Origin of the sequence: Rhizobium sp. NFR12 (genome assembly GCF_900108545.1) — a bacterium.
Lineage (GTDB): Bacteria > Pseudomonadota > Alphaproteobacteria > Rhizobiales > Rhizobiaceae > Neorhizobium > Neorhizobium soli.
In genome coordinates this window covers 790869-1252241 of the sequence record NZ_FNWM01000002.1, presented here as the reverse complement: position 1 = coordinate 1252241, position 461373 = coordinate 790869, and the positions used below count along the sequence as shown (strand labels likewise).

At 59.8% G+C, this 461373-nt stretch carries 442 protein-coding genes, 19 tRNA genes, 1 pseudogene and 2 riboswitches (1 of these 464 cut by a window edge); of the genes and pseudogenes, 179 read left to right on the top strand and 283 right to left on the bottom strand.

Annotated features, from left to right (window positions below; all coding sequences use genetic code 11):
* Positions 1-57 precede the first annotated feature (57 nt).
* Complete coding sequence (locus BLW69_RS13440; protein WP_092662394.1) at positions 58-381, top strand: FAD assembly factor SdhE; 324 nt, start codon at positions 58-60, stop codon at positions 379-381.
* Positions 378-3908: a transcription-repair coupling factor gene (mfd, locus tag BLW69_RS13435; RefSeq protein ID WP_092662392.1), complete on the top strand. Its 3531-nt coding sequence runs from the start codon at positions 378-380 to the stop codon at positions 3906-3908. The genes BLW69_RS13440 and mfd overlap by 4 nt, the downstream gene beginning before the upstream one ends.
* A gap of 82 nt (positions 3909-3990) precedes the next feature.
* Here the strand turns inward: mfd and BLW69_RS13430 are convergent, their stop codons facing one another.
* The 3 genes from BLW69_RS13430 to BLW69_RS13420 are packed head-to-tail and all read right to left on the bottom strand — an operon-like array spanning position 3991 to position 7447.
* Entirely contained in the window at positions 3991-4932 is a 942-nt protein-coding gene (locus BLW69_RS13430) for a DMT family transporter (protein WP_092662390.1), read from the bottom strand.
* 20 nt (positions 4933-4952) lie between these two features.
* A complete protein-coding gene (locus BLW69_RS13425) occupies positions 4953-5624 on the bottom strand; it encodes a DsbA family oxidoreductase (RefSeq protein WP_062580750.1) in 672 nt (223 codons plus the stop codon).
* A gap of 53 nt (positions 5625-5677) precedes the next feature.
* Positions 5678-7447 (bottom strand): extracellular solute-binding protein, encoded by a 1770-nt coding sequence (locus tag BLW69_RS13420; RefSeq protein WP_244508831.1) that lies wholly within the window; start codon positions 7445-7447, stop codon positions 5678-5680.
* A gap of 333 nt (positions 7448-7780) precedes the next feature.
* On the opposite strand from BLW69_RS13420, the gene BLW69_RS13415 reads away from it, so the two are divergent.
* A complete protein-coding gene (locus BLW69_RS13415; protein ID WP_062456811.1) occupies positions 7781-8437 on the top strand; it encodes an invasion associated locus B family protein in 657 nt (218 codons plus the stop codon).
* An 87-nt stretch (positions 8438-8524) separates the two neighbouring features.
* Here BLW69_RS13415 and hspQ read toward each other — a convergent pair whose 3' ends face one another.
* From hspQ to BLW69_RS13395, 4 genes are all read right to left on the bottom strand, one after another.
* A complete protein-coding gene (hspQ, locus tag BLW69_RS13410) occupies positions 8525-8854 on the bottom strand; it encodes a heat shock protein HspQ (protein WP_062456814.1) in 330 nt (109 codons plus the stop codon).
* 92 nt (positions 8855-8946) lie between these two features.
* Complete coding sequence (locus BLW69_RS13405; RefSeq protein ID WP_092662386.1) at positions 8947-9870, bottom strand: DMT family transporter; 924 nt, start codon at positions 9868-9870, stop codon at positions 8947-8949.
* Between the two features lie 132 nt (positions 9871-10002).
* Positions 10003-11412: a type I glutamate--ammonia ligase gene (gene glnA, locus BLW69_RS13400; protein ID WP_062456819.1), complete on the bottom strand. Its 1410-nt coding sequence runs from the start codon at positions 11410-11412 to the stop codon at positions 10003-10005.
* A 71-nt stretch (positions 11413-11483) separates the two neighbouring features.
* Positions 11484-11822 carry a P-II family nitrogen regulator gene (locus tag BLW69_RS13395; protein ID WP_007753933.1) on the bottom strand — a complete coding sequence of 113 codons (339 nt, stop codon included), beginning with the start codon at positions 11820-11822 and terminating at the stop codon, positions 11484-11486.
* A 331-nt stretch (positions 11823-12153) separates the two neighbouring features.
* Between BLW69_RS13395 and BLW69_RS13390 the strand changes: the two genes are divergently transcribed.
* A complete protein-coding gene (locus BLW69_RS13390; RefSeq protein WP_092662384.1) occupies positions 12154-13641 on the top strand; it encodes an NAD(P)H-hydrate dehydratase in 1488 nt (495 codons plus the stop codon).
* Here the strand turns inward: BLW69_RS13390 and BLW69_RS13385 are convergent.
* Positions 13638-14450: a DUF72 domain-containing protein gene (locus BLW69_RS13385; protein ID WP_092662382.1), complete on the bottom strand. Its 813-nt coding sequence runs from the start codon at positions 14448-14450 to the stop codon at positions 13638-13640. The two genes, BLW69_RS13390 and BLW69_RS13385, sit on opposite strands and share 4 nt — an antisense overlap.
* A gap of 36 nt (positions 14451-14486) precedes the next feature.
* Positions 14487-17408, bottom strand: a complete 2922-nt coding sequence (gene uvrA / locus BLW69_RS13380) for an excinuclease ABC subunit UvrA (protein ID WP_062580741.1) — start codon at positions 17406-17408, stop codon at positions 14487-14489.
* A gap of 245 nt (positions 17409-17653) precedes the next feature.
* Here uvrA and BLW69_RS13375 point away from each other — a divergent pair, with 245 nt between their 5' ends.
* A complete protein-coding gene (locus tag BLW69_RS13375; RefSeq protein WP_062456831.1) occupies positions 17654-18238 on the top strand; it encodes a single-stranded DNA-binding protein in 585 nt (194 codons plus the stop codon).
* 17 nt (positions 18239-18255) lie between these two features.
* Here BLW69_RS13375 and BLW69_RS13370 read toward each other — a convergent pair whose 3' ends face one another.
* Positions 18256-19431 carry an HPP family protein gene (locus BLW69_RS13370; protein ID WP_092662380.1) on the bottom strand — a complete coding sequence of 392 codons (1176 nt, stop codon included), beginning with the start codon at positions 19429-19431 and terminating at the stop codon, positions 18256-18258.
* 34 nt (positions 19432-19465) lie between these two features.
* The gene (locus BLW69_RS13365; RefSeq protein WP_062456837.1) at positions 19466-20098 is read right to left on the bottom strand and encodes a MarC family protein; all 633 of its coding nucleotides are present in this window, start codon (positions 20096-20098) and stop codon (positions 19466-19468) included.
* A gap of 228 nt (positions 20099-20326) precedes the next feature.
* Here BLW69_RS13365 and gyrA point away from each other — a divergent pair, with 228 nt between their 5' ends.
* Positions 20327-23188, top strand: coding sequence for a DNA gyrase subunit A (gene gyrA, locus BLW69_RS13360; RefSeq protein WP_092662378.1), 2862 nt, complete (start codon positions 20327-20329; stop codon positions 23186-23188).
* A gap of 451 nt (positions 23189-23639) precedes the next feature.
* Here the strand turns inward: gyrA and BLW69_RS13355 are convergent, their stop codons facing one another.
* Positions 23640-23822 carry a hypothetical protein gene (locus tag BLW69_RS13355; RefSeq protein WP_062456843.1) on the bottom strand — a complete coding sequence of 61 codons (183 nt, stop codon included), beginning with the start codon at positions 23820-23822 and terminating at the stop codon, positions 23640-23642.
* 420 nt (positions 23823-24242) lie between these two features.
* Here BLW69_RS13355 and coaD point away from each other — a divergent pair, with 420 nt between their 5' ends.
* The 5 genes from coaD (at position 24243) to tgt (ending at position 28221) form a co-directional block, all read left to right on the top strand.
* A complete protein-coding gene (coaD, locus tag BLW69_RS13350) occupies positions 24243-24737 on the top strand; it encodes a pantetheine-phosphate adenylyltransferase (RefSeq protein ID WP_062580735.1) in 495 nt (164 codons plus the stop codon).
* A 31-nt stretch (positions 24738-24768) separates the two neighbouring features.
* Positions 24769-25341 (top strand): peptidylprolyl isomerase, encoded by a 573-nt coding sequence (locus tag BLW69_RS13345; protein ID WP_062456848.1) that lies wholly within the window; start codon positions 24769-24771, stop codon positions 25339-25341.
* 77 nt (positions 25342-25418) lie between these two features.
* Positions 25419-25928: a peptidylprolyl isomerase gene (locus BLW69_RS13340; protein WP_062456851.1), complete on the top strand. Its 510-nt coding sequence runs from the start codon at positions 25419-25421 to the stop codon at positions 25926-25928.
* Between the two features lie 74 nt (positions 25929-26002).
* Positions 26003-27091 (top strand): tRNA preQ1(34) S-adenosylmethionine ribosyltransferase-isomerase QueA, encoded by a 1089-nt coding sequence (gene queA, locus BLW69_RS13335; protein ID WP_092662376.1) that lies wholly within the window; start codon positions 26003-26005, stop codon positions 27089-27091.
* Positions 27088-28221 (top strand): tRNA guanosine(34) transglycosylase Tgt, encoded by a 1134-nt coding sequence (gene tgt, locus BLW69_RS13330; RefSeq protein ID WP_092662374.1) that lies wholly within the window; start codon positions 27088-27090, stop codon positions 28219-28221. Before queA ends, tgt begins: the two co-directional genes overlap by 4 nt.
* Positions 28222-28268: 47 nt before the next feature.
* On the opposite strand, the gene BLW69_RS13325 is transcribed toward tgt, so the two are convergent.
* Positions 28269-28694 (bottom strand): DUF4864 domain-containing protein, encoded by a 426-nt coding sequence (locus BLW69_RS13325; RefSeq protein WP_092662372.1) that lies wholly within the window; start codon positions 28692-28694, stop codon positions 28269-28271.
* A gap of 206 nt (positions 28695-28900) precedes the next feature.
* Here BLW69_RS13325 and BLW69_RS13320 point away from each other — a divergent pair, with 206 nt between their 5' ends.
* From BLW69_RS13320 to BLW69_RS13310, 3 genes are all read left to right on the top strand, one after another.
* On the top strand, positions 28901-30046 hold the full coding sequence (locus BLW69_RS13320; protein WP_092662370.1) for an MFS transporter: 1146 nt from the start codon (positions 28901-28903) through the stop codon (positions 30044-30046).
* Between the two features lie 165 nt (positions 30047-30211).
* Positions 30212-30796: a J domain-containing protein gene (locus BLW69_RS13315; protein ID WP_062456866.1), complete on the top strand. Its 585-nt coding sequence runs from the start codon at positions 30212-30214 to the stop codon at positions 30794-30796.
* 67 nt (positions 30797-30863) lie between these two features.
* On the top strand, positions 30864-31343 hold the full coding sequence (locus tag BLW69_RS13310) for a GNAT family N-acetyltransferase (RefSeq protein WP_062580728.1): 480 nt from the start codon (positions 30864-30866) through the stop codon (positions 31341-31343).
* 14 nt (positions 31344-31357) lie between these two features.
* On the opposite strand, the gene BLW69_RS13305 is transcribed toward BLW69_RS13310, so the two are convergent.
* Entirely contained in the window at positions 31358-32521 is a 1164-nt protein-coding gene (locus tag BLW69_RS13305; RefSeq protein ID WP_092662368.1) for an MFS transporter, read from the bottom strand.
* A 127-nt stretch (positions 32522-32648) separates the two neighbouring features.
* Here BLW69_RS13305 and BLW69_RS13300 point away from each other — a divergent pair, with 127 nt between their 5' ends.
* Both BLW69_RS13300 and BLW69_RS13295 read left to right on the top strand, forming a co-directional pair.
* Positions 32649-33422: a DeoR/GlpR family DNA-binding transcription regulator gene (locus tag BLW69_RS13300; RefSeq protein WP_092662366.1), complete on the top strand. Its 774-nt coding sequence runs from the start codon at positions 32649-32651 to the stop codon at positions 33420-33422.
* Between the two features lie 69 nt (positions 33423-33491).
* The gene (locus BLW69_RS13295; RefSeq protein WP_062456878.1) at positions 33492-33872 is read left to right on the top strand and encodes a glyoxalase/bleomycin resistance/extradiol dioxygenase family protein; all 381 of its coding nucleotides are present in this window, start codon (positions 33492-33494) and stop codon (positions 33870-33872) included.
* Between the two features lie 307 nt (positions 33873-34179).
* Here the strand turns inward: BLW69_RS13295 and BLW69_RS13290 are convergent, their stop codons facing one another.
* The 7 genes from BLW69_RS13290 to BLW69_RS13260 form a co-directional block, all read right to left on the bottom strand.
* Positions 34180-35031: an MBL fold metallo-hydrolase gene (locus BLW69_RS13290; RefSeq protein ID WP_092662364.1), complete on the bottom strand. Its 852-nt coding sequence runs from the start codon at positions 35029-35031 to the stop codon at positions 34180-34182.
* 4 nt (positions 35032-35035) lie between these two features.
* Positions 35036-35818, bottom strand: a complete 783-nt coding sequence (locus BLW69_RS13285) for a TatD family hydrolase (RefSeq protein WP_092662362.1) — start codon at positions 35816-35818, stop codon at positions 35036-35038.
* 8 nt (positions 35819-35826) lie between these two features.
* Complete coding sequence (gene metG / locus BLW69_RS13280; protein ID WP_092662360.1) at positions 35827-37383, bottom strand: methionine--tRNA ligase; 1557 nt, start codon at positions 37381-37383, stop codon at positions 35827-35829.
* 94 nt (positions 37384-37477) lie between these two features.
* Positions 37478-38509, bottom strand: coding sequence for a DNA polymerase III subunit delta' (locus BLW69_RS13275; RefSeq protein WP_092662358.1), 1032 nt, complete (start codon positions 38507-38509; stop codon positions 37478-37480).
* Positions 38506-39186: a dTMP kinase gene (tmk, locus tag BLW69_RS13270; protein WP_092662587.1), complete on the bottom strand. Its 681-nt coding sequence runs from the start codon at positions 39184-39186 to the stop codon at positions 38506-38508. Before tmk ends, BLW69_RS13275 begins: the two co-directional genes overlap by 4 nt.
* Before the next feature lie 63 nt (positions 39187-39249).
* Positions 39250-40419, bottom strand: coding sequence for a D-alanyl-D-alanine carboxypeptidase family protein (locus tag BLW69_RS13265; protein WP_244508818.1), 1170 nt, complete (start codon positions 40417-40419; stop codon positions 39250-39252).
* Positions 40420-40574: 155 nt separating this feature from the next.
* Complete coding sequence (locus tag BLW69_RS13260; RefSeq protein WP_062456898.1) at positions 40575-41663, bottom strand: septal ring lytic transglycosylase RlpA family protein; 1089 nt, start codon at positions 41661-41663, stop codon at positions 40575-40577.
* Between the two features lie 372 nt (positions 41664-42035).
* Here BLW69_RS13260 and BLW69_RS13255 point away from each other — a divergent pair.
* Together BLW69_RS13255 and BLW69_RS13250 are read left to right on the top strand one after the other, a co-directional pair.
* Positions 42036-42125: transfer RNA gene (locus BLW69_RS13255), tRNA-Ser, on the top strand.
* A gap of 133 nt (positions 42126-42258) precedes the next feature.
* Positions 42259-42678, top strand: a complete 420-nt coding sequence (locus BLW69_RS13250) for a response regulator (RefSeq protein WP_092662356.1) — start codon at positions 42259-42261, stop codon at positions 42676-42678.
* Between the two features lie 82 nt (positions 42679-42760).
* Here the strand turns inward: BLW69_RS13250 and BLW69_RS13245 are convergent, their stop codons facing one another.
* From BLW69_RS13245 to BLW69_RS13235, 3 genes are read right to left on the bottom strand one after another with little or no spacing between them, the layout of a single operon-like run.
* On the bottom strand, positions 42761-43768 hold the full coding sequence (locus BLW69_RS13245; RefSeq protein WP_244508817.1) for a sensor histidine kinase: 1008 nt from the start codon (positions 43766-43768) through the stop codon (positions 42761-42763).
* Positions 43769-43772: 4 nt separating this feature from the next.
* Positions 43773-44231, bottom strand: coding sequence for a response regulator (locus BLW69_RS13240; RefSeq protein ID WP_062456905.1), 459 nt, complete (start codon positions 44229-44231; stop codon positions 43773-43775).
* Positions 44224-46419, bottom strand: coding sequence for an ATP-binding protein (locus tag BLW69_RS13235; protein WP_092662352.1), 2196 nt, complete (start codon positions 46417-46419; stop codon positions 44224-44226). The genes BLW69_RS13240 and BLW69_RS13235 overlap by 8 nt, the downstream gene beginning before the upstream one ends.
* Positions 46420-46770: 351 nt before the next feature.
* Between BLW69_RS13235 and BLW69_RS22795 the strand changes: the two genes are divergently transcribed.
* From BLW69_RS22795 to BLW69_RS13200, 7 genes are all read left to right on the top strand, one after another.
* Positions 46771-46932, top strand: coding sequence for a hypothetical protein (locus tag BLW69_RS22795; RefSeq protein ID WP_092662350.1), 162 nt, complete (start codon positions 46771-46773; stop codon positions 46930-46932).
* Positions 46933-47257: 325 nt separating this feature from the next.
* Positions 47258-49150 (top strand): peptidylprolyl isomerase, encoded by a 1893-nt coding sequence (locus BLW69_RS13225; protein WP_062456911.1) that lies wholly within the window; start codon positions 47258-47260, stop codon positions 49148-49150.
* Positions 49151-49169: 19 nt separating this feature from the next.
* Entirely contained in the window at positions 49170-50186 is a 1017-nt protein-coding gene (trpD, locus tag BLW69_RS13220) for an anthranilate phosphoribosyltransferase (RefSeq protein WP_062456914.1), read from the top strand.
* 4 nt (positions 50187-50190) lie between these two features.
* Positions 50191-51006, top strand: coding sequence for an indole-3-glycerol phosphate synthase TrpC (gene trpC / locus BLW69_RS13215; protein ID WP_092662348.1), 816 nt, complete (start codon positions 50191-50193; stop codon positions 51004-51006).
* Complete coding sequence (gene moaC / locus BLW69_RS13210) at positions 51006-51485, top strand: cyclic pyranopterin monophosphate synthase MoaC (RefSeq protein WP_062456920.1); 480 nt, start codon at positions 51006-51008, stop codon at positions 51483-51485. Before trpC ends, moaC begins: the two co-directional genes overlap by 1 nt.
* Positions 51485-52702 (top strand): molybdopterin molybdotransferase MoeA, encoded by a 1218-nt coding sequence (gene glp / locus BLW69_RS13205; RefSeq protein ID WP_092662346.1) that lies wholly within the window; start codon positions 51485-51487, stop codon positions 52700-52702. The genes moaC and glp overlap by 1 nt, the downstream gene beginning before the upstream one ends.
* A gap of 45 nt (positions 52703-52747) precedes the next feature.
* Positions 52748-54193 (top strand): cryptochrome/photolyase family protein, encoded by a 1446-nt coding sequence (locus BLW69_RS13200; protein WP_244508816.1) that lies wholly within the window; start codon positions 52748-52750, stop codon positions 54191-54193.
* A gap of 46 nt (positions 54194-54239) precedes the next feature.
* Here the strand turns inward: BLW69_RS13200 and BLW69_RS13195 are convergent, their stop codons facing one another.
* From BLW69_RS13195 to BLW69_RS13180, 4 genes are all read right to left on the bottom strand, one after another.
* Entirely contained in the window at positions 54240-55868 is a 1629-nt protein-coding gene (locus BLW69_RS13195) for a CTP synthase (protein WP_092662342.1), read from the bottom strand.
* 135 nt (positions 55869-56003) lie between these two features.
* Positions 56004-56477: a preprotein translocase subunit SecG gene (gene secG / locus BLW69_RS13190; protein WP_092662341.1), complete on the bottom strand. Its 474-nt coding sequence runs from the start codon at positions 56475-56477 to the stop codon at positions 56004-56006.
* Positions 56478-56571: 94 nt separating this feature from the next.
* A complete protein-coding gene (gene tpiA / locus BLW69_RS13185; RefSeq protein ID WP_092662339.1) occupies positions 56572-57342 on the bottom strand; it encodes a triose-phosphate isomerase in 771 nt (256 codons plus the stop codon).
* Positions 57343-57586: 244 nt separating this feature from the next.
* Positions 57587-58474, bottom strand: coding sequence for an alpha/beta hydrolase (locus BLW69_RS13180; protein ID WP_092662583.1), 888 nt, complete (start codon positions 58472-58474; stop codon positions 57587-57589).
* 195 nt (positions 58475-58669) lie between these two features.
* Here BLW69_RS13180 and parE point away from each other — a divergent pair, with 195 nt between their 5' ends.
* Entirely contained in the window at positions 58670-60721 is a 2052-nt protein-coding gene (parE, locus tag BLW69_RS13175) for a DNA topoisomerase IV subunit B (RefSeq protein WP_092662337.1), read from the top strand.
* Between the two features lie 37 nt (positions 60722-60758).
* On the opposite strand, the gene BLW69_RS13170 is transcribed toward parE, so the two are convergent.
* A complete protein-coding gene (locus tag BLW69_RS13170) occupies positions 60759-63302 on the bottom strand; it encodes an HWE histidine kinase domain-containing protein (RefSeq protein ID WP_062458046.1) in 2544 nt (847 codons plus the stop codon).
* A gap of 292 nt (positions 63303-63594) precedes the next feature.
* Between BLW69_RS13170 and BLW69_RS13165 the strand changes: the two genes are divergently transcribed.
* Positions 63595-64779, top strand: coding sequence for an AI-2E family transporter (locus BLW69_RS13165; protein WP_244474068.1), 1185 nt, complete (start codon positions 63595-63597; stop codon positions 64777-64779).
* Between the two features lie 84 nt (positions 64780-64863).
* Positions 64864-65301 carry a hypothetical protein gene (locus tag BLW69_RS13160; protein ID WP_092662334.1) on the top strand — a complete coding sequence of 146 codons (438 nt, stop codon included), beginning with the start codon at positions 64864-64866 and terminating at the stop codon, positions 65299-65301.
* A gap of 2 nt (positions 65302-65303) precedes the next feature.
* On the opposite strand, the gene BLW69_RS13155 is transcribed toward BLW69_RS13160, so the two are convergent.
* The 3 genes from BLW69_RS13155 to BLW69_RS13145 form a co-directional block, all read right to left on the bottom strand.
* The gene (locus BLW69_RS13155) at positions 65304-66431 is read right to left on the bottom strand and encodes a DUF2336 domain-containing protein (protein ID WP_092662581.1); all 1128 of its coding nucleotides are present in this window, start codon (positions 66429-66431) and stop codon (positions 65304-65306) included.
* Positions 66432-66580: 149 nt separating this feature from the next.
* The gene (locus BLW69_RS13150; RefSeq protein ID WP_092662332.1) at positions 66581-67183 is read right to left on the bottom strand and encodes a flavin reductase family protein; all 603 of its coding nucleotides are present in this window, start codon (positions 67181-67183) and stop codon (positions 66581-66583) included.
* Between the two features lie 4 nt (positions 67184-67187).
* Positions 67188-67763: a nitroreductase family protein gene (locus BLW69_RS13145; RefSeq protein ID WP_092662579.1), complete on the bottom strand. Its 576-nt coding sequence runs from the start codon at positions 67761-67763 to the stop codon at positions 67188-67190.
* Positions 67764-67871: 108 nt separating this feature from the next.
* On the opposite strand from BLW69_RS13145, the gene BLW69_RS13140 reads away from it, so the two are divergent.
* On the top strand, positions 67872-68861 hold the full coding sequence (locus BLW69_RS13140; RefSeq protein WP_175487267.1) for a hypothetical protein: 990 nt from the start codon (positions 67872-67874) through the stop codon (positions 68859-68861).
* Between the two features lie 15 nt (positions 68862-68876).
* Here the strand turns inward: BLW69_RS13140 and BLW69_RS13135 are convergent, their stop codons facing one another.
* The 4 genes from BLW69_RS13135 to BLW69_RS13120 form a co-directional block, all read right to left on the bottom strand.
* Positions 68877-69719 (bottom strand): lysophospholipid acyltransferase family protein, encoded by an 843-nt coding sequence (locus BLW69_RS13135; protein ID WP_062580687.1) that lies wholly within the window; start codon positions 69717-69719, stop codon positions 68877-68879.
* A 106-nt stretch (positions 69720-69825) separates the two neighbouring features.
* Positions 69826-71826 carry a threonine--tRNA ligase gene (gene thrS, locus BLW69_RS13130; protein ID WP_092662330.1) on the bottom strand — a complete coding sequence of 667 codons (2001 nt, stop codon included), beginning with the start codon at positions 71824-71826 and terminating at the stop codon, positions 69826-69828.
* Between the two features lie 210 nt (positions 71827-72036).
* The gene (yidD, locus tag BLW69_RS13125) at positions 72037-72393 is read right to left on the bottom strand and encodes a membrane protein insertion efficiency factor YidD (RefSeq protein WP_092662328.1); all 357 of its coding nucleotides are present in this window, start codon (positions 72391-72393) and stop codon (positions 72037-72039) included.
* Positions 72393-72842: an iron-sulfur cluster assembly scaffold protein gene (locus tag BLW69_RS13120; RefSeq protein ID WP_062456964.1), complete on the bottom strand. Its 450-nt coding sequence runs from the start codon at positions 72840-72842 to the stop codon at positions 72393-72395. Before BLW69_RS13120 ends, yidD begins: the two co-directional genes overlap by 1 nt.
* Positions 72843-73131: 289 nt before the next feature.
* Between BLW69_RS13120 and folE the strand changes: the two genes are divergently transcribed.
* From folE to BLW69_RS13105, 3 genes are all read left to right on the top strand, one after another.
* Positions 73132-73746, top strand: a complete 615-nt coding sequence (gene folE / locus BLW69_RS13115) for a GTP cyclohydrolase I FolE (protein WP_062458053.1) — start codon at positions 73132-73134, stop codon at positions 73744-73746.
* Between the two features lie 8 nt (positions 73747-73754).
* Entirely contained in the window at positions 73755-74225 is a 471-nt protein-coding gene (gene hisI, locus BLW69_RS13110) for a phosphoribosyl-AMP cyclohydrolase (protein WP_092662326.1), read from the top strand.
* Between the two features lie 104 nt (positions 74226-74329).
* Complete coding sequence (locus tag BLW69_RS13105) at positions 74330-75292, top strand: patatin-like phospholipase family protein (protein ID WP_062458055.1); 963 nt, start codon at positions 74330-74332, stop codon at positions 75290-75292.
* A 33-nt stretch (positions 75293-75325) separates the two neighbouring features.
* On the opposite strand, the gene BLW69_RS13100 is transcribed toward BLW69_RS13105, so the two are convergent.
* Complete coding sequence (locus tag BLW69_RS13100; RefSeq protein WP_062456971.1) at positions 75326-75760, bottom strand: CBS domain-containing protein; 435 nt, start codon at positions 75758-75760, stop codon at positions 75326-75328.
* 100 nt (positions 75761-75860) lie between these two features.
* Positions 75861-76634 carry a rhomboid family intramembrane serine protease gene (locus BLW69_RS13095; RefSeq protein ID WP_092662324.1) on the bottom strand — a complete coding sequence of 258 codons (774 nt, stop codon included), beginning with the start codon at positions 76632-76634 and terminating at the stop codon, positions 75861-75863.
* 226 nt (positions 76635-76860) lie between these two features.
* Here BLW69_RS13095 and BLW69_RS13090 point away from each other — a divergent pair, with 226 nt between their 5' ends.
* The 6 genes from BLW69_RS13090 to BLW69_RS13065 all read left to right on the top strand — a co-directional run bounded on the left by BLW69_RS13090 (position 76861) and on the right by BLW69_RS13065 (position 82279).
* Positions 76861-77448: a PAS domain-containing protein gene (locus BLW69_RS13090; RefSeq protein WP_092662322.1), complete on the top strand. Its 588-nt coding sequence runs from the start codon at positions 76861-76863 to the stop codon at positions 77446-77448.
* Between the two features lie 73 nt (positions 77449-77521).
* Positions 77522-78133 (top strand): PilZ domain-containing protein, encoded by a 612-nt coding sequence (locus tag BLW69_RS13085; protein WP_062456977.1) that lies wholly within the window; start codon positions 77522-77524, stop codon positions 78131-78133.
* A gap of 573 nt (positions 78134-78706) precedes the next feature.
* On the top strand, positions 78707-79273 hold the full coding sequence (locus tag BLW69_RS13080; RefSeq protein ID WP_092662577.1) for a transglutaminase-like cysteine peptidase: 567 nt from the start codon (positions 78707-78709) through the stop codon (positions 79271-79273).
* A gap of 227 nt (positions 79274-79500) precedes the next feature.
* Positions 79501-80256, top strand: coding sequence for a hypothetical protein (locus BLW69_RS13075; RefSeq protein WP_092662320.1), 756 nt, complete (start codon positions 79501-79503; stop codon positions 80254-80256).
* A 118-nt stretch (positions 80257-80374) separates the two neighbouring features.
* Positions 80375-81892: a D-alanyl-D-alanine carboxypeptidase gene (locus BLW69_RS13070; protein ID WP_062456988.1), complete on the top strand. Its 1518-nt coding sequence runs from the start codon at positions 80375-80377 to the stop codon at positions 81890-81892.
* Between the two features lie 102 nt (positions 81893-81994).
* Positions 81995-82279, top strand: coding sequence for a hypothetical protein (locus tag BLW69_RS13065; RefSeq protein WP_062456991.1), 285 nt, complete (start codon positions 81995-81997; stop codon positions 82277-82279).
* Positions 82280-82298: 19 nt separating this feature from the next.
* Here BLW69_RS13065 and BLW69_RS13060 read toward each other — a convergent pair whose 3' ends face one another.
* Together BLW69_RS13060 and BLW69_RS13055 are read right to left on the bottom strand one after the other, a co-directional pair.
* Complete coding sequence (locus BLW69_RS13060; RefSeq protein ID WP_092662318.1) at positions 82299-82736, bottom strand: DUF1489 family protein; 438 nt, start codon at positions 82734-82736, stop codon at positions 82299-82301.
* 75 nt (positions 82737-82811) lie between these two features.
* Positions 82812-84212 carry an L-serine ammonia-lyase gene (locus BLW69_RS13055; RefSeq protein WP_092662316.1) on the bottom strand — a complete coding sequence of 467 codons (1401 nt, stop codon included), beginning with the start codon at positions 84210-84212 and terminating at the stop codon, positions 82812-82814.
* A gap of 218 nt (positions 84213-84430) precedes the next feature.
* Between BLW69_RS13055 and BLW69_RS13050 the strand changes: the two genes are divergently transcribed.
* Together BLW69_RS13050 and BLW69_RS13045 are read left to right on the top strand one after the other, a co-directional pair.
* The gene (locus tag BLW69_RS13050; RefSeq protein WP_062457000.1) at positions 84431-85162 is read left to right on the top strand and encodes a DUF599 domain-containing protein; all 732 of its coding nucleotides are present in this window, start codon (positions 84431-84433) and stop codon (positions 85160-85162) included.
* Positions 85159-86148, top strand: coding sequence for an acetyltransferase domain-containing protein (locus tag BLW69_RS13045; RefSeq protein WP_092662314.1), 990 nt, complete (start codon positions 85159-85161; stop codon positions 86146-86148). Before BLW69_RS13050 ends, BLW69_RS13045 begins: the two co-directional genes overlap by 4 nt.
* 4 nt (positions 86149-86152) lie before the next feature.
* Here BLW69_RS13045 and BLW69_RS13040 read toward each other — a convergent pair whose 3' ends face one another.
* On the bottom strand, positions 86153-86539 hold the full coding sequence (locus BLW69_RS13040; RefSeq protein ID WP_092662576.1) for a MerR family transcriptional regulator: 387 nt from the start codon (positions 86537-86539) through the stop codon (positions 86153-86155).
* A gap of 77 nt (positions 86540-86616) precedes the next feature.
* Positions 86617-88035, bottom strand: coding sequence for a magnesium transporter (gene mgtE / locus BLW69_RS13035; RefSeq protein ID WP_092662312.1), 1419 nt, complete (start codon positions 88033-88035; stop codon positions 86617-86619).
* 214 nt (positions 88036-88249) lie between these two features.
* Here mgtE and BLW69_RS13030 point away from each other — a divergent pair, with 214 nt between their 5' ends.
* Both BLW69_RS13030 and BLW69_RS13025 read left to right on the top strand, forming a co-directional pair.
* Positions 88250-88741 carry a peptide deformylase gene (locus BLW69_RS13030; RefSeq protein WP_092662310.1) on the top strand — a complete coding sequence of 164 codons (492 nt, stop codon included), beginning with the start codon at positions 88250-88252 and terminating at the stop codon, positions 88739-88741.
* Positions 88742-88815: 74 nt separating this feature from the next.
* Positions 88816-89313 carry a BON domain-containing protein gene (locus BLW69_RS13025; RefSeq protein WP_092662308.1) on the top strand — a complete coding sequence of 166 codons (498 nt, stop codon included), beginning with the start codon at positions 88816-88818 and terminating at the stop codon, positions 89311-89313.
* A gap of 56 nt (positions 89314-89369) precedes the next feature.
* On the opposite strand, the gene lipB is transcribed toward BLW69_RS13025, so the two are convergent.
* Entirely contained in the window at positions 89370-90107 is a 738-nt protein-coding gene (lipB, locus tag BLW69_RS13020) for a lipoyl(octanoyl) transferase LipB (protein WP_092662575.1), read from the bottom strand.
* A gap of 176 nt (positions 90108-90283) precedes the next feature.
* Between lipB and BLW69_RS13015 the strand changes: the two genes are divergently transcribed.
* The 9 genes from BLW69_RS13015 to fghA all read left to right on the top strand — a co-directional run bounded on the left by BLW69_RS13015 (position 90284) and on the right by fghA (position 96180).
* Positions 90284-90368: transfer RNA gene (locus tag BLW69_RS13015), tRNA-Leu, on the top strand.
* Between the two features lie 145 nt (positions 90369-90513).
* Positions 90514-90750, top strand: a complete 237-nt coding sequence (locus BLW69_RS13010; RefSeq protein WP_062580664.1) for a hypothetical protein — start codon at positions 90514-90516, stop codon at positions 90748-90750.
* Between the two features lie 141 nt (positions 90751-90891).
* Complete coding sequence (locus BLW69_RS13005; protein ID WP_092662306.1) at positions 90892-91812, top strand: DMT family transporter; 921 nt, start codon at positions 90892-90894, stop codon at positions 91810-91812.
* A gap of 41 nt (positions 91813-91853) precedes the next feature.
* Positions 91854-92483, top strand: coding sequence for a GNAT family N-acetyltransferase (locus tag BLW69_RS13000; RefSeq protein WP_244508815.1), 630 nt, complete (start codon positions 91854-91856; stop codon positions 92481-92483).
* A gap of 105 nt (positions 92484-92588) precedes the next feature.
* Complete coding sequence (locus tag BLW69_RS12995) at positions 92589-93716, top strand: S-(hydroxymethyl)glutathione dehydrogenase/class III alcohol dehydrogenase (protein WP_062580660.1); 1128 nt, start codon at positions 92589-92591, stop codon at positions 93714-93716.
* On the top strand, positions 93713-94174 hold the full coding sequence (locus BLW69_RS12990; protein WP_244508814.1) for a GNAT family N-acetyltransferase: 462 nt from the start codon (positions 93713-93715) through the stop codon (positions 94172-94174). The genes BLW69_RS12995 and BLW69_RS12990 overlap by 4 nt, the downstream gene beginning before the upstream one ends.
* Positions 94171-94617, top strand: coding sequence for a YaiI/YqxD family protein (locus tag BLW69_RS12985; RefSeq protein ID WP_062457036.1), 447 nt, complete (start codon positions 94171-94173; stop codon positions 94615-94617). The genes BLW69_RS12990 and BLW69_RS12985 overlap by 4 nt, the downstream gene beginning before the upstream one ends.
* 31 nt (positions 94618-94648) lie before the next feature.
* The gene (locus tag BLW69_RS12980) at positions 94649-95320 is read left to right on the top strand and encodes a DUF1345 domain-containing protein (protein ID WP_092662304.1); all 672 of its coding nucleotides are present in this window, start codon (positions 94649-94651) and stop codon (positions 95318-95320) included.
* 26 nt (positions 95321-95346) lie between these two features.
* A complete protein-coding gene (gene fghA / locus BLW69_RS12975) occupies positions 95347-96180 on the top strand; it encodes an S-formylglutathione hydrolase (protein WP_092662302.1) in 834 nt (277 codons plus the stop codon).
* 54 nt (positions 96181-96234) lie between these two features.
* Here fghA and BLW69_RS12970 read toward each other — a convergent pair whose 3' ends face one another.
* The 6 genes from BLW69_RS12970 to crcB form a co-directional block, all read right to left on the bottom strand.
* A complete protein-coding gene (locus tag BLW69_RS12970) occupies positions 96235-96618 on the bottom strand; it encodes a DoxX family protein (RefSeq protein WP_092662300.1) in 384 nt (127 codons plus the stop codon).
* A gap of 93 nt (positions 96619-96711) precedes the next feature.
* Entirely contained in the window at positions 96712-97203 is a 492-nt protein-coding gene (locus BLW69_RS12965; protein ID WP_062457054.1) for a hypothetical protein, read from the bottom strand.
* Between the two features lie 56 nt (positions 97204-97259).
* Positions 97260-98051 carry an ATP12 family chaperone protein gene (locus BLW69_RS12960; protein ID WP_092662298.1) on the bottom strand — a complete coding sequence of 264 codons (792 nt, stop codon included), beginning with the start codon at positions 98049-98051 and terminating at the stop codon, positions 97260-97262.
* A gap of 9 nt (positions 98052-98060) precedes the next feature.
* A complete protein-coding gene (locus tag BLW69_RS12955; RefSeq protein ID WP_092662296.1) occupies positions 98061-98714 on the bottom strand; it encodes an HAD-IA family hydrolase in 654 nt (217 codons plus the stop codon).
* Positions 98711-99703 (bottom strand): RluA family pseudouridine synthase, encoded by a 993-nt coding sequence (locus tag BLW69_RS12950; protein WP_062457061.1) that lies wholly within the window; start codon positions 99701-99703, stop codon positions 98711-98713. Before BLW69_RS12950 ends, BLW69_RS12955 begins: the two co-directional genes overlap by 4 nt.
* Positions 99704-99741: 38 nt before the next feature.
* Complete coding sequence (crcB, locus tag BLW69_RS12945) at positions 99742-100119, bottom strand: fluoride efflux transporter CrcB (RefSeq protein WP_092662294.1); 378 nt, start codon at positions 100117-100119, stop codon at positions 99742-99744.
* A 117-nt stretch (positions 100120-100236) separates the two neighbouring features.
* Here crcB and BLW69_RS12940 point away from each other — a divergent pair, with 117 nt between their 5' ends.
* A complete protein-coding gene (locus tag BLW69_RS12940) occupies positions 100237-100518 on the top strand; it encodes a hypothetical protein (RefSeq protein ID WP_062457067.1) in 282 nt (93 codons plus the stop codon).
* A gap of 3 nt (positions 100519-100521) precedes the next feature.
* Here the strand turns inward: BLW69_RS12940 and BLW69_RS12935 are convergent, their stop codons facing one another.
* Positions 100522-101709: a GNAT family N-acetyltransferase gene (locus BLW69_RS12935; protein ID WP_139283856.1), complete on the bottom strand. Its 1188-nt coding sequence runs from the start codon at positions 101707-101709 to the stop codon at positions 100522-100524.
* A gap of 87 nt (positions 101710-101796) precedes the next feature.
* On the bottom strand, positions 101797-102342 hold the full coding sequence (locus tag BLW69_RS12930; RefSeq protein ID WP_092662569.1) for a copper chaperone PCu(A)C: 546 nt from the start codon (positions 102340-102342) through the stop codon (positions 101797-101799).
* A gap of 173 nt (positions 102343-102515) precedes the next feature.
* A riboswitch (glycine riboswitch) is annotated at positions 102516-102602 on the top strand.
* Positions 102603-102687, top strand: a riboswitch (glycine riboswitch). It begins immediately after the preceding riboswitch.
* 84 nt (positions 102688-102771) lie between these two features.
* Between BLW69_RS12930 and gcvT the strand changes: the two genes are divergently transcribed.
* The 7 genes from gcvT (at position 102772) to BLW69_RS12895 (ending at position 108934) form a co-directional block, all read left to right on the top strand.
* A complete protein-coding gene (gene gcvT, locus BLW69_RS12925) occupies positions 102772-103908 on the top strand; it encodes a glycine cleavage system aminomethyltransferase GcvT (protein ID WP_092662290.1) in 1137 nt (378 codons plus the stop codon).
* 81 nt (positions 103909-103989) lie between these two features.
* Complete coding sequence (gcvH, locus tag BLW69_RS12920) at positions 103990-104352, top strand: glycine cleavage system protein GcvH (RefSeq protein WP_092662288.1); 363 nt, start codon at positions 103990-103992, stop codon at positions 104350-104352.
* Positions 104349-107222, top strand: coding sequence for an aminomethyl-transferring glycine dehydrogenase (gene gcvP / locus BLW69_RS12915; protein WP_092662286.1), 2874 nt, complete (start codon positions 104349-104351; stop codon positions 107220-107222). Before gcvH ends, gcvP begins: the two co-directional genes overlap by 4 nt.
* 227 nt (positions 107223-107449) lie before the next feature.
* The gene (locus tag BLW69_RS12910; protein ID WP_062457081.1) at positions 107450-107659 is read left to right on the top strand and encodes a cold-shock protein; all 210 of its coding nucleotides are present in this window, start codon (positions 107450-107452) and stop codon (positions 107657-107659) included.
* Between the two features lie 233 nt (positions 107660-107892).
* Positions 107893-108138 carry a 30S ribosomal protein S21 gene (gene rpsU, locus BLW69_RS12905; protein ID WP_062457083.1) on the top strand — a complete coding sequence of 82 codons (246 nt, stop codon included), beginning with the start codon at positions 107893-107895 and terminating at the stop codon, positions 108136-108138.
* Positions 108139-108255: 117 nt separating this feature from the next.
* Positions 108256-108480 carry a hypothetical protein gene (locus tag BLW69_RS12900; RefSeq protein WP_062458069.1) on the top strand — a complete coding sequence of 75 codons (225 nt, stop codon included), beginning with the start codon at positions 108256-108258 and terminating at the stop codon, positions 108478-108480.
* A 196-nt stretch (positions 108481-108676) separates the two neighbouring features.
* Positions 108677-108934 (top strand): hypothetical protein, encoded by a 258-nt coding sequence (locus BLW69_RS12895; RefSeq protein WP_062457086.1) that lies wholly within the window; start codon positions 108677-108679, stop codon positions 108932-108934.
* Positions 108935-108975: 41 nt separating this feature from the next.
* On the opposite strand, the gene BLW69_RS12890 is transcribed toward BLW69_RS12895, so the two are convergent.
* The gene (locus BLW69_RS12890; RefSeq protein WP_092662284.1) at positions 108976-109365 is read right to left on the bottom strand and encodes a RidA family protein; all 390 of its coding nucleotides are present in this window, start codon (positions 109363-109365) and stop codon (positions 108976-108978) included.
* A 148-nt stretch (positions 109366-109513) separates the two neighbouring features.
* Here BLW69_RS12890 and BLW69_RS12885 point away from each other — a divergent pair, with 148 nt between their 5' ends.
* Positions 109514-110116, top strand: a complete 603-nt coding sequence (locus BLW69_RS12885) for a TetR/AcrR family transcriptional regulator (RefSeq protein ID WP_175487266.1) — start codon at positions 109514-109516, stop codon at positions 110114-110116.
* 9 nt (positions 110117-110125) lie between these two features.
* On the opposite strand, the gene BLW69_RS12880 is transcribed toward BLW69_RS12885, so the two are convergent.
* Together BLW69_RS12880 and dusA are read right to left on the bottom strand one after the other, a co-directional pair.
* Positions 110126-112483 carry a bifunctional diguanylate cyclase/phosphodiesterase gene (locus BLW69_RS12880; protein WP_092662282.1) on the bottom strand — a complete coding sequence of 786 codons (2358 nt, stop codon included), beginning with the start codon at positions 112481-112483 and terminating at the stop codon, positions 110126-110128.
* 148 nt (positions 112484-112631) lie between these two features.
* Positions 112632-113597 carry a tRNA dihydrouridine(20/20a) synthase DusA gene (dusA, locus tag BLW69_RS12875; protein ID WP_244508813.1) on the bottom strand — a complete coding sequence of 322 codons (966 nt, stop codon included), beginning with the start codon at positions 113595-113597 and terminating at the stop codon, positions 112632-112634.
* Between dusA and BLW69_RS12870 the strand changes: the two genes are divergently transcribed.
* Complete coding sequence (locus BLW69_RS12870) at positions 113574-114782, top strand: AraC family transcriptional regulator (protein WP_244508812.1); 1209 nt, start codon at positions 113574-113576, stop codon at positions 114780-114782. The genes dusA and BLW69_RS12870 overlap by 24 nt on opposite strands.
* 21 nt (positions 114783-114803) lie before the next feature.
* Positions 114804-117383, top strand: a complete 2580-nt coding sequence (locus BLW69_RS12865) for an HWE histidine kinase domain-containing protein (protein WP_092662276.1) — start codon at positions 114804-114806, stop codon at positions 117381-117383.
* 104 nt (positions 117384-117487) lie between these two features.
* Here BLW69_RS12865 and BLW69_RS12860 read toward each other — a convergent pair whose 3' ends face one another.
* A complete protein-coding gene (locus tag BLW69_RS12860; RefSeq protein WP_062457099.1) occupies positions 117488-117751 on the bottom strand; it encodes a hypothetical protein in 264 nt (87 codons plus the stop codon).
* Positions 117752-117970: 219 nt separating this feature from the next.
* On the opposite strand from BLW69_RS12860, the gene BLW69_RS12855 reads away from it, so the two are divergent.
* Positions 117971-118657, top strand: a complete 687-nt coding sequence (locus tag BLW69_RS12855; RefSeq protein ID WP_092662274.1) for a fumarylacetoacetate hydrolase family protein — start codon at positions 117971-117973, stop codon at positions 118655-118657.
* Positions 118658-118679: 22 nt separating this feature from the next.
* Positions 118680-119207 (top strand): gamma carbonic anhydrase family protein, encoded by a 528-nt coding sequence (locus tag BLW69_RS12850; RefSeq protein ID WP_092662272.1) that lies wholly within the window; start codon positions 118680-118682, stop codon positions 119205-119207.
* A gap of 9 nt (positions 119208-119216) precedes the next feature.
* Here the strand turns inward: BLW69_RS12850 and BLW69_RS12845 are convergent, their stop codons facing one another.
* The 3 genes from BLW69_RS12845 to BLW69_RS12835 are packed head-to-tail and all read right to left on the bottom strand — an operon-like array spanning position 119217 to position 121373.
* A complete protein-coding gene (locus BLW69_RS12845) occupies positions 119217-119639 on the bottom strand; it encodes a Fur family transcriptional regulator (RefSeq protein ID WP_092662270.1) in 423 nt (140 codons plus the stop codon).
* Entirely contained in the window at positions 119636-120463 is an 828-nt protein-coding gene (gene znuB / locus BLW69_RS12840) for a zinc ABC transporter permease subunit ZnuB (RefSeq protein WP_092662268.1), read from the bottom strand. The genes BLW69_RS12845 and znuB overlap by 4 nt, the downstream gene beginning before the upstream one ends.
* Positions 120456-121373 carry an ATP-binding cassette domain-containing protein gene (locus tag BLW69_RS12835; RefSeq protein WP_092662266.1) on the bottom strand — a complete coding sequence of 306 codons (918 nt, stop codon included), beginning with the start codon at positions 121371-121373 and terminating at the stop codon, positions 120456-120458. The genes znuB and BLW69_RS12835 overlap by 8 nt, the downstream gene beginning before the upstream one ends.
* Positions 121374-121524: 151 nt before the next feature.
* On the opposite strand from BLW69_RS12835, the gene BLW69_RS12830 reads away from it, so the two are divergent.
* Positions 121525-122466 carry a zinc ABC transporter substrate-binding protein gene (locus BLW69_RS12830; protein WP_244508830.1) on the top strand — a complete coding sequence of 314 codons (942 nt, stop codon included), beginning with the start codon at positions 121525-121527 and terminating at the stop codon, positions 122464-122466.
* A gap of 87 nt (positions 122467-122553) precedes the next feature.
* Here the strand turns inward: BLW69_RS12830 and BLW69_RS12825 are convergent, their stop codons facing one another.
* From BLW69_RS12825 to BLW69_RS12785, 9 genes are all read right to left on the bottom strand, one after another.
* Positions 122554-122895 (bottom strand): RcnB family protein, encoded by a 342-nt coding sequence (locus BLW69_RS12825; RefSeq protein ID WP_092662262.1) that lies wholly within the window; start codon positions 122893-122895, stop codon positions 122554-122556.
* A gap of 142 nt (positions 122896-123037) precedes the next feature.
* Complete coding sequence (locus BLW69_RS12820) at positions 123038-124648, bottom strand: glycoside hydrolase family 43 protein (RefSeq protein WP_092662260.1); 1611 nt, start codon at positions 124646-124648, stop codon at positions 123038-123040.
* An 84-nt stretch (positions 124649-124732) separates the two neighbouring features.
* Entirely contained in the window at positions 124733-125779 is a 1047-nt protein-coding gene (gene mgrA, locus BLW69_RS12815; protein WP_092662565.1) for an L-glyceraldehyde 3-phosphate reductase, read from the bottom strand.
* A 68-nt stretch (positions 125780-125847) separates the two neighbouring features.
* Positions 125848-126984 (bottom strand): Gfo/Idh/MocA family protein, encoded by a 1137-nt coding sequence (locus BLW69_RS12810; RefSeq protein ID WP_092662258.1) that lies wholly within the window; start codon positions 126982-126984, stop codon positions 125848-125850.
* Positions 126985-127010: 26 nt separating this feature from the next.
* Positions 127011-127772 (bottom strand): sugar phosphate isomerase/epimerase family protein, encoded by a 762-nt coding sequence (locus tag BLW69_RS12805; protein WP_092662256.1) that lies wholly within the window; start codon positions 127770-127772, stop codon positions 127011-127013.
* 103 nt (positions 127773-127875) lie between these two features.
* Complete coding sequence (locus BLW69_RS12800) at positions 127876-129048, bottom strand: ABC transporter ATP-binding protein (RefSeq protein ID WP_092662254.1); 1173 nt, start codon at positions 129046-129048, stop codon at positions 127876-127878.
* A 4-nt stretch (positions 129049-129052) separates the two neighbouring features.
* Complete coding sequence (locus BLW69_RS12795) at positions 129053-129961, bottom strand: carbohydrate ABC transporter permease (RefSeq protein WP_162759450.1); 909 nt, start codon at positions 129959-129961, stop codon at positions 129053-129055.
* A 46-nt stretch (positions 129962-130007) separates the two neighbouring features.
* Complete coding sequence (locus tag BLW69_RS12790; protein ID WP_062457134.1) at positions 130008-130910, bottom strand: carbohydrate ABC transporter permease; 903 nt, start codon at positions 130908-130910, stop codon at positions 130008-130010.
* A gap of 97 nt (positions 130911-131007) precedes the next feature.
* Entirely contained in the window at positions 131008-132237 is a 1230-nt protein-coding gene (locus tag BLW69_RS12785) for an ABC transporter substrate-binding protein (protein ID WP_092662250.1), read from the bottom strand.
* Between the two features lie 353 nt (positions 132238-132590).
* Here BLW69_RS12785 and BLW69_RS12780 point away from each other — a divergent pair, with 353 nt between their 5' ends.
* Positions 132591-133634 carry a LacI family transcriptional regulator gene (locus BLW69_RS12780; protein ID WP_092662248.1) on the top strand — a complete coding sequence of 348 codons (1044 nt, stop codon included), beginning with the start codon at positions 132591-132593 and terminating at the stop codon, positions 133632-133634.
* Positions 133635-133688: 54 nt separating this feature from the next.
* On the opposite strand, the gene gndA is transcribed toward BLW69_RS12780, so the two are convergent.
* On the bottom strand, positions 133689-135122 hold the full coding sequence (gene gndA / locus BLW69_RS12775; RefSeq protein WP_092662246.1) for an NADP-dependent phosphogluconate dehydrogenase: 1434 nt from the start codon (positions 135120-135122) through the stop codon (positions 133689-133691).
* Between the two features lie 163 nt (positions 135123-135285).
* Between gndA and BLW69_RS12770 the strand changes: the two genes are divergently transcribed.
* The gene (locus BLW69_RS12770; RefSeq protein ID WP_244508811.1) at positions 135286-135759 is read left to right on the top strand and encodes an SRPBCC family protein; all 474 of its coding nucleotides are present in this window, start codon (positions 135286-135288) and stop codon (positions 135757-135759) included.
* Here the strand turns inward: BLW69_RS12770 and BLW69_RS12765 are convergent.
* From BLW69_RS12765 to BLW69_RS12730, 8 genes are all read right to left on the bottom strand, one after another.
* On the bottom strand, positions 135691-136404 hold the full coding sequence (locus BLW69_RS12765) for a PAS domain-containing protein (protein WP_162759449.1): 714 nt from the start codon (positions 136402-136404) through the stop codon (positions 135691-135693). The genes BLW69_RS12770 and BLW69_RS12765 overlap by 69 nt on opposite strands.
* 171 nt (positions 136405-136575) lie before the next feature.
* Positions 136576-137511, bottom strand: a complete 936-nt coding sequence (locus tag BLW69_RS12760) for a lipid A biosynthesis lauroyl acyltransferase (protein WP_062457157.1) — start codon at positions 137509-137511, stop codon at positions 136576-136578.
* A gap of 6 nt (positions 137512-137517) precedes the next feature.
* Entirely contained in the window at positions 137518-138546 is a 1029-nt protein-coding gene (locus tag BLW69_RS12755) for a zinc-binding dehydrogenase (RefSeq protein ID WP_092662242.1), read from the bottom strand.
* Between the two features lie 62 nt (positions 138547-138608).
* The gene (locus BLW69_RS12750) at positions 138609-139895 is read right to left on the bottom strand and encodes a beta-ketoacyl-ACP synthase (protein ID WP_092662240.1); all 1287 of its coding nucleotides are present in this window, start codon (positions 139893-139895) and stop codon (positions 138609-138611) included.
* An 11-nt stretch (positions 139896-139906) separates the two neighbouring features.
* Positions 139907-141103, bottom strand: coding sequence for a beta-ketoacyl-ACP synthase (locus BLW69_RS12745; RefSeq protein ID WP_092662238.1), 1197 nt, complete (start codon positions 141101-141103; stop codon positions 139907-139909).
* Positions 141104-141205: 102 nt separating this feature from the next.
* Complete coding sequence (locus BLW69_RS12740; RefSeq protein ID WP_092662236.1) at positions 141206-141679, bottom strand: 3-hydroxyacyl-ACP dehydratase FabZ family protein; 474 nt, start codon at positions 141677-141679, stop codon at positions 141206-141208.
* Between the two features lie 22 nt (positions 141680-141701).
* Positions 141702-141986, bottom strand: a complete 285-nt coding sequence (locus BLW69_RS12735) for an acyl carrier protein (protein WP_092662234.1) — start codon at positions 141984-141986, stop codon at positions 141702-141704.
* Between the two features lie 159 nt (positions 141987-142145).
* Positions 142146-143111, bottom strand: coding sequence for a nucleoside hydrolase (locus BLW69_RS12730; protein ID WP_092662233.1), 966 nt, complete (start codon positions 143109-143111; stop codon positions 142146-142148).
* 199 nt (positions 143112-143310) lie between these two features.
* Here BLW69_RS12730 and BLW69_RS12725 point away from each other — a divergent pair, with 199 nt between their 5' ends.
* Complete coding sequence (locus BLW69_RS12725) at positions 143311-144096, top strand: TSUP family transporter (protein WP_062457174.1); 786 nt, start codon at positions 143311-143313, stop codon at positions 144094-144096.
* A gap of 31 nt (positions 144097-144127) precedes the next feature.
* Here the strand turns inward: BLW69_RS12725 and cobU are convergent, their stop codons facing one another.
* The gene (cobU, locus tag BLW69_RS12720; protein ID WP_092662563.1) at positions 144128-144649 is read right to left on the bottom strand and encodes a bifunctional adenosylcobinamide kinase/adenosylcobinamide-phosphate guanylyltransferase; all 522 of its coding nucleotides are present in this window, start codon (positions 144647-144649) and stop codon (positions 144128-144130) included.
* Between the two features lie 262 nt (positions 144650-144911).
* On the opposite strand from cobU, the gene BLW69_RS12715 reads away from it, so the two are divergent.
* The 5 genes from BLW69_RS12715 to BLW69_RS12695 all read left to right on the top strand — a co-directional run bounded on the left by BLW69_RS12715 (position 144912) and on the right by BLW69_RS12695 (position 149422).
* The gene (locus BLW69_RS12715; protein WP_113469042.1) at positions 144912-145091 is read left to right on the top strand and encodes a hypothetical protein; all 180 of its coding nucleotides are present in this window, start codon (positions 144912-144914) and stop codon (positions 145089-145091) included.
* Positions 145092-145752: 661 nt separating this feature from the next.
* A complete protein-coding gene (locus BLW69_RS12710; RefSeq protein WP_092662231.1) occupies positions 145753-146748 on the top strand; it encodes an ABC transporter substrate-binding protein in 996 nt (331 codons plus the stop codon).
* A gap of 204 nt (positions 146749-146952) precedes the next feature.
* On the top strand, positions 146953-147861 hold the full coding sequence (locus BLW69_RS12705) for an ABC transporter permease (protein WP_062457186.1): 909 nt from the start codon (positions 146953-146955) through the stop codon (positions 147859-147861).
* Positions 147854-148906 (top strand): quaternary amine ABC transporter ATP-binding protein, encoded by a 1053-nt coding sequence (locus BLW69_RS12700; protein WP_062580606.1) that lies wholly within the window; start codon positions 147854-147856, stop codon positions 148904-148906. The genes BLW69_RS12705 and BLW69_RS12700 overlap by 8 nt, the downstream gene beginning before the upstream one ends.
* A 183-nt stretch (positions 148907-149089) precedes the next feature.
* Positions 149090-149422 (top strand): hypothetical protein, encoded by a 333-nt coding sequence (locus tag BLW69_RS12695; RefSeq protein WP_244476163.1) that lies wholly within the window; start codon positions 149090-149092, stop codon positions 149420-149422.
* Between the two features lie 132 nt (positions 149423-149554).
* Here the strand turns inward: BLW69_RS12695 and BLW69_RS12690 are convergent, their stop codons facing one another.
* Positions 149555-149713 carry an entericidin domain-containing protein gene (locus BLW69_RS12690; protein ID WP_062457192.1) on the bottom strand — a complete coding sequence of 53 codons (159 nt, stop codon included), beginning with the start codon at positions 149711-149713 and terminating at the stop codon, positions 149555-149557.
* A 295-nt stretch (positions 149714-150008) separates the two neighbouring features.
* Between BLW69_RS12690 and BLW69_RS12685 the strand changes: the two genes are divergently transcribed.
* Positions 150009-150785 (top strand): formyl transferase, encoded by a 777-nt coding sequence (locus BLW69_RS12685; protein ID WP_092662229.1) that lies wholly within the window; start codon positions 150009-150011, stop codon positions 150783-150785.
* 21 nt (positions 150786-150806) lie between these two features.
* Here the strand turns inward: BLW69_RS12685 and BLW69_RS12680 are convergent, their stop codons facing one another.
* Positions 150807-151700 carry a LysR family transcriptional regulator gene (locus BLW69_RS12680; RefSeq protein ID WP_062458089.1) on the bottom strand — a complete coding sequence of 298 codons (894 nt, stop codon included), beginning with the start codon at positions 151698-151700 and terminating at the stop codon, positions 150807-150809.
* 214 nt (positions 151701-151914) lie between these two features.
* Here BLW69_RS12680 and BLW69_RS12675 point away from each other — a divergent pair, with 214 nt between their 5' ends.
* Both BLW69_RS12675 and BLW69_RS12670 read left to right on the top strand, forming a co-directional pair.
* Positions 151915-152124 (top strand): hypothetical protein, encoded by a 210-nt coding sequence (locus BLW69_RS12675; protein ID WP_092662227.1) that lies wholly within the window; start codon positions 151915-151917, stop codon positions 152122-152124.
* A 219-nt stretch (positions 152125-152343) separates the two neighbouring features.
* A complete protein-coding gene (locus BLW69_RS12670; protein ID WP_062458093.1) occupies positions 152344-153372 on the top strand; it encodes a GlxA family transcriptional regulator in 1029 nt (342 codons plus the stop codon).
* Between the two features lie 72 nt (positions 153373-153444).
* Here the strand turns inward: BLW69_RS12670 and BLW69_RS12665 are convergent, their stop codons facing one another.
* Positions 153445-154293, bottom strand: a complete 849-nt coding sequence (locus BLW69_RS12665; protein WP_092662225.1) for a response regulator — start codon at positions 154291-154293, stop codon at positions 153445-153447.
* 173 nt (positions 154294-154466) lie between these two features.
* Positions 154467-157070: a mechanosensitive ion channel family protein gene (locus tag BLW69_RS12660; RefSeq protein ID WP_244508810.1), complete on the bottom strand. Its 2604-nt coding sequence runs from the start codon at positions 157068-157070 to the stop codon at positions 154467-154469.
* A gap of 157 nt (positions 157071-157227) precedes the next feature.
* Here BLW69_RS12660 and BLW69_RS12655 point away from each other — a divergent pair, with 157 nt between their 5' ends.
* A complete protein-coding gene (locus tag BLW69_RS12655) occupies positions 157228-157479 on the top strand; it encodes a GlsB/YeaQ/YmgE family stress response membrane protein (protein ID WP_062457205.1) in 252 nt (83 codons plus the stop codon).
* A 22-nt stretch (positions 157480-157501) separates the two neighbouring features.
* On the opposite strand, the gene BLW69_RS12650 is transcribed toward BLW69_RS12655, so the two are convergent.
* Positions 157502-158059, bottom strand: coding sequence for a DUF924 family protein (locus BLW69_RS12650; RefSeq protein WP_092662223.1), 558 nt, complete (start codon positions 158057-158059; stop codon positions 157502-157504).
* Positions 158059-158556 carry a heme-degrading domain-containing protein gene (locus BLW69_RS12645; protein WP_092662221.1) on the bottom strand — a complete coding sequence of 166 codons (498 nt, stop codon included), beginning with the start codon at positions 158554-158556 and terminating at the stop codon, positions 158059-158061. The genes BLW69_RS12650 and BLW69_RS12645 overlap by 1 nt, the downstream gene beginning before the upstream one ends.
* 202 nt (positions 158557-158758) lie before the next feature.
* Between BLW69_RS12645 and BLW69_RS12640 the strand changes: the two genes are divergently transcribed.
* The 5 genes from BLW69_RS12640 to BLW69_RS12620 all read left to right on the top strand — a co-directional run bounded on the left by BLW69_RS12640 (position 158759) and on the right by BLW69_RS12620 (position 164694).
* On the top strand, positions 158759-159379 hold the full coding sequence (locus tag BLW69_RS12640; protein WP_092662219.1) for a TerC family protein: 621 nt from the start codon (positions 158759-158761) through the stop codon (positions 159377-159379).
* A 345-nt stretch (positions 159380-159724) separates the two neighbouring features.
* Positions 159725-160132: a hypothetical protein gene (locus BLW69_RS12635; RefSeq protein ID WP_092662217.1), complete on the top strand. Its 408-nt coding sequence runs from the start codon at positions 159725-159727 to the stop codon at positions 160130-160132.
* 77 nt (positions 160133-160209) lie between these two features.
* Positions 160210-162744, top strand: coding sequence for a protein translocase subunit SecD (gene secD / locus BLW69_RS12630; RefSeq protein WP_092662215.1), 2535 nt, complete (start codon positions 160210-160212; stop codon positions 162742-162744).
* Positions 162745-162820: 76 nt separating this feature from the next.
* Positions 162821-163261, top strand: a complete 441-nt coding sequence (locus tag BLW69_RS12625; RefSeq protein ID WP_062457227.1) for a YqaA family protein — start codon at positions 162821-162823, stop codon at positions 163259-163261.
* 74 nt (positions 163262-163335) lie between these two features.
* Positions 163336-164694, top strand: a complete 1359-nt coding sequence (locus BLW69_RS12620; RefSeq protein WP_092662213.1) for an APC family permease — start codon at positions 163336-163338, stop codon at positions 164692-164694.
* A gap of 28 nt (positions 164695-164722) precedes the next feature.
* Here BLW69_RS12620 and BLW69_RS12615 read toward each other — a convergent pair whose 3' ends face one another.
* A complete protein-coding gene (locus BLW69_RS12615; RefSeq protein WP_092662212.1) occupies positions 164723-165403 on the bottom strand; it encodes an HAD-IA family hydrolase in 681 nt (226 codons plus the stop codon).
* Positions 165404-165539: 136 nt separating this feature from the next.
* On the opposite strand from BLW69_RS12615, the gene BLW69_RS12610 reads away from it, so the two are divergent.
* Positions 165540-166310 (top strand): SDR family NAD(P)-dependent oxidoreductase, encoded by a 771-nt coding sequence (locus BLW69_RS12610; RefSeq protein WP_092662210.1) that lies wholly within the window; start codon positions 165540-165542, stop codon positions 166308-166310.
* A 13-nt stretch (positions 166311-166323) separates the two neighbouring features.
* Here the strand turns inward: BLW69_RS12610 and BLW69_RS12605 are convergent.
* From BLW69_RS12605 to BLW69_RS12590, 4 genes are all read right to left on the bottom strand, one after another.
* A tRNA-Thr gene (locus tag BLW69_RS12605) sits at positions 166324-166399 on the bottom strand.
* A 155-nt stretch (positions 166400-166554) separates the two neighbouring features.
* Complete coding sequence (locus BLW69_RS12600; RefSeq protein WP_092662208.1) at positions 166555-169737, bottom strand: efflux RND transporter permease subunit; 3183 nt, start codon at positions 169735-169737, stop codon at positions 166555-166557.
* 146 nt (positions 169738-169883) lie between these two features.
* Entirely contained in the window at positions 169884-171056 is a 1173-nt protein-coding gene (locus BLW69_RS12595) for an efflux RND transporter periplasmic adaptor subunit (protein WP_175487270.1), read from the bottom strand.
* A gap of 72 nt (positions 171057-171128) precedes the next feature.
* A complete protein-coding gene (locus BLW69_RS12590) occupies positions 171129-171923 on the bottom strand; it encodes an alpha/beta hydrolase fold domain-containing protein (RefSeq protein ID WP_092662558.1) in 795 nt (264 codons plus the stop codon).
* Between the two features lie 163 nt (positions 171924-172086).
* Between BLW69_RS12590 and BLW69_RS12585 the strand changes: the two genes are divergently transcribed.
* Entirely contained in the window at positions 172087-173025 is a 939-nt protein-coding gene (locus BLW69_RS12585) for a LysR family transcriptional regulator (protein ID WP_062580582.1), read from the top strand.
* 8 nt (positions 173026-173033) lie between these two features.
* Here BLW69_RS12585 and BLW69_RS22790 read toward each other — a convergent pair whose 3' ends face one another.
* The gene (locus tag BLW69_RS22790; protein WP_162759420.1) at positions 173034-173795 is read right to left on the bottom strand and encodes a BA14K family protein; all 762 of its coding nucleotides are present in this window, start codon (positions 173793-173795) and stop codon (positions 173034-173036) included.
* 188 nt (positions 173796-173983) lie between these two features.
* Here BLW69_RS22790 and BLW69_RS12575 point away from each other — a divergent pair, with 188 nt between their 5' ends.
* Positions 173984-174223 (top strand): hypothetical protein, encoded by a 240-nt coding sequence (locus tag BLW69_RS12575; RefSeq protein WP_092662202.1) that lies wholly within the window; start codon positions 173984-173986, stop codon positions 174221-174223.
* A gap of 82 nt (positions 174224-174305) precedes the next feature.
* Here BLW69_RS12575 and BLW69_RS12570 read toward each other — a convergent pair.
* The 6 genes from BLW69_RS12570 to BLW69_RS12545 form a co-directional block, all read right to left on the bottom strand.
* Positions 174306-174381: transfer RNA gene (locus BLW69_RS12570), tRNA-Lys, on the bottom strand.
* Between the two features lie 183 nt (positions 174382-174564).
* Positions 174565-175479 (bottom strand): PhzF family phenazine biosynthesis protein, encoded by a 915-nt coding sequence (locus BLW69_RS12565; protein WP_092662201.1) that lies wholly within the window; start codon positions 175477-175479, stop codon positions 174565-174567.
* Positions 175480-175730: 251 nt separating this feature from the next.
* Positions 175731-176975, bottom strand: coding sequence for an aminotransferase-like domain-containing protein (locus BLW69_RS12560; protein ID WP_092662199.1), 1245 nt, complete (start codon positions 176973-176975; stop codon positions 175731-175733).
* 170 nt (positions 176976-177145) lie between these two features.
* Positions 177146-178420, bottom strand: a complete 1275-nt coding sequence (eno, locus tag BLW69_RS12555; RefSeq protein ID WP_062457265.1) for a phosphopyruvate hydratase — start codon at positions 178418-178420, stop codon at positions 177146-177148.
* A gap of 128 nt (positions 178421-178548) precedes the next feature.
* Positions 178549-179394 (bottom strand): 3-deoxy-8-phosphooctulonate synthase, encoded by an 846-nt coding sequence (gene kdsA / locus BLW69_RS12550; RefSeq protein WP_092662197.1) that lies wholly within the window; start codon positions 179392-179394, stop codon positions 178549-178551.
* A 4-nt stretch (positions 179395-179398) separates the two neighbouring features.
* The gene (locus tag BLW69_RS12545) at positions 179399-180274 is read right to left on the bottom strand and encodes a VOC family protein (protein ID WP_092662195.1); all 876 of its coding nucleotides are present in this window, start codon (positions 180272-180274) and stop codon (positions 179399-179401) included.
* A gap of 192 nt (positions 180275-180466) precedes the next feature.
* Between BLW69_RS12545 and lexA the strand changes: the two genes are divergently transcribed.
* Positions 180467-181186: a transcriptional repressor LexA gene (lexA, locus tag BLW69_RS12540; protein ID WP_062457274.1), complete on the top strand. Its 720-nt coding sequence runs from the start codon at positions 180467-180469 to the stop codon at positions 181184-181186.
* Here the strand turns inward: lexA and BLW69_RS12535 are convergent.
* A complete protein-coding gene (locus tag BLW69_RS12535; protein WP_092662193.1) occupies positions 181167-183671 on the bottom strand; it encodes a ComEC/Rec2 family competence protein in 2505 nt (834 codons plus the stop codon). The genes lexA and BLW69_RS12535 overlap by 20 nt on opposite strands.
* A gap of 337 nt (positions 183672-184008) precedes the next feature.
* On the opposite strand from BLW69_RS12535, the gene gltA reads away from it, so the two are divergent.
* Positions 184009-185298 (top strand): citrate synthase, encoded by a 1290-nt coding sequence (gene gltA, locus BLW69_RS12530; protein ID WP_062457278.1) that lies wholly within the window; start codon positions 184009-184011, stop codon positions 185296-185298.
* 35 nt (positions 185299-185333) lie between these two features.
* Here gltA and lpxB read toward each other — a convergent pair whose 3' ends face one another.
* The 15 genes from lpxB to BLW69_RS12455 all read right to left on the bottom strand — a co-directional run bounded on the left by lpxB (position 185334) and on the right by BLW69_RS12455 (position 200417).
* Positions 185334-186512: a lipid-A-disaccharide synthase gene (gene lpxB, locus BLW69_RS12525; RefSeq protein WP_092662191.1), complete on the bottom strand. Its 1179-nt coding sequence runs from the start codon at positions 186510-186512 to the stop codon at positions 185334-185336.
* Positions 186512-187399, bottom strand: coding sequence for an LpxI family protein (locus BLW69_RS12520; RefSeq protein ID WP_092662189.1), 888 nt, complete (start codon positions 187397-187399; stop codon positions 186512-186514). Before BLW69_RS12520 ends, lpxB begins: the two co-directional genes overlap by 1 nt.
* Positions 187399-188214, bottom strand: a complete 816-nt coding sequence (gene lpxA / locus BLW69_RS12515; protein ID WP_092662187.1) for an acyl-ACP--UDP-N-acetylglucosamine O-acyltransferase — start codon at positions 188212-188214, stop codon at positions 187399-187401. Before lpxA ends, BLW69_RS12520 begins: the two co-directional genes overlap by 1 nt.
* A complete protein-coding gene (fabZ, locus tag BLW69_RS12510) occupies positions 188211-188675 on the bottom strand; it encodes a 3-hydroxyacyl-ACP dehydratase FabZ (RefSeq protein WP_062457291.1) in 465 nt (154 codons plus the stop codon). Before fabZ ends, lpxA begins: the two co-directional genes overlap by 4 nt.
* The gene (lpxD, locus tag BLW69_RS12505; RefSeq protein ID WP_092662185.1) at positions 188665-189732 is read right to left on the bottom strand and encodes a UDP-3-O-(3-hydroxymyristoyl)glucosamine N-acyltransferase; all 1068 of its coding nucleotides are present in this window, start codon (positions 189730-189732) and stop codon (positions 188665-188667) included. The genes fabZ and lpxD overlap by 11 nt, the downstream gene beginning before the upstream one ends.
* A 51-nt stretch (positions 189733-189783) precedes the next feature.
* The gene (gene bamA, locus BLW69_RS12500; RefSeq protein ID WP_062580420.1) at positions 189784-192147 is read right to left on the bottom strand and encodes an outer membrane protein assembly factor BamA; all 2364 of its coding nucleotides are present in this window, start codon (positions 192145-192147) and stop codon (positions 189784-189786) included.
* A gap of 196 nt (positions 192148-192343) precedes the next feature.
* Positions 192344-193465 (bottom strand): RIP metalloprotease RseP, encoded by a 1122-nt coding sequence (gene rseP, locus BLW69_RS12495; RefSeq protein ID WP_062457300.1) that lies wholly within the window; start codon positions 193463-193465, stop codon positions 192344-192346.
* Positions 193466-193506: 41 nt separating this feature from the next.
* The gene (locus tag BLW69_RS12490) at positions 193507-194340 is read right to left on the bottom strand and encodes a phosphatidate cytidylyltransferase (protein WP_062457303.1); all 834 of its coding nucleotides are present in this window, start codon (positions 194338-194340) and stop codon (positions 193507-193509) included.
* Positions 194340-195083, bottom strand: coding sequence for an isoprenyl transferase (locus BLW69_RS12485; RefSeq protein WP_092662183.1), 744 nt, complete (start codon positions 195081-195083; stop codon positions 194340-194342). The genes BLW69_RS12490 and BLW69_RS12485 overlap by 1 nt, the downstream gene beginning before the upstream one ends.
* Positions 195084-195134: 51 nt before the next feature.
* Positions 195135-195692 (bottom strand): ribosome recycling factor, encoded by a 558-nt coding sequence (gene frr, locus BLW69_RS12480; protein WP_062457309.1) that lies wholly within the window; start codon positions 195690-195692, stop codon positions 195135-195137.
* A gap of 54 nt (positions 195693-195746) precedes the next feature.
* The gene (pyrH, locus tag BLW69_RS12475; RefSeq protein ID WP_062580417.1) at positions 195747-196466 is read right to left on the bottom strand and encodes a UMP kinase; all 720 of its coding nucleotides are present in this window, start codon (positions 196464-196466) and stop codon (positions 195747-195749) included.
* A gap of 132 nt (positions 196467-196598) precedes the next feature.
* Positions 196599-197525, bottom strand: coding sequence for a translation elongation factor Ts (gene tsf / locus BLW69_RS12470; RefSeq protein ID WP_062580415.1), 927 nt, complete (start codon positions 197523-197525; stop codon positions 196599-196601).
* Positions 197526-197771: 246 nt separating this feature from the next.
* Positions 197772-198557 (bottom strand): 30S ribosomal protein S2, encoded by a 786-nt coding sequence (rpsB, locus tag BLW69_RS12465; protein WP_062457320.1) that lies wholly within the window; start codon positions 198555-198557, stop codon positions 197772-197774.
* Between the two features lie 204 nt (positions 198558-198761).
* Complete coding sequence (locus BLW69_RS12460; protein WP_092662179.1) at positions 198762-199475, bottom strand: pentapeptide repeat-containing protein; 714 nt, start codon at positions 199473-199475, stop codon at positions 198762-198764.
* An 87-nt stretch (positions 199476-199562) separates the two neighbouring features.
* Complete coding sequence (locus BLW69_RS12455) at positions 199563-200417, bottom strand: cell envelope integrity EipB family protein (RefSeq protein WP_092662177.1); 855 nt, start codon at positions 200415-200417, stop codon at positions 199563-199565.
* A 110-nt stretch (positions 200418-200527) separates the two neighbouring features.
* Between BLW69_RS12455 and BLW69_RS12450 the strand changes: the two genes are divergently transcribed.
* The 4 genes from BLW69_RS12450 to BLW69_RS12435 are packed head-to-tail and all read left to right on the top strand — an operon-like array spanning position 200528 to position 203396.
* On the top strand, positions 200528-200998 hold the full coding sequence (locus tag BLW69_RS12450; RefSeq protein ID WP_062457326.1) for a RidA family protein: 471 nt from the start codon (positions 200528-200530) through the stop codon (positions 200996-200998).
* Positions 200995-201723 (top strand): glycerophosphodiester phosphodiesterase, encoded by a 729-nt coding sequence (locus BLW69_RS12445; protein ID WP_092662175.1) that lies wholly within the window; start codon positions 200995-200997, stop codon positions 201721-201723. Before BLW69_RS12450 ends, BLW69_RS12445 begins: the two co-directional genes overlap by 4 nt.
* Before the next feature lie 9 nt (positions 201724-201732).
* Positions 201733-202938 carry a GNAT family N-acetyltransferase gene (locus BLW69_RS12440; protein ID WP_092662173.1) on the top strand — a complete coding sequence of 402 codons (1206 nt, stop codon included), beginning with the start codon at positions 201733-201735 and terminating at the stop codon, positions 202936-202938.
* A 26-nt stretch (positions 202939-202964) separates the two neighbouring features.
* Complete coding sequence (locus BLW69_RS12435; RefSeq protein WP_092662171.1) at positions 202965-203396, top strand: HIT family protein; 432 nt, start codon at positions 202965-202967, stop codon at positions 203394-203396.
* Here BLW69_RS12435 and BLW69_RS12430 read toward each other — a convergent pair whose 3' ends face one another.
* The 7 genes from BLW69_RS12430 to BLW69_RS12400 form a co-directional block, all read right to left on the bottom strand.
* Entirely contained in the window at positions 203397-203738 is a 342-nt protein-coding gene (locus BLW69_RS12430; protein ID WP_062457341.1) for an AzlD domain-containing protein, read from the bottom strand.
* The gene (locus tag BLW69_RS12425) at positions 203735-204478 is read right to left on the bottom strand and encodes an AzlC family ABC transporter permease (RefSeq protein WP_092662170.1); all 744 of its coding nucleotides are present in this window, start codon (positions 204476-204478) and stop codon (positions 203735-203737) included. The genes BLW69_RS12430 and BLW69_RS12425 overlap by 4 nt, the downstream gene beginning before the upstream one ends.
* 92 nt (positions 204479-204570) lie before the next feature.
* Complete coding sequence (gene clpA / locus BLW69_RS12420) at positions 204571-207108, bottom strand: ATP-dependent Clp protease ATP-binding subunit ClpA (protein WP_062580404.1); 2538 nt, start codon at positions 207106-207108, stop codon at positions 204571-204573.
* Between the two features lie 10 nt (positions 207109-207118).
* Positions 207119-207472 carry an ATP-dependent Clp protease adapter ClpS gene (clpS, locus tag BLW69_RS12415; RefSeq protein WP_062457349.1) on the bottom strand — a complete coding sequence of 118 codons (354 nt, stop codon included), beginning with the start codon at positions 207470-207472 and terminating at the stop codon, positions 207119-207121.
* Positions 207473-207881: 409 nt separating this feature from the next.
* Positions 207882-208085, bottom strand: coding sequence for a DUF3126 family protein (locus BLW69_RS12410; RefSeq protein WP_062457352.1), 204 nt, complete (start codon positions 208083-208085; stop codon positions 207882-207884).
* 134 nt (positions 208086-208219) lie between these two features.
* The gene (gene cysE / locus BLW69_RS12405; RefSeq protein ID WP_092662168.1) at positions 208220-209062 is read right to left on the bottom strand and encodes a serine O-acetyltransferase; all 843 of its coding nucleotides are present in this window, start codon (positions 209060-209062) and stop codon (positions 208220-208222) included.
* 134 nt (positions 209063-209196) lie between these two features.
* Positions 209197-209976 carry an alpha/beta fold hydrolase gene (locus BLW69_RS12400; RefSeq protein WP_092662166.1) on the bottom strand — a complete coding sequence of 260 codons (780 nt, stop codon included), beginning with the start codon at positions 209974-209976 and terminating at the stop codon, positions 209197-209199.
* A gap of 162 nt (positions 209977-210138) precedes the next feature.
* Between BLW69_RS12400 and BLW69_RS12395 the strand changes: the two genes are divergently transcribed.
* Together BLW69_RS12395 and BLW69_RS12390 are read left to right on the top strand one after the other, a co-directional pair.
* Positions 210139-210384: a zinc-finger domain-containing protein gene (locus BLW69_RS12395; RefSeq protein WP_062580399.1), complete on the top strand. Its 246-nt coding sequence runs from the start codon at positions 210139-210141 to the stop codon at positions 210382-210384.
* A gap of 13 nt (positions 210385-210397) precedes the next feature.
* Entirely contained in the window at positions 210398-211561 is a 1164-nt protein-coding gene (locus BLW69_RS12390) for an FAD-dependent monooxygenase (RefSeq protein WP_092662164.1), read from the top strand.
* A gap of 8 nt (positions 211562-211569) precedes the next feature.
* Here the strand turns inward: BLW69_RS12390 and BLW69_RS12385 are convergent, their stop codons facing one another.
* Positions 211570-212763, bottom strand: a complete 1194-nt coding sequence (locus BLW69_RS12385; protein WP_092662162.1) for a cystathionine beta-lyase — start codon at positions 212761-212763, stop codon at positions 211570-211572.
* A gap of 350 nt (positions 212764-213113) precedes the next feature.
* Between BLW69_RS12385 and BLW69_RS12380 the strand changes: the two genes are divergently transcribed.
* From BLW69_RS12380 to BLW69_RS12365, 4 genes are all read left to right on the top strand, one after another.
* On the top strand, positions 213114-214136 hold the full coding sequence (locus BLW69_RS12380) for an amino acid ABC transporter substrate-binding protein (RefSeq protein ID WP_062457371.1): 1023 nt from the start codon (positions 213114-213116) through the stop codon (positions 214134-214136).
* A gap of 119 nt (positions 214137-214255) precedes the next feature.
* Positions 214256-215449, top strand: a complete 1194-nt coding sequence (locus tag BLW69_RS12375; protein WP_092662160.1) for an amino acid ABC transporter permease — start codon at positions 214256-214258, stop codon at positions 215447-215449.
* Between the two features lie 3 nt (positions 215450-215452).
* Complete coding sequence (locus BLW69_RS12370) at positions 215453-216610, top strand: amino acid ABC transporter permease (protein ID WP_062580393.1); 1158 nt, start codon at positions 215453-215455, stop codon at positions 216608-216610.
* A gap of 14 nt (positions 216611-216624) precedes the next feature.
* Complete coding sequence (locus BLW69_RS12365; RefSeq protein ID WP_062457380.1) at positions 216625-217398, top strand: amino acid ABC transporter ATP-binding protein; 774 nt, start codon at positions 216625-216627, stop codon at positions 217396-217398.
* A gap of 93 nt (positions 217399-217491) precedes the next feature.
* Here BLW69_RS12365 and BLW69_RS12360 read toward each other — a convergent pair whose 3' ends face one another.
* A complete protein-coding gene (locus BLW69_RS12360) occupies positions 217492-218160 on the bottom strand; it encodes a hypothetical protein (protein WP_139283854.1) in 669 nt (222 codons plus the stop codon).
* Between the two features lie 607 nt (positions 218161-218767).
* On the opposite strand from BLW69_RS12360, the gene BLW69_RS12355 reads away from it, so the two are divergent.
* Positions 218768-218953 carry a Flp family type IVb pilin gene (locus tag BLW69_RS12355; protein WP_062457386.1) on the top strand — a complete coding sequence of 62 codons (186 nt, stop codon included), beginning with the start codon at positions 218768-218770 and terminating at the stop codon, positions 218951-218953.
* 682 nt (positions 218954-219635) lie between these two features.
* On the opposite strand, the gene BLW69_RS12350 is transcribed toward BLW69_RS12355, so the two are convergent.
* The 5 genes from BLW69_RS12350 to BLW69_RS12330 all read right to left on the bottom strand — a co-directional run bounded on the left by BLW69_RS12350 (position 219636) and on the right by BLW69_RS12330 (position 221390).
* Positions 219636-219712: transfer RNA gene (locus BLW69_RS12350), tRNA-Arg, on the bottom strand.
* 35 nt (positions 219713-219747) lie between these two features.
* A complete protein-coding gene (locus BLW69_RS12345; RefSeq protein WP_062458113.1) occupies positions 219748-220053 on the bottom strand; it encodes an ETC complex I subunit in 306 nt (101 codons plus the stop codon).
* 72 nt (positions 220054-220125) lie between these two features.
* Positions 220126-220202, bottom strand: a tRNA-Pro gene (locus BLW69_RS12340).
* A 115-nt stretch (positions 220203-220317) separates the two neighbouring features.
* Positions 220318-220803, bottom strand: a complete 486-nt coding sequence (locus BLW69_RS12335; RefSeq protein WP_062457420.1) for a DUF192 domain-containing protein — start codon at positions 220801-220803, stop codon at positions 220318-220320.
* Positions 220804-220811: 8 nt separating this feature from the next.
* Positions 220812-221390 (bottom strand): cold-shock protein, encoded by a 579-nt coding sequence (locus tag BLW69_RS12330; RefSeq protein WP_062457423.1) that lies wholly within the window; start codon positions 221388-221390, stop codon positions 220812-220814.
* A gap of 214 nt (positions 221391-221604) precedes the next feature.
* Here BLW69_RS12330 and BLW69_RS12325 point away from each other — a divergent pair, with 214 nt between their 5' ends.
* The 5 genes from BLW69_RS12325 to BLW69_RS12305 all read left to right on the top strand — a co-directional run bounded on the left by BLW69_RS12325 (position 221605) and on the right by BLW69_RS12305 (position 223423).
* Entirely contained in the window at positions 221605-222045 is a 441-nt protein-coding gene (locus tag BLW69_RS12325) for a VOC family protein (protein WP_092662156.1), read from the top strand.
* A 211-nt stretch (positions 222046-222256) separates the two neighbouring features.
* A complete protein-coding gene (locus BLW69_RS12320) occupies positions 222257-222721 on the top strand; it encodes a hypothetical protein (protein ID WP_092662154.1) in 465 nt (154 codons plus the stop codon).
* Positions 222722-222898: 177 nt separating this feature from the next.
* Positions 222899-222973: transfer RNA gene (locus tag BLW69_RS12315), tRNA-Glu, on the top strand.
* Positions 222974-223122: 149 nt separating this feature from the next.
* Positions 223123-223197 (top strand) — tRNA-Glu (locus BLW69_RS12310).
* 151 nt (positions 223198-223348) lie between these two features.
* Positions 223349-223423: transfer RNA gene (locus tag BLW69_RS12305), tRNA-Glu, on the top strand.
* Positions 223424-223463: 40 nt separating this feature from the next.
* On the opposite strand, the gene recJ is transcribed toward BLW69_RS12305, so the two are convergent.
* The 4 genes from recJ to BLW69_RS12285 form a co-directional block, all read right to left on the bottom strand.
* Positions 223464-225269 (bottom strand): single-stranded-DNA-specific exonuclease RecJ, encoded by a 1806-nt coding sequence (recJ, locus tag BLW69_RS12300; RefSeq protein WP_092662554.1) that lies wholly within the window; start codon positions 225267-225269, stop codon positions 223464-223466.
* A gap of 153 nt (positions 225270-225422) precedes the next feature.
* Positions 225423-226742 carry a homoserine dehydrogenase gene (locus tag BLW69_RS12295; RefSeq protein WP_092662152.1) on the bottom strand — a complete coding sequence of 440 codons (1320 nt, stop codon included), beginning with the start codon at positions 226740-226742 and terminating at the stop codon, positions 225423-225425.
* Between the two features lie 95 nt (positions 226743-226837).
* Positions 226838-228058: an LL-diaminopimelate aminotransferase gene (locus BLW69_RS12290; protein ID WP_062457440.1), complete on the bottom strand. Its 1221-nt coding sequence runs from the start codon at positions 228056-228058 to the stop codon at positions 226838-226840.
* 129 nt (positions 228059-228187) lie between these two features.
* A complete protein-coding gene (locus tag BLW69_RS12285) occupies positions 228188-228592 on the bottom strand; it encodes a hypothetical protein (RefSeq protein ID WP_092662150.1) in 405 nt (134 codons plus the stop codon).
* A gap of 121 nt (positions 228593-228713) precedes the next feature.
* On the opposite strand from BLW69_RS12285, the gene phaC reads away from it, so the two are divergent.
* Genes phaC through radC form a run of 4 tightly spaced genes read left to right on the top strand, consistent with a single transcriptional unit; the run spans position 228714 to position 233001 of the window.
* Complete coding sequence (phaC, locus tag BLW69_RS12280; protein WP_244508809.1) at positions 228714-230561, top strand: PHA/PHB synthase family protein; 1848 nt, start codon at positions 228714-228716, stop codon at positions 230559-230561.
* A gap of 27 nt (positions 230562-230588) precedes the next feature.
* Positions 230589-231308: a DNA/RNA nuclease SfsA gene (gene sfsA / locus BLW69_RS12275; protein ID WP_092662146.1), complete on the top strand. Its 720-nt coding sequence runs from the start codon at positions 230589-230591 to the stop codon at positions 231306-231308.
* A gap of 26 nt (positions 231309-231334) precedes the next feature.
* Positions 231335-232174, top strand: coding sequence for a type I methionyl aminopeptidase (map, locus tag BLW69_RS12270; protein ID WP_062457453.1), 840 nt, complete (start codon positions 231335-231337; stop codon positions 232172-232174).
* 35 nt (positions 232175-232209) lie between these two features.
* Positions 232210-233001 (top strand): RadC family protein, encoded by a 792-nt coding sequence (radC, locus tag BLW69_RS12265; RefSeq protein ID WP_244508828.1) that lies wholly within the window; start codon positions 232210-232212, stop codon positions 232999-233001.
* A 17-nt stretch (positions 233002-233018) separates the two neighbouring features.
* Here radC and BLW69_RS12260 read toward each other — a convergent pair whose 3' ends face one another.
* The 7 genes from BLW69_RS12260 to BLW69_RS12230 form a co-directional block, all read right to left on the bottom strand.
* Complete coding sequence (locus BLW69_RS12260; protein WP_092662142.1) at positions 233019-234845, bottom strand: ABC transporter ATP-binding protein; 1827 nt, start codon at positions 234843-234845, stop codon at positions 233019-233021.
* Positions 234846-234855: 10 nt separating this feature from the next.
* Positions 234856-235620, bottom strand: coding sequence for a DUF1028 domain-containing protein (locus tag BLW69_RS12255; RefSeq protein WP_092662140.1), 765 nt, complete (start codon positions 235618-235620; stop codon positions 234856-234858).
* Between the two features lie 3 nt (positions 235621-235623).
* Positions 235624-237408 (bottom strand): gamma-glutamyltransferase family protein, encoded by a 1785-nt coding sequence (locus tag BLW69_RS12250; RefSeq protein ID WP_092662138.1) that lies wholly within the window; start codon positions 237406-237408, stop codon positions 235624-235626.
* Positions 237409-237447: 39 nt separating this feature from the next.
* Positions 237448-238320: an ABC transporter permease gene (locus BLW69_RS12245; protein ID WP_162759419.1), complete on the bottom strand. Its 873-nt coding sequence runs from the start codon at positions 238318-238320 to the stop codon at positions 237448-237450.
* A complete protein-coding gene (locus BLW69_RS12240; protein ID WP_092662136.1) occupies positions 238317-239264 on the bottom strand; it encodes an ABC transporter permease in 948 nt (315 codons plus the stop codon). Before BLW69_RS12240 ends, BLW69_RS12245 begins: the two co-directional genes overlap by 4 nt.
* Positions 239265-239328: 64 nt before the next feature.
* Positions 239329-240837, bottom strand: coding sequence for an ABC transporter substrate-binding protein (locus tag BLW69_RS12235; RefSeq protein WP_092662134.1), 1509 nt, complete (start codon positions 240835-240837; stop codon positions 239329-239331).
* Positions 240838-240915: 78 nt separating this feature from the next.
* Positions 240916-241683 carry a FadR/GntR family transcriptional regulator gene (locus BLW69_RS12230; protein WP_092662132.1) on the bottom strand — a complete coding sequence of 256 codons (768 nt, stop codon included), beginning with the start codon at positions 241681-241683 and terminating at the stop codon, positions 240916-240918.
* Between the two features lie 235 nt (positions 241684-241918).
* On the opposite strand from BLW69_RS12230, the gene sthA reads away from it, so the two are divergent.
* Positions 241919-243418, top strand: a complete 1500-nt coding sequence (sthA, locus tag BLW69_RS12225; RefSeq protein WP_244508808.1) for a Si-specific NAD(P)(+) transhydrogenase — start codon at positions 241919-241921, stop codon at positions 243416-243418.
* A gap of 123 nt (positions 243419-243541) precedes the next feature.
* Here sthA and rpsD read toward each other — a convergent pair whose 3' ends face one another.
* The 6 genes from rpsD to BLW69_RS12195 form a co-directional block, all read right to left on the bottom strand.
* Positions 243542-244159, bottom strand: coding sequence for a 30S ribosomal protein S4 (gene rpsD, locus BLW69_RS12220; RefSeq protein WP_062457482.1), 618 nt, complete (start codon positions 244157-244159; stop codon positions 243542-243544).
* 223 nt (positions 244160-244382) lie between these two features.
* Positions 244383-245906: a helicase HerA domain-containing protein gene (locus BLW69_RS12215; protein WP_062457485.1), complete on the bottom strand. Its 1524-nt coding sequence runs from the start codon at positions 245904-245906 to the stop codon at positions 244383-244385.
* Positions 245907-246018: 112 nt separating this feature from the next.
* The gene (locus tag BLW69_RS12210; RefSeq protein ID WP_092662130.1) at positions 246019-246657 is read right to left on the bottom strand and encodes a LysE family translocator; all 639 of its coding nucleotides are present in this window, start codon (positions 246655-246657) and stop codon (positions 246019-246021) included.
* 61 nt (positions 246658-246718) lie between these two features.
* On the bottom strand, positions 246719-247516 hold the full coding sequence (gene murI, locus BLW69_RS12205) for a glutamate racemase (RefSeq protein WP_092662128.1): 798 nt from the start codon (positions 247514-247516) through the stop codon (positions 246719-246721).
* Positions 247500-248339: an RNA methyltransferase gene (locus BLW69_RS12200; RefSeq protein WP_062580361.1), complete on the bottom strand. Its 840-nt coding sequence runs from the start codon at positions 248337-248339 to the stop codon at positions 247500-247502. Before BLW69_RS12200 ends, murI begins: the two co-directional genes overlap by 17 nt.
* Before the next feature lie 81 nt (positions 248340-248420).
* Positions 248421-248951, bottom strand: a complete 531-nt coding sequence (locus BLW69_RS12195) for a hypothetical protein (protein WP_062457497.1) — start codon at positions 248949-248951, stop codon at positions 248421-248423.
* A 242-nt stretch (positions 248952-249193) separates the two neighbouring features.
* Between BLW69_RS12195 and BLW69_RS12190 the strand changes: the two genes are divergently transcribed.
* The 3 genes from BLW69_RS12190 (at position 249194) to BLW69_RS12180 (ending at position 251495) form a co-directional block, all read left to right on the top strand.
* Positions 249194-250408, top strand: a complete 1215-nt coding sequence (locus tag BLW69_RS12190) for an NADP-dependent isocitrate dehydrogenase (RefSeq protein ID WP_062457500.1) — start codon at positions 249194-249196, stop codon at positions 250406-250408.
* 79 nt (positions 250409-250487) lie between these two features.
* Positions 250488-250931 (top strand): GNAT family N-acetyltransferase, encoded by a 444-nt coding sequence (locus BLW69_RS12185; protein WP_244508807.1) that lies wholly within the window; start codon positions 250488-250490, stop codon positions 250929-250931.
* 225 nt (positions 250932-251156) lie between these two features.
* Positions 251157-251495: a hypothetical protein gene (locus BLW69_RS12180; protein ID WP_092662126.1), complete on the top strand. Its 339-nt coding sequence runs from the start codon at positions 251157-251159 to the stop codon at positions 251493-251495.
* Positions 251496-251570: 75 nt separating this feature from the next.
* Here the strand turns inward: BLW69_RS12180 and BLW69_RS12175 are convergent, their stop codons facing one another.
* The 3 genes from BLW69_RS12175 to BLW69_RS12165 form a co-directional block, all read right to left on the bottom strand.
* The gene (locus tag BLW69_RS12175; RefSeq protein WP_092662124.1) at positions 251571-253193 is read right to left on the bottom strand and encodes an ABC-F family ATP-binding cassette domain-containing protein; all 1623 of its coding nucleotides are present in this window, start codon (positions 253191-253193) and stop codon (positions 251571-251573) included.
* A 186-nt stretch (positions 253194-253379) separates the two neighbouring features.
* The gene (tig, locus tag BLW69_RS12170; protein WP_092662122.1) at positions 253380-254864 is read right to left on the bottom strand and encodes a trigger factor; all 1485 of its coding nucleotides are present in this window, start codon (positions 254862-254864) and stop codon (positions 253380-253382) included.
* A 146-nt stretch (positions 254865-255010) separates the two neighbouring features.
* Positions 255011-255095: transfer RNA gene (locus tag BLW69_RS12165), tRNA-Leu, on the bottom strand.
* 394 nt (positions 255096-255489) lie between these two features.
* Here BLW69_RS12165 and BLW69_RS12160 point away from each other — a divergent pair.
* The 3 genes from BLW69_RS12160 (at position 255490) to trmFO (ending at position 257626) form a co-directional block, all read left to right on the top strand.
* Positions 255490-255636 carry a DUF1127 domain-containing protein gene (locus tag BLW69_RS12160; RefSeq protein WP_082471897.1) on the top strand — a complete coding sequence of 49 codons (147 nt, stop codon included), beginning with the start codon at positions 255490-255492 and terminating at the stop codon, positions 255634-255636.
* A gap of 259 nt (positions 255637-255895) precedes the next feature.
* Positions 255896-256039, top strand: coding sequence for a DUF1127 domain-containing protein (locus BLW69_RS12155; protein ID WP_082471896.1), 144 nt, complete (start codon positions 255896-255898; stop codon positions 256037-256039).
* Positions 256040-256204: 165 nt separating this feature from the next.
* Complete coding sequence (gene trmFO / locus BLW69_RS12150) at positions 256205-257626, top strand: methylenetetrahydrofolate--tRNA-(uracil(54)-C(5))-methyltransferase (FADH(2)-oxidizing) TrmFO (protein WP_062580357.1); 1422 nt, start codon at positions 256205-256207, stop codon at positions 257624-257626.
* 4 nt (positions 257627-257630) lie between these two features.
* Here trmFO and BLW69_RS12145 read toward each other — a convergent pair whose 3' ends face one another.
* From BLW69_RS12145 to yajC, 4 genes are all read right to left on the bottom strand, one after another.
* The gene (locus tag BLW69_RS12145) at positions 257631-258110 is read right to left on the bottom strand and encodes a hypothetical protein (protein WP_244476153.1); all 480 of its coding nucleotides are present in this window, start codon (positions 258108-258110) and stop codon (positions 257631-257633) included.
* Between the two features lie 90 nt (positions 258111-258200).
* Positions 258201-259067 (bottom strand): phytoene/squalene synthase family protein, encoded by an 867-nt coding sequence (locus BLW69_RS12140; protein ID WP_092662120.1) that lies wholly within the window; start codon positions 259065-259067, stop codon positions 258201-258203.
* Positions 259068-259070: 3 nt separating this feature from the next.
* Positions 259071-259457: an Mth938-like domain-containing protein gene (locus tag BLW69_RS12135; protein WP_092662118.1), complete on the bottom strand. Its 387-nt coding sequence runs from the start codon at positions 259455-259457 to the stop codon at positions 259071-259073.
* Positions 259458-259516: 59 nt separating this feature from the next.
* Positions 259517-259870: a preprotein translocase subunit YajC gene (gene yajC / locus BLW69_RS12130; protein ID WP_062457522.1), complete on the bottom strand. Its 354-nt coding sequence runs from the start codon at positions 259868-259870 to the stop codon at positions 259517-259519.
* 212 nt (positions 259871-260082) lie between these two features.
* Here yajC and BLW69_RS12125 point away from each other — a divergent pair, with 212 nt between their 5' ends.
* Positions 260083-260952: an ATP-binding protein gene (locus tag BLW69_RS12125; RefSeq protein ID WP_092662544.1), complete on the top strand. Its 870-nt coding sequence runs from the start codon at positions 260083-260085 to the stop codon at positions 260950-260952.
* A 78-nt stretch (positions 260953-261030) separates the two neighbouring features.
* Here BLW69_RS12125 and BLW69_RS12120 read toward each other — a convergent pair whose 3' ends face one another.
* The 13 genes from BLW69_RS12120 to BLW69_RS12060 all read right to left on the bottom strand — a co-directional run bounded on the left by BLW69_RS12120 (position 261031) and on the right by BLW69_RS12060 (position 276281).
* Entirely contained in the window at positions 261031-262620 is a 1590-nt protein-coding gene (locus tag BLW69_RS12120) for a peptidoglycan DD-metalloendopeptidase family protein (protein ID WP_092662116.1), read from the bottom strand.
* A 156-nt stretch (positions 262621-262776) separates the two neighbouring features.
* Positions 262777-263430, bottom strand: coding sequence for a protein-L-isoaspartate(D-aspartate) O-methyltransferase (locus BLW69_RS12115; RefSeq protein ID WP_062457531.1), 654 nt, complete (start codon positions 263428-263430; stop codon positions 262777-262779).
* 31 nt (positions 263431-263461) lie between these two features.
* Positions 263462-264217 (bottom strand): 5'/3'-nucleotidase SurE, encoded by a 756-nt coding sequence (gene surE / locus BLW69_RS12110; RefSeq protein WP_062457534.1) that lies wholly within the window; start codon positions 264215-264217, stop codon positions 263462-263464.
* An 11-nt stretch (positions 264218-264228) separates the two neighbouring features.
* Positions 264229-265509, bottom strand: coding sequence for a serine--tRNA ligase (gene serS, locus BLW69_RS12105; protein WP_062457537.1), 1281 nt, complete (start codon positions 265507-265509; stop codon positions 264229-264231).
* Positions 265510-265563: 54 nt separating this feature from the next.
* The gene (gene tatC, locus BLW69_RS12100) at positions 265564-266388 is read right to left on the bottom strand and encodes a twin-arginine translocase subunit TatC (protein WP_062457539.1); all 825 of its coding nucleotides are present in this window, start codon (positions 266386-266388) and stop codon (positions 265564-265566) included.
* Positions 266388-267143: a Sec-independent protein translocase protein TatB gene (tatB, locus tag BLW69_RS12095; RefSeq protein ID WP_092662114.1), complete on the bottom strand. Its 756-nt coding sequence runs from the start codon at positions 267141-267143 to the stop codon at positions 266388-266390. The genes tatC and tatB overlap by 1 nt, the downstream gene beginning before the upstream one ends.
* 31 nt (positions 267144-267174) lie before the next feature.
* Positions 267175-267405 carry a twin-arginine translocase TatA/TatE family subunit gene (locus BLW69_RS12090; protein ID WP_062457545.1) on the bottom strand — a complete coding sequence of 77 codons (231 nt, stop codon included), beginning with the start codon at positions 267403-267405 and terminating at the stop codon, positions 267175-267177.
* A gap of 195 nt (positions 267406-267600) precedes the next feature.
* The gene (gene scpB / locus BLW69_RS12085) at positions 267601-268296 is read right to left on the bottom strand and encodes an SMC-Scp complex subunit ScpB (RefSeq protein WP_244508827.1); all 696 of its coding nucleotides are present in this window, start codon (positions 268294-268296) and stop codon (positions 267601-267603) included.
* 17 nt (positions 268297-268313) lie between these two features.
* A complete protein-coding gene (locus tag BLW69_RS12080) occupies positions 268314-269162 on the bottom strand; it encodes a segregation and condensation protein A (RefSeq protein ID WP_062457551.1) in 849 nt (282 codons plus the stop codon).
* Between the two features lie 25 nt (positions 269163-269187).
* Positions 269188-270204, bottom strand: a complete 1017-nt coding sequence (gene nagZ / locus BLW69_RS12075; protein ID WP_092662110.1) for a beta-N-acetylhexosaminidase — start codon at positions 270202-270204, stop codon at positions 269188-269190.
* 78 nt (positions 270205-270282) lie between these two features.
* Entirely contained in the window at positions 270283-273027 is a 2745-nt protein-coding gene (locus BLW69_RS12070) for an SPOR domain-containing protein (RefSeq protein WP_244508806.1), read from the bottom strand.
* Positions 273028-273239: 212 nt separating this feature from the next.
* On the bottom strand, positions 273240-274997 hold the full coding sequence (gene argS / locus BLW69_RS12065; RefSeq protein ID WP_092662106.1) for an arginine--tRNA ligase: 1758 nt from the start codon (positions 274995-274997) through the stop codon (positions 273240-273242).
* A gap of 63 nt (positions 274998-275060) precedes the next feature.
* Positions 275061-276281, bottom strand: a complete 1221-nt coding sequence (locus BLW69_RS12060; RefSeq protein ID WP_062580339.1) for a deoxyguanosinetriphosphate triphosphohydrolase — start codon at positions 276279-276281, stop codon at positions 275061-275063.
* A gap of 186 nt (positions 276282-276467) precedes the next feature.
* On the opposite strand from BLW69_RS12060, the gene erpA reads away from it, so the two are divergent.
* Together erpA and xth are read left to right on the top strand one after the other, a co-directional pair.
* Positions 276468-276797, top strand: a complete 330-nt coding sequence (erpA, locus tag BLW69_RS12055) for an iron-sulfur cluster insertion protein ErpA (RefSeq protein ID WP_062580337.1) — start codon at positions 276468-276470, stop codon at positions 276795-276797.
* Positions 276798-276892: 95 nt separating this feature from the next.
* Positions 276893-277702 carry an exodeoxyribonuclease III gene (gene xth, locus BLW69_RS12050; protein WP_092662104.1) on the top strand — a complete coding sequence of 270 codons (810 nt, stop codon included), beginning with the start codon at positions 276893-276895 and terminating at the stop codon, positions 277700-277702.
* Between the two features lie 55 nt (positions 277703-277757).
* Here xth and exoR read toward each other — a convergent pair whose 3' ends face one another.
* From exoR to BLW69_RS12020, 6 genes are all read right to left on the bottom strand, one after another.
* Entirely contained in the window at positions 277758-278552 is a 795-nt protein-coding gene (gene exoR, locus BLW69_RS12045; RefSeq protein WP_062457569.1) for an exopolysaccharide production regulator ExoR, read from the bottom strand.
* Positions 278553-279027: 475 nt separating this feature from the next.
* Positions 279028-280263: an OmpP1/FadL family transporter gene (locus BLW69_RS12040; protein WP_092662102.1), complete on the bottom strand. Its 1236-nt coding sequence runs from the start codon at positions 280261-280263 to the stop codon at positions 279028-279030.
* A 376-nt stretch (positions 280264-280639) separates the two neighbouring features.
* Entirely contained in the window at positions 280640-283555 is a 2916-nt protein-coding gene (locus BLW69_RS12035) for a valine--tRNA ligase (protein ID WP_092662100.1), read from the bottom strand.
* A 119-nt stretch (positions 283556-283674) separates the two neighbouring features.
* Positions 283675-284625: a DUF2497 domain-containing protein gene (locus BLW69_RS12030; protein WP_092662542.1), complete on the bottom strand. Its 951-nt coding sequence runs from the start codon at positions 284623-284625 to the stop codon at positions 283675-283677.
* Positions 284626-284866: 241 nt separating this feature from the next.
* Positions 284867-285514 (bottom strand): protein-L-isoaspartate O-methyltransferase family protein, encoded by a 648-nt coding sequence (locus BLW69_RS12025; protein WP_092662098.1) that lies wholly within the window; start codon positions 285512-285514, stop codon positions 284867-284869.
* 132 nt (positions 285515-285646) lie between these two features.
* Entirely contained in the window at positions 285647-285844 is a 198-nt protein-coding gene (locus tag BLW69_RS12020) for a hypothetical protein (protein WP_062457584.1), read from the bottom strand.
* Positions 285845-286152: 308 nt separating this feature from the next.
* Here BLW69_RS12020 and BLW69_RS12015 point away from each other — a divergent pair.
* Positions 286153-286226: transfer RNA gene (locus tag BLW69_RS12015), tRNA-Cys, on the top strand.
* 194 nt (positions 286227-286420) lie between these two features.
* Here BLW69_RS12015 and BLW69_RS12010 read toward each other — a convergent pair.
* Positions 286421-286609, bottom strand: coding sequence for a hypothetical protein (locus tag BLW69_RS12010; protein ID WP_062580327.1), 189 nt, complete (start codon positions 286607-286609; stop codon positions 286421-286423).
* Positions 286610-286748: 139 nt separating this feature from the next.
* Positions 286749-287444, bottom strand: a complete 696-nt coding sequence (locus tag BLW69_RS12005) for a hypothetical protein (RefSeq protein WP_139283852.1) — start codon at positions 287442-287444, stop codon at positions 286749-286751.
* Positions 287445-287752: 308 nt separating this feature from the next.
* Between BLW69_RS12005 and BLW69_RS22785 the strand changes: the two genes are divergently transcribed.
* The gene (locus tag BLW69_RS22785; protein WP_162759417.1) at positions 287753-287929 is read left to right on the top strand and encodes a hypothetical protein; all 177 of its coding nucleotides are present in this window, start codon (positions 287753-287755) and stop codon (positions 287927-287929) included.
* 799 nt (positions 287930-288728) lie between these two features.
* Positions 288729-289370, top strand: a complete 642-nt coding sequence (locus BLW69_RS12000; RefSeq protein ID WP_092662096.1) for an exopolysaccharide biosynthesis protein — start codon at positions 288729-288731, stop codon at positions 289368-289370.
* Between the two features lie 63 nt (positions 289371-289433).
* Here BLW69_RS12000 and BLW69_RS11995 read toward each other — a convergent pair whose 3' ends face one another.
* Positions 289434-289697: a PGPGW domain-containing protein gene (locus BLW69_RS11995; RefSeq protein ID WP_062457597.1), complete on the bottom strand. Its 264-nt coding sequence runs from the start codon at positions 289695-289697 to the stop codon at positions 289434-289436.
* A 181-nt stretch (positions 289698-289878) separates the two neighbouring features.
* On the opposite strand from BLW69_RS11995, the gene BLW69_RS11990 reads away from it, so the two are divergent.
* Positions 289879-289953 (top strand) — tRNA-Asn (locus BLW69_RS11990).
* Between the two features lie 232 nt (positions 289954-290185).
* On the opposite strand, the gene BLW69_RS11985 is transcribed toward BLW69_RS11990, so the two are convergent.
* A complete protein-coding gene (locus BLW69_RS11985; RefSeq protein ID WP_139283850.1) occupies positions 290186-290470 on the bottom strand; it encodes a hypothetical protein in 285 nt (94 codons plus the stop codon).
* 330 nt (positions 290471-290800) lie between these two features.
* Here BLW69_RS11985 and BLW69_RS11980 point away from each other — a divergent pair, with 330 nt between their 5' ends.
* On the top strand, positions 290801-291043 hold the full coding sequence (locus BLW69_RS11980; RefSeq protein ID WP_092662090.1) for a DUF982 domain-containing protein: 243 nt from the start codon (positions 290801-290803) through the stop codon (positions 291041-291043).
* Positions 291044-291126: 83 nt separating this feature from the next.
* Here BLW69_RS11980 and BLW69_RS11975 read toward each other — a convergent pair whose 3' ends face one another.
* Positions 291127-291678, bottom strand: a complete 552-nt coding sequence (locus tag BLW69_RS11975; protein ID WP_244508805.1) for a cupin domain-containing protein — start codon at positions 291676-291678, stop codon at positions 291127-291129.
* A 399-nt stretch (positions 291679-292077) separates the two neighbouring features.
* On the opposite strand from BLW69_RS11975, the gene BLW69_RS11970 reads away from it, so the two are divergent.
* The 5 genes from BLW69_RS11970 (at position 292078) to BLW69_RS11950 (ending at position 295920) form a co-directional block, all read left to right on the top strand.
* The gene (locus BLW69_RS11970) at positions 292078-293115 is read left to right on the top strand and encodes a cysteine synthase A (RefSeq protein WP_092662086.1); all 1038 of its coding nucleotides are present in this window, start codon (positions 292078-292080) and stop codon (positions 293113-293115) included.
* A 24-nt stretch (positions 293116-293139) separates the two neighbouring features.
* On the top strand, positions 293140-293877 hold the full coding sequence (locus BLW69_RS11965; protein ID WP_092662084.1) for an alanyl-tRNA editing protein: 738 nt from the start codon (positions 293140-293142) through the stop codon (positions 293875-293877).
* Between the two features lie 66 nt (positions 293878-293943).
* Positions 293944-294825, top strand: a complete 882-nt coding sequence (gene sseA / locus BLW69_RS11960) for a 3-mercaptopyruvate sulfurtransferase (RefSeq protein WP_092662082.1) — start codon at positions 293944-293946, stop codon at positions 294823-294825.
* Positions 294826-294827: 2 nt separating this feature from the next.
* Positions 294828-295385 carry a GNAT family N-acetyltransferase gene (locus BLW69_RS11955; RefSeq protein ID WP_062457620.1) on the top strand — a complete coding sequence of 186 codons (558 nt, stop codon included), beginning with the start codon at positions 294828-294830 and terminating at the stop codon, positions 295383-295385.
* Positions 295386-295455: 70 nt separating this feature from the next.
* Positions 295456-295920: a DUF1203 domain-containing protein gene (locus BLW69_RS11950; protein WP_092662080.1), complete on the top strand. Its 465-nt coding sequence runs from the start codon at positions 295456-295458 to the stop codon at positions 295918-295920.
* Positions 295921-295930: 10 nt separating this feature from the next.
* On the opposite strand, the gene BLW69_RS11945 is transcribed toward BLW69_RS11950, so the two are convergent.
* Entirely contained in the window at positions 295931-296632 is a 702-nt protein-coding gene (locus tag BLW69_RS11945) for a PadR family transcriptional regulator (protein ID WP_092662078.1), read from the bottom strand.
* Between the two features lie 272 nt (positions 296633-296904).
* On the opposite strand from BLW69_RS11945, the gene BLW69_RS11940 reads away from it, so the two are divergent.
* A complete protein-coding gene (locus tag BLW69_RS11940) occupies positions 296905-298905 on the top strand; it encodes a bifunctional 2',3'-cyclic-nucleotide 2'-phosphodiesterase/3'-nucleotidase (protein WP_092662076.1) in 2001 nt (666 codons plus the stop codon).
* Positions 298906-298940: 35 nt separating this feature from the next.
* Here BLW69_RS11940 and BLW69_RS11935 read toward each other — a convergent pair whose 3' ends face one another.
* The gene (locus tag BLW69_RS11935) at positions 298941-299909 is read right to left on the bottom strand and encodes a LysR family transcriptional regulator (RefSeq protein WP_092662074.1); all 969 of its coding nucleotides are present in this window, start codon (positions 299907-299909) and stop codon (positions 298941-298943) included.
* Between the two features lie 134 nt (positions 299910-300043).
* On the opposite strand from BLW69_RS11935, the gene BLW69_RS11930 reads away from it, so the two are divergent.
* Complete coding sequence (locus tag BLW69_RS11930; RefSeq protein WP_062458121.1) at positions 300044-300661, top strand: FMN-dependent NADH-azoreductase; 618 nt, start codon at positions 300044-300046, stop codon at positions 300659-300661.
* Positions 300662-300663: 2 nt separating this feature from the next.
* Here BLW69_RS11930 and BLW69_RS11925 read toward each other — a convergent pair whose 3' ends face one another.
* From BLW69_RS11925 to wrbA, 6 genes are all read right to left on the bottom strand, one after another.
* The gene (locus BLW69_RS11925) at positions 300664-301950 is read right to left on the bottom strand and encodes a GGDEF domain-containing protein (RefSeq protein ID WP_174196768.1); all 1287 of its coding nucleotides are present in this window, start codon (positions 301948-301950) and stop codon (positions 300664-300666) included.
* Between the two features lie 129 nt (positions 301951-302079).
* Positions 302080-302400: an HlyU family transcriptional regulator gene (locus BLW69_RS11920; RefSeq protein ID WP_092662072.1), complete on the bottom strand. Its 321-nt coding sequence runs from the start codon at positions 302398-302400 to the stop codon at positions 302080-302082.
* Between the two features lie 68 nt (positions 302401-302468).
* Positions 302469-303728, bottom strand: coding sequence for a threonine ammonia-lyase (ilvA, locus tag BLW69_RS11915; RefSeq protein WP_092662070.1), 1260 nt, complete (start codon positions 303726-303728; stop codon positions 302469-302471).
* Between the two features lie 150 nt (positions 303729-303878).
* Positions 303879-304778: an alpha/beta hydrolase gene (locus BLW69_RS11910; protein WP_092662068.1), complete on the bottom strand. Its 900-nt coding sequence runs from the start codon at positions 304776-304778 to the stop codon at positions 303879-303881.
* 74 nt (positions 304779-304852) lie between these two features.
* A tRNA-Leu gene (locus BLW69_RS11905) sits at positions 304853-304938 on the bottom strand.
* A gap of 121 nt (positions 304939-305059) precedes the next feature.
* The gene (gene wrbA, locus BLW69_RS11900) at positions 305060-305659 is read right to left on the bottom strand and encodes an NAD(P)H:quinone oxidoreductase type IV (protein ID WP_062457641.1); all 600 of its coding nucleotides are present in this window, start codon (positions 305657-305659) and stop codon (positions 305060-305062) included.
* A 284-nt stretch (positions 305660-305943) separates the two neighbouring features.
* Between wrbA and BLW69_RS11895 the strand changes: the two genes are divergently transcribed.
* From BLW69_RS11895 to gpt, 3 genes are all read left to right on the top strand, one after another.
* Positions 305944-306732, top strand: a complete 789-nt coding sequence (locus BLW69_RS11895; protein WP_092662066.1) for a competence/damage-inducible protein A — start codon at positions 305944-305946, stop codon at positions 306730-306732.
* A gap of 120 nt (positions 306733-306852) precedes the next feature.
* Positions 306853-307692: a universal stress protein gene (locus BLW69_RS11890; protein WP_092662064.1), complete on the top strand. Its 840-nt coding sequence runs from the start codon at positions 306853-306855 to the stop codon at positions 307690-307692.
* A 94-nt stretch (positions 307693-307786) separates the two neighbouring features.
* Positions 307787-308284, top strand: coding sequence for a xanthine phosphoribosyltransferase (gene gpt, locus BLW69_RS11885; RefSeq protein WP_092662062.1), 498 nt, complete (start codon positions 307787-307789; stop codon positions 308282-308284).
* A gap of 59 nt (positions 308285-308343) precedes the next feature.
* On the opposite strand, the gene BLW69_RS11880 is transcribed toward gpt, so the two are convergent.
* Positions 308344-309984 (bottom strand): M10 family metallopeptidase C-terminal domain-containing protein, encoded by a 1641-nt coding sequence (locus BLW69_RS11880; protein ID WP_092662060.1) that lies wholly within the window; start codon positions 309982-309984, stop codon positions 308344-308346.
* Positions 309985-310014: 30 nt separating this feature from the next.
* A complete protein-coding gene (locus tag BLW69_RS22930) occupies positions 310015-310161 on the bottom strand; it encodes a hypothetical protein (RefSeq protein WP_162238148.1) in 147 nt (48 codons plus the stop codon).
* A gap of 1071 nt (positions 310162-311232) precedes the next feature.
* On the opposite strand from BLW69_RS22930, the gene BLW69_RS11870 reads away from it, so the two are divergent.
* Together BLW69_RS11870 and BLW69_RS11865 are read left to right on the top strand one after the other, a co-directional pair.
* Positions 311233-315057, top strand: a complete 3825-nt coding sequence (locus BLW69_RS11870; protein ID WP_092662058.1) for a vitamin B12-dependent ribonucleotide reductase — start codon at positions 311233-311235, stop codon at positions 315055-315057.
* 401 nt (positions 315058-315458) lie between these two features.
* A complete protein-coding gene (locus BLW69_RS11865; protein ID WP_244474035.1) occupies positions 315459-316859 on the top strand; it encodes a peptidoglycan L,D-endopeptidase MepK in 1401 nt (466 codons plus the stop codon).
* 223 nt (positions 316860-317082) lie between these two features.
* Here BLW69_RS11865 and BLW69_RS11860 read toward each other — a convergent pair whose 3' ends face one another.
* On the bottom strand, positions 317083-317709 hold the full coding sequence (locus BLW69_RS11860; RefSeq protein WP_062457663.1) for an outer membrane protein: 627 nt from the start codon (positions 317707-317709) through the stop codon (positions 317083-317085).
* A 302-nt stretch (positions 317710-318011) separates the two neighbouring features.
* Here BLW69_RS11860 and BLW69_RS11855 point away from each other — a divergent pair, with 302 nt between their 5' ends.
* The 3 genes from BLW69_RS11855 to BLW69_RS11845 all read left to right on the top strand — a co-directional run bounded on the left by BLW69_RS11855 (position 318012) and on the right by BLW69_RS11845 (position 319951).
* Entirely contained in the window at positions 318012-318230 is a 219-nt protein-coding gene (locus BLW69_RS11855) for a hypothetical protein (RefSeq protein WP_062457666.1), read from the top strand.
* A gap of 82 nt (positions 318231-318312) precedes the next feature.
* A complete protein-coding gene (locus tag BLW69_RS11850) occupies positions 318313-319317 on the top strand; it encodes a ketopantoate reductase family protein (protein WP_092662056.1) in 1005 nt (334 codons plus the stop codon).
* Between the two features lie 313 nt (positions 319318-319630).
* Complete coding sequence (locus BLW69_RS11845) at positions 319631-319951, top strand: DUF1883 domain-containing protein (protein WP_062457672.1); 321 nt, start codon at positions 319631-319633, stop codon at positions 319949-319951.
* A 3-nt stretch (positions 319952-319954) separates the two neighbouring features.
* On the opposite strand, the gene BLW69_RS11840 is transcribed toward BLW69_RS11845, so the two are convergent.
* Together BLW69_RS11840 and BLW69_RS11835 are read right to left on the bottom strand one after the other, a co-directional pair.
* Positions 319955-321271 carry a replication-associated recombination protein A gene (locus BLW69_RS11840; RefSeq protein WP_062580286.1) on the bottom strand — a complete coding sequence of 439 codons (1317 nt, stop codon included), beginning with the start codon at positions 321269-321271 and terminating at the stop codon, positions 319955-319957.
* Positions 321272-321284: 13 nt separating this feature from the next.
* Positions 321285-322712, bottom strand: a complete 1428-nt coding sequence (locus BLW69_RS11835) for a DegQ family serine endoprotease (RefSeq protein WP_092662054.1) — start codon at positions 322710-322712, stop codon at positions 321285-321287.
* 313 nt (positions 322713-323025) lie between these two features.
* On the opposite strand from BLW69_RS11835, the gene BLW69_RS11830 reads away from it, so the two are divergent.
* Complete coding sequence (locus BLW69_RS11830) at positions 323026-323391, top strand: lysozyme inhibitor LprI family protein (RefSeq protein ID WP_092662052.1); 366 nt, start codon at positions 323026-323028, stop codon at positions 323389-323391.
* 110 nt (positions 323392-323501) lie between these two features.
* On the opposite strand, the gene ilvD is transcribed toward BLW69_RS11830, so the two are convergent.
* Positions 323502-325337, bottom strand: a complete 1836-nt coding sequence (gene ilvD, locus BLW69_RS11825; protein ID WP_092662050.1) for a dihydroxy-acid dehydratase — start codon at positions 325335-325337, stop codon at positions 323502-323504.
* Positions 325338-325606: 269 nt separating this feature from the next.
* Positions 325607-326029, bottom strand: coding sequence for a DUF4112 domain-containing protein (locus BLW69_RS11820; protein WP_092662047.1), 423 nt, complete (start codon positions 326027-326029; stop codon positions 325607-325609).
* Positions 326030-326219: 190 nt separating this feature from the next.
* On the opposite strand from BLW69_RS11820, the gene msrP reads away from it, so the two are divergent.
* Entirely contained in the window at positions 326220-327167 is a 948-nt protein-coding gene (gene msrP / locus BLW69_RS11815; RefSeq protein WP_092662045.1) for a protein-methionine-sulfoxide reductase catalytic subunit MsrP, read from the top strand.
* A 2-nt stretch (positions 327168-327169) separates the two neighbouring features.
* The gene (gene msrQ, locus BLW69_RS11810) at positions 327170-327817 is read left to right on the top strand and encodes a protein-methionine-sulfoxide reductase heme-binding subunit MsrQ (protein WP_062457694.1); all 648 of its coding nucleotides are present in this window, start codon (positions 327170-327172) and stop codon (positions 327815-327817) included.
* Between the two features lie 9 nt (positions 327818-327826).
* Here the strand turns inward: msrQ and BLW69_RS11805 are convergent, their stop codons facing one another.
* The 3 genes from BLW69_RS11805 to BLW69_RS11795 all read right to left on the bottom strand — a co-directional run bounded on the left by BLW69_RS11805 (position 327827) and on the right by BLW69_RS11795 (position 330882).
* A complete protein-coding gene (locus BLW69_RS11805; protein ID WP_062457697.1) occupies positions 327827-328207 on the bottom strand; it encodes a DUF779 domain-containing protein in 381 nt (126 codons plus the stop codon).
* A gap of 80 nt (positions 328208-328287) precedes the next feature.
* Positions 328288-329796 carry an aldehyde dehydrogenase gene (adh, locus tag BLW69_RS11800; RefSeq protein WP_092662043.1) on the bottom strand — a complete coding sequence of 503 codons (1509 nt, stop codon included), beginning with the start codon at positions 329794-329796 and terminating at the stop codon, positions 328288-328290.
* A 132-nt stretch (positions 329797-329928) separates the two neighbouring features.
* The gene (locus tag BLW69_RS11795) at positions 329929-330882 is read right to left on the bottom strand and encodes a helix-turn-helix domain-containing protein (RefSeq protein WP_092662041.1); all 954 of its coding nucleotides are present in this window, start codon (positions 330880-330882) and stop codon (positions 329929-329931) included.
* Between the two features lie 170 nt (positions 330883-331052).
* On the opposite strand from BLW69_RS11795, the gene BLW69_RS11790 reads away from it, so the two are divergent.
* Positions 331053-331925, top strand: coding sequence for a DUF817 domain-containing protein (locus BLW69_RS11790; RefSeq protein ID WP_092662039.1), 873 nt, complete (start codon positions 331053-331055; stop codon positions 331923-331925).
* Here BLW69_RS11790 and BLW69_RS11785 read toward each other — a convergent pair.
* The 32 genes and pseudogenes from BLW69_RS11785 to BLW69_RS11635 form a co-directional block, all read right to left on the bottom strand.
* Positions 331897-332172, bottom strand: a pseudogene (locus BLW69_RS11785) (DUF2809 domain-containing protein); the annotation flags it as partial. The gene BLW69_RS11790 and the pseudogene BLW69_RS11785 overlap by 29 nt on opposite strands.
* 15 nt (positions 332173-332187) lie before the next feature.
* Positions 332188-332310: a hypothetical protein gene (locus BLW69_RS23195; protein WP_348271846.1), complete on the bottom strand. Its 123-nt coding sequence runs from the start codon at positions 332308-332310 to the stop codon at positions 332188-332190.
* 85 nt (positions 332311-332395) lie between these two features.
* Positions 332396-332821, bottom strand: coding sequence for a 50S ribosomal protein L17 (gene rplQ, locus BLW69_RS11780; RefSeq protein WP_062457711.1), 426 nt, complete (start codon positions 332819-332821; stop codon positions 332396-332398).
* 46 nt (positions 332822-332867) lie between these two features.
* On the bottom strand, positions 332868-333878 hold the full coding sequence (locus BLW69_RS11775) for a DNA-directed RNA polymerase subunit alpha (protein WP_062457714.1): 1011 nt from the start codon (positions 333876-333878) through the stop codon (positions 332868-332870).
* A 174-nt stretch (positions 333879-334052) separates the two neighbouring features.
* Positions 334053-334442, bottom strand: coding sequence for a 30S ribosomal protein S11 (gene rpsK / locus BLW69_RS11770; RefSeq protein WP_007766864.1), 390 nt, complete (start codon positions 334440-334442; stop codon positions 334053-334055).
* 115 nt (positions 334443-334557) lie between these two features.
* Positions 334558-334926: a 30S ribosomal protein S13 gene (rpsM, locus tag BLW69_RS11765; RefSeq protein WP_062457717.1), complete on the bottom strand. Its 369-nt coding sequence runs from the start codon at positions 334924-334926 to the stop codon at positions 334558-334560.
* Between the two features lie 243 nt (positions 334927-335169).
* Positions 335170-335820, bottom strand: a complete 651-nt coding sequence (locus BLW69_RS11760; protein ID WP_062580269.1) for an adenylate kinase — start codon at positions 335818-335820, stop codon at positions 335170-335172.
* The gene (secY, locus tag BLW69_RS11755) at positions 335817-337157 is read right to left on the bottom strand and encodes a preprotein translocase subunit SecY (protein ID WP_062457722.1); all 1341 of its coding nucleotides are present in this window, start codon (positions 337155-337157) and stop codon (positions 335817-335819) included. Before secY ends, BLW69_RS11760 begins: the two co-directional genes overlap by 4 nt.
* Before the next feature lie 230 nt (positions 337158-337387).
* The gene (rplO, locus tag BLW69_RS11750) at positions 337388-337867 is read right to left on the bottom strand and encodes a 50S ribosomal protein L15 (protein ID WP_062457725.1); all 480 of its coding nucleotides are present in this window, start codon (positions 337865-337867) and stop codon (positions 337388-337390) included.
* A gap of 16 nt (positions 337868-337883) precedes the next feature.
* Positions 337884-338093: a 50S ribosomal protein L30 gene (rpmD, locus tag BLW69_RS11745; protein WP_062457727.1), complete on the bottom strand. Its 210-nt coding sequence runs from the start codon at positions 338091-338093 to the stop codon at positions 337884-337886.
* Positions 338094-338107: 14 nt separating this feature from the next.
* A complete protein-coding gene (gene rpsE / locus BLW69_RS11740; protein ID WP_062457730.1) occupies positions 338108-338677 on the bottom strand; it encodes a 30S ribosomal protein S5 in 570 nt (189 codons plus the stop codon).
* A 125-nt stretch (positions 338678-338802) separates the two neighbouring features.
* Positions 338803-339165: a 50S ribosomal protein L18 gene (gene rplR, locus BLW69_RS11735; RefSeq protein WP_062457734.1), complete on the bottom strand. Its 363-nt coding sequence runs from the start codon at positions 339163-339165 to the stop codon at positions 338803-338805.
* A gap of 12 nt (positions 339166-339177) precedes the next feature.
* Positions 339178-339711 carry a 50S ribosomal protein L6 gene (gene rplF / locus BLW69_RS11730; protein WP_062457738.1) on the bottom strand — a complete coding sequence of 178 codons (534 nt, stop codon included), beginning with the start codon at positions 339709-339711 and terminating at the stop codon, positions 339178-339180.
* Between the two features lie 42 nt (positions 339712-339753).
* Positions 339754-340152 (bottom strand): 30S ribosomal protein S8, encoded by a 399-nt coding sequence (gene rpsH, locus BLW69_RS11725; RefSeq protein WP_062457741.1) that lies wholly within the window; start codon positions 340150-340152, stop codon positions 339754-339756.
* Between the two features lie 12 nt (positions 340153-340164).
* Positions 340165-340470, bottom strand: coding sequence for a 30S ribosomal protein S14 (gene rpsN, locus BLW69_RS11720; protein ID WP_062457744.1), 306 nt, complete (start codon positions 340468-340470; stop codon positions 340165-340167).
* Positions 340471-340503: 33 nt separating this feature from the next.
* Positions 340504-341061 (bottom strand): 50S ribosomal protein L5, encoded by a 558-nt coding sequence (gene rplE / locus BLW69_RS11715; protein WP_062457747.1) that lies wholly within the window; start codon positions 341059-341061, stop codon positions 340504-340506.
* On the bottom strand, positions 341054-341362 hold the full coding sequence (rplX, locus tag BLW69_RS11710) for a 50S ribosomal protein L24 (protein ID WP_062457750.1): 309 nt from the start codon (positions 341360-341362) through the stop codon (positions 341054-341056). The genes rplE and rplX overlap by 8 nt, the downstream gene beginning before the upstream one ends.
* 12 nt (positions 341363-341374) lie before the next feature.
* Positions 341375-341743: a 50S ribosomal protein L14 gene (rplN, locus tag BLW69_RS11705; protein ID WP_052638136.1), complete on the bottom strand. Its 369-nt coding sequence runs from the start codon at positions 341741-341743 to the stop codon at positions 341375-341377.
* A 236-nt stretch (positions 341744-341979) separates the two neighbouring features.
* Positions 341980-342216, bottom strand: a complete 237-nt coding sequence (gene rpsQ / locus BLW69_RS11700) for a 30S ribosomal protein S17 (protein WP_062457753.1) — start codon at positions 342214-342216, stop codon at positions 341980-341982.
* A 12-nt stretch (positions 342217-342228) separates the two neighbouring features.
* Entirely contained in the window at positions 342229-342429 is a 201-nt protein-coding gene (gene rpmC / locus BLW69_RS11695; protein WP_007770142.1) for a 50S ribosomal protein L29, read from the bottom strand.
* A 12-nt stretch (positions 342430-342441) separates the two neighbouring features.
* The gene (gene rplP / locus BLW69_RS11690) at positions 342442-342855 is read right to left on the bottom strand and encodes a 50S ribosomal protein L16 (protein WP_062457756.1); all 414 of its coding nucleotides are present in this window, start codon (positions 342853-342855) and stop codon (positions 342442-342444) included.
* Positions 342856-342893: 38 nt separating this feature from the next.
* Complete coding sequence (gene rpsC, locus BLW69_RS11685; RefSeq protein WP_062457759.1) at positions 342894-343631, bottom strand: 30S ribosomal protein S3; 738 nt, start codon at positions 343629-343631, stop codon at positions 342894-342896.
* The gene (gene rplV / locus BLW69_RS11680; RefSeq protein ID WP_062457763.1) at positions 343631-344020 is read right to left on the bottom strand and encodes a 50S ribosomal protein L22; all 390 of its coding nucleotides are present in this window, start codon (positions 344018-344020) and stop codon (positions 343631-343633) included. The genes rpsC and rplV overlap by 1 nt, the downstream gene beginning before the upstream one ends.
* 2 nt (positions 344021-344022) lie before the next feature.
* Complete coding sequence (gene rpsS, locus BLW69_RS11675) at positions 344023-344301, bottom strand: 30S ribosomal protein S19 (RefSeq protein ID WP_062457765.1); 279 nt, start codon at positions 344299-344301, stop codon at positions 344023-344025.
* A 16-nt stretch (positions 344302-344317) separates the two neighbouring features.
* Positions 344318-345151, bottom strand: a complete 834-nt coding sequence (gene rplB, locus BLW69_RS11670) for a 50S ribosomal protein L2 (RefSeq protein WP_062457768.1) — start codon at positions 345149-345151, stop codon at positions 344318-344320.
* An 11-nt stretch (positions 345152-345162) separates the two neighbouring features.
* The gene (locus BLW69_RS11665; protein WP_062457771.1) at positions 345163-345456 is read right to left on the bottom strand and encodes a 50S ribosomal protein L23; all 294 of its coding nucleotides are present in this window, start codon (positions 345454-345456) and stop codon (positions 345163-345165) included.
* Complete coding sequence (gene rplD, locus BLW69_RS11660; RefSeq protein WP_062457774.1) at positions 345453-346073, bottom strand: 50S ribosomal protein L4; 621 nt, start codon at positions 346071-346073, stop codon at positions 345453-345455. The genes BLW69_RS11665 and rplD overlap by 4 nt, the downstream gene beginning before the upstream one ends.
* Positions 346074-346087: 14 nt before the next feature.
* Positions 346088-346729: a 50S ribosomal protein L3 gene (gene rplC, locus BLW69_RS11655; protein ID WP_062457777.1), complete on the bottom strand. Its 642-nt coding sequence runs from the start codon at positions 346727-346729 to the stop codon at positions 346088-346090.
* 37 nt (positions 346730-346766) lie between these two features.
* On the bottom strand, positions 346767-347075 hold the full coding sequence (gene rpsJ / locus BLW69_RS11650; protein WP_003547547.1) for a 30S ribosomal protein S10: 309 nt from the start codon (positions 347073-347075) through the stop codon (positions 346767-346769).
* A 312-nt stretch (positions 347076-347387) separates the two neighbouring features.
* A complete protein-coding gene (gene tuf / locus BLW69_RS11645; RefSeq protein WP_092662037.1) occupies positions 347388-348563 on the bottom strand; it encodes an elongation factor Tu in 1176 nt (391 codons plus the stop codon).
* A gap of 342 nt (positions 348564-348905) precedes the next feature.
* Positions 348906-348979: transfer RNA gene (locus BLW69_RS11640), tRNA-Gly, on the bottom strand.
* Between the two features lie 26 nt (positions 348980-349005).
* Positions 349006-349090: transfer RNA gene (locus BLW69_RS11635), tRNA-Tyr, on the bottom strand.
* 202 nt (positions 349091-349292) lie between these two features.
* Between BLW69_RS11635 and BLW69_RS11630 the strand changes: the two genes are divergently transcribed.
* The 3 genes from BLW69_RS11630 (at position 349293) to cysQ (ending at position 351844) form a co-directional block, all read left to right on the top strand.
* Positions 349293-350180 carry a TrmH family RNA methyltransferase gene (locus tag BLW69_RS11630; RefSeq protein ID WP_092662035.1) on the top strand — a complete coding sequence of 296 codons (888 nt, stop codon included), beginning with the start codon at positions 349293-349295 and terminating at the stop codon, positions 350178-350180.
* 102 nt (positions 350181-350282) lie between these two features.
* Positions 350283-350984: a DUF982 domain-containing protein gene (locus tag BLW69_RS11625; protein WP_092662033.1), complete on the top strand. Its 702-nt coding sequence runs from the start codon at positions 350283-350285 to the stop codon at positions 350982-350984.
* A 62-nt stretch (positions 350985-351046) separates the two neighbouring features.
* On the top strand, positions 351047-351844 hold the full coding sequence (cysQ, locus tag BLW69_RS11620) for a 3'(2'),5'-bisphosphate nucleotidase CysQ (RefSeq protein WP_092662031.1): 798 nt from the start codon (positions 351047-351049) through the stop codon (positions 351842-351844).
* A 71-nt stretch (positions 351845-351915) separates the two neighbouring features.
* Here the strand turns inward: cysQ and BLW69_RS11615 are convergent, their stop codons facing one another.
* Positions 351916-352953: a calcium-binding protein gene (locus tag BLW69_RS11615; protein WP_062580084.1), complete on the bottom strand. Its 1038-nt coding sequence runs from the start codon at positions 352951-352953 to the stop codon at positions 351916-351918.
* Between the two features lie 249 nt (positions 352954-353202).
* On the opposite strand from BLW69_RS11615, the gene BLW69_RS11610 reads away from it, so the two are divergent.
* Entirely contained in the window at positions 353203-353730 is a 528-nt protein-coding gene (locus BLW69_RS11610; RefSeq protein WP_062453178.1) for a DUF4142 domain-containing protein, read from the top strand.
* A gap of 192 nt (positions 353731-353922) precedes the next feature.
* Here the strand turns inward: BLW69_RS11610 and BLW69_RS11605 are convergent, their stop codons facing one another.
* Both BLW69_RS11605 and BLW69_RS11600 read right to left on the bottom strand, forming a co-directional pair.
* Positions 353923-354207, bottom strand: a complete 285-nt coding sequence (locus tag BLW69_RS11605; protein ID WP_139283848.1) for a hypothetical protein — start codon at positions 354205-354207, stop codon at positions 353923-353925.
* 168 nt (positions 354208-354375) lie between these two features.
* Positions 354376-354451, bottom strand: a tRNA-Thr gene (locus tag BLW69_RS11600).
* A gap of 261 nt (positions 354452-354712) precedes the next feature.
* Between BLW69_RS11600 and BLW69_RS11595 the strand changes: the two genes are divergently transcribed.
* Positions 354713-355486, top strand: coding sequence for an NAD kinase (locus BLW69_RS11595; RefSeq protein ID WP_062580078.1), 774 nt, complete (start codon positions 354713-354715; stop codon positions 355484-355486).
* A 72-nt stretch (positions 355487-355558) separates the two neighbouring features.
* On the opposite strand, the gene prfB is transcribed toward BLW69_RS11595, so the two are convergent.
* The 3 genes from prfB to BLW69_RS11580 form a co-directional block, all read right to left on the bottom strand.
* A protein-coding gene (gene prfB / locus BLW69_RS11590) for a peptide chain release factor 2 (protein WP_113469309.1) occupies positions 355559-356687 on the bottom strand; the annotation gives its coding sequence in 2 pieces (ribosomal slippage) (positions 355559-356617 and positions 356619-356687; 1128 coding nt in all).
* Positions 356688-356808: 121 nt separating this feature from the next.
* Complete coding sequence (locus BLW69_RS11585) at positions 356809-359286, bottom strand: penicillin-binding protein 1A (RefSeq protein ID WP_062453182.1); 2478 nt, start codon at positions 359284-359286, stop codon at positions 356809-356811.
* Positions 359287-359552: 266 nt separating this feature from the next.
* A complete protein-coding gene (locus BLW69_RS11580; protein ID WP_092662029.1) occupies positions 359553-360716 on the bottom strand; it encodes an N-acetylmuramoyl-L-alanine amidase in 1164 nt (387 codons plus the stop codon).
* A gap of 760 nt (positions 360717-361476) precedes the next feature.
* On the opposite strand from BLW69_RS11580, the gene BLW69_RS11575 reads away from it, so the two are divergent.
* The 6 genes from BLW69_RS11575 (at position 361477) to aat (ending at position 368780) form a co-directional block, all read left to right on the top strand.
* Entirely contained in the window at positions 361477-364554 is a 3078-nt protein-coding gene (locus tag BLW69_RS11575; RefSeq protein WP_092662027.1) for a ribonuclease E/G, read from the top strand.
* Between the two features lie 353 nt (positions 364555-364907).
* Positions 364908-365630: a DsbA family protein gene (locus BLW69_RS11570; protein WP_244474034.1), complete on the top strand. Its 723-nt coding sequence runs from the start codon at positions 364908-364910 to the stop codon at positions 365628-365630.
* A 144-nt stretch (positions 365631-365774) separates the two neighbouring features.
* Entirely contained in the window at positions 365775-366212 is a 438-nt protein-coding gene (gene aroQ / locus BLW69_RS11565; RefSeq protein ID WP_062580067.1) for a type II 3-dehydroquinate dehydratase, read from the top strand.
* A 27-nt stretch (positions 366213-366239) separates the two neighbouring features.
* Positions 366240-366701, top strand: a complete 462-nt coding sequence (gene accB / locus BLW69_RS11560; RefSeq protein ID WP_062453187.1) for an acetyl-CoA carboxylase biotin carboxyl carrier protein — start codon at positions 366240-366242, stop codon at positions 366699-366701.
* A gap of 9 nt (positions 366702-366710) precedes the next feature.
* The gene (gene accC, locus BLW69_RS11555) at positions 366711-368057 is read left to right on the top strand and encodes an acetyl-CoA carboxylase biotin carboxylase subunit (protein ID WP_092662025.1); all 1347 of its coding nucleotides are present in this window, start codon (positions 366711-366713) and stop codon (positions 368055-368057) included.
* Positions 368058-368162: 105 nt separating this feature from the next.
* Positions 368163-368780 carry a leucyl/phenylalanyl-tRNA--protein transferase gene (aat, locus tag BLW69_RS11550; RefSeq protein ID WP_092662023.1) on the top strand — a complete coding sequence of 206 codons (618 nt, stop codon included), beginning with the start codon at positions 368163-368165 and terminating at the stop codon, positions 368778-368780.
* Between the two features lie 20 nt (positions 368781-368800).
* Here the strand turns inward: aat and BLW69_RS11545 are convergent, their stop codons facing one another.
* From BLW69_RS11545 to gatB, 5 genes are all read right to left on the bottom strand, one after another.
* A complete protein-coding gene (locus BLW69_RS11545; RefSeq protein ID WP_062453190.1) occupies positions 368801-369232 on the bottom strand; it encodes a DUF2155 domain-containing protein in 432 nt (143 codons plus the stop codon).
* Between the two features lie 86 nt (positions 369233-369318).
* Positions 369319-369717: an NADH:ubiquinone oxidoreductase subunit NDUFA12 gene (locus tag BLW69_RS11540; RefSeq protein WP_062454718.1), complete on the bottom strand. Its 399-nt coding sequence runs from the start codon at positions 369715-369717 to the stop codon at positions 369319-369321.
* Positions 369718-369819: 102 nt separating this feature from the next.
* Positions 369820-370281 carry a GNAT family N-acetyltransferase gene (locus BLW69_RS11535; protein WP_062580061.1) on the bottom strand — a complete coding sequence of 154 codons (462 nt, stop codon included), beginning with the start codon at positions 370279-370281 and terminating at the stop codon, positions 369820-369822.
* 24 nt (positions 370282-370305) lie between these two features.
* On the bottom strand, positions 370306-370812 hold the full coding sequence (locus BLW69_RS11530; protein ID WP_062453192.1) for a GNAT family N-acetyltransferase: 507 nt from the start codon (positions 370810-370812) through the stop codon (positions 370306-370308).
* 4 nt (positions 370813-370816) lie between these two features.
* Positions 370817-372319, bottom strand: coding sequence for an Asp-tRNA(Asn)/Glu-tRNA(Gln) amidotransferase subunit GatB (gatB, locus tag BLW69_RS11525; protein WP_062453193.1), 1503 nt, complete (start codon positions 372317-372319; stop codon positions 370817-370819).
* A 145-nt stretch (positions 372320-372464) separates the two neighbouring features.
* Here gatB and BLW69_RS11520 point away from each other — a divergent pair, with 145 nt between their 5' ends.
* Positions 372465-372788 carry a DUF1294 domain-containing protein gene (locus BLW69_RS11520; RefSeq protein ID WP_092662021.1) on the top strand — a complete coding sequence of 108 codons (324 nt, stop codon included), beginning with the start codon at positions 372465-372467 and terminating at the stop codon, positions 372786-372788.
* Here the strand turns inward: BLW69_RS11520 and BLW69_RS11515 are convergent.
* The 4 genes from BLW69_RS11515 to BLW69_RS11500 form a co-directional block, all read right to left on the bottom strand.
* Positions 372785-373294: a GNAT family N-acetyltransferase gene (locus BLW69_RS11515; protein ID WP_092662019.1), complete on the bottom strand. Its 510-nt coding sequence runs from the start codon at positions 373292-373294 to the stop codon at positions 372785-372787. The two genes, BLW69_RS11520 and BLW69_RS11515, sit on opposite strands and share 4 nt — an antisense overlap.
* Before the next feature lie 85 nt (positions 373295-373379).
* Positions 373380-374861, bottom strand: coding sequence for an Asp-tRNA(Asn)/Glu-tRNA(Gln) amidotransferase subunit GatA (gene gatA / locus BLW69_RS11510; RefSeq protein ID WP_062453196.1), 1482 nt, complete (start codon positions 374859-374861; stop codon positions 373380-373382).
* Between the two features lie 57 nt (positions 374862-374918).
* Positions 374919-375206 carry an Asp-tRNA(Asn)/Glu-tRNA(Gln) amidotransferase subunit GatC gene (gene gatC / locus BLW69_RS11505; RefSeq protein WP_062580050.1) on the bottom strand — a complete coding sequence of 96 codons (288 nt, stop codon included), beginning with the start codon at positions 375204-375206 and terminating at the stop codon, positions 374919-374921.
* A gap of 105 nt (positions 375207-375311) precedes the next feature.
* Positions 375312-376016, bottom strand: a complete 705-nt coding sequence (locus BLW69_RS11500; protein ID WP_092662017.1) for a metal-dependent hydrolase — start codon at positions 376014-376016, stop codon at positions 375312-375314.
* A gap of 330 nt (positions 376017-376346) precedes the next feature.
* On the opposite strand from BLW69_RS11500, the gene BLW69_RS11495 reads away from it, so the two are divergent.
* Both BLW69_RS11495 and ruvX read left to right on the top strand, forming a co-directional pair.
* Positions 376347-376646, top strand: a complete 300-nt coding sequence (locus BLW69_RS11495; protein ID WP_062453199.1) for an alkylphosphonate utilization protein — start codon at positions 376347-376349, stop codon at positions 376644-376646.
* 9 nt (positions 376647-376655) lie between these two features.
* Positions 376656-377150: a Holliday junction resolvase RuvX gene (gene ruvX / locus BLW69_RS11490; protein WP_092662016.1), complete on the top strand. Its 495-nt coding sequence runs from the start codon at positions 376656-376658 to the stop codon at positions 377148-377150.
* Here ruvX and BLW69_RS11485 read toward each other — a convergent pair.
* Both BLW69_RS11485 and BLW69_RS23145 read right to left on the bottom strand, forming a co-directional pair.
* Positions 377087-377419, bottom strand: coding sequence for a DUF6105 family protein (locus BLW69_RS11485; RefSeq protein WP_062453201.1), 333 nt, complete (start codon positions 377417-377419; stop codon positions 377087-377089). The two genes, ruvX and BLW69_RS11485, sit on opposite strands and share 64 nt — an antisense overlap.
* A complete protein-coding gene (locus BLW69_RS23145; RefSeq protein WP_256413734.1) occupies positions 377416-377547 on the bottom strand; it encodes a hypothetical protein in 132 nt (43 codons plus the stop codon). The genes BLW69_RS11485 and BLW69_RS23145 overlap by 4 nt, the downstream gene beginning before the upstream one ends.
* Here BLW69_RS23145 and BLW69_RS22770 point away from each other — a divergent pair.
* A complete protein-coding gene (locus tag BLW69_RS22770) occupies positions 377546-377683 on the top strand; it encodes a hypothetical protein (RefSeq protein WP_156461817.1) in 138 nt (45 codons plus the stop codon). The genes BLW69_RS23145 and BLW69_RS22770 overlap by 2 nt on opposite strands.
* A gap of 34 nt (positions 377684-377717) precedes the next feature.
* On the opposite strand, the gene BLW69_RS11475 is transcribed toward BLW69_RS22770, so the two are convergent.
* Together BLW69_RS11475 and BLW69_RS11470 are read right to left on the bottom strand one after the other, a co-directional pair.
* Complete coding sequence (locus tag BLW69_RS11475) at positions 377718-378374, bottom strand: TetR/AcrR family transcriptional regulator (protein ID WP_092662014.1); 657 nt, start codon at positions 378372-378374, stop codon at positions 377718-377720.
* A 202-nt stretch (positions 378375-378576) separates the two neighbouring features.
* A complete protein-coding gene (locus tag BLW69_RS11470; RefSeq protein WP_092662012.1) occupies positions 378577-380229 on the bottom strand; it encodes an acyl-CoA dehydrogenase family protein in 1653 nt (550 codons plus the stop codon).
* A 191-nt stretch (positions 380230-380420) separates the two neighbouring features.
* Here BLW69_RS11470 and BLW69_RS11465 point away from each other — a divergent pair, with 191 nt between their 5' ends.
* The 4 genes from BLW69_RS11465 to dprA all read left to right on the top strand — a co-directional run bounded on the left by BLW69_RS11465 (position 380421) and on the right by dprA (position 384526).
* Complete coding sequence (locus BLW69_RS11465) at positions 380421-381359, top strand: aspartate carbamoyltransferase catalytic subunit (protein WP_062453206.1); 939 nt, start codon at positions 380421-380423, stop codon at positions 381357-381359.
* An 8-nt stretch (positions 381360-381367) separates the two neighbouring features.
* A complete protein-coding gene (locus BLW69_RS11460; protein WP_092662540.1) occupies positions 381368-382660 on the top strand; it encodes a dihydroorotase in 1293 nt (430 codons plus the stop codon).
* Positions 382661-382744: 84 nt separating this feature from the next.
* The gene (gene plsY / locus BLW69_RS11455; RefSeq protein ID WP_092662010.1) at positions 382745-383365 is read left to right on the top strand and encodes a glycerol-3-phosphate 1-O-acyltransferase PlsY; all 621 of its coding nucleotides are present in this window, start codon (positions 382745-382747) and stop codon (positions 383363-383365) included.
* Positions 383366-383383: 18 nt separating this feature from the next.
* Positions 383384-384526, top strand: coding sequence for a DNA-processing protein DprA (gene dprA / locus BLW69_RS11450; protein WP_062580034.1), 1143 nt, complete (start codon positions 383384-383386; stop codon positions 384524-384526).
* Here the strand turns inward: dprA and BLW69_RS11445 are convergent.
* A complete protein-coding gene (locus BLW69_RS11445; protein ID WP_062453210.1) occupies positions 384506-384709 on the bottom strand; it encodes a hypothetical protein in 204 nt (67 codons plus the stop codon). The two genes, dprA and BLW69_RS11445, sit on opposite strands and share 21 nt — an antisense overlap.
* 245 nt (positions 384710-384954) lie before the next feature.
* Here BLW69_RS11445 and topA point away from each other — a divergent pair, with 245 nt between their 5' ends.
* The 5 genes from topA to rpmG all read left to right on the top strand — a co-directional run bounded on the left by topA (position 384955) and on the right by rpmG (position 392030).
* Positions 384955-387684 carry a type I DNA topoisomerase gene (topA, locus tag BLW69_RS11440; RefSeq protein WP_092662008.1) on the top strand — a complete coding sequence of 910 codons (2730 nt, stop codon included), beginning with the start codon at positions 384955-384957 and terminating at the stop codon, positions 387682-387684.
* Positions 387681-390044, top strand: coding sequence for a ribonuclease R (gene rnr, locus BLW69_RS11435; RefSeq protein WP_092662006.1), 2364 nt, complete (start codon positions 387681-387683; stop codon positions 390042-390044). Before topA ends, rnr begins: the two co-directional genes overlap by 4 nt.
* Before the next feature lie 2 nt (positions 390045-390046).
* Positions 390047-390502 carry a DUF983 domain-containing protein gene (locus BLW69_RS11430; protein WP_062453212.1) on the top strand — a complete coding sequence of 152 codons (456 nt, stop codon included), beginning with the start codon at positions 390047-390049 and terminating at the stop codon, positions 390500-390502.
* A gap of 86 nt (positions 390503-390588) precedes the next feature.
* Positions 390589-391773 (top strand): MFS transporter, encoded by a 1185-nt coding sequence (locus BLW69_RS11425; RefSeq protein WP_062453213.1) that lies wholly within the window; start codon positions 390589-390591, stop codon positions 391771-391773.
* Positions 391774-391862: 89 nt separating this feature from the next.
* Positions 391863-392030, top strand: coding sequence for a 50S ribosomal protein L33 (rpmG, locus tag BLW69_RS11420; protein ID WP_007626161.1), 168 nt, complete (start codon positions 391863-391865; stop codon positions 392028-392030).
* 756 nt (positions 392031-392786) lie between these two features.
* On the opposite strand, the gene BLW69_RS11415 is transcribed toward rpmG, so the two are convergent.
* Both BLW69_RS11415 and BLW69_RS11410 read right to left on the bottom strand, forming a co-directional pair.
* Complete coding sequence (locus tag BLW69_RS11415; RefSeq protein WP_062453214.1) at positions 392787-394166, bottom strand: PleD family two-component system response regulator; 1380 nt, start codon at positions 394164-394166, stop codon at positions 392787-392789.
* A 14-nt stretch (positions 394167-394180) separates the two neighbouring features.
* The gene (locus BLW69_RS11410; protein WP_062453215.1) at positions 394181-394552 is read right to left on the bottom strand and encodes a response regulator; all 372 of its coding nucleotides are present in this window, start codon (positions 394550-394552) and stop codon (positions 394181-394183) included.
* Between the two features lie 133 nt (positions 394553-394685).
* On the opposite strand from BLW69_RS11410, the gene BLW69_RS11405 reads away from it, so the two are divergent.
* From BLW69_RS11405 to BLW69_RS11390, 4 genes are all read left to right on the top strand, one after another.
* Positions 394686-394994, top strand: coding sequence for a DUF3572 domain-containing protein (locus BLW69_RS11405; RefSeq protein ID WP_062453216.1), 309 nt, complete (start codon positions 394686-394688; stop codon positions 394992-394994).
* A gap of 1 nt (position 394995) precedes the next feature.
* A complete protein-coding gene (locus BLW69_RS11400) occupies positions 394996-395676 on the top strand; it encodes a hypothetical protein (protein WP_092662004.1) in 681 nt (226 codons plus the stop codon).
* Between the two features lie 80 nt (positions 395677-395756).
* Positions 395757-397049, top strand: a complete 1293-nt coding sequence (locus BLW69_RS11395; protein WP_092662002.1) for a DNA polymerase IV — start codon at positions 395757-395759, stop codon at positions 397047-397049.
* 118 nt (positions 397050-397167) lie between these two features.
* Positions 397168-398532, top strand: a complete 1365-nt coding sequence (locus BLW69_RS11390) for a L,D-transpeptidase family protein (protein ID WP_092662000.1) — start codon at positions 397168-397170, stop codon at positions 398530-398532.
* A gap of 22 nt (positions 398533-398554) precedes the next feature.
* Here the strand turns inward: BLW69_RS11390 and dnaE are convergent, their stop codons facing one another.
* The 24 genes from dnaE to BLW69_RS11270 all read right to left on the bottom strand — a co-directional run bounded on the left by dnaE (position 398555) and on the right by BLW69_RS11270 (position 425592).
* Positions 398555-402046: a DNA polymerase III subunit alpha gene (gene dnaE / locus BLW69_RS11385; RefSeq protein WP_092661998.1), complete on the bottom strand. Its 3492-nt coding sequence runs from the start codon at positions 402044-402046 to the stop codon at positions 398555-398557.
* Positions 402047-402561: 515 nt separating this feature from the next.
* Entirely contained in the window at positions 402562-403251 is a 690-nt protein-coding gene (locus tag BLW69_RS11380) for an ABC transporter ATP-binding protein (RefSeq protein ID WP_062453220.1), read from the bottom strand.
* A 6-nt stretch (positions 403252-403257) separates the two neighbouring features.
* Positions 403258-404565, bottom strand: coding sequence for a lipoprotein-releasing ABC transporter permease subunit (locus BLW69_RS11375; RefSeq protein WP_062453221.1), 1308 nt, complete (start codon positions 404563-404565; stop codon positions 403258-403260).
* A gap of 109 nt (positions 404566-404674) precedes the next feature.
* Positions 404675-405997: a proline--tRNA ligase gene (gene proS / locus BLW69_RS11370; protein WP_062580021.1), complete on the bottom strand. Its 1323-nt coding sequence runs from the start codon at positions 405995-405997 to the stop codon at positions 404675-404677.
* A gap of 531 nt (positions 405998-406528) precedes the next feature.
* Positions 406529-406798 (bottom strand): DUF1467 family protein, encoded by a 270-nt coding sequence (locus BLW69_RS11365; protein WP_092661996.1) that lies wholly within the window; start codon positions 406796-406798, stop codon positions 406529-406531.
* Between the two features lie 218 nt (positions 406799-407016).
* Complete coding sequence (locus BLW69_RS11360; protein WP_062580016.1) at positions 407017-408684, bottom strand: ribonuclease J; 1668 nt, start codon at positions 408682-408684, stop codon at positions 407017-407019.
* Positions 408685-408692: 8 nt separating this feature from the next.
* On the bottom strand, positions 408693-409463 hold the full coding sequence (locus BLW69_RS11355) for a biotin--[acetyl-CoA-carboxylase] ligase (RefSeq protein ID WP_092661994.1): 771 nt from the start codon (positions 409461-409463) through the stop codon (positions 408693-408695).
* A gap of 2 nt (positions 409464-409465) precedes the next feature.
* Complete coding sequence (gene nuoN / locus BLW69_RS11350; RefSeq protein WP_092661992.1) at positions 409466-410908, bottom strand: NADH-quinone oxidoreductase subunit NuoN; 1443 nt, start codon at positions 410906-410908, stop codon at positions 409466-409468.
* A gap of 18 nt (positions 410909-410926) precedes the next feature.
* Complete coding sequence (locus BLW69_RS11345) at positions 410927-412438, bottom strand: NADH-quinone oxidoreductase subunit M (RefSeq protein ID WP_062580009.1); 1512 nt, start codon at positions 412436-412438, stop codon at positions 410927-410929.
* A complete protein-coding gene (gene nuoL / locus BLW69_RS11340) occupies positions 412438-414438 on the bottom strand; it encodes an NADH-quinone oxidoreductase subunit L (protein ID WP_092661990.1) in 2001 nt (666 codons plus the stop codon). Before nuoL ends, BLW69_RS11345 begins: the two co-directional genes overlap by 1 nt.
* Positions 414439-414445: 7 nt before the next feature.
* Complete coding sequence (gene nuoK / locus BLW69_RS11335; RefSeq protein ID WP_062453229.1) at positions 414446-414754, bottom strand: NADH-quinone oxidoreductase subunit NuoK; 309 nt, start codon at positions 414752-414754, stop codon at positions 414446-414448.
* 27 nt (positions 414755-414781) lie between these two features.
* Positions 414782-415396 (bottom strand): NADH-quinone oxidoreductase subunit J, encoded by a 615-nt coding sequence (locus tag BLW69_RS11330; RefSeq protein ID WP_092661988.1) that lies wholly within the window; start codon positions 415394-415396, stop codon positions 414782-414784.
* Between the two features lie 139 nt (positions 415397-415535).
* Complete coding sequence (nuoI, locus tag BLW69_RS11325; RefSeq protein WP_062580005.1) at positions 415536-416024, bottom strand: NADH-quinone oxidoreductase subunit NuoI; 489 nt, start codon at positions 416022-416024, stop codon at positions 415536-415538.
* A gap of 39 nt (positions 416025-416063) precedes the next feature.
* Positions 416064-417107, bottom strand: coding sequence for an NADH-quinone oxidoreductase subunit NuoH (gene nuoH, locus BLW69_RS11320; RefSeq protein ID WP_062454722.1), 1044 nt, complete (start codon positions 417105-417107; stop codon positions 416064-416066).
* Between the two features lie 7 nt (positions 417108-417114).
* A complete protein-coding gene (nuoG, locus tag BLW69_RS11315) occupies positions 417115-419196 on the bottom strand; it encodes an NADH-quinone oxidoreductase subunit NuoG (RefSeq protein ID WP_092661986.1) in 2082 nt (693 codons plus the stop codon).
* Positions 419197-419429: 233 nt separating this feature from the next.
* Positions 419430-420734, bottom strand: a complete 1305-nt coding sequence (nuoF, locus tag BLW69_RS11310) for an NADH-quinone oxidoreductase subunit NuoF (protein WP_092661984.1) — start codon at positions 420732-420734, stop codon at positions 419430-419432.
* Between the two features lie 91 nt (positions 420735-420825).
* On the bottom strand, positions 420826-421758 hold the full coding sequence (gene nuoE / locus BLW69_RS11305) for an NADH-quinone oxidoreductase subunit NuoE (RefSeq protein WP_082476136.1): 933 nt from the start codon (positions 421756-421758) through the stop codon (positions 420826-420828).
* Between the two features lie 15 nt (positions 421759-421773).
* On the bottom strand, positions 421774-422019 hold the full coding sequence (locus tag BLW69_RS11300) for a hypothetical protein (protein ID WP_092662538.1): 246 nt from the start codon (positions 422017-422019) through the stop codon (positions 421774-421776).
* A 2-nt stretch (positions 422020-422021) separates the two neighbouring features.
* A complete protein-coding gene (locus BLW69_RS11295; protein ID WP_062453235.1) occupies positions 422022-423212 on the bottom strand; it encodes an NADH-quinone oxidoreductase subunit D in 1191 nt (396 codons plus the stop codon).
* A gap of 234 nt (positions 423213-423446) precedes the next feature.
* Complete coding sequence (locus BLW69_RS11290) at positions 423447-424049, bottom strand: NADH-quinone oxidoreductase subunit C (RefSeq protein ID WP_092662536.1); 603 nt, start codon at positions 424047-424049, stop codon at positions 423447-423449.
* A gap of 18 nt (positions 424050-424067) precedes the next feature.
* Complete coding sequence (locus BLW69_RS11285) at positions 424068-424649, bottom strand: NuoB/complex I 20 kDa subunit family protein (RefSeq protein ID WP_062453236.1); 582 nt, start codon at positions 424647-424649, stop codon at positions 424068-424070.
* Positions 424640-425005, bottom strand: coding sequence for an NADH-quinone oxidoreductase subunit A (locus BLW69_RS11280; protein WP_062453237.1), 366 nt, complete (start codon positions 425003-425005; stop codon positions 424640-424642). The genes BLW69_RS11285 and BLW69_RS11280 overlap by 10 nt, the downstream gene beginning before the upstream one ends.
* A 375-nt stretch (positions 425006-425380) precedes the next feature.
* A tRNA-Asp gene (locus tag BLW69_RS11275) sits at positions 425381-425457 on the bottom strand.
* A 58-nt stretch (positions 425458-425515) separates the two neighbouring features.
* A tRNA-Asp gene (locus tag BLW69_RS11270) sits at positions 425516-425592 on the bottom strand.
* A gap of 279 nt (positions 425593-425871) precedes the next feature.
* Here BLW69_RS11270 and BLW69_RS11265 point away from each other — a divergent pair.
* A tRNA-Val gene (locus BLW69_RS11265) sits at positions 425872-425947 on the top strand.
* Between the two features lie 582 nt (positions 425948-426529).
* Here the strand turns inward: BLW69_RS11265 and BLW69_RS22925 are convergent.
* Positions 426530-426682, bottom strand: coding sequence for a hypothetical protein (locus BLW69_RS22925; protein WP_210184910.1), 153 nt, complete (start codon positions 426680-426682; stop codon positions 426530-426532).
* A gap of 263 nt (positions 426683-426945) precedes the next feature.
* Here BLW69_RS22925 and BLW69_RS11260 point away from each other — a divergent pair, with 263 nt between their 5' ends.
* Positions 426946-427737 carry a metallophosphoesterase family protein gene (locus BLW69_RS11260; RefSeq protein WP_062453238.1) on the top strand — a complete coding sequence of 264 codons (792 nt, stop codon included), beginning with the start codon at positions 426946-426948 and terminating at the stop codon, positions 427735-427737.
* On the opposite strand, the gene BLW69_RS11255 is transcribed toward BLW69_RS11260, so the two are convergent.
* From BLW69_RS11255 to BLW69_RS11245, 3 genes are read right to left on the bottom strand one after another with little or no spacing between them, the layout of a single operon-like run.
* Positions 427734-428507: an SDR family oxidoreductase gene (locus tag BLW69_RS11255; protein ID WP_092661982.1), complete on the bottom strand. Its 774-nt coding sequence runs from the start codon at positions 428505-428507 to the stop codon at positions 427734-427736. The genes BLW69_RS11260 and BLW69_RS11255 overlap by 4 nt on opposite strands.
* A gap of 16 nt (positions 428508-428523) precedes the next feature.
* Complete coding sequence (locus tag BLW69_RS11250) at positions 428524-429957, bottom strand: aminotransferase class I/II-fold pyridoxal phosphate-dependent enzyme (RefSeq protein ID WP_062453239.1); 1434 nt, start codon at positions 429955-429957, stop codon at positions 428524-428526.
* Complete coding sequence (locus BLW69_RS11245; protein ID WP_092661980.1) at positions 429954-437390, bottom strand: type I polyketide synthase; 7437 nt, start codon at positions 437388-437390, stop codon at positions 429954-429956. The genes BLW69_RS11250 and BLW69_RS11245 overlap by 4 nt, the downstream gene beginning before the upstream one ends.
* A 441-nt stretch (positions 437391-437831) precedes the next feature.
* Between BLW69_RS11245 and BLW69_RS11240 the strand changes: the two genes are divergently transcribed.
* Complete coding sequence (locus BLW69_RS11240; protein ID WP_092661978.1) at positions 437832-438680, top strand: DUF6030 family protein; 849 nt, start codon at positions 437832-437834, stop codon at positions 438678-438680.
* A gap of 26 nt (positions 438681-438706) precedes the next feature.
* On the opposite strand, the gene BLW69_RS11235 is transcribed toward BLW69_RS11240, so the two are convergent.
* From BLW69_RS11235 to clpP, 7 genes are all read right to left on the bottom strand, one after another.
* Positions 438707-442150, bottom strand: coding sequence for an ATP-binding protein (locus BLW69_RS11235; protein ID WP_092661976.1), 3444 nt, complete (start codon positions 442148-442150; stop codon positions 438707-438709).
* A gap of 4 nt (positions 442151-442154) precedes the next feature.
* Positions 442155-443390 (bottom strand): metallophosphoesterase family protein, encoded by a 1236-nt coding sequence (locus tag BLW69_RS11230; protein ID WP_092661974.1) that lies wholly within the window; start codon positions 443388-443390, stop codon positions 442155-442157.
* Positions 443391-443496: 106 nt separating this feature from the next.
* A complete protein-coding gene (locus BLW69_RS11225) occupies positions 443497-445686 on the bottom strand; it encodes an esterase-like activity of phytase family protein (protein ID WP_092661972.1) in 2190 nt (729 codons plus the stop codon).
* A gap of 191 nt (positions 445687-445877) precedes the next feature.
* Positions 445878-446153 carry a DNA-binding protein HupB gene (gene hupB, locus BLW69_RS11220; RefSeq protein ID WP_062453245.1) on the bottom strand — a complete coding sequence of 92 codons (276 nt, stop codon included), beginning with the start codon at positions 446151-446153 and terminating at the stop codon, positions 445878-445880.
* Between the two features lie 186 nt (positions 446154-446339).
* Positions 446340-448760 carry an endopeptidase La gene (gene lon / locus BLW69_RS11215; RefSeq protein ID WP_062453246.1) on the bottom strand — a complete coding sequence of 807 codons (2421 nt, stop codon included), beginning with the start codon at positions 448758-448760 and terminating at the stop codon, positions 446340-446342.
* Between the two features lie 441 nt (positions 448761-449201).
* Positions 449202-450479 carry an ATP-dependent Clp protease ATP-binding subunit ClpX gene (clpX, locus tag BLW69_RS11210; protein ID WP_062453247.1) on the bottom strand — a complete coding sequence of 426 codons (1278 nt, stop codon included), beginning with the start codon at positions 450477-450479 and terminating at the stop codon, positions 449202-449204.
* A 298-nt stretch (positions 450480-450777) separates the two neighbouring features.
* Positions 450778-451410: an ATP-dependent Clp endopeptidase proteolytic subunit ClpP gene (clpP, locus tag BLW69_RS11205; protein WP_062453248.1), complete on the bottom strand. Its 633-nt coding sequence runs from the start codon at positions 451408-451410 to the stop codon at positions 450778-450780.
* A gap of 346 nt (positions 451411-451756) precedes the next feature.
* Here clpP and BLW69_RS11200 point away from each other — a divergent pair, with 346 nt between their 5' ends.
* The 3 genes from BLW69_RS11200 to BLW69_RS11190 all read left to right on the top strand — a co-directional run bounded on the left by BLW69_RS11200 (position 451757) and on the right by BLW69_RS11190 (position 456154).
* On the top strand, positions 451757-453016 hold the full coding sequence (locus tag BLW69_RS11200) for a GGDEF domain-containing protein (RefSeq protein WP_162759523.1): 1260 nt from the start codon (positions 451757-451759) through the stop codon (positions 453014-453016).
* A gap of 92 nt (positions 453017-453108) precedes the next feature.
* Positions 453109-454863 (top strand): gamma-glutamyltransferase, encoded by a 1755-nt coding sequence (gene ggt / locus BLW69_RS11195; protein ID WP_092661968.1) that lies wholly within the window; start codon positions 453109-453111, stop codon positions 454861-454863.
* A gap of 40 nt (positions 454864-454903) precedes the next feature.
* Positions 454904-456154, top strand: a complete 1251-nt coding sequence (locus BLW69_RS11190; RefSeq protein WP_092661966.1) for a cytochrome P450 — start codon at positions 454904-454906, stop codon at positions 456152-456154.
* A 27-nt stretch (positions 456155-456181) separates the two neighbouring features.
* On the opposite strand, the gene BLW69_RS11185 is transcribed toward BLW69_RS11190, so the two are convergent.
* The 3 genes from BLW69_RS11185 to BLW69_RS11175 all read right to left on the bottom strand — a co-directional run bounded on the left by BLW69_RS11185 (position 456182) and on the right by BLW69_RS11175 (position 458400).
* Positions 456182-456526, bottom strand: coding sequence for a cupin domain-containing protein (locus BLW69_RS11185; protein ID WP_092661964.1), 345 nt, complete (start codon positions 456524-456526; stop codon positions 456182-456184).
* Between the two features lie 7 nt (positions 456527-456533).
* The gene (locus BLW69_RS11180; RefSeq protein WP_092661962.1) at positions 456534-457835 is read right to left on the bottom strand and encodes an O-acetylhomoserine aminocarboxypropyltransferase; all 1302 of its coding nucleotides are present in this window, start codon (positions 457833-457835) and stop codon (positions 456534-456536) included.
* Between the two features lie 127 nt (positions 457836-457962).
* Positions 457963-458400, bottom strand: coding sequence for a CoA-binding protein (locus BLW69_RS11175; RefSeq protein ID WP_092661961.1), 438 nt, complete (start codon positions 458398-458400; stop codon positions 457963-457965).
* Positions 458401-458806: 406 nt separating this feature from the next.
* On the opposite strand from BLW69_RS11175, the gene rplM reads away from it, so the two are divergent.
* From rplM to argC, 4 genes are all read left to right on the top strand, one after another.
* Positions 458807-459271 carry a 50S ribosomal protein L13 gene (rplM, locus tag BLW69_RS11170; RefSeq protein WP_062453255.1) on the top strand — a complete coding sequence of 155 codons (465 nt, stop codon included), beginning with the start codon at positions 458807-458809 and terminating at the stop codon, positions 459269-459271.
* Positions 459272-459273: 2 nt separating this feature from the next.
* Positions 459274-459738, top strand: coding sequence for a 30S ribosomal protein S9 (gene rpsI / locus BLW69_RS11165; protein WP_062453256.1), 465 nt, complete (start codon positions 459274-459276; stop codon positions 459736-459738).
* 129 nt (positions 459739-459867) lie between these two features.
* Positions 459868-460836: an agmatinase gene (speB, locus tag BLW69_RS11160; RefSeq protein ID WP_092661959.1), complete on the top strand. Its 969-nt coding sequence runs from the start codon at positions 459868-459870 to the stop codon at positions 460834-460836.
* A 74-nt stretch (positions 460837-460910) separates the two neighbouring features.
* Positions 460911-461373, top strand: partial view of an N-acetyl-gamma-glutamyl-phosphate reductase gene (gene argC / locus BLW69_RS11155; RefSeq protein WP_092661957.1) — the start only. It continues 470 nt past the right edge of the window; the window shows 463 of its 933 coding nt (coding positions 1-463); it begins with the start codon at positions 460911-460913; its stop codon lies beyond the right edge, outside the window.

The following is a 461373-nucleotide window of genomic DNA, read 5'->3' as shown; positions in this document are numbered from 1 at the left end:
CAAGGTGACGCGAGCCGAAAACAATCCTATATGAACCGCAAAACAGGGACTTGGCTTATGACTGGATTGGCACGCACCAGCGCGGATCTCGACCCCCGTCGCCGACGTATTCTCTATCGCTGCTGGCATCGCGGTATTCGCGAGATGGATCTCGTGTTCGGCAGCTTCGCCGAGGCGGAGATTTCCAACCTCTCCGATACGGAACTGGACGAGTTTGAAGTGATCATGGATGAGCAGGACCACGACCTGCACGCCTGGATCACCGGCGCTATGGCACTGCCCGAGGAGCGCAATACGGCTCTGTTTGCGCGTATCGCCGCCTACAAGCCGGACTTCGATCCCGTGACCAGAGAGTCGTTGCAAGAGAAACTCGGCCAATGATTTCCGGATTTAACGCGAAGAAGATCGCGGCGGCCTCAACACCGCTGACCATCGGCAGTGTGCCGGCCGGCACCGAACCGCTTGTTCTGGCGGAACTGGCGCGGGCCGGACAGTCGGTTGCCTACGTTCTCTCCGACGGCCAGAGGATGCCGGATCTCGAGCAGATGCTGTCCTTCGTCGCGCCGGAAATCCCGGTTCTGTCGCTGCCGGCCTGGGACTGTCTGCCCTATGACCGTGTGTCGCCGAGTGCCGATGTCTCCGCGAGGAGACTGGCCGCCCTGTCGGGGCTGATCGCGCATGCCAAGAAGCCGCATCCGGCGATCGTACTGGTCACCGTCAACGCGATGTTGCAAAAGATCGCGCCTGCTTCGGTCATCGAAAGCCTCGCGTTTTCGGCCAAGCCCGGCAACGTGATCCGGATGGACGATATTGCCGCGCGGCTTGAGCGCAACGGCTTCGACCGCGTCTCGACCGTGCGCGAAGTCGGCGAATTCGCGGTGCGCGGCGGTATTCTCGATGTGTTCGTGCCGGGTTCGGAAGAACCGGTGCGGCTGGATTTCTTCGGCGATACGCTGGAAACGATCCGGTCCTTCGATCCGGCAAGCCAGCGCACGACGGGTCAGGCCCGCTCGCTCGATCTCAACCCGATGAGCGAAGTGACGCTGACGCCTGATACGATCAGCCGCTTCCGCACGAATTACCTTTCGCTGTTCGGGGCTGCCAACCGTGACGACGCGCTTTATCAGGCCGTGTCCGAAGGGCGCCGCTACGCCGGCATGGAACACTGGCTGCCGCTGTTTTACGAGAAGCTCGAGACCGCGTTCGACTATCTGAGCGGCTTCCGGATCGTCACGGATCACAATGCGCGCGAAGCGGCAACGGAGCGCTCCAAGCTCGTCACAGACTATTTCGAGGCACGCCGCGATCAAGCGAGCCTGGGCAAGGGAGCGGCCGCGCAGGCAACGCCCTACAAGCCGGTATCGCCGGGCCAGCTCTATCTCGACGGCAAGTCGTTTGCCGAAACGCTCGATCAGCTCGCGGCCATCCGGCTCACGCCCTTCAACGAGATGGATTCGGCCGGCCGTCCGGTTCTGACGCTGGATGCCCATACCGGGCCGCGCTGGGCGAAAAGCCAGGCGGAGACCGGGTCCGAGACCCAGGAACACGATTCCGATAGCGAGGTTCGTGTCAATATTTTCGATCTCGTCGTCAAGCACATCGCCGACAAGCGCGCTGAAGGCACGAAGGTTCTGATAACGGGTTGGTCCGCCGGCTCGCTCGACCGCCTGCTGCAGGTGCTGGACGAACGCGGCCTGAAGCGCATCAAGCCGATCGAAAAGCTGTCGGACCTTCAGAAGCTTGAAAAAGGCGAGGCGGCGTCGGCCGTGATGAGCCTGGAAGCGGGGTTCGAGACCGGCGATATCGCAGTGATCGGCGAGCAGGATATTCTCGGCGACCGTATGGTTCGTCGCGGCAAGCGCCGCAAGCGCGGAGCCGATTTCCTCACCGAAGTTGCGGGTCTCGATGAAGGGTCGCTTGTCGTCCACGCCGAACACGGTATCGGCAAGTTTGTCGGCCTGATCACGATCGAGGCCGCCGGCGCGCCGCGGGCCTGTTTGGAACTGCATTATGCGGATCAGGCGAAGCTTTTCCTGCCGGTCGAAAACATCGACCTTCTCTCCCGCTACGGGTCGGATGCAGCGGAAGCCAATCTCGACAAGCTCGGTGGCGGCGCCTGGCAGGCTCGCAAGGCCAAGCTGAAGAAGCGCCTGCTCGATATGGCCGGCGATCTCATCCGCATCGCTGCGACGCGTATGGTGCGGCGTGCACCGGTTCTGGCAACGCCTGAGGGCCTCTACGACGAGTTCGCTGCCCGCTTCCCCTATGACGAGACGGAAGACCAGGCAACCGCGATCGAGGCCGTGCGGGACGATCTGGCCGCGGGACGGCCGATGGATCGCCTCGTCTGCGGCGACGTTGGTTTCGGCAAGACCGAGGTGGCGCTGCGCGCGGCCTTCTTTGCCGCGATGAACGGCGCCCAGGTTGCAGTCGTCGTTCCGACGACCCTGCTCGCACGCCAACATTTCAAGACGTTTACCAACCGCTTCCGCGGGCTGCCGATCCGGATTGCCCAGGCCTCGCGTCTTGTGCCGGCCAAGGAGCTGGCGCTGACGAAGAAGGAATTGTCCGAGGGCAAGGTCGATATCGTTGTCGGGACCCATGCGCTGCTGGGCAACAGCATCCAGTTCGCGAACTTGAGCCTGCTGATCATCGACGAGGAGCAGCATTTCGGGGTCAAGCACAAGGAACGGCTTAAGGACATGAAGACCGACGTGCATGTGCTGACGCTGTCTGCGACGCCAATCCCGCGCACGCTGCAGCTGGCCATGACGGGCGTTCGCGAACTGTCGCTGATCACCACGCCGCCGGTCGACCGCATGGCTGTGCGAACCTTTATCTCGCCGTTTGATCCCTTGGTCATCCGCGAGACGCTGATGCGTGAGCATTACCGCGGCGGTCAGAGCTTCTACGTCTGCCCGCGGCTGGCCGATCTTGCCGATATCCAGGCGTTTCTGCAGTCGGACGTGCCGGAACTCAAGGTAGCCGTTGCGCATGGACAGATGGCTGCGGGAGAGCTGGAAGACATCATGAATGCCTTCTACGACGGCAAGTATGACGTGCTTCTCTCGACCACGATCGTCGAATCCGGTCTCGACGTGCCGACCGCCAACACGCTGATCGTGCACCGGGCCGACATGTTCGGGTTGGCGCAGCTCTATCAGCTGCGTGGCCGCGTTGGTCGCTCGAAGGTTCGGGCATTTGCGCTGTTCACGCTGCCAGTCAACAAGACGCTCACCCAGATGGCGGACCGTCGCCTCAAGGTGCTGCAGTCGCTCGATACGTTGGGCGCCGGTTTCCAGCTGGCAAGCCACGACCTCGACATCCGCGGCGCCGGCAATCTTCTCGGCGAGGAGCAGTCTGGTCACATCAAGGAAGTCGGTTTCGAGCTTTACCAGCAGATGCTGGAAGAGGCGGTTGCGGAGGTGAAGGGTGAGGACGACGTCGTCGATACGGGCTGGTCGCCACAGATCTCCGTCGGCATCACCACGATGATCCCGGAGAACTACGTGCCGGATCTGCATCTGCGCATGGGTCTCTATCGCCGCCTTGGCGAAGTGCAGGAACTGTCGGAGATCGATGGCTTCGGTGCGGAAATGATCGATCGCTTCGGGCCGATGCCGCCCGAGGTGCAGAACCTGCTCAAGGTCGTCTATATCAAGACGCTCTGCCGCAAGGCGAATGTCGAGAAGGTCGATGCCGGTCCGAAGGGCGTGGTCATCGTCTTCCGTGACAAGCAGTTCCCCAACCCGGCGGCGCTGGTCGGCTATATCGCCAAGCAGGGTTCGCTTGCGAAGATCAGGCCGGACCAGAGCATCTTCCTCAACCGCGACCTGCCGACGCCGACAAAGCGGCTGACGGCTGCAGCCCAGGTGATGACGCAGTTTGCGGAACTGGCGAAGACCTGAAGCGTCTCGTCGCTTCGACAACAAACAAAAGGCCGGTGAGCAGAGCTCGCCGGCCTTTTTCGTTCAATCGATACTGTGGCTTTCAGGGCTTCGTGTCTGGCGCTTCCGGCGCCATCACCGCGGCGGCCTGCGTATCCGAGCCAAGGGCCGGCGGAAGCGGCGTGCCGCGAACGCGTTCGCGAATGAGGGTCAGCATGCCCGAGCCGATGATCAGGATGATGCCGATCACCATCGGCAGGTCGATATGGTCGCCGAAGACCAGGTAGCCGAACAGTACCGCCCAGAGCATCTGGCTGTATTGCGTCGGGCCGATCAGGGTCGCGGGTGCATAGGCGGCAGCGTACATGACCAGGATCGCGCCGAGCGCTGCCAGAAGCCCGTAGCCGGCCAGCCAGAGCCACTGGATTGCCGTTGGCGCCTGGAAGCCCGGCAGGGCAAGCGCGCCGCAGACGACGAGCGTTCCAAGCACGCCGGCACCGTAGAGCGATATGTTCTTCTCCGACGGTCCCATGGCCCGGAAGACGACGATCGAGATGGCTCCGCTCAAGCCGCCGAAGACGGCGCCTAGATGGCCGATCGAAAGTTCGCGAAATCCGGGGCGGAGCACGATCATGACGCCGACAAAGCCGATGACGACCGCGGCCCAGCGCCTGTATCCGACCTGCTCCTTCAGGAAGAGGACGGACATGATGGTGACGAAGGACGGAAGGAGAAAGATCAGCGCGAATGCTTCGGCCATCGACAGATGGGTGAAGGCAGTGACGCTGCCGATCGTGCCGCCGGCTTGGGCCACAAATCGCAGGATCCAGAGCGGTCTGTTGGTGGTGTTGAAGATATCCGTCCAGCGGTCGCCCTTCTTCATGAGGAAGGGCAGGCCGACGAGGCAGAAGACCGCGCCGAGAAACGAGGATTGATAGGGGCTCAGCTGGCCCTCGATCAATTTCACGCTGGCATCGCTCCATGCATAGGCGGCGAAGGCCGCAAAGGCGATGAGGACACCCTTGAGGGTCTGGTCTTTCTGCACCGGGTAAACTTTCCGAAAAGCTAGATCATGCCCTTGCGAGCTTCGGCCTTGAGCTGGGCGATTTCGCGGAAGGCGTTGGCGAGAACATCCGGCATCTGGGCGCCGCTCACCGCATACTGTCCGTCGACAATGAAGAACGGCACGCCGTTGACGCCCATCTTTTGCGCAGCGTCGATCTCGGCAAGGACCGTATCCTTATCGGCGTCACCTGCCAGAAGGTTCTCGACGACCGTACGATCCATGCCCGCTTCGACGGCGATGTCTGCGAGAACCGCATGGTCCCCGACAACGCGCCCTTGCTCGAAATTCGCCTTGAAGAGTGCGGTCACAACGCGATCCTGAACCTCGCGGCCCTCCACCATCGCCCACTGAAGCAGACGGTGGGCATCGAGCGTGTTCGAGCCGACCGTGATCGCGTCGAAATTGAACGCGATGCCGACTTCCTGGCCCAGCTGGGTCAGCGCCCCATGAGCGCGGGCGACCGTTTCGCTGCCGCCGAGCTTTGCTTCGAGGAAAGCCTTGTGGTCCACCCCCTCAGGCGGAATGTCCGGGTTGAGGCGATAGGGACGCCAGTTCAAGTCGACGCCGATCTCGTCCTGGACTTCGGCGATTGCCAGCTCGAGCCGCGCCTTGCCCAGATAGCACCAGGGGCACACGACGTCGGAGACAATATCTACGGTGATGCGCTCCATCGGCGTTCTCTTTCCAATCAGGTTTGGCTTGCGATCGGGAGGTGGCGAGCTGTCTACTGCGCCCGCTCATCCCACCAAGTGTTGAGCTGATAGCCGTATAGCGGCAAGGTTTCCGGATAGCGTATCTGCTTGCGCCGCGCCACCCACTGGTCGGCAATATGGTAGAGCGGCACCATGTAATGGCCTGAAATCAGCAGGCGGTCATAGGCGCGAACCGTTGCTTCGAAATCTTCCTTGCTACGGACGGCTGTCATGGTCCCGATCAACCGGTCGATATCGGGATCCGCTGTTCCTGCAAAATTGAAGCTGCCGGACGTGTCGCGGGAGGTGGAGCCCCAGCGTCCCATCTGTTCGATCCCGGGAGACAGCGACGACGGGTAGGATTTGACGATCATGTCGTAGTCGAAGCTGCCCGACCGCGCCTGGTACTGCGAATCGTCGACTGTGCGGATCGCCATGTCGACGCCGATCATCCGAAGGGCTCGCTGGTAGGCGATGGCGAGCTTTTCCTGATCGACGGTCTGGGTCATGACCTCGAACGACAACTGGCGCCCGCTGGCATTTGTCATGCGGCCGTTCTTGATCGTGTAGCCGCCCTTGTTCAGAAGGTCGACGGCCTTTCGCAACACTCTGCGGTCGGCACCGGACGCGTTGGTCTTTTCGATACGGTAGGTACCATCGAGTACGTCGGGCTCGATTCGGTTCTTGGTGTCACCGAGGATTTCTAGCTCGCGCTGGTCCGCCGGTTTGCCGAGAGAAGTCAGCGGCGAGCCCTGCCAGAAGCTTTCTGTGCGGGTATAGGCGTTCTCGAACAGGTTCCGGTTGGCCCACTCGAAATCGAAGGCCAGCGAAAGGCCGGCGCGCACATTGACGTCTGCAAAGATCGACCGGCGCGTGTTGAACACGAAGCCCAGCATGCCCGTCGGCAGTTGCGGCGTGAAGGCTTCCTTGACCGCGTCTCCAGTCCGGATGGCCGGGAAATTATACGCGCGCGCCCAGTGGGTCGGGCTGCCATCGGGATAGATGTCGATCTCGCCCTTCTTGAAGGCTTCGAACAGGGTGTTGTCTTCCAAAAAGTATTCGACGCTGATTCGGTCGTAATTGTCGAAACCGACTTTGGCCGGAATATCCTTGCCCCAGTACTTCTCATCGCGCTCGTAGACGATGCGCTGGCCGGGCGAGACGGATTTGATAAGATAGGGTCCCGAGCCCAGCGGCACCTTCAGGGTCGACTGATCGAATGTCTCCGGGTCGATCGCGTGTTTCGGCAGGATCGGGGTGGAGGCGGCGATGATCAGCGGGAATTCCCGGTCGACCGTGTCGTTGAAGGTAAAGCGGACACTGCGCTCGCCGACCTTTTCCATCTTCTCCACAGGGGCGAGACGCCTGGAGAACGGCACCCGACCCTTGTCGCGCAGCACCTCGAAGGAAAAGATCACGTCCTCAGGTGTCACCGGCTGGCCGTCGGACCATTTTGCCTTGGGATTGATGTTGAACTGGATGAACGTGCGCTCATCATTCCACTCGACGCTTTCGGCCAGAAGACCATAGAGCGTGAAGGGCTCGTCGGCGGAGCGGGTCATCAGCGTTTCATAGATCAGGTTGCCGAAGGCCGGATCCCAGACGCCGCGGGCGGTGGTGCGGATGCTCTTGAGGTTGAACGGGTTGAGGCTGTCGAACGTGCCGACGACGCCGTAGCGGACGCTGCCCCCCTTCTTCACTTGCGGATTGACGTAGCTCAGATGCTGGTAATCGGCGGGCAGGGCAGGTTCGCCATGCATGGAGATCGCGTGCACAGGCTGCGCCCGCGCCCCGGATGCCATGACAGGCACAAACAGCGTCGCTGCGATCAAGAAGGATATACTGCGCTTCATGAAAGCATTCCGTTTCTCTCAATACTGCTGATTCGGGCAGAAAATAGCGGATAGGTGACAATGCACCAAGCACAGGCTCTTCAAACTTGCGTTGCAACGGTGAGGTTTGTCAAAATAGCAAAAGAAAGGCTGGATATCGCCGTCGCGTCGATGTAACAGATTGGCAACACCCGCCGAGTCATTCAATTGCCTCATTTGAGCGACAGGTGACAGGCAGTAGGACATCTCGACGGGGTGGACGGCGCATGCTGCGCCCGCGGATTTCAGGAGACGGATTTCGTTATGATGCTCAAGGCAACCAAAGTTATGCGGACGGCCATGTCTGCTCTTGCTGTTTCGGTCGGCGTGGCTGCGCTGCCGGTTGCAGCCTTCGCCCAGCAGGCAGCTCCCGCACAGGGCGGCGCCGGTGCCGGCGGTCCGCCGCTTGGCTGGTTCAAGACCTGCACCAAGCAGGACGATGCTGATCTCTGCGTTGTGCAGAACATCATTCTGGCCCAGAACGGCCAGCTGATCACGGCAATCGGCCTCATCAGCGTCGAAGGCAAGGTCAACCGCAAGATCCTTCAGGTTTCGGTTCCGACCGCACGTATGGTGCAGCCGGGCATCATCATGCAGATCGACGGTGCGAAGGGTCAGAAGCTCGACTACGCCGTCTGCCTGCCTGACAAGTGCACTGCCGAAGTGCCGCTGACAGATGCGATGATCGCCAGCCTCAAGAAGGGCACCGACGTCGTCTTCACGTCGATGAACTTCCGCCGCGCGCCGAACCCGATCAAGGTTTCGTTGACCGGCTTTACCGGTGCCTACGACGGTGCAGCAATCACGCAGTCGCAGCTTGCCGAAAGCCAGCGTAGCCTGGAAGAAGGCATGCAGAAGAAGGCTGAGGAAGCGCGCAAGAAGCTTGAAGAAGCTCAGAACGCTGCCAAGCAGGGCCAGTAAGTTCAAATCTCAAAGCAACAAAAAAGCCCGGTCGAAAGACTGGGCTTTTTTCGTTTTGACGATTTATCTCGACAAGGCTGGCCCCGATCAATGGGCGAGGATAACCTTCGGCTTTAGATTGCCGGAGGGGCCGGCGTCGAAGATCTGGTAGACCTGCGGGTTGCGCAGGGGTTGGTCGCTCTCGTCATGGACCAGGTTCTGTTCCGAGACATAAGCGACGTATTCTGTTTCGTCGTTCTCGGCCAGAAGGTGGTAGAAGGGCTGATCCTTGCTCGGGCGGATCTCGGCCGGAATCGCGTTCCACCATTCCTCGGTATTGTCATATTCGGGGTCCACATCGAACACGACGCCGCGGAACGGGAACACCTTGTGGCGAACGACTTCCCCGATCGTAAACTTGGCATTTCGCTGTTTCATGGTGCGACATCCTTTCGCAACATAATGTGGGTGTAAATCCGTTGCTGCTCAAGTGGCAAATGCGGTGTGGTAAGGATAGTTCCACTTTGTTCTCATCCCGTTCCGGCTCGTCTTCCCTTCAACGTTGCAAGAATGACGCCTCCGAGGACGCAAACGATGCCGACAGCATGGTAGGCCTCGAAGGTTTCGCCGAGAAACGCCACGGCCATGACGATCGAAACCGGGGGCATGAGGTAGAGCGTGGTCCCGGCCGTGACCGAACCGAAGATCCGCACCACCTGCTGGAAGCAGAAGAAGGCGGCGAGCGAGGCGAAGAGAATGATGCCGGCAAGCTTCATCCAGGCGGACTGGCTGGTGGGAAGAAGACCGCCGTGAAACAGTTCCCAGATCGCCGGCACGATCAGGATGAGCGAGCCGGAGAAGGCAATCAGTCCGAACAGCGTGAGCGGACGAACGGCTTGAGCTGCCGGGCGCCGTAACAGAATTGAATAAAAGGCAAACGCGATCGCAGCGATCAGAATGCCGAGATCGCCGAGATTGAAGCGCATGTGAAGAACGGCAGCCAGATCTCCGCGCAACACGATGACAGCGACGCCCGCGAAGGCGAGCGCCATGCCGCAGATCTCCTTGATGCTGATGCGTCGGCTGGCGAACAGCCATTCCAGCAGAATGATGAAGAGCGACGACGTGCTGTAGATCAGCGTGGCATTCGAGGCCGTCGTCATGGTGAGCGCCCAGTAGACGAAGCCGCCGCAAATGCCCATGCCGAGGAAGCCGAGCCAGAGCCACAACCACGTATGGGCCCGCACAAAGGCCGCAGCAGCGCGACGATCCATATAGAGCAGCGGCAGCATGATGAGCGTCGAGCCTGCCCAGCGGATAAACGCGGTCATATAGGGACCGATCTCGCCGACAATGCCGCGACCGAAAACGAGATTGCTGGAAAAGAAGACCGGGACAAGAAGGAAGATCAGCCAGTCGAGGGGACGGGGCGTGCTGCCGGTATCGGTGCGCATGAGGCAATCCAGGGGGCGGTGAAGCAGGCACGGGCCTGTGACCGCAGGTTAGGAGCCTGCTGCTCCGATGAAGCACGAATGAAAAACGGCGGGTAAGCCCCGCCGTTTCTGGTTTTCAGGTTGGTCCGCGGATCAGGCGGAATAGTACATGTCGAATTCGACTGGATGCGGCGTCATCTCGAAGCGCATGACTTCCACCATCTTCAGTTCGATATAGGCGTCGATCTGATCGTCGTCGAAAACGCCGCCGGCGGTGAGGAACTTGCGATCCTTGTCGAGGCTGTCGAGCGCTTCGCGCAAGCTACCGCAGACCGTCGGGATCTTGCGCAGTTCCTTCGGCGGCAGGTCGTAGAGATCCTTGTCCATGGCCTTGCCGGGATGAATCTTGTTCTTGATGCCGTCGAGGCCGGCCATCAGCATGGCGGCAAAACCGAGATAGGGGTTCTGGGCCGGATCGGGGAAGCGGACTTCGACGCGCTTTGCCTTCGGGTTCGACCCGAACGGAATGCGGCAGGAGGCAGAGCGGTTGCGGGCCGAGTAGGCAAGCAGAACCGGTGCTTCGTAACCCGGCACGAGACGCTTGTAGGAATTCGTCGTCGGGTTCGTGAAGGCGTTGATCGCCTTGGCGTGCTTGATTATGCCGCCGATGTAGTAAAGGCAGCTTTCCGACAGGCCTGCATACTCGTCACCAGCAAAGGTCGGCTTGCCGTCCTTCCAGATCGACTGGTGAACGTGCATGCCCGAGCCGTTGTCGCCGAAGATCGGCTTCGGCATGAAGGTGGCCGTCTTGCCATAGGCATTGGCGACCTGATGCACGACGTATTTGTAGATCTGCATCTTGTCGGCGTTGCGCACCAGCGTATCGAACTTCACACCGAGTTCGTGCTGGGCAGCGGCCACTTCATGGTGATGCTTTTCGACGACCACGCCCATCTCGGTGAGGACGGTGAGCATTTCCGAGCGCATGTCCTGAAGGCTATCGACCGGCGGAACCGGGAAGTAGCCGCCCTTGACGCGCGGACGGTGGCCAAGGTTGCCGGTCTCGTAATCGGTGTCGTCGTTGGACGGCAGTTCCGAACTGTCCAGCTTGAAGCCCGTATTGTAGGGATCGGCCTTGTACTTGACGTCGTCGAAGACGAAGAATTCAGGCTCGGGGCCGACGAAAATCGTATCGCCGATGCCCGATGCCTTGAGATAGGCCTCGGCCTTCTTGGCCGTGCCGCGCGGATCGCGGTTGTAGGCTTCACCGGAAATCGGATCGAGAATATCGCAAACGATGACCATGGTGGATTGCGCGAAAAACGGGTCCATGTGCACGGTCTGCGGATCGGGCATCAGCACCATGTCCGACTCGTTGATGGCCTTCCATCCGCCGATCGAGGAGCCGTCGAACATGACGCCATCGGCGAACATATCCTCGTCGACGGCCGAGACGTCCATCGTCACGTGCTGCAGCTTGCCGCGCGGGTCCGTAAAGCGCAGGTCCACGAACTTGACGTCGTTTTCCTTGATCTGTTTCATGATTTCGCTTGCGCTCGTCATATGACCTTTTCCTCGCCTGTATGATTGTTATGAACTGTCCGCGCGGCTTCTTCTCAGCCTTCAAAGTGCGGTCAGATAGCGTCCACACCCGTTTCGCCGGTGCGAATACGAATGACTTCCTCCACGTTGGAAACGAATATCTTGCCGTCTCCAATTCGTCCAGTCTGTGCCGCGTTGCGGATGGCCTCAATGACCGCGTCTGCATTCTCGTCGGCCAGCACAACTTCAACCTTCACCTTCGGGAGAAAGTCGACGACGTATTCCGCGCCACGATAAAGCTCGGTATGTCCTTTTTGGCGTCCAAAGCCCTTGGCCTCGGTCACCGTAATCCCTTGCAAGCCGACTTCCTGAAGGGCTTCCTTCACTTCATCCAGCTTGAACGGTTTAATGATCGCTTCGATCTTCTTCATGAGAAACCAACTCTCCGCTTCTCCCAGTCGCAGGCCCATGCCCGCCAAACAGGCCGATGCACTATTCGTGCCAAACTCTTTCACGTTTTTCAGAAAATAACACGGGTTTGCGTCAAAACTTTCCATTTTTCGGTGGATTGCCTGCTGAACGCGGTCGGCCACGTCCGGGTTTGTGCGCCTGACGCCGTATCCTTGCCGAAATCGCTTCCGCCCGCCGCACCGAGCGCATGCCTGTCCACCTACTAAATAAGCATGTTTTCTGTGCATTTGATGATGTTTTGATCACTAAGATCGCGCTTGTATTTCCCCTGTTTTGCCTTTGAATAGACAAATGACCAATTCATTCGCTCATTTGCTCCTGACGCCTAACGATATGGCAGCCGTCGACACGGCCGCGGCAGCATCAGGCATGTCCTCGATAGGGCTGATGGACCGCGCGGGCCGGGCTGTCGCGGCGTCGGCTCTTCGACACTTTCCCGGCGCGTTGCGCTTTGTCGTCCTGTGTGGACCCGGCAACAATGGCGGTGACGGCTATGTCGCAGCGGCGGCCTTGAACGAGGCCGGCACACGCTGCGTGGTCTACAGTCTCGGGGATCCCGCACAACTGCGCGGCGATGCGCTTGAGGCCCGTTCACGCTGCCCGCTCGATACCCAGCCGTTGGACAATTATGTGCCATTGCCTGGTGATGTCGTCATCGATGCGCTCTTCGGGGCAGGGCTCTCCAGAAACGTCTCCGATAGCGTGGCGGCACTCGCTGATCGTCTGGCAGCCACCAATACACCCGTGCTTGCCGTCGATCTGCCGTCTGGACTATGCGGCCGGCGCGGTGTGGCGCTTGGCGCGGCGTTGCGTGCAGATCGGACGGTGACATTCGTTGCGCGCAAGCCTGGCCACGTCCTCATGCCGGGACGCGAGCTCTGCGGTGGACTTGAGGTTTTCGATATCGGCATCCCCCGTCGAATCGTTTTGAGCAAGGCCGGCAGTCTTGCCGAGAACGCGCCGTCGATCTGGAGCTCAGCTGTGCCGTCACCATTGGGTGACAGCCACAAGTATACGCGTGGACATCTGGTCGTGTTCAGCGGTCCCGCGGACAAGACGGGCGCAGCCCGGCTTTCGGCGACGGCGGGTCTGAAGCGCGGGGCAGGGCTCGTTACCGTTGCAAGCCCAACGGACGCACTTTCCGTCAATGCCGCCTCGCTGACAGCAATCATGCTTCATGCAATCGACGATGTCGCAGACCTCGCCGACTGGCTGGGTTCGGCAAAACTCTCCGCCTTCGTGCTCGGCCCGGGGTTCGGCGTCGGGGAGAAAGCCCGCGAGTTCGTGCTGGCACTGAAGGGCAAGCAGCTGGTGCTGGACGCGGACGGCATTTCCTCGTTCAAGGACGATCCTGATACGCTGTTTTCAGCCTTCTCGGAGGGCGAGACGCGCCTGGTACTGACCCCACATGAGGGGGAGTTTGCCCGGCTGTTTCCGGATTTGGCTAAGGACAAAGAACTCAGCAAGCCCGAGAAGGCGCTGAAAGCCTCGGCGCTGGCCAGCGCCGTCATCGTCTACAAGGGTGCAGACACGGTGATCGCTTCACCCGATGGCCGCGCCCTGATCAACACGAATGCGCCGCCCTGGCTTGCCACCGCAGGCTCCGGAGATGTGCTCGCCGGAATGATCGGAGCGCTGCTCGCCCAGGGCATGCCCGCCTTCGAGGCCGCGGCGGCAGGCGTCTACCTACACGGCGAAGCGGCCAATAGCCTGACCCCAGACATGACCGCGGAAGATCTGGCCAAGAGAGCAGGGATCCTGCCGAATAAAGAGCCCTAGTTCCTGGCGTCGAGCATCTCCTGCATGGCCATTGCGCCGCCGGGGGCGTTGACCTTGCCCTCGTGGATGAAGAAGGCGTAGACGTCGCGCGGCTTTTTGGCGGGATTTCGCGATTCGTCGATCAAAGGTAGATCGTCGGGGACGCTACCGGCAGACCAGGTTTTCAACCTTTTCGCCCAATCTTTCATATCCGGCTTCGTGTAACAGGTTTCGATCTCGTCCGACCCTTTTTGCAGCCGCGCATAGACGAAATCAGCGGTAACGTCGGCGATCATCGGATAGTCGAAATGATCGGCGCAGACGGGCGCGACATTGTATTTCGCGATAAGTTCGACGAATTCCGGAACCTTGAAGCTGTCGTGGCGGACCTCGACGACGTGGCGCAAAGGCAGCCCTTCCAGCGCGTCCGGCAGCAGCTTCAGAAACGCTTCGAAATCGTCAGGCTCGAATTTCTTGGTCGGCGCGAACTGCCACAGCAACGGCCCAAGATGGTCGCCGAGTTCGACGAGCCCCTGCTGCAGGAAGCGTTCGATCGATTCGCCCGCCTCGGCCAGGACCTTGCGGTTGGTAGTGTAGCGGCTGGCTTTGAGCGAGAAGATGAATCCGTCAGGCACTTCGGACGCCCATTTCGCAAAAGTCTCGGGCTTTTGCGACCCGTAATAGGTGCCGTTGACCTCGATGACCTTGAGCTTGGACGCCGCATATTCAAGCTGGCGTTTCTTCGCCAGCTTGTCCGGATAGAACGTGCCCTCCCAAGGCGCGAAGGTCCAGCCGCCGATACCTGTTCGAATTATGCCTGGTGTCATCACTCATCTCCCCGGAACAGGTATTGGCGGCGGTAAAAACTATTCTGCCGCTTGGACTTTCTTGACCGGACGCCGTTCCAGAAGCTCCTTAAGGAACTGGCCGGTATAGGAGCGCTTCTCCTTGACGACCTGTTCCGGCGTGCCGCAGGCAACAATCTCCCCACCACCCGTGCCGCCTTCGGGGCCAATGTCGATAACCCAATCGGCGGTCTTGATGACTTCGAGATTGTGCTCGATGACCACGACCGAATTGCCCTGGTTGACCAGCTCGTGCAGCATTTCCAGAAGTTTCGCGACGTCGTGGAAATGCAGGCCCGTGGTTGGCTCATCGAGAATATAGAGGGTGCGGCCGGTGGCACGCTTCGACAGCTCCTTGGCGAGCTTGACGCGCTGCGCTTCGCCGCCTGAGAGCGTGTTTGCCTGTTGACCGACCTTGATATAGCCGAGACCGACATCGAACAGCGATTGCAGCTTGTCGCGCACGGCCGGAACCGCGGCAAAGAACTCGACACCTTCCTCGACCGTCATGTCCAGGACATCGGCGATCGACTTGCCCTTGAAATGCACGTCGAGCGTTTCGCGGTTGTAGCGTTTGCCGTGGCAGACATCACAGGTGACATAGACATCCGGAAGGAAGTGCATCTCGATCTTGATGACGCCGTCGCCCTGGCAGGCCTCGCAACGGCCGCCCTTGACGTTGAAGGAGAAGCGGCCGGGTGCGTAACCGCGGGCCTTGGCTTCCGGCAGGCCGGCAAACCAGTCGCGGATGGGGGTGAAGGCACCGGTATAAGTGGCCGGGTTGGAGCGCGGTGTGCGACCGATCGGCGACTGGTCGATATCGATCACCTTGTCGATATGCTCGAACCCGTCGATCCGATCGTGCTCGGCCGGGATTTCTCTCGCGCCCATGACGCGGCGTGCGGCCGACTTGTAGAGCGTTTCGATCAGGAAGGTCGACTTGCCGCCACCCGATACGCCGGTCACGGCGGTAAAAACGCCGAGCGGTACCGCCGCGGTAACGTTCTTGAGGTTGTTGCCGCGGGCTCCGAAAACCTTGAGTTCCTTGCCTTTTTTGACCTTGCGCCGCTCAGTGGGAACTGCGACGCCGAGTTCGCCCGACAGGTATTTACCGGTCAGTGACTTGGGGTTTGCCATGACCTGCTGCGGCGTGCCTTCGGCGACGACCGTGCCGCCGTGAATGCCGGCGGCAGGGCCGATATCGACGACGTAATCGGCGGTCATAATGGCATCCTCGTCATGTTCCACGACGATGACGGTATTGCCGATGTCACGCAGATGCTTCAGCGTTTCGAGCAGGCGGGCATTGTCGCGCTGGTGGAGGCCGATGGATGGCTCGTCCAGCACGTAGAGAACGCCGGTAAGGCCCGAGCCGATCTGCGATGCCAAACGGATGCGCTGGCTCTCGCCACCGGACAGCGTGCCGGAATTTCGCGAAAGGCTGAGATAGTCGAGCCCGACGTCGTTCAGGAACTGAAGGCGCTCGCGGATCTCCTTGAGGATACGGACAGCGATCTCGTTCTGCTTCGCGTTCAGGTGCTCGGGGAGCGCCGCAAACCAGTCGCGTGCCAGCCGGATCGACATTTCTGTCGTCTGGCCGATATGCAGCTTATTGATCTTGACCGCCAGCGCTTCCGGCTTCAGGCGATAGCCGGCACAGGACGGGCATGGAGCGGCCGACATGTAGCGCTCGATTTCCTCGCGCGCCCAGGCACTGTCGGTTTCCTTCCAGCGCCGTTCGAGATTGGGGACGATGCCTTCGAACGTCTTGGTCGTCTTGTAGGACCGTGCGCCGTCGGCATAATTGAACTCGATCTTTTCCTCGGTGCCCTCAAGGATCGCCGAGCGGGCGCTATCCGACAGCTTGTCCCAGCGGTCCGTCAGCTTGAAACCAAAGACCTTGCCGAGACCCTCGAGCGTCTGGTTGTAATAGGGCGAGGTGGACTTCGCCCAGGGCGCGATCGCGCCATCCTTCAGGGTCCGGCCGGGTTCCGGCACGATCATGTTCCGGTCCACCTTCTGCTGTGATCCGAGACCATCGCAGGTGGGGCAGGCACCGAAGGGATTGTTGAAGGAGAACAGCCGCGGCTCGATCTCCGGAATGGTGAATCCGGACACAGGGCAGGCGAATTTTTCCGAAAACAGAACCCGTTCATGGGTTTCGTTCAGCGATTTGTTGGCAGATCCACCTGCGGAGGTTTCCTTCTCCGGCAGAGGCTTGTCGGCGAACTCCGCAACGGCCAGGCCATCCGCCAGTTTCAGCGATGTCTCAAGGCTGTCGGCCAGACGCGCGGCAATGTCGGAACGCACCACAAGGCGGTCGACGACGACGTCGATGTCGTGTTTGTATTTCTTGTCGAGCGCTGGAACGTCGGCGATCTCATAGAACTGGCCATCCACCTTGACGCGCTGAAAACCCTTTTTCATCAGCTCGGCGAGTTCCTTCTTGTACTCGCCTTTGCGCCCGCGGATCATTGGTGCGAGAATATAAAGACGGGTGCCTTCTTCGAAAGCAAGGACCCTGTCGACCATTTGGCTGACGGTCTGGCTTTCGATCGGAAGCCCGGTCGCTGGCGAATATGGAACGCCGACGCGCGCAAACAACAGGCGCATGTAGTCGTAGATTTCCGTGACTGTGCCGACCGTCGAGCGGGGATTTCGCGAGGTCGTCTTCTGCTCGATCGAGATCGCCGGAGACAGGCCTTCGATCTGGTCGACGTCGGGCTTCTGCATCATCTCCAGAAACTGGCGTGCATAGGCCGACAGGCTCTCGACATAGCGCCGCTGGCCCTCGGCGTAGATCGTGTCGAACGCAAGCGACGACTTGCCGGAGCCGGACAGGCCGGTCATCACGATCAGCGAGTTACGGGGCAGATCGAGATCGATACCCTTCAGATTGTGCTCGCGCGCACCACGGATGGAAATGGTTTTGAGTTCGCTCATCGTTATGCCTTCGGGGAGGATCGAAGGTCCTTATGTAGTTATCGAAAGCCGCCTGTCGAGACGAAACTGTTGCAACGCAACCCGGTTCCGAATGCTTGACAGAACTATACGGAGAAAATAGAACAAAGAAAGAACAAAATTCACTGTGGATTAAACCTCGGCATTGCCCAATCCGGGCGGTCGATGGTTTAAGGTGGGGTAATTGGTTTTCAAAGCCGCGCTTGGCGGCAAACGAGGTGAATACAATGGCGGGCAGCGTGAACAAAGTCATTCTGGTGGGCAATGTCGGTGCCGACCCGGAAATCCGCCGGACGCAGGATGGCCGCCCGATCGCAAACCTGCGCATCGCCACGTCGGAAAGCTGGCGCGATCGCACGTCGGGCGAGCGTCGCGAAAAGACGGAATGGCATACGGTCGTCGTGTTCAACGAAGGCCTCTGCAAGGTCGTCGAGCAGTATGTCAAAAAGGGTGCCAAGCTTTATATCGAAGGCGCGCTGCAGACCCGCAAATGGCAGGACCAGACCGGCAACGATCGTTATTCAACCGAAATCGTGCTGCAGGGCTTTAACTCGACCCTGACAATGCTCGACGGTCGTGGCGAAGGCGGCGGTGAGCGCGGCGGCGCACGTGGTGGCGCAAGCGACTTCGGCGGCGGTGGCGGCGGTGATTTCGGCGGCAACTACGGTGGCGGCGGCGATGACTATGATCGTCCGCGTTCCGGGGGTGGAGCACCGGCAGGGCGCGGTGCTCAGGGCAGCCAGGGTGGCCAGTCCTCCGGTGGTGGCGGCGGGAACTTCTCCCGCGACCTCGACGACGACATCCCATTCTGATCAAAAAAAGGCGCCGCTCAGGCGCCTTTTTCATGTTCGGTTGGAGCATGAGTGGCACGGTCCGAAAGCATCGCTACAAGCACGTCGGACTGCGAGAGTATCCCGGCGAGTTTGCCGTTCTCGCCGACGATCGGCAGGTAGTGCAGGCCTTCCTCCGCAAACATGACGACCGCGTCGTTGAGCGGTGCCGACGGCTCGATCGTCCGGACCGGCGCAGTCATGATATCCCTTACGATATGGTTTGGCGCTGTTGCGCCTTGCATCATCAGCCGCAAACGCTGGCGCGGGCCGATCGTCGGGCGACCGCCGGTCCAGATTGGCTTGTCCAGAAAATCCGTCTGCGTAACGATGCCAACCACCTCAGCCTTTTCGTTGGTGACGGGCAGGGCCTTCAGACGGTGGTTGCGCATGGACTGATGCGCCTTTCCCAGGGGATCATCCGGTGACACCGCGATCACGTCGCGGGACATGACGTCGGCGCAGGTGAGGTGGCTGGCGCGCTGGCGGTAGGAGCGCAGTTCGGTCAGGCGAATAATTGTTTCGAGGTCGCTGCGATCGATATCGAGGACCTGATCATAGTCCCTGAGGACGGCGTCGAGATCCTCCCGGCGGAACCCGATACGGCCGCTCGGCGGCGGATCCTTGGTGCCGTGCGAAGGGGCAGGTGTAGCGGGCGCATGCGGATAGCGCCGGCCTGCCAGATTGTTGAGAATGATCGCAAGCAGCAGCAAAGCCAGCGAGTTGCCCAGAACCGGCCAGAGGACGAATCCGTATCCCATCGCGTGAATGGACGGGCCGCCAAGCACTGCGGTCAGGGCAATCGCACCGCTTGGCGGGTGCAGGCAGCGCAGCGCCATCATCGCCGCGATCGCTATGCCAATGGCGAGGCCCGAGGCGAGGGCAGGGTCTGGCACGAGCGCAGCGACTGTGACGCCGACAGTGGCCGAGAGAATATTGCCGCCCAAGATGGACCAGGGTTGTGCGAGCGGGCTCGACGGGACGGCAAAAAGCAGCACGGCCGAGGCACCCATCGGGGCGATCAGTGCCGGCAATGACGGTTCGAAGCCGGCGACGAGACTGCCGCCCAGTCCCGTCAGGGAAATGCCGAGCAAGGCGCCGCCCGCAGAGCGAAGCCGTTCCCTCATGCTGATCGGGTTCGGTGCCTGTCCGATGAGACGGTTTAGAATGTGCATGGATTGAGCTTTCGGCCGTCCGTCTCAGGAACGATCAGGGTATCGCGAATGCCGACCGGATGCCGTCGACCACGAACTGAACGGACAAGGCAGCGAGGATGACCCCGAGAAGCCGGGTGAGGATCGCGCGCCCTGTCACACCCAGGAAACGGTCGAGCTTTTCCGCGATCAGAAGCGTTGCGTAGAGCACCACCATGATCAGCGCGAGGACACCGATAAGAAGGGCTCGGTCGAGAGCGCTGGTGAATGTTCCGGACAAAAGGACGGTCGCGGAAATCGCTCCGGGGCCGGCAATCAGCGGCAGGGCGAGCGGAAACACGGCGATATCGTGGATATGGTCGATCGTGATCGCCTTTTGCGACGTCTTTTCCTTTCGCTCCTGGCGCTTCTCGAAAACCATTTCGAACGAGATCCAGAACAGAAGCAGGCCGCCCGCGATGCGGAAGGCGCCGATCGAGATGCCGAGCAGGCCGAGAACGCTCGATCCGAACAGGGCAAACACCGCGAGGATCCCGAACGCGATCAGCGCACCGCGAAAAGCGACAAAGCGCCGTTGTGCCGTCGTCATGCCGACCGTCAGGCCCAGAAAGACCGGCGCCAGACCCGGCGGGTCGAGCGTGACCAACAAAGTGGTCAACGCGTTGATGAGAGCATCGGGTGAGGCCATGGATACTCCTAGAGGACGCTCGGCTTGCCGTTCAATGATAAGATTGTTAGGACAGCCGGGCGCTTTAGGGAAGTCTTGCAACGAATGTATCCAACGATCGTGGCAAACACCTTCCAAATGCCGCAAAACCTGTTCACAACTACAAAGCAAATTCAGTGGAAATTGGCGCCCGGAGCCGCTTTCCGCTATAAAAATTCAAATGATTCCGAACAGAGATCGTGATCCGATTTGACTGAGCAAAGCACACCCGGCGGCGGAAAGCTGCCTCCAGGCATCGAACCCATTTCCATTATGGAAGAGATGCAGCGGTCCTATCTCGATTATGCGATGAGCGTGATCGTCAGCCGCGCACTTCCCGACGTTCGTGACGGACTGAAGCCGGTTCACCGGCGCATCATGTTCGGCATGTCCGAGCTCGGGATCGACTGGAACAAGAAATACGTCAAGTGCGCCCGCGTAACCGGTGACGTGATGGGTAAATTCCATCCGCACGGCAACTCCGCGATCTATGATGCGCTGGCACGTATGGCGCAGGATTGGTCGCTGCGATTGCCGCTGATCGACGGACAGGGCAATTTCGGATCGATCGACGGGGATCCGCCGGCGGCCGAGCGCTATACAGAGTGCAGGCTTGAAAAGTCGGCCCATGCGCTGCTCGATGATCTCGACAAGGAAACCGTCGACTTCCGCGACAACTATGACGGCACGCTGTCGGAACCGGTGGTTCTGCCGGCGAAATTCCCGAACCTGCTCGTCAATGGCGCAGGCGGCATCGCCGTCGGCATGGCGACCAACATCCCGCCGCACAATCTGTCGGAAGTGATCGACGGCTGCATCGCGATGATGGACAATCCGGCGATCGAACTGCCCGAGCTGATGCAGATCATTCCCGGTCCGGACTTTCCGACAGGTGCAATGATCCTTGGCCGTGCCGGCATTCGGCTGGCTTACGAGACGGGCCGCGGCTCCGTCATGATGCGCGGTCGTGCGACGATCGAACCTCTGCGCGGCGACCGTGAGCAGATCATCATCACCGAAGTTCCCTACCAGGTGAACAAGGCCTCGATGGTCGAAAAGATTGGCGAACTCGTCCGCGAAAAGCGGATCGAAGGGATTTCCGATCTGCGCGACGAGTCCGACAGACAGGGTTACCGCGTCGTCGTCGAGCTGAAGCGCGATGCGAATGCCGACGTCATTTTGAACCAGCTCTATCGCTACACGCCGCTACAGACGTCGTTCGGCTGCAACATGGTGGCGCTCAATGGCGGCAAGCCGGAGCAGCTGGCGCTGATCGACATGCTGAAGGCCTTTGTGTCCTTCCGCGAGGAAGTCGTCAGCCGCCGCACGAAGTACCTGTTGCGCAAGGCGCGCGAGCGCGCTCACGTGTTGGTGGGTCTGGCGATCGCCGTTGCCAATATCGATGAAGTCATTGCGCTCATTCGCCGTGCACCGGATCCTGCGACGGCGCGCGAGCAGTTGATGACGCGCCGCTGGCCGGCCCATGACGTCGAGGCTCTTATCCGGCTCATCGACGATCCGCGTCACAAGATCAACGAGGATCTGACCTACAACCTCTCCGAGGAACAGGCCCGCGCGATCCTCGAACTGCGTCTTGCCCGCCTGACGGCGCTCGGCCGCGATGAAATTGGCGACGAGCTGAACAAGATCGGCGCCGAGATCTCCGACTATCTCGACATCCTGTCGTCACGGGTTCGCATCCAGCAGATCGTCAAGGACGAACTCATCGCCGTTCGCGACGAATTCGGTACACCACGCCGCACCGAGATCCTCGAAGGCGGTCTCGAGATGGACGACGAGGACCTGATTGCCCGCGAGGACATGGTCGTTACCGTTTCGCATCTCGGCTATATCAAGCGTGTTCCGCTGGCGACCTACCGCGCGCAGCGTCGTGGCGGCAAGGGTCGCTCCGGCATGGCCACACGTGACGAGGACTTCGTTACCCGGCTATTCGTGGTCAATACTCATACGCCGGTGCTGTTCTTCTCCTCGCGTGGCATCGTCTACAAGGAAAAGGTCTGGCGCCTGCCGATCGGCACGCCGCAATCGCGCGGCAAGGCCCTGATCAACATGCTGCCGCTGGAAGCTGGCGAGCGCATCACCACAATCATGCCGTTGCCCGAAGACGAAACGTCCTGGGATAACCTCGACGTGATGTTCTCGACGACACGCGGCACGGTTCGCCGCAACAAGCTGTCGGACTTCGTGCAGGTCAACCGCAACGGCAAGATCGCCATGAAGCTCGAAGAAGAGGGTGACGAAATCCTCTCCGTCGAGACCTGCAGCGGTCCGAACCTCGACCTCAACGAGCCCGGCGATGACGTGTTGCTGACAACCGCGCTTGGACAGGCGATCCGCTTCCCGGTCGAAGAGGTCCGCGTCTTTGCCGGCCGTAATTCCATCGGTGTCCGCGGTATCAATCTGGCCGAAGGCGACCGCATCATCTCGATGACGATTGTCGGGCATGTCGATGCCGAGCCGTGGGAACGTGCAGCTTACCTCAAGCGCTCGGCGATCGAGCGCCGTGCTGCCGGAGTGGACGAAGAGGATATCGCTCTGGTTGGTGAGGAAGTCACCGAAGAGGGACAGCTCTCCGATGAGCGCTACGAATACCTGAAGCAACACGAACAGTTCGTGCTGACGGTTTCGGAAAAAGGCTACGGCAAGCGCTCGTCTTCCTATGACTTCCGCACCTCGGGCCGTGGCGGCAAGGGTATCCGTGCCACCGATACCTCGAAGACTGCGGAAATCGGCGAACTCGTTGCCGCCTTCCCGATCGACGAGGGTGACCAGATCATGCTCGTTTCGAATGGCGGCGTTCTGATCCGTGTTCCGGTTGGCGGCATTCGCATTGCCAGCCGTGCGACGAAGGGCGTCACGATCTTCTCGACCCACAAGGATGAGAAGGTGGTCTCCGTCGAGCGCATCAGCGAGCCAGAGAACGAAGACGAGAACGGCGAGTTGCCGGGTGAGATCTCGGCGGAAACCGGTGACCTCGGGATTGCTCCCGATACCGACACCGACGCGCCCGAAGCCGATACGCCTGATGCTGACGGGGATGCGACCGAATAGGTCGCGTCCACCCGGACGGCAAAAGACGAGAAAAACGAAAAAAGCCGGAGGATGGGAAACCATCCTCCGGCTTTTGTTTGAGTAGCTCCACGGGGTTGGGCATCTCGCCAGTATTTGGCACCGGCGATCAAACTAGTGGCGCGGTGTTCGATCATTGGATTGGGATGCGACCGAGTAGGTCGCGTCCTTCCGGAGGGCAGAGGACATCAACAACGAAAAAGCCGGAGGATGGAAAACCATCCTCCGGCTTTGTTTGAGCCGCTTGGCGCGGAAAGGGCATCGCGCCCTGTTCGCTACCGTTCACGAAAATAATGGTGTGGCTTGTCGCTCTAGATCTTCCCGACAACGTGCCCAAAGAGCAGGGGGCACGATTGCGGTTTCTGTGATCGCGGATGTTTCAGAGGAGCGGCCAAAGGGATGAGGTCCCAGTCCAGCTCCTCGCGGCAGGCGATCAATAGTAGGAGATGTCGCTGTAACGACCCGTAACCTGCGGGTAGTTGGAGCCGTCGACATCCGAGCGGTCCTGGTAAAGAGTGACCGTCGCCGTCAACATGACAGCAATCATGGCGCTCCATACGAGGTTAATCATGGTGATCTTGTCGGGCATAGCCATCTTTTTGTTTGCGATCATCATATCCGATTATCCTTTTAATTGCCTGAGCGCGTGAACTGCGCGCAGCGACACCACATTATGGGAGTGACCTATCTGAACGGCTCTGAAGCATGCTTGAATGGCGTGTTCATCTGGCGTTCAGATTCCGGATCGCGTTTCCACTTCTCAGAGGTCTGCCGATCCGAATACGTAAATCGCGGCGTCCAATAAAAGCGCTGCAACGATTGCAGCGAAAATCATCAAAGCCAGCATTTCCGTGTCTCTCAACTCAGCGGGACGATGATCTCGCCCCGTCATGTTTGTCAGTTAAACATGAGCCGGCTGAAACGGCCTTGAACGACGCATTCATCTTTCGTTCAGTTTTTGGGAAAGCCTTGCAGCGGGCGGCCTTCCATGACAAAAGGCCGTTGAAATTCAGCTGGAACAGGCTCCGACTTCAGTATGACGATCGCTCTTTATCCCGGCTCATTCGACCCGATGACAAACGGCCATCTCGATATTCTCGTGCAGGCGCTGAACATCGCTGAACGGGTCGTCGTGGCAATCGGCGTTCATCCGGGCAAGGTGCCGGTATTCAGCTTCGAGGAGCGCGCGGCATTGATCGCAGCAGCACTTTCGGAGGCTCTGCCCGAGCGCGAGGACAGTCTTTCGGTGGTTTCATTTGAAGGATTGGTGATCGACGCTGCCCGGGAGCAGGGGGCGACAATCCTTGTGCGCGGCCTGCGCGACGGGACCGATTTTGATTACGAGATGCAGATGGCCAGCATGAACCGGACAATGGCGCCAGACCTTCAGACGGTATTCCTGCCGTCGGCGGCGGCCTCCCGGCCCATAACGGCCACATTGGTCCGCCAGATCGCTGCCATGGGCGGCAATGTCGGCGAATTCGTGCCGGCTGTGGTACTGCGCGCCCTGAACGAAAAGCACAAACGCTGATTCTGCGACAAAAGATAACAGGAGTCTTCTGATGAAACTGCTTCGCCTCGCCATAGCCGGCGCCCTCGCGCTCGCTGCCACGGTCGGAACAGCCGTTGCGGCGGCAGACGATTTTCTGACCATCCAGTTGAAGGATGGCCCGGTCGTGATCCAGCTGATGCCTGAGTCGGCACCGAAGCACGTTGCGCAGGTGAAGGCGCTGGCTGCCAAGGGTGCCTATGACAACGTCATATTCCACCGCGTCATCGATGGTTTCATGGCCCAGACCGGCGACGTCAAGTTCGGCAAGCAGGGCGGCCCGAGCTTCAACGCTTCGCGCGCCGGCACCGGCGGCTCGGATCTTGCCGATCTTCCTGCAGAATTTTCCAAGACGCCATTCGAGCGCGGCACTGTCGGCATGGCCCGTTCGCAGAGCCCGAATTCTGCCAACTCGCAGTTCTTCATCATGTTCGACGAAGGTCCGTTCCTGAACGGTCAGTACACCGTAATCGGCAAGGTCGTGTCCGGCATGGAAGCCGTGGACAAGATCAAGCGCGGCGATGGCAGCAATGGCGAAGTCACCAATCCCGACAAGATGGTCAAGGTGACCGTCGGCAAGAAATGATCGACCCACAGTCGATTGAAACGGCAACGGCCCACAGGGCTGATGTCCTGAGACAGAGATAATCAAGGAGAAATACCATGGCCGAGATCAAGGATCCCGAAAACACCCTCATCATGGAAACCACCAAGGGCAAGGTCGTCATCTCGCTCCTGCCGGATCTGGCACCTGAGCATGTTGCGCGCATCAAGGAACTTGCCCGCGAAACCGCCTATGACGGCGTTGTATTCCACCGCGTCATTCCGGATTTCATGGCGCAGACCGGCGACGTCAAGTTCGGCAAGCAGGGTGGAGCGGACTTCAACCCTTCGCGCGCCGGCATGGGCGGCTCCGACAAGCCGGACCTGAAGGCTGAATTTTCGGCTGTATCGCATATCCGCGGCACATGCTCGATGGCCCGTTCGCAGAGCCCGAACTCCGCAAACTCGCAGTTCTTCATCTGCTTTACCGACGCGCCTTGGCTGAACAAGCAGTACACGGTCTGGGGCCAGGTCATCGAAGGCATGGACATCATCGACCTGATCAAGAAGGGCGAGCCGGTCAAGGATCCGGACTCGATCGTTTCCGTCCGCGTCGCCGCAGACGTCTGATCTGATCCGCCATTTCTGGCCCGCTCCGTCTTCTCGACGGGGCGGGCCTTGCCTATTCTGGAAGCTCATCCATCATGCGTGTCGATCTATTCGATTTCGATCTGCCCGAGGAAAACATTGCGCTGCGGCCGGCAAACCCGCGCGACAGCGCACGGCTGCTTGTCGTTGACGCAGGCGCCCATCCTGTCCTCTCCGACCAGCGGGTCAGCGATCTGGTGGCATTCCTGAAGCCGGGCGACGCACTGGTCTTCAACGACACGAAAGTCATTCCCGCGCAGCTCGAAGGCGTCCGTCATCGTGAGGGCGCCGGCGGTCAGCAGGTTTCCGCGACGCTGCATATGCGCACCGAGCCGGATGTCTGGAAGGCGTTTGCAAGGCCAGGCAAGCGGATCAAGATCGGCGACCGGATCGAGTTTGGCCATTCCGGTGACAATACCTGCTTGTCCGGGTCGCTTGTCGCGACAGTCGAAGACAAGGGTGAGGGCGGCGAGGTGACGCTGCGCTTTGATCTATCCGGTCCGGCTCTCGATGAAGCGATCCTGTCGGTCGGCCATATTCCGCTGCCGCCCTATATCGCCGCCAAGCGGCCTGAGGATGCGCAGGATGCCAAGGATTACCAGACGATCTACGCACGCGAGCAGGGCGCCGTTGCAGCACCGACAGCCGGGCTGCATTTCACGCCCGACCTGTTTGCCAGGCTGGACGCGGCAGGCGTCGAGCGCCATTTTGTGACGCTGCATGTGGGGGCCGGAACGTTTCTGCCGATGAAGGTGGACGATACCGAAGACCACAAGATGCATCAGGAAATCGGTTACGTGAGCGCCGAGACCGCGCAGCATCTCAACGCGATCAGGGCGAGGGGCGGGCGGATCGTCTGCGTCGGCACGACGTCGCTGCGACTGATCGAGAGTGCTGCGGCCGACGACGGCACGATACTGCCCTGGAGCGGTGCGACCGGCATCTTCATTACACCGGGCTATCGGTTCAAGGCCGTCGATATGCTGATGACCAATTTCCATTTGCCGAAATCGACGCTGTTCATGCTGGTCTCGGCCTTCTGCGGGCTTGAGACCATGCGCTCAGCCTACGACCATGCCATCTCTTCCGGCTACCGCTTCTATTCCTATGGCGACTCAAGCCTGCTTTTCAGGAACGACCGATGACCACCGAAAATTTCCAGTTCACCCTGAAGGCAACAGACGGCGCCGCCCGTCTCGGCGAAGTCTCCATGCCGCGCGGAACGATCCGCACGCCGGCCTTCATGCCGGTCGGTACCGTCGGGACCGTCAAGGCGATGTATCTCGACCAGGTGCGCGATACCGGCGCCGATATCATTCTTGGCAATACCTATCACCTGATGCTGCGGCCGGGGGCCGAACGGGTCGCGCGGCTTGGCGGGCTGCACAAGCTGATCCGCTGGGATCATCCGATCCTGACCGATTCGGGTGGCTTTCAGGTCATGTCGCTTTCGGCGCTCAGAAAGCTCGACGAGAAGGGTGTGACCTTCAAGAGCCATATCGACGGCTCCAGGCACCACATGTCGCCGGAGCGTTCGATCGAGATCCAGGGCCTGCTTGGCTCGGATATCCAGATGCAGCTCGACGAATGCGTGGCGCTTCCGGCCGAGGCCAAGGAAATCGAGCGCGCGATGGAGTTGTCGCTTCGCTGGGCCGAGCGCTGCCGGGTGGCCTTCGGGGAACAGCCAGGCAAGGCGATGTTCGGCATCGTCCAGGGTGGCGACATTCCGGCGCTTCGCGTGCGGTCTGCCGAAGGGCTGAAACAGCTCGACCTCAAGGGATATGCGGTGGGTGGCCTTGCGGTCGGCGAGCCGCAGGACGTGATGCTGCGCATGCTGGAGGAAACGCTCCCGGTTCTGCCGTCCGAAAAGCCGCGCTATCTGATGGGCGTCGGAACGCCTGATGATATCCTCAAATCGGTGGCGCGCGGTATCGACATGTTCGACTGCGTGATGCCGACGCGGGCCGGCCGTCACGGTCTCGCCTTCACCCGTCGCGGCAAGGTGAACCTTCGCAACGCACGCCATGCCGAGGATATGCGACCGCTCGACGACGAGTCCGGCTGCCCGGCGACACGCGATTACTCCCGCGCCTATCTGCACCATCTGATCCGCGCAGACGAATCGCTGGGCGGGATGCTGCTCTCGTGGAACAACCTCAATTACTATCAGGATCTGATGAAGGGTATTCGCGAGGCGATCGCGAATGGTCGTTTCGAGGATTTCTGTGCAGAGACCCAAGCGGAATGGGCCAAGGGCGATATCGACCCGGTCTGACAATATTCGAGCGGGCAGGGGCGGTGCCCCTGCCGACCATATTTTGGCTAGATGCCCTGGCTCGCCGTATTGCGGATCATCCGGACGCCGTTGACCTTGTAGGATCCGTCGTCCATCAGCCGCATGTCGTAGATTGCGGTCCAGTCCTTGCCCTGCTTGGCGCTGATCATCACCTCCTGCAGCACGACTTCGCCGCCGCCCACTAGTTTGGAGCGGCCGAAGGCATAGGTTCCGGCCTGATAGACAGCCTCATAGTTGTCGCGGACCATGGCGAAGAAGACTTTTTTATCCGGATAAAGACTGCGGATCCCCGGCGACGCGAGAGAATAGGCCTTATCCGCATCGTCGTTCATCAAGGCGGAGATCTGGGCGGAGATGACGGCGCGGGCGTCGGCGACCGGATCTTCGGCGTGGACGACGCCTGCAGGTGACAGAAAGAGGAATGCGGCAAGAGAGGCTATTCGAAAGCGCATCTGACATTCTCCAGCATCGGCTTCCATAAAGTTTAGAGCATACTCACCAAAGGGAAAGGTGGCGTTGCGGATATTTTCAGCATCACCGCGATCTGCCCAGTCGGACGGCAAACCATAACGCAGGGCAGGGTCCCACGTTCATGTCTTGTCGTCGTCAAAGTCGCGGTGCACCAGTGTGTCTGATGTGATTGCTTCGGAATTCCGTAATGACCCTACTAGCGCCGGCTCTGCTCTATTTCAGCAATGCTCTTCTGTTCGTTTCCCTGTTCACGCGGCTTCCAGCCATTCAGGAATCAATGGGAATCGACAAGGCAGTGCTCGGGATGGCGCTGCTCAGCGCACCGGTCGGCACGTTTCTTGCGCTGCCTCTGGCGGGGAGGATCACCGACAGGCTCACACCTCGGATGACCGCAGTCATCACCTTGCCGATTGTCGCGCTTCTGAGCCCGATCGTGGCGGCCGCGCCGTTGCCTCTCTTCGTCTTCGGTTTTTTCCTGTTCGGCTTCTTTCGCACGATCTTCGACGTGTCCGCCAACATGATCTCCGCCGGTATTGAGCAGCGGACCGGCACAAAGGTTCTGGCGAAAAGCCACGGGTTCTGGTCGGTCGGGCTTCTGTTCGGATCGCTGGCGTCCGGTTTCCTCGCAGCGCAGGGCGTGACGCCCTTTGTGCAGCAGAGCGTGGCGGCGTTTCTTGTCCTCACGGCCTGCTTTGCCGTCTTCCGGGTCACGGCCGCCGACCCGGCGCCAGCTGCGCCGACGACGAAAAGAAAATCCGCATACGTCATGCCGGACAAGACCATCATCCTCATCTGCATCATGGTGTTCGGGCTCTGCATCGTGGAAGGCGCTGTCTATGACTGGGCGATCTTTTATCTGCGCGAGGAAATGGGGGCCGATCCGGCGATGGCCGGCGTCCTCTACGCCGTCTTCACCGTCGGCATGGGACTGACGCGGCTGTCGGGCGACAAGCTGCGGGAAGTCGCAGGACCGATCTCGCTGATCCGGGGATCCGCTATCGCCGTCGCGTTCGGTATCGTGCTGCTGGTGACCGCCGCAAACCTCGTCGTTGCCGGCGTGGCGCTGTTTCTGATCGGCTGCGGGATAGCGCTGGCCTTTCCCCTGGCAGTCTCGACCACGATCGCGCGCGGCAAGGGACAGCCGTCCGACAATCTTGCAGCGCTCGCGCTGACACTGATGCTTTCCACGATCGGCGTGCCGCCGCTTCTCGGCTTCATTGCCGAGCATGTGAGCCTGGTTGCCACGTTCGTCGTTCTTCTGCCGACCGTTCTCATCAGCTTCCTGATGGCGCCCGTGGCCGATGGGCGCCGGCCGTTCCGTCTCAGGCGTTGATCGCTTGCATGTGGAAAACCGGTCGGTTTTGGGGCAGGGGCAAGACTTGCCGGCTGATGGCCCCTAATTGGCCACATGAATGGATAATGGCTTGAGCCGACTGGACTTCGTCGCTACGACTGGATTGGCGTTTTCTGATATGACTTTCCGAAAACAGGTGGCACTGTGATCGATCCCTATGAAATTCTTGGTGTTTCGCGCGAGGCGGATGTGACGGCGATTAAGCTTGCCTACCGCAAACGGGTGAAATCCGCCCATCCCGATACCGGCGGCGATGCGGAAACGTTCGGGCAGCTGAAGGCATCCTTCGAGCTCCTGAACGACCCGATCCGCAGAAAAGTCTATGACGACACCGGTTACGATCCCGAGCTTGCCGACAAGAAGGACCTGCAGGGTCTCGTCATTCTGGAGATGCTCGTCAACGAGATGATCCTCGACGAGCGCGAGCCGGGCAGCTTTGATCCGGTTTCCTCGATGCGGCGCAAGCTCACCGACCGGATCGTCAATGCGCGCTTCCATATTCTCGAAATGGAGCGCCACCGCGCCCGCATCCGCAATCACATCAACCGGATCGGCCGCAAGCCGGAAACGGATGTTCTGGGTCGCATGCTGAAATCCCGCTGCGAAACGATTGCCGATGCGATCAGCAAGGCCGATTCCGAGATCCAGACCATTGAGCAGGCCTATGGCATGCTGGATGGATACAGTTACGAGATCGAAATTGTCGAGGTGAAGGACGCGGCCGAATAGGCCGCGGACCCTCACTCGGCCATCGGGCGATCACATTTGGCGTTGCCGAAACTTCACGGATCATTTCATGACACTTGCCATCCGAGACGCCACCCGTGCCGATGCCGGAACGCTCCTGTCTTTCATCCGCGAACTCGCGATCTTCGAAAAGGCCGAGCATGAGGTTGCGGCGACCGTCGAGACGATTGAGACATCGATGTTCGGCCCGACATCTGTCACGCGCGGCCTGATCTGCGAAAGCGATGGCAAACCGGTCGGCATGGCCATCTGGTTCTTCAATTATTCGACATGGCAGGCACGGAACGGACTTTATCTCGAGGATCTCTACGTGACGCCGAACGCTCGGGGGCTCGGGGCTGGGAAGGCGCTGTTGCGGCATCTCGCGAAGATCGCTGTCGAGAGCGGGTGCGGACGGTTCGAGTGGAGCGTGCTCGACTGGAACGAACCGGCGATCGGTGTCTACGATGCGATCGGTGCCGAACCGCAGAAGGAGTGGATCCGCTACCGGATGGCTGGTGAGAAGCTCAGGGACTTTGCTGACGGCTAGGCCGGATCAGCCCGTTACCGTCGCGCGGTCAAAGGCCAGGTGAGCGCGACGAACGCCATGCCGCCAGCAACCAGAACGAAGGCCACACCCAGACTATAGTGATGGGCAACGAAACCGATGGCGGCCGGACCCATGAGAATTCCGGCGTAGCCCATCGTCGTGATGGCAGCGATCGCATGGCTGGGTGGCATTTGGGTCTGCTTGCCGGCTGCTGTGAACAGAACCGGCACGATATTGGAAGCCCCGAGCCCTACCAGAAGGAAGCCCGCAAACGCCAGGGGCTGGTTAGGAGCCAGGACTGTCAGCAGGAAACCCAGTGCTGCGAGCGTGCCGCCACCGACCACGACTTTCATGCCGCCGAGCGTCTTGACGATCCAGTCGCCTGTCAGCCGACCAACGGTCATCGCGATGGCGAACATCGTGTAGCCAAAGCCTGCCTGAGCTGGATCGACAAGGTGCGCGCCGATGAGGAACAGAGCGCTCCAGTCGAGCACCGCGCCCTCGCCAAGGAAAACCAGAAAGCACAGCAGTCCGATGAAGGCCACGATGCCGCGCGGGATGGTGAACAACGGCGCATCTCCGGTCTCCTGGTTTCCGTAGGGCAGGAGGCCTCGAAAGGATTGCGCCAGCAGACCAAGCAGCAGCGCACTGAACATCAAGGTCGCGGTCAGGGGTGAAACGCCGGCACCAAGCAGAAGGCTCATGCCGCCCGCGCCGACAATGCCGCCGACGCTGAACAGCCCATGGAAGCCGGACATCATGTTGCGGCCGCTGTCCTTCTCGACCATGACGGCCTGAATATTGATCGCGACGTCCACCGCGCCAACGCTTGCCCCGAACAGCGCCAGCGAGATCGCCATGCCGGGAAGCGTATCGGCGACCGCCAGCAGCGGGAGCACGACGGCGAGGGCGAGGGTGCTTGCCACGATGACGGCCCGGCATCCGAATCGGCTCGCGAGAATGCCGACCATTGGCATGGTCACGATAGAGCCCAGGCCAAGGCACAGGAGCAGCAGGCCAAGCGTGCCGTCATCCACGCCGATTCGAGCCTTGGCGACAGGAACCAGCGGTGCCCAGGCCGCCATGGCCGAGCCGGCAATGAGAAAGCTGGAGCGCGTGGCCCATTGGTGTCGGCCTCCGGTGCGGGGGCGTCCTGTGAGGATCTGGGCGTTCGGCATCTCGGTAGCTCCTGGATTACAGCGTTGGACCTCGGCAGAGATCGTCGCCGTCCTTGATGGTGCCCTGTTTACAGAATGCGTAATAATGTGCAAGATCGTGCAGAAACTTTGATGAGGGACCCGGCACGTGCTGACAGAAGAGAGGCTCGACCGCATCCGCGAGCAGTTGACCATCCGCGGCAAGGTCGTGGCTAGCGAGCTGGCGACGCAGTTCGACGTTTCCGAAGACACGGTTCGCAGAGACCTGCGCGAACTCGCCAAGCTGGGCTTCTGCCGTCGTGTCTATGGCGGCGCGCTGCTGCCGACGCCGGATTTCGGCACGCTGGCCACCAGAACTGCATTGGATAAGGATCGAAAGTCGAGCCTTGCACGGGCGGCGGCGCGGCTTGTCGAGGACGGCCAGACCGTGTTCATCGACGCCGGATCCACCAATCTTGCGGTCGCGAACGCGCTCGATCCGAGCCAGACGCTGACGATCATCACGAACGCGCCGGTGATTGCGACGGCGCTATCAGACCGACCGAACTTCACGGTCATTGTACTCGGCGGTCTGTACGATCAGGCGAAAGGCGCGTGCCTCGGGCCGCAGGCGATACGTGAAGCCATGCAGGTCTATGCGGACATGTTCATCATCGGCGTATGCGGCGTGGACAGCATCGCCGGCGTCACTGCGCTCGATCCGAGCGAAGCCGAAATCAAGCGGACCATGGTGAACCAGAGCAGCATTCTCGTTGTCGCCGCGACGGCCGAGAAGCTCGGCACAGTCGCGCCGTTCAAGGTCGCGGACACGTCGATGATCGATCATCTCATCGTGGAGGATGGCGAATTCGACCGCGGAGACTTCGCGCGGTGCGATGTCCAGGTGCATGTCGCACTAGATGGCGGTTCTCCGTCGACGTGAAGCATGTGGCGGCAACGTCCGCATCTTTCGTAGCTTCGCACGTTCGTCAAACGAGGAATTCAACGACCCATGCGCATCGCCCACACAGCACTTTGGACCCGCGACCTCGACGCCGCTGCCGGGTTTTTCGAGACCTATTTCGGCGCAACGGTGGGAGAACCTTACCACAGCAAGAACAGGGTAGGGTTCACATCGAGGTTCGCCAACCTGCCCGGTGCAGAGGACCAGATCGAGCTCATGTCCGGGCCATGGGTGACGGACGCCACAGAAGAAAGCGTTGGCTGGGATCATATCGCCATCGCCCTTGGCAGCGAGAGTGCAGTCGATGCTTTGGCGGAACGTTGCCGACTGGCCGGCTGTCTGCGGTCAGGACCCAGATGGACCGGTGACGGGTTCTACGAGGCCGTCATCGTGATGCCGGATGGTAGCGCCGTCGAGATCACCGTTTGAACGCGATGCCGACGGCGCACAAAGTTGTTGCGTTCGATCATCAATGTTCTGGGTACTGAAACGTATGGGATGTGATCCGGCGGATCCGGCGCTCGCTCAGGTCAAGACCATGCGCCAGTGACACTATTGTCATCAAGCAAGATCCGGCCTTGGACGAAACTTCGATCCGCCGCAGATAGCGCTCGCTACTCACATGCGGGGAGTGTGACAGTCCAGCTTTGCAGCAACATCCAAAGATCAGATAAGATAGATTATGGAACTAAAGGATGTGGCTGGAAGCGCAATACCTTGGCCTTCTCCCTTAGAGCTACAGATCATCCGCCGTCACATCGACTTCGAACGCCAAACCGTCATAGGCCGGTTCGACATGGCCCGGCGTTTCAGCCATGACGCGATCGTAGTCCAGTGGAATATGCATGTGGGTCAGCAACGCGCGCTTTGGCGCCAGATGGCTGATCCAGTCGAGTGCCTGCTGAAGTGAAAGATGGCTCGGATGCGTGCGGTACTGGAGCGCGTCGATGATGAGCGTATCAAGTCCGATGAGCTTCGGCACCGTTTCCGGCGGAAAGTCGCTGACATCGCTGCAGTACGCGACGTTGCCGATCCGGAAGCCCAGCGAATGGATATCGCCGTGGACCTGCCTGTGCGGCTGGAACCGGATGGCGCCGCCCGGACCGTCGATGACGATCGGCGCGTCCATCGTCTCGATCAGCACCGGCTTGACGATTGGCGGATAGCTGCCACCGGCCGGTGTTTCCAGGCAATAGCCGAAGCCCTGGCGGATGCGGTCCATCGTGGACGGATCGGCATGTATCGGAATGCGGTGCTTCTGGAGGATGAAATAGCCGCGTAGATCGTCGATGCCGTGCAGATGATCGGCGTGTGGATGGGTGTACAGGACGGCATCGATGCGCTGGACGCTTGCGGCGATCATCTGCTCGCGAAAGTCCGGGCCGGTATCGATCACGACAACAGTTTTGCCGCCATCCGGCGCGATCTGCTCCACCATGAACGAGGCGCGCGTGCGCCGGTTCTTCGGGTTTTCCGGGTCACAATCGCCCCAGTCGCCGTTCAGCCGCGGTACGCCCGGCGAAGACGCGCAGCCGAGAACGGTAAAGCGCCGCCGATATCCGGTGCTCGTTCCGACCCGGGCCGCCATCACCTCAAAGCCTCGGCATCTTGGAGAAGCAGCGGAACGCGTTTTCCGTCGTGATCGCAGCCATCTCTTCGTAAGTCAGGCCGTGAACATCGGCCAGCACCTCTGCGGTATTGACCACGTAGGACGGTTCGTTGCGCTTTCCGCGCCAGCGTTTTGGCGCCAGATAAGGTGCATCGGTCTCAACCAGCAGCCGGTCAGTCGGCAGCGTTTTGGCGATGGCCCGGATTTCCTCGGATTTCGGGAATGTCAGGATGCCCGAGAAGGATACGTAGCCACCAAGCTCGATACCGGCACGGGCGAGGTCGGGTCCGGCCGAAAAGCAATGCAGAATGAAGGGGAAAGCCCCCTTCCCGCTTTCAGCTGTCAGGATCTCGATCATGTCTTCGTCAGCACTGCGGCTATGGATCACCAGCGGCAGCCCGGTCTCGCGTGCAGCCTCGATATGTCTGATAAAACCGGTCTTCTGATCGGCCGGCGTTTGCGTATCGTAGAAATAATCGAGACCCGCTTCGCCGATCGCGACTATCTTGTCATGTGTATTGGCGAGCCGGATGAGGTCTTCCGCCTGGATATCCAGCTCTTCGCTGGCATTGTTGGGATGCGTTCCGACCGAGCAGAATACGGAAGGGTATTTGTCCGCGATCGCCAGCAGGCTGTCGAGCTTTCTGACGCGTGTCGAAATCGTCACCATCTGCCGGACACCGGCTTCGTGGGCGCGCTCGATCAGTTCGTCGCGTTCGGAGTCGAAATCCGCAAAATCCAGATGGCAATGGGTATCGATCAGCATGACTTGCCCTATGCCGCCGGCTGCGGCGCAACGTAGCGCGGGAAGACCGGGCTTGGAGCTTCCAGCACCGTTCCGGGCGTCAGGCGGCCAACTTCGCCGAGTGACGCGAAATCACGCGATCCGGCAGGTGCAGCCACCAGATCGAGAAGCTTTGACGACGAGTCCGGCATGAACGGCTGCAGCAGGATGGCGATCTGGCGCACCACTTCTGCGGCCACGTAAAGGACCGTCTCCATCCGGGCGGGATCAGTTTTCTTCAGAACCCACGGCGCCTGGGCTGCGAAATACCGGTCGGTTTCCGACACGACGGCGATGATTGCTGCCAGAGCGCGGTGAACGAGCTGCTTTTCCATGTCTTCGCGGCAGATCGGCAGGAGCGCATCGACGGATGCCAGCATTTGCCGGTCTGCGTCGGTGAGTTCGCCGGGTGCCGGGATCTTCGCATCGCAGTTCTTGACGATCATCGACAGCGAGCGGCTGGCAAGATTGCCGATACCGTTTGCGAGATCGGCGTTGATGCGCGTGCCGATCGCATCCTCGCTGCAGGTGCCGTCCTGGCCGAAGGAGATTTCGCGCAGCAGGTAATAGCGGATCGCATCGAGGCCGAAATGGCCGATCAGTTCGAACGGATCGAGGACGTTGCCGAGCGACTTCGACATTTTCTCGCCGCCCTTCGCAAGAACGAAGCCATGGGCATAGACGCGCTTGGGCAGCGGCAGACCTGCCGACATCAGGAAAGCGGGCCAGTAGACGGCGTGGAAGCGGATAATGTCCTTGCCGATGATATGCGCATCCGCCGGCCAGTATTTGGCGCGCGGACCGTTCGGGTCGTCGAGATAGCCGGTCGCGGTCAGGTAGTTCGTGAGCGCGTCGACCCAGACATACATGACGTGTGCCGGATCGTCGGGAACCTTGATGCCCCAGTCGAACGTGGTGCGCGATACGGAGAGATCGCGCAGACCGGATTTCACGAAGGAGATCACTTCGTTGCGACGCTCGGCCGGGCCGATGAAGTCTGGGTGGTCCTCGTAGTGCTTGAGCAGCTTGTCGCCATATTCGGACAACTTGAAAAAGTAGCTCGACTCTTCAACCCATTCGACAGGCGTGCCCTGCGGGCCATAGCGGGTGCCGTCACGCAGCTGCGTTTCGTCTTCCGCATAGTAGGCCTCGTCGCGGACCGAATACCAGCCCGCATAGGTATCCTTGTAGATATCGCCGGCAGCCGACATCCGGTTCCAGATGTCCTTGCTCGCCTGATGGTGGCGCGGTTCCGTCGTGCGGATGAAATCGTCGTTAGAGGCATTGAGCAGCTTGCCCATTTCCCGGAACTGCTCGGTATTGCGCTCGGCCAGCTCTTCCGGCGAAATGCCTTCGTTGCGGGCCGTCTGCTGCATCTTCTGGCCGTGTTCATCCGTGCCGGTCAGGAAGAAGACGTCCTTGCCGTCGAGGCGCTGGAAGCGCGCCATCGCATCCGTCGCGATCAGTTCGTAGGCATGGCCGATATGTGGCTTGCCGTTCGGATAGGAAATCGCTGTGGTGATGTAGAAAGGTGTCTTGTTCGGCATGGGCTGTACTCGGACAGATGTTAAGTCACGCCGCTCTTAGCGCATGTTGCACACAAGCGAAACCCAAACTTCCGGCCATGGTCCGGATCGGCGATCAGGCGAGCCTGGCGGTCTCAAGAATGGACATCAGCGTCTGCTTGCGATCGAGGTTATAGGCCTGGGCGACCTTCAATTTCTCGGTCATATCGGACACAAGCTTCGCCCTGCGATCCGCCGTCGCGAGATCGCCTGACAATGCTGCCTCCCTCGCCCGTTTGACGAGATGGTCCGACAGATGCTCGAGAAAGAAGCCGAAGATGACGTCGCTGTCCTTGCCGGCGAGAACGTCGGCCAGCCGGTGCATGGCTTTGCGCGCAGCCGGTCCATCCGCCGAGACGGCATCGTCGAATGCCGAGATGATATCGGCGCCGCCGTAATTCAAAAGTTTCAGCGCCTGCGCGACGCTTCCCTTGGATTGCGACAGCACCATTTCCTCGGTCTTGCCGCCATCGAGTGGGCTGCCGAGGGCTGCGAGCGCGCTTGCAAGATCCGCATCACTGAGCGGTGACAGCCTGAGCGGCTGGCATCTGGACCGGATGGTCGGCAAAAGACGCCCGGGCGCATGCGACAGGACAAGGAAAAGCGCGCGACGCGGCGGCTCTTCGAGGATCTTGAGGATCGCGTTGGCTGCATTGCGGTTGAGGTCGTCGGCCGCATCGATAATGACGATGCGCCAGTTGCCGGTCCCGGATGTCTGGGAAAAGAAGTGCCCGGCTTTCCGCACTTCATCGACGGTGATGGCCGTCTTCATCTTTCCCGTCTTCTCGTCCACCGGACGAGATAGATGCAGGAGATTGTGCGAGGCGCCGGAGGCGATCTGGCGGCTGACGGCGCTGTCTGGATCCGGATCGGCGATGTGATCAGGCGCGCTTTCCGGCTCCGGATTGGAGAGGACATGATTGGCGAAACGAAAGGCCAGCGTCGCCTTGCCGATCCCTTCCGGCCCCTCGATCAGGATGGCGTGATGGCCCTTGCCCGTTTTGTAGCTGGCACTCAGAAAATCCTCCGCCGCACGATGGCCGAACAGGTGCGGATTTCTGGCGGGCGAAATGGCGCCGTCCAGAATATGCGGATCCTGGTCGCTCATTCCGATGAACCCGTGACGCCGGCCTGATCAGCGCCGAGGCTCAAAGCCATGGGCTCGATCAGCGCTGCGATCTCCTTGGCGATGATCTCCTCATCGCGGTCGGCATCGATAACGTGACAGCGGCCGGAATCGGCGGCAGCAATCGCGAGATAAGCCTGGCGGCGCGTTTCGTGGGTCTCGATCTCTTCCCGCTCGAAACGGTCGGGGGCTTCGTCCGGCGCACGTTTGCGGGCACGGCCAAGGCCGATTTCTGCGGGCAGATCGAGGATCACGGTACAATCCGGTTTGACGCCGTCGATCGCGACACGCTGCAAGGCCTCGATAAGATCGGACTCCAGATTGCCGGTGGCGCCCTGGTAGACGCGGGAGGAATCGATGAAGCGGTCGCAGAGAACGATTGCGCCGCTTGCGAGCGCCGGCCGGATGACCTCCTCGACGTGGTCGTTGCGGGCAGCCGCAAACAGGATCGCTTCGAGCCTAGTCCCGAACTCCTGCGCTGCACCCGAAAGCAGGACGTGGCGAACCGCTTCGGCGCCCGGCGAACCGCCAGGCTCGCGCGTCATCAGAACGTCGTAACCACGCCTGCGCAGAAGATCGGCAAGCCTGCGGATCTGGGTGGATTTCCCCGCCCCTTCCCCGCCTTCGAATGTCACGAATAGCCCGGATTGTTGTGTCACACCTAGTCCCGTATTGCGCCTGTCGATCGGTTCATAGCCCATATTGGCGCGTCACGGAACATGTCAAAGCCAGAACAACATCAGTTCCAGAACCGCGTCCGTCGCCTTGTTGAAGAGTGTCCCGTCTTCGATGGCATCCGCCGTCATCAGCGGCACTTCCCGGACCAGCCGATCTCCGGACGAGATCCTGAGAACGCCGATTTCCTGTCCTTTCGTGACAGGTGCACGGAGCGGCCAGCGGTAGACGATCTGGCCCGAAAGGCGATCGGGGCTATTGGTCGGCAGGTAGAGATCGACCGGCTCCTGCGCGACGAGATCGACGTGGCGGCTGGTGCCGCCATAGACGCTTGCCTGGCTGATCACCTCGCCTTGCGCGAAGATCACCTTGGTCTGAAACGAGGACAGCCCCCACTCCATCACCCGGCGCGCCTCTTCCACCCGTTCCTTGTCACTGGCAAGTCCCCCCATGGCGAGGAAAAGCCGCGTTCCTTCGCGCTGTGCCGAAGCGACGAACGAGAAACCTGCGCCTTCCGCATAGCCGGCTCCAAGCCCGTCTATGCCGAGATTGAGCGCAAGCAGCGGGTTTTTGTTGCGCTGAAAGATCTTGTTCCAGGTGAAGTCCGGCTGGGCATAGAGCGGGTAGTATTGCGGATATGTCTTTTGAAGATGCCGCGCGAGTTCCACCATGTCACGGGTGGTGGTCCGGCTTTCGGCAGACGGTAGGCCCGTCGAATTGCCGAATGCAGAGCGCGTAAGCCCCAGATCCCTGGCGCGCGCGTTCATGCGCGTCGCGAATTCGGCCTCGGAGCGGGACAGTCCTTCTGCCAGAATGATGCAGGCGTCGTTGGCATTCTGGATGATCACGCCCCGGATCAGGTCGTCGACCTTCATCTGCGATTTCAGCGCCGCAAACATGGTCGTAGTGCCGGAAGGCGCGCCACCGGTGCGCCAGGCGAACTCGGTTACGGGATAGCTGGTTTCGGGCGTGATCTCGCCGCGCTGGAGCGCGCTGAACACCACTTCCATGGTCATCAGCTTGGCGAGCGAGGCAGCAGGAAGAGACTGGTTTTCGTTTGCCGAAAGCAGCACCGTGCCGGTCTTTTCCTCGACCATATAGACCTGTCTGGCCTTGGTCGCGAAGGCTGGTGCGGCGTCCTGCGCAGACACGGTCTGTGTCGCGGAAAAGGCTGCCGTGACGCACAGGCAGGCCGAAAACAGAAAGCGTCGCATCATGCCCCCAGAAACGTTTCGACCTATGCCTACAGCATCGATCCGCGAACAGGAATCAATTTTCGGAGATAGGATGTTTTGTGGAAGACAGCGCGAACAACGCGCTGCCGATCGGGACGTCAGACGCGTCGCCTCAGGGTCGGGCCGTGCCGGGCCGCTTAGTCCTGCAGCAGGACGTTGCCGAACATGACCTGCTGCTTGTGGCCCTTAGGCGGCTCGACATAGGCAGTTTCGGAGGTCCAGGCCTGCTGTGCCCGGTTTGCGACCGGGCGGATCTGCTGTTCTGCCCGCGCCGGAGCGACTGGCTGAACGTAACGCTGCTGGCTTGCAACCTGCTGCTGAGCCGGGGCTGCGATCGCCTTCTGGGTCGGAGCCTGAACTGGTGCCGGCTTTGGCGCAACTGCCGCGACCTGTCGCTGCGGTGCTTGGGCACGAACCGTCTCAGCCGTCGAACGCTCGACCGGGCGCGGCGACGCCGCATACTGCTCGGCCTGCTGGAAGCCCCTCTTCGAGGATGCGTTGCTCTGCGCACGGCTCGGATAGGCGGCAGGCGTCGGTACGGACGAACCGAAGCTCTGCATCTGGTCACGCAATGGCTGGTTCGACGCGACCATCACGCCGCTTGAACTCTGACCGCCACCCGGATTGAAGGACGGCAGTCGATCGCCCTTGCGGATGTAGGACGCCATCAGGAACGGTGTATCCTCACCATCCATACGAGCGCGGCCGACATACTGGACATTGACCTTGGCAGTGCCCGAACGCTTCATATCGAGGAGCTCGGCCGTCTTGCTGGACACGTCGAGGATGCGGCCGGCGTGATACGGGCCGCGGTCGTTGACGCGGACGATGACCGACGAGCCATTTTCGACATTGGTGACGCGGGCATAGCTCGGCAGCGGAAACGTCGGATGGGCTGCCGTGAGGCTGGCAGAATCATAGACCTCGCCATTGGCGGTATAACGGCCATGGAAGGCCGAACCATACCACGATGCGAGACCACTCTTGTTATACTGCGGATCTTCCTTGGGAACGTAGGTCTTGCCCCTCACCTGGTAAGGCTGGCCGACCATAAAGCGACCGCCGCCTTTCGGTACCGGCTGTCCGTCCTTGACGACGCGCGGACTGGCTTTGACGCCATACTCCTTCTCGGAGAAGTATTCTTTGCTGCGCACCTGCTTCTGCGCAGGTTCAGGCGTCGGCTTTGTCGTGGCACAGGATGCCATCGCCGCGAAAACCACCGTCATGCCAAGCCACTTCGCACTTAGCGAAACAATACCGCCACTCAAACGCAAAACCTGTCCGCCCCATAATTTCTTGCCACAACGAGCGCTTGAGCCTCGAAGATCGATTCGTCGTTCCGACCAATGAACCAAGCGAGACCCGTCCGGCCCCGTCTTTGATGGATGCCTAGATTTGCTTTTTTCGTGGCTAAAATGCGAACGAAAACTGTTGAGTAATTAAAATTGTATCCAGTATGGTTAACGGATACTTAAAGTAATATTCTATTAATACTTTGATTGCCGCCTTCCCCGCCAAAGACTAGGGTACCAGTGCAGCAATCGAAGCGCATCTCCAGTTGACGACGGCAGTTCTGCGATTATAAAGCCTGACAGCGAGGAAGAGTGTCCGAGTGGTTTAAGGAACCGGTCTTGAAAACCGGCGTGCGGGAGACCGTACCGTGGGTTCGAATCCCACCTCTTCCGCCATCAGCCGATCGCATCGAAAAGAGTGGCAGCGTTCCATACACGTCATGTCTGTAATGCCTGCGGGCTTTTTGCCCTTGAAAAAAGCGTACCGCTCGCCATTTCGCAACTTCCTGTTTTAACCATGCGTGAAATGATGTCCGATAGCACAGCCTATACCGAATCCGCGAAAATCCTCCTGTTGGAGGATGATCTCCTTCTTGCCATGGACATGGAGGATTACCTCCTCGACCGTGGACACGAAGTCGTCGGACCGTTTGGACGTCTGGTCGATGCGCTCGATGCCATCCCTCGCAACGAGCTCGCCGGCGCGGTGGTCGATCTCAACCTGCACGGCGAGTTGTCCTTTCCGGTGATCGAGGAACTGCAGGCACGTTCTGTTCCCATCATCGTCTGCACCGGTTACGCCGAGCTGCCGGAAGTCAAGACGAGGCTGAAGGGATTGCCGCTGCTTCCCAAGCCCTGGACGGCCCACAAGCTTTCCTCGCTGATGGAAGAGACATTCGGGGCCACTCAGGAACCACGTCACGCGCCTTCGTCGAAGATCCGGAACTAGGCGCTCGGGCGCTCATCAAAGTTCGTTCTAACACAGTTTCGACGCGGCGCCTAAAGGGGCAGCCGCGCCGGAGTTCCGAACTTCAGTCGAATGACGGTATCGGGAAGGTGATCCGGCAAGCGAGGCCTGTCTCGGCATAGTCTATTTCGACGTTCCCTCGGAGTTCATACTGGATGCTTCGCTCCACCAGCGTCGTACCAAAACCCTGTTGCTCGGGTGGCGTGACGGTCGGGCCGCCAATTTCCTGCCAGGTGAGCGTAATGGTTGCCTTTCCCTCCTTCACGGCGTCGCGCACCCAGCTGATCGCGATATGACCGCCATCCTGTGACAGTCCGCCGTATTTCACCGCATTGGTCGTCAGTTCGTTGAAGACCAGGCTGAGCGCCAGCGCGGACTTCGGGTCGAGATGAACGGTCGGACCGGGATCGATCACGAACCGGTTGCCGCGGCCCTCCATATACGGTGCCAGGGTTCGACGTACGACGTCGGCAAGCTCCGCCTTGCTCCAGTTCGTTTCGAACAGGAGCGCATGTGCGTCAGCCATCGCCCGAAGCCTGCCAAGCAGGTTCGACGCGTAGTCATCGACCGTGTGACTGCTCTTTGCAGTCCGGCGTACGAGCGACATGACCATGGCCATGGTATTTTTCACCCGATGGCTCAGTTCGCGGACGAGCAGTTCCTTCTGGTTCTGCGCACGCCGGTGCTCGGCTTTCTCGTGAGCCTCCGCCAGTGCCCGCTCGACGGCAGCGGGCAAGCGTATCAACCGTTGCTTCAGAACGTAGTCCGTCGCGCCACGCCGAAACGATTCGATTGCGGCCTCCTCCCCGAGGATACCGGAGACAAAGATGAATGGTATCTCCGGCACCTCGCGGCTTGCCATGTCCAGCGCCGCCATACCGTCGAAATCGGGCAGCGAAAAATCCGAAAGGATGAGGTCGAAATCGTGCGCTTCCAGCGCTTTCACAAATTCACCGCGGTTGCTGACGAGACGGATCTCCGGCTTTTTCGTCAAAAGTTCAAGCTGCTCGCGGATCAATTCGGCATCGAGCGGGCTGTCCTCCAGCATGAGTAGGCGTGGATTGTGCTGCACTCTGTTAGCCTCCGTCTTTGGCGCGGTATCCAGGAGGTGGTTCATTCAAGAGAGCCCAAAATACCCCGAGATCCTGAATGGCCTTGAAGAACTGCTTGAACTCGACAGGCTTCACGACGAAGGCGTTGACGCCGAGCTCGTAGCTTCGCACCAGATCCTGCTCTTCCCTCGACGACGTCAGCATGACGATCGGAATGTGGTGCAGTCTCTCGTCTTTCTTGACACGCTCGAGGACTTCGAGACCATCGATCTTGGGCAGTTTCAGATCAAGCAGCACGACGGTCGGATCGCCGGACGGGCGACCTTCATGAATCCCGGTTCCGAAGAGATAATCGATCGCCTCGGCGCCATCGCGAGCAACGACAATCTCGTTGGCAAGCTGGCACTTTTCCAACGCGGCGAGCGTGAGTTCCAGGTCGCGTGGGCTGTCTTCAACAAGCAGTATCGGGCGTAGTTCAGGCATGGGCGCGGCCTTTCTTCTCAGGGCCTGGCAGGGCAAAGACAAAGGTTGCGCCCTTGTCCACTTCCCCATGGGCGGTAATGCTTCCGTTATGGCGTTCGACGATCCTGCGCACAAGAGCAAGGCCGATACCGGTCCCCTCGAAGTCTTCGGCGCGCTGGAGCCGCTGGAAGACCCCGAACAGTTTGCCGACATAAGCCATGTCGAACCCGACGCCGTTGTCGCTGACGCTGTAGGTGGTCACATCGCCTTTGACGGAGCCCCGGACGCGGATTTCTGCGGGGTTGCGGTGCCTGCTGTACTTTACCGCGTTTTCGATAATGTTGAACCAGACCTGCCGCAACAGCGTGGCATCGCCCCAGGCGGTCGGCAACGGCTCGATCGACCACGAGATGGCTCGGTCGTCCTGGTTCAGAATCACGCTCTTCACAACCTCGGCGACAAGCTTGTTCATGTCGACATGCTTATGGGTGATCGAGGCACGCCCCAGCTGCGAAAAATTGAGCAGGCCATCCACGAGCCTGCCCGCTGCCAGCGCCGAATCGGAGATGGTCCGAAGGTAGTGGCGCGATTTTTCGTCGAGACTGTTTTCCCGGTCTGTCAGCAACTGAGCGAAGCCGACGATGTGCCGGAACGGCGCCCTCAGATCGTGCGACACCGAATAGGAGAAAGCTTCAAGCTCCTTGTTGGAGCGCTGCAGTTCGCTGGTGAGTTCACCCAGCTCTTCGGCCTTTCGCAAGACGATCCCGACGATCGCGTTGCGAAGGTCGCGTGCAGCAGAAAGTTCTGCTTCGCTCCAGGCCTGAGAATGGAGCCGGACATTTTCGCTCCAGGCCTGAAAGGATTTCCGCGGATGGATACGTCCTTTTTCCTGGACAATCTTATGCGGGTCTCCAGCCCACTGGACCGTGCGGATCACCTCGGGCCGGAACCAGATCAGCCAGTTCTCGTAAAGCTCGGACAAACGAATGGCGATGATGCCGCTTGCCTCGCCGGCAAACGCTTCAGCCGATGGAAAGTCCGCAGCAAGCGATGTGGTGGCGAAGATGTCGTCGTCCGCTCTGCCGGAAAGCCAGCCGACGATGGAGCGAACTTCGTCGTCCGTCGGGGTGATCCCCACCTTGTGGCACTCTCCCTGTGCAATAATGGCGGCTCCCGAGGCCCCAACCTGCGCGACCAGATCTTTCGGCAAGGTCTCCAATCCCTCGCTCCAGGACGAAGCAGATGTCATTGCCCGCAGAAGATCACCGGAGATGCGCGCCAGCTCGACGCGGCGGGTGGCGTCCTGGGAGTGAACTTGCGCTGCGATCCGCATGGCGAGCGACTGGACGATAAAGTCGCAGGCATCGCGCACCCTGACCGGAACCATGTGAGGCTCGGCGCTATGGCAAGCGACAAGCCCCCAAAGGCGTCCGTCGATAATGATCGACATGGACATGGATGCGGCCGTGCCCATGTTGTGCATGTATTCGAGATGCACCGGCGAAACGCTGCGCAGCTGCGAGAAGCTCAGATCAAGCGGACTGCCTGTGGTCCCGATCTCGCGACCAGCGTCTATCGGCACAGGTTCATAGGATGCGTCGGGAATGACCCGCAAGCGATTGGCGGCGTAGAGCGCACGTGCCTGTGCCGGTATGTCGCCCGCCGGGAAACGCAGGTCGAGATACGATGGCAACCTGCCATTGCCTGCTTCCGCGACAACGTGTCCGTTCCAGTCGTCGTCGAACTTGTAGACGAGGACGCGATCGAACCCTGTCAGGTCGTGAACAAAGCGAGCGGCCGCCGCAAGCGAACCCGCCACATCGGCCTGCGTCGACAGAACCTGCGCAAAACCGCGCAGGCGCGCAAACAGGCTGCCGAGTGTCTGCGTTCCCGAACGCTCGACTTCCAGGATGACAAGTCCACCAGATCGATGCGCCGTCAGTGTTGCATCGGAGATATCTGTCTGGAAAACGGCTTCGCTCGACTCATGCCAATTTCTAATGTCGTCATTCAGTGGATCAAGGATCACCGGCGCGGGACCGCCGAGGCGCAGATCGGCACCAAAAAACGCGCCGGCATTGCGGCTTGCCTGCAGGACCGTGAGATCAGCCGGCCGCAGAACGATCAGCGCACCATGCGGCTGGATCGCACCCGGTATATGGATCGGCTCCTGCGCGCAGGATTCCAGGTTGATTTCCGATCGATCCAAAATGCTTTTTCTCCCTCATCTCCGCCCGCATTCCACCGCGGTTCAGAGCCAAACAGGCTTCTAAATTAGTCCTGTCGTTTCACAAGCCAAAATACAAACTGGACGATTCATGTAAACCGAGCCGCTACCCATCGGCTCGGAATCGAGGGAACTTCGCCGTCCCAACTTCATTATTCGCTGACAAACACGAGCAAGATTCGGATGAATGCCAATGGTCCTCAAACAGTGATTGCTCACCTTTACGATTGTCGGCGCCGCGTCTCTTCGCGCCAGAAGAACTCCAGTTCCACGCAAGCGCGATTATCTAGCCTGCCCTTGTCGGAATCAATCGCGACAGTTAGGGGACAATGAATGTCTAAAGAAACCGAACACACGAGCCAGCCATCCGAACAGGCCATTGGCCTTTTCCTGCAGGACGGCGATGGCGACAGCCTTACCGACGTGCTCGTCGAAGCGCTTTACGAAGCATTTCGCATCATGGACGACGACGTCTCTACCGAAACCTACCACTAACGCGCTAAAACGTACACTGGCGGCGAATGAGCGGACGCGACGCCGGGCCTGAGACGGCTCGCCCGTGGAGATGCTGAGCAGCGTTCGGCGAAACGGGTCGTTTCGACCAATAGCGGGGATAGAATGCCCACCGGGGCCGGCTGTCATGACTGTCGTGGTCATATAATCCCTGCCGTTACCTTCACGAAATAGTCAGTGGGGCGGACATTGGTGATGCCTGCGCGCTTTTGCGCGTCAACGCCTTCATTTCCGTTGCAGATTGTTCTAGAGACATTCGCTCAAACCGCCGGAAAGGCGGCACTACGACTGATAGGTAATATCGCCGATGCTCAATTCGCTCAGAAACGCAGCCCGCTCCTGGGTCGCAAAACTCCTGCTCCTGGTTCTTGCCGCATCCTTCGGCATCTGGGGCATTTCGCACTCCCTGATCGGATCGAACAGCAATACCGTCCTGACGGTGGGCGATCAGCAGATCTCGTCTGAAGAGTTCAGGCTGGCCTATCAGCGGCAGGTCGCCAATATCGGTCGTCAGTTCGGCGCACCGCTGACCGCGGAACAGGCACGTGCATTCGGCGTCGAGAACGAGGTGTTCGCACAGCTCGCCGCAGGCGCTGCACTCGATCAGCTTTCCGACGACATGAATCTCGGTCTTTCAGAAGACAAGCTCGGTATCCTGATCAGCGAAGACCCTGCATTCCAGGGCGTCAACGGTCAGTTCGACCGTGCCTTGTTCACATCCCGCCTGCGCAATGCCGGCCTTCGCGAGGACGATTACATCAAGGAGCGCAGCAAGGTTGCTGTCCGCAGCCAGATCGTCGAATCGGTGTCCGACGGGTTCAAACCGCCGCAGGTTCTGATCGATGCATTGAAGCAGTATCGGGACGAAAGCCGCACGGTCGAATATCTGCTTTTGTCGAACGCCAATATCGATCCCGTAAAAGCACCGACGGATGATATTCTGGCGCAATGGTTCGAAGGTGCGAAGAGCCGCTATCGTGCCCCGGAATACCGCACGTTTGCCTATGTGAAGCTGCAGCCATCCGACATCGCGGATGCGTCTTCGATCACCGACGAGCAGGCGCGGGCCGAATACGACAAGCGGATCGCCAGCTTCAAGACGAGCGAGACGCGCACCATCGAGCAGCTGCCCTTCCCCAACATGGAAATGGCAGAAGCTGCGGCGACGCAGTTGCGCGCCGGAACGACGACGTTCGACCAGGTCATGGCGGACCAGGGCAAAACCGCAGCCGACGTTCGCCTCGGCGACTTTACCCGCGACGCTGTTCCGGATGAGGCAATTGCAGAAGCGGCCTTCAAGCTTGGCGCGAATGGCGGCATCACGCCAGCCGTTCAAGGTACATTCGGTCCCGTCATTTTGCGGGTCTCCAACGTTCGCCCGGAAACCACCCGCGCCTTCGACGAGGTCAAGGGCGAGTTGCGCCAGCAGATGGCGGTCGCGGCCGCCTCGCAGGAACTCAACACGGCACATGACCGCTTCGAGGAGTTGCGCAGCAACGGGACGACGCTTGAAGACGCAGCAAAGGATCTGAACCTCAAGCTCGTCACGGTCACGGCCAATGCATCCGGTCTTGATCCGCAGGACAAGCGCATTGCGGATCTCCCGAGTGGTACCACGCTTTTGACCGACGTCTTCCGCACCGATCCCGGCGCCGATACGCTGCCGCTGACGGTTGGCACCGACGGCTTCGTCTGGTTCGAGGTCCGCAATGTCACGCCGGAACGGGAACGTCCGCTTAGCGAAGTCCGCGACCGGGCCGTTGCCGACTGGACGGCTGATCAGCAGCGTCAGGCGCTTTCGGCACGCACGGCCGACCTCAAGGGTCGCCTCGACAAGGGCGAGACGCTGGCAGTGATCGCTGAGGATCTCGGCGTCGCCATCGAAACGAAGTCCGGCCTGCGCCGCAACGGCGAGGACGCCATCTTCGGCAACGAGGCGATTGCGGCAGCCTTTGCAGGTCCGGTCGGTGTGACTGGAACAGCGCTCGGATCGGACGGCGAGAGCCGCCTTCTTCTGAAGGTGACGGCGGTCGATCAGGCCACGAGCGATGCGCTTGCCGGCGACGAGCAACTCCAGCGCATGGCCGATTCTGCCGGCGATGACATGCTCGATCAGATGGTCAACAGCCTCAAGAACACCTACGGTGTTTCGATCAACCAGGCCGCCGTCAATCAGTCGGCTGCGCCCGCGCAATACTAAGCGACTTGAGAGCCAAAGAATGCCTGAGCTGAAACCCTTCATTGCCAAAGTTGCTGCCGGGGAGAGCCTCACGCTGGATGAGGCGCGTCAGGCGTTCGACATTCTGATGTCCGGCGAGGCGACGCCCTCGCAGATAGGCGGGTTTCTGATTGCGCTGCGCGTACGAGGAGAAACGGTGGCGGAAATTTCCGGCGCCGTAACGACCATGCGCGAGAAAATGCTGCGGGTCGACGCACCAGCCGATGCCGTTGATATCGTCGGCACGGGTGGGGATGGTGCCGGCACCTACAACATCTCGACACTGGCATCGATCATCGTGGCTGGTACGGGCGTTCCCGTCGCCAAGCATGGCAACCGGGCGTTGAGTTCCAAATCGGGGACGGCGGACGCTCTGTCGGCTCTCGGCGTCAACCTGGAAATCGGTCCGGACCGCATTGCCCGTTGTATCCGCGAGGCCGGGATCGGTTTCATGTTTGCGTCTATGCACCATGCCGCGATGCGCCATGTGGGGCCTAGCCGCGTCGAACTGGGCACGCGGACGATCTTCAACATTCTAGGTCCTCTCTCGAACCCTGCAGGCGCCAAGCGTCAGTTGCTCGGCGTTTTCGATCCGAAATGGCTGCAGCCGATCGCAGAGGTGCTGCGCGGTCTTGGCTCCGAGACTGTCTGGGTCGTGCATGGCCAGGGTTTGGACGAGATCACCACGACAGGCGTTACGCAGGTCTGCGCTCTGGAGGGTGGCAGTATCCGCTCCTTTGAGCTGACCCCAGCCGATTTTGGCGTGCCGCAGGCAACGCTTGCCGACCTCAAGGGTGGTGACGGCATCCACAATGCGAAGGCGTTGCGGGCGGTTCTCGGCGGGGCGAAGAATGCATACCGGGACATTTCACTCTGCAACGCGGCGGCAGCGCTTGTCGTCGCCGGAAAGGCCGAAACGCTGAAGGATGGCATGACGATCGCCACGAACGCGCTCGAAAGCGGCAATGCCGCTGCAGCGCTTGACCGGCTTGTGGCCGTATCGAACGAGAAGGATTGAGCGAATGGCGGATATTCTCAAGAAGATCGAAGCCTATAAGCGCGAGGAAATCGCAGCGGCCAAGGCGAGTGTACCGCTCACTGAGCTAAAGGCTCGTTCCGCCGACCAGCCTGCTCCGCGCGGTTTTCTGCGTGCGTTGCAGGCCAAGAAGGATGCCGGCATTTTTGGTCTCATTGCCGAAATCAAGAAGGCGAGCCCTTCGAAAGGGTTGATCCGTCCAGATTTCGATCCGCCGTCGCTCGCCGCAGCCTATGAGGCCGGCGGTGCAGCCTGCCTGTCTGTTCTAACAGATACGCCGAGCTTTCAAGGTGCGCCGGAATTCATGGTCGCAGCAAAGGCTGCCTGCGCCCTGCCCGTTCTGCGCAAGGATTTCATGTTCGAGACCTACCAGGTGCACGAAGCGCGCGCCTGGGGAGCCGACTGCATCCTGATCATCATGGCGGCGCTGTCGGATGACGACGCGCTTGCGATCTACGAGGTCGCCGGCGAGCTTGGCATGGATGCGCTGATCGAAGTGCACGACGCCCCTGAAATGGAGCGGGCGCTGAAGCTCGAGGCACCGCTGGTGGGGATCAACAACCGCAATCTGCGCACGTTCGAGCTCGATCTCGCCATCAGTGAGACACTTGCACCGATGGTGCCAGCCGATCGACTCCTCGTCGGCGAAAGCGGCATCTTCACCTACGCCGACTGCCAGCGGCTTCAGAAGGCTGATATCGAGACCTTCCTCGTCGGTGAAAGCCTGATGCGTCAGGACGACGTTGCTGCGGCGACGCGGCTGCTGCTGTCCGGCGAGCTCTCCGCACAGGCGGCCGAATAATGGCAACACTCACTCATATCGATGCGGCCGGCGAAGCGCATATGGTCGATGTCGGCGACAAGACTGAAACCGTACGCTCGGCGACGGCCGAGGGTCATGTCAGGATGCTTCCCGAGACGCTGGCGCTGATTCTGGATGGCAATGCCAAGAAGGGTGACGTCATTGGAACAGCGCGGCTCGCCGGGATCATGGCGGCGAAGAAGACCAGCGATCTCATTCCTCTTTGCCATCCGCTGATGCTGACCAAGGTCTCGGTCGAGATTACCGAAGACGCCGCCCTGCCCGGTCTGCGTGTCACGGCGACCGCCAAGCTGACCGGCAAGACCGGCGTCGAGATGGAAGCGCTGACGGCGGTGTCCGTTGCCTGCCTTACGATCTACGATATGGCGAAAGCCGCAGACAAAGGCATGCAGATCGGCGGCATCCAGCTTCTCGAGAAGACCGGCGGCAAGTCCGGAACATACCGCCTGGAGGGCTGATGAAGGCACTACTCCCCGTGGCGGATGCCAGGAGCCGGCTGCTCTCTGCAGCGCGTCCGATCGACGATATCGTGAATGTCCCGCTCGGCGAGGCCGACGGTCGCGTGCTGGCTGCCGATCTGGCCGCGAGGCTGACACAGCCACCGTTCGACGCGTCCGCCATGGACGGCTACGCAGTACGGGCAGAGGACGCGTCTACGATCGGCACGGAACTGTCGGTCATCGGGACGGCGTCTGCGGGCCATGCCTTCGAGGGCATTGTCGGCCCGGGCGAGACGGTGCGGATCTTCACGGGTGCACCTCTGCCGCAGGGCGCTGATTCCGTCCTCATCCAGGAAGACGCCGAGCGAATAGCGGACGACCGGATCCGCACTGCATTTGCCGTCGTCGAAGGACGGCATGTGCGGCCCCGCGGCCAGGATTTCGCGGAGGGCGAGATCGTCCTCAAGCGCGGCACAGTGCTCGACTTCACGCATCTAACCGTCGCCGCCGCGATGAACCATCCCACGCTTGGGATCTATCGGCGACCAAGGGTCGCGATCCTTGCGACCGGTGACGAGCTTGTAGTTCCTGGCGGTGTGCCGGCGACCGCGCAGATCATTGCCTCCAATACGTTCGGCGTCGCCGCACTGGTGCGGTCCAACGGCGGTGAGGTTCTCGACCTTGGCATCGTCAAGGACAACCAGGCGGATATCGCTGCAGCTGTCGCACGGGCGCAGCTCGAAAAGGCCGACGTGCTGGTCACGCTCGGTGGAGCTTCTGTCGGCGATCACGACCTCGTCCAGTCGACGCTGAAGGGCGCCGGTATGGAACTCGATTTCTGGCGGATCGCGATGCGTCCCGGCAAACCGCTGATGGTCGGTTCGCTCGACGGCATGCATGTGCTGGGCCTGCCCGGCAACCCGGTCGCAAGCCTTGTGACCAGTCTCCTGTTCCTCGAGCCTCTGCTGCGAAAGCTCGCGCGTCTCAGCGAGAGGAACCGCGAGGTCATGGGTGTCACAGCGGAGCATATGAAGGCGAACGACCAGCGGCAGGACTATGTTCGCGCGAGCGTGACGCGTGACGCGGCGGGAAATCTTGTTGCCAAGGCTTTCGGAAAGCAGGATTCGTCGATGATGAAGATATTTTCGCGATCCGACGGCCTTATCGTGCGTCCGCCGCACGCTCCGGAGCTGGCTGCCGGTGCACCCTGCCCTATATTGCTCATTCGTTCCTAAGGCGCTTTCCAGGCGTCCTTTGCGATGCCTCGAACGGAGAAGCGCGTGCCTGCCGATCATTCAACTGACAAAGACATTCCGACCATCCTGTGGTTTCGCAAGGATCTCCGTCTCGATGACAATGCGGCGCTGAATGCCGCGATCGATGCCGGCGGCTCGGTCATCCCCGTCTATATCCGCGAACCCGACGAACTGAACATCGGGCCTCTCGGTGGCGCGCAGGAATGGTGGCTGCATCATTCGCTGACGGCACTCAAGGGCGCGCTGAAAGCGCTCGGCAGTGACCTCGTCCTCGTTAGGGGAAAGGCCGAGGATGTTCTGTCCGACATCGCCCACAAGACCGGCGCCCGCTCCGTCTTCGTCAACCGCGCCTATGAACGCACGGACTACGACCGTGAAATCGCGGTCGCCCTCAAAGACAAGGGCATCGCCATCAGCGCCTTTCATGGCCAGCTTCTCCACGAGCCGGACCGGATCCGCACGGGGGCGGGCAAGCCATTCAAGGTTTTTACACCGTTCTGGAACGCGATGCAGAAGCTCGGCGAACCGCACGAGCCGATGGATACCCCAAAGTCCATCCCTGCCCCGAAGCAATTTCCCCGTTCGGAAAGCCTGGACGGCTGGGACCTGCTGCCGGCAAAGCCGGACTGGGCTTCGGGTTTTTCCGAAATGTGGACACCGGGCGAACAGGGCGCGCGGGAGAAGTTAAAGGACATCATCGACAGGGACCTGCACGACTACAAGCGCGGTCGGGACTTTCCGGCGATCGACGCCACGTCTTCGCTGTCTGCCCACCTCACCCATGGCGAGATTTCCCCTGCCCGCATCTGGTACGAGACGAGAGGTCTTCCGGCGAAGACATCGGAAGACGTGTCGCACTTCCGCCGCGAGCTTGCCTGGCGCGATTTCTGCTACGGTCTGCTGATCGAATTTCCCGGCCTCGATCGCGAAAACTGGGACGACAAGTTCGACGCATTCGAATGGCAATACGATGCCAAGCAATTTACGGCTTGGACCAAGGGGATGACGGGTTATCCGATCGTCGATGCCGGTATGCGGCAGTTGTGGAAACACGGCTATATGCACAACCGGGTGCGGATGATCACGGCGTCGTTCATGATCAAGGATCTGATGATCGACTGGCGCAAGGGCGAGCAGTGGTTCCGCGATGCGCTTGTCGATGCGGATCCTGCCAACAATTCCGCCAACTGGCAGTGGGTGGCCGGCAGCGGCGCCGATGCCTCACCGTTCTTCCGGATCTTCAACCCTATCCTGCAGGGCGAGAAATTCGATCCAGACGGCGATTACGTTCGCGAGCATGTGCCCGAACTGGCAAAGCTCGACCGCAAATACATCCACAAGCCGTTCGAGGCGCCTGCGGCCGTGCTGGAGAAGGCAGGGATCGAGCTGGGGAAGACCTATCCAAAGCCCATCGTCGATCACGGCTTTGCCCGCGACCGGGCGCTCGCCGCATACAAGGCGCTCAAGTAGAAAAGCGGGCAAAGAAAAACCCGGCCGAAGCCGGGTTTTTCTTGTCTTAGACGAGACGGCTCTGTTCGAGCGCTGCCTCGACGAAACTCGCAAACAGCGGGTGCGGATCGAGCGGTCGGCTCTTCAGTTCCGGATGGTACTGAACGCCGATGAACCACGGATGGTCAGGGTATTCGACCGTTTCCGGCAGAAGGCCGTCCGGCGACATTCCCGAAAAAACGAGGCCGCAGTTTTCCAGGCGTTCCTTGTATTGGACGTTCACTTCGTAACGGTGACGATGGCGCTCGGAGATATCCGTCGATCCGTAGATCTCGGCGATCTTGGTGCCCTTCTTCAGAGCTGCCTGATAGGCGCCGAGACGCATCGTGCCGCCGAGGTTGCCGGCGGTAGACCGCTTCTCGAGCTCGTTGCCCTTCAGCCATTCCGTCATCAAACCGACGACCGGTTCCTTTGCAGGACCAAACTCCGTCGAGGATGCGTCTTCGATGCCGGCGAGATGACGGGCGGCTTCTACCACCGCCATCTGCATGCCGAAGCAGATGCCGAAATACGGAACCTTGCGTTCGCGGGCAAACTGGGCTGCGAGGATCTTGCCTTCGGAACCGCGCTCGCCGAAACCGCCGGGGACCAGAATGCCGTGAACCTTTTCAAGCCACGGAGCCGGGTCTTCCTTTTCGAAGACTTCCGATTCGATCCACTCGAGATTGACCTTGACGTGATTGGCGATGCCGCCGTGATGCAGGGCCTCGATCAACGACTTGTAGGCGTCCTTGAGGCCTGTGTACTTGCCGACGATCGCGATCGTCACTTCGCCTTCCGGTGTGTGGATGCGGTTGCAAACCTCTTCCCAGGCGTCCAGACGGGGCTTGGGAGCCGGTTCGATGCCGAACGCAGCCAGCACCTCCGAATCGAGGCCTTCCTTGTGGTAGGCCATCGGGACGTCGTAGATATTGGCGACGTCGAGCGCCTGGATGACCGCGGATGGGCGAACGTTGCAGAACAGCGAAAGCTTGCGGCGCTCGGCCTCCGGGATTTCCCGGTCTGCGCGCACCAGCAGGATGTCCGGCGCGATACCCAGCGCCTGCAGTTCCTTGACGGAATGCTGGGTCGGCTTGGTCTTCAGCTCGCCGGCTGCCGCAATGAACGGCATCAGTGTCAGATGCAGATAGATCGTTGTTCCGCGCGGCAGGTCGTTCTTGACCTGGCGGATCGCCTCCATGAACGGCATCGCTTCGATGTCGCCGACCGTACCGCCAACTTCGCAGAGAACGAAATCGTAGTCCTCATTGCCCTCGGTAACGAAATCCTTGATCTCGTTGGTGACATGCGGAATGACCTGAACGGTCGCGCCGAGGTAGTCGCCGCGGCGTTCCTTGTCGATGATGTTCTTGTAGATGCGGCCGGTGGTGATGTTGTCGGTCTTGGTCGCCGAACGGCTGGTGAACCGCTCGTAGTGACCGAGATCCAGATCGGTCTCAGCGCCGTCGTCGGTCACGAAGACCTCGCCGTGCTGCGTCGGGCTCATAGTTCCCGGATCAACGTTGAGATAAGGATCGAGCTTCCTCAGCCGAACCCGGTAACCCCTCGCCTGGAGCAGTGCTCCGAGGGCCGCGGCCGCAATTCCTTTTCCGAGGGAAGAAACCACGCCGCCTGTGATGAATACATATCGCGCCATGGGAGCCACCGAATACCTTCTGATTTCTGATTCCGCCAGCGGAATTTTCTTTTTCCGAAAAAAGTCTGTGGAATCTCCACAAACGAAAACCGGCAGGCTTTTGGCCCGCCGGAGTTTGTTGCCTTCAACCGTGCCTTACTGGCCGGTTGGAACGCTGTTCGTCGGAGCGGGCGTTGCCGGGGCCGGTGTCGCAGGCGCAGCAGGAGCCGGTGCGGAAGGCGCTGCTCCCGTTGCCGGTGCTGCCGGAGCAGGCGCTGAACTCGCGCCATCCGATGGGACGCCGTTGCTTGCCGGCGGAGCGGTCGGTGCCGGGCCGAGCTGGTTCAAGATACCATTGCCTGAACCCTGCTGGCTCTGCGGAATGCGGTCGAGAATATCCGTCGGACGCGATTCGTAGCGTGCCAGAATACCGAGCGCCAATGACGTGACGAAAAACAGCGTCGCCAGGATCGCCGTCGTGCGGGTCAGGGCGTTTGCCGTGCCGCGCGCCGACATGAAGCCGGAACCGCCGCCGATGCCAAGCCCTCCGCCTTCGGAGCGCTGGATCAGCACGACGCCGACAAGCGCCAGCACGATCATGAGATGAATGACGATCAGAACAGTCTGCATGAATAAGATCCCTGCCCCGTTGGCGAGGCAATAGAAGAAGTTTGGCGGCTCTTTACATGAGGCCCGCCCGCTTTCCAAGCCCCTATTGAATGGCTCAGGCGGTCAAGGCCTCATAGACGCCGTAGATGGCGAGAAAATCGTCGGCTTTCAAGCTGGCGCCACCGATCAATGCGCCATCGACATTTTCGATCGCCATCAGCTCCGCCGCATTGCCCGGCTTGACCGAGCCGCCGTAGAGGAGACGCATCCCCTTGCCGTCGTCGCCGAACCGCTTCACAAGTTCTGCGCGCATGAAAGCATGCGCGGCTTCCACATCGCTTGCGGTCGGCGTCACGCCGGATCCGATCGCCCATACGGGCTCGTAGGCAATGACCGTGTTTGCGGCCGTCGCATCATCTGGCAGGGAGCCATCGAGCTGACGCTTCAGAATATCCAGTGTCTGACCGGTGTCGCGTTCCTCCGCCGTTTCGCCGACGCAGACGATCGCGATCAATCCGGCTGCATGGGCAGCCTCGGCCTTGGCGCGAACCGTCGCGTCCGTTTCACGATGATCGACGCGCCGTTCGGAATGGCCGACGATCACATGCGTGCCGAAGCAGTCGGCGATCATGTTTGCTGAAATATCACCGGTATGCGCGCCGCAATCCTTCCGATGACAATCCTGGGCGCCGATCATCAGCGGGCTGTCTGTCGAAAGCGCCGTCGCCACATAGAGAAGCGTGGCCGGCGGGCATATCAGGGTTTCGACCTTGTCCGAGAGAGGTCCCATCACGCCCTGCGCGATTGCCTTGATCTCGGGAAGGCTGTCCCTCGTGCCGTTCATCTTCCAGTTTCCGGCAATAAGCGGGCGAATTTCTGGTGTCATGTCGATCCCTGTTCCTCTCCTCCAGCAGACGCCGTTGAGCGCTGCCACCTAGACGTGCAGGACAGGCCTCCCGACATGTCCTTTCACACTTCGTACGCTGAATAATGAACGCATTTCAAGTGCTTGGATGGATCCCAGATGGCGCGTCATGAGCCAGAGGTCGACGCATTCCAGGTGGGAAGCGATCTGCGCCGCGATTCAATCGGTTGAGAACCATTTAAACGCGCGATTGCAGCCAAACCGGTTATTTGTGGGCAATAAGCACGAAATTGAGGGCTTTGCGCCAGTCGATCATCCGAATGGGTGTTCCGTGCCCGCCTGTATTGAAAACGGACATACGGACCGGGTATCCGGAACTCTGCAATTTACGGTAGATCTCGGTCTGTCCGCTGGCTGCGTAGACGCTGTCGGCGCTGCCGTGAGCGATATAGATCGGCAGTTTTGCCTTGGCGAACGGCGTCGACAGCAGACCCGGATCGGGTGGACCGCCAAGCAGAACCATACCCTTCAGAGACCGGATCGTCGCCGCATCTCGGCTCACGGCCTGACAGATCAAGCCACCCATGGAGGCGCAGGCGAGGATGACAGGACGTCCTGCCGATTTCTCCGACGCATAGCGAATAAGGGCAGAGATATCGGCAGTACCTTTGTCGTCGAAGGATCTGACGCTTGGCGAATAGTAGGTCCCGCCCGACGCGGTGACGAGGTTCTTCAGCCGGTTGAAATTGCCGCCGAACGTGAAGTCGTTGACGCCGAGCCGCCTGTCGCCGCCCCTGCCGTGGATGAAGATCACCGTGAAGGCGCCACCTTGCGAAGGTCCCACCCTGGTGACATCAAGGGTCCGTCCGGAGAAGGCCAGGGTTTCATTTTCCTGGACACGGCGCGGTCCAAGCGCCACATAGGCATTCTTGACCCGCCGCTCAGGCTCACTGTCACGACCGTTGATGTCGCGCAGTTCCTGGTAGTCTATCATCTCGTAAGCGCCGCCGTCCTTAGTCTCCAGCACTTCGAACCTGGAGAAAAGCTCGTCTTTGAACGGCTTGATGGGGCCTTCCTGCGCGAGGCTTGCTGAAGCGCTGAACGCGACCACTACAGCAAGAAGCGTGCCGAAAAAGAAATGAACTGTGGACATGCGGGCTTTCATTCGGAACCTTCTGTCTTCCAACTTGCCATGCTAAAGCCGAGGCAGCATTGCTGGCAGAGCCGCCGTGTGCGTACGGCATCGCGAGAAAGCCGGTTTTCTGGCAAAATCGCATGTGATTCGAAACAGCACGAGATGGGTATGGCTATCTCCTCCGCACCCCGACAGGTAGTACCGACACCGCCAATGGATGACAATAACGACCTTTTTGCCGATACGCCCGCTCTCCCCAGATCAGCGCCAGCGGAACCTGTACCCGCGCTCAAGGCAGCGCCTTCGCCGCGACGTCCGGCTACAATCGCCGCCGACGGCGACGACTACGGCGCATCGTCGATCCGCGTGCTGGAGGGTCTGGAACCGGTGCGTATGCGCCCCGGCATGTATATCGGCGGCACGGACGAAAAGGCTCTCCACCATCTGTTCGCCGAAGTCATCGACAACTCGATGGACGAAGCCGTGGCCGGCCATGCCAATTTCATCGAGGTGTATCTTGATACCGAAGGCTGCCTGACGGTTACCGACAACGGTCGTGGGATTCCTGTGGAAAACCATCCGCAAGTGCCCGGCAAGTCGACGCTCGAAGTCATCATGACCAAGCTTCACGCCGGCGGTAAGTTTGACGGAAAGGCTTACGAGACCTCGGGCGGTCTGCATGGGGTTGGCGTTTCCGTGGTCAATGCGTTGTCCGACATGCTGGAAGTCGAGGTTGCGCGCAACAAGAAGCTCTATCGCCAACGTTTTTCCCGCGGCGTTCCGCAAGGTGGGCTCGAAGAACTCGGTGACGTACACAATCGTCGCGGCACCCGCGTCCGCTTCCATCCGGATCCGCAGATCTTCGGCGATCACGCGAAGTTCGATGCCGGTCGCATTTTCCGCATGGCGCGCTCGAAGGCTTATCTGTTCGGCGGCGTCGAAATCCGCTGGAGCTGCGATCCGTCACTGGTTCAGGCCGGTGGCGACGTGCCGGACAAGGCGGTCTTCCATTTTCCCGGCGGTCTGAAAGACTATCTTTCGGCCACGCTCGGCAAGGATTTCACCGTCACTCGCGAAATCTTCGCGGGCCGCACCGAAAAGACCGGTGGTCACGGCGCCATGGAATGGGCCATCACGTGGTATGGTGGCGACCCGCAGGTTCACTCCTACTGCAACACCATCCCGACGACCGAAGGCGGCACCCATGAAGCCGGGTTGCGCATTGCGCTGACCAAAGGCCTGAAGAATTACGCCGAACTGACCCAGAACAAACGTGCCCGCGAGATTACCACTGATGACGTGATGATCTCGGCCGTGGGCATGCTGTCTGTCTTTATCCGCGAGCCGGAATTTGTCGGCCAGACCAAGGACAAGCTTGCGACCGTGGAGGCTCAGCGGCTCGTCGAGAACGTTCTGCGCGACCCCTTCGATCATTACCTGACCGGAAATCCCAACGAGGCCGCGAAACTGCTCGATTGGGTGATTGAGCGCTCCGAAGAGCGGCTTCGTCGCCGCAAGGAAAAAGAGGTCAATCGCAAGACGGCCGTGCGCAAGCTGCGCCTTCCCGGCAAGCTTGCCGATTGCTCACAGAACACGGCCGAGGGCGCCGAACTGTTCATCGTCGAGGGTGACTCGGCTGGCGGCTCGGCGAAGCAGGGCCGTAACCGGTTGAACCAGGCCATTCTTCCGCTCCGAGGTAAAATCCTCAACGTCGGCTCGGCAAGCCGCGAGAAACTCTCGGCCAACCAGCAGATCGCAGATCTCGTGCAGGCGCTTGGCTGTGGCACGCGGACGAAATACCGCGAGGAGGATCTTCGCTACGAGCGGGTCATCATCATGACCGACGCCGATGTCGACGGCGCCCATATCGCATCGCTGCTGATCACGTTCTTCTATCAGGAAATGCCCGAACTCATCCGCGGCAGCCATCTTTATCTGGCCGTGCCGCCGCTTTACGTCATCAGGCAGGGTGGCAAGACCGTCTATGCCCGCAACGACGCGCATCGGGCCGAATTGATGGAAACGGTGTTCAAGGGCAAGAAAGTCGAAATCGGTCGCTTCAAAGGCCTTGGCGAGATGATGGCTGCGCAGTTGAAGGAAACGACCATGGACCCCGCCAAGCGCACGTTGCTGCGCGTCGGGATCGACGAGGTGGATTTCGAAGGCACGCGCGAGGCGGTCGACAATCTCATGGGCACGAGGCCCGAGGCGCGATTCCGGTTTATCCAGGAACGCGCCGCCTTTGCCGATAACCTCGATATCTGATTGCTGCGACCGGGAGACTTCCGGTCGCATTTTGAAGCTATCGTTCCAGAACCTTGCTGACGGCGGCGATCAACGCCGTCGCTTCATAAGGCTTGCGCACAACCGGCGCTGAAAACGTCGCCGGAATGATCGAGCGATCGCTGTATCCCGTCGCAAACACGAAGGGCACGTGACGACGCAGAAGTTCTTCCGCGATTGGAAGCGACGTACCGGATCCCAGATTGACATCGAGGATCGCGACGTCCGGGGTGAAATCCTTGAGGCGGCGAAGCGCGTCCGAGACCGAAGGCGATGTCGTTACCTTGTCGATACCATTGTCCGCCAGCATCGCCTCGACATCTGCTGCGATCAGCATCTGATCTTCCACAAGAAGGAACTCCAGATTGCCGAGTGATCGCTCGCTCGCCGTCCGTCCGCCGAGCCCATCCAGGTGGAGATCGTCCTCGGATGCCGCGTCATCATCTGCGTGAACGTGCTTGGAGGGGATGACAAAGACCGCGTTGACGCCCTCGGGCGGATAGTCGACCGATGCCCGACCATCCAGCTCGAAGGGCATGCTGCGGCTGATAAGGACACTGCCGAACCCACTGCGACTGGGCGCCTTTGTGACCGGACCACCGGTTTCTTTCCAGGTCAGCTCGCAATCGCCATCAGCACTTCGGCCCCACTCGATGTCGAGCCGACCGTCAGATACCGAGAGCGAACCGTATTTCGCAGCATTGGTAGACATTTCGTGCAGGACGAGGGCCATGACGGAAAACGCACGGCTATCAAGCCAAAAACGCGGTCCGCTCATCGTCACGATGCGGCCGCTTCCCTTATAGGGTTGCAGTTCGGCTTCGAGAAGGTCGGCCAGATGTCCGCCATCGCCGCTGCGGACGACCTGATCGTGCGCATAGGCCAATGCCTGAATGCGTCCCTTCAGCGAGCCGACGTAATCAGACAGCGGTCTTGAGTCATCCACAGGATGCCCCACGAGCGCCTTGATCACAGACAGGATGTTCTTGACGCGGTGGTTGAGCTCCTCGTTGAGCATGCGCTGGCGCACGTCCGCCTTACCGCGCTCGTCCGCAAGCAGTTCGTTATGATGCAGTACGGTTTCGACAAGAACTGCCCTGATGGCGTCGGCAATCTCGAGATCCGTATCGGTCCAAGGTTGAGCCTTGAGGCGTACCTGTTCTTTCCAGATGGCGAAGCTCGACCTCGGCGTCAGTCGCTCCCCATGCGGTCCGCTGGTATACTGCTTGTCGGGATTGCCTGCCCAATCGAGGGTCTGCACGACTTCCTTGCGGAAGAAAAACAGATAGTCGCGAGGGCGCTGGGACAAGGAAATGGCAAGAACGCCGCTCACGTCGTCCGGCGAGATCATCGACAACGGTAGCGACCGAGACAATTCGGCCGTCGACCAAATCCGTCCACCCGCGACGCCGCCGACCAGTTCCGCCAGTTCGGCAACGAGATGCTCCTGTGGGACGAGGCCCTGCCCCGTCCAGATCCCGTCAAGCCAAAGCCCGACCCCATCGCAGGGTAGCATGCCGCCGAAATCATCCAGTGAACTTCTCAACAGCCCGCTGATATCGTTGTGGTTGGAAGCGATCTGAAGGAATCGGTCAAGCGAACGTCTGGCAAGATTTGCCGTTTCGACCAGTTGCTTCTGTTTCAGCGCGCTCAAATGCAGGGAGAAGAACTCGCCGAACGTTTCTGCCGCAACGCGCTGGGGCATCGACAAGGTCTTCGGCGAATAGTGGTGGCAGGCCATCAGCCCCCACAACTCGCCATCGACGATGATGGACACCGACATCGAGGCAGAGACGCCCATGTTGCGAAGATACTCGCAGTGGATCGGGGAAACACTCCGCAGATGCGCGAAGGACATATCGAGCGGCAGGCCGTCTTCGCCCAACTCAGGGACGATGGCCACACGCTCGTTATCAGCGTTGGAAATGACGCGGATGGTATTTTTGATGTAAAGAATGCGTGCCTGTTTCGGGATATCCGCTGCAGGAAAATACTGGCCCTTGAAGCTCTCGAGGTCGCGGCGTTTGTATTCGCTGACGACCTTGCCGGACCCTTCCTCCTCGAAACGATAGACCATCACGCGGTCATATCCGAGCATGGCGAACATCAGCCGTGCAGCGTTCTCGATAAGCCTGTCGATGCTCTTCATGTTGCGAATGCGGCTGATCAACATGCGCGCAACTTCGAGCGGCTGGTCGGCGTCGTTTGAAGCCGGCTCGAACTCGATGATCACCTTGGAGTCGAAACGATGCAACGAGATGTCGAAAGCTTTGCCTGACGGGAGTCGCAAGGCATGGCGTAGCGCCGGGCGTGCTGGATCATCGGAGGTCGCGAGCGCGTTGCGAAGCGAATGGGCCGCTTCGCCACCGACGACGTCCTCGAGTCTCCGGCCGTTGATGTCACCTTCAACACCGAGCATTTCTCCGACATTCGCAGAGTGGTGAAGAATCTCAGCGCCAGTTAAGTCGCAGGCAAGAAGGCAACCATGCGGTTGAATGCTCCCTGGGATGTGAATTGGCTCGCGGTCGCAATTTGTAAGGTCGACCGCCTCCGCATTGAGCATCATTAAAGTCCTTGGATCTCGTCTCTTATAAAACACGCGTACGTGACGGTTATCTATTGTTCTGCTCTACCGAAACAAGGGGCGCTGACAAAGACGGTTTAGCCATCGCAATGCCCTAGACGAAGTTATGGTTCGGTGTTTTCACATTTGTATCGTATCTGAAGGATAGGCAGACGATGAAGGGCTCGGTTAAGAGGTCCACGGTAGGCTTGCAGCGTAATGGCCGAGACACCATATCGGCGACAGCAATCGGGAGTGGCAGTATATCGTGAGCGCGCAAGATGATCGGAACATCCCTATAGAACCGCGTTGGCTGGGACCGGTCTCTCCCAATCGCATTGCTCTGATACCGGCGATATCGGCAGCTCGATGGCTTCTGGTCCTGATTGTTGCTGCGTCGATTTATTTCTTCTACGGCTTCCTTGTGCCGGTTCTGGCCGCCTTGGTCATTGGATTTGCGAGCTGGCCACTTTATCGCAAGCTCTTGGTCCGCGTTGGCGGAAACACGACAATCGCCGCGACGCTTGCCATTCTGTTCATCCTCGCCTTTCTGATTGTGCCGATCGGCGTCGCGATCAGCTACACCACGGGTGAACTGCGCCAGTGGTTCAGCTGGGCGGTCGAAGTGAACAGGTTCGGGGCACCGCCTCCAGCCTGGATCATCGGCCTTCCCTGGGCCGGTGATTGGCTCGGGTTGCAGTGGACAAAGCATGTTGGGTCACCTGGCGCCATCGGCGAGCTTGTACAGATCGTTAGCGGAGCCAATATCGGCAATATCTACCGCGCCGTGATTGCTGCCGGAGATGGCGTCTTCCATCTCGTTCTGACCATGCTGTTCATGATGATCGCGCTGTTTTTCGTTTATCGTGACGGCGCATCGTTTTCACGCCAGATTGATCTCGTTGGTGAGCGCATCCTGCCGTCGCGGTGGGAGCGGATTTCGCGTGTCGTACCGGCGACAATTAGTTCGACGGTGACCGGGATGACGTTGATTGCGATCGGCGAAGGCATCGTGCTTGGCGTGGCCTACTGGATTGCTGGCGTCCCCTCGCCTGTGACACTTGGGGTCATCACTGGTGTAATGGCGCTTATTCCGGGCGGCGCGCCGCTTTCGTTCACGCTGGTATCTGCCTATCTCGTTGCCAACGGCTCGTTCGTCGCAGGGATCGGGCTGTTCACGTGGGGTGCGGTGGAATTGTTTATCGTCGACAAGACGGTTCGTCCGCGCCTGGTTGGCGGCCCTATCAAATTGCCATTCCTTCCCACATTCTTCGGCCTTGTCGGTGGTGTGAAAACCATGGGCTTTCTCGGACTGTTTATCGGTCCGGTTCTGATGGCGCTGATTGTGTCGATATGGCGGGAATGGATTCGCGAGGTCCGGATGGCAGAGACGACCGAAGTGCAATCGGCCGACCTTGCGGTGTCGCCGAGCGAAGCGGCGGAGCGGGCCTATAAGCGAAAGGCGCAAACGCCTTAAGTGTTCAGCCCCGCTGCGGTGGCGCCTCGCTGGCGCCATCATTGAGCAATCTAACCCCCAACAACCGCCATTGGGGAAAACAGCATGAATTCCGCGCTCATCGTCATGACTATTTTGGGCTGCAACGATTCGGCCACGGACTGCCGCTACATCTCGACGGTCGACCAGAGATGGCCGACGGTCGCAATGTGCGACGCCGTTTCCGAAGACAGGCTACCGTCCTATGCCAATCAGCCTTATCCGGTAATCATCGCCGTCTGCCAGAATCCGGACGATGCGATCGAGACAGCAACACAGTCGCAACCCCCTCCCGTGCGGGATCAAGCGTCCGAGCCGATAGCGGCGGCTCCGGAGCCAAACAGCGACGTAAGCGAGAAGCAGAAGGAAGGTCTGGCCAGCCGTGCGATCCAGCGGGTTCGCAACGTTTTGCCAACGACCGAAGGCGTCAAGACGCTCGTGACGACGCCCGTAAGGCTTGTCGAAGGCGGTTATTCGTGGGTTGCCAAGCGTTTCGACCGCTAAGCTCAGGCAGCAAGCGCTAACTCGCTCGCATAGGCCCGTGCGGCGAACCGCATCTCCAGACGATGCCGTCTCTCGATCATCTGGATCATATCCGAGACTGCCGGATGCTGCCCTGCAGCCCCTGAAAACCTCTCGATCAGACGACCGCAGACATCAGCGGTGGAACGACCCGCCGACGCGTCGCGCCAGAGCAGGACAGCCTCGACGAAGACGGCGGCAATCTCCCTTGTCAGACCACAGGCTTCAAAAAGGGCGCGAACGGCATGAAGGCGGCCTGTTGCCAGGATAGGCCTCACGCGACGCTCTCCGAGCCCGGAAAGGGTCGATACCGCCTCTGCAACGAGGTCAGCCTTGCCAAGGCAGAGGGCGTGGATCAGGAAAGACGGTGTGAGGCGTCCCGATGCCCGGAGATGCTCGACGAGTGCCGGCACTTCCTGCTGGGACGTCGTTCCTGCAATTGCGACGGTTGCCGCTTCGTCGGCCTCGCGGCCCACATATTCGATACGGCCGCGAGCAAGCGTCGAGCGGACCAGACCGCAGTTGAGAAGCGTGTCCGCGATATGGCTAACGAGCATGTGGCGCGCTTCTGAAGGAAGGTCTTCGCGCTCGAGCAGAAGGTTGCGAATGTCGTGGCGCTGTCCATGCCGCTCGGCGATCCGGCGCAGGGATATGCCTGTGATCAACGCAGTGCCACTTTCGAGCAGAAGTAGAATTTCCGGCTCGTCGCCGATTTCTGCAAGTGCTGCACAGGCGCCGCGGGAAAGATTTGGCCGCGAGGCGATCAGACGCCGGGTCATTCCATCGCCTCGGCCGATCAGGTCGACAAGATCCGAGTCGCTGATCACGGGCGAGCGGGCAATCACCGTACAGGCGATCTCGACCTGATCTTCCGCAAGCGCGAGGATGATTGCACGAGGAGCCTGAGGCGAATCGGCGATCGATTCTGCCAATGCGAGACGTACGCGCGGCGAAGGGTCATCGAGAAGGTAAGTGATCGCCAATCCGGCAGCCTTGCGCTCTTCTGCCCCCATCGCCGCGTGGAGATATGCTCGACCAAGGGCATCCGCTGCGCGGGAACGGTCCCCAGTTCTTGCCGTCTCAGCCCAACGAAGAAATGCCTGTACGATCACGACCTGCCCCGGAAACACAACGCTGCTGCTCCGTCTGGAACAGCCTGGTGCCACGGTAGAGACAAAAAGTTTAAGATTGGTTCACCATGTTCCACACCCGGCGCGGCGCACCTCACGCGTAGCCTGAACTAGGCCGAGAGTATGGAATCTCACGTCGGACGGACCAGTTCGAACACGCCCTCGCCGGCATCGGAATAGTCACGGTAGCCCATGCGGCCGACCGGTCGGGCAAGCTGCATGTCGATTCGGCCATCCCGGATGATGTCTTCGGAGATATGGATTCCGACCACCTCACCAAACACCATGTAGGCGTCGGTGAGCTCGCCCTTGAGATCCTTCGGCTGGATCACTTCGGTAAGACGGCATTCCAGCGCGGAATAGGCCTCCGCAACGTAGGGCGCGTCGACGACCTCTCCCATTCTGGCGGTGAGGCCAGCCAGGTCGAACTCATTCACCCCGTAATCTACCGGAGCCGAGGAAGCGTTGACCTGTTCGGAAACATGGCGGCTGGCCATGCTTGCCGTGAAAAAACCCGTGTCCGACGCATTCTTCAGACTGTGCTTGCGTCCCGCCGAGGAGAACATCACGATCTTTGGGTTATCGGACACGATGTTGAAGAAAGAATAGGGCGACAGGTTCAGCGAACCGTCGCGTCCTTTGGTACCGATCCAGCCGATCGGCCGCGGCGCCACGATGGCCTTGAAGGGATCATGGCGCATGCCGTGGGCGTTCGTGTCGGTGCGATAAAACATGCGTTCAACCTGCGTAGGTGACAACGTCGGCAAGAGCCGGCCGCGGCCGGTCCGGCGTCGCGAAATCGCTCGAGCCGATATGAATGAAACCCGCGACCTTTTCGCCCGGGCTCATGCCAAGAGCGTCGAGGGCTCGCTCGTCGTAGCACACCCACTCGGTACGCCAGTTGGCAACATAGCCATGTGCATTTGCAGCCATCAGCATGTTGAGGCAGACAGCGCCAGCCGACAGGACCTGCTCCCATTCAGGGATTTTGACATGGGGCTGCGCGGTGCTGACAACGGCAACGACAAGCGGTGCACGTGTGAAACGCGTCAGTTCAGCCTGTTTGGCCGGTTCATTCATCTCCGGGTTACCGGCGAGCGCGAGTTCAAGGAAGGTTTCGCCGAGCTTCGTGCAAACGTCACCCCGATAGACGACAAGGCGCCAAGGCGCGATTTTGCCATGATCGGGAACGCGGACCGACATGCTCAAGATCGATTCGAGCTCTTCTTGCGATGGGCCCGGGCCTGTGATCTGGGCAACGGGCGTCGAGTGGCGCTCTTGCAGGTAATCGCTGAGCTTCAGGTTGTTTTCCATGTCGAAAGCTTCCGATCGATACGTGATATAGAGGTAGGCCTTGAAAATGCCCGGACGTTCGTCTTCAAGTGGCTTCTCGCAAAACAAGAGTCAACGGGTCATATCCTGATGCCAGGCCTATCGTTCGTTACCCGTATCGCTGCTGCAGGCCTGCTGCTGTTGACCGCTGCCGACTTGGGTTTCGCGCAAAGCGATGCGTTCCGAAGCTTCCGCCAGCTCGACAGCACGGGGAAGATGGCCAAGCTGAACGCCTTCTCGGCCACACCGGGCGAAAGCGCCGGCTCGATCGCGAAGGATGTGCGGTTTGATGCCAAGCTGACGGCTGACAGCGACGTGATGCAGGAAGGTCTTGCCTGGCGCGTGTTCAGCCCGATTGCCGGTGTGGACGGCAAGCTTCCGCTTGTTGCAAGCTCCGACGGCGGATCCGCCGCTTTCCAGCTGGCGCCGGGTGATTATTTCGTGAATGTCGCGTTCGGCCGCGCCGGCGTCACGAAAAAAGTAACTGTACCTTCTGAAGGCGACTTCCAGAAACAGACCCTCGTCCTTGATGCCGGCGGGTTCATCCTGAACGCGGTTGCCGGAGCGGACCAGACTATCCCACCGGCACAGCTGAGCTTCTCCGTCTATGCGGCCGAAGTCCGCGAAAACGGCGATCGGGCCCTCGTGATGTCGGAGGTGAAGCCCAACACCATCGTGCGGCTTGCGACAGGGACCTATCACGTGGTTTCTGAGTACGGTGACATCAACGCCGTCGTGCGTGCTGACATCCAGGTGGAAGCGGGCAAGCTGACGCAGGCTGTTTTGCAGCACAAGGCCGCGGAGGTGTCGCTGAAGCTCGTGTCTCAGCCGGGTGGCGAAGCCATCGCCGACACGGCCTGGTCGGTGCTGACGGCTGCGGGCGACGTGGTCAACGAAAGCGTCAGCGCCCTGCCCTCCATGGTGCTGGCCGAGGGCGACTATCTCGCCGTTGCCCGCAACAAGGACAAGATCTATCAGCGCGAATTCAAGGTGACGGCTGGTAACAACGTGGATGTCGAGGTTCTGATGCGCAATGCCAACCCGTCAGATGCCACGACCGCTGCCGTCGTGCCCGACTGACATCGGCTTTCTGGGTCAACTGGCCTTCTTGAGAAACCGCTGACGTCTGACGGGTCGCATGGAGAAGACGGCACTGTGGAGCAGACCGAGCAACTCCTTGCGGTCTGTGGTCCCAGCCATATCGTCCCAGCTCATCACCCTGCCCACCCGTGCCGTGATCGACGTTCCAGACAGGCGTTTAAACTCGCGGATGAGAAGCGACAGCCTGAATGTCATCGAGATCCGGCTGGCCAGATGAAAGAGCCGACCATTCTGCCCCTCGAAATAGACCGGAACCACGTTGGCCCTGGTAGCCTGAATGAGTTTTGCGGCGAAGATCTTCCACGGCAGGTCGTCGGCAATGCCGAAGCCCTTCTTCGCGGTTGCGACACCGCCGGCTGGAAAGATAATGATGGTCGTGCCGTCTTTCAGCAGCCGTATCGCTTCGTTCCGCGTGTGCATGTTCAGCACCAGCGCCTCCTTCGTCTCCTCGAAGGATACGGGCAGCGAATAGGGTTCCATCTCAGGAACCTTCAGGAGATCGTTGTGGATCAGCACGCGGAAAGGTCGGCCGAGCTGTTCGGCAAGTGCCAGCACGGCAATTCCGTCTCCGATGCCGAACGGATGGTTTGCAACGATGACCAGTGGAGACTGCAGCTGTTCTTCGGGAGGCCATGCGCCTTCGATCTCGAGACCCACGTCGATGATATCGAGCATCTTGCCGAAGACGCGGTCGCTCTTGCCGACGATGTCGGTGCGCCAGATATCATACAGCCGGGCGAAACGATCGCGTCCCGAGAGCCCTTCGATAGACCGGATGAACCAGCGCTTGAAGCGCGGATCCCTGTCATTGGCGTAGGACAGTTCTCTGAACCGCAAATCAGTCTCCCAACGGAAAGGCGCATCCGATGGGAAGGCAATATTACAAAACGATTGCAGTTTTTTGACAGCACCCGCGGACATGGCCCGCGGGCGCTGGTCTTGATCAGGCCGGGCGCTTTCTCAGTGCTGCGCGGCGGCGAAGGTCCGGCGGCGTCGCTTCTTCCGCAAGCGACCGAATCGCCTCTTCAAGCGTCATCGACGTTTGCGCCTGCGAGCCGAGACGACGGATGTTGACCGAGTTCTCCTCGGCTTCCTTCTTGCCGCAGACGATAATGACCGGAACCTTGGTCACCGAATGCTCGCGGACCTTGTAGTTGATCTTCTCGTTGCGGAAGTCGGTCTCGACCTGCAGGCCGGCATCGCGCAACTGTTCGGCAACTTCCCGACCGTAGTCGTCTGCGTCCGAAGTGATGGTCGCGACAACGACCTGGGTCGGTGCAAACCACAGCGGCATGTGGCCTGCGAAGTTCTCGATCAGAATGCCGAGGAACCGTTCCATCGAGCCGCAGATGGCACGGTGGATCATCACCGGCTGCTGCTTTTCCGAGTTGGCATCGATGTAGAAGGCGCCGAAGCGCTCCGGCAGGTTGAAGTCGACCTGAGTCGTGCCGCACTGCCATTCGCGACCGATCGCGTCCTTCAGCGTGTATTCGAACTTGGGGCCATAGAAGGCGCCCTCGCCCGGAAGAATGCCGGTCTTGATGCGACCGCCGGACTGTTCTTCAATGGTTTTCAGAACGTCCGTCATGACGCTTTCGGCGCGATCCCAGAGATCATCGGTGCCGACGCGCTTTTCCGGACGCGTGGAGAGCTTCACGACCACTTCCTCGAAGCCGAAATCCTCGTAGACGGAGAGGATGAGGTCGTTGATGCGCAGGCACTCGGCCGCCATCTGCTCGTCCGTGCAGAACACGTGTGCGTCGTCCTGCGTAAAGCCGCGCACGCGCATCAGACCGTGAAGCGCACCTGACGCTTCGTAGCGGTGAACGAGACCGAATTCGGCAAGCCTGATAGGCAGTTCGCGATAGGACTTCAGACCGTGCTTGAAGATCTGGACGTGGCCGGGGCAGTTCATCGGCTTCAATGCGAAGACGCGATTGTCCGCTCCCTCGTCCTTCGGATGCGTGAACGCGTAAGCGGATTTCACCGCGAACATGTTTTCCTGATACCAGCCCCAGTGACCTGACGTTTCCCAGAGAGACGCGTCGAGAACCTGCGGTGCGTTGACCTCTTCGTAGGTGCCGGCCAGACGGCGGCGCATGTAGGAAGTCAGGGTCTGGAACATGCGCCAGCCCTTGCCGTGCCAGAAGACGACGCCGGGGCCCTCTTCCTGGAAATGGAACAGGTCCATTTCGCGACCGAGCTTGCGATGGTCACGCTTTTCGGCTTCGGCCAGGATATGCAGGTAGTTGTCGAGCTGCTCCTGCTCTGCAAAGGCCGTGCCGTAGATGCGCGTCAGCATGACGTTGTTGCTGTCGCCGCGCCAATAGGCGCCAGCCACCTTCATTAGCTTGAAAGCCGTGCCGATCTGGCCCGTGGACGCCATATGCGGTCCGCGGCACAGGTCGAACCAGTCGCCCTGATAATAGATCTTCAGATCCTGGTCTTCGGGAATGGCATCGACCAGCTCGACCTTGTAGGCCTCGCCCTTGGCTGCAAAAACCTCGCGCGCCTTGTTGCGCGGCCAGACTTCCTTGGTGAAGGGCTTGTTGCGCTGGATGATTTCCTTCATCCGCTTTTCGATCTTCGGCAGGTCGTCCGGGGTGAAGGGCTCGGCCTTGGCAAAGTCGTAATAGAAGCCGTTCTCGATGACGGGACCGATGGTCACCTGCGTGCCGGGCCAGAGCTCCTGGACGGCTTCTGCCATCACGTGCGCTGCATCGTGGCGGATCAGTTCGAGTGCCCTGGGGTCCGTACGGGTAACGATCTCGATCTGACCGTCGACGACGGGGTCGGAGAGATCGCGCACGGTCCCGTCGATCGCGATCGCGACAGACTTTTTGGCAAGCGACTTGGAAATGGACTCGGCAACGTCACGGCCGGTCGTGCCGGCATCATACGTGCGGACGGAGCCATCGGGAAATGTGAGGGAAACCTGGGACATGTTCTATCTCCTGTCCAGTCCCGCCAACGAATGCGGGTGGTGGTAAAATGGCCAGATCGACCGGCCGGCAACGGGCGCGGTGATAGTGTGTTTCGGGCCGTTAGTAAAGGTTTGGAACCCGCGAACGGATGGTCGGAAAGCCTTTAGCTTCCGAGCTCTGGCGAGCTGCAAGGACTGACGCCTTTTGAGATAGCTGGGCTGGTGTCACGCTTATCCATGACGCCAGTAGCGCCAGGGCATCCACCAGACCTGGCGTTGCCTCTGCAGGTCCGGAACCGGGTCCAGTCCGCCGGAGCCACCAGGACCGCAGCGCGCGACTCGGTACAGTGTCATCCAGAGACCGGGCCAGAGCCCGTGTCGGGCGATCGCCTCGTAGCCATACTCGGAACAGGTCGGAATATGGCGGCAGCCGTTTCCGACAAAGCCGGAAAGAGTGAGCTGATAGAACCGGATCAGTCCCATACCGGCGAGGCGTCCGGGCGTCTTTTTGAACGGGCCCTGCCAGTTGCGCGATCGATAGGGCCCGCCGCGTTTCGTGTCGTGGTCACAATCCGGCGAGCCGCACATCAGGCGGTCGCTTTGTCGGCCCGGTCGCGGACGTCGATCTGATCGAGCGCGTCAACGACCGCATCGAACGTCAGCATGGTAGACGGATGCCGGGCCTTGTAATCCTTCACAGGCTTCAGGTAGCGCATGTCTTCGAAGCGGCCGACCGGGCCTTCGCCGCCCTCTTTCAGCATCGACAGCATGTCGACCCTCGCCTGGCGCAGTTCGTCGACCGGCGCGCCGACGATATGCCGTGCCATGATCGACGACGACGCCTGACCAAGGGCGCAGGCCCTCACCTCGTGAGAGAAGTCGCTCACCACGCCGTCACTGACTTTCAGGTAAACACGAACTTTTGAACCACAGAGCTTGGAGTGCTTTTCGGACGTCGCATCCGCATCGTCCATTGCACCCGCGCGGCCAATGTTCCCCGCAAACTCAAGAATTTTCTGGTTATAGATCTCGTCCATGTCGCTCGCTCACGTCATCGTCCTCGACATCCGCTCGACCGATCGAACGCACCGTCTACCGGGATGACCTACCACAATCTGGATTAGGCCCCTATATGTTGTCCGCGACGGGAATTATCAAGGAAACACGTTTTCGAGAAACGCGCGAAAACGGCGATGGTATGCCTTGAAAATTCGGAACGCGCAGACGAAAAGTCAGGAAACTGGTATTCCGGCGTGATCCATGGCGATCAGCTTTTTTACCATAGTGAGATCGGATGTGGCCCTGGCCCGCATCGAGGGACACAAGATGGATGCTATTTTGAAGAATTTTCCGGCCTCCAGCCAGAAACAGCCTCGTCCGACCCAGCAGGAAGCTGAGGACGCCGTGCGCGTCTTGCTCCAGTGGTCCGGCGACGATCCGGAGCGCGAAGGTTTGCTCGATACGCCGAAGCGCGTTGCAAAAGCCTATCGCGAGCTCTTTTCGGGCTATGATCTGTCGGCCGAAGAGGTTCTCGGCCGGACCTTCGAGGAGGTCTCGGGTTATGACGATATGGTTCTCGTTCGCGATATACCATTCTTCTCCCATTGCGAGCACCACATGCTGCCGATCAAAGGCAAGGCGACCGTTGCCTATCTTCCGCAGGGCCGGGTTCTGGGGCTGTCCAAGATCGCGCGTGTGATCGAGATCTACGGTCGTCGCCTCCAGACACAGGAAAATTTGACGGCACAGATCGCCAGCGCGATCGACACGACATTGAAGCCGCGCGGTGTGGCCGTCCTGATCGAGGCGGAACACATGTGCATGGAAATGCGCGGTGTGGAGAAGCAGGGATCTCAGACGCTGACGACCCGGTTTACCGGTGCGTTCAAGACCGACGCGGCCGAGCAGGCGCGTTTCTTTACCATGGCCCGCAACCGCTGAGCGCCGAAATGACAATGACTTTTCAAGCGCCTTCGTCGGATAAGGCCGAGCTCGAGGGTGACGGCGCCTTTACGCCCCGTTTCGATTCCGACGGTCTTGTGACCGCTGTCGTGACCGACATTCGCGATGGCGAATTGCTCATGGTGGCGCATATGAACGCCGAGGCGCTCGCGCTGACGATCGAGACGGGCGTCGCTCACTACTACAGCCGGTCGAGAGCGAAACTCTGGAAGAAGGGCGAGACCTCCGGCAATCTGCAGACTGTGCATGAGGTCAGGACCGATTGCGATCAGGACGCCGTCTGGCTCAAGGTCTCGATGTCCGGCCATGACGCCGCTTGCCACACCGGGCGACGCTCCTGTTTCTATCGTGCGGTAAAGAAAAGTGACGGTGGCGCTGTCCTTGAAATACAGGATCAACAGCGTCACTTTGATCCAGAACATGTGTATTCTGGTCATGATGAGACGGGGAAGCGGTAGGCGTCTGCACCGCTTTCATACCATCCCCACCTGAATAACGAATTGGCAACCAAACGATGCGTTAATTGGTGTACGTGGCTGTGTGCAGCTGAGAGGTGATGGCGATGATGAATTGGAGTTGGAGTCGCAACGAGCGGCAGGCCGCGCCAGCAGACGCTGTCACAAATCGGCTCCAGACGTCCCCTCCTCCCATTGTCATTGAGCAGCCACGCAAGGCAAAGCTGTCTCTAGCACTTGGTGGCGGCGCGGCCCGCGGATGGGCGCATATCGGCGTGTTGCGCGCGCTTGACGAAGCCGGCATCGAAGTCGGGATGATTGCCGGCACGTCAATCGGCGCGCTGGTCGGAGGCTGTTATCTCGCCGGCAAGCTCGACGAACTCGAAAGCTTTGCCCGATCGCTGACCATGCGGCGGATCGCGGCGCTTCTCGACCTCACCATCGGTGGCGGCGGCCTGATCGGTGGCATGCGGTTAACGAAGCGAATGCAGGAACACCTGCAGGGCATCTCCATCGAGGATCTCGACCGCCCCTTCGTCGCAGTCGCGACGGAACTTCATACCGGGCACGAAGTGTGGATTTCGGCCGGCTCTCTGATCCGCGCCCTTCGGGCGTCCTACGCGCTGCCGGGGATTTTCGAACCTGTGAAATGCAGCGGCCGCACGCTGGTCGATGGCGCGCTGGTCAATCCGGTCCCGACCTCCGTCTGCCGCGCCTACGAGCAGCCGCTGGTCGTGGCCGTGAACCTCAACTACGATGTCTTCGGCCGGTCCGCGGTTGTCAAACACACTGCAGCCGATGCGCCGGACGATCACGAGCGTTCGCGCCATCAGGACGACCCCCGCGTCGGTGTCACCGGCACAATGGTGCAGGCGTTCAACATCATCCAGGAGCGCATATCGCGGGCGAGACTGGCCGGCGATCCGCCTGATCTGGCGCTGCATCCGCGCCTCAACGATATCGGTCTGTCCGAATTCCACCGCGCCGGCGAGGCGATCGACCGGGGCTATGAGGCCACCATGTCGCAGATCGTGGCGCTTCAGCGCATGCAGGAAGTTTTCGCCCGCTAAGATGCGGGCGAACGTGCCACATTTGCTGCCAACTTACCCGGCGATATAGGCCTTCATCTGTTCGGCTTCGATCTCCACTTCGCGCAGCCGCGATTTCACGACGTCGCCGATCGAAATGATGCCGGAGAGCTTGCCGTCGGCTTCTACCGGGACATGGCGGAACCGTCCCGCCGTCATCATGCCCATCACCTCGTCTGCCGTCTGATCCTCCCGACAGCGTTGCACGGAGGTTGTCATGACGGCCTTGACCGGCTGCTCCAGCGCATCGACGCCTTTGGTGGCGATGCAGTGGACGAGGTCTCTCTCGGTGAAAATGCCGGCAATACGCCCCTCCATCCCGGCAATGATCACGGCACCGATGTTTCTGTCGTTCAATATGCCCGCGATCTGGCGCAACGTCTCGTCCGGGCTGACGGTCACGACGTTACGGCCCTTCGAATCCAGCATGCTCTTTACGGTCGTCGACATGGCTCGCTCCTCCAAAACCATTCGAACCGAAACGTCTCCCCTCAAAGACATTTGCGGCACAGTCCCTCGACGCGAAGTTTAAGACGACAGCAACTGGAGATCAAGCGGGCGCCAATGGGTGGTCATCGGCGGCAATCCTGTCGAACAGGCCGAAAAACAAAAAGCCGAAGAGAAAGCCACCGATGTGAGCATCCCAGGCGATCTCTCCGACATCGGATCCGATCAGCGGCAGGCCGATGGCGACGAGCACGTTTCCGAAGAACCACATCGCCGTGAAAATCACCACTGTCCGGTTCCGGAAAGAGCCGAGTATGGACTGACGTGGATGGAGATGGCCGAAACTGCGGTCGTATCCGCGGCCGTCCGGGAACGCGAACCGGCACGCGGCGCCCATCAAGCCTGAGACGACGCCTGAAGCGCCGACGAGCAGCGTCTGGTCGCCCCAATGCAGGCCGGCATGGAAGAAAGCTGCCGCCGCTGCCGAGAAAATCCAGAACAGCACGTAGCGGAGAGTTCCGATGCGGCGCACGACCGGCGCTCCAAAGGCAACCAGCCAGAGTGCGTTAAAGCCGATATGCTCGATACCGCCATGCAGGAAGGAATAGGTGACAGGCGTCCACAGCCATTCGAAATTCTGCTCCGCAAACGGAACGACGTAGCGTACGGGCGTGAAGGCGAACCACATCAGCACCGAGATCTGCGCCTCCTCGTCGAGCAAGTAAGCATCGACTAGATAGACGACGGCCAGGAACAGGACCGTGATCACCAGACTTCGGGGAAGATTGAAAACTGGCTGCGACGACTGGTCGTCGATGGCGTCCGCATCCCTGTCCGTATCGTTCGCGGCACCCGGCAGGTCTTGCCTGTCGCTCATCACAATTCCTTCCCTGTTGAAGCGTCAGGCTTACAGGACGACCCGCCTGAAGAAAAGCTGCAGATAGCACCGGATACAAGCACTTAGTCGCTGGGATCGACATTCTTTCGTCTAGGCTCACCGCTCTGGCATGGTTTTCGCAGCGTTAAGGCTGACCCTCGTGTTGTGCCTTAGAAAGCGGTTCAGCACGGGATGAAGCGTCTCGAAATGGATCACGGGAAAGCGAATGCAAAATCCGGCTACGACGGAAATCTTCGAATACTGGACAGGTCTGTGCGACGGGCGGTTGCCTCCCATGCGCAACGAGATCGATCCGGTCGCCCTGCGCAGATTTCTGCCTCATCTCTTCATCGTCGCAAACGAGGCAGACGACCAATTGACGTTTCGGCTTGCGGGAACGCGGTTATGCGAGTTGTTCGGTGGCGAGTTTCGCGGAATGCCGTTCCGCACGATCTGGGATCTCGAAGAAAACGATCGCGCCCAGGAGGTCGTCATGCAGATCCTCGTCCATGAGAAACCCGCGATTGCCGACGTAGTCCTGAACGTAGCCGGCACGTCAATCGAATGCGAAATGCTGATGATGCCGCTTCGCTCTTCCGAAACCGGGAGCGACCGGGTACTCGGAGCACTTCTGCCTGCCGACGGCCCTTTCCCGGTGGCGGCAAGACCGGCAAGTGGGCTGCATCTTCAAGATTGGGGCTTTGTCGAAAGCGATGAAACCGGCGGGTTGTCCGTCTGCGGGCATGACCAGCCGCAGTTGGTCCAGTCAGGACTTCTGCGCCGCTTCCTGCCGGCGAGCTTCTTCCCACAATGACGGCTTCGGGAACCATATATTAACGCCCTGTCGCTAATGTAGGCTAGGACTCTAGCTGAAAAAGCGCTCATCCATGTTTTCCGGCACCTCGTCTCAGGCATCCGTTTCGCAAGCAACTGCAGCGCAGCGCTCATTCCAACGCGTCTCCGTGAACATCGGCGGCCGCTTGATGCTGGCCGACCATGAGGAATATGCCTGCACCGCGATCGAGATGTCCCCCGGGGACGTCAGCTTCCAGTGTGCCGGTCGTCCACGGACCAACGAGCGGGTCATCGCCTATCTCGATCACGTCGGCCGCCTTGAAGGGACAGTTCTCAGTGTTGCCGGCGGCGGCTTCCTGATGATGATCAACGCGACCGACCGCAAGCGCGAAAAACTTGCCGCACAGTTGACCTGGATCGCCAACAAGCATGAACTCGGGCTGCCGGAGGACCGTCGCCACGATCGTCTCACCCCGCGCAACACCCGTTCGGAGATTACTCTCGACGACGGGCGCCGCTATCCGTGCCGGCTGCTTGACCTTTCGCTTTCCGGTGCGGCTGTCGACATCGAGACCCGTCCGTCAATCGGGACCCCGCTTCGCCTCGGAAACATGCGCGGACGTGTGGTGCGTCACTTCATGGAAGGCGTCGCGATCGAGTTTCACTCGGTCCAGTCCCGCGAAGCGCTGACCGAGTTCCTGTAAGCCTCATCATATCCATTTTCTAACCCGCCTGCCGGCAGCTGAGTTGTGCTGTGTCTGCTCCGGCGTGAATTCTTAAGATCATCGCCATCGTCAGCGGCGCTGGACTGCTGGTCCGACACACCAAAATCCCGAAAAAACACGTCGCCAGAATTATTTTGTGCCTTTTCGGGATTTTTTTTCGCAGTTTTAGGCGGCAAAACGGGCTGTTTTGGTCGCGATTTTTTCCCGGAACGCGGCGAAGCAAAGCAACAGGCACAGGCAGATCCAAGACTTCGCTCACCTTTCGGTGATGTCACGTTTCATCAAAGCGATGCCGTATCAGGGAGATAGGCGCGGATAGGTCAAATTTATCTGGCATTTTATGCAAATTCGCCGAAAAAGCAGTGCGTATTTTATGAAAAAGCACGTCGAATTCGACGCGTATTTTCGCCAAAGTTGATTAGAATAAGCATCTGATTTTACTGCGGTATTTTGCGGTCGATCAAAGGGTCTGAGGCATTGTTTCCCCACAACGGGGAGACAAGAAAAATGAACTGCCGTAAAGCTCTCGCATTCGCAATCGCCGCCGCTGCAATGATCGGCTCCATGACCGTCCAGTCCTTTGCGATGCCATCCGGCGCCATGCGCGTTATCGGCAAGGCAAACCCGCCGATCGGTCATTACGAATTCTGCAAGACCTACACGAGCGAATGCGTGGCATCCTACAAGGACGCCGGCCCCGTGGCACTCACCGAAGACACCTGGCGCACGATCCTCGACGTCAACTACACGGTCAACACCTCGATCACACCGATGACCGACCAGGAAATCTACGGCGTCGAAGAGCGCTGGGCATACCCGCGGACCGTCGGCGACTGCGAGGACTTCGTGCTCCTGAAGCGGAAGATGCTGACGCAGCAGGGCATTTCGCCTTCCAACCTGCTGATCACGGTCGTGCTGCAGCCGAATGGCGAAGGTCATGCAGTCCTGACCGTCCGCACCGATCGCGGCGACTTCGTCCTCGACAACATGCGCAACAAGGTCATGATCTGGACCGATACGGAATACACATACCTGAAGCGCCAGGCGACCGATGATCCGGCGCGTTGGGTCAAACTCCAGGACGGCCGGGCAACCGCAGTCGGCAGCGTCAGCCAGTAAGACAAGATTACCCCGACGAACGATCGACCATGTCATCATTCAGAACGCTGGCAGGGCCTCCGAGGAGGTATCCTGCCGGCGTTTCCGTTTATGGCGCTCACCACTGTCGCGCGACTATGACTAACGATCCATTAACCACAAACCCGCAACAATGGCGGTATCGCTGCCGGCGCGGTCGCACCCCTCGTTCGGTCCGCCGGCCACTCCAGTGACGAGAGCCCGGCCGCATGCAACCCGACAGCCTTAGTGAAACGGACAGCCCGCTTCTATCCAGGCGAACCCTGTACAAGATCACCGGCATCGTGGTTGCGCTTGGCATAGTGACCAGCGCCATCAGCGTTGGCGGCCGATGGCTCGGCGAGCGGATGATGCTGGGTGGCCATTCCGAGAGCACAGAGACATTCGACTTGGTGATCGGTCAGGATACCATCCAGCTTTCCGCCAACACGCTCCGTTTTAAAGAGCAGAGACGGAGCGGTGCAACTGAACGGGCGGACCTCTATCTGACCTGGCCGGAAATGACGGGCTACAGCGCCACCAATCGGGCGCGATTCGACACCGTCTCCCAGCCGGCATCTCTGATCTTCGTACAGATGTCGCAGAGCACCATGTCGCGCGACATGTCGGGGCGGCTTCAGCCGATCTACGAGGGACTTTTCGAAGGCCCGGCCGAACCGGCTGAGCATGGGCTGACACTGCATCGCCTCCGGGCGGACAGCGGTTACGGGAACGAGGTGATTCTGACGGGCGCACAGCCTGGTGCCGCCTCCCCCTACGCCGTGCGTTGCCTTTTTCCATCGGCGGGAGAGCGCCCTACCAGCGGCGACTGCCAGCGCGATATCCGAGTCGGGCAGGATCTGACCGTGCTTTATCGATTCTCGAGCGTGCTTTTGCGCGACTGGCAGAAGATTGACGCCGGAGTTCGGACATTTGTCCAAGTCCGCCTCGTGACCGGGCACCCGGTAACGCAGGTCAATCGGTAAAATGGTCCTCTGCGAAGCAACCAAACGTTCATCATAAACCTCTTGGTAACGCTGTTCCCCTAGATTGCCTGACAACGGGCCCATCGGGGGCGCTGAGCCCGGACGTAATACAACCACCATGCAAGCGATGAGTGCGGCAGTGTCGAAGAGCATGTTTTCCACAATCCTCCCCAAGGGACGCGTGGCAGTGCCGGGAAAATTTCTCGGTTGTCTTTTTACGGTGATCTTGGCCTTTTCGAGCCTCGCCAGTCCGGCGCATGCCGATCCGAAATATGCAGGGATCGTCGTCGACGCCAAGTCTGGAAAGGTTCTTTACGGCGAGGATCCGGATGGTCTTCGCTATCCAGCTTCGCTCACGAAGATGATGACGCTTTACCTGACCTTCGAAGCGCTCGAGGCTGGTCGTATCACGCTTGACACCAAGGTTCCGGTTTCTGCGCATGCTGCGTCCGAGCCGCCTTCGAAACTGGGTGTGCGCCCCGGCGGCGCCATCAATGTCGATCAGGCGATCCGTGCACTCGTTACGCGGTCGGCCAATGATATGGCGACAGCTCTCGGCGAGTTCGTCGGTGGATCCGAAGACCGCTTTGCGCAGATGATGACGAACAAGGCACGTGCCCTCGGCATGACGCGTACGACGTATCGGAACGCACACGGCCTGCCCAACACGGCGCAGATGACGACGGCACGTGATCAGGCTCGCCTCGGCATCGCTCTTCGCCAGCATTTTCCGCAGTATTACGGTTACTTCTCCATCCGCACTTTCAATTTCGGCAAGCAGACGATCGGCAACCACAATCGCCTGGTCGGAACTGTCCGCGGCGTCGACGGTATCAAGACCGGTTATACCCGCGCAGCCGGCAGCAATCTGGCAACGTCGGCACAGCTCGACGGTCGCTCGATCGTTGCAGTCGTGCTCGGTGGCCGCTCCAGCGCCGCTCGTGATGCGACCATGCGCAAGCTTGTTGCGGAATATCTTCCGAAAGCGTCCCGCGGCGGTCAGAGCAACCTGATCTCGCAGGCTCCGTCCGCTCCGGTTCCGACACCATCGCTTCCCGTCGCAAGCCAGCCGCGTGTCGCTGCTGCAGTATCCGACGCCCGTCAGGTTTCGGCTCTCGACCTTCCTAACAGTGGCCCCATGCCCGGCGCTCGCTATGACGAGACGGCAGCACCTGCTGCGACTGCCTATCTCGGCGAACCGTCGCAGAAGCGAACGGCTTCGGCAGCGATGAACTCCGCAATGCTCGGTTCTGGCGCTGTCCCGACCCCTGCCCCGGAATATGTTCCGAAGCGCAGTGGCGCCGGCGAGCGGACCGAAATGGCGGCAATCGATTCGGTCACCACGGCCTCCACCCGCGATACGCCCAAAGTGTCTCTCAAGGGTGATGTGTCCGGTTGGGTCATCCAGATTGGCGTCTCGCCCAATCCTTCGATGGCAAACGAACTCCTGCAGGATGCGCAGGATAAAGGCGGCAAGGTATTGCGTTCCGCCAAACCCTTCACAGTCGCCTTCAGCACCAATGGCGGCCAGGTCTATCGCGCTCGTTTTGGGGGCTTCGGCGACCAGAAGTCCGCGATCGATGCCTGCAATATCCTGAAGAAGAAAGGCGTGAACTGCTGGGCGTCGATACAGTAATCGGCCCATCAGACGACCACTGAAAAAAGCTGCGCCAGCCACCGTGTTTTGTATCCGCCGGCGCAGTGAAATCTCGATAGTAATGCGTAAACGGGGTTTCCTATGGGAATGAATGAAAACAGTATCGGCTTCGTCGCCAACGCGACGAAGTCCAAGGCCCGCGGCATTGCGCTCAATCCGCTCCACGAAGCGGCCATGCGGCTTGCGGGAATGGGAATGGCGGGAATGAACCTCTCTTCGCGTTCCCGGGAAAAGACCAAGGATCTCGTCACCCTGCTGCTCAGCCATGGAGCCCGTGCGTGGCGCCAGTCGCAGCCACCGGCTCAGATCCATCTGCATGTCGGGCTGCGTGCCGGACGCGCGTCGGTCCGTTTGAGACTTCGCTGACTGAGACTGGGCTGAATAGCTAGAGAAGACCGAGTTCGGCGAGGTGTCGCCGCAACTCTTCTGGCAGCTGGGTGACATCATCTCCCAGTCCGCCGAGGTCCTTCGGGATCTCGTTATCGAGGAGATACCGCCAGCCCTGAAATGGCCGCTTCGGCATCGGCGCGGTTTCGATGACTTCGGGACCGAGCACCAGCTGGCAACGGCCGATACCATCCTCGCCCTTAACTGTGCGAACCTCCAGAAGCTTCTGGCGCGCAGAGACCTGACCCTTGATCACCCAGTAGAGCGACCCGCCATCGACGAGCTCATCGACGCGCTTCGGCATCATTCGCGTCGTGTGGATGCTGTGAGGTTCGAGACCAGCCGAAATGGCGGTCAGAGACCGCTCGGCCACCCAGTCTCTCAGGTCCTGGATGGAGTCGGCGCCGACGCAGAGCTTGATCAGATGTAGAGCCATGCCCGTTCAAAGCCGCAAGGACTGCGCCGGGTCAAGTCGGATCTTTCAAAACGGAAAACGTCCCACAGGAAGCTCTCAGCACTCGACCACGTTCACGGCAAGCCCGCCGGTCGAGGTCTCCTTGTACTTCTCGCTCATGTCCATGCCAGTCTGGCGCATGGTTTCAATACAGGCGTCGAGCGGCACGAAATGGCTGCCGTCACCCTTCAGCGCCAGAGATGCCGCCGTCACGGCCTTTACGGCGCCAAGCGCATTGCGCTCGATACACGGCACCTGGACGAGGCCTGCAATGGGATCGCAGGTCATGCCGAGGTGATGCTCGAGCGCGATCTCCGCAGCATTTTCGATCTGCTCCGGCGAACCGCCCATAACGGCGGCGAGACCTGCAGCGGCCATCGCCGCAGCCGACCCGACTTCACCCTGGCAACCGACTTCGGCACCGGAAATCGAGGCATTGTGTTTGATGATGCCGCCGATCGCTGCCGCGGTCAGAAGAAAGGTACGGATGTCTTCCTGCGTCGCGTCGTCGTGAAAATGCAGATAATAGCGAACCGTGGCTGGAATGACCCCGGCGGCACCGTTGGTCGGCGCGGTCACGACACGGCCGCCACCGGCATTCTCTTCGTTGACCGCCATCGCGTAAACAGACAGCCAGTCATTGGCGAGAAGCGGGTTGAGCCGATTGCTGCGCCATTCCTCGTTCAGGCGGTCGTGGATCGCCCGCGCACGGCGCTTCACCTTGAGGCCACCCGGCATGATGCCGTCGACCTTCAGACCGCGATCAATGCAATTCCTCATCGCGTCCCAGATCCGGTCGACGCCTTCGTCGAGTTCGACCTCGGTCATCTTGGTCAGCTCGTTGGCGCGTTTCATCTGGGCAATCGTCAGGCCAGAACCGTGCGACATTTCGAGCATCTGTTTGGCGGACGAGAATGGATAGGGCACGCGCGCATCGCTTGCCGTCTTCTTGGACGCCCGCATCGCCTCCAGTTCGGTGTCGGTCACGACAAACCCGCCGCCGATCGAATAGTAGATGCGCTTCACGAGCAGTCGACCGTCCCGATCCAGCGCCGAAAAGCTCATGCCGTTGGCATGGCCGGGCAGCGGCTGCTTCTTGTCGAAGATCAGGTCCGTTGCCGGCTTGAACTCGTAGCTGGGGTGGCCCGGCGGGGTGACGCGACCGGTACGTTCGACGTCTGCAATGATCGCGTCCATCAGATCGGGATCCACGCTGTGCGGCTCTTCGCCGACAAGACCGAGGATAACCGCCCTGCCCGTTCCGTGCCCAATGCCGGTAAAGGCAAGCGAGCCGTGGAGGCTGACCTTCAGCGCCGCGACGGCAGCACCCGTCGGGCGTGGCCAGTCATTGGAAAGGAGGAGCTCCAGAAAACGATTGGCTGCCGACATCGGCCCCATCGTGTGCGAGCTGGAAGGACCGATACCGATTTTGAAAACGTCGAAAACTGAAAGAAACATGATTGTTCACGGGACCGTTCGTTTGGGCAGAGGCTACGCCAAACCTGAGTTCGGCTCAGGCGATCACCCGACATCCGCTTGGACACGAGCGACATGCATCACAGAAACACGCTCTACAGATAGGTGTTGCAAAAACCTATACCAGGCACACGCCTCTTGCCCGGACAGCCGAAACAAAGCAAGACGAAACGAGGCATACACGATTTGTGGCGAGACCCATGACGACTGCGGACTATATCGCGCTGGCACTGTTTCTCGCCCTCTGGGCCCTTTATTCCTGGCTCACAGCGGGGTCTGGCAGTCGCTTTTTCCCCCGCTTGAGCCTTAACCGGGCCATGGCGGAGCGGCGTCGGAACTGGATCTACAACTCGCTTCGGCGCGATCTCAAGATGATCGACACGCAAATCCTGGCCGGTCTGCAGAACGGGACGGCCTTTTTCGCCTCGACCTCGATCTTCGCGATTGGTGGCTGCTTTGCGCTGCTTGGCTCGACCGACAAGGTGGAGGACGTGTTCAGCAATCTGCCCTTTGTCTATTACGGCGGGCGCACCGCGTTCGAGCTCAAGGTTGCCGGTCTAACGGTGCTGTTCGGCTATTCCTTCTTCAAATTCGGCTGGGCCTACCGTCTGTTCAACTACTGCACCATCCTGTTCGGCGCCTTGCCGATGATGCACGACACGAATGCTGATCGTGCCAAAGCTGAGATCGCCGCAGATCAAGTCATCCAGATGAACACGATCGCCGCCGGCCACTTCAATGCCGGCCTTCGGGCGCTGTTTCTTTCCATCGGCTACCTGGGCTGGTTCGCCGGGCCCTACATGTTCATGGCGATGACCGCGATCGTGGTCTTCGTTCTGACACGCCGCCAGTATTTCTCCGACGCCCGTCTCGCGCTGATGGACCCGGTGAGCGACACCAAAGACAAACAAGAGCGGGACATGCGAACGTGACATCATCAGAGATCCAACCCAATGCCCCCCGCGTGCCGCGCATTGTCTTGATCGATACGCTGCGCGGCGTGGCACTGATCGCCATGGCGACCTATCATTTCACCTGGGATCTCGAATTCTTCGGCTATCTCGATCCGGGAACAGCGACGCAGGGTTTCTTCAAGATCTATGCGCGACTGATCGCCAGTTCGTTTCTGTTTCTCGCCGGCGTCAGTCTGGTCCTTGCACATACGCCGCAGATCCGCTGGCAGTCCTTTGCGAAACGGCTCGGCATCGTTGTCGGCGCAGCCCTTGCCATCAGCGTCGCGACATTCGTCGCCTTCCCGGGCGAATGGATCTATTTCGGCATTCTGCATAACATCGCCCTGTCGAGCCTTATCGGCCTGGCGTTCCTGCGGCTTCCTCCGGCGCTCACGGCTGCGGTCGCCGCGATGATCGCTGTTCTGATGCTGGTCGATTACGTCGCTATGCCGGGAACTCTCGATTCGGCTCTGTTCGACACGCGCTGGCTTGCCTGGATGGGCTTCGCCGAGGCTCCGCCCCGTTCGAACGATTACGTGCCGTTGTTTCCCTGGGTTGCCGCTCTATTGGCTGGTATCGCCGCAACCAAGTTCCTGATGTCACGCAACGTGCTGCCGCGCATTGCGAAGGTCCAGACAAGACAGAACCTACTCTCAAAGGCCGGTCAGCACAGCCTGCTGATCTATCTCGTGCATCAGCCGATCCTGATCGGTCTCGTCTATCTCTTCTCGCTGGTCCATCCCGCTCCGCCGCCGGATGTCCGCAAAGGTTACATCTTGAGCTGCGAGAGGGGCTGCATAGGGAGTGCCGACGCCAACATCTGCCGCGCGTTCTGCACCTGCACGGCCGATCGGCTGATTGCCCAGAACCTCATGACGCCCATGCAGTCAGGCGTGATCACACCACAGGACGACCGTATCCAGATGATCGCGCAGGAATGCGCCATCGCTTCGCCGCCTCCCTGAGAGTTCAGGTGCCGACGCCGATTTCGGCGAGACGGGTGAGGCAGGCCTCCTCGACATTGTCGAGTTCAAGCAGCGTTTCCTCGATGTCCTTGCGCTTCTGACGAAGGTCATCGCGTTTCTCGTCGACCTTCTTCATCAGAAGCTTGAGCTGGCCCATTTCGCCTGGAGGCTCCTTGTAGATCTGGACGATCTCGCGAATCTCCGCGATGGAAAAGCCGATGCGACGTCCACGGAGAATTTCCATGATCAGACGGCGGTCTGCAGCCCTGAAAAGACGCGTACGTCCGCGGCGCTCCGGATGGATCAGGCCCTCATCTTCATAGAAGCGCAAGGTGCGCGTGGAAACGCCGAACTCGCGGGTCAACTCGGTGATGCTGTAATATTTGTTCACGGCCACATCCTGACATTTCTGCCTCAAATAATTGACTTTTACGTAACAGTCAATTTTTCGGATGTTTGCTGCTCTCGTTACCCGATCGCGAACCACCAGGTGGCGAGGCCCAGAAACGAGAAGAACCCGGTCGTGTCCGTGATTGCCGTCACAAAGACCGCGGAGGAAACGGCGGGATCCGCCCCTGCCCGGTTGAGGAGAATCGGCACCATCAGGCCGGCGCTGGCGGCCGCGACCATGTTGATGAGCATCGCCGTCGCAATCAGTCCGCCGATATTGGGATCCTGAAACCAGAAGCCCGCCACCAGCCCGACCAGCGTGCCGATCAGACAGCCATTGATCAGGCCGACGCAGATTTCACGCCGCGCGACGCGCCAGGCATTGTGGATATCGAGATCGCGGGTCGCGATGGCGCGCACCGTGACCGTCATCGTCTGCGACCCCGCATTGCCGCCCATGCCGGCGACGATCGGCATCAGGATCGCCAGCGCGACCACTTCTTCGATCGTGGCTTCGAACAGCGAGATCACGGAGGCCGCTACAAATGCGGTCAAGAGGTTGACGAGCAGCCAGGGCACGCGAGAGCGCGAGATGTCGACCACGGTGTCGGACAGTTCTTCATCGCCGACGCCGCCGAGGCGCATGATGTCTTCTTCGGCCTCTTCCTGCATCACGTCGACGATGTCGTCGATCGTCAGGACGCCGACCAGCCTGCCGTTTTCATCGACGACAGCGGCCGAGAGAAGATCGTATTGCTCGAAGAGCTGTGCTGCCTCTTCCTGGTCCATATCGGCGGGAATGGGGTAGTTCGTCTCCCGCATGATTGTCTCGATCTTCACCTGCCTGTTGGTGCGCAGGATGCGGTCGAGATAGATGACGCCGAGCAGCTTGAAGGTCGGGTCGATGACGAAGACCTGCGTAAAGCTTTCCGGTAGGCCTTCATCCTCGCGCATGTAGTCGATCGTCTGGCCAACCGTCCAGAACGGCGGCACGGCGACGAATTCGGTCTGCATGCGACGACCGGCCGAGCTTTCCGGATAGTCGAGTGCTCGCCTTAGGCGAACCCGTTCCGTGAACGGCAGCTGCGCGAGGATCTCTTCGCGATCCTCCTTGTCGAGATCTTCGAGAATGTAGACCGCGTCGTCGGAATCGAGACCGCCAATACCCGCAGCGATCTGCGCGTTGGACATATGCTCGACGATCTCCATACGGATCGCCTCGTCCACCTCGGTCAGAGCCGTCAGGTCGAAGTCGGTGCCGAGCAGCCGAACCATCGCCCGGCGCTGGTCGGGCATGATCGATTCGAGAAGGTCGCCTAGTTCGGATTCGTGCAGGCGCGCTACATGCTGGCGCAGATAGAGAACATCGCGATCGGCGATTGCTGCCCCGACCCTCGCGAGGAAATCGGGCCGAACCGCACCTTCTTCGGTATAGATGTCGTGGGCCGGTTCGTTGGCCTTGCTGCGACCGCGGGTCTCTTCGCCGATATCGCTCATTGCCGCCCTCGCTATCCGCATCTCGCAGGTTGAAGATAACGGCAGAAACTGATTTTCAACAACCAGATAACCGTCTTAGATCGAACGCGTTTGCCGCTTCATTCCAGCTAGAGCAAATGGTCGGGATGGTCCAGTGCGCAATGGTCAAACATCTGTGGCGAAACGCTTCTCGCCATGCCAATGGGAACGCTTGAGAGACGAGGAAGGATAACGAATGGCACCCCTGACGATATTGCGATATCCGGATCCTGGCCTGTCAAAGCCGTGTCAGCCGATTACCGTGTTCGACGCAGCACTCGAGACGTTCGCGCAGGATCTGCTCGCCACCATGCGGGCTGCACCGGGAGTCGGAATCACCGCCGCGCATGTCGGGGCTCACATCCGGCTTGTCGTGCTCGAACTGTCGGCGGGAGACGGTCCGCGCTTTTATGCCAACCCGGTAATCCTTTCGTTCGGTGAACAGCCCATGCGCTACACCGAGGGAAGCGTATCCATGCCAGGTGCTACCGAAGAGGTCGAGCGTGCCGCCACGATCCGGTTCCGCTATCAGCGCCTGGACGGGACGCACGCAGAAGAGGACGCCACGGGCTTCTACTCCGTCTGCATGCAACATGAGATCGACCAGCTGGACGGCGTCTTCTGGCTGAAGCGTCCATCGAGGTTGAAACGCGACCGGTTGGTCCGCAAGTGGGAAAAAGGTCGGTAGAGGAACCAAGGCTGTTCCTGACGGTTATCGAGGCAACCCTCTACCGACTGACGAACCTTACGGAAGGAACCACAATGCCCGCCACCCGCAAGCCCGACGATATTTCCCGCGAAGAAGATTTCCGCGATTACGACGACCGCAACATCGACGAAGGCTGGCCTTATGACGATGCAGCCGGTGCCGGTGCGCGTCCGGTCGGCAACGCCGCCTATGGCGAGCCTGCTGCGAACTTCGAAAGCGATCGTAACGAAGGCTACCAGGTCGAAGGCATCGAGGCCGACGGGCAGCAGGAACGGCTTGTCGACAGCGATACGCCCGCAACGATCGGGGTCGAAGAATCAGACGATCTTGAGGAGCGCATCACGGACGCGATCGAATCGCTCGATATCGCCATGATGGATGCCATCGACGTGCATGTCGATGACGGAGAGGTCACGCTCGAAGGCCTGGTCGACGAGGCATCTGCCGTGCGCATCATCGCTGCCAAGGTAAAAAGCATTTCCGGCGTGAAATCCGTCGTCAACAACCTGCGCGCTGGCGGCGTCGATGGACGTATGCCCGACGAGGACTGAGACCTGCACGCCGGTCGTTATGACCGTCGCTTCCAACGATCAGACGATTGCACAGGTCACCGTGAGGTGACCTGTTCACGTTCGTTCACAGTCGGGCCGAAGATCTGCTCGAACGCCTCACGAAGCCGGATATCGACATCCGTCATCATGACCGGCAGGCCGAGATCCACCAGGCTGGTGACCCCATAACCCGATATCCCGCAGGGCACGATGCCGGAGAAATGCGACAGGTCGGGTTCGACGTTGAGCGACAGGCCGTGGAAGCTCACCCAGCGGCGCAGGCGAATACCCAGTGCGGCGATTTTGTCCTCGGTGACCGACCCGTCGAGCATGGCGGGCTTGTCCGGCCGCTTTACCCAGACACCAACACGATCCTCGCGCCGCTCGCCGCGAACGTTCATCATGTCGAGCGTCTGGATGACCAGCTCCTCAAGGCCCGCCACATAGGCTCGAACGTCCTGACGCCGGCGCTTCAGGTCCAGCATGACGTAGGCAACGCGCTGGCCCGGGCCATGATAGGTGTATTCTCCGCCGCGACCCGTCGCAAATACGGGAAACCGATCCGGCTCGATGAGGTCGGCGGTCTGGGCGCTGGTACCCGCTGTATAAAGCGGCGGATGCTCCAGCAGCCAGACGAGTTCGTCGGCATGGCCGTCGGCAATGGCTGCAACCTCCGCCTCCATCGTGGCGATCGCCTCGTCGTAAGGCACGAGTTCGTCCGAAACCCGCCATCTTACGGGCGGACAGTCGGCTTGCGGCAGCATGGAGAGATTGAGATCGGTGCGTGTCAGCATGGTCAGTCTTCTGTCAAAAGCGAACAAGGGCGGCAAGAGCCTTGTTTTCCGGGACTTTATATAAGGTTATCCCCAACCCGTTTAAATCCTTCAAAAATCTGTCACGACGCACTTGTGCACCCCAAATCCTTTTGCTACATGCTCGCTCGCCGGAGCAATTCGGCTCTACCACGGATGCGGTCGTGGCGGAATTGGTAGACGCGCAGCGTTGAGGTCGCTGTGGGGCAACCCGTGGAAGTTCGAGTCTTCTCGACCGCACCAAAAGAACCCGGCTTCGGCCGGGTTTTTTCGTTTCTGGCGTCAAGCGACGTTTCAAGCCTCGTCATGTCACCCAATTCACATCTTCACAAACGAATTGACTTCTTGCTCCTTATGGAACATAAACAGAACACCACAGGAGCGTAACATGGCAACCGCAGAAAAATTCATCGTTCTCCAATTCAAGAAGAACCGCGGCCACGTCGTCCCCGGTGAAATGCGCCAGGCCTCGAACGCGGCCTCCGCCGAGAAGATCGCGACGGCCATGTCGGTGCGCGTCATCGGAGTCGCTGCCTATTCGGTAATGGTGGACGAAGAGACCGGCGACATGACCTCCCCGCGCCTTCTGATCGAACACGGTGAGACCACGGAACTCGCGGCCTAACATACCGCGACCTCTGTATCTGAGCATCGGATATGCTTTCCGGTGCTTGCAGCGCCAAGCGTTGCTGATGTGCCCGCACCTGCGGCTTGCCGACAAGGTCAGCCTGTGTTTGAACTCAGGTTCAATTGAAAGCGCAGGCCAATGCCCCCAAAGACTTCCGAAAACCCGCTCAAGGGCATGGCGATCATGGCCTCGTGCATGGCCATTCTGCCGGTCATGGATGCCATCGCCAAATACATGGCGAATTTCGAGCACATGTCGCCCGGACAGGTCACCTTCTATCGGTTCCTGTTTCAGTTCCTGAGCCTGCTGCCGCTGGCACTGCTTTCCGCCCGGTCGCTCATCCATGCGAATCGCCCGTGGATGAACCTGTTGCGCGGCACGTTGCATGCTTCGGCAAGCCTGATGTTTTTTGCCGCCGTCAAATATATGCCGCTTGCCGACGTGTTCGCGATCTACTTCGTTGAACCCTTCATGCTGACGATGATGTCGGCCATCTTTCTCGGAGAAAGGGTCGGCTGGCGGCGCTGGCTTGCCATCGTGGTCGGTTTCGGTGGTGCGATGATCGTGATCCAGCCGAGCTATTCGATATTCGGCTGGACGGCGCTTCTGCCGGTCGCTTGCGCCTTTCTCTTCACGCTCTATCTGTTTCTCAATCGCGCCATTGGTGAGAGTGATTCGCCGCTGGTAATGCAAACCATCGCCGGCCTCGGCGGCACCGTCTTCATGGGCCTTGCGATGACAGCGGGAAGCGGTTTCGGCGTCACCGACTTCGAGCCGTCCCTGCCCGCCTCCGCGCTCGGGTTGCTGCTGCTGGTCGTCCTGGGTTCGATCTCGGGATACATGCACCTCCTCGTGGTGAAGGCGTTCAGGATGGCACCCCTGTCGCTGCTCGCGCCCTTCCAGTATTTCGAGATCATTTCGGCGACCGTCCTTGGCTATGCGCTGTTTGGTGACTTTCCGACGGCATCGAAATGGTTCGGCATCCTCATCATCGTCGCCTCGGGTCTGTTCATCATCTGGCGCGAACATGCGCAGTCGAAACAGCTGGTGCCTGCGTGACCTTCGTTGACAACGACCATCAAACATCGTGAAAAGACCTCATGAGCCAAGACCCGATGTCCCCTGACAATCCCATGCTTTTGAGCGGATATTCCAATGTTCCGCCGGGAATGATCGCGACCGTGGTAACCTGCCTGGAGATGCTGGAACGACCGGAACCGGGTTCGATGCCACCGGTAGGATTGCTTACCGTTGAGCACTGGCCGTCGCCGTCGATCGAGGATTATCGCGCGCTTTACAGGTCGGTCGGCGAACACTGGATGTGGACCTCGCGCCTCGTCATTGATGACAGCGAGCTTGCTGCAATCCTTCAAGACCCATTGGTCGAAGTTCACGCCCTGATGGACGGCGATCGCGCGGTGGGGCTGCTGGAACTCGATTTCCGGCGCCAAGGCGAATGCGAGATTGGCTATTTCGGTCTCGCCGCCGGTACGATCGGCAAGGGTGCCGGCCGGTTCTTGATGAACGCTGCAATCGAGAAGGCGTGGTCTCGACCGATCTCGCGCCTATGGGTTCACACCTGCCATCTCGATTCGGCGCAGGCGCTGCCATTCTACCAGCGCTCCGGCTTCAAACCTTTCAAGATGATGGTCGAAGTCGTCGATGATGTTCGGCTGACGGGGTTGGTGCCGCGCAGCGCTTCTCCGCAGGCCCCGATCATCGAGCCCTGACCGATCACCCGATTGCGACTATTCATACCGTCTTCCGGCTTGAGCCCGGACCACTTGCCGTGCAAAAGTCCCGGCAGAATCTTATAGATAAAATGGAGTGACACCATGGATGTCCGCGCCGCCGTTGCCGTTCAGGCTGGCAAACCGCTCGAAGTGATGACCGTACAGCTGGAAGGCCCTCGCGCCGGCGAAGTGCTGATCGAGATCAAGGCGACCGGCATCTGCCACACCGACGATTTCACCCTGTCGGGCGCCGATCCGGAAGGCCTCTTCCCTGCCATTCTCGGCCATGAGGGCGCCGGCATCGTCGTTGATGTCGGACCGGGTGTCACCTCGGTCAAGAAGGGCGACCACGTCATTCCGCTCTACACGCCGGAATGCCGCGAGTGCTATTCCTGCACATCGCGCAAGACCAACCTTTGCACCTCCATCCGCACCACGCAGGGCCAGGGCGTGATGCCTGACGGCACCAGCCGGTTTTCGATCGGCAAGGACAAGATCCACCATTACATGGGTTGTTCGACATTCTCGAACTTCACGGTTCTGCCGGAGATCGCGGTTGCCAAGGTCAATCCCGACGCGCCCTTCGACAAGATCTGCTACATCGGCTGCGGCGTCACGACGGGCATCGGCGCCGTCATCAATACGGCCAAGGTTGAAATCGGTTCGACCGCGATCGTCTTCGGTCTAGGCGGCATCGGCCTTAACGTCCTTCAGGGCCTGAGGCTTGCCGGTGCCGACATGATCATCGGCGTCGACATCAATCCCGACCGCAAGGAATGGGGCGAGAAGTTCGGCATGACACATTTCGTCAACCCGAAAGAGGTCGGCGAAGACATCGTGCCCTATCTCGTCAACATGACCAAGCGCAACGGCGACCTGATCGGCGGCGCCGACTACACGTTCGATTGCACCGGCAATACCAAGGTCATGCGCCAGGCGCTCGAATCGTCGCATCGCGGCTGGGGCAAGTCGGTCATCATCGGCGTTGCCGGCGCCGGTCAGGAGATCTCGACCCGTCCGTTCCAGCTGGTCACCGGCCGCAACTGGATGGGCACGGCCTTCGGCGGCGCCCGAGGACGCACAGACGTGCCGAAGATCGTCGACTGGTATATGGAAGGCAAGATCCAGATCGATCCGATGATCACCCACACAATGCCGCTCGAAGACATCAACAAGGGTTTCGAGCTGATGCATTCGGGCGAAAGCATCCGTGGCGTGGTGGTCTATTGACCACCCTGCCGTCCTACACGACCGATGTGCGGAGACTGGAAGAGTTCTCCGCACTCGACCTCTATGCCATGCTGAAGATGCGCGTGGACGTGTTCGTCGTCGAGCAGGAATGCCCCTATCCGGAACTTGACGGCAACGATCCGGCCTGTCTGCATCTGCGTCTTCTCGACGGCCGCGATCTGCTGGCCTGCGCCCGCATCTGGCGGCCGGAGCCCTCAGACAATCCGCGCATCGGCCGCGTTGCCGTCTCGCCGGATCATCGGGGCAAGCGGCTCGGCGAAGCGTTGATGCGCGAATCGATCGCCGCCTGCGAACAGGCCTATCCCGGAGAAACGATCGAGATTTCCGCGCAGGCCCATCTTCAGAAATTCTATGCCTCGTTCGGCTTCTCGCCGATATCAGAGGAGTATCTGGAGGACGGTATTCCGCATGTGGACATGCTGAGGGCAAAGCCTTGATCTATGTCGATGCCGATGCCTGCCCCGTGAAGGCGGAAATCCTCAAAGTCGCGGAGCGTCACGCGTTTGAGGTGACGTTCGTTGCCAATTCCGGCTTGCGTCCGTCCCGCGATCCGATGGTGAAGAACGTCATCGTCTCGGCCGGTTTCGACGCTGCCGACGACTGGATTGCCGAGCGCGCCGGCCCTGCCGACATCGTCATCACGGCCGACGTGCCGCTTGCCGTGCGTTGTGTGGCCGCCGGTGCCTTTGTCACGGGACCGACCGGGCGCGTGTTCGACGAGACCAATATCGGCATGGCGAGCGCCATGCGCGATCTTGGCCAGCATCTGCGCGAGACGGGCGAAAGCAAGGGCTATAACGCAGCCTTCTCGCCACGCGACCGATCCAAATTCCTGGAGACGCTGGACAGGCTCTGCCGGCGCGCCAAATCAAACGGCTAGACCGCGCTATCAAGTCGGTACGGGAGGGCGGATGTCGACACAACAGGGCAAGGCATCGCTGTGGCACTGGCGCCGCCGCCGGCATGGACCCTTCTTCGCGTCGGCGATTGTCGCAGTCGTCGCGTTGCCTGTGCTGATCTGGCAGCTGCCGGAGCTTGCCGCGGCGCTGACGGCGATCATCTTTTTCGTCGTCTATCTTGGATTGATGGCATTCCGAATCCCGCATCTGGACGCCGACCGCTTCGAGAAAAGCGGCCAGAACACCGACGAACCGGCACCGCTTATCCTGGCCGTCACGCTTGCAGCGGCGGCGATTTCGTTGGTGACGCTGTTTGAAGCGATGAACGACAAGCAGACGTCAGGTGCGTTGGATGTGATGGTCGGCTTCGCCGCCGTCATTCTCGGCTGGTTTTCGCTGCACATGATGTTTGCCCTACACTACGCCCACCTTTACTGGCGCCCCGGCGACGACAAGGTCGAAGGCCCGGTTGGCGGCCTCGACTTTCCCGGAACCGATCGTCCGGGCGGCTGGGAGTTTCTCTATTTCGGCTATATCATCGGCATGACCGCCCAGACCTCCGACGTCGCGATCACCGCGACCGACATGCGCAGGATCAATCTCCTCCACTCGGTCGTGTCTTTCTTTTTCAACACGGTGCTGGTAGCCGCTGCGGTCAACGCAGTCGTTTCGCTGGCCAGCTGAAGTCCCAACATCGAGGAACACAACCGATGAAAATCATTTCACAGAACACCGCATTTGGCGGGATGCAGGGCGTCTATTCGCATCCGTCGGATGCCTGCAAATGCGATATGACGTTTGCCGTGTTCGTGCCGCCGCAGGCGGTGTCTGAGCCGTGCCCGGTTCTCTGGTATCTGTCGGGTCTCACCTGCACCCATCAGAACGTGATGGACAAGGGCGAGTATCGCCGGCTGGCTGCAGAGCTCGGTCTCGTCATCGTCTGCCCCGACACAAGCCCACGCGGAGACGACGTCGCGGATGAGGCGACCAACTGGCAGATGGGCAAGGGTGCCGGATTTTATCTCGATGCGACTCAGCAGCCCTGGGCCGAGAACTACCAGATGTACACCTACATCACGCAGGAACTGCCCGCCCTCATCGGCGAACAATTCCGCGTCGACATGAGCCGTCAGGGAATTTTCGGCCACTCCATGGGGGGGCACGGCGCCATGACGATTGCACTCAAAAACCCCGACCGGTTCAAGAGCTGCTCGGCCTTTGCGCCCATCGTCGAGCCGACAACCGCCGACTGGTCTGCGCCGGCACTCCAAAAATATCTCGGTGCCGATCGGTCAACGTGGCGGCCATACGATGCCTGCGCGCTGGTGAAGGACGGGGCGCATTTTCCGGAATTCCTGCTCGATCAGGGCAAGGCCGACAACTTCCTCGACAGCGGCCTGCGGCCATGGCTGTTCGAACAGGCAATCGAGGGCAAGGATATTGCCCTGACGCTCAGACTGCATGAGCGCTACGACCATTCCTACTTCTTCATCTCGACATTCATGGACGACCATCTGCGCTGGCACGCCGAGCGTCTGGCCTAGTCTCCCGTCCGAGGATCAGGACGCCCGCGCGCAATCGCCCGCGGGCGTAAAATCTCAATTCTTGTCGACTGCCCAGGCACCGGGGCCGGAGAAGACGAGATACAGGAAAATGAAGCAGAACAGGATGGCGCCTTCGCCGCCGTTCAGCGCCGGCCAGAAGCCCTTGCTGGCATGCGCCATGAAATAGGCGACTGCCATCTGGCCGGACAGGAGAAACGCGACCGGGCGGGTCATGAAGCCGACAACCAGAAAGGCGCCGCCGACCACTTCAAGCAGTGCTGCAATCAGCAGAAGCGGCGGCAAAGCACCGTCGCCCATCGGTGCCGGAAAACCGAACAACTTCATAGTGCCGTGCTCGATGAAGAGCAGGGCTGCAATGATTCTCAGCACGGCCAGCGCCTGCGGACGGTATTGTCCCAGACTATTGAAAAACTGCATGTCAAATCCCTCTCGTAGCATTGCCGCGGCTGCGCGGCAGCAAACGAGTTAAGCTCGGTTTGCCTGCGGAAATCAAATGCATTTCGTCAAGAATCAGGGTTCGAACAGCGCAGATGTGATGGTTGCGGAATGTCCGCTGCGCAGGCGGAACTCGCTCGCCACCCGGTCGGCGATCTTTCTGGCAAGAGCTGCATCGGCATCCTTGTTGCCGAAGAGGAAGACCGACGTTTCGAAGGAGCCCGTCGCGACCGGTTCACCTGTCGAGACGGAGACGGCCTGAACCGTGACCCTCGCCTCCAGCCGCCGGCCGAAGACGACGGGAACGGGCGCTGCGCGGTCGATGCGGACGGAGATGATGGTTCGCGGCAGCATGCTCGGCCGCATCGTCGAGCGGACAGCCTCATCGATCAGCATGTCGGTGGCAATGACGAGGCCCTGTGGCACGTCGGGCCGTGCCGTCACGAAAGCTCCCCTGACGTCGTAGAGAAGCTTGTCGCGCACACCATCTTCCAACGGCATGCGAAACGCCATCAGCGATGGCGTCAGGGTCAAGATCAGGGCTAGGCGCAGGACACCGGAACGCATGGGAAAACTCGATACGCAGACTGTACCGATCTTCCCCCAACAGGGTTAGAGAAGGATTAAATCCGCCCTGTGGTTGCGTCAAAAACCGCAGCAGCGGCCTGCATCTCTTCGAACCGCTTTGCCCGGCGATGTTCGGCCTCGGCATCGGATCCCCAATGCTCGATTGCCCAATCTTCCTCCAGATGCGCGATCCGCCATGTGTCATCGACGGAGAGTTCACCTTCGGCAAAAGCAATTGCCAGAATTGCGGAGCCCGTCAGCGATGTCACCGTATGGAGAGATGCGAGCTCGATCGGGGACGCATACTTGCGCAACACCCCGGAAAGGGCGGCGATCGCTTCCTTAGGCTGCTCCTTGGGCATGACACCCTCGATCACCTCGAAGCGCGCACCGATCGCGTTCGCTGCCCAGTCGAGGACGGGATCCCATTGCTCGGCCTGGCGAAGCGCAAGGTTTGCAGGTGTTTCTGCGCGGTAGCACAGCATGTCGCTCGACGAGAAGCGAAGGATGTCCTCGAACACGGCCTGCGGGTCGACGGCAATGCCGTCGATCGCGGTGTTGACGAGCCGTGTCACCGGCATCGTGCGCGGATCGATCACATCCACCTGCGATGCCCATTCGTCGCGGACGAGTTCGGCAACCCGTGTGGTCGGCATTCTCAAGGCGTTCTTGGCGGGTGTCTTCACCGGCCGCCCGTCGAGAAGGATAGCGAAGTCACCCTCGCCCGCCTCAACCGAGACTTCCTTGTAGAAGCGCTTCGGCAGAGGCTTGTGCATCTGGATCTGTGCCCGCCGGGTCGGGTCTTCGTGGCTCAAACCGGCGTTCGGGTCGGATAGTATGTCGCGCATGGAAAACCCTCAGCCGATCAACGGCAGCAATTCGCTTGGATGATGGACGATGTGGTCGGCTCCGGCCTTCTGAAGCTCGCCAACCGAGGCGTATCCCCAGGAAACACCGATTGCCGTTGCACCGGCCGCCTTTGCCATCTGCATGTCGTAGATCGCATCGCCAATGACAAGAGTGTCGGCAGGCAGAATTCCAGTGGCGTCACAGCACTCGGTGACCATCGCCGGATGGGGTTTGGACGGGCAATCATCTGCCGTGCGGCTGACGACGAAATGGTCTGCATAGCCGTGCGTGTTCATGATCATATCGAGGCCCCGACGAGATTTGCCGGTGACCGCGCCGATCAAAAGGTCGTCCCGCGGTCCGATCGTCTCGATCAGATCCTTTATGCCCTCGAACAAAGGCTCGCGGAAATCGAGATCCTGGCGAACCACGGAGAAGAGCGACTTGTAATAGGCCATCATCTCGACGGCCTCCTCATCGGCATGCGGCTTGCCGTCGATGCGGGCGATCGCGATGTCGAGCGTCAGGCCGATGATCGACTTCGTCTGCGCCAGTGTGGGTTCAGCCTTGCCGAAGTGACGGAAGGTGCGCAGCATCGTCTCGTGGATCAGTTCGGCGCTGTCGACCAGCGTTCCGTCGCAATCGAACAGGACAAGCTTCATTCCTGGTCCTCCCGCCGACCGTTCTCCATGTCGAAGCCCAGAAGGTTCCAGGACTGCACCATGTGCGGCGGCAGCGGAGCCGTGACCCGCAGACGACCGCCATCCGGATGCGGGATGTCGATGTGGCGCGCGTGCAGATGCAGCTTTTTCTGGATGCCGCCCGGGAACGGCCAGTTGTGGTCGTCGTCGAAATATTTCGGATCGCCGATGATCTGGTGACCGAGATGCAGCGCATGGACACGCAGCTGGTGCGTACGGCCGGTATAGGGCTCCATCTCCAGCCACGCCATCGTCTGCGCGGCGGTTTCCAGAACGCGGTAGTAGGAGACCGCGTGATCAGCGCCCTCCTCGCCATGTCTCGCGATCCGCATGCGGTCGCCGTCGGGCGTCTGTTCCTTGACTAGCCAGTTGGAAATCTTGTCTTCGCGCTTGCGCGGCACGCCCTTGACCAGCGCCCAGTAGGTCTTTTTGGTATCGCGTTCGCGGAATGCCGCGGTCAACTTCTGCGCCGCACCGCGTGTGCGGGCAACCACGAGGACACCTGACGTGTCGCGGTCGATCCGGTGGACGAGACGCGGTTTTTCGCCTCTCTTGTTGGTGAAGGCATCCATCATCTGATCGATATGGCGGGTCACGCCGGATCCGCCCTGCACAGCCAGACCCGCCGGCTTATTGAGAACGAAGACCTTGTCGTCTTCATGCAGCATCATCCGCTGCAAAAGCTCGTAGTCGCCGGCGTGCTTCAGATCCTTGCCCGCGATCGGCCCGCTGTTCTTCGCGTCGGTATCCATCGGGGGAATGCGGACCATCTGGCCGGGCTCAACACGGGTGTCGCTTTTTACACGGCCACCGTCGATGCGCACCTGTCCGGAGCGCAGTAGTTTCTGTAGAGGGCCGAAGCCGAGACCCGGGAAATGGATCTTGAACCAACGGTCGAGGCGCATGCCTGCCTCGTCCGCCTCGACGCGGATATGCTCGATGCCTGCCATCAAAGCTCTTTCATCTTATCTGTGATCAGTCCTGCCCTTTAGAGCATTGCCCGCCCGAGCGCCAGCCCAGCAAAGACCGCACACAGCGACACACCAACGCTTGCGATCACATAACTTGCCCCCGCCACGGTTGCGCCGCGCTCGAACAGCGAGATGACATCCAGCGAAAAGGCCGAAAACGTCGTGAAGCCGCCGAGAAATCCAGTCACCAGCAGGAGACGCATCTCAGGCGAGGCGTTGAGGCGCCGGGCAATCACCTCGCTTAGCAAACCGATTGCGAAACAGCCGACGATGTTGACGGTCAGCGTTCCCCAGGGAAAGTTCGGCCCGAACCGGCGCAGCGTCCAGACGCCCACGAGGTAGCGGGCGACGGAACCGAATGCGCCGCCGAGTGCGACAAGTATGATAGTGATCATCGAGATATCCAGAAAAGTCCTAAATCGTGCCTACCGTTAAAATGCCGAGATTTCGGTTAATTCGCGGCAAACTCGGCGCATATTACATATGTGCCGAATGGGTTGAAGGCGGTTGCTATGGTTCAGGTGACGACAATTTCGGCAAGCATGGCAGCGCTCGCCATAGAGACGTTAAGAACGCCGCCACAATTGTCCGTCAAAGCGAGAATTGGTGAGGCCAAACGTGTCGCCGAACGCGCTTCTGCGCGTGATCAGAGTGCGACCGATCCGACGGTCACCGGGGCGATGACGCTTGCGACCAGCCTGTCTCTCGATTTCCTCGATGCCGGCCAGCAGCCTCCGCAGCAGCAGGCATCACTGCAGATGGCCGAAGCCGCCTATCGTGACACGGAAGAGTGACCCTCAGACCCCGAGTACAAGAAGTCCGACACCCTGAATGCCGCTGAGGAAGCGGCGCCAGCTTTCGGGTATCGTGAAATACATCCGCTTGGCGAATGGACGGATGACCGGAAGCCAAGCCTGCGCGTAGAGGCGCCCTTTCCACGAGAAGGGCAGGCTATAGCCGTTCAGCACCAGTTTCTGGTTTGCCCAGGATTGTTTGTAGGCGCCATCGCCGCCGAGAAGATCGTAGGTCTTGATCCCGTTGTCGATCAGCCAGCAGACTGTCATTTCCATTTGCACCTTGCCGGCGGAGAGATGCCGCAGGCTCCAGTCGAAGCTGCCAAGATAGGCGTAGTAGTGCCCTGCCCGCACGAAGCCGAGCTCCATCGCCACCGTGACATCGCCGGCCCGCAGGATCGAAAGGCACGCACCCTCTAGCAACGCGGCATCACCCGTCAGGCTCGCCAGGAAATCGTCCAGGCCATCGAAGGAAAAACCGCTGCTGCTTCTCCCGGTCTCGCGGAGCCAGACCCGCTTCATCGCCGCACAGTCGCGAACGTATTCGGCAAACCTTTGATCGGAGGGCCAGATCATCTCGAAGGTGAGTTCTCCGAGCCGCGCCAGGTGGTTGCGCCGACGGTTGCGATTGCGCTTCTTCAATTTGCCGCCGTGCGAGCGGTATGCGTCCGAATCGGCAAACTGCGTGAGATCGAGCACGGCGCTGCTTCCGCCGTAGCCTCGGATCGTCGGCTGTGAGCGAAGCAGGAGACCCAGCGAGGATTGATGCGGAACGGGGTGAAAGACCGCGACATCGCAATCGGGCATCATCTCGATACGGGTCAGCAACTTGCCCATCAGCAATCCGGCAAGATGGGCGTCGTCGCACAGGAGATTGCAGTATTGCGAGTGGGGTGCGCCGAGGTTTTCCAATACCCTTATGCCGCTGACGGTCTGAACCATCAGAGGCCAGACTGCGACGAGACTGCCGTTGCGCCACACAGTCTCGATCCGGAATTCGAACGCGGAGCCATCGCCGGCAAACGCCGCGACCCAGCCGCGGCACCAATCGAAACTCTGAAAATAGGTCAGCCGGTCTTCGCACCGGCTTTCAAGGGCCCGCCAGGCGTCGGCGACCGTGTCGATTTCCGCAAGCGTGCTGAGGCGTCGGTAAATGCCGGCGTCCGGTTCCGGTGCACTGGAAATATCCACGATCTTCGTCCCCACAAAGCCAACCCATCGGTAGAATAGATGGCGGAGCTAAACGAGATATTACGCCTGAGATCACATCCCGCGTGATCAGTTATGCTGGTTGCCGGGACGGAAACCCTGGACCGGGAGCGTGAGATCGAAACTGCCGGACTTCTCGAAGGTCAGCTTCAGGGGCACGCTGTCGCCCTGCTTGAAAGGAGTCGCGACTTTGGTGAACATCAGATGCAGTCCACCGGGCTTCAACTCGACGGTCTGGCCGGCTGGGACCGCAATGCCGCCTTCGAGACGGCGCATCTTCATGATCTGGCCCTGCATCGACATTTCGTGGATCTCGACGGCAGGCGACAGAGGCGATGAAGCGGAGACGAGTCTATCGTTTTTGCTGCCCGTGTTGCGGATCACGAGATAGCCACCGCCGACCGGCTGGCCGGGAAGCATGGCACGCACATAACCGCCGGAAATCTCGAGCATACCGAGTTGAACTGTGGCGCCCGATGTGGCCGTCGGATCGGACGATCCGTGCATGTGCATGCCACTATTCCCGGAACCGGCATCGCCCGCCTGGGCATAGGATTGATCTGCCGCCGCACCAAGTGTCGCTGCAAACAGCGCCAGAGTCGCAAGAAATTTCATGACAACGCCTCCCATCGTCTTTCAAGACGACGGGTAGAGCAGATTCCTGAACGTCCGGAAAGCTTGAACCTTGGCACTCAGTCGCGATGCCTAACTCTATGGTGTGCGACAAAAATCTTGGTCACGACGACATTCTCCCCTTGTCAAACCTGTCGCCTCCTCGATAATGAACCTCATACCCGTTGGGAGAAGCCGCTTCGATGCGGTGCCGAAGGAGCAACCGCCCCGGAAACTCTCAGGCAAAAGGACCACGGGCGACCAACCGGAACTCTGGAGAGTAGCAACCGTCATCGGGGGCTCGCCGAAGGGATAACAATCTCAGGCGAAAAGGACAGAGGGGGCTCGAAACAGGCGCGTAACCGCGCCCTGATCAGAGCCGGCGTGTGAGCTGATTTTACTCAGCGAGCGCCAAAACCTGGAGGCGCCTTTTTGGACGATCACTCAGTTCTCAAGACCACACCGCTCAACGCGCTGCATCTTTCGCTTGGTGCGAAGATGGTGCCGTTCGCGGGCTACGACATGCCGGTGCAATATCCGCTCGGCGTGATGAAGGAGCACCTCCATACGCGTGCTGCCGCAGGCCTGTTCGATGTCTCCCACATGGGCCAGGTCATCGTCAGAGCGAAGTCCGGCGACTATGCAGATGCAGCACTTGCGCTGGAAAAGCTCGTTCCGGTCGACATCCTGTCGCTGAAGGAAGGCCGTCAGCGTTACGGGTTCTTCACCGACGACAATGGCTGCATTCTCGACGACCTGATGATCACCAATCGCGGCGACCATCTTCTCGTCGTCGTCAACGCCGCCTGCAAGGATGCCGACCTTGCCCACATGAAGGCGCACCTTCCGGACTGCGACGTCACCCTGCTCGACGACCGCGCGCTGATCGCCCTCCAGGGTCCACGTGCCGAAGCTGTTCTGGCCGAGCTCTGGGCTGGCGTCTCCTCGATGAAGTTCATGGATGTCCGCGAAGTGCCGCTGCACGACGTTGCTTGCATCATCTCGCGCTCCGGTTATTCCGGCGAGGACGGCTTCGAGATCTCGATCCCGCAAGACCATGCCATGTCAGTTGCCAAGGCATTGCTCGAGCACCCAGACTGCGAAGCCATCGGCCTCGGCGCCCGTGATAGCCTGCGCCTCGAAGCCGGTCTGTGTCTTTATGGAAACGACATCGACACCACGACGTCACCGATCGAAGCATCGCTCGAATGGGCGCTGCAGAAGGCGCGCAAGGCCGGCGGCGACCGCGAAGGCGGGTTTCCGGGAGCGGACCGCATCCTTGGCGAACTGGCAGACGGTACCAGCCGCCGCCGCGTCGGCCTGAAGCCGGAAGGCAAGGCGCCGGTGCGTTCGCATGCGAAACTGTTTGCCGATGCGGACGGGCTCAAGGAACTCGGCGAAGTCACCTCTGGTACATTCGGCCCGACGGTCGAAGGTCCGGTTGCCATGGGTTACGTTCCCGTCAGCCATGCAGTTGCAGGTACGCAGGTCTTTGCCGAAGTGCGCGGAAAATACCTGCCGATGACGGTGGCCGCGCTGCCGTTCATCACGCCGACCTACAAGCGATAAACACGCGCGGGCGGCCTGGCCCCATCCCCGGCCTCCCCCCCACGTCATCCCGATTCACGCTTTCCTCAAGAGGACATTCCCATGCTGAAATTCACCGCCGAACACGAATGGCTGAAACTCGAAGACGGCGTTGCCACCGTCGGCATCACCACCCATGCTGCCGAGCAGCTAGGTGATCTCGTGTTTGTCGAACTGCCGGAAGTCGGTGCCGAGCTGGTGAAGGACGGCAATGCCGCAACCGTCGAAAGCGTCAAGGCAGCCTCCGACGTATATTCGCCACTCGATGGCGAAGTCACCGAAGTCAATCAGGCGATCGTCGACGACCCGTCGCTGGTCAATTCCGATCCGCAGGCTGCCGGCTGGTTCTTCAAGCTGAGGCTCAAGAATGTAGCCGACGCCGACGCGCTGATGGACGAAGCTGCCTATAAGGAACTGATCGGATGAGTGACTCGACCGACTTCCACTTCACCGACTACGATCCTTACGATTTCGCCAACCGACGGCATATCGGTCCCTCTCCGACGGAGATGACCGATATGCTTGCCGTGATCGGCTACAAGTCGCTCGACGCGCTGATCGATGCCACGGTTCCCGCCTCCATCCGTCAGCAGAACCCGCTGACCTGGGGTGCGGCGCTGACCGAACGCGAAGCGCTCGACAAGCTGCGCGAGACGGCCAACAAGAACCAGGTGCTGACCACGCTGATCGGACAGGGCTATTACGGCACCGTGACGCCGCCTGTGATCCAGCGCAACATTCTGGAGAACCCAGCCTGGTACACGGCATACACGCCCTACCAGCCGGAAATCTCCCAAGGCCGCCTCGAAGCGCTTCTGAACTTCCAGACGATGATCTGCGACCTGACCGGCCTCGACGTCGCCAATGCTTCGCTGCTCGATGAAGCGACGGCGGCTGCCGAAGCCATGGCGCTTTGCCAGCGTCAGGCGAAATCGAAGGCAACCGCCTTCTTCGTCGACCACGCCTGTCATCCGCAGACGATTGCGCTGATCGAGACACGTGCAGCCCCGCTCGGCTGGAGCGTGATCGTCGGTGATCCGATGACCGATCTCGACCCGGTCGACGTGTTCGGCGCGATCTTCCAGTATCCCGGCACGAACGGCGAAGTGCGTGACTTCTCGGGCCTTATCTCCCGCCTGCACCAGACCGGTGCGGTCGCTGCTATGGCGGCCGATCTTCTGGCGCTGACGCTTCTGAAATCGCCCGGCGAAATGGGTGCGGATATCGCGATCGGCTCGTCGCAGCGGTTTGGCGTGCCTGTCGGTTACGGCGGCCCGCACGCGGCCTATATGTCGGTCAAGGATGCGCACAAGCGCGCCATGCCCGGCCGCCTCGTCGGCGTCTCCGTCGATGCCCGCGGCAATCGTGCCTACCGCCTGTCGCTGCAGACCCGCGAACAGCATATCCGCCGCGAGAAGGCCACGTCGAACATCTGCACCGCGCAGGTTCTGCTCGCTGTCATGGCCTCGATGTACGGCGTCTTCCACGGCCCGGAAGGCCTGAAGGCGATTGCCCAAGCGGTGCACAAAAAGGCCGTGCTGATGGCCAAGGGCCTGGAAAAGCTCGGTTACACGATCGAACCCGATACGTTCTTCGACACGTTCACTGTCGAGGTCGGCCACATGCAGGGTGTGATCATGCGGGCGGCCGTTGCTGAAGGCGTCAACCTGCGCAAGGTCGGTGAAACCAGGATTGGCATGTCGCTCGACGAACGCACCCGCCCTGTCACGCTCGAGGCCGTCTGGCGCGCATTCGGCGGTGACTTCAAGGTGTCGGACTTCCCGGTCGAATACCGCCTGCCCAACGCGCTTCTCAGAAAATCGGATTACATGACCCATCCGATCTTCCACATGAACCGCGCCGAAAGCGAGATGACCCGCTACATCCGCCGCCTGTCGGACCGCGACCTGGCGCTGGACCGCGCGATGATCCCGCTCGGCTCCTGCACGATGAAGCTGAACGCGACGGCTGAAATGCTGCCGATCACCTGGCCGGAGTTTTCCGACATCCATCCGTTCGTGCCGGTCGACCAGGCACTCGGCTACAAGGAAATGATCGACGATCTGTCGGCAAAGCTTTGCCAGATAACCGGTTACGATGCCTTCTCGATGCAGCCGAATTCCGGTGCTCAGGGCGAGTATGCGGGCCTGCTAACGATCCGCAACTATCACATCGCCAATGGCGATACCCATCGCGACGTCTGCCTCATCCCCACCTCCGCGCACGGCACCAATCCTGCCTCGGCCCAGATGGTCGGCATGAAGGTCGTGGTCGTGAAAGTGCTCGAGAACGGCGATATCGATCTCGAAGACTTCCGTGCCAAGGCACAGCAGCATGCGGCAAATCTGTCCTGCTGCATGATCACCTATCCTTCGACACACGGCGTGTTCGAGGAGACGGTGAAGGAGATCTGCGAGATCACCCATGCCAATGGCGGCCAGGTCTATCTCGACGGTGCCAATATGAACGCAATGGTCGGATTGTCCCGCCCGGGTGACATTGGCTCCGACGTTTCGCATCTCAACCTGCACAAGACGTTCTGCATTCCGCATGGCGGCGGCGGTCCCGGCATGGGGCCGATCGGCGTCAAGGCGCACCTGGCAAGCCACCTGCCCGGTCACCCGCAATGGGCCGGAGAACTCGGCAGCGAAGGTGCGGTTTCGGCGGCGCCGTTCGGCTCTCCCTCGATCCTGCCAATCTCCTGGTCCTACTGCCTGATGATGGGCGGCGAAGGGCTCACGCAGGCGACGAAGGTTGCGATCCTCAACGCCAACTATATCGCAGCCCGGCTCAAGGGCGCCTACGATGTGCTCTACAAGTCCGCAAGCGGACGCGTCGCGCATGAGTGCATCATCGACACCCGCCCGCTCAACGCCTCGGCCGGCGTCTCTGTCGACGACGTTGCAAAACGCCTGATCGACTGCGGCTTCCACGCCCCGACCATGAGCTGGCCGGTTGCCGGTACGCTGATGATCGAACCGACGGAATCGGAAACGAAGGCCGAGATCGACCGGTTCTGCGATGCGATGCTGGCAGTCCGCGAAGAGGCTCGTGCGATCGAAGACGGTCGCATGGACAGGGTCAACAACCCGCTGAGGAACGCCCCGCACACGGTGGAAGACCTGGTCGGCGAATGGGATCGTCCTTATAGCCGCGAACAGGCCTGCTACCCGCCGGGCGCTTTCCGTGTCGACAAATACTGGTCGCCGGTCAACCGCGTCGACAATGTCTATGGCGACCGCAATCTGCTCTGCACCTGCCCGCCGCTTGAGGACTACGCGGAGGCCGCGGAGTAACACGAATAACGGAGAGGCCCGGGCTTTGGGCCTCTCCGGGATATATTTTCGCGCAGCCCTTGTTTAAGTGCAATTATTCTCTATTTTGAGTTTCATCGAACTTTGCTAGCGACTCGTCCGCAGCTCCCGGAAAACTTGGAGCTCTTTCTGATTTCCTCTCAACGTCGATCTACCCCCGACCCCGTATTTCAGGGTTGGCAACTTACTACGATTGAAAGGAAATCGTTATGGATACCGGCACTGTAAAGTGGTTTAACAGCACCAAGGGTTTTGGTTTCATTCAGCCTGACAACGGCAGCCAGGATGTGTTCGTTCACATCTCCGCTGTTGAGCGCGCTGGCATGAATGGCCTGAACGAAGGTCAGAAGATCAGCTACGAAATTGTCCAGGACAAGCGTTCTGGCAAGAGCTCCGCAGACAACCTGCGCGCTGCTTAAGGCTTTGTCATTGCCCCGCGTGACCACGGATGTACTGGCACGAAGGCGGCGATGATGGTGGAAGGTCGGGGTTCATCTCCCGGCCTTTTGTTTTTTCGTCCATTCTGAGGTTTTACTGTGCTAGACGGTTTAACTTCGAATGGGTGAAAAGAGAGCGGATGTGAGATCGCTTCCCGATCAACCCGCGTCCGACAAATTTCAAGAGATAGCGGTTCGCCGCGTAAGGAGATATTTTGCAGGTACTCGTCAGAGATAACAACGTTGATCAGGCTCTCCGCGTCCTGAAGAAGAAGATGCAGCGCGAAGGTATCTTCCGCGAAATGAAGGCTCGTAGCGCTTACGAAAAGCCTTCCGAGAAGCGTGCACGTGAAAAAGCAGATGCGATCCGTCGCGCGCGCAAGCTTGCTCGCAAGCAGATGCAGCGCGAAGGCCTGCTTCCGGCTCCGAAGAAAAAAGTCATCGTAGCTCGCGCCCGCTAGGCTCCGACATGAGCGTGGTTTTGAGCACAAGCCAGAGCCACGCAACCAATCGCAGGATGGCAGTCTATGCCATTCTCGCGGTCCACGGCAGACATCGGCCGTTTCCAGGAGGAAAGCATGACAGCGACCAAGGACCAGTTCTTCAAGCCCGCGAAAATGTCGGCACAAGCCAAATCGGAGCAGACCAACTCCGTGGTGCGTGACATCCTGGACGCCGAAGTTATTGCTCGTGAAAAGAAGACAGAAAAACTACGTGCTCTGCGGCTCCAGCAGACCGCTGATGCCCCCGCCCCTGTAAAAAAAGCGGCGACGAAGACCAAGCGCGCGGTCAAGACTTCCTAATCTTTCGTTTTACTCCCGACTGCTTTTCCCGAATTGAACCAATTCGTTGGTTCTGCGTTAACTTGCACTGCGGGACGCATGCATACTCCGGGATGCAGCGCTCAGGTGTCGCCTTTTCAAAGACGCCCCGCAGTCTTTTCTGATCATCCGGCTACGCCGATATCAGGAGAGTGCCTGTCAAGGATGCGAGGGTAGAATGTGTCAGGACAACGCCTCATCGGCGATCGTGCTAGGTTCGGATGATCTCGAACTTCTTCAGAGGTTCCTGGAAGCCTGGTGCGAGGAGAGACATGTGGACGTGTCGAGCGAGGAGGCTCAGACTGTCGCATCTGGTCTTTTCAACTGGTACCAGTTTGAACTCAATGATCGCAACAACCTTAAGTCCGAACCGCCCGAGCCTTTGCCGGAATCGGTCGAACTGAAGCGTTTGCTACGGCAACTCGCCGTAGCCTAATATCGGGCGCTGACCGTGCTGCAATCGCGGCCCGCTCGGGATTACGGGATACGAGCGATCACTTTGATCTCGAAGTCGAACCCCGCGAGCCAGTTTACCCCAACCGCTGTCCAATTCGGGTACGGCTTTTCCCCCATTATGCCCAAGCGAACTGCCTGAATCGTCCCGAACTGATTTTCAGGGTCGGTGTGAAACGTGGTGACGTCGATGATGTCGTCGAACCCGCAGCCTGCCGCTGCGAGAACCGCACGCAGATTGTCGAACGCGAGTTGAACCTGTTTTTCAAAATTCGGTTCCGGCGTCCCGTCATCACGGCTGCCAACCTGTCCGGACACGAAGAGAAGATCACCCGACCTTATCGCGGCTGAGTATTTGTTGATCTCGTAAAGGGCCTGTCGGCCTGCGGGGAAAATTGCTTCTCGTTCGATCATAGCTCGTCTCCAATCGGTTGTTGCGTCCACGGCGTTGCAGGAGCCTTCCCTGACCACGTAAATCTTGATATACGCTCCGTATGCAACTGCGTATCTCAGATACGCTGCGTATGTCAACTGCTGTAAGAATCCGGTTTAGGGGTGAGCGATGGCGCCGAGCAAGCGTACAACGATGATGGAAGAAACGCGGGTCAAGCTGATCAGCGCGGCTCGCAAGTCCTTCGCCGAGAAAGGCTATGCCAGCTCGTCCATGGACGACTTCACGGCGTCCGCCGGCCTGACGCGGGGTGCGCTCTACCATAATTTCGGAGACAAGAAGGGTCTTTTACAAGCGGTGATCGATCAGATTGATTCCGAGATGCTGGGGCGGATGCGTGCTTCCGCAAACCACGCCGGCAGGACACTTTGGGACCGCTTTCTTGCCGAGGCGGTCGCCTATATCGAGATGTCGCTGGAGCCGGAAATTCAGCGCATCATGTTGCTGGATGGTCCTGCTGTCCTCGGCGACCCATCGCGTTGGCCCAATCAGAACGCCTGTCTGCGCACCACGGCGGATACGATCAGCGCTCTCATCGCCGAAGGGACGGTCAAGAGCATGGATGCGGAGGCCGCCGCACGTCTCATCAACGGTGCGGCACTCAACGCCGCATTGTGGATCGCTGCGGCCGACGATCCGCCGGCCGTGTTGGAAAAAGCCGTCGAAGCGTTCCGTCACCTTGCCAGCGGGTTGCTGACGAAACAGCCCGTATGATCGCCCACCTTAACCTCGACGGCGATAATTCGGAAGATTGCGAATTCCTGAGAGGATCTCCACTTCGCCCTCGCTCTTCGGCTTGCCGAGGAGAAAACCCTGCAGCTGTTCGCAGCCGTCTTCGACCACCATCCGGTGCTGCCCGAAGGTCTCGATGCCTTCCGCGACGACGGGCAAGTCCAGGCTCTTGCCGAGACCGATGATGGCTTTGACGATGGCACGGGCGCTGTCGCTTTCCTCCATCTCGCTGATAAAACTGCGGTCGATCTTGATCTTGTCAAAGGGGAAGCTGTGCAGGTTGCTGAGCGACGAATAGCCGGTGCCGAAGTCATCCATCACCACATGGACTCCCAGCGCCTTCAACCGGAGCAAGGTCGCGAGCGTCGTGTCGCGATCCTTGAGCAGCGAGGTCTCTGTGATCTCGAGTTCAAGCCGGTGGGGCTCCAGGCCGCTCTCATCCAGTGCCGACGCAATCATGTCGACAAGGTTCGGGAAGCGAAACTGGATGGCCGAAACGTTGACCGCTACCGCCAGGCCGTCATCCCAGGTACTGGCCACCCTGCAGGCTTCGCGCATCGCCCATTCACCGATCGGCACGATGATGCCGGTTTCCTCGGCAACCGGAATGAAGACGCTCGGTGAGACATTGCCCCATTGCGGATGCTTCCACCGCATCAGGGCCTCATAGCCCGAGCAGAGGCCGCTTGTGGCATCAAAGAGTGGCTGGAATACCATGCTGAGTTGCGAGCGCAGTACGGCGTAGCGCAACTCGCTCTCGATCTCGCGCCGCTCGCGCAGCTCTGCGTCCATTGCCGCGGAATAGAATGCTGCCGTACCACGTCCCGAGAACTTCGCATTGTAGAGGGCCATGTCGGCCGCATTGCGCAAGTCATCAGGCGTTTCTCCGTCGTCCGGATAAACCGCGCAGCCGATGCTGACGCCGACGGCGGTGGGATCGAGTGCGACATTCATTTCGGTTCGGAAGGTTTCGAGGATACGCTCGGCGAGCAGGTTTGCGCCCGCCGGCTGTTCGACGCCTGTCTGGAGGATGATGAACTCGTCGCCGCCGATGCGGGACGGCGTATCGGCCGGACCGACACAGCGCCGCAGGATATCGGCGACCCGGATCAGGACACGATCGCCTTCCGCATGGCCGAACGCATCGTTGACGGCCTTGAAGCGGTCGAGATCAAGGGCAAGCACCGCCAGCACATCGCCGGAAAGTGCAGCCGTCCTTAAGGCACCGTCGAGCCGATCGTTGAAGAGCGTACGGTTGGGAAGGTCAGTCAAAGCGTCGTGGCGGGCCATGTGTTCGATGCGGCGCTCCGCAATGCGCTTCTCGGTCAGATCGCGGACAGCCAGAACCTGGCAGGAGCGACCGCGATACTCGATCGTATGGACGGCAACCTCGAGAAAGACCTCACGGTCCGTCACTTTCGGCGTGGCAGCGACTGCGGAATTCCTTTGAGCCGTCAGCGGAAGACCGTCGGCTGCCGCCAGCAGATCGTCGGGATCTCGGCCGAGGATGTCGCGGTCGCGCAGCAACAGCAATTCGGCAAAGCGAGCATTGGTCTCGATGACGCGGCCATCGCGAACCACCGCGAGGCCTTCAAGCGTCGCGTTGGCGAAGCCACGCAAATCCGTCAGGTACCGGTCGATGAAGCTCGCGGCAACAGTCGTCAGCACGATCACACTCATGACGATCGAAACCGCGCCAATGAGCCAGATCCGCCCGCCACCGTCGAGCGAGGCCTCTGGAAGCGTCGGATCGGGGATCAGCTCGGTCGCCGACATTGCAGTGAAATGCAGGATGCAAATGGCAGCAACACTGGCAGCGACTGCACAGATCGGGCGCAGGGTGCTTCTTCGAAGCGTCGTGGAGGCGAACGCCGCGGTGAAGAGAGAGAAAGAGACAACAGAGCCGATCAGGATGGGCGTCATTTCGTAGCGGGTCGTGGCTGCGGCACGGATCGCTTCGGTGCCGATCAAGTGCATGGCGGCGACCGTGACGGTGGCGACCATGCCGGCTGCGATCGAAGAAACCGTCTTCGATCGATCGGCAATCTGCAGCGCCAACCAGAAGCCGGCGACGGCAGTCAGAGCCGAGACAAGGGTGAGGACGCGCTCGAATTCGATCGCGATCGTGCCTTGGTAGGCGAGCATTGCCACGAAATGCGTCGACCAGATGGAAAGCCCGCCCGTGGCGCTGGCGACAAGGAGCCAGATCCGCCGCCGACGTTCGTTGCACTCGATCGCCCGTCTATGGATCAGAAAAAATGCGAGCATGCCGACGACGCAGATGCCGGCCGCGAGAAGAACAGTGCTTCGATCATGCTGAACCACGACGCATTCGAGAACTCGAAACATGGATGCCACCACAAGAACGCACGACGAACAATTTCATCGACTTGTCAGCAAAACATTAGGTGTTAATATTTAAGGAAATAATAATATACAGCCGGCATGCACGTGTCCAAGAACGCGCCTTGGGTACGGGATATCGATCCCAAAAGGCTTATCCGGCCGCCTTTTCAAGCCCGGAGCTCAAATCCACTGCCGCGAACGCAGCGGTTAGGATTTCGGTCCCAGCGCCAGGCTTCGTCGCCTCTGACGACAGGATTTGGCGGAACCGACGCGCACCGGGATAACCCTGAAACAGACCAACCATGTGACGCGTCACGTGATGCAATCTGCCACCGGAGGCGATAACCTGATCCGCATAGGCAATCATCGCGTCGCGCAGCGCCAGCCAGTCAGGGTCTGGATACTCAAGTCTTCCATCCAGAAGCGCATCGACGCCCGCCAGCAAGCCGGTGTTGTGATAGGCAGCGCGGCCGAGCATGACGCCATCCATCACCTCCAGGTGTTCAGAAGCTTGCTTAAGATCGGCAATACCGCCGTTGATCCCGAGGAACACATCCGGGTTCTCACGCTTCATCCTATGGACGAGATCGTAATCCAGTGGAGGAACCTCGCGGTTTTGTTTCGGCGACAGTCCCTGCAGCCAGGCCTTACGGGCATGGATCCAGATCGCGTCGGCACCGGCACCAATCATTCGCGCGAGAAAGTCCGGCAGGGAGTCGGCCGGCTCCTGATCATCAACGCCGATGCGGCATTTGACGGTCACAGGCGCCTGTGAAACCTTTTTCATGGCTGTGACGAGGTCTGCAACATGCGCGGGGTCGCGCATCAGGCAGGCACCGAATGTCCCCGACTGTACCCGGTCCGAGGGGCATCCGACATTGAGGTTGATCTCGTCGTAACCGTAGTCACCGGCGATCCGGATCGCCTCGGACAGCTTTTCCGAATTCGAGCCGCCGAGCTGCAAGGCAATAGGATGTTCTGCCGGCGAATAGGACAAGAGCCGCTCCCGCGGCCCATGGATGATCGCATCGGCGACGACCATCTCCGTATAAAGAAGCGCGCGCGACGACAGCTGCCGGTGCAGGAAACGGCAGTGACGATCGGTCCAGTCGATCATCGGGGCGACAGCGAAGACTTTTTTATGAGGATGCGTTGGCATTGGTTCCGAGCGACTATTCCGGTGCGTGGCGGCACGGATAACAAGATTTTGAGCCTGGCGAAAGACAAACGGCAAAAATGCGTTGTCGCCAGGTTGGTGCGGATTGGAACCGGCTGGAGCGTAGATGGGCTGTGTCTCGAGGTGAAAGCCTCTTCTACAGGGAATTCGACTTTGGACGGACGAGATGCCATCGAAGGTGAGCGGTCGCCAACCAAGGTGCAAACCCTACCCTTCAGTAGCAAATTTTGTTTAATCCGAGCAAAATGCGTGCTAGTCAGGCATATGAGTTCTTCTCGCGGTCTTGAGATAGATTTTGCAGAGCCGGCCATGGCGCATGTCGCACGGGCGGCGTTCGACTTGAACGGATTTTCGGCCGAGTATCTCGAGCTGAGCGGTGCTGAACCGTATGACTTCAGAAGCCGTGGCGAGAACCACTATCTCGCGTTGCACGATATCACTCTCACTGATGGTGAGCTGCGCGTGGACGGTCTTCCGACGCTCCATAAAAAGGACTTGCGCGACACGATCACCTTCGTGCCCAAAGGCTGCGGCATCGAGGGCTGGTGCCAGCCTCAGCCACGAACCAACCGATTTGTCGCTATGTATTTCGATCCAAAGGCGATCCGTGAAGATCTGGCTGATAGATATACCGAGCGGGATCCTGCGCCGTTCGCCTACTCCCGCGATCCACAGTTACGCGCCACACTCAAGAAACTTGAAGCGGTTCTGAGGGCGCCTCATGTGGACGAGCTCCACGCGGAGAGCGTCTGCCTGCTGGCATCGCTTGAGGTTTTCGGGGTCATGGCCGACAGGCAGGGGCGTCTGTCGGACCGACAGATCGCCGCGGTCACGGATTTCGTGGAGGGGCATCTGCAGGCAACAGTCGGCCTGGCGGAGCTGGCCGCTGTTGCCGGGCTCAGCCGTTTTCATTTTTCCCGCGCCTTCAAGGCGACGACCGGGGAAAATCCACACTCGTTTGTTCAACGGCGGCGCATCTCTCGAGCTGTCACGCTCCTTGCTCAGGTTGACCTTCCCATCGACGCGATTGCCGGGGCAGTCGGGTATAAGGGCACACCACAGTTTCGAAGGGCGTTTCATGAGGTGATGGGGACCTCTCCGCTGAAATATCGTCTGCAACGTTAGGCAAAATGGCGGGGGCCACCAGTGGGCTATGAGTACACAGATGCCAGTCTGATCGTCTGCGATAGGGAGCCGATCACGCGACTCGAAGAGATCCAGAACTTCGCGTTCCTCGTTGCGTTGTCGAACGACTGGACGATCGTTCGCGTATCCGAGAACTGCGAAACATTCTTCAACGTCAAACCGGAGAAACTCCTGGGCACGCGCTTCGACACGTGGATCAGTGAGACGGCGCTCCACGACATCCGGAACCGGATGGCGATTTTGGCGTCAACGACAGGAGAGAGAATCTTCGACGTGAAGCTGGTGCAGGGATTGCCCAACGTCGATCTGTCGATCCATTTTCAGGGCGATCTTCTGATTGTCGAAGGCGAACGGACACAAAAGACCGAACGGGTGGAGGCGGCTTCGATGGTTCGCGCAATGGCTGCGCGTCTGACCAAAGTTCCTTCAATCGAGAAATTCCACAGAGATGCGGTCCGACAGGTCCTGGCGATCACCGGCTTTGATCGAGTGATGATCTATCGGTTCGACACAGACGGTCATGGCGAAGTCATCGCGGAATCAACACGCGCCGGGGTGGATAGCTTCCTCGGGCTTCATTATCCCGCGTCGGACATCCCACGCCAAGCGCGCGAATTGTACTTGCGCAACCCTTTCCGCATCATAGCCGACGTCGCGGCACCGACCATGGCGTTACTGCCTCCCGCGGACGCGGTCACGCCACCGCTTGACCTGTCGATGTCGATCAGCCGCGCCGTGTCTCCCGTCCATATCGAATATCTGCGCAACATGGAGGTTGGTGCCTCCCTATCCATTTCGATCGTCGTCGAGGAAAAGCTGTGGGGGCTTATCGCATGCCATGCCAATGGACCGCGCCTGCCGAGCTTCATCATGCGGACGGCATCGGAACTGTTCGGCGCGATGTATTCGATGATGCTGGAGAGCCGTCTGCGGCGCGGCAGCGAGGAGCACGAGCATCGCGCACGTGCTTTGGCTGATCGCGTCATTACGATGATTGCTGGTGACGAATCGTTGATGGAAGATGCTCAGTGGCTGCAGGACATGACGCGCGACATGTTGGATTGCGATGGTGTCGCAATTTACCGTCGCGGCAAAGCTCATCTTCACGGGGCCACGCCGTCGGAACATAATGTCATCTCTCTGGCCCATCATCTGAACGCCGCCTCGCCGAGCCGGGTGTTCACGACCGACAACTTGGCTTCGGTCCATGCGCCGTGCAGCGAGACAGCGGACCGCGCCGCTGGCATGCTGTCGATCCCCATCTCGCGTGTTCCGCGCGACTATATCTTGCTGTTCCGCCGCGAGCGGCTGAGCGAGATCAGGTGGGGTGGCAATCCTGCAAAGCCAGCGGAAGCAGGCACCGAGAGCGAACGCATATCGCCCCGCAAAAGCTTTGCAGCATTCGCCGAACTTGTCCGCGGCAAGTCCAACCCTTTTTCCGACCGCGATCAGCGCATCGGCGAAGCGATCAGACAGGCACTGATCGAAGTCATCCTGCGCTATTCGGACGGCGCCAGCGACGAGAGACGACGTGCTTCCGAACGTCAGGAAGTGCTGATTGCCGAACTCAATCACCGCGTCCGCAACATCCTTGCCCTGATCCGCAGTCTCATGACGAAGACAAGCCATACAGCCGTTGATGTCGCGAGCTATGTCGAATCGCTCGGCGGACGGGTGCAGGCGCTCGCACGAGCCCATGACCGCGTCACGCGCCAGAGCTGGGGCCCGGCGCCGCTCGCCGGCATCTTTCAGGATGAGATCGCGGCACATGACGGCGTACGCGGTCGATTTACCTTGAAGGGGCCGAACGTACTGCTCCAGCCACAGGCGATGTCGACCATTGCGCTGGTCGTCCATGAACTCGTCACCAACAGCTGCAAGCATGGCGCGCTTTCGGCAAACGGCCGCATAGAGGTGACCGTCGACTCGGTCGACGGCGAAGGCGTTTATATCAAATGGAAGGAAATCGGCGGCCCGGCCGTGGTTGCGCCGACACGGCGAGGGTTTGGGTCTGTCATCGTCGAGAAAACGATTCCGTTCGATCTGAAGGGAACGGCAGAGGTCCGCTTCCTGCTGGCCGGGTTGGAAGCGGATTTCTTCATCCCGCTGAATTATGTGATCATTGCGCCTGAAGACCCGGCACCGACGCAGACGATGATTGAGCCCGATACCCTGAAAGCTACCAGCGTCCCCCCAAAGCAACTACTGCACGATGCGCAGGTTCTGCTGGTCGAGGACAACATGCTCATCGCACTGGAGGCCGAGGACATGCTGTACGAGCTGGGCGCGGTTCAGGTTCACCTCGCCTCCACTATTGCCGAAGCCGAACAGTTGCTTGCCAAGCAGAGTTTCCAGTTCGCTATGCTGGACATCAATGTCGGTCGCGGCACAAGTTTCGATCTTGCGACCAAGCTCGGGCAAGCAGGAACGCCGTTTATCTTCGCGACCGGCTACGGCAACGAATTGGCGATCGCGCGCAGAAAGGAAAGTGAGGTCGTCATCCAGAAGCCCTATGAGCGTGATCATCTTGCGCGCGCCGTGCAACAGGTGCTGACGAAAGCGACTGTCGAAGATGGCTGACGAAAGCGCTCGCGCTCTCTTCATTCATCCGCTCTGAAACGACGTTCCCTGCCCCCACTGCGGTCAATGACCTCAACCTGCAGGTTGCCGGCATGACAGCCCATTCAGTGGACCGACTGGCCGTCGTCTTCTTCGAGGAAGCTTTTGATGCCGTCGCGCTCGGCGGTGGCAAGGAATTCCTCCCAGGCGTCCTTGTCGGTCGCGAACGTCTCTTCCCAGCTGGTCACGACTTCCGTCTGGCTGATGACCTCGAGCGTCCAGTCGCCATTTGTATCGGCCGGGCGATAGATATCGACGAGCACGGTGACGCCATCGTCTTCGAACTCACCGGCGAATTCTGAATGTTCGAGTTTGGGCTGTTTCGTCATCGGTGAAGAACCTTCGTTTTCGTGCTGTCTTTAGAGAGACGCCAGCTCAACACGCCGGCCCTTGTTCGGTTGCATGGCCGGCATATTTGCCGAATGCGCTTTCCCTTATAGCAAAGCGAAAATTCGCGCCAGCCGTACGGCTGCGCAGAAATCAGGCTAGGATTGTCGGCCGAATTGGTGGACAAAGGACGCATATTGATGACCGGAGGAATTTTTGCGATGCGCGCTACCGTGATCCCTGCCCCCAAGCCCGTGCTTCTTGATGTCGAGGGCGGGACCGAACAGTTCCCGGTGCGCCGGGTCTATTGCGTCGGCCGCAACTATGCGGACCACGCCATCGAAATGGGCCATGATCCCTCACGCGAACCTCCCTTCTTTTTCCAGAAAAATGCCGACAATCTCTATCATGGCGACACCTTTCCCTACCCGCCGGTCTCTTCCGATGTGCATTTCGAGGTCGAGCTGGTGATGGCGCTGTCCGGTGGCGGCGCAGACATTCCGGTCGAAGAGGCCCTGTCCAAGGTCTATGGCTACGGGATCGGCATCGACTTCACGCGGCGCGATGTGCAGGACAAGGCAAAGAAGATGAGCCGGCCGTGGGAATCGGCAAAGGCGTTCGAGCATTCGGCGCCCGTCTCCGCGCTCGTCCCGGCCGGAAAGATCGGACATCCGCAGGAAGGTGCGATTTGGCTCGAGGTCAATGGCGAGCGCAAACAGTCCGGCAACCTTAACCAGATGATCTGGAAACTGCCGGAAATCATCGCCGAGCTCTCGAAGCTTTTCGTGCTTGCACCTGGTGACGTGATCATGACCGGGACGCCGGCCGGCGTCGGTCCGATCATCAAGGGCGACACGATTACCTGCAGCGCCGAGGGTGTCGGAGAACTCTCTCTCACCGTGGTCTGAAGCACAAATCAGGGTTCAACAGATGCCGATCTACGCGCTTGGTGAATTCCAGCCTAAACTCCCCTCTGCCGACCGCTTCTGGATCGCGCCGGATGCGAACGTGATTGGCAAGGTGGAACTGGGCGAGGATGTCGGCATCTGGTTCGGCGTGACGCTTCGCGGCGACAACGAGCCGATCACCGTCGGCGCGCGGTCGAACATTCAGGAGGGCGTGATGGTGCATACCGATCCCGCCTACCCCGTCGTGATCGGCTCGGACTGCACGATCGGCCACCATGCGATCGTGCATGGCTGCATCATCGGCGATAATTCGCTTGTCGGGATGGGTGCTACCATTCTGAACGGCGCAAGGATCGGCCGCAACTGCCTGGTGGGCGCCAATGCGCTTGTCACCGAGGGGAAGGACTTCCCCGACAATTCGCTGATCGTCGGCTCGCCCGCCAAGGCGATCCGTACGCTCGACGATGACGCCGTCGAGCGGCTGCGGCAATCTGCGGCGCGCTATGTAGAAAACTGGAAGCGGTTTTCCCGAGATCTTAGAGCGCTCTGACCAAACGGACTACGCGGCACATTTCTCGCAGATGCCGCGGATCTCGATCGTCGTCTTTGATGGCTTGAAGCCCTTGCTGGACGCCCAGTCGCTGAGGTGGTGATCGACCTCGTGATCGTGGAATTCCAGCACCTGGCTGCAGCTTTCGCAGATCGCGAAGGCAACCGTGCCGTGGCCATGACCTTTTCCGCAGCATTCGCTTTCCCGGTGGGCGCAGGCGACGAAGGCGTTGAGGCTTTCGAGCCGGTGGACCATGCCGAATTCGGTCAGCTTGTCGAGCGCGCGGTAAACCTGAAGCGGTGCACGAAAGCCGTGGTCGCGCAGTTTGTCGAGGATCGTGTAGGCGCTGAGCGGCCCATCGGCACGGTCCAGTGCATCAAACACCAGCGACTGGTTCTTGGTCAGGGCCGGATTGACGATCGGGGCGTTCATCCGCGCACTCCTTTATTGGTTGCCCGCTCATTCGTTTTGCGGCCGAAGGCGGGAAGCAAACTCATGATGAAAAGTAGGAGTGCGGCCACCACGATGGAAGGGCCGGAAGGCGTATCATAGGTCAAAGAGCCGAAAAGACCGCCGACGACAGCTGCAGCACCGATCAGCGAGGCGAAGACCGCCATCCATTCGGGGCTTGCCGAAAAGCGTCTGGCCGTCGCGGCTGGAATGATCAGCAGCGAGGTGATCAGCATGATGCCGACGATCTTCATGGCGATCGCGATGACCAGCGCCATCAGAAGCATGAAGAACAGTTTTGCCTGCGCCGGCCGCATGCCCTCGGCTTCCGCAACGTCTTCGCTCACCGTCGAAGCGATGAGCGGGCGCCAGAGGAATGCCAGCGCTGCGACCACCACGATACCGCCACCCCAGATGAGCGCAATATCGGATGGCGTGACCGCCAGGATATCCCCGAACAGGAAGGCAATGAGATCGATCCGGACCCAGGTCATGAAGGCAACCAGCACAAGGCCGATCGCCAGAGCCGAATGCGAGAGGATTCCGAGCAGCGCATCCGCAGACAGCGACTGGCGACGCTGAAGGAGGAGCAGCAGGCCGGAGACGAGGACGGCGACGCCGAACACCGACAGAAGAAGATTGACCTCGAAAAACAGCGACAGCGCCACGCCGAGCAGCGCCGAATGCGCCATCGTATCGCCGAAATAGGCCATGCGCCGCCACACGACGAAGCAGCCGAGCGGTCCGGCTGTCAGCGCCACGCCGACGCCTGCGATCAATGCGCGGACGAAGAAGTCGTCAAGCATGAGGCTTGCCCTCACCGTGATGGTGATGGGCGTGGCCGCCATCGTGGTGATGGTGGTGGTCGTGCCCGGCAGCAGGCTCATGATGATGGCCGTCGTCGGGATGGCAATGATCGGTGATCGAGCCGTCGCGGTGCTGGACCCGACCATCCGGCAGATGGGTATGGTCGTGATTGTGGCTATAGACGGCGAGCGCACGGCCATTGGCGCCAAACAGCTTGGCATAGTCAGAACTCTGGCTGACCACTTCCGGCGTGCCACGGCAGCAGATATGACCGTTGAGGCAGATCACCGTGTCGGTCCCCGCCATCACCATGTGCAGATCATGCGAAATCATCAGGATGCCGCAACCCGTCGTGGTGCGGATCTTGCGGATCAGATCGTAGAGCGCTGCCTCGCCAGCGAAATCGACGCCCTGCACCGGCTCGTCCAGCACCAGCAGGTCCGGCTTGCGTGCCAAGGCGCGGGCCAGCAGCGCGCGCTGGAATTCGCCGCCCGACAGGTGCCGGACTTCGGCGTCTGCCAGATGCGCGATGCCGGTCGCTTCGAGCGCTGCGATCGTATCCTGATCGGAAATCGAGCTCGTCAGCCGCATCAGGCGACGAACCGAAAGCGGCATCGTCCAGTCGATCGAAAGCTTTTGCGGCACATAGCCGATGCGCAGGTCGCGGCTACGGGTAACGGCACCCTCGTCTGCCTTCAGAACGCCGATCGCCATCTTGGCGGTCGTCGACTTGCCGGCGCCATTGGGTCCGATCAGCGTCACCACTTCGCCGCGGGCAATCGACAGATCGACGCCGCGCACCAGCCAGCGATTATCCCGGAAAATGCCGGCATTCGACAGCGATACGAGTTTCGCTGCGGCCTTTGCATGATCTCCAAGCGGCAGGTCGGCCCGGTTTCTCATCAGCATGGTCGTCTAAAAATCCTGTTGTCAGGCCTCTTGCAGACCCTCATGGCACACGTTATAGCATAACGCAATTGATGTAATAACATTACGTCATTTCACAAGGAGCTATCCGATGAAATTTGCCGCAACCCTCCTCCTCTCATGCTCGGCCCTGATGACCGCATCGAACGCATTTGCCGATGCACCCAGCGTCGTGGTCTCGATCAAGCCGATCCATTCGCTGGTCGCCTCGGTCATGAAAGGCGTGGGCGAGCCGAAGCTGATCGTCGAGGGCGCGGCCTCCCCGCATACCTACAACATGCGCCCATCCAACGCGTCGGCCCTGCAGAAAGCCGACCTGATCTTCTGGGTCGGCCATGGCATGGAAGCGTTTTTGGAAAAGCCGCTTGAGGCGCTCGGCGCCAAGGCTGCCGTGGTAAGCCTGGAAGACGCGCCGGGCCTGACCAAACTGAAGTTCCGCGAGGGCGGTGTGTTCGAGCCGGAAGCCGAAGAGGAAGGCCATGATCACGGACATAGCCACGGCAGCGAGGATCACGCCGCCGCCGCGGAAGATGACGGCGATCACGACCATGACGGCAACGATGTGCATCTGTGGCTCGACCCGATGAATGCCAAGGCGATGGTGGAGGATATTGAAAAGGCGCTTGTGCAGGCCGACCCGGAAAACGCCACGACCTACCAGGCGAACGGGGCTGATATGATGAAGCGGCTCGATGCGCTCGACACGGAACTGAAGACCACGCTCGAGCCGGTCAAGGACAAGCCTTTCATCGTATTCCACGACGCCTACCAGTATTTCGAGAACCGCTACGGCGTGAAGGTTGCGGGATCGATCACGGTGAGCCCGGAATCCATTCCCGGCGCCGAGCGCGTGAAGGAAATCCACCAGAAGGTGGAGGAGCTTGGCGCCACCTGCGTGTTCGCCGAGCCGCAGTTCGAGCCAAAGCTGGTGAAGGTGGTGACGGAAGGAAGCAAGGCGCGTTCCGGCGTTCTTGATCCGGAAGCAGGCGCACTGACCGAGGGGCCGGATCTCTACTTCGATCTGATGCGTGGTCTCGCAACCTCGTTGAAGACCTGCCTGTCGCAGGCTTCCTGATCTCCAGGACATTCGCGGTGTTGCGACCTGCGATGCCGATCAGAGATAGTTGGGGGACGTCGAACACTCGACGTCCCCCAACTCAGTTCAACGACCGGAGATGATGTTTGCGATCACGCCGCTGGTGATGCCGACGAGAATGAAGTCGTTATCAACCTTCACCCAACGCTGGCCGCGCGGCGGGGCCGAGAGACGGTAGCGGCGATAATCGCGGACTTCCGCCATATGGCGGCGCTCAGCGGCCGACATACGATGACCCCGCACCCAGCGCTTCTTGGTGACGACGACTTTCTTCTTTTCAATGACGACATGCTTGCCGGCCGGGCGGTGATGCTCCTGCCCCTTGCGCCAGTCCTGCGCCTGCGCCGTGGAGGCGATCGGGGCGAGCAGAACCGTTGCGGCTAGCATGGCAATGATGAACTTCTTCATGGTTGTTTCCTCGTATTGAACACACGAGAGAATTAGAGCCCAACCGATGAACGCGAAATGAATGCAATATTAAACTTACGTAATGATCCTAGTGTCTTGGCGTCTGATCCTAACACCGGAAGTTAAGCGCTTCGGGAGTTCTTCACTCGGTCGGCTTGTACACGAAGTCGTCGAAGTCAGCATGCTTCGCACGACCTGATGTATCGAAGGCGAACATTCCGACGAATGCGCCGGTGAATGAGCCATGCTCGCCGCGTCCACCTTCGTCTGAGATGACAGAGGCGTCCAGCTTCGGTCCGATCGGCTCCCAGTCGTTCGCTCCACCTGCGCGCCAGAAGAACTGAAGGTCATTGTCATCGACTTCGATCGCCAGATGCACCGGTCCGTCCGGCACCGGCACGCCGCGTCCGGCTGGCCAGACGAGCTTCGCATGCGGGAAGTCGCCGGGGCATGACAGCACTGTGACAACGCGGCCGAGCTTCTCGTGCAGCGTGACGGCAACGGCGTGCAGCTTGTGGCGATTGTAGAAATGGGTAAGGCCCGCCACCTGCTGATAGGTATCGGGCAAGAAATCGACGACCGTCTCGGCGCGGAAGCGATGGTGCTCCTGCCTGCGGGCAACGAGCGCCTGCTCGAACCAGGAACCGATGCTTTCCCGGCCGATCAGGCGCAGATGTCCGGGGCGCTCCGTCAGGCTGAAGATCCGCTCCGGCTCCGGCGTGCGCAGCCACTGGAATTCGCTCGGCAGCACCGCCGTGTCGAACCGGTGCGCTACGCGACCGGTATCCTGAGCCACCTCGGTGCCGTTCGTCACAGGGACGTCGACGGCTGGAACCACGCCGCCATGTTCGAGATAGAGCCAGTCGTCCTTCCAGACGCATTTCTGCAGGGCCGTCTCGCGCCCGAGCGGTGAGCGGCGATGCGGTTCGATCGGTCGGCTGCAGAGGTGGGTGTGATAGACCTCTCCTTCCGGCGTCTCCACATACTGCCCATGGCCGGACCGCTGCAGCTCCGCCTCCGGTGCATCCTTGGACGTGATCAGATGGTTATCGGGATGTAGCTCGTAGGGGCCGCCAATCGCCTTCGACCGGGCCATCGTCACGGCGTGGCTATAGCCTGTGCCGCCTTCGGCCGTCGTCAGATAGTACCAGCCATTGCGCTTGAAGAGATGCGGGCCTTCGACAAGGCCGAGAGCGCTGCCCGGAAAGATATTGCTGATGGGACCCGTCAACGTCTTCGTCTTGGCGTCCCATTCCTGCATGAGGATGCCATCGAACGCGGGCGATTTCGGCGCGCCGCCAAAGCTCTCGGTCCGGTGGTTCCACTGCATGTTCAGGAACCACTTTCGCCCGTCGTCGTCGTGAAACAGCGTCGGATCGAAGCCGGAGGAATTGACATAGATCGGGTCCGACCATTCACCTTCAATCGTCGGCGATATGACGATGTAGTTGTGAGCGTCCTTGAAGCTGCCGTCGAACCGTTTCACGTCGGTATAGACCAGCCAGAACAATCCGTCCGCATAGGAGAGGCACGGCGCCCAGACGCCGCAGCTGTCGGGATTGCCGCGCATGTCGAGCTGGCTTTTCCGCTCCAGAGGCCGCCGCACGAGCGTCCAGTTCACGAGGTCGCGGGAGTGGTGGATCTGAACGCCCGGATACCACTCGAATGTGGAGGTCGCGATATAATAGTCCTCGCCGACACGGCAGATCGATGGATCGGGATTGAAACCCGGCAGGATCGGATTGCGGATCATGGATTTCCTCCGGTGGTCGTAAAGTCTCAGGGCGCAGACTGCTCTCTCCTCAGTCTGCACCCGTGTCTCCCGCTGTGGGGAGGTTCACTTGCGGGCGGGACCCTCGCGTTCAGCCGATGCTGCCCAGAGGTTGATATCGGCTTCCTTGGCGAAACCGTCGATCTCGGACAGTTCGTCTGCCGTAAACTCCGGGTTCTCCAGCGCCTTGACGCAATCCTCGACCTGTTCCGGACGGCTGGCGCCGATCAGCGCCGTGGTCACGCGGCCGCCGCGCAGAACCCAGGCAAGCGCCATCTGCGCCAGCGTCTGGCCTCGCCTTTCGGCAATGGCGTTCAGACCCTTCAGGTTCTCGACATTCTTGTCGTTGAGGAAGGCCGGACGCAGCGACTTGCCTTGTGCGGCGCGGCTGTCTTCGGGAATGCCGCCCAGATATTTCGAAGTGAGCATACCCTGGGCCAGCGGCGAAAACACGATCGAGCCGACGCCGAGATCATCCAGCGTGTCGAGTAGACCGTCTTCCTCGACCCAGCGATTGATCATCGAATAGCTCGGCTGATGGATGAGAACAGGCGTGCCGAGCGCCTTCAGGATCGCCGTAGCTTCCCGCGTGCGCTGCGAATTGTAGGACGACAGGCCGACATAAAGCGCCCTGCGCGAGCGAACGATGTGATCCAGCGCGCCGCAGGTCTCTTCCAGTGGTGTATCCGGATCGAAGCGGTGCGAATAGAAGATATCGACATAGTCGAGACCCATGCGCTTCAGGCTCTGGTCGCAGGATGCGATCAGGTACTTGCGGCTGCCCCATTCGCCGTAGGGGCCGGGCCACATGTTGTAGCCGGCTTTCGACGAGATGATCAGCTCATCCCGCAGCCCGTGAAAATCGTCGCGCAGGATCTGGCCGAAGGCCGTTTCGGCGCTGCCAGCCTTCGGGCCATAATTGTTGGCAAGGTCGAAATGGGTGATGCCGAGATCGAAGGCTTTTCTGCAGATATCGACCTTGCGCTGGTGCGGCGTGTCGTCACCGAAATTGTGCCACAGACCCAGCGAGATCGCCGGGAGTTTGAGGCCGGACCGGCCGCAGCGATTGTATTTCATGGTGTCGTAGCGGTTGTCCGCCGGGTGCCAAGCCATCTCTGAAAAATCCTCCGAATGGAAAACGGCGCCGACCTCTTCTTCGGCGCCGTGCACGTCATAGAGTATCAGACAAGAAGCGCCAGCGCCTCATCGATACCGAGTGCGGCCGGTTGGGTGCAGGTCGTTGTGGTCGCAACGAAATTGCCCTCTTCCCCGGATTTCAGGATCGACGTCATCACGTCGACGCCGTGGAGCGCCCGGTCGATCGAGCAGCGGATGTCGCGCCCCTCGATCAGGGCCATGGCCATGTCGGCCAGACCTGCGGTGCGATAGTTTGCACGCGGACCGTTCGTCGGATGCTCCTGGTTGTTTTTGCTGAAAGGATGATCCCAGTCCTTGAGCGGCTGGATATCCTTGTCGCGGCCGCTTGCTTCCACCACGCCACCGAAGAAGTTCGGGTCGGGCACGTAGATCGAACCTTCCGTGCCGTAGAGTTCCATATTGGCATGGCGATGCGACCAGACATCCCAGCTGGCCGAAAGCGTGATCGTTGCGCCTGCCGCGAACTCGAGCAGCGCGTGGATGTTGGTCGGGGTCTCGACCGGGATGCTCTGTCCCTTCAGCGGTTCGCTGGTGATCGTGCGCGTTGGATTGGCCATCGACGTCAAGGCCGCGACCCGTTTCACGGGGCCGAGGAAGTTGACGAGGTTGGCGATATAGTACGGCCCGAGGTCGAGGATCGGCCCGCCGCCGTTGAGGAAGAAGAAGCCTGGGTTCGGGTGCCACATTTCCATGCCCGGGCTCATGACATGGCATGTACCCGACGTGATGCGTCCAACGCCGCCGTCATCGATGTATTTCCTCGCCAGCTGGTGCGCGCCGCCTAAAAACGTGTCCGGCGCGCAACCGATCGCCAGGCCCTTTTCCCGTCCAAGCGCCTGCAGCTGCTTTCCCTCTTCCAGCGTGATGGTCAGCGGCTTTTCGGAATAGACATGCTTGCCGGCCTCGAGAATGGCTTTCGAGACCTCGAAATGCGCGGCCGGTATCGTCAGGTTGACGATCACGTCCAGCTCGTCATTGGCGAGCAGCTCCGGAATGGTCTGCGCCTTGACGCCGTATTCTGTTGCCCGCTGCCGAGCCGCCTCGGGATTGAGGTCGGCGCAGGCCAGAACCTTGATCCCCTTAAACAGCGGAGACAGCGCGAAATAGGTCATGGAAATGTTGCCGCATCCGATGATGCCGACGCCAAGTTCCTTGGTCATGGGAAACTCCGATCCAAGTGATGAATTCAGTAGGTCTTGAAGGCGGCCATCGAACGGGACGCGAGCCGCTCGATATCCTTCGGATTGTCGTGCTCCAGCACGAAGTGCTTGGCGGGTGTCTTCTTCAGTGCCGCCATCAGATCTTTCCATGGCACGGTGCCATGGCCGACATCGGCCCATCCATCTTCATCGGTATTTTCGCCCGCTGGCGCGATGTCCTTGACGTGCACCGCCGAGATCTTTTTGCCGTAGCTTTCGATCCAGGTGAACGGATCGGCGCCGCCACGGACGACCCAGGCAATATCCGCTTCCCAGCTCAGATCAGGGCCGCCGGCAAAGATCTGTTCCTGTGGCGTGGAACCATCCGGCAACTGCTTGAACTCGAAATCGTGGTTGTGCCAGCCGAATGTATAGCCGGCGTCCTGATAGCGTTTTCCGGCTTCCTGCATGCGCTGACCGAAGGCAAACCACCCTTCCGCATCCGTGGGTCGCTGATCGGCTGCGAGATGGGGGCAATAGATGGCACTGATGCCGAGCGTCTTTGCGATCAGCAGTGCCTGGTCAGGCTCCTGTTCGAGGAGGTCGAGACCGAAATGGCCTGTGGGCATCGTGAGTTCGTTCGCATCGAGCTCTGCACGAAACTTCTGAAGACCGGCCTCGTCGAGCGTTCCGTAGAGACCGCCATAGCCCTCGACCTCACGGTAGCCGTGACTGGCCACGAGTTTCAGAACATCGGATAGCGGCGGGAAATTGCGGGCGCTGTAAAGCTGGAAACCGAGCGTCGTCATGTCATTCTCCTTGAAATGAAACTTTGGTCCGCGGAAAGCGAGAATACCGCTCCCACGGATGGTCACCCTCTTGGGGAGTGGTGAACTATTGAAAAGCTGCGGATCAGATCCGCTCCTCGGTCGCCGCATCGAACAGCGACGCCATGGTCATGTCGAAGCCCAGCCGGACCTTCGATCCGACAGCGTAACGACGGGCCCCGCCGACGCGAACGGACAGAGTGTGAGCGGCGAGTTTCAGCCAGATGAGATTGTCTGCACCCATCGGCTCCTCGATGTCGACGATCGCCTCATGGATTTCCTCTCCGGCGATATCGGCATCGACCTTGATATGCTCCGGACGGACGCCGAGGACGACCTTGCGCCCGGGCGTTAACGGTTCACATGCGCTGTAACCGTCGAGCAGGAAGCTGACGCCGTTCGTCTTGAACACGGGACGGCCGCCCTCTTCCGCCAGCTCGCCATCCAGGAAATTCATCGAGGGTGAACCGATGAAGCCCGCGACAAACTTGTTCTTCGGTCGGTTGTAGATTGTGACCGGGTCGGCAAGCTGCTGGATGACACCGCTCTTCATGATGGCGATGCGGTCTGCCAGCGTCAGCGCCTCGATCTGGTCGTGGGTCACGTAGATCATCGTGTTCTTGAGCTGCTGATGCAGCCGCTTGATCTCGACGCGCAGCTCGGATCTGAGCTTTGCGTCCAGGTTGGAAAGCGGCTCATCGAACAGGAACACGTCCACATCGCGCACCAGGGCACGGCCGATCGCGACGCGCTGCCGCTGTCCGCCCGAGAGAGCTGCAGGCTTTCGTTGCAGTAGCGGTTCAATCTGCAGGATCGCCGAGGCACGTGCCACGCGCTTGGCGATATCTTCCTTCGGCAGTCCGGCAACCCGCAGGCCGAAGGACAGGTTCTTTTCCACCGTCATCTGCGGGTAAAGCGCATAGGACTGAAACACCATGCCGATGCCGCGATCCTTGGGTTCCTCCCAGGTGACATTGCGGCCCTTGATGAAGATCTGGCCATCGGTCGGCTCCAGCAGGCCGGCGATGCAGTTGAGGAGCGTCGATTTCCCGCAGCCGGAGGACCCGAGCAGAACCAGGAATTCACCATCGTGAATGTCGAGGTTCAGGTCTTCGAGAACGGTGACTGCCCCGAAGGACAGCGACAGGTCGCGGATCGAGACGCTGTGCTCGCCCGATACGGCAGAGGCTTCGGGCAACGAGGTTGCACCTGGGGGAAATGCGTTGATGTGTGGTGTCTGGACGGAAAGATCGGTCATGGGGTCATCCCTTCACTGCGCCAGCGGCGATGCCGCGGACGAAAAGGCGGCCGGATACGAAATAGACGATGAGAGGAACGGCACCAGTCAGGAGCGTTGCCGCCATATTGACGTTGTATTCCTTCACCCCCTGCACGGAGTTGACGATGTTGTTGAGCTGCACCGTCATCGGGTAGCTGTCGGGCCGCGTAAAGACGACGCCGAACAGGAAGTCGTTCCAGATGCCGGTGACCTGCAGGATCATCGCCACCACGAAAATCGGTAGTGCCATGGGCAGCATGATGCGCCCGTAGATCTGCCAGAACCCGGCCCCATCGATGCGGGCAGCCTTGAACAGTTCTTCCGGCAGCGAGGTGAAATAGTTGCGGAACAGAAGCGTCAGGATCGGCATGCCGAAGATGGTATGGACGATGATCAGCCCGGTCAGGGTTCCGTAGATCCCGATCTCACGCAGGATGATGACGATCGGATAGATCATGACCTGGTAGGGGATGAAAGCTCCGATGATCAGGATGGAGAAGAACAGCTCCGACCCTTTGAAGCGCCAGTTGGCGAGCGAGTAGCCGCTGACCGAGGCGATGAAGATCGAGACCACCACAGATGGCAAAAGGATGCGGACGGAGTTCCAGAAGCCGCGTGACAGGCCGTCGCAATTCAGGCCGGTGCAGGCTTCTGCCCATGCCTTTACCCAGGGCTCGAACGTGATCTCCATGGGCGGCGAAAAGACGTTGCCCATGCGTATCTCGGGCATGCCCTTCAGCGATGTCACGACCATCACGTAGAGCGGCAGAAGGTAATAGAGTGCCGCAAGGCCGAGCGTGCCGTAGAGCATGATATTGCGGCGTGAAAGCCTGCGCTTTGGTTTGCGACCGCTCGGGCCCTCCAGTGCGCGTGACGGTGTTGTCGCCAGCACTACGTCATCTGTGACGACGTTCGATGTGGTGTCGAAAGTGGAAACGTTAGCCACGCTTGCGCCCTCCGAATTCGAGATAAGCCCATGGGACGATGATGATGGCGACGGTGAGCAGCATCATGGTCGATGCGGCAAAGCCCTGGCCAAGGTTCTGCGCCTGAAACATGTAGTCGTAGACATATTTCGCAGGCACTTCGGATGCGTTGCCGGGTCCGCCTGAGGTCTGCGCCACAACGAGGTCGTAGAGTTTGACGATGCCGCTCGCGATGATGACCAGCGTGGTGATGAAGACCGGACGCATCATCGGGATGACGATGAAGAGGTAGGTCCGCCACATCGGAATGCCGTCGACGCGCGACGCTTTCCAGATATCCTCGTCGATGCCGCGAAGACCTGCGAGCATGAGGCACATGACGAGCCCCGTGCCCTGCCACAGCCCGGCAATCAGGATGCCGTAGATGACGATGTCGGGGTCATAGACCGGATTGAATTCGAAGGTCTCCCAACCGAGCGACCGGACGATGTGCTGGATGCCGAATTCGGGGTTCAAGATCCATTGCCAGACGAGGCCGGTGACGATGAAGGACAGCGCGAACGGATAGAGAAAGATCGTCCGGAAAACGTTTTCGAAGCGGATCTTCTGGTCCATCAGCGCGGCGAGCACAAAGCCGACAACGAGGCTGAAGATCAGCGACAGGATGCCGTAGATCGCGAGATTCTGGATGGAGATCAGCCAACGTGCCGAGCCCCACAAGCGCTCGTACTGATCAAACCCGACGAATGTTGCGCGCGGCAGAAGTCTCGAATTGGTAAATGAGTAGATGACCGTCCAGACGGAACCGCCGAGGAAAATTACCAGCGCGACGAAGATCATCGGGATGGAGGCAATTTTCGAATTCAGGTTGCGAAACAGCTGGTTTGGTCTGGCAGATTGATGGGTTTTCGCCATGTGTTGTCCTCGATCGGCTGCAGCGTGAAGGCCGCAGGTTTCCGGGCCGGCCCCGCGCTGATGCGGGGCCGGTCAAGGTCAGCGATTTGAAGCGGTGTCAGTCCGCAGAGCTGATGATATCGACGAAGCGCGCCTGAGCATCCTTCACGGAGATGGAGCTGCTGAAGAACTCCGACATCAGATCTTCCTTCTGTTTCTGCGTATCGGCAGAGACAAGCTGGTCGGTGCTGGTGGCGGTGTTACCCTTGGCGATGATCGCGATACCCTTCTTCATGCAGTCGTTGGCGGCTGCCATGTCGATATCGCCACGGATCGGAACCGATCCCTTTTTCAGGTTGAATGCGACCTGTAGCTTGGGATCGACGATCGTTTCGGCGAGAACGTTCTGCGCCTCCGACTTGGCTTCATCCTTCAGCAATGGGAAATAGATGGCATCGCCGTTGGTTGTCAGCACGTCGTTGATGCCGAGCCCTGGCAGGCAGGTGTAGTCGGTGCCGGCAGTCTTTCCTGCCAGCGAGAACTCACCCTGTGCCCAGTCACCCATGACCTGGCCACCGGCCTTGCCGGTCAGCACCATGTTGGTGGCCTGGTTCCAGTCCTGTACGTTCGAACCCTTGGCGAGTTCGCGTGCCTTGTCGGCTGCTGCAAAGATCTTGGCCATTTCAGGCCCTGCAGCAACCTTCGCGTCCTTGTCCTTGTAGACCTTCTCGTAGAGGTCTTTGCCGCCCAGCGAGATCAGCAAGGTATCGAACAGGCCATTGGCCTGCCACGGCTGACCACCCAGTGCCAAAGGCTGGATACCGGCCTTCTTGAGCGCGGGCGCTGCTGCGACGAACTCGTTCCAGTCCTTCGGAACGGCAACGCCTGCCGTCTTGAAGGCTGCGTTCGAGAGCCACAGCCATTGCCACGAGTGGATGTTGATCGGGGCACAATAGATCTTGCCCTCGAACGTGCAGCTGTCGAGCAGGTTGGCAGGCTTGATAACCTCTTTCCACTTGCCCTTCTCAGCCACATCGCTCAGGTCTCGCATGAGACCCGACTGGACCAGTTCTTCGGCCTGCCGGCCGTGGTTGAACTGCGTGGCGCCCATCGGGTCACCACCGGTGATCCGGCTGATCATGATCGGCCGCGCGGTTCCTCCCGAACCTGCGATGGCTCCATCAACCCATTTGTTGCCGGTAGCATTGAAAGCGCCTGCCAGTTCCTTGACAGCTGCAGCCTCTCCCCCCGACGTCCACCAATGGGTGACCTCAAGATCGGCTGCCTGAACAAAGCACGGCAATGCCACGGTGGCAGCCATAACGGCTGCTAAAGCACGGATGCGCATGAGTCTCCTCCCTCACTGAAACGTTGCAGTAAAAGGCTAGGACAAACATCGATGGAGGGCAACCGAAAATCGCGTGAAAGATTTGGAGCAGGTTCGCAGCAATGTCCGACAGCAGCCCGCGTGCTTCGTGTTGATGCACTTATCTCGTTACATAACAATGCTTTATAGAATTATCAAATTGATCCTTCTTCGCAGACGCAAAAGAATTGTGCGTCTGCGTTGTAACGGGTATATCGACGGCAAGTCGTTGGTTTTCAGCGAAAATAGGACTGTATCGTTGCAGATTTTTACCGTATGAACGGTGCTTGTGGAGAAGGTCGCAGTCGCCGGTAATCTCCGAGAAAGCTGCAGCCATGGATGAAGACAAACGTAGATCCTTCGGGACGATCGGCAATCAACGCCCGACCCTTAAGACAATTGCCTACATGACGGGGCTGGGTATCACGACGGTGTCGCGGGCCCTCAAGGATGCACCCGACATCGGTGCCGACACGAAGGAACGCGTTCGACTTGTGGCCGGCCAGCTCGGCTATCACCCGAACCGGGCGGGCGTCCGGTTGCGCACAGGCAAGACCAATGTGATCGCGCTCGTGCTCAGCATCGAACAGGAACTGATGGGCTTTTCCAGCCAGATGGTGCAGGGCATTTCCGAGGTTCTCGGGGGCACCCAGTATCACCTCGTATTGACGCCCCACTCGTTCGAGAAAGACCCGATGGTGCCGGTGCGCTATATCCTTGATACGGGATCGGCAGACGGCGTGATCATCTCGCGGATTGAGCCGGACGATCCGCGTGTGCGGCTGATGACGGAGCGCAACCTGCCTTTCGTCACCCACGGCCGAACCAATATGGGGATCGAACACCCCTACCACGACTTCGACAATACGGCGTTTGCCTATCAGGCGGTCGAGCGGCTCGCCAAGCGAGGCAGGCGGCATATCTGTCTGCTCGCCCCACAGAGCAGGTTTGCCTACTATACCCATAGCCGCATCGGCTTCGAACGGGCGCTAGCCGACTTTGGCCTGAGCGAGGTGCCGATGGGACGGATCACGACGGAGACGTCGCTGGAGGATATCAGAGCCTATTCGGAGAAGCTGTCGCGGCTTCCGCAACCGCCTGATGGAATCATTTCGATGAGCGGCTCTGCAACGATCGCGATCGCCTCAGGCCTTGAAGCTTCCGGTCGAAAACTCGGCCGCAATGTCGATATCGTCTCAAAGCAGTCGGCCGAATTTCTCAACTGGATCAGGCCGGAAATCCTTGCCGTAAACGAGGACATCCGTTGGGCGGGACGGGAACTTGCAAAGGCCTTGCTGGCCCGAATCGATGGGGCGGCCCCAGAGCTTTTGCAAAGCGTCAGCCAACCGGAATGGTCGATCAAGTCACCACAGGACTGATCGAATGCAAAAAGCCCGGCGCTTGGCCGGGCTTTCCGTGTTTGCAAGATAGCCTTAGGCGAAGTCGGCGAGCCCGCTGCCCCACGGGCCATGGTGCTTGTCGACGCCATCGAGACGATCGAAACCGTGGGCACCAAAGAAGTCGCGCTGCGCCTGGATGAGGTTCGCTGTCCCGCGACCACGGCGGTAGGCATCGAAGTAGGACAGCGCGGAGGAGAGTGCCGGAACCGGCAGGCCGGACATGACGGCATAGGAGACAACGCGGCGCAGTGCGCCATCGGTGTCTGCGACCATCTGGGCAAATGCCGGTGTCACGATCAGGTTTGCAACATCCGGGTCCTTCGAGAAGGCCGAGGTGATCTCATCGAGGAAGGCCGAACGGATGATGCAGCCATCGCGCCAGATCTTGGCGATCGTCGGCATCGGCAGGTTCCAGCCATACTCCTTGGAGGCGGCAGCCATGACGGCAAAGCCCTGCGCATAGGCGCCGATCTTGGCCGCAAGCAGCGCGTTTTCGAGATCGGCGAGAAACGCCGCGCTGTCTACCGGCGCATCGATCGCTTTCGGCAGGCCAAACTGCTTTTCTGCGGCGAGGCGCTCGGTGCGCTGAGACGACAGAACACGCCCGGCGACGGCGGCCTCGATCGCGGTTGCCGCGACACCCATGTTCTGGGCTTCGATGACCGACCACTTGCCGGTGCCCTTCTGGCCGGCGGAATCAACGATCACGTCGACCATCGGCTTGCCGGAAATCGGGTCCTTTGCCTTCAGGACCTTTTCCGAAATCTCGATCAGGTACGAATTCAGGCGGCCGGTATTCCACTTGCCGAAGACGTCGCCAATTTCGGTGGCGCCCATGCCGAGACCATCGCGCAGGATGCCGTAGATTTCGGCAATCATCTGCATGTCAGCGTATTCGATGCCGTTATGGATCGTTTTCACGAAATGGCCGGCGCCGTTTTCACCGAGCCAGGCGACGCAGGGTTCATCGTGGAATTTCGCGGAGATCGAGGTCAGCACCTTCTCGACGCGCTTCCAGCTTTCCTCAGCACCGCCGACCATGATCGACGGTCCATGGCGTGCGCCTTCTTCCCCACCGGATACGCCCATGCCGATAAAGGTCAGGCCGGAACCTTCGAGGTTTTCGAAACGGCGCATCGTATCGCGGAAGTTGGCGTTGCCGGCATCGATCATGATGTCGCCCTGCGAAAGATAGGGCTTCAGGAGCTCCATCTGCTGATCGACCGGATCGCCGGCCTTGATCATGATGATGATCGGGCGTGGGGGCCGGATTGCAGCGATGAATTCTTCCAAGGTCTCGCAAGGAACGATCTGGCCTTGCAACGCGCCCGCCTCGGCGTAGAATTTCTTGGTAACTTCCGCTGTCCGGTTGAAGACGGCGATCTTGTTGCCTTTTTCCGCGATGTTGAGCGCGAGGTTTGCACCCATAACGCCAAGACCGATAAGACCGATTTCTGCCTGTTCCACGGATATGCCTCCAGTTTTAATTTGACGCTGTTTTGGCATCCTCGTTTCCAAACGGCAAGGCTAAGACGAAAGCGAGCCCGTTTATTCGCGGATGCGCCGGCTCGTGCGATCAAGAGAATTTCGGAGTGGCATGCCACTCGGCGTAGAACCCAAGGAGGCCCTCATGACGGTCATGCCCACACGCGTAATCCACCTCTCGATCGAGCGGAACTGGAGGGATGTCTACGCATTTGCAAAGCGTCCGGAAAACATGGCAAGCTGGGCTTCCGGCCTTGCAGCAGACCTGCGCGCCGAAGGTGAAGACTGGATCGGCGATGGCGGTCCGGTTGGAACAATCCGTGTTCGCTTCGCTCCCGACAACGACTTCGGCGTGATCGATCACAGGGTCACGTTGGAAAACGGGCTCTCGATGGACAACGCGCTGCGTATCATACCGAACGGTGATGGAGCTGAAGTTCTGTTCACCCTTTTGCGCCAACCCGGTACCGACGATGCGGCGCACGAAACGGATGCCGCGCATGTCCTTAAGGATCTGCAGTCGCTGAAGGCAATCATGGAACGCTCAGCGTCAGGCCGCAGGCCTCTTCCGCCGATCGGCGGTCTCTTGAATGACCAGGAGAACACCGATCATCGTTGAAGACCGCTGGAACGGCGACATGCGGCAGCGAAGCACAAGCGTCTCGCCTCCGACTTGATCTGCATAGGTGACCGACGTGCTTTCGCCTTCGAAGCAGCGGTCCAGGTTCGGCTTGAACTCGTTTCGGAATCGATGGAGACCGACAAATTCCCCGAGATGCCGGCCGACGAGTTCCTCACGGGGAATGTTCAGCCGCTGCGCGTTCGTCTCGTTGGAATAGAGAATGCGGTAACCGGGAGCGACGACAAGAATGCGGTCCGAAAGCTGGTTCAGGAGAGAATCGTCGAGAATGCCGCTGGAGACGGCTTTGTCAATCGGCGACGATTGGTCCTGCCCCTCACCGGGAGCTCCCGGCGCTTCCGCACAGGTGGTCTGCGGTGCAAGATACCGCTCGACCAGGGTCTGCAGGAGGTGAGCGTTGCGCCGAACGCAGCTGCGATCGTCCGCTTCCTCATTCAGGAGGTCGAGCGCAAAACGGAACTGGGCCTGAATGCTGCCGGCATCGGATTCGGCGCTGCCAAAGATCGCCAGGAGCAAAGGATCAAGTTCGCGGTCGAGACTGGCTGTCAAAGCCTCGTCTTCGCGGTCGATCGCCTGCTGTAGCTCTCCATATTTCGACCAGAAAAGATCGATCAATGCTTGCAAGACAATGCCCTCTCCACACGAGCCTCACGTCAGCCGTGGCCCTCTGAGACGACTGCGTCCAATCTCGTATAATACATCACACGTTAAATGTAGTCTCAAAAACGGCCCCTAAAAATGGCCGGTAAATACCCGTAGACGCTTGCAACACACGAGAATTGTGGCCTCAGAAAATCAATCTGTGACCGTTTTCTTGATGTGCCAGCGGTCGTGATACCACAGCCACTGTTCAGGGTATTCCCGCACCCAGGATTCGACCTTGTCGTTCAGGACCTGAGACGTGCCCTGGATGTCGAGATTGCCGCGTTCGTCGCGCGGAAGTTCGATGCGAGGCTCTATCTCAAGGCGAAAACGGTTGTTCGGGAGACGGATGCAGCGGGCCGGATAGACATCCGCATCAAACTGACGCACGAGCTTGGCAAGAAGCGGGTTCGTCTTAACAGGGCGTCCGAAGAAATTGGTCGACAAGCCTTTTCTGAACTTCTGGTCGACGAGGACACCCACCCCCCCGCCCGCGTCCAGGCGCCTTGCCAGCGAGAAGGATGACCCCGCATGCGACGGCACGAGCTGCCCCATGCGGGCACTGCGGAACGAGAAGACCTTATCGGCGATGTAAGGGTTGTTCGGCGGACGGAACAACACCATGACCTCGAGACCAAAGGCCTTGCCGGCGACAGGCAGGAGCTCGAAATTGCCGGTGTGGGCGGTAAAGACGATAAACGGACGTGGGTTGTCGCGCAGGTCCAGGAAGATCGGGGTGCCCGAGACTTCCACCCTGCCCGGCTCTGCCTGTTCGGGGTCGAAATCGAACAGCCGGTCGAGGAAGACATATTCGGCGGCGAGCCTGCCCATGTGTCCCCAACTCGCGACAGCGATCTCCTGCAGCTCCGCCTCACCCTTTTCCGGAAAGGCGTTGCGCAGATTGGTCATCATCAGTTTATGACGCCAGAATTTCGGCCCGATGTAGCGTGCGAAGCGATCGGCAAACCGGATCGCCGGATCCGCCGGAAAGATCTTCAGGAAATTCAGCAGCCCGAACGTGAGCTGCGCCACCAGCCATTGGCGGAAGTGGATAAGCTTCAGAACAATCCGGGTAATGACCATCTTCATCAGTGGTCAGTCCATCCTCAGGACGATCTTGCCGAAGATCTGGCGGCTCTCCATGCGGGCAAATGCCTTGTGGATTTCATCAAACGTGACTTCTGTGTCGATCACCGGATGAACGATGCCCTGGGCCATCTTCTGCATGGCATCGGCCATGTTCTCCATGCGGCAGCCAAACGAGCCGATGAGCTTCAACTGCTGCTGGAACAGCATCATCAGATTGAGGTCGGTGGAAACACCCGAGGTGGAGCCGCAAGTGACGAGGCGTCCGCCGCGCTTCATGCACAGCATGGAACCCGCCCAGGTATCCTTGCCGACATGTTCGAAGACGACATCGACGCCCTTCTTCTTGGTCAGCTTGCGCACGACGCCTTCAAACCGATCGACGCGGTAGTTGATGACATGATCGGCGCCGAGGGCCTTGGCCTTCTCGATCTTGTCGTCCGAACCGACCGTGGTGATGACCGTGCAGCCCATTTTCTTTGCCAGCTGGATGGCGGCAGATCCGATGCCCGAGCCACCGGCGTGAATGAGAATGGTCTCGCCGGGCTGGAGCTTGGCGTTGTCGAACAGCATATGCTCGACCGTGCCGAACGTGACAGGCGCGAGTGCAGCTGCAACGGCATCGACGCCCGGAGGTGCCGGAACGAGAAGACGGGCCGGAAGATTGGCCTTTTCCTGCGCGAAGCCATCGAGATGGAAGCCATGAACACCCGAGACATTTTCGCAAAGGTTGTCGCGCTTTTCGCGGCACGCCTTGCAGAGACCACAGGTACGGGCGCCGTAAATCGACACGAGCTGGCCGGGCAGAACATTCGAGACGCCCGGACCGATGGCTTCCACGATACCGGAGGCTTCGGCGCCGATCGTCAGCGGCATCTTGCGCTTGGCGAAGGCCATGCCCCGCCAGCCCCAAACGTCGATGTGATTGAGGGCAACGGCCTTGACGCGCAACGTCACTTCGCCGGGACCCGGCGCTTCCGGCTCGGGAATATCGACGGCTTCGAGCTTGCGGTCATCAATCAGTTGCAGCGCGCGCATAACAAGTCATCCTTCGCCCGTTGGAGCGTTCAAAAGTCTACCAAAAGTCTTGGGGGCTCGCCTTACGCCGGTTCCAGCGTCATGACAAGGCTGGCGTTCTGGCCGCCGAAGCCGAAGGAATTGGACAGAACCGCCCTTGGCGCACCGTCCCGCTTCACATTCGGCACCACATCAAGCTCGATCGTCGGATCGGCATTGGTGTAGTTGATGGTCGGCGGCAGAGTGCCGGTCAGCATCGTCTGGATCGAGAATACGGCTTCGACAGCACCGGCTGCCGTCAGCGTATGGCCGATCATCGACTTGTTCGACGATACCGGAATCCCCTTCAGCCCCTCGCCGAACACGGCGAGCATGGAGCTATATTCCATCTTGTCGTTTTCCGGCGTCGATGTGCCGTGAGCGTTGATATAGCCGATGCCGCTTTCGTCCATGCCCGCATCTTCGAGCGCCGCACGGATCGTGGCGATCGCCGGGCCGCCGTCCGGGGACGAGCGGGTGCGGTGGAAGTGATCGGCCTTCTCGCCGAGACCCTTGACGATGCCGAGCACCTTGGCGCCGCGGGCTATGGCCGACTGCAGGGATTCCAGAACGAGCGTTGCCGCCCCTTCGGCGATGACGAAACCGTCGCGGTCCTTGCTGAACGGCTTGGACGCCTTTTCCGGCGGGTCGTTTTGTGTCGAAAGTGCTGACAGGAGCGAGAAACGCACAAGTGCCTCGACGCTGACCGAACCGTCTGTCGCTGCGACCAGCGCCTTGTCGGTCCGACCCTGGCGGATCGCCTCGACGCCGAGCTGGATCGCCGTTGCACCGGAGGCGCAAGCCGTCGACAGTGTTACGGGAAGGCCACGGGTGCCGAACTTGTCGGCCAGGCGCTCCGAGATCGAGCCGAACTGGACGGCTTCGAGGAAGACAGGATCGGGACGCTCGCGCATGGCGGTCAGGAAGCGATCGTAGGCATCGCCTTCGCGCGTCGATGGCGGCGCGCGGTCTGCGAGCGCGAAACGGTCGGACCATTCCGGTTCGACAGGCGGCGCTGCCAGAAACAGTGGTCCATCGAAATCGCCGGACAAACCGGCCTGCGCCAACGCCTCTGCAGTCGTCTCGCGGGCAAAGGCAAACGAGCGCTCGACCGAGTTTTCGGCTGGAACCTTGATGAAATCGACCGTGCCGCTGATGCGGGTCGATAGGCCTTCGGTCGGGAAACGGGTGATCTTGTGAATGCCTGACGTGCCTGAGGTCAGCGCTGACCAGTTGTCCTCAAGGCCCTGGCCGAGCGAGGTGATGACGCCCATGCCGGTTACCGCGACGATTGGCCGGCCGAGATGATCCGTAAAGCGGTTGTCGCTCATGACTGTCTCCTTCACGCCTTGGCAGAGAGGACTGCAATCCCCTCGCCGCGTGTATATCCAACTGTAGTGACAATCGCCTGCTTTGCTGTGGACGCCATTGGCGTCTCGTTTTCAGCGTCGAAGGCCGGAACTTTGGCGGCAGAGTCGAGCGTCAGCGCCGCAAGAGCAATGCCGAGCGGGAACTGCGCTTCCATCGCATGGCCGGTGACGCCGCCAAAGCCGCGGATGGCGGAACCAGGGAAAGCCTGCTCCAGAGCAGCCTTCTCGCGCTTGGCGAGATCGACCATGCCGCTCGCGCCGGAGAACACGACGGTTTCCGCACCTGGCGTGCCGTCGGCTGCGAGCCGCGACATGCGCTTCTCAAGCCCGCCATCGTCACGGTTGCCGCGATCGCCTTCGACGGCATCGATCGTTGCGTAGATCCGAGCGCCACGCGCCTGCGCATAGCCGCGGGATTCGAGCACGAGGAAGGCGCCGACAGAACCTGTGATCATGCCACCGCCATTGTCCGGCGAGCGAGACCACAATGGCTGCCATTCGCCGGTCGCGTGGGCACGGATGCCCTCGACCAGTAAAATGATATCGGCGCGTTCCGCCACGAAGGCGCCACCGACGAGACTGTGGGTCGACTGGCCCGCCTTGATGCGGTGGAAGGCGGTTTCGATGGCCGAGATACCGGCCGATTCTTCGCCCATGAAGGTGCGGGACGATCCGGTGACCTTGTGGACGATCGAGATATTGCCAGCCATCAGGTTCGAAAGCTGGGCAAGAAACAGGGTGGGACGCAGCTCCGTCGTCAGCTTCTCATTCAAGACCATGTCGCGATCGTTGCGCTTCAGGGCTTCGTCGACGATCAGCGAGTCGACCTTGATGTCGCGCTCACCGCCGCCGGCTGCAACGATCATGTCCATCGAGGCGCAGGCGTCCGCATCCGTCTTCAGGCCGGCGTCATCAAGAGCGAGCCCCGCGGCGAAAACGCCGAGGCGCTGCCAGTTCTCCATCTGGCGCTGATCGCCGCGCTTGGCGATCTGTGCGGACCAGTCGATCTCAGGCATGGGATGGACAGGATAGGGTTTGAAACGCTCAGTTTCGACCTTGGGCTCGTCGATGGACGATCCCGTCAGAAACGCGACATGCGGCTCTATGCCGACGCCGAGCGAGGTCACGATACCGACCCCGGTAATCACCACATCATTGTCAGACTTCATAACTGTCCTCTTTGCGCGGCCATTGACCAGCGACGACATCAGGCACGACGAGACACTCTAGAGCCGGTCCGTCCGGGCCGCATTATTCCTGAAGGCTATGCGTCAGGCGCCGGCCTGCATCGCCGCAATGAGGCCGATCTCTTCGGCGCGCTTGCGCACGATCGGCGCCAGCGGAACTTCACTGAACGGCATTGTCCGCAGCTTGAGCTGCGCATCGCAGACCTTTTTGCCGCCGGACGTAATCTTAGCCTTCGTCACCATGTAGCCGGAACCCTCATGCTCCAGAAACGCCTCGATGTCGAGCACGGCGTTCGGCTCGACAAACGCACGCATCTTGGCACTGTCCACCGACATCAGGAATGGCATCGCGGCGAAATCGGTCGCCGCAAGAACCAGCATTCCGGATGCCTGCGCCATGGTTTCGATCAAAAGCACGCCCGGCACGAGCGGCATTCCCGGAAAGTGCCCTTCGAAAACAGGGCTCTTTTCAGGAACGACCGAGCGTGCAGTCAGCGTCTTTCCCGCGAGATCAAGCGTTTCCACCCGATCAATCATCTGGAAATATTCAAGCAGCATGAACTTGCGTCGGCTTTGGGCTTTAGCCCTTTGCCGCCTTCAGTTCGTCGATCTTGGCGCAGAGGTTCTTCAGAACGAAGTATTCCTCCGTCGAGACCTTGCCCTCGTTCACTTCCTGGGTCCACTGCTCGAGCGGGATCTTGATCCCGAATTCCTTGTCGATCGCGAAAACGATGTCGAGGAAGTCCAGGCTGTCGATGCCAAGATCGTCGATCGTGTGGCTCTCCGGCGTGATCGTCTCGCGGTCGATCTCGCTGGTTTCAGCGATGATGTCGGCAACTTTGTCGAATGTAGCAGTCACGCCCATGTCCTTTTAAAAAGTCTGTATTCGGTGTTCCACATAAGGAAACCAATCGAAAATGCCAATGGGTTCCAACAAGACGGCGCCAATTTGCCGCTATATTGTTGCCTAAACATCGATTGCCGATCGGTCAGAATGCCAAACCGCCCTCAAATTTGAAGAGGGCTAGGCCGGCCGACCTGCCGTCAGCGCGACACGGATAACGTCCAGGACCTTTTCGGGTTGGACACCGACCGCGACCTTCTGGCTTGGCTGACCATCCCAAGGACTATCGACGAACCGTCGGCCTGTGTCAGGCGCCTGGATCGTCTCGCCATCGGCAATGCCGCCGCAGACCACGCGGACAGGGCCGCTGCGGAGTTTGAACAGATCGGGCGCCACCAGATAGACGCAGGCACAGCTGTCGTGGATTGCCATTCCATCGAGACCCGCGCCCTGGCGGTAGAAATCGATATAGAACTGCGAAAGGTCGGACAGGAGTGTTAGCGCCTTATCGCCACCCTTGGCCAACTCAGCCATATCATCTGACGACATCATCGTCTTCATGGTGACGTCGAGGCCGAAAGCAATGACGTTCCACGGCGCGGTAAAGACGATATCGGCGGCATCCGGATCGCCGTGAATATTTGCTTCGGCTGCTGGCGTCACATTGCCATTGACGTCGAAAGCGCCGCCCATGATCACCACCTGCTTGGTCAGGCCTGCGATCTCCGGATCAGCCTGCAGCGCCAAAGCCAGGTTGGTCATGCGACCGACCGCGACAATGGTGATTTCGCCGGGATTGGCCCTGATCGTATCGATGATGAATTGCGATGCCTCACGCGGATCGAGCGGCCAATCGATTTCGAGCGGCACGCCGATATTGCCGAGGCCATCCTCGCCGTGCACGATCGTCGGCGAGTGTTGCTCGACCCGCGACGGATCAAGCGTCTTGCCCGCCCCTTTGGCGATCGGCGCGTCGATGCGCCACTCCTTGTGCAGGAACTGCGCATTGCGCGTGGTCAGTTCGATCGAGGCATTTCCGAACACCGTTGTCACGCCGAGAAGATCGATATCCGGATGGCGGTGGAGAAACAGCAGCGCCATGGCGTCGTCTACGCCGGGGTCAGTATCGAATATGACTTTTTGCATGCGAATACCTTGAAATGCTCGCCGCCAGCCAGCGGCCGTTCATCGCGCAACATAGCGCCGCAACGGTTTACTGCAATGCAGCCGCAATCTGCAACCGCTGCCAGCGCCCCTCCTATTGCCGGATCACCGATTCGGTGCCACAAGCCGGCGCGCATCCCTTCGCCATTTCCCCTCCTCTCCTTCACGCAGAGCGCCAGCCTTGAGCGACATTGCATTTCAGCTGCTTTTTCTTCTTTTCCTCGCAGCCATCTTCGCGGGGTTCGTTGATTCGATTGCGGGTGGCGGCGGGCTGATCACCATCCCCGTCTTGCTCATTGCCGGCATTCCGCCGCTGGAATCGATCGCGACGAACAAGCTGCAATCCCAGTTCGGCTCGGCATCGGCAACAATCGCCTATGCGCGCAAGGGCCATGTGAAGCTGAAAGAGCAGCTGCCGATGGCAGCCATGGCGGCGCTCGGCGGCGCCATCGGTGCGCTGCTTGCCTCCATCGTTCCAGCCGAATTCCTGACGACCGCGATCCCCTTTCTGCTCGTGGCAATCGCAATCTTCTTTGCGATCAAACCCAATCTCGGCGATCTGGAAAGTCACCGACGGGTGACGCCGTTCGTTTTCGGGCTGACCGCCGTGCCGATCGTCGGGCTCTACGATGGCGTCTTCGGGCCAGGCGCCGGATCATTCTACATGCTGGGCTTCGTTCTGCTCGCCGGCTTCGGACTGCTCAAGGCGACCGCCCACACGAAGCTCATCAATCTCGGCTCCAACTTCGGGTCGTTTCTGGTGTTTGCAGCGTCGGGATCGGTGCTCTGGAAGATCGGCCTGATGATGGGCGTTGGCCAATTCATCGGTGCGCAGATTGGGTCGCGACTGGCGATGCGGAACGGTGCGAAGATCATCAAGCCGCTGCTGGTGATCTCATGCATTGCGCTTGCGACCAAACTGATCGCCAATCCGGCTCATCCGGTTCGTATCTGGCTGGGGTTCTAGATTATCTCCCGACCGAAACCAGTATAGCCCGTCACCCCTTCATCTTCAGCGGTAAGCCGGCGGCCACGAAAAATACGTCGTCTGCCACGGCTGCGATTGCCTGATGCAGGCGGCCGGCATGATCGCGGAAGTCTCGCGCCATGCGATTGTCCGGCACGATACCAAGACCGACTTCATTCGACACGAGGATGACGGTCGAAGCAGTATCCCTCAGATAAGACAGAAGTCCTTCAGAGGCTGAGGCAATGTCTGCCTCCGCCATCATCAGGTTCGTCACCCACAGCGTGAGGCAGTCGACGAGGATGACGACATCATCAGAGTCTATGCTGCGAAGGTTGGCTACGAGGTTCAACGGTGTTTCGTGGGTGATCCAGCCCGTGCCACGGTCGTCTTGATGGCGCAGAATGCGTTCTTCCATCTCGGCGTCAAAGGCGCGGCCTGTGGCAACATAGTGCCTGTTGAGACCGGTTTCGCCGCTAAGTTTTTCAGCGAAGGATGACTTGCCGGATCTGGCGCCGCCAAGGACAAGGACGACGCGCCCGGAGCGGGTCATGGCAGCAGGCCGATCGCAGAGAAAGGGACCGGACGATTCGTAGATGAGGAAGGCGTCCGGCCCTGCTGGTGTTTGCTCTGGATTTGCATTGCAGCGCCATGTTGACTCGTTGAAGGTCACCCGTCAATCCCATGCGGGTTAGACATTTCGGGGCGCGATCTCACAACTTTCTCAATGGGCATTCTGTTTGCGACATGCGCTGCCGACTTGTTGCGTTGAAACGCGCTGGTTCGCCGCGTATCTGAGCGCATATGAAAACGACATGGCTTCGGTCTACGAAGCCTCTGAGGAAACACCGATGCTTTACATCTTCAAGAACAATGACAGCGTTCAGATTGCCTGGAATTCGAGCCTTCCGCGTCGTGATCGTCAAACCCGCGCCATTGAACTCGACACGCGCTTTTCGCTGCTCGGTTTTATCCGTACGTTCAGCGCTGGCTGATGTGAAATGACAACCCAAAAGTCGATATGAATGCAACCATAGCGCGACCTTTCATTTCGAGATCGCTTGCGTCACTGCAAAATGGTTATGGCGGCCGGTATGCACTACCTGATCCGGCGCCAAGTCGTTCGAGGACGACCATGGCGGCAACATCTACGCGTACATTCTTACCGTATGGTTATTAGCGCGTTACCAATGCCTGCAGTTTCAATTTTTTCCCCACACTGCGTGAATTTTTCTTTGCGACAGCGAGGGCGCTAATCAGCCACTAAACGTCAAATATCGGTCGTGACAAAGTGCCGACTGCATGAACGGGCTGCTACTGGTTGCAGAGTTTGCTTAGTTATTGCCGGCGATGGCGCTTTTGTCGTCACAAAAGACGCGAACACGATATCTTACAAGGGCTTGGTGATATGCCCGTTATTGTGCGGTTACTCGCGGACAGTTGATTTCTGCTTCGGAAAACGTAGGCTGATACTGCTGACACATTATAGCGCAACGCCTGTGACATCATTCGCTGGCGTATAAAAGACGCATGAGGCCAGCTGGCCGGTGCAATCACATCTACCGGTTGATCGCACAAAGCCGCAGTCATCGGGTGCCGGCTATCGGCGCCTCCAGAGTTGAACACTGTCACGAATAAGACTGGGAGGTCTTACACATGAAGAAACTCCTCACTTCCGCAGCCTTCGCCGCCGGTCTTTACGCTTTTGCCGGCACTGCCCATGCCGACTGCGGTTCGGTATCAATCGCAGAGATGAACTGGGCGTCCGCAGGGGTTGCCGCTCATATCGACAAGATCATTCTCGAAAACGGGTATGGCTGCTCGGTGGAAATGGTGACCGGCGACACGATGCCGACCTTCACATCGATGAACGAAAAAGGTCAGCCTGACCTTGCACCCGAATTCTGGGTCAACGCCGTGCGTACCCCGCTCGACGCAGCTGTCAAGGAAGGACGCCTCGTCATCGCTGCGGAAATCCTTGCCGACGGCGCTGTCGAAGGATGGTGGATCCCGAAATTCCTTGCGGACGCGCACCCGGATATCAAGACCGTTCAGCAGGCGCTTGCTCATCCCGAACTCTTCCCGGCACCGGAAGACAAATCCAAGGGCGCGGTCACCAACTGCCCGTCCGGCTGGAACTGCCAGACATCGACCGCCAACCTCTACAAGGCTCTCGGTGCAAGCGAAAAAGGCTTTGAACTGGTCGATACCGGCTCTGCTGCCGGGCTCGACGGCTCGATTGCCGGCGCATTCGAGAAGAAGACCGGCTGGCTCGGCTATTACTGGGCTCCGACCGCGATTCTCGGCAAATACGAGATGGTGAAGCTGTCCTTCGATACGCCGCATGACAAGGCCAACTGGGATGCCTGCACGGCGGTTCCGGATTGCCCGAACCCAAAGGTCAACTCCTATCCGAGTTCGGAAGCCTTCACGGTCGTAACGAAGAAGTTCGCCGACAAGGCCGGCGTCGCGATGGATTACATCAAGGCCCGCAAATGGGGCAACGCCACGATCAACAGCGTTCTCGCCTGGCAGACCGACAACCAGGGCACCAATGAAGACGCCGCCAAGCACTTCCTTACAACCAGCCCGGAAATCTGGAGCAAGTGGGTCAGTGCCGACGTCGCCGAAAAGGTAAAGGCCGCTCTCTGAGCCTAGCCTTGCCAATGAGGGAAGCCGATCTGCGGCTTCCCTCTCAAGGCGCGTGAGAAGTCGCGACAAGCCGTCCACCGCTGACGGTCGCGCGAACCCGACGCCTTATCCATTGCAGACGTGCATGAAGCTGATTTGGTCAGGAAGGCGCTCGGGCAGCCATGCCGGGTTACGCCAAAAATCCAACCTATAAAGGGGAACATCATGGCAACCTGCAACTTCCTGCCGAACGCTCTCTGTAGCTTTCCGGCGATCAGCGACGCTTCCATCCGTGAAGCACGCAAGGTCATCGATGAGGGGTTCAAGAGCCTTGTTCGCGAATATACCGGCTTTATCGATACGATCGTCCAGCCCCTGCAATGGTTCCTGAACTTCCTGGAAAGGCTGTTCACCAACTCGCCGTGGATCATCGTCCTCGCCGTCATCCTCACCATCGTCTATCTCGGCAGCCGCAGCATCCGCATCACCATCGGTACCGCGCTCGGAATGTCGTTCATCGGCTTTATCGGCCTTTGGAACGATGCGATGATCACGCTCGCGATCACCACGGTCGCAACTCTGATCTCCATCATCGTCGGCATCCCTATCGGCATTCTGATGGCGCGGTCCGACCGGGCGCAGGCAAGCGTCAACCCGGTTCTCGACGTGATGCAGACCCTGCCGAGCTTCGTCTACCTCATTCCCGTCGTGATGATTTTCGGTATCGGCAAAGTTCCGGGACTGATTGCGGTCGTCATCTATGCGGTGCCGCCAATGATCCGCCTGACCAATCTCGGCATCCGGCTTGTCGACAAGGAAGTGCTCGAAGCCGCGGATGCGTTCGGTTCGTCGCCAAGCCAGAAGCTGAAGAACGTGCAGATGCCGCTGGCCCTGCCGACAATCATGGCCGGGATCAACCAGACGATCATGATGTCGCTAGCGATGGTCGTGGTCGCATCCATGGTCGGCGTCGGCGGGCTTGGCCGCAACACGCTCCAGGCGATCAACAACCAGTTCTTTACGTTCGGCATCATGAACGGTTTCGCGCTTGTTGCGATCGCCATCATTTTCGACCGAACAAGCCAGGCATTCGGCAAGCGCCTGCAAAAACATTCGGAGGTGGTCCATGGCTAGTCACGGCATCGAGATCAAAGGTCTCTACAAAATCTTCGGCGCGAACGGTCGCCAGTATATCGACGCCATCAAGGCGGGCATGACGAAGACCGAGCTCAACAAGAACCACGGTCATGTGCTCGGCCTCAAAGACATCAACATATCCATGCCGGCGGGCGGCATCACGGTCGTCATGGGTCTGTCTGGTTCCGGCAAATCGACCCTGATCCGCCATATCAACCGGCTGATCGACCCGACCTACGGCGAAGTCGTCTATGACGGCGTCGACGTGTGCACGATGAGCGAAAACGATCTTCGGGAATTCCGTCGGCACAAGACGGCGATGGTGTTTCAGAAATTCGCGCTTCTGCCGCATCGGACCGTGATCGAGAACACGGTCTATGGACTGGATATCCAGGGCGTGCCTCGCGCGGAAAGCTTCAAGAAAGGTCAGTACTGGATCGAGCGGGTCGGCCTCTCCGGCTTCGAGAACCACTACCCGAACCAGCTTTCCGGCGGCATGCAGCAACGCGTCGGCCTCGCACGGGCGCTGACCAACGATGCCGACATCCTTTTGATGGACGAGGCCTATTCCGCGCTCGATCCGCTGATCCGCGTCGACATGCAGACCGTGCTTCTCGATCTCCAGGCGGAGCTCAAGAAGACCGTCGTATTCATCACCCATGATCTCGACGAGGCCCTGAGGCTGGGCGACAAGATCGCCATTCTGCGCGATGGTGAGGTAGTGCAGCAGGGAACCGGCCAAGATATCGTCCTGTCACCGGCTGATGACTACATCACCGCCTTCGTCAAGGAGGTGAACCGAGGGCGTGTGTTGCAGGCAAAAACCGTGATGAAACCGTTCGACGGTCTGACTGACGGCATCAGGCTTGCGGGCAACACGACGATCGAAAGCGCTGCGAGAGCGATCTGCGAGGCGAGCCTGACACGGGCAACGGTGACAGATCCTACTGGAGCGCCTGTCGGGACGCTCGACCTGCACACCATCATTTCTGCCATGGTCAGCCCTGCATCATCCGAGGAGGCACGGATCGCTGCGGAATGACAGGGCTCGGCGTCGGACCGTTCTGACGCCAACCGGCCATATGCCGACGTCCTTATCGACAAGGTCGACATGTTGGGCGATAAGATCGACAAAGGTCAGGACGGCGCTCCCCATGGTGTGGAGGCGCGGATCTGGCGTGAAACGATCACGGTAAAGGATGAAGACGTGAGCAACATTTCGCCAATTGGCAGCCGCGAGACCGTTGCCGAGAGTTTCGAGAACCGGTCGGCCGAACAGCAGTCCTGGCTTGTTCTGTTGATGGAGAACCCGTCGAGCGATGACCTTCTCCTGTCGGGTCTGCATCTCTACCTGGATCAGGCGAGTGAAGGACGGTTTCTCAACTCTTTGAAACTGGAAAAATCTGGTGGATGGCTCGGCAATGCAGCGCCGGCGCGGCTTCAAATCCGCATTGCGGAAGCGGCGAAATCCAGCCAGCACCCAGCCTATCAGGCGTTCAAGAAGGGTCTTGATCAGTCAGGCGGCTTCGAGCGCGCCTATCCAAAGGCTCGAGTCTGATCAAGTCGAGCAAAGCGCATCGAAACTGGCCGTAGCTTGTACGCCAAGACCGCCCTGCCCCTCGCTGCGGGGCACCTCAGCAGCCTCGCTGCCGGCACGTGATGGCCGACAGCGGAGCTGGGGAGTAACTAATTACTGTGCAGCCTTGCCAACGCGGTGGCCGGCGTCCTGGGTGGCGTTCACGGTGTTCGCCGTGTCCTGGCCTACGCCGCGGATCGTGTTGCCACACGAGCTGAGCGAAGCTGCCGTTACGAAAAGTGCGGCGATAACCGTGACTGTCTTTGCCGTCATGTTAGAAAACTCCCTGGATGAAGATCAAATCGTTCGGAAAATCAATTTCCGGCACAGGAACGTTCCAGCTCGGAAAAAGTTCACGTGATCAAATGTGATGTGTCTCTTAGCGACCGCTGTGATGCTTTTTGGCAACAGCCCAATCGCGCCCGATGACTTCACCGCCGGTTCCAGCACAATGATACAGGACAAATCGGTTGTCGCAGCGCGCGAACCGAGAGGTCGGTGTGAATTTGCCAATCTTTCCCCGTTACTATGAGCGCGCACGCTACGCGGTCAATTACGGGGCAGGCCCATGACGGAACATTCATCTTCTCGGGTTTTGATCATGACTGCTGGCGGCATAAACCCGCAGGTGATGATCAATGCCATCCATCGGGAGTTTTCTGATCTCCACGTTATCCAGGAGGAAGCGGAACCGAAATCGGTGCTTCTGAAGCGGCGCGCGAAGCGGTTTGGATGGATGCATGCGCTTGGTCAGCTGGCTACGATGATTGCGTCACGGCTCGGCAAAGGCATCGCAGCGAGACGGTCTGAAGAGATCATTCACGAGCACGGGTTGATAGCGGCTTCCAACCCGGCAGTTCCTGTGACATCCGTATCGTCCCTGAATGACGCTTCGTGTCACGCTGCGGTAAGTGCAATCCGACCGGCAGTCGTCTTCACGATATCCTGCCGTATCCTGTCATCCCGAACGCTTGCCGCGATCCCCTGCCCCGTGATCAACTTCCACGCCGGCATCAACCCGATGTATCGTGGCCAGATGGGCGGGTACTGGGCTCTCGTGGAAGGCGATGCGCAGAATTTCGGGGCAACCGTCCATCTCGTTGACAACGGGGTCGATACCGGCGGAACGCTTTACGAGAAACGGATATCTCCGGCCCGTTCCGACACGATGGCAACCTATCCGCTCCTGATGACGGCATCCGCGACGGATATCGCAATCAAAGCAATCCAGGATGCGATCACGGGCAATCTGAAGCCGTATGAACCATCCGGGCCATCAGCCCTGCGCTTTCCGCCGCCGATCTGGACGTGGCTTTATCACGGCATCACCAAGAAGATCTGGTGATGCTCACGGAAATGCCCGAGTTCAGGCCGCCGTTGCCAGCGCGCCGAACGCTTCCCTCATGCTTTCCGCGACAGCCTTGGCCGGGGCCGAGAGATGGGGCGCGGTTAGGAGCCGAATGTCGAAGCTGATGAGTTCTGGCAGCCCTTCCTTGGCGCCCAGAACCTGCATGTCGCTCGTGACATAGGAAAGCGGGAATGGTGCGATCGCAAGGTCGGACACGACTGCTGCGCGCTGCGCCATCGTATGAGAGCTCGCATAGGCGATACGATAGGAGCGCTTGTGGCGATCGAGCTGAGAGATCGCATCCTGCCGCCACACGCACCCATCCTCCCAGACGGAGATCGGTAGCGGATCACGCAAGTAGGCATTGCCGCATTTAGCACCGGCCCAGACGAGCCGTTCGGAATGGATCACTTCACCGGTGGTCGGGAACGGCCTTGTCGCACAGTTGATCAGGGTGAGATCCAGCCGCTGCTCATCCATCCGCCGGCGTAACTGCAGGCTCTGGTCGACGGTGACATCGACCATGATCCCCGGAAAGCTCTCTCCGAAATCCTTCAGGAGCTTTGGAAGTAACCGCTCGGCGATATCATCGGGAGCGCCCAGCCTCACGACGCCCGCGAGATCGGGCATGACGAACCGCGAGACCGCTTCGTTCGATAGAGCGAGCATCCGGCGCGCATAGGACAGAAGCATTTCGCCATTCTGCGTCAACGACACCGATCGCGCGTCCCGAAGGAACAGCGTCGTCTTCAACTGTTCTTCGAGCTTCTTGATCTGCATGGACACGGCCGACGGTGTTCGCAGAACCGCTTCTGCGGCAGTCGAAAAATTGCCCGTCTCGGCAATGGCAACAAAGGTTCTGAGGATGTCGATATCGAGCAATGGAAGAGGCGGTCGAAACGGAACGGTCATCGTCATCACCATCAATTAAATTGAACCTAAGCACCATATCATTTCGTTTGATTGAAAGTCAAACAGGTCGCATCCTTGGAAACACGACACGCCATCTCAAAACAAAACGAATCTTGATGGGATGGATCATTTTAATTCTCTTTTTTGATGACTGACCGCAGTTCACATTGAATCGGCGTCCAGTGCTCGAACGAGAGCCCCAAGGAGAAAATCGATGAGCATCATGACCTATCGTGAGAGTGTACAGCCACGACCATCGCAGTCGTCATTTGCGACATACGTCGGGCTTGCCCTGAGCACCGTTTCAAGCCTGCGGGACGCATGGCGCCGCCGTCAAAATGAACAGGTCCTTGAGGGCCTGCCACCAGAAATCCGCAAGGATATCGGTTGGCCATCCACCGACAACGACCTCAAGCGCCAATGATGCGCAATACTCATGGCCTGCATGCGACATGCAGGCAGGTCTTGAGGCTGCGTCTTTTTTGATCGCCTGTTAACCAGATTATAGTGTGTGCGACCTTTGGACGTCGCAAATTTGACATTTCGCCGTCGTCAAATGTCCTTCTCCGTCACCGCCTTCCGTGTCAATGTCGCTTTTAAAGAAACGACCGGATTAACGGCGGCCAGCGAAGGGAACAGCGACATGGATATTACAAACCGTGGGCACGCGAAGAAACGCGCGCTCGTTTTCTTTCTTGTGCCGCATTTTACGATGCTGCCCTTTGCAGCCGCCGTCGAAACCCTGCGGATCGCAAACCGCATGCTTGGCTACGCCGCCTATACCTGGCGCCTCTGTTCCGTCGATGGCGAGAAGGTTTACTCGTCCAGTGGTATCGGTCTCGAAGTCAACTCCTCTCTTGCAGACGAACGCCGTCACCTGAGCGGTGAGCATCGCCCCAGCATGGTGCTGATGTGTTCCGGCATCTATGTGGAGGAGTTCAACAACAAGTCTGTCAACGCCTGGCTGCGCGAGACTTATAACCGCGGCACGGCTGTCGGAAGCCTTTGCACCGGCGCGCATATTCTGGCGCAGGCGGGGCTCCTGAACGGCAAGCGCTGCGCGATCCACTGGGAGAACCTCCCGGGTTTTGCCGAAGCGTTTCCACAGGCGGAAGTCTATGCGGATCTCTACGAGGTCGACTCCAACCTCTATACCTGCGCTGGCGGCACCGCGTCACTCGACATGATGCTGAACCTGATCGGCCAGGATTTCGGCGACAATCTTGTCAACCGTGTCTGCGAACAGCAGCTGACAGATCGCGTCCGCAACCCGCATGACCGCCAGCGTCTTCCCTTGCGTGCCAGGCTCGGGGTCCAGAACTCCAAGGTTCTGCAGATCATAGAGCTGATGGAAAACAATCTGGCCGAGCCGCTGTCACTGGTCGAAATCGCCGACGATGTCGGCCTGTCCCGCCGCCAGATAGAGCGTCTGTTCCGGCAGGAAATGGGGCGATCCCCTGCCCGCTACTATCTCGAGATCCGCCTTGACCGCGCCCGGCATCTGCTGGTGCAGTCCTCGATGCCGGTCGTCGAGGTTGCGGTCGCCTGCGGGTTCGTGTCAGCGTCTCATTTTTCCAAGTGTTACCGCGAGGTCTACAACCGCTCACCCCAGCAGGAACGCGCAGAGCGCAAGCTTTCGCTCAACACCGCACGCACCGGGGTCGTGGTGTAAGTTTTCTTGGAGAGCGGCACGCCATCGATATGAGGTGCCGCTCGCTTTACACACTCAGCAGCTCTCAAGAAATCAGGCAACGTTCCTGACGTCGGCTGCTGGAGCCTTCGAGCGCATCGTGCGGATCTGGATCAGCGTATCCAGGTTCTGGTTGACGCGGCAGTAGAACTCCTCATCGATGAAGGGCCGCAACATGAAGTCATTGCCGCCGGCCTTCAGGAATCGGGCGGAAAGCAGCCGGTCCGACGACGAAGACACGCCGATCACGCGCAGTTCGTGGGAACCGCGAACCGAGCGGATGCGGCGCGTCAGTTCGAAACCATCGATATCGGGCATGTTGTAGTCGGTGACGACGAGACCGATATCGGGGCTCTTCTTCAGGATCTCGAGGGCTTTGGCGCCGCTTTCGGCGACACTGACCCTAAAATTATAGCGCTTCAGACGACTCGAGAGCAATGCGCGGGCGGTCATGCTATCATCGACGATCAGGACGTGATGGCGGTGGTTCGTCAGGAACCTGCAAACCGATTCCGCCAGCATGTCGACCGCAAAGACGTTGTCCTTCAGGATATAATCCACGATATCCTTGGCCAGTAGCCTATCGCGTGTTTCCTGCTGGAAGGTGCCGGTAAAGACGATGGTCGGGATCGAAAGATCGATCAGGTATTCTAGCGCCTCTCCGTTTTCAGCACCCGGGAGGTTGATGTTGGAGATCGCAAGCGTGACAGGCTCGGTGGAGCGATCGTAAGCAAGCTGCAGATCTTCGAAGTTACGGCAGATCTCAATCTCGATGCCGAACAGTTCTTTCAGTCGGGTCCCGACCATCGACGTAAATACGTTGGAATCTTCCGCAAGCAATATGCGCGCATTCGCCAAAGATTCGCCGGAATATTGCATGCCGGAAATGCCGAGAAATGTCATGGTACCCTTTTAACCCCGATCCTTGCCCCATTTGTTTAACTCTATGCGAAGCAATTTTCAGAAGCGTTAATTAGGCAGTACTTTCACATCTTGAGCGCAGCGGTCATCGAGTTACCGCTGCCTAAAGTGAATGATGTATTATTCCGGTACCTTACCATTGTCGGCGTGTGGCTTTACGCGCCACCCGCCGTATCTCCCTCATCCGGCAGGACCGGCTTTCCGCGGTGGAAGACGATCTCCTGCTGCGGGAACGGAATCTCGATGCCCTCCGCGCGGAAGCGCTGCAGAATGGCGATCCTGAGGTTGTTCCGGATACGAAGGCCATCACCCATGTCAGCGAGATGGAAACGAAGCTCGAAATTCAGCGACGACGGCCCGAATGTCAGGAACTCGACGTGAGGTTCCGGATTCCGCAGCACTTCGGGGATCTGGTCGACGAGTTCCAGCAGAATGTCCATCACCCGTTGCGGGTCAGCGTTGTAGCTGACAGCGATCGGAATTTCCGAACGGCCGATCTTGTTGCGATGCGTCCAGTTGCCGACCGCGGCGTTGATCAGGTCGGAGTTCGGCACGATGATCGATTGTTTGCGGAAGGTCTCGATCTCGGTCGCACGTACAGAAATCCGCTTGACGATACCTTCGTTTGCACCCGTCACCACGTGGTCACCCACCTTGAACGGACGTTCCACCAACAGAATCAGTCCCGAAACGAAGTTCGATACGATGTTCTGCAGGCCGAAACCGATACCGACCGACAGTGCAGACGCGACAAGAGCAAAGCTTGAGAGGTCAATGCCCGCAGCCGACACGCCGACGATGACGGCAAGTCCGACGCCGAGATAGCCGATGCCCGTCTTCACCGAGTTTCGGACACCGAGATCCACCTGGCTTCGGGCAAGAACGTTGTTGTCGATCCACTTCTGAACCCAGTGGGTGACGACAAAGCCTAATCCGAACAGAAGGATGCCGCCGAAAATGCCGACGATCGAGATTGAGACGTTACCGATCCGAATTTCGGTGAAGAAATTGTAGATCCATGCCTCGATATCGGTGGTCTGGAAGCCCCAGGTCAGAAGGATGAGCGGGATGCCGAGAAACAGGGCGAACGCATAGATGCCGAGGCCGGCAACAAGCCCTGTCTGGTCGAGCGCGACCTCGCCAAAATTGCGGCGCTCCGCCAGCTGCCGACCGGCGCCGGTGTTCTTGAACGCACCCTGCTTGGAGATCGCCTTGCCCGACAGGAAGCCCAGATAGACCAGGACGACAACCGCGCCCGTCAGCACGATCTGTGTCGCGACAAAACGGGCAAGACCAATGTAGCCCGTCAGGACAGCAAGCAGAAGCAGCCCGCCCATGATCTTCAACAGACCGGAGAAAAACCGCGGCCAGGGATGGCCGGTACTGCCGCCACGATCCTCGCCCTCGGCAACGCGCGGCCGAACAAAGGAAATGGCGATCAAGATGAGACCAACGATGACAGCGGCGAACAGGCTCTTGACGATCGTCAGAACCAGCGGCGAGTTCAATGCCTCGCTGATTGCGCCGAGAAGGTAATCCAGTCCGTTGACCACCGCCATGACGAGCACGGCCAATGTCAGCAGCCGCGCGCCCTTATCGGTGATGCGCACCAGTCGCCATGCCGGTTCTCCCGGCGCCATTACGCCATAGGTGAGCTTCCAGACAAACGAGACGAACCAGATGAAGCCGAACAGCGAAGCAATGATCGGCGCCACATCGGGTCTGAGAACATTGAACCCATCGAGGAAGAGATAGGAGGTCACCAGAAAGGCCGCGATCGAGACCGTCTGGATCACGGTCGACCAGAAGGCGACCGAAAGACGCTTGATGTAGGATGGATCTTCCTGACCGTTGCGACGAATGAAGCGGCCGAAAATGCGGTAGCCGCCCCAGAGGAATAGGGCCGCAGCACCGATGGACAGCGCGATGGCGCTCAGAAGCTGAAGCAGCTTGAAGCGGATGACAAAGCCGATCCAACTGCCAAGCGTCGCGTTGAAGTTGTGCACTTCAGTTACGAAGGCATTGCCCGCCTCGATGAATAGATCGGCGTTCAATTCCGTATGACGAAACAGCGTCTGCGCGAACAGGGCACGGCGCAGGTTGGTGATCGTGTTGGCGAGATTTGTCGCGCTGTTGGCCAGGTTGTTGGCATCATCGACGATGAGGTTCAGCTCGGAACGCTCATTGACCAGCTTGCCGCGCTCCTCGGCGACGGCCGGCGCTTCCTGCGGCTGCCCTTCGGCCGGTGGTTCTCCGAGGCTCGTCAACCTGGACTGGATCTGCGTGACACGTGCCTTCAGCGTGTCAGACGCGCTGCGCATCTGTTCGACGATCTCTTCCGCCTGCAGGCGAAGCTCGGCCAGTCGGCCGTCGTCGGTCGTATCCTGCCTGACCTGATCGTTGAACGTGGTCAGCCGGCCGCGAAGGCTGTCCAATGTCTCCTTCATTTCATGATTGATCGAGTCGACCGTCACCATCGACTGTGGGTTTTGCTGAGCAGATGCCTGCGGTTGCCCGGCCTGCCCGGGGGCTGCCTGGCCCGGCGCGGTCTGGGCTGGTGCCGCTTGGGTCGGTGCAGCCGGGGTTGGCGCAGCCTGCGCCGGCGGAGCCGGGGTCGGTGCAGCCGGGGTTGATGTCGTACCGTTTTGCGGAGCCTGCGCATTGGCCGTAAACGCTGCTGCGGTCACAAGCAGGACGATCATGGATGCGCGGATCGTTCGCGTCATCAGCGACAAGGGATCGAAGGAGTTCACGCGCACCGGTCTCTACTCTTCTCAGGACAATCGGAATCGCAGGCACGAATAGAGGCACTTCAAGGCGAAGAAAAGGACGTCCTGCACAGCCTGAAAATTCCTTGGGAACTTTGGAACATTCTGCTGCGTTACCAATCGCAAATTCAAAACGTGAGGGTAAGACATGGAAGAAGCAGGCATCGGCTGGATCGCAGCCATCATCATCGGCGGCATTGCAGGCTGGCTGGCAGAACAGTTCATGAAGAGCAATATGGGCGTCTTCATGAACATCCTTCTCGGCATCGTCGGCGCGATCATCGCCAACGCCATTCTCGGCTTCTTCGGCGTTGTGCTGGGCGGCTGGATTGGCTACCTCATCGCCGGCTTTATCGGCGCCTGCATACTTATTGCAGTTGCGCGCGCCTTTAGACGCTAAGCGCTGATTAGATCAGATCTGATCAAAAACCCGACCCCGGCAGAGCACGATACTCGAGCTCTTCCGGGGTCGAATTGCGTCCGAGCAAAGCATTTCGATGCGGGAAGCGGCCGAACTGACGGATCACCTCCCGGTGCTTGACCGCGTAGTCGTGATATCGTTCGTCGCCGAGGAGAGCAAAAAGCTCGACTGCGCGATCCTGGTCTTCAAGCGCTTCCGAATGCTCGAAGGGCAGATACAGGAAGCACCGCTCATGAAGACCGGCGCCCGTATCGACACCTTCGTCAACTGCCAGCCTCGCCTCCCGCAACGCGATCCAATCTGTTGCGAACGCCAGCGGTGTGCCCCGATAGATATTGCGAGAAAACTGGTCGAGCACGATGATGGCCGCGAGATGCCCCTCGCGTGACCCTCGCCACGTATCCAGATCTCCATGCGCCAGAAACAGGTGCGTCGCTGCGAAATGCTTCGAGATTGCGACGTCCAGCGCAGGGTTCTTTTCGAACCATTTTTCCGGTCCCAGTTCGACAAACCAAAAATTCAGCACGTCTTCAGGAGTACGAACCGCTTCAGAACTCATCAAGCTTGCTCCAGTTGAAGACCGTCGGACGACTTGCCCATCATCACCAGCAGAGCCTCCACGACGAGCCTGTGATCGTCTCGCTGCGGGAGACCCGATACGGTGACTGCGCCGATACAGCCCGCGCCGTTCACCTTTATCGGAAAACTGCCGCCATGCGGTGCATAGTCGGCAATAGGAAGCGAGAACTTTGCCTCGAGTGTTGTCTCCTGCCTGGTCATCTTCAGACCCATTCCATAGCTCGACTGAAAGAAGCGCATGACGACATTGCTCTTGCGCCGAACCCAGTCTTCGTTGTCAGGCATCGAGCCCGGCAACGCCGTGTAAAAGAGTGGCATCGAGTGAAGCCGGATACCGATCGCGACTGGCAGTGCCCTCTCGATCGCCATGTCGCGCAGCAAAGAACCGAGTCGCCAAGCTTCGTCCGGACCAAAGCGGTCGAAAATCAGGGCCGCTTCCTGCTCGGCGATCCTGGCGATATCCTGTTCAAGCGTCATGGTATTTCCCCGTTTGTAGCCTCATTGATGACGGTGGAATTGGGGAATGTAAATATCCTGCCCGCCAGCGCCGTTGCTGATCTTCCGGCAGACCATCCGTTACACGGTTTGCGGAAAGACAATTGTAAATTGCTTGTGCGCAACCGCGAAGAAGCGGATAGAGGAAATTACCTCCAATCCTTCCCATTCAGGCCTCCCTATCATGGATCTATTTACCGCTGCTGGCTTGGCTGCCCTCGTCGAGGTCATTGCCATCAATCTCGTGCTGTCCGGCGACAACGCGATCGTTATCGGTCTTGCCGCTGCCGGCCTTCCGGCGGACATGCGCAAGAAGGCAATCCTGTTCGGCATCGCGGCCGCAACCGTGCTTCGTCTGATCTTTGCAGCGGTCACCTCATACCTTCTCGGCATCGTCGGGCTGCAGCTTGTCGGCGGCCTGTTGCTCGCCTGGGTGTGCTGGAAAATGTGGAGCGAACTGCGTGCCCACGATACGGCAGACGCCGACGCGCTCAACGCTGCGGCCGCCAACCAGCCGCAAAAGACGTTTTTTCAAGCGGCAATGCAGATCGTCGTCGCTGATGTGTCCATGTCACTGGACAACGTCCTTGCCGTTGCCGGAGCTGCTCAGGAGCATTCCGCAGTCCTGATCATCGGTCTCGTCGTGTCGATTGCGATGATGGGTATCGCTGCCAATTTCGTGGCGAACCTGCTCAACCGCTACCGCTGGATCGCCTATCTCGGCCTCGCCGTGATCGTCTATGTCGCAATCACCATGATCTATCACGGCACGATCGAAGTCTTGCCGCTGATCCAGTCTGCATAGTCTTTTCGGCTCGTTTTGAAACAGCGGTTTAAACGCTCATTATTATACAATCGAGATTGACCGTCGAATCAGAGCGCTGCCATTGAAGCAGGCCGGCTAGCAACGTTAGGTGGTCGCAGCCGGCAATAACCGGTCAGGGGCTCGCGGACCCCCAGCTCGAAAGTGCTGGTGAGCCCCGTCCAATCGCTGACTGAGGTCAAGGCCGGTTCGCGCCCGACGCGAGGCGGGTCAAACTTCGGTTATCCCCCGCCGTGATGAGATTGACCGTACCAGCACTCTCCTTTAGAAGCGGCATTCTTCCGAAGCAGGCTCTTCGGTGTGACGAATATTCCGGAGTTGGAACGGATGGCGGTGTTTCCGGCAGGAACACGAGAGACGGCCCGGTGCGCGCAGGACAAGCTCCCGTCGCAATGGGCAGTCTTTGTCGCGGCACTGCTGATCGCCTTCGTCGCTCTTCTGTCTGGTGGCCTTCGTGACAGCCAGGCAATTTTGCGCATTGCGCATTCCAGCGAGAAGAGCTCGGAGACACCACAAGCCAGCAAACGCGATCCTATTCGCACGCTGGCGACTGCCGACCGCAGGGAGGCTGGTCCCAGCCAGTGGAGCGGCGCAGACGGTGCTTTGGCTTTCACCGCCTCGACACTGACGATTCCGGAATTTGCTCAGGCGATTGCATCCGCGCTCACCGATGCCAACCCTATCGGCACGCATTGGCCGGTTCCGCTGCCGCGCGCACCGCCCGTCGTCTCCTAAGCGCGATAGTCGAACCTCACACGCATACGGCCCCTTGCTGCGAAACGCGCAACCGGGGCGAAGCAGGATCTTAAAACATGAGAAATTCACCCTGGCTGGTGGCGAGCTATATCCTTGTCATCGTGTTCGGCTTCCTGGTGGCGATGCCGAACATTCTGCCGCAATCGGTCCTCGACCGCGTGCCTTCCTTCCTGCCTCACAGCCGTGTGTCGCTCGGTCTCGACCTTCGCGGCGGTTCGCATCTGGTGCTGGAAGTGGACCGCGCTGATCTCATCAACGAGCGTGTCCAGGGCCTGATCCAGGATGCACGCCGCGTTCTGCGCGAAAAGAACCTCGCAACATCGGCTATCCGTCGCTCGGGCGAGGCTGTGCTTGTTACGCTTCGCGATCCAGCGCAGCGCGATCAGGCCGTCACCGAGTTGCAGACGCTCGCGAACCCGATCGGGCTTGGCACGACGGTTGGTGGCAGCGACCTTTCCATCACCAGCCAGGGCGACAACACGATTTCCATCGCCCAGACGGATGCGGGGATCACCTCCCATATCAACGCTGCCGTTGAGCAAAGCCTTGAGATCATCCGCCAGCGCGTCGACCAGGTCGGCGTCGCCGAGCCGACGATCCAGCGTGTGGGTTCGGACCGCGTTCTCGTCCAGCTTCCAGGCGAACAGGACCCTTCGCGCCTGCGCCAGCTTCTCGGCTCGACCGCCAAGATGAGCTTCCACCTTCTCGGTGACCAGGGCCAGCCGGGCGTAACCATGATCGCAGACGAAAGCGGCCAGCAGTATCCGGTGCTCGACCGCGTCGAGCTCTCCGGTGACCGCCTGACCGATGCCCGCGCTGCCTTCGACCAGCAGAGCCGCCAGCCGATCGTCACCTTCCGGTTCGACAGTGCCGGTGCAGCCCGCTTTGCCCAGATCACACAGGCCAATGTGGGCCGTCCGTTTGCGATCGTGCTCGACAACAAGGTGCTCAGTGCACCCGTCATCCAGACGCCGATCACCGGCGGTTCCGGTCAGATTTCGGGCAGCTTCACGCCTGAGGACGCGACCACCCTTTCCGCGCTGCTGCGCGCCGGCTCCCTGCCCGCCAAGCTCACTGTCATCGAAGAACGCACCGTCGGCGCCGACCTTGGCTCCGATGCGATCGAAATGGGCATCTTCACCGGCCTCATCGGCTTCGTCCTCGTCGTCTGCTTTATCTTCTTCCTTTACGGAAGCTGGGGCATTCTGGCCAACGCTGCGCTTCTCATCAACGTCGTCCTGACCTTTGCCGGCCTCACCTTGATCGGGTCGACGCTCACCCTGCCCGGCATCGCCGGCGTGGTGCTCGGCATTGGTCTTGCAGTCGATGCGAACGTTCTGATCAACGAGCGCATCAAGGAAGAAACCCGCAAGGGCAAGAGCGCGTTTGCGGCAATCGACTCGGGCTTTGCCCGCGCCTACTCGACCATCGTCGACAGTAACGTCACGGCGCTGATCGCGACCGTCCTTCTGTTCTGGTTCGGCTCCGGTCCTGTCCGCGGCTTCGCGGTCACCATGGGCCTCGGCATCATGATCTCGATGTTCACCGCCGTGTCGGTCGTTCGCGTCGCGATGATCTACATTGCCGCACAGCGCAAGCTGAAGAAGATCGAGATCAAGCCGCTTCTACCGATCAATCTCGTTCCAGATGGTACGCGTATCCCGTTCATGAAGGGTCGCTTCATCGGTATCGGCGTGTCGGTTCTCCTGTCGATCGCCTCGCTCGTGCTGTTCGTAACGCCGGGCCTCAACTACGGCGTCGACTTCCGCGGCGGTATCCAGATGGAAGTCGTAACCGCCAACGAAGCGGATCTCGCGTCCTTCCGTTCGGGCCTCAACGAGCTCGGTCTCGGCGAAGTGGCACTGCAGGAATTCGGTGCCCACAACAGGCTCCTGGTCCGTGTCGAGCGCCAGCCGGGCGGCGAGATAGCCCAGACAGAGGCTGTCGAAAAGCTCAAGACGGAAGTCCTGAAGATCGACCAGACTGCCAAGGTTGAGCGTACCGAAGTCGTCGGTCCGAAGGTATCAGGCGAACTTGCGACTGCCGGCTTCCTGTCGGTCCTGCTTGCCTCGATTGCCATGATGATCTACATCTGGGTGCGGTTCGAATGGCCCTTCGCCGTCGGTGCCATCGCGACACTCGTGCTCGATGTGACAAAGACGATCGGCTTCTTCGCGATCACCGGTCTCGACTTCAACCTGACAGCGATTGCAGCCCTGCTGACGCTGGTCGGTTACTCTGTCAACGACAAGGTCGTGGTCTATGACCGCATGCGCGAGAACATGCGCCTCTACAAGAAGATGCCGCTGCGCGACGTGATCGATCTGTCGATCAACGAGACGCTGGCTCGAAGCCTCTATACCTCGGCGACAGCGTTCCTCTCGCTTCTGCCAATGGCTATCTGGGGCGGCAGCGCCGTCTCCAGCTTCGCAATCCCGATGGTGTTCGGCATTCTCGTCGCTGCCCTCTCGTCGGTGTTCATCGCAGCGCCGATCCTGCTGTTCCTTGGCGACTGGCGTACCCGCCACCAGGCTCAGAAGCCTGTTGCAGACGACACAGCCGTCGATTCCAAGCAGATCAGCAACGTCTGAGGCGTTTCACCATCCGAACAAAAGGGCGGGTCGTTTCCCGCCCTTTTTCATTTCCACGTTTTAAACCCGGTTTTCCATGGTCGATCTTGCCGCCTATGCGGGCCTGTTCTTTGCTGCATTCATCGCTGCCACGATCTTTCCGATGCAGTCGGAAGCGGTCCTTGTCGGCCTCATCCTGTCGGATCGCTATGCGCTTGCGGCCCTCGTCCTCACGGCCTCCGTCGGCAACACGCTCGGCTCGGTGGTCAACTGGCTGATGGGATTGGGCGTGGAGCGGTTCCGGGACCGACGCTGGTTCCCCGTCAAGCCTGACAAGCTTGAGAAGGCAAAGACCTGGTATCGCAAATACGGAAAGTGGTCGCTTCTCCTGAGCTGGCTACCGATCGGCGGCGATGCCATCACCGTGGTCGCGGGTGTTCTGAAAGAACCGCTGCCAACGTTCCTTGTTTTGGTCTTCATCGGCAAGACGCTTCGCTACGGCGTCGTCGCGGCTGTAACGCTCGGCGTGATCGGTTAAGCCATACCAAACATGGAACAATCGTGTGATGTTCCCATTAGTGTTGCCATGTAGGACCATGTTGGGAGGCAGTCATGGCAGAGGCGTTCGGCGCGAAAGAAGAAACACCTGAACTCAAGCGCGTGATGGGCCCCGGCCTGCTGCTGCTGTTCATCGTTGGCGATATTCTCGGAACGGGGATCTACGCGCTGACCGGACAAGTGGCCGCTGAAGTTGGAGGCGTTGTCTGGCTTCCATTCCTCATCGCTTTTCTTGTCGCCCTGCTCACCGCCTGCTCTTATCTTGAACTCGTCACCAAATATCCGCAGGCAGCTGGTGCCGCGCTCTACACCCATAAAGCCTTCGGCGTCCATTTCGTGACGTTCCTTGTCGCCTTCGCTGTGATGTCATCAGGCATCACGTCTGCGGCGACGGCATCGCGGGCGTTTGCCGCCAACTTCTCGACGTCGCTCGGGCTGGATCTCGGGGTCTGGGGCGTACCGCTGATTGCCGTCGGCTTCATTGCGCTGGTGGCGGCGGTCAATTTCCGCGGTGTCGGTGAAAGCGTAAAGCTCAACGTCGTGCTGACCGTTGTGGAACTGACCGGCCTTCTCATCATCATCGGCATCGGCCTCTGGGCAATTGCTGGTGGCGAGGGCGATGTATCGCGTGCCTGGACGTTCGCCACACCGGAAGGCAGCGGAACGTTCTGGCCAGTCGTCGCCGCAACCGGTCTTGCCTTCTTCGCGATGGTCGGGTTCGAGGACTCGGTCAACATGGCCGAAGAGTGCAAGGAGCCAAGCCGTCTCTTCCCGAAAGTGCTGCTGACCGGTCTCGCGATCACCGGCGTGATCTACATTCTCGTGGCAATCTCTGCGATTACTCTGGTGCCGGCGAACGAACTGGGCGAAGGGGAGACACCGCTTCTGAAAGTCATCCAGGCCGGAGCGCCCGCGTTCCCGATCAGCATTTTTGCAATCATCACGATGTTTGCCGTCGCCAATTCGGCGCTGATCAACATGATGATGGCAAGCCGACTGATCTACGGCATGGCCCGCGAAAATGTGCTGCCCGCCATGCTCGGCAAGGTGCACGCAACGCGCCGCACGCCGTATATCGCAATCGTTTTCACATCGCTTCTCGCCGTCTGTCTGATTCTCTTTGCCGGCGGCGTGCCCGCTCTTGGCGGGACGACTGCTCTTCTGTTGCTTTGCGTCTTTGCGATCGTCAATGTCGCCGTGCTGGTGCTGCGCAAGGACAAGGTCGATCACAAGCACTTCCGGACACCAACGATCTTGCCGGTTCTTGGTGTGATCTCCTGCGTGTTTCTTGCAGGCCCCTGGGCCGGTCGCGATCCGGTCCAGTACGCCATTGCTGCCGCCCTGCTTGGCCTCGGCGTCATACTGTGGATCGCCACCGTCCAGTTCATGAAAACATCCAGCAGGGCTGCCTGACCGGTACCAGAAGACCGGCGTCAGCCTCTCACGCTCTGGACTGAAAGGTGATGACGCCGTCGTTGGCGACGCTTACCGAAACACCGGTATAATCCGGGATCCGGAAGTGCCCGCCTTCGACGTCGTGGGTATGAGTGGCGGTGATCACCATGACATCGGCACCCGCCGCCTCACCGGCCAAGATACCGGCAGGGACGTCCTCGAACACCATCACGTTGGAAGGGTCTGCGCCAAGCCGTTTCGCGCCGAGCCTGTAGCCCTGCGGGTCCGGTTTGCCGATCGTGACGTCCTCGGCAGTGACCAGCATGGACGGTATCGCAAGGCCAGCTGCGGCAAGTCTTGCCTTTGCGAGTTCCAGCGGCGACGACGTCACGACACCCCATTGCCCCGCGGGCAGGCTTGCCAAGAAATCAGCAGCGCCGGGAATCTGAACGATACCCTCGACATCGTCGATCTCGCCGCGCAGAACCTTCTCCGCTTCCACTGCCGGATCAAGACCCGGCAGGTTGAGGCTGGTGATCGTATCGATGCCGCGCTTGCCGTGCATGAAGGGCAGGAATTTCTCCACGTCGAGCCCCTGCTCTGCCGCCCAGCGTCCCCAGACACGTTCGGCAGAAGCAATCGAATTGAGGATCGTTCCGTCCATGTCGAAGAGAAAGCCGCGATAACCTCTGGTCGGCAGGACGATGACGTTTTGGGAGACTGACAATGCGGAATTCCTTTTGGAGAGACTGACGGGATTTGCAGGACCGGATACGCATCCGGACTACAGATAGGAGGGAGCCGGCGCAATTGACGGCGAGGTTCGAAGCGTTAGAACTGAGAATGGGAATGGAGAAAACCCTATGAATGAGGATTTGATGGGGCACGCGGATCTGCGCGGCCGCGGCGTGCTGATCACGGGCGGCGGATCCGGCATTGGAGCGGCGCTTGTCGAGGGATTCGCGGCCCATGGCGCGAAGGTCTCGTTTATCGACATTGCCGACGAACCCAGCACAGCACTGGCGGACCGGCTTTCCGCGATCAACGATCATCCAGTCCAATATATAAGGGCGGACTTGCGCGATACCGACGCCATCAAACATGCGGTCGATGATGCGGCAGCAAGCCTCGGGTCACTCTCGGTGCTCGTGAACAATGCCGCTTGGGACGATCGCCGGGATCTCGATGATATCACCGAAGACTACTGGGACCTCAGCCAGGCGATCAATCTGAAGCAGGTGTTTTTTACATCGCAAGCCGCCGTGCCGCATATGCGGTTGGCCGGCGGTGGTGCCATCGTGAATTTCTCGTCGATCGCCTGGATGCTCAACATGGGTGGAATGCCATCCTACACAACCGCCAAGGCCGGTATCGTCGGCTTGACCAAGAGCCTCGCCGGCAGGCTTGGGCCGGAAAACATCCGGGTCAATGCCATTCTGCCCGGCATGATCGTCACCGAGCGGCAGAAGGACTTGTGGCTGAAGGACGAAGACATCGCCGCGATGATCGGGCGCCAGTGCCTCAAACGCAGTCTGGTGGCGCAGGATGTCGTCGGCCCTTGTCTGTTTCTCGCGTCGAGCGCCGCGGCTGCCATAACTGCGCAGACACTGGTGATCGACGGTGGCGCGATCTAGCGAGAAAGGAAGATGGTGCCCCTGCCGAGGAATTGAACCTGGATCGGCTGCAAACGAAGCAGCTGCTCTGGCTTTGAGCTACGAGGGGCGTGCGAACTGATTGCCACCGATTGGTAAGGAGCGCAATCACAGCCTTTACCAATGGTTACGGGGTAAGGTTAACCCTGGCCCATTATGGCTTGGCACAATTCAAAATGCCCTGCGGATCCTTCCAGAGGAAGAACCCGCAGGGCCTGGAGGCCAGCTACTCCGCTGGAGAGAGAGCGGGCGGCGCCTCCAAACCGTGCTGCCGTAAAGGCCGCATTCCGGTCATCAGGCGCGCCAGCATATAGAAGACCGGCGTCATGAAGATGCCGAAGAAGGTCACCCCGATCATGCCGGAGAATACCGCGATGCCCATGGCGACGCGCATTTCCGCACCGGCACCGGTGGACACGACCAGTGGCACCACGCCCATGATAAAGGCCATCGACGTCATCAGGATCGGGCGAAGGCGAAGGCGGCTGGATTCGACTGCAGCCTCGAACGGCGTTCGGCCTTCGAACTCCAGCTCGCGGGCGAATTCCACGATCAGGATCGCGTTCTTCGCCGACAGTCCGACCAGCACCACCAACCCGATCTGGGTGAAGATGTTGTTGTCGCCTCCCGTCAGCCAGACACCCGTCAGTGCCGCCAGCACGCCCATCGGCACGATCATGATGATCGCAATCGGCAGCGTCAGGCTTTCGTACTGCGCCGCCAGCACAAGATAGACCAGCAGCAGGGCGAGCGGAAACACGATGATGCTCGAATTGCCGGCAAGGATCTGCTGGTAGGTGAGATCGGTCCACTCGAAGGCAACGCCTGACGGCAGTGTTTCGTCGAGGATCTTGGTGATCGCCGCTTCCGCCTGACCGGAGGAGAAGCCAGGTGCCGGCGCTCCGTTGATATCGGCGGCGAGGAAGCCGTTGTAGCGCGTCGTGCGTTCCGGCCCCGTCTGGGCGTCCACCTTGAGGAGCGCCGATAGCGGGATCATCTGGCCCGATTGCGAGCGAACTTTCAACGCACCGATATCCTCGGGCTTTGCGCGGAACTGCGCATCCGCCTGAACACGGACGCTGTAGGTACGGCCAAAGGCGTTGAAGTCGTTGACATAGAGCGAGCCGAGATAGATCTGCAGCGTCTCGAACACGTCTGTCACTGAGACACCCAGCTGTTCGGCCTTGGCGCGATCGAGATCGGCGAACAGCTGCGGAACGTTGATCTGGAAGCTGGAGAAGATACCCGCAAGTTCCGGCGCCTGCATGGCCTTGGCAATCACGGCCTTGGTTGCATCGTCCAGTGCCTGGTAACCGTAACCGGCACGGTCTTCGAGTTGCAGCTTGAAGCCGCCCGTGGTGCCGAGGCCGTTGACCGGCGGCGGCGGGAACATGGCGATGAAGGCATCCTGGATACCGGCGAATTTCTGGTTCAGTGCCATGGCGATGGCGCCGCCCGAAAGCTCCGGCGTCGTGCGGTTCTCGAAGTCGTCAAGTACTGCGAAGACGATGCCGGAATTGGATCCGATCGTGAAGCCGTTGATCGACAGGCCCGGAAATGCAATCGCATGCTCGACGCCCGGCTGCTCCAGGGCGATGTCGCTCATGCGCTTCACCACATCTTCGGTACGGTCAAGCGTTGCCCCATCCGGCAGCTGTGCAAAGCCGATCAGATACTGCTTGTCCTGCGCCGGTACGAAGCCGCCCGGCACCGCGTTGAACACGCTGTAGGTTGCACCGATCAGGGCGAGATAGATCACCATGACAATGCTCTTGCGCGACAGAAGGCCGCCCACCGTGCGGCCATAAGCGTTGGAGGCGGAACCGAAGACGCGGTTGAAGCCGCGGAAGAACCAGCCGAACAGCCAGTCCATAGCCCGCGTCAGCCGGTCCTTCGGCGCATGATGGCCCTTGAGGAGAAGCGCTGCCAGCGCCGGCGACAGGGTCAGCGAATTGATCGCCGAGATCACGGTCGAGATGGCGATGGTCAGCGCGAACTGCCGGTAAAACTGGCCGGACAAGCCCGAGATGAAGGCGAGCGGCACGAATACGGCGACAAGGACGAGCGCAATCGCTATGATCGGGCCGGAGACTTCGCGCATCGCCTTGTAGGTGGCATCGCGCGGATTGAGCCCGTTTTCGATATTGCGCTCGACATTCTCGACGACGACGATCGCGTCATCCACGACAATACCGATCGCCAGCACAAGGCCGAACAGCGTCAGCGCGTTGATCGAGAAGCCGAGCGCATACATCACGGCGAACGTGCCGATGATGGAGACCGGAACCGCGATCAGCGGAATGATCGAGGCACGCCAGGTCTGCAGGAAGACGATGACGACGATGACGACCAGCGCAATGGCTTCGAGAAGCGTATCGACGACCTTCTCGATCGACGAGCGAACGAACTGCGTGGTGTCGTAGACGATCTCGTATTTGACACCTTCCGGCATCGCCAGCTGGAGCTGATCCATGGTCGCGCGGACCGTATCGGCGATCTCGATCGCATTCGAGCCAGGAGCCTGCAGGACGGGAATGGCAACGGCCGGGCGTCCGTCTAGAAGCGACCGCAGCGTATAGTCGGCGGCGCCCATTTCGACCCTCGCGACGTCGCGAAGCCTTGTGATCTCGCCATTGGCGCCGCTCTTGACGATGATGTTGCCGAACTCTTCGGGCGACTGCAGACGTCCCTGCGCGTTGACGTTGAGCTGCAGGTCGGTGCCCGGCAGGTTCGGCGAGGCGCCGATAATGCCGGCTGCGGCTTGAACGTTCTGCGCGCGGATTGCGTCCGTCACATCGCTTGCCGCAAGATTGTGCTCGGCAGCCTTTTGCGGATCGATCCAGACACGCATGGAATAGTCACCGGCGCCGAAGACCTGCACCTGGCCGACGCCTTCGATCCGTGCCAGCCGATCCTTGACGTTCAGCGTCGCGTAATTGCGAAGGTAGGTAAGGTCATAACGGTCGCTATCCGAGACCAGATTGACGACCATGATGAAGTCGGGCGAGCTTTTGATCGTGGTGATGCCGAGCGCCCTCACCTCGGATGGCAAGCGCGGTTCAGCCTGGCTGACGCGGTTTTGCACCAGTTGCTGCGCCTTGTCCGGATCTGTGCCGAGCTTAAAGGTTACGGTCAGCGTCATGACGCCGTCCGATGTGGCCTGGCTCGACATGTAGAGCATGTCTTCGACGCCGTTGATCTGCTCTTCTAGCGGCGTCGCAACCGTCTCGGCAATCACGACCGGATTAGCACCGGGATAGGTCGCCTTCACGACGACCGAAGGCGGAACCACGTTCGGATATTCGGAAATCGGGAGTGCGCGCATGCCAAGCAGGCCGGCGACCACGATCAGGATGGACAGAACGCCAGCAAAAACCGGTCTGTCGATGAAAAATCTTGAAATATTCATTGTCTAAGCCCTCTCTCCAGGGTCGAACAGAAACAACAGGCTCCCCTCTCGCGGCCTGTGCAGGACGCGAGTGCTTACCGTGTCTCGCAATTGTAGTTGTGGTTGCGGCCCGCCCCTCCAGTTAGGGAGAAGCAGACCGCATCAAGTCACTTGGTGGCGACTTCGTCCTGCGGCGCCACGATCGCGCCCGGGCGGATGCGCTGTAGCCCGCTGACGACGACACGATCGCCGGCAGAAAGGCCCTTTTCGACGATCCGCTGACCATCAATCACCGATCCGAGCTGAACCTGCCGGTAGCCGACCTTGTCGCCCGCTTCGACAACCAGCACGAACTTCTTGTCCTGATCGGTGCCGATCGCCTTTTCGCTGACGAGAAGGCGATCTTCGGCCTTGGGTTCACCCATGCGGACCCGCACGAACTGACCGGGGATCAAGCGCCCGCCCGGATTGTCGAAGACAGCGCGGACGCGGATCGTGCCGCTTGCCGCGTTGACCTCGTTGTCGATCAGCTGCAGCTTGCCACGGACAGGCGTCGTTGACGCGAGCGTGCTGGCCTCAACCGGAACGTCTCCAATCGCCGGCACGCCGTCCTTGACGTCGACCTGGGCCAGTGTGCGGGCCACCAGTTCTTCGGCTGCATCAAAGCTTGCGTAGATCGGGCTGCTCGACACGAGCGTCGTCAGCACCGCCGAGGCAGAGCCTGCCGCCACGAGATTGCCGACGGTGACTTCAATGCGACCTGCACGCCCGGAGATCGGGGCACGGATCTGGGTATAATCCAGATTGATCTGCGCCGATTTCAGCGTTGCCCTCGCTGCCTGTACATTGGCGATCGCTTCGGCGCGGGCGCTCTGACGCTGCGAAAGATCGCTCTGCGATATGGTGTTGCGCGAGGCGAGCGTCTTGCCCCGTTCCAGCTCGGTGTCGGCATAATCAAGCCTTGCCTGGGCGGATGCCATCTGTCCCTCCGCCTGAGCGACGGCTGCCTTGTAGGGCTCGGGATCGATCGAGACCAGAAGATCGCCTTCCTTTACGAGACCGCCTTCACGGAAATGCACGGACAGGATTGCGCCGGCCACCCTTGGGCGAACCTCGACGCGATCAACAGCTTCCAGACGGCCGGAAAACTCTTGCCAGGTGGTGACGTTCTTCGGCTGCACGGCGGCAACCGTGACCGGCACCGCCGGCTGAGCCGCCGCTTCCGCGGGCGCCGCATGGGCGCCTGTCGGCGTATCGATAGAGAGCGAAGCGCCTGCAATGAGCGCAGCAACACTTATTCCGGCGCCCCACGGGGCCCAGTTTTTGATCTTCAACATAATCATAATCTCCTGACGGTCCTGCCCCAGGGAGGAGGAGAAAACCGTTGTCAAACGCTAGAAATCGACGTCTGCTTATTCACTCAACGTTTCGACGAAGCCTTTGAACTCGGCGGAAAGACCCGCCATCCAGTTCCCCTGCCCGCCCTTGTAGACACCCGTCCAGCCTGCGCCTTTCGGGAATATTTTCTGCCTGACCGAGACGCCCGAGGCTTCGAGCCGGTCCGCATAGTTGACAACCTCGTCATGCAGCGGATCGTCTTCCGAGCTCACGACCAGAGCCGGCGCAAGACCGGATAGCCGCGAACACAGACAGGGCGCAGCATAGGGATGCTGGAAACCGCAGGCCGAACGCAGATAATGGCTCCAACCGTCGGACCATTTCTCGCGCATGCCGATCTCGTCGGCTCGACGAAACGATTTCGAGGCCATCATCGGATCGATCATCGGCGACAGAAGGATCTGTCCCCGAAGCTCGCCCGGCAATTGGTCTCGCGCCTTCAAAGCCACACCCGCCGCCACGTTGCCGCCGGCCTCATCGCCCGCAACGAAAAGCGGGGAACGGGCGGACCCGAAGCGCTTGCGGTTGCTGCTGAGATAGGCCAACGCCGCGAAGGCGCATTCCATTGCCTGCGGAAACAGGTTGCCCGAGGCGGCACCATAATCCGCCTCGACAACGATCGAACCCGCCTCCGAGAAGACTTTTCCGATCGGCACTTCACGGTCCCGCAGGCCACCTTGCTGGAATGCGGATCCGCGCAGATAGAGTATAATCGGCGCGACTTTGGCTGCCGGCTGGCCTTCGTAACGGTGTATGCAAACGGGCAGGCCTGCCCATTCGATATCCGCGTTCTTGTTCCAGTCCGTCATCCAGTCCTCCTCGCTATGGAGCCAAAAAGCCACATTGGCGAAAGGCATCTTGCCGAATAACTTGACCCTGATATTATTGTTCCTGACAGAACTCACAAGTCGCTGAAATCGGCAACACTGTTCCGGATAGGCGAATAATACAACTTTTCGAACGGGATCAACGATGGACCAGCTTTCCTCTATGCGCGTCTTCGTGCGCGTCGTCGAAACGGGCAACTTCACGCGTGCTGCCGCGACCCTCAATATTCCCAAGACCACGGCCACCAACATGGTCCAGGGTCTGGAGGCGCATCTGCGCACGAAGCTCCTCAACCGCACGACACGTCGGGTGATGGTCACGACCGATGGAGCACTCTACTACGAGCGCGCCGTGCAGATCCTGTCGGAGCTTGAAGAACTCGACGGCACGATGTCGAAATCGCAGAACCAACCCACGGGCCGACTGCGTGTCGAGATGGCAGGGGCGTTCGCCGACCTCGTCGTAATCCCCAATTTGTGCGAATTCTACCAGCGCTACCCGCAGATCCAGCTGGATATCGGGGTCGGCGACCGGCTGGTCGATTACATTGCTGAAAATGTCGACTGTGCTCTTCGAGGCGGCACGCCCAAGGACCAGTCGCTGATTGCGCGCAAAGTCGGCGAGCTTCGCATGCGCAATTACCTATCCCCGAACTATCTTGAGCGATTCGGTATGCCGACCCATCCGCGAGATCTGGAGACCGACCATTTCTCTGTCGGTTACCTCAACGCGACGGCCGGCCGGATCATGACCTTCGACTTTTGCAAAGAGGATGAGACGCTGGAGATCATGCCGCGTTACGTCGTCTCGGTGAATGATGCGCGCTCCTACGTCAACGCGGCGGTCGCGGGGCTCGGGATCGCGCAGGCGGCGCGGTTCATGGTCCAGGAGCATGTGCAGAGGGGCGAACTCATCGAGATCTTCGCCGAATGGGAGTGCGAACCGCTGCCGCTCTACATCGTCTACCCGCAAACCCGGCACCTCTCCAACAAGGTCCGGGTCTTCGTGGATTGGCTCGCCAAACTGGTTCAAGGCTTGAAGGAAGACGAACAGCCGACGGTCACATTGCTGAAAACGGGCTGAACTAGGTCTCAGCCGTAGGGGGACTGACACGTGCGGCGCATGCCGCCGTAGGATGTGTAGCTGTTGTCGTTGGCGCGGTATGAACGGTACCGCGACAGGCACCACTCCTCGTGCGCCGGGTTCCCCATGGATGTTGCGTCGTATGAGGCGTTTTGCGGCGAAGACGAGCGGTCAGTTTCACGCACAAGACGGCCGTCTTGACCACGCCCGATCATCGTGCTCGTGGCGCTGACCTGCTGAACCAGCCCCTGGCCTTCGATGCCGGTGTCCTCGTTGCCAGAAACAATGTTGTCCTGACCATGCGACATTGCGACCGGTGACTGGCAAGCCCGACGCTGGCCACCCCTGTAAGGCTGGTAGGTGTTGTCCTCGAGCCTGTAGGAACGGTAGCGCGCGAAGCACCAGTCGGCATGCGCCTGGTTAACCGATGCATCGGACGCAGGGTCTACCGACGCCTGGTCTGTCTCATCCAATGAAGCCGTCTGGACGCCGTCCACCGCATCCGTCGCCTGGTCCTGGGCAGCTACGGGCTGCCCCTGCGCATCCGACGCTGGCAAATCGATCTTTGCGGTCACAGCAGCAATCCGCTCGTAACGCTGATCGCCGCTGCTCACGACCACGGGTGTCGAGGTCCAAAGATCAGGATGGTCAACGTTGGAAAAGCGATGAGGCGCCGGCTCGGCAATGAGATAGGCCGTGGCCGCAACGCCACTCAAGAAAACCGTGACGGCCAAGACAAGCCCGCTCAGAAGTAGAAGGATCGCTTTCACGACGAGGATGCTCCGCAGATTTTCAACATGCGGACAAAATGCATGCGCGCGCAGAGGGTTCCGAACGAATTGCAACCTCGCCCGAGACAAATGCAGGGTGGTACAAAAAAGCCGACATTTGCTCGGCAGGAAGCCCCAGAGTTGCGCTATTCAGATTGTGATAGACTATCATACGGGAGGAGATTCCGATGAGAACCCTGATCGCTGCCTTTGCGGTCACGCTCGCCGCCTTGCCGGCTGAAGCACAGCAGTTTCGCAATACCGAAATTCAGCCGGATGGGACGGGCGGATATTACGGCACCTATGGAAACGAGAATTTTGAAGGAAGGCCAGAAGGCGGTGGCGTCTCGGGCCATATCGGCGGGCGCAGACCCGGCGTCATCGAAGAACGGCCGTCACGACGCCCCGGAAGCGTCGGCGCGACATAGCGAAACTGCGTCCTCGACGGCAACGGAAACGCCATTTGCCGGTGAAACCGGCATTTGAACATTTCGATGTAAAGGATTGATTTGGTGGGTGATGTAGGGCTCGAACCTACGACCCGCTGATTAAGAGTCAGCTGCTCTACCAACTGAGCTAATCACCCGTAACCGGTTTGGCGAAGCGTCGTTTCCGCCGGTGTGAGGGCCGTATAAAGAGGAAGTTTGGGCTTGTCCAGCACCTCCCGCGAAATTTGTTGGATCAGCAGCCTCTTTTTTGCACCAGCGAACCGTGATTGTGACGATATCCTGTCTTATAATAGCAAAATCAATAGGTTGTGAAACAACGTCTAGATTTCGATAATACCTTCGGCAAGTCGGATCGCTTGTCCCCCGATCCGGGCTTTTGCAATGGCCCCGTCCTGCACATCGATATGGAGATGGATAAAGGACGGCCGCCCCATCTCGACGCCTTGCTCGATGAGAAGAGGGTGATGTCCATCCGGGAGGCCATCGAAATGATGGATCGCGCCGGACAATGCAGCCACCGCCCCACCCGTTGCTGGGTCTTCCGCTATGCCCATATCGGGCGAAAACATCCGAGCGTGAAATTTCGCCTGATGATGGACGCCGCCGCGGCAATAGACATAGGCCGAAGCGAGCGCACCCTCGACGAAGGGCGCGACCTTCTCCCAGAGCGGCGCATCGAATTCCATGTCCTGGACAGTTGCGAGATTGTGCAGCGGGATCATCAGGAAAGGCACACCGGCGCTCCAGATCGACGCGACGTGGTTTTCGAACCCGATATCCTTCAACTCGACGCCGAGCGCGTCAGCGATGCCCTGACGGTTCAGGGCGAGGTCGATCCGCTGCGACTTCCTCGGCAGATCGAATTCGGCAAAGCCCACCTCCCCCTGGCGCAGACGCACCGCGCACCGAACCGGACCGACCGCTTCCTCGAGAACGCAGACCAGATCAAGATCACTGTCGAGGCCATGGGTGCGCTCGGCAAGGGCAATGGCCGTCCCGACCGTCGGATGCCCCGCGAACGGAAGCTCCCGGCCCGGTGTGAAGATTCGCAGCTTTGCCGAATGGGTAGTGTTCGTCGACGTCTGGACGAACACCGTCTCCGAGAGGTTCATCTCCTTGGCAATGGCCTGCATCGCGCCATCGTCGAGACCGTCTGCATCGAAGATGACCGCAAGCGGGTTGCCGGAAAGCTTAGCGTCGGTGAAAACGTCATAGATGCTGTAGGGACGCGCCAATGCAAACTCCTCCTCATATACCGGGCGCAAAACTGCCCGACGGCGTCCCGTGGCGCAACCCCTGATCAACGTCACCGGCTGGTGATTGATTGGCGACGTTTGCAATCGGGCGCGCTGTGCGCCTCGGAGGAGGACGCGTCGACACGATAGGCGGCACCCGAAGCCGACCGTCACCGGCAGGTGAACAGGTCGCCAACAGTATGTGAGAAAGGCGAGCCATCGCTGGTTCGCCCTTTCCTAGTAAACGATATTCAGATGATCGGGAGCGCTTCGTGCTCGCGGGTCTCGGCATTGCCGATCAGTCTTCCGAGCCGCTTGATGCCCTCGTCGATCATCTCGTCGTTGGCGCAGGAGAAGCTGATGCGCAGCGTGTTGGCGTTGCTGCCGTCGGCGTAGAACGCCTTGCCGGGCACGAAGGCGACCTTTTCGGTTGCCAGCGACTTCGCCAGAAGCTCGGCACCGTCCATTCCCTCCGGCAGCGTCAGCCACACGAACATGCCGCCTTCGGGCTTTGTCCAGATCGTTCCCTTCGGCATGTATTTCGCAAGTGCCGCCAGCATGGCATCGCGGCGACCGCTATAGACCCGCTTGATCTTGGCAACCTGTTCGTCGAAACCGCGCGAAGCGACATGCTCGACGGCGATCTGGTTGATCGTCGACGAATGCAGGTCGGCCGCCTGTTTCAACAACACCAGTTTGCGGATGACCGGCATCGCTCCGATGACGAAGCCGACACGCAGACCGGGTGCGAGCGTCTTTGAAAAGCTGCCGCTGTAGATCGTGCGCGTCTTCTCGATACCGCCGCTGCGGGCAATGTCGAGAGCGAGGATCGGCGAGACCGGTTCGCCATCGAAGCGCAGGTTCTGATAGGCGGCATCTTCGAGAACCGCGATATCGAGTTCGTCGGCGAGTGCCAGAAGCTTTTCGCGGCCTGCGAGATCGATCGTCTCGCCGGTCGGATTGGAGAAGTCGGCGGACAGATAGGCAAACTTCACCGAGCCACCGGCTTTCGACGCCGTTTCGCGGTAGGCTTCCGGTGTGCGGTTGCCGTTGACCGAGAGCTGATCGTAGGCCGGCTCATAGGCATTGAATGCCGACAGCGCGCCGAGATAGGTCGGCCATGTCACGAGTGCCGTATCGTTGGGTGACAGGAACAGCTTGCCGAGATAATCGAGCGCCTGCTGGGATCCTGACGTGATGAAGACGTTGTCGGCGGTACAGTCGATGCCGATCTTGGCGACATCGGCGACGATCCAGTCGCGCAGCGGCTTGTAGCCTTCGCTGACCGAATACTGCAGCGCGGAGTTCACCTGAGCGCCCGAGAAGATATCCGCATAGGCCTTCTGAAATTCCTCCGCCGGAAATAGCGCCGGGTCCGGAATGCCGCCGGCAAACGAAATGATGTCCGGCTGCTCCAGCAACTTCAGCAATTCGCGGATTTCGGAGGCTTTCATGCGGCTGGAGCGCGTCGCGAAAATATGGTCCCAATCGAGCACGGGCGTTTCCTTTTATTTCAATATTCTTGGATTCGATTTACATAAGTTTCGACAGGTCAACAATACTGACCTATCGGTTTTTGGTACGGTGCGATCACGAATTGTAAAACGCAAAAGCCCGCGCAGGTGGCGCGGGCTCTCGGATATTCTGCCTCAGTCGACCGGAAAGATCAGGCCTTGAGGATCGAGCGGCCCGCGTAGGCGGCCTGCGGCCCAAGCATTTCCTCAATGCGGATGAGCTGGTTGTACTTGGCCAGACGATCCGAACGCGACAGCGAACCGGTCTTGATCTGTCCGCAGTTGGTTGCAACTGCGAGATCGGCGATCGTGGAGTCTTCCGTCTCACCCGAACGGTGCGACATGACGGCCGTATAGCTTGCCTTGTGTGCCGTCTCGACGGCATCGAGCGTTTCGGTGAGCGAGCCGATCTGGTTGACCTTGACGAGGATCGAGTTGGCTGTGCCCTGGCGGATACCATCGCGCAGACGGGCCGAGTTGGTCACGAACAGGTCGTCGCCGACCAGCTGGACCTTGGAGCCGATCTTGTCGGTCAGATACTTCCAGCCGGCCCAGTCGTCTTCCGACATGCCGTCTTCGATCGAGATGATCGGGTACTTGCCGGCAAGTTCTGCCAGGTAATCGGCCATGGCTTCCGGCTCCAGCGAGCGGCCCTCGCCTTCCAGCTCGTACTTGCCGTTCTTGAAGAACTCGGTGGCCGCGCAATCAAGCGCCAGGTGGACGTCATCGCCCGGCCGGTAGCCAGCCTTTTCGACCGACTTCATGATGAAGTCGAGGGCTTCCGGCGCGCTCTTCAGGCCCGGTGCGAAACCGCCTTCGTCGCCGACATTGGTGTTGTGACCCTGTGCTGCCAGTTCCTTCTTGAGAACGTGGAAGATTTCCGCGCCCATGCGCACGGCATCCTTCAGCGTTTCGGCGCCGACAGGCATGATCATGAATTCCTGGAAATCGATCGGGTTGTCGGCATGAGCGCCACCGTTGATGATGTTCATCATTGGGACCGGCAGGAGATGGGCAGAAGCGCCGCCGATATAGCGATAGAGCGGCAGACCGGACGATTCGGCTGCGGCCTTGGCGACCGCAAGCGAGACGCCGAGGATGGCGTTGGCACCAAGGCGCGACTTGTTCGGGGTGCCGTCGAGCGCGATCAGTGTCTTGTCGATGTGGATCTGGCTTTCGGCATCGAAGCCGCCGATCGCATCGAAGATCTCGGTGTTGACGGCTTCGACGGCCTTTTCGACGCCCTTGCCACCATAGCGCTTGCCACCATCGCGAAGTTCGACGGCTTCATGCGCGCCCGTGGAGGCTCCCGATGGAACGGCAGCACGGCCCATCGAGCCGTCTTCCAGGTAAACATCCACCTCGACGGTAGGATTGCCGCGGCTGTCCAGTATTTCGCGAGCGATGATGTCGGTAATGGCGGTCAAGGGTCTCTCCTCGGTTGATGTGCGAGCCTGAATGCCCAGGCTCAGCGAACAGGCGGGTCAGCGACATTGTTCGATCGTCGATGACACGCGGATTACAATCCAGTCAATTCGGCGGTTTTTCGACGCCGTCAGCCTTTTGCGATGGCGTCGAAGGCCAGCAGCTTTTCCAGAAGGCGCGGCATGTCCTTCAGGTGGACCATGTTCGGACCGTCGGACGGTGCGTTGTCAGGGTCTTCGTGGGTTTCGATAAAGACGCCAGCAACGCCGACGGCGACGGCTGCCCGCGCCAGCGTTTCGACAAATTCGCGCTGGCCGCCGGAAGAACCGCCCTGGCCGCCGGGCTGCTGCACGGAATGGGTTGCGTCAAAAATAACGGGGCTTCCGAGAGCCGCCATGATCGGCAGCGAGCGCATGTCGGAGACAAGCGTGTTGTAGCCGAACGAGGCACCGCGCTCGCACAGCATCACATTGGGATTGCCGCTTTCGAGGAACTTCGCCTGAACATTCTTCATGTCCCAGGGCGCCAGGAACTGGCCCTTCTTCACGTTGATCGCGCAACCCGTCTTTGCGGCCGCGACGAGCAAGTCCGTCTGGCGCGACAGGAAGGCGGGGATCTGCAGGATATCGATCGTATCCGCCACGAGAGCGCATTGCTCTTCAGTGTGAATGTCGGTCAGAACGGGAAAGCCGAATTCCGTCTTCAGATCGGCAAAGATTGCCATCGCGTTGTCCAAGCCGATGCCGCGCTTGCCGGAGATCGACGTGCGGTTGGCCTTGTCGAAGGAGGATTTGTAGACGAGGCCGAGGCCGAGCTTCTTGCAGAGTTCGACAAGCGTACCCGCGATCATGAAGGCGTGATCACGGCTTTCCATCTGGCAGGGACCGGCAATCAGCGAGAGCTTTGCCGTGTTGGAAAAAACGACTTTCGAACTCCCCTCGCCCACGGACACTTCAGAATTGGCGGAGACTGTCATTTCACTATTCCTCGAAACCGAAAACCACACCTTGCCCCGGGGCTGCCGACACGATCACGCGGCCATCCCTGCGGATGAATGCGACGTCATTAGCAGCAAGGGTGATCTCTGTCACGGCGAGATCGGTGGTCTTGAAGATGATCCCGCGCGCAGCGAGGCGCGACGATAACAAGGGCTTCATCGAAGACCGGAACTCGTCGCTGAACGTGTCGTTGGATTGAATGCGGATGCTGGCATTGGCAGCTTCGATCCGCAGACCGTCTTTCCCTTGCTCGGGTTGCGTCTCGAACACGGTTTCGAAAAGCGGCAGAAACTCCAGCGGGTCATCTGCAGAAAATACGATCTCTCGAAGGCCTGTAACGGCGTTTGCGTGCTCATCAAGACCACCGCGATCTTCCGGTAATGCGGCCATTCGCTGGCAGGAAAACAGCAAGATGTCATCGACCTCGGGAACTGCCGCGAAGGCCAGACGGAATGAGACTTCGCTCTCCCTACCATCGGGCAACTGCATCGGGCGGGAGAATTGAAGCATCTCGCCCGCAGACATGTGCCCGTCCACAAAACGGATATGATCGGCCGCTGCATCCTGCGTCCCGACGACCACCGCCGATAGACCTTCCCTTTTCCGCTGGCCGCGAAAGCGGATGTCGCGATCGGTGAACACGTTGCCTCGTTTTGCCGCAAGCGAGGCTTGCCGACGGTTAACAATGGCCAGTGGCTCGAGGTACGAGCCATCCGCGAAGAATATGCAGGCATTGGCCGTGCCGAAAGGGTGAACACCTTCAGGTGCCACAGTAAAGCCGAGAGCGGTCAACCTCCCCCGCGCTGACGCCAGATCTGCAACGGGCAGAACCAAATGATCGACTGACTTGTTACCCACTTACACCCCCAAAGTCTTATTCCGCAGAACATTGGCTATCGCGGGAAACTCGGCAAGTGCTGCGCACGAACTGAATACGTGATCGAACGCTGAAATGAGACTATTCTTGAGCAGAAATTTGGGGCTTGCGGAACACAGATAGAACATATAGCGTCCGTTCTGCATTTGTTTCCAATTCTGAGGGTCCCGTCCATGCTGACACGCAAGCAACAGGAGTTACTTCTGTTCATCCACGAGCGGATGAAAGAATCAGGCGTGCCGCCGTCGTTTGACGAAATGAAGGACGCTCTCGACCTTGCATCGAAGTCCGGCATCCATAGGCTGATCACCGCGCTCGAGGAGCGTGGCTTTATTCGCCGTCTGCCGAACAGAGCACGCGCGCTCGAAGTGATCAAGCTGCCTGACGCCTATGTGGCGAACCTTCATCCGCGACGGGGATTTTCTCCCAGTGTCATCGAGGGAAGCCTCGGCAAAACGCAACCGGTCGTCGCTCAGAAGCCGGCGCCGGTCATGGCGGACAATCCGTTCTCGACAAACATTCCGGTCATGGGTCGAATCGCTGCCGGCGTGCCGATCTCCGCGATCCAGAACAACACCCATGACATCGCCGTTCCGATCGAGATGCTGGGTTCCGGCGATCATTACGCGCTCGAAGTGAAGGGCGATTCGATGATCGATGCCGGCATCCTCGATGGCGATACCGTCATCATCAAGAATACCAGCACCGCAAGTCCAGGCGATATCATCGTTGCCCTGGTCGATGAGGAAGAAGCGACCCTGAAGCGGTTCCGCCGCAAGGGTGCCTCGATCGCACTGGAAGCGGCAAACCCGGCTTACGAGACCCGCATCTTCCCGCCCGACCGGGTGAAGGTCCAGGGCAAGCTTGTCGGCCTTATTCGCCGCTATCATTAAGAACGGTGTCATCCCGGAGATGCGCAGCAACAGCCTCCGGGATGCCAAAGTCGAATTGTCCCGTTCGCCAGTCATAGAACCGGTGGACGGTCCACGGACGGCTTGAGGTCTGTGCGCTGTCTCGCATCGCCGCCGTAATCTTGATGTCTGGCGCTGTCGCGTTCGGAATAATGGTGATTTCCAGTGCGCCAGTCCGGCGCAACGTCCGCCCGCTGAGAAGCAAGGCGCCGGAGCGGCAAGTATCGAAGCGTGCGCCGGGCGAGACGATGATCCGACCGACATCGCAGGCAAGACCGGTGTATCGGTTGTCTTCGACGGTGACGATCCGGATGTCCTGAGCAGTCTGCGCCGCGCACAGGATTTTCGGCAGACAGGCGAATCGTCCGGGCTTCAATGCTTGAAGAAAACCCCTGACATATTCGATTTCCCGGCGCGTCAAATCCGGTCGCGAATGTGGTCCAGGTGGTCTGTCATCGCTTTTCGCAAGGCTGGCACCTCGCGCTGGTTCCGAAGAGGCAAGAACCGGCAAGGCGAGCGGTTGTTCTCCGGTCTCAAGCACCAGCGCTCGCCGCCATTGATCGTAGATAAATCCCGGCGGTCGGGTTCGATTGAGGGTGATCTTGTCATCCTGGATCACGCCGACCGATGCGCCGTCTTCGGATATGACGATATCAGGCCTCGGCGCCGAGCCTGAGCGGACCGCAAAGAGCAAAGCCACCGCCATGAACAGCGCGCCTGTCAACCTCAGCGGCGTGCGCAGCAGCGTCAGAAGCAGAAAGCCTGCCGTCGCCAGAGGCAGGAAAAGCGGGTTCTGCCGGCCGATGGCAATATCGCCGCCCCATGCGGCGACGATCTCGGCAATGCGAATGACGATCCGCAGCCCCTCGCCCATGATGAACAGAACGGGAGCATCCAGCCCGAACGGCATCAGCAGCATGGCCACGAGACCTGCCGGCATCACCACGAAGGAAATGATCGGCATGGCCGCGAGATTGGCCGCGAGGCCGTAGGTGGTCAGATGGTGGAAATGCTCGATCGAATAGATCGACGTCGACGTACTGCCGATCAGCGACGTCACCACGATCCCGGCAATGAAATGCAACGTCGCCGCAATACCCGTTATCCAACGGTTGCTACCTTTTGTCTCCTCCTTTCCTTTCGCGAAATATCGCGTCCAGAGGGCGAACCCTGCCACCAGTGCCGCGGTTGCCGCAAACGACATCTGGAAACTCGGACCCAGAATCTCCGACGGCGAGATGGCGAGGATGATGATTGCCGAAAGGGCGACGTTGCGAAGGCTGATGGAGGGTCGATCGACGAGCACGGCGACCAGCATCACCGCCATCATGATATAGGCCCGCTCGGCGGAAACCCCGAACCCGGAAATCAGGTAATAGGCGGTCGCCATGACAAGCGCACCGAACGCGGCAAACTTCTTGATCGGATAGGCCTGCGCAAAGCCTGGAAACAGCGACAGGACGGAGCGAACGCCGACGAAGAAGATACCGGCTGCCAGCGCCATGTTGAGGCCTGAGATCGCGACGATATGGGCCAGTCCGGACAGACGAAGCGCCTCGGTCGTCTCACGGGAAATTGCACGGCGCTCGTCGGTCACGATTGCGGCAGCAAAAGCGCCCGCATCCCCCTTGACCGTATCGCGGATGCGATTGCCGATTGCGCTGCGAAGCGCAAAAAGCCCTCGCTGCATGTCCGACCATAACCCGGGTTGGTCATCGATCGCCGGTTGTACGCTAGGCGCGCCGTAAAAGAAGCCAACGGCCCCGATTTGATCGAAGTAGGAGGAGAAGGCGAAATCGTTCAATCCGGGAAGCGCCGGGCCAGAGGGTGGCGACAGACTGGCACGGCCGGAAACGCGCTCTCCGATGTCTGCAGGGTCGTGTTGGCTTCTGGCAAGAACCGAGACGCGCTGTGGCGGTCGTGAAAGCGAGGGCTCAGATGTCTGCTCGATCCTGAGGATATAGCGCCAGCGGCGCTGTGCATCGGCTTCGCGTCGTTCGACAATCCCGCTGATGGTCGTCGTGACGGGCGAATCGAGCACGACCGTCGAACACCGCCAGGTTTCGAGCGCTGCCAGCGCAGAACCGGAGAGAAGCAGGCAGAGTACAAGGTTGGCACGAGACAGTGGATGCGCGCGATACCGTGTCAGCCCTGCGGTCACCATCGAGATCGCAAGCATGGTTGCGAGAATGAATGGCGATGGCGTCCAAGGAAGTGCGAACCAGGTCGCAGCGCCGGCGTCTAGCAAGACAGGCAGGAAGAGGAACACATGACCGTGGGAAAGCTCCTCGCTCAACGACGTGCACAGCCATTTGGAAACGGGCCGGTCTCTGACCACATATCCCAGGAAAACATCCTCGGAATGATGGTCGTTTCGACCATCATTCCGGACTCCCGCGGGCATTGTCTGCGATGCCGATTCGGGCGTCCAGAGTGCGATTGCGTGGGGTGTCGAAGCAAGCATCATCGGCTTGCTGCTGGCTGCCTCAAAATCGCTCCGCCATTCGCCATGATGGTTTATCCCGCCGGCTCCGCTGCAGAGACGGTGATTGATAAACGCAACCTGCGCGTTTATATTCTCCTCGTCAACACATTCGCCAAGCTGCGGTTTTCCTTCACGTTACGGCCTCTTACACCATGAGGTTGGGCATCTTTTAAACGTGTCCTGCCTAAATTATTTTCGCGCTGCACAAAATGTCGCAGGAGCGCTTGGCATCACCTTTAGGATCATATAGCTAACTTGCGACGCTTAACTCTTATGGCGCTTTCTGGGCGCCATGCCGCCAACAGGTTGGAGGATCAGAATGACGGAACAAAGCGCAAATCTCGTACTTGGTGATAAGACAGTCGACCTCTCGGTGCGATCGGGCACGATTGGGCCGGATGTTATCGATATCGCAGCCCTGTACAAGCAAACCGGTGCCTTCACCTACGACCCCGGCTTCACGTCGACTGCATCCTGTGAATCCAAGATCACCTATATCGACGGCGACAAGGGTGTTCTCCTGCACCGCGGCTACCCGATCGAGCAGCTTGCTGAACAGGGTGACTTTCTGGAAACCTGCTATCTGCTTCTCTATGGAGAACTGCCGACGGCTGCCCAGAAGAAGGACTTCGATCATCGCGTAACCATGCACACCATGGTCCACGAGCAGATGAGCCGCTTCTTCACCGGCTTCCGCCGCGATGCGCATCCTATGGCCGTCATGTGCGGTTGCGTGGGCGCTCTCTCGGCCTTCTATCACGATTCCACCGACATCACCGATCCGCACCAGCGGATGGTTGCGTCGCTGCGCATGATCGCCAAGATGCCGACGCTCGCCGCCATGGCGTACAAGTACCATATCGGCCAGCCCTTCGTGTATCCGCAGAACGACCTGGATTACGCCTCCAACTTCCTGCGCATGTGCTTTGCCGTGCCGTGCGAAGAATACAAGGTCAACCCGGTCCTGTCGCGCGCCATGGATCGCATCTTCATCTTGCACGCGGATCACGAACAGAACGCGTCGACCTCGACGGTTCGCCTCGCAGGTTCCTCGGGTGCAAACCCGTTCGCCTGTATCGCTGCCGGCATTGCCTGCCTCTGGGGCCCCGCTCACGGCGGCGCCAACGAAGCAGCGCTCAACATGCTGACCGAGATCGGGACCGTCGACAAGATCCCGGAATACATCGCCCGTGCCAAGGACAAGAACGATCCGTTCCGTCTGATGGGCTTTGGTCACCGCGTCTACAAGAACTACGATCCGCGCGCCAAGATCATGCAGAAGACCACGCATGAAGTGCTGGCGGAACTCGGTCACAAGGACGATCCGCTTCTGCAGGTCGCCATGGAACTCGAGAAGATTGCTCTGACGGACCCCTACTTCATCGAAAAGAAGCTGTACCCGAACATCGACTTCTATTCGGGCATCACCTTGAAGGCGATGGGCTTCCCCACGACGATGTTCACCGTTCTGTTCGCGCTTGCGCGTACCGTCGGCTGGATCGCCCAGTGGGCCGAAATGATCGAAGATCCGCAGCAGCGTATCGGTCGTCCGCGCCAGCTCTATACCGGCGAAGCGCAGCGTGACTACACGCCCGTTTCGAAGCGCTAGGCGCTGAATTAGGCTTTGCGAAAAGAAAAACCCGTTCAGCGATGAACGGGTTTTTTGTTGTCTAACAGTTCGAGTACCGCACCTGCTGCGGCCTCTCCAGGCGGAACAGGGACGTCCAGTCTCCGCCAGGCAAGTGCGAACCCGTCGAGCATCGCACGGCGCTCCGGCGTGTCGGCGGACAGACGTTCCGCCCAGCGGCTGAGGCTTCCGGGTCGCACGACCTCGTTGACATACTCGGGAACGACCGGGTAGTCGGCGATCAGGTTCGGAAGCGCGCCGGTCCAGATCTTGATGCGGCCGGCCAGAAGCTTGATCAGCCAGTCCGTCTTGTAGGCTGAGACAACGGGAACCGTCGCAAGCCCCAGTTCCAGGATAACCGTCCCTGAAGCCGCCAGCGCCACGTCCGCCTCTGCGAAGGCAGCCCATTTTCCGGCTGTATCCGTGGTAATCTCGACATGAACCGGCAGATCTGCGGCCATCTTCCGCACCAGTTCTTCCCGGCGCGGTACCGTCGGAAGCAGGAACCGGGTCTCACCATTGCGATCTGCAAACTCGCGCGCAGCCTCGCCGAACACGGGTAGGAGTGCCTTGATTTCGGCTGAACGGGAGCCCGGAAGCAAGAGGATCGTCTTCTTGTCGGCGGAGGTCTTGACCGGCCTCTCGGCGCGCGCAGCACGGACCCTCAGGAGATCCGCATCATTGGTCAGCCGGTGACCGACGAACACTGTCTGCGGACCCTCCAGCCTCCGCATCGCTTCCGGCTCGAACGGAAGGACGGCAAGAACGAGGTCGACATAGGAGAGCATCGCCTTGGCACGATATTCCTTCCAGGCCCAGACACTGGGGCAGACATAATCAACGATCGGCAGATCCGGCAGGGCCGCCCTCACCTTTCTTGCCACTCGGTGGGTAAAGTCAGGGCTGTCGACGATGACAAGCACATCGGGCTTTGCGGCGACGATCGCAGCCGCCGTCTGGTTGATGCGACGGATCAGGTTGGGAAGACGCGCGAGCACCTGGGTGATGCCCATGATCGACAATTCGGAGAAATCGAACAGCGACTGAAGGCCTTGGGCCGACAGTGCATCACCGCCCACCCCGATCAGTTCGACGGGACCGGCGTAGGACGCCTTCAGTGCTGCGATGAGGTCTGCCCCTAAGAGATCGCCCGACACTTCGCCGGCGATGATCGCAACCTTCAAACCTTGGTTCATCACAATCCTCTCGACGGAAGGGCCTGATCGATGCCGCAGACGAAAATGCCGTGGGCGTCAGCAGCTTTGATCAGCTTTGCTTCTTCCAGCACCAGCGCCCTGCCCGCTTCCACGGCAATGCCCGCCAGCCCGGCCGCGACGGCATGTTCGACGGTGGATGGCCCGATGGTGGGCAGGTCCGCGCGCATATCCTGGTGGAGCTTGCAGAGCTTGACGAGCACGCCCTTGCGGCGCGTGGAGATACGTCCCTCGGCGCGCAGTTCGGCAACGCGCTGCATCATCCGGTCAGTTCCCTCGACACCTTCGAGTGCCACAACGCGGCCGCCGACGCTGACAGCGCCCTGGCCAATATCGAGATTGCCGAGCGCACTCGCAGCCTCGACACCGCGTTCGATATCGCGCAGATCGTCACCGCTTGGAGATACTTGGCCAAGCGGACCGACCTTCGCCAGCAGGCCCGGCGCGATGTCGTGGGCACCCAGAACTTCGCAACCCATGGCCTCGATCAACTTGATCACCATCTGCAGCACTGCGTCATCGCCGGCTGATAGCAGTGTGCGCACGACGGAGGGCAATTTGATCATGGTCTTGAAGGTTGGATGAATGTCGCGCCATTCAGGGCGCCTTGCGACGCCGCCCGACATCACGACGCGACAGATGCCTCTTTCGCGAAAACTCTTCTCGATCCCTGAAAGATCGCCGACGCCGAGCGACACATGGTCGAACCCGTCAAAGCGATGATCCGCCTCATCCTTCAGCTGGATGATGAACGGATCTTCGCCTGCAACACGTGCGGCATCCGCCAGGTAGGCTGGCAAAAAGCCTTTACCGGCGATAATCGCCAGCCGGCCCTCTCGCGCTTGGCCAGGGGCGCCGGCCGCGACCATCAGCCCTTCCTGCGGAAAGGCGATGAGATCGCGCGGTCACTATCGGCTGTGATGAAATCGATGATTTCCATGGCCTCCGGGCAATCGGCAAAATCGTCGCGGATCGCTGCGGCATTGGCGCGAACATTTGCCTCGCCTTCGAAGATCTTCTTGAATGCGCGACGAACGATATGGATCGTTGCGCGATCAATGCCGGCGCGGGTCATGCCGACGACGTTCAGGCCACCCAGAAGACCGGGATTGCCGTTCAGCATGCCGAACGGAATGACGTCGTAGTTGACGGCGGAAAGTCCACCGATGAAGGCTTGCCGACCGATGCGGGTAAACTGGTGAACGGCGCAGCCACCGCCCAGGATCGCACGATCGGCGACCTGCACGTGACCAGCCAGCATCACGTTGTTGGACATGATGATATGGCTGCCGAGCTGGCAATCATGCGCGACGTGCGAATTTGCAAGGAAGAGGCAATTGTCACCAACGACCGTCTTGCCACCACCGCCCGTCGTACCGGTGTTCATCGTCACGCCTTCGCGCATCGTGCAGTTGTCGCCAATGGTCAGGCTCGAATCCTCACCAGCTTCGTGAAGGCTCTGCGACACACCACCGATGACCGCCATCGGGAAGATCCGACATCCCTTGCCGATCTCGGTTTTGCCACCGACTACCGCATGCGAGATGAGCTCGACATTGTCCTTCAGCACCACGCGCGGGCCGACATGGGAGAACGGTCCAACGACGACGTTCTCGCCAATCACGGCGCCATCCTCGACCACGGCCGAAGGGTGGATGCGCGCGCTGGCCGAGATCATGCTCATTCGCTTTCCTTGCGCATCATGGCGCCGATATCGGCTTCCGCAACCAGCTGACCATCGACCTTGGCGTCACAATGAAACTTCCAGATATTGCCGCGCTGCTTCTGCTTGACGACATGAAATTCCACGCGGTCACCCGGCACGACCGGCTTGCGGAAACGCGCGTTGTCGATCGTCATGAAGTAGACGAGATTGCCAGCCCCACCCTGCTTGCGCGCACAGATCGCGCCGGCAGTCTGTGCCATGCCCTCGACGAGAAGAACGCCCGGCATAATCGGCTGCTCGGGAAAATGACCGGTGAAATGGGGCTCGTTTGCCGTCACGTTCTTGATGCCAACAGCCGAGCTGTCGCCATCGATCTCGATGATCTTGTCGACCAGGAGAAACGGGTAGCGATGCGGCAGAAGGCGCATGATTTCCTGAATGTCGGCCGCGCCGAGCTCCGGCTTGGTCTCATCCGTCATTTTTCTTATCTCCTCGGCGTTTCGCCCGGTCATCGGAACGCGACATGATCTCCGCCATGTCTCTCAAAAAGTCTTTTATCGGCCGCGCCGGAATTCCGCCATAGGTCTGCCCGGCCGGGATATCGGCGACCACGCCGCTCATCGCTGCGATCTGCACGCCATCACCGATCGAGATGTGACCGTTAACGCCGCTCGCACCACCGATCATTACGCCATTGCCGATACGGGTCGATCCGGCAATGCCGACGCCCGACACAATACCGCAATGGCGACCGATGCGGACGTTATGGCCGACCTGAACCTGATTGTCGATCTTGGTGCCCTCGCCGATCACAGTGTCATCCATCGTGCCGCGGTCGATCGTCGTATTGGCGCCAATCTCGACGTGATCCTGGATGATGACACGACCGACCTGCACGATCTTGAGCATGCCTTTCGGGCCGGGCGCATAGCCGAAGCCGTCCTGACCGATCCGGGCGCCATTGTGGATGATGACGTTGTTGCCGATCAATGCCGACAGCACGCTGGCGCCCGAGGCGATCGTGCAGTCGCGGCCGATCTTCACGTCAGCACCGATCACGGCGCCGGCAGCAATCCGTGTGCCGCTGCCGATTTCGACACGCGCACCGATCACCGCCATGGGCTCGATCTCGACACCAGGCTCGAGCCTCGCCGTCGGATCGACAAAGGCCGCCGGAGAAATGCCGGACTGCGATGTTACCGGAGATGGACGAAGCGCGATGGGATGCAGAAGCGCGCCGGCCTCTGCGAAAGCCGTATGCGGCTTCTTCGTCGCAAGCACCGGAATGTGATCTGGAATGATGGATTTCAGGCCCGGATCGCAAAGGATTGCCGACGCTTCGCAGGTCTCGAGATCGGCGCGGCTTTTCCTGGAGAGGATGTAGCAGATATCGCCTTTGCGCGCACGCGCGACGGGCGAGACAGACCGTACCAGTTCGTCACCGGCACGCTCGTCAAGCAGTTCAACCCCAAGATGGGCGGCCAGCTCGCGCAGGCTCACGCCATCATGAGGCGGGAAAAATTCGTTATGGTCCATGAACCCTGAGCTCCAGAACAGGTTTCCGGCCGCTTTCGCGGCCGGAGACGATCAGAACTGGTTCGCCATGCTGAAGCGGAACTGCTGCTTCTCGTCGAAGTCTTCCTTGACGACCGGTTCGGCGTAATCGACGCGCAGGTTGCCGAAAGGCGAAGCCCACATGACACCAACGCCGACCGAGGCGCGGATCGACATGTCGGTGCCGTTGACCTTGTCACCGAAAGTCTTGGTTTCATTGCCGAACAGCGAACCGGCGTCAGCAAAGACAGCAGCACGGAAACCGACATCTTCCGGGATGAGCGGCATCGGCATCGTCATTTCAGCCGAGGCATTGAAGTAGCTTGTGCCACCGAGAGCATCGCCGTGGTCGTCCGTGCGCGGACCGATACCGTCGTTCTTGAAGCCACGGATCTGACGACCGCCGATCGTGAACTGATCGAAGACGTTCAGATCATCACCGGTCTTGAACACATGACCACCACCGACGGCAATCGAACCAACCAGATCGGCTTCGGTCGAAAGAAGGTGGAAGTAACGGGCGCGGGCTGTGACCTTGTAGAAGTCGGAGTCGCCACCGAGGCCGGCATATTCATGCGTGAAGGATGCAAACAGACCTTCACGTGGAAGCGTCTGGCTGTCCAGCGAGTTGTAGACCAGCGACTGCGACACTGACGACTGCGTATACTTGCCTTCGTCGATCAGGTTCGCGTAGGTCTGCGACACCTTGTCATCAAGCGTAAACGGCAGGCCGTCACCACCAAAAGCACCGTCTTCTTCGTACTTGATCGTCTTGTAGGTGTAGCGGAACGTCGTCGCCAGCTCTTCAGTGATCGGCGCCGTTACGCGCAGGGTGATACCCTGTTCGCTATAGTCGTAGTAATCGTTCGAAGAGGTCGTGCTCTTGAAGATGTCGAAGCCTGCAGCAAGACGGTAACCGAGGAAGTAAGGCTCGGTGAACGAGATGCTGTAGCTGCGCGCGTCGTCCGTACCGGCACCTGCCGCAACGCGGATGTACTGGCCACGACCGAGGAAGTTCTTTTCTTCGATGGATGCTTCGAGAAGGAAGCCGTCACCGCCAGCAGCGTAACCTGCACCGATACCGAACGAACCGGTTGGCTGATCTTCGACGTCCACGATCACGACGACACGGTCGGCAGAGCTGCCCTGCTGCGTCGTCACGTTGACGGTGGTGAAGTAGCCAAGAGCCTCAAGACGCTTCTTGGCGCGGGCAATCATCCCCTGATTGAACGCATCGCCTTCGGAGAAGTCGAACTCGCGGCGAATAACATAGTCGCGGGTGCGGGTGTTGCCGCGAACCTCGATACGCTCGACATAGGCGCGCTCGCCCTGGTCGACCATGTAGGAGACGCCGATCGTGTGGTTTTCAAAGTTGCGATCGCCGCGTGGCGTGACACGCGCAAACGGATAGCCGGCAGACGAGACGCGCTTCGAAATCGCATCCATCGTCTTCTGGATTTCACGGGCATCGTAGGTGCTGCCGGAATTGGTCTCGACGAGACCCTCCAGGTCCTGACCGGAGATGCCTTCTACCGTCGATTCAACGGCAATGTTGCCGTACTGGTAGCGAGCACCTTCCTCAACCGTGAACGTGATGTTGTACTGGTTAGTCGACTCATCAAGAACCGCCTGCGACGACACGACCCGGAAATCCGGATAGCCGTGATTGTAGTAGAACTGGCGGAGCGTGTCTTCGTCGGCGCGCAGTTTGTCTTCGCTGTAGACATCCTTGCGGGTCAGGAAAGACAGAGGACCGGATTCTTTGGTGATGATCGTCGACTTCAGACGACCGTCGCCATAGGCCTGGTTTCCAACAAAGGTGATGTTGGCAATCTTGGTGCGGTCACCTTCGTTGATGACGAAGGCAAGGTTGACGCGGCCCTGGCCGACATCGGCGGTCTGCGTCGTGACTTCAACGTCGCTACGACCAATCGCGCGATACGATTCGCGGATGCGCTCGATGTCGGCGTTGATCATGGACTGGTTGTAAGGGCCAAGTGGCTGCGTCTGAACGGCGCCAGCGAGCTTGTCGTCCTTGATCTTGCGGTTGCCGTTGAAGACGACCTGGTTGATCAGCTTGTTTTCGCTGACGGTAACGACAAGCGCGCTACCGGAAACGCTGATGCGGACATCGGAGAAAAATCCGGTCGCATAGAGACGCTTCACAGACTCGTCGATGTCGCTCGCGGCGAATGCAACGCCGGGACGGATTGTAAGGTTCGAACGGACAGCTTCTTCGCCGGCGCGCTGAGCGCCGCGGACCTGTACGCTACGAATGGTAGCTGCCTCGGCAGCGGGAGCAGAGGCAAGCACCAGCACACCGGCGCCCGACGCAACAACACTAGCAGACAGCGCAACCGCCGACACTGCGTTCAAGAACTTTGAACCAGCCTTCATTTTCACTTCTTACCTTTTCCCGTTGTCCCTTGGCGGGTGAACCCGACTCCGGCCACGTGTGTCGTTTTACCTGCTTTTGCCCTACAAGCAAGATATCGCGTTAATTTCTATTTACTTCCTTTCGATGCGTGGCCATATCGCCACGCACCACATGCAAACATGGTAAATAAAGGGTTATTTCAACGATCTCACGGGGTTAACCGATGAGATTACTGATGTCGTTGAATGTTGCAAACACCATCAGGCTGAGCACCATGGCCAGTCCGATCCGGAATGCGATCTCCTGAGCACCAGACCCCAGCGGCTTGCCTCTGATAGCCTCGATTGCATAAAATACCAGATGCCCGCCGTCCAGAACAGGAACCGGCATCAGGTTCAACAATCCAATGGAAACTGACAGTACGGCTGCCAGCTGCACAACGGCGGCAAAGCCGAGGCTCGCCATCTGGCCAGATGCCTGCGCGACCCGGACAGGACCGCCCAGCTGATCAGCCTTCATGCGACCGGTCACGAGGTTGCCGATGTAGCGGAATGTGCCGGTGACGATATTTCCGGTTTCCTTGACGCCTTCCGCCACTGCCTCGAGGGGCGAGAAGGTTTCGGTCCTGAAATTGCCCAGCTGTTCGTTGGTGACGATGCCGATCAGGCCAAGCTCGACCTTGTTGCCGAACTGGTCGGTGATCTCACTGCGCTTTGGCACCATAGGCAGGTCGATGTCCTGCCCGTTGCGTTCAACGGTGACGGTGATCGGGGTTTCCGGACGCACGCTGACATAGCGGCGGACGTCGTCGAACGTCTTGATGCGACTACCATCGAGCGCGACCAGACGGTCCCCCGTCTGCACACCGGCTTCTGCCGCGGCGCTGTCAGGCCTCACTTCGGCGACGACGGGATCGGCGATGACTTTTCCGTAAACGCTGAACAGGACGGCGAAGATCGCGATCGCCAGAATGAAATTGGCAATCGGTCCGGCAGCCACGGTCGCCGCGCGTTTCCACAGCTTGGCCCCGGCCAGCGTGTGCGCCTTGTCCGCCTCGGTCATATGCGAGACGCTTTTGGCATCGGGCATACTGGCGACATCGTCGTCGCCGAAGAACTTTACATACCCACCAAGCGGAATCGCAGAGATCTTCCAGCGCGTGCCGCGTTTGTCCGTAAACCCGATCAGTTCCGGTCCGAAGCCGACGGAAAACGCAGTCGAGCGGATGCCGCACCAGCGGCCGACAAGGTAGTGGCCCATTTCGTGCACGAAGACGAGCAGCGACAGGACGAGGATGAAGGGGATGATGTAACCCGTAACGAAGGTCAGGATGGCCATTTCAGTTTCCGGTTTCCAGCGGTCGCAAGGACCGACATTTATCAGAGGCCGAAAAGATAGGCCGCGACGCTTGCGTCAACATGGCTTGTCCAGGCGGCGTGCGCAAGTGTGAGAAGAAACGCCGCGAAACAGGCAAAAACGAGACCGTCGACGCGATCCATCACACCACCGTGGCCGGGGATGAGATGACTGGAATCCTTCACGCCGAATCGGCGCTTGATGAAGGATTCGAACAGGTCACCGATCTGGCTCGCGACCGACAGGATGAGCGCCATGAAGGCAGTCCACAGCGAGAAGTCCGAGAACACCACGCCACTCAGCGCAGATCCCGCGATAACGGCGGAAACAGTTCCGCCGATCGCGCCGGACCATGTCTTGCCGGGCGAGATCCGGGGCGCGAGTTTTGGCCCCTTCAGTTTGCGGCCGATGAAATAAGCGAGAATGTCCGTGGACCAGACGACGGCGAACAGAAACAGCATCGCCATCAGGCCGATCTGGTTTTCACCCCGGATCGCGGCAATGGCGATCGTACTCAAGCCTGCGTAGAGGATGCCTGATGGCAGCCACCAGCTACGCTTGCGCAGAACGACAAACAGCATGGCTGTTATCACGCCGCCGCCAAGGAGCGGCATCGACATCTGGTCGTCACCGCCGAGAACATTCAACGCGACAAGGACGACGATCAGCCAACCGAAGGCGTTGCCTTGGAAATCCACGTCCTTCAATCGAGTGATCGTGGACCATTCGTAATAGACGAGTACGCCGATCACGGCTGCGACGGCCCGGAATGGGAGACCACCTGCCCAGGTCGCGGCCAGGACCACGATGGCAAGCACGATTGCCGACAGAAGACGCTTCTTCAGTTCTCCCGACATCAACCGACGACCGCGGTGGGAGTGGCCGAGACGGCGCCGAACCGGCGGTCGCGAGAGGCGTAGACCTTAAGGGCCTGGAAGAAGAGCTGCTTGTCGAAATCCGGCCAGTATTCGGGAATGAACAGGAACTCGGAATAGGCTGCCTGCCAAAGCAGGAAGTTCGAAAGCCTCTCCTCGCCGCTGGTGCGGATGATCAGGTCCGGGTCTGGAATATCGGCGGTGTCCAGACGCCCGCAAATCATCGCCGCATCGATCGCCTCTGGATCGAGAAGGCCTGCGCGCACGTCCTTTGCAAGGCTCAACGTCGCACGGACGATCTCGTCACGCGAGCCATAATTGAACGCGATCACAAGTGTCAGCGCCGTGTTGTTGCGCGTCGTCTCCTCGGCCTCCAGAAGCAGAGGAAGAAGATCGCCGCGCAGCTTGACGCGGTCGCCGATGATGCGGATGCGAACATTGGAATGATGCAGTTCGGCGAGGTCGCGACGGATGAAGCGGCGCAGAAGCCCCATCAGGTCGTTCACCTCGGCTTCCGGACGGCTCCAGTTCTCCGACGAAAAGGCGAAAAGGGTGAGATACTCCACACCCGCCTCGCCTGCCGCCTTCACCGTTTCGCGAACGGCTTCCATCCCTTTGCTGTGACCAACGGTACGGGGTAGCCCACGCTTGTTGGCCCACCGTCCGTTGCCATCCATGATGATGGCGACATGCCGAGGGATGATCGCAAGTTCGGGGGTCGCCATAATCGATGCCGTTCCTTTCGCAGCCGCAACGTTGCGGCGTCGCGGAGCAGGTTATACCTGCATGATTTCCTTTTCCTTGTCGGCAAGCAAGCGGTCGACTTCGGAAATCGTGTCATCCGTCATCTTCTGCACTTTTTCCGACTGGGCGCGACTTTCGTCCTGGCCGATGGAACCGTCCTTCTCAGCCTTCTTGAGCCCGTCCATACCGTCACGACGGACATGGCGAGCCGCAACCTTGGCTTTTTCGCCGTATTCGTGGGCAAGCTTCACCAGCGACTTGCGGCGCTCTTCGTTGAGCTCCGGCAAAGGAATACGCAGGTTCTGGCCATCGACGATCGGGTTGAGGCCGAGATTCGATTCGCGGATTGCACGATCGACGGCACCCACCATTGACTTGTCCCAGATCGAGACGCCCAGCATGCGCGGCTCGGGAACCGTCACGTTTGCAACCTGGTTGAGCGGCACGCGCGAACCATAGGCTTCGACCGTGACAGGGTCGAGGATGTTTGCGGAAGCACGGCCCGTCCGCAGCGATGAGATGTCGCTCTTGAAGGCCGTGATCGCGCCGTCCATACGGCGCTTGATGTCGTTGAGATCTACTCCACTCATCAGCAGGAACTCCCTATTGTTCTTGGCGGTCGGTTCTTGGCAACGAACCGCGTGTCAGTTGTCGGATACGATGGTCTTGCGACCGCCGCCGGTCAAGATTTGTGCGAAACCGCCCTTCTCGTGGATAGAGAAGACGACGATCGGAATGGAATTTTCACGCGCCAGCGCAACGGCTGCGACGTCCATGACGGCAAGACCCTTGTCGAGCACTTCACTGTGGGTGAGCGTTTCGAAACGGGTCGCGGTCGGGTCCTTCTTCGGGTCTGCGGAATAGATGCCGTCGACCTGCGTGCCCTTGAATATCGCTTCTGCGCCGATCTCGGCAGCACGCAGCGCCGCAGCAGAATCGGTGGTGAAGAACGGGTTGCCGGTACCGCCGGCAAAGATCACCACACGGCCCTGCGCCATATGATGCAGCGTGCGACGCTGCGAGAAGCTTTCGCAGATCTCCGGCATGGCGACAGCCGACAGAACGACCGTCTCGATGTCGAGCTTGCGCAGCGAGGTTGCGAGCGCCAGTGCGTTGATGACGGTGCCGAGCATGCCCATGTGGTCGCCGGTCACCCGGTCGCCGCCCTTGGAAGCTACGGCCACGCCACGAAAAATGTTGCCGCCGCCGACGACGACACCGACTTCGACGCCCATGGCGCAGGCATCCGCAATATCCGATGCGATCCGGTCTGCAACTTCGACGTCGATACCGAAGCCCTGACTTCCCATCAGTGCTTCACCGGAGGCCTTGAGCAGAACACGCTTGTAGATCGGTTGCGACATGGTGGCTCCTTGAAAGCGAAACGGACGGAGTGATCAAACGGGATGCGGATACACGAAGGGCACCGGCTTGTCACCGGTGCCCTTCAGGTTTTCAACGACTACAGCGCCTTGCGATGCGCGTGAAGGCAGCAATCAGCCCTTGGCGACTGCTGCAACTTCTGCTGCGAAATCGCTTTCTTCCTTTTCGACGCCTTCACCGAGGAGAAGACGTGCCATGCCGGTGACTTCGATCGGCGCGCCGACTTCCTTTTCGGCAGCCTTGACGGCGTCACCGACGGTGAGGTCAGGGTTGATGACGAAAGCCTGCGACAGAAGAGCGACTTCCTCGAAGAACTTGCGCATGCGGCCATCGACCATCTTTTCGATGATGGCTTCCGGCTTGCCGGATTCGCGGGCCTGTTCGATGAAAACGTTGCGCTCGCGCTCGGCGACAGCGGCATCGACTTCTTCCGAACGGATGGCGAGCGGGTTGGTCGCAGCGATGTGCATGGCAACCTGGCGGCCGATGGCGTTCAGGGCTTCCTTGTTGCCGGTCGACTTCAGGGCAACGAGAACGCCGAGCTTTCCGAGACGGTCAGCCGCTGCGTTGTGGATGTAAGTCGCAACAACGCCGTCCTCGACGGACAGAAGCGCGGAGCGGCGCAGGTTCATGTTCTCGCCGATCGTGGCAATCGTATCCTTGATCGTGTCGGAGACCGTCTTGCCGGTAGCCGGATAGATTGCTGCGCTGACGCCGTCGACGGTACCGTCGGTGGTCAGGGCAACATCGGCAATGCCGCGAACCATGGTCTGGAACGCATCGTTGCGCGCTACGAAGTCGGTTTCGGAGTTCACTTCGACAACGACAGCCGAGGTGCCGTTGGATGCGACGCCGATCAGGCCTTCGGCAGCGGTACGGCCGGACTTCTTGTCAGCCTTGGCGATGCCCTTGGCGCGCAGCCAGTCGATCGCAGCTTCGATGTCGCCGTTGTTTTCGGCAAGCGCGCGCTTGCAATCCATCATGCCCGCGCCGGACTTTTCGCGCAGTTCCTTCACCAGTGCAGCGGTGATTTCAGCCATTTTCGTGCCTCTTGTCGGTTCAAGTTGCGTGTCGCCGGAAAACCGTCGGCGATACCAAATATTGGGACGAATGTACCCGGAAATATGACATCGTGATGAAGCCATCACGGTTGCGACCGTCTCCACGTGCACCTGACGGTAGACGGCGACGTATCGTCTTAAACGACCAAGGCCAGGGATTGATATCTCTGGCCTTGGTCGAATTCGAAAAGACGGAGCGTCTCAGAACGCTCCAGACTCAGACAATTAAGCCTGAGCTTCCGTTTCGGCTGCGCCTTCAGCTTCGAGAGCAGGCTCTTCAGGAGCCTCCATCATCGCGCCGAGGTCACGGCCCGAAGCGCCCTGCTGACGGGCAATGCCGTCGATGGCAGCGCGTGCCATCAGGTCGCAGTAGAGAGCGATGGCGCGCGAAGCGTCGTCGTTGCCGGGGATCGGGAAGTCGATCAGGTCCGGATCGCAGTTCGAGTCGATGATGGCGACGACCGGGATGCCCAGGCGCTTTGCTTCATCGATCGCGATCTTTTCCTTGTTGGTGTCGATGATGAACATCAGGTCCGGAACGCCGCCCATGTCACGGATACCGCCAAGAGCCTTGTCCAGCTTTTCGCGTTCGCGCTCGAGGTTCAGACGCTCTTTCTTGGAGTAGCCGGAAGCTTCCGAGTTCAGGATCTCGTCGAGCTTGCGCAGACGGGCGATCGAGTTCGAAATGGTCTTCCAGTTGGTCATCATGCCGCCGAGCCAGCGGGAGTTGACGTAGTACTGGGCCGAACGCTTGGCGGAGTCAGCGATCAGCTCGGAAGCCTGACGCTTGGTGCCAACGAACAGAACGCGGCCGCCACGAGCGACGGTGTCGGACACGACCTGAAGGGCGCGCGACAGCATCGGAACGGTCTGAGCCAGATCGATGATGTGGATGTTGTTACGATCGCCGAAGATGTACGGTTTCATCTTCGGGTTCCAGCGGTGTGTCTGGTGGCCGAAGTGGGTGCCTGCTTCGAGAAGCTGGCGCATAGAGAAATCGGGCAATGCCATGCCTAGTTATCCTTTTCCGGTTGAACCTCCGCAAGACGAACAGCAACCTCGTCGAGGCTGCCACCGGGCGGAACGGACCGGATTTCTCCCGGACCATCCCATGCCTTGCGTGTGGAATGCCGGTGCCCATACTAGGCATCGGCCACAAAGGCAAGCTCTTTTCGACGCTGCCTGTCTTTGGGAAGAGCGGGACTGGCCGAAGCCCTAGTCCATTTCGCGGTCGCCGCAGGGCCAGCTTTCCGGCAGTGTCAGCCCGGCCGGCAGTTTCGTGCGCCGGTCGCCGCAGGCGACGTTCAGCTGGTGCTGATCGAGCCCGATCGAAGACGACAGGTCCACTCCTTCGATACGCGTCAGAAAGAAGAAGGCGCTCTGGAAGTTGAGTGGACCTTTGAATTCGGCCTTCGTCAGGTCGGCGCGTGCCAGGTTTGCGAAGGCGAAACTTGCGCCTGTCAGGATGGCCCCGTCGAAGTTCGACCTGCCGAGTTCGGCTTTCTCGAAGCGTGCGTTGTTCAACTCCGCTTTCGAGAAATTGGACCTCTCCAACTCCGCGCTCGTGAAGTTCGCGTCGTTGGCGCGAACTTTCTGGAAGTCGGACCGATACGCTTCGACCTTTGAAAAATTTGCCCCCTCGGCGTTGCTGCCTGCCATCCAGGTGCGGATGAGCTTCGCCTTGGTGAGATTGGTACCTGCAAAATTCGAATCGCGCAGATCGGTAAAGCTTAAGTCCGCCTCCGCAAGACTACCCTTGGAGAAATCGGATCCGCTCAGCATCAGATTGCGCTTGGCGCAACTCGACCAGTTGATCCCGGGATAGGGATCGGTACGGCACTCCTGCGCCGAGACCCTCGTCGGCGCGAGTGTCAGCGCGGCGGCTCCTGTCAGGATCGCGACAGAAAGAATGGTACCAATCGAACTCATAGACACCGCTCCTCTCCACGCCTCGGTGGACGTGCATACTCGACTACCGCTTATATAGAGAAGGACGGCAGCAAATTCACCCCGTCGTCACTTGGTAAAGGGTCGTTGATCTGCCTGGCAGTCGCTCTTTTGCAAAAGCTCAAGCTTGCTCAGACTTCCGCTAAGCACGAAGTCGCCGTAGTCCATGGTCAGGTCGCGCGTGATGCCGTTCTCATAAAGCTTGAACGACATGTTGTAGACGGGCGTCGGATCGCCCGCGGCCGCCTCGTTGAAATAGGCAATGGTCACAGGCCAATACGCTGCCTTGGAGAACTCGCCGGCTTTGGCTGCATCAAGATCTTCCTTCTGCGGGTCCTGCTGCTTTCCGATGACTGTCGTGGTCAGAAGCGACTTGTCGCCATCCTCAGAACCGTCGAACACGCGTGCCTCGAAAAACCGGTTGCCATCCTTCGCATTCTTGATCACTTCAAGCATGTGATTGGTAGGGAACGCGCTGGCTGGAAGGTCGACTTCGCGCCCCTCGGGACCGGTCAGGTCCACTTTGACGCCGGTTTCGCCGGTTGTCGCGTCACCGGCGACCTCCTTGTCCAACTGTTCGTCGGTAAACGACTTGGTCTCGAAGTGAAACTGCTGCGCCGATACATCCTCGAACGTGTTGGTCTGCTGGTCGCTGACGCGGGTTTGCTCGCCGGTATCTATCTTTGTGACGAGACGGAAGTTGGTCGTGAACCCCGTGCAGGCCGAGCCGGTAAACTCGTAGACCATTCGTCCGACCATCCCTTCGATTCCGGACCGCTCGGACGCATCCTTGAGCTTCAGGTCGTAGACGGCGCGATGCGGAATGAGCAGGCGGGCCGCCGTATCGGCGCTCATCGGGGCAGCGGAGGCCGCTGGCACGCTCATCACGCCGGCAAGGAACATCCCAAGGCTCGTGCGCAGCATTCACATTCTCCTATTGGACTCAATGCATGATGTTGTAAGAACGCCATCAGCCGAGGTTATGACCTTGATGCAGGATTTTTGGGCAATTTACAATAAAACCGGAGACCGAAATGTCGAACCCGATCGAGACGCGCCTGCAGGAACTGGACATCGTTCTGCCTGAGGCAGCAGCGCCTGCCGCCAACTATGTGTCCTACGTGATCAGCGGCAACATGCTCTATATCTCCGGTCAGTTGCCGACCGAAAACGGCAAGATTGCGGTCAGTGGCCTGGTCGGTGCCGATGTCGACGTCCCGGCAGCGCAGCGCGCCGCAGAACTCTGCGCCATCAACATTCTGTCGCAGGCGAAGGCTGCTCTTGGCGGAGATCTCACCAGGATCAAGCGCGTCGTCAAGCTCTCGAGCTTCGTTGCATCTGCACCGGGCTTCACGGAACAGCACATCGTCACCAATGGAGCTTCGAACCTGATTGCGAACGTGCTCGGGGAAGCCGGCAAGCACGCCCGCGCTGCCGTCGGCATGGCAGCACTTCCACTCAACGCCGCGGTCGAGATCGAGGCTATCATCGAGATCTCCGCATGACATCTGCAGACTGGATCAAGGACGTACCGGTCGCGCATCGCGGCTATCACGACATGAACAAGGCGGTCTGGGAAAATACGCTGTCAGCGTTTTCCCGGGCCATTGATGCGGGTTTCGCGATCGAGTGCGACATACAGCTGTCCGCAGACAGCGTCCCGGTCGTGTTCCACGACAACAAGCTGGAGCGCCTTTGCGGCATCAAGGGCGACGTTCGCGAACGGACCGCGGCAGAACTCGGAATGCTTTCGATTGGTGGCACCGCGGACAAGATACCGACGCTCAAGCAGATGCTCACGCTTGTCGCCGGTCGCGTTCCTCTTGTCATCGAGATCAAGGGTCGCCAAGCGGATGAGGACGACGGCTTCGTTGACGACGTTCTCGACGTATTGGAAGGGTATGAGGGCAAGGTTGCCCTGATGAGCTTCGACTACCACATCCTGCGTGCACTGAAGCAGGCCGAGGCGCCCTACCCGCTGGGCCTCACCGCCGAAGGCTCAAAGCCGGAGGAGTTCTTCAATCACGACGAAGCGATGCAGCTCGGCCTCGATTTCATCTCCTATCACTGGGCGCATCTGCCCAACTCATTCGTCACTGCGCAGGCTGATGCCGGAATTCCGATCATTACCTGGACGGTGAGGGATGCAAAGGCCGTCGAACATACCTATAAATATGCAAAGCAGATGACCTTCGAAGGGTTCGACCCACGGGAGAACCCTGCCGCATAATTGGATCCAATGACCGGCAACCTGACAATCCGCATCGAAAAATCCATTGCCGCGATCAGCCCACAAAGCTGGTCGCGGCTTTCCGGCGCCTCCAAGGAGGCCGATCCCTTAGGGACATCTTCCGTTCCCTACAATCCGTTCCTGTCACATGCCTTCCTGTCCGCACTGGAGGAATCCGGTTCGGCAACGGCAAAAACAGGCTGGCACGGCCAGCATCTCCTGCTGGAAGATGACAAGGGTCAACTGATCGGCGCCGTGCCGGGCTATCTCAAGAGCCATAGCCAGGGCGAATACGTGTTCGACCATGGCTGGGCCGACGCCTTCGAGCGCGCCGGCGGCCGTTACTACCCTAAACTGCAGTGTGCGGTCCCATTTACGCCCGCAACCGGTCCGCGCCTTCTCGTTGCGTCGGGCTATGATCGCGACATGGTGCAAACCACGCTCGCGGAAGGTCTCCAGGAGGTGACACGGCAGCTCGGCATATCGTCCGCGCATGTCACCTTCGTGCCGGATGATGAAGTCATCGCTTTCGAAGACGCTGAATATCTGCACCGAACCGACAAGCAGTTCCACTTCATCAACGACGGTTATGCCGATCACGATGCGTTTCTGGAAACGCTCGCGTCTCGCAAGCGCAAGGCGTTGAAGAAGGAACGGCGAGCCGCGCTCGAGAACGGTATCACGATCGACTGGCTAACAGGCAAGGACCTGACCGAGGACATCTGGGACCAGTTCTACACGTTCTACATGGATACGGGCGGGCGCAAATGGGGCCGGCCGTACCTTACCCGTGCCTTCTATTCGCTGATCGGCGAACGCATGGCGGACGACATTCTTCTGGTCATGGCCAAGCGCGAGGGGCGGTACGTCGCCGGTGCGATCAACTTCATTGGCGGCGACGCGCTTTACGGTCGCCACTGGGGCTGTATCGAAGACCATCCCTTCCTGCATTTCGAGGTGTGCTACCATCAGGCGATCGACTATGCGCTTGCGCATGGGCTGAAGCGGGTCGAGGCGGGCGCACAGGGCGAGCACAAGCTTGCGCGCGGTTACCTGCCCGTCACCACCCATTCGATGCATTACATCGCCCATCCCGGCCTTCGCAGCGCGATTGCTGACTACCTGAAGCGAGAGCGGGAGGATGTGGAATACATGAACGAGTACCTCTCCGAGCACAGCCCTTTCCGCAAGGGTGAACGGCAAGAACAAGACTGAACAGCACCATCAGGGAGACGCCACCGATGACCGGTCACGACTACGATCCGAACAACATCTTCGCCAAGATCCTGAAGGGTGAAATTCCCTGCCACAGGGTCTACGAAGACGACGATACGCTCGCCTTCATGGATGTGATGCCGCAGACGCCGGGTCACGTTTTGGTGGTTCCGAAAGCGCCCTCACGCAATTTGCTCGATGCGGATGCGGCCGTGCTTTCGAAGGTCATTCCGGTGGTGCAGAAGCTGGCGCGGGCCGTCAAGGATGCGTTTGATGCTGATGGGATTACCATCACGCAGTTCAACGAAGCTCCGGCCGGACAGACCGTCTTTCACCTGCACTTCCACGTCATTCCGCGCTACGAGAATCAGCCGTTGAAGCCGCATACGGGCAAGATGGAAGACAAGGAAGTCCTCGCTTCCAATGCCGAAAAGATTATCGGCGAACTTGGCTTCTGATCAGGGCTGAAGCAGGAGCAGTCCTGCGACGAGAATGGCGATCGGTGTCAGCACGCCGATCGCGACCCGCTTGCCGGTCAGGAGAAACACGGCAAAACCGATACCAGCCGCCGCAAGCCTGAGCCAGAGGGGCGAGAGCGCCAGTGTTCCCGTCGGGAATACGATCAGCTTTGCCGTTACCGCCATGACCAATGCCGTGGCAACCGCCCTCACCCAGTAGAGCGTCTCGGAATCCTCTTTCAGCCGGTGGCCTGCGATCACACCGAGCCAGCGCCAGATATCGGTTGCGAGAAAACCCGCGACAGCGATGACGATATAGGTCCAGTACCCATCGAACATCATGCGGCACCCCGATCAGATCCGCGCTTGCGGCGATAGCGGTCGATCAGGTAGGCCACCGTGCCACCGCCGATCCCAGCCAGAAGCACGTCGAACTGCGGCGCTACCAGCGCCAGCGCCGGTCCTGAGACGATGCCGATCACGAAGGCAATCCGGACGACCGGCTGCGCTGCACTCGCCCAGATCGAGGATATGAAATAGACCGGGGTCAGCATGAACAAGGCACCCGCCACAACAGGCGGAAACTGAGACACGACACCAAAGCTGACGCCGACGATCAGCGCATTGGTGCAGGTCAGCGTGATGCCAAAACCTGCAAAGAAGGCAACCCGGCGCTCTCTCGGCACATGGCGGAGATTGAGGCTCGCAAAGACCCAGGACGTGATGGCGATGAAATGCGAGAGAAACAGGAGAACCGGCAGCGGTGTCTTCTTCGTGCGCATCTCCGGCATGATCGACGCCACCATCGGCATCATCCGGATCGACGACAGTGTCACGGCGAGGAAGGACGCGGCGATGTTGGCGCCGCCCAACATCGAACCCACCAGGATCATCTGGGCCGGCAGGGCCCAGATACCGAGCGTCATCGCGACAGCCTGACCTCGTGTCAGGCCGGCTTCGACCGCAAAGGCGCTGAAACCGACATAGGACGTCATCAGGATCAGAGCCGGCAAGGAGAAGATGCCGCGCATGCCCTTAAGAAACCACGCAAGGCCGCTGCGCTCGGAGCTTTCGGTGGTCATTGGCATGCCCGTAAATGATTGACGTTACGGGACCTACAAAAACGACGATGCCGGGACAAGCCCGGCATCGATTTCTTGGATGGAAAAGAGCGCTACTTGCTCTTTGGGACGCGTGGCACGGTGCTACCCTTGCGGGGCGCGGACTTTGCCGGGGCTTCCTCGGCAATCACGTCGCCATCGTCGACGACATTTGCCTTGGCGGAACCGCCATCCTTGTCCTTGGCCTTCGGCGCAGACTTCTTCGAAGGCTTTGACTTTGTCGTCTTGGCCTTGATCTCGTCGGCAGCCTCTTCCACTTCCGCTTCAGGCTTCGGCTTTACCCGGGCCGTTTCCGAAATGGACTCCAGAAGAAGACCGTCAGTGCCATCTTCCTTCTTGCCGGCCGTGACGCGGACGATGCCACCCTTGCGAAGCTTGCCAAAAAGGATCTCGTTGGCGAGCGGCTTCTTGATGTATTCCTGGATCACGCGAGACAGAGGTCTTGCGCCCATCTTCTCGTCATAACCCTTTTCCGCCAGCCAGGCGATCGCGTCCTCATGCAGATCGAACGTCACGTTACGCTCCGACAGCTGGCTTTCCAGCTGCATCACGAACTTCTGGACGACCTGGTGGATAACCGTGGTCGGCAGCGGTGCGAACGGAATGATCGCATCGAGACGGTTGCGGAATTCCGGTGTGAACAGGCGATTGATCGCCTCCTCATCTTCGCCGGTGCGTCTTGATGATCCAAAGCCGATCGCAGACTTGGCCATCTCGGATGCACCCGCATTCGTCGTCATGATCAAGATGACGTTGCGGAAGTCGATTTTCTTGCCGTTGTGATCAGTCAGCGATCCGTGGTCCATCACCTGCAACAGGATGTTGTAGATATCCGGATGCGCCTTCTCGATTTCGTCGAGCAGAACCACGCTGTGCGGGTGCTGATCAACGCCATCGGTCAGGAGACCGCCCTGGTCGAAGCCGACATAGCCGGGAGGTGCGCCAAGCAGTCGCGAGACCGTGTGGCGTTCCATGTATTCCGACATGTCGAAACGCAGCATCTCGACGCCGAGCGAGGCGGCAAGCTGCTTTGCGACTTCGGTCTTGCCGACGCCGGTTGGACCGGAGAAGACATAGGAGCCGATCGGCTTGTTCGGCTCGCGCAGACCTGCACGTGCCAGCTTGATCGCCGTCGACAGCGCGTCGATCGCGACGTCCTGGCCGTACACGACGGAACGCAGTTCCTTCTCGAGGTTGGCGAGAACCATCTCGTCATCCTTGGAAACCGTTTTCGCCGGGATGCGGGCCATCGTGGCGATTGTCGCCTCGATTTCCTTTTCCGTGATCAGCTTGCGACGCTTGGAAGCGGGCAGCAGCATCTGGGCTGCACCGGTCTCGTCGATCACGTCGATCGCCTTGTCCGGCAGCTTGCGGTCGGAGATATACCGTGCTGACAGTTCCACCGCCGACTTGATCGCGTCGTTGGTGTAGCGCAGCTTGTGATACTCTTCGAAATACGGCTTCAAGCCCTTCATGATTTCGATCGCATCATCGATCGACGGCTCATTGACGTCGATTTTCTGGAAGCGTCGAACCAGAGCCCGGTCCTTTTCGAAGAACTGGCGGTATTCCTTGTAGGTCGTCGAACCGATGCAGCGGATCTGGCCAGAGGACAGAGCCGGCTTCAGCAGGTTGGACGCATCCATGGCACCGCCCGACGTTGCACCCGCACCGATGACGGTGTGGATTTCGTCGATGAACAGGACAGCACCTGGAAAATCTTCCAGTTCCTTGACGACCTGCTTCAGACGTTCCTCGAAGTCGCCGCGATAGCGGGTGCCTGCAAGCAGGGTGCCCATATCGAGCGAGAAGATCGTCGCATCGGCCAGCGCTTCGGGCACCTTGCCCTCGACGATGCGCTTTGCCAGTCCCTCGGCGATCGCAGTTTTGCCAACGCCCGGATCGCCTACGTAAAGCGGGTTGTTCTTGGAGCGGCGGCACAGGACCTGGATCGTGCGGTTGACCTCGGAATGACGACCGATCAACGGATCGATACGGCCATTCTTGGCCTTTTCGTTCAGATTGACACAGTATGCCTTGAGGGCATCCTGCTGCTTCTTGCCGGGACCTTCCTCCTCGTTGCGCGAAACAGGCTTGGCGTCTGAATCGGGCTCATCAGCACCACGCGGGGTCCGGGCCTGGGAGGAACCCGGACGCTTGCCGATGCCGTGAGAGATATAGTTGACCGCGTCGTAGCGGGTCATTTCCTGCTCCTGCAGGAAGAAGGCTGCGTGGCTCTCACGTTCTGCGAAGATTGCGACGAGCACGTTTGCTCCGGTCACTTCTTCACGACCGGAGGATTGGACGTGGATCACAGCGCGCTGGATGACGCGTTGAAAGCCGGATGTCGGTTTGGAGTCCTCGTCATAGCCTGTCACCAGGTTTGCGAGTTCATTGTCGACATATTCAGACACGGTTTTGCGGAGCGTATCCAGGTTGACGCTGCATGCTCCCATGACCGCCGCCGCATCGGCGTCGTCGATCAACGCCAGAAGCAGATGTTCGAGTGTGGCATATTCGTGATGCCGCTCGTTCGCGAAGGTCAGTGCCTGGTGCAGAGCCTTTTCAAGACTAGGCGAAAATGTTGGCACGTCGGGTTCCTCACTTCTTTTCCATGACACATTGCAGCGGATGCTGGTGTTGCCGGGCGAAGTCCATGACCTGGGACACCTTGGTTTCCGCTACTTCATAGGTGAAAATTCCGCATTCTCCGACGCCATGGTTATGGACGTGGAGCATGATAATCGTTGCCGCATCGCGGTCCTTCTGGAAAAAACGCTCCAGAATATGGATGACGAACTCCATTGGCGTGTAGTCGTCATTCAGAAGGAGAACGCGGTACAGGTTAGGCCGTTTGGTTTTCGGTTTCGTTCGCGTGATGACGGAGGTTCCGCGGCCCGCGTTGTCTCCGTCGCCGTTCTTTTCGTTTTCCATCAAGATCGGCAGTGCGATCATCGTCTTTCATTCCCTAGTCATCCAGCGGCGGTATAGCGAACAACCGGTCGACAGGACTTCAGTCTTGCTAAAGGTAGTTCTTTGGGAAAGGATTTTAAGCCCCCTTTCCCGCTGTGCAATCACTATTCCGCCGAGAGGGGCTCGCGACGAGCCAAAAGTACCACATTCGGCAACTCAAATTCTGCCGCCATACTGACCCAAAAGGCGGGCGGCATCATGGCCATAGCCTCAGACGCTGCAGCTTCATGCGTACGGATCCGACGCGCGAACGGCGATCGCCTGTCGCTCACAATTCCGTCGAAGAGTAGATGCTAATGAAGCTTGCATGCTCGAGGCTTACGTCCAAAACAAAAGAGGCCCACGGAGGGCCTCTCGACAACTTTTCTTGAAAACCAGTCGGATCCTGCGATCAAAGATCGACGTCGAGGATCGCCATGGAGAAATTGTAGGAACGCTCGCCATCTTCGTCATCCAGATAGACGACGCCGAGAAATTCATCACCAAGATAGACTTCGGCAGAATCGTTCTTGCGGGGACGCGCCTTGACGACGATCTGGGGGTTCAGAAGGCGCTTGAAATAGTCGTCGATCTTCTTGATTTCGTCGGGGTTCACGATCTTCTCCGTCAGATTTTGCGATCAAATCGATGCGCTTTTGGCACGGGAGAAAGGCGAAAGTAAAGCCGCCGTTCTCTACACCGCACGACCCTGCCCCGAGTTTTCCTGGAACAAGTAGGTCCGGGCGCGGACTAGTCCTCGGCGCGCAGAAGCTGGTCCATCAGGCGTGCCGGCTCGGAGCAACCCGCGGTCCCGACGACCTTTGCCGGAACACCGGCGACGGTGGATTTCTCCGGAACAGCTTTGAGGACGACGGAGCCCGCCGCCACACGCGAGCAGGCACCAACCTCGATATTGCCGAGGATCTTTGCGCCGGCGCCGATCAGCACGCCGTTGCCGATCTTTGGGTGACGATCTGCGCCCTCCTTACCGGTGCCACCGAGAGTGACCCCATGCAGGATGGAGACATTGTCCCCGATGATCGCGGTTTCGCCGACGACAAGGCCGGTCGCGTGGTCGAGGAAGATCCCCTTGCCGATCTGAGCCGCCGGATTGATGTCTGTCTGGAAGACACTTGAGGCGCGGCTTTGCAGATAGAGCGCGAAGTCGCGACGGCCGCGGTAAAACAGCCAGTGCGCCAAGCGATGCGTCTGGATGGCGTGAAATCCCTTGAAGTAGAGGACTGGCTCGACGAAACGCAGGCAGGCAGGGTCGCGGTCGTAGACGGCCTGGATATCGACGCGCAGAATAGCACCCCAATCCGGCCATTCGTCCAGCATTTCCATGAATGTCTGCCGCAGCAGGACGGCCTGCAGATCGGGATGATCGAGCCGTTCGCAGATCCGATGAACGACGCATTCTTCGAGCGAACGGTGGTTCAGGACGGTTGAATAGAGGAAGGCGGCCAGCAACGGGTCCTGGTCGATTGCGACGCGTGCTTCCTGCCGCAGCGTGTCCCATATTGGGTCGACGCTAGCGACACTATCGGTCTGGCGAATGTCCTCGGTCTGGCGAACTTCGGTTCTCGCGGCCATGGCCGTCTCCTCTTTGGCGTAAGCCACAATATATAGATTAGATTTACGACAACACCAACGCCGGCGAAATCGCATTTCGTTGATCGTTAATTCAAGGAAACATGAAGTCTTGCCAATCCGTGGCGGAGCCGGGCTCAGGCCTGCGCCGCGTAAAACTCCAGTACCGCTTTCTTGAAAACCCTGTCACCGACCGCAAGCATGTGGTCACGACCGGGAATATCGAGCGCTGTCGCATTCGGCATCAGATCGGCCAGATCCTGCGGTGAACCCGCGATATCGTCCTTCGTCCCAACGCCGATCAGCGTGGGAACGTCGATCTTGCCCATATCGCTGCGTTCGACCAGATCGCGCGAACCGCGGATACAGGCGGCGAGTGCCTGCTTGTCGCTTTTCGTCTGGTCGGCAAAGGCGCGGAACATACGGCCGCGATCATGGCTGACGCTCTCAAGCGAGGGCGCCAAGAGCGCATCCGCGATCGGATCCCAGTCACCGACCCCGTCCGTCATGCCGATTCCGAGACCGCCGAGCACCAGCGACCGGACCCTGTCCGGATCGTTGAGCGCTGCAAACACCGAGATACGCGCGCCCATCGAATAGCCGAACAGATGCGCTGCCGGGATGCGCAGGTGATCGAGCAGAGCAACCGAATCCGCTGCCATCACCCAAGGGCGATAGGCGTCCGGATCGGTCGGCTTGTCACTGCCGCCATGGCCGCGGTTGTCCATGGCGATCACCCTGTAACCGGCATCGCCGAGCGTCTTCACCCATCCCGGATGCACCCAGTTCACCGTCGCGCTGGAAGCGAAACCGTGGATGAGCAGGACAGGATCGCCTGCCGGATTCCCCTCATCCAGATAGGAGAGGCTCAGTCCGTCATGGCTGAAGGTGGAAAAGGCCGGGGCATTGAGGTTCATCTGGGATATCCTGTTTTGGCGGCGGACCATAAGATATCGGTGCTTGCGATTGAACCCTGAAAGACACCTCGCATCGCGGTTTTTGCACTACACTTTTGAATGCGGCGGCGGTAATGTCCGCGCCAAATCAGACGTGCCCTATTGTACGCATTGGAGACGACCATGGCCGGCCACAGCATTCCCCATTTCCAGAACGATGGCGGTTTCCCGTCGATCCAGATCGGCGTGAAGGAATTCATGTGCACTGGTGCATCCGTTCCTTACGATCATCCGCACATCTTTATCGACATGGGCGACGAAGTCGAAAAAGTCTGCTCCTACTGTTCCACTCTGTACAAATACAACCCGACCCTGAAGGCCGAACAGACCGACCCTCCGGGCTGCGTCTTCAACGTCAAGGCCGCCTGATCGGCAGCCAGAAATGGCTGTCGAGACAGTAGCGATCGTGGGTGCGGGCATGGCGGGTCTCACCGCTGCGCTCGCGTTTGCGCGCCATGGCATCACCTGCGACATCTTCGAGCAGGCGGCTTCCCTTCAGGAAGTCGGCGCTGGGCTCCAGCTGTCGCCGAACGCTTCGCGCGTGCTGAGCAAGCTTGGCGTACTCGGCGATCTGGAACGGTTGTGGACCGAGCCGGATGAAGTGCAGCTCGTGTCGGGTCGTTCCCTTCATCGGCTGGCTTATGTGCCATCCGGCAGGTTCGCCCGGCAGCGATGGGGAGCACCTTATGGCGTAATTCACCGGGCAACGCTGCAAGACGCGCTTCTCCACGCCGTGAACGCCAACCCGCTCTGCACGCTTCGGCTGGGCTCGAAGATTGGGAGCGCCGTTCGAGACGAACTTGCGGAGATCTCCGGACGCCACCATGACCTGATCGTCGCCGCAGATGGCGTCTGGTCTGGCATTCGCACCGCAATTCCCAAAAATCCGGAAGCCGTTTTTTCCAACAGTGTCGCCTGGCGCTTCATGGTTTCCAAGAGCGAGGCACCTTCCTGGCTGAAGCCGAATGCCGTCAGTGCATTTCTCGGACCTTCGGCACACATTGTGGCCTATCCGCTCAAGGAGAACGATAGTTTCAACATCGTCGCCATCGCGTCCGGCGGCAACACCGGCAATCGCTGGAATACGGAGGCGAACGCCGACCAGAAAGACCTGCTGCTGCGTCATTTCAGGGGATGGCATCCGAGCATAGCCGAAACACTGGCCGCATCCGAAAAGCCGACCTTCTGGCCACTCTATCAGGTGACCCCGGGCCGTTGGCACAATGGCCGCGATCTTGTTCTGATCGGCGACGCCGCCCATGCGATGCTGCCCTTTGCGGCCCAAGGCGCGGCGATGGCGATCGAAGACGCGTTCATCCTGGCAAACCGCGTGGCCGCCCTGCCCTCGCTCGCGCAGGCGCTATCGGCCTACGAGACCGAACGGGCCGGTCGTGTCGCCAAGGTGCGAGCACGCGGGGAATTCAACCGCTTTGCCTATCATGCGCGCGGTCCGCTGAAGCTCGGTCGCAACTTCGTTCTCTCAATGCGTCCGCCGCAATCGCTCGCGGCGGATCTGGATTGGCTCTACGGTTTCGACGCCGAGTAGCGACGCGATCAGACCGCGGCCGCCGCGGCAAACCCCGCTTCAAGATCTTTCTTGAGATCAGGCACGTCTTCGAGACCGATCTGAAGCCTGATGACTGCACCCTCGATGGGCTGCTTGCGGATGGTGCGGTCGGAAAGATTTACGACCAGAGCAAGGCTTTCGTATCCTCCCCAGGAGTAACCGAGGCCGAAAAAGCTCAGGGCATCGAGGAAGGCGTGCGCCTTGGCCTTCGCCCTCTCAGGCTCGGCCTGCAGCACGAAGGAGAAGATCCCGCTCGATCCCTTGAAGTCACGCTTCCAGATCTCGTGGCCAGGAAAGCTTGGCAATGCCGGATGCAGGACGCGCGCAACGCCGTCGCGACCGTCCAGCCACTCGGCAATTTCAAGGGCGCTTTTTTGATGCTGGTCCAGCCGCAGACCCATCGTTCTCAAGCCACGCAGGATCAGGTAGGAATCTTCCGGCGCACCGCAGATGCCCATTGCAATCCGCGCCGCCTCAAGTGCCGGAAAGTGCTTCGCATTGGCCGACACCGAACCCATGACGATATCCGAATGCCCCGACGGGTACTTCGTGGTCGCATGGATCGAAACGTCGGCGCCGAAGTCGAGCGGACGAAAATAAAGCGGTGTCGCCCAGGTGTTGTCCAGCGTCACCACGACGTCTGCGGAATAGGCGTGCACAGCGTCCGTGATTGCGCGGATGTCCTGCATCTCGAACGTATTCGAGCCGGGCGCTTCCGTATGAACGAGTTTGGTGTTCGGCCTCATCAGCTTGGTGATGTCTGCCCCGATCTCCGGATCATAGTACTCGACGTCGATCCCCAGTCTCGTGAGCATCGTGTCACAGAAAGTCCGGCAGGGCGTGTAGACTGAGTCGACGATCAGCGCGTGATCGCCCGATGACAGGTAAGCCAGGAAAGGGATTGAGATCGCAGCCAGTCCTGATGGCACGAGGATGGTGCCGGCCGAACCCTCGAGCTGGTCGAAAGCAGCGCATAGTGCGTCCGTCGTCGGCGTCGCGCGGGTTCCATAGGTGTATGGCTGGCTGCGCCTTTCCATCGCCTCGGCATTCGGGAAAAGGACCGTGGAACCTTTGACGACAGGCGGGTTGACGAAGCCATGATACGCGCGTGGATCGTTTCCGATATGCGCAAGGCGCGTATTCTGACCCGCTTCTTCGATAAGTTTATCTTTCTGGGACATGTCCGGAATGCACTTTCGTTGACAATGGCGCCAGTTTTGCCGCCGCCCTCCAGGCTGGTCAACCCCGCTGCTCAATTCCCAGTACCGGTGCAATATTAGCATGCTCGTTCGGTATAAAAACCGGCACAACTCGCACACAACTTGAGCATTTGCCCAGCGCGTAGGCGGTAAAGTCTAATACACCGTAATTTGGACGCAATTTGAACGGGTGGCCCTTGACCCTGCCTTCGTTTCCGAATGAGATATAAACACCCGCGCCGGGAGGTCAGCGGGGGACCGGTCGTATTCATAAAATCAGGGGAACGGCCTGTGTCGAGAGATCACACAAAACAACAGATAAGGTTGGGAAAATGAAAAAGACGCTTTTGTCTGCCGCGTTTGGCGCAGCGGTCCTTGGCTTTGCCTCGGCAGCTTCCGCGGCCACGCTTGATGATGTCAAGGCGAAGGGCTTCGTTCAGTGCGGCGTCAACACCGGTCTGGCCGGCTTCGCGCAGCCGGATTCGGCCGGCGCTTGGAAAGGCTTCGACGTCGATTTCTGCAAGGCCGTCGCAGCTGCGGTTTTCGGTGATGCAACGAAGGTGAAGTACACGCCGACCACGGCCCAGAGCCGCTTCACGGCACTGCAGTCGGGTGAAGTCGACGTGCTCGCACGTAACACCACCTGGACCATCAGCCGCGATACCGCGCTCGGTTTCAACTTCCGCTACGTCAACTACTACGACGGCCAGGGCTTCATGGTTCCGAAGAGCCTGAACGTGAAGTCGGCGCTTGAACTGTCCGGCGCTGCCGTCTGCGTTCAGTCGGGCACGACAACCGAACTCAACCTCGCCGACTACTTCAAGTCCAACAACCTCCAGTACAACCCGGTCGTCTTCGAAAAGCTCGAAGAAGTAAACGCCGCCTACCAGGCCGGCCGTTGCGACGTCTACACGACGGACCAGTCGGGCCTTTATGCAACGCGTCTCGCGCTGTCGAACCCTGACGAACACGTCATTCTTCCGGAAATCATCTCCAAGGAGCCGCTTGGCCCAGCCGTTCGCCAGGGCGACGACAAGTGGTTCGATATCGTTTCGTGGACAGGCTACGCCCTGGTTCAGGCCGAAGAATTCGGCATCACCCAGGCCAATATCGACGAGATGAAGAACTCGACCAACCCGGATATCCGCCGCTTCCTCGGCACCGAGAAGGACACCAAGGTCGGTACCGATCTCGGCCTGACCAACGAATGGGCCTACAACATCGTCAAGGGCGTCGGTAACTACGGCGACGTCTTCGAGCGCAATATCGGTTCCGGCAGCCCGCTGAAGATCGCACGTGGCCTGAATGCTCTGTGGAGCAAGGGTGGCCTGCAGTTCGCACCGCCGATCCGTTAATCGACTGATAGACTGACGTCTCGCAGGGTGGCTCCGTCCGCCCTGCGAGACATTCTCCACGATCAATAAGAATCAAAAACAATAAGGGCCCACAACGGGCCACAGGGGATTGGCAAAGCATGACGGACAACTCGATCCGTGCGCCTGCGACTAAGCGCGCGTCCAAGTCACTCATTTACGATCCAAAAGCGCGGAGCATCTTCTTCCAGGTGCTGACGCTGGTCATTCTCGTTGCGCTCGTCTGGTCGATCGCACACAATGTCAGTGTCAACCTTGCCCGCAGCAACACCGCCACCGGGTTTGGCTTCCTCGCCGGTCGCTCAGGCTTCGATATCGGGCAATCCCTGATCGCCTACACGAGCGACTCGACCTATGGCAGGGCGATCCTGGTTGGCTTCCTCAACACGATGATGGTCGCTGTCACCGGCATCATCACGGCAACCATCGTCGGCTTCATCATCGGTATCGGTCGCCTGTCGAAAAACTGGCTGATCGCCAAGCTCTGCACCGTCTATGTCGAGGTGTTCAGAAACATTCCGCCGCTGCTGGTCATTTTCTTCTGGTATTCCGGCGTTCTCGCCATTCTGCCGCAGCCGCGTGATGCTATCCAGGGCCCGCTCTCGACCTTCCTCAGCAACCGTGGCCTGACCTTTCCGGCAACGATCTGGGGCGAAGGCGCGTGGATCCTTCCGGTTGCCATTCTCGTCGGCATCGTTGTCGCGTTCGTCTTCCGCACGTGGTCGGTCAAGCGCCAGATGGCAACCGGGCAGCAATTGCCCAACGGCTGGATCTCCGCCGCCATCATCATCGGTCTGCCGCTTCTCGGATTCATCGCCATGGGTTCGCCGCTGACCTTCGACTATCCCGTCGAAGGTCGTTTCAATCTTTCCGGCGGCGCCAATATCCGTCCGGAATTCGTGGCTCTATATCTGGCGCTTTCGCTCTACACGGCTGCGTTTATCGCGGAAATCATCCGAGCCGGCATCAAGGGCGTCGGCAAGGGACAGACGGAAGCCGCCGCTGCACTCGGCGTCCAGCCGGGCAAGATCACCAGACTGGTTGTCGTACCGCAGGCTTTCCGCATCATCATTCCACCGCTGACAAGCCAGTATCTCAACCTGACCAAAAACTCGTCTCTCGGCGTTGCGATCGGGTTTCCCGAGCTGTTTTCGACCGGAAGCACCTCACTCAACCAGACCGGTCAGGCTGTCGAGATGATCACGATCATGCTCACCATCTATCTCAGCATCAGCATCGCGACATCGCTGTTCATGAACTGGTTCAACGCCAAGATGGCTCTGGTGGAGAGATAAGACATGTCTACACACAAGCTCTCTTACGTTCGCAATGACATGATCGCGCCGGAACCGCCGCCGGTCAGCGCCAGTTCGGCAAGTGGCTGGATCCGGACCAATCTCCTGGCAACGCCAAAGGATGTGGTGCTGACCATCGTCGCCATCGCATTGCTGGCTTTCGCCTTGCCCGGCATCATCAACTGGCTGTTCATCAATGCAAGCTGGGTCGGTGCCGATCGCTCGGTCTGCGCCACCGTCGTCCAGGGCGGCACCCAGCCGGATGGCTGGAAAGGCGCATGCTGGGCGTTTGTCGGTGACCGGTTCCAGCAGTTCATGTTCGGCCGCTACCCGATCGAGGAGCGCTGGCGCGTCATGCTGGTCGGGTTCATGCTGATCGTGCTGCTCGTGCCTCTCCTCATTCCGAAACTGCCGTACAAGGCGCTGAACGCCGTTCTGCTGTTTCTCGTCTACCCGGTCGTCTCGTTCTTCCTCATGCATGGCAATGTTCTTGGCCTGCAGCGGGTCGAGACCCCGCTCTGGGGCGGCATGATGGTGACGCTGATCCTCTCCTTCGTCGGCATCGCGGTCTCTTTCCCCGTCGGCATCCTTTTGGCGCTCGGACGGCGTTCCAACATGCGCGTATTGAAGACGCTCTGCGTCGTCTTCATCGAGGTGATCCGCGGCGTACCGCTTGTCATGGTTCTCTTCATGGCAAACGTGATGCTGCCGCTGTTCCTGCCCACCGGCTGGAGCATCGACAACTTCCTGCGCGCCGTGATCGGTGTGTCGCTGTTTGCCTCCGCCTATATGGCGGAAGTCATTCGTGGCGGCCTGCAGGCTATTCCGAAAGGTCAGGGCGAAGGTGCCGATTCGCTCGGGCTCAGCTACTGGCAGAAAACCCGCCTGATCGTCCTTCCACAGGCGATCAAGCTCGTGATCCCTGGCATCGTCAACACCTTCATCGGCCTGTTCAAGGATACGTCGCTCGTTGCCATCATCGGCATGTTCGACCTCCTGAACATCATCCGGCTCAACTTTACCGATACGACCTGGATCACGCCCATGACGCCGCTTACCGGCCTCGTGTTCGCTGGTCTTATCTACTGGATTTTCTGCTTCGGCATGTCACGCTATTCCGCCTTTATGGAACGGCATCTCGATACCGGCCACAAGCGATAACAAGGGGAAAAACAATGGCTGACGCCCAACCCAAAAACCTCACCGTCTCCTCCACGGATGTCGCTGTCGAGATCATCGGCATGAACAAGTGGTATGGCGATTTTCACGTGCTGCGCGACATCAATCTCAAGGTGATGAAAGGCGAACGCATCGTCATCGCCGGGCCGTCAGGCTCCGGAAAATCGACGATGATCCGCTGTATCAACCGTCTCGAGGAACATCAGTCGGGCAGCATTGTCGTCGACAATATCGAACTCACCAACGATCTGAAAAAGATCGACGAAGTGCGGCGAGAAGTCGGCATGGTGTTCCAGCACTTCAACCTCTTCCCGCACCTGACGATCCTTGAGAACTGCACGCTTGCACCGATCTGGGTTCGCAAGATGCCGAAGAAGGAAGCCGAGGAAGTGGCGATGCACTACCTCAAGCGTGTCAAGATCCCGGAACAGGCCCATAAGTATCCGGGCCAGCTCTCCGGCGGTCAGCAGCAGCGCGTGGCGATTGCCCGCTCGCTGTGCATGAAGCCGAAGATCATGCTGTTCGACGAACCAACCTCGGCTCTCGATCCTGAAATGGTCAAGGAAGTGCTCGATACGATGGTTGGCCTTGCCGAAGAAGGCATGACCATGATGTGCGTCACCCATGAAATGGGCTTTGCCCGCCAGGTCGCCAACCGGGTGATCTTCATGGACCAGGGACAGATCGTGGAAGAGAATTCGCCGGCGGAGTTCTTCGACAATCCGCAGCACGAGCGCACCAGACTGTTCCTTAGCCAGATCCTGCACTAGGCAGACTGCGCCAACGCGAATGACCTGCAATAGAAAAGGGGCGCCGCGAGCGCCCCTTTTCCGTTTCCCGTCGAAACAATCGTCAGGGCGCCATCACCACTGGAATGAGTAGCGGGCATTGACGCTGGTTACTGCTGCGGTCGCGTCCGAATAGCGATCGACGGAGCCGCTGAGTGTCAGGCTGTCACCTAGTTTCTGCTCGAGTCCCAGCCCCGCGCCGCCGATACGAAACGTATCGATCGCCGTTGCGCGGACGACCACGGCTGTGCCGGTGTTTGCCCGGGACAGCCTGAGGGTCTGGTTGGCGTCGAGGCCACTCCAGTCCTGATTGAGCCCGTCGTAGCGCATGACATAGCTCGCGTTGCGCTCGACATCGATCGTCGACGTGACGATCTGCGTTTGGTGGTAGTTCATGCTGACGGCGGCCGTTTCGGCCAATCCGTCGTAATCGATCCCGATCTTGCGTTCGACCTCGTAAGCGGGCCTCTGGATCGACTTCATCTTCATGCTGCCCCACAGCCGGAGCGGCGTGTTCATCGACCCATCCTTCTTCGCATCGACACCGACGTTAAAGCCCGCCTCGGGCTCCAGCTCTGTCGGCAACCTGAAGCCGAGCTTGACGGAATAGCTTCTGTCCGAATTCTTGACGGGCTGCCAGATGAGCGGCCTGTCCGCCGCATGGGCGCTCGATGCCGAAAACGGGCCGACCGCAAAGATTGCTGCAACCAGCGCGACGCCGCCGGCCAATAGACTTCTGTTCATTTGATCCCCACTCGAAGGCTCAAGACAATGTTGAGGCGCAAGCAACCGCGAGGTCACCTGGAAAACCCGTTTCAATGCGATGGAGGCGAGTTTGTCAGACCCAAAGGTCCGTTTTCGCCACGTGCCTTCCCCTGCCGATGCAACGGAACTGACCGCCGCGAATATACCCTTGAATGAGGCAGCTTCGAATCGATTTTGGGGCTGAAATGCGATTGCGGGATCACGATCGGTTTCCCGAAGATGTGAACTCCCGCTGTTGCTGCATCGCAACATGACGTAGTGAGGCTGGGGTACGCGGAGGAATGAATGGTAGGTCCTACCCCAATGCAACGCTCTGGCACCACGAGTACCGGTGGCAGCATGCTAGGCCCGGTTTGGTCATGAGCACGCGTTATCCTACAATTACAGGATCCAGTTCGACCGGATCGCCGGCGGGCGATGAGCACACGTGGGGATTCACGAAAACCACTTCTTAACCATTCAGAACTCACATTAGCCAATAGGAACATATTAACCGATCCTGTTAACGCAACACTCTTTTGACGTTCGGTAAAAGAACAACACGTAGGGACGCCTTGTCCCACGGCACGAATCAAGGAGGATTTGCATGTCGGTTTTTGCACGCTTTATGAAGGACGAGTCTGGCGCCACTGCCATCGAATACGGGCTCATCGCCGCTCTTATCTCTGTCGCGCTGATCGCTGGTGCACAGACGCTCGGCGGTGCACTAAGCACGCAATTCACGAACCTCAGCAAGAAGTTGAACTGCGGCGGCGCTGCTACCACTTGCTGATCGCTGGCATTGCGAGATGCAATCAAGTCGGGTCATGAGGTAACGTCGTTGCACGATTGGCCCGCAGGTATTCTCACTCAAGTAGTCGCCTGAGGTCTTCACCCCAGGTTAACATCCAGATCGTACCCAAAAGCTCGGACGCCATCTCTTGGTTCCAGCACTCAACTCGCCGAACAATGGGACCTCCATTGTTCGGTTTTTTTGTTGCCGTCACGGTTGTCCGGCCCGGTCGCGCGACGCAATCGAGCCGTTGACGCAGTTTCAGGATGACGTGCTCGCGAGGACCTACGCGGAATGCGAAATCCGAGTCGGACGTCTGCTGGCCTCATCGACCCTCGCGAAAGTCATACATTTGCATCATGGCATGTGCACACAACCGCGATGAAAGCCTCACGCGCCTCAATCAGTAGTTCATACCCTCGAACACACAGGCGGGTCGCCAAGCCGATATCCGACCAACACACGACGAGTTAACTCAGGTCGTCGTCGGCTGCGGCCTTTGGAGGGTTGTGCTTTCTCTAGGGTCTGATTTCGAAAATGAAGCAATGGTTAGCCGACCTTGCCGGGCGGGGCGAAATACGCCAGAGATTCTTGATCTCTATATCCAGCTCCAAAGCAGCGCTTTGCTCAAGCCGATATTCCTTCGCTCAAGCGGCAGTCGCAATTTTTTGGGAGATAGTTTTGGCGACCCCTGCAGGATTCGAACCTGCGACCACCTGCTTAGAAGGCAGGTGCTCTATCCAGCTGAGCTAAGGGGCCTGCTAAGACGCTTCTAACAGAACGCAGACAGGATGTCAGTGCGTCCAGGGCTGCGAGCGATTGAAGCGGAAATTGTCGGTGTAGGAAGCAGCTTGACGCGCAGGTTCTTTCGGCTGAACGACGCGGTATTCGATGCCTTCGCGCTTTGCGTAGGCTTCGGCAAGTTCCTGACTTTCAAAGGTCAGGCGCACCTGCTGCTTCATGTCTCCGGAAGATGTATAGCCAAGGATCGGATCGATCCGGCGTGGCTCTTCCTGGTCGAATTCGAGGAGCCAGAGATGCGTCTTGGCTTTGCCAGATTGCATTGCAGTTTTTGCGGGACGATAGATCTTGGCCGTCATGAACTGAAACATCCGACTTTTGCTAGCGTGACGCTTGGGCAACTGCTGAGCGCGACGCTCTTTTGAAGGCAATGGTCGGAGTGGAGAGATTCGAACTCCCGACCCTCTGGTCCCAAACCAGATGCGCTACCAGACTGCGCTACACTCCGTTCCTTACAAGAATGCGAGATACACGGTTCCCTACCGGCCCGCAACTGCAAAAAGTCGATTTTCCCAATTGTTCGAACTCTCTAGCGAACTAACTGTGGGAAAGCGGCCAAACACCTATCCTGCGTTGCCGATCCGTTTGGAAACCACCTTGTCACCAACCTTGATTCCGAGCGCTTTCGTCCGACCGGCATTCAGTTCGAGGACAAATTTTACCGGTCCCCGCGAATCAATCACGTCACGAGAGTAAGGAACCGCATTTTCGCGGATATGAGAGACCGTCCCGTCGCCCTCGATAAACAGCATATCGAGCGGCAGGATGGTGTTTTCCATCCACATGGAAACACGGCGTGTCTCGCCGAAGTCGAACAGCATGCCGTGATCGTCAGGCATTTCCTTGCGGTACATCAGGCCCTGCGAGCGCTGCTGGTCCGTCAGAGCGAGCTCGATCACAAAGGCATGGGTCTTGCCCGCTGCCGTGCGGATCGACAGCTCATCTTTTGGAAAGATGACCTGCTGGGCTGCGGCAGCGTAGGCGACAAACAGAAAAAGCGCCGCAAGGGCGCCTTTTGCAAAGGGCGTGATCCGCCCGAATGACTGCATTCTCAACATCAATGTGACCGGCTTACAGGGTTGGGATTGTCGGGATGAATTTCGGCTGCCATCAAGCCCTTGTCGCCAGGTCCGAACCGGACCAGCACGGTCTGGCCGGGACGGAGCTCTGTCAGTCCGTAGCGGCGCAGCGTTTCCATGTGGACGAAGATATCTTCGGTCCCCTCACCGCGGCTCAGGAATCCAAAGCCCTTGGTGCGGTTGAACCATTTCACCAGTGCCCGTTCGAGGCCGCTCGTTGGCGTGACCTGAACATGGGTGCGAACCGGCGGCAACTGCGAGGGATGAACTGCGGTCGATTGATCCATGGAAAGAATGCGGAAGGCCTGATAGCCGCGGTCGCGCTTCTGGATCATCGCGACGATACGGGTTCCTTCAAGGATGGTCTGGTATCCATCGCGCCTCAGGCAGGTCACATGCAGAAGCACATCCTGCATACCGTTGTCGGGCACAATGAAGCCGAACCCCTTCGCAACATCGAACCACTTCACCACACCCGTAATTTCGATGAGCTCGACCGGATCGCCCGCGAATTCCTCGTATTCGGCTACGCCTTTCAACGATATCCTGTCTGCCATATCCTATCGGCCCCTCGATTACGCGTTACGACATGACGGTGGAAGTGATTCTTCGCGCCTAGATTAACATCCCGTTAACCCTCCAGTGCAAGTCCCCGTCTGGACTTTATCAGCATCTTTCTACGGCTGACGGCTTGCCCCAGGCTTGCTGACCTCCTGCAATGCACCATATCCGCTCGACAGTTTGCCAACGACATCGCGGAGCTTGCGACACATGCGCTATCTACACACAATGGTTCGGGTCAAGGATCTCGACGCGTCTCTCCATTTCTACAAGACACTGATGGGTTTGGAGGAGATCCGCCGCATCGAAAATGACAAGGGCCGCTTCACGCTGGTCTTTCTGGCTGCACGCGACGACGTTTCGCAGGCTAAGGAAAATATGGCGCCGTGCATCGAGCTTACCTACAATTGGGACAGCGAGGATTACACGGGCGGACGCAATTTCGGCCACCTCGCCTATGAGGTCGACGACGTCTATGCATTCTGCCAGCACCTGCAGGACAATGGCATCGTGATCAACCGTCCGCCTCGCGAAGGTCGGATGGCCTTCGTACTTTCGCCGGACGGCATTTCTTTCGAGATCCTGCAGAAGGGCGACAACCTGCCGGTCGCCGAGCCGTGGGCATCGATGCCGAATACCGGCAGCTGGTAATTGAGGCTTGCGTCGGCCTGACCAAGGCCGACGCCCCTCTCTTGCCGAGTGAAACAGGACACGTGATGCTCATCTCCATGATTCGCGACAGAGTGTCCGCGACGCACATGAAGGGCATCACGTGCCGGTTTCGCCAGCAAGATCGATCTCAAGGCCGAGTTTTCCGCTCCTCGCAGTGGCGATAGCAGCTTTAATGATGAGCAGTTGCTCGATGACCCGCAAGGTTGCCGACGCCGAACCGGTGTCAGCAGAGGCGGTGGCCGCGGAGCAACCAGATGGCGCGGCAAAACCGCTTGCCAAAGGCGGCACGAGCGGCGCCAGCCTCTATGTCGATCCTCTCGTCTCCACACAGGCGCACCAAGCCAAATCCGCGCCAGCTGCGACGTCTGATGCGCCGGGCGCCAACGCTGACCCAGGCGCGTTCCCCCCTGCGCCGGAGCAGCCGTCGAACTCCATCGCCGGTCTCGTGACGCAACCGACCGGCGTGCGCGCAAGCAGCTACAGCATCTTTTCGTCCAACGCCTCCCCATTTCCATCGGCAACGACTGCGCCGACGGTTGCCCCCGATGGGCAGACGGCCGTCGCCGCACCCGCCGGCGGCATCAATGCAGCGCATGGCAGCGTCTTCACGCCCCGCCAGCCGCTGCCGGACCCGTCGCAGCAGGCGCAGCTCTAACCATCAGCCTCGTGCGGGAGCGAAAAGAGCGAGCTGGTCAAATCCGATAAGCTGCTGATTTCGCATGGCTTTACGCTTACTGAAGCCGCATTTTCCGCGCATCTAATTTTTCGCAAAAAACATCGTTTTTGCGCTTGCGGTAACGAAATCACGCCTCTATAAGGGCGCTCACTGTACGCGCCCTTCGTCTATCGGTTAGGACGTCAGATTTTCATTCTGAAAAGAGGGGTTCGACTCCCCTAGGGCGTACCAGTTCCTTCCTTCAAACTGTTGATTATGCACAAGAACCTCTAAGTTTTCTTGGAGCATCCAGCCGCGCAATTTTCTCTGTTTATCTTCCGAAAAATACCGTTTTTTGGCTTGTCTGTTTGAAAAAGCGTCCCTATAAGACGCTCCTGTACGCGCCCTTCGTCTATCGGTTAGGACGTCAGATTTTCATTCTGAAAAGAGGGGTTCGACTCCCCTAGGGCGTACCACTTCCCCCTTCTTCCATATCGTCAGGCTTGTTCGCTCGCGCGTTTTCCCGCGGCACGCCTTGGCTTGGATTATTTCATTTAAAAACAGAGAAATATCGATTTTCCTACTTGCCGGATCGGGCAAGCCTGACTATACGAGCGCTCACTGTACGCGCCCTTCGTCTATCGGTTAGGACGTCAGATTTTCATTCTGAAAAGAGGGGTTCGACTCCCCTAGGGCGTACCAGTTTCCCCTTCTGCCAATCCCTGATTTTACATTGCGGCTTTCACCGCGACTCGACCGCGTCGAGAAGCCTGAGCTGGATCCGTCGATTTCCCTGCCACTGGTCGGCCGTGAGGCATCCCGCGGCATGGATCTGCTTTCCGCGGGAGTTGAGCAGCATCTGGCCGAGCGGCGTTTCGGCGGCCCTGAACGCAATCCCGTCCAGACGCGTGCCATCGAGTGATTCCAGCGTGATCTTCACATGCGCGGTGCCGACAAGCCGCACGTCTCTCAGACGATGGGCGGGAATGGCAAAGACGGGCTGCGCGTGGCCAGACCCGTAGGGACCCGCAAGTTCCAGCTGGTCGAACAGCGCAATCGTGGCCCCTGATGCCGATAATGCGCCATCGATCTTCAGCACGTGGTTGGCAACAAGCGCCGGAACGCCCTCAGCCGCCACTTCCTCGAAATAGGCGCGCAGCTTGCCGAGGTTGGCGCGCTCGACGGTCAGTCCCGCCGCCATGGCGTGACCGCCACCTTTTAGCAGAAGCCCTGATTCGACTGCGCCGCGAACCATCCGGCCCATGTCGAAACCGTTGATCGAACGGCCGGAACCGGTGCCCTTGCCGGACGGGTCGAAAGCGATCGCGAAGGCAGGCCGACGGAATTTCTCCTTCAGTCTCGCAGCCAGAAGACCGACGATGCCCGGATGCCATTTCTCATGCGCGGTGACGATGACGGACGCGCCCTCGGCGTCACCGTATTCGCCAAGGACTTCGGCTTCCGCTTCCGCCAGCATGGCGGCTTCCATGGCCTGCCGCTCGCGGTTCAGATCGTCCAGCCGGCCGGCGATCTCCTCCGCCTTGATATCGTCTTCCAGTGTCAGCAAGCGGCTGCCGAGCGCTGCATCGCCGATTCGCCCGCCGGCATTGATACGTGGGCCGATCATGAAGCCGAAATGATAGGGCGTCACCGGTCCGCCAAGACCCGCCTTTCGAAACAACGCCGTGAGTCCCGGATTGACCATGTGACGGGCGGCGATCAGCCCCTTCACCACATAGGCACGGTTCAGCCCCTTTAGTGGCACGACATCGCAAACGGTTGCCAGCGCCACCAGATCCAGCAGACCGAGCAGATCGAGAGACTGTGCGCGGCTATCGCCACCTTCGCGCAGCTGCTTCAGGGTCGCGACCATGACCAGAAACACGACGCCTGCCGCGCAGAGATGCCCCTGCCCCGAGAGATCGTCCTGACGGTTCGGATTGACGAGCGCCACACAGGGCGGCAGCACATGCCCGACCTGGTGATGGTCGATCACGACCACATCGCAGCCCTCGTCCTTAGCAGCCGTCAGCGCGTCCTGGCTCGTCGAGCCGCAATCGACCGTGACGATCAGTTGCGCGCCGTTGGCCACCAGTTGGCGGATCGCGTTCGGGTTCGGCCCGTAGCCTTCGAAGATGCGATCCGGAATATAGATCTCCGCCTCGACACCGAAATGGGTGAGGAAACGATAGAGCAAGGCGGAAGAGGCCGCGCCGTCCACATCGTAATCGCCGAAGATCGCAACCCGTTCGCGCCGGTTGATCGCCGCGACCAGTCTCGCTGCAGCCTTGCCGCAATCCGTCAGCGTCAGCGGATCGGGCATCAGCGAGCGGATGGTCGGATCAAGGAAGGCCGGGGCATCGTCGAGCGTCACGCCGCGGCCGGCAAGCACGCGGGCGACCAGTTCGGGAATACCGTGGATCTGGCTGATGGCAAGCGCGCGGTTCTGCGCCGCCTGGTCGAGCCGCGACACCCAGCGCTGGCCACTCACCGATTGCTCTACGTTCAGGAACGCGCGCGGTACCGGATCGACCGGTGACGTTGTCATGGAGAGGCTGCTGGCGATTGAGGTGGTCGATTGGGTGGTCATGCAGCCATTTTAGCGCATCAGCGCATCAACAGTAATCTGTTTTCGGCAGCGGACGTGGCCTCGGCGAAAAAACACCGGGGCCAGTCTAGTGTGGCTCGACGGCTACGTGGGTCACATGTCCTTGGGCCGTTCGATCCGGATGACCTGCGGCTCGCCAACCAGATAGCTTTCGGCCTTGATGGCGTCGACGGCCTTGCGGACCGAATCCTCCATCGTCGCGTGCGTGACAAGGATGATCGTCTTCGACATCACGGACGAATCGGGCTTTGAGCGCTGGACGATCGATTCCAGCGAGATGGCGTTCTCGGCCATGCGGGCAGCGATCGAGGCGAAGACGCCGGTCCGGTCGGCAACGGTCAGCCGGATGAAATAACCACCTTCGTGGCTCTGCATCTGGGCGCGCTTGTAAGGTGTGAGCGATGCGGCCGGTGTGCCGAGAACCGGAACCTGCTGCGCACCCGGGCGGCTCTTGGCGATGTCGGCGATGTCACCGAGCACGGAAGATGCCGTTGCATTGCCACCGGCGCCTGGGCCGACCATCAGCAGTTCGCCGAGGATATCGGATTCGATCGCCACGGCATTCGTCACGCCATCGACCTGCGCGATAACCGAATCACGGGGCACCATGGTCGGGTGAACGCGCTGCTCGATGCCTGTTTCGGTGCGCTGCGCGACGCCGAGAAGCTTGATGCGGTAGCCGAGATCGGCGGCCGCGTGGATATCGTCGATCGAGATATTGGTGATGCCTTCGAGATAGATCTCGTCGGGCGCGATGTGTGTGCCGAACGCAAGCGTGGTCAGGATTGCCAGCTTGTGTGCCGTGTCGTTGCCCTCGATATCGAAGGCCGGATCGGCTTCGGCATAACCCAGCCGCTGCGCTTCCTTGAGGCAGTCGGCAAAGGACAGGCCCTCCTTCTCCATCCGAGTCAGGATGTAATTACAGGTGCCGTTCATGATGCCGTAGACGCGGGAAATCGTGTTGCCGGTCAGGGACTCGCGAAGGGCCTTGATAACCGGGATACCACCGGCAACAGCTGCCTCGAAATTAAGGAGCGCGCCGTTTTCCTCGGCAATCCTTGCGAGTTCGACGCCGGATGCGGCCAGCAGCGCCTTGTTGGCTGTCACCACGTGGAGACCGCGCCGCAAGGCTGCGCGCACGGAGTCAGCAGCCGCCCCTTCGGCACCGCCCATCAGTTCCACGAACACGTCGATCTCAGCGTTTGCTGCCAGTTCTTCGGCGCTGTCGAACCAGGTCACGGCAGAGATATCGATCCCGCGGTCGCGGGTGCGGTCTCTCGCCGTCACGGCGGCAATCTCGATCGGGCGTCCGCAGGTGACCGCGAGTTCGTTGGCACGGGTCTGGATGATGCGAACGAGCGAGGCACCGACAGTGCCAAGACCCGCAATGCCGACTCTGAGGGCATCTGCCATGATAGTTTTCCTGGTATTTTGGGAGACTAGTATTTGGGAGAATGGGGCGGTCGAACGGCCGCCCCTCAAATCGTGATCGGCGGCCCGGTTCGCGGTCAGCGACGCGTGTTGAGCGTAATCACGTTGTGCATCGTATCGTCTGCCGTCGACAGAAACTTCTTGATGCTGCGGGCGGCCTGGCGAATGCGATGCTCGTTTTCGACCAGTGCGAGGCGAACGTAGTCGTCGCCCATCTCACCGAAACCGACACCGGGTGCGACGGCAACGTGCGCCTTCTCGACGAGAAGCTTGGAGAATTCCAGACTCCCGAGATGGCGGAACTTTTCCGGAATTTTCGCCCAGGCAAACATGGTCGCCGGTGGTGGCGGCACGTCGAAACCGGCCTTGCCGAAGCTCTCGACCATCACGTCACGGCGACGCTTGTAGACGCTGCGCACTTCCGCGATATCGGCACCGTCACCGTTCAGCGCGTGGGCTGCAGCCACCTGGATCGGCGTGAACGCGCCATAATCAAGGTAGGATTTGACGCGCGTCAGCGCTGCGATCAGCCGCTCGTTGCCGACAGCAAAGCCCATGCGCCAGCCGGGCATGGAGAAGGTTTTCGACATCGAGGTGAACTCGACGGCCACATCCATCGCACCCGGCACTTCGAGAACCGAAGGTGGCGGGTTGTTGTCGTCGAAGTAGATCTCCGAATAGGCAAGATCGGAGAGCACGATGATCTCGTGCTTCTTCGCAAACGCGATCACTTCCCTATAGAAATCCAGCGACGCGATATGCGCGGTCGGGTTGGATGGGTAATTGATGATGAGTGCCAGCGGCTTCGGGATCGAATGCTTCACCGCGCGTTCCAGCGGCGGAAAGAAGCTATCGTCCGGCTCGACAGACATGGAGCGGATCACGCCGCCCGCCATCAGGAAGCCGAAGGCGTGGATAGGGTATGTCGGATTGGGGCAGAGGATGACGTCACCGGGCGCGGTGATCGCCTGCGCCATGTTGGCGAAGCCTTCCTTGGAGCCGAGCGTTGCCACGACCTGCGTATCCGGGTTCAGCTTCACACCAAACCGGCGTGCATAGTAAGCAGCCTGCGCGCGGCGAAGGCCCGGAATGCCCTTGGAGGAGGAGTAGCGGTGCGTGCGCGGATCCTGGACCACTTCGCAGAGCTTGTCGACGATCGCCTGCGGAGTAGGTAGATCGGGATTGCCCATGCCGAGATCGATAATGTCCGCGCCACCCGCTCGCGCGCTTGCTTTCAAACGGTTCACCTGTTCGAAAACGTAGGGCGGCAGACGCCGGACTTTATGAAACTCTTCCATGTTGTTCCTCAAGGATGAAATCGAAGCAGAGCTCGTCCCGCTGCTCGAGCCTCACTTTATGCCATTTTTGCTTTGCGGCCAAATGTCCTCAAACGCAATAGCAATATCCGGCCGGATCGGCTCGTCGCCCTATTGGCCGGAAATACCGGCCTGGGCATCCTTGCCATGATCGGTGGCGAGCTTGCGGTACTCGACCACACGACGCTGATACTCCGCTTCGGAGATGGTGCCGGACTTGCGGGCTCGGGCAAGCGATGCCATGCGCGGCTCGGTCTTCTGGTAATCTGCATCTTCGATCTGCTCGTTGGCAGCGCGAAGCGTATAGTCGAATGTGGGATATGTGCCGGTGTCGCGCTTGACGATCGGACCCGGAGGCGGTGCCGTCCTGGTCTGCGTGATGACGGCCGGTGGCGGCGTATTGGGAATACCATCATCCAGCGCAAAGCTGTTGCTGTTGCAGCCGGACACAAGAGGCATGGCGCCGATACCGATGAAAAGCGGTAACCAGCCGATGCGACGCCTCAGTTTTTCCATGTCCGTACCCATTTTCTGTCGCCGGGGCCATCTACCCGGCAGCCTAGCCGCTGGCACTTGTATTCGGTTTCAGCCACAATGTACAAATGAAATCAGACGACAGCTGACGAGGAGGGCTCGCGTGGCGCAAAACTCCGGGAATAAGGGGACAGGCGGTCCGGAATTTCCGGGCTTCGACCCCAAGGCGGTCGAGGCCTACATCGTCAAGGACCCGCACGAGATGGCGATGAATTTCGCGCGTGCAATGGAAAACCTCGGCAAGGCCGCATCGGAATGGCTCGCGCCAAGGGAGCGCGGCGATATTCCAGACCCCGCGCTCGATCCGCTCAGTGATCTCATCAAGACGCTTTCGCAGGTCACCGAGTACTGGATTTCAGAGCCGCAGCGGACGCTGCAAGCGCAAACCCTGCTGTTCTCAAGCTATATGGGGATCTGGACCCGATCGCTCTCGCAGTTCGGAGGCGCGCCTCAAGAGAGCGAGCCAGCGCCGCTGCCGAGAGACAAGCGATTCGCCGACGAGGACTGGGTGAAGAACCCGTTCTTCGCGTTCATGCGGCAAGTCTTCACGGTTACCGCCACCTGGGCCGAGACGCTGGTTGCCGAGGCGCAGGGGCTGGACGAACATACGCGGCACAAGGCGGCATTCTACGTGAAGCAGGTGACAGCCGCGCTATCGCCTGCCAATTTCGCCATCACCAATCCCGAAGTCTATCGCGCGACTGTCGCCTCGCATGGCGCCAATCTCGTGACCGGCATGAAGATGCTGGCCGAGGACATCATGGCCGGCGGCGGCGAGCTGAGACTTCGCCAGACGGATGCCTCCAAGTTTGCGCTCGGCCTCAATATCGCGCTCACACCCGGCAAGGTCGTCGCCCGCAACGATCTCTGCGAGGTTCTGCAATACGAGCCGACCACGGAGACGGTCTTCAAGCGGCCGCTGGTCATCGTGCCGCCCTGGATCAACAAGTTCTACATTCTCGACCTGACACCGCAAAAGAGCTTCATCAAGTGGTGCGTCGACCGCGGGCACACCGTGTTCGTGATCTCCTGGGTCAATCCCGACAGGCGCCATGCGGCCAAGGGATGGGAAGCCTACATGCACGAGGGCATCGATTTTGCGCTCGACACGATCGAGACGTCGACCGGCGAACGCGAGGTCGATGCGATCGGCTACTGCGTCGGCGGCACGTTGCTGGCGGCTACGCTCGCCTTCCACGCCAAGACAAACGTGAAAAGGATCGCATCGGCGACGTTCCTCGCTACGCAGGTCGACTTTACCCATGCAGGCGACCTCAAGGTCTTCGTCGACGAGGCGCAGGTTTCGACGATCGAGACCTATATGAACGCGACCGGCTATTTCGACGGGTCGAAGATGGCGGCGGCATTCAACATGCTGCGTGCGTCCGAGCTGATCTGGCCTTACGTGGTCAATAACTATCTCAAGGGCCAGGAGCCGCTGCCGTTCGACCTGCTGTATTGGAATTCGGACTCGACCCGGATGACATCTGCCAACCACGCCTACTACCTGCGCAATTGCTACCTCGATAACAAGCTCTCCAACGGCCTGATGGAACTTGCCGGGGAGCGTCTGTCGCTGAAGGACATTGTCATTCCTGTTTATAATCTTGCCACAAGCGAAGACCACATCGCGCCTGCGAAATCCGTGTTCCTCGGCTCGTCGCTGTTCGGCGGTTCAGTCGATTTCGTGCTGGCTGGATCCGGCCATATCGCCGGCGTCGTCAATCCGCCGGAAAGACGGAAGTACCGATACTGGACCGATGGCCAATCGAAGGACACGCTGGAGGACTGGGTTGCCGGCTCGCAGGAGCATGAGGGGTCGTGGTGGACGCATTGGCAGGACTGGATCGGACCGAAAGCGGGTGACCAGGTGCCGGCCCGAAAGCCCGGCGGGTCAGCGCTCACCGCGTTGGCCGACGCACCGGGAACCTACGTTCTCGTCCGCGACTGACACTTCCCAGCATTCCAGAAGAACCTCATGCGCTTTGATCCGCCGCTCGTCTCCGCAACGCTTGTCCAGCGCTACAAGCGCTTCCTGTTCGACGCTGTGCTGGAGGATGGCACGCCATTCACCGGGTCGTGCCCGAATACCGGTTCCATGCGGGGATTGACGGAGCCCGGGTCGAGGATCTGGGTATCGGAGCATGACAGTCCGACCCGCAAATACCGTCACATGTTCGAAATGGTCGAGGCCGGCGGCGAGATGGTCGGTATCAATACCGGACTGCCCAACAGGCTGACCGAAGAAGCGATCCGTGCCGGCTTGATCCCCAGCCTTTCCGGCTATGGCACGATCCTGCGCGAGCAGAGATACGGGCGTAACTCCCGCATCGACTTTCTCCTGAGAGAGGACGATCTGCCGGATGCCTATGTGGAAGTGAAGAACGTGCATTTCAGCCGTTCAGCGGGGCTCGCAGAGTTTCCTGACACCGTGACAAAGCGTGGGGCCAAGCATCTCGAGGAGCTCGGCGATATGGTGGAGGCAGGTCACCGGGCGGTGATGATCTACCTCATTCAGCGTCACGACTGCACGCGGTTTTCGATCTGCAGCGATCTCGACCCGATATATTCGATCGCATTCGCTCGTGCCAAGGCGCGCGGCGTCGAGGCCTATGCGCTCCGCTGCCGCGTCACTCGCGAGGAAATCATAGCGTCTGGAATGGTTATGATGGACGAACCCCGCCCCTCTGTTTTATGAACTGTGGGAGTTGCGAGAGAAATATCATGGTCAATTATATCGAGGCGGTTTCCGCCCCCTCAAAAAACACGGGTGCTATCCGTCTCTACGATACGGCGCAGGATTTTGACGGCATGCGCAAGGCCTGCCAGCTGACGGCGCGCTGCCTCGACGAACTTGCGGCGATCGTTCAGCCGGGCATCACCACCAATGCGATCGACCGTTTCGTGTTCGAGTTCGGCATGGACAATGGCGCCCTTCCCGCAACGCTTGGCTATCGCGGCTACAAATACTCGGTCTGCACCTCGATCAACCATGTCGTCTGCCACGGGATGCCTGAGGACAAGCCGCTGCGCGAGGGCGATATCGTCAATATCGACGTCACCTATATCCTCGATGGCTGGCACGGCGATTCCAGCCGCATGTATCCGGTCGGACAGATCAAACGCGCTGCCGAACGGTTGATGGACGTGACCTACGAATGCCTTCTGCGGGGCATCGCAGCCGTGAAGCCCGGCGCCCGCACCGGCGCGATCGGCGAAGCGATCCAGTCCTATGCGGAGGCCGAGCGCTGCTCGGTCGTGCGCGATTTCTGCGGCCACGGCGTCGGTCGTCTGTTCCACGACTCTCCGAACATCCTGCACTACGGCCGCGCCGACGAAGGTCCGGAAATCCGGGAAGGCATGATCTTCACCATCGAGCCGATGATCAATCTCGGCAAGCCGCATGTGAAGGTCCTGTCCGACGGCTGGACTGCGGTCACCCGTGACCGGTCGCTGTCTGCTCAGTACGAGCATGCGGTCGGTGTTACCGCGACGGGATGCGAGGTGTTCACCCTGTCGCCCGGCGGTCTCGACCGGCCCGGCCTGCCTCCATTGCAGGCCTGACCATGACCAACCCGCCCGTCTCCTCGCATGACCCTATGGAAGCAGAAGAGGACGACGGGGCGGCCCTGTCTATCGATGAACGCGGGTTCTTTGCAGAGACGCAGGCCAAGAGATCAGCAGCCAAGATCCCGCAACTTGGATCCCCCGCCGTCACTCAGGAGCACTACCACGGCCACCGCGAGCGGCTGCGGGAGAAGTACCGGGACCACGGCGACGCCTCGCTTGCAGACTACGAGATCCTCGAACTCCTGCTTTTCCGCTCCATCCCGAGGCGCGATACCAAGCCGCTCGCGAAAGCGCTGATCGCCCGCTTCGGAAATCTTGCCGGCGTGCTCGGTGCCCCGCTCGGACTGCTGCAGGAGGTCAAGGGTATCGGTGAGGCCGTTGCGCTCGACCTGAAGCTCGTCGCGACGACGGGTCAGCGGATGCTGCGGAGCGAATTGCGGGGCAAGCAGGTTCTATCGTCCTGGTCTTCGGTGATCGATTATTGCCATGCCGCGATGGCCTATGAGGCCCGCGAACAGTTCCGTGTTCTTTTTCTCGACAAGCGCAACGCCCTGATCGCCGACGAAATCCAGGGGCATGGCACTGTGGACCACACGCCCGTCTATCCGCGCGAAGTTGTCCGGCGAGCCCTGGAGCTTTCGGCGACGGCGCTCATCCTCGTGCACAATCACCCCAGTGGCGACCCTACCCCGTCACGCGCCGATATCGACATGACGCGGACGATCGTCGAGACGGCAAAGCCACTCGGCATCACCGTCCACGACCACATCATCATCGGCAAGGACGGTCATGCCAGCCTCAAGGGGCTGAAGCTGATCTGACCTTCAGCGACAGCCAATCACAAGACCTGCACGACATGGCCGTCTGAAACCTCGCGGTACTCGCGAACCGGTGGGCGGTAATCCATTCCCCGCACCGGGCTTTTCAGTTCGTCGTTGGAAATGCCGCGTCTGATCCCACGCCTTGCCGGATCCGGCACAGGCACGGCGGCCATGAGCTTCTTTGTATAGGGATGCTGCGGATTGTCGAACACGGCCGCGCGCGGACCGATCTCGACGATCTCGCCGAGATACATGACGGCGACCCGGTGGCTGACGCGTTCCACCACCGCCATGTCATGACTGATGAACAGGAAGGACAGGTTGAGGCTCTGCTGCAGATCGAGCAGGAGGTTGCAGACCTGCGCCTTGATCGAGACGTCGAGTGCCGACACGCTTTCATCGGCAACGATCACCTTCGGATCGAGGGCAAGCGCCCGCGCGATCGCGATGCGCTGGCGCTGGCCGCCCGAGAATTCGTGCGGGTACCGTTTTGCCATGTCGGCGGAAAGGCCGACCTTTTCGAGAAGATCGGCAGTCTTTTCCCGCGCCTGTTTCACCGTGCCCAGCCGGTGCTTGATGAACGGTTCGGATATGGCCGAGCCCACCGTCATGCGCGGATTGAGCGATGAAAACGGATCCTGGAAGATCATCTGGACGGACTTGCGCATGTTGCGCAGGCTGACCTGATCGAGCCGCAGGACATCGTAGCCATCGAGCGAGATATCGCCGCCGGTCGGATCGACGAGGCGCATGATCGAGCGGCCCGTGGTCGACTTGCCGCAGCCGGATTCACCCACCAGGGCCAGCGTTTCACCCTGGAACAGATCGAAGGACACGTTTTCCACCGCATGGACAGCGCCGGTCTGGCGCGACAGGAGGCCGGACCGGATCGGGAAGCGGGTGACCAGGTTCTTGACGCTGAGGACCGGTGTGCGGCCCTTTTCGACGGTGCCGGCCACTTCGATCGGCTCGACGGCCAACCCGGTTTTCATGTCGACCACGGGGAAGCGGGTCGGCCAGGCGTGGTTCTGCATCGAACCCAGCTTCGGCACCGCCGAGAGCAGTGCCCGCGTATACGGATGCTTGCCGCGTTGGAAAATCTCCTCGGTCGGGCCGGTCTCGACCTCGTCGCCGCGGAACATGACGATGGTACGGTCGGCAATCTCGGCGACGACGCCCATGTCATGGGTAATGAAGAGCACTGACATGCCCTCCTCTTCCTGAAGCACCTTGATCAGGTCGAGGATCTGTCCCTGGATGGTGACGTCGAGCGCCGTGGTCGGTTCGTCTGCGATCAGAAGCTTGGGCTTCGAAGCAAGCGCCATGGCAATCATCACGCGCTGACGCATGCCGCCGGAGAACTGGTGCGGATATTCGTCGAAACGGGATTGCGCGTTCGGGATGCGCACCTTTTCGAGCAGCCTGACGGTTTCGGCGCGCGCTTCCTGCTTGGACATGCCCTTGTGACGGGTGAGAACCTCCGAAATCTGCCGGCCGATGGTGAAGATCGGATTGAGCGAGGTCATCGGCTCCTGAAAGATCATCGATGCTTCATTGCCGCGCACCCCGCGCATGTCCTTTTCGGAGATGGACAGGAGATCGCGTCCGTTCAACATAACCTCGCCTTCGATGCGGCTCGTGTTTGACGCGAGCAAGCGCATGATTGACAGGGACGTCACGGATTTGCCGGAACCGGATTCGCCGACGATGGCAACCGTTTCGCCAGGCATCACATCGAAGGAGACGTTGCGGACGACGCTCTTCCAATCGCCATCGACGAGGAAGGAGGTGGTGAGGTTCTTCACGGAAAGGACGGGAACAGTCGGCGTGGAGGTCTGGCTCATCGGGTGACCCTTACTTGAGCGTCAAAGGAGTGGCGTAGGAGGCTGACGGACGTTTTTCGGCCAGCCGTTGCGCTTCGAGCGCGGCGATCTTTTCGTCGATAACGCTGCGGTCGATCATGCCGTGCGGGTTTTCCCGGGTCGGCATGGTCTCAGCGACGTGCAGGAAGCGCTCCTGCGCAACGGCATAGAGGCGGCGCAGTTCGAAAAGCGGCTCGGGGTGATCATCGGCATTGATCCGTAGCCAGGGATAATCCTGGTCGCGGTAGATGACGAGCGCTGCCGACTGGCGGCCGCGCTTGTCGCCGCCTGCCGCCTCGCCCGCGTCCATGGCATCGAGCAGGCGTTCGGCAAGCGGTACGCCGCGTGCAGTCGCTTCATTGTAGACACGCATCGTCTCGGCAATCACCTGCGGTCCCGCCAGCATGTTGCCCGCAACCGAGACGTTGCGATCCACGAGATGACCGGCCCAATCGACGCAGTTTTCACCGGTGAAAGCGGCGTTGCGACCATGGGCGTCGATGAGGTGCATCTGCCGCTGGCGGTGGCCGTCGTCGCGCGCAGTTAGGCTTGCAATGACCTCATCCGGTGACCTGCCCTCCTCGAGAAGCTTCAGGCCATCGGTTCCATAAAGCGGGCTGACGAAGGCCTGGGTGGCGATAGCGCCCACCCTGCCCCTGACATGCGGCACGGCGCATCCAACCGCGAAGAAACGGCTGGCGACGGCTATGCCCAGATGTCCCGTGTCTTGATCACGCGCGACGATTGACCAGGTCATGGTTCACCGTCCAATCGCATAGGCTTGCATCAGGCGTGGCGTTGCAGCCGCCCTCAGCAAACCGTCTGCATCGCGACGCGCAGCCGTCAGGCGGCCAACCGTCCATGGATCGGCGACGGTGACCTTGTGGCCGCGACGACGGAGGTCTTCGAGTGCGGCTTCCCCGATATTGCTCTCGACCATGATCTCGCCCGGAGAGCTCGTGCGCGGATAGAACGAACCGGGGAAATGCGAGGTGTGGAACAGCGGCATGTCGATCGAGGCCTGCAGGTTCTTGCCGTGATGGGCGTATCGCAGGAAGAACGGCAGCTGCCACTGGTCCTGCTGATCTCCGCCGGGCGTGCCGAACACCATAGAGGGTTTGCCCTGATAGAGAGCGAGCGACGGCGTGAGGGTCGTACGCGGGCGTTTTCCAGGCGCAAGCGAGGTCGGCAGCCCTTCCTTCAGCCAGAACATCTGGGCACGCGAGTTGAGGGCGAAACCGAGACCCGGAACGATCGGCGACGACTGCAGCCAGCCGCCCGAAGGCGTGGTCGAGACCATGTTGCCCCAGCGGTCGATGACGTCGATATGCACAGTATCGCCGCGCTTTTCGGTGAGGTGCGACATGGTCGGCTCGTAAACCGTGCCGGTGCCACTCATCTCAGCCAGCATCGCCATCGTGGCATCGACCTGACGCTCGTAGCCCGGAACCGTGCCGGGGCGCAGTTCCATCGACGCGGTGCTGCCGATCAGCTTCCGCCGCTCGCTGTTGTACCCTTCAGACAGAAGGTATTCGGTCGGGATCTGGCTGAATTCCGGATCGCCGTAATAGACCTCGCGGTCGGCGAATGCGAGCTTCATTGCCTCGACGACCGTATGGACGAAATCGGGACCGGCCGGATCCATCGCCTCGAGATTGAAGCCTTTTAGAAGCGCCAGCGACTGCAGCAGCACCGGCCCCTGCCCCCAGGCCGGCGTCTTGGCGATTGTCCAGTCCTGGTAATCGAGCGTTTGCGGCGCTTCGATGGTGGCGCTCCAGTTGGCCATGTCGTCGGCGGTGAGCACGCCCTTGTGCTTGGAACCGCTCGCGTCCATCACCTCGGCAGTCTTCAGATAGGTGTCGATCGCCTCGGCCACGAAGCCGCGGTAGAATGCGTCGCGGGCTGCCTGGACCTGTTCCTCGCGTCCGGATTTGGCTTCCGATTCGGAGATGATCCGCTTGTAGGTTTCGGCGAGAACGGGGTTCCTGAAATTGGAGAGTGCTTCCGGCGCAACGCCACCCGGCAGCCATGTCTCATAGGATGTCGGCCATTCCTTCCGGAAGAATTCAGCCAGGCCCTTGATCGTGTTCGACACGCGCGGAAGCACCGGATGGCCATGCTCGGCGTAGTAGATCGCCGGCTCCAGAACCTCGCGAACGGTCATCGTTCCATAGTCGCGCAGCATGAGCATCCAGCCGTCGAATGCGCCGGGAATGACGGTCGAGAGAAGGCCGTCGCCCGGAATGAGCTTCAGACCTTCCGACGTATAGTGCTCGATGGTGGCACCGGCCGGCGCCGGCCCTTGAGCGCAGATGACTTCGACCTTGTCGGTCTTCTTCGAGTAGAAGACGGCCGGCATGTCGCCGCCCGGGCCGCACAGATGCGGTTCGACAATCTGCAGAACGAAGCCCGTCGCGACCGCTGCGTCGAAGGCATTGCCGCCCTTTTCGAGGATCGCCATGCCGACGGCGGAGGCAATCCAGTGGGTGGAGGTGACGACACCGAAGGTGCCGAGGATTTCGGGGCGCGTGGTGAATTCGGTCATTCCAGGTATTCCTTGTATAATTCTCTTGTCCGCCGGGCGTTACGCCTCGCGCGGATCCAGTGCATCGCGCAGGCCGTCGCCAAGAAGGTTGAAGCCGATGACGACGAGGAAGATTGCAATCCCTGGCCACATGGCCATCCACGGTGCCTGGCTCAGAAAGTTCTTGGCCGTGTTCAGCATCGAACCCCAGCTCGGGGCCGGTGCCTGCTGACCGAGGCCGAGGAAGGACAGGCTGGCTTCGGCGATGATGGCGGTCGCCACCGTCAAGGTGGCCTGAACGATGATCGGGGCAAACACGTTCGGCAGGATGTAGCGGGTCATGATGTCGACGTGGTTGAGGCCAATCGACCGTGCGCCCTCGACATAATCCTCCGTCTTCACCGCAAGCACCTGGCCGCGGGTGAGACGCACGAAGACCGGCATGGCAGACAGGCCGATGGCGATCATCGCGTTGGTGAGGCTCGGGCCGAGGAAGGCGGCAAGCGCGATCGCGGTGATCAGGAACGGCATCGCCAGCAGCGCTTCTGTCACACGCTGGATGACCTGATCGACCCAGCCGCCGAAATAACCCGACAGAAGTCCGAACGGCACGCCGATGGCAACCGCGATGCCAACGGAGACGACCCCTGCCATCAGCGAGGCACGGGCACCCCAGATCATGCGCGACAGGATATCGCGGCCAAGATCATCGGTGCCGAGCCAATGGGCGGCAGACGGTGCCTTGCGCAGTGCCGACCAGCTGGTCGCGATCGGGTCGGCAATCGGCAGGATCGGGGCGGCGATGGCGAGGATGGCGAAAAAGGCGATGATCACCATGCCGACCATCGAGCCGCGGTTGGCGCGCATCTTGCGCCATGCCCTGCTTTTCTGGCGCGGTTTTGCGATCGGTGCGGTCTGTTCGATAGCGGTCATAGCGTTGCCCTCAGACGGGGGTTGAGGAGAACGTAGAGAATATCGGCAATGAGGTTCATGACGATAAAGCCGATGGCCGTGCACATGACGATGCCCTGAACGACGGCATAGTCGCGGGTAAAGACGGCATCGACGGTCAGCTTGCCAAAGCCCGGGATGGTGAAGATCTGCTCCGTGAGGACGGCACCGCCGAGCAGCTCGCCGAACAGCAGCGCCGACAGGGTGATGATCGGCAGAAGCGCGTTGCGGAACGTGTGGCTGAGAATGACCTCTCGCGGCGACAGACCCTTGGCACGGGCAGTGCGGATATAGTCGGAGCTCAACACGCCGAGCATGGCCGAGCGGGTATGGCGCATCAGCTGCGCCGCGAGCGCCGTCGAGAGGACGAAGGCCGGCATGATCATGGTTTTGAGCGAGCGTACGGGATCGACGAAAATCGATTCGTAGCCGGATGCCGGCAGCCAGCCAAGATTGACCGACACCAGCAGGATCAGCATGATTCCCAGCCAGAAATTCGGGATCGAGAGGCCAGACAGCGCGACGACATTGGCGACGTAATCGAGCGTGCGGTTCTTGTAGACCGCTGCCAGAATGCCGGCCGGAATGCCGATCAACATGGCAAGGATCATGGCCATGACCGCGAGCTGGATCGTGACGGGCAGTTTCTGGCCGATCAGTTCCAGCACCGGCTGATTGGTGCGCAGAGACACGCCGAAGTCGCCGACCAGAATGCCGCCAACCCAGGAGAGATACTGGGTGATGATGGGATCGTTGAGGTGATACTTTTCGCGCAGGAATTCGATCGTCGCGGGATCCCGCTCTTCACCGGCCATGGCGAGGATGGGGTCGCCCGGCAGCAGTTTCTGCAGCGAGAAGACGAAGATCGAGATGATCAGCAGGGTCGGGATCGCGACCAGCAGGCGCTTTCCGATATAGACAGGCATGGCATCGCCCTCGTGATTTCAGGTGACCGCGCGGAATCTCTTCCGCGCGGCATTCGATGTCGGATTACTTCTTGGAGACGCCGAGGAAGCGCATCATGCCGTCGGGCGACGGTACGAAACCGTCGACCTTGTTGGAGATGGCATAGGCGTAGGGCTGGTGGCCGAGGTAGATGATCGGCATGTCATCGTTGAGGATGACGCCTGCGGCATCATACTTTTCCTTGCGGACCGCTTCATCCGGCGATGTGCGGGCTTCATTCAGGAGCTTGTCGACTTCCGGATTGCAGTACTTCACGTCGTTGATGCCGCCCTTGCAGGTGACGAACTGGTGCAGGTTGCCATCGGGATCGATACGGCCGGACCAGTCGGAGCGGCTGAGCTGGTAGTTGCCGGCCGTCTGTTCCGACAGAAGCGTCGCAAATTCGGTTGCCTTCAGCGTGACGTTGAAGCCCGCTTCCGCCACCATCGACTGGATGACCTGCATCATCTGGGTCTGGGTGGTGCTGTTGGCGTGCTGCAGCTCGATGTCGAGCGTCTCGTGGCCCGCTTCCTTCATGAGCTGCTTCGCCTTTTCGATATCGCGCGCCGGCACCGGCAGGTCCTTGTTGAACCAGGGGCTGGACGACGGGAACGGCTGGTTACCGGCAAGCGACGTGCCTTCGAAGACGATCTGGCCGATTGCTTCGCGGTCGATCGCCAGCGAGAAGGCCTGGCGAAGGCGCTTGTCCTTGCCGAGCGGGTTGTCCGCACGGGGACCGTTGGCGAGGTTGACATACATCGCCATGTAGCCCGGGCCGATGACGTCGGCATAGGTGAGGTTCGGGTCGCTCTTGACCGATTCGGCATCGGACGCCGAGATGCGCTCGGCGATATCGAGGTCACCCGACCGCAGGTTGGCAAGCTTCACGGTCGTATCCGGGATTGGCAGATAGGTGATCTTGTCGACGAGGATCCGGTCCTTGTCCCAGTAGTCGGCGAACTTCTCGAGCACGATACGGTCCTGCTGGATGCGCTCGACAAACTTGAACGGACCGGCGCAGACCGGCTTCGAGCCAAAATTGGCGCCGAGTTCCTTGGCGGCCTTCGGCGCAACGATCATGCCGGCACGGTCGGAAAGCTGGGCGAGAAGCGTCACGTCCGGAGACTTAAGCATGAACTTGACCTCAAGCGGGCCGCTGGCCTCGACCTTGGCGACCGAGGAAAGCTCGCTCTTGCGGCGCGACTCCGGCAGCGTCATGTTGCGCTCGATCGTTGCGACGACGGCTGCGGCATCCAGCGTTTCGCCGTCGTGGAACTTGACGCCGTCGCGGATCTTCATGGTCAGCACCGTGCCGCCTTCAGACCAGTTCCATTCGGTCGCAAGCTGCGGAATGATCTTCATATCCTGCGAGATGTCGACCAGCTTATCGCACATCGCGGTATAGACGATGCGGCCGACGAAGGTGCGCGACTGCGCCGGATCGAGAACGTCGGCATCGTCATTGAGACCGATGCGCAATTCGCTTGCCATGGCAGGCAGAGACATGATCGCGCTGGCGAGCAGTGCGGCAGTGAGCGTGGAAAATTTCTTCATCATTGTTCCTCTGGTCCATTCAGGTTTGTCGGTCATTGTTCTTGTTGGCCGGCCTTTGTGGCCGGCAGTCTGGGATGGCTAGGACGCAACGCTGAGCGTGTCGTCGTCACGGATACCGATCTGCTCGCCTTCCGGCGAATGGTCATCGAGGGCCTCGAGCGAGGTGGCCCGGATCAGCCGCTCGTGGTGCATCAGAAGATGCTCGCGCATCGCCTCGCCTGCCCGGCCCGGATCGCGGGCGGCGATGGCGTCGACGATTGCGATATGCTGCTGGTACGACGTGCGGCCATTGGTTCCGGTCTTGCGCGCACGCTCACGAATGGATTGCCACGCGGCATCCTGACGGATGCGGTTGACCACGTCGAAGATCGACAGGAACAGCTTGTTGCCGGCGCTTTGCGCGATCTGGCGGTGCAGCGATCCATCCCAGAGTTCCTTGGAATCCGCATCCGAACTCTGGCCGGTCTTGTCTGCCAGGTAGCGCATGCGCTCGATTTCGGCGGGCTTTGCACGCATCGCTGCAAGCTGGGCGAGCTGTGGCTCCAGGCGAAGGCGAACCTCCATGATTTCCATGATGTCGGTACCGGCAACCAGCGCGTCGACGTGGTCGCTCCAGCCGTCAGGCTTTTCGCCGACAAAGGTTCCGGCACCCTGGCGGCGCCAGATCAGCCCCTCCGACTCGAGCACCTCAAGCGCCCGTCGAACAGCACGGCGCCCGACATTGAGCGTTTCAGCAAGCGCCCGCTCCGTCGGCAGCCGCCCTTCCGCTCCGAATTTCTCCGAGTGAATCAGATCGCGGAGCTTCTCCAACGCGTAGTAGGAATTGTCTTGGGGTTCGGTCTGCATTGAACGTACCATTGTCCGGACCAATTCATGATTGGTTCGAATGAAAGACATTTCCCGGCGAGGGTCAAGACGTTTTTTGTGCATCCTATTTTTCTGCACAAAACATACGCAACCCGAGACAGCCGTTCTACGCTTGCGGCCTTTCCTGCAATCAAACATTCAGAATAGATTGGTAGGAGACGACGGAGGTAGGCTATTGCAGCGTAACAGCGGGATTCGAGAAGCGGAGCAGTCCATGAACCAGTACGACCTCATTGTTGTCGGCAGCGGCCCTGCCGGTCGCCGCGCAGCCATTCAAGCCGCCAAGCTCGACCGGAAAGTGCTCGTCATCGAGCAGGGCCGACGGGTGGGCGGCGTTTCCGTGCATACCGGCACCATCCCCTCGAAGACGCTGCGCGAAACCGCGCTGAACCTCTCCGGGTGGCGCGAGCGCGGTTTCTACGGCCGATCCTACCGGGTCAAGGAAGAGATCAGTGCCGAAGACCTTCGCCGCCGGTTGCTGATCACGCTCGACCATGAAGTCGAGGTGCTCGAACACCAGTTCGCCCGCAACCGCGTCCAGCACCTTCGTGGCAAGGCGAGCTTTCTGTCGACCGATACGATGGAAGTGCTGAAGGACGACGGAGAGGCGGTTCAGGTCAAAGCCAAAAGCATCCTGCTTGCCGTCGGCACGCGCCCGTTCCGCCCCGACTACATGCCCTTCGACGGCAAGACGGTCATCGACAGCGACGAACTGCTCGAAATCGAAAAACTGCCGCGCTCGATGGTCGTCATCGGTGCCGGCGTTATCGGTATCGAATATGCGACGATCTTCTCCGCTCTCGACACCGCCGTCACCGTCATCGATCCGAAGGCGACGATGCTCGACTTCATCGACAAGGAGATCATCGAGGATTTCACCTACCAGCTGCGCGACCGCAACATGAAGCTGTTGCTGGGCCAGAAGGTCGAGAAGGTGGAGCACCTTCCCGACGGCAAGGTCTCGGTCACGATCGATACCGGCCGTAAGATCATCACCGACATGGTGCTGTTTGCCGCCGGCCGCATGGGCGCGACCGACAGCCTCAACCTGGCAGCAGCCGGCCTCGACGCCGATAACCGCGGCCGTCTGAAGGTCAATCCGGAAACCTTCGAGACCTCCGTCCCCGGCATCTATGCCGCGGGCGATGTCATCGGCTTTCCGAGCCTTGCCTCGACATCGATGGAACAGGGCCGAATTGCCGCTCGCGTCGCCGTCGGCGCAATTGCCAAGGAGCCACCGAAGTATTTTCCCTACGGGATCTACGCCGTGCCGGAGATTTCGACCTGCGGCCTGACGGAAGAGGAAATGAAGGAGCGCGGCATTCCCTACGAATGCGGTATCGCCCGTTTCCGCGAGACTTCGCGCGGCCACATCATGGGCCTCGACCACGGCATGTTGAAGCTGATCTTCTCATTGAAGACGCGCCGCCTTCTCGGCGTGCACATCATCGGCGAAAACGCCACCGAACTCGTGCATATCGGCCAGGCGGTTCTCAACCTGAAGGGTACCGTCGAATATTTCGTCGAGAACACCTTCAACTACCCGACGCTTGCCGAAGCCTACAAGATCGCCGGCCTTGATGCCTGGAACCGGATGGGCGAGCTGCCGAAGGGCGATGCACAACACGAGACGGTCCAGCTGACGGACACCAACACGTCGACTACTGTCGAGACGTCTGTTACGGCGGAAAAGAAGAAAACCTCTTCCAGGTAAGAATGACTGTAAGAGACAAGCAAAAAGCCGCCCCGAAAGGAGCGGCTTTTTTTGTGGGTTCGACATGACACCAGATACAAAAATGGCCCCTCTCGGGGCCATTTGTCTGAAATGGTGTCGCTATTAACGCGAGTAGAATTCGACGACCAGCGACGGTTCCATGATGACCGCGTAGGGTACATCGGCCAGGCTCGGGATGCGAGCGAAGGTGGCAACCATCTTGTTGTGATCGACTTCGATGTAGTCAGGAACGTCGCGTTCAGCGAGCGAAACGGCTTCCAGAACGGTGACCATCTGCTTCGACTTCTGGCGAACTTCGACAACGTCGCCAGCCTTGCAGCGGTACGAACCGATGTTGACCTTGACGCCATTGACCGTGACGTGGCCGTGGTTGACGAACTGACGAGCAGCGAACACCGTCGGGACGAACTTTGCGCGGTAGACGATGGCGTCCAGACGCGATTCCAGCAGGCCGATCAAGTTTTCACCGGTGTCGCCCTTGCGGCGGTTGGCTTCTTCATAGATCGCGCGGAACTGCTTCTCGCGGATGTCGCCGTAGTAGCCCTTCAGCTTCTGCTTGGCGCGCAGCTGCACACCGAAGTCGGAAAGCTTGCCCTTGCGGCGCTGACCGTGCTGGCCAGGACCGTATTCGCGGCGGTTAACCGGCGACTTCGGGCGGCCCCAGATGTTTTCGCCCATACGGCGATCGATTTTGTACTTAGACGATTCGCGCTTGCTCATCGTATTTCCTTTCAGAAAGTTACACCGGTTCGTTGCCGAACCGGATGAAGGAAACACGCCCTCCTCTGAACCTCGATTTAGAGGTTCTGACAGGCTTCTCACGAAAAGCGTTCGGAGAGTGCCACGGGACATGTCGTTGAAACACCCGGTGTTGCCACCCGGCGTTGGCGGGTCTTTAGGCGGCTGTCATCAAAATGTCAACAGCAGCCGGGTCGCTGCGGGCTTATTCCGCAGCAATCTTGAGATCGCCCTCATCAGGCGCTTCGGCACTGCCGGGCGCCGTTTCCGCCTGCAGCTCCGGAAACGCGACGATTCGCTTGCCGGTAAAGTCGGAATGGACCACGACCAGCCCCTGCTCTTCGAAATAGCCCAGCAGACGGCGTGCGCGGCGCGCGGAGTGCGTACCGTAGGCGCGGGCAATCCGTGCATCGGACGGGCATGGTTCGCCGCCGAGTGCCGCCTTTGCCATCATCAGAAACACGCCCTGAAGATCATCCGAAACACTGTTCGACATGGACAGCACCGTCGTCCAGGCTTCGCTCGATGCCATCGCAGCATCGACTCCGGAACGGGCAATCGCTGTCCGGCGACGGAAATCGCTGAGAGACAGCGGCGGCCCCGGCAGACGACGCATGCGGGCGCGAACAAGGAAGTCCTGATACAGAACCGCGTCCGTGCGATAGGCCGATTGCGGATCATCGAGGATCTCGGCCATGACCGCCATCAGCCGATCCTCACGCTCCTCGACCGTAAGCACGGGCAGCGGCGTCCGCGGCTCGGCGGCAGCCGGCTGAAGGGAAGCAGGCGTCGAGCGCGAGAGTTCCGCCAGAATGTCCGTAGTCGGCCGTGGCGCCGGCGCCTGGCGGCGGTTCGCCGTCAAAGGCCGGGTGAATTCTTCTGGATCCGGCGTGAAGATGAGACCTTCGACATCCAGATGCGCATCCGGCAGCGGCATCAGCTTCGGGCTGGACGAACGGGCCGATGTCTCGACATTGCCGATGATGATCGGCAGAGGCCGACGCGACAGAGCCGGACCGAGCGCGACGAAGTTGCCGCGCTTCAGATCGCGGAACATTTCCGCCTGACGCCGATCCATGCCGAGCAGGTCCGCGGCGCGGGCCATGTCAATATCGAGAAAGGTGCGGCCCATGAGGAAGTTGGAGGCCTCGGCCGCGACGTTCTTGGCAAGCTTTGCCAGGCGCTGCGTGGCGATGACACCAGCAAGACCGCGCTTACGGCCGCGGCACATCAGGTTGGTCATGGCCCCGAGCGACATCTTGCGGGCATCTTCGGAGACGTCGCCACCAACCGATGGCGCAAACATCTGGGCTTCGTCGACCACGACCAGAACCGGATACCAGTAGTCGCGATCGGCATCGAACAGGCCGTTCAAAAAGGCGGCGGCGGCGCGCATCTGCTCTTCGAGATCAAGGCCTTCGAGGGTCAGGACGCAGGACACGCGGTTCTTGCGGATACGGTTGGCAATGCCCGCGAGTTCGGCTTCGGTGCGTTCGCCATCGACGACGACATGACCGTATTTGTCGGCCAGCGTGACGAAATCACCTTCCGGATCGATCACGACCTGCTGCACCCACGGTGCGGACTGTTCCAGCAGCCGCCGCAGAAGATGCGACTTGCCCGAGCCCGAGTTGCCCTGAACGAGGAGACGCGTTGCCAGAAGCTCCTCGATATCGAGCTTGGCCGGATCACCCCCGGTCAGAGTTCCCATATCGATGCCGACCTGCAATGCCTTACCTCGTATGCCGTCTACACGCGGTCAAAGACCGCCCAAACATTCTCACTAACAGAGAAAGGGATTCGTTTCGCCGTGCAAGAGAGGAAATGCACAGGCTTTGCGGTCAGGCCGCTGCCCGCTTGAAGCCGAGCGACAGAAGCCCTGCCCCGATCATCAGCGAACCACCGGTCCGGTTGACTATTTTCTGCACCCGTGGCCGGCGGATCTGGTTGCGGGCCAGTGAGGCAAGAAGCCCGTAGAGCGTTGCGTTGATCGTCGCCAGAACCAGAAACGTCATCTCGAAGACAGCCATCTGGAAGAAAAGCGGTTTCGACAGGTCGAGAAACTGCGGCAGGAAGGCGACGAAGAACACGATGCCTTTCGGATTAAGCGCCGTGACCACGTAGGTGTGCAGCAGGATGCGCAACGGCTTTACCTGCGGCAGCTCCCCCTCGCCGGCTGCGACCTCTGGATCCATCACGGGTGCGCGCCACAGTTTGATGCCGAGATAGATCAGATAGGCGGCGCCCACCCATTTGAGGATCGTGAACAGCATCGCAGATGTGGCGAGCAAGGCGCCCAACCCCAGCATCGAGGCGGTCATTGCCGTGAAGTCCCCGAGTGCCACGCCAGCGACTGTCGCAGTCGCCACCTTTCGCCCGTGCGTCATCGCATAGGAGATGACGAGCAGAATCGTCGGTCCGGGAATGGCCAGAAGAATGGCGGATGCGGCGACGAAGGCCAGCCAGTTTTCAATCGACATCGTGTCTGCTCCTGATCCGGTAGGCCGAGCAAGCCACCGAATTTAGACGATGACAAGAGGGCTAGACCCGCAAACCAAACCCTTGCATCAGCCGCTGCGTGGCAAAATCCGGATTGCCAGAGGTAAACACCGCAAAGTCGAATTCGCCGGGGTGTTGCGCACCCTCCAGAAGCGGCACCTTGCGCCGGGCCTGTCGAGCGATCGCTTCCGCCGGATCGAGCCAGTCGACCGGCCAGGGCGCCAGGCGGCGGAACAGGTTCGCCATGAAGGGATAATGCGTACAGGCGAGAACGACGATATCGGTCTTGCGGCCGTCCTTCTCGACGAAGCAGGGCATGATCTCCGACAGGACCGAGTCGTCCGACAGGGTCTCGCCGCGGATATAGGCTTCCGCCATGCGGGCCAGATTTTCCGACCCGACAAGCCTCACGTGACACTGCGTGGCAAAGGACTGGATCAGATCACGCGTATAGGCGCGCTTGACGGTGCCGGGAGTTGCGAGGACGGACACGAGGCCGGATCGGGTTCGCTCGGCTGCAGGCTTGATCGCCGGCACGGTGCCGACGAAGGTCATCTCGGGGAAGCGCTCACGAAGGGCTGCGCCCGCCAGCGTGAACGCTGTATTGCAGGCGATGATGGAGATTTCCGGCTGGTAGTCGTTCAGCAGGCGCTCGAACTGGGACAGGATCCGCGCCGTCAGCGCCTCCTCCTCCCATCCGCCGTAAGGGAAACCAGCGTCGTCGGCGACATAGATGAAGCCGCGCTCCGGCATCAGCACCCGCGCCTCACGCAGCACAGTCAGTCCGCCGATGCCCGAATCGAACATCAGCACCGGCTTCAGGTCATTCGTCGCCGCCATTGCCTTCGGTCTCCTCGGTCACGTCGGCCTTCTTCTGCCTCGGCGTGGTTTTTCGTGGCCATTGACGTGGAAACGCATCCAGCGATTTGATCACGCCGCGAAACACGCTGACTTCCTGCTCCGAAAAGCTCCGCCGCGAAAGGACCGCGCGCAGATTGTCGATCATCTTCGGCTTCTTCTCAGGCGGATGGAAGTAGCCTCGGGCATCGAGCGCTTCCTCGATCTGCTCGAACATGCCGAACACTTGGTCCTTCGTCGAGGGCCGCTGCTCGATCGGCTGGAAGCGGGTTTCCTCGATATCGTCCATGCCGGATTTCATCCAGTCATAGGACATCAGCAAAACCGCCTGGGCGATATTGAGCGAGGCGAAGGCCGGATTGACCGGGAAGGTGACGATCTCGTCGGCGAGCGCCACCTCTTCGTTGCTTAAACCCCAGCGTTCGCGGCCAAACAGAATGCCGGTCTTTTCACCCGCCTTGAATTTCTCACGCAATGTGGACGCCGCATAGACCGGTGACCGAACGGGCTTGAAGCCGTAGCGTTCGCGCGCCGTCGTGGCATAGACGAAGTTCAGGTCGCGGGTCGCGTCTTCCAGCGTCTCGAAAACGACGGCTCCATCGATGACGTGGTCGGCCTTCGACGCGGCAGACCTCGCCTTCTCGTTCGGCCAACCATCACGAGGACTGACGAGGCGCAGTTCCGCCAAGCCGAAATTGGCCATGGCGCGCGCCACCATGCCGATGTTTTCGCCCAGTTGCGGTTCCACCAGAATGATGGCCGGGCCCTCGGCAATGAGCTCGCGCTCGCTATTCGTACCTGACATCGCTTAATCCCAACAATTTCAGGCTGGGCAGATAGCCGCCGGATGGATGAAGAGCAAGGCTTTCAGAAGGTTTGCTTCCCTCTACTCGCCCTTGGCGATCGATTGCATCTCTTCGACGAGCGAATCGCTTTCATTCTCGACAACGCGGTGGATGTCCTTGATGACCGGCTTGCCGTCTTCCTCGATGACGTCGAAATGCACTTCCGAAACGCTGTCCTTCATTTCCGCATCATCGATGCAGGCCCACTGCTTGAACGTGACCTTCACATCCGACACGCCATTTGCCGCCGGTGCCGGCACGATGGTGACGTCCTTCAGCGGGCAGCCGTCCTGCGAACTCGTGACGACGTCGTAGCCGAACGGATCGCCGGGGGCATTGTTTTCGGTTTCGTAAGCGGGGTGCTTGGACGCTTCCGAGTAGGCAGTCTGGAACGACTTGCTAAAATTCTGCTGGATCGGCTCGGGATCGAACAGCGACTTCCAGTCACTATCAACCGTATTCCAGTTGTCTTCGGTGATCTTCATCACCGCCTTTACCGGATCGGTCACATCCGCCGCCAGAACGCCGGTGGAAATCAGGGTGAAGAGAGAAAGAAGCGGGAGTATCCGCATATCATAGATCCAGTGCTGCGATGAGTTTTGGCGGACATTACGCCGCGCCCGATGTTTGGCAATGCTCAATCTTGAGGGCCAATTTCAGGCAGTATGATGATGGCGAGCGCATGTTCCAATTTTCTAACCGAATCGCGCCATATCAGACCGCACCATCTTTGCGTTCTCTTCCCCGCGATGCTATAGCGCCCCCGTTGATCATTTTTGAGGCCTAAACGGCCCATTACGGCAAGAGGAAGTCCATGCAGAAGATCAAGGTAGCGAACCCGGTCGTCGATCTCGACGGCGACGAGATGACCCGCATCATATGGCAGCTCATCAAGGACAAGCTGATCCTTCCCTATCTCGATCTCGACATCGAATATTACGACCTTTCCGTCGAGAACCGTGATGCGACGAACGACCAGGTCACCGTCGATGCGGCTCACGCAATCAAGAAGCACGGCGTCGGCATCAAGTGCGCGACGATCACGCCGGACGAAGACCGCGTGAAGGAATTCAATCTCAAGCAGATGTGGAAGAGCCCGAACGGCACGATCCGCAACATCCTCGGCGGCGTTATCTTCCGCGAGCCGATCATCTGCCAGAACGTGCCGCGCCTCGTTCCCGGCTGGACCAAGCCGATCGTTGTCGGACGCCATGCTTTCGGCGACCAGTACAAGGCGACCGATTTCAAGTTCCCCGGCAAGGGCAAGCTGACGATCAAGTTCGTCGGTGAAGACGGCCAGGTTATCGAAAAGGACGTGTTCGACGCCCCAGGCGCCGGCGTTGCCATGGCGATGTACAACCTCGACGAATCGATCCGCGAATTCGCGCGCGCTTCGATGATGTACGGCCTGATGCGGAAGTGGCCGGTCTACCTGTCGACCAAGAACACCATCCTCAAGGCCTATGACGGCCGCTTCAAGGATATCTTTGAAGAAGTTTACCAGGCTGAATTCAAGGCGAAGTTCGCCGAAATCGGCATCACCTACGAACACCGCCTGATCGACGACATGGTCGCATCGGCTCTGAAGTGGTCCGGCGGTTACGTCTGGGCGTGCAAGAACTACGACGGCGACGTCCAGTCCGACACAGTTGCGCAGGGCTTCGGCTCGCTCGGCCTGATGACCTCGGTTCTCTTGTCGCCGGATGGCCGCACGGTCGAAGCCGAAGCTGCGCATGGCACGGTAACGCGCCACTACCGCCAGCACCAGAAGGGCCAGGAAACCTCGACGAACTCGATCGCCTCGATCTTCGCCTGGACCCGTGGCCTCGCGCACCGTGCGAAGCTGGATGACAACGCCGAACTGGCAACCTTTGCCACCACGCTCGAAACCGTCTGCGTCGACACGGTCGAACAGGGCTACATGACCAAGGATCTGGCGCTTCTGATCGGCCCGGAACAGCCTTGGCTGTCCACGACTGCCTTCCTCGACAAGATCGATGAAAACCTGAAGACGGCCATGGCTGCCTAAGCCTCATCTCTTCAGTAGAATTCGGCAAACGGCGGGGTATACTCCCCGCCGTTTCTGTTTTTTGCTCGAGGAGATGCCCGTGACGACAATCCGCCCGCTTGAGCCTGCCGACCGTGCCGCATGGGAACCCCTGTTCAGAGCCTATCTCGAGTTCTACGAGTCGGAACTGCCGAAAGAACAGTACGACATCACGTGGTCCCGCTTTCACCATGATGACGAGCCCCTGCAGGCACTTGGCGCTTTCGACGAGAACGGGCAGATGGTCGGCATCGTGCATGTCGTCTTCCACCGCTCGACCTGGTTACCTGACATGACCTGCTATCTGCAGGACCTCTACGTCGACAGCAGCCAGCGTGGACGCGGCGTGGGGGAAGCCCTGATCGAGAAGGTGGCACTGCTCGCGCGCGACCAGAATGCCGGTCGGCTCTACTGGCTGACGCAGGAAGACAACACAGCCGCGAGGCGTCTCTATGACCGTGTCGCTGTGGCGCCAGGGTTTATCCAGTATCGCAAGCCGCTTTGAGAGACGCTTCCAGCAAGGCGGCTTAAACCGGACTTTGAGCAGTATTCCTGCCGGGTTTCACAGCGATACCTCGCGTTCCGCCGATGACACCGACAATGCTGCACGGCTTAATTAGTTGCGGTTTATCAATACTCTACAATTAATGATGAACCAACATGCTAGTTGTCTGCGGTTATGGAAATGATAGATGTTCCCTACCCCAATTCTGGGTTGAGGGACACTACCGTGAGAAAGACTGTACTTATTGCGGCCGCTGCACTGGCGGCTCTTTTTGCATGCACCACTACATCCAACGCCTCGGATCTCGTCTTTACCTTGAAGAACAAGACCAGCGGCACGCTTAAGCGTTTCTATACGTCGCCCGTCGGTGTTGACGACTGGGAAGAAGATGTGTTCGGCAAGGATGTTCTCGAGCCCGGCGAGAGTATCGAGATCACCATCGCTGACGGTCGCAGGGTCTGCAAATACGATCTGCGCTTCGAGTTCACCGAGGATTCAGGCCTCGAGGACCTCGAAGACTCGCAGGATCTCTGCAAGATGGGATCCTACACGATCCACGAGTGACACCGTGCCTACATCACCACCCGGTGATGTAGGCTGCTCACTGTGACTCCTCACGATGCTTCGGTTGGTCCAGGATCAGCTTGCGAGACCCGGCGCCTCGTAACCCGTGCGTTCGACATATTCCGTGTAGCCGCCATCGAAACGATGAACGCCGTCCGCGGTCACTTCCAACACCCGGTTGGACAGCTCGGCCAGAAAATGCCGGTCATGGCTGACGAACAGCATCGTGCCGTCATAGTCGGCGAGCGCCTTGATCAGCATTTCCTTGGTGTCGAGATCCAGGTGGTTGGTGGGCTCGTCCAGCACCAGGAAATTCGGCGGATCAAACAGCATTGCCGCCATGACGAGACGGGCTTTTTCACCACCGGACAGAACCCGGCATCTCTTCTCCACATCATCGCCCGAAAAACCGAAGCAACCGGCAAGGGTTCGAAGCGCGCCCTGCCCGGCCCGCGGAAACTCGGACTCCAGCCATTCGAACACTGTCTGCTCGCCGTCCAGCACATCCATGGCATGCTGGGCGAAATAGCCCATCTTGACACTGGCGCCGATCGAGACAGATCCGACGTCCGGTGTGGCGGAACCAGCGATCAGCTTTAGAAGCGTCGATTTGCCGGCGCCGTTGATGCCCATGATGCACCAGCGTTCCTTGCGTCGGATCATGAAATCCAGCCCGTCATAGATCAAGCGGCTGCCATAGGCCTTGTAGACGCCCTTGAGGTTAGCGACATCCTCACCGGAACGCGGTGCCTGCTGGAATTCGAAGGCGACCGTCTGGCGGCGGCGCGGCGGTTCCACCCGCTCGATCTTGTCGAGCTTCTTCACACGGCTCTGCACCTGGGCTGCGTGCGACGCGCGCGCCTTGAAGCGCTCGATGAACTTGATCTCTTTGGCCAGCATCGCCTGCTGCCGCTCGAACTGGGCCAGCTGCTGCTTCTCGTTCTGCGCCCGCTGCTGTTCGTAAAAGCCGTAATCGCCGGCATAGGTGTTGAGCGATCCGGCATCGATCTCGATGATCTTGTTGACGATCCGGTTCATGAACTCACGGTCATGCGAGGTCATCAGCAAGGCGCCGTCGTAGTTCTTGAGGAACTCCTCAAGCCAGATCAGGCTTTCGAGATCCAGGTGGTTGGACGGTTCGTCCAGCAGCATGACGTCCGGGCGCATCAAGAGGATGCGGGCAAGCGCCACGCGCATCTTCCAGCCGCCGGACAGTTTGCCGACGTCGCCGTCCATCATCTCTTCGCTGAAGGAGAGGCCTGCCAAAACCTCGCGAGCGCGGCTTTCCAGCCCATAGCCGTCCAGCTCCTCATAACGCGCCTGTACCTCGCCATAGCGATCGATGATGGCATCCATCTCGTCCATCCGGTCGGGATCGACCATCGCGGCTTCGAGCGAGCGCAGTTCGGCGGCAACGCTGCTGACTGGCCCTGCCCCGTCCATCACCTCGGTGACGGCGCTGACGCCCGACATTTCTCCGACGTCCTGATTGAAATAGCCGATCGTCACATGCTTCTCGACCGTGACCTGTCCCTCATCGGGCAGCTCCTGGCCGGTGATCATCCGGAACAGAGTCGTCTTGCCCGCCCCGTTCGGACCGACCAAACCGATCTTTTCGCCGCGGTTCAGGGCCGCAGAGGTCTCGATGTAGAGAATGCGGGAACTGTTGGACTTGCTGATATTCTCGATGCGGATCATGGCTGCCGGAAAGTGAGGACGCGTTCGGCGAGCCTTATGTCACGGGATGGGCCGGATGTCTTGGGGTTTCAGGATGCCGCCGGCCGGATGCATTCATGTTGATTTCGCAAGCAGCCGTGATGCAACACAACGCAAAAGGCCGAGCAGTTTCCTGCCCGGCCCTTCGTCAATTCGTATTCGAGAAGATTACTCAGCGCTGTCTTCAGCGGCCTTCTTCTTCGGTGCTGCCTTCTTCTTCGGAGCAGCAGCTTCTTCGCCTTCTGCAGCGTCTGAAGCTTCAGCCTTTGCCTTCTTCGGCGAGGCCTTCTTCTTGGCAGGCTTGTCGGCGTCTTCGCCTTCTTCTTCGGCGAGCAGCTCTTCCTTCGTCACGGTCTTATCGGTGACCTTGACCTCGGACAGGAGATGGTCGACGACCTTTTCTTCAAAGATCGGGGCACGCAGCGAAGCGGAAGCGCCTGGCGTGTTACGGAAGAAATCGAGGATTTCCTTCTGCTGGCCCGGGAACTGCTGCAGCTGAGCATAAAGCGCACGCTGCATTTCTTCCTCGGTTACTTCGACGCCGGCCTTTTCGCCGATTTCGGAGAGAACCAGGCCGAGACGGACGCGACGTTCGGCCAGCTTGCGATATTCTTCGCGTGCTTCTTCCTCAGTCGTTTCTTCGTCTTCAAACGTCTTGCCCGACTGCTGCAGATCGGTGTTGATCTGGCGCCAGATGTTGTCGAACTCGGCGTCAACGAGGCCCTGCGGCGCGTCGAACTTGTACATCTCGTCGAGCTGGTCGAGGATCTGACGCTTGACCTTCTGACGCGTGACGTTGCCGTACTGGCTTTCGATCTGGCCGCGGACGATTTCCTTCAGACGATCGACCGATTCGATGCCGAGCGTCGAAGCAAGTTCGTCGTTGATCTCGACGGCAGCCGGAGCAGCGATGTCCTTGACGGTGATGTCGAAGGTCGCGTCCTTGCCAGCCAGGTTCGGAGCCGGATATTCGGACGGGAAGGTCACGGTGATCTGCTTTTCGTCGCCCGACTTGACGCCGACCAGCTGGTCTTCGAAGCCCGGGATGAAGCGACCGGAACCGATGACCAGTTCTGCGTCTTCAGCAGTGCCGCCATCGAAGGCTTCGCCATCGACCTTGCCGAGGTAGTTCATGGTGACGCGGTCGCCTTCAGCGGCAACGCCATCCTTTGTCTCGAACGTGCGAGCGCTTTCGGCGATCTTGAGGATCTGCTCGTTGACTTCGTCTTCAGACACTTCAACGACTTCGCGCTCAACGGTGATACCGTCAGTCGACTTCAGTTCGATCGGCGGGATCACTTCATAGGTCAGGGTGAATTCGAAATCAGCCTGTGCATTGAGGATCTTTTCGGCCTCCGCCTCGTCTTCGGTCATCGATACCGAAGGCTGCGTTGCCGACTTCTCGCCGCGCTCGGAGAGAATCTTGGTGGGGCGTTCGCGGACGATCTCGTTGACGAGATCAGCCATGATCGACTTGCCATAGGTCTTCTTGAGGTGTGAAAGCGGCACCTTGCCCGGACGGAATCCGTTGATGCGAACCTTGTCCTTGGCATCGGCCAGACGAACGTTGAGCTCGGCTTCCATATCCTGCTTAGGGATAACGACCTTGATTTCGCGCTTCAGCCCTTCAGCGAGCGTTTCGGTAACCTGCATTTTTATACCTTCTTATCGTGGCGGCGGCGCCCATACAGCCGTTCGTGTTTTTCGTGAGCACACCACCGGAACTAAAAAGTGACCAGCCGCGGCTTTCATAAGCAGCGCGTCCTGCCGTTACCGGCGAACAGCGCGTCCAGCGATCCTGGTGCGGGTAGAGAGACTTGAACTCCCACGCCTTGCGGCACCAGAACCTAAATCTGGCGTGTCTACCAATTTCACCATACCCGCGCCCCTAGGCATCGAAACTCTAGCGGCCAGAGGCCTTCCGGAGCGCGCGTCTCTATAACACCCGTTTTCCTACACGCAAAGGAAAAATGAAGGTTTGTGACGCCTGTTTGATGATGATCAGAAGGGAGACTGCGTTCACCTCGGGTCGAGCTGGCAAGCCGGACAGGAACGGCCCTACGCGCCTTCATTGTGGGTGTAATAGACGTAAAATTCAGCGCCTGATCAAATTATGGTCAGATACAGCTCGTTTCCGCACGATCCTTCTGCATGCAATGCAACAGATGCATAGGTGGCATACGAAATGCGCGCTTTTTCCTTCGCAGCGCAGCATTTAAAACGATTAGCAACGCAGCCGGAAGCAATTAGCCGGCATTGACCAACGAAGGAAACGACCATGAAAATCGCAAAGAAGCTGAACGACTGGCGCAAGTACCGCGAAACGGTTTCGGAACTCGGCCGCATGTCGGACCGCGAACTCTCTGACCTCGGTATTGGCCGCTCCGACATCCGTCGCGTTGCACGCACGGCAGTCGGCTTCTAAAAATTTAAAGAACGACCAACGGTCTACCGTTTAAAAGCGCCTCCTTCGGGAGGCGTTTTTCGTTTGTGCATAGTGCTTCACGCAGCGAAACGGCTGCTGCTGCTTTTTCGTACGAAGCTGCAAAAAGCATCAACTCATTGCACAAACGCATGGCAGTCGCACATTTTTTGCACTGCACCTTTCGGCGCGTCTCACCTATATGAAGCTCATCGCCGGTGACGATAGATCACTGGGAAAAAGATGATTGAGGAAACACCAAATGAACCCGATCCGCATCGCTAAGAACTGGATCAGCTACCGCCGTACGATCAATGAACTCGGCAGCCTTTCCAACCAGGCGCTCAACGACATTGGTCTGACCCGCTACGACATCCGCGGCATCGCCGCTCGTTCCTTCCGTTAATCCATCCATTGTGATGGACCAGCGCGATATGATGTCGTGATGGCGAGAGAACGATAGTCGCAATGATCCGAAAAGATCAAAGAGACACCCAAGGAATGATCAGAGGCACCTTTTTAGGTGCCTTTTTGATTCCGGCCGTTCGAATGCCGTGATAATGAGCCGGACATGAGCACCATATCGAATTCGCCTACCCCTGCCCCAATCCACGTCGTCGGTGGCGGCCTTGCCGGCTCCGAAGCATCCTGGCAGATCGCTGAGGCCGGCATCCCCGTCATTCTCCACGAGATGCGCGGCGTGCGCGGCACCGATGCCCACCGCACGGACGGTCTCGCCGAGCTCGTCTGCTCGAACTCTTTCCGCTCCGATGATGCGACGGCCAATGCCGTCGGCGTCATCCATGCAGAAATGAGGCTGGCCGGCTCTTTGATCATGGCCTGCGCCGACAAAAATCAGGTCCCGGCCGGCGGCGCACTTGCGGTCGACCGCGACGGTTTCTCTCATGCAGTCACGCAGGCGATCGAAAACCATCCGCTGATCACCGTTGTGCGAGAGGAAATCCACGGTCTACCGCCGGAGGAATGGGACTTGGCCGTCGTCGCGACCGGTCCTCTGACGTCGCCCGATCTCGCAAAGTCGATCCAGGCCGAGACCGGAGAGGACCAGCTCGCCTTCTTCGACGCGATCGCGCCGATCGTCCACCGCGAATCGATCGATATGGATATCTGCTGGTACCAGTCGCGCTACGACAAGGTCGGGCCCGGCGGCACAGGCAAGGATTACATCAACTGCCCGCTCGACGAAGCGCAGTACAATGCCTTTCTCGATGCACTGATTGCGGGCGATACGGTCGGCTTCAAGGAATGGGAAGGCACGCCCTATTTCGATGGCTGCCTGCCGATCGAGGTCATGGCGGAGCGTGGGCGCGAAACGCTGCGCCACGGTCCGATGAAGCCGATGGGACTTACCAATTCACACAATCCGACCGTCAAGGCCTATGCCGTCGTCCAACTGCGGCAGGACAATGCACTTGGCACGCTCTACAATATGGTCGGGTTCCAGACCAAGCTGAAGTATGGCGCGCAGGCCGAGATCTTCCGGATGATCCCGGGGCTGCAGAACGCGGAATTCGCACGGCTCGGCGGCCTCCATCGCAACACCTATATCCAGTCACCGATGCTGCTCGATCACTCGCTGACCTTGAAGAGCCGGCCGGGCCTGCGATTCGCCGGTCAGATCACCGGCTGCGAGGGCTATGTGGAGAGTTCGGCAATCGGTCTTCTGGCTGGTCGTTTTGCGGCTGCCGAGCGCAAGGGCGAAGAAATCGTCCCGCCGCCGGCGACGACGGCCTTCGGTTCTCTGCTTGGGCATATCACCGGGGGGCATCTGGTCCACGACGAAGAGCCCGGCAAACGGTCCTTCCAGCCGATGAATGTCAATTTCGGCCTGTTTCCGGATCTTGCTCCCGGCTCCATCGTCAAACCCGAAGGCGTGAAGCGCTTCCGCGGCAAGGACAAGACGATCATGAAACGGCAACTGATGTCGGTTCGTGCGCTGAAGGACTGCCGTGAGTGGCTGGGTATCGCCTAAAAGCCTAATCGGAGCGGCCGGTGTTTGAAGCCGGCTGCGGTTCGGCCGAAAGCTGTCGATCGGCAACGCTCACATAATTGTCGAGAAGCCAAAGCGACACTTCTGCCGCCTCGTTTTCATTCTTGAACACGAAAGTTCCGTTCTGTGTCGGGGAGTCCAGGAATTCGGCCGAAAAGCCTTTCGGTTCGGGCGTCGGCGTGACCCGCACGCGGCCGGGCCGGATTACGTGGCATGCGAAATGATTGCCACGGTTGCGCATGATGCCTGACTTATTGTCGTGCAGTCGCACAAAGATCGTGTTCGCATCGGCTGTGCTGTGCAGGCTCCTGATGGCTTCGGCAGGATAGGCGCGACCGAATTCGAGTATCGCCAGTCCCATATCGTGAAGGCTGTCCTCGTCACTGTGCTTGACCAGGCGGGTAACATAAAAGGCCAAGGCCAGCATCACGCCGATGGCGATCGACCAAACTACCAAAGGGCTCAAGACTGCTTCTCCACTGATGGCAGATGCGCACCTGCCGATAGAGGGCATTTATCCCTCAAGGCTTGCGTGAAGCGTGGCGACTGGTGATTGCTAGAAGCGTTTAAGGACGGCGGCCTTCAGCATCTGCAACTGACGACGCCATTGGGGAGACTGCATGTCTCCGTCGAGAGCATCGGCACCCCGGCGTGAAGCGCGCTTCAGAACCGGCTCGACAAGCGCTACCGGCACGAAGGCCGGCACGAGCGCGGGCGGAACAGGACCGGCACGTCGTGCCTTGTCGAGATGCTCGAGGCCAAGGCCGGCAAAGGCCTGAATTGCTGCGGAAATGCGAGGTTTGTCGCTGCCGGCCAGAAAGCTGTCGCGGTCAAGACCGGTGGCAGCCAGAAGATCGAGCGGGAGGTAAAGCTGGTTGCGGCGCCGATGGATCGGCAAAAGCAGGATGAAACCGGCGATCGCCTGCGCAACACCCGCATGGCCGGCCGCCTGTGCGGACCTTGCGGCATCTTCGGGCGAAAGGATGAGGCTTGCAAGCTGGATCAAAGCCGAGGCGGTTTCGCCAGCATAGCCTTCCAGCGCGTTGCGGTCAGTGAGCGGATCGTCGTAGAGATCGAAGATTCGCGCTTCCGTCATAGCGACAAGCGTTTGACGCGGCAGCCGATAGGTTTCGATCGCATCCTGCAGTCCTGCAGCGATCGGATTGCCGCCCGTGTCTCCCAGCCCGTCTGCCTGACTTCCACCCTCAAGGAAATCCCGCCACCATTGCAGGCGGATCTCTCCCGGAAGCGGCTCGCGGACCATGTCCCGGACGCGCGCAATTTCGGCGTTGAAGGCGTAGAGCGCGGCCAATGCCGGGCGCTTGTCTTCCGGAGACAGGAGGCATGCGAGATAGCGGTCGCGGTCCGTGTCTCGCAGCGTCGCGAGACAGAGTTCGCCATTCGTTGCACGATCGTCACTCATGGGTCAGACGGCAATCAGCGCGACGGCGACGGCACGGGACTCGGCGAGCATGATATTGTAGGTGCGCACGGCAGCACCGGTGCTCATCGGGTCGGAAGAGATGCCCTTCGCCTTCAATGCGGCCTTCACCTCTGCGGGTATCGGCTTCAGGTTCTGGCCCGTGCCGACCAGCAAGACCTCAATGCCTGAGGCTTCGTCGAGGACCTTGTAGAGGGAGGATACCGTCAGGGGCTCACCTTCGCTCAAATCCCAGCCGTGTATCCCTGAGGGAAGGCAGAGGATCGACCCGCGATGCGACATGTCGGCAAAGCGGAACCCGCCATTGCCATAGGCGTCGATCTGGGCGCGACCGGGGAAATGGGCTTCGCGTATCTCGATCCCTTTTGCCATCACCGCGTCCTTGATTGATTAGAAAATGGAAAGGCCCGCCAGAGCGGGCCTGCCGGATGTCAGGACGCGGTGTCGGCCTTGACCGGCTCGCCCTTGACGCGGACTTCGGCGATGTAGGCGCGCATTGCGCGGACCTTGACGCCGTCGGCGATTTCGACTTCGACTTCGTTGTCATCGACAACCTTCGAAACCCGGCCGACGAGGCCGCCGCCAAGCACAACCTGGTCGCCACGGCGAATGCTCGTCAGGGTCTCCTGGCGTTTCTTGGCCTGGGCGCGCTGCGGACGGATCAGGAAGAAATACCAGACCACCATCAGAGGTGCGAAGAGCAGCACCATCTGCAGAATCGAGTCTGTTGCGGAAGCCGCCGGCGCCGCTCCACCCGCCTGCGCGAATGCCTCAGTAATGAACATCAAGAACTCCTAAACGATAAGCGGAGGCGCCGAGCCCCCTGTCATAAGCCGCCGGAATATAGTTGTGACACCCAGGAATGCAACAGAAAGCGGTCCTCCCGCGTACTGAATCCACGGCTCTACGGCTTTTGATGCAATAACGAGCATGTTACCTGCTGAAAAAAGCGGCCGAGAGGGCGCGACCGATGACAAAAAGTCTTGAGGAATACCAGATGACCGACGAGCTCAACGCCCTGATCCTGTCTGAAGTGCGCCGGCTCGCCGACGCAGTCGAGCGGCTGGCGGGCCCTCCACCAGCGGTCAACGACTGGACTGTCGCGGATTGCTTTGTCTGGGTGCCGACAAACCAGCGCCTGCAGCCCGTGCCACGCCCCAACCGCGTCGCCCTCACCCTGATCCGTGGCGTTGACCACGTGCGCGACATCCTGCAGGAAAACACGTGGCGGTTTGCCGAAGGTTATCCGGCAAACAACGTCCTTCTCTGGGGCGCGCGCGGCATGGGCAAGTCGTCGCTGGTCAAGGCCGTGCACGAGGATATCCGCGCGTCGACCGGTGTCTCGCTGAAACTGGTGGAAGTCCACCGCGAGGATATCGCCTCGCTGCCGGCGCTGCTCGACATCCTCAAGGCATCCGGCCATCGCATCATCGTGTTTTGCGACGATCTGTCCTTCGACCACGACGATACGGCCTACAAATCGCTGAAGGCAGCGCTCGACGGTGGCATCGAAGGCCGGCCGGACAACGTCCTGTTCTACGCCACATCGAACCGGCGCCACCTTTTGCCGCGGCATATGCTGGAAAACGAGCAGTCGACGGCGATCAACCCGTCCGAGGCGGTCGAGGAGAAGGTTTCGCTCTCGGACCGTTTCGGACTTTGGCTCGGCTTCCACAAGTGCAGTCAGGACGACTACCTGACCATGATCGACGGCTATGCCGACCATTTCGATCTCGGCCTCAACCGCGAAACCCTGCACCACGAGGCGCTCGCCTGGGCGACGACGCGCGGCGGGCGTTCCGGCCGCGTCGCGTGGCAGTATATCCAGGATCTCGCCGGGCGGATGCGCAAGACACTCACGCCGTGAGTTCTTGAAGCAGCCCCAAAACGAAAAAAGCGCAGCCGAAGCTGCGCTTTTCTCCCGTCCCCTTGAAACGCACTACAATTATTCAAGGAAAGTGATGGGGTTGACCGGTGTCGCATCCTTGCGCACCTCGAAGTGGACCTGCGGACGCTGAGCGTCGCCGCTCATGCCGGACGCCGCGACAGTCTGGCCGCGGGTGACCTTCTGGCCGCGCGTGACGTTGATGTTGCCGGCGTGGCCGTAAACGGTGACCTTGCCATCGTCGTGGCGAACCAGAACGGTGTTTCCGAGCTGCTTCAGGCCGTTGCCGGCATAGATGACGACGCCGTTTTCAGCGGCCTTGATCGGCGTGCCCTCGGGAACCGAGATGTCGATACCGTCATTGCGGCTGCCGTTGACGTTGGCCCCGTAGCCGGCGATGACCGCGCCACTGACTGGCCAGCGATATTTCGAAATGCCGGTCGACTGCGGTGCAGCGGCAGACACATCGGACTTCTTCTCGACGTCCGACAGCGATGCTGTTTCCTGTGGCGCAGGCTTTGCGGGTGCTGCTTCAGCGACAGGCGACGGTGCAGCAGGCTTCGGCTGGGCAGCCGGCTTTTCCGGAATGGATGCGGTTCTGACCGGATCGGTCGCAACCGAGCTACCACCGACCTTCAGGGTCTGGCCAATTCGTACACCGTCAGCCGACAAGCCGTTTGCGGCCTTCAGCTGATCAATCGGCGTGCCGGTTTCGCGGGCGATCTTGGCGAGGCTATCGCCAGGCTTGACCGTGTAGGTGCCACCGAGAGGCTTGCCGCCCGGAGGTGTGATCTTGCCAGGCTCCGCCATCGCCTTGTCGCGGGTCGGCGTTGGCAGAACGGCAACCTTCTGCTCGGTCTGCTGGGTGGGCGCTGGCGCCTTGTTCTGCAGGTCGATATCGGACGCCGCAGTCTTCGCGGAATTGCGGGACGGGCCGAAAGTCGGGATGACAATCGTCTGGCCCGGCTTCACAGCGCCGCCATTGGCCTTCAGGATTTCCTTTTCAGGAACGCCGTAGCGGGAAGACAGGGTCGATGCGGTCTCGCCTGCCCTGAGCGTTACCCGCGGAGCGTTGACCGAAGACCAGCCGGACATCGGCTTCGTCGAAGCCGTTGTCAGGTTGTCGCCTCGAGCGGTCGACGGTGTGGGAGCCGTCAGAGACTGCGAACCACTGCTACGACCCGGGTATGACTGGGCCATGGATTCCTGGCGAGTGCCCTGACCGCGGTCAGCCGCCATCGGTGCACGGGACGCCATGGGAGCGGGCGCCTGAGCCGAAGGCACGCCGGGAGCTGCCAACTCGTTGCGCTGGACGGCCATCGGCGCCGAAGCGGCGCGGGCCGGTGATGAATAGCCACCGGACTGGGCCGGATAAGGCTGGTTCATCGCGGTATTTCGCGAACCGTAATCCTGCTGGACCGGTGCCACCGCCTGGCCCGACCGCACATCGTCGCGCGGCGTTGGCGCTTGGCCATAGGCCCCGCCGACCGGACGCTGGGGTATTGAAGCCGTTGTCAGCTCATCTTTGGAGAACAGCCCGGAGAAACGGCTCGAATCCGAGCTGCAGCCAGTGGCCGCACTCGCCAGCAAAGCCGCAACCGCGAGCTTAGCTACTGATTTTCCGACTTTTTGTGCACTGTTGACACGCATGGACTCGACCTACACTCACGCAACCATCGTGGGAGTCATTAAAGCGCGTTAGTCTTACTGTGGGGTTAAAGTGTCGGAAGAGATGCGATTTTTTTGATAATTCGCTAACCATGAGTTGGAAGCGCTTGGCAGGAGCGGAACCAAAGCCGAACCAGCTTAAAGCGCTGCCGCCATCTGCGGAATGATCGGCAGGAATGGCACGGTGAACAGGTCTTCCCGTTCAAACCGGCTCCCGGTCTTGGTGAGCCTCACCATCATGCAGGTCTCGTCGTCGCCGATCAGCGGCGCAACCATCGAACCGCCATGGGTCAGCTGCTCCGCATAGAATCGCGGCAGAACCGTAAATGCCGTGGTCACGAATATCCGATCGAACGTGCCCTCGCCCGGCATCCCGTTGCTGCCATCCGCCTGTCGTACAATGACGTTGCGCATTCCAAGCGCGTCAACGCGGGCCTGCGCCGCAACGGTGAGCGTCTTATAGCGATCTACGGTCAGAACCCGTTCTGCGATGCGGCCGATGACGGCGGCTGTAAAACCGCTGCCGGTACCGATTTCGAGAACGCGATGACCGGGTTTCACCTGCAGAGCGGCCAGAAGGCGAACCGCAAGATCTGCCCCTTCCATAAAGGCACCGCAATCGATCGGGACCGTGCGGCTGGAATAGGCTTCCTGAGAAAGCGTGGGCGGCACGAACTGCGAACGAGGCGTCTGCTCGACGGCAGTCAGAAGGTCGATATTAGAAATGCCTGCGGACCGGAGCCGCAAGACAAGTGCAGCAAACCCTTCCTTCTCGACCATGCCCGATTTCAAGCTGTCACTCCGCCTGCCACGTTATCTGGGTTCAACCCAGCGCCTTCATCAAGCGATCCTGCACCGAATAGTCGGTCAGGTCCAGTTTCAGCGGTGTTACTGAAATGCGATTGGCCTTGATGGCGTTGATGTCGGTGCCCTCCGCCTGGCGGCCGACACGCGAGGCAAAGTACAGCCAATAGTATGGGAAGCCTCGACCATCCTGGCGTTCGTCGATCGCCACATCGAAATCGGTCTTGCCCTGAGACGTGACTTCCGTCCCCTGGACATCGTCAGGCGCGCAGGCCGGGAAATTGACGTTGAGAAACGTGCCGGCCGGAAGGTCCGTATCCAGCAATTTGCGGATCAGGCCCGGGCCATGCGATTCGGCCGTATCCCAAGGCAGGACGCGACCGTTCTCCTTGCGGTAGGCCTGGCTGAGCGCGATCGACCGGACGCCCTGCAGGGTGCCCTCGATGGCGCCTGCGACCGTGCCAGAATAGGTCACGTCGTCAGCAAGGTTGGCGCCGACGTTGACACCCGACAGAACGAGATCCGGCTTGCCCCCCATGACGTGGCGCATCGCCATGATGACGCAGTCCGTCGGCGTGCCGCGCACGGCATAGTGCCGGTCGCTGATCTCGCGCAGGCGCAGCGGCTCCGACAGGGTCAGGGAATGCGCATAACCGCTCTGGTCGGTTTCTGGCGCAACAATCCAGACGTCATCGGAAAGCTGGCGGGCAATCCGTTCGAGAACCGCCAGGCCTTCCGCGTGGATACCGTCGTCGTTGGTGAGCAGGATGCGCATTCAGGGCTGCCTTATGCTTTTTCTATTTTGGTCAGTCCGCCCATATAGGGCAGAAGCGCGTCCGGGATCGTGACGGAGCCGTCTTCATTGAGATAATTTTCGAGGACTGCGATCAGGCATCGGCCGACAGCGGTGCCCGAGCCGTTCAGCGTGTGAACAAATTTCAAAGCCTTGTCGTCCTTGCCGCGATAGCGCGCGTTCATCCGGCGGCCCTGGAAATCGCCACAGACCGAGCAGGACGAGATTTCGCGGAACGCATCCTGTCCCGGCAACCAGACTTCGATGTCATAGGTCTTGCGGGCGCTGAAGCCCATGTCGCCGGTGCAGAGCGTCATCGTCCGAAAATGCAGGCCGAGACGCTTGAGGACGTTTTCGGCGCATTCGGTCATCCGCTCGTGCTCGGCGATCGATGATTCCTGATCCGTGATCGAGACGAGCTCGCATTTCCAGAACTGGTGCTGGCGCAGCATGCCGCGCGTATCGCGACCCGCAGAACCGGCTTCCGAACGGAAGGACGGGGTAAGCGCCGTAAAGCGCAGCGGCAGCTTTTCGGCGTCCAGAACCTCGCCCGAAACGAGGTTGGTCAGCGTCACTTCGGCCGTCGGGATGAGGTAGCGGCCATCCGTCGTCTTGAAGAGATCTTCCTCGAACTTCGGCAACTGGCCTGTGCCGTACATTGCCTCGGACTTTACCATCAGCGGCGACGACACTTCCGTGTAGCCGTGCTCGCTGGTGTGCATGTCGATCATGAACTGACCGATTGCCCGCTCAAGACGGGCGAGCGGTCCGGTCAGAACCGTAAACCGCGAGCCCGAGAGTTTTGCCGCGCGCTCGAAATCCATATAGCCGAGCGCTTCGCCGATCTCGAAATGCTCCTTGGCCGGGTGATTCCAGCCGGGCTTCGTTCCGATCGTGCGCGTAACGACGTTGCCTGATTCGTCCTGGCCGACGGGGACATCGTCGAGAGGAATGTTTGGAAGGCGCGACAGCGCGTCATCGAGCGCTGCGACAGCTGCCCGTTCTTCCTGCTCGGCGGCCGGCATCGTGTCCTTGATGGTGGCGACTTCCGCCTTCAGCTTCTCGGCGAGTTCGGTATTCTTCTGCGCCATCGCATTGCCGATCTCCTTGGAGGCGGCGTTACGGCGCGACTGCATATCCTGAAGCGTCTGGATGACGCTGCGGCGGGTATCGTCCATTGCAAGCAGGGTGGCTGCCATCGGCTCGGCGCCGCGCTTGTTCAGCGCTGCGTCGAAAGCTTCCGGATTATCGCGGATCCACTTGATATCGAGCATGATTCTTGGCCTTCAAAGCATGAGGCCGCTGCGATATCGATCGAGAGAAAAACCTCAGGCCTTCTCCGTCTCTGCGACGTCAGACGAGGCCTCATCACTCGAAGCGTCCTCATCGCGTCTGCGCTCGACGAGTCGCGCGGCGTAGATGGAAATCTCGTAGAGAAGGATGGTCGGTATAGCAAGACCGATCTGGGACATCGGATCCGGCGGCGTCAGGACGGCGGCAACGACGAAGGCGATGACGATCGCGAACTTGCGCTTCTCGCGCAGCCACTTGCTGGACAGGATGCCCACGCGAGCAAGCAGCGTCGTGACCACGGGGAGCTGGAAAACCAGTCCAAAGGACAGAACCAGCGTCATGATGAGGCTGAGATATTCCGAAACACGCGGAAGAAGCGAGATCCCCACTTCACCCTCGGTCGGCGCCTGCTGCATGGCCAGGAAGAACCACATCACCATCGGCGTGAAGAAGAAGTAGACCAGTGCGCCTCCAAGCAGGAACAGCACAGGGGAGGCAATCAGGAACGGCAGGAAGGCTGCCCGCTCGTTCTTGTAGAGCCCGGGAGCCACGAACTTGTAGATCTGCGAGGCAATCACCGGAAAGGCAATGACCAGCGCGCCAAACATCGCAACCTTCACCTGGGTGAAGAAGAATTCCTGCGGCGCGGTGTAGATCAGTTCGGATTTCGCGATATCGAGCTTCGCCCAGATGACCGCCCACTTGTAGGGAATGACGAGAAGGTTGAAGAGCTGTTTTGCGAAGAAGAAGCACACGACGAAGGCGAGGAAGAAAGCGCCGATCGACCAGATGAGCCTTGTCCGCAACTCCATCAGATGCTCGATAAGCGGCTGCGGCTTATCTTCGTAATCACCGCTCATCAGGCATCGTCCTTCGGGGTATCGACAGGCTTCTTCGGGGTACGCTTGCGGGCGGCTGCAAGCTTGACGGCCGTCTCAGTCGTTTCAGGTGCGGACACCGGGACCTTGGCCACGCGAACACGTTTCGGCTGTTCGGCAGACGTCGCCACTGGGGCAGGCTTCTCCGCCCTCGTGGATCTGCGTGTCGTTGCAGGCTTATCCACAGCTGCCGGCTCACCCGTGGCCGCCAACTTCGGTGCGCGAGGCTTTCTAACGCGACCGGGTTCGGCAGGCGTGGTCGCCTCCGCTGGTGCCGGCGTCACAGTTGAGGACGTCGGCGCAGCAACAGGAGATGCCGTGACGGGCGTAACCGGCACAGCCGCAACAACAGGCGCCGTATCGGCGACCGGAGCACCTTCGACAGCATGCTGCGCTTCGACATCCGTGCTGACCGGCGTCGGCGTCGACGGCATATGCGTCGCCTTCTGCAGATCGTTTCGGATGTCCTGCCCCATCTGGCGAAGCGGATTTATCGCGTCGCGCAGGCTGTTGGCGGGATTGAGGCTCTTGGCGTCCGAAATCGTCTTCCGGACGTCATCCATGTCTGCCTCGCGAAGCGCCTCGTCGAACTGCGTCCGAAAGTCACCCGCCATCTTGCGCAGGTTTGATGTCATCTTCCCGAAAGCGCGCAGCATGGGCGGCAAGTCCTTGGGACCTACGACCACGATAAGCACAATGGCAATGACAAGTAGCTCGGTCCAACCGATATCCAACATTCAGCGAGGCTCCTGAAACCCTCCCGACCAATTAAGACCGAGTGGTTTCCTTGATCTCGTCGGGCTTGTGATCGACCGTCCTGCCGCCGTTCACAGTATCGGTAGGCTTTGCCTCAGGGGCATCCTCGTCCGCCATGCCTTTTTTGAAGCTCTTGATGCCTTTGGCAAAGTCGCCCATCAGCTCAGGAATCTTGCCGCGTCCGAACAGGACAAGCACGATGACTAGAACGATCAGCCAGTGCCACACACTAAAAGAACCCATAGTCTAACTCCATTGGAACGTGACCCCGATGTAAGCTTTTTAAGTTTGTTTTTCAAACACCAAATACGTTGCACGAAAAGCTATGAACGGATGACTTTCGCGATCTAGCGACGCTGCTGTCGGCAACGGACAATCACGCACGGTCCATATTCGGGAACACGGGAATAATAAGGGGAAAGCTCGCTGAAAGCCCTGCTAGCCATCACCGTCGCCGGTTGGAGGCAGAAAGCCAAGCTCCTCCAGATCAAGCTGGGTGATGGGGTCTTCCTCGTCCGAAAGCTCGTCCTCACCGCCCGGAACCGGCACCGAAAAGCCGGATGGAATGCGGCCAGATAGAAGTCCCGCGCCCTTCAATTCTTCGAGACCAGGAAGATCGCGTAGCTCTTCCAACCCGAAATGATCGAGAAAATCTCCTGTCGTTCCGAGTGTCACCGGTCTGCCCGGCGACCGACGCCGACCGCGGAAACGAACCCAGCCGGCTTCCATCAGTACGTCAAGCGTACCTCTTGAGGTCTGGACGCCGCGAATATCCTCGATCTCGGCGCGGGTCACAGGCTGGTGGTAGGCGATGATAGCAAGCACTTCGAGGGCGGCCCTCGACAGCTTCTTCACGTCGCTGTCGTCTTTGCGAATGACGAAGGAAAGGTCTGCTGCCGTGCGGAAAGCCCAGCGATCAGCCACCTTGACCAGGTTCACTCCGCGTGAGGCATAGATGCCCGCCAGTCTCTGCATCACGGCCTGGATATCTTCTCCCCGTGGAAGACGCTCAGCCAGAAACGCTTCAGAGACAGGCTCCGCCGATGCAAACACGAGGGCTTCGGCGATCCGCTCGACCTCCTCCGACGAGTAGGGCACCGGCACAATGTCATCCACTGCCGCGTCGTCGTCCATCGCGCCCTCGATCTGGCTCATTCGGCTGTCCCTGCCTTTAGAGGCAACGTCTCGGCCTTCGGCCGCCCGGGTCCCTTTCTGAGATAGATTGTCTGGAAAGCGCCATCCTGGCGGATCTCGAGCTGTCCTTCGCGCACCAGTTCCAACGAGGCGGCAAAGGCGCTGGCAGTCGCAGTGACGCGATCCTGCGGCGGCAGATACGGCAGAAGGTACTGCTGCAGGGCCGTCCAATCGCCGATCTCGCCCAGCATGCGGTTGAGAAGGTCCCTCGCCTCAACCAGCGACCAGACCTTGCGGCGTTCGATCGTGACATGGGTGATGGCGTTGCGCTGTCTAAGATTTGCGTAGGCCGACAACAGGTCGTAGAGCGATGCGTCATAGGCCGACGGCCTGTGCTGCGGGATATGCTCCGGTGCCCCACGTGCAAAAATATCGCGACCGAGTCGGTTACGGTTGACGAGCTGAGCTGCTGCATCGCGGATTGCTTCCAGCCGTTTCAACCGGAAGGCCAGAGTTGCCGCCAGTTCCTCGCCCGTCGGGCCGTCGTCGATCTTGATCTGCTTGGGGATCAGCAACCGCGACTTCAGATAGGCGAGCCAAGCTGCCATCACGAGATAGTCGGCCGCCAGTTCGATCCGAACGCGCCGCGCGCTGTCGACGAATGTGAGATACTGCTCGGCGAGTGCCAGGACAGAGATCCGCGACAGATCCACTTTCTGGCTGCGAGCAAGATGCAGCAGAAGATCGAGCGGTCCCTCGAAGCCCGCGACGTCGATCACCAGTGAAGGATCATCGATCGCCCGCTCGGTCACGTCTTGCCACATCTTGTCCATCGGAATGGCATTTTCAGCTTTTGTCATCGCCATTCCGATCCGTCTTCACTGTCGGCGGTCAGGCGACCCCAATCAGTCCGTGGAATTCGTCGCGAAGCGTGTCTTCCTGTGCATCATCAGCAACCGGGAAACCTTGCTCCACCGCTTTGGCACGTCGAAGCGCCTCGCCGCCAAGCGGGATCGCCTCGTTCACAACCGCCTTCATTTCGTCCATCAGGCCGTTGCAATGCAAGACGATATCACAACCGCCCCCAACGATTCTTGCCGCGCGCTCGCCGATCGTGCCCTTTAGGGCGTTCATCGAGCTGTCGTCGGACATCAGCAGGCCATCGAAGCCGATATGACCGCGAATGACATCCTCGATGACTTTCCGAGAAATCGTTGCCGGCTCTTCCGTGTCGATCGCGGTGAAGACGATATGCGCGCTCATCGCCATCAACTCGTTCTTGAGCGCCACGAAGGGCAGGAAGTCATGCGCTTCGAGTTCCGCCCGCGATGCCGATACGACCGGCAGTTCGTGATGCGAGTCGGCCAAGCCGCGGCCGTGGCCCGGGATGTGCTTCATCACAGGAAGCATGCCGCCGGCCTTGAGGCCATCGGCCGCAGCCTGCCCCATCTCGGACACCGTCTTCGGATCAAAGCCATAGGCCCGGTCGCCGATGACGTTGCTGGCGCCTTCCACCGGTACGTCCAGGACCGGCAGGCAGTCGACGTTGATGCCGAGCTTCATGAGATCGAAGGCGTGCAGCCGCGACATCAGCCATGCGGCGCGCAAGCCCATTTCACGGTCATTCTTGTAGAGAGCCCCCAAGGCGGCGGCTGACGGATAACGCTCGATCATCGGCGGACGGATACGCTGAACGCGGCCACCCTCCTGGTCGATCAGGACAGGCGCCTCCGGGCGGCCGACGGTGTCGCGCATGGCTGCAACCAGATCAGTGATCTGGGCCGGCTCGACACAGTTGCGGGCAAAGAGAATGAAACCCCAGGGACGCTCATCCCGGTAGAGCAGGATTTCGTCCTGGGTAAGCTGCGGGCCGCTGGAGCCCAGGATCATCGCTTTCGATTCGGTCATGTTCGATCCTAGAATGCTGGGAGCAGAATAGAAAACGGGGCGCTGTGCGCCCCGTTCGATGGTTTCTCGTCAAAGATCTCAGCGAGCGACGAGGCAGGTGCCGCCGACACCGCGATACTTTTCGCAGAGTGCTACGGCTTCCGTCTTGCTGCCGGCCGGGATCCGAACGCGATAGAAGGTACCCTTGCCGGCGATTTCAGCAGCCTTGATATCGACCCCACGCCCGCCGATCACGTTGCCGAACTTCGACGACAGGTTCTGGTAAGACCTCTGAGCGTCAGCCTGGGATGGCAGCGATGCGATCTGGATGACGTAGCCGCCCTCGCCGACCGACGCGACCTGTGCATTAGCAGCGGCAGGAGTTGCCGAAACCGGCTGAACCTGTGCTGCGGGAGCGCGAACGTTGCCCTGATCGCTGACGGATGCGACGACATTGACCGGCTGCTGCGAAGGACGAACCTTCGGGACCGGCGCCTTCGCGACAGCAGCAGGTGCCGAAGTGTCCAGTGGCGCCATAGTGGCTGCCGTCATCGGCGCAGACGCCGGGATGATTTCGGCAACCGTGCTGGCAGCAGGTGCAGATGCGGCGATCGCAGCGGCCGGAGTGACTGGCTGGGCCAGTTCCGGAGACTTCACCGAAGCCGCCGGCATCTTGCCTGTATGCGCCGCAGCAAGCGCCGGAGCCGGCACTTCCTGTTCGACGAGCTTGCCATCCGGACGCACGATCATCGTCTTTACCCGACGCGGTGTAACGGTGAGAGGATCCTGTCCGCCCGTCGAAGCAACCTGCTGGCCCTGATCGGGAAGCAGACGTGCATCCTGGGTCTCGCCGGTATCAGTCGGATCGATATCGTTTTCGCCTTCGAGCGGAAGGCTTTCCGGCATCAGCGTCTTTTGGACGACATCGACCGGCTGCTCTTCGCTGGAGATCAGCGCTTCCTGCTTCGGCGTTTCGGATGCAGCGCCGGCAACGCGGTCGTAAACAGCCTTGTCCTGATTCGGAACGGTCTTGCCACCCGGATTTTCCGGGACAACCTTTACCGGATCGGTATCGGCTGCGATGACGACCGGCTCGCCGCCCATCATCCGCGAAGGTCCGCTACCCAGCATCGTGTAGGCACCTGCGCCGGCAACGACCAGGACGGCGACAACGGCGATGGGAAGAAGCCACGTCCGGGACGCCGACCGGGGCGAACGCTGGTCGAGGTCGTTTTCGTATCCGTTGAGATCGCTGTCATGGTCGTTGGCCGGAAGCGGCGCGACAAGGCTGCGACGGAAGTCTTCTTCCAGGGCCCGCTCGAAATCGTCGAGGTCGGGGTAAGCGCTGCCCGATGTCTGCCGAGGCTGCTCTGGGAAATTGCCGGCAGCGACGGAAGCCGGGGCAGCCGCCTCCTGATGCCGCGGTGCCGGAGCAGTCTGCGACGTCGGGTTTACCAAGAGCGCCGCGAGTTCTGCATCGATATCGATATCGTACTCGGACGCGTAGGCAGGCTCTTCTTCCGGCTGCTCGACCGGCAGGTCCGGCACGTTGAGATCGGCGATCGCCTCGACATGCTCTTCCGATTCGGAAATCATCGCCGCATCGAACGGCATTTCCGCTTCGACGACGGCGACTTCTTCTTCCGGCTCAGGCGCTGCTGCAACGATGGGTGCTGCTGCAGCCGCGGGCGTCGAGACGGCGGCAGGGATTGCCGCGGCAGGTGCCACCGGCTGAACGGAGTTTTCCGCCACCACGATGTCGGCTAGATCGAGTTCGAGATCGTCAAGCGCCAGTTCGAAGTCTTCGTCGGCGAAAGGATCGAAGTCATCTGCCAGGTCGGCGACGGGTGCCGCCTGCTGAACAGTCGGCGTTGGAACCGGCGTCGGGATCACGGGCGCCGCCACAGCGGCAACGATCGGAGCGACGGCGATTGGCTGCGGCTTGGAGGCCGGAGCCTGCGGCAGGTCGAGTTTCGGCTCGGCGCGAACAGTCGCAGGCGCTTCCTGGCTGACCGGGAAACGGGCAACGTCATAAACCAGCTCGTCAAGCGGCGAAAATTTCTGCGCCTCCAAAGTGGGCTGGACGACCTCTTTCACAGCGACCGGTTCAGCAGCGCGAGGCTGTTCAACCGGGGACGCAACGGCCTTGGGCTGGACAACCGGCGGCTTTTCGACGGGGCGTTCCAGCGGCGTGACACCGGCATTCAGACCGAAATTCGCAAGCGGCATGCGAAAGCCCGGCGTGTAACCGGTGCTCTTGCGGGGTTCAGCCCGAACAGGCTCCGGCGCCGAAACCATGGGAGCTGCAGCGACTGGCTCGGCTGCAACGGCGAACGAGCTCTCCAGCTCAGCGGCCAGATCGAAAGCGTCAACCGACGGTTCCTGCCTGGACTGAGTCGCAGGCTGATAGTCATCGGCGCCCTCTACCTCCGCACGGAGTGTCGGAAGGCCATGGAAATTTGACGGGTCAAAATTCGGCTCGGCCGGTGCACGGTGAGCATCGACGGCAGGGGAAACAGCTTCCGCTTCCGCAGGTGCTGCACCAAACGGATCGACGGAAAATTCCGGAGCATCGAAAGGGTTGAGATCTTCCTGCTTCTGCGACACCACCGACTGGACCGGCTGTTCGAAAACCGGCTCGCGTTCGATGGGAGGCTCATAGGCAATAGAAGGCGCAGCCTGATAGCCGTGATCGACCGGCAAAGGCGCCTCCACGCGGGAAGGCTTGGCGTCGAGCGGGATATCGTTGACCGGATCGATCCGCGGAGTATCGTATTGCTCGAATTCCCGCAGCAACTCGTCTTCGAGATTGAAGGCCGGCTCGCGGCGGGCAGATGCCGCCATTGACGCAGAACCCACGGAAGGGGCAGCCGGATTAGCGACTGTCCGTTCCTCGTAGCCTACGATGCGAGCGAGCTCTGCCAGAGGATCGCCGTCAGCAAAAAATTCCGGGGCGTCATTCCGGCTACGCGCTAGGTTGTTGTCCGCCATTCGCTCGTCCACTCACCACCATTACAACTCATCTGCCAGTGCAATGTGGGGAAATGAGGGCGTTTCTACCGCATTTCCTCAGGTGCCGCTGTACCTGTGATTGCAAGTCCCGACTTCAGGACACAGGCGACTGCGTGCACCAGTCCAAGCCTGGCAATGCTCAATTGTCGGTTTTTATCGTTAACAAACCGTAATTCCGGTTGGTCCTTGCCCTTATTCCAGTGAGCATGGAAGAAACTGGCCAGATCATAGAGGTAAAATGCGAGCCTGTGCGGCTCCTGGGCCAGAGCTGCAGCTTCGACGATTCGCGGATATTCCGCAAGCTTCGCGACCAGCTGAAGCTCGCTCTTGTCGGTGATTTCGCCAATGTTTTCAGCGAAATCGAGCGCCTCTGTATCCAGACCCGGAAACGCCTCCCTTGCCTGGCGGAAGATCGACATGCAGCGGGCGTGGGCATACTGGACATAAAAGACAGGGTTGTCTTTCGACTGCTCGGTCACCTTGGCAAAATCGAAATCGAGCGGCTCCGAGCTCTTCCGGTAGAGCATCATGAAGCGAACTGAGTCGCGACCGACCTCGTCCACGACGTCACGCAGGGTCACGAAGTCGCCGGAGCGCTTCGACATCTTGACCGGCTCGCCGTTGCGGTAAAGCTTGACGAGCTGGCAGAGAAGAACAGTGAGCTTTGCCTTGCCTTCGGAGACGGCGCGCGCCACGGCCTCGAGCCGCTTGACGTAGCCACCGTGGTCGGCACCGAGCACGTAGATCATCTCATCGTAGCCGCGGTCGAACTTGTCCTTGAAATAGGCAACGTCGGCGGCGAAATAGGTGTAGCTGCCGTCCGACTTGATCAGCGGACGATCGATATCGTCGCCGACTTCGGTCGAGCGGAACAGCGTCTGGTCGCGGTCTTCCCAGTCTTCGGGAAGCTGACCCTTCGGCGGCGGCAGCTTGCCCTTGTAGACATGGCCCTTGAACGTCAGGTCGTTGATCGCTGCACGGATGCGCTGCGCGCCGTCCGCATGCAGCGTGCGCTCGGAATAGAACACGTCGTGATGCACGTTGAGGGCTTCGAGATCTTCGCGGATCATGGCCATCATCGCGTCGATGGCCTTCTCCTTGACGATCGGCATCCACTCGTCTTCGGACATGGCATGCAGCCGGGGACCGTATTCAGCGGCCAGAGCCTGCCCGACCGGGACGAGGTAGTCGCCCGGATAGAGGCCAGCCGGAATCTCGCCGACTGCTTCGCCCAACGCCTCGCGGTACCGGATGAAGACCGAGCGGGCCAAAACGTCGATCTGGCTGCCAGCGTCGTTGATGTAGTATTCCTTGGTGACGTCATATCCGGCAAAGGCCATCAGATTGGCGAGCGCATCGCCCACGACAGCGCCGCGGCAATGACCGACATGCATCGGCCCCGTCGGATTGGCCGAGACATACTCGACGTTTGCCTTGCGACCGGCACCGACATCCGAGCGGCCGTAGTCCGTCCCTTGCGCAATCATCTTGGCGAGCATCTGCTGCCAATATCCGGTGGAAAGCCTGATATTGATGAAGCCGGGACCGGCAACGGAGACTTCCGAAATATCCGCGTCGCCACGCAACGCTTCGGCGATGATCTCGGCGAGCGCGCGCGGGTTGGTGCCGAGAGGCTTGGCAAGCACCATCGCTGCATTGGTCGCGACGTCGCCATGGCTCTGATCGCGCGGAGGCTCGACCGTGAGGCGTCCGAAATCAACCGCACTTCGATTTTCTCGAATGATTTCGAGAGTTTCTAGCGCGTTCTTAATTCTATTGTCGAATTCGGCAAAAAGATTCATATGTTTACATCCGCTCAAAGTGTTTTGGGCGGGCCCCTCGAAGCCATTGGTGTCGGGCAGGCCCTAGCGCAAATCAGGAGTCTGGTCAAACAACTCGGCATGGACGCGGGTTGCGTAGGTGTCGGTCATACCGGCAAGATAATCTGCAACGTGGCGCGCGCGGGCCGCCTCCGGGACGCCGTTCATCTGCTTGACCCAGTAGTGGCCTTTCATCAGCGCCGGGTCGTCCATGTAGCGATGGAACAGGTCGACGACGATCTGCGAGGCGCCGGCCCGGATGCGCATGATTTCGGGGTGCCGGTAGATCCGGGAGAACAGCACTCGTTTGATCTGCTTGTCGGTCTGCGCCATCTCGTTGGAGAAGGTCGAGATCACCCTTCCCGCCATGCGCACATCTTGTGCGCTCTCGGGTGCAAGCTCTCTAAGGTTCTTCTGGGAGACCGCGATAACGTCCTCGACCATGTGGGTGATCTGGCGGCGCGTCACTTCGTAGGCAAAGCGCGTCGGGTCCAGATTGGGGTATTTCGTCCTCACTTCCTGCATCAGTCCGGCGAGGAACGGCACCTCCTCCAGCATATCGAAAGTGAGCAGGCCAGAGCGAAGCCCGTCGTCGATATCGTGGGTGTTGTAGGCGATGTCGTCGGAAATCGCCGCGACCTGCGCCTCCAGGCTGGCATAGCTCGAAAGCTCGAGATCGTGCAGGAGGCAGTAGTCGCGGATCGGCTGCGGCAAAGGACCGTGGGAACCCTCGCTGCCGTCGGCCATCATCAAAGGGCCATTGTGCTTGACGAGACCCTCAAGCGTTTCCCATGTCAGGTTGAGACCGTCGAACTCCGCGTATCGCCGCTCAAGCTTGGTGACGATCCGCAGCGACTGCGCATTGTGGTCGAACCCGCCATAGGGCTTCATCAGCTCATCGAGCGCATCCTCACCCGTATGTCCGAATGGGGTGTGGCCAAAATCGTGAACGAGCGCGACGCCCTCCGCCAGATCTTCATCCAGCTTCAGGGCACGGGCCAACGCGCGGGCCACCTGCGCCACTTCGATCGTATGGGTCAGCCGCGTTCGGTAATGGTCGCCGTCAGGACTAATAAACACCTGTGTTTTATGCTTGAGCCTGCGAAACGCCGTCGTATGGACGATACGGTCACGATCGCGCTGAAACTCCGAGCGCGTCAGGCTGCTCGCTTCGGGAAACAGGCGGCCCCGCGAGGCCCAGGGATTGGATGCATATAACGCTCGCTCACCCCCACCGAAACCAAGTACCCCCGTATCGATCGCCATAACCGTCCTTAATGCCTCAAGCGTGCCTGCGTGTTGTCGTGTATGGGTACGCCCCATTGACGCGCCGTTCAGGTCTTCATACCTATAGTGTTGCCGTGTGCAACGGCAGTGACATCCATCTTCGAGTTATCAGGGTGCCTTTACCCAAGACTCACCGGGCCTTTACCCCGGCAGGAGACCATTGAAATGACGATGAACGTAACTCTCTCCGATGCTGCAGCCAAGCGGATCGCCCAAATCGTTGCGGCAGAATCCGAAAAGCAGTCTCTGCGTGTTTCTGTTGAAGGCGGCGGCTGCTCCGGTTTCTCCTACAAGTTCGACCTCGCGGGCGCGCCGGAAGCAGATGACGTGGTGATCGCCAACGGCGATGCCAAGGTGCTGATTGACAGCCTGTCCATCGTCTACATGGAAGGTTCAGAGATCGACTTCGTCGATAATCTGCTTGGCCAGTCATTCCAGATCAAGAATCCGAACGCGGTCGCAAGCTGCGGCTGCGGTACCAGCTTCTCCATCTAAGATCTTCCGGTCGTCCTAATCAGATTGCCACTCGACCCTTCCCATCAGCTTGTCTTTCGATAAAAGGATAGGCTGAAGACGGAAGGACGACTGCAATGAAGATTGCCACCTGGAACATCAACGGCGTCAAGGCGCGGATCGATAATCTGCGTCAGTGGCTTGCCGACTCGTCGCCTGACATCGCCTGCCTCCAGGAGATCAAATCCGTCGACGAAGGCTTTCCGCGGCTCGAGATCGAATCGCTTGGCTATCATGTCGAGACACACGGCCAGAAGGGCTTCAACGGGGTGGCGATCCTGTCGAAGATAAAACCCGAGGAAGTGATGCGCGGTCTACCCGGTGCCGTCGGTCCCGACGGACAAATTGACGAGCAATCGCGCTACATCGAATGCGTCTTTTCCGTTCAGGGCGGCGTGATCCGCGTTGCGTCGATCTACCTGCCCAACGGCAACCCGTCCGATGACCCGGTCAAGTACCCGTACAAGCTTGCCTGGATGGAACGGCTGCGGCTGCATGCCCAGCAATGCTTGGCACTCGAGGAGCCGCTGATACTTGCCGGCGACTACAACGTCATTCCCGAGCCGCACGATTGTTTCGATCCGGCCGCATGGGCGACAGATGCGCTCTTCCTGCCGAAAACGAGGGCGGCATTCCGTGCGCTCGAAAATCTCGGCCTGACGGACGCCGTTCGCGCAACCACGGATGCCACCAAGCTCTATACGTTCTGGGATTATCAGGCGGGCGCCTGGCAGAAGAACAACGGCATCCGCATCGATCATCTGTTGCTGTCGCCGGAAGCTGCCGACCGGTTGAAGGCGACGGTCATCGAGAAGCATGTGCGCGGATGGGAAAAGCCGTCCGACCATGTCCCGGTCGCAGGAATTTTCGATTTCGCGCCAGTCTGAGCGATTATTGTCCCTGATCGTCCGGAACTAACAGGAAGCAGCCAACGCCGCTTCCTCAGTCCATACCCTTGGCAAACTCATGCGACAGCGCGATCGCACCGCGACGGTCCTCCTCGCTTGCCATTGAAAAAGCCTGCTCCTGCAAGGGCTCCATCCAGATACAGTCCTTCGTGCTGCACTTGTCGAGTGCAGCCGTCAGGAAGGCGAGACCGCGGACCGTCTGTCCCTCGTCGAACAGGATGTTGCCGAAAACGGCCATGGCGCCCGGATGGCCGCTCTTGCGGGCCTGGTTCAGCCACTTCTTCGCCTGCTGAAGGTTTGGCGATCCGCCCTCGCCTGCAAGAATCATCTTGGCAAGCTGGAACTGCGCCTCCGCGACACCGAAGGTCGAAGCGACCTGAAAATAGATCTGCCGCGCCTGGGCAAGATCGGGCTTCACCGGTGTATCGGGGATGCCGCGGCGATAGTAGGTCGCAAGCGACAGAAGCGCGTTGACAAAAAAGCCGGTATCTTCCGAGCCGGGTTCGACGCCCTGCGTGGCGATCTCGTTATAGATCTTGAACGCCTCGAGATCGTTCTTCGTGACGCCATCGCCGAAGGCGTACATGTTCGCCAATGCCCAGCGGGAACCGGTATGTCCCTTCTCGGCGGCATAGCGATACGCTTCGACCGCGTCTTCCTTCTGGCCGTTCTTGTAGGCCTTGAAGCCGAACTTGAAGAGGTCGAAGGGACCCGATTCCTTGGTCACGCCGGATTGGATGTCGAACGCAGCTGCCGAGCCCACCACAGCCGAGGTGAGCGACACGCCAAGAAGCAATACTTTCATGGACACAATGCCAAACTTCGACATGTTTCAGTTTCTTCCCATACACCCGGAAGTCATAGAGCTTGCCATCTCCGACCGATTGCACGGCCCGATCAGCCAACCGGCGATCAGCGAGACGCCAGCTATCGCTGCCGTTCTAGAATGGAAACTGTACGTCCCGTTTTCGGCAAGAGTAGGACCTGCCGGCAAAACGCGCCGAAGTTGTGCGCGGCGATCCGATCCGCCTGCGACAACGCGGCCAAAGCCCCGTATTCTATTGAAAAACCCGCCCATGGTACTCCAATTCACACGCGCCGCCCCCGCGGTCCGTGTCCGTTATTCCTTTACCGCTGCTCCCTGTTTGTGGCGGGAAATGGACAAAATCTCCGTTGTTCGCCGACCCGCTCATCGTGGCACAAGACTGTTGCCAAATCGTCACAAATTCGGAGGGGTCGGCGGAAACGCGCCACAAACGAAAAAGCCCGGCTCGAACCGGGCTTTTGCTAATTAGTAACTGTTTTCAGAACTTTACCTTCAACGACGTAGAAAGTGCTGCAACCAGGTCGCTATCGTATTCGTAGCTCGCTTCGTCGCCGACGGGGATGCCGTCAATGGACGATGCGCTGGACTCGCCACCCGTCAGGATGCCGAGCACGCCGCCAAGGCGAATCTCGACGTGCTGGGTCGGGGCATAGGAAACGCCGGCGCTGAATAGCCAGGTATCTGTCTGCGTTCCGAATTCCTGCGATGTGCCGCGATCCCAGGTGAGGCTCAGGGCCCCACTCCACTGTTCGTTGAACTTGTGGCCGATGCCGCCGGTGATCGTCCAGCCGTCGCGATAGCCGAGATCGAGCGATGTGATCTCAACACCGTTGTTGTAGAAGGGAATGCGCTGCAACTGGCTCCAGTCGGTCCACTTGACCGAACCGAAAGCAAGCCAGTCCGGTGCGATACCCGACTGAAGCTTCAGCTCGAGAGCATCCGGCATAGCCGTCGAGCCCTCAACCGGCACGACGGTACCGGCGTAGACGCTGCCGACCGGGACCTGCGTCAGATCGACAGTACCGGTGACCTCGTCGAGCTTCACCTGGCTATAATACATCAGGCTCGCGCGGAATGCGTATTCCGGGATTTCGTAGGCCGCACCGGCGCGCCAGCCCCAACCGTCGCCTTCCAGGTCCAGACGACCAACACCGCTGAACGCGAAGCCAAGCGCTTCAGGGGCGATCAACAGTCGTTCCTTGAAGCCATCCATGCGCAGATAGTTCGCGCCGCCGATCAGGCGAAGCTGGCCTGGGCCGGCATCGAAGCGGTAGGAACAGGTGGCTGCGTAGTTGTCGCTGTCGACCTTCGTCTCGATGTTGTCGTTGGCACCCGCCCAGTTGGCGCCGGGATTGGTATGCGCACCATAGGGCTGAGAATAGTCGAACATGCAGTCGACGGAATCGCCGATACCCGCCTTGATGCCGATCCGCGGCGACCAGTAGCTCTCGCTGTCGTCAGCAGTGCTCGAATAGGAATAGCCGGGTGTCGTGCTGAGGTTGCCGTCCGGTCCGGTGATGGTGTCTTGCGCGTTCTTCAGCTTCCGCTGCGGCATGACGTAGGTTGCCGTCGCTTCGGCGGCATAGGGCGACCTGTCAAACAGAAGGTCGATATTGTATCCCCCACGTTCCAGTCCGCCCGCTAACGCTGGCGAATAAACGCTCCATCCAGCCATCAGAACAAAGGCGCCCTTGGCGATGTAATTGCTTTGCATCTCGTCTCCCACTCCCAGGCAAGTCATTGAGACAATTCTAAATACTCTGCCCAAAATAACAACTTTCGGCTGTCCCCGATCTTGCGCTGCAAAACGGTCGCTAATTTACGTAAGCGGAGGAACAATCGCCACCGAATCGGTGGTTGGGAACAAAATTACCTAATCTGGGGCCGTACCGTAGCTGGAATTAGAACACCATCCCGCATGGGCGCGGCGATGTGACAATGCGGCAACATTGCGGCTTTCTCCCGTTGTGCATGTGCACGCAAACGGAACTTCTGGGTCGAAGCGCAGCGAAAAGCCGCGGTCACAGGACCGCGGCTTTCAGAGATTCGTTCGCTGGCGCCGGCCTAGAGCACGGCGGAGACCTTGGTCATCAGCCGGCTTCGATGACCCGCTGCAGAGCGATCTTGAGGCTTTCGAGCTGACCTTCCAGCTCGGCATGGCGCTCCCGGTCAGCGGCAACCACGTCCGGATCGGCATTGGCAATGAACTTCTCGTTGGAGAGCTTCTTGCCGAGACGGTCCTTTTCCTGCTCGTTCTTGACGATCGCCTTCTCGATTCGGGCCTTCTCCGTGCCGAGATCGATCAGGTTGCCGAGCGGCAGGCAGGCCGTCGCCTCGCCGACGATGATCTGTGCCGCACCCTTCGGGGCGACGTCAGCTGTCGAGATGCTCTCGACACGCGCGAGCCGGCAGATTGCCGCCTCGTGACGCGCGAGCCGCGACGAGGTGACCGCATTGGCACCAACCATGATAAGCGGTGCTGTCGCCGATGGCGGGACGTTCATTTCGGACCGCGCAGAGCGAAGACCGGATACGAGATCGACAAGCCAGTTGATCTCGTCGGCCGCGTCAGTGTCCGCAAAACCGGAGACCGGCCAGTCGCCATGAGCGAGCAATCCGTCACGCGCTGCCGTGTGAGCCCAGAGCTCCTCGGTCATGAACGGCATGAACGGGTGGAGAAGCGCGTAGCTCTGCTCCAGGACATAGGCCATGCAGGCCTGCGCCTCGGCCTTGGCGGCTTCATCCTCGCCCATGAAGATCGGCTTCAACAGCTCGACATACCAATCGCAAACCTGGTTCCAGACGAAGCGGTAGAGCGAAGCGGCAGCCTCGTTGAAGCGCTGCGTCTCGATCGCGGTGGTAACGTCAGAAACGGTCTTCGACAGTTCCGTGAGGATCCAGCGATTGACGGTCAGCTTCGCATTCTCAGGATCAAAGCCCGCATCACGCTTGACGCCGTTCATCTCCCCGAAGCGCGTTGCGTTCCAGACCTTGGTGCCGAAGTTGCGGTAGCCGGCGATACGGGCGGGGTCGAGTTTAACGTCGCGTCCCTGGGCTGCCATGATGGCGAGCGTGAAGCGGAGGGCATCGGCACCGTATTCGTCGATCAGGTCGAGCGGATCGATGACGTTGCCCTTCGACTTCGACATCTTCTGGCCGTTCTTGTCGCGAACCAGCGCATGAACGTAGATCGTGTGGAACGGCTCGACAGGCTCGCCTTCCGCATCCTTCATGAAATGCATGCCCATCATCATCATCCGGGCAACCCAGAAGAAGATGATGTCGAAGCCGGTGACGAGAACGCTGGTCGGATAATAGCGCTCCAGTTCCGGTGTCTTGTCCGGCCAGCCCAGCGTCGAGAAGGGCCAGAGTGCCGACGAGAACCAGGTGTCGAGCACGTCCTCGTCGCGGATCAGGATCTCGCCAGGCTTGAAGTTCTCGAGCTTCTCCTGAACCCAGGCCTTCCATGGGCCTTCGTGTGCCAGATAATGCTGGATGGCCGCGTCGAGTGCTTCTTCCTCGGACTTTTCGACGAAGCACTGACCATCAGGACCGTACCAGGCAGGAATCTGATGTCCCCACCAGAGCTGGCGCGAAATGCACCAGGGCTCGATATTTTCCATCCAGTCGAAATAGGTCTTTTCCCAGTTCTTCGGGACAAAGTTGGTGCGGCCTTCGCGAACCGAAGCAATCGCCGGTTCTGCCAGCGTCTTGGCGTCGGCGAACCACTGATCCGTCAGCATCGGCTCGATGACGACGCCGGAGCGGTCGCCGAACGGCTGCATGATCTTCTTTTTCTCGACGTAGGGGATCGCGTTGCCTTCAGCGTCAGTGACGGTGACGCTCAGCCCGTCGGCATTGATCGCGTCAATGATCCTAGCGCGTGCTTCCATCCGGTCTAGACCGCGATACTCCTCGGGAACCAGATTGATCTCGTCGATGTCGGTTTCACCCGGCAGTTCGCCGGACTTGGCGATCTCCAGTGCCTTCGCTGCATAGACGGCATAGGCCTCACCATCGTCTCGCATCGAGGCCGTGGTATCCATCAGGCGATAGAGCGGGATCTTGTTGCGCTTGGCGACCTGATAGTCGTTGAAGTCGTGCGCGCCAGTGATCTTGACCGCGCCAGAGCCGAAATCCGGTTCCGGATATTCGTCCGCAATGATCGGGATCAGGCGGCGATGCTCCTTCGGACCGACAGGGATTTCGCACAGCTTGCCGATGATCGGTGCATACCGCTCGTCCGACGGATGGACGGCAACGGCGCCATCGCCCAGCATGGTTTCCGGACGCGTCGTGGCGATCGAGATATAATTGCGCTCTTCGGAAAGGACGATATTCCCGTCCGCATCCTTCTCGACATAGGTATAGGTCTCGCCGCCGGCCAGCGGGTATTTGAAGTGCCACATATGGCCTTCGACTTCCCGCGACTCGACTTCAAGATCGGAGATCGCCGTTTCGAACTTCGGATCCCAGTTGACCAGCCGCTTGCCGCGGTAGATCAGGCCTTCCTTGTAGAGCGTGACGAAGACTTCGAGAACGGCCTTGGACAGACCCTCGTCCATCGTAAACCGTTCGCGTGACCAGTCGCAGGATGCGCCGAGGCGCTTCAACTGGTTGAAGATCAGGCCACCCGACTCTTCCTTCCATTCCCAGACGCGTTCGACAAAGGCCTCGCGGCCCATCTCGCGTCGGCCGGGAAGCTTCCGCTCTGCCAGCTGGCGCTCGACGACCATCTGCGTGGCAATGCCCGCATGGTCCATGCCCGGCTGCCACAGCACGTCCTTGCCGCGCATGCGCTCGAAGCGGACCATGATATCCTGCAGCGTGTTGTTGAGCGCGTGCCCCATGTGCAGCGACCCGGTCACATTCGGCGGCGGGATGACGATGGTGAAGCTTTCCGCACCAGCCTTTGCGTTGGCACCGGCACGGAAGGCGTCCGCATCGTCCCAGGCTTTGGCGATCTTCGGTTCGACGGCGGCGGAATCGTAGGTCTTTTCGAGCATTTCCTGACCCGTTTTTCTTTTTGAATGAGATGGTGCGGTGTTAAAGACGTGGAGGCCGTGAAGTCAATAAAAAAGCCGCCCCGGTTGGAGCGGCCTTGATGACAGGCATTGGAGGCGATTTAGCGACGCGGGCCGCGGGCGACGCGCTCGATTTCCTCGCGCACGAGACGCTCCACCAGTGTCGGCAGGTTGTCGTCCAGCCATTCCTGCAGCATCGGACGCAGCATTTCCTGCGCCATATCCTCGACAGAGCGACGCTCGAGACCGTCGAAGACGGCTGCAAGTTCGTTGAACGATTTTGTCACCTGCGCGCCCGCTTCGACCGAAAGGAGCGTTGCAGCGGCCTCCTCGATCATCGCCGGAAGATTTTCCTGCTGAGCCGGTTGCGCCTTCGGTGCCGCCTGCTCGACCGGCTCGGACATCTCCGGCTGCTGCGCGACTGCCGGTTGCGGCTTCAGCGCTGGAATGGGCGATGGTCCTGCAGGCTCGACGTCTTTCGCCATAGGGGTCTCGATCGGCTTGGATACCATTGCCGCAGGCCTTGTTTCGAGAGGGGCGATGGTGTCACGCAGCGCGACGTCGGCAAAGGCCGAGATTGCAGCGGATGCCTTCTCGGCTGCGGGCATCGACAGGCGCGGCGCCGGTGCCGGGCGGCTCATCGCATTTTCCTGCTGGCGGGCCGAAGCGGCGCGGACGCGGGCCGCAACGTCGGCAAGCGAGAGCGAGCGCTCACCCGATGATGAAATCTCAGGGTCGACTGTCGATGCGGAAACAGGCTTGGGTGCGTCGTTTGCGGACGCGGGGGCGTAGGGTTCCGACTGGAACGGCATCGGGGCCGGTGAATGGGCACGAAGAGGAAGGCCCGGGTCGTTTGCAGCGATGCCAGCGGCAAGATCGGACGCAAAGTCCGTATCGTCGATATCGTCGATCAGATCGTCATCCGCATAGGGCGAACGCGATGCCTGATCTGGTGAACCCTCGCCGACCGGCTCGTTGCTTTCGATGATCCGGCGGATCGAAGCCAGGATCTCTTCCATTGACGGTTCACGCGCTACACTTGGCTGAGCCATTTTCATCCCCGTTCTCGCCGACTGGGTGCCAGGTCGGCAGACGACCTCTTTTCAAAGGTCTGATTCGTTTTCACTTTACGAACCTCGTCTCGCGATACAACGACGGGCGCATCAACGACTCTAGCGATACACAGATTTGTTGCCGACGTGAATCCCCGCTGCCGATTTGTATCGCGCTGGAAAAACAAAAAGGAGGCCAAGGCCCCCTTTCTAAACTTCGCAAATCGTCAGCAAGCCGATTTTAGAATACGAAATCCTTCGCTCGGCGAAATCCCGGCAACGGTTTGATCGACGCGTTGAAGTGAGCGCTTTTTGACAGCGCACCCTGCTCTTTGACGAAGAGCGTCGCCTGCGCGGCATTTCCGTATCCGAGAACAGCGACCAGACGCCCGCCATCCTTCAACTGCGCACTAAGTTCAGCCGGCACGTCTTCGATCGAGCCAGCAATGAAGATGACATCGTAAGGGCCCTGATCCGAAACGCCTTTTTCCATGTCGCCCGTGACGACAGTCACGTTATGGGCGCCCGCGAGGTTGGCGATTGCCTGCTCGGCGAGCGCTTCATCGGATTCGATCGACACGACCGATTTCGCAAGAAGCGACAAAAGCGCAGAAATGTATCCGCTGCCTGTGCCGACCTCAAGCACCGTATCCGACTTGGTAATCGCAGCCAGCTGCAAAAGCTTGGCCAGAGGCGAGGCTTCCATCAGGAAGCGACCGGGACAGATTTCAACATCGTTGTCGATATAGGCCAGTGACTTCGACTTCGTCGGAACAAAGTTTTCGCGCTGTACCGTGAGAAACGCCTGAAGCACGGAATGTGCCGTCACGTCTGTCGTGCGGATCTGGTTCTCGACCATCTTCACACGGGCTGCTTCGAAATCAATCATGTCACCTGCCTCACAGCGCCGGAGTACCGGCCAATCCTTCAGCCGTGTTACTTGCCTCTCGCTGCGCTTTCAAGATAGCGCGCGCATCGATTGGAAAAAACACGGTGATGCAGGCGCTCGTGCAACTCTTGCTTAGTGCAGGATAAGGGTCGGAAGCTCGCGCTTCTTGGCGAGGACGACATCGTGTCCGTAGGATTTGCGCAGGCTATGGCTGCGATCGAATGCCAACTGCTCGGCAGCACTCAGATGAAAGGCTCCATCTGCAAACGTGCCAGTCGCATCATCTTCGGTGACGGGTCTGTAGAGTGCGGTGATCAATCGGTTCAGCATTTTTCACTCCCTGGGCTTCGCTCACTAAAGTCGGAAGAGCTCGGTTCCGTTCCCCTGACCGCGAGGAATATTCGTGAAATATTTACCATAGGATCAACACAGCCAGATGACGCGAACACGCTGCATACAGCCTCCCCCGCAGGGGTATCTTCCGAGGACGCCGCGTTTTGCAGGCGCCCTTCATCACCGGTACAGACAGGCGCCGCTGACGAAGTGGATAAAAACGTCGAGGATTGAACAGAAGGGTATTGCACCCATCGGAGATTCGTTCTAATTCGGCGCCACCACTCGCTTTTTTAGCATCGGATGGCCTCGTGGCGGAGTGGTGACGCAGAGGACTGCAAATCCTCGTACCCCGGTTCAATTCCGGGCGAGGCCTCCATCCCTTTCTCGATATATCGCAATGGGTTAGCATCGGCGTCAGCCGATCGACACGATCTGTCCGATCGCAACCGGTCGCGCACATTCCTCGATGTTATTTAGGTATTGCGACTGGTGCACGAGAACGCCAGCGGATCTTCTTTCACGCCCGCCAGCCTTCCGCCAATTCGCGACTGAAGCTGTCGCCTGCCCGGATCAGCCCACCGGCCGCACCAGTTCTTCGACCAAGCCACGATACGCCTCTGCGGCCAGTTCCAACTCCGCGATGAGGGTCTCGTTCGATGTCGTCTGCGTCCTGAAGCCGCTCGTGGTCAGCCACTCAATGTCCGCACGAAGGATTTGGATAGTGTCTTTATAGCGTTGGACGCGATTTTCCGGCTGCATGTTCGGCTCCTGTGAACCGGAACAACTACCGCGCTTTGCGTTCGAGGCAATAAGCGGGATGACAGAGACCGGACGTTTATCGGCACCGGTCGCTGGTTTGTGTCAAGAATTCAAGGATTGGGCGCGAAGCGTGATGATGTCAGAGAGCAGACGCCGCGGCCGGCTTGCGTCCCCTGGCTGCCGCGGAAAGATCGATGGAGCTTATAGTCGCCACCAGGAACATGACCGGAATGCCGAATTCCAGCACTTCTTCGACGATACCCAACAGAAGATTGGTGTGATCGCTGACAATGACGCCAAAAGGCGCAAGCTTGCGATCCAGCCCATCGATCGACTTGGACACAATGGCAAGACCGATCGCCGCGATGATGTTCCAAGCCCAGGACGCGCGATACCTGACGCCGGAGAGAAGCTCAGGGCCGTTGCGAACGATCAGCCGGAACGCGACGGTTGCCACGAACAGGATCACCAGAACGCCAAAGACGCGCTCGACAGGTTGCGCCATGTTCGTCAGGTAGAGGTTGCTCTTGAGCATGCCGACACTGGTCAGCCGCTTGTCGAGGTCGAGTTCTCGCCCCATCATCAACAGCATGATGGCCGCAACCTGCCAGTCCCGTCGCCATATGTCGCCGGTACGCGTCCACAGCCACACCATTGCGGTATAGGCGTAAAGAAGGGCCGTCGAAATCTCGAGCGCGCCGGTTTCCTTCGTCAGTGCTGTCGTAAAACCGTTACTCGCAAGGTCTATAGCGAACAGAACGGCAGCCCCGACCAATGCCAGTGTCAAAAGATACCAAGGACGGGAAGTAACAGCGTAGGCGTGGTGTGGGAGCATTTCGATTCTCAAAATTCATGTCGACGAGTGTGGATTGAGGGCGTGGACCGCTTAGCGGCCCGCTGACCGGTGCCGTGCGCGCCGATTCTGGATGAAAACGGTCTACTACTGGAGAAGCTGGTAGTCCATGTCTTTGACGGCGGACAGATTCTGCTAGGCCCCCGTTTCCAAGGAAACCGGCAAACCCGGAAAACTGTAGAGCAGTCCTTTACGCCGTTGATTTATTGCTTCTATTAGCAAAATTCCTTTACATTTCTGCAGGCGCGACTATTTCCGGCCCCTCACGGAATGATCGCAGCGAGGCCGATTTGAAGGATGATCCCGCCACACAACTCGCAGATATTGCGCGGCAACTCTCACTGCTTGCGGAGGCAGCCAAGGCATTGTCGCAGACGCCGCTGGTGGAACTGTCCGGTCAGCTTCTGCCGGCCGGCCGCGAGAAGCCGGACGAGCCCAAAACCCCTCTCCCAAACAGCGTCAATTAGATTTGAACGACTCGTATCGGACAAGGCTTGTGCCGTGGTCGCGTGGTCGCGCAGCGATATGGGGTCTGCGGGGGTGTCGAGGGAGCCCTGCCAATATCAGCGACACGAGCCGCAACATTTCACGATCGGGTCGTAACCAGATATTAACGTTCCTCCATAGGGCTGCGTTAAACTATTTGTCCTAGAAATAGGCAGACGGCGATGTTGCCGCCATACCCTTGTCAGAGGATCGCCATGACGGCGATGGTTCGATATGAAGCTCTCATCTTCCGACGCCGTCATGGCGTTCACGACTATTATATCCCTCGTCAGCATCATTTATGTGGGGCATCTTTTCGTTGCCCTGTTTTGACGGTCTCACCGAGACACGCTGACTGACGGCCTCTCCTCGTCCCCCCCAAGCCGCACGCTCGCCCTGATCAACATTCTCGCTCACGGATCAAAATCGTGTTAGAGTGTCTGAAGTCAGGTGTGGGAGACATCTGGCGGCTTGGGTAACGGGAAGAGGAGACCGTTATGCAGTATCTCGATTTTGTAGCCGCATTGAATCCATTTGTATTGTGCACTCTTGCTGTCGTGGTGGCCTGCGGCCTCTACGATCGCTGGGCGCAACCGAAATAGTGGATTGCATGCGCTGCCGGGAAATCGCGACGCGTTGCTCGTGTCGATAACCGGTACATCTGGAGGCGGCTTGATGGTCGACTGACGCGCCGCGCGTCGCGCGAGTTCGTTTTGTTGCCTTTGAGTTGCTTGTTTCTGCTGTTATTCAGACTGCATTTCTTATGATAGAGGTGCAGCTTTGCAGGATAACGCGGAATTCGAAGATACATCGGCAGGTCTCAGCGACACGCTGAGGAAATTGATCGGTCGGATTGACGGCGGCACCGTGACGCTGCGTCAGTTGATGGATGGCGTCGGTGAACAGGGTCTGCTGCTGATCTGCGCGGTCACATCCCTCCCCTTTCTGCTGCCCGTTTCGATCCCGGGTGTCAGCACCGTGTTCGGCGCGGCTATCATAATGATCAGCATTGCTGTGGTGCTGAACCGGATGCCTTGGCTTCCTCGTGCGATTCTCGATCGGGAACTCGACAGCGCAAAGCTGGTGCCGACCCTTGAGAAAGGTGTGAAAATCGTCTCCAGGCTCGACAAATATCTGAAGCACCGCATGGCCGGCATCACGACCGGGCCCATTGCCAACAGGGTCAATGGCCTCGCAATCACGTTCGCCGGTGTGCTCCTGATGTTTCCGCTCGGCCTCATCCCCCTGTCCAACACGCTGCCCGGCATTGCTATTCTGCTTCTGTCGACAGGCATGGTTCAGCGGGATGGTCTCGTCGTTCTCGGCGGTTATTTCTTCAACCTTGCAACGATCGTCTATTTCGGGGCGCTTGCTTATGGCGCGTTCGCCGCCGGCCAGGGCCTGGCGTCACTCGCCGGATAAGCCTCATTCCGGAAGAAGCTCTCGCACCAGGCGACAGCTTCTCCCGGTCTGGTTGACATCATGTCATTTCCGAAGCGAAGCTGCTTGTTTCTCGCGGCGCCTGCGACCCCACCAGACTTCCAGACGACGACGACGACGTCTGACGAAAGCGAGATCCTGCGACAGGATCAAGATACCCAGCGGCACCATCCAGAAGCCCAGAATCGGCAGGAAGCCCAGAATGCCGCCGACGATAAGAACGGTTCCGATGCAGAGCCGCGCCACGCGCGAGCGCGGCATCGGAATGGACCGTCCTGCGATGAAGAGACGACCCTGCCCCGGATCCATTCCAAACCGCCTGCCTTGAGGTTTTTCCACCACGTATACGGCTCCAACTAAACGCTTTTTTGTAGGGGCGAGATGGGGATGCATGGGGATAAAACAAGCCGGACCTAATTTTTTTGAAAAAACCGCTTGGCAAATGCGTGAAGCATTTGTATTACCCCGCTCACACCGCAAGCGCGGTTGTTCCCTGGTAGCTCAGCGGTAGAGCATTCGACTGTTAATCGACAGGTCGCCGGTTCGAATCCGGCCCGGGGAGCCAAATTCTGCGATAAGCGCCTGTTTTTGTTGATCCGTATCCGAAGACAGGCGCTTCTCCACTTCCCCTATTTTGACAAAGCGAAAAAGCAACTTGATATGGCGATTGGTTTCGCGTTCGGGGATGTGTAACGCTGTTGCGTGCAGTTCCACTGCCAAAGAAGAAAGCCGGTCGCGTCCGCTAAGTCGCAACGTGAGTTCTGTGTTTGCTCCCCGCGCTCATCTCAAAGTCGTCTTCACTTCTGATCCGAGGGTGCGGGCGTGCCGGGAAGCGCGTTTTCGCGGGATGGGGCAGCCGGCGTATCGTAATGCGTGCCCTGCGGATCGGGCGGCACACTGTTGGCGGTCGGAGCCTGCGTGACGCCGATGCTAACCGCGACGCCGACGGCGATCGCAACTGCCAAGCCGGCCAACGGAACCAGAGAGCGATGTCGGCTCTCCTTGTAGGAACCGTACGCAAGTGCGAGCCCAAGCATTGCTGCTCCGCCTGCGACGACGATAAACCACATGTAATTAGCCATTATTTTTCCTCCTGAAACCAGAACATGCGTATCTGGCCGAAGTTCCGCGTCCAGCGGAGACGCCTGAACCGGCGCGACTGTTGCCGGCAGATGCCGCCGGACGTCGGGAGTGACGACAGTTGGTCTCGTGCCTTGAAGTGAGCAGAGACTGTCTGATTCGATTGCGTACGTTGGGGCGGTGTCACGACGACCCGTCGCCGGACACAGTGCCCGGCGAACCGGCCCTTAAATGCTCCCAACACACATCCGAACCCGGAAAATCCGCTTGTCCTAATAGAACATTGCGCTAGGCTGGAGGTAGAGGACAGTTGACTTAGGGAGGAGACAACTATGCCGCAGCCGAACTGGCAAAAACCGGTCAAAGTCGCGTTTGGGAATCTTGGGACCGAGGTAATCAATGGGCCATCCGAGGCCCTCATCCTGCTACTGGACCACTGGCCGGATCTTCGGGGTCCGCATTTCGTGCGGGCGCGCAGTGCCTGCCGGGCTGCCCTCGAAGGCCGTCGTTCGCCGGAGGACGCACGACAGTTTTTCGAGCAGGCCGTTAGCGAAGCGCAAATGCACGTAAACTGATTGGTCTGACTGCGACGTCTTCAGTTCTGGCCGATTGACGAATGGTTGGCAGCGGACCAACCATTCGATGACAGTGTTCGGCTTTAAAGTCCGATCATATCGCCCATGAGCTGGATCGGCGATCCGCTGAGAGCGATCGGTGCAAACAGGACGGAAAAGCAGACGCATGGCCCCGAATCACCAACGATCGGCCGGTGATCGAGCGTCTCGTCAGCGACCGATATGTCGCCCTGCGTGAAGTTTCCGCGGTGATCGTGGAATTCGCCTTCGATCACCAGCGTGAGTTCGAGACCGTTGTGGCCATGGTTTGGAAGTGCCCTCCCAGGACGGGCCCAGAGAAGACTTGCTTCCACGTCGGGCGACCGCTCGATAATATGCTCGCGCAGTCCCGGCAGCTTGCGCCGCCACGGAATAGAAGTCAGGTCTTTCCCCGTATAATCCCGCAACAGGGCCGGCAACTGGGAACCTTGCTCCGGTGGCAACACGCTCCATGCCGGCGGGTCCGATCTGACAATATCGCTAATGGCCCTGTCTCGAAATTCACGGGACAACGTCTCATCGCAGGTCATGTCTTCCAACCCATCGCCGGCCAGTCGCTGAAGGGCATCGACAAGCTGGGCATTGGGTTTCTGCATCTGCAGATGGGAACCTAACAAGACGTGGGCTGCCTTTGGCAGAGAGCCGGCTACGTATTGCGAGATCAGAAAATCGACTCTCTCAATATTCAGATGCATAAACTAAGCCGCAATCGTTGGCGTGAACGAAATTCAGTTCTCAAAATCAATGCCATCAGGTCGAATCGTCTGAAACCAAAACCGAGCGCTCCACTCTGCGTAGTGCAGGGCGAAGGATGTATTATACAGTTGCATCCGAGCCATGTCGATAAACCTGCCGGTATTGTCCGGTAGATGACAGTCTTCGGTATGCGGGGGCGATCCCACGGCGCGATACGCGGAAAGGATTTTCTTGGCGCGGATGCCTTGCCCGCCGAATGCAGCCTGATTACATGATCCTTGAAAAAGAAGGCATTTCCCATGGCAATACAATCTTCTGTTCTCGACCTCATCGGCAATACGCCGCTCATCAGGCTGGCGGCTGCATCCGATGCAACCGGATGCGAAATTCTCGGCAAGGCCGAATTTCTCAATCCCGGTCAGTCGGTCAAGGATCGCGCGGCGCTCTATATCATTAGAGATGCCGAGAAGAAGGGGCTTCTGAAGCCGGGCGGAGTGATCGTCGAAGGGACCGCCGGCAATACCGGTATCGGTCTGACCCTGGTCGCAAAGGCATTGGGGTATCGAACCGTCATCGTCATTCCAGAGACCCAGAGCCAGGAGAAGAAGGACGCGCTGAGACTGATGGGCGCCGAGCTCGTGGAAGTACCAGCCGTTCCCTACAAGAACCCGAACAACTATGTGAAGGTTTCCGGTCGCCTTGCCGAGCAGCTTGCCAAGACGGAGCCTGCGGGCGCGATCTGGGCAAACCAGTTCGACAATGTTGCCAACCGGCAGGCCCATATCGAGATGACTGGCCCGGAGATCTTCGAACAGACGGGCGGCAAGGTGGACGGCTTCGTGTGCGCAGTCGGCTCCGGCGGTACGCTGGTCGGTACAGCCATGGCGTTGCGGGCGCTTAAGCCCGGCGTCAAGATCGGCATCGCGGATCCGGAAGGCGCGGCACTCTACGAATTTTATGCGCACGGCGAGATGAAATCCGAGGGAAGTTCGATCACCGAGGGCATCGGTCAGGGACGTATCACCGCCAATCTCGAAGGGTTTGCGCCTGACTATTCCTATCGCATTTCGGACGCTGAAGCGCTGCCGATCGTGTTCGATCTGATTGAGAACGAGGGGCTTTGCCTCGGCGGCTCTTCCGGCATCAACATCGCGGGCGCGATGCGCCTCGCGAAGGATCTCGGCCCCGGCCATACGATCGTGACGATCCTTTGCGACTACGGCAACCGCTATCAGTCCAAACTCTTCAACCCGGATTTCCTGCAGTCCAACGGCCTGCCGGTTCCGGGCTGGCTCACGAAGAAGACCAAGATCGATATTCCGTTCGAAACCGTCTGAAACCGACCGCAGAGAACAGAACCGATGGCAACTGAACTCCTCTATCGCGACGACTTCTATCTCTCGACACTGGAGGCGGTGGTTACCGCGATCCACGAGGATGGCGGCATCGAATTCGACCGCACCTGCTTCTATGCGACATCTGGGGGGCAACCTGGTGATACCGGCAGTCTGGAGCGCGCCGACGGAACCAGGATCAAGCTTGGCCAGACACGGCACGGCGAGACGAAGGACATCGTCGTCCACGTTCCGCTGGAAGGCGAACCGCGGCCGACGGTCGGCGAAACTGTTGTCATGCATGTCGACTGGGACAGACGGCACAAGCTGATGCGGATGCATACGGCCTGCCACCTGCTGTCGGTCGTCTGCTCCTACCCGATCACCGGTGCCGCAGTTGGCGAAGACGAATCGCGTGTCGATTTCGACATGACGGCCGTGATCGACAAGGACGAGGTGACCGCCGGCTTGATGGATCTCGTTGCGCAGGACCATCCGGTCTATCTGCAATGGATCACCGACGCGGAACTGGCGGCCAACCCTGGCATCGTCAAATCGAAGAACGTCCGGCCGCCGGTCGGGCTCGGACGCGTCAGCCTTGTCTGCATCGGCGAGGATTCGAGCGTTGACAGCCAGCCGTGCGGCGGCACACATGTTGCAAACACCGGGGAAGTGGGCGCTATCCACATTTCCAAAATCGAGAAAAAGGGCAAGGAAAACCGTCGCTTCCGGATCCGGTTCGGCGATATCGCCACGGATGCCTGAAGACACTCGTTTGTCCGAACCGGTTTCTCACCGAATACCGCGTTTTATCAAGGTAGGAGTTTTGACATGAGCGACACCAGCCGTTTCGTCGTTTCGTCCAAGTGGCTCGAAAACGAGCTCGGAAGCCCGGATTTGAGAATCGTCGACGCCTCCTTCTACCTGCCTGCCCACAACCGCGATGCAGATGCCGAATATGCGGCAGGGCATATTCCCGGTGCCGTGCGTTTCGATCACGACAAAGTCGCGGATCATTCCACCGGTCTCCCGCATATGGTGCCCTCGCCCGATGTGTTTGCCGATGCTGTCGGCAAGCTCGGCATCAGCGAGAATGACCGCATCGTCATCTATGACGGTCCGGGCATCTTTTCTTCGCCGCGTGGCTGGTGGCTGTTCCGCATCATGGGTGCGAAACAGGTGTTTATCCTGGACGGTGGCCTCGATGGCTGGAAAGCGGAAGGGCGAGCGCTCGAAACCGAGATCCCCTCGCCGGTTGCGTCCAATTTCGATGCGGAGCTTCGCCTCGACAAGGTCATCGACTACCATCAGATGATGTCGATCGTCAGCGATCGTACAAGCCAGATTGCGGATGCACGGCCGGCCGGACGCTTTACCGGCACAGAGCCGGAACCCCGCGCTGGCATGCGCTCCGGTCACATGCCGGGTGCCGTCAACGCTCCCTCCAGCAGCTTTTCGACAAACGGCAAGCTGAAGACGATACCCGAACTGCGCCAGGCTATCGAAGCCGCGGGAATCGATTTGGGGCGCCCGGTCGTGACGAGCTGCGGTTCGGGCATTACCGCTGCGATCATCACGCTTGCGCTGGAATCGCTCGGGCATGAGGACAACGCGCTTTATGACGGGTCTTGGACGGAATGGGGCGGACGCTCGGACACGCCGATCGAGACAGGACCGGCTAAGCCTACCCCTGCAATCTCGTCGCAGGCGTAACGATGGCGAAAAAGCCCGTACCGCTGAAGGCGCGCGTCACCGTTCTGGAAATGACGGCCGCGCCCAAGACCAGCATGCCGATTCCGGCCAACATTCAAACCGCCATCATACGCGCTACCGAAGTGCCGTTGCATTTCTACCGGTACCTATACCGGCAAGTCGGCAAACGCTGGCACTGGTACGATAGGCTGCGGCTGTCCGACGCCGAGCTTGCGGCCGCGATCCACAACCCGCGCTGTTCGATCACGATCCTTCTAGTCGACGGATCGCCAGCCGGCTTCTACGAGCTGAACTCTACTGACGACAACGTCGTAGAGCTGTCCTATTTCGGCCTGTTCGAACGGGCCCTCGGGCTCGGCATCGGCAAGTGGTTCCTGACGCAGGCTCTTTATTCTGCGTGGCAGAACAACCCGGAGAAGGTCACCGTCACCACCAATTCGCTCGACCATCCCCGAGCGCTGCAGCTCTACCAAATGATGGGTTTTTCGCCTGTCTCGACATACGAGGCCGAGATCGTGCCGATGACCAGCGCGGAACTGGTAAAGGTGCTGGACAGCTAGCTCGCGCAAGGATCGGGTGGCGCTTCAAAGCCCGACGGGTCATCTCCTATATATAGAAAAGGAGACGACCATGCCAATCTTCAACGCGATCCCGGGTGACCACGCAGAGCATCTATGGAACGGAGGCAGCGATTCCTACGGACACCAGCCGGAGACCATGATCTCGGATGGTCCCGGATATCCCTGCCGCCATTGCCTCAGGAATATCGACGCGGGCGAAAGCCTGTTCGTTCTTGCCTATCGACCGTTTCCGACAACGCAGCCCTATGCCGAAACCGGTCCCATCTTCCTGCATAAGACGCCCTGCCCACGGTTTATCGCGGAAGAGGTTCTACCGCCAATTCTGGTCAGTCCTGATTACATCGTCCGGGGTTATGCAGAAGATAACAGGATCGTCTATGGCACGGGTGCGGTGACCCCGACGTCCGAAATCATGCGGCGCGCCGAAGACCTGCTTCAACGCGCCGATATCGCCTATGTCCACGTTCGCTCGGCCCGCAACAACTGTTTCCAGTGCCGGATTGACGCGGCTTAGCAGGAGCCCCTTATGCCTGCGGGTCTCCGCCGTCCCGCTCCAGCTTTTCGGCAAAATCGAGGAGCTGCCGCACGAGATCGCCCGCAGCCTTGTCGTTTTGTTCGATCCTGCGAGCCGACACTTCTCTCAGGTTGAGAAGCGCCGCTTCCACACTGCGCGGCAGAGCCGGGCCGCGGTCATGATGTGGCCCCCTGTCGTGATCGCGGTGGTGTTCGTGCCGTTCCTGCTTCAGCTTGATCTTTTCAGCCAGCTCGGACAAGCGCTCGAGGATGGTCGTTGCGAAACTGCGGTTCTCATCGAGATGCGCACGGCCCTCGTCAGTGATGGTGTAACGCTTCTTGTTGCCATCCGCTTCAGCCGTCACGTAGCCGGCTTCCTCAAGATAGGTCAGCGTCGGATAGATGACGCCGGGGCTGGGTGCGTAAAAACCATACGTCATATCTTCGATATGTTTTATAATCTCGTAGCCGTGGCGGGCTTCTTTCTCGATCAAGGCCAGGACGACCAGTCTGAGATCGCCCTGCATCAGAAAGCGACCGATACGTCCCTCGCCATCGTCGCCGAAGCCACGACCACCGCCCGGCCCGCCTTTTCCGCCAAAGCCCCTACCCGCAAAGCCTTTGCTGAACGGAGCGGCCCGCATGGTAAATAGTCCCTCGAAGCCCGAGCGATCGGCGTTGCAGCTTCTGTGGGTTTCAAATCTTTGGAACATCTTACTCTCCTTTAGAGTATCTTACGATATATCTAAAGGTAGCACATTTCCGCAATGCTGCAAGCTGCCAGATATATCTAAGTCATATCCGTTTGATTTTTGTGGCGGATTTTTTTCGAGCTATCTGCGGCGCGCGGTGCGGCCGATCCGGATTGACCGTCGCGTCATTACCCGGCAGTCACCGAACTTTCGCCGACCGTCATTTTAGGGATGCGTCCGTGGGCGATTGTGCCTAAGCTCGCCTCCATCAGTGATCCGGAGGGAGATATTAGATGTCGCTTTTCACCAAAGACCTTTTCGAAAATCATGCGGTCTCGCGCCGATCCCTTCTCGGTGGCATTGCGGCCACATCGGCGCTCGTCATGCTCCACCCGTTTGCGGCACGCGCGGCCGCCAACCAGGCGCATCTGCGGCTGATGGAGACGACAGACATCCACGTGCATGTCTTCCCTTATGATTATTATGCCGACAAGCCGAACGACACACTTGGACTGGCCCGTACCGCCTCGATCATCGATTCGATTCGAGCCGAAGCCGGAAATTCGATGCTGATCGACAACGGCGACTTCCTGCAGGGCAATCCGCTCGGGGACTACATCGCCTATGAGCGTGGCATGAAAGAGGGCGACAAGCATCCGGTGATCACTGCGATGAACGTGCTGGGATATGACGTCGGCACGCTTGGAAACCACGAATTCAACTACGGCCTCGATTTCCTGTTCAAGGTGCTTGCAGGATCCGGCTTCCCGCATGTCTGCGCCAACCTGACCAAGGGCCAGCTTGCCTCCAGTGCCAAGGACGACGATCTCTTCTTCAAACCCTACGTGATCATCGAAAAGCAGATCCGCGACGGTTCCGGCCAGTCGACCCCGATCAAGGTCGGCTTCATCGGCTTCGTGCCGCCACAGATCATGACCTGGGATAGCAAGAATCTTGAGGGCAAGGCGCAGACGCGCGATATCGTCGATGCTGCCAAGGCCTGGGTGCCTGTCATGAAGGAGGAAGGCGCCGACATCGTCATCGCCCTATCCCATTCCGGCATCGATGGTTCCGGCCAGAGCGATCGGATGGAAAACGCGTCTCTTTATCTCGCAGGGATCGAGGGTATCGATGCGATCTTCACCGGTCACCAGCATCTGGTTTTCCCGGGTCCAAAGGATTTCGAGGGCATTGCCGGCGCTGATGCCAAGAAAGGCACGCTGATGGGCAAGCCCGCCGTCATGGCCGGGTTCTGGGGCTCCCATATGGGTCTGATCGACCTGTTGATCGAAAAGGATGGCAGCGGCTGGAAGATCGTCGATTCCACCTCGGAAGTCAGACCGATCTATCACCGCGACGAAAATCGCAAGGTCGTTGCCGACGTCAAAGACAAGCCTGAGGTCACCGCGGCCATCAAGCCGGAACACGAGGCGACGCTTGCCTATATCCGCCGCCCGGTCGGCAAGACATCTGCGCCGCTCTATTCCTACTTCGCGCTGGTCGCGGATGATCCGTCGGTGCAGATCGTCTCAAATGCGCAGACCTGGTACATCAAGGACATGCTGAAGGATGGCGAGTACAAGGACCTCCCGGTGCTATCCGCCGCCGCTCCCTTCAAGGCCGGCGGTCGCGGCGGTGCGGATTATTTCACCGACGTCCCGACCGGCGACATCGCCATCAAGAATGTCGCGGATCTCTATCTCTATCCCAACACGGTTCAGGCCGTGCTGATATCGGGCGCGCAGGTCAAGAACTGGCTGGAAATGTCGGCTGGCATGTTCAACCAGGTCAAGCCGGGATCAAAGGATGTTCCGCTGCTCAACGCCGGTTTCCCGTCCTACAATTTCGACGTGATCGATGGCGTGACCTACCAGATCGACCTGTCCCAGCCGTCGCGCTTCGACAAGGATGGAAAGGTACTGGACGAGAATGCTCACCGTATCGTCGACCTGATGTTTGACGGCAAGCCGATCGATCCGGCGCAGAAGTTTGTCGTCGTCACCAATAACTACCGTGCCGGCGGTGGCGGCAAGTTCCCGGAGATCGCGAGCGACAAGGTCATTTTCGTCGCACCCGACACCAACCGCGACGTCGTTGTTCGCTACATCATCGATCAAGGGACGATCAATCCTTCGGCCGACGACAACTGGTCGTTCAAGGCGCAGCCCGGATCCACGGCCCTGTTCGAGACCGGACCCAAGGCGCGCCAGTTTGCCGGCAGTCTGAAGGGGACGAAGATCGAGGATGCAGGCGACGGCGAGAACGGTTTCGCGAAGTTCAGACTGGTTCTCTGAGGCGTCCCATCCAGTCGTCCGGCCGAGGACCCGCGTTATTCGGCAGCCTGCCAATACGTCCTTTCCGGCTCCTGCTTCAGGAGTTCGGGGAGGTCATCATGGTTTGGACATGAGGACAGCTTGGCTGCAAACGATTCGATCAACCACTGTCCCGCGGGTCCGGGCGGATTGGATGCTTTTCGCAAGGCGTAGATCGGATATTGCCCCTGCTCGTAAGCGTCGATATCCAACGCGACCAGATCGCCGTTGCGGATGTCATCGAGCACCAGGGACGCCGGAAGCCCGCCCCAACCAAGTCCACCCTTGATCAGCTGATACTTGGTGGCGATGTCACTGATGCGCCAGATCTTGTAGGACAGGACGTTGAAGTTACGCCCTGCGGTAAGGCCTGACGCGTCGGTCACGACCAGTTGCGTCTCGTCGCGCACATCGGCGAGGGTGAGTGTGCGGTTGAGCTGCACCAGTGGATGATCCGGCGCTGCGACCGGCAAGAGGTAGGAATGACCGATCCTTTCGGCAATCAGCGAATCGTCCTGCTTCAGGAGAGCGCCACCGATGCCGATGCCGGCCCGCCCACTGATGACCTGGCCCATCACCATGCCGAGTTCCCCGACGCTGAGGTTGAGGGCGACACTTGGAAATTTCTCTCGGAATTCGCGTAGCTGGCTGACCACCGCGTCGGCCGGCACCATCACGCTGACGGCCAGCGTGATCTCGGCTTCCAATCCCTGAGTGATGCTCTTTGCCCGAGACCGCATGATCTGCAGGTCGGCAACGATCCGCCGCGCATCCATCAGCATCGCCCGCCCGGCCTCGGTCAGTTTTGGCTGACGCGCCCCGGCCCGGTCGAACAACTGAATCTCGAGCTGCGTCTCGAGGTTGGCAATCGTGTAGCTGACAACCGACTGAGCCCGGTTCAGCAGGCGTGAGGCGGCCGAAAAACTGCCGCTTTCGGCAACTGCGATAAAGACCTGCAGCTGATCGAGGGTGGGATTCGCGTCCATGTGACCTATCCAGATTTTAGATGGAAAGCTTCGACATTATCTCCATTCCATCGATTGCCGTCTACTCCTATTTGTCTTCCCAGACAGGCGACCTCCAGTCTCCCACCGTCGAGAAATTCATAGGAAACAAAGCAATGCCATCCATCCTTCTCGTGACATCCAGCCCTCGCGGCACCGAATCGCTGTCGACAAAGATTGCGACGGAATTTGTCGACAAGCTGAAGGTCCAGCATCCGGGCGCGACCGTTGTGACCCGTGATTTAGGTCAGAACCCGATCGCCCATCTCGACACCGTGACCACATCTGCGATCCGCAAGCCCGCAGATGCTCGCAATTCCGAGGAAGCGGCAGCAGCGAAACTGTCCGACGAACTCGTCGCCGAGTTGCTCGCCGCCGATACGGTCGTGCTTGCCACGGGCCTGATCAATTTCAATATCTATTCGACGCTGAAAAGCTGGATCGACAACGTTGCCCGCGCCGGCATGACGTTCCGCTACACAGCCGAAGGTCCGCAGGGACTTGCGACCGGCAAGAAGGTCTATGTCGTTCTGTCGGCCGCCGGCATCTATTCGGAAGGCCCGGCCATGGCGATGAACCACGCCGTTCCTTACCTCAAGACGGTTCTTGGCTTCATGGGCATGACGGATGTCGAAGTGATCTACATTGAAGGTACCGCATTCGGTCCGGAAGCGTATGAGAAGGCGATTGCCGCCGCACAGGATCGCACGCAGCAGCTTGCACTGGCGGCCTGATCCTAGACGTCCACACCGGTTGGTGAGACGAGACGCCCCTGACGGCCGTGGACATTGTCCCGGCCGTCTTTCTTTGCGTGATAGAGGCGTTGGTCCGCAACGCCGAACAGTGTCGCGAATGTGTCGCCATCGTCAGACGTGGTCGCCACTCCGATCGATACGGTGATGCACTTGCCATCCGGCCTGATGACAGACGCGCAGATATCCTGGCGAAGCCGCTCGGAGAGCGCCAAGGCTCCTTCGTGATTCGTGTTCGGCAGGATCAGCACGAACTCCTCGCCGCCGAACCGCGAGAGATGATCGCGCGGCCGCGTTCGGGCCTTGAGCTGCGCTGCTACGTCCTTGAGCACCTCGTCCCCCTTCATGTGACCGAAGAGATCGTTCACGTCCTTGAACCGGTCTGCGTCGATGATCACGAGACTGAGCTGCTGCCGCATATCGATACTTTGCTTGATCATCGCCGGCGCATCGGCTTCCAGCCGGTTGCGATCGAAAACGCCAGTCAACCGATCGACGCCGCTTGTGGCAAGCAGCGCCTGATACCGCTCGCGAAACGTCAGATCGTGAAAAATGTCGGCAATTTCGCGCCGCGACAAGGCAAGCCTCGGGATCTGTTCGACCTTGAGATAGGCGAGCAGCAGCACGGAATAGATGATCACCGCAAGCATTTTGGCGTACCAACCGCCGAACAGGACCGACAGCGGCGCGTCGAACAGCAATCGCAGTCCGGAATAGAAGGCAAGCTGGTCAAAGCTTAGAACGATCGCACCGCTGACGGCAAAGCGCAGGATGATATGGCGCCTGAAGATCCGGCCGAAACGCTCATAGAGAAGAATGATGGCGATGGCGTCGATATAGAGCAGCGCCGTGCCCCATACCATGAGTGAGCCCATCTCGTTAAGAAAGACCATGTCGGCAGGTCGTCCGGCGGGAAGGGTGACGACCGGATGCGCCTGCAGAATCTGCGCGATGAGAACCGTCAGGAGATTGCCGAGAAACAGTCCGTAGATGGGCTGGCGCACCGTCGAGGCATCCTCTTTCAAGTACAAGAGGAGGATCATCATCAGCTTGCCCGCGAAGAAGACGGACGATCCGGGCGATACCAGCCCGAACGGCAGCTCGACATAGAAGACCGCCGCGAGGTAGGTCTCCATGAAGTGCATCACACCGAGCGCAGCCAAGAACACGCCAAGGCCAAGCTGGCGCCTGAAATGCAGGAAGGCGGCCATGATCGTGAAATAGACGATCGCTTCTGCAACGAACAGAAAGAGGTTCAAAACCTGCATCATCACGCCTTTTAAGCCTGGCGGACCTCGCGTTCACATCCCAAAGCCATGACTTTGTTAGCTAATCGCAACACCAGTTATGCCGGTAAATTGCTGCGGCGCAATAGAGGATCTCGCGGGACGGACGAACAATCAGGCAGAGCGCGAAACGGCGCCATCCGAGAACAGCGAGGCGCCGTTCTGATCAATGATCTGCTGTGCCTTGCGAACGGCATATTCGGATGCGTCCTCCGCAGAGGTGAACATGTCTGCCCGCACGAAAGTGCGGATGAGTGTCTCGCCGGCGACATCTTTTTCGATGCGGCCGGCAAGCCGGAACTGGCTGCCTTCCTTGATCGGTGCAGGATAGATGCGGCATTCGCCATGCATCTGCGGCTCGGCTTCCCGTGCGGGCGCGGTTTCGGATTTCGGGCCGGAAAATATCGAAAGAAGAGAGGAAAGAAACGAAGCCATGGATGAGTGCTACCCTTTGCTCGGCACCGGCGGAATCCGAAGACCATTCCGGTGCGATTTCGACAAAATCATATGATCAGGTTGGCAAGGATCTCGTTTTCGGTGATGTCCTCGTAACCAAGCCCCGCCGCCTCGAAGCGCTCGTGCAGACCGGCAAAGTTTCCGGACTCGGTTGTTTCAATGCCGATGAGGATCGAGCCAAAGTTGCGGGCCGACTTCTTCAGGTATTCGAAACGCGCGATATCGTCTTCCGGACCGAGAAGATTGAGAAAGTCTCGCAGGGCGCCCGGGCGCTGCGGAAGGCGCAGGATGAAGTATTTCTTCAACCCCGCATAGCGCATCGCCCGTTCCTTGACGTCCGGAAGGCGTTCGAAATCGAAGTTGCCGCCGGAAACGATGCAGACCACGCGCTTTCCGGCCAGCTTCTCGCGGCCGAGCATCTCAAGCGCGGTGATCGACAGAGCACCGGCGGGCTCCAGCACAAAGCCTTCAAGGTTGAGCATCTCCGTGAGCGTCACGCAGATCGCGTTTTCGGGAACGAGCAGAACCTGATCGGGAGAAAATCCCTTCAGCATCTCGAAATTCAGTTCGCCGATCCGCGCAACCGCAGCGCCATCCACGAAGTTGTCGACCTTCGGAAGTGTGACGAGCGACCCGGTCTGGAGGCTGGTCTTCAGGCTTGGAGCACCAGTCGGCTCGGTGAAAATAAAGTTTTCCTTCGCCACCACGTCGGAAAGATAGCCGCTCAGTCCTGACGCAAGCCCCCCACCGCCGACCGGCATGATGACGAGATCAGGCGTTGCGCCTTCCGGCAGTTGCTCGAGGATTTCAGCAGCGACTGTCGCCTGCCCCTCGATGATATGAGCCGCATCGAACGGTGGCACCATCATGCCACCAGTCTCCTCCACATGGGCGCGGGCCGCGGCATAGCACTGGTCAAAGATGTCGCCGACGAGCTTGATGGTGATGTACTGGCCGCCGAAGATCCGCGTCTTGTCGATCTTCTGCTGCGGCGTCGTTACCGGCATGAAGACGACGCCCGGCACTTCGAAATGCCGGCACACGAAGGCAAATCCCTGCGCGTGATTGCCGGCTGAGGCACAGACGAAGGTGCGATCCTTTGCCCCGTCGGCGATCGCCTTGCGAAGAAAGTTGAAGGCGCCGCGGATTTTGTAGGAGCGGACCGGAGACAGGTCCTCGCGCTTCAGCCAGATCTCTGCGCCGTATTTACGGCTCAAATGTTCGTTGAGCTGAAGCGGCGTCTCCGGAAAGATCGTCCGCATTGCGGCTTTTGCTTCGTCGACACCGAGCTTCGTCACGCTAAACATCCCAATTCTTCACGATTTCATCCGCTATGCCACACGTGCCGTAACAAGACCAAGGCCGTTTTGCAGACTTTCCGTTCTGTGCGCGTTTTTGGGAACAAAAACATCGATGCCCCAGAATCTTCGGGTAATGGCGACGCGCTCTGCGCGGCACTATTGATGCAGGAGTTTGCCGATGAACCGGGTCGCTTCCGGCAGACCCGAGCGCCAATAGGTCCAGTCGTGGCCACCTTCACGCGCCATGAAGCGGTGCGGCACGCCGAGCTTCTGCAGCTTGACCGTCAGTTCCGCATTGCCCACGAAGAAGCTGTCGGACGATCCGCAATCGATGAACAGTTCCGTTTTGCGGATTGCGTCTGGAGGCGTCTTGTCGACGAGATCGAGAACGCTGTTGGCGTAGTAAGGCTGGTTCAGCCGATCCGTGCCACTCAACCCCTCACCCCAAGCCTTGCCGTACCGACGGTCATAGCCTGCCTGATCCATCGCTACAATCTGCTGATCGGTTCTGAACGCAGCACTCAGCGCTGCAGCACCGGCAAACAGATCCGGATATTTCAGCGCGTAGGCCATGGCTGCATAACCACCCATGGAAAGGCCCAGAATGCCGCGCGACTTCTTGCCTGCGATCACCGGGAACGAGCCCTCAACGTGCGGAATGAATTCCTTCACGAACATATCCTGCCACAGATATTTTCCGTCGGCATCGTTCATATAATAGGTGTTGAACTTGTTTTCCTCGTCCCGCCGACCCTCAGGCGTCACGGCAATGAAGGGCGGTACTTCGCCGCTTTCGATCAGTTTGTCGAAGATCAGGTTGGCGTTCCCATACCGGTACCAGTCCTGATTCTTTCCATCGCCACCACCGTGCATCAGATAGATGACCGGGTATCGCCGTTCGTCGGATCCGTAGCCTGGAGGAAGATAGAGCGTAAACTCGACATTCTTGCCAAGGATCCGGCTCGCCATCACCTGGCCTTCCTTTACGACGCCAGCCGCGAATGCATTCGCGATGACGAATAGACCCGCCACAACGATCAAAATTGCCCTGAGCATACGTTTTTCTCCTACCGCTCCTGATGGAAGTAGAGGGCAAGGAGATCAATTCAATTTGGAAAGGTTAAGAATGATGGTGCGGACGACGGGGGTCGAACCCGTAAGACCTGAGGTCGGCAGATTTTAAGTCTGCTGCGTCTACCAATTTCGCCACGTCCGCCTGGTTTCCTGTTTCGTGAAGTTCGCCTTCGACGTCAAGGACGGAAATTGCAGGCGGCAGCAGGTGCGCAACAAAAAAGCGCGGAGCCGAGGCCCCGCGCTTTTCACTTGAAGTGGGCAGATCAGGCGCTGAGCTTGGCTGCAGTCTTTGCAACATGGGCGCCCTGGAAGCGTGCGCCTTCGAGTTCAATCTCGGAAGGCTGGCGCGAGCCGTCGCCGTTGGTGATGGTCGTGGCGCCGTAAGGGGAGCCACCCATGACTTCCTCCGTGCCCATCTGGCCCTGGAAGGAGTAAGGCAGACCAACCACGGCCATGCCCTGGTGAAGGAAGGTCGGGATGAAGCCGAGAATCGTCGATTCCTGGCCGCCATGCTGGGTGGCCGACGAGGTGAACACGGAGCCGACCTTGCCGATCAGCTTGCCGGCGAACCACAGGCCACCGGTCTGATCCCAGAAATTGCGCATCTGCGAGGCAACCGAACCGTAGCGGGTCCCGGCACCGACGATGATCGCATCGTATTCAGCGAGCTCGTCCGGTGTGGCGATCGGAGCCTTCTGATCAAGCTTGAAGTGCGATGCCTTGGCTACCTCTTCAGGAACCAGTTCCGGAACGCGCTTGACGGTCACTTCGGCACCGGCCGAGCGAGCGCCTTCGGCGACAGCATACGCCATCGTCTCGATATGGCCGTACGAGGAATAGTAGAGAACCAGTACTTTTGTCATTGTTTTCAATTCCTTTGCAGGTGCTGGAATGATGATCGCAAGGCGGCAACGGACCACGTCACGATCATGGCAAGCAGGACGCTTTCCGATAACAGGCCTTGAGGCTTAGCTAGCGCAGTGTCACAGCACCGGCCAGAGGGCGATCTCTGCACGGACTGTCCACAATTGCTGAACGCGATCGAATGTTTGTCGTTTCATTCGCACGTCAGTTTTTGGATTGAACGATTGCAATCGTTTCCCGGCGCGCGCTAACGTTCCCGTGCAATGAGAAAGCGAGCGCCTCCATGTCCGATACCCTGTCATCCTCACCTACCCTCGTCAGCGCGGCGATGCTCGCCATCGGCGACGAGCTTCTTTCCGGCCGGACCAAGGACAAGAATATCGGCCACCTCGCCGACCTGCTGACGCTTTCAGGCATCGACCTGAAGGAAGTGCGCATCGTTGCCGACGAAGAAGACGCGATCGTTGAGGCTCTGAACGCTTTGCGTGCCCGCTACGATTACGTCTTCACATCCGGCGGCATCGGCCCGACCCATGACGACATCACAGCGGATGCAGTCTCGAAAGCATTCGAAGTGCCCTGCATTCACGACCCGGAAGCGATGCGGTTGCTCGCCGAGATGTACAAGCGCCGCGAAATGGAATTCACCGAGGCCCGCCAACGCATGGCGCGGATGCCGCAGGGTGCCACGCATATCGCCAATCCGGTTTCAACGGCACCCGGCTTCGTCATCGGCAATGTCCACGTGATGGCCGGTGTACCGCAGGTGTTCCAGGCGATGATGGACAATGTTCTGCCGACGCTCAAATCGGGCTCGAAAGTGCTGTCGCGGGCAATTGCCTGCCCTTATGGCGAGGGCGATATCGGGACCCCGCTTGCGGCTGTGCAGAAGGCGCATCCGGAGACCAGCATCGGCTCTTATCCAAAATACGATGGCAAGCGCTTTTCAACCGAGCTGGTGGTCCGCGCCCGCGATCCGCAGGTTCTGGACGCGGCCGCGCAGGCTGTCGCGGACATGATTGCCAATATCGACGGCACCCGGATTGCCGACAACCCGACGGCGGACGCCTGAGAGAGACCTGCGCGAGCTGGCCTTCCCCAAGTCGATCGACCAAGCCCGATCTGGGCATCACGTAACAATTAGAGACCGGCTTTCGGCTCCCCGGCGCCGGTCAACAAGGGAGATGAAGCCATGGCTTACAAAACCATTCTTGCTGTCCTCGACATTCCGCAGAACGCCCGGCAAATGGCGGATTTTGGCGCGGCCCTGGCTGAAACGTTCTCCGCCCACCTGATTGGCGTGCATGCCGAGACGCTTGCCGCCGTGCCGTTGATCGCGCCGATGGAGATCCCCGATCCCGCAGCGGTCCAGGTCCTGCAGGAGGTTGCCCAGAAGGAAACGGCCATGGTCGCCGACATCTTCAACACGGTGTCCACGCGTGAGGGACTGTCGCGCGAATGGCGCAGTTTCGTCTCCTCTGCCGGATATGGCGCGAGTTCGGTGATGGAGACTGCCCGGACCGCGGACCTCATCATTGCAAGCCAGAGCGACCCTTCCCATTCGGATCACCGGGCCGATCTCGAAACCTTCCTGTTCGAGAGCGGTCGCCCGATGTTGCTCGTTCCCCACCGGATGACCGCCTTCAAGCCGATCGAGCGTGTTCTGATCGGTTGGAACGGCTCCAAGGAAGCGGCCCGCGCGACCTTCGACGCCCTGCCCTTTCTCAAGACCGCCACAAGTGTGGAAGTGCTCGTCGTCGACCCGCCGGAGCGCGGCGACCAGACGGCCGAGTTTGCGGGAACCGAGATTGCCACAAGTCTTGCGCGACATGGCGTCAACGTCACTGTCACCACGCGGATCGGTAGCCGCGAGACGCCAGCCAAGGCCATCGAAAACCGGCTTTTGGACGACAGTATCGATCTGCTGGTCATGGGTGGCTACGGCCATTCCCGCTGGTGGGAAATGCTGTTCGGAGGGACGACACGCAGCGTTCTGGATTCAATGACCGCGCTGACGCTTCTGTCGCGATGAAGGGTCGGACCGAAGTCGTCCTACCCACCTTGCCAGAAACATCCGTTTCCCGCTATTAGCGAGAGCCAAAGCAGATCTAAGCCAAGGCTCTCCAATGTCTCTTCCCGAAAAAGCTTTCCCCGTCTCCTGGGACCAGTTCCACCGTGATGCGCGCGCGCTGGCGTGGCGTCTCGCCGGTTTGGGTCAGGAGTTCAGAGCGATCGTCTGCATCACGCGCGGCGGCCTTGTGCCGGCGGCGATTATTTCGCGCGAGCTGAACATCCGCCTGATCGAGACCGTCTGCATCGCGTCCTACCACGACTACGTCAACCAGGGTGAGATGAACCTTCTGAAAGGGATTTCGCCCGAGCTCTGCGAAGACGGTGGGCTTGGCATACTCGTGATCGACGACCTGACCGACACCGGCAAGACAGCCTCCGAGGTGCGTGCCATGCTGCCAAAGGCGCATTTTGGCTGCGTCTATGCAAAGCCGTCGGGCGTGCCGATGATCGATACGTTCGTGACCGAGGTCAGCCAGGATACCTGGATCTATTTCCCGTGGGATATGGGCTTCACCTACCAGGAGCCGATCGCCAAGGGCCACAAGGGCTGAACTGCCACACGACATCCAGACCGGCTCACCCGTGCCGGTCTGTCTTCGCGCAACCGGTTTCAGACGATCAGGAAATCCTGATAGCTCAGCGCCAGGCTCTTATCGAGATGCGCGATCATCACCGAGCCGCCGGACTTGCTGCCGTTGGCATCGTAGAACAGATTTCCGGTATCGGTTTCGTAGACCAGAAAATCGTTGCTGTCCTTGGCCGTTGGCGACGTGCTTTTCAGGAAATTGCCGCTGGAAATCGCTCCGTTCTTGGTGAAGGCGGTGAAGATCGCGTTCTCCAGATGGATCAGATCGTCCACGACCGAGAAGTCGGTGATCGTATCGACATTCGTTGAGCTGTTCAGCGCCGAACTGAAGACGAACGTGTCCTTGCCGCTGCCACCGGTCAGGGTATCGTTTCCGGTACCACCGATCAGCTTGTCGTTGCCGCCGTTGCCGATCAGCTTGTCTTGTCCAGCCCGACCTTCGAGGATGTTGGCGACCGCGTTGCCGACGATGACGTCCACGCCCTTGCCGCCGATCGCGTTCTCGATCACCGTGCCCCGCGACAGCGAGAGATTGTTGATCCCGCCCGAGACGCTCGAGAATTCCTCAGCATTGAGGTCGATCCGCTGGTTTCCCGACGCCCAGCTGAAATTCAGCGTATCGCTGCCGCCGGTATCGACCAGGTTCATCGCGACATCCTTGCCGAGGAAGTCGGACTTCAGGTCGTAGGTCGTGTTGCCCGGACTGATCGCCGTGGTCCCGTAGAGGTTGCGGATGGCAAGGACGTCCACCATCATCGGCGTGATGGAAGTGGTGCCGGAGCCACCGGCCCAGACACTGACCTGATCGTCGAAATAGGACATCACCGTCAGTTGTGAGGAATCGTTTTCGAACCGGTTGTCTATGCCCCAGGTGGCGTTGCCGTCATAGTTGCCCGCATGGCCGAGCCCCAGCGCATGACCGATCTCGTGCACATAGGTGGACATCGTGTAGCTGTCTGCGCCCGCGCCGTAGTCGGTGATCCAGCTTGCCGCCACATTGACGAAAGACGCCGTGGTGAAACCGCCGATGATCGACGTCGATCCGCCGTAAGCGCCGCCCTCCTTGTCGTCGAAGGAGATCTGTGCCGAACCGGACACGAACTTGAACTTGATGCCGGAGGCTTCCGTCCAGGCAGTGAGAGCCCACTTGGCCAGCTGCTGGCCCTGGGTGGTCAGCGCACCGATGTTGACGGTCAACGTGCCGCCGGCCGCGATATTGAACTTGAAGGGCGTGCCGCCGTCGCTGGTCCAGAAATCCGTGGTCAACTGCTTGGCGATCGTATCGTAGCTTGCGAATTTCGGGGCGGTAACAACCGTCGTCTTCAGCGCATAGTCGCCTGACCATTCGTCGTCGTGACTGCCGACGCGGATATAGTAGGTGCCACTCTTTTCGGCAAAGACGCTGAGCGTCGACTTCTCGAAGTCCGTGTCGAGACTGTTCTCGTCGATATCAATCGCGATGCCGTCCGCGTCCATGACCTGCAGACCGGCCCAGCCGACCGTCCCCGACATGTCGAACTGATAGGCTTTGCCTGCCGTAAGCGAGACCTTGATCCAATCGGCATCTCCGGTCGCCAGCGCGCCGGTGAACGTGTCGCCGGCAGCGATCTTGTAGGCCGTGGAACGGCTAGCCGCTGCGTCAGTCTCTTCCGTGTAAGTCGCCATTCAAGTCTCCCCCGGCCTTCCTGTGGCCATTCAAAATCCTGATGCCTCGACAAGCTGCCGGGCAAATGCCTTCAGAATATCGTCATTCAAAGCCGCGTCCGAGACGACGGTCGTCACGACCGGTCCGGAACGCCAGCCAGCAGCTCCGTCTGCCTTCCAGCGCAATCTCGCAGACACGCTGTTTGTGCGAGCGCGCGTTACCTCGAAGACGAACTGTCCATAACCAGGTCCTCGACCCGTCATCTGCTCGACTGTGGAGCGGACAGCATTACAGGCGGATCTCGAAACTGCAGTATCCATGGTATGCGCAAATTCGCAACGATACGAAGGTCGTTGCGTCGCATCGGCAAACGCGGGGAGCGAGCCGGAGGTACAGATCAGCGCGAGCCCGAGTGTGCGAAAGATTGCCTGACGACTATGCCGTGCAACGACGTCGCCGAACATCACGGGCTCCCTCTTTTGAACTCGCTTTTTGCGAAACCTACTTGCATCCCGGTTAGATATACGAAAACCGTTTATGGTACATTTGCGGAATACGAGGGATGAGAAATCGGAGCGATGGACTTACCCCTGCAAGACGTGCCGTTTGGAAACATTTCCGGCTGTCAACAGAGCGAACCGCATTTTCCCAACCTCGAAATTAATCCGAAATTGTCGCCGGTGTCACACAGATGCTTCAGAGCATAGGCAAAGTCCCTGCTTTACAGGCGTCGCACTGTCGAAGCAGTCCTGATCGCGAACGCCGTCCAATTGCGTGAACTTTGCGCAGTCCGGTACTTGACGTCGTAAATCACTGAGATTCCTCAACGTTTTTTCTTCCCCGTTATCCACAGCCAAACCTACAATATCTTGTGGTTACGAAACCACTAACAACTACGGCTTGACGAATCTCCCCTGGAGGTCGACATTGCCATCAGGTTGCGGCGGCGACTGGACCGGGAGTAACGAGGCCGGTTCTTTTTCGAGTCAAAATGGGTTTCCTGCAGGTCGTGGCGGTTCTTGAGGATCGCCTGGTGACGGATTTCCATGGCCGCTCGATGGTCTGCTGAAACGGTGCTGGCGCTGGCGGAAAGAAACTGTTAATACTATATTTAGTGTTTGCAGCCACCATCCATCACAAGATACAGACATGCCATCCATGATGTTTCACTGGGTGATAAAATTTTGACCGGCTGCCCATGATGGCGAGCAGCCGGCATGAACACGTGCGCCCCATCGAGTGGCGCCTCACTGACGAGGGATTAGGCAATGCGCATCGAACGTCGTTTCACCAAGCCGGAAACGGGCGCCTACGGAGAGATTGAATTCCGCAAGGCAACCAGCGAGATCCGTAATCCGGATGGCTCGATCGTCTTCCGGCTTGCGGATATCGACGTGCCCACGCAGTTCTCGCAGGTTGCGACGGACGTTCTGGCGCAGAAGTATTTCCGCAAGGCCGGCGTGCCTGCGCGCCTGAAGAAAGTCGAAGAAAACGACGTTCCGTCGTTCCTCTGGCGTTCGGTTGCCGATGAAAAGGCGCTGCGCGATCTTCCCGAAGGCGAGCGCTACGGTTCGGAAATCGATGCGCGCCAGGTGTTTTCGCGTCTTGCCGGTACCTGGACCTACTGGGGCTGGAAGGGCGGCTATTTCACGTCGGAAGACGACGCGTCCGCGTTCATGGACGAGCTTGCCTATATGCTTGCCACCCAGCGCGTTGCGCCGAACAGCCCGCAGTGGTTCAACACCGGCCTGCACTGGGCCTATGGCATCGACGGTCCCGGCCAGGGCCATTTCTATATCGACCCGTTCACCGGCAAGCTGACCAAGTCGAAGTCGTCTTACGAGCATCCGCAGCCGCATGCCTGCTTCATCCAGTCGGTCGGCGATGACCTCGTCAACGAAGGCGGCATCATGGACCTGTGGGTTCGCGAAGCCCGCCTGTTCAAGTACGGCTCCGGCACCGGCTCCAACTTCAGCCATCTGCGCGGCGAAGGCGAAAAGCTTTCGGGCGGCGGTCGCTCCAGCGGCCTGATGAGCTTCCTCAAGATCGGTGACCGTGCAGCCGGCGCCATCAAGTCGGGCGGCACGACGCGCCGCGCAGCGAAGATGGTCGTGGTCGATATCGACCATCCGGATATCGAGGAATACATCAACTGGAAGGTCAAGGAAGAGCAGAAGGTTGCGGCCCTCGTCACCGGTTCCAAGATCGTCAGCCGTCATCTGAAGGCGATCATGAAGGCTTGCGTCAATTGCGAAGCCGATGGCGACGAGTGCTACGACCCGCTGAAGAACCCTGCCCTGAAGCGCGAGATCAAGGCCGCCAAGAAGGACCAGGTTCCGGAAAACTACGTCAAGCGCGTCATCCAGTTCGCCCGTCAGGGCTACAAGGATCTCGAGTTCAAGACCTACGACACCGACTGGGATTCGGAAGCATACCTCACTGTCTCCGGCCAGAACTCCAACAATTCCGTTTCGCTGAAGGACGACTTCCTCAAGGCGGTCGAGAATGACGGCGACTGGAACCTGACCGCCCGCAAGGACGGCAAGGTCATGAAGACGCTGAAGGCAAAGGACCTGTGGGAACAGATTTCCTATGCCGCATGGGCATCTGCCGATCCGGGCATCCACTTCAACTCGACGATGAACGACTGGCACACGTCGCCGGCCGGTGGACCGATCCGCGGCTCGAACCCGTGCTCGGAATACATGTTCCTCGACGACACGGCCTGCAACCTTGCCTCGCTGAACCTTCTTCAGTTCAAGAACCCGGCGACGAAGAACATCAACATTGCCGATTACGAGCATTCGGTCCGCCTGTGGACCGTCGTTCTCGAAGTCTCGGTCATGATGGCGCAGTTCCCGTCCAAGGAAATTGCCGAACTCTCCTACCAGTACCGCACGCTCGGCCTCGGCTATGCCAACATTGGTGGCTTCCTGATGTCGTCGGGCATTCCGTATGACTCGAAGGAAGGCCGCGCCATTGCCGGCTCGCTGACCGCGATCATGACCGGCGTTGCCTATGCGACGTCTGCCGAAATGGCCGGCGAACTCGGACCGTTCGCGAATTTCGCACCGAACCGCGAGAGCATGCTGCGGGTCATCCGCAACCATCGCCGCGCAGCTTACGGCGAAACCTCCGGCTACGAGCAGCTGTCGGTCGATCCGGTTGCGCTGATCCACTCGGAAAACCCGGACCAGGATCTCGTCGTCCATGCAAAGGCTGCCTGGGACAAGGCGCTGCAGCTGGGTGAAAAGCACGGCTATCGCAACGCGCAGACAACAGTGATTGCGCCGACAGGCACGATCGGTCTCGTGATGGACTGCGACACGACTGGCATCGAGCCCGACTTTGCGCTGGTCAAGTTCAAGAAGCTCGCCGGCGGCGGCTACTTCAAGATCATCAACGGTGCCGTTCCGGAAGCGCTTCGCAGCCTCGGCTATACCGAAAGCCAGCTTGCCGAGATCGAGGCCTATGCGGTCGGTCACGGCAACATCAACCAGGCTCCCGGCGTCAATCCCGGTTCGCTGAAGGCGAAGGGCTTCTCCGACGAGAAGATCGCTGCCATCAACGGCGCAACCAAGGCTGCCTTCGACATCAAGTTCGTGTTCAACCAGTGGACGCTCGGCACCGACTTCCTCAAGGAAACCCTGAAAGTTTCCGACGAGCAGCTCGCCGACATGAGCTTCAACCTGCTTGAGCATATCGGTTTCTCGAAGAAGGACATCGAAGCTGCCAACATCCACGTTTGCGGTGCGATGACGCTGGAAGGCGCACCGTTCCTCAAGGACGAGCATCTGCCGGTGTTCGATTGCGCCAACCCGTGCGGCAAGATCGGCAAGCGCTACCTGTCGGTTGAAAGCCACATCCGCATGATGGCGGCCGCCCAGCCGTTCATCTCCGGCGCAATCTCCAAGACGATCAACATGCCGAACGAGGCAACCGTCGAAGATTGCGGCGCGGCCTACATGCTGTCCTGGAAGCTGGCTCTGAAGGCCAACGCCCTCTACCGCGATGGTTCGAAGCTGTCGCAGCCGCTCAACGCCTCGCTGATCGACGAAGACGATGCAGAGGACGCGATCGAGGACCTGATTGCAGCACCAACTGCCGCACAGGCCGTGACGATCACCGAAAAGATAGTCGAGCGGATTGTCGAACGCGTCACCCGCGAACGGGAAAAGCTGCCAAACCGCCGCCAGGGTTACACCCAGAAGGCCAATGTCGGCGGACACAAGGTGTATCTGCGTACCGGCGAATTCGGTGACGGCCGCATCGGCGAAATCTTCATCGACATGCACAAGGAAGGCGCCGCCTTCCGTGCGATGATGAACAACTTCGCCATCGCCATCTCGCTCGGTCTCCAGTACGGCGTGCCGCTTGAAGAATATGTGGAGGCCTTCACCTTCACCAAGTTCGAGCCGGCCGGCATCGTGACTGGCAATGACGCGATCAAGAACGCCACGTCGATCCTCGACTACGTGTTCCGCGAACTGGCCGTGTCCTATCTCGGCCGTCACGATCTGGCGCATGTGGATACGTCGGACTTCTCGCAGACGGCACTTGGCAAGGGTATCGAGGAAGGCAAGACCAACCTTCTCTCCACCGGCTGGACGCGCGGCTACAAGCCGACACTCGTCTCGGGTGGTTCCGACCGGTTGGCCGGCAACGAGCCGAAGGGTTCGGCAGGGGGCTCCGCGGCAAAGGCCTCGGTCGGCAGCGGCGGCGGCAACGTCACCTCGTTTGCCGGCTCGGCTGCCCGCAAGCTCGAAACCACGCTTGCGATCTCCACATCGGAAGTCGTGTCCTTCAAGCGCGACTACGAAGAGCGGCCTCGCGAAGTGGCAGATGACATCGCCGACGAGCAGCTTGCCGACGAAGGCCAGCAGGTCGCAACCGCCCTCTTCTCCGACAAGGCTGAGGCAGACGCTGCCGCTGCCAAGGCGGAAGCCAAGAAGAAGGAAGCCGATCGCCGGATGAAGTCGATCATGCAGGGCTACACCGGCAACATGTGCACCGAGTGCCAGAACTTCACCATGGTCCGCAACGGAACATGCGAAAAGTGCGACACCTGCGGCGCAACGAGCGGCTGCAGCTGATTTGAGACGGGATTGGTGAGCGGCTAGCCCTCACCTGAGCCAAATTAGTCTAACCTGATCCCCGCACTGATGATGTTCAGTGCGGGGATTTTTCTTGCGGCCTTTTCGTCAAACACTGAATAAACGCTGTTCGTAGCTGTTCCCTCGAAACAGTCTTTCCCGTGTATGCCAAAAGCGAGGAACCGAGCTTAGAGCGCTGGCGACCCACGGCCAGCAACGGCATGACCTGCAATCCGGTTTGACGCTCGCGTGGCCCACCCCACTTCACAAAGCCGTGTCACCGCACTTCGCCTTGCGGGCATCAACCTCCCGTTAGCTTTTCGTTGACCATAATGGTCCCGTATTCGCCGGGCTGCGGTTTTCGCATCCCGCTGTCACAGTTTGCGTAAAGCGGGTTTGTCGTGTCCCAGTCTCTGTCGATTAAGTCTGTACCCGGTGCTGCACGCGCACTTGTGAACCTCGCCTCGCAAGCGGCCGGCAAGGCTGCACGGTCTGCGGGCGCTGCCGGGCTTGCGGTGGCGGCTCTGTTGGGATCGGCGTCGTTTGCCTTTGCCGAGGATCGGTCTCTCAAGCTCTATTTTACCCATACGGGCGAAAAGGCGACGATTACCTACAAGCGGGACGGCAGGCTGGATCAGAAGGGTCTTGCCCAGATGAACCGGTTCCTGCGCGACTGGCGCCGCAACGAGACGGCGCGAATGGATCCGAACCTGCTCGATCTTGTCTGGGAGATCTACGAGCGTTCCGGCACCAACAATTACATCCACGTCGTATCGGCCTATCGTTCGCCTGCCACCAACAACATGCTGCGCGGTCGCTCACGCTCCACCGGGGTTGCGCGCAAGAGCCAGCATATGCTTGGCAAGGCGATCGATCTCTACATTCCCGGCGTCAAGCTTTCGACGCTGCGGGCCATCGCTGTTCAGATACAGGGCGGCGGCGTCGGTTATTACCCGACATCCGGCTCGCCCTTCCTGCATGTGGATGTCGGCAATGTCCGAGCCTGGCCACGTCTGTCGCGGCAGGAGCTGGCGCGTATCTTCCCGAACGGCAGAACCATCCATGTTCCCGCCGACGGAAGACCGCTCCAGGGCTATAGCGTCGCGATGGCCGATCTCAAACGCCGTGGCAGCGGCAAGTCGATCGCTATTGCGCGTGCGACCATAGATATCGAGGCCGACGATGATGCTGGTGCCGGAAAACGGGTCGGCAGCGGCCTGATCACCGCGATGCTGCCAACACCACGCAGCCGCGCGCTTGCAGCACTCGACGAGCAGACGACGCCACGGCCATCGGCGCGTGCGACGGTTGCCGTGGCGCCGGTACCCGCCTTTGCCGATCTGGCATCTCTCGCAATCCCGGCCCCGGGCCTGCGTCCGGCGGCTGAAACCGCGTCATCGGCTCCTGCCGCCGTCATCGAAACCGCCTCGCTTGGTCCGGCACCGACGGCCGCATCGGCGTCCGCGCTCGGAAACAGCATGCCGATGCTGCCTCGCCCTGCACCGGGCTTCGTACCCGCCCTCGCCCTTGCTGCGCCGGCGAAAGGACTTCCAGAACCAAGACACTCGCTGGCATCGCTGCCGATCACCGGGCCGCAGATCGATCCGGAAGACGAGTTTGATGGCGAAGACGTTTTGATCTCCTGGGCGATCTCGCCCCCCGGCGCATCGACCGGAATGACCGCGCCGCTCGTCGTCGGCCGCACGCTGACGGATCTGACTGCAAAACCCAGCAACGCAGAGCCTCTGCCGCTCGGTATTGCCGAAGAGTTCGATCACAGCCGGTTCTGGTCGGACGGCTGATCGGCCACCGGTTCAGACCCATCGTTTTCATACCGATCATGAAGAGGGCCCGCGATTGCGGGCCTTTTGAGTTTATGGGATGAGCGATGGGGCAGAAGTTGTGGCTCGCAGCGTTTCCCGACGGACATCGATAGGCAAACCGTTGAGGCGGCTCAGCCCAGATCCCCAACGAAAAAAGGCCCGCGTGAGCGAGCCTTTTCCGTTCCGGGTGTGACCGGATTAATCAGAACCTGTAGTTCACGCCAGCGGTAACCGAGTGGTCATGAACGTCCTTACGGGTTTCGACGCCCTGGTAGGAGCTCTTGACGTTGTCGGTCATGACATAGTTGTACTCGACGCGGGCCGAGATGTTGCCGGTCAGCTTCTGCTCGATGCCGGCACCCAGCAGGAGGCCAGGCTTCCAGCCGTCCGGGCCGGTAACATTGTCGCCATCGCGATACTTCGTCATGGCAAGACCGGTCGTGCCGTAAAGCAGCGTCTGGTCGAGCGGAACACCAGCCTTGACCTTTGCGGCCATGCGATGACGCTCGGACAGCTTGCCGCCGCGGGCCTTCACGTCGGCATCGCCGAGATAGGAGTAATCGAGTTCGCCACCAACGATAGCGCCGCCCAGGTCGTGGTTGTAGCCGCCGTGAACGCCGAGGTTGAGGCCCTTGCCGCTGGCAAACGGGTTGATCCTCGGCGACGTTACACCGCCGTGTCCACCGACATAAGCACCTGACCAACCGGCCGGTTCGCTCGCAGGTTCGCTGTAGGCGGGCGCCTCATAGGCGCTGGTGAGATCCGCAGCCATAACGGGGCTGGCGGCAAAGGCGGCGACGAGCGCCAGGGCAAGTGTCTTCTGGGTCATTGCGTTTACTCCATACAAAGCCTGCAAGTGGCGGATGCGCAGGCGATACAACCGGCTGAAAGCCGCGGGACGATCCAGGCAACCCAGCCCAGATAGCGAGGACAATCCCGCACCGTATTGCGATTTATTTTCACGAATTCATAAACGCATCGTTAACTGCGACCGTTCGCAACGACCTTTGTGCGATATCTTCAGATCACGATATCGGGATGCCAGAAAGCCCGCAAAATCGACGTTTTTTGGGAACCTTTTCGGGGGTCGTTAAATTGGATAGATTCGACCATCACAGAGGAGAACCGCACATGCTGACGAATACCGCACGGCAGTCCGTCCCGTCGCCGGAGGAGAATGTTCTGACCGTCCAGGAAGCGCTCGAGCCGCTGTTTCTTGCGCTCGAGGAAGAGGCGGAAGTAAGGATGATTGCAGCGGCCCTCAAGGCCGGCTGGACCGCAGAAGAGGCTGTCACAGCAATCGACGAACTGCGAATGAACGAACTGCTGCCGAACAACCCCTCGCACTAGGACCGGCCGAAATTATCGGTCGCCTCGCTTCTACCGCTCCCCTACACTGCTTCCGACTTACGTCGGAATGCAGCGAGGACAGATGACGTTCAGAAGAATTTGCGTATATGGCGCGGGCGCGCTCGGAAGTGCATTTGCCGCAAAGATAGCGGCGGGATCAGGAGCCGACACGGAGCTGTCAGTTGTGGCGCGAGGCGCACAGCTTAAGGCAATCCGAGAGAACGGGTTAAACATCGTTTATGAAGACACGGGCATCGATCCGGTCCGCGTACGGGTTGCCGCGACGGATGATCCGTTCAGTCTGCCTCCACAGGATCTTATCATTACCGGTTTGAAGGGCCATCAGCTCGCAGCCGCAACAGATGGTCTAGCGGCACTGCTTGGCGAAAGCACGCGCGTCGTGATGATCCTGAACGGAATTCCCTGGTGGTATTTCCATGGGGACATGGAAAGCGGCTTTGGAGGCCGGCAAATCCCCGAGCTCGACGCAGACAGCTGTATCTGGAACGCCATCGGTCCGGAACGCGTGATCGGTTGCGTCGCGTATCAGGGTGCGGAAATCATCGAGCCCGGCAAGACCCGCCTGAACGGCAAAGGGCATTTCTTTCTCGGCGAACCCAGCGGCGAGATGTCCGACGACCTGTCGGCGATCGTGGACCTCTTCCAGCGCTGCGATCTCGATGCCAAGGCAACGCCGCGGATCAGAGACGAGATCTGGGCGAAGCTTCGTGGCAACGCCGCCTTCAATCCCATCAGCGCACTCACCCGCGCCTTGATGATCGACATGATGTCAAACCCGGATATCGCCGAAATCGTTCGGAAAATCATCAACGAGGTTCAGGCGGTCGGCACCGCCTTTGGTGCGAGGTTCAGCCAGACCGCCGATGAAATGTTTGCGAGAGCGCAAGGTTTCGGGCCAGTAAAAACCTCGATGCTCCAGGATCTACTTGCGGGCAAGGCGCTGGAGATCGTGCCGTTGACGGGCATGGTCGTGTCGCTCGGGAAACTGGCCGGCGTGCCGACGCCCGTGTGCGAAACCATCTTTGCGCTGACCGCCCAACTGGACCGCCAGCACCTCACAAACTGAATCAAATTGCTCTCGACCTGAGTCCGGAAAACGCTTCAAGTCTTTGTAGAGACGGGTTTTTACGAAACCGAAAAAAGAAAAGTCCCGCTGCGGGGAACAGCGAGACCAGGTAGATTGGAGGTCAAATATTTTGTCGTTTTTGGGCGACGCGGGGGAAACATCGCCTTGCTTTATCTGTCTTGCCAGCGGGCTGGTGGCTCAGCGCGTCGGCATCATGCTTAAATAACACCCAGGAACGCAGTAGGTTCCATAGATCTTTAACCGGGTGTCTGTAGGATTGTTGTACCCATATACTGGCATGAATGAGGCAAGCATGGCAGGTCCGAATTTTCGCTACACGCATTATGATCTCAAACCGCAGCGCGCCGGCACAATCATTGAAGTCACGCTCAATGGCGTGAACAACGTCCGCCTGATGACTGCTGCGAACTACCAGCGGTTTACGGAACAACTCGATTTCAAGTTCGTCGGCGGCGTTGCGAAGAAATCGCCGCTGCGGATCGCCGTTCCGGAGAACGGCCACTGGCATCTGGTGGTGGATATGGAAGGGCATCATGCTCTGGCCGAGTCCTCGGTGAGGCTCGTCGCGGCACCGGGTCAGGCGCAGAAACCAGGCATCGCCAGGGCTTCCTGAGGCTTAGCTGCCGCCGCGCTCCTTGCGCAGTTTTGACCACCAGTCGAGACGCTTTCTGATGTCACGCTCGAAGCCGCGCTCCGGCGGATCGTAATAGGTCTGGCGGCCCATTTTTTCGGGGAAGTAATTCTGGCCTGAAAACGCGTCGGGCTCGTCGTGATCGTAGCGATACCCGTCATTATAGCCCTCGGCTTTCATCAGCTTGGTCGGGGCATTGAGGATATGCTTGGGTGGCAGAAGCGAGCCGTTTTCCTTGGCAGCCCGGGTCGCCGCCTTGAAGGCCATATAGACCGCATTCGATTTCGGAGCGGTCGCCAGGTAGACGCAGGCCTGCGCCAGCGCCAGCTCCCCTTCAGGCGAGCCTAGATAGTCGTAGGCATCCTTGGCGGCGTTGCACACGACAAGCGCCTGCGGGTCGGCAAGGCCGATATCCTCCACGGCCATCCGGACCAGACGTCGGCCGAGATAGAGCGGGTCCTCGCCGGCATCGAACATCCGCGCGAGGTAATACAGTGCGGCATCGGGATCCGAGCCCCGCACCGACTTGTGGAGCGCGGAGATGAGATTGTAGTGGCCGTCCTGTGCCTTGTCGTAGACAGGGGCGCGGCGCTGGACGATCTCGGTGAGACCGACGGTGTCGAACACCTCACCCGTCCTTGCCGCACGCCAGATTTCCTCGGCGAGCGTCAGAACCGCACGGCCGTCTCCGTCCGCCATCCGGATCAGGCTTGCACGCGCGCCGTCATCGAGCGGCAGCGGCTTTGCCTCCACTTGCTCAGCGCGTTCCAAAAGTTCGCTGAGGCTCTCCTCGTCGTGACTGCGGAAGGTCAGAACGCGCGCGCGAGAGAGAAGAGCGGCGTTGAGTTCGAAACTCGGGTTCTCGGTGGTAGCGCCCACTAGGATCACCGTGCCGTCTTCCATGACGGGCAGGAAACTGTCCTGCTGGGCGCGGTTGAAGCGATGGATCTCGTCGACGAAGAGAAGTGTCTGGCGGCCCTGCATGCGTCTCAGGCGTGCCGATTCGAACACCTTCTTCAAATCCGCGACGCCGGAAAAGATCGCCGAAATCTGCTCAAAAGCGAGCCCCGCCTCGCCTGACAGCAACCGGGCGACGGTCGTCTTGCCGGTACCGGGCGGACCCCAGAAGATCATCGATCCAAGTGAGCCAGAATCGATCATGCGACGAAGCACACCATCGTCGCCCGTCAGATGAGCCTGACCCGTCACCTCCGAAAGCGTCTTCGGCCGCAACCGGTCGGCAAGCGGCCGCCGGCTGGCGACCTCTTCTGGGACTTTCGGTGCAAACAGGTCGTCGCTCATCAGCCCTTACCGTTCATCGGAAGAACTGCCGGATACGCTGGCCCTTGCGTTCGATCTCGACCCGCCAGAACCCCGGATCGGTGCGGAGCATCTTTTCCATGACAGTCGTCGAAGCGACCGCCTCGCCGTTCAGCGAGACGACGATGTCCTGTGGCTGGAAGCCAAGACGACCGGCAGGCGAGCCGCGCGAGACGTCGGTGACGACGACCCCGCTCTTGTCCGTTGGCATGCGCAGTTCCGTGGCGAGTTTCGGTGACAGGTTTGCAATCCGAAGACCGGCGAAGGGATTGCGGCCTTCCAGCACCCGCTCGTCGCGCGGCGTGCTTTCCGGCGCGGAATTGAGCGCAAGCTGGAGGTCGCGCATGCCGTCGGGCGTCTGGACGCTCAATTTCGCTCCCTTGCCGAGGCCCGCCGTCGTCAGTCGGTAGCCGAGCGCATCGGGATGTTCGACTGGAATGCCATTGACGGCCGTGACAACCTCGCCGGGCTTCAATCCTGCCTTGTCGGCCGGACCGCCTTCGACGACACGCGAGACCAGAGCGCCGCGGGCAGCCTTCAAGCCAAGCGCTTCGGCGACGTCAGAGGTCACGGCATCGAAGGTCGCGCCGACATAGGGACGGTCGAAGACCGACTTGCCTTCGGAGGCAGCCGCCAGGAAGACCTTGACAAGATTTGCCGGAATGGCGAAGCCGATTCCGTTCGATCCGCCGCCGCGCGAGAAGATCGCGGTGTTGATGCCGATCAGTTCGCCATTCATGTTCATCAGCGCGCCGCCGGAGTTACCGGGATTGATCGACGCGTCGGTCTGGATGAAGAAGCCGAAATCACCCGAAGACACCTGGTTGCGGGCAAGCGCCGACACGATGCCGCTGGTGACTGTCTGGCCGACACCAAACGGATTGCCGATCGCGAGCACCAGATCACCGACCTCTGTGCGGTCCGAATCGGCCAGCGGCAGGACCGGGAAATTTTCCTTTGCCTTAATCCGCAACACGGCCAGATCGACGCTCTCGTCCTTCAGGACGAGTTCGCAGGGAAACTCCCGGCCGTCCGCCAAGGCGATCTTGATATCATCAGCGCCTTCGATGACGTGATTGTTGGTAACGACAAGACCGTCGCCGGAGAGAATGACACCGGAACCGAGCGAAGACTGCTTTTCCGAACGGTTCGGCATGCGCTGGCCGAAGAACTGCTCGAAGAAGGGGTCGCCGGAAAACAGGTTCGGGCGCTGCACGACGCGCTCGGCATAGACGTTGACGACGGCACCGGAGGTTTGCTTGACCAGCGGCGAGAACGAAAGCTGCATTTCCTGCCGGCTTTGCGGCACCGTCTTCTGGTCCTGCGCATAGGCGCCAGCGGGGGCCAATGCCGCGAGCAGGACGACGCTGAGCAAGAGCTGCCTGAGATGCCGTTCGAACGGTCGCTTGAGCGTGCTGGACATGTGATTCCTCTTACAAATTGCTGGATGACGTTGTAGCGCCGCAGGCGGCAAAAGAAAGGTGCCGAGAACCCGATGACGCGTCCTTGCGACCGCGTATATGGGTATCTGGCACAGGCAGGGAAAGACGGTACCCGACAAAGCCCGCGGGCGGGTGTTGCTGCTTCCAGCTGATCCGCAAAAAGCATCGGCTTTTCAGCACGATCCTAGCCTCTATCATCCTTGCTATCTCGCGCATGTGCATCATGTTTGTCCTTGGGAGTTTACGATGCCGTTTGGGATCGGCTCCAGAGACTGCACACAGGAGCGTTCCAGCATGAAAACCATATTCGCGGCCACCGGCGTGGCTGCACTTGTCCTGAGCGCCGGCCTTTCCCTTGCACCTCGCCCGGCAGCGGCGGCGAGCTTCGATTGCGAGAAGACCGATCTGGTCGCCGAAGAGAAGGTGATCTGCGACACACGCACGCTGAACGATGCCGATGTGAAGATGGTCACCACATTCGACATCCTGACCAGCCTGCTCGCCATGGGCAATCGCGACCAGCTGCGCCAGGAACAAAGCGACTGGTTGAAGAAGCGTCGGGCTTGCGAGGCAGACGTCCAATGCCTGACGACGGCCTATGCGGAGCGGATGAAGCAGTTGCAGGAAGCGTTTAGCGGACTGAGCAAAGAGCCGCTTTAGTCCTTAAGCGACGTTCATTGGAAACGATCAAAGACAATGGCCTCGGTATTGTGCACCGAGGCCTTTGAAGTTTTGAGATCTCTGTCTGCGGGGTTGGTTCGACCCGAGACTTACTCAGGCAGAATCCGGACCGCGCCCTTGTCAGCACTCGACGCAAATGCCGCATAGGCTTTGAGGGCCGTCGTGACGTTGCGCTTGCGGGGCGCTGACGGCTTCCAGCCGAGTGCATCCTGCTCGTGGCGACGCGCCGAGAGTTCAGCATCCGACACCGCCAGATGGATGGTCCGGTTCGGAATATCGATCTCGATCATGTCACCCTGACGGACCAGTCCGATCGCGCCGCCCTGGGCTGCTTCCGGGGAAGCGTGACCGATCGACAGGCCGGATGTGCCGCCGGAGAATCGGCCGTCGGTGATCAGCGCGCAGGCCTTGCCGAGGCCCTTCGACTTCAGATAGCTGGTCGGATAGAGCATTTCCTGCATGCCCGGTCCGCCCTTTGGACCTTCGTAGCGGATAACAACGACATCGCCGGCCTTGACCTCGTTGCTGAGGATCGCCTTGACGGACGCATCCTGGCTTTCGAAGACGACAGCGGGACCGCTGAACTTGAGGATCGACTCATCGACGCCCGCGGTCTTCACGATGCAGCCGTCGGCCGCGATGTTGCCGTAGAGAACCGCCAGGCCGCCATCCTTGGAGAAGGGATTTTCAACAGAGCGGATGATGCCCGTGTCGCTATCCGTATCGAGCTCGTCCCAACGCGAGGACTGGCTGAACGCGACCTGAGTCGGAACGCCGCCGGGTGCTGCCTTGAAGAAATCGCGGACGCTCTCGGAATTGGTGCGGGTGATGTCCCAGCGGTCGATCGCATCGCCGAGCGTTGCTTCGTGAACCGTGTAGCAGTCCCGGTTGATCAGACCGCCGCGTTCGAGTTCGCCCAGGATACGCATGATGCCGCCGGCGCGGTGAACGTCTTCCATGTGGACATCGCTCTTGGCCGGCGCGACCTTGGACAGGCACGGCACCTTGCGCGACAGCTTGTCGATATCCTCCATGCCGAAATCGACGCCGCCCTCATAGGCAGCCGCCAGGATGTGGAGAACCGTATTGGTCGAGCCGCCCATCGCGATATCGAGCGACATGGCGTTTGCGAACGCCTCCTTGGTGGCGATATTGCGCGGCAGGACCCGTTCGTCATCCTGCTCGTAGTAGCGGCGTGCGATATCGACGATCAGGTGACCGGCTTCGACGAACAGGCGACGGCGGTCCGAATGGGTGGCGAGCGTCGAGCCATTACCGGGCAGCGACAGGCCGAGCGCTTCGGTCAAGCAGTTCATCGAGTTTGCGGTGAACATGCCGGAGCACGAGCCGCAGGTCGGACAGGCCGCCTTTTCGATCGCGGTCACGTCCTCGTCCGACATCTTGTCGTCGGCGGCTGCAACCATGGCATCGACGAGGTCGAGCGCAACGGTCTTGCCGTGCAGGACGACCTTGCCGGCCTCCATCGGGCCACCGGAGACGAAGACGGCCGGGATGTTCAGGCGCATGGCAGCATTCAGCATGCCGGGCGTGATCTTGTCGCAGTTGGAGATGCAGACCATGGCGTCGGCGCAGTGGGCGTTGACCATGTACTCGACCGAATCGGCGATGATCTCGCGCGATGGCAGCGAGTACAGCATGCCGTCGTGGCCCATGGCGATGCCGTCATCGACGGCGATCGTGTTGAACTCCTTGGCGACGCCGCCGGCGGCTTCGATTTCGCGGGCAACCAGCTGGCCGAGATCCTTGAGGTGGACGTGGCCCGGCACGAACTGCGTGAAGGAATTGACCACCGCGATGATCGGCTTGCCGAAATCGCCGTCCTTCATGCCGGTGGCGCGCCAGAGGCCGCGCGCGCCAGCCATGTTGCGGCCGTGGGTCGTGGTTCTTGAACGATAGACAGGCATGGTGTTTCCTCGATCGCGTTCAGCCATTGCTATTTACCGCGTTGGATGACGCGGCGCAAAGGACCTTGTTTTCTCCGTCCTACTGCAGGCTAAAGCCAGTGTCACTACCAATGGGGCGAAAAACAGTACGGTACGGTACGGTTCTCACCAGCGCACTAGAAATCGGCCAGGCGATGTAGGCGCGGTCGGAGTTTCATAGCGGTTCTGCTCCGGCGTGGCGCTTGGGGAGCGAGGCAACGTCACCGTCCCTCACCCTCTCCTCGTGTCCGCTATCGCTTCGCGCGGAGCTCGTCCGCCGTCACACCGAAATGGTCGAGAACGATGTTGAGGTTGCGGCGGTGCGACTTGAAGAAGACGTCGAACAGATCACCGGCCAGCGGCACGCTGCCGACGACAGAATCGACCGCAAGGTTGCCGATCATCTTTGCAAGCTTGTCGTTCGGCACACCCATGCGGCGGGCCTCGTTGACGATATAGAGGCCAATCAATGCGCCCCCGGCATCGCCCACGAGCGGAACAAGGCCCATGATGGAATCGGCACCAAACCGAAACCGGGTGCCGGGAATACCGATCGCCGTATCCATCATACGGGCGACGCCGTGGATACGCCGCAAACGCCGCAGTCGATCGATCCGGCCCGCATCGGTTTCCGTGAAGCGTTCGCTGGCAGCATCCCAGGTTTTCGTCGCCATACTCACTATCCTTGATTAATGTCAAAGCTGAAATGAGCATGCGATTTCCCGGTTCAAGGCTTAGCGTATGTTTCAACGCTAATTCTTTCACGCAAACGTGGTTTAATGCCTTTCCTCCGCCTCTGTGAAACCAAACCTGTCGGCGGTACGTATAAGCACAGGATAGGCTTTTGCCTGAAGGAGATCCGCCATGCCCGCATTTCGCCCACCCCACATTTCGCCGACTGAGATCACGCCGCGCGACATCTATCTGTCGCGCCGGAATTTCGTGGGCACCGTCGCCGCGGGCGCCGGCCTTTCAGTCCTTGGAGGCTCAAGCGCATTCGCTGCTTCTCTCAGCGCATCGCCCGGCCCCTACAAGCTGGACGAAAAGCTGACGCCTAAAGAAGCCGTCACCACCTACAACAATTTCTACGAGTTCGGCGTCGGCAAGGAAGATCCCTCGCAGAATTCCGGTGCGTTCAAACCGACACCCTGGACCGTCAAGGTCGAGGGCATGGTGGGCAAGCCGAAGGAATTCGGTCTCGACGAGATCCTCAAGATGAAGCTCGAGGAGCGGACATACCGCATGCGCTGTGTCGAGGGATGGTCGATGGTGATCCCGTGGATCGGTTTCCCCCTGGCGGCGATCCTCGACCAGGTCGAGCCGCTTGGCAGCGCGAAATACGTGGCGTTCGAGACGGTCGTGCGTCCCGAGGAAATGCCCGGCCAAGGCGGTCTCTTCCAGGCTCTACCCTGGCCTTATGTCGAAGGCCTGCGCCTTGACGAAGCGCGCCATCCGCTGACCATTCTCGCTGTCGGTCTCTACGGCGAAACGCTGCCCAACCAGAACGGTGCGCCGATCCGGCTCGTGGTGCCGTGGAAGTATGGGTTCAAGGGGATCAAGTCGATCGTCAAGATCAAGCTGGTCGAAGAGCAGCCACAGACCACCTGGAAGAATTCGAACGCCCGGGAATACGGTTTCTATTCCAACGTCAATCCGGCCGTCGACCATCCGCGCTGGAGTCAGGCGACCGAACAGCGGATCGGCGAAGGCGGCTTCTTCGGAACCAAGCGCGTCGATACCCTGCCCTTCAACGGCTATGCGAACGAAGTGGCGAGCCTCTATACCGGCATGGACCTGAAAGCGAACTACTGACCATGCTCTCGATCCCAGCCCTGCCCCGCCGATACCATGCCGCCAGCATCTGGGCACTTTACGTCGTGGGGCTTTGTCCCGCGGCGTGGTACTTCTATCAGGCCGCGACGGGCGGGCTGGGTTTCAATCCGGTCAAGACGTTCGAGCACCTGATCGGCATCTGGGCGTTGCGTTTCATCATCCTGACGCTCGCCGTCACGCCCCTTCGCGATATTCTCGGGATCAACTGGATCCGCTATCGCCGTGCGCTAGGGCTGCTCGCCTTCTATTACGTCGTGTTCCATTTCAGCGTCTATCTTCTGCTCGATCTGCAGCTGAACTTCGGCGCTGTTGGCAGCGATATCGTGCGGCGCCCCTATATCACAATCGGCTTTGCCTGCCTGCTGCTGCTGATCCCGCTTGCGGTGACATCCAACAACTGGTCGATCCGCAAGCTCGGACAGACCTGGGTGAAAATGCACAAGCTGATCTATCTCGTGGCACTGGGCGGCGCGCTCCACTATGTGCTCGCGGTGAAGTCGGTGACGCTCGTTCCGTTTATCCATATCGCAGCGATCGGGCTGCTGCTCGCCTACCGGCCGCTGAGGAAGCCGTTCCTCAACTGGAAGCGCGGCAAGACCCGTCCGGCACGTCCCGCCACCACGACATAGTGGGCGGCGTCAACGTATGGCAGGTATCGCGCAGGCCTCACCGCCGCCGAATAGTCGTGACCGGGTGAGGAAGCGCTTTTCACGCCCATTGTCGAGCGAGAACATGCCGCCCCTACCGGGCACGACATCGATAATCAGCTGTGTGTGCTTCCAGGCCTCGAACTGGCTCCCGCTGATATAGACCGGCACGCCGCCGATTTCGCCCAGCTTCACGTCGTGGTCGGCAAGCATGAAATCGCCCTTCGGATAGCACATGGGTGACGATCCGTCGCAGCAGCCGCCTGATTGGTGGAACAGGATGTCCGGGTGGTCCGCCTGGATCTCGGCAATGAAGTTCAGCGCGGAATCCGTGGCCGTGACGCGCGGTTCGCCGTTGATTGTCGCATCCATCATGTCATTCCTGTTCGCATCGAGACATTGAAAAGGCTCCCGACCCTGCAGCCGGGAGCCCATGCTTGGGTTGAGATCGATCAGAAGAACCCGAGCTTCTTCGGGCTGTAGCTCACCAGCATGTTCTTGGTCTGCTGGTAGTGGTCGAGCATCATCTTGTGGTTTTCGCGACCAATCCCGGACTGTTTGTACCCGCCGAATGCCGCATGCGCGGGATAGGCGTGATAGCAATTTGTCCAGACGCGGCCGGCCTGGATCTCCCGGCCGAAGCGGTAGGCGCGGTTGCCGTCGCGCGTCCACACGCCGGCGCCGAGCCCGTACAGCGTATCGTTGGCGATCTCGAGCGCCTCTTTTTCATCCTTGAAGGTCGTCACCGACACTACCGGTCCGAAGATCTCCTCCTGGAAGATCCGCATCTTGTTGTGGCCCTTGAAGATCGTCGGCTTGATGTAGTAGCCGTTCGCCAACTCGCCGCCGAGATCGTTCTTGACGCCGCCGGTCAGGACTTCCGCGCCCTCCTGCTTGCCGATGTCGAGATAGGACAGAATCTTTTCCATCTGCTCCGAGGATGCCTGCGCGCCAATCATGGTCGAGCTATCGAGCGGGTTGCCCTGCGTGATGGCTTCGACGCGTTTGACCGCCCGCTCCATGAAACGATCGTAAACCGATTCCTGGATCAGTGCGCGGCTGGGGCATGTGCAGACTTCGCCCTGGTTCAGCGCGAACATCGCAAAGCCTTCCAGCGCCTTGTCGAGGAAATCGTCGTCTTCACTCATCACATCGGCGAAGAAGATGTTCGGCGACTTGCCGCCAAGTTCGAGCGTGACAGGGATAAGGTTTTGGCTGGCATATTGCATGATCAGCCGGCCTGTCGTGGTCTCTCCTGTAAAGGCGATCTTGGCAATCCGGTTGCTGGTCGCAAGAGGTTTTCCGGCTTCGAGGCCGAAACCATTGACGATATTCAGCACGCCGGGTGGCAGGAGGTCACCGACGAGTTCCGCCCAGACCAGAAGCGAGGCCGGCGTCTGCTCGGCCGGTTTGATGACGACGCAGTTGCCGGCGGCAAGCGCCGGTGCAAGCTTCCAGGCGGCCATCAGAATCGGGAAATTCCACGGAATGATCTGGCCGACGACGCCAAGCGGTTCGTGGAAGTGATAGGCGACCGTATCGTGGTCGATTTCACTGATCGAACCTTCCTGGGCACGGATGCAGGATGCGAAATAGCGGAAGTGATCGATGGCGAGCGGGATGTCGGCGGCCATTGTCTCGCGGATCGGCTTGCCGTTGTCCCAGGTTTCGGCCTGCGCCAGAACTTCCAGCTTGTCTTCCATCCGCTGGGCGATCTTCATCAGGATGTTCGAGCGGTCAGCCGGCGCCATGCGGCCCCATTTTTCCTTGGCGGCGTGGGCAGCGTCGAGCGCCGCATTGACATCCTTTTCGTCAGACCGCGGGATCTCGCAGATCTTGCCGCCGGTGATCGGCGTGACGTTGTCGAAATACTTGCCGCTGATCGGTTCTTTCCACTCACCGCCGATATAGTTGCCGTATTTGAGCTTGAACGGTGACTCAACGATTTTCTGGTGCAGCATGTCATCCTCCCATGATGAACAGGTTCAAAGCGAACCCGATGGAACAGAATCTGCGCTTCTGGCGTGGTGAAAACAGGCCTCACCCGCGATACCGCGATGCACTCTGTCGCAAGTCTGCGACAAAACTCCCCGTCATTGAATGCCAAATCGCTTCATCTTGCGATGCAGGGTGGAACGGCTGACGCCGAGCACCTGGGCTGCCAGCGAGACGTTGCCGTGGACACGAGACAACGCCCGAAGAAGCGCCGAGCGCTCGGCATCGCACAGCAGTTCTCGCGCATCCCGGCTCGATTCGTGAAGCAGATCGGAGGCCGGGATCCCTTCCGCAATCCGATCGTCGTCCAGACGCAGCGCCGATCGCGCAGCCCGCGTGGCACCGATCACAAGGTCGTCGCGATCTACAGCCAGGAGCGCCATTGGAGATCCCGTCTCACTCGGCACCATCACGAAGCGGGCACCTTGAAACGCGTTTCGGAACAGGTTCAGCTCGATCCGGGATGCCGCCTCACGCACCGTCTGCGACAGGATGGCGATCGTGCCTTCGTTTGCGTCACTTCGGCACGTCGAGACATCGAGCGCGCCGGCCAGAACTCCACGGTGATCACGAATGGGCGCAGTCGTGCAGCTCAGATCGATATTGGATGCAAAGAAGTGCTGGTCGCGGATGATCGATATCGGCCGGTCGTCGGCGATTGCGGTGCCGATCCCGTTGGTGCCGATACTCTCCTCGGTCCAGACCGAGCCGGTCCAAAGGCCGAGCACACGAAAATCCTTGTCGTCGCCCGCTGCGCCGCGACGGTCAAGCGCGATACCTTTGCTGTCGGTCATCAGGATGCAGCAGCCGGCGCGACCGACGACCATGAACAGCCGGTCGAGCTCGTCCCTCGCCTGCCCGATAAGACGCTCCGACTGTTTTCGGGCGACGTCCAGTTCCTGCTCTGTCACCCGCTCCGGCATCCGCCGGTCCTCTGGCGCCAAGTGATGCATGGTCATGCAGCGGCGCCAGGACGCGACTACAGCCGAACTCGCGACAGGGGAATTGGCCGACGCGTAGACTTGGTCGGCATGGGAAACAGGGTCATGCATCGGGCTCCTCCCACCAAATGCGTCACGGCTCGATTGTCGCTAAAAAAACCAGATGTGGCAACAGCGATATAGGGAGCTTCAGTCATTCGGCGGGCCGGTCAGCCTGCCATCCCCCGGACTTGACAGTCACAGCCCCCACAGGCTTCAGTCCGCGCAGTGGAGATGTTTTGATGACACCAGAATCGACTGCGGACGGCGGACGACTATCCTTGCTGGATGTCTATCTTTGCAACCAGCGGCCGTTTGGAGAAATCCACGGTATCACGCGTTTCGTCATCGAGTTTCTCTACTTCGGCATCAAAGAAGCGCGGGCCTGCCTGTTCGCCGGCCTGTTTTTTGTGTCGATCTTCATCGTTCCGCGAACGGGCGTGTTCGGCATTCCGCGCTACGACGTTCTGCTGATCATCGCGCTCGCCATCCAGTCCCTGATGATCTGGAGCAAGCTGGAAACCTGGGATGAGGCGAAAGCGATCGGTCTTTTCCACGTGGTTGGCTTTGCGCTCGAAGTGTTCAAGACCTCCGGCAGCATCCAGTCATGGTCATACCCTGACTTCGCCTATACGAAAGTGCTGGGCGTACCGCTGTTTTCCGGCTTCATGTATGCCGCCGTGGGGAGCTACATCATCCAGGCCTGGCGGCTTTTCGATCTGCGGATCCACCACCATCCCAGCTACTGGATGGCTGGCCTGATCGCGATTGCGATCTACGCGAATTTCTTCACCCACCATTTCATCGGCGACTATCGCTGGTATATCGCTGCCTGCGCGCTCGGCCTTTACGCCCGCACCACCGTCACCTACCGGCCCTACGATCGCGACAGACGGATGCCGCTTCTGGTCGCCTTCGTGCTGATCGGCTTCTTCATCTGGCTGGCGGAGAACATCTCGACCTTTTTCGGGATCTGGCAATATCCGAACCAGATCGGGGCGTGGTCGGTCGTGCATCTTGGCAAATGGAGTTCGTGGTCCCTGCTGGTGGTGATGACATTCACGATCGTTGCCAATCTCAAGCACATCAAGCGGCAGATCCACGTCCCCGTCTGAGCCTCCACGCCTCGACAGTTGCGGCGATGCTAATACCAACGGCGTAAGCTGCGATATTCCACAGGGAAAACACGCGTCCGAGCAACAGTTTGCCGGCCGTCGTCAGTCGAAACGCATCCAACTCGGGCGTGTGATAGAGCCTTGAGAATTCGACGATCAGGGCGATGAGGAATGCCGCAAAGGCAAGCCTGCCGATATTCACCGGTCCAGTCAGGGTGGCCGATGCAAGAAACACCATCGCGCCCCAGAGAACCGACCCATCTTATTTCACGACAAAGAAGGAAAGACCGAGATCGTAACCGATGCGGCGCAGCAGAAGCCCCGCGGAGATCACAAGCAGCGTGGCGAGGCAGCGCTGAACGCCTATGGATCGTGGTGCAGTCATGCTCGAGCCCGCCCCCTCATTACCCAAAAGAAAAGGCCGGGCGTTTCCACCCGGCCTTTTCGAAAAGTGCGATCCTGGGATCGAATTATGCGGCTTCGGCAGTTTCTGCTTCAGCAGCAACGCGAGCCTTGTCGGCTGCGCCCTTGGCATCGACGTCGCGTTCGACGAATTCGATGACCGCCATCGGAGCGTTGTCGCCCTGACGATAGCCGGCCTTCATGATGCGCAGGTAGCCGCCGTTGCGGGTTGCGTAACGCGAAGCGATGGCATCGAACAGCTTGCGAACAGCGTCCTGATCCTGGATCTGCGAGATCGCCTGACGACGAGCGTGCAGGTCGCCGCGCTTGCCGAGGGTGACGAGCTTTTCGACGATCGGGCGAATTTCCTTCGCCTTCGGCAGGGTTGTTACAATCTGCTCATGGGTGATGAGCGAAGCCGCCATGTTGGCAAACATGGCCTTGCGGTGGCTTGCGGTGCGGTTGAGCTTACGGCCCGAATTTCCGTGACGCATGGTGTGTCTCCTTCACTTGCAGGCATTCGCCTGCAGTCTGATCCTGTTAGTATTGGTCTTCGTAACGCTTGGCGAGATCTTCAATGTTTTCCGGCGGCCATGCAGGAACTTCCATACCAAGATGGAGGCCCATGGATGCCAGAACTTCCTTGATCTCGTTCAGCGACTTGCGACCGAAATTCGGAGTGCGGAGCATCTCGGCTTCGGTCTTCTGGATGAGGTCGCCGATATAGACGATGTTGTCGTTCTTCAGGCAGTTGGCCGAACGGACGGAAAGTTCCAGTTCGTCGACTTTCTTGAGGAGTGCCGGGTTGAACGCGAGTTCAGTGACGGCTTCCTCTTCTGCTTCCTTCTGCGGCTCGTCGAAGTTGACGAAGACCGACAGCTGGTCCTGAAGGATACGAGCGGCGAAGGCTACGGCGTCTTCACCCGAGACCGAACCATCGGTTTCGATGGTCATGGTCAGCTTGTCATAGTCGAGAACCTGGCCTTCACGGGTGTTTTCCACCTTGTAGGACACTTTCTTGACCGGGGAATACAGGCTGTCGACCGGGATGAGACCGATCGGAGCGTCTTCCGCACGGTTACGATCGGCAGGAACGTAGCCCTTGCCGTTGTTGACCGTGAATTCCATACGGATCTCAGCACCCTCGTCGAGCGTGCAGATCACGTGGTCGGGGTTGAGGATCTCGATATCGCCAACCGTCTGGATGTCTCCAGCGGTAACCGAACCCGGACCCTGCTTGCGCACGACCATGCGCTTGGAATCGTCACCATCCATCTTGATGGCGATTTCCTTGATGTTCAGCACGATGTCCGTCACATCTTCCCGAACGCCGGGGATGGAGGAGAATTCGTGCAGAACGCCGTCAATCTGCACTGCGGTAACAGCAGCACCGCGCAGCGACGACAGAAGTACGCGACGAAGCGCGTTGCCGAGCGTCAGGCCGAAGCCGCGCTCGAGAGGCTCAGCAACAAGCGTTGCCTTTGTACGGCCGGAAGAGGAAAACTCCACCTTGTTCGGCTTAATCAGTTCCTGCCAGTTCTTCTGGATCATGACCTACTACCTTCCGTTCGTTACCACCATCCAATCGTGGTAACCGAGCACGAGGAACACCGGAAATACCCTTCCGGCTATACGGTGAAAGCCGCCTCGACTCTTTCAGGAGACGGAGCGGCTATTACCGGGTTCAGATGAAGATCGCTGCGAAGCGACCTCCAAAAACGTCCATTAGACGCGGCGCTTCTTGCGCGGGCGGCAACCGTTGTGCGGGATCGGGGTCACGTCGCGGATCGAGGTGATCATGAAGCCGGCAGCCTGCAGAGCGCGCAGAGCCGATTCGCGACCGGAACCCGGACCGCAGACTTCGACTTCGAGCGACTTCATGCCGTGCTCCTGAGCCTTCTTGGCGCAGTCTTCGGCAGCGATCTGAGCTGCGAACGGGGTCGACTTGCGCGAACCCTTAAAGCCCTTGGCACCAGCAGACGACCAGGCAATTGCATTGCCCTGTGCGTCGGTGATGGTGATCATCGTGTTGTTGAACGTCGAGTTGACGTGGGCAACGCCCGACGTAATATTTTTGCGTTCGCGGCGGCGTACGCGTGTGGCTTCCTTGGCCATGGTATTCCTTTCGTTGATCTCTGCACCGCCGTAATGCCAGCGGCTCCACCTCAGATCAGACAGTCACGAAAAAGCGGACAGGAGCCCTGCCCGCTTTGCGACTATCGATCCAAAATTACTTCTTCTTACCAGCAATCGCCTTTGCCGGACCCTTGCGGGTGCGGGCATTGGTGTGCGTGCGCTGACCGCGGACCGGAAGGCCACGACGGTGACGCAGGCCGCGGTAGCAGCCGAGGTCCATGAGGCGCTTGATGTTCATCGCGGTTTCGCGACGAAGATCACCTTCGACGCGATAATCGCGGTCGATGGTTTCGCGGATCTGCAGGACTTCAGAGTCGGTCAGCTGATGGACGCGCTTTTCAGCGGCAAGACCAACCTTCTCCATAATTTCCTGTGCGAATTTCGGGCCGATCCCGTGAATGTAGGTCAGCGCGATGACAACGCGCTTCGCAGTCGGGATGTTGACGCCAGCGATACGTGCCACGTCTATTCTCCTTGCGTTCCGGTTGCCATCCGGCAAGCGGTACTTCTTCCATGAAAGCGACCTTTGGATACGGTCGCCAGTTCAAACTTCATACGAGACAGGCAAAATGATCGCCCCGGATGTCCTTGCGGGAATCCGCGCCGATCGCTGTAAAACTGTCGCGAGTTGGCGCGGTGTGTAGCGGAATCAGTGCTTGAATGCAACTGCTCCACCCCAAGATTCTTTAACCCATCCAAGACAGTCTCAGAGACTGGCGAGGATCTTTTCGATATCGGCCGTGACAGTATCCATCTCGGCCATGCCATCGACAACCTTGAGCTTGCCTTTGGCATAGTAGTAACCAATGAGCGGCGAGGTTTCCTTGTAGTAAACCTCGAGACGCTTGGTCATGGTCTCGGCGTTGTCGTCCGGCCGACGCTTGAAGTGGGTCGAGCCACACTTGTCGCACGTGCCCTCCGACGAAGGCTTCTTATCCGAGTCGTGGTAGACCGTCCCGCACTGGGCGCAGGAATAGCGACCGGAGACGCGACGGACAAGCTCCTTATCGTCGACGCGAAGTTCAATCACCACGGAAAGATCGAGCCCCTTGGCAGACAGCATCGCCTCAGTGGCGTCCGCCTGCACGAGCGTGCGGGGAAAACCGTCAAGGATGAAACCGTTCGCGCAGTCAGGCGCGTCTATGCGCTCGGAGACGATCGCGTTGACGATCTCGTCAGAGACGAGGTTGCCCGCATCCATGACTGCCTTGGCGCGCTTGCCGACTTCGGTCTCAGCTGCCACGGCTGCCCGCAGCATATCACCAGTGGAGAGCTGCGGAATGCCATGCTTCTCCACGATCCGCTGGGCTTGGGTCCCCTTGCCCGCGCCCGGCGGTCCTAAAAGAATCAGTCTCATCGTCCCCTCTTTCCACCGCGTAGTTTCGACTTCTTGATCAATCCCTCATACTGCTGCGCGATGAGGTGTCCCTGGATCTGCGCAACCGTATCAAGGGTTACACTGACCACGATCAAAAGCGAAGTACCACCAAGGGCTAACGGAACGCCCGTTCTGGCCACCAGGAATTCGGGAAGAATGCAGACCACGACGAGATAGATAGCGCCGACGACCGTGATTCGGGTCAGGACGTAATCGATATATTCCGCGGTACGCTCGCCGGGACGGATGCCGGGAATGAAGCCGCCGTGCTTCTTCAGGTTATCAGCCGTATCCTTCGGGTTGAAGACGATGGCCGTGTAGAAGAAGGCGAAGAACGCGATCAGCATGGCGTAGAACAGCATAAACAGCGGCTGGCCGTGGCCAAGAGCTGCAATGATCCCCGTTGCCCAGTCTGGCAGCTGTGAATTGCCGGCAAAGCCTGCAGCCGTTGCCGGCAGAAGCAGAAGCGAGGATGCAAAGATTGCCGGAATAACGCCCGCTGTATTGAGCTTCAGCGGAAGGTGCGAGGTATCGCCCTGGAACATGCGGTTGCCGACCTGACGCTTCGGATACTGGATCAGAAGCCGGCGCTGGGCGCGTTCAACAAACACGATCAGCGCAATGACGGCGATCGCGACGATGATAACGGTGAGAATCAGAGCCGTCGGCAGAGCGCCGGTACGACCGAGTTCCATTGTGTTGGCGAGCGCGCCAGGAAGACCTGCGGCAATACCGGCAAAGATGATCAGCGAAATACCGTTGCCGATACCGCGCGAGGTGATCTGCTCACCAAGCCACATCAGGAACATCGTGCCGCCAAGCAGCGTGACGACCGTTGAGAGCGTGAAGAACCAGCCCGGGTTGGACACGATGCCCTGACCGCTCGAGAGGCCGGCAGCGATGCCATAGGCCTGAAGCGCGCCGAGAATCACGGTGCCGTAGCGAGTGTACTGGTTGATGATCTTGCGACCCGCCTCGCCTTCCTTCTTCAGGTTCTCGAGCGACGGGACGACCGAAGTCATCAGCTGCACGATAATCGAAGCGGAAATGTAAGGCATGATGCCGAGGGCGAAGATCGCCATACGCTCGACAGCACCGCCGGAGAACATGTTGAAGAGGCCGAGAATGCCACCCGACTGACCGCTAAAGGCCTGCGCATAGGCTTCAGGGTTGAGGCCTGGCAGCGGGATATGCGTGCCCAAGCGATAAACAAGAAGCGCTGCCAGCGTGAACCACAGGCGTTTCTTGAGATCTTCCGCCTTGGCGAAAGTTTTGAAATTCAGATTTGAGGCCAGTTGTTCAGCTGCAGAAGCCATGCAATTCTCCGCCCGACCCATCCCCCGGCGGCATGTGCCTTCCGGAACGCAGTCTTGATTCTGTTTTCAGAAAGCTGGGGGCGCGAGATGCTGTCGCAATCGCCTGCCTCACCCATTTTTCCGTCTGATCCCGGTAGCTGACCGGCCGGACTGCCTTGGGGATCGTGAGGCTCACATATGGACATAAAATCACCCGGTGTGAAGCTCACACCGGGTGATTTTCAAACGATTTATTCAGCGGCTGTTTCAGCAACCACGAGCAGCTTGATCGAGCCGCCCGACTTTTCGATCTTTTCGACGGCAGCCTTGGAGGCACCGGCGACTTCGATCGAAACCTTGGTTGTCAGTTCGCCGCCGGACAGGACGCGAACGCCGTCCTTGAGGCGACGGATGACGCCGGCAGCCTTGAGAGCTGCTGCGTCGACAGTCGCGTTTGCGTCGAGCTTGCCAGCATCGATCGCAGTCTGGATACGGCCGAGCGATACGGTTGCGTATTCGGATGCGAAGATGTTGTTGAAGCCGCGCTTCGGAAGACGACGGTAGATTGGCATCTGACCGCCTTCGAAGCCGTTGATCGAGACGCCTGAACGGGCCTTCTGACCCTTGACGCCGCGTCCACCGGTCTTGCCCTTGCCGGAACCGATACCGCGACCAACGCGGATACGGTCCTTCGAAGAGCCTTCGTTGTCCTTGATCTCATTCAGTTTCATGGTCAATTCCTCCGTCTCACTTCTCTTCGACGACGCGAACGAGATGCTGGACAGCACGGATCATGCCACGAACGGAAGGAGTATCTTCCAGAGTGCTGGTCCGATGCATCTTGTTGAGGCCAAGACCGATCAGCGTTGCGCGCTGTTCGGCCGGGCGGCGGATTGGGCTGCCGATCTGCTGAACGGTAACCGTCTTTGCTTCAGTCTTCTGCGTAGCCTTAGCCATGGTTCAGACTCCTCTTATTCTTCCGACGCATTGCCGGAAGCGGCGCGGCGCGACTGCAGGGTGGCATACTTGAGGCCACGCTGAGCTGCTACGTCCTTCGGATGCACCTGGTGCTTCAGAGCGTCGAACGTTGCGCGAACCATGTTGTATGGGTTCGACGAACCAGTCGACTTCGCAACAACGTCATGGACGCCGAGCGTTTCGAATACAGCGCGCATCGGGCCGCCGGCGATGATACCGGTACCAGCCTTGGCCGAGCGCAGCAGAACCTTGCCGGCGCCGTGACGACCATTGACGTCGTGATGCAGCGTACGGCCGTCACGCAGCGGTACGAAGATCAGATCGCGCTTTGCAGATTCGGTTGCCTTGCGGATGGCTTCCGGCACTTCGCGTGCCTTGCCATGACCGAAGCCAACGCGACCCTTCTGGTCGCCGACGACGACGAGAGCAGCAAAACCGAAACGACGGCCGCCCTTGACGACCTTGGCGACGCGGTTGATCGCGACCAGCTTGTCGACGAATTCGCTATCGCGCTCTTCGCGGTTCTGGCGATCGTTGCCCGAACCTCTTCTTTCCTGTGCCATTGTCCTTTTCCTTTTTCTTTTGCGGGTGGAACGGCAGGTTGAGATTGTCCGGCGTACCGGACGTGATGCGGTAAAACCGCAAATCGCCCGGCCTCCCCTTCTTCAGGCAGACCGGGCGAAATTTCTTAGAAGCTCAGGCCGCCTTCGCGGGCAGCTTCAGCAAGAGCCTTGATGCGGCCGTGGTAGATGAAGGCGCCGCGGTCGAACACGACTTCCGTCACGCCAGCCTTGGCAGCGCGCTCTGCAACCAACTTGCCAACGGCAGCAGCTGCTGCAACGTCCGCACCGGTCTTCAGCGACTTGCGCAGATCGACGTCGAGCGTGGAAGCGGCTGCAAGCGTGCGGCCGGCCACGTCGTCGATGACCTGAACGTAGATGTTTTTCGAGGAGCGGTGAACCGACAGACGTGGACGGCCATTTGCGACCTTCTTGATCTGACGGCGAACACGGCTCGCACGCTTTGTGAGTGCTTCTTTTCTGGTAGCCATGATCCCGCGTCCTTACTTCTTCTTGCCTTCCTTGCGGACGATCCGTTCCTCAGCGTACTTGACGCCTTTGCCCTTGTAGGGCTCTGGACCGCGGTATTCGCGGATTTCCGCTGCTACCTGACCGACCTGCTGTTTATTAATGCCGGAGACGATGATTTCCGTCGGCTTCGGCACGGCAATGGTGATGCCTTCCGGGGTCTGATAGACCACGTCGTGGCTGAAACCGAGAGCCAGCTGCAGGTTCTTGCCCTGCAGCGACGCGCGGTAACCCACGCCGTTGATTTCAAGCTTGCGCTCGAAACCGTCCTTCACACCCTTCAGGATGTTTTCGATCATCGTGCGGGACATGCCCCACTTCGAACGAGCATCTTTGGAATCGTTGACCGGAGTCACCGAAATGGCATTGTCTTTGATTTCAAGCTTGATTTCGTCGTTAGCGACGAAGAAAAGCTCGCCCTTCGGGCCCTTGGCAGTGACTTTCTGGCCATCAACCGAGGCCGTGATCCCTGCAGGAACCTGAACGGGCTTTTTACCGATACGAGACATTATTCAATCCTGTCTGTTCGCTAGGGAGATCCTTGCGCAGTCTTAGAAGACCGAGCAAAGAACCTCGCCGCCTACGTTCTGTTCGCGAGCCTGGTGATCGGCCATCACGCCCTTCGGGGTCGAAAGGATGGTGATGCCGAGGCCGTTCGCGACCTGAGGGATGGACTTGACCGAGACATAAACTCGGCGGCCCGGCTTGGACACGCGGCCGATCTCACGGATCACCGACGCGCCTTCGTAGTACTTCAGTTCGATTTCGATCTCGGCCTTGCCGTTGCCGAAATCGGTTTCAGTGTAACCGCGGATGTAGCCTTCAGCCTGCAGCACGTCGAGAACGCGAACGCGCAGCCTGGAGGCTGGCGTCGAAACGGTCGACTTGCGGCGGGAAGCGCCGTTGCGGATACGTGTGAGCATATCGCCCAAGGGATCAGTCATGGTCATCTAACGATCTCCTTACCAGCTCGACTTGACGATGCCCGGCACTTTGCCGAGGCTGCCGAGTTCGCGAAGTGCAATACGCGACATCTTAAGCTTGCGATAGAAAGCGCGTGGGCGACCGGTGACTTCGCAACGGTTGCGGATACGCGTCTTCGAGCCATCGCGCGGCAGAGAAGCGAGCTTGATAGTTGCCTTGAACCGCTCTTCGATCGGAAGTTCCTGGTTCATGATGGTCGCCTTCAATACAGCACGCTTGGCTGCATGGTCCGCGACGGTCTTGCGGCGGCGCTTGTTCTTTTCAACTGCGCTGGTTTTCGCCATATCGGAGTTCCTTTTAAACGCTCGTCGTTACGGTTACTGGCGGAACGGGAAGTTGAACTCTTTCAGGAGAGCCCGTGCTTCGTCGTCGTTGGTAGCCGTCGTGCAAACGATGATGTCCATGCCCCACATCTGATCAACCTTGTCGTAGTTGATCTCCGGGAACACAATGTGTTCCTTGATGCCCATGGCGAAGTTGCCACGGCCGTCAAAGGACTTCGGGTTCAGGCCGCGAAAGTCGCGAACGCGCGGAAGCGCGATGTTGACCAGTCGATCCATGAATTCGTACATGCGGGCGCCGCGAAGCGTAACCTTGGCACCGATCGGCATGAATTCGCGAACCTTGAAGCCCGCGATGGAATTCCGTGCCTTTGTGATGACCGGCTTCTGGCCGGCGATCGCTGCGAGGTCGGCTGCTGCAACCGTTGGCTTCTTGCTGTCGGCAGTTGCTTCGCCCACACCCATGTTGATGACGATCTTGTCCAGCTTGGGGATCATCATGTCGTTGGAGTAGGAAAACTGCTCCTTCAGCGCGGCGCGGATGCGGGAAACGTATTCCGCCTTGAGCCGCGGCTCATACTTGGACTCAGCCATCGATCACATCTCCCGTACGCTTGGCGACACGCACCTTCTTACCGTCGACGACCGAGAAACCAACGCGAGTTGGCTTACCGTCTTTCGCGGCAACCGCGATGTTCGACAGATGGATGGACGCTTCCTTGTTGATGATGCCAGCTTCCTGCGTCTGCGACTGACGCTGGTGGCGCTTCACCATGTTGATGCCGCGAACGACCGCACGGTCTTCCTTCGGCATAACCTGGATTACTTCACCGGTGCGGCCCTTGTCCTTGCCGGTCAGTACGACGACGTTGTCGCCCTTCTTGATCTTCTGCATATCTCTCGCTCCTTACAGAACTTCAGGAGCCAGCGAGATGATCTTCATGTGGTTCTTAGCACGAAGTTCGCGCGGAACCGGTCCGAAGATACGGGTGCCGATCGGCTCTTTCTTGTTGTCGATGAGGACCGCTGCGTTGTTGTCGAAGCGGATGACGCTGCCGTCGGCGCGACGGATGTCCTTGGCGGTACGCACAACCACCGCCTTCATCACGTCACCCTTCTTCACGCGGCCGCGCGGAATAGCTTCCTTGATCGAAACGACGATAACGTCGCCGATCGAAGCGTACTTGCGCTTGGAGCCGCCCAGCACCTTGATGCACATGACACGACGTGCGCCGGAATTATCCGCCACGTCGAGGTTTGTTTGCATCTGAATCATGTCAGGTCGCCTTTTTCTAATGACCAACTATCCGCGCGCATGAATACGAACGGAGCTGGCTATGAACACATTTTCAGTATGCGCGGGATCGGTCTTGCCAAGGTGGTTTCCCTAAGTGGGACCTTCCGTGCGCTGAAAGCAAAAGAACGCTCGTTTCCGAGCGTTCTACGCCAGTGGCGTGCTTCTTACAGGATTCTGTGTCCGACGCAAGGGCCTGACGCAAAATCCTGAAGTCTTTAAGCCTGGGCGTTGATAACCGTCCAGGTCTTGTCTTTGGAGATCGGGGCGCATTCCTGAATGGAAACTACGTCACCAACCTTGAACTGGTTGTTTTCGTCATGGGCCTTGTACTTCTTGGACCGGCGAACGGTCTTCTGAAGCAAAGGGTGAGCGAAGCGGCGCTCGACGCGGACAACAACGGTCTTCTCGTTCTTGTCGGAAACGACTACGCCCTGCAGAATGCGTTTCGGCATATTATTCTTCCTTTAGGCCTTGGCTTCTGCCGCCTTCTGGCGGGCAATGGTTTTCACGCGAGCGATATCCTTGCGGACCTCGGTGATGCGCGAGGATTTCTCGAGCTGGCCGGTGGCCTTCTGGAAGCGCAGGTTGAACTGCTCCTTCTTCAGGTCAGCAAGCTTGTCCTTGAGCTGGTCGGCGGTCAGGCCGCGTACGTCTTCGGCTTTCATCGTGCCTTCTCCTTAATCTGCGATGCGCTGTACGAAGCGCGTCGTGACCGAGAGCTTGGCAGACCCGAGGCGAAGTGCCTCGCGCGCGATCTCTTCCGAAACGCCGTCGATCTCGAACATGATACGACCAGGCTTGACCTTGCAAGCCCAGTATTCGACAGAACCCTTACCCTTACCCATGCGCACTTCGGTCGGCTTTGCCGTGACCGGTACGTCTGGGAATACGCGGATCCATACACGACCCGCACGCTTCATGTAACGTGTGATCGCGCGGCGAGCCGCTTCGATCTCACGTGCGTTGACGCGGTTAGGTTCCTGAGCCTTCAGACCGAATTCGCCGAATGCGAGGTCGAAGCCACCCTTGGCAACGCCCTTGATGCGGCCCTTGAACTGCTTGCGGAACTTGGTACGCTTTGGCTGCAACATTTTATTACTTCTCCGAGCTTATCTTTCGCCAGCGCTAATCAAGCGTTTTCACGTTCGCGGCGACGGTCGCCACGATCGCCACGCTCACGGCTTGCCGGACCCTGCGCATCGCCTTCCAGCGCGCGACGTTCCGACGCCATCGGATCGTGCTCAAGGATTTCACCCTTGAAGATCCAGACCTTGATGCCGCAGATACCGAATGCGGTTTCGGCTTCAGCCGTACCGTAGTCGATGTCGGCGCGCAGTGTGTGCAACGGCACGCGGCCTTCGCGGTACCATTCGGTACGAGCGATTTCCGCGCCACCGAGACGGCCGGCGCAAGTGATCTTGATGCCTTCGGCGCCAAGACGCATGGCAGACTGAACAGCACGCTTCATCGCACGGCGGAAAGCCACGCGGCGTTCGAGCTGCTGGGCGATCGACTGAGCAACGAGCGTTGCGTCGACTTCCGGCTTGCGCACTTCAACGATGTTGAGGTGCGTTTCGGAGTTGGTCATCGTGGAGATCTTCTTGCGAAGCTTCTCGATGTCCGCACCCTTCTTGCCGATGATCAGACCCGGGCGAGCCGAGTGGATCGTGACGCGGCACTTCTTGTGCGGACGCTCGATAACCACCTTGGCGATGCCGGCCTGCTTCAGCTCGGACATCAGGTATGCGCGGATCTTCAGGTCTTCATGAAGCAGCTGGCCGTATTCGGCGTTGTCGGCGAACCAACGGCTGTCCCATGTACGGTTGATGCCGAGGCGAAAACCGATAGGATTGATTTTCTGACCCATTATGCGGCCTCCCCTTTTTCCTCGACTTCGCGAACGACGATCGTCAGATGCGCGAACGGCTTTTCGATCCGCGATGCACGGCCACGGCCGCGAGCGTGGAAACGCTTCATCGTGATCGACTTGCCGACGTAGGCTTCCGCTACGATCAGCGTGTCGACGTCGAGGTCATGGTTGTTTTCGGCGTTGGCGATAGCAGACTCGAGAGTCTTCTTCACCGTGCCTGCGATGCGCTTGCGGGAGAACTCGAGTTCTGCCAGAGCGCGTTCGACCTTCTTGCCGCGGATCATGGCGGCAACCAGGTTTAGCTTCTGCGGGCTGACGCGAAGCGTACGGGCGACTGCCTGTGCTTCATTGTCCTTCAGCCGGCGTTCGGTCTTTGCCTTCGCCATGATTACTTCCTCTTCGCCTTCTTGTCCGCGCCGTGACCGTAATAGGTCCGGGTGGGAGCGAATTCACCAAACTTGTGTCCGACCATGTCTTCGTTGACGCTGACCGGCACGTGCTTGTTGCCGTTGTAGACGCCGAACGTCAAACCGACAAACTGCGGCAAGATCGTGGACCGACGGGTCCACATCTTGATTACTTCACTGCGTCCGCCTTCGCGCACCTTCTCAGCCTTCTTGAGAAGATAGCCGTCAACAAACGGACCTTTCCAAACTGAACGAGCCATTTAACGACTTCCTCTCTTACTTCTTGACGTGGCGCGAGCGCATGATGAACTTGTCCGTGGACTTGTTCGAACGCGTGCGCTTGCCCTTGGTGGGCTTGCCCCACGGGGACACCGGATGGCGTCCACCAGAGGTACGGCCTTCACCACCGCCGTGCGGGTGGTCGACCGGGTTCATGACAACGCCGCGGTTATGCGGACGCTTGCCACGCCATACGGTACGACCGGCCTTGCCGTCGTTGATGTTGCCGTGATCGGGGTTGGAGACAGCACCGATCGAAGCCAGGCAGGAGCCCGGAACGAGACGCTGTTCACCAGAGTTGAGGCGCAGGATCGCCATGCCGGCATCGCGGCCGACGAGCTGCACATAGGTGCCGGCGGAGCGAGCAATCTGACCGCCCTTGCCTGGCTTCATTTCGACGTTGTGAACGATCGAACCAACCGGGATGAACTGCAGCGGCATGGTGTTGCCGGGCTTCACGTCGACAGCCTTCGAGGAAGCGATGACCTTGTCGCCTGCAGCAAGACGCTGCGGAGCGATGATGTAGGCCTGTTCGCCGTCCGTGTAGGTGACGAGCGCGATGAACGCGGTACGGTTAGGGTCGTATTCCAGACGCTCGACCGTGCCTTCAATGTCGAACTTGCGACGCTTGAAGTCGACCAGGCGATAGGTACGCTTGTGACCACCGCCGATGAAGCGGGCAGTGATACGACCGTTGTTGTTGCGACCACCGCTCTTGGACAGACCTTCAGTCAGCGACTTGAGGGGCTTGCCCTTCCAGAGGCCCGAACGGTCGACGATAACCAGCTGACGCTGGCTCGGGGTCGTCGGATTATAGCTTTTCAGTGCCATTTTTCTTTACCTCAGAGACCGGTGGAGATGTCGATCGTCTGACCTTCGGCCAGGGTTACGACAGCCTTCTTGACGTCCTTCTGCTTGCCGATGAAGCCCTTGAAGCGCTTCACCTTGCCCTTGCGGACCAGCGTATTGACGGCAGTGACCTTCACACCGAAGAGAGCTTCCACGGCAGCCTTGATTTCCGGCTTCGAAGCAGTCTTGGCAACGTTGAAGACGATCTGGTTATACTCGGAAACCAGTGTCGACTTTTCGGTGATCGAAGGAGATACGATCACATCATAGTGGCGAATGTCGGTCACTTGAAACGCTCCTCGAGGGCTTCAACCGCAGCCTTGGAAAGCACGAGCTTACCGCGACGCAGGATGTCGTAAACATTGATGCCCTGGACCGGCAGAACGTCCACATTCGGGATGTTCTGGGCTGCGAGCTTGAAGTTGCTGTCGAGCTCAGCACCGCCGATGAACAGCACGTTGGTGAGGCCGAGCGATGCGAACGTACCGACGAGAGCCTTGGTCTTTGCTTCAGAAGCAACCAGGTTGTCGATGACGATCAGATCTTCAGACTTCAGCTTTGCAGACAGAGCGTGACGCAGAGCAAGAGCGCGAACCTTCTTAGGAAGATCATGCTCGTGGCTGCGAACGACCGGGCCGTGTGCACGACCACCGCCGCGGAACTGCGGAGCGCGAGCCGAATGGTGACGAGCGCGGCCCGTACCCTTCTGCTTGAACATCTTCGCACCGGTGCGAGCAATCTCGGAACGGCTCTTGGTCTTGTGCGTGCCCTGCTGCTTCTTAGCGAGCTGGTAACGCACCATACGTGCGAGGATATCCTCGCGTGGGTCGAGGCCGAAAATCGCGTCCGACAGGGAAACCTGGCCGGCGTCTTTTCCCTCGAGGGTCTTGACGTTGAATTCCATAATAGCTGGCTCCCTTACTTCGCGGCCGACTTGACGGCGTCGCGAACTTCAATCCAGGCGCCCTTGGAGCCGGGAACGGCACCCTTGACGAGGATCAGTCCGCGGTCTTCATCCGTCGAGACGATTTCGAGGTTTTGCGTGGTGATACGCGTCTGGCCCATGTGACCAGCCATGCGCTTGCCCTTCCAGACCTTGCCCGGATCCTGGTTGTTACCAGTCGAACCGTGCGAACGGTGCGACACGGAAACACCGTGGGTCGCCCGCAGACCACCGAAGTTATGGCGCTTCATAGCACCGGCAAAACCCTTACCGATCGAAGTGCCGGTGACATCCACCAGCTGACCAGCAGCAAAATGACCAGCCTTCAGCTCAGTGCCGACGTCGATCAAATTTTCTTCGGAAACGCGAAACTCAACGAGCTTCGACTTCGGCTCGACATTAGCGATGGCGAAGTTGCCACGCATAGCCTTGGAGGTGTTCTTTACCTTGGCGACGCCAGCACCGAGCTGAACGGCAACATAGCCATTCTTCTCAACAGTGCGCTGTGCGACAACCTGGCAGCTCTCCAGCCGCAAAACGGTAACCGGGATGTGCTCACCAGCGTCGTTATAGACGCGGGTCATTCCCACTTTCTGTGCAATTACACCCGAACGCATCGGTTCAATCCTTCTCACTCAGCTCGAGACATAAGCCTCAGAGCTTGATCTCAACATCGACACCTGCGGCGAGGTCGAGCTTCATCAGCGCGTCCACGGTCTGTGGTGTCGGGTCTACGATATCGAGAAGGCGCTTGTGTGTGCGCATCTCGAACTGCTCGCGGCTTTTCTTGTCGATGTGGGGGGACCGGTTAACCGTAAACTTCTCGATGCGAGTCGGAAGCGGAACGGGGCCCCGGACGCTTGCGCCGGTGCGCTTCGCCGTCGACACGATCTCACGCGTCGAAGCGTCGAGAATGCGGTGATCGAACGCCTTCAGGCGAATGCGGATATTTTGGCCGTTCATTCGACGTTATCCTTGTTTCTTGTTTCCACGTGCCAACGTTACAGCACGAGTTGTTCGTTATCCTAAGGCGGGACCACCAGTGTCAAAGATCGAACGGGTGCGCCAACAGCGGCAGTCCGTTCTCGTCTCCAGGCCGAAGGCCCACCTTAATGTCTTTGGCAATTGCCTGCCTCGATAAAACGAAGCAAGGCGCAAATAGCGCTCGCGCGCCATTTGCTACATTTTCATGTCATAAGCAAGTCAGCAGGGCCAACTTGCTTAAAAAAAGTGAACCGGGCGGGCCCCGAAGAACCCGCCCTGCCCTCTGATTTGTTACTCAATGATCGAGGCAACGATGCCGGCGCCGACGGTACGACCACCTTCGCGGATCGCGAAGCGCAGCTTTTCTTCCATCGCGATCGGAACGATCAGCTCGACTTCAACGGTGACGTTGTCGCCTGGCATAACCATTTCCGTGCCTTCAGGAAGCGAAACGATACCGGTCACGTCCGTTGTACGGAAGTAGAACTGAGGACGGTAGTTCGTGAAGAACGGCGTATGACGGCCGCCTTCTTCCTTGGTCAGGATGTAGGCTTCTGCCATGAACTTCTTGTGCGGCTTGACCGAACCCGGCTTGCACAGGATCTGGCCACGCTCGACGCCGTCACGCTGTACGCCACGGATCAGAGCGCCGATGTTGTCGCCGGCCTGGCCCTGGTCGAGCAGCTTGCGGAACATTTCAACGCCGGTAACAGTCGTCTTGGTCGTGGCGCGGATGCCGACGATTTCGACTTCTTCACCAACCTTGACGATGCCACGCTCGACGCGACCGGTCACGACCGTACCACGGCCCGAGATCGAGAAAACGTCTTCGATCGGCAGCAGGAACGGCTGGTCGATCGGACGCTCAGGCGTCGGGATGTAGGCGTCGACAGCTGCCATCAGTTCGCGAACGGCGTCTTCGCCGATCTTCTTGTTCGAATCTTCAAGAGCGGCCAAAGCCGAACCCTTGACGATCGGAATGTCGTCGCCCGGGAAGTCGTAGGACGACAGAAGTTCGCGGACTTCCAGTTCGACGAGCTCGAGAAGCTCTTCGTCGTCGACCTGGTCAACCTTGTTGAGGAACACAACGATTGCCGGAACGCCAACCTGACGAGCAAGCAGGATGTGCTCGCGGGTCTGTGGCATCGGGCCGTCGGCAGCCGAGCAAACCAGGATCGCGCCGTCCATCTGCGCTGCACCGGTGATCATGTTCTTGACGTAGTCGGCGTGGCCGGGGCAGTCGACGTGTGCGTAGTGGCGGTTTGGCGTCTCGTATTCGACGTGTGCCGTCGAAATGGTGATGCCGCGGGCCTTCTCTTCAGGAGCAGCGTCGATCTGGTCGTAGGCCTTGAATTCGCCGAAGTACTTCGTGATCGCCGCAGTCAGCGACGTCTTGCCGTGGTCGACGTGACCGATCGTGCCAATGTTGACGTGAGGCTTATTGCGCTCAAACTTGCTCTTTGCCATTGAATGCTTCCTGTGAACATAAGAGGTTGACCCGGCGACCGGGTTTGGTGTCGCCGTTTAAGGCTTTCCCAAGGATTGCGCAAGACATAATTACGCCGCCGCCCCGTACAAGGGGCAGGCCGAAAGATGGCGCTCTATCTGCCTGTATTTCAAGGCCTCGGCGTGTCGCCCTCCCCGTCTGCCGGAAGTATGGCCGCCGCAGAGATGGTGATGGCCTGATACGTAATCCTGACGTCCGATCCGGTTTTTGCGCGTGCCGCACGCGATCAACACGAGCACAAATCGACGCGATGTTTGAATGGATCAAACCGGTCGAAAATAGAAATCATTTGTCCGGGATATTGGAGCGGGTAGCGGGAATCGAACCCGCGTATTCAGCTTGGAAGGCTGCTGCTCTACCATTGAGCTATACCCGCGGGGGTGGTCCGATCTCGAAGACGAATGGTGGAGAGAGTTGGATTTGAACCAACGTAGGCGTAGCCAACGGATTTACAGTCCGTCCCCTTTAACCACTCGGGCATCTCTCCATTCGTCTGGATCGTTAGACCAAGTCTGCTGACCGTCAGGCTTGCCGCCCCTCGGTCTGCGCCGCGTATATGACGGCCTCATGTCCGTCTGTCAACACGACCTCTTTGAAAAAAGGAGGAAAAAATTGGATATCGTCATGCCATCCGACCAAGGCTCGAGCGGAGGGCTTTGCCGAAACCGCGCTCCTCGATATAAGGCAGCATGAGCACAAAAGATCCTAAAGACAAAACCGCCCGCGACACCCATTACGCGACGCTTCGCCGGAATGTTCGCGATACCAAGCGCGAACGCGGCGAGATCCCGACGCCGCAGCAGGGCCGCGTCAAATCCAACAAGGGCGCCAAGGATTGGACGCCACCGCAGCTGCAGCCGGAACAGGTGCTGCTCTATGGTCTCCATACGGTTCGGGCTGCGATCCAGAACCCGGAGCGCAAGCTGATCAAGCTTTCGGTGACACAGAACGCCTTTATGCGACTGGAGATCGGCGAATCGAGCGAGCTGTCTTTTCCTGTCGAGTTCGTCTCGCCGCAGGATATCGACAAGGTGCTGGGTCCCGAGGCGATCCACCAGGGCGTGATGCTGGAAACGCGGCCCCTGCCCGTACGCCGGCTTGAAGCCCTTAAAGAGAGCCCGCTTCTCCTGGTACTCGACCAGGTAACGGATCCCCATAACGTCGGTGCCGTCATGCGATCGGCCGTAGCGTTCGGCGCAGGCGCTCTCATCACCACCCAGAGACATAGCCCGACCGAGTCAGGCGTGCTGGCAAAATCCGCGTCCGGTGCACTGGAACTCATTCCCTATATCCAGATCACCAACCTCGCCGACGCGCTGGAATCGATCCACAAGCTTGGCTTCCAGACGATCGGGCTTGATTCGGAAGGTCCTGCCCCGCTGGAAGGCACGTTCTCCGGTGAGCGGATTGCCCTGGTCCTCGGATCCGAGGGCAAGGGCTTGCGCCAGAAGACCCGCGAAACGGTGAATGCGTTGGCCCGGCTCGACATGCCCGGCGAGATCAAGTCGCTCAACGTCTCGAATGCCGCAGCGATTGCACTTTACGCGACAAGGCAGCATCTCCTGAAGATCTCCTGAAATCACATCAGCGGCCTGACGAAAACCGTCGGGCCGCTGCGCTCCATCCTGGCGCAAGCTTTATATGAGTATTTCCTAATTATCTTAAATGGGAGAGCTTGGATGGATCGCGGGACCTGGAAGCAACCTGTCATCCTGGAAATCTTCGGCCAACCGGGGCCGATCATCGTGCAAGGCACGCTGGATGCCGCTCTTATGCTGCTCAGCGGATGGCCGGCCGCACGCACAGAAGCGCATATGGCGGCGGTGATGGCGTGCCGCGATGTGCTGACGGGCCGAAGCGTAGCGGCCCTTGCCCGCGCCGATTTCATTGAGGCTGCACTAGAGGCCGGCTTTCATGTTCAACCGCAAACCTTTCTTGCCGATATCGATGCCGAACCAATCAAAGACGTCCCGGCCTCACTTGCGACCCTGCCGATCTCGCCGGACCGCCTCGCCCCCCTCGCACCGTTCCGGCGTCGCCTCAGTAAGTCGCCCCGCTTACGCGGGCTTACCCTTGCTTATACCGAGCCCGATGCTGGCGGATCCGATTCACTCCCGTCATATCACCACCCGGTGATTAGCTGGAGCGAGCCGCATTCCGCGGCATCGGGGGCTGGGCCGGCCAGCCCACACACACCCTGCATGCGCGAATTATTGGCAGAGCTCTCGCGGACGATCGGCATGATTGCACGGCTCGGCGCCCGACGCGCCGCGGGCGTGCTGCGGCCCCAGCTTCGCCACGGAGGATCGGATCTTCCGGCCGCGGCGGATGCGCACCTTGGCAATTCCTGGGCCGTCGGTCGTCAGCAACCAATGGCATAGGCACGGTGATGTAGAGGCGAGACGAGCTTGCGCTGCTGAAGGCAAGGCAGTAGATCGTCTTCATGATGAGTATGCTTTCCATATTCGAGACGATCGCGCTCGATGCAGGCCGCACGATTCTTGAGATCCGTGGCCGTGGCGCTCATACCCACTACAAGCCTGACCACTCGCCGGTGACGGAGGCTGACGAAGCCGCGGAAGCGATCATTCTCGAAGCGCTTGCGCAGCATTGGCCGGCGATCCCCGCGGTTGCAGAAGAAGCCGTCGCCGCCGGGCAGATCCCCGATATTTCCGGTGGTCGTTTCTTCCTGATCGACCCGCTTGACGGCACACGTGAATTCATCAACGGCCGCGATGACTTCACCATCAATATTGCGCTGATCGAAAATGCCCTTCCGACCGTTGGTATCGTGTATGCTCCGGCGCTCAACGTCGGCTATGGCGGCGCACAGAACAAAGCGTCCAAGCTCGCGATCGCCCCCGATTTCACCATCGAAAACCGTCAGGCGATCCGCGCCCGCGTCATGCCACGGCGACCCATCGCCTGTGCCAGCCGGTCCCACCGAACTGTCGAAACGGATGATTTCCTGGCGCAATACGGCGACCTCGAAACCCTTTCCGTCGGTTCATCGCTGAAATTCGGTCTGCTGGCGGAAGGTGCCGCCGACATTTATCCGCGGTTCGGCCGGACGATGGAGTGGGACACGGCAGCCGGAGATGCGGTCCTGCGCGCCGCCGGTGGCAAGACCTGCGCTATCGACGGACAGCCGCTCCGGTACGGCAAGGTCGGTCGATCGGATGAGACTGATTTCGCCAACGGCGACTTCATCGCGACCGGCGCATCGGTTGATGCACTGTAGTTTACGAGTTCTGTCGACCACGAAAAAAGGCGCCTCCTTTCAGAAGCGCCTTCCTAAAACAGCTCGATATCTCAGAGGAAGAAATCGCTGTCGTACATTTTGGTCTGGCCCGCGATCTTGATCTGGAAGTCGGCATAACCGTCGCCGTTCACATCGCCTGAGACGATGCCGCCGCTAAAGCGCAACTCGCCCGCCTCGCCCGAAAAGCCTTTCGAACCGATGAAATCGAAGGACTGATTGCCGCCGAAGGTCGTATCCGCGTCGATCGACCGGAGATCGATATAATCGTCTTCTGCGCGGCTGAAGTCCTGGATGATGTCGCGGCTGCTGTTTGCCTTGGAGTCTGCGATCGAGGTGAACACGAACGTATCGGCGCCCGATCCACCATAGAGATGGTCGTTGCCGGATCCGCCGTAAAGCTTGTCGTTGCCGCTTCCACCGTAGAGGTCGTCGTTACCCGCACCGCCGTAGAGCGTGTCATTACCGCCCTTGCCGTCGATCAAGTCGTTTCCGTCATCGCCCCAAAGCTTGTTTGCGCCTGATGAGCCGTAGATCTTGTCGCTCGCACCGGTCCCGATGGCATTCTCGATGCTGACGAGCGTCTCTTTGTAACTGGTTCCGAGCGTCTGCGCCGAACCCTTGCCGAGATCGATGGCGACGCCGAGACCGGCCAGATCATCATCCTCGTCCTGCGTCTCATAGCTGATCGTATCGGTCCCCGAGCCACCGTTGAAATAGTTGCGATAGCCGACCGAGAAGAAGGCGTCATTGCCCGTCTCGCCGTAATAGTCGCTGTGATAGGTGGAGACTTCGAAAGAGTCGTTGCCGCTGCCGGCATAGACGACATCATAGAGCTTGCTCGACGTCGAAAATCCTGTTGCGACGTAGCTGTCGTTGCCGGAGCCGAGATCGATCTTGTTGCCGCCTTCGAAGGAATTTTGCACCAAATCGTCGTCAGCGCCTGCATAAACCGTGTTGAAACCACCGTATTTGCCGACGAGGTTGAGGAAGATCCGGTCGTCGCCGCCATAGGTGTAGACGGTGAGATCAGAATCGTAATCATCCTGGTAGACGGTGTTGTCGTAATCGTTGCCGTAGAATGTGGGCATCCGTTTCCTCCGGTCCGCTCCTGGCATGAGAATCGCCGCGGATTGCTGTGCTTATGCTAGACTACGAATCCTGACGGAATCCGTAATATCCCGTTGTCTGCCATTCAGGTTCGTTAACGCGCAATGGCCGCCTTCGTCATCCCCTCGCTTCGACGCTTTATCTCAATCAGATGAAGTACCACGTTGAAAAATCTTTGCGGAACCTCTTTGATTTCCATGGGTTGGTAGGGCTCACAGGAGATACCGACCATGAAAAAAACAATTCTCACCGCAGCATTTCTCATGACCGCAACGGCAGCTTTCGCGCAGTCGGCTGCAGAAAGCACCGGCGCAAACTCGGTTCTGGGTCGCGCTCCGACCACCGCAGACTTTATCATGCAGGCGTCTGCGAGCGGTATGTACGAGATCGAGTCGAGCAAGCTCGCGCTGACCAAGGGCGACGACGCCACCAAGAAATTTGCGCAGCAGATGATTACAGACCATGAAAAGGCTTCTGCCGAACTCAAGGCGCTGATCGACAGCGGCAAGGTTCAGGGCAATCCTGTCACGGCCTTGACCGAAGATGACAAGGAAGATGTCGACGAGCTGGCAAAGCTTGAAGGCGCCGATTTCATCGAGGAATATTTCGACGATCAGGTCGAAGCACATGAAGACGCGGTAGACCTCTTCAAGCGCTACGCTGAAGAAGGTGAAAATGCCGATCTGAAGGCATTTGCCGCGAAGACACTTCCTGCCCTCGAGCATCACTACAAGATGGCACAGGATATGGATAAGTAAGAACTACCCTTCCACAACTGCCATACTCTAAAGAGACAGCCGCCCGATTCGTCGAGGCGGCTTTTTCTGTTGCTTCGCCCTCATACCCGACGCCCCGGAGGTTCGTTGGAAGCCTACTGAGCAGCGAACCGTCAAACCGGTGGTTTTGAAAATGCGAGACAGTGACGCGCGAAGGCAGGCTTGACGTTTCCGTCAGGCCTCAACCGCTGCGTCACGCTTCTTCTTGCCGTCCAATAACTGAGCAAAGAGTTCGGCCTGTCTTTCGGTTGCTGCTCGGATCGCATTGAGCTGCAAAAGCATGCTGCCAAACGCTGCGACGAGCACAGAGCCGATGAAGGCGGGTGCCGCCCAAGGCAGTGCTGCCAAGAGCGCGAGCAGGGCATAGGACCCCTGCCCGGCGCTGGCCATCAGCGCCACGAGGGCGCAAACCACCAGAACGATCCCGATCCAGCCAATCCACATCAAGACTTTTCCCATCAGTCTCCCCTTAAATTTAAGAGATCCTGACAGAGCGCATTCCATGTTGCAAGGATTGGCCGGCACGAGAAGAGATGCCGGAAAGACAACGGAGCGACGTGCGTCACACCCTGCTTTCCTCAGCCCGAGAAAAGCATGATCAACCGATCAAAATGAATGGGATAGAAGTGGTGCCCCCGACAAGGTTCGAACTCGTGACCCCCTGATTACAAATCAGGTGCTCTACCAACTGAGCTACAAGGGCACTTCTGGGGGTGGAATTACCAGATTCTGATTTCGTGTAAAGCGAAAATTCCGTTGATCGCGATAAACACTTTCGAGAAACGAGATACTCGTGGTCTACCCGCAGCCGGAATGGCTGACGAAGTACCGACGCTGCACGGAAGCGGCTTGTTCGTCCTGTCGTTTCTCCTATAGCTACCTGCTGGAAGCCGTATGTTGACGATGCGGTGTTTCAGACCTGTATTCCCTGGGCGCATGTCCGCGTCACACCAAAGGCCTTCCCATGTCGATCGCGACCGAAAAGCTCGCATTCATCGCCTCAACGGCACCCGATGCCGAGGCAGCGTTTGACGAGCTGACCCGGCTTTATGGAAACGTTCCCCTGGTGGAGGCCGACGTGGTCGTGGCCTTGGGTGGTGACGGGCTCATGCTGCAAACGCTGCACGAGACCATGCATATCGGCAAAAGGGTCTACGGCATGAACCGAGGCTCGGTCGGCTTTCTGATGAACGATTTCGAAACGGTCGATCTTCCCGACCGAATCGCGCGTGCCGTCGAAAACGAGTTTCACCCGCTAAAGATGACGGCGACCGATGCCTGGGGTGCGATATCCCACTCGCTCGCGATCAACGAGGTCTACCTGTTCCGCCAATCCTATCAGGCCGCGAAGCTGAAGGTGGTGGTCGATGGGCACACAAGGCTGGAGGAACTGATCTGCGACGGCCTGATGGTCGCGACGCCTGCCGGCTCCACCGCCTACAATCTGTCGGCGCACGGGCCGATCCTGCCGCTGGAGGCGCCGCTTCTGGCGATGACGCCCGTCAGTGCGTTTCGTCCGCGTCGCTGGCGCGGTGCGCTTTTGCCAAACCGTGTCTGCGTCGACATCGAGATTCTCGAGCCGGAAAAGCGACCGGTCAACGCGGTCGCCGACAATACCGAGGTGAAATCCGTCATCCATATCCGCATCGCGCAATCGACTGAACTGACGGCACGGCTTCTATCGGATCCCGACCATTCCTGGTCTGACCGGATCTTGGCCGAGCAGTTCAACGACTGACAACCACCCCCAAGAAACGCAAACGGCCGGATCGCGAGATCCGGCCGTTTGTGTTCGTGATGCGTCCAAGCCTTACTCGGCTTCGGCGCCAAGATCGGGCTTGCCGCTGATGCGGTGTGCAAGGGCAGCTTCCATGAACTCGTTGAGTTCGCCGTCGAGAACGTCGCTGGGTGCCGTGCTTTCGACACCGGTGCGCAGGTCCTTCACCAGCTGGTATGGCTGCAGAACGTAGGAGCGGATCTGGTGGCCCCAGCCGATGTCGCTCTTCGAAGCGGCTTCCGCATTGGCGGCCGCTTCGCGCTTCATCAGTTCCGCTTCGTACATACGGGCGCGCAGCATGTCCCACGCCTTGGCGCGGTTCTTGTGCTGCGAGCGTTCCTGCTGGCAGGCGACAACAATACCGGACGGAATGTGCGTGATACGCACGGCCGAGTCGGTAGTGTTGACGTGCTGCCCGCCGGCACCCGACGAACGATAGGTGTCGATGCGGCAATCGCTCTCGTTGATCTCGATGTTGATCGAGTCGTCGACCACAGGATAGACCCAGATCGACGAGAACGACGTGTGGCGGCGTGCCGCGCTGTCGTAGGGCGAAATGCGCACCAGGCGATGGACGCCCGACTCGGTCTTCAACCAGCCGAACGCATTGTGTCCCTTGACGAGTATAGTCGCGGACTTGATGCCGGCCTCTTCGCCATCGTGCACTTCCAAGAGCTCGACCTTGTAGCCCTGGCGCTCGGCCCAGCGGGTGTACATGCGCAGCAGAATGTTCGCCCAGTCCTGGCTTTCCGTGCCACCGGCACCGGAATGCACTTCGACATAGGTATCGTTGCTGTCTGCCTCGCCCGAAAGCATCGCCTCCACCTGCCGGCGGTTGGCTTCGGTGCGCAACGTCTTCAGCGCTTCCTCGGCCTCTTTAACGATCGAGTCGTCGCCCTCGTCTTCCCCCATCGCGATGAGTTCGACATTGTCGTTGAGCTGCTGATCGAGCGCTCGCACGCCGTTGATGCTGTCATCCAGCTGCTGACGCTCGCGCATCAGCTTCTGCGCTTCGGAGGCGTCGTTCCAGAGGTTTGGATCCTCTGCCTTGTTGTTCAACCAGTCCAGTCGTCTTACCGCCTGATCCCAGTCAAAGATGCCTCCTCAGCAGGCTTATGGCCTGCTTGATTTCGTCGGTTACGTTGATGATTTCCGCGCGCATGGCGTAATGCTTCTCTCGTCTTTTCGTTGTTGACCGAAGTTGCGGTGGACATAGTTGCGCCGGCCCCGGAAGTAAACCCCGGGCCGGCGCGACGATGTCCTAGAGGATGTCAGTATGAGGATCAAAACAGGCCGGAGGCACCGGACGTGATGGCCTGCTGTGCCTGTGGCGAGGAGTCCAGGATCTGGTCCTGCGTCATGTATTCGCCGCCACCGATGACCTGGAAGACGTCGGCCGGGCCGGTGCCGGGCTTGAAGGCTTCGGTGATCGTATCCGGCTCGCCTTCCATGGCCATCATGCCCGTCTTGCGGTTGACAGCAACGAACTGCATGCCTTCCGGCACCAGGAATTTTTCAGCCGGCATATGCTTTGCCGCCGCTTCGATAAACTGACCGAAGATCGGCGCTGCAAGTCCGCCACCCGTGCTGCCGCGTCCGAGCGGCGCCGGTGTGTCGAAGCCGATATAAAGGCCGGCCACGATGTTCGGCGTGAAGCCGACGAACCAGGCGTCCTTCTCGTCATTGGTCGTTCCGGTCTTTCCGGCGACCGGGCGGTCGGTCAGATGGATCTTGCCGGCCGCGCTGCCGCGCTGCACGACGCCTTCCATCATCGAGGTGATCTGGTAGGCGGTCATCGGATCGAGAACCTGCTCGCGGTTGTCGGCCAGAACCGGCTCTTCCTGGTTCGCCCAGCTGTTGGCGTTGCAGCCTTCGCAGGTGCGCTCTTCATGGCGGAAAATGGTCTTGCCGTAACGATCCTGGATGCGGTCGATCACGGTCGGCTTGATCTGCTTGCCGCCGTTGGCGATGACCGCATAGGCGGATACCATCCGCATCACGGTCGTTTCGCCGGAACCGAGCGACATGGCGAGGACCGGCAGCATCTTGTCGTAGATGCCGAAGCGTTCGGCATATTCGGCCACGAGCTCCATGCCCATGTCCTGCGCCAGGCGGACAGTCATCTGGTTGCGAGACTTTTCGATACCGGTGCGCAGCGTTGCCGGGCCGTTGCCGTCCTTGTCGCCGTAGTTCGACGGGCGCCAGACCTGGCCCCCAGTGACAATCTCGATCGGCGCATCAAGCACAACCGATGCCGGGGTGTAGCCGTTGTCGAGCGCTGCAGAATAGACGAAGGGCTTGAACGACGAACCCGGCTGACGCATCGCCTGGGTGGCGCGGTTAAATTCCGACTGTGCATAGGAGAAGCCGCCGACCATGGCGAGAACGCGGCCGGTATTCGGGTCCATCGCGACAAAGCCGCCCTGTACCTTCGGAGGCTGACGCAGCCGGAAGGTCTTGGCTTCTTCATTGATCGGCTCGACATAGACGACGTCGCCCGGGCTCAGCACGCCATCGGGACCTTTCGCCGTCCGGCGAGAACCCTTGGCGTCGCGATAGGCCCATTTCATGGCGTCCGCGGGGATCGTTCCCGTCACGCGCTCTTCGGTCACTTTGCCGCCACCATCGGCAGCGGGACGCAAACCGATCTCGGCGGACTTGGCGGACGCGCTGATCACGACGGCAAGCTGCCATTCCGGGACATCGCGCAGGTCAGGCGCCTTGCCGTCGGTGATCGCCTTGGCAAGCGAGACACCCCAATCGGGTGAAATGTCGACCGTGGTCACCGGGCCCTGAAAACCGCGGCGTTCGTCGTAATCAAGAAGCCCGTTCTGCAGCGCGGCGCGCGCAGCAAGCTGAAGCTCGGGATTGATCGAGGTGCGGACGGACAGGCCACCTTCATAGAGCGACTTGTCGCCATAACGGCCAATGATCTGGCGACGCACCTCTTCGGAGAAATAGTCGGACGCGAACAGGTGCGTACCACTCCGGCGCTGCTTGACACCAAGCGGCTGGGTCTTGGCGTCGTCGGCGTCCATCTGTGTGATGTAGCCATTTTCGGCCATGCGATCGACAACCCAGTTGCGGCGATCAAGCGCTGCCTGCTGATGGCGGAAAGGATGATAGTTGTTGGGGCCCTTCGGCAGCGCCGCGAGATAGGCTGCTTCCGCCGTCGTCAGTTCCGTCACCGACTTGTCGAAATAGGTCAGCGCTGCACCGGCGATGCCATAGGAGTTAAGGCCGAAGAAGATCTCGTTGAGGTAGAGCTCGAGGATCTTGTCCTTCGAGTAGGCCTGTTCGATGCGGAACGACAGGATCGCTTCCTTGACCTTGCGGTCCATCGTCTGGTCTGCCGACAGAAGGAAGTTCTTTGCCACCTGCTGGGTGATCGTGGACGCACCTTCCGGACGACGGCCTGAGCCGAAGTTCTGGAGATTGTTCACAACCGCGCGGCCAAGGCCGAAGATATCGACGCCGGGGTGGTTGTAGAAATTCTTGTCTTCAGCAGACAGGAAGGCCGCCTTGACTCGGTCGGGGATAGCCTGGATGGGGAGGAACAAGCGACGCTCGCGCGCATATTCCGTGACCAGTGCACCGTTGCCGGCGTGGACACGTGTGGCAACCGGAGGCTCATAGGCAGCAAGGACCGCATAATCGGGCAAATCCTTGGATACACCATTCAAATAGATGGCAACCGCTGCAGCAACGCCCAGAAAAAGGACGCAGGCCATTCCAAAGAAGTATCCAATCAATCTGATCATGTCGAAGCTACCGTTCGGCTTTCGGGTTGCTGCGCAAGGCGCAACATCGCATGGTTCTCGGCGTTTTGCACGGTGATTACGCCAGCGCAAGGCGTCGAGGATAAAAGGCGCGTTATCCGCCCTGCCTCGTGCAGCAGGGTGTAACCGTCTGAATGTGCGTAAAATAGGGCTTCAACCAAGGTATTTCCGCAACTTAGCTTGTATACGGGGATATTCCCGGGCCGTTGTTGCACGTCAGCCACGCCGCATGCGACGCAGCACTCCCCTCACCCGCCGTTGGCGACAGAGTGACCGCGATACCGATCGACGGCTGCGGCAATCAGGTCTGCAATCCTGTTGCGCCAGTTCTGATCGAGCAGAAGTTTTTCGTCTTCCTGATTGGACAGAAAACCCAGTTCGAGCAGGACGGAGGGAATATCCGGCGCGCGCAGCACCTGGAAGCTTGCCTGCCGATGCGGGTTGTTGATAAGCCCGATCTGGCCCTCGAACGACTTGACGACATTGTCCGCCATGGCGATCGAGAAGGCCTGGGTCTCGCGCCGCGTCAGGTCGAGAAGGATATCCGCCACGTCCGACGGTCCGTTCTGAATGCTGTAGCCGGCGAGCTGGTCAGAAAAGTTTTCTCGCGCCGCAAGGTTTTCCGCCATCCGGTCCGATGCCTTGTCGGACAGGGTATAGACGGTGGCGCCGCGGATATCCTTTTGCGTCAGCGTATCGGCGTGAAGGGATATGAACAGGTCGGCGCGATGTTCACGGGCGGTCGCCACCCGCTCGGACAGCGAAAGAAACGTGTCGTCGTCACGCGTCAGAAATGCCTTCACGCCGGATAGCCGGTTCAGGCGCTCGGCAAGCGTCTTTGCGAAATCGAGGGTGATGACCTTTTCCTGCGTCTTCGTCTTCAGCGCAGTCGCACCGGCATCAATTCCGCCATGACCTGCATCAACCGCAACGGTGAAAACGCCGTCGTCGGCCATCAGTGGCGTCGGCTCCGAGTCAGTTTGCGTCGTGGCGCGCCAGTCCTGGCCTTTCAGGAGAACGGCAAATTCTTCCTTCGAGACGACCTCGGCATCGAGGACGAGGCGCCAGACGCCGTTCTCCCCCGGCCGAACATCCGCCGTCGAGAGCTTCACTGGCCGGTTGGTGGTCAGCACGATCCGGGCGCTCTGTTCATCCATGGTGCCGAAGCGGATATCCTTGAACAGACCGCGCGGCGATAGATCTTCGGGTGGAAAACCGAAGGCGGTCGCCGAGAGGTCGACAATCACGCGTTCGGGGCCGCCGACATAGTGCACTGAAAACTCAGGCTTCGATTCGAAGTCGATGACAATGCGGCTGCGTGCCGCGTCGCCGGCAATGCGGGCTCCGAATGCGAGGATCGGCTTCGTGGTTGCCGCCATCGCAGGCGCCAACGCTGCCCCAGCCAGCAACATGACCAAACCAAAAGCGATTCGCCTTACGACACCGGTTGCACCGGTCGCGAAATCGTATCTGGACGTCTCATGTGATACACGCAACGCACCCGTCGGTTTGCCCACCCTCACATAAGTCCCCTAACCTGACTTCGCACATTCGGAATGCAGCAACGGCAGCCGCTGCAGCCGCATGTTTTTAACATAGCAATTTCATGCAGATCGGATGCGAATCATCTCGTCCGCCCGTTGTTTTTGCATAGAATGGCAATTCGATCGACAATATGGCAAAGGCGGCTTTTCCCTTGCTATTGTGACAGATAAACCATACAACGCGAGCGAAGGTTGAAGTGTTGACGGGATAGTCTGCCGATAGGCTGCCAGCTGATAATGATCTGGCGCCATGGACCGACAGACATCCGCCGTCGCTACGCTTCATCCTGATACACGATCCGCCCGGCGGTGGCCGGAAACATATCGGGTGGCATGCCACCCACCGCTCCATCGAGCAAATCTCATTGGAGCAAATTCATCGGGCCCCGTTTGGGGCCTATGGTAAAGTCATTCTCGTTTGGTTTTTGATGGCGCGGCACAATTTTCAGAACCGGGAGAGATCAGGGACGCCTTTGGCTCCGTCTTCTTTCCGGTTGCCCGCACAATCCCACCCGACGGGATCCTTTTTATCCGGCGGAACGACCATTTCGCATGACAAGCCTGTTGTCGGGGAAATCCTCGCGGCAGGCTTTTGTGCATTTGCTCGGCGCCGAGGAGCAGAATTTACATGGCAGACAAAATGCTTATCGACGCGTCTCACGAAGAGGAGACGCGGGTAGTCGTTGTACGCGGCAACCGTATTGAAGAATTCGATTTTGAATCGGAACACAAGAAACAGATCCGGGGCAATATCTATCTGGCCAAAGTGACGCGCGTTGAGCCGTCGCTACAGGCCGCGTTCGTCGATTACGGTGGCAACCGCCACGGCTTCCTGGCTTTTGCGGAAATCCACCCCGACTATTACCAGATCCCGCTGGCCGACCGGCAGGCGCTGATGCAGCAGGAAGCTGAAGACCAGCGCCGCATTGCGGAAGCTGATTCGGCGGATCCTGGCGATCCGGTGGTCGATCTCTCCCAGCAGGACCAGCCGGATGTCGGCATCGTCCCTGTCAACGCCGTAGAAGAACCGGTTGAAGCTGCAGTTGAAGACGCCCCGGCTCCCGAGGACGCACCGGTTGCAGACGTGGTCGAGAAGAAGGCCAAGCCGAAGCGCACCCGCTCGCGCAAGAAGGTTGTCGAGCCGACTGCGGAAGATGCGCCAGCTACTGAAACTGTCTCCGAAGAAGAAGCGCCCTCCTCCGACGAAAACCCGTCTTCCGACGACGAGGGTTCAAAGCCCGGCGAGATGGCCGCAATGGTCGACACCGATTCGATTTCCGAGGATGCCGGTGGGCGTGGCGGGAACGACGACGATGATGATGGTGACGACGACGATCACCACGAGAAGGAAGAGATCGAATCCGTTGGCGCCGAAGACGCCATGGAAGAGGTTCCGGATCGCATCCAGCGCAAGCCGCGCAAGCAGTATCGCATCCAGGAAGTCATCAAGCGTCGCCAGATCCTGCTCGTGCAGGTCGCCAAGGAAGAGCGCGGCAACAAGGGCGCAGCTCTCACGACCTATCTGTCGCTCGCAGGCCGCTACTCGGTTCTGATGCCGAACACGGCACGTGGCGGCGGCATTTCCCGCAAGATCACCCAGCCGACCGACCGTAAGCGTCTGAAGGAAGTCGCTCGCGAGTTGGACGTGCCGCAGGGCATGGGCGTCATCCTGCGCACCGCCGGTGCCAACCGCACCCGCGTCGAAATCAAGCGCGACTTTGAATATCTGATGCGCCTCTGGGAGAACGTCCGTACGCTGACGCTCGCCTCGACCGCACCTTGCCTCGTTTACGAGGAAGGTTCGCTGATCAAGCGCTCGATCCGCGACCTCTATAATAAAGACATCAACGAGGTCATCGTCTCCGGCGAAGAAGGCTATCGTGAAGCAAAAGACTTCATGAAGATGCTGATGCCGAGCCACGCCAAGGTGGTTCAGCCCTACCGCGACCTTCACCCGATCTTTTCCCGTTCGGGCATCGAGGCACAGCTCGACCGCATGCTGCAGCCGCAGGTGACGCTGAAGTCGGGTGGCTATCTCATCATCAACCAGACCGAAGCTCTGGTTGCAGTCGACGTGAACTCCGGTCGTTCGACCCGCGAACATTCGATCGAAGACACAGCACTCCAGACGAACCTGGAAGCCGCCGAGGAAGTGGCTCGTCAGCTTCGCCTGCGCGACCTTGCCGGTCTGATCGTCATCGACTTCATCGACATGGAAGAAAAGCGCAACAACCGCGCTGTCGAGAAGAAGCTGAAGGATTGCCTCAAGAACGATCGCGCCCGCATCCAGGTCGGCCGTATCTCGCATTTCGGCCTGCTCGAAATGTCGCGCCAGCGTATCCGCGCATCGGTTCTCGAATCGACCACGCAGATCTGCTCGCATTGCGGCGGCACAGGTCATGTGCGCTCGCAGTCGTCGGTTGCGCTTCATGTTCTGCGCGGCGTCGAGGAATACCTGCTGAAAAACACCACACACGACATCACCGTGCGGACCACGCCTGACATCGCGCTGTTCCTGCTGAACCACAAGCGCGGCAGCGTGGTGGATTACGAGAACCGCTTCGGTGTGTCGATCTTCATCGAATCCGACGTCACCATCGGTTCGAACCACTTTGCAATCGATCGCGGCGAAGCCGTCGAGAACCCGGTCAAGATCGAAAGCCTGATGCAGTTTGCCGCGATCCCCGTTGAGGACGAGGACGACGACATCATCATCGAGGTTGATGAAGAGGAAGAAGACGAGGAGATCGTCGCTGCCGCGCCTGCCGCCAAGCAGGACCGCGAGCGGACCGAAGGCGATGATCAGAACGGCCGCAAGCGCAAGCGTCGCCGGCGTCGTCGCAACCGCAACGGCGAGAAGAATGGCGAAGGCCAGACGCTCGACGCGGCAAGCGATGCCGAATCGGGTGCCGATGACGAAGACGATGAAGACGGCGACGAGAACGAAGCAGTTGCTGCCGACGGAACTGCGCCTGTCGCAGACGGCGACGACTCGGATGAGAACTCGCGCCGCAAGCGCCGTCGTCGCGGGAAGCGTGGCGGACGTCGCAACCGGACCGAAGACGGTCAGGAGCTGAACGCGTCCGACGACGAGACCGAAACCGCAGACGCTGGTGACGGTTCCGAAGCCGGTCCGGCCGAGACGGTCGCTGCTGACGCGGGTGCTGATGTCGGTTCTGAAACCGAAGCTGCGCCAGTTGACGTTGCTGCAGCGCCGGTCGAGCCTGCGCCCAAGCCACGCCGTTCGCGCCGTGGCAAGGCGTCTTCCAAGACGGAAGAGGTTTCGTCCGAAGTTGAGGCTGTTGCCGAACCTGATGCCGTCGTCGAGACTGCTGCCGAAGCTCCGGCTCCTGCCCCGGTCGAACTTCCGGTGGAAGCTCCGGTCGCAGCGATCGTGGAACAGGTCGATGCAGCCCTTGGTGAACAAGCACCTGCGGAAGCTCCGGAGGCCGCTGACGCATCACCTGTCGCAGAAGCCCAGCCGGTAGAAGAAGCCGCGCCGGTTGCAGAACCTGCTCCACAGGCTGTCGCTGCCGACGAGGCCGACGACTCGAAGCCTGCCCGCGCGAACCGCGCCTCCAACATCTCTTCGTCCAGCGAAGCGGTGGTGAAGAGCTCCGATCCTGCCAAGGCAGCGACGGAGACCGACGGCGAGCCGGCCAAGCCCAAAAAGGGCGGCTGGTGGCAGAAGCGCGGCTTCTTTTGAGCCGTAGCCCATCCTAGATTTTCAAACGGCCGCGTCTGACGCGGCCGTTTTTTTGTCTGCAGCACATCCTCAGAAAATGATTCAAGTCGCTTGCTGATTGATTCCGGAAACGGATCCAAAGCACTGATTGCAAGTGCTTTTTGTACCGCCTGCCCTTCGGAGTCGGCCACTGTTGCGCAGTCCCGGGCACCCCTGCCGTTTTTACTCTATCGCCTCGCGCCACGCTGGCTTAGTTTTGGCGCAAACAGACATGATGGTGCGGCGTTTCGCGCGAAGCCACGCCCAACAGACCGACGAGGAAACGAATGACCCGCCTTCTCAACCCGATACTGAAGACGCTTGCTGCCGGTTCGATGCTGGCCGCAACGGCGTTTGCCGTTCCGGCCTTTGCCCTGGATGACCAGCAGAAGAAGGAGATGGGCGAATTCATCCGGGAATATCTTATCCAGAACCCGGAAGTGATGATCGAGGTCCAGAACGCGCTGGAGGCCAAGCAGCAGAACCAGCGCGTCGACCAGTCCACCAAGGCGGTCGCGGCCAACAAGGAGGCGATCTTTGCCTCCCCCACCGACATCACGCTTGGCAATCCGAAGGGCGACGTCACGGTCGTTGAATTCTTCGATTACAATTGCGGCTACTGCAAGCATGCGCTGGCCGACATGGACACCATTCTCAAGAAGGACAAGAACGTCCGCTTCGTGCTGAAGGAATTCCCGATCCTCGGCCCGGACTCGATTGCCGCGCACAAGGTTGCCAATGCGGTGCGTCTGGTCGCCCCGACAAAGTATGCCGAGTTCCACCGCACGCTGCTCGGCAGCCGCGAGCACGCGTCCGAAGAGACCGCGCTCTCTGTCGCCACCGCGCTTGGGATCGACGGAGCAGCACTGCGGAAGTCGATGAAGGACAATCCCAACGACGATCTCGTACGCCAGGCCTATCAGTTGGCCACCGCGATCGGCATCACCGGCACACCGACTTATGTTGTCGGAGACGAGGCCGTGTTCGGTGCTGTTGGCCTCGATACGATCGAGGAAAAGGTCGCCAATGTGCGCGCTTGCGGAAAGGCCAGCTGCTGACGGCTTAGATTTCGAGCGAGATGCTGCATTCTTGCCCGTTCGCCGGTGGATGCATGGCGTTTAGGCGCGTCAGGGGCTTTCCCTTGCCGTCCCAGCGGTTTATACGTGGCCGCTGAATTCTGGGTGGAACAAATAGTTATCTCGATGAGCAAACCGATTTTCGTCCTCAACGGTCCCAACCTCAACATGTTGGGAAAACGCGAACCTGGCATCTACGGCGGCAAGACCTTGGCCGATGTCGAGCAGGAATGTGCGGCCGTTGCTGCCGAACTCGGACTGACTGTCGAGTTTCGCCAGAGCAATCACGAGGGCGTGCTCATTGATTGGATGCATGAGGCCGGCGAGCGGGCTTCCGCTGTCGCCATCAATGCCGGCGCCTTTACCCATACCTCGATCGCCCTTCACGATGCGATCAAGGCCATTTCCGTACCGGTGGTGGAACTTCATATCTCGAATGTGCATGCGCGGGAGGAATTCCGCCACCATTCCATGATTGCACCGGCCTGCAAGGGCATCATCTGCGGGTTCGGCACGCAGAGCTACGTGCTCGCGCTGCACGCCTTGAAGACCACCATCGCCTGACAACATAACAAAACAGTAGGGTTTGCCATGTCTGAGAAGAAAGCCGGTATCGACAAGGGACTGATCCGCGATCTCGCGAACATCCTCAACGACACCGATCTCACCGAGATCGAAGTTGAGCAGGATGACCTGCGCATCCGTGTTTCACGCGCAGGCACTCCCCAGTACGTTCAGGCTCCGATTGCAGCCGCGCCTGCCCTCGCGGCCGCCCCTGCCGCCGCTGCAGCACCCGCTGCCGTAGCCGGCCCGGACCTAAAGAACGCGCTCACCGCTCCGATGGTTGGCACCGTCTACCTTGCACCTGCTCCCGGTTCACGCAACTTCGTAGAAGTCGGCGCGACCGTGAAGGAAGGCCAGACCCTCGTCATCATCGAAGCCATGAAGACGATGAACCAGATCCCCTCGCCGAAGTCCGGCAAGGTTACGGAAATCCTGGTCACAGACGGGCAGCCTGTCGAATATGGCCAGCCGCTCGTCATCATCGAGTAAGGCGATCTCATGATCTCGAAAATCCTCATAGCCAACCGCGGCGAGATTGCACTTCGCGTCCTTCGCGCCTGCAAGGAACTCGGCATCGCGACCGTCGCCGTTCACTCGACGGCCGATTCGGATGCGATGCATGTGCGCCTCGCCGACGAGAGCGTCTGCATCGGCCCGCCGCCTTCGCGTGACAGCTATCTGAACATCCACCAGATTGTTGCCGCCTGCGAGATCACCGGTGCCGACGCCGTTCATCCCGGTTACGGCTTCCTGTCCGAGAACGCCAAGTTCGCAGACATTCTGGAAGCACACGGCATCACCTTCATTGGACCGACCGCCGAGCACATCCGCCTGATGGGCGACAAGATCACTGCCAAGAAGACAGCAGTGGAGCTTGGCATTCCGGTCGTTCCCGGTTCGCTCGGCGAAGTTCTGCCTGAGAACGCGCTCGAAATTGCCCGCGAAATCGGTTTCCCGGTGCTGATCAAGGCGACCGCCGGCGGCGGTGGCCGCGGCATGAAGGTGGCAAAGACCGAGGCCGAGCTCGAGGAGGCCGTGTCCACGGCCCGTTCCGAAGCGCTCGCAGCTTTCGGCAACGATGCCGTCTACATGGAAAAGTATCTCGGCAAGCCGCGGCATATCGAGATCCAGGTCGTCGGTGATGGCGAAGGCAATGCCATTCATCTGGGTGAACGCGACTGCTCGCTGCAGCGCCGCCACCAGAAGGTCTGGGAAGAAGCCAATTCGCCGGCCCTCGATGTCGAACAGCGCATGAAGATCGGCCAGATCTGCGCCGACGCCATGAAGAAGATGAAGTATCGCGGCGCCGGTACGGTCGAATTCCTCTACGAAAACGGCGAGTTCTATTTCATCGAAATGAACACCCGTCTTCAGGTCGAGCATCCGATCACCGAAGCGATCACCAATATCGACCTGGTGCACGAGCAGATCCGTGTTGCCTCCGGAAACGGCCTGTCCGTGACGCAGGAAGAGATCCAGTTCCAGGGTCATGCGATCGAGTGCCGCATCAATGCCGAGGATCCACGGACCTTCGTTCCGTCGCCTGGCACGATCACGCATTTCCATGCTCCCGGCGGTCTCGGCGTTCGCGTCGATTCGGGTGCCTATGCCGGCTACAAGATCCCGCCTTACTATGACAGCCTCATCGGCAAACTCATCGTGCATGGACGCACCCGCGCCGAATGCATGATGCGCCTTCGCCGCGTGCTGGATGAGTTCGTCGTGGATGGTATCAAGACCACGCTTCCCCTCTTCCAGGAACTGGTGGACAATCCGGATATCTTGAGCGGCAATTACGATATTCACTGGCTGGAAAACCATCTGGCCGGCGACAAGTCTCACTAGACGCTACCTACCGGATCAACACGATCCGTTAGCGGTTCATAAGATGCTGTCGACCATTCCGCGCCAGATGAGGCGCGGAATGCGATGGCCGGATCAAGGAGACCGATGGCAGGGCGTCGTGGCAAATATTACCCGGCAATAACCCCGGAAATTCTGTTGCGAGCCTATTCCATCGGGCTTTTCCCGATGGCGGAAGCCGCCGATGATCCTGAGATATTCTGGGTCGATCCCGAGATGCGGGGCATCCTGCCGCTCGACGCTTTCCACGTCTCCAAGAGCCTGCAGAAAACGGTCCGCAAAAAGCCTTTCGACATCCGTTTCGACACAGACTTCGAGGGCGTCATCGCGCTCTGCGCGCAACCGGCCGATGACCGGCCGAGTACCTGGATCAACGAGACGATCCGCAAACTCTACCGCGAACTCCACCACATGGGCCATGCCCATAGTGTCGAGGCTTACGATGGCGATGAACTCGTTGGCGGGCTTTACGGCGTTTCGCTTGGCGCTGCTTTCTTCGGCGAGAGCATGTTTTCGCGCCGCACCGACGCGTCCAAGATCTGCCTCGTGCATCTGGTGGAACGGATGAAGGCCAAGGGGTTCGTGCTGCTCGATACGCAGTTCACGACAGAACACCTGAAGACCTTCGGGGCGATCGACGTTCCGAAGGATGACTATCTCAAGCTGCTGCATGCGGCAGTCAACTCGCCGCATCTCGAATTTTGATCTGCCAGAAATCGTGAGCTTCAGTTGGTCGCGCGGGCGGGTGCCGGCACGTCGGAAGTCTGCTTGCAGCCTGTCAGCCAGACGTCATAGATTGGGTGCTCGACGGCGTTGAGGCCGGGGCTGTCCGCAAACATCCAACCGGTGAAGATGCGGCGGATCTTGCGGTCGAGTGTGATCTCGTCGACTTCGATAAACCCGTCGATCTTTTGGGCTTCCGTTTCGTCTCGGGAATAGCAGACCTTCGGCGTCACCTGAAGCGCGCCATACTGCACCGTCTCGTTGAGATAGACGTCGAATGTGGTGATGCGGCCGGTGATCTTGTCGATGCCGTTGAAGACGGCAACCGGATTTTCGATCCGCGCAGCCGAGGCATTTCCCCCTGTCAGAACCGAGACGACGGCCAGAAAGACGCCAATCGATCGTGTGCGTGGGGAAAGCTTGGTACGTGTCATTATTGGTCCCGTCTCGAAAAGGCGTCCTTGGAATGCCCGATCGAGGACTAGTTGTGGAATATGGCCAAAACAGGTGCCAGTCAGGCTCAGTTGCCGGGCGTCCAGGCGTCATAGTCGCCGGTGACGCGAGGACGTTCACCATTGGCCGACAGAGAACCCTGAGGCCGGTATGCAAGCGGCGATCCGGTGAGGTTCGGCTTGTGCGACTTCTGCCATTCGCGCGCCTTGTAATCCTCCTGCGACGGAGGCGTATCGGTGCGGTAATGCATCCAGCCGTGCCAGCCTGGCGGGATCGCGGAGGCTTCGGCGTAATCCTTGTAGATCACCCAGCGCTTCGGCTTACCCCAGGAGGTCATCGGGCCTTCGAAATAGACGTTGCCCAACTCATCGTCGCCCACCTTCTTGCCATGGCGCCAGGTAAAGAAACGCGTGCCCATGGTTTGGCCGTTCCACCAGGTGAAGATCTGCAGCAGGAGATTTTTCATGGGCTTGTCCATAGGATTGGCAAACAGGTGACCAGTCGAACTGGCTCCACCGCTTATGCCGCCAGACAGCGGTGATGTCCAGCATTTCCGAGATGTAGACCTCTATTTGAACTTCATCTTGAAGCCCGCATGGCTCTTGGCAAAACCCAGCCGCTCGTAGAAGCGATGGGCATCCGTGCGAGCCGCGTTGGACGTCAGTTGCACGAGGCGGCAGTCGCGCCGCTTTGCCTCTTCGATCGCGTAACCGATCATCTGAGCGCCGATGCCCTGCCCGCGCATGTCGGGTCTCGTCTGTACGGCTTCGATGATCATCGACAGCGAGCCGCGGCCGGTCAGCGTTCGGTTGAACAGGATCTGGAACGTGCCGACAACGTCGCCGTCCCGCTCGGCAACGAAAAGCTGCTCGTTCTGGGAGGCATCGATCATGTTGAAGGCGCGCAGGTAATCGTCGTAGGCGTCTGCGTCAGTCGTATCGCCGTGACCACCGACATCGTCAGCGGCAAACATTGCGATCAGTTGGGAGAGGTCCGATTCGCGAGCCCTGCGAATGATGATGCCGTCCATGTCACCCTCCCGTATCTGAGCCGTCTAAAGCGACTGGAGCCGCTTTTCCATGATGATCGCCGGCAGGCCGGAGTTCGGCGCGCCCCATTCCTCCATGCGGTCGACTTCGGCAAAGCCGAGCCGCTGGTAGAAGGAGGCGGCACGCACATTCGGCAGCGACACCTCGACCCGCATGATTTCCGCATCCGGAAAGCAGGTCTCGATTTCGGCAAACAGATCCCTGCCGATGCCGTCATTCTGGCAGGCTGGCGCGACGTAGAGCTGATGCAGCATCACCGTCTTTGCCATTTTTGGATACACGGCGGCGTAAGCGATGCCGCCGATCTTGCTTCCATCGTCGGCGACGAGAAACTCGCCATCCTTCTTGATCAGCCTAGTGCGGATCGCGACCGGCGAATGCCAGTTGCGCACCATCTTCTCGACGGCGTCTGCACCGTAGAACGGGTCGTAGGACTGATGAAACGTCTCGGCGAGAAGGACGCGGATCTTCTCCACGTCCTCGTCGCCCGCTGTGCGAATGAAGTAGACCAACAGGTTAGTCCTCGATGCCCAGCTTGGCCTTGACCAGGGCCTGGACGGCCTGCGGATTAGCCTTGCCGCCGGTCGACTTCATCACCTGTCCCACGAACCAGCCGGCAAGCGTCGGCTTGGCCAGAACCTTGGCGACCTGATCGGGATTGGCGGCGATGATGTCGTCCACGGCTTTTTCAATGGCGCCGGTATCGGTGACCTGCTTCATACCGCGGCTCTCGACGATGTCCGCCGGGTCACCGCCTTCGGAAAAGACGATCTCGAACAGGTCCTTGGCGATCTTGCCGGAGATGACTTCCGACTTGATCAGATCGATGATGCCGCCAAGCTGGGCGGGAGAAACCGGAGTCTCTTCAATGCCTTTGCCCGCTTTGTTCAAGGCGCCCAGCAAGTCGTTGATGACCCAGTTGGCCGCCATCTTGCCGTCGCGGCCCTCAGCCACGGCTTCGTAATAGTCGGCGATGGCCTTCTCGGAAACCAGAACCGAGGCGTCATAGATCGAAAGGCCAAGTTCAGCCACGAAGCGGGCCTTCTTGTCGTCAGGCAGTTCCGGCAGGTCCTTGGCGAGCTCTGCGACGAACGCGTCGTCGAAGACGAGCGGCAGCAGGTCCGGATCCGGGAAATAGCGATAGTCGTGCGCGTCTTCCTTGGAGCGCATCGACCGCGTTTCGCCCTTGCCCGGATCAAACAGGCGGGTCTCCTGATCGATCGAGCCGCCGTCCTCGAGGATGGCGATCTGGCGACGGGCTTCGTATTCGATCGACTGGCCGATGAAGCGGATCGAGTTGACGTTCTTTATTTCGCAGCGCGTGCCGAAACCTTCGCCCGGACGACGCACGGACACGTTGACGTCGGCGCGCATCGAGCCCTCGTCCATGTTGCCGTCGCACGTGCCGAGATAGCGCACGATCGAGCGCAGCTTGGTCATGTAGGCCTTTGCCTCGTCGGACGAACGCATGTCCGGCTTCGACACGATCTCCATCAGAGCGACGCCTGACCGGTTGAGGTCGACATAGGACATGGTCGGATGCTGGTCATGCATCGACTTGCCGGCATCCTGTTCCAGATGCAGGCGCTCGATGCCGATCTCGATATCCTCGAACTGACCCTGACGGTCGGGACCGAGCGAGATGACGATCTGGCCTTCGCCGACGATCGGATCCTTGAACTGCGAGATCTGGTAGCCCTGCGGAAGGTCGGGATAGAAATAGTTCTTGCGGTCGAAGATCGAACGATTGTTGATCTGCGCCTTCAGGCCAAGCCCGGTGCGGACAGCCTGGCGTACGCATTCCTCGTTGATCACGGGCAGCATGCCGGGCATTGCCGCATCGACCAGCGAGACGTTGGCATTGGCGGGCTTGCCGAACTCGGTCGAAGCGCCGGAGAACAGTTTCGAATTGGAGAGAACCTGGGCGTGCACCTCCATGCCGATGATCACTTCCCAATCGCCAGTGGCGCCGGGAATGAAGCGTTTCGGATCGGGCGTGCGGACGTCAACTAGGGTCATCTTATGCTCGTTCGGGCTTAGTTTCGAAGTGCTTTGTGGGTAGAGCAAATGTTGGCGAGGTGCAAGCGTAGGCCAAGGCTTGCCGGGTGAAACATCTGATACCGCCGAGGATGAATCTTAACCGGAGCGCAGTTAGCTGGGGTTCATGACCCTCAACCTTGCGCTAACACTTCTCGTTCTCTGCATCCTCTTCAATGCAGTGGTCTTTTCCGTCTACTGGATCGACAAGCGGGCCGCCAGGAATGGACGCTGGCGGGTCAGCGAAACCACCCTCCTCCTGCTCGCATTTGCCGGCGGAAGTCTCGGTGCTGTGGCGGCCCAGCGCATGTTGCGTCACAAGACGCACAAGGAGCCGTTCAGGACCATCCTTGCAGCCATCGTCACGCTACATATCTGCGTGAGCATCGTGCTGATCCTTGCGGTGTCCGGAATGCTCGCATCGATCTGGACGCTGCTCGTCGGCGTTTAAAAATTCGGGCCGTAGGTGCCCGGATCGTCGGATACGAGTTGCTTGGACAGTCCCATGGACTGGATGTCGCGATCGATCTTCGGCTGATAGGCGCTCGAAAGCCAATGGACGCTGTATCCCTGCTTTTCGAAGAAACCGACTGCCCCGTCGTTCTGCGCATGGGTCTCGACCCGCGCCTTATCGAACCCGCGACGAACGATATCGGCCTCGATATCGGCGAGCAGCGCCTTGCCGAGCCCCTGCCCCTCAAACTGCGGATCGATCCAGAAGTCGGTGATCAGGTCGTCGCGATTCTCGCAGGCCGCCCAGCCGGCGACCGTGCCGTGCGCCTCGATCACGAGAATCGTCAGCCAGGACGAGGAAACGAAGTCGCGAAATGCGGCAAGCGCACTTTCGCGCATGCTGGACGGATCGCCAACGGCGCCCATCGCTTTTTCCCAGCTGAGCAAGCCGATCTGAACTAGCGCGGCTTCGTCGTCCTGGCGTGCGTTGCGGATGAGTGGCATGGCGTCCCCTGTTTCAGGAACAGTAGATCATCGGCCGGCGATTCGGGCTAGCATCGCATTGGGTGGGGCAGAGGCCGGACAGCCGCTACCACCATTTCGCAGGCGTGAACTTGCCTGCCGCCTGTTCGATCACATGCGCTGTGCGGAACAGGGTTTCCTCATCGAACGGCTTGCCGATCAGCTGCAGGCCAAGCGGCAGGCCCTTCTTGTCGAGACCGGCAGGTACGGCGATGCCGGGAAGGCCGGCCATGTTGACCGTGACGGTGAAGATGTCGTTCAGGTACATTGCGACCGGATCGGCAGCGAGTGCCTCATCGGCGATGCCGAAGGCCGATGACGGCGTTGCTGGTGTCAGGATGGCGTCGACACCGGCATGGAAGCAGAGTTCGAAATCGCGCTTGATCAGCGTCCGGACTTTTTGCGCCTGCAGGTAGTAGGCGTCGTAATAGCCGGCTGACAGGACGTAGGTGCCGATCATGATGCGGCGCTTGACCTCGGTGCCGAAGCCGGCAGCACGGGTCTTCTCGTACATGTCGGAAATGTCCTTGCCATCGACGCGCAGGCCGTAGCGAACGCCGTCATAGCGGGCAAGGTTGGACGAGGCTTCGGCAGGCGCCACGATGTAATAGGCGGGCAGCGCGTATTTTGTGTGCGGCAGCGAGATATCGACGATCTCGGCACCGGCATCCTTTAGGTAGGCAATGCCCTTCTGCCACAAGGCTTCGATGTCTTCAGGCATGCCCTCGACGCGGTATTCCTTCGGAATGCCGATCTTCATGCCCTTGACCGACTGGCCGAGCGCTTTCTCGTAATCCGGAATTGGCAGGTCGACCGAGGTCGTGTCCTTGCGGTCGACGCTTGCCATCGACTTCAGCATGATGGCGGCATCGCGCACGTCACGCGCAATCGGGCCGGCCTGATCGAGCGAGGATGCAAACGCGACAGTGCCCCAGCGCGAGCAGCGGCCATAGGTGGGCTTGATGCCGACGGTGCCGGTAAAGGCAGCGGGCTGGCGGATCGAGCCGCCGGTATCGGTTGCAGTCGCGCCGGCGCAGAGATGCGCGGCAACGGCAGCGGCAGAACCACCGGAGGAGCCGCCCGGGACCAGCTGAGTGTTCGAACCTTCGGCTTTCCAGGGATTGACCACCGGTCCGTAATGCGAGGTCTCGTTGGAGGAGCCCATGGCGAACTCGTCCATGTTGAGCTTGCCGAGCATGACGGCGCCGTCATCCCACAGGTTCTGAGTGACGGTCGATTCGTATTCGGGCTTGAACCCGTCGAGTATATGGCTGCAGGCCTGGGTGTGGACGCCCTTGGTGGCAAACAGATCCTTGATGCCGAGCGGAATACCTTCGAGCGCCCCAACTTGACCCGAAGCGCGACGGGCATCGGAGGCCTTCGCCATCTCCAGCGCCATCTCGGGCGTAACGGTGATGTAGGCGTTAAGGACGGAATTTGCAGCGTCGATGGCGCCGAGATAGGCGTTCGTCAGATCGACGGAAGTGAATTCCTTCGATGCCAGTTTGTCGCGGGCTTCGGCAATGGTCAGGCTGGTCAGGTCGGTCATGATTTTTCGTGCTCTCGAAAGGCTAAGACGGGTCGGCGGCGCTCGGGCTAAAGCGGCTTATTCAACGACCTTCGGCACCATGAAGAAATTGCGGTCGGTTGCCGGCGCGTTGGCGACGATCTCGTCTGCCTTATTGCCGTCGGTGACGACGTCGGCGCGCAACCGCATTTCCATCGGCATCACCGAGGTCATAGGCTCGACGCCTGTGACGTCGACTTCCGAGAGTTGTTCGACGAAATCGATAATACCGTTCAATTCGCCAACCATGCGATTGGCCTCATCCTCCGTAACCGCAATACGGGCGAGGCGCGCGACGCGCTTGACGGTGGCGAGATCGACGGACATGGCAGGGCTCCGGTGGTAAAATTCACCTTCGCTATAATGGCCATGCCCGTCCTTCGCAACAGGCAGGGCGCCGGTTTCCTGGCGCGCCTTAACTGAAATGCCCGTTCAGCAGGTCAGCGTCACGCCGACGCCCGGCACCTCGACGGCGGTGCGGCTGCCTTCCATGCCCTTGACGAACTTATCGGGTGTCTGCTCGATGATCGGGAACGTGCCGTAGTGGCAGGGAATGGCGTGCTTGAAATCGAAGAAGCGCTGGCAGGCAACGGCTGCGACAGCACCGCCCATAGTGAAGCGGTCGCCGATCGGCACGATGCCGATATCCGGCTGGTGCAACTCGTTGATCAGTCCCATGTCGGTAAAGATATCCGTATCACCCATGTGCAGAACCGACATCTCGTCGTCGAAATGCAGCATCAGTCCGTTCGCGGAACCGAGCGAGTGGGACACGCCGAGCTCGTCGATCTGGCCGGACGAATGGAGCGCCTGTGTGAAGGTCGCGGTGAAGCCCTCGAAGCCGACTGTGCCGCCGGTATTGCCCATCTCGAGCTTCTCGACGCCTTTTCCACCCAGCCAGGATGCGAGATCGGCGTTGGCAAGAACGATGGCGCCCTTTTCCTTGGCGATCGCGACCGTATCACCGACATGGTCGCCATGACCGTGGGTGAGAAGGATATGCGTGACACCTTCGGTCACGTCTTTCAGATCCTGGCCGGCAAAGGTCGGGCTATGGGTCAGGAACGGGTCGATCAGGATCTTTGCCTTTGCCGTTTCGATGCGGAAGGCGGCATGGCCGAGCCAGGTAATTTTCATGGGGAAGTGTCCTTGAGGATGGCAAAAAGAGAGGTGATGACACCAAATCAAAATTCATAGATGAAACTTCGAAAGGGAGGTTTCGAAGCACCGAAAGCGGATGAGACTCTGAACTCAGTTGTCTCACCTCACACCTCATCAAATAACGCGGCGCTTTCACATTTCAAAGGTCTAGGACGATGATTGCGCGAGCAGCGCCCGTATCGGAATTGACACACAGGCGGCGCCACGTTGCCACGGACTTGCCACTGGGTTAAGCGGTCGCATCCCGATATGATCGTCGCATGCTCGCTGCGATTGCGTCACATCCGAACCCCTGAGGAAACCGACATGGCCGACGACGATTATATCTATGACGAGGCTACCGGCGAATGGCTGTCTGCAGCCGATGCGGCTGCGAAGGCTTCCGCTGCATCCGAGGTGCGTGACTCAGCCGGCAATATTCTTGCCGATGGCGATGCGGTCACTCTCATCAAGGATCTCAAGGTGAAGGGTGCCGGTCAGACGCTGAAACAGGGCACCGTCATCCGCTCGATCCGTCTCACCGACAATCCGGAAGAGATCGATTGCCGGCACGATGCGATCAAGGGCCTCGTGCTGCGCACCGAATTCGTGCGCAAGAAAACCTAAGGCCGGCATATGGCAATCCTGACCATCGAAGAACTCGCCGCGACACTTGCGCCCGGCAAGGCAGTTGCAGGGCTCGATCTCGGTACCAAAACCATCGGGCTTGCGATGTCCGATCTCGGCCGGCGGTTTGCCACGCCCCGCACCGTCATCAAGCGCGTCAAGTTCACCAAGGATGCGGAGGTTCTGCTGGCGTTCGCGGAGAAGGAGAAGGTCTCAGCCTTCATTCTCGGGATGCCGATGAACATGGATGGTTCCGCCGGGCCGCGGGCCCAGGCAACCCGCGCCTTTGTGCGGGCGATGTCGGACAAGACTACCATTCCCTTCGTCTTCTGGGACGAGAGACTATCGACGGTCGCGGCCGAACGGGCACTTCTGGAGATGGATGTTTCGCGGGCCAAGCGCGCCGAACGTATCGATTCGGCGGCCGCGAGCTTCATTCTTCAGGGAGCCTTGGACAGGCTTTCGTCCCTTGCCAGAGAAACCGGCAACGACGTCCCCACCTGACGGCTACGCCACCAGGCTGCAATCTGCTTGCGCTTGCGGAAGGCGATGATGGCGAAAACGACAAGACTGTCGAATGCGATTGCGCGGGCAACCAGCGGCGGGATGGTTTCGGGCGGAATTCCGAGGACGTCGCCATAGACCTGAAAGACCAGATCATGGGTCTGACGGGTCAGCATGAAGAAGCCGAAGCTCATGTCGTAATAGGAAAGCCCGTACCAGCTGCCCAGCAAAAGCACGGGCCCTGCCCACAAGATCAAGAGCAACTTCATGCGGTTTCGCCTTCTGGTTCCGCTGGAGACAGGTCCAGCGTTACGACCCATCTCGACAGCGCCATCAGGCTGAGAACCAGAGCAGGAATGGCAATGTCGAGCGCCAGCACTGCAAAGATCGTCGTCATGACGATCAGCAATGCGATGCTCGTTGTGGAAGTTGCATTCTTGCCCATGGACGGCCGCGATTTGGTTAAGAAATCATTAACCAGAGATTTAGGCCGCATGGCGAAAGCTGCAATTCAAAACGCCAAACATGGTTAATTTCCAGAGCGTCGCTGTGGAGAACGTCTGCTGCTCAGCCGTAGATGGCGCGAACCAGGCGGCGGACGGAAGACGCTACCTTTTCCCAGTCTTTCTCGGACTTTAACGGTATGCCGGCGAACTGGCCGCTGACGGCAGACGAGACGACCAGATGCTGGATGGCGGCAAACAGGATGGCATTCGTGGTCGCGACATCGACACCTTTTGGCGGCGTCAGCGAGCCGCGCATCTTGTCGAGCCACTTTGAGAGAGCCTTGGTGCGTGATTCGGTCAGACGCCGCACCTGTGGCGTATCCTGCGAGACTTCCCAGGCGACGATCTTGCAGACGAGCGGGTCCTCGCGCAGCGCATCCATGAAATAGATAGCGAGCTTTTCCATCAGGTCGCCGTAGGTCAGAAGAAACATGCCGCCGGTATCTTCGGGAATGCGATCCTTGACCCAGTTGCCGAGATCGGCGCCGATCGCGTCGATGAGGCCGTTCAGCCCGCCGTAATAGCGATAGATCAGCTGCTTGTCGCAGCCGGCGCGCCGTGCGACCGCATTGACGCCGAAGCCTTGAAACCCTTCCTCGGCCAGCAGCGTGCGGGCAGCAATGAAGATCGCCCGCTCCGTGCCGGCCCGGTTGCGCGGACGTATGGCCTGAGCTGATGCAGCACCGGTCTCGGTATTCGTCTCGGCTATCTGAAGCATCGCCCGCCTGTTTCGCAACTCTTTGTTAACTGTTGCGATACCCCGTCGTTTCCCATCATCGCAAGCGCCACACGGACGCCGTGCACAGGATAGAAGACCGAAACCGGGCGCATGCTGCGTTACACAAGAGACAAGTGGATGCGCTGCAGTGGATGCCCTTGCCCCACAGGCAGTCTTCGTCTCTCCTTTCGGCGACTTCTTCTTACGCTGCTGGCGGGTAGAGAAGATCGACGATGTAGCGGGCATCGAAGCGGGCATCGAGCATGCCGTAGGTCGAGCGCCAGCCGCCGGCAAGACGGGTTTCGAGGAAGGCATCGGCGATCTTGCCGGCACCGAGGCGCGCAAGCTCTGCGGCACCGGCGGCCAGCGCCAGTTGCTCGATCAGAAGCCTTGCAGCGCCCTCGTCGCGTTCGCACAGCGCCATCGCGGCACGCAGAACTTCCACGGTCTTCTTGCCCGATGCGCCGAGATCCCGCTCGAAACCGGCCAGAACCGTATCGAACAGATCGCGGCCTCGCGACAGCACGCGCAAAACGTCGAGCGCCATGACACTGCCCGAGCCTTCCCAGATCGCATTCACCGGCGCCTCGCGGTAATGCCGGGCAATCGGACGCTCCTCGACATAGCCATTGCCGCCCAGGCATTCCATTGCCTCGGCGATAAGCGATGGCGCGATCTTGCAGTTCCAGTATTTGATGACTGGCGTCATGACGCGGGCATAGGCCGCATCGCCGGGGTTGCCGCGGGCGCGATCAAACGCATCGGCCAGCCGGAACGACAGCGCCGTCGCGGCCGCGACATCCAGCGCCATATCGGCGAGCACGCGCGTCATCAGCGGCTGATCGATCAGGTTCTTGCCGAACACGGCACGACCGCGGGTATGATGGACCGCTTCGGCCAGCGACGCGCGCATCATGCCGGCAGACGCGACAGCACAATCGAGACGGGTCAGCGTCACCATATCAAGAATGGTGCGAATGCCGCCGCCAGACTCTCCGAGCAGATAGCCGAAGGCGTCCGTGAACTCGACTTCGGACGATGCATTGGAGCGGTTGCCGAGCTTATCCTTCAGCCGCTGGAAATTTAGCCCGTTGGCCGAACCGTCTTCGAGGAGCCGCGGCACGAGGAAACAGCCGATTCCCTCATTTGTCTTTGCCAGCATGATAAAGCCGTCGCTCATCGGCGCCGACATGAACCACTTGTGGCCGGAAAGGCGGTAGATCCCCTCGCCCACACGCTCGGCGGTAGACCGGTTGGCGCGCACGTCGGTGCCGCCCTGCTTTTCGGTCATGCCCATGCCGACCGTGATGGCGGACTTCTGCATGGCCGGCCGATTGGTCGAATCGTATTTGCGCGACAGAACTTTCGGCGCCCATTCCTTGTGGACGCGTGGGGAAGCCATCATCGCCGCAATCGAAGCGCTCGTCATCGTCAGCGGGCAGAGATGGCCGCATTCCAGCTGGGCGGACAGATAGAAGCGGGTGGCGCGAACCTTGTGTTCGTGGGCACGCTGCTCCGGAATGGTCTCCCAGATCGACGAATGCAGGCCGCTTTGCATCGAGCGGCGCATCAGGGCATGCCAGGCAGGATGGAACTCGACCGTGTCCTGCCGCTCGCCGCGCGGACCGTGGGTGCGCAGTTTGGGCGGATTTTCGTTCGCCATCCGCGCCAGTTCCTGGGCTTCCGGAGAGGTCACGTAATTGCCGAGCTGGTCGTATTCGTCGCGGATCGCGCGGTTCAGATCGCCGGTCAGGTCGACCACAAGGGGATCGGAGCGGTAGGCATTGATCCCCGACCAGGGCTTCGGCTGGTTCAGTTCACCAAATTTTTCTTCATCGCGCGACATGTCGTTCATGGGGCGGTTCTAGCGGAAGTTAAAGGGCGTGGGAACGGCAGCACAGAAGGAATTTCAGCGTTCTCAACAAACGGCTTGCGGTTGGGAATCCCGGAAACGGGGGAAAACAGCAGTGACATAACCTCCCATCCCGCTTGCGGCCTTTCCCCCCAGACCTTATAGACCGCCGAACGCAAGCGGAGACGCCCCCTATGGTCTTCTTTCCCCACCGCCATCTCCTTGGCATCAAGGGTCTCACCCGGCAGGACATTACGACGCTTCTCGACAAGGCCGACGAGGCCGTGCAGATTTCCCGGCAGCGGGAAAAGAAGACGTCCACGCTTCGGGGCCTCACCCAGATCAATCTCTTCTTCGAAGCCTCGACACGCACGCAGTCCTCGTTCGAGCTCGCCGGCAAACGGCTCGGCGCCGACGTGATGAACATGTCCGTCAGCAATTCGTCGGTGAAAAAGGGCGAAACGCTGATCGATACGGCGATGACGCTGAACGCCATGCACCCGGACGTGCTGGTTCTCAGGCATTCGTCGGCCGGTGCCGCGGCCCTGCTTGCCCAGAAGGTGACCTGCTCGGTGGTCAATGCCGGCGATGGTCAGCATGAACATCCGACACAGGCGCTGCTCGACGCTTTGACCATCCGCCGCGCCAAGGGCAAGCTGTCGGGCATCATCGTCGCCATCTGCGGCGATGTTTTGCATTCGCGGGTCGCCCGCTCCAACATCATTCTCTTGAATGCCATGGGCGCCCGCGTCCGGGTGGTCGCGCCATCGACGCTTCTTCCCTCAGGCATCCGCGACATGAGCGTCGAGGTCTTCCACTCGATGGAGGAAGGCTTGCGGGATGCGGATGTGGTGATGATGCTGCGGCTGCAGCGCGAGCGCATGGCTGGCTCCTTCGTGCCGTCGGTGCGCGAATACTTCCACTTCTACGGTCTCGATGCGGAAAAACTGAAAGTCGCCAAGGGTGATGCGCTGGTCATGCATCCGGGTCCGATGAACCGCGGCGTCGAGATTGCCTCCGATGTTGCCGACGGTCCGCAGAGCGTCATCGAGCAGCAGGTCGAAATGGGCGTCGCCGTCCGCATGGCGGTCATGGAAACACTCCTGACCTCCAATCAGGGAGAGCGCGCATGAGCACGACCATGTCCAATGGCACCGTTCTCAGGAACCTGCGCATCATCGATCCCTCGCGCAATCTCGATGAAACCGGCACGATCATCATCGGCGCCGACGGTCGCATCCTCGCGGCCGGAAAGGATGCGCAGAACCAGGGCACGCCCGACGGCGCCACGGTGCGCGATTGCCAGGGTCTTGTCGCCACGCCAGGGCTTGTCGATGCGCGCGTCTATGTCGGAGAGCCGGGTGCCGAACATCGCGAGACGATCTCTTCGGCCAGCCGCGCCGCTGCCGCCGGTGGTGTCACCTCGTTCATCATGATGCCGGACACCGATCCTGTTCTCGACGATATTGCGCTGGTTGAATTCGTGCAGAAGACGGCGCGTGACAAGGCGATCGTCAATGTCCACACTGCCGCAGCGCTCACCAAAGGGCTTGCCGGCAAGGAGATGACCGAGTTCGGCCTGCTGCAGCAAGCCGGTGCCGTCGCCTTCACCAACGGTCGTCACGGGCTGTCCGATTCGCTGCTGCTGCGCCGCGCGATGACCTATGCGCGCGAGTTCGATGCGGTCATCTCGCTCGAACTGCGTGAGAAATATCTCGGCAACGGCGTCATGAACGAGGGCTTGTTCGCCTCCTGGCTCGGCCTGTCGGGCGTGCCGAAGGAAGCGGAGATCATTCCGCTGGAACGCGATCTGCGCATCGCCGGCCTCACCCGCGCCAAATACCACGCGGCAAAAATCTCGGTGGCGGAATCGGCCGAAGCCATGCGGGTTGCCCGCGCACGCGGTGCCAACGTTACCTGCGGCGTGTCGATCAACCATCTGTCGCTCAATGAAAACGACATCGGCGAATACCGCAGCTTCTTCAAGCTGTCGCCGCCGCTGCGGTCCGAAGACGACCGGATCGCCATGGTCGAGGCGCTCGCCGACGGCAGCATCGATATCATCGTGTCCTCGCATGATCCGCAGGATGTCGATACCAAGCGTCTTCCCTTCGCCGATGCCGCCGATGGCGCGATCGGGCTTGAAACCATGCTGTCTGCAGCCCTTCGCCTGCATCATGACGGGCGCGTGCCGCTGATGCGGCTGATTTCGGCGATGTCGACCCGCCCAGCCGAGATTTTCGGTCTGGACGCCGGCACGCTGAAGCCGGGCGCTAAAGCCGATATCACGCTGATCGATCTCGATGAGCCTTGGATCGTCGCCAAGGATATGCTTCTGTCGCGCTCGAAAAACACGCCGTTCGAGGACGCGCGCTTCTCCGGCCGGGCCGTCGCGACCTATGTCGGCGGGAAATGCGTCTATAAACTGGGATAGAGATGGGGCGGGCCGACCCATCGCGCGCTTGCGCGAAAGGGTTGGAACGGGGGCAAACCCGACTAGGGGCTTTGGGGGAAACACATGATAACCGACCTTCTTACCTGGCAGATCTCGCTGCCGATCGCAGCCGGCGCGCTTGTTCTCGGCTATCTCCTGGGCTCGATCCCGTTCGGCCTGCTTCTCACCCGCGCCGCCGGTCTCGGCGACATCCGCTCGATCGGTTCCGGCAATATCGGGGCGACCAACGTTCTTCGCACCGGAAATAAGAAGCTCGCCGCCGGCACGCTTCTGCTCGACGCATTGAAGGCGACGGTCGCAGCTCTGATCGGTTGGTACGCCTTCGGTCCGGAAGCGGGGTTGCTTGCGGGATTTGCCGCCTTCATGGGTCACCTCTATCCGGTCTGGCTCGGCTTCAAGGGTGGCAAGGGTGTCGCGACCTATATCGGCACGCTGCTGGGGGTCGCACCGCTCATGGTTCTGGTGTTTGCCGCGGTCTGGCTTTCGGTTGCCAAGCTCAGCAAGTACTCATCGCTGTCCGCCCTGGTTGCAACCCTTGTCATTCCGGTTGTGCTGTGGTTCATACAGGAACCAAAGATTGCTGCCGTCATGGCTCTCATGACGATCATCTCCTTTATCAAGCACAAGACCAATATCGAGCGGTTGATTGCCGGCACCGAAAGCAAGATCGGCCAAAAGGGCTAGTCCCTTAAAGGACGGATCATGCCGGATAGCAGCGCAAGACGGATAGGAATTGCGCTCACCGAACGGCAGAAGATCGCCTGGCTGCGGTTGATCCGCTCCGACAATGTCGGCCCGGCGACATTCCGGGATCTCATCAATCATTGCGGCTCGGCGGAAAATGCGCTGGCCATGTTGCCGGAACTGTCAGCGCGCGGCGGATCGACACGGGCAATCCGCATCGCCAGTGCCAGTGAGGCCGAACGCGAGCTGGAGATCGCACGCCGCCAGGGCGCACAGTTCATCGGCATCGGTGAACCCGACTACCCTCCCGCGTTGCGACAGATCGAGGCAGCGCCGCCGCTCGTTGCGGCAAAGGGCGATCTCTCCACCGCCACCCGCCCCTCGGTCGGCATTGTCGGCTCGCGCAACGCCTCAATCGCCGGGGCGAAGTTTGCGGCGGTGATTGCCAGGGATTGCGGCCGCGCCGGTTATGCGATCACTTCAGGACTTGCTCGCGGCATCGATGCGGCGGCGCACCGCGCCAGTCTCGATACCGGCACGATCGCGGTTCTGGCCGGCGGCATCGACCGTCCCTATCCGCCGGAAAACTTCTCCCTGCTCGATGAGATCACGGCCGGCAGCGGCCTTGCCGTCTCCGAAATGCCATTCGGCTGGGAGCCACGCGCTCGGGATTTTCCCCGTCGCAACCGGCTGATTTCAGGCATTTCGCTCGGGCTGGTTGTCGTTGAAGCGGCTGAGCGGTCAGGCTCGCTGATCACCGCAAGGCTTGCTGCCGATTTCGGACGGCTGGTGTTTGCCGTCCCGGGCTCGCCGCTCGATCCGCGCTGCCACGGCACGAACGGACTTCTCAAGCAGGGCGCCATCGTCACGACCGGCGCTTCGGATGTGCTGGATGCGTTGGCGCCGCTGTCCGATCTCGATAGATTTCAAAATACCGTCATCGAAGAGCCCGGCAGAGGCAGCACACTCCTGCCGCCCGATGACGACGACAGGACGCGCATCATTTCGGCGCTTAGTCCGACACCGGTCGATATCGACGATATCATCCGGCATACGGGTGTTGCCGCGGCCAGTGTCTATCTTATTCTGCTGGAACTCGATCTTGCCGGTCGGCTGCACCGGCACCCGGGCGGCATGGTCTCACTTGCTATGGAAGACTGATCGCGGTCGTCGCCCGGCCTGCACGTCGCCAGCCTCGACATAGGCCATCTCGATGAGGTAGCACAGCATATCAGCCCCCTCGCTGAGCGCGACCTGCCGCAACTCTGCCAGCATCTGCCGGATGTAGGCGATGTTGCGCGAATTCTCGTCGCCCCGTCCGTCCTTGTCACCGTGAGAGACCATTTCACATTCTGTCAAATAGGGCGCGACACCGCCTAATATAACTATTCGTCACCTTATCAGCGCAGCTTAGAGATGTTTATTTAAGATTGCAACTAATTGCACATCACTCGCAGGTTGCAGTTCGTTGTATCCTACTAATTAACGATGACCTCTTGACCCCGGGACAAACGCCCGCCATGTCGGGAGACCGGATTTCCGCCTGGATCGTTACGAGACCGGGCAAAGCTCTATTGCAGAGAAACAAGATGAATGTAGTCATTGTAGAATCTCCAGCCAAAGCCAAGACCATCAACAAGTATCTTGGCTCGGGTTACAAGGTTCTCGCCTCGTTCGGCCACGTACGCGACCTTCCTGCCAAGGACGGGTCGGTTTTGCCTGACCAGGACTTCGAGATGCTCTGGGAAGTCGACAGCGCATCCCAGAAGCGGATGAAGGATATTGCCGACGCCGTGAAGGGTTCGGACGCCGTTTATCTCGCGACCGACCCGGATCGCGAGGGTGAAGCGATTTCCTGGCATGTCCTCGACCTTTTGAAGAAGAAGAAGGTGATCGGCGATAAGCTGGTGAAGCGCGTCGTATTCAACGCCATCACCAAGAAGGCGGTTCTCGATGCGATGGCCAACCCCCGCGATATCGACGTGCCGCTGGTAGACGCGTATCTCGCCCGCCGCGCGCTCGACTATCTCGTCGGCTTCAACCTGTCTCCGGTCCTGTGGCGCAAGCTTCCGGGTGCCCGTTCTGCCGGCCGTGTGCAGTCGGTCGCGCTTCGCCTCGTCTGCGACCGCGAAACCGAGATCGAGCGCTTCGTTTCGGAAGAATACTGGAATATCTCTGCGCTTCTGAAGACACCGCGAGGCGATGAGTTCCTGGCCAAGCTGGTGCAGGCCGACGGCAAGCGTCTGCAGGGCAAATCGATCACGAACGGCGAGGAAGCCGGCCGCCTGAAGACGCTGCTCGATCGCGCCGCCTATAGCGTCGAGACCGTTGAAGCGAAGCCGGTCAAGCGCAATCCGGGCCCTCCGTTCACCACGTCGAGCCTGCAGCAGGCCGCGTCCTCGAACATCGGCTTCGGCGCGTCGCGCACGATGCAGGTCGCGCAGAAGCTTTATGAAGGTATCGATATCGGTGGCGAGACCGTAGGTCTCATTACCTACATGCGTACCGATGGCGTTCAGATGGCACCCGAGGCGATCGAGCAGGCGCGTAGCGCCATCGTCGAGCAGTTCGGCCCGCGTTACATGCCCGAAAAGCCGCGCTTCTACTCCACCAAGGCGAAGAATGCGCAGGAAGCCCACGAAGCAATCCGCCCGACCGACTTCAACCGCACGCCGGACAAGGTTCGCCAGTATCTTGATGCCGATCAGGCGCGTCTCTACGAGCTGATCTGGAAGCGCGGCATTGCCAGCCAGATGGCGTCAGCCGAAATGGAACGCACAACCGTGGAGATCTCGGCGACAAACGGCGCAGATAAGGCTGGCCTTCGGGCCGTCGGTTCGGTCGTGCGTTTCGACGGCTTCCTCGGCGCCTATGTGGACCGCCGCGAAGAGGATGACAAAAGCGAGGACGACGACGAAGACGGTCGCCTGCCCGAGATCAACGCTGGCGAAAAGCTCGACAAGAACAAGGTCAACTCGAGCCAGCATTTCACTGAGCCACCACCGCGCTATTCGGAAGCATCGCTGATCAAGAAGATGGAAGAGCTCGGCATCGGCCGTCCTTCCACCTATGCCGCGACGCTGAAGACGCTGTCCGATCGCGAATACGTGATCATGGACAAGCGCAAGCTGATCCCGCATTCCAAGGGACGGCTGGTCACGGCGTTCCTCGAGAACTTCTTCACGAAATACGTCGAATACGATTTCACGGCCGATCTCGAAGAGAAGCTCGACAGGATCTCGGCTGGCGAACTGGACTGGAAGCAGGTTCTGCGGGAGTTCTGGCAGGACTTCTTCGGCCAGATCGAAGACACCAAGGAACTGCGCGTCACCAACGTGCTGGATGCTTTGAACGAAGCGCTGGCACCGCTGGTCTTCCCGAAGCGGGAAGACGGTTCGGATCCGCGTATCTGCCAGGTCTGCGGCACCGGCAACCTGTCGCTGAAGCTCGGCAAGTACGGCGCATTCGTCGGCTGCTCGAACTATCCGGAGTGCAACTTCACCCGTCAGTTGTCGTCCGAAGGCGGCGCGGATGCGGAAGCTTCCGGCCTCAACGAACCGAAGGAACTTGGGACCGATCCGATGACCGGCGAGCAGCTGACGCTGCGGTCGGGTCGTTTCGGACCTTATATCCAGCGCGGCGACGGCAAGGAAGCCAAGCGTTCCTCGCTGCCCAAGGGCTGGCTGCCTGACGATATCGACCACGAAAAGGCGCTGGCACTGATCAACCTGCCGCGCGACGTGGGCAAGCATCCGGAATCGGGCAAGATGATTTCGGCAGGTCTTGGCCGTTACGGGCCGTTCCTGCTGCATGACGGTGGCTATGCGAACCTGGAAACGATCGAGGACGTGTTCTCGATCGGTCTCAACCGCGCCGTCACCGTGATTGCCGAGAAAAAGGAAAAAGGCCCCGGCGGACGCGGTCGTGGCACACCGGCAGCGCTCAAGGACCTTGGCGCGCATCCGGACGGCGGCGCGATCACCGTGCGCGACGGCAAATACGGGCCTTACGTCAACTGGGCCAAGGTCAATGCCACGCTGCCGAAGGGCATGGACCCGCAGTCGGTAACGATGGAACAGGCGATGGCGCTGATCATCGAAAAGGGCGGCAAGGCATCGTCGGGCAAGGCCAAGGCGAAAGCGCCTGCCAAGAAGGCCACAGCAAAAAAGGCTGCTGCCAAGACAGAGGCGGACGCAACGACCGAGACCGCCACAAAGAAGTCGCCTGCCAAGGCTAAGACCGCAGCCAAGAAGGCGCCTGCCAAGAAGGCACCGGCCAAAAAGACAACCGCATCGAAGGCGAAGAAGACGGACACGTGAGAGAACCGAACGAGCGATCCAATCGCCAGCAGAAACGCGCCGCGAAGGCTGACCGTGGCGACAGCCAGTCGGCGAGCAGACCGGTAATTGTCCAGGGTGCGGTTCCTCCGCGCGATGTGCTGCTCCAGTTCATCGCTGACAATCCGGATAAGGGCTCGAAACGGGAGATTGCCAAGGCTTTCGGCCTGAAAGGCGATACGCGCATCGAGCTCAAGGATCTGCTGCATTCGCTCGAGGAAGACGGTCTTCTCAACAAGAACCGCAAGTCGCTCTCGCGTCCGGGTGCCCTGCCCCCGGTCACCGTTCTCGACATCACCACCCGCGACAAGGATGGCGAACTGATCGGCCGGCCGACCGAGTGGCCGGAGGATATGGGTGCGGCCCCTGCCGTGCTCATCCGTCAGTCGCATGACAGCCGCGGAAAAGGCAAGGCGCCAGCCGCGGGTCTCAACGATCGCATCCTTGCAAAGATCTTCCCGAACAAGGAACGATCAGGCCCGGCCTATACCGCCCGCGTCATCAAGGTCATCGACAAGCGCCGCGGCGCCGCCCTCGGCGTCGTCCAGAGACTGGCTGACGGCGAAATGCGTCTTCTGCCGACCGAGAGGCGCGGCGAGGAAATGGTGATCGAACCCGAGGACATCGGGGACGCCAAGGACGGCGACCTGGTCGAGTCGGAAGTCGTGCGCAACGGCCGGTTCGGCCTGCCGCGCGCCCGCGTCCTCAACATTGTCGGCTCCGTCGGTTCGGAAAAGGCGATCTCGATGATCGCCATCTATTCGCACGGCATTCCGCACATCTTCCCGAACGAGGTGATGGAAGAAGCGCAAGCTGCAAAGCCGGCCAGCATGTCGAAGCGCGAAGACTGGCGCGACGTGCCGCTCCTGACAATCGATCCCGCCGACGCCAAGGATCACGACGACGCTGTTTATGCCGAGCCGGACACCTCGCCCGACAATCCGGGCGGCGTCATTGTCACTGTCGCGATCGCCGATGTCTCCTGGTATGTCCGCACCGGCAAGCCACTGGACCGTGAAGCGCAGAAGCGCGGCAATTCCGTCTACTTCCCCGACCGCGTCGTACCGATGCTGCCGGAACGCATTTCCAACGATCTCTGCTCGCTGCGCGAGGGCGAAGACCGGCCCGCACTTGCCGTGCGCATGGTCTTTTCCAAGGAAGGCCGCAAGGCCGGCCATACGTTCCACCGCATCATGATGAAGAGTGCGGCCAAGCTCTCCTACCAGCAGGCTCAGGCCGCCATCGACGGCGAGACCGACGACAAGACCGGTCCGTTGCTGGAGCCTGTCCTGAAGCCGCTGTGGGACGCCTACCGCATCATGACGATCGGCCGCGACCGTCGACAGCCGCTCGAACTCGATATGCCCGAGCGCAAGATCATGCTGAAGCCGGATGGCACGGTGGATCGTGTGATCGTGCCAGAGAGGCTCGACGCGCATCGGCTCATCGAAGAGATGATGATCCAGGCAAACGTCTGCGCCGCCGAAACGCTCGAGAAGAAAAAACAGTCGCTGATCTACCGGATCCATGACGGCCCCTCGCTTGCCAAGCAGGAGACGCTGCGCGAGTTCCTGAACACGCTCGGCATTTCAATGGCTCGCGGCGGCCAGATGCGCTCCAACTCGTTCAACGGCATCCTGTCGCAGGCACAGGGCACGCCGCACCAGATCATGGTCAACGAGATGGTGCTGCGCTCCCAGAGCCAGGCGATCTACAGCCCCGACAATATCGGCCATTTCGGCCTCAACCTGATGAAATACGCGCATTTCACGTCGCCCATCCGCCGTTATGCGGATCTGATCGTGCATCGCGCGCTGGTCGGGTCGCTCGGCCTCGGCGAAGGTGGAATCACGCCGGGCGAGGAAGCCCAGCTCGAAGATATCGCGGCAGAGATCTCCACCTTCGAGCGCCGCGCCATGGCCGCCGAACGCGACACGGTAAACCGTCTTGTCGCGCACCACCTCTCGACGAAGATCGGCGAGGAGTTCCAGGGCCGCGTGTCCGGCGTGACCAAGGCAGGCCTGTTCGTGGCCCTGCCGACCTATGGCGCCGATGGTTTCGTGCCGGTGTCAACGATCGGCGACGATTACTATATCTATGACGAGGCGCATCAGGCGCTAACAGGCGAACGTTCCGGGCTCGGCTACCAGATCGGCGATACCGTCGATGTGAAGCTGAAGGCGGCAGTTCCGCTTGCCGGTGCGCTTCAGTTTGAAATGCTGAGCGAAGGCAAGAAGCTGCCGGGCGGCGCCCGCTCGTTCCACAAGTCTGCGCGACGAGACAAATCTGGCGGACGGCCCAAAAAGCCCGGTACGCGCCCCTTCCGTGGCGGCAGGAGATAGCAATGCAGTCAGATGGCGAACAGACGGTCCGCTTCGGCGGGTCGGACCCGGTCGATCGACCTCTTGGCCGCTCCATCAAACGGGGCCTCGCCTGTCGCTGTCCTGCCTGTGGAGAGGGCCGGCTTTTCCGTGCCTTCCTGAAGCCAGTCGATCATTGTTCCGTCTGCGGTGAAGATATCTCCCACCATCGTGCAGACGACCTTCCGGCCTATCTCGTCATCGTCGTGGTTGGTCACGTGCTGATGACCGGCTACATGCTGACCGATATGATCCTGCGTGTCTCTCCTTGGGTCCACCTCGCCATCTGGGCACCGCTCGCGGTGCTTGCCGCCATCGCGACGATCCAGCCCATCAAGGGCGGTGTCATCGGCCTGCAATGGGCAAACCGCATGCATGGGTTCGGCGGCGGCGAGGACGGGACCGATTCGACCAGCGGTCCGAGCAACAGACCGAACTGATCATGGACCACCGTTCGTTACCACCTTCCCGTCCTATTTCATGCGTACGGACGTCCAGTCCGAAGCCGACTTGTAAGGAAGTCTGAATGCCTCAGCCGACGACCGACGAAAACGGCCATGTCGCGGAGATCCACTGGCCATCCCTGATCGCAGCCACCGCCGCCGTCAGCGCCGTGGGAATAGCCATGGGGCTCGGCCTGCCGCTGCTGAGCATCATCCTTGAAAAACGCGGTATCTCATCGACGCTGATCGGGTTGAACGCTGCCATGGCAGGCGTTGCAGCCATGGTTGCCGCCCCGATCACGACGAAATGTGCTCATGACTTTGGTGTGGCGCGCAGCATGATGATCGCCGTGGTGATCGCCGCCTTCAGCGCCATCTGTTTCTACTATGCTGACCAATTCTGGATGTGGTTTCCGCTACGCTTTACGTTCCATGGCGCGACCACGGCTCTTTTCATCCTTTCCGAATTCTGGATCAATGAAGCCGCGCCACCCAGACGACGCGGATTGGTCCTCGGCATATACGCAACGGTGCTGGCGGTCGGGTTCGCGATCGGGCCAATGCTGTTTTCGCTTCTCGGCAGCGATGGCGTGCTTCCGTTCATCGTCGGCGCACTCATTATCATGACGGCCATCATACCGATCTTTCTCGCCCGTCACGAAAGTCCGAAGCTAGACAGCAAGCCCGAGCGGCACTTCTTCCACTATATATTCCTCGTTCCCAGTGCGACGGCAGCCGTCTTCGCCTTTGGTGCAGTCTCGGTTGGCGGACTGTCGCTGTTTCCGATCTATGCGTTGCGCGAACAGATGACCGAATCGCATGCGGCCATCCTCTTGACGGTGATGGGACTGGGCAACATGGCCTTCCAGATCCCGCTGGGGATGATTTCGGACCGCATGCGTGACCGCAGGCCGCTTCTGACCGGCCTCGCCGTGCTGGGCGTTCTCGGCTCTCTGACGATCCCCTTCCTGATCGGCAACTGGATGATGACCGCAGTTCTTCTGTTCATGTGGGGCGGCTGTATCTCCGGCCTCTATACCGTTGGCCTCGCGCATCTGGGCGCTCGCCTTCGAGGTGCCGATCTGGTCGCTGCCAATGCCGCCTTCATCTTCTGCTATGCCGTCGGCACGGTTGCAGGACCACAGGGCATCGGCGCTGCCATGGATGTCGCGGGCAATGACGGCTTTGCCTGGGCGCTGGCCGGTTTCTTTGGCTTTTACGTGGTTGTTTCGGGGGCTCGATGGTTTTTACCAACGAAACAAGGTTGACATTCTGACCGCGATTTGTAATTTCGCCCCAGATTTCGCCGTCGACCGTCTGCGTCCGCGGCTCCACTTTTCTTAAAGGCGCTAAGACCATGGCAAAAGCTACGACCATCAAGATCAAGCTGCTGTCGACGGCTGATACCGGTTTCTTCTACGTAACCACGAAGAACAGCCGTACGATGACAGACAAGATGACCAAGACGAAGTACGATCCGGTTGCCCGGAAGCACGTCGAATTCAAGGAAACCAAGATCAAGTAAGATCTGGTCATTTAAAGGCATGAAAGAAGGCGCAGGCTGATCAGCCGGGCGCCTTTTTCTTTGCCTGCTGTTTTCACGCGTGAGGATCCAAACGCAAAAAGCGCCACCGTCATTTCTGACAGCGGCGCTTTGATTGGGGGTCGACCGGCTTGCAATCGCGGCACGAGGAGCCGTTGAAATTGCTTGCCAGTCGACCGACCCCACGACCCAGGAGATGCGGCGGACCTGAGCATCATGGGGTATCTCGACGTAAGCTGAAGGAACCCTTCGCCCCGTTGAAACCAAAATTGCGCAAAATCAATGGAAAATCAACACATACTTAGATCAGTACGAAACTGTTTGGATATGATGGTTAAAATCCACACGCGTCTTTGTAGAAAGACGCTATTCCGGCTCTTCAATTGTTAGGTTTATTCTGAGCCAAAGCGTTTTTAGCTTTATCCACCCTACGGTGTTTGGTGCGAGCTCGAAGATTAGCCCGGCTTCGAGACGGAAGTAAAAGGCGATTATAAATCGTCAGCGAGAAGCAGGACTTTCTCGCTTCTGTGTAGATGCTACCGTATCGTTCGGCAATGCTCAAACAAAGCACCGGTCTTCCATTCCCGTATGCGTTTTATTCGGCTCGAAGCCGCGTACGAATCGTCAAATTTAATTGAGGAAACTGGGGGACGAGCGCTTCTTTATCAAAAAGCCTCGCTGCAAGACGAAAGATATTATATTAGCGTATTTTAATATGTGACGATCCTCGTGCAAATCTTAAGCGGCGGCTGCAACGACTCGGTTGCGCCCGCTGTTCTTGGCGTCGTAAAGCGCACGGTCGGCTTGTTTCAACAACTGCTCCGGCGTTTCCGCTCCACTGCGGCTGCAGGCAATCCCAAGCGAAGCTGTGATGTTCAGGCTGGCGCCAGTGCTTTTCAGCACGAACGGCGTCTGCTCGATGATGTTGCGCAATCGTTCGGCAATCAAAGCTGCGGCGGCGCTATCCGTATCGGGCATAACCACCACGAATTCCTCGCCACCGAACCGGCAGGCGAGATCAGCACCGCGTACCGTGGACCGGATACGGGCCGCAACTTCCTTCAGCACCTCGTCACCGGCGTCGTGGCCGTGCGTGTCGTTGACCGATTTGAAGCGATCGATGTCGGTGATGCAGACGGACAGCGGCCGCCCACGGGCTGTTGCGCGGGCAAACAGCACCTTCATGTGATTGTCGAGATAACGGCGATTGTGCAGACCGGTCAGGGCATCTGTCACAGCCAGTTCGATCGTATGGCGCACGCTCAACCGCAGGCGGTCGTTGTAACGCTTACGCTTGATCTGCGTCAGGGTCCGGGCCACGAGTTCATTCGGATCGATCGGCCGGATGATGTAGTCGTTGACGCCGAGATCGAGCGCCCGGACGATGACCTGGTCGTCGCCGTGTTCCGTCACCAGCAGCAGCGGCAGGAATCGGGTCCGCTCCAGCGATCGCAGTTGTGAACAGAGCCTCAGCGGATCGTAGTCATCGAAATTCGTATTGACGATCACCAGATCGAACGGGTTTTCAGCCGCTTCGAAAAGGGCTGCCTGCGGATCGGAGATGGCAGTGATATCCGCGACGGGTTTCAGCGCCCTGACGATGCGTTCCTGCGAGCTTCCGCGGCCATCGACCAGCAGGACCTGCGCGACGTCGTCCTGAGCGTCCTGCCCCGCTGCACTCTTCATCATGTCCTGCAGCGTGAGATCCTGCGCGGTGTCGGACCGGATGCGCAGCTCGTCACTCAGCGTCTTCAGCCGCACGAGGCTTTTGACACGGGAAATCAGCTGCAGGTCGTTGACCGGCTTGGTCAGAAAATCGTCGGCACCGGCTTTCAGGCCGCGCACGCGGTCGGAGGGCTGGTCCAGCGCGGTGACCATGACAACAGGGATATGGGATGTCCGCGGATTGGCTTTCAGCCGCTCGCAGACTTCGAACCCGTCAATGCCCGGCATCATGATGTCGAGCAGGATGACATCGACATGGGCCTGTTCACAGATCGCCAGCGCCTTGTAGCCGTCATCGGCAGTCAAAACGTCGAAATATTCCGCAAGCAGGCGTGCCTCGAGCAGCTTCACGTTTGCGGGAATGTCGTCGACTACCAGGATCCGTGCCGTCATGTCATTCTCCGACCTTACGCGTCGCCAAGATACGTCTTGATGGTCTCGATGAACTTCGGCACCGAGATGGGCTTCGAAACATAGGCTTCGCACCCGCCCTGTCGGATTCGTTCCTCGTCGCCCTTCATCGCGAATGCGGTGACGGCGATGACCGGTATGACGTGCAGTTCGTCGTCTTCCTTCAGCCACTTGGTCACTTCCAGACCCGATACTTCGGGCAGCTGGATATCCATCAGGATCAGATCCGGACGGTGACGGCGGGCAAGATCCAACGCCTCCATGCCATTGCGCGTCTGGATCGTCTCGTAGCCGGACGCTTCGATCAAATCGCGGAAGAGCTTCATGTTCAGCTCGTTGTCTTCGACAATCATGACCCGTTTGGGCATGTCGATCCGTTCCTTAAATCGCGCCTTGCAAGCGTGCTTTCAGTCTATAAGCTTTCCGAACACGAGATTCTTTAAGCCACTAGCGGCACACGTTAAGGGCATTTGGTTGAGAAATAGGTAACTTGAGCAGGCGATGAGGTTCGATCCGTTGAATAACAAGGCACCCGCCGCAGCCCCCGAAGAGACGGCCGGCGCAATCCTCAGCTGGCTTGCGGACGAGCCTGACATGTTCTCCCGGTTTCTGGCGCTTTCCGGTCTCCAGCCCGGCCAACTTCGTTCTGTGATCGACGATCCGGGCTTTCTGGGCGGCATGATCGATTTTCTGATGAGCCACGAGCCAACGCTGATGGCATTTTGCGAAGCGACGAACACGAGACCGGAAACGGTTGCCGCAGCGTCACACTATTATTCCAAGCCTGCACTCGATTCGGGCGACTACTGAGATGGAGAACTCTTCCGGCGTTGCCCTCGATTTCTCCCATGTCCAACTGGGCGACCGCCCGCTGGTCGTATGCGACGTCGATGACGTCGTTCTGGACTTCGCGGCACCTTTCACCGAGTTCATCAAGGCAGAGGGGCTGGAGCTGCTGCCGCGCTCCTTCCGCCTCACCGGCAATATCGTTTCGGTCGAAACGCAGGTCCCTATCGAGGAAGCGGACGTCAAACGCCTGATCGGCGCGTTCTTCGACCGCCAAGAAGACTGGCAGACGCCCTCTGCGCTTTCGATCGAGACCCTTAAGGCGATCGGTAAGGCTGCAGACGTCATCTTCCTCACTGCCATGCCGCCACGCTATCAGGAACAGCGTCGCCGGCTTCTCGACCGGCTCGACCTCACCTTCCCTCTCGTCGCGACGGAGGAGAAGAAAGGCCCTGTCATGCAGATGATCCATGCCGCGCGCCCCCTTCCCTCGGTCTTTATCGATGACATGGCCCACAACCTGCATTCGGTCCGCGACCACGTCGAGAACTGCCTGCTGATCCACATGATGCCGGACAGTCCTCTGCACCAGCTTGCTCCGAAGCCTGATCAACCGATCGTCCGGGCCACAGACTGGCCGCATGCCGCAGAGATGATCGACGCCTACATCCTGTCCCAAATCCCGCATCATCGAACCGCAAAATAGTGGTTGAAGGATGTGCGTTCTACTCTTGAGAGGTTGCAGCTTACGGCCTATTGTCGGAATGTTCAACCTTTGTTCCGCCGATGACAGTCGTACCAAATCACAAGCCCGGCTTCTGTCGAGACTGCTTTGCCGAGCAGAAGGCAGAGGTGCGACGATGTCGCGCCTGCGGCAGTCCACGGCTGGTGTATCATCGCGAACTTCATGACCTGACGCTTGCCCATATCGACTGCGATGCCTTTTACGCCACCATCGAGAAACGCGACGACCCGAGCCTGGCCGACAAGCCGGTGATCATCGGCGGCGGCAAGCGCGGCGTGGTGTCGACCGCCTGCTACATCGCCCGCATCAGCGGCGTCCGGTCGGCAATGCCGATGTTCAAGGCGCTCGAACTCTGCCCGGATGCGGTCGTCATCAAGCCGAACATGGAGAAATACGTCACTGCCGGCCGACAGGTGCGGCAGATGATGATGGATCTGACGCCGCTGGTGCAGCCGATCTCGATCGACGAGGCGTTTCTGGAACTGGCAGGCACCCAGCGTCTGCACCACGATCAGCCCAGCCGCATTCTCGCAAAGCTCGCAAAACGCGTCGAATCCGAGATTGGCATCAGTATTTCCGTCGGGCTCTCCTACTGCAAGTTCCTCGCCAAGGTCGCTTCCGACCTCGAAAAGCCGCGGGGTTTTTCGGTGATCGGTCGCGCGGAAGCCGTGGAATTTCTGGCAACCCGGCCGGTCACGACGATATGGGGCGTCGGCCGGGCCTTCAATGCGACTCTGGAAGCGGACGGCATCCGCACCATCGGCCAGTTGCAAGTGATGGAAGAGGCCGACCTGATGCGCCGCTACGGCGCGATGGGCCAGCGCCTCTATCGTTTGTCTCGCGGTATCGACGACCGCGAGGTGCATCTCAACGACCCGGCGAAAAGCGTGTCGGCCGAGACCACGTTCTTCGACGACATCTCCCGCCACGACGACCTGGTCCCGATCATGCGCCGGCTTTCGGAGAAGGTGTCTAAACGACTGAAGAGCGAGGACATTGCAGGCCAGACGGTGGTGTTGAAATTGAAGACCGCGGATTTCAAAAGCCGTACCCGCAACAAGCGGCTGGAAGACCCGACCCAGCTTGCCGACCGGATCTTCCGCACCGGTATCTCAATGCTGGAGCGGGAGACGGACGGTACAAAATTTCGCCTGCTTGGGATCGGCGTCACCGATCTGACCGACCCTGCCCGTGCAGATCCGCCGGATCTCGTGGATGTTCAGGCCGGACGCCGGGCGGCTGCGGAAGCGGCCATGGACAAGCTGCGTGAGAAGTTCGGAGCTGCGGCCGTCGAGACCGGCTATACGTTTGGCGACAAGCGCCGCGACCGATAGTTTCAATCAAACGTGATTAAATTTTTCCTGCTAAACGTGACGAGATCAGCGCGGATGCAAACCTTCGTTAAACCTCGCTCGTTAAAATGCGGCTCAAGTTTTGCGTATGAGGTTTAGCATGATGCGTCGCCTGGTTTTGGGGTTCTGTCTGATGTCCGCGACGATGCTGTCGCCTCCAGCGTTTGCAGCGGACAGTGTTCCCCTGCAGATCATCGTTTCCAAGGACAGGCAATCGCTGACCGTCTACGAGGGCGAGACCGTGGTCGCCAGGTCGCGGATATCGAGCGGCAAGGCCGGGCACGATACGCCGACCGGCATCTTCTCCATCCTTGAGAAGCGGAAATACCACGAGTCGAACATCTATTCGAATGCACCGATGCCGTTCATGCAGCGAATCACCTGGTCAGGTATCGCGCTGCACGAGGGCAACGTTCCGAACTATCCGGCGTCGCACGGCTGCGTGCGCCTGCCGAGCGGTTTTGCGACCAAGCTTTACGGCCTGACCGAGCGTGGTGCGCATGTGATCGTGACCGATGCGGACGTGGTGCCGCAGCGCATCGAGGACGTCGTGCTGTTCTCGCCGCGCAAGCCTTTGCCTGCCGGCGCGCTGATGACCGATGTCGATCTTCGCACCGCATCGATCAAGGCCTCGCCGAAGAAGCCGGTGGAAGTGGCGATGAATGTCGCGCCGGCCAATCCGAACCGCGCCACGGATGCTCTTCCGACGCAGCCTGATGATCTCGAGGAAGCGCAGACGCACGCGCTGCGCATCCTGATCACGCGGCGTACCGACCGCGAGACGCTGATGGACGCCCAGAAGTTGCTGGAAGAAATGGGCTTTGAGACCGGCGGCTCCGACGGCTATGTCGGACCGCTGACTCGCAGCGCCGTTGCCGGCTTCAAGCGCTGGAAAGGCCTGAAGCAGACGGGCCCGATGATAAGCGGCGAGTTCATCGACGCGCTCTACGCCTCTGCCGGCCAGCCGAAGCCACCCGCCGGCCAGATCATGGTGCGGCAGAATTTCGAACCGCTGTTTGAGGCCCCTGTCGGCATCAAGGCGCCGGAAGTGGCCCTCGGCACGCATCTCTTCACTGTCGACAAGATCGATCGCTCGATCGAATCAGCCGATTGGCACGCGGTGACGTTGCCGAACGTGCTGTCCGATGCGACGATGAAGCGGCTGGGGATCACCGTGGCGGCCGATGCGAAACTGCCGGGTGCCGCGAAAGCCGCACTCGACCGGATCGAGATTTCGCAGGACGTGCGCGACCGGATCGAGACGCTGATGGCGGATGGGACGTCGGTCACGATCAACGACGAATCGCTTGGACCGGAGACCGGCAAGGGCACCGATTTCGTCACGCTGACCAAGTCGTCGAAAACCGAGATGGTGGCAGTTCAGGATATTGGCTCAACGCCTGCCGCCGAGCCGCGCGCCAAGCGGAGTGTCATCCGTTACCAAGGCGGCGTCGGCCTCTACTGAGGCCAACGCCGACCACGGTCGGTTAGACCAGTTCCACATCCAGCACACCGGGCGCAGCCTTCAACGCGGCGGCGATTTCCGGCGAGATGCGATACCGTTCCGTCAGTTCTACCTCGATCTCGCGCTTGCCATCATCCTTGATGACGATAAACGAGACGAGGCCATCGCCGCGGGCATTAAGATGCCGGGCGACCGTCTTCAGCGGCCCTGAGTCGCGCACGAAAACCCGCAGCGCCTTCTGCATGCGGACCGACTGTTCCTCCAACGACTGCACCGTCTGGATCCGCAGGCCAATGCCTTCCGGACGCTCGTCGGCCTGAACGGTGATGACAAGCGATTTTCCGGGCTCCAGCAGATCGCGGTATTGGGCCAACGCTTCGGAAAACAGCACCGCCTCGAACTGACCGGTGGAATCGGAAAACATGACGATGCCCATCTTGTTGCCGGTGCGCGTCTTGCGTTCCTGGCGACCGGTGACGGTCCCGGCAAGCCGACCCGCCGTGGCGCCGGCCCTCACTGCCGTCGAGAAGTCCGCGAAGGTCTGGACGCGCATCTTGTCGAGCACCGCACCGTAGGTATCGAGCGGATGGGCCGACAGGTAGAAGCCGAGCACCTGATACTCGCGCATCAGCATTTCCGACGGCATCCACGGATTGAAGGTCGGAAGAACCAGTTTTTCCGGACCACTGGCCGCGCCCGAGCCGAAGAAATCGGACTGGCCGGAGACCTTCTCCTCCTGGGCGCGCTGGGCATAGCCGATGACGCGGTCCATCCCGGCGCTGAGCTGCGCCCGATCGAAGCCGAAGCAATCGAAGGCGCCGGCAGCGTTGAGGCTTTCGAAGACGCGGCGGTTGATCTGCTTCGGGTCGATGCGCAGGCAGAAATCCTCGATCGAAGCAAAGGGCGTGTCGCCTCGGACCTCGACGATGTGATCGACGGCGTTTTCGCCGACGCCCTTGATGGCAGCGAGCGCGTAATAGATGCGGTTGTCGCCCGTCTCGAAGCGGCGGAACGAGGTCTGGACCGATGGCGGAATGACCTTGATGCCGAGCCGTCCCGCGTCTTCGCGGAAATCGTTCAGCTTTTCGGTGTTCGCCATATCGTAGGTCATCGACGCGGCGAGGAACTCGACCGGGTAATGCGCCTTCATATAGGCCGTCTGGTAGGAGACGATGGCGTAGGCGGCGGCATGCGACTTGTTGAAGCCGTAGTTGGCGAACTTCGCCAGCAGTTCGAAGATGTTCTTCGCCTGTGGCTTCGACACGCCGTTCTTGATGGCGCCACTGACAAAGCGCTCGCTCTGCTGGTCCATCTCGGCCTTGATCTTCTTGCCCATGGCGCGCCGCAGAAGGTCGGCTTCGCCGAGCGAATAGCCCGACAGGACCTGGGCGATCTGCATCACCTGTTCCTGGTAGACGATGACGCCCTGGGTTTCCTTGAGCAGATAATCGATCGACGGATGGACCGATTCGATTTCTTCCTCGCCGTGCTTGCGGGCATTGTAGGTCGGGATGTTTTCCATCGGACCCGGGCGATAGAGCGCCACCAGCGCAATAATGTCCTCGATACAGTCCGGTTTCATGCCGATCAGCGCCTTGCGCATGCCGGCGCTTTCTACCTGGAACACGCCGACGGTCTCGCCGCGCGACAGCATCTGGTAGGTCAGTTCGTCATCGAGCGGGATCTTGGCGAGATCCACGACGATATCGCGCTTCTTGCAGAATTCGACCGCGGTCTTCAGAACCGTCAGCGTCTTCAGGCCGAGAAAGTCGAACTTTACCAGACCCGCCTGCTCGACCCATTTCATGTTGAACTGGGTGACCGGCATGTCGGAGCGCGGATCGCGGTACATCGGCACCAGCTTCGACAGCGGGCGGTCACCGATGACGATACCGGCGGCGTGGGTCGAGGCGTGGCGGTAGAGACCTTCGATCTTCTGGGCGATATCGAGAAGACGGCCAACGACCGGCTCCTTGTCGACCTCTTCCTGAAACTTCGGCTCTTCCTCGATCGCCTTTGCCAAGGTGGTCGGATTGGCCGGGTTGTTGGGCACCAGTTTGCAGATGCGATCGACCTGGCCATAGGGCATTTCGAGAACGCGGCCGACGTCGCGCAGTGCTGCGCGGGCCTGTAGCGAACCGAAGGTGATGATCTGCGCTACCTGCTCGCGGCCATATTTGCGCTGAACGTAGCGGATCACTTCTTCGCGGCGATCCTGGCAGAAGTCGATGTCGAAGTCGGGCATCGAGACGCGGTCGGGATTGAGGAAGCGTTCGAACAGCAGCGAGAAGCGCAGCGGATCGACGTCGGTGATCGTCAGCGCATAGGCAACCAGCGAGCCTGCACCGGAACCGCGGCCCGGACCGACCGGGATGTTCTGCAGCTTTGCCCATTTGATGAAGTCGGCAACGATCAGGAAGTAGCCCGGGAACTTCATCTTCTCGATGACGCCGAGCTCGAAATCGAGCCGTTCGCGATAATCCTGCTCGGTGAAGCCGGCGGTGATACCGAGTTCGGCCATCCGGTTCTCGAGGCCTTCGACCGACTGACGGCGCAGCTCCGCCGTTTCGGCGCGCTCCGCTTCTGCCGGATCATCGGTGGCGCCGGTGAAGCGCGGTAGGATCGGGCTGCGGGTCTTCAGGATGAACGAGCAGCGCTTGGCGATCTCGACCGTGTTTTCGAGCGCTTCCGGCAGATCGGCGAACAGCTTTGCCATTTCGGCACGGCTCTTCAGGTAATGGTCGGGCGTCAAACGGAAACGGGTATCGTCGGATACGATCGCATTGTGCGCGACGGCCATCAGGGCATCATGAGCGTCGTAATCGGACTTGCCCGGGAAGAAGGCCTCATTGGTCGCGACCAGCGGCACATCCTGGTCGTAGGCAAGATCGATCATCCGCTGCTCATGACGGCGGTCGTAAGTGCCGTGACGCTGCAGTTCAATATACAGACGATCGCCAAAGGCCTGCTTCAATGACAGGAGGCGCGCCTTTGCGAGTACGGTGTTGCCATCCTTCATTGCCATGTCGACAGGGCCACCGGCAGCACCTGTCAGCGCGATCAGTCCTTCGGTGCCGCCATCTTCGAGCCAGGCGCGGCAGATATGCGTTGCCGCCTGCCCTTCTCCATCGAGATAGGCACGGCTGACGAGATCCACCAGCCGCTCGTATCCCTTGGCATTGGCGGCAAGCACAACGATTGCCGGCAGCTTCGCCAAATGGCCGTTGCGGCGCTCGTCTGGCTGATCCTCCATGTCAATCGACAGCTGGCAACCGATGATCGGCTGAATGCCATCACCGATGGATTTTTGGGCGAATTCCAGCGCGACGAAGAGATTGTTGGTATCGGTGACGGCGATCGCGGGCTGATTGTCCGCGATGGCCTTGGAGAGGATTTTCTTGAGCGGCAGCGCACCTTCCAGAAGCGAATAGGCGGAATGGACGCGCAGATGCACGAACTGTGGCGTCGCTCCCAAATCCTCCGATTCCGATTGTAAAGTCGCTGCGTCCGCCATCTGATACCCATTCCTTGAATCGGGTCATTGTCCGGCGCGAAGGCTTCAGAGTCGAGTCAAGAATGGTCTTCTCAACCTCTTTCGGCTTGCGCCCGCCGGCTGGGCGAGCACGGACCGGCTCACATCACCAGCATGATCATCGACAAGCTGGCAACGAAAGTTGCAATGGAGGCGAATGCGGCAATATCACGAAGAAGGTCAGTCATCGTCGTCTCCCGTGTTCGTTTATGTTGGCACTTTGTTCTCTTTTCGTGCCAACGTCAATAGTAGAACAAAACGGGAATAGAAGTTTCTGACCGATGGTTAATTCTGCTTGCTGGCTGGAGGTAACCAGCGCTCCATAGGCCCATGCCGTTGCCGGCCAACGCAAGCGGTCGGCAGCCAAACGCCAGCCATCGCTGCGGATCGCTGACGTGACGTCATTCCATGGCAGCAGTGTCCATCGCACGCCCCTTCGAGGATGTGACGATGGACACTATCGGATTAGGGGCACGCTTTGGGGATCAGTGCGTTCGCTAGAACTCGACGACTTTGCCGCCCTCGATCGTGACGCGACGATCCATGCGGGCAGCGAGATCATGATTGTGGGTGGCAATCAGTGCAGCAAGCCCTGACTGGCGCACCAGCGCCTCCAGCGCTTCGAACACGTAGGATGCCGTCTTCGGGTCGAGATTGCCGGTGGGTTCGTCGGCCAGCAAAAGGCGGGGCGCGTTGGCCACCGCACGGGCAATCGCCACGCGCTGCTGTTCACCACCAGACAGTTCCGACGGGCGGTGTTCGCCGCGATGACCGATTCGCATGTAATCGAGAAGCTGGCCCGCGCGTTCGCGCGCTTCCCCCTTCGAAAGGCCGCCAATCAGCTGCGGCATCATGATGTTCTCGATCGCCGTGAATTCCGGCAGCAGATGGTGAAACTGGTAAACGAAGCCGATGTCGGAGCGACGGATCGAGGTGCGCTCTTCATCCGACAAACCGTTGCAGGCCCGACCGCCGATCGTCACATCGCCAGCGTCCGGATGTTCAAGCAGGCCTGCCAGATGCAAGAGCGTCGATTTGCCGGTACCGGACGGGGCGACGAGCGCCACGATCTCGCCGCTCACGAGCGAGAAGTCTGCCCCGTTGAGGATCGACAGGCTCGTCTCCCCCTGGCCGTAGTGACGTTCGACGCCTGAGAGATTGAGGACGGTTTTACGCGGGACAGCCATGGAGACCTATTCGTATCGGAGGGCCTGGACAGGATCGAGCTTCGAGGCTCTCCATGCCGGGAAAATGGTGGCGAAGAAGGACAGGACCAGCGCCATGATGACGACCGAGAAGGTCTCGCCAAAACTCATTTCGGCCGGAAGCTGGCTGAGGAAATAGAGCTCCGGATCAAAGAGGATGGTGCCCGAGACCCAAGAAAAGAACTGTCGGATCGATTCGATGTTGAGGCAGACGATAACGCCGAGCGCGACGCCGGCAAACGTGCCAACGATGCCGATAGCAGCACCCGTCATGAAGAAGATCCGCATGATGGCGCCGGAACTCGCGCCCATCGTGCGCAGGATTGCGATATCGGAGCCCTTGTCCTTCACCAGCATGATCAGGCCGGAGATGATGTTGAGTGCCGCGACCAGCACGATCAGCGTCAGGATCATGAACATCACGTTGCGTTCAACCTGAAGCGCCGAGAAGAAGGTCTGGTTGCGCTGACGCCAGTCGGTGATGAAAATCTGGCGACCGGCAGCCTGCTCCACCAGCGGACGCATGTCCTCGACATTGTCGGGGTGATCGATGAACAGTTCGATCGACTGCACCAGCCCTTCGGCATTGAAATAGAGCTGCGATTCCTCAAGCGGCATGTAGATGATCGTCGCGTCGTATTCCGACATGCCGATCTCGAAAACGCCGGACACTGGATAGGATTTAACGCGCGGATTGACACCCATCGGTGTCACGTCGCCTTCGGGCGAAATCAGCGTGATCTGGTCGCCGGCCGAAATGCCGAGCTGCGAGGCAAGCCTGGAGCCGACAAGAACGCCCTGCCCCGACGCAAAGCCGACGATATCGCCCTGCTTGATATTACCAGCAACTTCCGTGACCTTCTCAAGGTCTTCCGGCCGTACGCCGCGCACAAGAGCGCCGGAACCGGCGCCACCCTTGCCGGATGCCAGCGTCTGTCCCTCGACAAGCGGCAGGGCCATCTTGACGCCGGGAACGGCAGCGAATTTCTTGGTCAGTTCCGCGTAGTCGGTGAACGGCTGGTCGATCGGCTGGATCACCATATGGCCGTTGATTCCGAGAATGCGGGAAATCAGTTCGGTGCGGAAACCGTTCATGACCGCCATAACGATGATCAGGGTGGCGACGCCGAGCATGATGCCGACGAAAGAAAAGCCCGCGATGACCGAGATGAAGGCTTCCTTGCGGCGCGAGCGCAGGTAGCGCCAGGCGACCATTCGCTCGAACGACGAGAAAGCGCCAGCCCGCGGAGACTTGTCGACCTTCTCTGGTTCACCACTCGTCGCGATGCTCGCCATTCACGCTTCCTTACACATGGAGCGCGCGGGAGGCTTCCCGCGCTGCTGTATCAGATATATGCCTGCCTAGCCTGTCGTCAGACTGGCCCGGCGAGACGTCGGTGTCCGATCATCCGGCGACGCGGTTGAGCGCCGCTTCGAGCGTCATGACGTCACGGGCTGCGGACTTGCGGTCCTTGACCTCGACCTCGCCGTTGGCGGCGGAGCGCGGACCGACGATTATCTGTACCGGAACACCGATCAGATCCGCTGTCGCGAACTTGGTGCCGGCGCGTTCGTCGGTATCGTCAAGCAGCACGTCCTTGCCGGCCTTGTTGAGCTTTACATAGAGATCTTCCGACAGACGATCGCATGCCTCGTCACCGGGCTTCATGTTGATCACCACGACATCGAACGGCGCAACGGATGCCGGCCAGATGATTCCGTTATCGTCATGCGATGCTTCGATGATGGCGGGAACAAGGCGTGTCGGCCCGATGCCGTAGGATCCCATGTGGACAAGATGTTCCTTGCCATCAGGGCCCTGCACCTTTGCGCCCATCGGCTCGGAATATTTCGTGCCGAAATAGAAGATATGGCCGACTTCGATGCCGCGGGCAGAGAGGCGATCGGCATCCGGGATCTGATCGAAGGCCGATTCGTCGTGCATTTCGGACGTCGCGGCGTAGACCGATGTCCACTTGTCAAAGATCGCCTGCATGCCGGCGACATCGTCGAAATCGGTATCTTCGCCGGGAATGTCGAAATTGACGAAGTCGCGGTGCGAGAACACTTCCGACTCACCGGTTTCGGCAAGGATGATGAACTCGTGGCTGTGGTTGCCGCCGATCGGGCCGGTATCGGCACGCATAGGAATGGCGCGCAGTCCCAAACGATCGAAGGTGCGCAGATAGGCCGCAAACATCTTGTTATAAGAGTGGACGGCGTCTTCCTTGTTCAAATCGAAGGAATAGGCATCCTTCATCAGGAATTCGCGCGAGCGCATGGTGCCGAAACGCGGGCGGATCTCGTCGCGGAACTTCAGCTGGATATGGTAGAGGTTGAGCGGCAAGCTCTTGTAGGACTTGACGTAGGACCGGAAGATATCCGTGATCATTTCCTCGTTGGTCGGTCCGTAGAGCATCGGCCGCTCCTGGCGGTCCTTGATGCGCAGCATTTCCTTACCGTAGGCGTCGTAGCGACCGCTTTCCTGCCACAGCTCGGCCGACTGCAGCGTCGGCATCATCAGTTCGACGGCGCCAGCCCGGTTCTGTTCCTCGCGGACGATCTTGTTGACCTTGTCCAGCACGCGCTTGCCAAGCGGCAGCCAGGAATAGATGCCTTGGCTCTGCTGACGGATCATGCCCGCACGCAGCATCAGCCGGTGCGAGACAATTTCCGCTTCCTTGGGGTTTTCCTTCAGGATGGGCATAAAATAGCGGGACAGACGCATGGACGTTTCCGGTTTCCGAGGCGTTCCCCAGATAACAAGGGAATCGGCCGTTTCTTGGTTTAAACTTTGACGGCGTACATAGCCGTTCGGGGGCGCAAATGGAACCCGTAGCGCGCGCTGCGACACAGCAGATTGCGCTTGCAGCGGCTGAAGCTCAACGGTTTGATGACAAGCCCTGCGACAAATTCGTCCACGGGAAATTTTTGCCAAACTGTGTCAAAAATGCAAAAAAATCGAGTGACAAAGCACATTCGTTGGGCTAGGTTCAGCTCACAAAAGAGGCAAGGAGTTCAAATTCTTGCCAGTTCGCGGTCAAGTCTTGGGAGGATCAGATCTCTGGCGCGCTCGTCGCAGCCCCGGCAACGGAATGAGTATCACGCGAAACTGAAAAACAAGGCTTAACCGCCTTGTTTTTTTTTGGCCTGCTCACAGGCCGGGCCGCTTCTGCAGAAATCCAGAACGAAAGCTGCATTTCGTCGCTGCTATGCCTGAAGAAAATGACAGCCGGATGACACGTCCGCCGGCAGCGCCCTACTCAAATGTCGGCATGAAGTTGGGAATGCTGTCGATCCCGAAGCCGAAATAGGTGGAGGCGAGATGGTAGGTGAGGTAGAGCGCCGCCGAGATCACGGTCGTCAACAAGATGACCCTGCCTCCGCGGAATCGAACGGGCGCACTTTCAACCGTCCCGATCATCACTTCCCCATCATCCTGCTGACTGCGATAGCCAAGCGGCAGGACGGCGAACAGAACCGTCCACCAGAGAATAAAATAGATCGCAACGACGGTCAGCAGTGGCATGATGTGTCTCCTCCGCACTACCTATAGAACAGGGGATGCCGGGCGCAAAGGACGAGGTTCGATATTTCCCGTCCGGCCAAGCTCTGCGAGATTGATTCCGCAGACGCAGCCAACATGCTGAAATGCTAACACATCTGCCCGGCCCCGAACCCTCTTGACGCTTACAGCGAGGAGAAGGTGTCGGAGGCCGTGGGCAGACTTGGTTTGGCGACGGCGCCTTAGACTTTGGAGACGAACACCGTCACGACCGGCTTCTTGCCCCAGGCCAGGTTGGCCGCGGAGCGGACGGAGCGACGCACGGCTTCGCGCAGCATGTCGAGATCCTTGCGGCGGGCGCGCGGGATGCTTTCGATCGCATTGAGAACCGCGTCATAAAGCGTGTCCTCCATGTCCTCGCCCTCATAGTCGACCTCCGGCATGCCGAAGGCAACGACGTCGGGATCGCTCAGGAAGTCGAAGCGGCTGTCGAGCAGCACGTTGACCGAGACGTGACCGGCAAAGGAGAGCTTGCGGCGGTCGCCGATGCCCATTTCCTCGAAGTCGCCGATCAGCTTGCCGTCCTTGAAGACGCGGCCATGGGGCGCATCGTCGATGACCTGGGCCGGACCTGGTGCGAGACGCAGGATATTGCCGTTGCGAACACGCGGTATGTTTTTGATGCCGGCGGTGGCGCCAAGCGCTGCCTGGGCGGTAAGATGGGCTGCCTCGCCGTGAACAGGCACGAGGATCTCCGGTCTCGTCCACTCGTACATCTTCAGAAGTTCATTGCGACGCGGGTGGCCGGAAACATGCACCAGCGCATCCGAGTCGGTGATGATCTTGATGCCCTGTTCGATCAGCGCGTTCTTGATCTCGATGATCGGCTTCTCGTTGCCCGGAATGGTACGCGAGGAGAACACGACCGTATCGCCAGCTGCGAAGGCAACGTTGCGCATCTCGTCGCGCGAGATCTTGGCAAGCGCTGCGCGCGATTCGCCCTGGCTGCCCGTCAGGATGACCACGACCTTGTCGCGCGGGATATAGCCGAACTCGTCTTCGGAGATGAAGGGCTTGATGCCTTCCATGATGCCGAGGTCGCGGGCAACGGCAACGACGCGCTTGAGCGACGAGCCGAGCAGCAGCACTTCGCGGCCGGCGGCGTCTGCAGCTTCAGCGATAGAGCGGATACGGCCGACATTCGACGAGAAGGTGGTGATCGCCACCCTGCCCGCGGCGTTTTGAATGACCTGGCGCAGGCCTTCCGACACTTCTTCTTCGGAGGGGGAAACGCCTTCGCGCAACGCATTGGTGCTGTCGCACATCAGTGCGAGTACACCCTCGTCGCCGATCGCGCGGAAACGGTTCTCGTCGGTCAGGGGCCCGAGCGACGGCGCATGGTCGATCTTCCAGTCGCCGGTATGGACGACGTTGCCGAGCGGTGTGCGGATGACCAGCGACATCGGCTCTGGGATCGAGTGGTTGACGCCGACGGCTTCGATCTCGAACGGGCCGACATTGATACGATCGCCAGCCTTGAAGATGGTGATCGGGATTTCGGCGCGCGTGCCTTCGTAATTCCGCTTTGCTTCCAGCATGCCGGCCGTGAATGGCGAAGCGTAGACCGGCACGTTCAGGCCGGGCCACAGATCATTCATGGCGCCGTAATGATCCTCATGCGCGTGCGTGATGATCATCGCCTTGATGTTTTTCTTCTGGGCCGTCAGAAACCGGATATCGGGTAGGACAAGATCCACGCCCGGCAGGTCCGGACCTGGAAAAGTGACGCCGCAATCGACCATGATCCACTGCCGCTTGTCCGGCGTTCCGTAGCCGTAGAGAGCGAGGTTCATGCCGATCTCACCCACGCCGCCAAGCGGCAGGAACACCAGTTCGTCCTGTTTAGCCATTTTTATTGTTATTCCGTTCTTGCAAAAAATACATCGCCTGCTGCGATCGGCATCAAAGAGCCATGGCCGGTATCAAGCAGCAGAAATCCAGTGTCATCGATACCTGCGAATGTGCCGTTTAGCGAGCGCTCAGGTAGATTTACCGTAATTTTCTCACCAATTCCGCATGCGACGCGGCGCCATCTGTCGACGACTGTGGTAATACCCCGACCCTCGTCCCATTCCTCCAGAACTGTCGCCATCTCCCTGAAAAGATGTGCGAAGACATCCTCTGGCGACGCAGAAGACCCTTGGTCGTGGAGACGTGTGACACCGTAGGGTGCGCTATCGGGCATGTGGCGAATATTGATGCCGATGCCAATCACGAGCGCACGGTGGCCGCCCGGAAGCGCTTCGCTTTCAATGAGGATACCGCAGGTTTTCTTGCGGCCGATCAGGATATCGTTCGGCCATTTGACCTCGAGCGGCTCTCCACCGGTGGGAAGAACGGCCCGCAGGGCGGCGTGAACAGCGACAGCGACAGCAAGCGGGAGCGACGAGAGGCGCTCTGGTGGCGCCGGATCGATCAGCAGCAGCGAGGCATAGAGATTGCCGGGCTCTGACGTCCAGGCGCGGCCGCGGCGACCACGGCCGTCTGTCTGGCGGCTGGCGGTCAACCACAACAAACCGGCTTCGCCCGCACGGGCGCGGGCGAGGCATTCTGTGTTGGTGGAGCCGACCTCGTTCAGGGCTTCGTGACGAAACGCATCGAGCGACAGGCTTCGGCCCCTCAACGTCATCCTCAGAAGAACGACTTCGCCGCAGCGCTGGCGGCCGAGCCGATCGGTCCACCGATCAGCACATAGGCGACCACGAACAGGCCGGACAGACCGAAGATCAGACGCAGTTCGCCGGAGACGCGGGCGAACTGACCCTTCGGCTCATCGAACCACATCAGCTTGACGATGCGCAGGTAGTAATAGGCGCCGACAACCGAAGACAGCACGCCGATGATTGCGAGCGCATAGAGCTTTGCTTCTATGGCCGCGACGAAGACGAAGTACTTGGCAAAGAAGCCCGCGAGCGGCGGAATGCCGGCCATCGAGAACATCAGCGCCGTCAGCACCAGCGCCATGAAAGGCTTGGTCGAGGAAAGACCTGCGAGATCTTCGACGGTTTCGACGTAGGTACCGTCTTCGCGGCGCATCGCCATGATGCAGGCAAAGGTGCCGAGCGTCATCACCATGTAGATGGTCATGTAGAGGACGACGCCGGAGACGCCGGTTTCCGTGCCGGCAGAAAGGCCGACCAGAGCGTAGCCCATATGGCCGATCGAGGAATACGCCATCAGGCGCTTGATGTTCTTCTGACCGATGGCCGCGAAGGAACCCAGCAGCATCGATGCGATCGCCACAAAGACGATGATCTGGCGCCAGTCAGCGAGGATCGGCAGGAAGGCTTCCGAAACGACGCGGACGAGGATTGCCATGGCCGCAACCTTGGGCGCCGACGCGAAGAAGGCCGTCACCGGTGTCGGTGCACCTTCATATACGTCCGGCGTCCACATGTGGAACGGCACGGCAGAGATCTTGAAGCAGGCGCCGGCGAGGATGAAGACCATGCCGAAGATGAGGCCGAGGCCGCGCTCTTCAGACGACAGAACGGTAGCGATTTCGTCAAAGCCGGTATTGCCGGTGAAGCCGTAGACCAGCGACATGCCGTAGAGCATCATGCCCGACGACAGGGCGCCGAGGACGAAGTACTTGAGGCCCGCTTCCGTGGAGCGGAGGTTGTCGCGGCTGAAGGCAGCGACAACATAGAGCGCCAACGACATCAGCTCGAGGCCGAGATAGAAGGCGAGCAGGTCGTTGGCCGAGATCAGCACCATCATGCCGAGCGTCGCGAGAACCAGGAGAACCGGGAATTCGAACTTGTCGAGTTCCAGCGCCTTGGCCTGTCCCATCGACATGACCATGGCGGTGATCGATCCGATCAGTGCCAGGATCTTCATGAAGCGGGCGAACGTATCCGATACGAAGGCGCCGCCAAAGGCCTGGCCGTCGCCGGTCATGAAGATCAGCATGGCGCCTACGACCGCCAGAAGGGCGATCGCAAGACCGGTGACCAGCGGAGCGGATTTCTCGCCGGAGAAGACGCCAATCATCAGAAGGGCGAGCGCGCCTACGGCCAGGATGACTTCCGGCAGGGCCAGACGCAGGCTTTGGCTCAAGAGTTCAGCGGTCATGTCCAGTTTCGTCCCGTCTCAGTGCACGTTGAGTGCAAGGTTCTTTGCTGCGGCCAAGGCTGCGGAGTAATTGTTCACCACGAGATCCACCGAGGCTGCGGTCGCGTTAAGGACCGGCATTGGATAGAAACCGTAGAAAATCGTGAGCGCGACCAGTGGGTAGAGCAGGAACTTCTCTCGCGTCGAAAGGTCGAGAAGTGCCTTCAGCTTTTCCTTTTCCAGTGCCCCGAAAATGACCCGGCGATAAAGCCAGAGCGCATAGGACGCGGAAAGGATGACGCCGGTGGCGGCAAACAGTGCCACCCAGGTGTTGACCCGGAAGACGCCCATGATCGTCAGGAATTCGCCGACAAAGCCGGATGTGCCCGGAAGACCGACATTCGCCATGGTGAGGATCATGAAGGCGACAGCATATTTCGGCATGTTGTTGACGAGACCACCGTAAGCCGAGATCTCGCGGGTATGGAGGCGGTCGTAGACAACGCCGACGCAGAGGAAGAGCGCGCCGGAGACGATGCCATGCGACAGCATCTGGAAGATCGCACCCTGAACGCCCTGCTGGTTTGCCGCAAAGATGCCCATCGTGACGTAGCCCATATGGGCAACCGACGAATAGGCGATCAGCTTCTTTATGTCGTCCTGCATCATCGCCACCAGTGAGGTGTAGATGATGGCAATGACGGACAGCGCGAACACCATCGGCGCGAAGTACTCGGATGCCAGCGGGAACATCTGCAAGAGGATACGGATCATGCCGTAGCCGCCGAGCTTCAGCATGACGCCGGCAAGGATGACCGAACCTGCGGTCGGAGCCTGAACGTGCGCATCCGGAAGCCAGGTGTGGACCGGCCACATCGGCATCTTGACCGCGAAGGCTGCAAAGCATGCAAGCCACAGCCAGGTCTGAACGCCGGCCGGGAAGCCGAACTTCAGAAGCTCGGTCATATCGGTCGTGCCGGCCTGCCAGTACATGGCCATCACGGCCAGCATCATCAGAACCGAACCAAGCAGCGTATAGAGGAACAGCTTGTAGGATGCGTAGACGCGATCCTTGCCGCCCCAGACGCCGATGATGATGAACATCGGGATCAGCGTCGCTTCGAAGAAGATGTAGAAAAGCACGATATCGAGGCCGACGAAGACGCCGGTCATGGCCACCTGCAGGAGCAGGAAGGAAATCATGTATTCCTTGACGCGCTTCTCGATCGCTTCCCAGCTGGCAAGCACGCAGAACGGCATCAGGAATGTCGTCAGGATGACGAACAACATGGAAATGCCGTCGACGCCGAGATGATAGGAAATCCCCGTGCTAAGCCACTCATGCTTTTCGACCATCTGGAAGCCCGGGTTCGAATTGTCGAAACCGATCCAGATGAACAGAGAGACGATAAAGGTGACGACCGTCGTCAGGAGCGCGATGTTGAGCACGTTGCGGCGACCGTTCGCCCCCTCGCCGTTTGTCAGCAAGAGGAGGAGAACGCCGACCAGCGGCAGGAAGGTGACCGTCGAGAGAATTGGCCAGTCGGTCATTACATTGAGCTCCCGAGCATCATCCATGTGACGAGGGCGGCGACGCCGATCAGCATCGCGAACGCGTAGTGATAAAGGTAACCGGACTGCAGCTTGACCACCCGGTCGGTGATATCGACCACGCGGGCGGCGACGCCGTTGGGGCCGTAGTTATCGATGACGGCGACGTCACCCTTCTTCCACAGGAAGCGGCCGAGAGCCTTGGCCGAGCGGACGAAGAGGAAGTCGTAGAGTTCGTCGAAATACCACTTGTTCAGCAGGAACTGGTAGAGGCCCTGCTGCGAAGCGGCGAGACGCTTCGGGGTTTCTGGCGACTTGATGTAGAAGTACCAGGCGGTGACAAGTCCGATCAGCATGGCGATGAATGGCGACAGCGCCACCAGTGCCGGCACGTGGTGGAACTCGTGCAGCAGTTCGTTCTGCTCCGACGTGAACAGCGCGCCCTTCCAGAAGGCGTCGTAGTCGTGGCCGTAGAAGAATTCCTTGAACACGACACCAGCGAGCACTGCGCCGGCTGCCAGGATGTAGAGCGGCACCAGCATGACGTTGGGGCTCTCATGGACGTGATGCATCACTTCATGGCTCACACGCGGCTTGCCGAAGAAGGTGAGGAAGATCAGGCGCCACGAATAGAAGCTCGTGAACATCGCGGCAATGACCAGCAGAGTGAAGGCAAATCCTGCAACCGGCGAATGGGACGCGTAGGTTGCCTCGATGATGAAGTCCTTCGAGAAGAAGCCTGCAAAACCGATCGGCGTGAACGGAATGCCGACGCCGGTGATGGCAAGCGTGCCGATCAGCATCATGGCGAAGGTCAGCTTGATGTGGCTGCGCAGGCCGCCCATGTGGCGCATGTCCTGTTCGCCATCGACGGCATGGATGACCGAGCCGGCGCAGAGGAACAGGAGTGCCTTGAAGAAGGCATGCGTGAACAGGTGGAATACGGCGGCACCATAGGCGCCGACGCCGAGTGCCACGAACATGTAGCCGAGCTGCGAACAGGTCGAATAGGCGATGACGCGCTTGATGTCGTTCTGCACGAGGCCGACGGTTGCCGCGAAGAAGGCGGTGATCGCGCCGATGATGGTGACGATGGTCAGCGCATCTGGCGACAGTTCGAACACCGGCGACATGCGGGCGACGAGGAAGACACCGGCGGTGACCATGGTTGCTGCGTGAATGAGCGCCGAGACCGGGGTCGGGCCTTCCATCGCGTCCGGCAGCCAGGTGTGCAGCAGGAACTGCGCCGACTTGCCCATGGCACCCATGAACAGAAGCAGGCAGACGACGGTGAGTGCTGTCGCCCGTGTCAGTTCCATGCCGAAGATGTTGGCAACGACCTGCGTCGCTTCCGGTGCACCTTCAGCCGGCAGATAGTTGGCAGCGGCGGCAAAGATGGTTTCGAAGCTGATCGAGCCGAACAGCACGAACAAGCCGGCGATGCCGAGGATGAAGCCGAAGTCGCCGACGCGGTTGACGATGAACGCCTTCATGGCAGCAGCCGAAGCGGAGGGCTTCTTGTACCAGAAGCCGATCAGCAGATAGGACGCGAGACCCACGCCTTCCCAGCCGAAGAACATCTGGGCCAGGTTGTCGGACGTGATCAGCATCAACATCGCAAAGGTGAACAGCGACAGGTAGGCGAAGAACCGCGGGCGATGCGGATCGTGGTGCATGTAGCCGATCGAGTAGATATGCACGAGCGTCGACACGGAGTTGACGACGACGAACATGATCGCGCTCAGCGTATCGATGCGGAACGCCCATTCGACGTCGATGCCGCCCGACTGCATCCACTGCATCACCGGAACCTTGATGACTTCGCCGGCTTCGCCGTGGTGAAGGGCCACGTTGAAGAAGACGATCCAGGACAGGATCGCCGCGATGATCATCAGACCGCTGGTGACGTATTCGGAAGCCTTGGCACCGATCTGGCGGCCGAACAGGCCGGCGATCAGGAAGCCGATCAGGGGAAGAAAGACGATTGCCTTGTAGATCATGACCCGATCAGCCCTTCATCATATTGACGTCTTCGACCGCGATCGAGCCGCGGTTGCGGTAGAAGACGACGAGAATTGCAAGACCGATGGCGGCTTCCGCAGCAGCGACGGTCAGAATGAACAGTGCGAACACCTGGCCGACGATGTCGTTCAGGAAGGATGAGAAGGCCACCATGTTGAGGTTGACCGCGAGCAGGATAAGCTCGACCGACATCAGGATGATGATGACGTTCTTGCGGTTCAGGAAGATACCGAACACGCCGAGCGTGAACAGGATGGCACTGACCGTGAGATAGTGGGAAAGACCGATTTCCATGTTTGTTGTTCCTTGTTCCCGCTACCTTCAGAGACCCTGGCCGGACTTGACCTTGACCACCTCGACGGCGGTTTCCGGCGTGCGTGCGACCTGCCTGGAAATATCCTGGCGCTTGACGTTGGTGCGATGGCGCAGCGTCAGCACGATGGCGCCGATCATTGCGACCAGAAGCACCATGCCGGCGAGCTGGAAGAAATAGACGTAATTTGTATAGAGCACATCGCCGAGAGCGGCCGTGTTGGTGCGCACGGCAGGGTTCGGGATCGGCATCGTGATGGAACTCGCCGCCTCCGGTGCCAGCACCGACCCGCCGATGACGACGATCAGTTCAGCCGCAAGGATCAGCCCGATGACGATGCCGATCGGCGCGTATTGGAGAATACCGGAGCGCAGTTCGGCAAAGTCGATGTCGAGCATCATGACGACGAACAGGAACAGAACCGCGACCGCGCCGATATAGACGACGAGCAGGATCATCGCCAGGAACTCGGCACCGGTCAGCAGGAACAGGCCCGCCGAATTGAAGAAGGTGAGGATGAGGAAGAGCACCGAATGGACCGGGTTCTTGGCCGAGATGACCATGAACGCCGACGCCACCGCGATGAACGCGAAGATGTAGAAAAAGATAGCCTGCAGACCCATCGTGGTGCCTTTTCGTTCCTCATCGGGCGGCGCTTCCAAAAAGCCCCCTGCCCGTCAGAACCCGGCGCTTCGAACGCACCGAGATTAAATGACCAATGCTTGCCCGGCGCCCGATGAGAGCGACGGCATGCTCGCCCCGTTACCGGTAGGGCGAGTCGATCCCGATGTTGCGCGCGATTTCACGCTCCCAACGATCGCCGTTTTCGAGAAGACGTGCCTTGTCGAAATACAGTTCTTCGCGGGTTTCCGTCGAGAATTCGAAATTCGGACCTTCGACGATCGCATCGACCGGGCAGGCTTCCTGGCAGAAGCCGCAGTAGATGCACTTCACCATGTCGATATCGTAACGCACCGTGCGGCGCGTGCCGTCGTTGCGGCGCGGGCCGGCTTCGATGGTGATCGCCTGGGCGGGACAGATCGCCTCGCACAGCTTGCAGGCGATGCAACGCTCTTCGCCGTTCGGATAGCGGCGCAGTGCATGTTCGCCACGGAAGCGCGGCGAGACCGGGCCCTTTTCGAACGGGTAGTTGATCGTCGCCTTCTGCTTGAAGAAATACCTCATCGACAGGAAGAAGGCGCCGACGAATTCCTTCAGGAACAGCGAGTTGATAGCCTGGGCAATAGCCATCTTATTCTCCAATGATGCCGAGTGACGAACGAGCCATGATCATGCCCATCCCATCAGTTTCAGCACGAATGCAACGATCACGACCATGGCGAGCGACAGAGGCAGAAACACCTTCCAGCCGAGACGCATGAGTTGGTCGTAGCGATAGCGCGGTACGAAGGCCTTCACCATAGCGAACATGAAGAAGACCATGGAGCCTTTCAGCATGAACCAGATGATGCCGGGAACCCAGTTGAGGAACCAGACGTCTACCGGCGGCAGCCAGCCTCCGAGGAAAAGAATAGTGGTCAGCGAGCACATCATCAGGATGGCGGCGTATTCGCCGAGCATCAGCATCATGTATGGCGCTGACGAATACTCGACCATGTAACCGGCGACAAGTTCGGATTCCGCTTCCGGCAAATCGAACGGGGGACGGTTGGTTTCTGCAAGCGCCGAGATGAAGAAGATCACGAACATCGGGAACAGCGCCAGCCAGTGCCAGTCGAGGAACGAAGCCGGCAGACCCATCATCGTGCCGAGGCCGTCATGCTGCGCATTGACGATATCGGTCAGGTTGAGCGAGCCGACGCAGAGCAGGACCGAGACGATGACGAAGCCGATCGAGACTTCATAAGACACCATCTGCGCCGCGGAGCGAAGTGCACCGAGGAACGGGTATTTCGAGTTTGATGCCCAGCCGGCCATGATGATGCCGTAGACTTCGAGCGACGAGATCGCAAAGACGTAGAGGATACCGACATTGATGTTGGCGATAACCCAGTTCTGGCTGAACGGAATGACCGCCCAGGTGGCGAGTGCCAGTGTCACCGAAATCAGCGGCGCCAGAAGGAAGACGCCCTTGTTGGCGCCGGCCGGAATGATCGGCTCCTTCAGGATGAACTTCAAAAGGTCGGCGAAGGACTGGAACAGACCGAACGGACCAACGACGTTTGGACCCCGGCGCAGCTGAACGGCCGCCCAGATCTTGCGGTCGGCGAGAAGGATGTAGGCAATGAAGACCAGAAGGCAGACCAGGAGCAGAAGAGACTGCCCAACCATGATCAGTGCCGGCCAAACGTAGGTCCAGAAGAACGAATCCATGTTCATATTACTCCGCCGCAACCTGGAAATTGTTGCGGGCCAGTGCCGAGCATTCTGCCATGACGGCAGATGCGCGGGCGATCGGGTTGGTCAGATAGAAATCCTTGATCGGCGTCGTGAAGCCGCCCTTGGAAAGCTCACCGGATTTCAGGCCGAGGGTGGCGATGTCGTTGACCGATCCGGTCGCGATCTCGTCGAGATCCGCAAAATGCGGGTGATCCGCATAAAGCTTCGCACGCAGAGCATAAAGCGAGTCGAACGGCAGCTTCTTGCCCAGCACGTCTGACAGGGCGCGGATGATTGCCCAATCCTCGCGGGCTTCCCCCGGCGCGAAGCCGGCACGGTTGCCCATCTGGACGCGGCCTTCGGTGTTGACCCAGGTTCCGGACTTTTCCGTGTAGGTCGCGGCCGGCAGGATGACGTCGGCGGTATGCGCGCCGTTATCGCCGTGGCTGCCGATGTAGACGGTGAACTTGGCGTATTTCGTCGAGAATTCCATCTCGTCGGCACCAAGCAGGAAGAGAACGTCCATCGACTTCAGCATGGTTGCGGCATTGGCACCCTTGGCACCCGGCACGAAGCCGAGATCGAGGCCACCGACGCGCGATGCTGCGGTGTGCAGAACGCCGAAACCGTTCCACTCGTCGGTCAGCGCGCCAACGGAACCGGCAAGCTTTGCCGCTGCCTGGAGAATCGCGAGACCATCCGGACGCGAGAGAGCCCCCTGCCCTACGATGATCATCGGGTTCTTCACGCCGCGCAGCTTTTCGGCAAAGCTGTTGCTGCCCGACGAAAGCTCGGCAAGCGAGTCCGGGCCGGCGCCGAGATAATCATAGGCGTAGCGGAGTTCGCTTACTTCGCCGATCACGCCGATCGGGAAGTTGCCGCGACGGAAACGCTTGCGAATGCGCGCGTTTAGAACCGAAGCTTCATAGCGCGGGTTGGCGCCGATCAGGAGCAAGCCACCGGCCTGTTCGATGCCTTCGATGGTCGGGTTGAAGATGTAGCTGCCGCGACCAAGCGACGGATCGAGCGCCGTCCCGTCCTGGCGACAATCGAGGTTTTCCGAACCGAGCGAGTTCATCAGCGACTTCAGCGCGTACATTTCCTCGACCGAAGCCAGATCGCCGGCAATTGCGCCGATCTTGTCGCCTGATGTCGCGGAAACAGCGGTCTTGATCGCTGCGAAGGCTTCGGCCCAGCTTGCAGCCTGCAGACGGCCGTCCTTGCGGACGTAAGGGCGATCGAGGCGCTGGGTCTTCAAACCGTCCCAGATGAAGCGGGTCTTGTCCGAGATCCACTCTTCGTTCACCTGCTCGTTGACGCGCGGCATGATGCGCATCACTTCGCGGCCGCGGGTGTCGACGCGAATTGCGGAGCCGACGGCATCCATGACGTCGATCGATTCGGTCTTGTTCAGTTCCCAAGGACGGGCCGTGAAGGCGAACGGCTTGGAGGTGAGCGCACCGACGGGGCAGAGATCGACGACGTTGCCCTGAAGCTCCGAGGTCATCGCATGCTCAAGGTAGGTCGTGATTTCGGCATCTTCGCCGCGGCCGATCAGGCCAAGCTCGGAAATGCCGCCGACTTCCGTCGTGAAGCGGACGCAGCGCGTGCAGTGAATGCAGCGGTTCATCACGGTCTTGACGAGCGGGCCGATGTACTTGTCTTCGACGGCGCGCTTGTTTTCGGTGTAGCGCGAGCTATCGATGCCGAAGGCCATTGCCTGGTCCTGAAGGTCGCATTCGCCACCCTGGTCGCAGATCGGGCAATCCAGCGGATGGTTGATCAGCAGGAATTCCATCACGCCTTCGCGGGCCTTCTTGACCATCGGCGTGTTGGTGAAGACTTCCGGCAGTTCGCCATTCGGGCCGCCGCGAATATCGCGCACGCCCATCGCGCAGGATGCCGCCGGCTTTGGCGGGCCACCCTTTACCTCGATCAGGCACATGCGACAGTTGCCTGCCACGGACAGACGCTCGTGGAAACAAAAGCGCGGGATTTCGGCGCCGGCTTCCTCACACGCCTGAAGCAGCGTGAAATGATCCGGGACTTCGATTTCCTTGCCGTCTACCTTCAGCTTCGTCATCGTCTTAACTACGTCCTCAGTTCATCCATCAGCCGTCTCGCCGAGGGACACATTCCTTACTTCAACAGCGCCCTCGCCTGGCCGACCCAGTCGCCCCGCGAAATGCGCCCATCGAAACCCAAGTCGTCTTCGAACCGGGCAATATCTGTTTCGGACCAAGCGGCGATCGCGGCAAGCCCGCCAACACCTTTGTCCTTCGAATTCTTTCCAACCTTCGGGCTGATGCCGTCCGGTTACTCCGCTGCTTCCAGAACTGCGCCGTGCGAGGTCGAGTCCTTCGTGTACTGGTCGATACGCGCCTCGATTTCAGGGCGGAAATTGCGGATCAGGCCCTGGACCGGCCAAGCGGCCGCATCACCCAGCGCACAGATCGTGTGACCCTCGATCTGCTTCGAGACCTGAAATAGCATGTCGATTTCGCGCTTCTGCGCGTTGCCGCGCACCATGCGCTCGAGAACGCGCATCATCCAGCCCGTGCCTTCGCGGCAAGGTGTACACTGGCCGCAGCTCTCGTGCTTGAAGAAGGCTGCGATGCGCCAGATCGCCTTGATGACGTCGGTCGACTTGTCCATTACGATCATGCCGCCCGTGCCGAACGACGATTTCACGTCGCGCATGCCGTCAAAGTCCATGATGGCATCGGCCATGTCTTCGCCGCGAACGATCGGGCAGGACGCGCCGCCGGGAATGACGCCGAGAAGGTTATCCCAACCGCCGCGGATACCGCCGCAATGATGCTCGATGATCTCGCGGAACGACAGACCCATCGCCTCTTCAAAGGTGCAGGGCTTGTTGACGTGACCAGACACCATGAACAGCTTGGTGCCGACATTGTTCGGACGACCGATCGACGAGAACCACGAGGCTCCGCGGCGCAGAATGGTCGGCGCAACAGCGATCGATTCGACGTTGTTGACGGTCGTCGGGCAGCCGTAGAGACCCATATTGGCCGGAAACGGAGGCTTCAGGCGCGGCTGGCCCTTCTTGCCTTCGAGGCTTTCGAGGAGCGCCGTCTCTTCGCCGCAGATATAGGCACCGGCGCCGTGATGGACGTAGATGTCGAAATCCCAGCCGTTCTTGTTGTTCACGCCGAGAAGACCGGCAGCATAGCATTCATCGATCGCCGCCTGGAGGTCTTCACGCTCGCGCATGTATTCGCCGCGGACATAGATGTAGGCGGTATGCGCGTTCATGGCGAAACCGGCGATCACGCAGCCTTCGATCAGCGTATGCGGATCGTTGCGCATGATTTCACGGTCCTTGCAGGTGCCGGGCTCCGATTCGTCGGCATTGACGACAAGGTAGTGCGGGCGACCATCGGACTCCTTCGGCATGAAGGACCACTTGAGCCCGGTCGGGAAGCCTGCGCCACCACGACCGCGAAGACCGGACGCCTTCATCTCGTTGATGATCCAGTCCCGGCCCTTCTCGATGATGATCTTCGTACCATCCCAGTGGCCACGGCTCATCGCGCCCTTCAAGGACTTGTCCTTGAGACCGTAGATATTGGTGAAAATGCGATCCTGGTCTTGCAACATGATCTATCTACCTACTCGACCGACTTTATCACATCGGATGTCATCATCAGCATGCCCGTAGTGACGGACCGAAACTTTGCCGCGCCCATCATCAGGAGCTTTCCCCTTCAGGCTTCGGCTTGCGGCTACGCTTCGGCTTCGTCTCGCCCGAGGGAACGCCGAGCTCTGCCGGAGCGCCTTCGGCCTTGCTGCCGGTCGCTGCTGGCGCCGTCTCGGTTGTCGTCGGCGAACCTTCGCCCTTTTCAGCAACCTTGACGTTCTCGGCAGCAGCCTTCGGTGCCGTGACCGGCGTCTTCAGCGACTTGTCGGTCTCAGGCGCCGTATCCTTCGGACGACCGGCATTTGCTGGCGGCACGGATGCGCCTTCGGTCACAGCCTGTGGCTGCGGCTCGAGATTGGTGCGGACCGGCTTGATATCGTCGACCAGCGTGATCGGAGCACCGATCGGTGCCGACTCATGACGGTCGATCTGCGGACCGGTCTTGACCTCGGCGCCCTTGCCTGCCTCGAACGTGTCGATGATTTCTTCAAGACGCTCGGGTGTCAGGTCCTCGTAGGCATCCTTGAAGATGATCACCATCGGCGCGTTGACGCAGGCGCCCTGACACTCGACTTCTTCCCATGACAGCGTGCCGGAAGCATTGAGATGCAGCGGATCGTGATGGATCTTCTTCTGACAGACCTTGATCAGATCTTCAGAGCCGCGAAGCATGCAAGGCGTCGTACCGCAGACCTGGATATGCGCACGGGTCCCGATCGGCTTCAGCTGGAACTGGGTATAGAAGGTCGCGACTTCGAGAACGCGAATATAGGCCATGTCGAGCTTGGCGGCGATATGCTCGATGGCGGAACGGGTGACCCAGCCATCCTGCTCCTGCGCACGCATCAACAACGGAATGACGGCCGACTGCTGCCGGCCTTCCGGGTATTTCCTGATCGTTGCCTCTGCCCAGACCGCATTCTCCTCGTTGAAGGAGAAGTTTGCCGGCTGGAACTGTTCTTCGGCTAGTCGACGAACGGACATGCTTTCAACGCCTTATCAGTTTATGACCCCGCACCGCGTTCTCGTGAGTGTCACGAATTCGCAGGCATAGGCCGTCTTGTCTTTCTGCATGAACACGATCAGCTTCGTGCCGTTGAGTACGGATGTCTTGATCTCGTATCCCTCGGACAGGAGCGTAGCCATCGACGCCGAACCGCCGCTGACACTCGACAGCGCCTCCTGCGCCTGCGAGACCGCAGGAGCAGAGAGCACGAGAGCAGCGGCTGCGACGGCGCGAAGCATCATCAGCGGTCAACCTCACCGAACACGATGTCCAGAGAACCCAACACCGCAGACACGTCCGCCAGCTGGTGTCCGCGACAGATGAAGTCCATCGCCTGGAGATGTGCATAACCCGGAGCGCGGATCTTGCAGCGGTAGGGCTTGTTGGTGCCATCGGCGACCAGGAACACGCCGAACTCGCCCTTGGGCGCTTCGACGGCCGCGTAAACTTCGCCGGCCGGAACGTGGTAGCCTTCGGTGTAGAGCTTGAAGTGGTGGATCAGCGCTTCCATCGAACGCTTCATCTCGCCACGCTTCGGCGGCACGACCTTGCCGTCGGTCGAAGACACCGGGCCGGTCTTTGCGTCGCTGAGCAGACGATTGACGCACTGCTTCATGATCTTGCAGGATTCGCGCATCTCGATCATGCGGATCAGGTAGCGGTCGTAGCAATCGCCGTTCTTGCCGATCGGAATATCGAAGTCGAGGTCGGCGTAGCATTCGTAAGGCTGCGACTTGCGCAGATCCCATGCCGCGCCCGAACCGCGGACCATGACGCCGGAGAAGCCCCAGGCCCATGCGTCGTCGAGGCTCACAACGCCGATATCGACGTTGCGCTGCTTGAAAATACGGTTGCCGGTCAGAAGGTCGTCGATATCGTCGAGCTTTGCCGGGAACTCGTCGCACCACTGGCCGATGTCTTCGACCAGTTCCACCGGCAGGTCCTGATGGACGCCGCCCGGACGGAAGTATGCCGCGTGCATGCGGGCGCCGCAGGCGCGCTCATAGAACACCATCAGCTTTTCGCGTTCTTCGAAGCCCCAAAGCGGCGGTGTAAGAGCGCCAACGTCCATGGCCTGAGTGGTCACGTTCAGAAGATGCGAGAGGATACGGCCGATTTCCGAATAGAGAACGCGGATCAGCTGACCGCGGATCGGGATCTCGAGGCCGAGCAGCTTTTCGACCGCGAGCGAATAGGCATGCTCCTGGTTCATCGGCGCGACGTAATCGAGCCGGTCGAAATAGGGCAAGGCCTGCAGATAGGTCTTGGTCTCGATCAGCTTTTCGGTGCCGCGATGCAGGAGGCCGATATGCGGATCGACACGCTCGACGATTTCGCCATCCAGTTCCAGCACCAGACGCAGAACGCCGTGGGCAGCCGGATGCTGCGGACCGAAGTTGATATTGAAGTTCCGGACGTTGTGTTCCGTCATTTCAGCGCTCCGCGCTTTGGAAAATGGGCAACCGCCCGAAATTCTGCTTCATCGTCATGTCAATCAATTCAGACGGACGCAGACTTAGTAGGAACCGATCTTTCGGGGAGTGCAACCATGTTGCTGTCCTCTCCTGATATTTTCGACCGATATCACATTACCACGTCTAGTCGACCCGCCTGCCCGCTCCCTCAACCAAGTCCACCCAACCCGGCAATTACCAAATCAACCGCGTCAGGTCTTCGCCTTCTCGTCACCGGGAAGAACGTAATCCGTCCCTTCCCAAGGTGAAAGGAAATCGAAGTTGCGGAATTCCTGCCGGAGTTCGACCGGTTCGTAGACGACGCGCTTGACGCTGTCGTCGTAGCGAACCTCGACGAAGCCGGTCGTCGGGAAGTCCTTGCGGAGCGGATGCCCCTCGAAACCGTAATCGGTGAGAATCCGGCGAAGATCCGGGTGACCGGTAAAGAGGATACCGTAGAGATCCCAGGCCTCGCGTTCGAACCAGTCGGCGCCCGGATAAACCGAGAATGCCGAAGGCACCGGTTCGTCCTCGCCCGTTGTAACCTTGATCCGGATACGCAGGTTCCGGTGCGGCGACAGCAGGTGGTAGACCACATCGAAACGCTTCGCACGGGCCGGATAATCGACGCCGCAGATATCGATGAAGCTGATAAAACCGCATTTCGGATCATCACGCAGGAAGGTCAGAAGCTCGATGATGTTGTCGCTGGTGGCAATCAGGTTCAGCTCGCCATAGGACATCACCGCGTCTTCGACCAGCGTCGAGCGCGATTCGCGAATGTAGGTCGAAAGCTCGCTCAGGGTCTCGGTCATCATATCCTCCTCAAGCCCTCAACGCTCGATCGTTCCGGTGCGCCGGATCTTCTTCTGCAGCAGGAGCACGCCGTAAAGCAGCGCCTCTGCCGTGGGGGGACAGCCCGGCACGTAGATGTCGATCGGCACGATGCGGTCGCAACCGCGAACGACGGAGTAGGAATAGTGATAATACCCACCGCCGTTTGCGCATGATCCCATCGAGATGACGTAACGTGGCTCCGGCATCTGGTCATAGACCTTGCGAAGCGCAGGCGCCATCTTGTTGGTCAGCGTTCCCGCTACAATCATCACGTCCGACTGGCGCGGCGAAGCGCGTGGCGCAAAGCCGAAACGCTCGACGTCATAACGCGGCATGGAAAGCTGCATCATTTCGACGGCGCAGCAGGCCAGACCGAACGTCATCCACATCAACGAGCCGGTACGGGCCCAGTTGATCAGCTCGTCGGTGGAGGTGACGAGAAAACCCTTGTCGGCGAGCTCATTGTTGATCTCGCCAAAGAACGCGTCGTCGCTGCCAATTGGCTTGCCGGTATTCGGGTCGATAATACCCTTGGACTTCGGCGCGACGAGAGTTGTGCCGCTATCGACTACTCCCATTCCAGCGCTCCTTTTTTCCATTCGTAGATAAAGCCGATCGTGAGGACACCCAGGAACACCATCATGGACCAGAAGCCGAACCAGCCGATTTCACCGAAGGACACAGCCCAAGGGAACAGGAAGGCAACTTCGAGGTCAAAAATGATGAACAGAATCGACACGAGATAGAAGCGGATGTCGAACTTCATGCGGGCATCGTCGAAGGCATTGAAGCCGCATTCGTAGGCGGAAAGCTTTTCCGAATCAGGCGCCTTGTAGGCAACGGCGAAAGGCGCGATGAGAAGCGCCAGACCGATCACCAAGGATATACCGATGAAGATCGCGATCGGGACGTAGGAAGTGAGGAGTTCACTCATGATATTCGATCCCTGCTTGCCTTTAGCGCCGGGCGACGCTCGAACATGAATTCGACAAGCGTACGTGCATTGCAACAAGGCGTGACTAGCGCAGCGTGAGGAAAGGCGCAAGCCCTTTGAGTCCCCCTCACCTACCAATAATACTCCACTGGAAAACACCAGTTCGTTCGCCAACAAATCAGTACCCGACATGTTCCCGGCCAAGGGTCTGCCGACGGTCTTCTAACGATGGAGTTTCATTCAGGAATAGCGATTCGAGAGGCGCGGCGGACGGACGTTGCAACTCTCAGCGCGACAGGTGGGTTCGGCGACCCGATCATTCCCCATCCCGGTGAGGATAGAGACGCTTGATCAGTTTGGAGGAAAGAAAGTAAATGGCGCGAGTGACGGGGCTCGAACCCGCGACCTCCGGCGTGACAGGCCGGCACTCTAACCAACTGAGCTACACCCGCGCATATTGCCGACTTTACGGCGCCGCATCATTTGGACACGACGTTCGAGGAAGAAGAATGGCGCGAGTGACGGGGCTCGAACCCGCGACCTCCGGCGTGACAGGCCGGCACTCTAACCAACTGAGCTACACCCGCACATTTCTTCAGAAACTTTCGTCTCTCACCAGGCAGCCTCGACTGCTCGGTTGGCCGCTTCCTAAGAGGTTCGACGGGAGGTGTCAAGCAAGTTTGAAGACAAAATAATGACGCCACTCACTTTCCCACATCGAGGCCCGTGGTTTGTCGTTAAGAACCCTTATCTGCCACGGATTTTGTCGAAAATTCAAAAAAATGTCGTCAAAGCTCTTGCGGTTTTCGCGCGATCCGCATAGATCACGGCCACCGAAGCGGCAGACGAAACGGTCTGCAGTTTAGGGGCGATTAGCTCAGTTGGTAGAGCGCCTCGTTTACACCGAGGATGTCGGCGGTTCGAGTCCGTCATCGCCCACCATTCTTCGGCCTTCCCTACCAGATAATTTCCGTAGAATGCTCTCTCGCTGATAATGGCACATGTTTGCCCATCACTGCCTTTTGGACGATTGCGTTGACCGGAAGTAGGCGGCGGCTCTAAGCGGCTCATCCGCTCCGACAGAATACTGCGCGACATCAACGCCAGGTTCCAACCGATTCGTTATCCAGTCTCAATCATTCGATCACGGGCAAATGACGTTGGCGAGCTACACAATTGTGTGTTTGCATCGCTGAAGCGCTACGTTGCAAGAGACTGTCGGCCTGCACGGCAATACGCGTTGTAGCAGTTGGACGGCCGGCGAACACTCTCCGGTCTCTTGTTTTGCACGCCTGTCCGGCAGCACTTCAACCGGGACTGGCGCAGAAGCGAGCGGCATGCCATTGTCCAGCCATGAAAGCTGCCGCTGTCGCCTTTATTCTCCTCTCCTGCTGCGCCGTCTTCGTCGGCGGCATAGAGCTGTTCAAATATCGCCAAGGGGTCAAGCAACTCGCGGCGACCTACGCGCAGAGGCAGCCTTAGCAACACCGCAGAAGCTCTCGTTTACTCGAAGCGCTTACCGGTTCAATCAAAGATGCTGAGTCGTTTGCTGATGTTCAGGTTCGGCATCACGCCGTAAGCCTGGCCGGTCCTGTAGGTGGTCTGCAGACAATAGTATGCGAAAATCCACAGGAAAAGGCTTGCCATAATCGAGATGGCAACGATCTGTATTCGCATTTATTTCCCTCCCCCAGCTCCTCCCCTCGATAGTGTTTCAAAATAAAACAACTGTCCATAGCAGCACGAGGACTTGGTGCAGTGCAGCAATATATTTTGTGGAGCGCCGGTTTATACTTTCTCATACTGCAGTGGAGGTGCAGCAGCATCGGGATCGTTGAACGGTTTGCAACGAGATCCGAAAGGGCTTGTTAAACGTCCATTAGGGGCACATTTCCCATTGTGTCCTCACGTTCTCTCTCATTCTCGAAACGAACTGTATCATGCGCAAGGTCATCGGGTGGCTCACCCAGAAACGTTCCAGCCAGGGGAGCGTCCCACGTCCCCGTCGGCGTATCGACCTTGGCGTAGACGCGCCGACCTATCCGATCTACGCGATCGGCGACGTGCATGGCTGCCTGGAGCTCCTCAAGGAAGCCGAGGCGAAGATCGCCCGCGACATCGAAGAAACGCGCCGTGCGGGCGTGGTGGTTCTTCTCGGCGACTATGTGGACCGCGGCCCGGCATCCTCGGGTGTTCTCGACTATCTGATCAAGCCGAGCGAATACGGTCTGCGCCGAATGCCGCTATGCGGAAACCATGACGATGTGTTCCGCCTCTTCCTCGATGATCCGGAGACGCATGGCGAATGGCTGAGCCTTGGCGGAGAGCAGACGCTGGCGTCCTACGGGCTCGACGTGCATGACCAAAACTTTCGCCAGCGCAGCCGCAGTGGCACGCTGAAGCAGCTGCTGGCTGAAGTCGTGCCCGACGCGCACCGCCAGTTCCTCACCGATTTGCCGATCAGCATGAAGGTCGGACAGCTTCTGTTCGTCCACGCCGGCATTCGGCCGGGTGTCGCGTTGAAAGACCAGGAGGAGGCTGACCTGATGTGGATCCGCGATCCATTCCTTGCGAAAGGACCAAACCTGCCATCCACCTTCGTGATCCACGGCCACACGCCGCAGACTGAGCCCTCGCTCGGACCGAACAGAATCGGCATCGATACCGGGGCATTTTATTCGGGCAAGCTGACGATCTTGAGAATTGCGGGCGAAGAGACGCGGTTTATCTAGCGACGTCTGGAAAACCAGGCCGCCACGAACGGCTTCACCAGTGGACCGAACAGGCCAAGGCCAGTAATGGAAAAGCCGAAATAGACTTTCTTCGACCGCCGATCGATGCCGCGAACGATCTTTTCGGCAACGGCATTCGCCTTCCACGGCGGCGCGGCACCCATCAGAGCCCGTGCCTGCGCCGGGCGTTTGGCGAGTTCCCTCTCGAACTGCGGCGTTTCGGTATCCGGCGGGAAGCACAGCGATATGGTGACGCCATCTCCAACCGACTCAGCCTGGAGGGCCTCGGCGAAGCCCGTGAGCGCCGACTTGGAGGCACAATAAGCTGTGTAGCCGGGTATGCCGATCAGTGCCGCACCCGAGGACACGATCATGATTGCGCCCTGCCCGCGGCTCTTCATGCCCGCGTAGACCGAGCGTACGGCATTCGCCGTACCGAGCAGGTTGACGTCTATCTGGCGGGAAAAGTCGCTCTGCGATTGCTGGTCGAAAAAAGCGGGTTCTACCATCCCGGCCGAGGCAACAAGAACGTCGCACGGTCCGAATGCGGCCTCGCAGGCATCAACAGCACGCGAGATCTCGCTATCGTTCGCGACATCCGCGCGTTCACATCTGATGTCAGCCTTGCCGGTACTGCGGAGGTCGACAACAGCGCTTTCAAGCATTGCCGCCGTGCGCGCGATGATCGATACGCGCGCACCCCGGCATGCGTAGATCCGCGCCACTTCCAGTCCGATGCCGCTTGATCCACCCGTTACGATCACGTGCATCGTCGTCGCCACAGCCTCAGGTGTTGTCGGGCGACTGGAGAAGCGGCGCAAGCTGCATCAGTTTTTCCGGGCTGAGAGAGGCAAGACCGAAATTCCTGTCCTGCAGGTCCTTCAGGCGTCTTGCTGTCGATTCCACCGCATGGCGAATCTGCTCTTCCGTATGGTCGCTGGTGATAAAGAATCGCAACCGGGCCATGCCTTCCGGGACGGCGGGATGAATGATCGGCAAAGCGTTGACGCCATCTTCCAGCAATTCGTTCGACAGCTGGATGGAGCGAAGCGAATCACCGACGAGGATCGGCACGACGGAGAAGCCGAGGCTCAATCCTGTGTCGAGACCGGCTTCCCGGGCGAGCTTCAAAAACAGCGAACCGTTCCGGTGCAACTGCTCGGCCCGATCCGGTTCCTCGCGCAGAATATCGAGGGCCGTGGCTGCAGCCGTTGCCAGAACAGGCGCAAGCCCGACGCTGTAGACGAAACCGCCCGCTTCTGCCTTAAGGATGTCAGCCAGCGCCCGGCTACCGGCGATATATCCGCCGCAGCTCGATGTCGTCTTTGACAGGGTGCCCATCCAGATATCGACGCTCTTCGGGTCGATATCAAAATGTTCAAACGAGCCGCGACCGGTCTTGCCGAGAACGCCGAGCGAATGGGCCTCGTCGACCATCAGCCAGAAGCCGTACCGATTGCGCAGCTCGATCAGGCGCGGCAGGTCGGCGATGTCGCCATCCATCGAATAGACGCCCTCGACAATCACGAGCACGCGCCGGAAATCGCCGGCGAGCGTGTTGAGCACCGTCTCGAGATTATCGACGTCATTGTGCTTGAACAGGCGCCGCGTGGCGCCGGAAAGCTTGATGCCGGCCAGCGCGCTGTTGTGGATGAATTCGTCGTGGATGACGAGGTCCTTGGGGCCGACAACACAGCTGATTGCCGCAACGTTGGTAAGGTAGCCGCTGACGAAACAGACTGCAGCATCAACGCCGTAGACGCTGGCAAGCTTTTCTTCGAGTTCCGCATGCACCGGGCGCTCGCCTGCGACCAGACGGCTGGCGGAGGCGGAAATGCCGAAACGATCGATCGCAGCCTTGGCGGCTTCGGTCACCCTCGGGTCCGTGTTGGTACCGAGATAGTCGTAGGAAGCAAAATTCGCATAGACTTCCCCGTCCATGGTCGTCGTCGCGCCGGCGGCTTCGTCGTGCGAGCGATAGAACGGGTTGTCGACGCCGATGATTTCGCTCGCCTTGCGCTGCACCATGACCCGTTGATATTCGGGCAAGGCGTCAAAACCGACCGGAGGGCGGGCCGGTTGCTGCGGCTGTGCATTGAGCCGCGTCGTGCGATTGCGCCCGACGTTTTCGTTGGCCTTGCGCATCTGGTCGATAAAATTGCCCTTCCCCCCAAGGCTCAGCTTGGAGGGCCGGGTTTCATCCGAACTGCTGTCTGTCACTGCGTTGCGGCTTTCTGCTGCGTCGAATGGCTTTTGACCAGCCGGTCGATCACTTCGTTCTGGACGGTGTCGTCCTCGCCGTTGCGCTTGGCGACACGCTCTCTCAGACGGCTTACCACGTCGCTGACGGACGTGTCTTCCCCTACTCCGCTCAGCGGAATATCAAAGCCCGTCTTCTGCTGGAAGCTCATACCGAGCTCCATCGCCATCAGACTGTCGAGACCGATATCCTTCAAGACCTTTTCCGGCGTGATACTGTCTTCCGTGACACGCAGGATCGTGGCGATTTCAGACGCGACGAGGTTGTGAAGAAGCTGCTGCGCCTCATCCGCCGACTTGCCACGGATCAGATCCTCAAGATCGATCCGGTCGCCATCGGAGGCCGATTGCTGATTGCCAGCCGAACGGATCGCCGTCTCGAAGATCGAGGCGTTGGAAATCGGCAGCATCCGCACTGCCTGCCAGTCGACTTCGGCAATCATCACGGCTGCCGCATCAATGGTGCCGGTGTCTGACGCCATGTAGCGTTCGACCTGCTCCAGCGCATCGCGCGCCTTCATGGCCGTCTTGCCGATTCGCTTGGACAGGATTTCGTTGACCTCGGCATTGCGTGCAAGGAAACCGGTATCGGCAATGGCGCCGAAGCCGACGGCGAGACCCGGCTTGCCGGCCGCGCGACGTGCACGGGCAAGACCTTCGAGATAGCCGTTGGCAATGACGTAGTTGGCTTGGCCCGGGTTGCCGAGCATGGTCGTGGCCGACGAGAAGACGAGGAAGAGATCGAGGTCGTCGCCCGCCGTCAGCTTGTCGAGCAGAGCTGCGCCGCGAATCTTGACCTCGACAACCGGTTGGTTGCGCTCGGGCGTCAGGTTGGACAGAAGCGCGTCGTCGAGCACCATGGCCGCGTGAACGATGCCCTTGATCGGAGCCTGCTTGCGCAGGCTGTCAAGAAGCCCGGAAAGAGCCGGCTCGCTGGTGATATCGCAGGCGTGGACAGATGCCTTGACGCCCTTCGCCTTCCATTTAGCGATCGCCGCCTCAGTTTCAGCGTCGGCGATACCCTTGCGCGAGCAGAGAGCAATCTGCTTGGCACCGCGTGCGGCAAGCCAGTCTGCTGTAACGAGGCCGAAGCCGCCAATGCCGCCAGCAACCAAATAGATGCCATCCGCACCGAAGGCGACCGGCTTTTCGTTTGCGATCACCACCTTGTCCTTGCCGGCGACCGGCGGACGGATGACGATCTTGCCGATCTGGCCGGCATTCTGCATGAGACGGAAGGCACTGCCGATCTCGTCATAGCCGAAGGCGCGATAGGGCAGCGGAGACAGGTCGCCCCGCTCGAACAGGACGCCGATCTCGGTAAAGATCTTCTTCGTGATTGCCGGCAGCTTCACCAGCAACTGGTCGGCGTCGATGCCGAAGTAGCTGATGTTGCGACGGAACGGACGAAGGCCGATCTTGCGGTCGGAATAGTAGTCGCGCTTGCCGAGTTCGAGGAAGCGACCGAATGGCTTCACCAGTTCCAGGCTGCGTTCCATCGCTTCCGAGAACAGCGAGTTGAGGACAAGGTCGACGCCTTCGCCACCGGTGACGCCGCGCACGCGGGCTACAAAATCCAGCGAGCGGCTGTCGAACACATGGTCTGCACCAAGCGCTTCCAGGAAGCGGCGTTTTTCCACCGTACCGGCCGTCGCGATGACAACTGCACCCTTCAGCTTGGCGATCTGCAAGGCTGCAAGACCCACACCACCGGCCGCCCCATGGATGAGGATGGTTTCACCAGGTTCGATATGGCCGAGCTGGACCATGGCGTAATAGGCCGTGAGGAATGCCACCGGAACGGTTGCAGCAGCCTCAAAGTCGAGGCGGGCCGGGAACTTCGTAACGCCGTCGCGTCGAACCTTGACGTGGGTGGAGAAGGCGGCCGGGCCGATGCCCATGACACGGTCTCCGGCAACGAGATCCGTCACCGACGCACCGACCGAGATGACGCGGCCGGACATTTCCATGCCGATGGTTGCGCCGGCAAAACCGTCTTCGAGTGCTTCTTCCGGGAGGAGGCCCATGGCCCACATGACGTCACGGAAGTTGAGGCCGGCCGCTTCCACGGCGAGAACGATCTCGTCGGCATCCGGCACCGGTTCGGAGGCGCTCTCCCATATGATGCTGTCGACGCGTCCATTCACGGTTTGCCGGATCGTGGCTGCAGTGAAATCGGCGCTTTCTGTATCCTTCGGCCCGAACGGACCGCTCGATGCGCGGATTTCGGACAGCGAACCATCGCGCAGGATCCACTCACGGTTGGCACTGGCGGAGGCCAGGATCTCGCCGACATAGATGCCGAGTTCCGCGCTGTCAGTTTCGAGATCGAGAAGATGCGTGGCGACGGCATCGTATTCGTTCTGAAGAACGCGGGCGAACGTCCACAGCCCTGCGTTGACATCATCGGTCGTTTCAGCCGCAAGCGGCGAGCCGCCGGCCGCAACGATCACCAGACGGCACTGGTCGCCCGACGCGAGGCTGGCGCCATGGCGAGTAAAGGCTTCAACGATACGCTTGAGGTTTTCAAGACGTGCAAGCGCGACATCGGAGGCTTCGCGCTCACCCAGGCGTTCGGCGAGGAAGATGGCTTTCACGGGTTTGCCATCGAATCCGGCAAGCGACTGCGAAATCGCAGTCTCGTCCGCATCCGCGCTGAGCAGGACGACGGTGTCGCCGTCACCAAACGCTGCAGCACGAGCAACATCTTCAGCGAAGGCGAGCGCCGACGGGATCGACGGCAGTGCCTGCAGCTGGTCGGCCGCGGCCGAGGAGGCGCCTGCAACGATCAGCAGCCCTTCGGCCACATCTTTCTCTTCGACAAGCGGGGCGGCAAAACCGAGACCTGTCAGAAGGTCGGTTACCTGTTCGGTTGTCGCGAGACGCCCGACCGGGAATTCTGGCGACTGACTTGCGGCAAACCAGTCATCCGACAGGCCGAAGGCAAAGTCGTTGAACGCTGACGGTGCACGGTCGACGAACAGGAATGCACCGCCTCTTGCGGCAGCGCCTCGCACAGCCGAACGAAGGCTATCGTCGGCGACCAGAACCGCCTGGCTTTCAAGTCCGGCGGCAACGATCACATCGATGCCGCGGAGATCGGTCAGCGCCTTCGGCTCGATCACCGAGACATGTGCATGCTGTTCGAAGGCAAGTTCGAGTGTACGGCGAACGCTTTCGCGCGGCTCGACGATAGCGAGCGTCGCCGAGAAATCGACGGCAAGCGACGCAAGCTTGCTGCTGACGGATACGGATGTGGAGCCGAGCTCGACAATGACCCGGGTCCGGCCGCCATTGGCCCGACAGGCTTGCTCGACAAGATGCAGCGCCAGATCGGAGCGCTTGCGCCCAAGTGGCGAGTGAACAAGCACGTGTTCGAGCGTTGCTTCGCTGGTGTGGCGCGCTTCGGAGAAGTCTTCGCCGCTATGAAGGCCGGCAAGCGACAGGTGTTCCAGAGCATCGCGATAGGCATTGTGCAGCAGAACCGCCTCGGCGATACGGCCGGAATCCTCACGGTAGATTTCCTGCAGAAGTTCAGAGACGGCCGGCATGGTGAATTCGGACGGCACGCGCCAGCCGGATTCCTCGGACGACGCGATCCCGGCATCTTCCAGAATAAACAGACAGCTTGCCAGGAAAGCCCGGAAATTGGGTTCGCCCGGGAACTCGGTGACGGAGACGAACCCGTCCTGTGATGCGAGCGACAGCGCGATCTCGTGGCAGGCACGGTAAATCATCGCATCCAGCATCAACGACGCAGTGTCCTTGGCTTCTGCATCCGTCGTCGCGGCCAGTAGACCGCCGGCAAACCCGATCCGAGCGAAATTGCCTGACATCGTCGACGGCACGGCTTCGTAATGGAACGCCACCGAGGCCAAGGTGTGATGACGACGCAACGAGGTGCGGCGGAACCGGCAGTCGTCGAACGACGCGACGATTTCGCCATCTTCCCCGAACATGCGGAAGTTGACTTTGATCGAGAAGCCGCTGAACCGTTCGATCTCAATGACTGCACGGGTAATAGGCTTGGCCCGCGCCCCCACCCGAACCGAACCAAATCGTACAGGGATATAGGGAGAGCCGGCATCGCTGCCCGATAACTGGTCGAACATGGCAACAAGGCCATGAAACACCGCGTCCACCGAGAACGGGTTGAGGTTGTAGGTCAGATAGGGGTGGGCCGGAGCCTCGGCCGCTTTCAGATCGACCTCGACGGTGTTGCGACCAAAGACGCGCGCTTCGCGCAGCAGCTGGAAGTGCGGGCCGTATTGGAGGCCGAACTTTTCGGCAGTCCCGTAGACCTCCAGCGAGGAGAGCTTCGCGCTTTCGCCTTCGTTGGCACGCCAGATCTGACGGTCAGATGCATGCTCTACCGGCTTGCGGCAGCGGGCCACCGCATGCACGGTCCAGTCGTCGCTGCTCAGTCGTTCGCGCGAGCGGATCTCTATATCGCCTGTCTCGGGCGACAGGATCGTCGATAGCTCGAGCAGCCGGTCGGTACGAAGTTCGAGCGGACGCACGATCTCCATATTCGTCAGTTCGACGTCGTCGGACCCGAAATGCACCTGGGCGGCTGTGACGGCGATCTCGACAAATCCGCTACCCGGAAGGATCGCGCGCGAATCGACGACGTGCTCAGCCAGATCCGGGAAAAGCTGCGCGTCGACATGGTTCTTCCAGTGGGCGCTGTTGGGATCGGTGCGCCATCCGAGCAGCGAGTAGCTGCCGCGGTGTTCGCGGCCGAAGATATCAACCTCATCGGTCGTGTTCGCCATCTTCAAGACGGACGGCTCGAGCGGCAGGACCGGGAGGCCTGCAAACGCATCGCGCTTGCTGCTACGGCGCGACACGCTCGGCGAGACGCCGTGGGCGATGGCGCGGGCAAACGACTGCGCGACCGGGTCACGTCCCTCGATCGGGGTCTCGCGCTGCAGGGTACCGATCACGACAGCCGAATGCGACGCATGCTTGGCGATTTCACTGACATAGTTCGACAGAATCGAACGCGGCGAGATCTCGATGAAGAGGTTGCAGCCGAGATCCAGTGCAGTTTCGGCGGCAGACTTGAAGAGAACCGGGTCACGGACGTTGCGCCACCAGTAATCGGCATCCAGGCCGCGGCAGTCGTAGATGCCGCCGGTGACCGTCGAAACATAGGTGCAAGCGCCACTCTTCGGCTCGATCGTCGGCAGGTCCGCGAGAAAAAGATCGCGCGCGCTGTCGATGATCGGGTGATGGAACGGGTAGTTGATGTCGAGAACATGGACGACGGTCTGCGCCTTGCGTGCCGCATCGCGAAACGCCTGGATCTCGTCAGTCGGACCGGAAATCGTGACCGAGTTCGGTGCATTGATGGCGGCGACGCCGATCTCGTTCAGACCATGGGTCTTTGCGAAGGCAAGCGCCGTCTCCTCGTTCATCACAGCGGCAGCCATCTTGCCCTTGCCGGCAAACAGATCCTGCGACTTGGAGCGCTTGGCAACGATCGCAACGGCTTCCGCAGCGGTCAGGGCCTTGGCGGCATAGGCAGCTGCAATTTCGCCCACGGAGTGACCGAACACGACATCCGGGCGGACGCCGAGATTGGCGAGGCAATCCGAGATGGAAGCCTGGATCGCAAACAGCATCGGCTGGGCGATCTTCGTATCGGCAAGCCTAGTGCCGATATCCTCGGCAAACAGGAGATCCGACAGCTTTTCGCCCAGGTGATACTCGAACAGCGCGCTGAAGGACTGGAAGCACTGGCGGAAATGGCGGCTTTCACGATAGGCCTCAACACCCATTCCAGCCCACTGCGCACCATTGCCGGAAAACACGAAAGCTGTCTTGCCGGCATGGGACGGCGCTTCTCCGCGCTCCCCTTGCGAAGCCGTTCCGGCCAAATGCGTTTCGATCGCCTTGAGAACCCTGCCCTCGTCCTTGGCTTCGACGGCGAAGCGATAACGCATCGGGTCGCGATTGGCGCTGGAGGCGGCGATCATCCGGCGTGCCTTGACAGCATCGGAGCGTTCGAGGGCCGACTGGTAGTTTTCCAGAAGCGACTTCAGGGCGGTGGCGCTATGGGCGCTGGCAAAGAAGAACTGGCTGTCGGCCTTGGCGGGCAGCGCCGGCGTGTCGACCGGATCGGGATCGCCGATCACGACGTGGGCGTTGGTGCCGCCGAAGCCGAACGAGTTGATGCCAGCGAGCCGAGCGCCCTTGGCAGGCATCAGCTTCATCGCGGACATATTGACCCGCACGTTGAGCGAGGCGAAGTCGATATCCTCGTTGGCTTTTTCGATATGCAGCGTCGCGGGCAGGAAATCGTTTTCCAGCGCGATCATCGCCTTGATGAGACCGAAAAGACCCGACACCGGCTCGGTATGGCCGATATTCGACTTGATCGAACCGATCGGCAGCGGAGCCGGACGGTTCTGGCCGATGACAGTGCCAATGGCCCAGACTTCCGCCGGGTCGCCCACACGCGTTCCCGTGCCGTGGCCTTCGATAAAGGCGACGCGGTTCACGTCGATGCCGTTGCCCTGATAGATCGAGCGCAGAAGATCGGCCTGCGCTTCCCGCGATGGCAGACTGATGCCGTTGGTGCGGCCCGAAGAATTCACGCCTGTTGCGTGGATCTTGGCGTAGCTGCGGTCATTTTCCCGCTTCGCGCGATCGCTGCGACGAAGGACGATCGCCACCCCGCCTTCGGCGCGGACATAGCCATGGCCGTTGGTGTCATAAGCACGGCAAAGCCCTTCGGGCGACAGCATCCGCGCCTGCGCGAAGCCGACGAAGGAGAGCGGGTTGACCAGGATATTGACGCCGCCGACGATCGCGGTGTCGATATCACCGCGCTCGAGAGAGCGCACCGCCTGATCCAGCGCCACCAACGACGACGAGCAGGCGGTGTCGATGGTCATGCTCGGCCCATTGAGGCCGAAGATGTGCGAAATGCGGTTCGAGACGATCGAGAGCGTGTTGCCAGTCATGAAATACGGGCTGCCGGATGCCGGATCCTCCGACGACAGCGTACTGTTTTCGAGACTGGACGCGCCGATATAAACGCCGACCTTCTCCTTGGCGAGCGTGCTTGCCGGAAGATTGGCGTCTTCCAGCGCCTGCCAGACCAGTGTCAGAAGCACGCGCTGCTGCGGGTCCATCTGCATGGCCTCGCGCTGCGAAATGCCGAAAACGGCAGGATCAAAGTCATACAGCCTGTCGATAACGCCTGCGGCAAACGTATAGGTCTTTCCAGCGATACCCTGTGCCGGATGCCAGAAACGTGCCAAGTCCCATCGATCTCCAGGGATCTCCGAAACGGTGCAACGGCCGCCGCTCAGGATCGTCTTGAGTTCCTTGACGGAGCTTGCACCCGGCGCCACACAGGCTCTACCAATAATTTCGATCGTCATTGTCACTCTGTTTTCACAGCTAAAATGGCGGATGCGGAATGCCCGCATCGGACAACTTTAACAACATACTTATTAGCGGATGTCACGAGAAAAGCTAATACACATATGGCCCAAGGCGGGTTCAGGGGTTCGCAAAAAGCACAAAGTTATTGCATAAACAAGCCATTACATAACCTGCCTCCTGTTTATACTAGCATGGGTTGGATCGCCAGATACCTTACAGCAACAATCAACCATACAGTGAACAGAAAGCGGCACCACGCCTGCAAATGGAGTTGAGAAGGCGAGACAGCTTACAGCTCCGACCAGCGTAAACTCGTCCGCCAGACGCTGATGACCGCCGGTCGAATCGAAAATATGGCGAAGCTCTAGATTTGAAGCCTGTTAGTAATGTGGTAAGCGCAGGCATCATCGCAGGCATTCCTCGATCGGAACAAGACTATGCCGCAAGAGGAGAGGCCCGCAATTTCGACCCCTGCCGAACAACGTCGCCGACGCGGCGGCCGGTTGTTCGTTCTTGCGGTGTTCCTTCTCGTTGTCTTCAGCGGGCTTGCGGCGACCGTCCTTTTCGTCAACGAAGGGCGCAACTATAAGCGTCTGGTGCGCCAGTTCGGCCTGCAAACCTATCTGCTTCCTCCTCCTCCCGCACCGGCTGTTCGCATCGGGCGCCAGCGACGGCTTGCGGCGAGTAGCAAGCAGCTGCCCAGACTGGTCCGGCCGCTGGCGCACGACACGTCGCGTCTCATCCCACCCGTTACGACATCAACCGAGGAACGCTGCCAAGCACTGGCGGGCATAGGCGTTGAACCGCCGAACTTCTTGGCGGGCGCCAATGTATGGGAGTGCACGTTCTTCCTGCCGCTGGGCCCGGGTGAAGATCCGGCGTCTCTGTTCATCCAGGCGAAAGGGGTTGGAGAGGATGACCTGCGCACCTTCCGGATCAAGCTCAGTTTCACGGATGAGCGCCACGACGGTGCGCTGTTGCAGACTGCACTGACCACGCTCGACGGTTACGGCCTGTCGCTGACACCGCAGAGCCGGTCATATCTCGAGGCAAGGCTTTCCGCCCGCACGGCGTTTAAATCCGATCTCGAAAACTACCGCGCCACCTTTGTCCCCGAAATGATGGACCAGCGGCGGTTCAACCTGCTCCTCGTTGCCCATCCCGTTACCATGGCATGCCCGGTACCGACGCCCGAACCTGGCAGAGCGTCACAGCGAGCGATCGTCAGCACGCGGATCGGCTGCCTGACGCTCCCAATGGGGCAAGTTTTTTCGCCGCAAGGCTAGCCACGCTACGCAACCGTCAGATTGCGTTAAATCCTGATCAAGTCCAGCCGCTCGCCGAGTTCGCGCTGCGCCGTTTCCACCAGGCTCAGCTGGTGGGTGAACAGCACCGTCTGGAACTTGTCGCCGGCGGCAGCGAGTGTGCGGATGCCGGCTGCGGTCCGTTCGTCGTCGAATGTCTGGAAGATGTCGTCGAGGATCAGCGGTGCCGGTTCGTTGCGGCTACAGTAATCCTCGAGGAACGCCAGACGCAGTGCGAGATAGAGCTGATCGCCGGTGCCTTCGCTGAGGCCCGATAGCGGAACCTGCTCACCGGTGTTTCGCTCGACAGCCAGCTGCAGCTCGTCCTTTTCGTCATAGAGCTGCACCAGCTTCGCAAACCGTCCACCGGTGAGATCCGCAAATACCTTGCCGGCCCGCTGCATGACCGGATCGGCCTGCTGCTCGCGGTAGGTTTCCATCGACGACGACAGGAGGCTGGCGGCGAGCTTCAGCACCACCCAGCGACGTGCGAGGTCCCTCGCCTCGGTTTCGGCCGCGTGCTTCTGGAACACAGCGCGCTCGGCACCGATGCCGCTTTCCAGTTCGCGGCGGCGGCGGGCATTGTCTGCCTCAGCGGTCCGCAGGGAAGAAATCCGGTCGATCTGCCTGCTATCGGCGCTTTCCAGCTGCTCGATCTCAAGACCTGCGGTCACCTTGTCGAAATCGACCAGCGCTGAGCGCACTGCCGCTTCGTCGTCACCATCGGCGTGTTCGTTGAAGCGGGAGCGGCACTGCAGCAGCTGTCCGTTCAGCCGGCTTCGCTGGCGCAGTTCCTCCAGAACCTGTTCGAGGTCGGCGACGTCTCGCGAGGCGGAAGTGGCAAGGGAGGCCAGCTCGTCCTGCAGGTTTTTTTCGCGAGTGGCATAGCGCTCCAGGGCGAGCGTCGCGCGTTCGAGGTCAGCCGACATCGCGGCCTTGTGCTTGGCGGCGGCATTGGCATCCATCGCCCGATCGTTAAGGAGACCGGCCGCGACATCTGCCGGCACCGAGATCAGGTCTGGCGCGACCTTGGTGCAGAGGCTGCGGATCTCTTCGTCGAAGGTTTCCATGTCGCGCTGCATGCCGCGCACCCGGCGCCTGCGGTTCTCGCGCTCGGCCAGAAGATCCGGCACGCTGCGCCAGACATCGAGCGCTGCAGCCGCCATTTCGACCGTCGCCTCATCCGGCAGGCCGGCCATGGTCGCAGCGTTGGAGAATGCGGCTCGCCAAGTGTCGACTTCACGGCGCAGAACGGTCTCGCGCTCTTCGAGACGTTGCAGCGCATCGACGGCGGAATGGCGCTTGCCCTCCAGCGAGCGGCTTTCCGTCCAGCGTTCCGCGATCTCCGCCAGTCTGCGATCGAGAGCGCGCGCCAGGGCCGCCGGCGGCAAGGCGGCTGCGGCAAGGCCGATCGCGTCGGCAAGACCGACCAGCACCGGCTTCAACCGCTCTTCCTTCAGCCGTGCGGTCTGCAGCGCGTCGTTCGCATCCTTCAGCGCCTCGACCTGATGCGACAGGGCTTCGACGCCGCGGCGCCATTCAAGCATGCGCTCGGGCGATAGCGGCGAGATGGGCACCGAGCGGAACAGGTCCTCGAATTCGGTGATCGCGTCCGACAGCGCAATATCGCTTTCGCGCGCCTCGGCGCGGGCGTTTGTCAGCTGCTGCTCGATCTCGTGCTGACGCAAGCTGAGTTGTGCGTGCCGGGACACGCGCTCGGCGTCGGTCAGGGCGGCGTCGGCCAGTTCGTCGGCATTCTGAACGGCCTTGTGCACATCGGCGAGCTTATCCGCTGATGGCTTTGCTCCGAATGCGGCAAGACCAGCATCGCGCAGCTGGCGGGCTTCCATGATGTCAGCACGCGAAACGATGCGGCCCTGCCCTTCCAGCGCCGCCATGTGATCGGCCACGGTCTTGGCGTCGGCCTTCACCGTCGTCAGCGTCTGGGTGATCCTCGCATGCACTGCGCGTGCATCGTCGATCAGCTTGCGGTGGCTGGTCAGCGCGCTAAGATCCGGCAGCGGGCTCGCAAGCAGGGCGTCGATGTCCTTGACCGGCGGATCGAGCCTTGCGACGGCGGCGGCGAGATCGCTCTCTGCCCGCGTTGCGCGGACCTGCAGGTTTTCGACGCCTGCGAGATCGCTGAGTTCGGGGCGCAGCGCCGTGAGCTGCTCGGCCCATGGTTTCGGATCGATCAGGCGGCTGTCCGGATTGGCTTCATCCAGACGCCGCAGCGCCTCGCGCTCTTCTTCCAGACGGAGATGCAGCTGTTTGAGGCTGCGGTCGAGTTCGCTGCCTTCCTCGAGCAGGGTCTTCAGCCGCACCAGGTCGGCATCGGCAGGCTGGTAGCGTTCAAGGTCATCGGTCCTGACAAGACCTAACCTGCGCCCCAGCTGCACCAGCCGGGTGTCGAAATCCTCGACCTCGCCGCGCACCCTCGCGATATCCTCGCGGGCCTTCAGATAGACGCCCTTGTCAGCGTGGCGGGCAAGAATGCTGCCGGCAGCGGCGATCAGCGCGTCGTCGACATGGAGAGCGGCGATCTCATCGCTCAGTCGCGAGACTTCGGTTTCCGCCGCCCGATGCGCGTCGTCGTTGCGCCGCGCTTCGTCCAGCGCCCGCGCCAACGCATCCTCGAAGCCCGGCGGCAGCGATCCCAGCGCCTGATACTGCGCCAGTTGGTCCTGCTCGCGATCGATTTCGCGCAGCACCGGCTCCAGCCGCATCAGTTTGCGAAGCCGTTCCAGCGTCTGCTTGGTGGTTTCGCGCTCGGTCTTGATGGTGGCGAGTTCCGCTTCCAACTCGGCCTGCTCGGCCAGCAGCTTCTTCCAGTCGCCGGACTTCAGCTCGTTGTCCCGCTCGGCCTTGCGCGCCTCGTCATGGCTGTCGAGGACCTGGTAAAACAACCGGTCCTTGGAGCGGCGCGCCGCGTAGATGGTGTCGGCCTCGGCATCGAAGCTTTTGCGCAGGTCGGAGAGGCCGGTAAGGCCCGACGCTGCGGAAAACAGCAGGCTGCCGATCTCGCCACCGCTTTTCAGCATGCTCTGGCCGCCGGCGCGCAGCGACGCCGAATCGAGACCGAAGGCGCGCTGAAACACATCGCGGTTCAGCGTGCCGAGAAACGGTGCCAGCGCATCCTCGGGCAGCGCTTCTTCCGCGTCGCTTGCGGCGAGCAGCGTGTTCTTGCGGCCGCGACGACGGCGAAAGCCCAGCTTGCTACCGTCGCGCGTCTCGATCTCGGCGCCGACGCGAAGTGCAGTCGCATCGTGCAGAAAACTGTATTCGGCAGCCGTCGGAAAGCCGAACAGCAGATCCGAGATTGCCGACAGCGCGGAAGACTTTCCGGCTTCGTTCGGGCCATAGATGACATGCAGCTGCGCATCCGGCCGGAACGCGAGCGCGCGGTCGGTAAGCGCGCCGTAGCGCAGGATGTCGAGACGGGTAAAACGCATGTGACTACCCTACCCTTGCCGCGCGCGACAGAAGCAGTTCGCGCGCCTCCGCCAACAGTGCTGCCGCATCGTCGCCGAGCGCCAGGTCGCCGGCACCAATACCGCCCGGCAGACGTGCGGCGATCTCGGCAATCCGGGCCTCGGCCTCGCTGACCAACAATGGCGAGAACTCCGCCGTCGGCAGGAGGCCTTCGAGCCCAAGCAGATCGGTCGCTTTTTCCGTCGAGGCGATCTCGGCTTCGAGTTTGACCTCCAGCTTTTCCAGCCAGATATCCTCATGGCCGCGATGGCAGGCGGCCTGCACCTCATCGCGAAAATCGGCCGCTCTCGCCAAGATCTCGTTGCGGAAGCGATTACGCCCGGCGATGCGGATGCGCAGCGCCAGCGGGCGGCTTTCCATCGCATCGATCACAGAACCAAGCAGATCTTCCAGCCGCCGCAGGATTGCCGCCGGCGTCTCGTCCGGCTCGACGAGAACGGCGAGTTCAGCAAACCTTGCGCTGTCGGTGACGATACGCTCATAAGCGATGCGCCCGTCCTCGACGGTCACGAGCACGGCGCCCTTTGCTCCCTGCTCGCGGATCGATCGTCCCTGAAGGTTGCCGGGGAACACGACGAGCGGGTCTTCGGCGACGATTTCGAAATCGTGGACATGACCGAGCGCCCAGTAATCGTAACCCCGCGAGCGCAGATCTTCGACGGAACAGGGCGCGTAAGCTGCGTGTGGCTCGCGGCCGGTGAGCGACGTATGCAGCACGCCGATGTTGAACCAGCCCGGCTCCGGCTTCGGATAGGCAAGCGCCAGGTTTTCATTGGCAGAGCGCTCGGCGAACCCCTGGCCGTGCAGCGCGACCTTCAGGTGATCCAGCTTGAACGTGCCGGGCTTTGCCGTTGGGAATTCGCTGACATTCTTCGGCAGCGTGATTGTCTTGGTGATGACGCTTTCAGCGTCGTGATTGCCCTTCAGCAGGAAGACCGGAATGCCGGCGCGTTCCAGCCGGGCGATTTCGCGGTTGAAGAAGAGGCCGATCTTGTTGTCCTTCCAGTCGCCGTCGTAGACATCGCCCGCGACGATGAAGAAGTCGACTTTGCGCTCCACCGCCTCGTCCACCAGAGCCGAAAATGCCTTGCGGCTGGCCTCGATGAAGATATCGGCAAGCTCGGCATCCTTCAGCGCCAGCCCCTGAAAGGGACTGCCTAGATGCAGATCGGCGGCATGGATGAAGCGGAATGAGGTCATCGACTCGGCTGCTGGAACACATCAGGAACGACAGACTTAAGTCACGCATCGGCAATAAAAAAGGCCGGGTGCGGAAACACCCGGCCTTTTCCTGTTGATGAACGGTTTAGTTGGTCGCCTTGATCTCAACCGGGAAGAACAGCGTCTCGCCGGAACTGTCATCGACGCCGTCATTGTCGGTGATGGCGAAGGCCTTGCCCGACTTGTCGAAGGCAAAACCTTCGAGCTTGTCGACAACATAGCCGTTGGTGGCGTTCTTCAGGTCCGGCATGAAATCGTGCACTTCCTGCTTGGTGACGAGCGGCAGCTCTCCGCCAAGCTTTGCCGGCTTCAGATCGGCGATTGCCACACGGTAAAGCTTCTTGAGCTTGGCCTTGTCGCCGATCAGGTTGTCGCGCTCGATGATGTAGAGGTAGTCACCGCGGGCGGTAATTTCCGACAGGCCGACCCAGCCTTTTTCGGTCTTCTCGAGCGGGTAGCGAACGGCGGCCCATTCCTTGGACTTCGGCTTGTAGGACAGAAGCTTCACCTGGCCCTTCGGATCGTCCTTCCATTCGCGCTGGATTGCCATCCAGAGTGTCAGGTCGTCGCCGGAACCGGTTGTGGTGATGCCTTCGAGGCCGAAGCGGGTTTCGCCTGCCAGAAGTTCTGCAGGCAGCGCGATCTCGGACTTGATCTCGCCCTTTGCGCTGACGTTGTAGATGCCGTGACCAACGAACTTGGCACTGTCGCCTTCGGAAGCCAGCCAGAAGCCACCCTTGCCGTCGAGTGCGATACCTTCGATATCGAGCTTCTGGGCCGGCTGACCGTTGCGGGTCACACGTACCACGCTGGTGATTTCGGCCGGCTTCTTGGTGGCGTCGATGGTGAAGATCGAGGGCTGCATGGCATAGACGCTATCGCTCACGCCATAGAGAATGCCGTCCTTTTCCGCATCACCGACGAGGCCCGACATGGCACCCCAGCCGAGCGGCTTGCCGTCGACATCCTTGGAGACGAGCATCGGATAGGCCTTTGCGCCTTCGCCAAGCTCGTAGATCATGACATGCGAGCGGGCACCGCCGTCTTCGCCGAGATCGGCTTCGTTGGCGGAGGCGAGCAGGTTGCGGCCGGGAATGGCGACAGCGCCTTCAGGCGAGATGCCTGAGGGCAGAAGCTGCACCAGTTCCGGTTCCGCACCGGTATCCTTGTAGACCGCGATCATCGAACCGCGCTCCGAGAGGACGAAGAAATACTTCTGACCGTTGAAGGTCGCAGCTTCCAGCCCTTCCGGCTCGATGCCCTTGTTCTTGGCACGCTTTTCCGGGAAGTGACCGACGCGGGCTACGGCATATTCGAGCGATGTGCCGGCGTCGTATAGAACCTTGCCGGTGCGGTCGAAGATGGTGAAGCCGCGCGACCCGCCCTTGTAGTCACCTTCGTTGGCGACAACGAAACGATCGGTACCGAGCCACTTCACCGCATCCGGTTCGCGGGGAATGGCCGTGAGCTTGCCGGAGAAGGTCAGTGCGCCGTCGGTCTTGGTGTCAACGCCATCGAGATCAACCGTGCCGGCCGTGAAATGGGCGGTGACCTTTGCGGTCTTGCTGTCGACGATGACGATGTGATTGTTTTCCTGCAGCGTCACGACGATTTCGCCGTTGGCGTTGATATTGACGAATTCCGGCTCGGGATCCTCAGGAGCGACGGTGGACAGTCCCGTCAGATCGACGTGACGGATGCTGTCGCAGACGGGCACCCCGTTGTTCAGGGTGACGATCTGCAATTCGCCAGCCGGCAGCTGCGGAAGAGCGCCGTCGTTGAGCTTTTCGTCGCGCTGGTTCTCGATGGCAATGGCCGCAAACGTGCCATCCGGCGAGACGACGATGCTATCCGGCTGGCCGCCGAGATCGCAGGTGGCCTCGATCTTGCGGGAGGCGATATCGACGACACCGAGCTGGCCTGCGGGCTTGGTGAGATCCTTGGTACGGTCAATGGTGACGAGAACCTTCGCACCGACTGCGGCGACCGAGTTCGGCTCGCCGTCGATCTTGACCGACCCGGCCGCCTTCGGGGCCTTCGCGTCAGTGATGTCGATAAAGCCGATCGTGCCACCCGGCGCATCGGAATAGATGAGCGTGTTGCCGTCGGCGGTGGCCGTGATGATTTCCGACGAGGTCGCCTTGTCCTCGCCCTTGGGCAGGTTCTGGGCAACCGGGAAGGATGCAATGCGGTTGAAGACTTGCTCGGCGCCGGCAGGAGCTGCAACGGAGCCGAGGAGGAGCGCGGTCAAAGCGGCGCGTGTCGAGAATGTCATGGGAAGCCTCCGTGAAACTACACTCGGCTTGTGCTGCACTGTCATGACAGGCGGATGACAGTTTGGGACGCAGAAAGAACGGACCTGCGGATAAGGCTCGAACACGCTTTCCGTTCAACGAAAAAGGCCCGGTTTTCACCGGGCCTTCTCAACGCTTTGCATCACGGCGGCAGGCCGCCAGATGCTTTCGATCAGCTGTTAACAGCTTCCTTGAGACCCTTGCCGGCCGAGAACTTCGGAACGTTGCGAGCCGGGATATCGACTTCAGCGCCCGTGGACGGGTTGCGGCCCTTGGATGCTTCGCGACGCGAAACGGAGAAGCTGCCGAAGCCAGCGAGGCGGATGTCGCCACCATTCTTCAGTTCGGCCTGGACAGTCTCGAAAACGGCATCGACTGCAGAGGCGGCATCAGCCTTGGAGAGGCCGGCTTTTTCGGCCACTGCGGACACCAGTTCGGTCTTGTTCATATTTCCACCCTTTCAACGGTTTTGGAACGACTCATTTGGTCGGCGCCGACAATAGTTTTGCGTCGGCACTTGGCAACCCAAAGGCTCCGAAAAAGCCTGAAAAACAAGGGGTCTTGGGGATTTTTCACAAAAAAAGCCGGCTTTCGCCGGCTTTTTTATCAGTTCGTGGCGGCTTCAAGGCACCGCTTAGTGAGCGATCGTTGTCGACGAGTCGTCGGCACCGTCAACTGTCGCAATGACCGGAGTCTCTACCGTGCCATCCCACTCGATCGGTTCGGGAAGGCGAACCAAAGCGTGCTTGATCACCTCGCCCATACGCGACACCGGGATGATCTCCATTCCGTTTTTCACGTTGTCCGGAATGTCCGCGAGGTCCTTCGCGTTCTCTTCCGGGATCAGCACAACCTTGATGTTGCCGCGCAGAGCCGCAAGGAGTTTTTCCTTGAGACCACCGATCGGCAGCACCCGGCCGCGCAACGTGATTTCGCCGGTCATGGCGACATCCTTGCGAACAGGAATGCCGGTCATGATCGAAACGATCGCGGTTGCCATGCCGACACCGGCCGACGGACCGTCCTTCGGCGTCGCACCTTCCGGCACGTGCACGTGGATATCCGACTTGTCGAAGCGCGGCGGCTCGATGCCGAAATCGACGGCACGGGAGCGGACATAGGATGCCGCAGCCGAAATCGATTCCTTCATCACGTCCTTGAGGTTGCCGGTGACGGTCATGCGACCCTTGCCCGGCATCATGACGCCTTCGATGGTGAGAAGCTCACCGCCGACTTCTGTCCAGGCAAGACCCGTGACGACGCCGACCTGATCCTCACCTTCGGCTTCGCCGTGACGGAAACGCGGAACGCCAAGGTAATCCGAGATGTTGGCAGCGGTAACCGCAACCGACTTCGTCTTGCCCTTGATGATCTCGGTCACGGCCTTGCGGGCAAGCTTCATCAGCTCGCGCTCGAAGGAGCGAACGCCGGCTTCACGCGTGTACTGCTGGCTGATCGCCATCAGGGCATCGTCCGACACCGAGAATTCCTTCGGCTGCAGCGCATGGTCCCGGATCGCCTTCGGCAGAAGGTGACGCTTGGCGATCTCCCGCTTCTCATCCTCGGTGTACCCGGCGATGCGGATCACTTCCATGCGGTCCATCAGGGGACCTGGGATGTTCAGCGTGTTCGCCGTGGTGATGAACATCACGTCGGACAGATCGTATTCGACCTCAAGGTAGTGGTCCATGAAGGTCGAGTTCTGCGCTGGATCGAGCACTTCGAGCAGGGCCGACGACGGATCTCCGCGGAAGTCCGAGCCCATCTTGTCGATTTCGTCGAGCAGGAAGAGCGGGTTGGACTTCTTCGCCTTCTTCATCGACTGGATGACCTTGCCGGGCATCGAGCCGATGTAGGTGCGGCGGTGACCACGGATTTCGGCTTCGTCACGAACGCCACCGAGTGCCATGCGCACGTACTCGCGGCCGGTCGCCTTGGCGATCGACTGGGCAAGAGACGTCTTGCCGACGCCCGGAGGACCGACGAGGCAGAGGATCGGGCCCTTGAGCTTGGTAGCGCGGGCCTGCACGGCGAGATACTCGACGATGCGTTCCTTGACCTTGTCGAGACCGAAGTGATCCAGTTCGAGGACCTTTTCAGCCGCGTTAAGATCGGTCTTGATCTTCGACTTCTTGGACCACGGAATACCGAGCAGCCAGTCGAGATAGTTGCGCACGACGGTGGCTTCCGCCGACATCGGGCTCATCTGCTTCAGCTTCTTCAGCTCGGCATCGGCCTTTTCCTTGGCTTCCTTGGAAAGCTTGGTCTTGCCGATGCGCTCTTCCAGTTCGGCCATCTCGTCACGGCCTTCGTCGCCGTCGCCGAGTTCCTTCTGGATCGCCTTCATCTGCTCGTTGAGGTAATACTCGCGCTGGGTCTTTTCCATCTGGCGCTTGACGCGCGAGCGGATGCGCTTCTCGACCTGGAGGACGGAGATTTCGCCTTCCATGAAGCCGAGGGCCTTTTCAAGCCGCAGCTTGATCGAGACCGTTTCGAGCATTTCCTGCTTTTCGGTGATCTTGATCGACAGGTGCGAGGCGACCGTGTCGGCCAGCTTCGAGTAGTCCTCGATCTGGCTCGCGGCACCAACGACTTCCGGCGAGATCTTCTTGTTGAGCTTCACGTAGTTCTCGAATTCGGAAACCACGGAGCGCGACAGCGCTTCCACCTCGACGGCGTCCTCATCCGGCTCGGCCAGAATCTCGGCCTTGGCTTCGTAGAACTCTTCGCGATCGCTGTATTCGGAGATCTGGGCGCGTGCCTTGCCTTCGACCAGAACCTTGACGGTTCCGTCCGGGAGCTTCAGGAGCTGCAGCACATTGGCCACCGTGCCGACCTTGTAGATCTGCTCAGGCTCAGGATCGTCGTCGCTGGCATTGATCTGGGTGACGAGCATGATCTGCTTGTCGGAACCCATGACCTCTTCAAGCGCCCGAATGGACTTTTCCCGTCCGACGAACAGCGGCACGATCATGTGCGGGAAGACCACAATGTCGCGCAGAGGCAGGACCGGATAGGTCTCAGCGCCGGATGCCGCAGACGTTGAATTCGTCATGTCATTTCCTTTCCATCGTCCCGTTGCCGGGATGGCTTGAGAAATTACCCAAGCACTTCACTCCCGCTAAAAGTGGAGTTTTCACAGATCGTTTTCAAGCCTTGCAAGGTCGCTGCACTGCACCTTGTGCAACCAGCCGTCAGACAAAGCGCCCACGCATAACGCCTTACGCAAAATGTCAGCTCTTCAGCACGGACGCGCTACCGTCCTTGCCGACAAACCTTTTCGAGACGAGGTCCGAAATCAACGGCACACGCACAAAAGGTGCGAAGCAGCCGGAACGGAAAGGTTCATCCCTGACCCTGTCTAAATCAAGCGGATTATCTTGCAACTCTTTGCAGTGCAAAAATCGTGTAATACGGCCTAAAACAATAGCCGAGGCTAAAACGAAAAAGAGGCCCCAATGGGGCCCCTTCTCAATGTTGCTATGACCGCTGAGGATCAGGCCGAAACGTTGGCCTTTTCTTCCTGCCTGTCGGCGTAGATGTAGAGCGGACGTGCATTGCCCCGCACCACATCGTCGGAAATGACCACTTCGCGAACGCCTTCCAGCGCCGGCAGCTCGAACATCGTGTCGAGCAGGATCTTTTCCATGATCGAGCGAAGACCACGAGCACCCGTCTTGCGGATGATGGCGCGCTTGGCGATCTCGCGCAGCGCGTCCTCGTGGAACGTCAGTTCGACGTCTTCCATCTCGAACAGGCGCTGGTACTGCTTGATCAGCGCGTTCTTCGGCTCCGACAGGATCTGGATCAGCGCATCCTCATCGAGATCCTCGAGCGTTGCCAGAACCGGCAGACGACCGATGAATTCCGGAATGAGACCGAACTTGACCAGATCTTCCGGCTCCAGTTCGCGCAGCACTTCGCCAACGCGACGATCGTCCGGAGACTGGACGGATGCACCGAAACCGATCGAGGTCTTCTCGCCACGGGCAGAGATGATCTTGTCGAGACCGGCAAAGGCGCCGCCGCAGATGAACAGGATGTTCGTCGTGTCGACCTGCAGGAATTCCTGCTGCGGATGCTTGCGACCACCCTGCGGCGGAACCGATGCGACCGTGCCTTCCATGATCTTCAGAAGCGCCTGCTGGACGCCCTCGCCCGACACGTCGCGGGTGATCGAAGGGTTGTCCGACTTGCGGGAGATCTTGTCGACTTCGTCGATGTAGACGATGCCGCGCTGGGCGCGCTCGACATTGTAATCAGCCGACTGAAGCAGCTTCAGAATGATGTTTTCCACGTCTTCACCGACATAGCCGGCTTCCGTGAGTGTCGTCGCGTCGGCCATCGTGAAGGGCACGTCGATGATACGCGCGAGCGTCTGGGCAAGATAGGTCTTGCCGCAACCCGTCGGACCGACGAGCATGATGTTCGACTTCGCAAGCTCGACATCGCCGCCCTTTGAGGCATGCGCGAGACGCTTGTAATGATTGTGGACTGCGACCGACAGAATACGCTTGGCCTGCTTCTGGCCGATGACGTACTCGTCGAGGACCTTGATGATGTCCTGCGGCGTGGGAACGCCTTCACGGGACTTCACCATCGAAGACTTGTTCTCTTCGCGAATGATGTCCATGCACAATTCGACGCATTCATCGCAGATGAATACGGTCGGGCCGGCAATCAGCTTGCGGACCTCGTGCTGGCTCTTTCCGCAGAAGGAGCAATACAGGGTATTCTTGGAGTCGCCGCCGTTGCCGCCGCTGACTTTGCTCATATCACTTTCCTTCCAGCACTCCGCCTATCCGCCTGTCCAGACGGTCGCGGTCAACTTTGTCGCTGTCGACACGCGCGGACGCCATGCCGCGCCTGTCTTCGCTCAAGGGGTACTCTACCGGCCTTAAACTCGCTTTCGCAGGTCCAGAATGACCGGCTGCAACGAAACCCCTAAGACGCCAATGCTATGTCATAAACACTCAACACAGCCTTAATAGGTACTAATAGCGCGTTCCGTGCCACTTGGAACCCCCGAAATCACTCAAATCCGGGTGAGCAGCACGGATGCCACTATTGCCTCAAGACGCCGAAACGCCTTCCATTTCCTGACGCGTGGTCAGGATCTTGTCGACGACGCCCCAGTCCTGAGCTTCGTCGGCGGTCATGAAGTGGTCACGATCGAGGGTCTTTTCAACTTCCTCAAGCGTACGGCCGGTGTGCTTCACGTAAACGTCGTTCAGGCGGCGCTTCATCTTCAGAATGTCGCGGGCATGACGCTCGATGTCCGAGGCCTGACCGGTAAAGCCGCCGGAGGGCTGGTGAACCATGATACGCGAGTTCGGCATTGCAAAACGCATGCCCTTCTCGCCGGCGCACAGCAGCAGCGAGCCCATTGACGCGGCCTGACCGATGCAGAGCGTCGACACGGCCGGCTTGATGAACTGCATCGTGTCGTAGATCGACATGCCGGCGGTGACGACACCACCTGGCGAATTGATGTAGAGCGCGATTTCCTTCTTCGGATTTTCAGCCTCGAGGAAAAGCAGCTGGGCGCACACGAGCGACGCCATGTAATCTTCCACCGGACCGGTGACGAAGATGATGCGCTCCTTCAGGAGGCGCGAGTAGATATCGTAGGAGCGTTCACCGCGATTGGTCTGCTCAACGACCATCGGCACCAAGGCCATTGCGGTATCAACTGGATTTCTCATGTCCGTCCTTTGTCAAATGCATCGCCGAAGGCGGCGATGCGCTCCGGAATCATTGGAATGGGTTATCTCCTACATAGAGTGTCACCGCCGGGTACTTCAAGACGGAGAGCCCGATATCCTTAATCGGCTTGGGATGCGCGAGGCTGACCGATAATGCAACAACTCTCATATACCAGAGGCAAAAGAGAAGTATCGACGGCCATCCAAGCATTTTTGATCGAGCAGGGTAAAGCAGATATGAATAAATGACAGCATTCTAATCAAAATAACCGACGCAAAACAGCAACGCAGCCTTAAAGACTTGGCCGCATACTGAAGCGGCCGGGAATGAATGACGGAGCTGGACGTGGATATCTTGACGGGTCTGTTGATCTGGGCCGCTGAAGCGGTGACGCTCGCCGTCCTGCTCTTTTCACGCTGGTACTATGAGCGCGAACCACTTTATCTCAGCTGGGGCAGCGGCTTCGCTGTGCACGGGATTGGCGCAGCTCTGGTCGCAATGCGCGGCGACATCCCGGACTTCGTTTCGATCGAGATCGCCAATACCATGGTTCTTGCGGGTATCGGCCTGTGGGCTGCGGGCCTGATGCAGCTCGACCGCCGGCCCGTGGAACCCTATGTTGGCATTCCGGCCCTGATCTGGATTGCCGGGATGTTTCTAGACCCCGTCCGCGGCGACTTCGCCAGTCGCGCCATCCTTCACCATGTCGCGGCCATGGTCGGTCACGCCATGATCATCGGCATTCTGCTTTACCATCGCGGTCCGCCCAGTATCACCCGTCGCGTGTTTGCCAGCGTCATCGGGATACAGTTCTTCTCCTGTGCGCTGATTGTCCTGATGGTGTTCATCGGTAGACCGGATGCGCTTGTCGCTGCGTCGCATTCGCCGTGGCTCTATCTCCCGACGGCTTTCGTCTTTGTCGGCAGCATCGTCTGCGGGGCGCGACTCCTGACCGAGCGGTCCGAGCTGACCCTGAAAGAGCTGGCGCGGACCGACCCGCTGACCGGCGTGCTCAACCGCCGCGGTCTGCTGGAAGAGTTTCACCGGTCGAAGGGCGTTGATGCGGTGGATGGCAGCATGATTGCTTTCATCCAGTTCGATCTCGACGGGTTCAAGCAGATCAACGACGTCTACGGTCATCAGGCCGGCGATGACGTGCTCTCCGCCTTTGCACGGATTGGTGCGGCGGCTCAGCGCGGCCGCGGCTCGTTCGGACGCATGGGCGGCGAGGAGTTCGCGTCTATCATCCGCGTCTCCGATATGGTCGAAGCAGCCAGTATCGCAGAGGCAATCCGCTCGACGCTCAGACGCCATCCAATCAGTGTCGGCGAACACAGGATAGCCGTGACGGTCAGCGCCGGCATCTCGCTGTGCTCCACGAAGGACGCTGATATCGACGTGTTGCTAACCGCTGCCGACAAGGCTCTTTACGTGTCGAAGACCAGCGGCCGCGACCGCACCGCCGTTCATACGGATCAGGAAATCATGATCGTACCGTCGACGGATTTTGCGTCCCCAACCTCGTTTGCCGCAGAACCTTTCGAAGACATCAGCGTGTCCCAACAGGTGGCGTCGCTGAAACGCATCGTCGTCCTCAGCCAATAGTGCCGTTGCCCACGACCGCCTAAAGTCTTGCAATGGCGCGACAATGCTCCACACTCTCTCCGAGCAAAATCAAAAATGCGGAGAGACATGCCATGCTGAAGCAAATTTCCGGAACTGTTCTCGCCGGTTTCCTGACGATCTCGGTTGCCTCGGCGCAGCAGGCATCGGACACGACCGCGCCGGAAAAGGCATCGGCAGTCACGTCGGCCAAGCGGGTCGAGACGAAGCGCTACATGGTCGCCGCCGCCAATCCGCTCGCCGCGGAAGCGGGTCGTGCAGTGATCGAGAAAGGCGGCAGTGCTGCCGATGCGCTGGTTGCCGTGCAGACCGTGCTCGGCCTCGTGGAACCGCAGAGTTCCGGCCTCGGCGGTGGCGCTTTCCTCGTCTATTACGACGCAGCCTCGCAGAAACTGACGACGTTCGACGGCCGCGAGACGGCGCCGATGGAAGCGACGCCGAAGCTCTTTCTCGACGATCAGGGGCAGCCGCTGAAGTTCATGGCAGCCGTGGTCGGCGGGCGCTCGGTCGGCACGCCGGGCACGGTGCGGCTTCTGGAGACGGTCCACCGTAAATACGGCAAGGCGAACTGGGCGGGATTGTTTACTGCCGCCGAGCGCCTCGCCACTGACGGCTTTGAGGTATCACCCCGGCTCGGCACTCTGCTTGCGGCCGAAGGTGACAAGCTGAAGACCGATGACGCTACGATCCGCTATTTCTTCGACGATGGCGGCGCACCGCTGAAAATCGGCGCTCTCCTCAAGAACCCCGCCTATGCAGAAACGCTGCGAACGATCGCATCTGGCGGCGCCGATGCCTTCTATTCCGGCCCGATTGCGCAGGCGATCGTCAAGGCCGTGCGCGAGGCAAAGGGCAATCCCGGCGTTCTCTCGCTATCCGATTTCGCCAATTACAGGGTCAAGGAGCGGGAACCCGTCTGCCTTGCCTATCGCGCTCTCGATATATGCGGCATGGGCCCACCCTCCTCCGGTGGCGTTGCCGTCGGCCAGATGCTGGGCATTCTCGAAAACTTCGATCTGAAGGGGCTCGGGCCGGACAATGTTGAAAGCTGGAGGCTGATCGGCGATGCGCAGCGCCTGGCGTTTGCGGACCGCGAAAGATATCTGGCCGATCCAGATTTCGTGCCGGCACCGATCAAGGGTCTCCTCAAAAAGGAATATCTCGGCGAACGGGCAAGACTGCTCGACACGGACAAGGCCCTTGCCAAGGATGCCGTGACGGCTGGCGAGCCGACCTGGGATCACGCGCTCCTTTTCGGCCGCGGCGAGGCGATCGAACTTCCCTCGACCAGCCATATCTCCATCGTCGACAAGGATGGCAACGTCGCCAGCATGACGACGACGATCGAGAACGGTTTCGGATCACGGCTGATGGTCAACGGGTTCCTGCTCAACAACGAACTGACCGACTTTTCCTTCAAGACGCATGATGGCAGCCTGCCGGTCGCCAACCGCGTCGAGCCGGGGAAGCGCCCCCGCTCCTCGATGGCGCCGACCATCGTCATGAAGGACGGCAAGCCGTTGCTGGCCATCGGGTCGCCCGGCGGCAGCCAGATCATCGGATACGTGGTGCAGGCGCTGGTCGCCTATATCGACTGGGGCATGCCGGTGGAGCAGATCGTCGCCCAGCCGCATCTGATCAACCGTTTCGGAACCTACGATATCGAGGCCGGAACGCGGGCTGAAACGCTGATGGAGCCGCTGAAGTCACTCGGATACGAGGTGAAGGCCGGCGAAATGACGTCTGGCCTGCAGGCAATCGAGGTCACCGACCGGGGACTTGCAGGAAGTGCCGACCCGCGGCGCGAGGGGATCGCGGCCGGCGAATGACGGGCTTTCGTGGCGCCGCGGATTGGGTTACCCATTCCGCATGACCGCGATCCCCGATTTCCTCCGCATCGATACCGATACCCGCCGCGTCTCGCTGGATGGCCGCAACCCGGCCTTCTACAGCGATCCGAACCGCGTCTACGGGCTCTTGCATCAGCACTGTCCGACGTTCTTTTGGGAGGAGCAGCGGCAGTGGTTCTTCTCCGGCTATGACCATGTGAACCTTCTCCTGCGCGACCGTCGATTCGGCCGCCAGATCCTGCATGTCGCAAGCCGCGAGGAACTCGGTCTCCCGGATCCCGAAGCGCATCTTGCGAATTTCGACCTCGCCGAGCGGCACTCGCTGCTGGAAATCGAGCCGCCGGAACATACGCGGCTGCGGACAATGGTAAACCGCGCCTTCGTCTCCCGCCATATCGAAAAGCTGAGGCCGGAGATTACCGAGCTTGCGGAACGGCTGATCGACGCGTTCGACGGCCAAGGCCGGGTGGAACTGCTCTCGGCCTTCGCCGACATCATTCCCGTGACGATGATTGCCCGGATGATCGGAATTCCGGACGAGATGGGTCCGCAGTTGCTGAAATGGAGCCATGCCTATGTCGGCATGTACATGTTCAAGCGCTCGCGGGAAGACGAACATGCGGCGGACAGGGCGGCCGGGGAGTTCGCAGCCTATGTGAAAACGCTGATTGCCGAGCGCCGCAGGGAGCCGCGCGAAGATCTGCTGACCCACATGATCCATACGGAGCACAAGGGCCAGTATCTGACCGACGACGAGCTCGTCTCAACCACGATCGTTCTCTTGAACGCCGGTCACGAGGCGACGGTGCACCAGATCGGCAATTCGGTTCGGGTGATTCTCGAAAGTGGTCTCTCGCCGGCAGAGCTCTTCCGCGACGAGGCCGCGACGGAGCGGACGGTGGAAGAGACGCTGCGCCTGTGCGCTCCCGTGCATATCTTCCAGCGCTGGGCACTGGAGGACGCGGAAATAGACGGCGTTTCGCTGAAGCGCGGCGACAAGGTGAGCCTTATCCTCGCCGCCGCCAATCTCGACCACAAGAAATTTTCAGATCCTCTCACGTTCAAGCCGGAGCGCCAGGAAGGCCAGAACCTGTCCTTCGGCGCCGGCATCCACTTCTGCATCGGCGCACCACTGGCGCGGCTGGAACTGAATACCGTTCTGCCCATCCTGTTTCGCCGCCTGCCCGGCCTGAAACTGGCCGGGGTGCCGACGGTGAAGGATGTCTACCATTTCCACGGGCTGGAGCGGCTCGATCTCACCTGGGGATAGGAGCAGCCGGAGGACCCGCCGTCAGGCTCAGAGCCTGATGACGTAATCCTTGCGGGTCGTCTCCACCACTTCCCATGTCGCGACCAGACCGGGCCGCAGGACCATGCTGTCGCCCGCCTTCAGATGCAGCGGCTCGCCGCCCTCTTCGGTGATGATCGAGTAGCCGAACTGGATGTGGAAATATTCCCACTCGTCATAGACGATCTTCCACTTGCCCGGCGTCGCTTCCCAGACGCCGGCATAGATGCCGCCTTCGGCCTCCTCGAAATTCCAGGTGAGGAATTTCGGATCGCCGAAGATGACGCGATCGGGAGCGGGTGCGCCCTCCTCCGGTTCGATTGCGGTCAGATCGAATGTCAGCCAGGTCTTCATGAGTATCTCAAGTCCTTGCTAATGCTTGGTCCAGGTCGGAGAGCAGGTCTGCCACATCCTCGATGCCAACAGAGAGGCGGACCACGTCAGGTCCGGCACCGGCAGCAATCTGCTGCTCCTCGGTGAGTTGCCGATGGGTGGTCGATGCCGGGTGGATGACCAGCGAGCGGGTGTCGCCGATATTGGCAAGGTGCGAGAAGAGCTTGAGGCTCTCCACGAAGATCTTGCCGGCCTCGTAGCCGTTCTTCAGGCCAAAGGTGAAGACAGCGCCGGCACCATTCGGCGAATAGCGCTGCTGCAGAGCATTGTTCGGGTCGTCAGGCAGGCCGGCGTAGTTCACCCATCCAACCCTCGGATGGCGGCTCAGCCATTCCGCGACCGCAAGCGCATTATCGCAATGCCGCTGCATGCGCAGCGAGAGCGTCTCGATCCCCGTCTGGATCTGGAAGGCGTTGAAGGGTGAGATGGCCGGCCCGAGGTCGCGAAGGCCGAGCACGCGCGCGGCGATCGCAAAGGCGATGTTGCCGAAGGTCTCGTGCAGAACCATGCCCGAATATTCCGGCCGCGGCTCGGACAGGACCGGGTAGTTGCCGGAGCGCGACCAGTCGAACGTGCCGCCGTCGACGATGATTCCGCCCATGGAATTGCCGTGGCCGCCGAGAAATTTGGTGAGCGAGTGCACGACGATATCGGCGCCGTGTTCGAGTGGCCGCACGAGATAGGGGCTCGCCATCGTGTTGTCGACGATCAGCGGGATTCCGAAACGCTGGGCCACCTCCGAAATCGCCGCGATATCGACGAAGGTGCCGCCGGGGTTTGCCAGGCTTTCGACGAAAATCGCCTTGGTGCGATCGTCGATCTCGTTTTCAAAACTTTCCGGATCGGCGCTATCGGCCCAGCGCACCTGCCAGCCGAAATTCTGAAACGCGTTGCCGAACTGATTGATCGAACCGCCATAGAGTTTGCGCGCCGCGACAAAGTTGTCACCGGGCTGCATGACCGTGTGGAAGACCAACAACTGCGCTGCATGGCCGGACGCAACGGCAAGGGCTGCCGTGCCGCCTTCGAGCGCCGCCACCTTTTCCTCCAGCGCGGCCTGCGTGGGGTTCATGATGCGGGTATAGATGTTTCCGAATTCCTTCAGCCCGAACAATGCGGCTGCATGTTCGGTATCCTTGAAGACGAAGGACGTCGTCTGATAGATCGGCACCGCCCGGGCGCCGGTCGTCGGATCGGGCTCGGCGCCGGCATGAACAGCGAGCGTTGAAAATCCGGGATTGCCGGAACTGCGTGAATTCGGGTTGGCCATGCCGGTCTCCTCTAGGGTCGTTTCATCACAGCAGAGCCTGCGGGCCGACGGCGATCAAGAAATATCGTTGCAGCATTCGCAGCGTTTGCGAAAAGAGTCCGCGAATTACCTGCCCCGCTCCCTTACCCTATCCAAGAAGACGGGCAAGCCTTGGGTACTCGATCGCTGGGCAGCGATCCATGATTACCTGGATACCGGCAGCCTCCGCCTTGACTGCGGCCTGATCGTCGCGCACGCCGAGCTGCGCCCATATGACCTTGGGCGGCTGATCCAGCGCCAGCGCTTCCTCTACGACACTATCAAGATATTCCGAGGCCCGGAACACATCGACCATATCGACGGGTTCGGGCACATCCGCGAGGCTCGCATAGACCTCCTGACCTAGGATCTCCTTGCCGGCCTGGCCGGGATTGACCGGAAACACCCGGTAGCCGCGCTGCAACAGAAATCCCATGACGCGGTTGCTGGGCCGGTCGGGATTGGGCGATGCGCCGACCAGCGCAATCGTCTTCGTGCTTTTCAAGACGCCAGCGATGACGTCGTCGTCATACCGATCGTGAGCCATGGTTCTAATCTCCTCATGCAGTCACCTGGACATAGGAAAGCAATGGAAATCTTCCAACTCGGTTCCGGAATCACATTTTTCCACCAGCCAGGCGTCCGGCCTGCTGCGGCTCAAACCAAGGTATCCCTTCTCAAGAAGTCGTGTAAGAGACGAAACACCGGCCGATTATTTGTGAGGTATTATTTTACCTCATCAGTAAGTTATTCTAAACGTTGAGCTATTTTTCCGACCGCTCCGGGCCGGCTGCTTGACGCTTTTTAGGCTCCGTCGTATAAGCCGCCCAGATCGCGGACCTCTCGAAGGCCCGCTTTCTTTTTTGTCGGCATAGCCGAGCAAATCAAGCAACAAAAAACGCCCTTACGGCCGGTCTTCCGGTGGTCTTGGGTTCAGATGAGAGAGAAAAACAATGTCAACCTTCGTTCAGAAGCCTGCAGAGGTGGAGAAGAAGTGGATCATCATCGATGCCGAAGGCCTCGTTGTCGGTCGCCTCGCCACCCTCGTTGCCAATCGCCTTCGCGGCAAGCACAAGGTCACCTACACACCTCACGTCGACGACGGTGACAATGTCATCATCATCAACGCTGAAAAGGTTGTCCTGACCGGCAAGAAATACACAGACAAGAAGTACTACTGGCACACCGGTTACCCGGGTGGCATCAAGGAGCGTACTGCACGCGCCATCATCGAAGGCCGCTTTCCTGAGCGCGTCGTCGAAAAGGCAATTGAGCGTATGATCCCGCGCGGCCCGCTCGGCCGTCGCCAGTTGAAGAACCTGCGTGTATACGCCGGCTCCAACCATCCCCATGAAGCACAGCAGCCGGTCGCTCTCGACGTGGCATCGCTGAACAGCAAGAACGTAAGGAGCGCCTGATCATGGCCGATCTTTCCTCTTTGAAGGACCTCGCTCCGGCTGAAAGCCAGGCACCGGTTCACGTCCGCAAGGTCGATGCACAGGGCCGTTCCTATGCAACCGGCAAGCGCAAGAACGCGATTGCCCGCGTTTGGGTCAAGCCGGGCTCCGGCAAGATCATCATCAACGGTCGCGACTTCTCGGCGTACTTCGCCCGTCCGGTTCTGCAGATGATCCTTCAGCAGCCGCTGGTTGCCGCTGCCCGCACAGGTCAGTTCGACATCATTGCCACCGTCACCGGTGGTGGTCTTTCCGGTCAGGCCGGTGCCGTTCGTCACGGCGTCTCCAAGGCCCTCACCTACTTCGAACCAGGCCTGCGCCCGGTTCTGAAGAAGGGTGGCTTCCTGACCCGCGACAGCCGCGTCGTCGAGCGTAAGAAGTACGGTAAGGCGAAGGCCCGCCGGTCCTTCCAGTTCTCGAAGCGCTAATCGCTTCAAGACTTTGCATTTCGAAAGGCGGGGCTTCGGCTCCGCCTTTTTCGTTTCGGGCTTTCTTCGGTCCGGGTCTTGTCTTCCAGACACTCCCACTGCACTTTCTCTGCGATCCGGGAGAATGCAATGGCTTCAAAATCCATCGACAACGCCTTTACCGCCAAGTCCCTGCGCGATGCGGCCACCGACCCGACCTATGCGGGCGCGCTGTCCTTCATGCGGCGGCGCTATACCAAGAAACTGATCGGCGCCGATGCGGTCGTCCTCGGTATTCCATTCGATGCGGCGGTTTCCAACCGGCCGGGCGCGCGGTTCGGACCCCAGGCCATTCGCCGCGCTTCGGCGATCTTCGACAACGACCCGCAATATCCGTTCTCGCGTGATCTCTTCGAAGCCATGTCCGTGATCGACTATGGTGACGTCATGCTCGACTATGGTCATCACTGGAAGACGCCGCGCCTGATCGAGGCGGAGGCGACGAAGATCATCGAGTCGGGCGCGTTTCTGCTATCGTTAGGCGGTGATCACTTCGTCACCTGGCCGCTCTTGAAGGCGCATGCGGCCCGCCACGGCCCCCTCGCCCTCGTGCATTTCGATGCCCATCAGGATACCTGGAGCGATGATGCGGACGATGCCGGCGAGATCGAACGGATCGACCACGGCTCGTTCGTGGCGCGCGCCGTCCGCCAGGGCGTGATCGAGCCTGAGCATTCGATCCAGATCGGCATCCGCACCCATGCGCCCGAAGATTTCGGCATCCGGATCATGCCCGGCCATGAGGTGGAGGACCTCAGTGCCCAGGCGATAGCCGATGCAATCCTTGCCCATGTCGGCGACCGGCCGTGCTATCTCACCTTCGACATCGACTGCCTCGACCCTGCCTTTGCGCCCGGAACAGGAACACCGGTTGCCGGTGGTCCGTCGAGTGCGAAAATCCTGTCGGTGCTGCGCAAGCTCGGCAGCCTCAATATCTGCGGCGCCGACGTGGTGGAGGTCGCACCTGCCTATGACCACGCCGATATCACCGCCATTGCCGGAGCAACGGTTGCGATGTATATGCTTGGCCTGCGCGCGGAGCGACTTTCCGCCCGTTGACACATTGAATCAAGCAGCTGGCAAACTGATTCCGGCTCTCACCCCAAGGCACTGACATTTCAGGGATAAAGACCATGACGGCAAAGATCTTCATCGACGGCGAACACGGCACGACAGGGCTGCAGATCCGCACCCGCATGGCCGACCGCCGCGACGTCGAGCTCTTGTCGATCCCGGAAGCCGAGCGGCGCAATGCCGCAATGCGCGAGGACCTGCTCAACAGCGCCGACATCGCAATCCTGTGCCTGCCGGACGAGGCTTCGAAAGAAGCCGTGACGATGCTTGCGGGCAACAACAACGTGCGGGTGATCGACACCTCGACCGCCTACCGCGTCGATCCGAATTGGGCCTATGGTTTTGCCGAGCTGGACAAGGCACAGGCCGACAAGATCAAGGCTGCCCGCAACGTCGCCAATCCGGGCTGCTATCCGACAGGCGCGATCGCGCTGCTGCGTCCGCTGCGCGCTGCCGGTCTTCTGCCCGACGGCTACCCGGTCTCGGTCAACGCGGTGTCCGGCTATACCGGCGGCGGCAAGC

Coding starts and splice junctions, on each gene's coding strand:
- BLW69_RS13440 (WP_092662394.1), top strand. CDS start 58: ATGACTGGATTGGCACGCACCAGCGCGGATCTCGACCCCCGTCGCCGA.
- mfd (WP_092662392.1), top strand. CDS start 378: ATGATTTCCGGATTTAACGCGAAGAAGATCGCGGCGGCCTCAACACCG.
- BLW69_RS13425 (WP_062580750.1), bottom strand. CDS start 5,624: ATGGAGCGCATCACCGTAGATATTGTCTCCGACGTCGTGTGCCCCTGG.
- BLW69_RS13420 (WP_244508831.1), bottom strand. CDS start 7,447: ATGGCATCCGGGGCGCGGGCGCAGCCTGTGCACGCGATCTCCATGCAT.
- BLW69_RS13415 (WP_062456811.1), top strand. CDS start 7,781: ATGATGCTCAAGGCAACCAAAGTTATGCGGACGGCCATGTCTGCTCTT.
- hspQ (WP_062456814.1), bottom strand. CDS start 8,854: ATGAAACAGCGAAATGCCAAGTTTACGATCGGGGAAGTCGTTCGCCAC.
- BLW69_RS13405 (WP_092662386.1), bottom strand. CDS start 9,870: ATGCGCACCGATACCGGCAGCACGCCCCGTCCCCTCGACTGGCTGATC.
- glnA (WP_062456819.1), bottom strand. CDS start 11,412: ATGACGAGCGCAAGCGAAATCATGAAACAGATCAAGGAAAACGACGTC.
- BLW69_RS13395 (WP_007753933.1), bottom strand. CDS start 11,822: ATGAAGAAGATCGAAGCGATCATTAAACCGTTCAAGCTGGATGAAGTG.
- BLW69_RS13390 (WP_092662384.1), top strand. CDS start 12,154: ATGACCAATTCATTCGCTCATTTGCTCCTGACGCCTAACGATATGGCA.
- uvrA (WP_062580741.1), bottom strand. CDS start 17,408: ATGAGCGAACTCAAAACCATTTCCATCCGTGGTGCGCGCGAGCACAAT.
- BLW69_RS13375 (WP_062456831.1), top strand. CDS start 17,654: ATGGCGGGCAGCGTGAACAAAGTCATTCTGGTGGGCAATGTCGGTGCC.
- BLW69_RS13370 (WP_092662380.1), bottom strand. CDS start 19,431: ATGCACATTCTAAACCGTCTCATCGGACAGGCACCGAACCCGATCAGC.
- BLW69_RS13365 (WP_062456837.1), bottom strand. CDS start 20,098: ATGGCCTCACCCGATGCTCTCATCAACGCGTTGACCACTTTGTTGGTC.
- BLW69_RS13355 (WP_062456843.1), bottom strand. CDS start 23,822: ATGATGATCGCAAACAAAAAGATGGCTATGCCCGACAAGATCACCATG.
- coaD (WP_062580735.1), top strand. CDS start 24,243: ATGACGATCGCTCTTTATCCCGGCTCATTCGACCCGATGACAAACGGC.
- BLW69_RS13345 (WP_062456848.1), top strand. CDS start 24,769: ATGAAACTGCTTCGCCTCGCCATAGCCGGCGCCCTCGCGCTCGCTGCC.
- BLW69_RS13340 (WP_062456851.1), top strand. CDS start 25,419: ATGGCCGAGATCAAGGATCCCGAAAACACCCTCATCATGGAAACCACC.
- queA (WP_092662376.1), top strand. CDS start 26,003: ATGCGTGTCGATCTATTCGATTTCGATCTGCCCGAGGAAAACATTGCG.
- tgt (WP_092662374.1), top strand. CDS start 27,088: ATGACCACCGAAAATTTCCAGTTCACCCTGAAGGCAACAGACGGCGCC.
- BLW69_RS13325 (WP_092662372.1), bottom strand. CDS start 28,694: ATGCGCTTTCGAATAGCCTCTCTTGCCGCATTCCTCTTTCTGTCACCT.
- BLW69_RS13320 (WP_092662370.1), top strand. CDS start 28,901: ATGACCCTACTAGCGCCGGCTCTGCTCTATTTCAGCAATGCTCTTCTG.
- BLW69_RS13310 (WP_062580728.1), top strand. CDS start 30,864: ATGACACTTGCCATCCGAGACGCCACCCGTGCCGATGCCGGAACGCTC.
- BLW69_RS13305 (WP_092662368.1), bottom strand. CDS start 32,521: ATGCCGAACGCCCAGATCCTCACAGGACGCCCCCGCACCGGAGGCCGA.
- BLW69_RS13295 (WP_062456878.1), top strand. CDS start 33,492: ATGCGCATCGCCCACACAGCACTTTGGACCCGCGACCTCGACGCCGCT.
- BLW69_RS13290 (WP_092662364.1), bottom strand. CDS start 35,031: ATGGCGGCCCGGGTCGGAACGAGCACCGGATATCGGCGGCGCTTTACC.
- BLW69_RS13285 (WP_092662362.1), bottom strand. CDS start 35,818: ATGCTGATCGATACCCATTGCCATCTGGATTTTGCGGATTTCGACTCC.
- metG (WP_092662360.1), bottom strand. CDS start 37,383: ATGCCGAACAAGACACCTTTCTACATCACCACAGCGATTTCCTATCCG.
- BLW69_RS13275 (WP_092662358.1), bottom strand. CDS start 38,509: ATGAGCGACCAGGATCCGCATATTCTGGACGGCGCCATTTCGCCCGCC.
- BLW69_RS13265 (WP_244508818.1), bottom strand. CDS start 40,419: ATGATGCGACGCTTTCTGTTTTCGGCCTGCCTGTGCGTCACGGCAGCC.
- BLW69_RS13260 (WP_062456898.1), bottom strand. CDS start 41,663: ATGACGGTGGTTTTCGCGGCGATGGCATCCTGTGCCACGACAAAGCCG.
- BLW69_RS13250 (WP_092662356.1), top strand. CDS start 42,259: ATGTCCGATAGCACAGCCTATACCGAATCCGCGAAAATCCTCCTGTTG.
- BLW69_RS13240 (WP_062456905.1), bottom strand. CDS start 44,231: ATGCCTGAACTACGCCCGATACTGCTTGTTGAAGACAGCCCACGCGAC.
- BLW69_RS22795 (WP_092662350.1), top strand. CDS start 46,771: ATGTCTAAAGAAACCGAACACACGAGCCAGCCATCCGAACAGGCCATT.
- BLW69_RS13225 (WP_062456911.1), top strand. CDS start 47,258: ATGCTCAATTCGCTCAGAAACGCAGCCCGCTCCTGGGTCGCAAAACTC.
- trpD (WP_062456914.1), top strand. CDS start 49,170: ATGCCTGAGCTGAAACCCTTCATTGCCAAAGTTGCTGCCGGGGAGAGC.
- trpC (WP_092662348.1), top strand. CDS start 50,191: ATGGCGGATATTCTCAAGAAGATCGAAGCCTATAAGCGCGAGGAAATC.
- moaC (WP_062456920.1), top strand. CDS start 51,006: ATGGCAACACTCACTCATATCGATGCGGCCGGCGAAGCGCATATGGTC.
- glp (WP_092662346.1), top strand. CDS start 51,485: ATGAAGGCACTACTCCCCGTGGCGGATGCCAGGAGCCGGCTGCTCTCT.
- BLW69_RS13195 (WP_092662342.1), bottom strand. CDS start 55,868: ATGGCGCGATATGTATTCATCACAGGCGGCGTGGTTTCTTCCCTCGGA.
- secG (WP_092662341.1), bottom strand. CDS start 56,477: ATGCAGACTGTTCTGATCGTCATTCATCTCATGATCGTGCTGGCGCTT.
- tpiA (WP_092662339.1), bottom strand. CDS start 57,342: ATGACACCAGAAATTCGCCCGCTTATTGCCGGAAACTGGAAGATGAAC.
- BLW69_RS13180 (WP_092662583.1), bottom strand. CDS start 58,474: ATGTCCACAGTTCATTTCTTTTTCGGCACGCTTCTTGCTGTAGTGGTC.
- parE (WP_092662337.1), top strand. CDS start 58,670: ATGGATGACAATAACGACCTTTTTGCCGATACGCCCGCTCTCCCCAGA.
- BLW69_RS13170 (WP_062458046.1), bottom strand. CDS start 63,302: ATGCTCAATGCGGAGGCGGTCGACCTTACAAATTGCGACCGCGAGCCA.
- BLW69_RS13160 (WP_092662334.1), top strand. CDS start 64,864: ATGAATTCCGCGCTCATCGTCATGACTATTTTGGGCTGCAACGATTCG.
- BLW69_RS13150 (WP_092662332.1), bottom strand. CDS start 67,183: ATGTTTTATCGCACCGACACGAACGCCCACGGCATGCGCCATGATCCC.
- BLW69_RS13145 (WP_092662579.1), bottom strand. CDS start 67,763: ATGGAAAACAACCTGAAGCTCAGCGATTACCTGCAAGAGCGCCACTCG.
- BLW69_RS13140 (WP_175487267.1), top strand. CDS start 67,872: ATGCCAGGCCTATCGTTCGTTACCCGTATCGCTGCTGCAGGCCTGCTG.
- thrS (WP_092662330.1), bottom strand. CDS start 71,826: ATGTCCCAGGTTTCCCTCACATTTCCCGATGGCTCCGTCCGCACGTAT.
- yidD (WP_092662328.1), bottom strand. CDS start 72,393: ATGTGCGGCTCGCCGGATTGTGACCACGACACGAAACGCGGCGGGCCC.
- BLW69_RS13120 (WP_062456964.1), bottom strand. CDS start 72,842: ATGGACGAGATCTATAACCAGAAAATTCTTGAGTTTGCGGGGAACATT.
- folE (WP_062458053.1), top strand. CDS start 73,132: ATGGATGCTATTTTGAAGAATTTTCCGGCCTCCAGCCAGAAACAGCCT.
- hisI (WP_092662326.1), top strand. CDS start 73,755: ATGACAATGACTTTTCAAGCGCCTTCGTCGGATAAGGCCGAGCTCGAG.
- BLW69_RS13105 (WP_062458055.1), top strand. CDS start 74,330: ATGATGAATTGGAGTTGGAGTCGCAACGAGCGGCAGGCCGCGCCAGCA.
- BLW69_RS13100 (WP_062456971.1), bottom strand. CDS start 75,760: ATGTCGACGACCGTAAAGAGCATGCTGGATTCGAAGGGCCGTAACGTC.
- BLW69_RS13095 (WP_092662324.1), bottom strand. CDS start 76,634: ATGAGCGACAGGCAAGACCTGCCGGGTGCCGCGAACGATACGGACAGG.
- BLW69_RS13090 (WP_092662322.1), top strand. CDS start 76,861: ATGCAAAATCCGGCTACGACGGAAATCTTCGAATACTGGACAGGTCTG.
- BLW69_RS13085 (WP_062456977.1), top strand. CDS start 77,522: ATGTTTTCCGGCACCTCGTCTCAGGCATCCGTTTCGCAAGCAACTGCA.
- BLW69_RS13080 (WP_092662577.1), top strand. CDS start 78,707: ATGATCGGCTCCATGACCGTCCAGTCCTTTGCGATGCCATCCGGCGCC.
- BLW69_RS13075 (WP_092662320.1), top strand. CDS start 79,501: ATGCAACCCGACAGCCTTAGTGAAACGGACAGCCCGCTTCTATCCAGG.
- BLW69_RS13070 (WP_062456988.1), top strand. CDS start 80,375: ATGCAAGCGATGAGTGCGGCAGTGTCGAAGAGCATGTTTTCCACAATC.
- BLW69_RS13065 (WP_062456991.1), top strand. CDS start 81,995: ATGGGAATGAATGAAAACAGTATCGGCTTCGTCGCCAACGCGACGAAG.
- BLW69_RS13060 (WP_092662318.1), bottom strand. CDS start 82,736: ATGGCTCTACATCTGATCAAGCTCTGCGTCGGCGCCGACTCCATCCAG.
- BLW69_RS13055 (WP_092662316.1), bottom strand. CDS start 84,212: ATGTTTCTTTCAGTTTTCGACGTTTTCAAAATCGGTATCGGTCCTTCC.
- BLW69_RS13050 (WP_062457000.1), top strand. CDS start 84,431: ATGACGACTGCGGACTATATCGCGCTGGCACTGTTTCTCGCCCTCTGG.
- mgtE (WP_092662312.1), bottom strand. CDS start 88,035: ATGAGCGATATCGGCGAAGAGACCCGCGGTCGCAGCAAGGCCAACGAA.
- BLW69_RS13030 (WP_092662310.1), top strand. CDS start 88,250: ATGGCACCCCTGACGATATTGCGATATCCGGATCCTGGCCTGTCAAAG.
- BLW69_RS13025 (WP_092662308.1), top strand. CDS start 88,816: ATGCCCGCCACCCGCAAGCCCGACGATATTTCCCGCGAAGAAGATTTC.
- lipB (WP_092662575.1), bottom strand. CDS start 90,107: ATGCTGACACGCACCGATCTCAATCTCTCCATGCTGCCGCAAGCCGAC.
- BLW69_RS13010 (WP_062580664.1), top strand. CDS start 90,514: ATGGCAACCGCAGAAAAATTCATCGTTCTCCAATTCAAGAAGAACCGC.
- BLW69_RS13005 (WP_092662306.1), top strand. CDS start 90,892: ATGCCCCCAAAGACTTCCGAAAACCCGCTCAAGGGCATGGCGATCATG.
- BLW69_RS13000 (WP_244508815.1), top strand. CDS start 91,854: ATGAGCCAAGACCCGATGTCCCCTGACAATCCCATGCTTTTGAGCGGA.
- BLW69_RS12995 (WP_062580660.1), top strand. CDS start 92,589: ATGGATGTCCGCGCCGCCGTTGCCGTTCAGGCTGGCAAACCGCTCGAA.
- BLW69_RS12980 (WP_092662304.1), top strand. CDS start 94,649: ATGTCGACACAACAGGGCAAGGCATCGCTGTGGCACTGGCGCCGCCGC.
- fghA (WP_092662302.1), top strand. CDS start 95,347: ATGAAAATCATTTCACAGAACACCGCATTTGGCGGGATGCAGGGCGTC.
- BLW69_RS12970 (WP_092662300.1), bottom strand. CDS start 96,618: ATGCAGTTTTTCAATAGTCTGGGACAATACCGTCCGCAGGCGCTGGCC.
- BLW69_RS12965 (WP_062457054.1), bottom strand. CDS start 97,203: ATGCGTTCCGGTGTCCTGCGCCTAGCCCTGATCTTGACCCTGACGCCA.
- BLW69_RS12960 (WP_092662298.1), bottom strand. CDS start 98,051: ATGCGCGACATACTATCCGACCCGAACGCCGGTTTGAGCCACGAAGAC.
- BLW69_RS12955 (WP_092662296.1), bottom strand. CDS start 98,714: ATGAAGCTTGTCCTGTTCGATTGCGACGGAACGCTGGTCGACAGCGCC.
- BLW69_RS12950 (WP_062457061.1), bottom strand. CDS start 99,703: ATGGCAGGCATCGAGCATATCCGCGTCGAGGCGGACGAGGCAGGCATG.
- crcB (WP_092662294.1), bottom strand. CDS start 100,119: ATGATCACTATCATACTTGTCGCACTCGGCGGCGCATTCGGTTCCGTC.
- BLW69_RS12940 (WP_062457067.1), top strand. CDS start 100,237: ATGGTTCAGGTGACGACAATTTCGGCAAGCATGGCAGCGCTCGCCATA.
- BLW69_RS12930 (WP_092662569.1), bottom strand. CDS start 102,342: ATGAAATTTCTTGCGACTCTGGCGCTGTTTGCAGCGACACTTGGTGCG.
- gcvH (WP_092662288.1), top strand. CDS start 103,990: ATGCTGAAATTCACCGCCGAACACGAATGGCTGAAACTCGAAGACGGC.
- gcvP (WP_092662286.1), top strand. CDS start 104,349: ATGAGTGACTCGACCGACTTCCACTTCACCGACTACGATCCTTACGAT.
- BLW69_RS12910 (WP_062457081.1), top strand. CDS start 107,450: ATGGATACCGGCACTGTAAAGTGGTTTAACAGCACCAAGGGTTTTGGT.
- BLW69_RS12900 (WP_062458069.1), top strand. CDS start 108,256: ATGACAGCGACCAAGGACCAGTTCTTCAAGCCCGCGAAAATGTCGGCA.
- BLW69_RS12895 (WP_062457086.1), top strand. CDS start 108,677: ATGTGTCAGGACAACGCCTCATCGGCGATCGTGCTAGGTTCGGATGAT.
- BLW69_RS12890 (WP_092662284.1), bottom strand. CDS start 109,365: ATGATCGAACGAGAAGCAATTTTCCCCGCAGGCCGACAGGCCCTTTAC.
- BLW69_RS12885 (WP_175487266.1), top strand. CDS start 109,514: ATGGCGCCGAGCAAGCGTACAACGATGATGGAAGAAACGCGGGTCAAG.
- BLW69_RS12880 (WP_092662282.1), bottom strand. CDS start 112,483: ATGTTTCGAGTTCTCGAATGCGTCGTGGTTCAGCATGATCGAAGCACT.
- dusA (WP_244508813.1), bottom strand. CDS start 113,597: ATGATCGACTGGACCGATCGTCACTGCCGTTTCCTGCACCGGCAGCTG.
- BLW69_RS12860 (WP_062457099.1), bottom strand. CDS start 117,751: ATGACGAAACAGCCCAAACTCGAACATTCAGAATTCGCCGGTGAGTTC.
- BLW69_RS12855 (WP_092662274.1), top strand. CDS start 117,971: ATGCGCGCTACCGTGATCCCTGCCCCCAAGCCCGTGCTTCTTGATGTC.
- BLW69_RS12850 (WP_092662272.1), top strand. CDS start 118,680: ATGCCGATCTACGCGCTTGGTGAATTCCAGCCTAAACTCCCCTCTGCC.
- BLW69_RS12845 (WP_092662270.1), bottom strand. CDS start 119,639: ATGAACGCCCCGATCGTCAATCCGGCCCTGACCAAGAACCAGTCGCTG.
- znuB (WP_092662268.1), bottom strand. CDS start 120,463: ATGCTTGACGACTTCTTCGTCCGCGCATTGATCGCAGGCGTCGGCGTG.
- BLW69_RS12835 (WP_092662266.1), bottom strand. CDS start 121,373: ATGCTGATGAGAAACCGGGCCGACCTGCCGCTTGGAGATCATGCAAAG.
- BLW69_RS12830 (WP_244508830.1), top strand. CDS start 121,525: ATGACCGCATCGAACGCATTTGCCGATGCACCCAGCGTCGTGGTCTCG.
- BLW69_RS12825 (WP_092662262.1), bottom strand. CDS start 122,895: ATGAAGAAGTTCATCATTGCCATGCTAGCCGCAACGGTTCTGCTCGCC.
- BLW69_RS12820 (WP_092662260.1), bottom strand. CDS start 124,648: ATGATCCGCAATCCGATCCTGCCGGGTTTCAATCCCGATCCATCGATC.
- mgrA (WP_092662565.1), bottom strand. CDS start 125,779: ATGGCTTGGCACCCGGCGGACAACCGCTACGACACCATGAAATACAAT.
- BLW69_RS12810 (WP_092662258.1), bottom strand. CDS start 126,984: ATGACCAAGGAACTTGGCGTCGGCATCATCGGATGCGGCAACATTTCC.
- BLW69_RS12805 (WP_092662256.1), bottom strand. CDS start 127,772: ATGACGACGCTCGGTTTCCAGCTTTACAGCGCCCGCAATTTCCCGCCG.
- BLW69_RS12800 (WP_092662254.1), bottom strand. CDS start 129,048: ATGACCGATCTTTCCGTCCAGACACCACACATCAACGCATTTCCCCCA.
- BLW69_RS12790 (WP_062457134.1), bottom strand. CDS start 130,910: ATGGCGAAAACCCATCAATCTGCCAGACCAAACCAGCTGTTTCGCAAC.
- BLW69_RS12785 (WP_092662250.1), bottom strand. CDS start 132,237: ATGCGCATCCGTGCTTTAGCAGCCGTTATGGCTGCCACCGTGGCATTG.
- BLW69_RS12780 (WP_092662248.1), top strand. CDS start 132,591: ATGGATGAAGACAAACGTAGATCCTTCGGGACGATCGGCAATCAACGC.
- BLW69_RS12770 (WP_244508811.1), top strand. CDS start 135,286: ATGACGGTCATGCCCACACGCGTAATCCACCTCTCGATCGAGCGGAAC.
- BLW69_RS12760 (WP_062457157.1), bottom strand. CDS start 137,511: ATGAAGATGGTCATTACCCGGATTGTTCTGAAGCTTATCCACTTCCGC.
- BLW69_RS12755 (WP_092662242.1), bottom strand. CDS start 138,546: ATGCGCGCGCTGCAACTGATTGATGACCGCAAGCTCGAAGCCGTCGAT.
- BLW69_RS12750 (WP_092662240.1), bottom strand. CDS start 139,895: ATGAGCGACAACCGCTTTACGGATCATCTCGGCCGGCCAATCGTCGCG.
- BLW69_RS12745 (WP_092662238.1), bottom strand. CDS start 141,103: ATGAAGTCTGACAATGATGTGGTGATTACCGGGGTCGGTATCGTGACC.
- BLW69_RS12740 (WP_092662236.1), bottom strand. CDS start 141,679: ATGCTGCTTGAATATTTCCAGATGATTGATCGGGTGGAAACGCTTGAT.
- BLW69_RS12735 (WP_092662234.1), bottom strand. CDS start 141,986: ATGGGCGTGACTGCTACATTCGACAAAGTTGCCGACATCATCGCTGAA.
- BLW69_RS12730 (WP_092662233.1), bottom strand. CDS start 143,111: ATGCAAAAAGTCATATTCGATACTGACCCCGGCGTAGACGACGCCATG.
- cobU (WP_092662563.1), bottom strand. CDS start 144,649: ATGACCCGCTCCGGGCGCGTCGTCCTTGTCCTTGGCGGCGCCAGATCC.
- BLW69_RS12715 (WP_113469042.1), top strand. CDS start 144,912: ATGGCTTCGGTCTACGAAGCCTCTGAGGAAACACCGATGCTTTACATC.
- BLW69_RS12710 (WP_092662231.1), top strand. CDS start 145,753: ATGAAGAAACTCCTCACTTCCGCAGCCTTCGCCGCCGGTCTTTACGCT.
- BLW69_RS12705 (WP_062457186.1), top strand. CDS start 146,953: ATGGCAACCTGCAACTTCCTGCCGAACGCTCTCTGTAGCTTTCCGGCG.
- BLW69_RS12700 (WP_062580606.1), top strand. CDS start 147,854: ATGGCTAGTCACGGCATCGAGATCAAAGGTCTCTACAAAATCTTCGGC.
- BLW69_RS12690 (WP_062457192.1), bottom strand. CDS start 149,713: ATGACGGCAAAGACAGTCACGGTTATCGCCGCACTTTTCGTAACGGCA.
- BLW69_RS12685 (WP_092662229.1), top strand. CDS start 150,009: ATGACGGAACATTCATCTTCTCGGGTTTTGATCATGACTGCTGGCGGC.
- BLW69_RS12680 (WP_062458089.1), bottom strand. CDS start 151,700: ATGACCGTTCCGTTTCGACCGCCTCTTCCATTGCTCGATATCGACATC.
- BLW69_RS12675 (WP_092662227.1), top strand. CDS start 151,915: ATGAGCATCATGACCTATCGTGAGAGTGTACAGCCACGACCATCGCAG.
- BLW69_RS12670 (WP_062458093.1), top strand. CDS start 152,344: ATGGATATTACAAACCGTGGGCACGCGAAGAAACGCGCGCTCGTTTTC.
- BLW69_RS12665 (WP_092662225.1), bottom strand. CDS start 154,293: ATGACATTTCTCGGCATTTCCGGCATGCAATATTCCGGCGAATCTTTG.
- BLW69_RS12655 (WP_062457205.1), top strand. CDS start 157,228: ATGGAAGAAGCAGGCATCGGCTGGATCGCAGCCATCATCATCGGCGGC.
- BLW69_RS12650 (WP_092662223.1), bottom strand. CDS start 158,059: ATGAGTTCTGAAGCGGTTCGTACTCCTGAAGACGTGCTGAATTTTTGG.
- BLW69_RS12645 (WP_092662221.1), bottom strand. CDS start 158,556: ATGACGCTTGAACAGGATATCGCCAGGATCGCCGAGCAGGAAGCGGCC.
- BLW69_RS12640 (WP_092662219.1), top strand. CDS start 158,759: ATGGATCTATTTACCGCTGCTGGCTTGGCTGCCCTCGTCGAGGTCATT.
- BLW69_RS12635 (WP_092662217.1), top strand. CDS start 159,725: ATGGCGGTGTTTCCGGCAGGAACACGAGAGACGGCCCGGTGCGCGCAG.
- secD (WP_092662215.1), top strand. CDS start 160,210: ATGAGAAATTCACCCTGGCTGGTGGCGAGCTATATCCTTGTCATCGTG.
- BLW69_RS12625 (WP_062457227.1), top strand. CDS start 162,821: ATGGTCGATCTTGCCGCCTATGCGGGCCTGTTCTTTGCTGCATTCATC.
- BLW69_RS12620 (WP_092662213.1), top strand. CDS start 163,336: ATGGCAGAGGCGTTCGGCGCGAAAGAAGAAACACCTGAACTCAAGCGC.
- BLW69_RS12610 (WP_092662210.1), top strand. CDS start 165,540: ATGAATGAGGATTTGATGGGGCACGCGGATCTGCGCGGCCGCGGCGTG.
- BLW69_RS12600 (WP_092662208.1), bottom strand. CDS start 169,737: ATGAATATTTCAAGATTTTTCATCGACAGACCGGTTTTTGCTGGCGTT.
- BLW69_RS12590 (WP_092662558.1), bottom strand. CDS start 171,923: ATGACGGACTGGAACAAGAACGCGGATATCGAATGGGCAGGCCTGCCC.
- BLW69_RS12585 (WP_062580582.1), top strand. CDS start 172,087: ATGGACCAGCTTTCCTCTATGCGCGTCTTCGTGCGCGTCGTCGAAACG.
- BLW69_RS12575 (WP_092662202.1), top strand. CDS start 173,984: ATGAGAACCCTGATCGCTGCCTTTGCGGTCACGCTCGCCGCCTTGCCG.
- kdsA (WP_092662197.1), bottom strand. CDS start 179,394: ATGACAGTCTCCGCCAATTCTGAAGTGTCCGTGGGCGAGGGGAGTTCG.
- lexA (WP_062457274.1), top strand. CDS start 180,467: ATGCTGACACGCAAGCAACAGGAGTTACTTCTGTTCATCCACGAGCGG.
- BLW69_RS12535 (WP_092662193.1), bottom strand. CDS start 183,671: ATGATGCTTGCTTCGACACCCCACGCAATCGCACTCTGGACGCCCGAA.
- gltA (WP_062457278.1), top strand. CDS start 184,009: ATGACGGAACAAAGCGCAAATCTCGTACTTGGTGATAAGACAGTCGAC.
- lpxB (WP_092662191.1), bottom strand. CDS start 186,512: ATGAACCAAGGTTTGAAGGTTGCGATCATCGCCGGCGAAGTGTCGGGC.
- BLW69_RS12520 (WP_092662189.1), bottom strand. CDS start 187,399: ATGGTCGCGGCCGGCGCCCCTGGCCAAGCGCGAGAGGGCCGGCTGGCG.
- lpxA (WP_092662187.1), bottom strand. CDS start 188,214: ATGAGCATGATCTCGGCCAGCGCGCGCATCCACCCTTCGGCCGTGGTC.
- fabZ (WP_062457291.1), bottom strand. CDS start 188,675: ATGACGGATGAGACCAAGCCGGAGCTCGGCGCGGCCGACATTCAGGAA.
- lpxD (WP_092662185.1), bottom strand. CDS start 189,732: ATGGACCATAACGAATTTTTCCCGCCTCATGATGGCGTGAGCCTGCGC.
- bamA (WP_062580420.1), bottom strand. CDS start 192,147: ATGAAGGCTGGTTCAAAGTTCTTGAACGCAGTGTCGGCGGTTGCGCTG.
- rseP (WP_062457300.1), bottom strand. CDS start 193,465: ATGGCCATCCTGACCTTCGTTACGGGTTACATCATCCCCTTCATCCTC.
- BLW69_RS12490 (WP_062457303.1), bottom strand. CDS start 194,340: ATGTCGGGAGAACTGAAGAAGCGTCTTCTGTCGGCAATCGTGCTTGCC.
- BLW69_RS12485 (WP_092662183.1), bottom strand. CDS start 195,083: ATGGCGACCCCCGAACTTGCGATCATCCCTCGGCATGTCGCCATCATC.
- frr (WP_062457309.1), bottom strand. CDS start 195,692: ATGAGTGGAGTAGATCTCAACGACATCAAGCGCCGTATGGACGGCGCG.
- pyrH (WP_062580417.1), bottom strand. CDS start 196,466: ATGTCGCAACCGATCTACAAGCGTGTTCTGCTCAAGGCCTCCGGTGAA.
- tsf (WP_062580415.1), bottom strand. CDS start 197,525: ATGGCTGAAATCACCGCTGCACTGGTGAAGGAACTGCGCGAAAAGTCC.
- rpsB (WP_062457320.1), bottom strand. CDS start 198,557: ATGGCATTGCCCGATTTCTCTATGCGCCAGCTTCTCGAAGCAGGCACC.
- BLW69_RS12460 (WP_092662179.1), bottom strand. CDS start 199,475: ATGAGTTCGATTGGTACCATTCTTTCTGTCGCGATCCTGACAGGAGCC.
- BLW69_RS12455 (WP_092662177.1), bottom strand. CDS start 200,417: ATGCTGCGCACGAGCCTTGGGATGTTCCTTGCCGGCGTGATGAGCGTG.
- BLW69_RS12450 (WP_062457326.1), top strand. CDS start 200,528: ATGTCGAACCCGATCGAGACGCGCCTGCAGGAACTGGACATCGTTCTG.
- BLW69_RS12445 (WP_092662175.1), top strand. CDS start 200,995: ATGACATCTGCAGACTGGATCAAGGACGTACCGGTCGCGCATCGCGGC.
- BLW69_RS12440 (WP_092662173.1), top strand. CDS start 201,733: ATGACCGGCAACCTGACAATCCGCATCGAAAAATCCATTGCCGCGATC.
- BLW69_RS12435 (WP_092662171.1), top strand. CDS start 202,965: ATGACCGGTCACGACTACGATCCGAACAACATCTTCGCCAAGATCCTG.
- BLW69_RS12430 (WP_062457341.1), bottom strand. CDS start 203,738: ATGATGTTCGATGGGTACTGGACCTATATCGTCATCGCTGTCGCGGGT.
- BLW69_RS12425 (WP_092662170.1), bottom strand. CDS start 204,478: ATGACCACCGAAAGCTCCGAGCGCAGCGGCCTTGCGTGGTTTCTTAAG.
- clpS (WP_062457349.1), bottom strand. CDS start 207,472: ATGATCGCACTGCCGATCTTGATGGAAAACGAAAAGAACGGCGACGGA.
- cysE (WP_092662168.1), bottom strand. CDS start 209,062: ATGGCCGCGAGAACCGAAGTTCGCCAGACCGAGGACATTCGCCAGACC.
- BLW69_RS12400 (WP_092662166.1), bottom strand. CDS start 209,976: ATGAACCTCAATGCCCCGGCCTTTTCCACCTTCAGCCATGACGGACTG.
- BLW69_RS12395 (WP_062580399.1), top strand. CDS start 210,139: ATGGCCGGCCACAGCATTCCCCATTTCCAGAACGATGGCGGTTTCCCG.
- BLW69_RS12390 (WP_092662164.1), top strand. CDS start 210,398: ATGGCTGTCGAGACAGTAGCGATCGTGGGTGCGGGCATGGCGGGTCTC.
- BLW69_RS12385 (WP_092662162.1), bottom strand. CDS start 212,763: ATGTCCCAGAAAGATAAACTTATCGAAGAAGCGGGTCAGAATACGCGC.
- BLW69_RS12380 (WP_062457371.1), top strand. CDS start 213,114: ATGAAAAAGACGCTTTTGTCTGCCGCGTTTGGCGCAGCGGTCCTTGGC.
- BLW69_RS12375 (WP_092662160.1), top strand. CDS start 214,256: ATGACGGACAACTCGATCCGTGCGCCTGCGACTAAGCGCGCGTCCAAG.
- BLW69_RS12370 (WP_062580393.1), top strand. CDS start 215,453: ATGTCTACACACAAGCTCTCTTACGTTCGCAATGACATGATCGCGCCG.
- BLW69_RS12365 (WP_062457380.1), top strand. CDS start 216,625: ATGGCTGACGCCCAACCCAAAAACCTCACCGTCTCCTCCACGGATGTC.
- BLW69_RS12360 (WP_139283854.1), bottom strand. CDS start 218,160: ATGAACAGAAGTCTATTGGCCGGCGGCGTCGCGCTGGTTGCAGCAATC.
- BLW69_RS12355 (WP_062457386.1), top strand. CDS start 218,768: ATGTCGGTTTTTGCACGCTTTATGAAGGACGAGTCTGGCGCCACTGCC.
- BLW69_RS12345 (WP_062458113.1), bottom strand. CDS start 220,053: ATGACGGCCAAGATCTATCGTCCCGCAAAAACTGCAATGCAATCTGGC.
- BLW69_RS12335 (WP_062457420.1), bottom strand. CDS start 220,803: ATGCAGTCATTCGGGCGGATCACGCCCTTTGCAAAAGGCGCCCTTGCG.
- BLW69_RS12330 (WP_062457423.1), bottom strand. CDS start 221,390: ATGGCAGACAGGATATCGTTGAAAGGCGTAGCCGAATACGAGGAATTC.
- BLW69_RS12325 (WP_092662156.1), top strand. CDS start 221,605: ATGCGCTATCTACACACAATGGTTCGGGTCAAGGATCTCGACGCGTCT.
- BLW69_RS12320 (WP_092662154.1), top strand. CDS start 222,257: ATGACCCGCAAGGTTGCCGACGCCGAACCGGTGTCAGCAGAGGCGGTG.
- recJ (WP_092662554.1), bottom strand. CDS start 225,269: ATGACAACGTCACCGGTCGATCCGGTACCGCGCGCGTTCCTGAACGTA.
- BLW69_RS12295 (WP_092662152.1), bottom strand. CDS start 226,742: ATGGCAGATGCCCTCAGAGTCGGCATTGCGGGTCTTGGCACTGTCGGT.
- BLW69_RS12290 (WP_062457440.1), bottom strand. CDS start 228,058: ATGGAAGAGTTTCATAAAGTCCGGCGTCTGCCGCCCTACGTTTTCGAA.
- BLW69_RS12285 (WP_092662150.1), bottom strand. CDS start 228,592: ATGGAAAAACTGAGGCGTCGCATCGGCTGGTTACCGCTTTTCATCGGT.
- sfsA (WP_092662146.1), top strand. CDS start 230,589: ATGCGCTTTGATCCGCCGCTCGTCTCCGCAACGCTTGTCCAGCGCTAC.
- map (WP_062457453.1), top strand. CDS start 231,335: ATGGTCAATTATATCGAGGCGGTTTCCGCCCCCTCAAAAAACACGGGT.
- radC (WP_244508828.1), top strand. CDS start 232,210: ATGGAAGCAGAAGAGGACGACGGGGCGGCCCTGTCTATCGATGAACGC.
- BLW69_RS12260 (WP_092662142.1), bottom strand. CDS start 234,845: ATGAGCCAGACCTCCACGCCGACTGTTCCCGTCCTTTCCGTGAAGAAC.
- BLW69_RS12255 (WP_092662140.1), bottom strand. CDS start 235,620: ATGACCTGGTCAATCGTCGCGCGTGATCAAGACACGGGACATCTGGGC.
- BLW69_RS12250 (WP_092662138.1), bottom strand. CDS start 237,408: ATGACCGAATTCACCACGCGCCCCGAAATCCTCGGCACCTTCGGTGTC.
- BLW69_RS12245 (WP_162759419.1), bottom strand. CDS start 238,320: ATGACCGCTATCGAACAGACCGCACCGATCGCAAAACCGCGCCAGAAA.
- BLW69_RS12240 (WP_092662136.1), bottom strand. CDS start 239,264: ATGCCTGTCTATATCGGAAAGCGCCTGCTGGTCGCGATCCCGACCCTG.
- BLW69_RS12235 (WP_092662134.1), bottom strand. CDS start 240,837: ATGAAGAAATTTTCCACGCTCACTGCCGCACTGCTCGCCAGCGCGATC.
- BLW69_RS12230 (WP_092662132.1), bottom strand. CDS start 241,683: ATGCAGACCGAACCCCAAGACAATTCCTACTACGCGTTGGAGAAGCTC.
- sthA (WP_244508808.1), top strand. CDS start 241,919: ATGAACCAGTACGACCTCATTGTTGTCGGCAGCGGCCCTGCCGGTCGC.
- rpsD (WP_062457482.1), bottom strand. CDS start 244,159: ATGAGCAAGCGCGAATCGTCTAAGTACAAAATCGATCGCCGTATGGGC.
- BLW69_RS12210 (WP_092662130.1), bottom strand. CDS start 246,657: ATGTCGATTGAAAACTGGCTGGCCTTCGTCGCCGCATCCGCCATTCTT.
- murI (WP_092662128.1), bottom strand. CDS start 247,516: ATGGCGGCGACGAATGACCTGAAGCCGGTGCTGATGTTCGATTCGGGC.
- BLW69_RS12200 (WP_062580361.1), bottom strand. CDS start 248,339: ATGTCAGGTACGAATAGCGAGCGCGAGCTCATTGCCGAGGGCCCGGCC.
- BLW69_RS12195 (WP_062457497.1), bottom strand. CDS start 248,951: ATGCGGATACTCCCGCTTCTTTCTCTCTTCACCCTGATTTCCACCGGC.
- BLW69_RS12190 (WP_062457500.1), top strand. CDS start 249,194: ATGCAGAAGATCAAGGTAGCGAACCCGGTCGTCGATCTCGACGGCGAC.
- BLW69_RS12175 (WP_092662124.1), bottom strand. CDS start 253,193: ATGATCCGCATCGAGAATATCAGCAAGTCCAACAGTTCCCGCATTCTC.
- tig (WP_092662122.1), bottom strand. CDS start 254,864: ATGCAGGTTACCGAAACGCTCGCTGAAGGGCTGAAGCGCGAAATCAAG.
- BLW69_RS12160 (WP_082471897.1), top strand. CDS start 255,490: ATGAAAATCGCAAAGAAGCTGAACGACTGGCGCAAGTACCGCGAAACG.
- BLW69_RS12155 (WP_082471896.1), top strand. CDS start 255,896: ATGAACCCGATCCGCATCGCTAAGAACTGGATCAGCTACCGCCGTACG.
- trmFO (WP_062580357.1), top strand. CDS start 256,205: ATGAGCACCATATCGAATTCGCCTACCCCTGCCCCAATCCACGTCGTC.
- BLW69_RS12140 (WP_092662120.1), bottom strand. CDS start 259,067: ATGAGTGACGATCGTGCAACGAATGGCGAACTCTGTCTCGCGACGCTG.
- BLW69_RS12135 (WP_092662118.1), bottom strand. CDS start 259,457: ATGGCAAAAGGGATCGAGATACGCGAAGCCCATTTCCCCGGTCGCGCC.
- yajC (WP_062457522.1), bottom strand. CDS start 259,870: ATGTTCATTACTGAGGCATTCGCGCAGGCGGGTGGAGCGGCGCCGGCG.
- BLW69_RS12125 (WP_092662544.1), top strand. CDS start 260,083: ATGACCGACGAGCTCAACGCCCTGATCCTGTCTGAAGTGCGCCGGCTC.
- BLW69_RS12120 (WP_092662116.1), bottom strand. CDS start 262,620: ATGCGTGTCAACAGTGCACAAAAAGTCGGAAAATCAGTAGCTAAGCTC.
- surE (WP_062457534.1), bottom strand. CDS start 264,217: ATGCGCATCCTGCTCACCAACGACGACGGTATCCACGCGGAAGGCCTG.
- serS (WP_062457537.1), bottom strand. CDS start 265,509: ATGCTCGATATCAAGTGGATCCGCGATAATCCGGAAGCTTTCGACGCA.
- tatC (WP_062457539.1), bottom strand. CDS start 266,388: ATGAGCGGTGATTACGAAGATAAGCCGCAGCCGCTTATCGAGCATCTG.
- tatB (WP_092662114.1), bottom strand. CDS start 267,143: ATGTTGGATATCGGTTGGACCGAGCTACTTGTCATTGCCATTGTGCTT.
- BLW69_RS12090 (WP_062457545.1), bottom strand. CDS start 267,405: ATGGGTTCTTTTAGTGTGTGGCACTGGCTGATCGTTCTAGTCATCGTG.
- scpB (WP_244508827.1), bottom strand. CDS start 268,296: ATGGACGACGACGCGGCAGTGGATGACATTGTGCCGGTGCCCTACTCG.
- BLW69_RS12080 (WP_062457551.1), bottom strand. CDS start 269,162: ATGGCGATGACAAAAGCTGAAAATGCCATTCCGATGGACAAGATGTGG.
- nagZ (WP_092662110.1), bottom strand. CDS start 270,204: ATGACCGAATCGAAAGCGATGATCCTGGGCTCCAGCGGCCCGCAGCTT.
- BLW69_RS12070 (WP_244508806.1), bottom strand. CDS start 273,027: ATGGCGGCATCTGCCCGCCGCGAGCCGGCCTTCAATCTCGAAGACGAG.
- argS (WP_092662106.1), bottom strand. CDS start 274,997: ATGAATCTTTTTGCCGAATTCGACAATAGAATTAAGAACGCGCTAGAA.
- BLW69_RS12060 (WP_062580339.1), bottom strand. CDS start 276,281: ATGGCGATCGATACGGGGGTACTTGGTTTCGGTGGGGGTGAGCGAGCG.
- erpA (WP_062580337.1), top strand. CDS start 276,468: ATGACGATGAACGTAACTCTCTCCGATGCTGCAGCCAAGCGGATCGCC.
- xth (WP_092662104.1), top strand. CDS start 276,893: ATGAAGATTGCCACCTGGAACATCAACGGCGTCAAGGCGCGGATCGAT.
- exoR (WP_062457569.1), bottom strand. CDS start 278,552: ATGTCGAAGTTTGGCATTGTGTCCATGAAAGTATTGCTTCTTGGCGTG.
- BLW69_RS12040 (WP_092662102.1), bottom strand. CDS start 280,263: ATGCAAAGCAATTACATCGCCAAGGGCGCCTTTGTTCTGATGGCTGGA.
- BLW69_RS12035 (WP_092662100.1), bottom strand. CDS start 283,555: ATGCTCGAAAAGACCTACGATTCCGCCGCCGTCGAACCGAAGATCGCC.
- BLW69_RS12030 (WP_092662542.1), bottom strand. CDS start 284,625: ATGGCTCAGCCAAGTGTAGCGCGTGAACCGTCAATGGAAGAGATCCTG.
- BLW69_RS12025 (WP_092662098.1), bottom strand. CDS start 285,514: ATGATTGATTTCGAAGCAGCCCGTGTGAAGATGGTCGAGAACCAGATC.
- BLW69_RS12020 (WP_062457584.1), bottom strand. CDS start 285,844: ATGCTGAACCGATTGATCACCGCACTCTACAGACCCGTCACCGAAGAT.
- BLW69_RS12010 (WP_062580327.1), bottom strand. CDS start 286,609: ATGCAGCCGGAAAATCGCGTCCAACGCTATAAAGACACTATCCAAATC.
- BLW69_RS12005 (WP_139283852.1), bottom strand. CDS start 287,444: ATGCTCCCACACCACGCCTACGCTGTTACTTCCCGTCCTTGGTATCTT.
- BLW69_RS11995 (WP_062457597.1), bottom strand. CDS start 289,697: ATGGATCCGGGGCAGGGTCGTCTCTTCATCGCAGGACGGTCCATTCCG.
- BLW69_RS11985 (WP_139283850.1), bottom strand. CDS start 290,470: ATGGCTAATTACATGTGGTTTATCGTCGTCGCAGGCGGAGCAGCAATG.
- BLW69_RS11980 (WP_092662090.1), top strand. CDS start 290,801: ATGCCGCAGCCGAACTGGCAAAAACCGGTCAAAGTCGCGTTTGGGAAT.
- BLW69_RS11975 (WP_244508805.1), bottom strand. CDS start 291,678: ATGCAGAAACCCAATGCCCAGCTTGTCGATGCCCTTCAGCGACTGGCC.
- BLW69_RS11970 (WP_092662086.1), top strand. CDS start 292,078: ATGGCAATACAATCTTCTGTTCTCGACCTCATCGGCAATACGCCGCTC.
- BLW69_RS11965 (WP_092662084.1), top strand. CDS start 293,140: ATGGCAACTGAACTCCTCTATCGCGACGACTTCTATCTCTCGACACTG.
- sseA (WP_092662082.1), top strand. CDS start 293,944: ATGAGCGACACCAGCCGTTTCGTCGTTTCGTCCAAGTGGCTCGAAAAC.
- BLW69_RS11955 (WP_062457620.1), top strand. CDS start 294,828: ATGGCGAAAAAGCCCGTACCGCTGAAGGCGCGCGTCACCGTTCTGGAA.
- BLW69_RS11950 (WP_092662080.1), top strand. CDS start 295,456: ATGCCAATCTTCAACGCGATCCCGGGTGACCACGCAGAGCATCTATGG.
- BLW69_RS11945 (WP_092662078.1), bottom strand. CDS start 296,632: ATGTTCCAAAGATTTGAAACCCACAGAAGCTGCAACGCCGATCGCTCG.
- BLW69_RS11940 (WP_092662076.1), top strand. CDS start 296,905: ATGTCGCTTTTCACCAAAGACCTTTTCGAAAATCATGCGGTCTCGCGC.
- BLW69_RS11935 (WP_092662074.1), bottom strand. CDS start 299,909: ATGGACGCGAATCCCACCCTCGATCAGCTGCAGGTCTTTATCGCAGTT.
- BLW69_RS11930 (WP_062458121.1), top strand. CDS start 300,044: ATGCCATCCATCCTTCTCGTGACATCCAGCCCTCGCGGCACCGAATCG.
- BLW69_RS11925 (WP_174196768.1), bottom strand. CDS start 301,950: ATGATGCAGGTTTTGAACCTCTTTCTGTTCGTTGCAGAAGCGATCGTC.
- BLW69_RS11920 (WP_092662072.1), bottom strand. CDS start 302,400: ATGGCTTCGTTTCTTTCCTCTCTTCTTTCGATATTTTCCGGCCCGAAA.
- ilvA (WP_092662070.1), bottom strand. CDS start 303,728: ATGTTTAGCGTGACGAAGCTCGGTGTCGACGAAGCAAAAGCCGCAATG.
- BLW69_RS11910 (WP_092662068.1), bottom strand. CDS start 304,778: ATGCTCAGGGCAATTTTGATCGTTGTGGCGGGTCTATTCGTCATCGCG.
- wrbA (WP_062457641.1), bottom strand. CDS start 305,659: ATGACAAAAGTACTGGTTCTCTACTATTCCTCGTACGGCCATATCGAG.
- BLW69_RS11895 (WP_092662066.1), top strand. CDS start 305,944: ATGTCCGATACCCTGTCATCCTCACCTACCCTCGTCAGCGCGGCGATG.
- BLW69_RS11890 (WP_092662064.1), top strand. CDS start 306,853: ATGGCTTACAAAACCATTCTTGCTGTCCTCGACATTCCGCAGAACGCC.
- gpt (WP_092662062.1), top strand. CDS start 307,787: ATGTCTCTTCCCGAAAAAGCTTTCCCCGTCTCCTGGGACCAGTTCCAC.
- BLW69_RS11880 (WP_092662060.1), bottom strand. CDS start 309,984: ATGGCGACTTACACGGAAGAGACTGACGCAGCGGCTAGCCGTTCCACG.
- BLW69_RS11870 (WP_092662058.1), top strand. CDS start 311,233: ATGCGCATCGAACGTCGTTTCACCAAGCCGGAAACGGGCGCCTACGGA.
- BLW69_RS11860 (WP_062457663.1), bottom strand. CDS start 317,709: ATGACCCAGAAGACACTTGCCCTGGCGCTCGTCGCCGCCTTTGCCGCC.
- BLW69_RS11855 (WP_062457666.1), top strand. CDS start 318,012: ATGCTGACGAATACCGCACGGCAGTCCGTCCCGTCGCCGGAGGAGAAT.
- BLW69_RS11850 (WP_092662056.1), top strand. CDS start 318,313: ATGACGTTCAGAAGAATTTGCGTATATGGCGCGGGCGCGCTCGGAAGT.
- BLW69_RS11845 (WP_062457672.1), top strand. CDS start 319,631: ATGGCAGGTCCGAATTTTCGCTACACGCATTATGATCTCAAACCGCAG.
- BLW69_RS11840 (WP_062580286.1), bottom strand. CDS start 321,271: ATGAGCGACGACCTGTTTGCACCGAAAGTCCCAGAAGAGGTCGCCAGC.
- BLW69_RS11835 (WP_092662054.1), bottom strand. CDS start 322,712: ATGTCCAGCACGCTCAAGCGACCGTTCGAACGGCATCTCAGGCAGCTC.
- BLW69_RS11830 (WP_092662052.1), top strand. CDS start 323,026: ATGAAAACCATATTCGCGGCCACCGGCGTGGCTGCACTTGTCCTGAGC.
- ilvD (WP_092662050.1), bottom strand. CDS start 325,337: ATGCCTGTCTATCGTTCAAGAACCACGACCCACGGCCGCAACATGGCT.
- BLW69_RS11820 (WP_092662047.1), bottom strand. CDS start 326,029: ATGGCGACGAAAACCTGGGATGCTGCCAGCGAACGCTTCACGGAAACC.
- msrP (WP_092662045.1), top strand. CDS start 326,220: ATGCCCGCATTTCGCCCACCCCACATTTCGCCGACTGAGATCACGCCG.
- msrQ (WP_062457694.1), top strand. CDS start 327,170: ATGCTCTCGATCCCAGCCCTGCCCCGCCGATACCATGCCGCCAGCATC.
- BLW69_RS11805 (WP_062457697.1), bottom strand. CDS start 328,207: ATGGATGCGACAATCAACGGCGAACCGCGCGTCACGGCCACGGATTCC.
- adh (WP_092662043.1), bottom strand. CDS start 329,796: ATGCTGCACCAGAAAATCGTTGAGTCACCGTTCAAGCTCAAATACGGC.
- BLW69_RS11795 (WP_092662041.1), bottom strand. CDS start 330,882: ATGCATGACCCTGTTTCCCATGCCGACCAAGTCTACGCGTCGGCCAAT.
- BLW69_RS11790 (WP_092662039.1), top strand. CDS start 331,053: ATGACACCAGAATCGACTGCGGACGGCGGACGACTATCCTTGCTGGAT.
- BLW69_RS23195 (WP_348271846.1), bottom strand. CDS start 332,310: ATGACTGCACCACGATCCATAGGCGTTCAGCGCTGCCTCGCCACGCTG.
- rplQ (WP_062457711.1), bottom strand. CDS start 332,821: ATGCGTCACGGAAATTCGGGCCGTAAGCTCAACCGCACCGCAAGCCAC.
- BLW69_RS11775 (WP_062457714.1), bottom strand. CDS start 333,878: ATGATCCAGAAGAACTGGCAGGAACTGATTAAGCCGAACAAGGTGGAG.
- rpsK (WP_007766864.1), bottom strand. CDS start 334,442: ATGGCCAAGGAAGCCACACGCGTACGCCGCCGCGAACGCAAAAATATT.
- BLW69_RS11760 (WP_062580269.1), bottom strand. CDS start 335,820: ATGAGACTGATTCTTTTAGGACCGCCGGGCGCGGGCAAGGGGACCCAA.
- secY (WP_062457722.1), bottom strand. CDS start 337,157: ATGGCTTCTGCAGCTGAACAACTGGCCTCAAATCTGAATTTCAAAACT.
- rplO (WP_062457725.1), bottom strand. CDS start 337,867: ATGAAACTGAATGAGATCAAGGACAACGAAGGCTCTTCGAAGGACCGT.
- rpmD (WP_062457727.1), bottom strand. CDS start 338,093: ATGGCTAAGGCTACGCAGAAGACTGAAGCAAAGACGGTTACCGTTCAG.
- rpsE (WP_062457730.1), bottom strand. CDS start 338,677: ATGGCACAGGAAAGAAGAGGTTCGGGCAACGATCGCCAGAACCGCGAA.
- rplR (WP_062457734.1), bottom strand. CDS start 339,165: ATGGCTACCAGAAAAGAAGCACTCACAAAGCGTGCGAGCCGTGTTCGC.
- rplF (WP_062457738.1), bottom strand. CDS start 339,711: ATGTCTCGTATCGGTAAAAAGCCCGTTCAGGTTCCTGCAGGGATCACG.
- rpsH (WP_062457741.1), bottom strand. CDS start 340,152: ATGACCATGACTGATCCCTTGGGCGATATGCTCACACGTATCCGCAAC.
- rpsN (WP_062457744.1), bottom strand. CDS start 340,470: ATGGCGAAAACCAGCGCAGTTGAAAAGAACAAGCGCCGCCGCAAGACC.
- rplE (WP_062457747.1), bottom strand. CDS start 341,061: ATGGCTGAGTCCAAGTATGAGCCGCGGCTCAAGGCGGAATACGTTTCC.
- rplX (WP_062457750.1), bottom strand. CDS start 341,362: ATGCAGAAGATCAAGAAGGGCGACAACGTCGTCGTACTGACCGGCAAG.
- rplN (WP_052638136.1), bottom strand. CDS start 341,743: ATGATTCAGATGCAAACAAACCTCGACGTGGCGGATAATTCCGGCGCA.
- rpsQ (WP_062457753.1), bottom strand. CDS start 342,216: ATGCCGAAACGCATTCTGCAGGGCGTAGTCGTTTCCGACAAGAACGAG.
- rpmC (WP_007770142.1), bottom strand. CDS start 342,429: ATGAAAGCCGAAGACGTACGCGGCCTGACCGCCGACCAGCTCAAGGAC.
- rplP (WP_062457756.1), bottom strand. CDS start 342,855: ATGTTGCAGCCAAAGCGTACCAAGTTCCGCAAGCAGTTCAAGGGCCGC.
- rpsC (WP_062457759.1), bottom strand. CDS start 343,631: ATGGGTCAGAAAATCAATCCTATCGGTTTTCGCCTCGGCATCAACCGT.
- rplV (WP_062457763.1), bottom strand. CDS start 344,020: ATGGCGAAGGCAAAGACCGAACGCCGGCTGAAGGACAATGAAGCACAG.
- rpsS (WP_062457765.1), bottom strand. CDS start 344,301: ATGGCTCGTTCAGTTTGGAAAGGTCCGTTTGTTGACGGCTATCTTCTC.
- rplB (WP_062457768.1), bottom strand. CDS start 345,151: ATGGCACTGAAAAGCTATAATCCGACGACCCCGAGCCAGCGTCAGCTG.
- rplD (WP_062457774.1), bottom strand. CDS start 346,073: ATGGAATTCAACGTCAAGACCCTCGAGGGAAAAGACGCCGGCCAGGTT.
- rplC (WP_062457777.1), bottom strand. CDS start 346,729: ATGCGTTCGGGTGTAATTGCACAGAAAGTGGGAATGACCCGCGTCTAT.
- rpsJ (WP_003547547.1), bottom strand. CDS start 347,075: ATGAACGGCCAAAATATCCGCATTCGCCTGAAGGCGTTCGATCACCGC.
- tuf (WP_092662037.1), bottom strand. CDS start 348,563: ATGGCAAAGAGCAAGTTTGAGCGCAATAAGCCTCACGTCAACATTGGC.
- BLW69_RS11630 (WP_092662035.1), top strand. CDS start 349,293: ATGAGCACAAAAGATCCTAAAGACAAAACCGCCCGCGACACCCATTAC.
- BLW69_RS11625 (WP_092662033.1), top strand. CDS start 350,283: ATGGATCGCGGGACCTGGAAGCAACCTGTCATCCTGGAAATCTTCGGC.
- cysQ (WP_092662031.1), top strand. CDS start 351,047: ATGATGAGTATGCTTTCCATATTCGAGACGATCGCGCTCGATGCAGGC.
- BLW69_RS11615 (WP_062580084.1), bottom strand. CDS start 352,953: ATGCCCACATTCTACGGCAACGATTACGACAACACCGTCTACCAGGAT.
- BLW69_RS11610 (WP_062453178.1), top strand. CDS start 353,203: ATGAAAAAAACAATTCTCACCGCAGCATTTCTCATGACCGCAACGGCA.
- BLW69_RS11605 (WP_139283848.1), bottom strand. CDS start 354,207: ATGGGAAAAGTCTTGATGTGGATTGGCTGGATCGGGATCGTTCTGGTG.
- BLW69_RS11595 (WP_062580078.1), top strand. CDS start 354,713: ATGTCGATCGCGACCGAAAAGCTCGCATTCATCGCCTCAACGGCACCC.
- BLW69_RS11585 (WP_062453182.1), bottom strand. CDS start 359,286: ATGATCAGATTGATTGGATACTTCTTTGGAATGGCCTGCGTCCTTTTT.
- BLW69_RS11580 (WP_092662029.1), bottom strand. CDS start 360,716: ATGTTGCTGGCTGGGGCAGCGTTGGCGCCTGCGATGGCGGCAACCACG.
- BLW69_RS11575 (WP_092662027.1), top strand. CDS start 361,477: ATGGCAGACAAAATGCTTATCGACGCGTCTCACGAAGAGGAGACGCGG.
- BLW69_RS11570 (WP_244474034.1), top strand. CDS start 364,908: ATGCTGGCCGCAACGGCGTTTGCCGTTCCGGCCTTTGCCCTGGATGAC.
- aroQ (WP_062580067.1), top strand. CDS start 365,775: ATGAGCAAACCGATTTTCGTCCTCAACGGTCCCAACCTCAACATGTTG.
- accB (WP_062453187.1), top strand. CDS start 366,240: ATGTCTGAGAAGAAAGCCGGTATCGACAAGGGACTGATCCGCGATCTC.
- accC (WP_092662025.1), top strand. CDS start 366,711: ATGATCTCGAAAATCCTCATAGCCAACCGCGGCGAGATTGCACTTCGC.
- aat (WP_092662023.1), top strand. CDS start 368,163: ATGGCAGGGCGTCGTGGCAAATATTACCCGGCAATAACCCCGGAAATT.
- BLW69_RS11545 (WP_062453190.1), bottom strand. CDS start 369,232: ATGACACGTACCAAGCTTTCCCCACGCACACGATCGATTGGCGTCTTT.
- BLW69_RS11540 (WP_062454718.1), bottom strand. CDS start 369,717: ATGAAAAATCTCCTGCTGCAGATCTTCACCTGGTGGAACGGCCAAACC.
- BLW69_RS11535 (WP_062580061.1), bottom strand. CDS start 370,281: ATGGACGGCATCATCATTCGCAGGGCTCGCGAATCGGACCTCTCCCAA.
- gatB (WP_062453193.1), bottom strand. CDS start 372,319: ATGACCCTAGTTGACGTCCGCACGCCCGATCCGAAACGCTTCATTCCC.
- BLW69_RS11520 (WP_092662021.1), top strand. CDS start 372,465: ATGACCCTCAACCTTGCGCTAACACTTCTCGTTCTCTGCATCCTCTTC.
- BLW69_RS11515 (WP_092662019.1), bottom strand. CDS start 373,294: ATGCCACTCATCCGCAACGCACGCCAGGACGACGAAGCCGCGCTAGTT.
- gatA (WP_062453196.1), bottom strand. CDS start 374,861: ATGACCGACCTGACCAGCCTGACCATTGCCGAAGCCCGCGACAAACTG.
- gatC (WP_062580050.1), bottom strand. CDS start 375,206: ATGTCCGTCGATCTCGCCACCGTCAAGCGCGTCGCGCGCCTCGCCCGT.
- BLW69_RS11500 (WP_092662017.1), bottom strand. CDS start 376,016: ATGAAAATTACCTGGCTCGGCCATGCCGCCTTCCGCATCGAAACGGCA.
- BLW69_RS11495 (WP_062453199.1), top strand. CDS start 376,347: ATGGCCGACGACGATTATATCTATGACGAGGCTACCGGCGAATGGCTG.
- ruvX (WP_092662016.1), top strand. CDS start 376,656: ATGGCAATCCTGACCATCGAAGAACTCGCCGCGACACTTGCGCCCGGC.
- BLW69_RS11485 (WP_062453201.1), bottom strand. CDS start 377,419: ATGAAGTTGCTCTTGATCTTGTGGGCAGGGCCCGTGCTTTTGCTGGGC.
- BLW69_RS22770 (WP_156461817.1), top strand. CDS start 377,546: ATGACGATCAGCAATGCGATGCTCGTTGTGGAAGTTGCATTCTTGCCC.
- BLW69_RS23145 (WP_256413734.1), bottom strand. CDS start 377,547: ATGACGACGATCTTTGCAGTGCTGGCGCTCGACATTGCCATTCCTGCT.
- BLW69_RS11475 (WP_092662014.1), bottom strand. CDS start 378,374: ATGCTTCAGATAGCCGAGACGAATACCGAGACCGGTGCTGCATCAGCT.
- BLW69_RS11470 (WP_092662012.1), bottom strand. CDS start 380,229: ATGAACGACATGTCGCGCGATGAAGAAAAATTTGGTGAACTGAACCAG.
- BLW69_RS11465 (WP_062453206.1), top strand. CDS start 380,421: ATGGTCTTCTTTCCCCACCGCCATCTCCTTGGCATCAAGGGTCTCACC.
- BLW69_RS11460 (WP_092662540.1), top strand. CDS start 381,368: ATGTCCAATGGCACCGTTCTCAGGAACCTGCGCATCATCGATCCCTCG.
- plsY (WP_092662010.1), top strand. CDS start 382,745: ATGATAACCGACCTTCTTACCTGGCAGATCTCGCTGCCGATCGCAGCC.
- dprA (WP_062580034.1), top strand. CDS start 383,384: ATGCCGGATAGCAGCGCAAGACGGATAGGAATTGCGCTCACCGAACGG.
- BLW69_RS11445 (WP_062453210.1), bottom strand. CDS start 384,709: ATGGTCTCTCACGGTGACAAGGACGGACGGGGCGACGAGAATTCGCGC.
- topA (WP_092662008.1), top strand. CDS start 384,955: ATGAATGTAGTCATTGTAGAATCTCCAGCCAAAGCCAAGACCATCAAC.
- BLW69_RS11430 (WP_062453212.1), top strand. CDS start 390,047: ATGCAGTCAGATGGCGAACAGACGGTCCGCTTCGGCGGGTCGGACCCG.
- BLW69_RS11425 (WP_062453213.1), top strand. CDS start 390,589: ATGCCTCAGCCGACGACCGACGAAAACGGCCATGTCGCGGAGATCCAC.
- rpmG (WP_007626161.1), top strand. CDS start 391,863: ATGGCAAAAGCTACGACCATCAAGATCAAGCTGCTGTCGACGGCTGAT.
- BLW69_RS11415 (WP_062453214.1), bottom strand. CDS start 394,166: ATGACGGCACGGATCCTGGTAGTCGACGACATTCCCGCAAACGTGAAG.
- BLW69_RS11410 (WP_062453215.1), bottom strand. CDS start 394,552: ATGCCCAAACGGGTCATGATTGTCGAAGACAACGAGCTGAACATGAAG.
- BLW69_RS11405 (WP_062453216.1), top strand. CDS start 394,686: ATGAGGTTCGATCCGTTGAATAACAAGGCACCCGCCGCAGCCCCCGAA.
- BLW69_RS11400 (WP_092662004.1), top strand. CDS start 394,996: ATGGAGAACTCTTCCGGCGTTGCCCTCGATTTCTCCCATGTCCAACTG.
- BLW69_RS11395 (WP_092662002.1), top strand. CDS start 395,757: ATGACAGTCGTACCAAATCACAAGCCCGGCTTCTGTCGAGACTGCTTT.
- BLW69_RS11390 (WP_092662000.1), top strand. CDS start 397,168: ATGATGCGTCGCCTGGTTTTGGGGTTCTGTCTGATGTCCGCGACGATG.
- dnaE (WP_092661998.1), bottom strand. CDS start 402,046: ATGGCGGACGCAGCGACTTTACAATCGGAATCGGAGGATTTGGGAGCG.
- BLW69_RS11380 (WP_062453220.1), bottom strand. CDS start 403,251: ATGGCTGTCCCGCGTAAAACCGTCCTCAATCTCTCAGGCGTCGAACGT.
- BLW69_RS11375 (WP_062453221.1), bottom strand. CDS start 404,565: ATGGCGAGCATCGCGACGAGTGGTGAACCAGAGAAGGTCGACAAGTCT.
- proS (WP_062580021.1), bottom strand. CDS start 405,997: ATGCGTCTGTCCCGCTATTTTATGCCCATCCTGAAGGAAAACCCCAAG.
- BLW69_RS11365 (WP_092661996.1), bottom strand. CDS start 406,798: ATGCCACTGCTGACCGTCGTTGCGATCTATTTTATTCTCTGGTGGACG.
- BLW69_RS11360 (WP_062580016.1), bottom strand. CDS start 408,684: ATGGCTAAACAGGACGAACTGGTGTTCCTGCCGCTTGGCGGCGTGGGT.
- BLW69_RS11355 (WP_092661994.1), bottom strand. CDS start 409,463: ATGACGTTGAGGGGCCGAAGCCTGTCGCTCGATGCGTTTCGTCACGAA.
- nuoN (WP_092661992.1), bottom strand. CDS start 410,908: ATGACCGCTGAACTCTTGAGCCAAAGCCTGCGTCTGGCCCTGCCGGAA.
- BLW69_RS11345 (WP_062580009.1), bottom strand. CDS start 412,438: ATGACCGACTGGCCAATTCTCTCGACGGTCACCTTCCTGCCGCTGGTC.
- nuoL (WP_092661990.1), bottom strand. CDS start 414,438: ATGATCTACAAGGCAATCGTCTTTCTTCCCCTGATCGGCTTCCTGATC.
- nuoK (WP_062453229.1), bottom strand. CDS start 414,754: ATGGAAATCGGTCTTTCCCACTATCTCACGGTCAGTGCCATCCTGTTC.
- BLW69_RS11330 (WP_092661988.1), bottom strand. CDS start 415,396: ATGGGTCTGCAGGCTATCTTTTTCTACATCTTCGCGTTCATCGCGGTG.
- nuoI (WP_062580005.1), bottom strand. CDS start 416,024: ATGGCTATTGCCCAGGCTATCAACTCGCTGTTCCTGAAGGAATTCGTC.
- nuoH (WP_062454722.1), bottom strand. CDS start 417,107: ATGGATTCGTTCTTCTGGACCTACGTTTGGCCGGCACTGATCATGGTT.
- nuoG (WP_092661986.1), bottom strand. CDS start 419,196: ATGACGAAGCTGAAGGTAGACGGCAAGGAAATCGAAGTCCCGGATCAT.
- nuoF (WP_092661984.1), bottom strand. CDS start 420,734: ATGTTGCAAGACCAGGATCGCATTTTCACCAATATCTACGGTCTCAAG.
- nuoE (WP_082476136.1), bottom strand. CDS start 421,758: ATGTCCGTTCGTCGACTAGCCGAAGAACAGTTCCAGCCGGCAAACTTC.
- BLW69_RS11300 (WP_092662538.1), bottom strand. CDS start 422,019: ATGCTTCGCGCCGTCGCAGCCGCTGCTCTCGTGCTCTCTGCTCCTGCG.
- BLW69_RS11295 (WP_062453235.1), bottom strand. CDS start 423,212: ATGACGGAACACAACGTCCGGAACTTCAATATCAACTTCGGTCCGCAG.
- BLW69_RS11290 (WP_092662536.1), bottom strand. CDS start 424,049: ATGACCGAGACCCTGAGCGAGCTTTCGACCTACATTCGCGAATCGCGC.
- BLW69_RS11285 (WP_062453236.1), bottom strand. CDS start 424,649: ATGGGAGTAGTCGATAGCGGCACAACTCTCGTCGCGCCGAAGTCCAAG.
- BLW69_RS11280 (WP_062453237.1), bottom strand. CDS start 425,005: ATGAGTGAACTCCTCACTTCCTACGTCCCGATCGCGATCTTCATCGGT.
- BLW69_RS22925 (WP_210184910.1), bottom strand. CDS start 426,682: ATGCGAATACAGATCGTTGCCATCTCGATTATGGCAAGCCTTTTCCTG.
- BLW69_RS11260 (WP_062453238.1), top strand. CDS start 426,946: ATGCGCAAGGTCATCGGGTGGCTCACCCAGAAACGTTCCAGCCAGGGG.
- BLW69_RS11255 (WP_092661982.1), bottom strand. CDS start 428,507: ATGCACGTGATCGTAACGGGTGGATCAAGCGGCATCGGACTGGAAGTG.
- BLW69_RS11245 (WP_092661980.1), bottom strand. CDS start 437,390: ATGACGATCGAAATTATTGGTAGAGCCTGTGTGGCGCCGGGTGCAAGC.
- BLW69_RS11240 (WP_092661978.1), top strand. CDS start 437,832: ATGCCGCAAGAGGAGAGGCCCGCAATTTCGACCCCTGCCGAACAACGT.
- BLW69_RS11235 (WP_092661976.1), bottom strand. CDS start 442,150: ATGCGTTTTACCCGTCTCGACATCCTGCGCTACGGCGCGCTTACCGAC.
- BLW69_RS11230 (WP_092661974.1), bottom strand. CDS start 443,390: ATGACCTCATTCCGCTTCATCCATGCCGCCGATCTGCATCTAGGCAGT.
- BLW69_RS11225 (WP_092661972.1), bottom strand. CDS start 445,686: ATGACATTCTCGACACGCGCCGCTTTGACCGCGCTCCTCCTCGGCTCC.
- hupB (WP_062453245.1), bottom strand. CDS start 446,153: ATGAACAAGACCGAACTGGTGTCCGCAGTGGCCGAAAAAGCCGGCCTC.
- lon (WP_062453246.1), bottom strand. CDS start 448,760: ATGACGAATTCAACGTCTGCGGCATCCGGCGCTGAGACCTATCCGGTC.
- clpX (WP_062453247.1), bottom strand. CDS start 450,479: ATGAGCAAAGTCAGCGGCGGCAACGGCGGCGACTCCAAGAATACCCTG.
- clpP (WP_062453248.1), bottom strand. CDS start 451,410: ATGAGAAATCCAGTTGATACCGCAATGGCCTTGGTGCCGATGGTCGTT.
- ggt (WP_092661968.1), top strand. CDS start 453,109: ATGCTGAAGCAAATTTCCGGAACTGTTCTCGCCGGTTTCCTGACGATC.
- BLW69_RS11190 (WP_092661966.1), top strand. CDS start 454,904: ATGACCGCGATCCCCGATTTCCTCCGCATCGATACCGATACCCGCCGC.
- BLW69_RS11185 (WP_092661964.1), bottom strand. CDS start 456,526: ATGAAGACCTGGCTGACATTCGATCTGACCGCAATCGAACCGGAGGAG.
- BLW69_RS11180 (WP_092661962.1), bottom strand. CDS start 457,835: ATGGCCAACCCGAATTCACGCAGTTCCGGCAATCCCGGATTTTCAACG.
- BLW69_RS11175 (WP_092661961.1), bottom strand. CDS start 458,400: ATGGCTCACGATCGGTATGACGACGACGTCATCGCTGGCGTCTTGAAA.
- rplM (WP_062453255.1), top strand. CDS start 458,807: ATGTCAACCTTCGTTCAGAAGCCTGCAGAGGTGGAGAAGAAGTGGATC.
- rpsI (WP_062453256.1), top strand. CDS start 459,274: ATGGCCGATCTTTCCTCTTTGAAGGACCTCGCTCCGGCTGAAAGCCAG.
- speB (WP_092661959.1), top strand. CDS start 459,868: ATGGCTTCAAAATCCATCGACAACGCCTTTACCGCCAAGTCCCTGCGC.